This is a genomic window from Paenibacillus lentus (assembly GCF_042714055.1).
Lineage (GTDB): Bacteria > Bacillota > Bacilli > Paenibacillales > Paenibacillaceae > Fontibacillus > Fontibacillus lentus_A.
In genome coordinates, this window is record NZ_JBHGVC010000003.1 from 1 (window position 1) to 461,373 (window position 461,373).

Sequence of the window (461,373 nt, forward strand, 5' to 3'; positions counted from 1 at the left end):
TGTAACTCGCGTAACCCACTTATTCCATGTAACCCACATAGCCCATGCAACCCATGCAACCCATGCAACCCATGCAACCCATGTAACCCATGCAACCCACAAAATATAGCTAGATCCACTAAACCCACTAATTCAGCAAGTAGCGCGGAAAGCCTAGTTTTGTATGACGAACTAAGATTATTATATGAAAACATGACTAATCTTCCGTGTATGAAGTCTTTTTCCGGCAAGCTATGATGGCAGTATGGGGAGGCAGCACTAAATAACCTAGTGTTTAAAAGCGCTTTCAATTGCTGAATTCATACAGAAATGAGGTCATTCTACATGGGACAACAAGTTAAGTATCCTTTTCAGAATCCGGACTTGCCGCTAGAGGAGCGAGTAAATGATTTAGTGTCCAGATTTACATTAGAAGAGAAAGTTCAATTGATGTGTCAATATCAGGCGGAAATTCCCCGGCTTGGCGTGAAAAAATACAAGCATGGCACCGAGGGCGCGCACGGCGTGGCCTGGCTTGGGGAAGCTACTGTATTTCCGCAGAATACGGGCCTGGCCTGTACATGGAATCCCGAGCTCATGCATGAAATTGGCGCGGTAATCGCGGATGAAGCAAGAGTGTACTACCAGCGTGATCCGGCTATCAACGGATTGACGATTTGGTCGCCGACGGTAGACATGGAACGCGACCCTAGATGGGGCAGAACGGAAGAGGCTTACGGCGAAGATCCGCATTTGACCGGACGATTGTCTACGGAACTGATTAAGGGTATGCAGGGAGATCATCCTTTCTATTATAAAACGGTAGCTACTTTGAAGCATTTCTACGGCAACAATAATGAGATTGACCGCGGCAGCGCTTCCGTCAGCATAGATCCCCGGAATAAGCGTGAATATTATTTGAAAGCGTTTGAAGCGCCGTTCCGCGAAGGGCGGGCAGGCTCTATGATGACCGCGTATAACGGCGTCAATGGCACGCCTTGCAATCTTAATCATGAGGTTAACGACATCGTGAAGGGTGAATGGGGCATGGACGGCTTCGTCGTCGGCGATGCCGGGGACGTGCTGGGAACCGTAATGGATCACGGCTATACGGAGTCTTATGCCGAGGCGGTTGCAGGCTCGGTGAAAGCGGGAATCGACAGCATTACCGATGATCAGGACATTTCGTTCCAAGCGCTTCGCGATGCGCTGGAACAGCGGCTTCTGTGCGAAGCTGACCTGGATCATGCGCTGCGCAATACCTTCCGGGTACGATTCCGGTTAGGAGAGTTCGATCCGGATGATCGCAATCCTTACAGCCATATTCCGGAGTCGAAGCTTTGCGCGCCTGAGCATTCCGCGCTGTCGTTAAAGGTGGCGCGTGAGTCCATCGTGCTGCTTAAGAACGAGGGCCTGCTGCCTCTTGCGAAGGAGAAGGGTTCTGTAGCGGTTATTGGGCCGCTTGCCAATGAGGCTTATACGGATTGGTACAGCGGGACGCCGGCATACAAAATTACGCCGCTGCAAGGAGTTGCCGAGCAGGTCGGAACCAATAACGTTCATTTCTCCACGGGGAATAACCGGGTTCGTCTTCGTTCTGCGGAGACTGGGAACTATGTATCCATTTCTCCCGACGGCGGGGAATTGAGCGCAGACGTTAAGGATGCTGACGGGGCAGAAATATTCGTATGCACGGACTGGGGCTGGGATAATCTTACGCTGAGATCGTTTGGCAGTGGGAAGTTCGTCACCGAGCGCGATCATGAGCAGGGCGGAGGCCTTGCGGCAGCCGAAGACGAGGCTCGGGGCTGGTTCGTCAAAGAGGCATTCAGCTTTGCTAAAGGCGAGAAGGGCGCGCTTGTGATGAAATCCTGGGAAGGCAAGCCGATTATCGAGGACGAGAACAAACGCTTGGTTGTCGCTGGAGAAAATCAGGCCGTTAGCGCTGGATTTTATGTCGAGGTGGTGCAAGACGGGATTGAGGAGGCCGTGAATACGGCAAAATCTGCGGATACCGCAATCGTATTCGTGGGCAATAGTCCCTTTATCAACGGTAAAGAAACGATTGACCGCCCCGACATTACACTCCCTCCTGCCCAGCAGGCTTTAATTAAGGCTGTTTATGCGGCGAATCCGAACACGGTCGTGGTGATTGTAGGCAGCTATCCGTTCGCCGTCAATTGGGAAAAGGAGCATATTCCTTCCCTAGTGTTTACATCGCATGCGGGCCAGGAGCTCGGACGTGCCGTAGGTGATGTACTGTTCGGAAATTACAATCCGGCAGGACGGCTTAATATGACGTGGTATAAATCGGTCTCCGATCTGCCGGACATCATGGACTACGACATTATTAAGGGAAAAAGAACCTATCAATATTTCGACGGTGAAGTGCTGTTTCCATTCGGTCATGGATTAAGCTATAGCGAGTTTGCATACAGCAATTTGCGGTTAAGCGCCTCTGCTGTATCAGCGGAGGATGCCGTAACGGTGTCTGTCGATGTGCATAACGCTGGGCGAATGGATGGCGATGAAGTTGTCCAGTTATATGTCCGGGCCAATCAGTCCCGAGTAGTCCGTCCGCTAAAGACTTTAAGCGGATTCCGTCGCATTCATTTAGCGGCTGGGGAGACAAGTACGGTAACCTTCGAGCTTCGCGGCGCTGAACTGGCGATTTGGGATGTCACACGGGATCGCTACTGCGTTGAGAGCGGGACGTATACACTATTGATCGGGCGTTCGGCTGGCGATATGGTGCTGGATACCTCGCTGGAGGTTGCCGGGGAACGGATCCCGCCGCGCACGGTCGCTGCCCCCGTTCGGGCTGTGAATTACGATAATTACGAGGGCGTCTTCATCGATGAATGCCGGGAAGGCGGAGAGAGTATCGCCTGCTCGCAAGGCGATGGCTGGATTGCGTTCCATGATGTCGAATTCGGAAGCAAAGCCGAGGTCTTTGAAGCAAGAGTATCCGGTTCAATCAAAGGCGGAGATATCGAGATCGTGCTGGATCAAGCCGACGGATCTGCCGCTGCCGTATGCCGGGTGCTGCCGACAGGCGGATCGCAGGCATGGACGACAGTATCCGTCCCGATTGAAGCGGCAGCTGGACGGCGGAATCTGTATTTGAAGCTGAAGGGCGAGGTACGGCTTAGCTGGTTCCGCATCGTTTGATTAAGCGTCGATCGACTCGAACCATTTTTTACGGAATTCCGAAGGCGAGCAATTCATCGCCTTCCGGAATACCCGGATGAAGTAGCTGATATTATCATAGCCGACCTCCAGGGCGATGTCGGATATTTTGCGGTCAGGCTCCCTGAGCAATTCGACGGCTTGACGAATTCGATAGGAGTTAATGTAATCCATCGGAGTCTGCCGGGTCATCGACTTGAAGAAACGGCAAAGCTGTCCTTCGCTCATAGGAATAAGAGCGGCTAATTCCGATAGACGAATCTGCTGGTCGTAGTTTTGCTGGATGTATAGGATGACCTTTTTCAGCCGCTCGATTTTGAATGATTCATTGCTGTTGCTTGCCGTACGATTACAAAGCTGGCCACGGCTCGCCATATCCGAGAGCATGAGATAAAGATGCCCTTTGACAGAACCCTCATATCCGGGAGTTCTCGCCTCACAGCTGTTCATCATAGCCGTCAGGTGCTGTAATAAGGACTTTCCGTAATCATGCTTCCCGGAAATATGACGGGGGAACGTCGCCTTTCTTTCTTGCAGCGGGAGAATTAAATTCTCCTGTACAGCGTCATAATAAGCACTGGAGAGCATATTCGTTCCAAATACGAGGGAGAAGAAGGAGCAGCCCTGATCCCCATGGGCATGCGCGGCATGAATATCGCCTCCATCGATAAAAACGGCCTCGCCGGCCCGCACGACGAAATAATCCGTATCCACCTGGAATAGCGTCTCTCCTTCCAGGCAGTAGAAAAACTCGGCTTCTTCGTGCCAATGGCAGTCCACAACGTGCTCGTCCGATCCAAATTGGTACCAATAGGTGCCAAATGGCAATCTTTCATCGCCATGAATTTTGCTCTCCTTCAGAGAGCGGCGCATTGCTTGATCCACTTTTCTCACCTCGTCAATTTTGTGTTATAAACTCATTAAATTATGTTAGAATGGGTTATTTTTTATCAGTATAATGCAAGTATAGAATGTTTCTTGCAAGATTACAACGAAATCAGAAAGGCGGTTCTTTAACGATGAAATTTACAGACGGCAACTGGTTGATTCGTGAAGGATTTACACTGTCTACAGCAGTGCAGGCCCACGATTTTACGATTGCGGATAATAAGCTGACAGCCTATGCTTCAACAAGGCCGATTCAAGGGCGTGCCAATACGATTAACGGTCAACTGCTGACCATTCAGTTCCACTCCCCGCTTCCAGGCGTAATTGGCGTGAAGCTAGTACACTTTGCTGGCACGGTCGATCACGGCCCTCATTTTGAGCTTGCTGGCGGCAATGGCGATCATGTTCGAATTAGTGAAAATGATGAATATGCCGAGCTGAAGAGCGGTAATTTGAGTGTTAGAGTGAACAAGGGGCCGCAATGGTCTGTTGACTTCTATCGGGGCTCCGAGCGCATTACGGGCAGTGCGTTCAAATCGATGGCTCATGTCGAGGAGAACGGTGGCGCGGTGTATATGCGTGAAGAACTGGATCTTACGGTTGGCGAATATGTATATGGTCTTGGAGAGCGTTTCACTTCGTTCTTGAAGAACGGCCAAGTGGTAGATATTTGGAACAAGGACGGCGGCACAAGCTCTGAGCAAGCCTACAAGAATATTCCTTTTTATATTACGAACAAAGGGTATGGGGTATTTGTCAATGATCCGGGAGCTGTTTCCTTTGAAGTAGCTTCGGAGAAGGTAAAGAAGGTACAATTCAGCGTTCCTGGCGAATCGCTCGAATATTTCGTAATCGATGGGCCTGAGCCGAAAGAGGTTCTGAACAAATATACGGCGTTGACAGGCAAGCCGTCTCTGCCGCCTGCATGGACATTTGGTCTGTGGCTGACTACGTCGTTTACGACGAATTATGATGAAGCGACGGTTAACTCTTTTGTAGACGGTATGGCGGAGAGAGATTTGCCGCTGCACGTCTTCCACTTCGACTGCTTCTGGATGCGCGAATTCCACTGGACGGATTTCAAATGGGACGAGCGTACCTTCCCGGATCCAGGAGGAATGCTGAAGCGTCTTAAAGAGAAAGGGCTAAAAATTTGCGTATGGATTAACCCGTATATTGCGCAGCGCTCCGCCTTGTTTGAAGAGGGCAAGAAGCATGGCTATCTAGTGAAGAAGCCTAACGGCGATGTATGGCAGTGGAACCTATGGCAGCCGGGAATGGCGCTCGTTGACTTCACGAATCCTGATGCATGCAAATGGTTCGCTGGCTATCTGCGCGATCTCGTAGATATGGGCGTAGACAGCTTCAAGACCGACTTCGGTGAGCGAATTCCAACGGATGTCGTCTACCATGACGGATCTGATCCGGTGAAAATGCACAACTATTACACTCAACTGTACAATAAGGTTGTATTTGAAGTGCTGGAAGAGAAGCTTGGCAAAAATGAAGCAGCCTTGTTTGCCCGTTCGGCTACAGCGGGCGGACAGAAGTTCCCGGTTCACTGGGGCGGGGATTGCTACGCGGATTATGAGTCGATGGCAGAGAGCTTGAGAGGCGGATTGTCGCTTGGGGTATCGGGCTTTGGGTTCTGGAGTCACGATATCGGCGGATTCGAAAATACGGCGCCTGTCGATGTATTCAAGCGCTGGCTCGCATTCGGACTTCTGTCCAGCCACAGCCGTCTCCATGGAAGCAGCTCGTACCGGGTTCCTTGGGCTTACGACGATGAGGCCGTGGACGTAACACGCTTCTTTACGAAGCTGAAATGCCGCCTGATGCCGTACTTGTTCGACACGGCGGTCGAAGCTACGGAGCTTGGCGTACCGACTATGCGGGCGATGTTCTTGGAGTTCCCAGAAGATCCAGCAAGCGAAACGCTTGATCGTCAGTACATGCTTGGTGATTCCGTACTAGTAGCGCCGGTATTCAGCAAAGCAGGGGATGTAACCTACTACCTGCCAGAAGGAAAGTGGACGCATCTCTTGACAGGTGAAACGATCGAAGGTGGAAAATGGCGCAAAGACAACTACGACTTCTTCAGTCTGCCGCTCTTTGTACGTCCGAACTCCATCCTGGTTCTGGGCGCCAACGATACTAAACCGGATTACGACTTCGCACAGGATGCAGACGTCAGATTGTATCAAATCGAAGATGGAGCTCAAGTCTCCCGTACAGTTCGCAACGTTAAGGGCGAAACTGAGCTGGAAATCACAGTATCGCGTGAAGGCTCCGCACTCCGCATTACTGCGGAAGGCGCAGGCAAGCCTTTCAGCATCAGCTTGCATGGCTTCGGCGAAGCCGCATCCGTTCAAGGCGGTCAGCTAAACGCTGATGGCAGCATCGCAGTAAGTGCATTCAGCGGCAAAACCGAAATTCAAGTTACACTTAAATAAGTTGAATTGGATAACGAGCTGGACTGTCAGTTAGAGTGATAACCAGTTGGATTAGCCTGTTAGATAAATGAGATAGACTGCTTGTTAGAATGATGGTAAATAGACTTAACGAGTTAGATCATAATGTGTTAGATCATAGCTTGCCATAGACATCTGGAAATATCCCCTATCGAATGTAGGGGATATTTTTCCGCTTTTTTCGCCTTATGGCATCGATTTCGTTTAGTTTTTCGGCTGGTGGTAGAGCGTGTGTTAGTCTGAGTGTATCTGGGTTGCAGTAACCTTATTCTCCTATCCGTCTTATGGCCATTGCCATCGTCCTCCACGCTATTCGACGGATGGTTATATAGGGATTATCCGGAGGTGAATACAAGTGGAGGATTCCGACCTTGTCGGCTGCAGCAGCAATTTTGAATGAAAAATCGTCCAAAGGCGCTCCTGCATACGTCCATCGTAAGAACTTTGTACGAAAAATCGTCCAAAGGTGCTGCCGAAACGTCCGTCGCACAGAACTTTGAGCGAAAAGTCGTCCAAAGGCGCTCCTGCATACGTCCATCGCAAGAATTTTGTACGAAGAATCGTCCAAATGCGTGCGCAAGGCGGTCTGGAACTATAGTTTTGTACGAAGAATCGTACAATTTCGCAAGAACATTTCATACGGCTGCTTTACCGAAAAAGCTAGAAGAGTAAGCTATAGCATGGCATAGTAGGCGATAGCTGTGTGTTTTGTAAATAGATACGTACAAATATCGGAAGGGGCTAGTCAAACGATGGATGCTAGAGAAAGAGAAGTAAAGTGAACATTTAGACTTCAGGGGGAGGTGAGTCTTTTTGCGGACAAAAGCTATACGATTATTGAATGATCTTAAATTGAAGCATAAGCTGCTGATTACTTATATTGTGGTCGTTATGCTTCCTGTTCTGCTAGTAGGGGGAGCGGTAACGGGCTATTTTCGAGAGCAAGCGATGGAACGGGCGATTGAGCAAACTACGAATGATGTGCAGAAAATTAAGAGTCAATTGGCAACGATGCTTCGTGTTCCGACAGACATATCTAACACATTCATGTTCGATAAGACGCTAGAGAGAATGGCAACCACGCAATATCCTAGCGTATTTGAACTAACCAAAGCCTATTTGGCTTATAACGAATTCAAGGATTATGTCCGGCTTTACCGTGAAATTTCTGCCATTCGTTTTTATTACGACAATCCGACGCTTATTAACGATATGGAGCTCATTCCGCTGGAGGAAGCTACTCGGTCTACGGAATGGTATCAGAGGGCGATGGAGACGAAGAGTATAGGCTGGTTCTATATTCATGATGAAGAGGATGTCCCTGTTCGCAAATTAAGCTTGGTTCGCCAAATTTCTTTTCCCGAGCATCGCTCAAGCGGAGTGCTTATGGTCGTGCTGGATCAGGAGGAATTGAACCGGATTTTGCGGCAGGAGCAGTTTGAGACACTGATCTTCGATGAGCAAGGGTATATTATCGCCGGCAAGAATCCGAAATTAGTGGGACAAAAAATAGATAAGCTCGATTTTGGAATCGATTTGCATCAGCAGGCGAACGGAGCGCACAAGATGGAGGTACAAGGCGAGCCGTCTTATTTGGTCATCGAGGATTTACTTCCCGAATCCAGCGTAAATGGTTTGAAAATCGTGTCTGTCTTCACGACGGATGCGATTGTAAAGGATGCAAATAAAGTAAGCCTATTTGGCCTTGTTTTTATATTGCTTGTACTGTTGATCGCTCTGCTTTTTGTTTATATCGTGTCGTTCCTGATGACAAACCGGCTTCTGCGTCTTAGCCGTCATTTCAATCGGCTGGCGCTTGGCGATCTCGCCGTCGTATCCTCCGTCGACGGGAATGATGAGATCGGACAGCTGTCAAGGCAGTTCAATTACATGGTAGAGAGTATTAACCTGCTGATGAATCAGGTCGTTGAGAAGACGGAGCAGAACAATTCCCTGGAAATCGCCCAAAGGGAAATCAAGCTGAAGATGCTGGCCAGCCAAATTAACCCGCATTTTCTGTTTAACGCGCTTGAGTCGATTCGGATGAACGCCCATATGAAGGGCGAGAAGGAAATCGCTAAAGTCGTTCGGCTTCTGGGAAAATTGATGCGTAAAAATCTGGAGGTTGGACGAGATCAAATTACGTTGAAGGAAGAGCTGGAAATGGTTCGCTCTTATTTGGAAATCCAAAAATTCCGCTATGAGGATCGACTTGATTACGAGTTAATAATCGATCGTCAATTGGAGGGGATTTTGATGCCGCCCCTGATTATTCAGCCGCTTGTGGAGAATGCCGTCGTGCATGGAGTAGAGAATAAGGAAGGCGGAGTCCATGTCAAACTGCTGATTCAAGCCGTTGGTGATTATGCGGAAATTTCGATTCAGGACGATGGAATGGGAATGACGCCAGAACGGCTGCAAGAGGTGAGGCAGTCTATAACCGGAACGGAAGAAGCTGTCGATAATCGCATTGGATTAAGCAATGTACAGCAAAGGCTTGCAATGACCTTTGGCGAGAAGCACGGCTTGAAAATTTCCAGCAAATATGGCGTCGGCACAGAATTTTCCTTTTCTATCCCTCTAAACCGAGAGCAGGTCTAATTATTGCCGGTGAATGTCTAATTTCTATATGGTTTTCTCTGAAATCTGTCGGGTATTACCTAACCTTCTTCTAGTTTATCTTAGATATATAGTCAGAAGGGGGGATTGGACAGACAAATGAAGACGCTCTCAGCGCAAGCCGATACTAGAAATGTAAGCGCAACCCCTGAACCGCAGAAGAAGCGGAAGAAAGGATTTTGGCGAACAGTAGTACGGCAAAGATACCTTTATATGATGTCCGTGCCATTCGTAATTTGGTTATTCGTATTTAATTATTTACCGATCTGGGGCTGGACGATGGCCTTCCAGAACTATAAACCATCCAAGTCATTTTTTGACCAGAAATGGGTCGGACTGCAGAACTTTGTAGATCTTTTTCAGGACGAAAGATTCTACCTCGTATTAAGAAATACGCTGGCGATGAGCGCCATGGGATTGGTTGCAGGCTTTATTATCCCGATCGCTTTTGCGATATTTCTCAATGAACTGAGAGGAAAATACTTCAAAAGAACGGTTCAAACGGTTTCTTACCTGCCTCACTTCGTCTCTTGGGTCGTCGTGGCGGGGATCATTACCAAAATGCTCTCCAGAGACGGAGGCATCGTGAACGAGATTTTGCTTGCACTTCATATCATAGATGAACCCATTCAGTTTATGGCCCAGGGAAAATGGTTTTGGGGAATTGTAACCGTTTCCGATGTGTGGAAGGAGACCGGCTGGAACGCCATTATTTATTTGGCGGCTATCGCGGGAATAGACGGGGAACAGTATGAGGCCGCCAGGGTAGATGGGGCGGGCCGCTTCCGGCAAATGTGGAATATAACTCTGCCGGGAATTCGAACGACGATTTCCGTATTGCTGATTATGTCCATCGGTCATCTGATCGGAATTGGCTTCGAGAAGCAGTTCCAGCTCAGCAACTCGCTCGTAACGGACTATTCGGAAGTTCTTGACCTGTATGCGCTGAAGTACGGTATTAACATTGGCCGCTTCTCTTACGGTACTGCTATTAGTATGTTCACCTCCGTCGTAAGTATCATTCTGCTGCTCGCGGCGAACGGCATTATGAAGAAAACAACGAAAGAAAGCATCATGTAAAGGGAGGGAACAAAATGGCGACATCAAAAGCATTTAACGCTACGAAAGCGGATAAGATTTTTGATATTTTCAACTTTATTATCATGACCATGATTCTGATCGTCACCCTGTATCCTTTCCTGAACGTGCTTGCGATTTCGCTTAACGATTCGACGGATACGGTTCGCGGTGGCATCTATCTCTGGCCTCGTGAATTTACTTGGGAAAACTATAAGACGATTTTTAGTTACACCGGCTTGATTCAAGGCTTCAAGAATACGATTCTTCGCACCGTTATCGGTACGATCTTTGGACTGATCAGTTCATCCATGCTGGCCTTCACATTAAGCCGTCAAGATTTCGCTTCACGGAAATTCGTATCGACCTTTTTGGCTCTGACGATGTATTTCTCCGGCGGTCTTGTCCCGACGTACATGCTGATGCGTCATCTCGATTTGATTGGTACGTTCTGGATTTATATTCTGCCTGGTGTTGTCAGTGCATTTAACGTATTCGTCATTCGTTCCTTTATTGACGGATTGCCATACGCTCTTCAGGAATCAGCAACCCTCGATGGGGCAAATGATTTCAAGATTTACTACAAAATTATTTTGCCGCTATGTAAACCGGTTTTGGCGACCATCGCATTGTTTTTAGCGGTGGGACAGTGGAACTCCTGGTTTGATACTTATCTATACAACGGGAATAAACCACATCTGACTACGCTGCAATATGAGTTGATGAAAGTGCTGGCAAGCACGAATCAGGGTGCGGCCATGACCAATGCAAATGATATGGCCAATCAGATGGCCCAGGTATCGCCGGAATCGATCAAGATGGCGATCACGATTGTCGTAACTCTGCCTATCCTGTTCGTATATCCGTTCCTGCAGCGTTATTTCGTTACAGGGATGACGCTCGGGGCCGTCAAGGCGTAATGGTTACAAGGGTTTATCCATTTTGAAGTTCAGTTCCGTCATAAGTTAAGCAGTGGCGGAACTGAACTATAAAGTATAAGCCAATAACGTTTCTAAAATTTAGAATTGTAAGCACTTACCTTGATTCATCATCCACATTTATAAGTTGGATTGTCTATCATCCGGCTTGCTGATAGTCAAGCCATAGCCTTGGTATACGCAGGGATAGCCTGTTATACGAATATAGTTGTAATTATGATATGAGGGGGAAAGAAAAAATGAAGTGGAAAGCTCCTAAGACAATTGCCGCTCTTCTACTGGCAAGCACGATGCTGCTGAGCGCCTGCGGAGGCTCCGGCGGCGATAACAAAAATGCAGGGAACGCAAACACGGGCAATTCGAACCAAAGCAGTGAAGCGGGAACAGATCCAATCACCTTTACGTTCTTCGGTGCGGACGCCAGCCCGAACTGGAACAACATGCAGGATGAAGTGGGTAAAGCCATTACCGAGAAAACCGGGGTTACCTTGGATGCGGAATTTGATGTAGGCGCTGGCGGCGGCGAGAGCAAGATTGCCCTGATGGCTGCGAGCGGCGATGTTCCGGATTTGATTTTTGCCAAAGGCGAGCTGTCCAAGCTGGTCGATGCAGAACTCATTATTGATTTGGCTCCGCTGATTGAAGAGCATGCTCCGAATATCAAAAAGATTTTCGGCGACAATATGAACCGTTTAAAATACAGCAATGAAGACCCTTCCATCTATTCCATCGTTACGAATATGGGGGTCGATAACCAATACTTCGATGCAACCGGCGGTTTTGAGATCCAGCACCGCGTGTTGAAGGAACTTGGTTATCCAAAGGTTCGCACCCTGCAAGATTATGAAAACGTATTAAAAGAATATTATGCGAAGCATCCGACCACTGACGGGCAGCCAACAATTCCGCTAACCTTGAGTGCAGATGACTGGAGAATCATGATTACGGTCACTAATCCAGCTTTCCAAGCCACGGGCGCTCCAGATGACGGTGAATACTATGTCGATCCAGAAACCTATGAAGCCAAGCTTCATTACAAACGTCCTGAAGAGAAAGAATATTTCCGTTGGCTGAACCATATGTACAATGAAGGCCTGCTAGATAAGGATACTTTTGTTCAGAAGGAAGACCAATACAAGGCAAAAATTGCCAGCGGCCGCGTGCTTGGCTTGATTGACCAGGAGTGGGGCTATATGGATGCGGAAAATGCCTTGAAAACTTCCGGCAAAAATGAATATTCTTACGCTCACTTCCCTGTTACACTGAGTGAAGAATATGTTGACCATACGTTCCAACCTTCCGGGGTAGACGGTTATGGTATCGCGATTACAACGGCATGTAAGGATCCGGTTCGGGCGATCAAATTCCTCGACTGGCTCGCTTCCGATGAAGGCCAAATCCTCAGAAACTGGGGGATCGAAGGGAAGCATTACACGGTGGACGAAAGTGGGAAACGTATCATTCCAGCCGAGATTACGGAAAGAAGAATGAATGATACAGCCAACTTCACCAAGGAAACAGGTCTTGGCAATCCAGGCGGATTATATATCGTAATGAGTGCGCGTTATGGTGATGGAGTTAAAGATTCTACAGGAAATTATTATACGATTAACTTCCCAGAACAAATTGTAGAACTGTATTCTGATGCTGAAAAAGAATCGTTAGCTGCTTACGGTGCTACCACTTGGAAAGACTTGTTCCCGCAAGAAAGCGATTTTGAAGCGAAAGAGTGGGGCGCGCTGTACAACATGCCTGTTCCTACAGATGGTGATTATCAAATCATCTTCAAGAAAACACAAGATATCATTCGTAAGCGGATTCCAGAAGCCGTTCTGGCAAAACGCGAAAACTTCGACAAAATCTATGATGATTTCCTTGCTGAGCTTGATAAAGCCGGTGCGGAAAAAATGGAAGCCGAGTACACCGAGCTCGTTAAAGCAAGAGTGGCTCTGTTCACAGGCAAGGATATTAAATAGTTTAGCTTAGGTTTAGCTGATTAAATTAAAGAAAATTGTATAGCTTGAAATGAAAAGGCCCGTAAATGCTCGGGCCTTTTCTACTAAGTTATTGCAAACGGAGGGGAGAAAATGAGCAGAGAGCACCGTACTGACCGCGAGGGAACAAAGCTATGGTACAATCAGCCGGCCTCCTGCTGGGAAGAAGCTCTGCCCGTGGGGAATGGAAGGCTCGGCGGCATGGTATTCGGAGGAAATCGCAGTGAATGGATTGCGCTCAATGAAGATACGCTATGGTCGGGATTTCCGCGTGATCAGCACAACTATGATGCGCTTCGTCATTTGAAGCGGGCGCGTGAGCTGATATTTGCAGAAGAATATAAGGAAGCGGAAAGGCTGATCGAGGCCAAAATGCTGGGCAAGCGTACGGAATCGTACCAGCCGCTCGGCAATTTGAAATTAGAGCATCTAGGCGTTAGTCAAGTCACGGAACACTATAGAGAGCTGGACTTGGACACGGGTATGGCGATGGCGACGTATCGTGCCGACGATGTCAGGTTTACGAGAAAGGTATTTGTCAGCGCAATCGATCAGGTACTGGTCGTTCATTTGGAGGCAGAGGAGCAGAAGGCGATCCGGCTTGGCATCGCTCTAGATTCTCCGCTGCGCCACAGCGTTAACGGGGGCGACGAAGGAGACGGGCTTATTATGTGCGGCCAGGCCCCGAGTCATATTGCCGACAATTACATGGGTGACCACCCTCAGTCTGTGCTTTATGAAGAAGGGCTGGGTTTGTCTTATGAAGTGCATTTGCGCGTGCTGCATGACGGGGGAACTGTGATATTGCGAGATAGCCAGCAGTTGGAGGTAACCGGGGCTAGCTCAGTAACGCTGCTGCTCACGGCGGCTACCGACTTTGCCGGTTATCGTGTTATGCCGGGAACGGACGCAGGGATAAGCATTGCCGAGAAATGCAGGCAGTCATTGGAAGCTTCTCTTAAGCAAGGATATGGGGAACTGCTTAGCCGTCATGTTGAGGATCATCGCAGATTGTTCCGCCGAGTAGAGCTCGAATTGGACTCGGGACAATTCACAGATAACAGCACACTGCCGACAGACGAACGGCTGAAGGCTTATCAGACCGGCACCCCCGATCCGATGCTGGAGGCGCTCTATTTTCAATATGGACGCTATTTGTTAATGGCCAGCTCCAGGCCCGGCACGCAGCCAGCTCACTTGCAAGGAATATGGAATCCGCATATGCAGCCGCCTTGGAATAGCGACTATACGACGAACATAAATACCGAAATGAATTATTGGCCGGCGGAAATCTGTAATTTAAGCGAGCTGCATGAGCCATTGTTCGACCTGATCCAGGACTTGAGCGAGACGGGAGCGCGGACAGCGTGGATTCATTACGGCTGCCGGGGCTGGGCTGCGCATCATAACGTGGATCTATGGAGAGCGGCCACGCCGTCTGACGGAGAGCCGAGCTGGGCGTTCTGGCCGCTGGGTGGGGTATGGCTATGCCGTCATTTGTGGGAGCATTATGCCTTTAACCTGGATCAGCGTTTTTTAGCAGAGACCGCATACCCGTTAATGAAAGGGGCGGCGGAATTTTGTCTCGATTGGCTCGTACCGGGGCCTGATGGCAAGCTTGTCACCGCGCCGTCCACTTCGCCGGAGAATAAATTTCTGACTAAAGATGGGGAGCCCTGCAGCATATCCGCCGCTTCCACGATGGATCTCTATCTCATCCGGGAGTTGTTTGATCATTGTATGCAGGCGGCAGAGCTTCTTGGAATCGATGGAGAATTTGCCAGCAGGCTTGTGGAGGCTTCAGAGCGTATGGCCAAGCCGGAGATCGGGCCGGACGGACGATTGCGGGAATGGAGCAAGGATTACCCGGAAGCCGAGCCGGGGCATCGTCATGTATCGCATTTGTACGGCCTCTATCCTGGAAATGCCATTACGCCAGCCCGTACGCCTGAATTCGCCGAAGCGGCCAGAAAATCGCTGGAGAGCCGAATTGCGCAAGGCGGCGGACATACCGGCTGGAGCTGCGCCTGGCTGATCAACCTGTATGCGCGGCTGAAAGACGGTAGTATGGCGCATCGTTTTGTAAATACCTTATTATCCCGCTCGACGTATCCGAATTTATTCGACGATCATCCGCCGTTTCAAATTGACGGCAATTTTGGGGGGACAGCCGGAATCGCCGAAATGCTGCTCCAGAGCCACGAGGGGACGATTGAGCTGCTGCCCGCACTGCCGGAAGCCTGGCCGAGCGGCCGCTTCAGCGGCCTGAAAGCAAGGGGCGGCTTCACGGCTAGCGCAGCTTGGGAGAACGGCCGTCTGAAATCAGCTGCCCTGACCTCCAGCTTGACAGGGTGGTGCTCAGTTCAATATGCGGAGCCGTTAAGCATTCAAGCTCTTGATGGAACCATCGTCAGTACAGGGGAACGCTTCTGGGCCGAGTCGGGCGAGACGTACTTTATTCAACTACGGAACTAAGACTATACAACCGTTCCGGCCTTCCTAACCTATAAGGATAAACCTGTTGACAACGGTTACAAAAGGTATTACTATGGAATCATACAAGTAATAAGGAGTGTCACTGATTCGATCAGGCACCACCAAGATCCTTAAATGTAAGAGGAGTGTATTCTCTGTGCATTTACTGATATTGGTGGTTTTTTTGTTTCTTAGGACAGAATAAGAAGAAGGGGGGGTTGGCATGAAATTTATGAAGTCCCTGAATAATAACATCGCCATGGCTGTGGATGACAATGGAAATGAAGTTATTGTTGTAGGAACTGGAATTGGATTTAAAAAGGTAAAGGGTCAGAATATAGATGAGAGAGGCATCCAGAAAATTTTCAAATTCGGAAAAAATGATAAATACAGCCGACTTGATCAATTTTTCAATGAAATACCTCTAAAGATTGTGGATGTAACCGATCAAATTATTAAGCAAGGAAAGTCCTTGCTAGGAAAAACGCTAAATGATTCCATTCTTCTGACGCTGTCCGACCATTTGAACTTTGCGGTAGAAAGGACGCGAAGCGGTATTGAAATCAACAACCCTTTGCAATGGGAGATCAGGCATCTGTATCCGAAAGAATATCAAATCGGTCAACATGCTCTTTCGATTATAAAGGACGAGCTTGGTATCCAGCTGCCCGGCTCGGAAGCATCATTTATCGCTTTGCATTTTGTGAATGCGCAGTTTGATAATGGGGAAATGAATGAGACACTGCAAATTACGAAAATGATCAGCACGATTCTTGAGATCGTAAAATCCCACTTCCATTTGGAGTTGGATGACGAATCGTTGAATTATTCCAGATTTATCACGCATCTTCGCTATTTTATCGTAAGGCAAATTAATAAGGAAAGCATTGTGATCAAAGAAGAAAATTTTCTGTATGACATTCTATCGCAAAGATATCCAAGAAGCTTTGAATGTGTTCAAAAGATTAATCAATTTTTAGGCGATAACTATGGCTGGAACGTCACAAACGATGAAATGGTTTACCTGATGCTTCACATTGAGCGGGTAACTGCCCGCGCTGATGAAAATTGAATATTCTTTTACGAGGAGTGTTACTGATTCGATCAGGCACCACCCAAAAGTTCGCTGATTGTACATTTGCCGTTCAATCAGGGGTTCTTTTGGGTTTTTTTATGGACATTTTTAATGAGAACTAACAAATCCAAATGCATAGTAAGGAGCAAAAATGATGAACAATCATGAGCTGGCCAAAGAGATCATCAGACTATCCGGCGGTGAAGCAAATATCGTACAAGCCTGGCACTGCGTAACCCGGCTGCGTTTCAATTTGAAGGCCGAGGACAAAGCAAATTCCAAAGAAATCGCGAAGTTAAAGGGAGTGCTGGGAGTCCAGTTTCAGAATGGTCAATTCCAGGTCGTCATTGGGAACAATGTTGCCGCCGTGTTTGCTGAAGTAGATTCGTTGTTGGGAAACCGATCCAGTCTCCCAGAGCAACAACAGTCGAAAAGGCAAGAACGCCAAAATGTGATTAACGTTATTTTAGATACAATTTCCGGCATATTTACCCCTGTACTGCCCGCCATTATCGGGGCAGGGATGCTTAAAGGCTTTCTAGCCCTGTTCGTCACTCTGGGATGGCTATCGGCGGAAAGCGGCGAGTATAGCATTCTTAATATCGTCGGTAACGCGGCCTTCTATTTTCTGCCCTTCCTGCTCGCGGTTTCGTCTGCTAGGAAGTTCAAGGTAAATGAATTTTTAGCGATGTCCCTGGCGGGAGCAATGCTGTATCCAACCATTTTGGACGCATACCATGCAGGTCAATTAGATCCGATTCATTTCTTGTCATTGCCAGTCTCCATCGTGGCCTATAGCGAGTCAGTGATTCCTATTATTCTTGGCGTCTGGTTGATGAGCTTTATTTATCGCTGGGTAGACCGTTTCATTCCGAATGTTCTTAAAATCATTTTTACGCCGATGCTTGTCCTAATGATAACAGTTCCGTTAGTACTCATATTTATCGGGCCGCTAGGCAATTATGCCGGAGTTTATTTGGAGCAAGGGATTTCCTGGCTGTTTGCACACTCGGGTCCGCTCGCCGGTATTGTTCTCGGGGCGCTCATGCCGCTCATTGTCATGACGGGCATGCACTACGCCTTCTTCCCGGGTACTCTGCAAAGCTTGGGGAAATTAGGGTATGATGTTCTGCTTTTGCCAATCAGTCTGGTGACGAATGTTGGGCAAGCCGGTGCAGTCTTCGCTGTCTTTTTCCGGACAAAAAATAAGGAACTTAAATCAATCGCTCTTTCCAGCGGAATTTCCGCCTTATTAGGCATCACAGAGCCTGCTTTATACGGCGTAAGCTTGAAATTGAAGAAGCCTTTTTATGCCTCGTTGATCGGTGGTGCGGTTGGAGGAGGCTTTATTACCGCGGTTGGCCTGAAGTGCTTCGGTTTTGCAGTTCCGGGACTGATCTCATTGCCGCTTTATATTGATCCTGCTGGAGGTACGACGAATCTCGTTTATGCGCTGATTGGGATCGCTTTGAGCTTCGTAATTTCCTTTGTGGTGTCCCTTTTCCTTGGATTCGATGATTTGGAGAGTACTCAGGGAACGGAAATGATTCCAAAAACAGTGGCGGAAACAGTGAAAGAAGAACAAGCGAAAACACCCATGAAGGAAATATCAGCAGACCAGCAGGCCAGAGGAATTCAGTATGAGGTTTATAGTCCGTTAACTGGCGAGATTATTCCGCTTTCAGCTTTGCCGGACAAGACCTTCTCGGAAGAGCTGGCGGGCAAGGGAATTGCTATCAGACCGACCGAGGGCAAGGTGGCAGCTCCCTTCGACGGCATCGTCGCTATGGTAGGGAAGACCAAGCATGCCATGATGATCAGGTCGCATGAAGGTGTAGAAATGCTTATTCACCTGGGGCTGGAAACCGTGTCGTTAAAGGGCCGACATTTCGATGTGAAGGTAGCTGAAAATCAAGTCGTAAAGCAAGGCGATATATTAATTGAATTTGATCAAGCGGCTATTGAAGGAGAAGGGATTAATCTGGCTTCGCCTTTGATCGTAACAAATACCCCTGATTTCCTGGACGTTGTTCCCGTGAATGTTAAGGGGGTGGTTAAAATGAATGATTTATTGCTGATCGCTGTTAAATAATCATACGACTGAGATGAATAGAACTTATAATTTGGAAGGAGACAGAGTAATTATGTTGAACAAAGCTAAAGGTTTCCCGGAGAATTTCATGTGGGGCGGCGCAACAGCCGCGAATCAGCTTGAAGGAGCTTATAACTTAGATGGTAAAGGATTATCCACCTCGGATATGGCCCCCTTTGTTCCTAAGGAGGAGCGAGACGGTGCCGACTTTACGTTCGATGTGGATTCCAAGCAATTAGAAGAGTATTTGGGCGAGGACTGCCAGGTTTATTTTCCAAAAAGACAAGGCATCGATTTCTATCATCGCTATAAAGAGGATATCGCCTTATTCGCAGAAATGGGTTTTAATGTATTCAGATTATCGATTGCATGGCCGAGAATTTTCCCGACGGGCGAAGAGAGCGAGCCGAACGAAGCAGGTTTGGCCTTTTACGATAAAGTGTTTGACGAGCTGCGCAAGTACAATATTGAACCGTTAGTTACGATTTCGCATTATGAAATGCCGCTGGCTTTGACGGAGAAATATAACGGCTGGGAAAGCCGGGAACTGATTGATTTGTATTTGAAATTTGCCAACACCTTGTTTGACAGATACAAGGACAAGGTGAAATACTGGATTACCTTTAATGAGATGAATATGATGCTGACCAGCCTGTATACAGGTGGCGGGATATTAGAAGATAAAATAAAAAGCAGCAAGGAGCAGGCTGCCTACCAGGCTACACACCATCAGTTTGTCGCCAGCGCGTTAGCCGTGAAGAGTGGTCGCGAAAAAATGCCGAATGCCAAAATCGGCTGTATGATCTGCCGCTTGGAGACATACGCCGCGACTTGCAAGCCGGAAGACGTGTTGCAGACACTAAGGGAGGATCAAATGAACTTGTTCTATCCTGAGGTTCAGGTTCGGGGAGAATATCCATTCTATATGGAAAGATATTTTGCCGAGAATGATATCGTTATTCACAAAGAGCCTGGGGATGACGCTATTCTGAAAAACAACACGGTTGATTTCATTGCTTTCAGCTATTACATGACTTATCTCGGCAAATATGATCCAACGAATAAAGACAACTCGGGTTGTCTCGTCAGCCAGTTGAAAAATCCTCATCTGGAATTAAGCGAATGGGGTTGGCCAATCGATCCGACGGGCCTTCGCATTGCCTTAAATCGTCTGTATGACCGTTACCACGTGCCTCTCTTTATCGTTGAGAACGGTCTTGGGGCGATTGATGTATTAGAAGAAGACGGTCGTGTGCACGATGATTACCGGATTGACTATTTGCAAAAGCATATCGCACAAATGAAGGAAGCGATTCAGGACGGAGTGGATCTTATCGGCTATACGACGTGGGGGCCCATCGATATTATAAGCTGCTCGACCTCAGAGATGAGCAAACGTTACGGCTTTATTTACGTGGATCAGGACGATGAAGGCAAGGGCAGCTTGACGCGGTATCGGAAAGATTCATTCTACTGGTATAAAAAAGTGATTGAGAGCAATGGTGAAATTCTAGAATAGTTTAGTTAGTCTATGTGAGATTTGATATACGGGAGGGACGGTATCCTTATCATGAAAAGGTTCATGATGGAAGGGATGCCGTCCCTTCTTTTTTAGATTGTGTCTTTCATGTCTTGTTATGAATGCATTTTACGGAATTGCTGCGGCGTCATGCCGGTATTTTTGCAGAACGTAGCCATGAAATGGCGCTGTATAAGCTGCTGCCTTTTTTTGTGCTGTAAAAAGTTTTAATTGCACAAGGATAGAACCTTGTTCTTGCCAAGCAACTTAAATAACCTGCATAAAAGTCTTTAAAAACTTCATTCATCATCAGATAAGGCGATGTTAATCTTAGAACGAGTAAAAACAAATGATTGACGCTGAGAGCTTGAACGGAGAATTGGAAGCTATGCTGAAAATATTTAGGGAGGAGGCCAATTCAAGGTTAGCATGCAACGAAAAGCTCGAAGGAAATGAAGAGAGAAGGTCTGGATTTTTGAGAGATTTATTGTGGAGGAATATTTATAGTTTTATGGAGGTGCAGCATGAAAAGAACGATTAATTTTAACATGATTTGGAAGCGCTTTCTATCGGTTTCTCTTGCCTCACTAATGCTTGCTTCTTGCATTACAATACAGCCGGTATCTGTTTCGGCTTCGCCTGGTAGTGATTATCAGGTTGAAATTTTTGAAAGTGAGAGCAATGGCTTTATTCATCCTGGCATTGGTGCAACTAAATCTATACTTGAGAACATGAGAACGCAGGTATTAGCGAAGAAGGAGCCGTGGTACTCTTATTATCAAGCTATGACGGTATCTTCCGCGGCTTCGAAGACGGTGACTTCAAGCAATGCCAGCTCTAGCGACCCTACGAAGCCGGCATCATACGCCTTTAATAGCCAAGGCTTCAATTCAAGGTTTATTCAGGATGGATTAAAGGCGTATACGCAAACGTTAATGTATGTTGTTACCGGTGAAGAAGTTTACCGTAAAAATGCAATGGACATTATTCGTATTTGGTCTCAGATGGATCCTGACCAATATGAGTATTTTAATGATGCTCATATCCATACCGGTATTCCGCTGAATCGGATGGTTACCGCAGCGGAAATTTTAAGATATACCAGCTTCCAGGATAAGTCACTGGCATGGACAGAGGAGGATACCGCCAATTTTACCAATAATCTAATTAACCCGGTGATAGAAACCTTTCAGCACGATAACAACCATTTTATGAATCAGCATCTTTATCCGCTTCTTGGTGCAATGGCAGGCTATATCTTTACAGACAATAGAGAAAGATACGATGAAGCTGTTGAATGGGCGACTGTTAATAAAACGGCGCTTAACCAAGGCTTCAACGGCTCGATTAAGCGTTTATTCCGCTTGGTTGAAACGAATGAGGCAACTGGAGAAGCATTGGATCCTCCAAGAGTTCAACATGTGGAGATGGGACGAGATCAGGCTCATGGTGCAGGTGATTTAACCAACGCAGCGATTTTGGCACGAATGTTTTATGCTCAGGGAACTAAAGTAGATCCGATAGAAGGTACAGTATCCGGAGAAGATCATGCCGTAGGTTACTATGAATTTTTGGATGATCGCGTGCTGAAGGCTGCCAATTATTTTTGGCAGTTTATGCTAGGGTATGATACGCCGTGGACACCTGTGGCACATTCGATTTTTCCCGATGTAGAAGTTAAAGGCATCTATTATAAAATTTCCGACTTATATAAGGGCAGAACAAATACGGCTCTGTTTTGGGATATGTATTACTACTACAAATATGTCAGGAATATGGATGTGGCGGAAGAGGCGCCGTATTTTTATGAAGCATTTGTGAAGCGGAATCCATCCAATTATTACTATCAAGGCAACTTTACACAGGCTTGGGAAAGCGTGGATGGCGGCGGGGATTTTTGGCTTTATATTCCGCAGGAAGCCGAGGTGGAAGGAACACAATATCTTCCTAAAGAGCAAAATGCAGCATTTGTAGAGCTTGAAGAACGGTATACCGCTTTTGATCAGAACACCTTGGTTGCGCAGGATGAAGGAGTTTCGTATGTGGAGTTCAATCCCACATCTGAGGGAAGCAAAATTGCGGTTCATAATCTTGCTTTTGGAAATCGCAGCACTTCAAGCCTTGTCGGGGTGAAGTTCCGAAGCAATGGTCCGGCTGTATTGGAGCTGAGCACTGGCTTCAATGCTGAGCCGTATCATACGTTAACCTTGCCAGATACACAAAATGAGTGGAGATATATGACCTTTGATATGGGAATCAGCCATGTTTCATACGGTCAACTGCATGGAGATTTCAGCTTGGTTTACATGAATGTAAAAGGCGAAGGCACGACAGTGGGAATTGATCACTTCAATGTCAAGGCAGGGGAACAGCTGACTCCGCCCATTTTTAATACTGGAAAGTCGGATTTAGAAGTCAATGTATTTGTTGGTGCACCATTGCAGCTGGACTTCTCAGCGACCGATTCCGGTTCATCGGATGTTTTGACGTATAACATGGCTGATCTTCCGAACGGAGCTTCATTAAATGCGAATACTGGAGAATTTTTGTGGCAGCCACTGCAATCAGGGAACTATTCTTTTGTAGTAGAAGCATTTGATGGCACTACCATAGAGACCAAGAATGTAACGATAACGGTAGCTGTTGATCGAGCCGCAGCAGTCGAAGCGATCCGTTCTCTGTATGATCCGAATATGCTTTATGAGACAGCATCACTCAACTATTTTAATGAGGTATTATCTGAGACGGAAAATCTGCTGGAGACTGCTAATGATGAACAATTTGTAGAGCAGTTGAAGTCCTTGAAGGCAGCGGCCGAAAATCTTCAATGGCTTACTCCGCTGTTGAAGGATGGCAGCATGGATTATAGCAATATTGTCACCTCTACCTTTGGAGACTCCATCTCTCTTCTTGTGGATGACAATGATAATTCGTTTCCTGTCTACTCGTTGGCGCCGGATCTTTATCATATTGTAGACTTTGGCCCCGATTATAAGGTTACAGCAGAGGCTTTCGGTTTTGAAGGCAGAATGAATTTTGATGATCGAATGGCTGGTACAACGGTTTATGCCTCCAATGACGGAGTTAACTGGACAAGAATTACACCAGGACAAACGGCATTTACTAGTGAAATGTCGATGATCGAGGTGGCAGAGGAATATCAAAATTCTCAATTTCGTATGTTCAAAATCCAGATGATTGATCCGCAGCCAGATGTTTTGCACGGCAAGGTTTCCAATATGCTGGAATTAAGCGAGTTTAGAATTTTCGGGCTGCGTCATGAGACGAATAATCAATTAGCATCTGTAGCAATTAGCTCTGAGCAGGGTGTTAAAGGAAGAATTGTAAAAGGCGATAACGTCAAGCTAACGTTTGAAGCGAAAGAAGAAATCAGTGATGTTCGAGTCATGATCCAGGGGCAGGAAGTAGATACTCAGACTGAGGATAATATCAACTTTACCGCCGTTGCAACAATGGGAGATGAGGCGACAACTGGGACGATTACATTCTCGATCGATTACTTGACCCATGATGGAGCAGCCGGAGATACGGCATATTTTACTACCGATGGCTCCAAGCTGTTTCTTGCTGACGAGTCGGATCTGATCGGTGATGTACTGGAAATTGCTAGTCTTATCGACTCTACCACGGGCAGATCCGCAGCGGACACTTTGAAGCAGACAGGCTACTTATTTGACAACGACATTACCACCTTCTCTGATTATCGCTTTAATGGCGGTGGAGCGGGAGGTTATATTACTTTCGATTTTAAAGAAGGGAATGTGGTTGAGCTTAGCAGCATAGATCTGCTTGCCAGACAGGATCAGTACTATACGAGAATACGTGGTACGGTAGTGCAAGGCTCTAACGATAACGCGACATGGACGACAATTAGCAGCCCAGCATCCTCCATGGAGGAGTGGCAGCAATTGAAGATTACGGATCCAGGCTCCTACAGATATATTCGTTTATACAATTCCAGCGCTTGGTTCGGTAATATGGCTGAAGTTAAGCTTTATGGTTCTGTTACATCTGTGAGCAAGCTTGAAACGGTATCGATTAGCTCGGAGCAAGGCATACGAAACAGAATTGTTTCGGGGGATACCGTTAAATTGTCGATTAAAGCGAAAGAAGCAATCAGCGATGTTCAAGCTATGATTCAAGGGCAGGAAGCTGTAGTCAGTACGGAGGATGGTGTGAACTATACAGCAACTGCTGTTATGGAGCAAGGAGTGTCAGCAGGGCTGGTGAATTTCACCATCAACTATAAGCAGCAGGATGGAAGCGACGGCTTTCCGATTACTTCTACATCGGATTTCTCTTCGTTGATCCTTGTAGACGAGGCGAATGTCATTGAGAATGTGACAAGCATTAGTGACTTAATCGATTCTACTACAGGCAGAACAGCAGCGGACACACTGAAGCAAGTAAACAATTTGTTTGATAGTAATGCAAGCACGAATTCGGATTTCCGTGCAGGCAGCAGTTCAGGGAGTGGCAGCTATATCATTTTTGACTTCAAAGAAGGCAATGCTGTTCAACTATCCAATGTTGAATTGCTTGCCAGACAGGATCAGTATTATACGAGAATAAAAGGAACGGTAGTCCAAGGTTCCAACGATAATACGACGTGGACCAATTTAACGGCTCCAGCAGCATCTACAATGGAATGGCAAACACTTTCTATCAGCGAGAGTGCACCGTATCGTTACATTCGGATATATAACTCCGGTGCATGGTATGGCAATATGGCGGAGCTGCGTTTGCACAAGTCAGAGCCGGTAGCATTGGAGAATTTGACGATCGCGCCAGAGACCGTTTCGTTAAAGGTGGGCGATACGCAAGCGCTGAGCGTTACAGCGAACTACTCTGATGAAACGCAAACAGATGTCACTGCAATCGCAAGCTACAGCACGAGCAATGAGGCAGTAGCGACGGTAAGTGAAGCTGGCGTAGTCACAGCGGTAGCAACAGGTACGGCGGTGATTACTGTAACGTATGAAGGCGAGAGTGAAACGGTAGATGTAACAGTAACGTCAGTACTGGAGCCAGAACCAGAACCGGTAACATTGGAAGGTTTGACGATCGCGCCTGATTCCGTTTCGTTAGGGGTTGGAAGTACGCAAGCGTTGAGCGTAACAGCTAACTATTCGGACGAAACGCAAGCAGATGTAACGCCAACTGCAAGTTATAGTACGAGCAACGAGGCCGTTGCGGCGGTCAATGAAGCTGGCGTAGTAACAGCCTTATCAGCAGGCATATCGGTGATTACGGCGACGTATGAGGGAGAGAGCGCAACGGTAGGAGTGACGGTAACGTCAATACTGGAGCCAGAACCAGGATCGGTAGCATTGGAAAATTTGACGATCACACCAGAGTCAGTTTCGTTAGAGGTTGGCGAGACGCAAGCGTTGAACGTCACAGCGAACTACTCAGATGAAACACAAGCAGATGTAACGCCAACAGCAAGCTACAGCACGAGCAATGAGGCCGTGGCGACGGTCAATGAAGCTGGCGTAGTGACAGCCTTATCAACAGGCATATCGGTGATTACGGCAACGTATGAGGGCGAGAGTGCGAAGGTAGGAGTGACGGTAGCGTTAGTACTGGAGCCAGAACCCGAGCCAGAGCCGATAACATTGGAAGGTTTAACTGTAACTCCAGAGTCAGTATTGTTAAAGGCTGGAAAGACACAAACACTGACAGTCACAGCAAACTATTCAGATGATACGCAAGCAGATGTCACTGCAACCGCAAGCTACACCACAAGCAACGAGGAAGTGGCAACGGTAAGCGAGGCTGGCGTAGTGACAGCAGTGTCAGCAGGCAGAGTAACGATTACAGTAACATTTGAGGGCAGGATCGAAACGGCAGAGGTAGCGGTCATAGCTAACACAAGTGGCGGCAATACAGACAGCTCGGGAAGTGGCAACACGTCACAGCCAACAGAACCTGTTGCTCCAACGGAACCAACAGAACCAACCCAGCCAGAAACAACAAAGCCAGAAGCAACAAAGCCAGAACCATCGAAACCAGAAGCAGCAGCGCCAGCTGAACCAACGCCAGCACGCCCTGTGTTCAATGATAAAGTTGATCAGGCTTTTGTTCGAGCAATGGTTGAACGTGGGCAAAATGCTCCTGCCGTAAGCTTCAATGACGTGTCTCGATCATCTTGGAGCGCTACAGTAATTGAGCGGGCAGCTCGTATGGGCTTCGTGCTAGGCTTTACGGATGGTACATTTAGACCAGATGCCAGTGTTACTAGAGCAGAGTTTGCAACAATGGTAGCTAAAGCTTTTGGACTGACACCCACAAGCAATGCGGTATTCTTAGATACACAAGAGCATTGGGCAGCGAAAGAGATTGCAGCATTGAAGGAGCAGGGCATCCTTGCGGGATATAGTGATGGCACATTCCGTCCTAATCAGCAAATTACTCGTGCGGAAATGGTAGCAATTCTTGCTCGTTTAACGAATTATGTGCCGGCAGAGTCATCCCCGTTCTCTGATATTGAATCTAGCTGGGCAGCAGATGCGATTGATGCGTTTGCTGTGGCTGGAATCGTGTCAGGCAAGGAAGACGGTAAATTCGCTCCTGCAGATGCAGCTTCGCGCGCGGAGGCTGTTGCGATTATCGTGCGTTTGCTGGATAAGTTGAGTTAACCTTATTCACATATCCGCCTTACGGCCATGGCCATCGTCCTCCACGCTATTCAACGGATGGTTGTATAGGGTTATACGGAGGCGAAAACAAGCGGAATCCGACCTTGTCGACTGCAGCAACAGTTTTGAACGAAAAATCATACAAAGGCGTGCGCAAGGCGGTCGGCAGTATAGTTTTGTACGAAAAATCATACAATTTCGAAAGAACATTTCACACGGCTGCTTTTACCGTAAAATCTATAGTTTAACTTATCATAGATAAGATATTGGCTTAAAAATTAAAATAAATCTGCTTAAAGTAAGTCAGATTATAAAAACATTTGCAAGATGGCCCAGAAGATGGAGTACTCCGTATTCTGGGCCTTTTTGTATAAGCCCCCCTAGTCTGACTGGGGTTCAGGAAAGCTTATAGCTACGAGTAGCCATTCCCATCCTTTGAACTCGGATATGATTTAAGTTCATGATGGAAGGGATGCCGTCCCTTCTTTTTTAGATTGTGACTTTCATGTCTTGTTATGAATGCATTTTACGGAATTGCTGCGGCGTCATACCGGTATTCTTGCGGAACGTAGCCACGAAATGGCTTGGATCTCGGAATCCGGTATGCTCCGCGATCGCGGCCACCGTTAATTCGGAACGGCTGGCCAGCAGCTCCTTCGCTTTGTGAATGCGCATCTGCACGAAGTAGGCGTACGGGGACAGGCCAAAAGCCCGCTGAAATAGCTTGCTTAACTGGCGGCCTGACATTTGCGCGATTTCGGCGAGATCATCCAGCCCGACATCGCTGTCCCGGAAGCTTTTCTCCATCCATTTCAACACGGGGATTAGTCTTTCGATGTTGCGTGATGCTGACGTCTGGCTAATTTGGCCGTATTTGCTTAGCAGGCCAAGGAAACGATAGGCATCCGTGGACGTGTCGAGCCCGAACATATCGGTGTCCGTATCTAGTCTGGCGAGCATATGGCTCAGCAGGGGAACGAAGGGCGAATCGGAATCCAGGCGATATGGCGTTGAAGTCTGCACGCCAAAGGAAGATATAATATGCGCAGCGGCCTCGCCGCCAAACGTTAAATAATAAGTACGCCATATCCCCGCAGGGGAAGCCTCATAGCTATGTGGCAGACCTGGAGGCAGCAGTATCCCCATTCCTTCTGTCAGCTTGACCATTTCGTTGGCATAATTCAGAATTCCCTCGCCTTCCTCGGTCTGAATCCAATGATAGCGGGGATACCCGTCTGGCCGGGTGATTTGCTCCTGTACCGGATTATAGCCAAGGCTTTCTACACTGATCGGAAGACCCGCACTGCCGGAGGGGGAAAATACAAACCGGCGCATCGCTTTTGCACTCATTAGGATCACCTGCTTGTTAAAGTTCCATATTATTATATCCTTAATCAATAATATTATATATATAGCAGAAAACGAAGATATTACAATGATAATATAATTATATTTCATTAAAGGATGTGTATTGCATTGATTAATGATAAGCTGCCAAAGATTTGGTACGGCGGGGACTATAATCCGGAGCAATGGGGGCCGGAGGTGTGGAGCGAGGATGACCGCATGTTCAAGCTGGCGGGCATTGATGTAGCGACAATTAACGTTTTTGCCTGGGCTCTCCTTCAGCCCGATGAAGAAACCTACGATTTCACGGCCTTGGATGCCACGATAGATCGGTTGTATAACAATGGGGTATACGTCTGCTTGGGTACAAGCACGGCAGCTCATCCAGCTTGGATGGCGAAAAAATACCCCGATGTGACGCGTGTGGACGTACAGGGCAGAAAGCGCAAGTTCGGCGGCAGACATAATTCCTGCCCGAACAGCCCGACCTATCGCAAATACTCCACTCGCATTGCCGGAAAGCTGGCAGAGCGTTATAAGGATCATCCTGCCGTTTTAGTTTGGCATGTGTCCAATGAGTACGGCGGCTATTGCTATTGCGACAACTGCGCCAAGGCCTTCCGCGTATGGCTTAAGAAACGCTACAGTACGATTGAGAATTTGAACAAGGCTTGGAATACGCGCTTCTGGGGACATACTTTTTATGAGTGGGATGAAGTGGTTCAGCCGAGTGAGCTGAGTGAAGAATGGAGCGGCAACCGCACGAACTTCCAAGGCATCTCTCTTGACTACCGCAGATTTATGAACGACAGCTTGCTGGAGTGCTATAAACTGGAGCATGATGAGATTAAGAAGCATACTCCTCATATTCCAATAACGACGAATCTGATGGGAACCTACCCGGAGCTGGATTACTTCAAGTGGGGCAAGGCGATGGACGTTGTCTCCTGGGACAACTATCCATCCCTTGATACACCAATCAGCTTCACGGCGATGAGCCATGATTTGATGCGCGGACTTAAAAGCGGCCAGCCGTTCATGCTCATGGAGCAAACGCCGAGCCAGCAAAACTGGCAAGCTTATAACTCGTTGAAGCGGCCGGGCGTGATGCGCTTGTGGAGCTATCAGGCCGTTGCCAGAGGAGCGGATACGGTGATGTTTTTCCAATTGCGCCGTTCCATCGGGGCCTGCGAGAAGTACCATGGTGCGGTTATTGAGCACGTTGGACACGAGCATACGCGGGTATTCCGGGAATGTGCGGAGCTAGGGCGCGAATTGCAGCAGTTGTCCGACAAGCTGATCGACGCGAGAACGGAAGCCAAGGTGGCGATCGTGTACGACTGGGAAAACCGTTGGGCAACGGAATTGTCGAGCGGTCCGACCGTCGCTTTGAATTATGTGAATGAAGTGCATAAGTATTACGATGCGCTCTTTAAATTGAATATTGAGGCAGACATGGTAAGTGTAGAGGAAGATTTCAGCAAATACGATCTGGTGATTGCTCCCGTGATGTATATGGTGAAGCAAGGCTTTGCCAAAAAAACGGAGGAGTTCGTAGCGAATGGCGGGACGTTCGTAACGACCTTCTTCAGCGGTATCGTCAATGAGAACGACATCGTTACGTTAGGAGGATATCCTGGAGAGCTGCGCTCCCTGCTGGGGATTTGGGCGGAAGAGATTGATGCGCTGTTCCCGGATCAGAAGAACCGAGTCGTGATGAAGCAGCCATGGGGAGAACTCCAGGGCGAATATGAATGCGGTCTGCTTTGCGATCTGATTCACTCCGAAGGAGCAGAGGTTCTGGCCGAGTATGGCGATGATTTCTATCAGGGCATGCCTGTTCTAACAAAAAATCAATTTGGCTCCGGCCAAGCCTACTATGTAGCCAGCAGCCCGGAAGAATCTTTCCTGCAGGGCTTCCTCTCCAACTTATGTGCGGAGAAAGGGATTAAGCCTCTGGCTGCGGCGCCGGCCGGCGTAGAAGTCGCACGGCGGGTGAAGAATGGCATGGAATACTTGTTCCTGCTTAACCACAACGCCGAAGCTGCCAGCGTCGATATCGGCTCTACGGATAAGAAAGATCTGCTGGCGAATGAGCTCGTCTCCGGTTCCGTTACCGTTCCTGGACGCGGAGTCGTTATTTTGGAAGGCGCGCAGCAATAATTGGCTGACGGCTGAATTAGCATTATAAGTTTGACATGATGATGAACCGCAGATCCTTAGGGAATTTGCGGTTCATTTATTTAACAGCAAAAATTATTTCATGTAGGAGAATAATCGTATGCATAACCCGATGAAACGGAAGCTGTGCCGAGAAGAGTTGAACTCCTTGATTCATCGCGCCTTTCAAGGCCGAAGGTCGATCGTTTCCGTTCATGAGCTCAACGATCGCTGGTTTAATTCCGCCTATGCCTTGACTTTGGATGACGGGATGAGGACGGTCTTAAAGGTCGCGCCTGAGCCGGCAGCAGGGATGATGCGTTATCAACGAAGTGTCATGAAGGCCGAAGTGGAGGTACTTCGTCTATTGAAGGAAACAGGGGCCGTACCGGTACCGAGGGTATATTATTATGAGGCCGAGACCGAGAACGGCCACGAATGCTTTTTGATGGAATTCCTCCCGGGACAGCCTTATAACAAGGTAAAGGAACTTTTAGCAGCGGAAGAACGGCGGCAGATTGAAGAGGAGCTCGGCCAGTTGAACCGTCGCATTAACACCATTCGGAGCAATCGGTTCGCTTACTATGCTCAGGAAACAGAGCAAGGCAACGACTGGCCGACAGTATTCGCCGCCATGGTAAGCGGACTCCTTTCGATGCGCAGGACAAAAATATAAAGCTGCCTGCGGATGAGGAGGAAGTTGCTGTCGTTCTCCGGCAGCGGGAAGCTTTTTTGAAGGAAGTGGCGACGCCAAGCCTCGTACACTGGGATCTGTGGGATGGCAATGTATTCGTAGAGAATGGGCGGATTACCGGGTTGATCGACTGTGAAAGAGCGCTATGGGGCGACCCGCTTATGGAGTATTACTTCCGGTCGATGGCCGGTGATAACTTTCCATTCTGCAGAGGGTACGGAAAAGAGGCATTCACGAACGCCGAGCGTGAAAGAATGGAGCTATACGATTGGTATCTGGCGTTGATACTGCGCATCGAATGCATTTATCGGCAATACAGCGACGAGAACCATATAAAGTGGGCGGCCGAAAATTTGCAGCAATGCTGGAATAAGCTGTCCGGCAGGCTCCCTGCGTAGACGGCAGAGATCTGTGCGAATAAAGATTTAAAAGGGATGTACTGACGAGGCATGACGCTCCGCAGGTACATCCCTTGGTTTTTAATCAGGCATTTTCCAGAATCGTATTCAAAGTGGTTCGATCCAGACCTTTGACCAGCTTGATCAACAGCTCCTTGGCAGCCTCGTAATCATCCGTGTGAATGATCGAGGAGGAGGTATGGATGTAGCGGGAGCAAATGCCGACAACGGCAGAAGGAACGCCGATGCCGCTTAAATGTACCTGTCCTGCATCCGTTCCGCCGGGGGATACGAAATATTGGTATTTGATCCTGTTGGTATCGGCCGTATCTTGGATATATTCCACTATTCCCCGGTGCGTCAACATGGTCGGGTCATAAATACGGAGCAGAGCGCCCTGTCCTAGTTGGCCGAAGGCTTTTTTGTCACCGGTCATATCGTTTGCCGCACTGGCATCAAGGCCAAAGAAAATATCCGGCTGAATCAGGTTCGCGGATGTCCGAGCACCGCGAAGGCCCAGCTCTTCCTGTACTGTAGCGCCGCAGTATAGCGTATTCGGCAGCTTCTCGCCATGGAGCGCCTCCATCAGCTCGATGGCCAGGCCTACGCCATAGCGGTTGTCCCAAGCTTTGGCCATAATCTTCTTCGGGTTGACCATCGGCGTGAATTCGCAGATCGGGACGATTTGTTGTCCCGGAGCGATGCCGGCTGCTTCGGCCTCTGAGCGGCTGTCCGCACCGATATCAAGATACATCGTCTTGATATCTACCGGTTTGCTGCGTTGAGCCTCATCCAGCAGGTGGGTCGGGATCGAGCCTACGACGCCGGTAACCCGGCCCTTGGGGGTAATGATCTGCAGGCGTTGGGCCAGGACAGCCTGGCTCCACCAGCCGCCGAGCGGTTGGAAGTGCACCATGCCGTTCTCGGTAATGCCGGTCGTCATGAAGCCTACCTCGTCAAAGTGGCCGGCAACCATAACGCGCGGGCCCTGTTCATCCCCTTGCAGAACACCGAATAAGCTTCCCAATCGATCCTGCACAAATTTATCCGTATAAGCGGACAACCGCTCCTTGAACCAAGCCCGCAGCTCGCGTTCGAATCCGGGAGCAGCGGGGAACTCGGTGAGATTTTTAAATAATTCCAATGTTTTATCATTCATATGTTGTTCTCTCCTTCCGTCTTTATTCAGTATGAACCAGCATAGGTGGATTGTCCATAATCCAAATGGCTAACGTTGTATCCCTGGTTCTTTCACATAGAATCGGCACCGGATCAGGGAAAGAATCATATACTGCAGCAAGTTCTTGTGGAGAGTCGAGGGAGGCATAGCAATGGAGCGATACTCTAGAGACTGGTTGGTGATTTGTTTATTGTTCGTTTTGCTTGTTATCATTCTTCAATATTTGTAACTGTATGAATAAGTTAAGACAGCGTCATCTCCTAGCATGAAGCACAGGAGTGCGCTGTTTTTTTATGTTAAAGCGGCGACTTCCTGACATGGATGATTTACCAAACATAACAAGCGCAGATACAGCAAATAATATGTGGCAAAGAATGAATCTATATGAAGCATAGCTGTTATTCATATGAGGCATCAATGAGGAAGGAGGAGTAGCGATTGCCAGCCAAGAGCAAATCAGGATCTAGAGTAAAGCTTAATTCGTTGTCCATGAATGAAGAGGAGTATAAAGACCTTGCCAAGCAGCATAGACCCAAGACCAATATCGTTGGAAACTGCCTTAAAGCTTTTCTCGTTGGGGGTACGATCTGCCTGATTGGTCAGTGCATTCAGCAGCTATTCATGACATTTGCCAATATGACCTCTCAGGAGGCAAGCAGTCCTACCGTTGCCGTACTGATCATTATTTCCGTCGTTCTGACCTCGCTTGGGGTATACGATAAAATCGGGCAGTGGGCAGGAGCCGGTTCGGCCGTGCCGGTTACGGGCTTTGCGAACTCGATGTGCTCGTCGGCCATAGAATCGAAGGCGGAAGGAATTGTGCTTGGCGTCGGAGCCAATATGTTCAAGCTGGCAGGCTCTGTAATTGTGTTTGGTGTGGTGGCTGCATTTATTGTAGGCATGGTCCATGTTATTTTTGGTTTGGGAGGAGTGCATTAACGATGTTAATCGGCTCGCAAACCTGGAGGTTCGACTCTAAACCTGTCATCCTCGGTGCATCAGCGGTCGTTGGCCCCGAAGAAGCAGATGGCCCGCTGTCCGCTGATTTCGATTTCAGCTATGACAATCTTGAAATTGACGAGAAAACGTGGGAGAAGGCCGAGCGCAAGCTGCTGGAGCACGCCTCTGCGCTTGCGCTTGTTCATGCCGGGATTTCTCGGGACGAGCTGCAATTTTTCATCGGCGGGGACTTAATGAATCAAATCATTAGCACCACATTTGCAGCGCGAAAGATCGCCGCCCCCTATCTTGGCGTATTCGGAGCCTGCTCCACCTCCATGGAGAGCCTTGCCCTGGCTGCGCTCATTGTTGATTCAGGGGGAGCTGAATACGCGATGGCTGGAACCGCCAGCCATAACTGCACGGTGGAGAAGCAGTTTCGTTATCCGACCGAATATGGCTCGCAGAAGCCGCCGACTGCGCAATATACAATCACAGGGTCGGGCTGCGCTGTCGTTTCATCGCAAGGCTCTGGGCCGAGGATCACCCATGCCACAATCGGAAAAATTCAGGATCTTGGCGTGAAAGATCCCTTCAATATGGGGGAAGCGATGGCCCCTGCGGCGGCGGATACGATCGTAGCTCATTTTCGCGATACCGGACGTACTCCGGATGACTATGATTTGATCGTAACAGGAGATCTGGCTTCCGTAGGACATGCCATTGTTAAGGATATGCTGACAAAAGATGGACTATCCATGGCCGGAACGGAATTCAACGATTGCGGCCTTATGATTTATGACCGGGAAAAGCAGCCATATGTCTTGGCGGGAGGCAGCGGGTGCGGATGCTCTGCGGTCGTCACTTATGGACATATTCTAAAAAAATTAAAACGACGTGAGCTAGGCCGAGTGCTCGTTATTGCGACAGGGGCCTTATTGTCACCTCTGTCATATCAGCAGGGTGAGAGCATACCCTGCATTGCTCATGCGGTAGCTCTGGAAATGGAGGATGGTGAATCATGATTTTTCTGTGGGCGTTTATCGTCGGAGGTTTGTTCTGCGTCGTTGGACAATTAATGTTCGACGTCCTTAAACTGACTCCGGCCCATACGATGAGTACATTGGTTGTGGCGGGCGCTGTAATGGATGCGTTCGGCTGGTATGATCCGCTCGTTAAATTTGCTGGGGCCGGCGCTTCTGTTCCGATTACAAGCTTCGGGAATTCGCTGGTTCATGGCGCTTTGACCGAACTGCAGAAGGATGGCTGGATCGGAGTCATCACCGGGATTTTTGAAGTCACTAGCGCAGGTATATCGGCAGCGATTATTTTCTCTTTTCTGGCAGCGCTTGTCGTCCGTCCAAGAGGATAACAAGAGGATAATAAACAATTAGACTCCCCCATAAAGCGTTCCTGCTTTAGGGGGTTTTTGTTGATATTGCAAAAAATACCGCATTGTATTTGATCGCATAATTGTATATGAACGCATAATTTAATAACTGGATTTGTTGTATTTAAATGATGTAATATATCGCCGAACAAACAATTAACTGGATTTTCTGTACTTAAAACAGGGTAATAGGGCGAGTACGGTAAAAAGTATTGCATTAGATGCACGAAATCCATCTATTTCGCAAAAACTCTACCCAGGAATTAAAATAGACGCATGAAATCCATCTATATTTTAAGGCCGCACCTATGTTCCCGGAAAAAATGCGTGCCAACAGTGCATGTATGCTTACGGTCGCGTGGGCTCACAATCGCGTGTATGCTTGTAGTCTCATGGATGCTTGCAGCCCAAAAATATGCTCACAGTCTACGGATGCTCGCAGTTCCCCCCATGCATTGAGCGCTCTATGCTCACAGTGCATGTATGCTTAGCCAGCAAATGTGCTCACAGTCACCTGCATACAAGGTCACCTATATGCTCAGAATCTATGCTCAGAATCGCATCTTTGCTCATGGCCGCATCTGTCCAAAATTTGCCTCTAGCTCGCAGCAACATGTGTTCCACCGAGCATCATCATGCAGCGCGGCATCACGCGCTTGGAACGGCAAGCTGCTCATTCGCTGGCCTAAAAAGTCAAAGCTTCATAAGGACGCTCTGAGGCGTTTTCTTATGTGGGTGGAGTATACTTCCCCTCCCTGCTTCATGTACAATAAGTATATGTGTGACGAATTATGTCTGAGGAGGGAATTATTGATGCCCGTAAGAGAGCAATCGATACAAACGATGTCTGCTGTCCGAACGAACCTGGAATCTTGCATATTAGGGAAAGAATTTGAAATAACCCTTCTTCTCACTGCTCTCCTTGCTGGAGGTCACGTATTAATAGAGGATGTGCCCGGAACGGGGAAAACCCAGCTGATTAAAGCAATGGCTAGATCCATGAGAGGGGAATACCGACGCATCCAGTGTAATCCTGACATTTTGCCAAGCGATATTACAGGCGTGTCCGTATTCCATCCCCATGAAGAGCGTTTTGTATTTCGGCCCGGCCCGGTCATGACGAATATTTTGCTTGCTGACGAAATCAATCGGGCAACAACAAAGACGCAATCCGCCTTGCTTGAAGTTATGGAGGAACGCAGCGTAACCGCGGACGGACATACATATGATCTCCCGCATCCCTTTATGCTTTGCGCAACGCAAAATCCCATCGATTTCGAAGGTACCTATATGCTGCCAGAAGCCCAGTTGGATCGTTTTATGATGAAAATAGCGATGGGCTATCCGGATGCAGCGACAGAGAAGGCCATGCTGCAATTTCATACCAAAGGTCAGCCGGTAGATCAGCTTCAAGCGGTAACCACCATGGATGAAATCGCTGCTATTCAAGAGGAGATTCGCGACGTTTATCTGAGCGATGCCTTAAGCGATTATTTGCTTAACATCGTTCGTCGCACCCGGGAGCATGATGCTGTTATCCTCGGCGCAAGCCCGCGGGCGTCGCTTGCTTTTGTGATGGCCGTCAAAGCCTATGCCTTCCTTCAAGAGCGGGATTACGTCATTCCCGACGATATCAAAACGTTGGCGACTTATGTATTAGGGCACCGGATTCTGCTCCGTCCCGAAGCCCGGCTTGGCAGCGTGAACACCCATCAGGTTCTTCAGCAAATTATAAATCAGGCGCATGTGCCCGTGTCGTCGGTAGGTTGACAAGATGCGTGCCTTGCTTAGTACATGGAAAACAGGCGTACGTTCGTTGAAATTTTGGAGGGTGGCCTCCTTATGGGTTATTTGTCTTTTCTATCTTTTATTTCAAGGCGGCAAAACTTCGCTCATGCTGTTCACAATGGTTTCCCTGCTCGTTTGTTACTGGCTTCTGAGCAGTCTTGGCGGAATTCGCCATATCAAAGGCAGCAGAACGATGCTTTCGCTGGAGGGAGAGCAATTTATGCTACGGGCGGGTGATCAGGCACAGATTAAGCTTCAGTTGCAGCTCCCTCGCCTGCTGCCGCTGCCTTATATTATTGTTCGAGAAGTTATGAAGCGGCATAATGGCGATTCTTGGGCCTTCGAGGACAGTGTCGTTCCCCAAGTGCGAGGAGAGGCAAAGCTCGTGTACAATACGCCTCCGTTGGAACGGGGGCAATACGAATTTGAAAGCACGGAATGTACGTCTGAGGATATTTTTGGATTAATGGAGCATAAAGGGAATTTTCAGGCCAGCGGACAATTTCGCGTGCTCCCGAGAACGATATTTATCCCGCATTGGCAGCTCTACAGCCGTAATTCGAGACTGCCTGGGCCTGAAACGGCCATCTCCAATTCCCGCAGAGAAACAACGCAAATCAACGGGGTGCGGGACTATGTATACGGCGACCGGATCTCGAGAATACACTGGAATGCCACGGCGAAGACAGGAACCTGGAAGTCGAAGGAATTTGAGCATGAGTCACTGCCAAAGACCGTACTCGTCCTGGATGCGCACAAGATCAGCTACGCTGCTCCGCAGCAGTTTGAATTAGCGGTATCTATATGTGCTTCATTATTGGAGTATGGCTCACGGGAAAGAATCAGCATGGGTCTGTGCACGCTCGGGAAGGATCTTCGTAGGTTTGCGCCAGCCGAAGGATACATTGAGCGTCAGCACATGATTCACCATTTGGTGGATATCGATGCTGACGGCTACGGAAGCCATAGAGATAGGCTGGAGGAAATGCACGACTTTTACCCGGCAGGCTCTTTCTTCATATTCATCAGTCCGCTGGCGGATGAGTCAGCGATGCGCGTGCTGCGATGGGCAAAGACCAAGCAGATGACACCTTATCAAATTCAGGTAGGAGCTGCTGCTCAAAGGGAAGGATCACGGTCATCTTGGCAATCGGCCTTGCAAAATCAGGGGATTAGGGGAGTTTACGTATCCTCTTTGCAGGGTCTTCCCGCTTCGATGGGGGGAGGGCTGGCATGAACAGATCGGTCAAGCCGATTGAACCTACATGGTACAGGCTCTTCGTCATTCTCTGGATGATGATCATCGCCCTGCAGTGGGTTGATTATACGGAGCCGATATGGTTTCAGGAGACGACAGCTCTTGTTACGGCTACACTAATCGCCGTCGCCTTATGTGAAGCCTTGCTTCACTCCCGGCCACGGCTTAACTGGACGATCAAGGGGCTGGCCGTCGTGGTCATTCTCCGAGTCATTCTAGGCACTTATATATATTATCCTAACGGTCCGATCATTCCGGATCAAATAGTTCAGCTCGTAGTACATGCCTCGCCTTATATTTGGTTTTCTTTGGCCGCTTGGGGATTGTTCGATTTGCTGATCCGCCTGCTGACGGACAGAGCCAGAGTCGTGATGTTCCTGAGCTGCAACTTGCTTGCATTCACGATACTCGATTCTTTTACCTCCTATTATTTATGGGGAAACGTAGCTTGGCTCGTATTTGCCGGACTGGGCTGGCTCGTATGCTTGCATTTTCGCAAATTCCAGCTCAAATACCCCCAAGGGTGGGTAAAGCTGCGCAAAGAACCGCTTAAAATTACATTGAATATCGTCATTATTTTCGCTTCGGTACTGTTGATTGGCATCAGCATGCCTTCGGTCTCGCCGACTTTAACCGACCCGTATTCTGCTTGGAAAAAAAGAGGCGGCGCCGAGCAGGCACCCATACCGGGAGCCGTTCCGTCAAGTGAAACAAGCGTCATAACGACGCCGGCCTCTCCAGAGGAAGTACTGTCCGGCTACAGCCGGGATGATACCCGTTTAGGAGACGGGTTTGATTTTAGCTACAGCCCAGTCATGAGCATTGCTTCAGATGTGCGCTCTTACTGGCGGGGGGAGACGCGCCGGATCTATACCGGAACAGGCTGGGCAGACTTAAGCAAGGAAGGGCGGGATACGCATTTCTATGCAGGAGGCTCCGACAGCGAGCCTCTGGTCAATCGTGAAGCAGGCAAGGTGAAGACCCGCAAGGTAGAGCAGATCGTGACAATGCAGACCGAGCGTACCTACCCTGTCCTGTTCGGGGGCTATTCCATCAGCCGTGTTGAAGTTCTGGATGTAGAAGAAGAAGTACGGCCGCGAATGAACTGGGCCAGCAAGGAAGCGGAGCTGCATTGGAACGGCTTTCGCGGGGCCGAGCTGGGTTATAATTATCCGAAGCGGTACAAGGTTGTTGCCGAGATCCCGATCATTCCGGTGGACGAATTAAGGCAAGCTAGCTATGACACGCTTTATTCTTCTCAAAGCTTGGACAGCAAGTACCTGCAAATCCCGTCGGATTTTCCGCAAAGGGTACGTGATCTGGCGCAGGAGGTTACGGCGGAGGGAAGCACTCCGTATGAGAAAATGGAGCTTCTGCAGGCCTATCTTAGACAAAACTTCGAGTATACGAATAAGCCGGATCTATCCCGGAAGCAAAGCGATGATTTCGTTGAAAGCTTCTTGTTCGAGATTCAACAGGGGTATTGCGATTATTACTCAACCTCCATGGTGATGATGGCCCGTTCCATGCAAATTCCGGCCAGATGGGTAAAAGGCTATGCGCCGGGCAGCATGCCCAGCGCCGAAACGCTGCAGCGTTTTCCAGAAATGGACAGCGGCTACAGAGTGAGCAATTCGGATGCGCATTCCTGGGCCGAGCTGTATTTTGGAGAGGAATACGGCTGGATTCCGTTTGAAGCGACCCCGGGCTTCGATCCGACGCTGTTGACACCAGAAGAGGAGAGCATGGAGACATGGGCGGAGGATCCGGTAGAGGAGAGCGAGAGCAGCGAGGAGTCGTCCAGCATACTGAATGAGGTTGATCCTGGGACGCTACGCTGGGTTTTCGGTCTATCGGTTGCAGCTCTCGTCTTGTCCGTTATTTATCTTTTCCGTACGGAGCTATCTTTAGCGTTATTAAGAATCCGTCTTGGGCGGAGTTTAACCTGGGGAGAGAAAGTTTCCTTTGAAGTGCTTGGCACGGTTCGGCGATTGCGGCGGCATGGACTCTATAGAGAAGAGCATGAAACCATGAGGGAATCCTTCGATCGTTGGGGATTGAAGCAGCCTGAGTGGGCGCACCTGCTCCAGCCTTTGCTGCTTAGCTTCGAAAAAGCCAATTATAGTCCGAAGGCCGTTTCGCCGGAAGACTGGAAGGAAGTGAAGGAGCTTTCGCGCGAGCTTTGCAAAGCGGTGCGAGCCAAAAGGAAACAACGATGAAGCACTAGCGCGTTCTAAGTTATCGTTTAGTAGAATGACGAACTTTTGTTCAAAATAAGAAGGAATTGCACGTTCTTCTGAAATGTCCCCGAGTGCGCTTGCAACGGGGGCGTTTTCTTTTTTAAAATATAAGGAAGTCGGGGGAAGATTGTGGTATAGTTTGTCGTATGAAACCGAGGTGAACGTATTTGTTTGAGAGATTTTTGCCGAAGCTAAGAGTAAACAGTGTATTTGATATTGACTTGGAAAGTCTTTACGCGCAAGGGTACCGTGGAATTATTACGGATTTGGACAATACCCTTGTTGGAGCAAAGGCTCCATTAGCGACGCCCGAACTCGTCGAATGGTTTGAAAAAGTGAAGAAATTCGGGTTTAAACTCGTCATTGTGTCAAACAATAATCTGGACAGGGTGTCGAAGTTCGCTACCCCTTTAAATATCGAATTTGTACATGCGGCGAGAAAGCCGTTAGGCTCTCCCTTCCGCAGAGCGCTCAGCATGATGGGACTAGCCCCTAAGGAGGCCATCGTTGTCGGCGACCAGCTGATGACCGACGTATTCGGGGGCAACCGATTAGGGCTGTTCACGGTACTGGTGCTTCCAATCGCTGTTACCGAGGAAGGCTTCGGGACAAGGTTTAACCGCCGGCTGGAACGAATCGTCAAGCGCCGGCTTCATAAGAGCGGATTATGGCTGGAGGAGGAGAACAAGTGAGAGAGGAACAGGGCGTGCTAAACGCCGAACGCTGCAGCGGCTGTGGCATTAAGCTGCAGAGCGAGCATAAGGATCAGCCGGGATACATTCCGGCGCAGGCGATTCAGAAGGAGATCGTGATTTGCCAGCGCTGCTTCCGGATTAAAAATTATAACGAATCCTCTTCCATTACGGTGGAGCAGGATGAGTTCTTGAGATTGCTCAGCCAAATCGGCGGCAAAGAGGCGCTGGTTATTCATATTGTGGATATTTTTGATTTCCAGGGCAGTATCATATCCGGCCTGCAGCGGTTTATCGGCAACAATCCCGTACTGCTGGCGGTAAATAAAATCGATCTATTGCCCAAGGTGACCAACTGGAATAAAGTCCGCAACTGGGTACAGAAGGAAGCAAAGGAAGCCGGTCTTAAGGTGGAGGACATCGTTCTCTGCAGCGCGAAGCAGAGCAGCGGCTTTGATCGCCTGCTGGATGCTGTGGCCGAATACCGCGGCAACCGCGATGTATATGTGGTCGGCGCGACGAATGTGGGGAAATCGACGTTAATCAACCGTTTAATTCGCGATTACAGCGATCTGGATCAGGAGCTTACCGTTTCTCGATACCCGGGAACGACGTTGGATATGGTACATATTCCATTGGATGATGGTCACTCTATCATAGATACACCGGGAATTATGTACCCGTCCCGTTACAGCGAGCTCGTGAGTCCGGAGGATTTAGGCGCGATACTGCCGGATAAGCCGCTTAAACCTGCCGTATATCAATTGAACGAAGGACAGAGCTTGTTTTTTGGCGGCTTTGGGCGCTTTGATTTCATTCAAGGCGAGCGCCAATCGTTTACTTGCTTCGTTAGCGGAAGGGCTCCGATTCACCGGACGAAGCTGGAGAAAGCGGATGAGCTGTTCGAGACACATGGCGGCGAGCTGCTTTCTCCGCCCACTCGCGAGAATCTGGCCAAGCTTCCGGCATGGACGCGGCATGAATTTCGAATTCCAAAGGGCAGCCGCTCGGATGTGTTCATTTCGGGACTAGGCTGGATCAAGATCAATGGTGAGACGGGTTCGGTGGTTGCTGTCCATGTTCCAAAAGGGATCAAAGTCATGGTTCGTCCTTCATTGATTTAACGAAGGTTGGATAGAGGAGGTTGGACGAAAATGGGTAATGAGAGGAAGGGGCCTGGCGAGCTGCCGATGCTGCTTGGCGTCATGGGAGATCCGATATCTCAAACGAAGTCTCCGGCGATGCATAACGCAGCGCTTCAGGCGGTAGGGATGGCAGGCACATACGTGCCCCTGCACGTTAGGAAGGAGCGACTCGAGGATGCCATCAGGGGGATTGTCGCTCTGGGCTACCGCGGCGTTAATGTTACCGTGCCTCATAAAGTGGATGTCATGAGCTATGTGGACGTAATCGATGAAGCGGCCAAGGAAATCGGCGCGGTCAATACGATTGTAAACGATGGCGGAATTCTTACTGGCTACAATACGGATGGCATAGGGTATATTCGGTCTCTTAAGGAAGAGGCCGTTCCTGATTTGTCGGGGAAGCATGTGCTTGTTGTCGGCTGCGGCGGGGCAGCGAGAGGCATTGTCTATGCGCTGCTGCAGGAGAAGCCGGCGAGTGTGATCATCGTTAACCGAACGGTGCAGAAGGCTCAGGAGCTTGCGGACGAGTGGGCTCATTTAGGGACAATCCGCTGCTGCGGCATGGAGGAGCTGGCTCAGGTATTCCAAAACCAGCATATCGATATTGTCATTAATACGACGTCTGTCGGCATGTATCCCAAAATGGACGAGCTGCCGATTTCAGCAGAGCTTCTATTGCCCCACATGGTCGTGAGCGATTTGATTTACAATCCGCTAAAGACCGAGCTGCTAAGCAGGGCGGAGTCGATCGGCTGCCGCATTCATAATGGGCTCGGCATGTTCGTTTATCAGGGTGCATATGCTTTCGAGTATTGGACAGGCCGTCCTGCGCCGATTGAAGCGATGCGCACCGTTGTCTTGAACAGTTTGCAGGTATAATGATTGTTTATATATCTCAACTTTAAATAAGCAGTACATTTGAATGGTAAGGGGTTTTGTATTTAGATGCTTACGGGAAAACAAAAACGTTATTTGCGCAGCTTGGCGCACCATCTTCAACCGATTTTTCAAGTGGGGAAAGGCGGAACGAATGATCAGGTTATTCGCCACATTTCAGAAGCGCTGGAACGTCGCGAATTAATCAAGGTTTCGATTCTCAACAATAACCTGGACGATCCGCAGGAAATCGCTGCTGAGCTGGCTGAGGGAGCAAAGGCCGAACTCGTACAGCTCATCGGCAGAACGATCGTGCTGTACAAGGAATCGCGGGATTATAAACAAATCGAGCTGCCTTAGGCTGAGCCGGGAGGGATAGGAATGAAGAAAGTCGGCATTATGGGAGGCGCATTTGATCCGATCCATCTCGGCCATCTGTTGGCCGCAGAAAGAGCCCGTGAGCAGTTTGAGCTGGAGGAAATATGGTTCATGCCTTCACATACACCTCCTCATAAGCATCAATCCGGTGTCAGCGGGGAGCAGCGCCTTGCAATGGTAACGGAAGCGATTTGCAGCAATCCGGCGTTTAAGCCGCTTGATATCGAATTGCGCCGGGGTGGTGTTTCTTACACGGTCGAAACGATCAAAGAGCTGCGAAAGCAATATCCCGATATGGAGTTTTACTTCATTATTGGCGCCGATATGGTCAACTATCTTCCCAAGTGGGAAGGCATAGACGAGCTGACGGAAATGCTGAAGTTCATCGGACTACAGCGACCGGGGAGCTTTTTGGAGCTTGACACTTTACCGCCGTTCATACAAGATGCCGTCTACCTCGCGGAGATGCCTCTGGTCGATATTTCGTCAAGTATGATCCGGAGCCGATTAACCGCAGGTCACTCCATAAGGTACATGGTTCCGGATACAGTGTATGATTATATGACAAGGAGCGGTTTGTATGGACTACACTCGTGAAGAATTAATGGCCGTAGTATCCGGTCAAATGCCTGAGCGACGCTGGGGACATACGTTAGGTGTCATGGAATCCGCAGTAGCGCTAGCCCAACGCTACGGGGAAGATCCGCAGCGAGCCGATTTAGCCGCTTTGCTGCATGACGTGGCTAAATATTGGCCGATCGATCAGCAGGAGGCCGTGATCCGTGATCATCAGCTTAATATGGAGCTGCTTGATTACGATAAACAGCTTCTTCATGCTGAGGTTGGAGCCTTTGTAGCGCAGCAGGAGTATGGGGTAGTGGATTCCGGGGTGCTCGATGCGATTCGATACCACACGTCGGGGCGTATTGGAATGACCAGGCTGGACAAAATCATTTGTCTTGCCGATTACATTGAGCCGGGACGGGATTTTCCGGGCGTGGATCGCATTCGTGAGCTGGCCGAGCATAGCTTGGAGGAAGCGCTCGTAGCAGGGCTGGATTCGACGATATCTTTTCTAATCGAGAAGCGAAAGCGAATTTTCCCGATGACCGTATTGGCACGCAACGATTTAATTGGACAAATAGGTCGTAAATAAACTTTAAAATGGATTCAGGAGGTTCATATGAATGCCGATTTCACCTAAACAATTGTTAGATTTGGCCGTGCAAGCGGCGGATGAGAAAAAAGCCATGGACATAGTGGCGCTGGATTTGCAGGGCATATCGCTCATTGCGGATTATTTTGTCATTTGTCATGGTAATTCAGATATTCAGGTTCAATCGATAGCGACAGAAGTTCGCAAATGCGCTCAGGAAGCAGGCGTAGATATTCGGGGAATCGAAGGAATGGATACCGCCCGCTGGGTTCTGATGGATCTTGGAGACGTCATCGTGCATATCTTCCATCGGGATGAACGGGAATACTACAATATCGAGCGGCTTTGGTCGGACGCTAAAGTCGTGGAGACCGTATGAGTCTGATCGCTGGTACCATTGTATCTCTTCCCATTGATCGCGAGGTCTCGCCTTATGGCTACTTTCTGACTAACGGTATGCAGGATGTCTTGCTGCACTATTCCGAGCTGACCCGTGAAGTGAAGCCGGGAGAAACGGTAGAGGTATTTCTGTTCTATGATACGGAAGACCGCCTCGCGGCAACGATGAAGAAGCCTCATTTAACGTTAGGCGAGATGGCATTGCTGGAGGTGGCGGACGTACATCCCCGTCTTGGCTGCTTCCTCGAAATGGGACTCGGTCGTCAATTGCTTTTGCCGATTCGGGAGCTGCCTGAATTGCGGGAGCTGCATCCACAGGTCGGCGATACCGTATTTGTCATCATGGAGCATGATAAGCAGGGCCGATTGAAGGCCAAGCTTGCGGGTGAGCAGGAGCTGGCTCCTAAGACGTTTCACGCCCCGACGACATGGAAGAATGAGTGGGCGGAAGCTATCGTGTACAAGCCATTGCAAATGGGCACCTTCGTCATTGTCGAAGGCGGCGTGCTTGGCTTTGGAGTGATTGGCATGATTCACTCCTCTGAACGGAGCCGATTGCTCCGGCTTGGGGAGCGGGTCAGGGTACGCATCGCCCATATCCGTGAAGACGGGCGAGTCAACTTGTCCATGGCTCCGCGCAAGGAGATTGGGCGGAACGAAGATTCCGAGCGGATTTTGGCGTATTTGCAGGATCGTCCTGGCGGAGGAATGCCTTATTCCGATACGACGCCGCCGGATTTGATCAAGCAGCGGTTCGGCATCAGCAAATCCGCGTTCAAGCGTGCGCTCGGCAAGCTGATGAAGGAAGGCAAGGTTACCCAGAAGGAGAACTGGACCTATTTGGCGAAAGCGGATGAAGCGAATGCGAATGAGCGGGATGCCAAAGATGCCGGGAATGATCAGGCGTAGAATGGATTGAGCGGTAAGAGGAAGAAACATAGCAGCATTTGAGTGGGTTGCAGAAAGTCAGGTGACAGCGTGGCATCTTATCGTAAATTTGCCTATGTGTATGACGAATTGATGGAAGACATGCCTTACCCGGATTGGCTTCGTTTTGCGCGAACCGCTTGGGAACGGTTAGGCATGCCGCGAACGGTTGTAGAGCTGGGCTGCGGTACAGGGAGCATTACGATTCCCTTGGTAAATTCGGGCTTTGAAGTAACAGGCATAGACCTTTCCGCGGACATGCTCGCTGTAGCGCGCCGTAAAATGGAAGGAACTTCCCAGGGAGTACGGCTGTTCCGCGAGGGGAGCGTCCGCTGGGTACAGCAGGATATGAGAGATTGGGAAGTGCCGGAGCCGGTCGACTCCGTCATTTCCTTTTGCGATTGTCTTAACTACTTGTTGGAGAAAGAGGATATCGTTCGTACGTTCCAAAGAACGTATGATGGGCTTAAACCCGGAGGAACCTTCCTATTTGATGTTCATCATCCCAACACGCTGAAGCGTTATGATGAGGAACAGCCATTCATTTGCGATGAGCGCTCGGTATCCTATATTTGGACCTGCGAGCGCGATGCGGCAAGAGATGAAATCCAGCATTATTTGTCCATCTTTGCTCGGGAAGAGAGCAGTGGGGCCGATATGTACCGCCGGTTTGAAGAAACGCATATTCAGCGGGCCTATGATCCGGCATGGATGAAGAGCGAGCTGCTTCGCTGCGGTTTTAGGGAAGTGTCCATCTTCGCCGATTTCGAATGGGTTGAGGCCGTGGAAGACGCCGCCCGTTTGTTCTATGTCGCTGTGAAATAATCGTATGTTTGTAATAGAGAGGAAAGCGGTCACCATTTGGTGGCCGTTTTGATTTTGTACGATTTATCGTACAAAATTCCAGCAGGGGCTGCTTTCGGCCGCGTCATTGTACGATTTAACGTACAAATTCGTTGCAGCGGTTGCTTTTGGAGCACCTTTGTACGAATTATCGTACAAATTCGTTGCGACAGCCGCTTTCGGAGCACCTTTGTACGATTTTTCGCTCAAAACCCCTGCGACCGATCACCTCGTGAGCGCTGCTGTACAATTTTTCGTTCAAGTTTGTTGCAGCAGCCGACAAGGTTGAATTTCGTTTGTTTTTGCCTCCGTATAACTATAGTTGAATAGCGTTGGTGGTCACCGACTACCTGTGCATCAACGTCACTTTCCGTACGAGTACCCTACCTGTGAATTTGCGTCACTATTCGTACCGAGTACCCTCCTGTGCATCAGCGTCATTTTCCCGTACCGAGTAACTGCTGCTACTTGCCGAGTGCAATCTTGCACAAAGCAACAACTCTCTACTATTACTACTACTGACTTCATCACACATGTGCACTCAAAGTAACGTCAAATGTATGAACCTTGCTGATGCGGCGAGGTTTTTGGCATTCCCAAAAAATTGACCCTACCACCTAAAGATATGACATGTTTTTGGATTTCGATCCCCGATAAGATGAAACCAAGCAAGTGATTAAACATTTCGCACCAACAGCACAACAGCACCAACAGCACCAACAACACAACAGCACCAAGAGGACAACAACACAACAGCACCAAGAGCACAACAGCACAAGAGCACCATCAGCATCAAGCAACAAGCATCGCAAGAAACAGGCAACTAAGACATTTAGGGGGTTAACAAGATGGGGAAAAAGTTAAGAAAACCGGCTGCGCTGCTTCTATCGCTATTTTTAGTCATTGGGCTGGCAGCTTGCGGCGGCAAGGACTCCAATGGCGGGGGTAACTCTGCCGCAGGGAATGGCGGAGAGTCTTCCGGCGGCAAGAGCAAGGAAACGACGAGCATTTTGTTCTGGAGTCCATTCTCTGGAGCGGATGGCCCGTTCATGAAGAAGATCGTAGATAAATATAATTCTTCTCAGGATCAATACAAGGTCAATTTCGTCATTCAGCCGAACGGAGAGTACTACAAGCAGCTTGACGTGGCACTCAGTACAGCGAAAGAACGTCCAGATCTCATGATCATGCACGTGGATAATGTACCGACTTATGTGGATAAAGATCAGTTATTGCCGCTGGATGATATTGCCTCTGCATCCGGAATCAGCAAAGAGGATTACGCCGAAGCTCCGGTCGAATATTCGACGATCGATGGCAAATGGTATACCATTCCTCTCGATATTCACCCAGTCATCATGTATTACAACAAAGATTTGTTTGAAAAAGCAGGCATTAATGCACCTCCAACCAATCGTGCCGAGTTTGAGGATGCCGTTGCTAAATTGACCGATAAAGACAAGGGTGTATATGGCTATGTGCTTCCTACGCTGTGGCCGCAGCAGTTCATTTTCCCATCCTTGGTATGGCAAAATGGCGGCGAGCTCTGGGATGGCAGCGATGTAGCTTACAATTCTCCTGAAGCGGTAGAGATGGTGTCCTGGATGCGCAGCCTCGTTGACCAAGGTTATTCCCCGGGCAATGTTCAGCAGGATGGAGAAAATACCTTGTTCCTGCAAGGCAAAAACGCGATTCAATTCAACGGTCCATGGATGAAGTCACAGTTTGATGAAGCTGGCTTGAATTATGGCGTAGCACCTATTCCGCAAATCGGTAACGTCAAAGCAGCAGCATATGCCGGTTCTCATGGCTTCGTAATTCCTAAGGCAGTAACCGACGAGGCCAAGCTGGCAGGCATCGGCGACTTCCTGAAATATGTAACAGATAATTCGATTGAATGGGCTGAATCCGGTCAGGCGCTAGCTTCCAAGAAAATGGTAGAGAGTGAAGAGTTCCAGAAGCTTGAAGTTCAGAGCAACATTGCCAAAGGCTTTGCGGATGTTCAATTTGCACCGAATGTACTTAATTGGGGCACGATTTCCGAGCCGATCTGGGGTGAACTGAACAACGCCCTGTTAGGCAAGAAGGATCCTCAGAAAGCGATGGACGATGCCGTAGCTAAATCACGGCAGGCCATGAAAAATTAACGACCCGAAATGAATTCAGAAGGAGACGGGAAATTGGCGGCAGCTGCTCTCTCGTCTCCTTCGATTTTCTAGGCAATTGATGCAATGCCCCAGGGCGGGAGGGATAATCTATGGTAAAAAGCTGGCACTCAAAATTAACATCATCCTTGTTTGTACTGCCTTATTTCATTTGTTTCGCTGCTTTCTTGTTGTTTCCGATACTATATGGCGTTTATATTAGCCTGCACAATTTCGAGCTGTTGTCTCCGGAACATGATTTTGTAGGCTTTAAGCATTATGTAACGATTTTTACACCGGGCACTTATTTGAACAGTTTGTTCTTCAACGGGCTTTGGAATACGATTCAATTCGTCATTTATTCCGTACCGCTGCTCATCGTTGTCGGGCTTGGGCTCGCGATGCTGATACAGCATCTTCCGGGAAAAATCCGCGGCTTGTTCCGCACGTTCTATTTCTTGCCGTATGCGTTATCGGCATCGGTCATGTCCGTGATTTGGCTGATGATTTTCGATACGAATTCGGGATTTCTGAACAGCCTGCTGATGAAGCTGAACATTCCTGCTATTCCGTGGCTGACCGATCAGCCGTGGGCCTGGGTATCGCTTATTACGACCACGTTGTGGTGGACGATCGGCTTCAATATGATTATTTTTATTAATGCCTTGAATCAAGTGCCCGAGGATTTCTATGAAGCAGCCTCTCTGGACGGGGCCAATGCTTGGGACAAATTTATACACATTACGCTGCCTTCTATTAAACCAGTCATGCTGTTCGTAATGATCACGTCCACAATCGCTTCGTTTAACGTCTTCGCCCAGCCGTTTTTGCTTACCCGCGGCGGCCCGGGGGACAGCACGAAGGTGCTGCTGATCAATGTGCTGGATCAGGCGTTTATCCGTAAGGAAATCGGCTCCGCTTCGGCCATGGCGATATTGATGGCGCTGCTCATTATGATCATATCGATTGTGCAATTCAGACTGACATACGGAAATAAGGGGGAAGAGTCATGAGCATGAGACGGATCAAGACGCTGCTGCTTGTTCTTCTCGCTTCGGTGATTGCCGTTGTGTTCCTGCTGCCGCTGGTATGGATGATATCGACGTCATTTAAGAACGACTTTGAAGCATTGTCCGGAAAAATGAACTTTATTCCGCTGAAGCCGACCTTCGACAACTATATCAAAGGCTTTAGCGGAGAATTGATGAACGTTCCGATCCTGCAATGGATCACGAACTCGCTGATGGTCGGAATCGCCGGGACGGCGATCGTGCTGCTGATCGCTTCCATGGCGGCATTTGCGCTGGCCCGGCTGAAGGATCTTCCGTTGCGCAAAACGCTGTTATCGATGTTTATTGCTTCACTCATGATTCCCGGCGTCCTGACCTTTTTGCCGATGTATATGGAGTTTAACGCACTCGGTTTGATCAATACGTACGCAGCACTCATATTGCCTTATACGGCGGGAGCTTTCGGTGTGTTCTTGCTGTATCAGTTCTTTATTTCCTTTCCGAAAGACATCGAGGAAGCCGCGCGGATCGACGGGGCGAACAAATGGAAGCTGTACACCCGTATTATGCTTCCGTCCTCAGTATCGATTATGGTCACCTTGCTCATTTTTACATTTATGGGGATTTATAATGATTTCGTTTGGCCGCTGTATGCCACAACCTCACCGGAAATGCGCACCATTACAGCAGGGATTGCCATGATGGCTCAGGGAAGCTATACCCAATCGTACGGCAAGCTGATGGCGATGACGGCGGCAGCCGCTATTCCGGTTGTTATCATTTTCATTCTTGGGCAGCGATCCTTCGTTAAGGCGATCACGCAGTCCGCGATCAAGTAATCCAGAGCATAACAAAACAAATCAATAGCAGGTTCATGGCTAGTTATGAGGTGAAGTCCATGAGAGACAGCCGATTATTACGTAAACGCAGGATGATTTATATGACGGCCTTGCTCTTAGGCATCGCCAGCATCGTCATAGTAGGAGTGATTACGATGAGAGACACAGGCAGCCGCGGCGGTTCCGCTAACGGGAAGTATAACGGCCATGGAGGCACGTTCAAAAACCCGCTGATCGACATGGATACACCCGATCCAAGTGTTGTATACAAGGATGGATATTACTACATGACGTTCACTCATAACGGAACGGACGTCATGGTCATGAAATCGCGAACGCTGGATTTCAAGCAGGCTCAGAAGAAGGTCGTTTGGTATCCGCCGATCGATACGATGTATTCAGCTAACCTTTGGGCTCCGGAAATCCAGTATATCCGCGGGAAATGGTATATCTATTTTGCGGCGGACGACGGGCAGAACGAGAACCACCGGATGTACGCGCTGGAAGCGGTCGGAGACGACCCTTTTGGTGAATACGAGTTTAAAGGACAAATCACGGATGAGACGAATAAATGGGCCATCGACGGCCTGGTGATGGAGCATGAGGAGCAGCTCTATTTCGTCTGGTCCGGCTGGGAAGGAAACGAAAATATTCGGCAGAACACGTATATCGCACCGATGAGCGATCCGCTGACAATCAGCGGGCCAAGGGTGTTACTGTCAACGCCCGACCTGGATTGGGAAATGGCTGGCGGCCCGCCCTATATCCAGGAAGGGCAAGCCATACTTTACCGGGAGGGCCGCGTATTTATCGTATATTCCGGTGCAGGAAGCTGGACGCCATTCTATAGCCTTGGTCTCCTGACGCTGAAAGAGGGTGGAAATCCGCTGCAGCCGGAGGACTGGCAAAGATCGGCTGAGCCGCTCCTAACCATGGATGAGGAGGCGGGCGTATACGGTCCGGGGCATAACTCCTTCGTGAAGTCACCGGATGGAACCGAGGATTGGATTGTTTATCACGGGACGACCAGTGCCACTGACGGCTGGAACAACCGCAAGGCACGTGCCCAGCGTATCAGCTGGAACGAGCAGGGGCTGCCGGAGTTTGGCAAACCGCTCTCTTTGGAGACGGCAATTCCTCTGCCAGCAGGATCAGGGGTGTACCAGGCCAAATATGCCCAGCGGGATGAAGAACGTATCAGGTTTGGGTCAATTTCGGCTTCTGGGCAGACAGAAGTGCCGCTGCTGGTCCATTACCGTAACGAAACGGAGCATTCCCGCTCGCTTGAGGCATGGGTGAACGAAACTCTAGCGAGCACGCTGGAGCTGCCGGTGACTGAACCGGGTGAAATAGGCTATGCTTACGGGCGTGTCCGACTTGAAGCCGGAGTTAATGAGCTTGTACTTCGCAGTAATGATGAGGAAGAACAAAGCAAGATCATCGAAGCGATTCAGGCGATTGAGATAACGAGGTACGAAGCCGAGACAGCGTCCTCGGGCCTGAGAGATGCCGTTGGTGCTGATCCTTCCGCCTCCGGCGAAGGAGTTATGAAGCTAAAGAACGAACAAGGCTCGTCGGCGTCATTCCGTTCGATTATCGTACCGCATTCGGGAGAATACCGTCTGATTCTCGGTATTTCCAATCCCGGGGACGGCGAGCAAACCGTCCAATTAAAGGTCAATGGAAGCAAGGAGACGAGGCTAACGATTCCATCCACCGGGAGAAATGTTTTTACAGAAGTTGTGTTTGAAGGAAAGCTGCATAGAGGTGATAATGAAATTACGATCACAGAGGCCTCGGGAGATTTGAGCCTCGATTATATGGATATTATCGCTAACTAGATTGTAACTTTCTGTGTCGTTAGGAGACGTGAATATGAAGAGACATCGCCGGAATAATTACCGCAGTAGAATAACGGTCAGCTTAATGACAATGGCATTACTCTTGCTTCTGCTGCCTGGATGCGCGGAACAGAACCCGGGAGCCGAGTCTATACCCAAGTCACCTCATGTGATTCGATTGGAATATTGGACGCCTTTTAGCGGCGGGGACAATCAATTCATGACTGAGATGGTGGAACGGTTTAACGAGGAGCATCCGGAGATTCAGGTTGTCCAGAAAAATTCGCGTCTTGACGATTATTATTCTCGTTTGAAAACGGCCGTGCTCTCAGGCAATGCGCCGGACGTGGCCATCGTGCATTCCACGATCATGCCGCAGTTTGTCCAGAACGGATATGTAGAGGAACTGACGACGGAGGCAAAAGATATCGGTATCGATTGGAAACGCTTCAATCCGAATATTTTACGTTCGGTGTTATATGAGGATGAGTATTACGGGGTACCGCTCGATACGCATGCTCTAGTGATGTACTACAACAAAGACTGGTTATCCAAGGCCGGAGTGCTGGATGAGGCAGGAAGACCCGTCATCCAGAAAGGGCCGGACGGGTTTAAGGCTTTCCTGGAGCAAATTCGGCGAACGGTTCCCCCGGATATTGCTCCCCTTGCCCAGCCGAGCACGCGAATTGATTCCGTCTGGTTATGGTGGAGCCTGTACAACCAGATGATGGACGGCGGGCAGTTCTATAGCGAAGACGGTACGCAAGCCGTATTCAACAACTCTGCTGCTTTAACGGCACTTACGTTTGTGAATGACTTATATAAAGATAAGCTGATACCTTCTAACATCAACGATGCTTTTCAGTTGTTTTACGACGGAAAAGCGGCGGTGCTGATTACAGGAATGTGGGGAACAGGTGCCTTTGAGAAAGCAACGGGACTTCATTTCGGGGTCGTTCCCATGCCGACTCTGTATGATCGCCCAGCTGTTTGGGGAGATTCCCACAACCTTTCCATTCCCAAAAAACGGGGGATGACGGAAGAGAAGAGAGAAGCGATACTGACCTTTGCCGATTGGATCGTAGGGCACGGGGATATGTGGGCGGAGGCAGGGCATGTTCCCAGCATGACTGAACTCACTGGTTCCGAAGTATTCAATCGACTGGAATACCGGAGCGATTATGCTGCTACAGCCAACTACGTAGCTTACTGGCCAAGAAATGCCAAGCAGTGGAGCATTAACGAGCGGATCATCAATGAATTCGAAAGAATGATCTACGGATACCAGACGCCAGAGGAAGCGCTGGGTGCCGCCGTGCATAAAATCAATGCGGATTTGCGCAAGTGAGGGACAGCTAATGACGAGACTGCGAAGAGGAATACAATGGCTCAGAAATCTAAAGCTGGCGCAAAAATTAATCCTCATTAATTCCGTGCTGATCGTTATTCCGCTTGGAGCGCTTGGCATATATGCGTTTTCCAGCTTTCGGGGGACGTTGGAAGCCAACGTCGGGGAGTCCCAGCTGCAGACGATGAAGCAGATTACGTTAAATATCGACACCTATATGGAGGAACTGAATCGGTTATCCCTTATGCCTTACCAATACCAGGACATTCTCGATTATTTAGCATCCGAAAGAAGACCCGGTGCCTCCTTAAGCCTGGAAGAGATCAGTTTGCTTAACAATTTCGTTTCTAAGGTATTCCTGAATGGACGAATCGATATTATGGGCGTTTCACTATACGGTTCCAAAGGCGCTTCCTATGTCGTCATGCCGGAAAGCCAGTATGTGACGACTTATAAGCTGGATGAGGATGCGAAATGGATAAAGGAGACACAAGGACAGTTCGGGGAGCCGATCTTTCTGACGACCTATGAGCTTAAGTCGACAAGCGGCTCGGTTTATGAAGTGTTCTCCATTGTGAGAGAGCTGCGCAGCTTCGACAGCGGGAAGACGCTTGGCTATATCGTACTGGACGTAGATCCGGCAGTGGTGGGGAAAATTTTGGCGCAGGTTCAGCTTGGACGAAGGGAATCTCTCTATATTACAAATGCCAAAGGGGATTTGGTCATCCGCAAAGGCTCAACGGCCGCGGGGGCAGATGGCATCGATACTCGTTTCCAGGGGGAAGGCGTCACCCACTTGGAGTTGGACGGTGAGCGAATGCTTGTCTCTTATGTTACATCTGAACTTACGCAATGGACTACCGTCGGGGCTGTGCCCGTCTCCGAATTAATGCAGGACAGCCTGCAGGTTCGCAACTCCATAACGATTATGGGAATCATTTGTGTCGGGCTGGCGATGCTGTTCTCGGTATTTACGGCATATCGGATTACGCTGCCGATCCGCAAGCTAAGCCGGCTGATGAAGAAGGTGGAGAAGGGGCAGCTTGAGGTTACTTTTCCCGTGAACCAATGGGATGAGGTCGGTCAGCTAGGCAGCGCTTTTAATAAAATGGTATCCCGGTTAAGCGAGCTGGGCTATTTGCTTTATGAAACTGAGATTCGGGAGAAGGACGCGCAGATCGCTGCGCTGCAAAGCAAAATTAACCCTCATTTTCTCTATAACACGCTTGGATCGATCAGTATGTATGCGGAGCTAGAGGGCAGCCGGGAAATAACAACAATGACGAACAATTTAAGCCGGATCCTGAGGTATTCATTGAACGCTCACCAGTCCGGAGTGGTGCTCAAGGACGAGATCGAGCATATACGCAGCTATATGGCGATTCAGAAGATGCGCTACGATGAGCGGCTGCATTTCACGCTGGACATCGAGGAGGAAGCCATGAACTGCGCCGTCATTCCGCTTATGATTCAGCCGATTGTGGAAAATTCCTTTAAGCATGGACTGGATAAAGGGGTAGGCGAGGGACGGATCTCCCTGACCGGGGAAATTCAAGACGGGCTTCTGCGGCTGACTGTGGAGGATGACGGGATTGGTTTGACCACCGCACAGCTGGAGCATATTCGGCGCCAGCTTGCTTACTCTCGCGATCTAGGCGGCGAGTCAGGCAATGGACTCTTAAATGTGCACCGTCGTCTCGTGCTTTGTTACGGCGAGAGATATGGTTTAACCATCGATAGTATGCCTTATCGAGGAGTTCGCGTCACCTTGACGGTTCCGGCAAAGCATAGTCATTCAAGTGATGAGGGCAGAACTTCGGCCGTCTTCCATTCCACATCATGAGATAGCCAAGGGGGGAGGATCTTATGCCAAAAATTCTGATCGTTGATGATGAGAAGATATTCCGCAAGGGGCTCCGGGCCATGATTGCATCCTTGGATCCGGAATGGGAGGTCGTCGGCGATGCTTCTGACGGCTACGAGGCATTGGATCGGGCGGAGGTGCTGCATCCCGATGTCATATTAACCGACATCCGCATGCCGCGGATGGACGGCATCGCTTTGCAGCGGGTAGTGAAGGAGCGGTTTCCGCAGATGCTGTGCGTCGTCATTAGCGGATATGAAGATTTTACTTACGCCCTCCAATCGATGAGATACGGGGCTAGGGATTATTTGATGAAGCCGGTGGAGCGCAGCGAACTCCAGCGGATTCTGGAGAAGCTGAAGGAGGAAACGGCGGAACGAGGCAATCCTTCTATCGTCAAATTTGATCAAGAAGAGAATGAGCTCATTCGCCGCCATGTCAGCGAGTCCGTTATCGCCGGATTAATGCGGGGAATGGTGCAGCAGCATCACGTGGAGCTGCTGCGCAAAATCGGCGTCGATTTCGACCAGCCTTATTACTGCTGTTTTTTAATTAAGCTCGATAAAGGCTCTATAGGCTCAGACCGCTATTTAAAAGCCGATCCGTCGCTATTTCAGCTGTATATCCGGCAATTCGTGCAGGAAATGGTCAATAAGCGAATGAAGGGCTATAGTCTTGTCCTTTCCGATTCCGAGGTTGCTGCCATCGTTAATTTGAGCAGTGATGACAGTGATGGCCTAATTGAGTTGGCCGAGTCGATCCGCAGACAAATCACCTCCTTATCGAATCTTACCGTAACCATCGGTGTCGGCCGGGTAGCCGAAGGCGTCGACTCGATCTCGGATTCTTACCGGGATGCCGAGATAAGTCTGCTCTACCGGCTTATCGTCGGCGGGGACAAAGTGCTTCATTATGATACGATCCGGCGGGATCATGATTTATATCTTGAGGTCGATACCGAGTCATGGGGAGCGATGGAGCGAGCTGTCTTGGAAGGCCGGGCGGACGAAGCCGCCAGCCGCGTCGAGACAGAGGTCGGCAGATTATGCCGCCAAGCGACGAGTCCGGAGCTGATTTACCAGAAGATATGCAAGCTGCTCATTCATTTCTACGAGTCGGCTGAGAAGCTGAATTTAACGAAGGAATGGCTGGGTGAGCGGGATATCCGCAGCCTGATATTCGATGTCTGTTCGATTACTTCAAGTGAAGAGCTGATGATCGAGTGCCGTACGCTGCTGACGAATCTTGCTCATTGCATCGCGAACTCCAGGCTGGAACTCGAGCATGACCCGGTGGAGCAAGCCTTGCATTATCTCGATTCCAATTATCATAAGCCGCTTACCTTGAACGAGGTTGCGGGTCAAGTGCATTTAAATCCGGCTTATTTCAGCTCACTGTTCAAGCAGCGAACAGGCAGCACCTTTGTGGAACGGCTGACGGCGATTCGCGTTGAAGAGGCGAAGAAACGGCTCATGGACAGCGACGATAAAATCGCGTCGATTGCCGATGAAACGGGGTTTCCGAATTTACGCCATTTTTATCGGGTATTCAAACGTGAGGTCAAGCTCTCACCCAAAGATTACCGCCGTCGGTTCCGCAAGGAGCTGGCGGAGCATAGCTGCAGTGATCAAGCATAACGCGATTGAAGTAACTTTACACAAACAGGAGGTATGTTCAGTGACTAGCATCCAAAACAATCAATCTATTCCGCGTGAGGAATATCCACGGCCGCAGTTTGTTCGTACAGATTGGCTCAATTTAAACGGGGAGTGGGAATTCTCCTTCGATGATGATCGAATCGGGGAGCAGGAGAAGTGGTATGGAGCTGACTTCCAAACCCCTTATCCGCAAGCGATTAATGTTCCCTTCGTATTTCAAAGCAAGCTGAGCGGTATCGGGGATCCGGATTTCCATGATGTGGTATGGTACCGTAGAAGCTTTGATCTGCCGGAAGCATGGAGCGGAAAACGGATTGTGCTGCATTTCGGTGCGGTCGATTACTTGACGAAGGTGTGGGTTAATGGTCAGCTGGCTGTAGTTCACGAAGGAGGGCACACGCCGTTTCAGGCCGACATCACGGATTTGCTTGTTTCGGGAAGCCAGACGGTAACGGTGCGAGTGGAGGATTTCAGCCGGGATATTACGCTGCCGCGAGGCAAGCAATATTGGCTGGAGAATTCGGCGAGCATTTTCTATACGCGGACAACTGGCATATGGCAGACGGTTTGGCTTGAGCCGGTGGATAAAGTGCATCTGAAGCGAGTTGCGCTAACACCGGATATTGATCGGAATGAAATTCAGGTGCATACATTTATGGAAGGCTTGCAGGGCGAGACTGAGCTGGAACTTGAGGTGACGGTCTCTTTTCAAGGGGAACGGATCGCTGCCGATCGGTATAAAGTGCTTTGTGCTGAAGAGCATCGCAGCATCCATCTCCATGATTTTGCGGAGCATGGACTTGGGCGTCTGTGGTCGCCGGAGCATCCGAATTTATACGACATTTACTTTAGACTGGTCGATGGTGATCGCGTTCTCGATGAGGCGACAAGCTACTTCGGCATGCGCAAAGTTTCCATTGAAAATGGACGACTGTGCCTGAACAACCGTCCCTATTATCAGCGGCTTGTGCTTGACCAGGGCTATTTTGAAGAAGGCATACTTACGGCTCCTAGTGATGAAGACCTGAAGCGGGATGTTGAGCTCGCCAAGGAAATGGGCTTCAACGGGGTACGCAAGCATCAGAAGATGGAGGATCCGAGGTTCCTGTATTGGTGCGATCAAATCGGCATGCTCGTATGGGGCGAGGCTGCAAATGCTTATGCTTACTCCGAGAACTATGTACGGCAGTTTACGAGTGAATGGCAGGAAATCATTAAGCGAGACTACAATCATCCTTGTATCGTGACGTGGGTACCGTTGAACGAGAGCTGGGGAATCCCGAACGTGCAAATCGACGCCAAGCAGCAGCAGCATGGACTTGCTATGTATCATTTAACGAAATCGCTGGATCAGACGCGGCCTGTTGTTTATAATGACGGCTGGGAACACATGACGACGGATTTGGTGACGATTCATGATTACGAGAGCCGCCGCGAAGTGCTGGAAGCGAGGTACGAAAGCGTGGAATCTACGGTGAACGCTATGCCGGCGAACCGCAACATCTTCGTTGGCGGTGCTGGTTACGCGGGCCAGCCTATTCTGGTGACAGAGTTCGGCGGAATTGCCTTTAAGGCCAGTGAATGGGAAGGCTGGGGCTACTCGGGTGCGGACAGTGAGGAAGACTATTTGAAGCGGCTTAAGGACGTCGTTGAGCCAATGTACTCATCTCCGGTCGTGCAAGGCTTTTGCTATACGCAGCTTACGGATGTGGAGCAGGAAATCAACGGGCTTCTGACGTATAATAGACAACCTAAAGCTCCATTAGAGCAAATTCGGCAAATTATTATGGGGAGCGGACGGAACTGATTCCTTGTGCAAATCAATTAAATAATAAGGTTTGAAAACAAAACTGGCGCAGGATTGAACTGCGTCAGCTTTGTTGTTGTTTGTCCAGCATGGGCGTCACCTTTAGGGTGGAAGTCTTGAACGGGGGCAGTCGAGCGTCTACCGTTAGCCAAAGGCAAGGGTGTCGGTCGCGAGGCCGAATCTGAAGGAAGCCGGAGACGAATGCACGGGCCAAGGAAGCATATCGGAATCGGAATTTCAGACGTACTGCTGTCTTGTTGGCATTTTTTCGAGGATTTATTCTGAAATTAACGATATGTTTTGTTCAGTAAGTGGGGCAGCGATTCAATCAGGAGCTCTTGTGTAATGGCATCCCCACAATTCCATTTGGCCGCTTCCAGCAGGTGTACACGCCCGTTCCGTACAGCAGGAAGACTATGCCAGAGACGGCTGCCCATCAATTCTTCCATGGCTATTCTCGATTCCTCACGTTCAGGCTGCATCATAAATATGCGATCCCCGGCGTACGCAGGCAGGTCAGCTTCTTTAATTTCAACATGTCCTTGTCCTTCATGCAGAAGCTTCTGTACTTCCGCAACCGGCAGAAAGCCGTTCGGGTGGTACAGTCCTGGAGACAGTCCAGCTGATCCCATTACGAACAGTCGGCGGCCATGTTCATATACTAGAACCGAAGCGGTTTCCTCCGAGCAGATGGAGGAACGAACTTTATTCCATGTTCTCATGGATTTGGAATTGTATTCTTTCAACCATCTTTCTGCCTCAACTTTGCGATCCAGCATGTCACCGAGTGTTTGAAGCCTTTGTTCAAGCGGTGCAAATGAATTGAATGTAACGGTAGGTGCAATCTTAGAGATCTGATTGTATTGCCGCTCGTCGGAACTGGCTAAAATGATCAAATCTGGCCGGAGTTCTGCGAGTATTTCAGCATTGACAGGATGCCCAATGTCTTCGACACGCTGCAGCTGTTCCTGGAATGCGCCAAAATAGGAAGGAAGCGTTCCTCCTACAGGAGCAATTCCGAGAACAAGCAAATCTCCAAGCGTCTCCCCATAATAAACAATGCGTTCTGGCCTGGGGGGAATATCCACGTAATGACCTGTCCAATCTTTTACCCTCTTGTTTTTTCGCATATAACGGGCAAACTGTTTCGGTGCGATGCCTGTCGTTTGACGAAATCGGCGATTAAAGTAGTACTCATCGATAAATCCGACCTGACGGGCGATCTCACGAAGAGGTTCATCGGTATGAATCAGCAAATGTTTGGAGCGGTTGATGCGCAATTCGGTCAAATATTCGAGCGGACGCTTGCCGGTCAATTCCTTGAATATCGGAGTGTACTGCCAATATGGTACGCAAGCCGATTCTGCCAGTTGCTTCACCGTGATGTGATCCATGTAATGATTTTCCATGTATTGAATCGTTCGTTCAACCGCCTGGGTGGAATGGGAAGGAAGTTCTGAATGATAATTATGCTCGATAAGCAAATTCACAAACTCATGGAAACGCAGTTGTTGCTTGCATGTCTCCAGTTCGCCTGGATCATGGCTTCCCGCAAACAGTTCCTCTGCCATGCGGATTAGACGGGCGCTCGGGTAGATCGTCAACTCGATTCGATTGGGTATAAAATTCCTGGTGTAGGTCTCATGCAGATGATTCCCAACCCGAATAACAGAGAAGCCGATCCGGTAGAAACAAATCCCGCTGTCATATCCGTTCGCGATTTGATAATGTTGGCCTGGTGACAGCAAGTAACATTTCGCTGCTGCAAAAAAGAGTTCGTTATCTTTCACATGCATGCGGCCGGAACCATTCAGGATGACGAGCAGGGTATGCCCGTTTGATGCATGTGTATCGGATTTCCAACCAACAGGCTGGGTAATACGTTCTATATTTGACATATAAAAGAGCAGAGAGTGAAGTGGGGGAGCCAGCTTTGATTGATCATTCATATGTAATAAACTCCAAATTCCAAATAAATAATGATAATGATTATCATTGATAATTGTATAAAAAACAAAGAAGCTTTTCAATAACAGATGAAAAGCTTCCTCGTCACATTCAGTAGAAAAGAAGTGGTCACTATTTCGTGAGTAAATTCGGTATTTGTTCCGCCAGCCATTCTCTCGTAAGCGCGTCGCTGCCGGATTTCAATATATCGATGGTGTACACATGCCCTTTCTGTACTGCAGGTAAATTACTCCATAACTTATTCTTCATCAAATCGTCTGTGGATCTTCTGGCTTCCTCATCGACAGGGGTTAGAATGAAGATTCGCTCTCCGGCATACTCCGGAAGAAGCTCCGTCGATATTTCTTTGAAACCGGAGTTTTCATCAAGCAGTTCTTGAATCTTGCCTGTAGGTGCAAATCCGCCTTGTTGATAGAGCACTTGTGATAGTCCGGTGCGCGCCATGACGAATAAACGGTCTCCCGGGTAGAAGGTGAGCACAGTCGCTGTTTCTCCAGGTTGGACGCCTGCCTTTTTCAGCTTCTCCCACATTTCGTCCGTCTTCTCTTGATACTGTGCCAGCCACTGCTCGGCCTCTTTTTTCTTCCCGACAATGTCACCGATGATCAGCATTCGCTTATCCAGCTGTTCGAACGTATCGAACATGAGGGTAGGGGCGATTTTGGATAACTGTTCATACTCCTTTTCGTCTGTGCTTCCTGTTATGATGATATCCGGGTTAAGTTCAAGCACCTTCTCTAGGTTGATAGGAAGGCCAAGATCCTCTACATTTTTGACTTTATCTTCAAATATAAAGCCCTTAATCCAGCTAAATCCAGCCCCAACAACATTTACATCAATTGCTAGCAGATCGCTGTATGTTTCACCCCAAAAAATAATGCGCTTCGGAGATACCGGAATGTTCACCTCATGACCCTTGTAGTCCGTAAATGGACGTGTAGAGCTGACATCTTCTGTTTTTTGATTGCTGCAGGCAAACAGCAGGATACTCATCAATGCGGTTGAAAATAGAATAAGGAACATTTTTCTCACCATTTTATGGAATCCTCCTGAAAGATTTAGTATCATAGATAATGATTATCATTATCATAAATGTATAGTCTCTCCTGCTTTCATACAATAGACAAATAAAAACCGTTCATTTGATTTTGCACAAAGGACTCATCATCATGACGATCATTTCGATGCAGCTTACAGCGGAATTCTACTTTCAGGACAGGCTCGCCATGCTGGGAACCCCAATAGGTTCAAAATATTATTTTGACAAAGTACTTGCATGTTTTCATAGGTGAGAGGACGGGGGTTAGCCGCCCTGCTCCAACTCGATTGGAAAAATAATTAGTTATTATGAGTGTAATTGAGTATAATTGAATACAAACCAATGTTCTATAGAGGAGATTATTCCTATGGATTCGGAAATCGAGATCATGACGATAGCCCAGGTTGCGAATTATTTGCAGCTTAGTGAGGTAACAACCTATAAAATGGTGAACGAGGGAGTCATTCCGGCTTTTAAAATCGGCAGGCATTGGAGGGTCAAGAGGAGCGATCTGTTTGATCTGATTGAACGGTTGAAGCATGGTGAAAAACTATAGAGAGCAACGAAATTATAGAGAGCCATACAATACTATCATAAAGCCCGGCCCCGCGAGGTGACCGGTATTTTGCAAGAGAGGAATTAAGCACATAATGAATGAAGAAGCTAGTAAAACTGCGAAGACGCAGCGACGTCCTAAATCGTCTCCCCCGCCGGTTCGAATTTTTGCGCTTGGCGGTCTTGGAGAGATCGGTAAAAATATGTACGCCGTAGAGTACAAAAATGAAATTATAGTCATTGATGCGGGCTTGAAATTCCCGGACTCGCGCCTATCTGGAATCGATTATATCATTCCCGATATGAGTTACCTGATTACCAATAAGCATAAAATCAAAGGTCTGTTTATTACTCATGGTCATGAAGATCATATTGGGGCAATCCCGTTTCTGCTGCGCCAGCTGCAAATACCGATTTACGGCGGCCCGCTGACGATTGGGCTGGTTCGGGCCAAGCTGGAGGAATACCGTTTGCTCGGACAAGCCGAGCTACATGTGTTCCATGAAAATGATCGGTATGCATTTCAGCATCTTGCCGTCCATTTCTTCAGAACGACGCACAGTATTCCCGACGCTTTTGGGGTTGTCGTAGATACGCCATACGGCCCGGTTGTGCATACCGGAGACTTCAAATTTGATTTTACGCCGGAAGATAAGCCGGCCGATTTGTCCAAAATGGCCAGCGTCGGGGGCGAAGGAGTCCTAGCGTTATTGGCTGACAGCACGAACAGCGAACGGGAAGGCTTTACCCCTTCGGAGCGTAAGGTGGGGAACGCGATTCTTGAATCGTTCCAGCAATGCGAGGGACGGATATTGTTCGCGACCTTTGCTTCCAACGTGCACCGCTTGCAGCAGGTAGTGGAAGCCGCAATGCAGTGTGATCGCAAAATCGCCGTTATCGGCCGGAGCATGGAAAAAGTATTCACGATCGGTCAGGAGCTCGGTTATATCCGCGTACCCGATGGCATGCTCATCGATGTGAAGCATATTGACCGTTATGAGGATAACCGTGTTCTGATCGTCTGTACGGGCAGTCAAGGTGAGCCTAACGCGGCGTTAAGCCGGATCGCTTCCGGGGCGCATCGTTCTGTGCAAATTTACCCGGGGGATTCGGTCATATTCTCCTCTTCCCCGATTCCGGGCAACGAGCAGAACATTAATCGGAGCATCGATATGCTGATGCGGGCAGGCGCTAATGTCATCTATGGCTCCATCATTGATATCCATACCTCAGGTCACGGCAACCGGGAGGACTTGAAGCTCATGCTCAGCATAATCCGACCGAAGTATTTCATTCCGATCCATGGAGAGTATCGTATGCTGCTCGCCCACCGTAAATTGGCTCTGCAGACGGGGCTGCCGGAAGAGCGCATTTTTGTGATGAACGTTGGAGAGACGCTTTCCGTATACCGCAATCGTGCGAAGAAGGGCCGAACCGTTCCATCAGGGGATGTGTTCATTAGTAATGGCGAAATGAGAACCTTTGAGGATGAGCTTGTAGAAGAGCGGGGAGAATTGGCCAGAGAGGGAATCGTTATCGTCGTCATGACGATTGACGCCGACACAGGGCAAATCCTCGCAGGACCTGATATTGTAACCCGAGGCTTCGTCTACATGCAAGATGCCCGCCCGCTGCTGCGGAGAGCAGAAATGACACTGAAGCGCAATCTCTCCAAGCAAGGAGAGCGCCAGGAATACAGCCGTTCGGACTGGGTTCGGTCAACGCACCGAATCATGCGCAGATTTTTCATGAAAGAAGTAGGCCGAGCACCGCATATTATGCCTTCTATTCTGGAGGTTTAACGAATAATAAGAGTCTTTCCTTGGGGAAGGCTCTTTTTGTTGCCAGGAACAAGACATATGGAGGGAAAAGTGTATTATTGCTTCAATTCCGACAATAAGCAGCAGGGAGAGAAGTATTTTAGGAAGAAACTTGAAGAAATAGATGCAGAGAATTTCAAATAAATATGAAACAATAGAAAAAATTAATTGACCACCAGTTCATATTTTCGTATAATGTGTAAAAATATAGGAGATTGAATCACATATCTTTGCAATATGTAATTTTATGTTGCTGAATAGGAAGGAGGAGCCTGAATGACGAATGAACCCACGATTCGTTCTATAATAGAACAAGAACTTGAGCGTAGAGGCTACTCTTTGAACAGTTTTTCCAGTCGCTCGGGGATTAATCGCGGGACACTCAGCGCCATTCTAAACGGGAACCCTCCTAAACCCATCGCCATTCGGCAGTTGGATTTAATAACGGAAGCATTAGAGCAGCCAGAGGGGCATTATTATCCGTTATACGTCGATGAATGTGTGGATTCGGATCAACCAAACCGAAGAAGAGTCAAGGCATTCTTACTGCGTTGCGCCGAAGTCGGACAGATCGAATGCATTAAAAAGGTATTGGATCGTATCGTAGATAATTTGAACTACATTCCGATGATTTTTGGTATTGGCGAAGAGCTTTACGAGAAAGGACTGCGCGAGGAATCCCGGCTATTCTACAATGTAGTGATCGAGAGCGAGAAGTACCAGCATTCCGAGCGGCTGGCTATCAGTCATTATCGGCTATTTCGCTTATCATTGGGAGATGATACAGAGGCAAATTTAATGGCGGCATCACGCTTTGATCTTTACCGTGATCGTTTACCTGAGGATTATCAGTTAGACGGTTTATTATATCTAGCGAATGTATATTTAACTTTGCAGAAAAATGAACAAGCTGAAATATATGCGGATGAATTAATAAAGAGCTCTGAAGCGGTTTATAAAAATTATGAAAAAGCGTTTAATAAGTCCCTTGAATTCCAATTTAGAGCAGAGAGGCCGTTTGTAGTATATTACGGGCAAGGATATCTGCTGAAGGGTATTGCATTAAAGAGACAAGGTAGATACGAGGAGACGGAGAAGTGTATCTCAGTTTACGCTGATCTTAGTTGGTTTGTAGGGCTGAATGAGTTAGGGAAACAGGAGATCGAGAAGTTTAGTCTATTTGCAAAAATGAACGAGTTTAATTTGAAGATTTCAAGAGGGGATCAATCAGTTATTTTTGAATATATAGAATTAGTAAAGAAATATCCATTTGAAGTACTGCCAAGTTTGCTAGGCTTAGTTGAAGCTTCGAATAAGTATGGCTTTTTTGTAGACGAGGTGCTTGAGAACTTTTATATAGGTACAGAACTATATGACCAGGAAGGAAACTATTATTATCCGATAGTTAGTCGAGATAGATTCTTAGGTTTATGTTACCAATTATCAGTATATTACTTTAGAAAAAAGGATTTCAGGAAAGGTTTAGAGAAAATAATATATTCACTCAAATATGCTATCTCACTTAATAATCAGGTTTTTTTTATGAAGATAGTACCATTATTTGAGCACCATAGAACTTATGCTACCGTAGAGCAGTTAAATGAATATCAAATTATAATGGAAGGGATGTTGAAGAATGAGAAAATGGATGATGGCGTTTATTCTCGTAATTAGCCTGGGCTCCAGCATATTTGTAGGGGCTATCGGCAATACCTCATCGATCACTACTTATGAACATGGACGAGGCGGTTAATTCAACGATAGAGTTTTACATAAAAGCCGGTCAGCAGGGACTCTGCTGGCCGGCTTGCTTTTCTTAACCTCACTCATAAAACAACAGCCGATTCGCATAAGCGTTACGGTACTCGGTCGGGGTGAGGCCGGTCATTTGCTTGAATGATTTCATGAAGTGATGGCTGTCATGGTAACTAAGCTGCATTGCAATTTCGTTGATCGTTTGGTTCGTATCGGTGAGCAGAAAGGACGCTGCTTCAATTTTTTGCTGTAAAATATATTGCTTCAACGATACTCCGGCTATGCTGGAGAACAGGTGAGACAAGTATTTCACGTTGTAGCCGAAATGGTCGGCGATGTGGGACACCTTAAGCGGCTCGTATCGATGCCACTGGATATAATCGACGATATCGTTATAGAGCTGAAGCTGCTTCCGCTTGCGATTCGGGCTGATTTCCTTGCGAAAAAGCTGGTTGTACAGCTCGCAGAGAATCGTCGTCGTCATGTAATTGCTGAGCGTCTGCTCGCGGTAATTGCGAACGGCATCCTGCAGCTGCTTCATCAGGACGAGGATTTTGTCCGCGCTTCGCAGCGTTCCTTTACGGGGAAGGATGATGCTTCCCGCACGATGTTCATGTTCAGACGAAAGGCAAGTCTGCACGTCGGCTTCGCCTTCGGCCGGGGTAAAATGCAGCCAATAGAAGCTGCAGTCCGAAGTCTGATATCCATACTGCTTTGTGCGGGGAGGCATCAGCAGGAAGTCGCCTTCCTCCAGCACATATCGCTCCTCTTCATCCGCAATGTATAAAGCCCCCTTTGTTTGCACGAACAGTTCATAATCCATCAGTACTCTGCTCATATGCATCCAATCTAGTGACGGAGAAGCGAACTTCCCGGTCATGGTCATATTTAGCGGTTTTTCTACGTTAAACAGATAGCTGATCAAACGAAATAGCCCCCCTCTATATCTGACCTTTTAACACTTGATACGAAGCCCTTTTTGACAGTTTAGAATCTTAATATGATGATAATTGTCCACTTTAACAATATCATTAACGATATCACTTCTAAAAGATTATTCCTACAGCAAAGATGATGACCTGACCTTTTTACACTGATTCGAACGTTTCGCTATTTACCCTGCTAATCCCTAAACGCTAATCTAAAGTTAGTCATTAAACCGAGGAAAAAGAGGGATGAAGGTGGAGACGATAGTGAGACGTAACGTACTAAAGGATTTTCAATTGCAACAGGTTGTATTGACGGGGGATTATCATGTCAACGCTTTTGCCAAAGAGCTGCAATATTTGAACAGCTATGATGTAGACCGGCTGCTTGCTGGTTTCCGTGAGAACCGGGGCTTAGAGCCGAGGGCGCAGAAATATCCTGGTTGGGAGGATACAGAGATCCGCGGGCATACGCTGGGCCATTTTCTGACGGCTTGCTCGCAAGCCTACGAGAACACGCAAGACTCAGCCCTGCTGAAAAAGCTGGAATACATAATGACCGAGCTGGCGGAATGTCAATTCGAGAGCGGGTATTTGTCGGCTTTTCCCGAGCAGCTGATCGACAACATTGAAATGAGGCAGCCGGCCTGGGTGCCTTGGTATACGATGCATAAAATTATCGCCGGATTAATTTCCGTATACCATGCGACAGGCTCTCAAACGGCTTACGATACAGTGGTGAAGCTTGGGGATTGGGTCGCCTCGCGGACAGCCCGCTGGAGCGATGAGCTTCAGGCTACCGTGCTGGCCGTGGAATACGGGGGAATGAATGACTGTCTCTACGATCTATACAAAATTTCCGGGGATGCGAAGCACCTGGAAGCGGCTCATAAATTTGATGAGCTTCGATTATTCGAAGCGATCCAGCAGGGCCGGGACATTCTGAGAGGCAAGCATGCCAACACGACGATCCCTAAGTTCCTGGGGGCGTTAAATCGCTATTTGGTGCTGGGAGAGAGCGAACGCCTCTATCTCGAAGCGGCGCAGAGCTTCTGGGACATGGTTGTGTACCATCACAGCTACATGACTGGAGGGAACAGCGAGTCCGAGCATTTCGGCGAGCCGGATATTCTAAACAGCAAGCGTTCCGACATTACTTGCGAGACCTGCAACAGCTACAACATGCTGAAGCTGACGCGCGAGCTGTTCAAGCTTACCGGCGACGTGAAATATAGTGATTTCTATGAGCGAAATTACGTCAACGCCATTTTATCCTCGCAAAATCCGGAAACGGGGATGACAATGTATTTTCAACCGATGGCGACCGGATATTTTAAAATATACAGCTCACCCTTTGAGCATTTCTGGTGCTGCACAGGTACGGGCATGGAGAGCTTTACAAAGCTCAATGACAGCATTTATTTTCACGCGGGGAGCACGCTTTACATCAATCAATACATTAGCTCTAAATTGAATTGGTCGGAGCAGGGAGTAAAGCTTACGCAGCGTTCAGAAATTCCCGAATCGGAAGGGGTTGCGTTGACACTGGAAATTGAGGATGGCCGCAAGAAACAGCTGGATCTGCATTTACGCATTCCTTATTGGGTGTCAGGCCAGATTGAAGTACAGGTGAACGGTGAAGCAGTTCAGTGGAACGCTGAGCAGCGACATATCGTGATCGATCGAGAATGGAGCCATGGTGACGTAATAACGCTGACGCTGCCAATGAAAATCATCATTTCCCGGCTGCCGGACAACGACAATGTCGTGGGCTTCCAATACGGGCCTGTCGTGCTTAGCGCTGGGCTCGGTACCGAGGATATGACGCAGGCGGCAACCGGAATTATGGTGAGCGTGCCGACGCGGAAGATGCTGGTTAAGGACTTCATTATTCCCAAGAAAATGACGCCGGAGGAATGGTTAAGCAACATTCAGAACCATCTAGTAAAACGGGGCGATGAGCTCGTATTCGAGCTGCGGCACACGGATGAAGACGAGCGGCTGGTGTTTACGCCGCATTACAGACAGCATCGCGAGCGGTATGGCATCTACTGGAACATCGTGGCTGCGGATTCCGATGAACTGAAGCAGCACTTGGAGCGGGGGCGGCAGGAGCAGCTTATTAAAGAGGCGACCACCGATAGCGTGCAGGTCGGAAATGACCAGTATGAGCTGGAGCACGGGATTAAGGGAGAAGAGACCTTTGGCGGTGCCTGGGATGGCCTGAATGGCCGGGTGGCTCATGTCGGAGGCTGGTTCAGCTATAAGCTGGCCGTGAATCCGGAAGCAGACAATCTGCTTCAGGTAACGTACTTTTCAATTAATCATGACCGGGTAATGAATATTTACGCCAACGGCGAGCTCCTGGCCAGCGAGAGAACGCCGCTTGAGCGGAAACGCGAATTTTTCACGAAGCAGTATCCTATTCCAGCTGAGCTTCTTCAAGGAAAGCGGGAGATGGAGTTCAAGTTCGTCCCGGAAGGCGACCTGAACGGAATTTACGGCGTGCTTCGGACAATGAAACCGATCGAGGAATAATAGCTTTAATAAAAAGGCGATTTTAGAGAGCTGGGGGCAGCTCGTTCTAAAGTCGCCTTTTTATATGATGAGAATGACATTAAGTCGGTGAGATGGGGGGGAATTACTAGAAAGGCTATATAGTATAAGCGTTTAGCGCTTTGCTGCCTAAACCAACTGTATTTGCTGTATTTAATTCAGGGAGTCTGGTGCAGGATGTACAATTAACTGGATTTCTGGAGGTTATCACCAAAATATTTGGCTAGGAAGGCGATAAGGCGAGGTTTAAATGCATGAAATCCAGGTATTTCTCAAATCGGTCACATTGACCAATAAATAGTTGTATGAAATCCAGCTAGGTATAGGTCGATACAGCGCAGCGAGTGGGCACCTAACAGTAATCCGCTCAACTCAGTTATCATATGTCTCTACAGTAAAGAAGGGGCAGCGCATTAGCTGCACATTTATTTGAAAGTAACGACGGGTATCTTGTAATCGTTAAATTTATCGCGTAAATGATGTGCTTGAGGCCTGCGGCAGATGGCGGATGAATTACCTTGGATCATTAGATGATTATAGCAAGAGGGAGCAACTTACCCACCGATTTTAGCATTTTACGACCGGTTGACGAACGATCGGGAATATGGCTATAATGTTTATGTAAGTATTAATTAATTAACATAAATATTAATGGTTAGAAAGGCGGCTGTTCCCATGGCAAACCGTGCAGTACTTAACACTGATTTACGCAGAGGCACCATTAACCGCAATATTTACGGTCATTTCTCCGAACATTTGGGACGATGCATTTATGAAGGGATTTGGGTTGGCGAGGATTCCCCGATTCCGAATACGAACGGAATTAGAAACGATGTCGTGCAAGCGCTTAAGCAAATTAAAATTCCAGTGCTTCGCTGGCCTGGCGGTTGTTTCGCCGATGAATATCACTGGAAAGATGGCATCGGGCCTAAAGAAAACCGCAAAAGAATGGTTAATACACATTGGGGCGGCGTAGTAGAGAACAATCATTTCGGGACTCATGAATTTATGATGCTGTGCGATCTGCTCGAATGCGAACCGTATATTAACGGAAACGTAGGGAGTGGTACCGTCCAAGAAATGTCGGAATGGGTAGAATACCTGACCTTTGGCGGCGTATCGCCAATGTCTGAGCTGCGTCAGGCTAACGGACGCAAGGAACCGTGGAAGGTGACTTACTTCGGAGTCGGCAATGAGAACTGGGGCTGCGGCGGAAATATGCGCCCGGAATATTACGCGGATTTATATCGCCGCTATCAGACGTACGTCCGTAACTATGACGACAACAAAATTCACCGGATTGCCTGCGGGCCAAACGTAGACGATTATAACTGGATGGAAGTTCTGATGCGGGAAGCATCCCGGTTCATGGACTCTATTACATTGCACTACTATACGGTTCCAGGCGCTACCTGGGAGGATAAAGGGCCTGCTACAGGCTTTGAGACGAGCGAATGGTTCACGACGCTGGAGAAGGCGCTGCGTATGGATGAGCTTATTACGAAGCATTGCGTAATTATGGATAAATACGATCCGGAGAAGCGCGTTGGCCTCATTGTCGACGAATGGGGAACGTGGTACAACGTTGAACCGGGCACTAATCCAGGCTTCTTGTATCAGCAAAACACGATTCGCGATGCACTGGTAGCCGGTCTAACCTTCAACATCTTCCATAAACATAACGAGCGCGTACAGATGGCGAATATTGCCCAGACGGTGAACGTGCTGCAGTCGGTCATTTTGACCGAAGGAGAGAAGATGGTGCTTACGCCTACATATCATGTGTTTGATATGTTCAAGGTACACCAGGATGCAGAGCGGATTGATCTGGAACTGGACGGCGGTAGCTATTGTTTTGATGGTCGGGAGATTCCAGCGGTTACCGCATCGGCGTCGATAAATGCCGACGGAGTAATTCATATCAGCCTGTGCAATACAAATCATGCCGAGAAGTCGATTGTTTCGGTCGATATTCGCGGCTCCAAAGGCCAGTCCTTCGAGATTGCAGGAACCGTGCTTAGCGGGGAAAGAATAGATGCGCACAACACGTTCGATGCCCCGGATACTGTAGCCCCTCAACCGTTCCGTGGCTTTACATTGGAGGGTGATCAGCTGACGGCCGAATTGCCGCCGATGTCTGTTACTGTCCTAGCGCTAACTCCAAAGGCATAGGCGGATATGGCATCGTCATCCTGCAAAGGCTGCCGGGAAGAATATAAAGTCACAGAGGAGCAGATCAAGCGTATCCTAGCCTCTTCGGCATTTGCTCCGGAGAAATGCGTGCCGGATGAAGTTTATGCACAGCGCTTAGAACTTTGCAGCACCTGTCCCAAGCTTCAAGACGGAGTAACTTGCCTCGTCTGTGGCTGCATCATTCCAGTAGTGGCCAAGCTGAAAGAGAGAGAGTGCGCCTTGCCGGGTCAAAGACGGTGGGGAGCTTACCGCGAAGGAGCGGCGTTAAGCTAATATACCAACTGAGTCATTTGCCTGCAAAATCATGCAAAATCCCCGATCTTTATGATCGGGGATTTTTTCTATGAAAGCTGACTACTGAAACGCAACGTTATCTACGATGCTGCCACCGTCACAAGATTCGCACCGTCTCCATTCTGCATATCTGGCACTGGCATGAGCGGTATACCGAATTTTGAGCGATGATCATAAACTTGTCTTTAACGATAGTAGAGCTCAAAGATCAGATGCTCATTGTAATTGCCGAAGCCTTTGCCGAAGAGGGTCAAACCGCCAACATGTTCGGCGTCAGCCTCGACGGACAGTTTGAACGTCCATTGCTTATGAAGGATGTGGACATCTTTCAATGTAACGTCGGATAATTTCAATCCATCCATATATGTTCCTTCATGCGTAATGCGCAGCTTCTTGAGCAGTCCGTATTGATTGGTCTGATGATGCCACCAGCCAGGTGTATACTTGCCTCTCCTATCCCCGTAATCGCCAGGACTCGTCCAATAGCCTAGATGGACTCCGTTCAGACTGAACGTAATATCCGAGGGCCAATTATTATTCGTGCTTGGCGCTTCAGAAGCAATTTCCATCGTAATGACAAGCTCTTCGGGCTGCTGGCTCGATAATAAGAAATTAGGGATCTTATATTCGATAAACCCTTTGCCGAACCACAGAATACCGGCATTAGTCCGTTCCTGATCCCAGAAATGTCTAGGATCGTCAAAGCTGCCGATGATATGATCGACCGTAGCAAGACCGCATGTCGGTTCAATCACAAAGTCGGAGTAATGACCCACCGGAATTTCGGTGCGATGGTATTTATACTCATTTTCCTCCTTGCGGGGAATGACAATTTCGATGCTTTCGACGGCAAGGGAGCATATTTTTTGCAATCCATTTCGACCAGGAGCCATTTCACTGGAAATGAGGCCCGCGGCCTCTAGTTTGCGAACATGCATCGTCATAATGGCGCTGCTGAGCTGCAGCGCTTCAGCTAGTTCTTTAATATTCATAGGCTGCTCAGTGAGCAGGGTCAATATTTTTAGTCGTACAGCGCTGGATAACGCTTCATATACGGGAAGTGATTGTTCTGTAAGATTTAACTTCATTAGAGTTATGCCTCCATCATTTACTTTATTTATATTTATGTTATATGATTAATGGTTCTGTTATTTAAACCTCTATTTCTATTGTAGTTGATACCGCTTGAATAAGAAAGTCTGTATTTGACCAGAACACCAGCGAAGGGCTTTAGTGAGGTTGCGGGCTGTTTTTTGAATCGTTAGAAATCCCTATGTCCCGAACAGATTGTAAGCGCTATAATAGTATCTATCTGACCATACAGCAGGTGAAATGATCAATATATGGACTTAAGGAGTGGAGCAATGAGAAGGAGTAAGACTTTTTACAACGTTTTCATTCCTATTCTCGTCTTGAGTATCGGATTGGTTATCGGCTTTGGAAGCTATATTTATTCGTCTACGATTCGTTCGGTAGCCGATCGCGTGGGGGAGAGTCATCAAAGCTTAATTACGCAAATCAGGAACACATTGGAGCAGAAAATTCAAACGATTGAATATGCTTTCAATACATACAGCACGACCAAATCCTTTCACGAAGTCATTAACAATCCGTTGACGGAGCGGGACTTTGAAACATATCGGGAATTGAATACCCAGCTGAATTATATTGCTACGATGGGATTGGATGGTGTTCAGTATTCTTTGATCAGCCTGAATCAGAACTGGAGGATTTCAAACGGCTCGCTGTCCCTGTTATCGGAAGAGGAACGAGATGAGCTGTACGAACAATATATCGATAAAGCCAGCAAAGGACTGTATTGGGTGAAAACGGATGACGGCATCCGCTTCGTTCATACGCTGCCGGTGTCTTCCCAAGATAAACAAGCGATCGCTCTTTCGGATATTTCCCTGCAAACGCTAAATCACACGCTGCAGACGAAGCCGGAAACGTCCGTCTATATCCTGAATAAAGAGGGCGAACTGCTCTATTCTGCCCAAACGAAGACAGATATGCTGTCCGAACAGGATCTCCGTCTGATTAGCGAGCAAGTCGCAAACGAGCCGCTGACGGGTAAAATGACCGTCGAAATAGCGACAGGGGATTCCGTTATTGCTCTATATGCCAAGTCCGATTACAACAATTGGACTTATGTGACGCTTCTTGATCAGAAGGAAGTGAGCGAAGCCTTAGCGACCACGCGGTTCGGTCTGATCATTATGGCCATTGTGATTATGCTTCTGATGGTCATCCTGGCCTACCTGCTGTCTGTTTATTTGACCCGTCCGTATCGGAAAATTCAGAGCAGTCTCGCCGCAAGTCCCGAGCCGATGCTGAGGGATGAGGTGGACTGGATCATCAGATCGATCGATTCCATCGTATCGGAGAAGGAAAGCCTGGAGCATCTGATCGAGCTGGAGAAGCCTAAGCTGGAGACGCAATTCGTGCTTAATCTGCTTCAAAACCGGGTCACCCGGGAGGAAACGGAGAAGAGTCTGGAACGATTCGGTTATCCAATAACGGTCAACACTCTCTTCGTTACGATGCTAATCCAGTTGGATAGTTATGGCGATGGACAGCTCTCAGACAAGGATGTGCTTCTGCTTGCCGTTAATAAAATGGTACAGGAAATCGTCCCGGAGCCTGGGAGAATGCTGCCTGTTGTGCTTAATGAACGAACGCAGGCAACGGTGCTTCTCTTTGAGAAAGGGGACGCCACAGACATGCGAAAGCAGATTCTACAGTATGCCAAGCTGCTTATTAAGTCGGCCAGAGAGTATCTAAAGTCCTCGATAAGCATAGGCGTCAGCCTCCCTTATGATGATGCGCTGAATAGCAGAGAGGCCTGCGAGATGAGTTTGGAAGCCCTTTATCAGCGGCTGAACCTGGGCAAGGAATCGATCATATTTTACGAGGACGTTTCAACAGGCATATCGGGGCCGATCCGCTTGCATTATCCCACAGAACTGGAGGCGCAACTGTTTGACGCCATTCGTCTGGGTGATGAGCAGGAGGTCTCGCGCTCCTTGTATCCCCTGCTCGCAGATATGATGAAGCATAGCTTGAACCCGATGAATCTTGAAGTGACACTGATTCGCTTCGTAAACAATCTGATTCAGCTTGAGCAGCTGATCGGCGTTGAAATCCTGCTTACGCCAAGCAATGCCAATCTGTATCATCGGTTGCTGGATACCCGGAATCCTGAAGAGATAGAACGAATCCTGGTGCATGAAGTCATCTATCCGATGGTTAAAAGCATGAAAGAAAAGACAAATCAGCAATTTCGTTCGATCGCAGATAAAATCGCTGCCATTATTCGTACGGAATATGATCAGGATTTGTCCCTGGAGTCGATCAGCGAGCGCCTTCATTATAGTCCCAATTATTTGAGCAGCATTTTTCGGAAAGAGTACGGCACCACATTCAGCGAATATCTGATGAATTACCGGCTGGAAATCGCCAAGAAGTGGCTGGTGGATACCGATATGACCATCAAGGACATCGCGGAACGCCTTCGTTATCAAAATTCTCAAAACTTCATCCGCTCTTTCCGAAAGAAAGAGCATGTTACGCCTGGTGCGTATCGCAAGATGAAGTTGGAGCGCTAAAAAAAAGTTCTGGCTTCGCATACCGATGCGTTGAGCCAGAACTTTTTTTGCAGATGATAGAACTAACAAGTTTTAAGCGGAGCTGAAGGATTCTGTAAACTTTCTTACTAGGATTAGCCTTTAACCGCTCCGAGCAAAGCTCCTTTCGTAAAATGCTTCTGCACAAACGGATAAGCGATCAGCATTGGAACGGTAGCGACGACAATGACTGCCATTTTGATCGTCTGGGCCGGAGGCACGATGTCTACAGCCGAATTATCGCCTTCCATGCCGCTGGATACGATGACGATTTGGCGAAGAAGCACCTGCAGCGGCCATTTCTCAGAGTCGTTAAGATAAAGGATCGCATTCATGTACGTGTTCCAATAATTCACGCCGTAGAATAAGGAGAGCGTGGCGATCGAGGGAAGGGCAAGCGGCAGCATGATTTTCCACAGGATGCGGAAGTCATTGGCACCGTCAATCTTTGCCGATTCCTCAAGGCTCTCCGGAAGAGCCTGAAAGAAATTCCTCATTATGATGAGGTTGAAGGCATTAATCGCCGTCGGGATAATCAGCGACCAGTATGAATCGATCAACCCCACCGATTTCACGACAAGGAAGGTTGGAATCATTCCGCCGCTAAACAGCATCGAGAACACGATGATAAAGTTAATGATATTTCTTCCGGTCAAATATTTGCGGGACAAGCCGTACGCCATCAACGCTGTAAGCACCATGCTGACGGCGGTGCCCATAAGCGTCGTGCCAATGGATACGCCCAGTCCTTTGAAAATAGTCGGCGTTGAGAAGATAAAGCGGTAAGCATCAAGCGAAAAGGTCGTCGGAAACAGGACGAACTTCTTCGAAACAATTTCCTGTGTTGAAGCAAAGGAACTGGCGACGACGTTCACGAAGGGCAGGAGGCACGCAAGCGCGAACAGGAGTAGAAGCGTATAGTTTACAAAGTTGAATATTCGGTTTCCTAGCGATTGTTTCTTGAGTGCAGATTTTGACATGGCAGGTATGATCCTCCTCGAATAATTAGTCTCATATCCACCTTATCAAGCGGTAAATATTCCGTATATAATCATGTTCTATGGCTTTAATGGGGAGGAAATAATATGAAATTTGGGATGCGCAGAAGGAAATAATCTCAATCTCAAATCGTAATCATTAGCTACAATCGGTGTTGTATCTCTATCTTGAATAGTAATCATCAGCTACATTTTCTCCTGTGTTTATGGGGGGTTACGGGGTCGATGATTGCTAATGATTATATACGGAATATCGATAAGCGGATATGCTTGGCTTCGAACACACGTTAACTGATCAAGGAGGTCGACAGCCAGTGAAGGAAGCAGATTCCTCAGCTATTCCGCTACAAGGCAAACCGCAAAGGAGAATGGGGCAAAAGAAAGTTGACATGCTTCATCATTTAAAAAGTTTAAGCAAAAATAAACTGTTATATTTAATGATTTTCCCGGGATTTGTTTACTTTGTTATTTTTAAATATTTTCCGATGGGTGGCCTGATTATTTCTTTTCAGGATTATCAGCCGTATCAGGGCATCCAGGGCAGTCCGTGGGTCGGATTCAAGCATTTTATCCGTTTGTTTACTGAACCCACCTTTGGGATGCTGCTGAGCAACACATTGATCCTGTTTGCGCTGGAAGTGATCATTTTCTTTCCGCTGCCTATCATTCTGGCCCTTATGCTGAATGAAGTCAGGCATAAAATGTTCAAAAATTCGATCCAGACGATGGTTTACATTCCGCACTTCATGTCTTGGGTCATTATTGTTTCGATCACGTACGTTTTCCTCAATGTGGATGGAGGCGTTATTAATGAAATCATAGCCGCCTTCGGAGGAAAAAAAATCAGCTTCCTGACATCCACGGAATGGCTTCGCCCCATGTACATTCTGCAAATTATATGGAAAGAGGCGGGCTGGTCCACGATCATCTATCTGGCAGCGATTACCGTTGTCGATACGCAGCTATACGAAGCAGCCGAAATGGACGGTGCCAGCCGATTGCGAAAAACCTGGCATGTCACGCTGCCTGCGATTCGCCCGGTGATCATTACGCTGCTGATCCTTAAAATCGGCAATACGCTTGAGCTAGGGTTCGAGCATATGTACTTGCTCCTGAATTCGCTGAACCGGGAGGTTGGAGAGATCTTTGATACTTATATTTTTACAGCCGGTTTGAAAAACGGACAGCTCAGCTTTAGCACTACCGTTGGCCTCTTTAAAGGCTTAGTCGGATTAATATTGGTCATTATAGCGAACAGGCTGGCCAAGAAATTCGGCGAAGACGGCGTCTATTAAAGGAGTAACGAATAACTGCTGCTTTGCTCGCTTATGAATTCTTGCTTCCGTTTATAGCGGAAGAGGAAGATAAATATCCATCCAAATACATGAAAAAGGGGAAGAGCACATGAAACGAAATTTAGCAAAATTGGCAGCGCTTACGCTTTGTGGCAGCCTGCTGCTCAGTGCATGCGGGGGAACGAAATCAGGCTCACATCAAACCGGCAGTTCCGGCGCTGACGACGGCAGAGCATCGATCAGTTGGTTGAACATTTTGCAGACCGCTTCGCCGCCTACAGATACCGTGCTGAATAAAATCGAGGAGGCGACGAATGCCGATATCAAGTTCTCCTGGATTCCGGATGCGTCGAAGGAAGAACGCTTGAATACTTCTCTGGCTTCAGGCTCCTTGGCCGATATCGTAACCCTTACCATGCTGGACAACTCTTCGGTTCGCAACGCTTTGAAAGCCGGCGTATTCTGGGATGTCGGATCTTATTTGGACGAATTTCCGAATCTGGCTGCCATCTCACAGGATATGCGAAACTCCGCTTCGATCGAAGGCAAGCTGTATGGTGTACCGCTTCAGAAGCAGATAGCGAGGAATGGGGTCGTCATCCGGAAGGATTGGCTGGACAAACTGGGGCTGCCGGTACCGAAAACAACGGATGAGTTAATGGAGGTTGCCAAGGCGTTTACGGAGCAGGATCCGGACGGAAACGGCGTAAAGGACACGACAGGCTTTATGGATCGCAGCGATCTCGTCTTTGGCGCATTCAAGACACTTAGCTCCTACTTCGGCACGCCAAGCGTCTGGAGCGTCAGTGAGGACGGGAAAGTCACGCCGGAATTCGAGTCGGAAGGTTATATCAAGACGATGGATTACATGAAGGAGCTTTATGACAACGGATACATCAATCAGGATTTTGCCGTGACGGCCAAGACCGACCAGCAGCAAAATTTCGCCCAAGGTAAAGCTGGGATTTACGTAGGCGCCCTTTTCGATAGTAAAAATCTTTTGAATTTGGCCGCTGGAATTCAGGATGATATGGAACTCATTATGGTTAACGGCATTACGTCTACTGGCAAAGAAAGCGATAGAGCCATTTGGTCGACGTCCAATGGCGTCGGAGGCCTGCTGGCTTTCCCGAAATCCGAAGTGAAGGATGAAGAAGAGCTAAAAAGAGTGCTGAAATTCGTTAACGACTTGATGTCGGAGGAAGTATACGCATTGATGACGTACGGCATTGAAGATGTCCATTATACGGTCGATGAGAATAAAGCCGTCACCATAAAGGATACAAGCCTTTGGCAGCAGGAAGTACAGCCGTTTGCGGGATCCCGTCCGAAGGAGAGTGGGTTTGAAATTCATGACTCGGATCCATTAAGAACAGAAGCCAATCGATTGATCGAGGAGAACGAGACCTTTGCGGTGCTTAATCCGATGTATTCTTTGGAATCGCCAATGAATTCAAGTCAAGGCTCCGAGCTGCAAAAGACGATTACCGATGCGACCTACAAATATATTCTCGGCAAAACCGATTTGGATGGATTTAAGAAAGCTGTTGAGAGCTGGAGAAAAGCGGGAGGCGATACGATCATCGCCGAATATGAAGCCGCATATGACGCAGTTTACGGCAAGTAAGCAGGGTATCACAGCGAATGAGGTCATGAACCGGGCTGTTCCGTCCGCAGAACTGCCTGCTGGCGGAACAGTCCATTTTACAACAAGGAGGATGATCGGCATGAAACGGCCGCAATGGGCGGAACGAACCGCAGAGTCCATCATGGAACGCACGCCGAAGCTGTACCAGAAGGGCTATAACGGCAAATGGTCTTACGATTACGGGGTTATTTTGAAAGGCTTTGAACGGCTTTGGAGGGTAACAGGGGAAGAGCGGTACTTCAAATATATACGGGACAATCTGGATTACTTCATTCAGGATGACGGTTCTGTGCTCGGTTACCGTCAGGACGAGCATAATATCGACCATTTGAACAACGGCAAACTGCTGTTTATTCTGTACAAGGAAACCGGCGAGGAGAAATACAAGCGTGCGGCGGCTTTGCTCAGGGAGCAGTTGAAGACGCACCCGCGCACATCGGAAGGGGCCTTTTGGCATAAGCAGATTTATCCTTATCAGATCTGGCTGGACGGATTGTACATGGGGGCTCCTTTTTATTTAGAGTTCTTGCTTACCTTCGAGCAGGGAGAGGATCTGAATGACGTTACAAAACAGTTCATTCTCTGTGAACGGCATACGAGGGACGAGAAGACAGGACTTCTCTATCATGCTTGGGATGAACAGCGAGTGCAGCCGTGGTGCAACCCGCAGACAGGGCAGTCGCCGAATTTCTGGGGAAGGTCGCTCGGCTGGTTCGTCATGGCGCTGGTTGACGTCCTGGAAATGCTGCCGGCGGATCATGGGGATTATCCGGAGCTGACGCGCATTCTAAACGATACGTTAAAAGCGTTAAGGAGCTATCAGGATGCTGATTCGGGCGTATGGCACCAAGTTGTAGATGCGGGGAAGCGCAAAGGCAATTACTTGGAAGCCTCTGCTTCCAGCATGATCGTGTACGCGATGGCTAAAGGCGTCCGTCTCGGCCTGCTCGGATCGGATTGGCATAAGACGCTGAATCGCGCCTATGCGGGCTTGATCTCGGAATTTGTGCTGGAGACGAAGGAGGGCTGGGTCAATCTGAACAAAAATTGCCAAGTGGCGGGCTTAGGCGGTGAGGATCGGCGCGATGGAACCTATGCGTACTACATCAGTGAACCGATCATAACGAATGATCAGAAGGGACTTGGCGCCTTCCTGCAGGCTTGTACGGAATATGAGTTTTTGGAGCGATAGGCGCATGGCGCAGCATTTATCTGATGGAGGAGACAAGAGCATGCTGTTTTTTAATATCGATGATTACGGTGCCAGCAAAAATAGCCCCGAGCTTTCGACGGAAGCGATTGCGTCTGCCATTGCTGCTGCGGCCGAGGCGGGGGGAGGTACGGTTTACGTGCCGCCGGGGCAATATCGTACAGGCGCTATTATGATGAGGAGCAACATTGAGCTTCATATAAGCCCGGGAGCTACGCTCTCCTTTAGTGATCATCCGGAGGATTATCCGACGGTAGATTCCTGCTGGGAAGGCGTGAAGCAGAAGGTGTATGCCTCGTGCATCTTCGGCAAGGATTTGGAGAATGTGTCCGTAACCGGCATGGGGAGGATTGAAGGGAACGGGCAGGCTTGGTGGGACAAGCACAGAAACCGCCGGGAGGAGCTTGCTTATCCTCGCCCTAAGCTGATCAGCTTTGACAGCTGCCGCCGGGTAACGCTGCGGGATGTTTCTTTGGCGAATTCGCCGAGCTGGACGGTTCATCCAGTTCGCTGTCAGGATGTGACGATCGATAATCTGTCGATCTTCAATCCTGCAGACTCGCCGAACACGGACGGCATCGACCCGGAGTCCTGTACGAACGTTCGCATCAGCAACTGCCAAATTGACGTAGGGGATGATTGCATCGCCATTAAAGCGGGGACGGAGGATACGAAGGGGCGCGTTCCCTGCGAGAACATCACAATTACCAATTGTACGATGATTCATGGACATGGAGGCGTCGTGATCGGCAGCGAGATGAGCGGCGACGTCCGTAACGTGGTCATTTCCAATTGCGTGTTCAAGCAAACCGACCGCGGTATCCGCCTGAAATCCAGGCGCGGACGAGGAGGAATCGTCGAGGATATCCGTGTAAGCAATATCGTCATGGAGGACGTGCTTTGCCCGTTTATCTTGAACTTGTACTATTTCTGCGGGCCGCGTGGCAAAGACAAATACGTATGGGACAAGCATCCGCATCCGGTTACGGAGGAGACGCCATGCTTTCGCCGGATCCATTTCGAAAACATTACCGCCCGAAGGGTGCATGCCGCCGCCGGGTTCCTGTATGGCCTCGCTGAGCAATATGTTACGGAGGTGACCTTCGATCAGATCGATATATCGATGGCTGAGAATGCTACGCCCGGACAGCCGGCGATGATGGCGGGCATCAAGGATATGAGCAACCGGGGCTTCTTCCTTGGTAACGTACGAGATATTCGCTTCCGGAACGTAACCGTGGAGAACCATGAAGGGCCGGCCTTTTATGTTGAGAACGGCGAACGGGTTACGGTGGAGAGTTGCGAATCCCGGAATACGAAGCAAGCGGAGCAGCTGCTGGAGCAGGTCAACGTGCCTCCCGAGGAGAGCCTGGGGGGAACTGGAAAGTGACCTGAAATAAGGCTTTGGCGAGATGTTGGGGAGAAGCTCATGAATATAAAATAAAAAGGTTTATGGAGGGGAGCCATCTTGATTTCGGATAACAGAATTACAGGAGTGATCCGCAACCCGGTATTGCCGGGCTTTAACCCGGATCCCTGCATTGTACGGGCCGGAGACACTTATTATATTGCCGTTTCCTCGTTCGAATGGCTGCCGGGCGTTAGAGTGTACGAATCGACCAACCTGGCGGAGTGGGAGCATTGCACGGATATTTTGACGAATCAGGTTCAACTGCAGGGAAATCCAAGGAATTGCAGCATCTGGGCGCCGCAGCTCAGCTATCATGACGGATTGTTCTATCTCATGTATACGGATGTCAAGAGTACCAAGCGGCCTTTTAAGGATTGCCATAACTATTTAATTACCGCTCCATCCATCCACGGGCCTTGGTCGGAGCCGATTTATCTGAACAGCAGCGGCTTCGATCCGTCCCTGTTCCATGACGATGACGGCCGCAAGTGGCTGTTGAATGCACTGTGGGATTACCGCATTACAGAAGGCAATAAATCGAGCGGCATCGTCATTCAAGAGTACGATCCGAAGCAGCGGAAGCTAATTGGAGAGCCGCAGAAGCTGTTTGACTGCACCCCGCTGAAAAAAACGGAAGCCCCGCATATATATAAGCGGAACGGCTACTACTACCTTATTACTGCGGAAGGAGGCACAGGCAGTGGCCATGCGGTGACCGTAGCGCGATCCAAGGAACTGCTCGGGCCGTACGAGGTCGATCCGCTAAATCCGATGCTGACCTCTAGCGGGAAGCCTGAAGCAGAGCTGCAATGCGCCGGCCACGGCAGCCTGGTGGAGACGCCTGGAGGCGAGTGGTACATGGCTCACCTGTGCACCCGTCCGCTGGAAGGCCGGTATGCCATCCTTGGCAGGGAAACGGCGCTTCAACAGGTGCATTGGGATGAGGAAGGGTGGCTTCGGTTAACCTCTGGCGGCAATACGCCGCAAATGGAAGCGCCGCTGCCTAAAGGGGCGAGCATCAAGGGCGGGATTCGAGCAGAATTTGCGGATGATTTTAACGGCACAAAGCTGCATCCACGCTGGAACACGCTACGCATGATGGCTGATGAAAGCTGGTGCTCGCTTTCCGAGCGCCTGGGCCACTTGCGAATTCATGCAGGCGAATCCGCTCAGAGCTTGTTCAGCCACCATATCGTGGCCATCCGGCAAACGGATAAGTCCTTTCGGGCGGAGACAGCATTGGATCATGAGCCGACTCTGTATCTGCAAATGGCGGGATTGATGCTGTATCTGAATGAGGACAATTATTGGTACGCCTACGTCACCCATGGGGAGGGACGAGGCAGGGTTCTGCGGCTGCTGCGCTGCGAGCGGGATGAATTTACCCTTGAGCCCGTCATGATCGATTTAAAGGAAGGGCCGATTCACTTGGCCGTAGATGTTTCTGGAGTCAACGGTCAGTTTTATTATCGATCGGGCGCAGAGGAAGAGTGGCAGCCTGTCGGCGCATCGCAAAATATTAGCTTTCTGTCCGGCGGATTTACCGGTAATTTCATCGGCATCGCCGCCCACGATATGAATCAGTTTAAAGGTAGTTACGCCGATTTTCATTATTTTCGGTATATGGGCCGGGACGAATAGACCGCCGGATGCTACGGCAGTCTGTGCGGAGACGTGCTTGATCGCATGGATGAATAGCGCCGAAAAGGCTCTGAAATGCAGCAAAGCTGTCAGAGGACATGTCCTCTGACAGCTTTTTTAATCAAACTTGGATGGGGGAACGTTATAGTATTTTTTAAAAGCCTTTGAAAATGTAAACGGATCGGGGTAGCCGAGAAGGCTGGCGATTTCCTGGATCGTATATTTCTTTAAGTTCAGGTAATCCCTCGCCCGGTTCATCTTAATTTGGTAAATATATTGTCCCGGAGTAATGCCCAATGTCTTTTTGAAATAAGTGATGAAATATTTCTCGGATATGCCGACAAGCTGGGCGAGCTCACTCATTTTAATCGATTTGTGCAGATGATTGTTAATATAACCGAATACCGGCTGCAGCACGTCCAGATTCCGCTCGGCTGTTTTTGGCATTCTCCCGCTCAGAAATGTGCCGGTATACCGGTCTTGTCCATAGAGTTCAATGATTTTGGCGATGACAGCAATCAGGCAAGCTTTTAAGTATAGACGGTTCCCTGGCAAGCTGCTTAACTGATTCGATTGCGTAAAGGCTTTGCCGAACAGGACGGTTTCTTCCCGAATCAGCTCTTCCGGTATAATTCCCGAGAGTGGAAAATCGCTCAGAATTCGCTGCTGCTTGCCGATTTCGAAGTCGAAATGCACGTAAATAAACTGACAGCCCTGATCGGTAGTAGAAGCCATATAAGGAATTCCTGGATAAAAAAAGACCACATCTCCCGGCCTGGCCTGATGTTCGATTCCATCGATACGAATCGTAACGATTCCGGATTGTATGAACCAAAGATCGTAGTCGATGTGCGCCTTATGCTCGACCCACTTCCCGTCATGGGCAAGCTCAAAAACAGACTTCATTCGCAGCGAGATCAAATCCGACAATTCATTGAGAATTCCCATGTCCTTCATTTTCGTATTCATTGTCATCCCTCTACCGTAAGACATATTTCAAATAATTATAGTATATCATTGAAGTTTCCACTCATAAATAATCAAACTATTTGACATGAACGTAAAACTATCTCATATTCTACTCTCGAAATCATTCCCCTATAATGGGGTCATCACCCATTAGGAGGGCTTGATCATGACAGATTCGAAAATGCCGCAACCGAAGATCGTCGTTATCGGGGCGGGAAGTCTATTTTTTGGGCGCCAATCGATTTGGCAAATGGTTGATTCTAAATATTTGAATCAAGGAACACTTGCTTTGGTAGATACGGACGAAGAAAAGCTGTCCAAGATGGTCAGGCTTGCTGAAATGGTTGCCAAGGAGAACAATGTGCCCCTTAAAGTAGAGGGCTCGACGAATCGGAGAGAGGTACTGAAGGGTGCTGATTTCGTCGTCCTCAGCTTTGCTGAAGATACTGTAAAATATCGCGGCATCGATTGCCAGGTAGCTTTAAAATACGGAATTCGCATGTGCTCCGGGGATACGATCGGCCCAGGCGGGATCTTCAGGGCCATGAGAGAGCTGCCGGTCATTATGGAATGCGCTAAAGACATCGAGGAGCTTTGCCCCGATGCGTGGGTCATCAATTACATCAATCCATCTGCCGTCCATGGCATCGCTTTAAGCCGATATGCGCCGCAGCTGAAAACCTTCGCCCTCTGCGATAGCCACCATATGCCGCATAAGAAAGCTTATTATGCCATTCGGGCAGGCATCATTGAGGATATTAGTGAGTTCAATGAGGAAATCGATCGGAAATTTGATTTCCGCATAGCTGGCGTCAATCATTTCACCTGGCTGCTTAAGGCCGAGTATGATGGGAAGGATGTCATGCCCCAGGTAGCTGAGTCGATGAGAATATCGGCGGGAACGGAAAACGATGGCGGGGATACAGGCGCAAAGGCGCTTTATAACGATGCCATCACGTATGAGCTCTATAACATTTTCGGATATATTCCGACATGTACGGCCCACACGAAAGAATACGTTCGCTATTGGCAGGGACTCGGCAAGTCAAAGGACGTCATTCCTCCTTTATCGATTTGGGAAACGGAAGATCGGTATCAACGGCATGAGGAGATGTGGGAGCAAGTGGATGACTTCCTTTCCGGCAAACGTCCTACTGCGGACTACATGAAATCATTCGGGCCCGACCACGCCACGGATATTATCGAAAATATGGTGGGCAACTTGGGCAAGCGATTCTTTATTAATACGCTCAATAACGGGGCGGTGACGAACATGAATGACGACGCTTTCCTAGAATTGCTATGCGAAGTGAATATGGACGGGATCACCCCCCTTCACGTGGGTGAGATGCCGCGGGGAATTCGGGGCATGCAGGAGGTCGTGCTGGATACGCACGAACTAACTGCGGAGGCTGTTGTGGAACGAAGCTTCACGAAATTGAGAAGAGCGATGCTGACCGATCCGCTGGCAAATTCCATACATGATGCAGATATGATGATTAAAGAGCTGCTGGAGTTGGAGAGAGATATCATCCCGGAATATTGGTACGAGTAATTGGAGTAACGTGGGAGTAGCCGGAGGAGCCAAGGTTGATGGACGATACAGCGGCAGCTATTGCGGCATGCGGACTCATCGAAATCTCCAAGATAAAAATGCCGAAGCTATGTCCGAGATACTTTCTGTCTGCGTTAGTGTTTGAACGGATAACTGGATTGTTAAGTCTAAAAGGACGGCCAATGGCCGTCCTTTCGTTCGTTGTTAGTCACCTCGAGTTTTATGTGGAAATCCAGAGGCTGCCGTTGCGGGACACCCTGCTATTCGATGCGGCTGGATGAACCGCGTGCAATAAATTGGGTATCCACCTTGATCTTCGTCTTCGCCGGCTGGGGGGATTCGATCGATTGAATCATCAGGTCGACGGCGAGGTGAGCCATCCGTTCCTTCTCTACATGGACGGTTGACAGTTCGGGCGAGACGATGCGAGCTTCTGAAATATTATCGAAGCCAACGACCGACACATCCTCCGGAATCCGGTAGTTGAGCTCACCCAATGTCTTGATGGCGCTGATGGCAATATAGTCGCATTCGCAGAAAAAGGCGGTCGGCATTGGCTTGCCGGAGGCCAGGTAGGCAGACAGCTGACTTTTTAATTCATCCTGGGAGGATAAGATCGTAGGGGCTACGGCAAAGAAGCCGTCCTCGGCCACCTCTAACTGGTGATCATGCAGCGCGGCTAGAAAGCCTCGTTTGCGGTCTTCGAAATTATGGATTCTCACGTTGGAGGCAATGTAGCCGATATTGCGATGTCCTAAATCCGCCAGATGAGACCCGGCCTGATAGGCACCCATTACATTGTTGATCTCAATAAAATGAACCGGAAGGGTCTCGTAACAGGTGTCGAGCACGACAAGCGGTGTGGTCAGTTCATCCGCTATGGCTGCTATTTGGCCTTGATTCAGGTTCGTTCCAAGCAGAATAACCCCGTCGCTTCGTTTTTCCTCCACGATCGACTTAATGTCCTCGATGTAATGCTCCGGTTCAACCGAAGAGAACATGAGCGAATAACCGTAGCTCCGGCATCTTTCCTCGATGTATTGAATCAGCTCGCGAAAAAAAGGCTGCTGGTAATATTCCTCAAGCACGATGCCGGAATTGGCGAAGGCCAAAAAAATTAACGTTTTGAGCGTCTGCTCAGGCAAGGCTGACTTAGATTTAGGGGAATACCCGTGTTCCTTGGCGATTTGCAATATCCGCTCGCGCGTTTCCGCGCTGATGCCCTGCTTCCCACTAAGCGCAAATGATACGGCCGCTTTGGAAACCCCGGCGATTTTTGCGATGTCCTCCATTCTCACAGTTCAGAATCTCTCCATTTCCATTCATTTGTTTAGTAGGTTTAGTGTACACATCTCTAAAAAATTAATCAAGGATAAGTCGAGATCGAACTAAACAATTTAGTTTAAATAACTTAAAAAAGACTTAAATTCAGTAAACATCATTGACCTATCGTTCGTATAGTGGTAATTTTAACTCATATCCATAAAATGAACTAAACTTATTTTCGAATTTGTTTAGTTCTCATTTTAACATTAGTTTAGTTTGTTAAGTACACAATCCTTGAGGAGTGAGCCGCATGAAGAAATTGAAACTGGGGTATGCCCCGACACGCCGCTTTGTGTTCAGCGCGGAGGATGCTTTTAAGTACAAGGTGATGATCAAAGAGAAAATCCAGAGCTTCGGAATGGACTTCGAGCTCGTAGATCTTGAAGGAATCAATGAGGAAGGGCTGCTGTACGACGACCACATCTCTGCAGACAAAATTGTGGAGCGGTTCAAACGCGAAAATGTCGATGCCGTCTTTTTTCCGCATTGTAATTTCGGGACGGAGGATACGATAGCGAGGGTAGGCAAAGCGTTGGGCAAGCCGGTGCTGCTGTGGGGGCCGCGCGACGAAGCGCCGCTGGAGGACGGCATGCGCCTGCGCGATACGCAGTGCGGGCTGTTTGCGACCGGAAAGGTTCTTCGCCGTTTTAATGTGCCGTTTACGTATGTGACGAACAGCCGGGTCGATTCTCCGGTATTCGAGCGGGGATTTACGAATTTCGTAGCCGCGGCGAATGTGGTGAAGCAGTTCCGCAGTCTGCGGATTTTGCAGATTGGCCCCAGACCAACATCGTTCTGGACGATGATGTGCAATGAAGGCGAATTGCTGGAACGTTTCGGCATCGAGCTTCATCCGATCACTTTGATCGACATTCAAAGAGCTTCGAAGCAGATCGAGAAAGGCAGCAGCTCGGAGCTGGCGGAAGCGATCGACTATATTAAAGCGAAGCTGGATTGGTCGGAGGTCACCGAGGAAGACGTTCGGCGCATTGCCGCTTTGAAGGTAGCGATGAAGCAGTACGCGGTGCAGAACGGGTGCTCGGCCATTGCCATCCAATGCTGGTCGGCCCTTCAGGAGGCGATGGGAATCATGCCTTGCCTTGCCAATGCCATTCTGACCGACGAGCAAATTCCGGTGACGTGCGAGACCGATATCCACGGGGCGATCACCTCGGTGATGGTGCAGGCTGCAACGATGAACCAACTGCCGACCTTTTTTGCCGACCTGACGGTTCGGCATCCAGAGAATGAAAACGGGGAGCTATTGTTCCATTGCGGGAATTTTCCGGTATCGCTGTCTGTGGAGGAGCGGCCGAAGCTATCCCGGCATTTCCTGTTTGACGATCATTCCCCGGGGACGCATGAAGGCGAAATCAAAGGCGGCGGCATGACGCTGGCCAGATTCGATGGGGATCACGGGGAATATCAGCTGTTCCTCGGCAAGGCTCGCGGCATTCAAGGGCCATATACGCGCGGTTCTTACGTTTGGGTGGAAGTGAACGATTGGCCGTTATGGGAAGAAAAGCTGGTCAAAGGCCCTTATGTGCATCATTCCGTAGGCATACATGCCAACGTCATCCCGGCTTTGTATGAGGCCTGCAACTATATTCCCGGCTTGACGGCGGATCCCGTCGATCCGACAGAACAGCAAATCCAAGCCTGGCTGCGCGGTTCGAATTTATAAAACATCATGAAACAAGGAGGCGGCGGTGAAGATGGAAATTATTGAATTGAAGGCGAAGGCGGCGCAAATACGCATGGATCTGCTCCGGATGATTCATGGAGCCAAAGCGGGACATACCGGCGGATCGCTCAGCAATACCGATATTTTGACGGCACTTTATTATCGAGTTATGAACCTTGATCCGGCTCATCCGAAATGGGAGGATCGTGATCGTTTTATCGCCAGTAAAGGTCATGCGGTGGAATCCTTGTGGTGTATTTTGGCGGATAGAGGATTTTTCCCAAAAGATGAATTAGAGACATTCTCACAGTTTGGTACGCGGCTCATCGGTCATCCGAATAATAAAGTGCCCGGGATTGAAATGAATACGGGAGCCCTGGGGCATGGCCTCGCGATCTCGGTGGGCATGGCGCTGGCCTCCAAGCGGGACGGACGCGGCTACCGGGTATTCTGCCTGATGGGCGACGGAGAGCAGGCCGAAGGCTCCGTATGGGAAGCGGCAATGGCGGGAGCGCATTACAAGCTCGACAATTTGGTCGGCATCATTGACCGGAATGGGCTGCAAATCAGCGGCTCAACGGAAGAGGTTATGGGCCTTGATCCGCTGGACGAGAAATGGGCGGCATTTGGCTGGAACGTGATTTCGATCGACGGCAATGATATGGAGCAGCTGGTGGGTACATTGGAGGCTGCCTCGACCGTTCCAGGAAAGCCGACGCTCATTATTGCCAATACCGTGAAGGCGAAAGGCATTTCCTTTGCCGAAAATGTGCCGCATTGGCATCACCACGTACCAAGCGACGAGGAGCTTGCGAAGGCGTTGGCCGAGTTGTCCGCGGTTTTAGCCGGCTATCAACAGGAAGGGCAGGTTCGATAACAATGGGGAACAAAATTGCTAATCGTCAAGTCATTTGCGATACGCTGCTGGAGCTGGCACAGACGGATCGCGATATTATGGTGCTGGCCAGCGATTCCAGGGGCTCGGCGGCAATGGGGCCGTTCGCGCAGGCCTATCCAGAGCAATTCGTGGAGGTCGGCATTGCAGAGCAGAACATCGTCGGCATATCGGCGGGGCTGGCTCACAGCGGGAAAAAGCCGTTTGTTACTTCGCCGGCGTGTTTCTTGTCCATGCGAAGCATCGAGCAGATTAAAGTAGATGTGGCCTATTCGGCAACGAATGTGAAGCTGATCGGAATTAGCGGCGGGATTAGCTACGGGGCGCTCGGGATGTCCCACCATTCCGTGCAGGATTTGGCGGTAACGCGGGCGATACCTGGCCTTGCAGTCATTCTTCCAGCGGATCGTCATGAGACGAAGCGGATGACCGAGGCGCTCGTGAATTATGAGGGCGGCGTCTACGTTCGCATTGGGCGAAATCCGGTAGAGGATGTTTACGAATCCGCAGATTATGATTTCGTCATCGGCAAAGCCATTACGATGCGCGGCGGCTCGGATATTACGCTGATCGCGGCGGGAGAGACGGTACGGGTTGCGCTGGATGCCGAAGCGAAGCTGAAGGAAGCCGGAGTTTCCTGCCGGGTGATCAATATGCATACGATCAAGCCGCTGGATGAAGAGGCGATCATTAAGGCAGCGAGGGAGACGGGCCGTATTATTACGGTGGAAGAGCATAGCGTACACGGCGGCCTTGGAGCTGCGGTAGCGGAGGTCGTCGTACAGCATTATCCGGTGCCGCTTCGCCTGCTGGGCATTCCGGATGAACCGGCGATTGCCGGGAAAACGAAGGAAGTATTCGAACATTACGGGATCAGTGCAGAGAACATCAAGAACTTGGCGCTGGATATGCTGGGAAAATAGGAGCCAGGGGCGATGACGAACAAACAAGGATATTTGCTTACTATAGATCAGAGTACATCGGGAACGAAGGCGCTCATCATTGACTCGGCGGGGGCAATCATTGCCAAAAGCTCGGTGGAGCATAAGCAGTATTACCCCTCCCCGGGGTGGGTGGAGCATGATCCTATGGAAATTTACGAAAATGTGCTGCGCGCTTCCGAGGCCGTGCTTCAGCAAGCTGGCATCGAACCGAGCCGGCTTGCAGCCCTCACCCTGACGAATCAACGCGAAACGGCGGTGATGTGGGATCGGGCTACGGGGCTTCCGGTATGCAATGCCATTGTCTGGCAATGCCAGCGCACGGCAGAACGCTGCGAGGCGTTAAAAGCGGCGGGTTATGAAGAGATCGTAAGAGCGAAGACAGGGCTGATGCTTGATCCTTATTTCTCGGCGGCAAAATGGCGCTGGATGCTGGAGCAGGTGCCTTATATCGACCGCCTGCTGGAAGAGGGACGTTTGCTGGCAGGCACGATGGACAGCTGGCTGCTCTGGAAGCTGAGCGGTGGAGCGGTTCATGCCACGGATTACACGAATGCGAGCCGAACGTCGCTGTTCAACATCCACGAGCTGCGTTGGGACACCGAGCTGTGCGAGCTGTTCGGAGTGCCGATCGGGCTTCTGCCTGAAGTGAAGTCATCCAATGAGGTATTCGGGGTAACGAATGCGAAGGATTCAGAGCTGTTTTTCCACCCGGTGCCGATTGCCGGGATTATCGGCGATTCGCAGGCCGCATTGTTCGGACAGCACTGCTTCGAGACTGGCATGGCCAAAGCGACCTATGGCACGGGAACGTCCGTGCTGATGAATATCGGCGAGAAGCCGGTCGCCGCAGAGAATGGCCTGGTGCTCGCGATCGGCTGGAGCATCGGCGGGAAAGTAACCTACGCCTTGGAAGCCGTTATTCGTACATCGGGGGATACGATCAAGTGGGTTCGTGATAACTTGGGCTTGTTCCATACTTTTGCCGAGCTGGAGGAGTTGCTGCTTCAGTCGCATCATAATGAAGGCGTTTACCTTGTTCCGGCCTTTGTCGGGCTGGGTGCGCCATACTGGGAGCCGCAGGCCAGGGCGATGATATCCGGGATGAGCCGGGGAACGGGAAGACCCCATATTATTCGCGCCGCGCTGGAGAGCATTGCTTACCAGGTTCGGGACGCCATTGAGCTTATCGAAGAGGGGGCGGGAATCCCTCTTAAGGTGCTCCGTGCCGATGGGGGAGCTTCCGATAACGCCATACTTATGCAATTTCAGGCGGATATGCTCGGCTGCGGGGTATCCAAGTCGGACGTGGCCGAATTGTCGGCTCTGGGCTCGGCATATATGGGGGGGCTTGGCATTGGAATCTGGGATTCGCACAGTGAAATTGTAAAGCAAACGCGAAAATACGAGTTATACATGCCTTTAATGAATCAGAAGCAGCGGGCGCAAAATTACGAGGGCTGGAAGAGGGCGGTCGGAGCCGTGCTGCAAGACAGTGCCGCAGCTGGCCATTCGCCTATTACCGCAGCTCCTGAAGCCGATTCTAAAAAAAGCATACAATGCTCTTAAAAAGCAGCATACCTCCGCCCAATGCTCCATGATACAGTGAAACCAAGTGACATGAAGAGTGACTTCATGTTTCAATGCGGTTTCACTGAAAGGAGCAAGCAAATGACAAGCATTATCAATCCTGTGATCAGGGGATTTAATCCAGACGCATCGATGATTCGCGTAGGGGACGATTACTATATTGCCACCTCCACCTTCGAATGGTTTCCGGGCGTGCAAATTCACCACTCCAAAGATCTGGTACATTGGCGGCCTTTGACGCGTCCGCTAAGCCGCGTGTCTCAGCTGGATCTGCTTGGAGCACCAAGCTCTGGAGGGATATGGGCGCCGGCGCTCACTTATGATCAGGGAACGTATTATTTGATGATTACGGACGTAAAAAGCCGTAAGGGCGTATTTAAGGATCTTCATAATTATTTGTTGACGGCAACAGACATTATGGGCCCCTGGTCCGAACCGATTTACTTGAATAGCAGCGGATTCGACCCGTATTTATTCCACGATGATGACGGGCGAAAATGGCTGCTCAATATGAAATGGGATTTTCGCAAAGGAAAGGAACGGTTTGCCGGCGTAGTCATGCAGGAGTATTCGCCTGAAGAAGAGCGCCTTGTCGGCCCGGTTCACACCATAGCGACAGGTACGGATATCGGCGTCAGCGAGGGGCCGAATATGTTCAAACGGGACGGCTGGTATTATCTTCTGCTTGCCGAAGGAGGGACAGGCTGGAACCATGCAGCGACCCTGGGTCGTTCCCGCCGTATCGAAGGGCCTTACGAGTATGACCCGGAATACCCGCTCATCACAACGGTGAACGATCCGGATTATCCGCTGCAAAAGGCCGGGCACGCCGCGATTGTCGAGACGCAAAACGGAGAATGGTATATGTCCTTCATTTGCGCACGCACCCTGCCGGGACGCAGGCTGTGCCCGCTTGGCCGGGAGACGGGCATGCAGAAGCTGGAATGGACGGAGGACGGCTGGCTGCGGATCGCCGGAGGCAGACGTTTGCCGCAGCTTGAGGTAGAGCTCCCCGATCTTCCGCTTCATCCCTTCCCTCCGCTTCCCGAGACGGATCATTTCGAGGAAGCAGAGCTCGGCATCCAGTATCATACGCTCAGAGTTCCAGCGGACGAAGAATGGCTTAGTCTCACAGAGCGTCCGGGGTATTTGCGGATGCGCGGCCGCGAATCGCTGTATTCCTGGTTCAGGCAGAGTATGGTGGCAAGAAGGCTGGAGCATTTCGTATGCGAGGTGGAGACCTGCGTCGAGTTCGAGCCGGAGCATTTCAATCAGATGGCTGGATTAACCTTATACTACGATGACCGCGACCATTTTTATTTGCGGGTCAGTCATGATGAGGTGATTGGCAAGCATGTGGCGCTGACCTTGTCGGATCAAGGCAATTATGATGAGCCGGAAGGAGCTGTCGTATCGGCGGAGGGCTGGAATCGGGTATATTTGAGAGCGAACATCGAATATGATGCGATTCAGTTCAGCTGTTCCCCGGACGGCATAAATTGGTTCCATGTCGGCAGCCCGCAGGATTTGGGGCAATTGGCCGATGAATATGAGGGCAAGCTTGGGTTCACGGGCACCTTTATCGGATTGTGCGCCCAGGATTTGTCAGGAACGAAGCGGCATGCGGACTTCGATTACTTGCGCTATACGGGCAAGGAGTAGTCCGCTGAAGGCAAGAGATTGTCACGAACAAGGCTAGCATGAAATCAAAATCCAGGTTAGGGAGATGAGATATACATGAGTATGCCTTATGATGTGCCGGAACAGAAAAAGATTAGACTTATTATAAATACTGATGCCAAATGTGAAGCTGATGACCAGTATGCCATCGTGCATGCGGTGCTGACACCGAGGTTTAAAATCAAAGGAATCATTGGCGCCCACTTCGGAACCCGCAGAAAGACGGCGATGGAGGAATCTTATGCGGAAATTCATCATGTACTGAGTCTCATGGGATTGCAAGACCAGTTCGAGGTATATAAAGGAGCCCCGGTAAAAATTCCAGACATAAGTACGCCTGTACCTTCCGAGGGGGCGGAGATCATTATTCGCGAGGCGATGAAAGAGGATGAGCCGCCGTTATATGTCATTTTCCTCGGCCCTTTGACGGATTTGGCTTCGGCATATTTAATGGAGCCTGCTATCGCTGGCCGTCTTACCGCGATTTGGATTGGAGGCGGCGCCTATCCCGAAGGAAGCGGGGAGTTCAACCTTAGCAACGATATCGATGCCGCTAACGTTGTGTTCCAATCCCCCATTCCGCTCTGGCAGGTGCCCAAAAACGTATACGACATGGTGCGTGTCGGCCTGGCCGAGCTTGCAGTAAGAGTGAGGCCGCAGGGGGAGATCGGAAAATATTTGTACGAGCAGTTAATTCAGCACAACATGAATCACGGGCATCAGCCGCATTGGCCAAAAGGCGAAATGTGGGTGCTGGGCGATTCTCCCGCGGTTGCGCTTCTGCTGGATGAGCATATGTTCGAGTACGATAACGTTGCTGCACCCAGGATCGATTCACAGATGAGATATGTCCCCGGTCAAGAGGGGCGAATGATCCGTGTATATCGCAGCATCGATGCCCGATTTACATTAGAGGATTTCTACGCCAAGCTGGCTTTGTTTGCATTATCAGATGACCCACAAAAAATAGGATGCTAAATTAAAAGCTGCCCTGAGTCTATATCATCTCTATAGACGAGGAGAGCTTTTCTAGGTTAAAACAGCTCTACTGTTTGCTTGCAACGACTCCTTGAAGAAGCATAAATCGCATCAAGCAAGCCCATGGAATAGGCGGTTTCCTGCAGCGGGACGTAGCTGCCATCACCGTAGGCAAGCTTCCGATAGAATTGGTCGATCAGCCTGGCATGGCCTTGCCCCCAATAGGATTTGCCGACGGCTGGCTGTTGATCCGCACTGAATACATCGCTTTCGAGCAATTGAACATCCCCGCCGCTGACCAGCATAAGCTGATTATCCATGTAGCGCAGCAAGCCTTTCTCCATATGCATTTCAATAAAAAAGGGACTGTTCTCGGAATGCCCGTTCGTAGCGTAGAACATTCCGGCCTTGCCGTCCTTGTAAAATAAAGTAGCCTCGGCGGTATCCTCGACCTCAATGATGTCCCGCAGTACCCGCGTGTCGATAGTTCCTTGAACCGCCTCAATCTCGCCTCCGAGATAGTACAGTAAATCCAGCATATGCACGGCTTGATTGATCAAGAGGCCGCCGCCTTCGGTTGCCCATTTGCCGCGCCAGGAGTCGGATCGGTAATAGTCCGCCGTTCTCCTCCAGGTCAGGAACCCTTTAATGCCGAGCATTCGTCCAAGCGTTCCCTCCGCAATCAGCTCCTTCGCTTTCTCGATGGACGGGTTCAATCGATTTTGTAAAATCGCGCAGCAGGCCACGCCGGAAGCCTTCACTGCATCCGCTACCTTGCGTGCTTCAGCCACGTTCATGGCCACGGGCTTTTCCAGTACGATATGCTTTCCGGCCTCGGCGGCCTGAATGGCCATTTCTGCATGCAAATGATGCGGGGTGCAGATATGCAGGCTGTGAACCGCCGGATCGGACAAGACCTGCTTAAAATCGGTGTATACCCGGCAATCCTCCTTGCCAGCAAGCGTCTCGGCGCGCTCCTTCACAATATCGCATGCGCCAAACAGCTCGGAGGCCTCCGATTGCCTGATGGCTGCGGCATGAATCGGGCCGATCGCTCCGCAGCCGACAATAACGGCATTCACCCGGTTCATCTTAGGAGAACCCGAACTTTTGCAAATTGTTATAGCTGATTTTCAAGCTATCGAACGCGTCTGTCGGCCCGTCATCCCGTTCGATTAAATACCATTTGACTCCTGCCTCCTCGCAAGCTTGCAGAATTTCCGGCCAATGGAGATTGCCCTCCATAATTTCGGTCATGATCTGCTGCGAATCGATGATCGTCAAATCCTTCAGGTGGATGGCCTCGACTCTGTTCTCCAGCCTGCGAATCCAGGCGCTGGGGTCGCCGCCGCCTACCTGTACCCAGTAGGTGTCCAGTGTAAATAGGAAGTTCTCCGGACTTGTCTGTTCAATGAGCACATCCATGCCGAGCTTTCCGTTGTAGCTTTGAAATTCCCAATGATGGTTATGATAGCTGAACTTTAGTCCGTTTTGCGCCAATTCATCGGCGATCGCCGAGAATTTCTTGGCGAAGGCGATGTAGCCCTCGGCGCTATGATACTCGGCAGGCAATCCGCCCAGCCCCGCCAGCCCGCAGCCCAGCGTATGATGATCGCGAATGACGCCGTCCAGATCGTTGATAAATCGGTCATAAGGGATATGGGTGACCACAACTTTCAAACCATGGCCGCGGGCGATCGCCGCCAACTCATCGACAGGGATATGCCAAATCGCAGATAACTGAATCGTCGTATATCCCATTTCTTTAATTTTTCGCAGTGTCTCATCAAGCTCATTTGGCGTTCCGGCAAAATTCCGAACTGTATATAATTGCGCGCCTAGAATTTTCGTCATTTACAAATCCTCCCTTTATGCACTGGCGTCAAGACTAGTGTGTTCCCGACACGTCGACGACCTTTTGGACGACGTTCTTCTTCACCGTGGAGCTTTTAATTTTCTCCTGCAGCAGCTCATAGAAATGCTCGTGATCAAAGCGGTCAAGCTCTGCCCAGTCACCCGTCCAGGTTGAATAATGGATCGCATTTGAAATGAGCAGACCGTGAATGCCATCCTCCCCCGGTGCGAGCAGCTTTTCGCCCTGCAAAATCGCCTTTGCGAAGTTTTTAAAAATGCCGATGTGCTGTTCACCACCGTCCCCCGAGACGGGAATTTCGCAGCGCCAGCATTCCGGCTTTCGGAACGGGTCTACGTTCATCCGATTGTGCTCCCGTTCCGAAATGCGGTTCCGGTCAAACGTGATGCGATTGTTCTCGACGACGATTTTGCCCATATCCCCGGAAATCTCCAGTCGATTCGTGCCTGGCGCCTCGCCCGTTGACGTAATATAGACGCCCGTTGCTCCGTTTGGATATTCCAAATAAGCGGTCACGTCATCCTCCACCTCGATATCGTAATATTTGCCAAAGCTGCAGAAGGAGCGGATTCTCCGGGGCATGCCGAGCATCCATTGGAGCAAATCCAGGTTATGCGGGTTTTGGTTGATCAGCGTGCCGCCGCCCTCGCCTTCCCAAGTGGAGCGCCAGGAGCCGGAATCATGATAAGCCTGCGGACGGTACCAGTCCGTAATGATCCAAACGACTCGCTTAAGCTCGCCCAATTCGCCGCTATTCACGAGTTCTCTCACTTTCTGGTACACAGGATTCGTCCGCTGATTGTACATGATGCCAAAAACCTTGTCGGACTGTTTCGCGGCCGCGTTCATCTCCAGCACCTGCTTTGTGTATACGCCGGCTGGCTTCTCGATGAGCACATGCAGCCCGCAGGTGAAGGCCTCAATCGCAAGGGAAGGATGATCATAATGGGGAACGGCGATTAAGACGGCATCGATCAGACCGATTTCGTACATTTCTATCGCATGCTCGAATATGGCCACTCCCGGTAGATTATCCTGTGCCCATGCCCTGCGCTCTGGGCTAATGTCGCATACTGCGCCAAGCGTCATGCCCGGTACCTTGTGCTCCTTATGAATCTGCAAACTGTGGGACATGCCCATATTGCCGATGCCGATGATGCCGAGGCGTACATTTTCCATGGAATATCCTCCTCTAAATGTGGTTTAGAATCGCCAGCAACGATGAATGAGCTATTTTGAAGGTGTGTAACCCGCTTACGCCAAGCGTATCGGTCGTCGGAGCTTGCTCAAGCCCAGCCAAGCCTTGAAAGCTGCCCAAATGCGGCTCCAGCGACAGGAAGCCTTCATACCCGCGAGCCTTTAGGCTTCTCAGCACATCCTTGATCCGTCCGTCGCCCATTCCTGCCGGAACATTGCTTCCGTCCCCCCGAGCATCCTTAATGTGTACATACCGGATATAAGGCTCCAGCAGTTCGAAGGCTGCCGGGTATACCTCACAGCCGCATTGCACAAAGTTGGCTGGATCGAAGGCGCTGGCGAAATGCGGCGACCGGCAGGCCTCCATCAGATCAAGGCAGCGCTCGGGACTGTCACCGAAGATGTCCTTTTCATTCTCATGGAGGATCGTTAATCCGCTGCCCTCTGCGGCCTCCAGAATAGCGCCGACCCGCTCGATGACTTCGTTCCGGTATAGGGCAGGATCGCTGCCCTCCGGCATATAGAAGCTGAAAATACGCACAAATGGACTATTCAAAATATGGGCGGTTTCAAAAATCCTTTTGGCCATATCCAGATGAGGCCCAAAGTCATCCAAAATATTTATTTTGCCGATGGGAGAGCCGATGGAGGATGCTTTAACGCCGTAATGATGGAGCGTGTTTTTCACCTCTACAACTTCCTCTGCCGACAGAATGGAAATGTTCTTTCCGTTCACTCCCCTGATTTCGATAAACTCGATACCGAGCGAATTTAATCCTCGTAATTGTGTCTGAAAATCGGCATCGATTTCATCGGCAAAGCCTGAAATATAAAACTTGGCCATCCGTGGATCACCTCTTCTATGGATATTTCCTCTTGAATTTACCATTAATATTTTCAAAGTTCTTCCCGGAAATTGTTTGAAACTATGCTAATCTTGCTATATGTTTAGGGTGAGGTGATTTCGATGGCAGCAGGTCAGCAACAAAAATTTCATTATGCGGCTGCGGACAGCTCATTTTTTTATCACCATGCCAGAGATGAGCAGCCCAATCCGCTGGACTATAAGCTCCATTATGAGAAGGGCTACGAAATTTTTATGTTTATCAACGGTGCGGGCAGCTTTACGATTGAGGGCAGCAAATACGACTTGGAGCCATACTCGATCCTGATGATGAATTCAAATGAGCTTCATGTCGTTAATATCGCTGAAAATCTGCCGTATGAGCGGATCGTTTTAAGCATGGATGCCAATTTTCTGCCCCCCTTTATGGCTGGCGGCATCGATTTCTTCCGTACGATTAAATTCCGCAAGCTCGGAGAAGACAATCAGTTAAGCGCAGAGATCGTTAGAGCAAGCGGACTGCTTGAATTGTTCGGTAAACTGCGGCAGGCATTGGAGCAGAGGAGCACCGAGCATGAGATGGTTGCGAAATGCATCATTGTGCAGATTTTATCGGCAATCAATGATTTGGCTAAAGCGGATTTGCCCAGCAGCAGCAAGCTGGGGGATGACAAGGTCAGGGCTGTGCTGGAATATATTAATGCGAATTTGGAGGAGCAGCTTACGCTGGATGTGCTGTCGGAGAGATTTTTCGTCACGAAATATCATTTATGCCGTATTTTCAAGGAAACGACCGGATTTACGATCAATCAATATATCACTTATAAAAGAATTCATTTGGCCGATCAACTGATGACGCAGGGCTTTACGCCCACCCAGGCTTGCTTCATGTCCGGATTCAACGGCTATTCGAGCTTCTTTAAGGCTTATCGCAAGCTGACCGGAGGGACGCCGAGAAGCGGAAAGCCGCAATGATATACAGGTCAAACTAAAGAAACTGCACATTGGTCTTAAAAAACTGCATTCCGGCTGTGAACCATCATGTTAAAGTTGATTTAACGAAGTTCAATTACATCAAACATCTTAAACTTGTTCGTCGAAAAAGTATGCGAAATCTTCTTTGTCAGGGCGCGTCGGAATTACTCGTTGTTGTATAATTAAAGTGTGTGTTAGCAACCTCTTAGCCCGTGCAGAAGGAGGAAAATGGCAATGATGATTAGGGTGTTGTTGGCCGATGATGAACCGGTTATTTTGCGGGGATTGAAGAAGCTGATTTCATGGGAAGAGCTTGGGCTGACGATTGTTGGGGAGGCTAATGACGGAAACGAGCTGAGGCAGCTCATTCAGACATGTGATCCAGATTTAATCATTAGCGATATTAGTATGCCCGGCTGCAGCGGGATCGATATTATTCGGGAAGTCCACGAAAAGAACCTGCAGGTCAAAGTCGTATTTATTAGCGCTTATCAGGAATTTGCATATGCAAAACAGGCGATTCAATACGGGGCGCTCGAATATTTGGTAAAGCCGGTGATTAAGGCTCATTTGGAAGAGGTCGTTGCTAAAGCGGCAGCATTAATCCGTGAGGAGACAGAGGGCGAGCGCGCGAAGGAAATGCTTGATCATTATGAACGGAAGAATCGTACGGTAACGATCGAAGAGCTGTTGGATGACCTGACAGACGGTAACCGGAAGGCGGCGGCCGAGTTAATTCACTTAGGGGCTATCGCCATAAGTCGGTATACGACGGTATGCCTGCTGGAGACGGATGCGGAAATGGGCGGGGCTTCGCATTGGGAGGAACGGGAGCGCAAGCTGGTTCATTTCGCACTGAACAATATTATTAAGGAAACGATAGAAGCTGCTGGAAATGCACTTATGTTTCACAAAGAAGGGCAATTTGGCATTTTGGTTCAGCACGAAACCTCGGGGGAGCCGGTTCAGCTTGCGGAGGATTTGCATGGGAAGATTAATAACTATTTGAAGCTTAAAGTATCTATCGGAGTCGGGAACGCGGTTTCCGGCGCCGAAGAAGCAGAGCATTCGTACCGCACTGCCTTGAAAGCGCTTAGAAGAAGGTATTTCGTCGGCTTAAACCGGGTTATTGCAAACGAAGGGGCGGATTTTGAGACAACTGAATCCCCCAGCCATACCCTAAACGAGCTGCAAGCGTCGTTGGTCAAGGCTTTGACCTCTCAGCAGAGAGAGCAGATTCCCGAGATGACGCAGCAATTGCTCAGCTTGATTAAGCAGCAGGCCGGCGGCAGCAAGAACGTGGCGGTTTCGAATGTTTATAACACGATTCTGGTGCTGGAACAGGAGATGTCCCTTATCGGGGTTTCGATAGATCGAATTCATCAGGAGCATTCCTCGCTGCTTGATCGGCTATCCGGCTATTGCACATACGAAGGCGTGGAAAGGGAAGTCGAAGCCATCGTGCAGCAGATTTATGAGCAAATCGCCCATAAACTGACGAATAAGGAAGCCGTACAGCTGGGCGAGATCAAAGCGTACATCGAGGAGCATTACGCGGAGAACATTACGCTGGACTCCATGGCCGCGTTGATCTATATGAACCCCTACTATTTCAGCAGCTTTTTTAAGAAGCATACGGGGCAGAATTTCAAACAGTATTTGACGGAGGTGCGCATGAAGCATGCTGTTCGCCTGCTGCTTGAGACTGATATGATGATTTACGAAATCTCCGATTGCGTAGGATATAACAATGCCAGACATTTCAGCGACATGTTCAAGAAGATGTATGGCAAGCTGCCGCAGGAGTACAAGCAATCTGCTAAAGTCGAATAGGAGAACTGCGTATGCGCTTATGGGGTCGCAAGTTTACTAGCATATTCGTTAAATTTTCAGCGTCCTTTATTTTAGTTGGGCTTATTCCGTTGTTTGCCCTCAGTTTGTTTTCGGTGAACACATTCACCGGATATGTAGAGCGATATACGACCGGCAATTTGCAGCAGATGGTACTGTATATGAGCTACAATCTGAATTCGGCATTTAACCAATACAACGAGGTGTCCAAACTGATGTACACCGGAAGGTATGAGGGATACGTCGAGAGCTCAAGTCAAAACCAAGCTTACAATGTCAATGAATTGGAGCAAATCAACAGCATCCCGGTCGATTCTTTTCTAAAAACGGTGCTGTATAGCGATTCTTATATTAGCAGTGTTTATTTTGTCCGCGAGAGCGACGGAAAGCTCTATTACCAAGAGAAGGAGAACAAGGGACTGGCTGCGGAGCTGCTTCCATATGAAGAATGGCGCCAGCAAATGAGCGGTAATCCTTCAAAATTAGCGATATTTCCTACGCATTCCGACGACTACTTTCCGACCTCTGACCGAAAGGTATTTACGATTGGCCGTAATTTAATCGATATTTCCGGCCGCGTTACGGCCGAACCTAAAGTCGTAGGCACTTTATTCCTCGATGTAGACACGGTTATTTTCGATCAGTTCCTGAAGGAGCTGAATTTAGGGGAGAATGATGAATTATATTTGTTAGATGGAGAAGGCAATGTATATTTCAGCAATAAAGAGCTTTCTTCTGCGGATGGAAAACGGCTAGCAGCCGGGTCGGATCAAGGAATGATGGTCATGTCGGAGCCGATCCCGTTTCTTGACGGCAGCTTGACGGCCCGCATTCATCGCGAATCGCTGTTTGAGCAGCTGTTTTCCGTGCGCATGACGATCTTTATCGCGATCGCTCTGTGCTCCATAGCGCTCATTATTATGGGAACCTGGTTCTCCAGGCGGCTGTCGGCTCCGATTCTTACTCTGATGAGGCAAATGAGCAAGGTCGAGTCCGGAAACCTGAATACCCAAGTCGAAATTCAGAGCAATGACGAGTTTGGCAGGCTCAGCTATAGCTTCAATCGAATGGTCGAGCGCCTGAAGGCGTATATCGATGAGGCTTACGTGGCCCAGATCAAGCAGAAGCAGACGGAACTGAATGCACTGAAGAGCCAGATCCGTCCGCATTACCTGTATAACACGCTTGAAGTCATCCGAATGAATGCGGTAGATAAGGATCAGGATGAGGTGGCGGATATGATCCTGTCCTTGTCCAATCAATTGAAATACGTCATCGATTACGGCGAAGAGAAGGTTAGCCTTCATAGCGAGTTGGAGCATTTGAAGGATTATTTTTACATTATTTCGGTTCGGTATGATCAGCGTTTCGAGCTTCATTGCAGCATAGCGCCCGAGGTCAATTTGAATTGGCAAATCTTGAAGCTGTCTCTGCAGCCTCTCGTGGAGAATGCCATTCAGCATGGGTTGAAGCAAAAAGGCAAAGGCACGGTAGGGCTGACGGTGGAGAAACGCGACGACACGCTGGTCGTCACCGTTTATGACGATGGGATCGGGATGGAGCAGGATAAGTTGGACAGCATTTATAGGGCGTTAAATGATCCCGAAGCACCGGGGAAAAACGTCGGTTTGAAAAATGTGCACGAACGGATCAAATCGGTATTCGGCGAGCAATACGGCTTGACGATTAACAGCAGGGAGCATGTCGGCACTTCTGTGCTCCTCACTTTTCCGATTACCGAGGAGACAGCCTAGTGTTCTGGCGAACGGGAGATTAAGCGTCCCGTTCGTTTTTGTTTTCTCATCTTAAAATTGCGCATATGGCGCTTAAAAAAGTTCATTCTAATCCGAAAATGGGGATGCTATGCTGTTATCAACTGAAACGCTTACAGATGATGCGCACATCGGTCACCCGTTTCCGTCTAGAGGCAAAAAGGGGAGGTTATCTCAACTATGTTTAGAAAAACATTACTAAAACTATCCGTACTATTATTGGTGGCAACAACGATGCTGACCGCTTGCGGCGGCGGCAACAATGCAGGCGGCAATACCGCCAACACACCGGGAAATGGCTCTGCTGAGGAAGCGAAGAAAGAGGTTGCATTTACGATTGGGTATGCTTCCGGCGACCCGGCGACGAAAAAAGCGATTGCCGATACCGTCAAGAAGTTTATGGAAGTTAATCCTCATATCAAAATAAAAGATTTGAGTGAAACAACGTCATCTGCCTACCTGGATTGGTTGAAGACCAAAGATGCCGTCGGCGAATTCCCGGATCTCGTAGAAATGCGGGACACGGAAGTGTTCGCGGATGCAGGTAAAATTGTAGAACTGCCGGCAGATTTGCTTGATCTGTTCGAGGCACCGCCTGAAGTGGATGGCAAGGTGTGGAATGCTCCGATGCAGGTCAACGCGCCTCAAGGAATTATCTACAGTAAGAAGGCTTATGCGGATGCAGGGATTACGGAACTGCCAAAAACCTATGACGAGTTTATCGAGATCCAGGAAAAGCTGAAAGCGACCGGAATTTCTCCGATCGTCGTAGGCGGCAAAGACATTTTCCATATGGGCTTCTGGGTTAATAAGTTCCTCATCGATGCTGTGTACGCTGAAGATCCGGATTGGAACTCCAAGCGTACGGCGCAGCAGGCTAGCTTCACCGAGGAAAAAGTGGTTCAAGCTATGACGGATTTTAAAGATCTGTTCCAAAAGTACGTCGACAAAGGCTGGTTGAGCACCGGAGATAATCAGACAGCTTCGATCCTCGTTAGCGGCAAAGCTGCTCAGCTGTACTCTGGAACCTGGATGTTCACACAAATTGCTGAGGCCGATCCTAATTTTGAATTCGGATTTTATGCTGTTCCTGACCGCGAAGGCAAAATCAATGTAATTGGGCTGCCATCTCCAGCAGGCTGGTCCATTTCGACGGAAGCGTCCAAGGATACGGATAAGGTCGAAGCGATCAAGGAATTCATCCGTTTCTTCTTTGAGCCGGAGAATTACTCGAACTATTTGGCAAGCATTAACGCTATTCCCTCAACTAAAGCAGAAGTGACTTATGAGACAAGCGAGCAAATGCAGGTTGCGCTCGATCTGATTGCTGATCCGACTGTAAATAAATCTTTGGCGATCAACAATTGGTGGGGCGACAATTTAATACCGCCGCAATTCCGCAACTGGTACTATAAGCTGCTGCAGGAGCTTGTTGTGAAGGACGGAGACGTTGCGGACTACATGAAGCAAGCAGATACGGAATATGACAATCAAGTGAAAGCGAACGCCATGTAAAAGCAAGCATGCTGAGGAGCGGAACCTCTTCGGGGGTTCCCTCTCTTTTCATACGAGCGATTGAGGGAGGGAGAGGAACTATGGCTACACCTACCATTAAAAAAAAGAAAACGTGGCAGCCTTACGCATTGTATTTCATCCTGCCATCATTTATATTGTACACCCTCTTCGTGATTGTTCCGACGCTAGGAAGTGTATATTACAGCTTCACCTCTTGGGATGGCATCAGTTCTGATGTTCGATTCATCGGATTAGCCAACTTCGTGGAAATTTGGAACAGTCCCAGGGTTCACAATGCATTAAAAAATACGATGGTATTAACGATCAGTCTCGTTATTCTTGAAAATATCGTCGCCATTCTCTTGGCGGTTCTCGTCGATAAAGTACGTTGGCTGAGCAAAATATTCAGAAGCATATTTTATTTTCCGACCTTGCTGAGCGGCATCGTCATGGGGTTCGTATGGGCAATGATGCTCAACTACAACTTCGGTGTCTTGAATCAATTGTTGGACAAACTCGGATTGGGCGCATTTGCCGTAGATTGGCTGGGCGATCCCAAATATGCCATGCTGGCCGTCATATTGTCTACCGTATGGAAGGGCGCAGGCTATTATATGATTATTTATCTCGCAGGTTTGCAGGGAATCCCGCAAGAACTCAATGAAGCGGCAAGCATCGATGGAGCCAATGGCTGGCAGCAATTCCGTCATATCACCTTCCCGCTCTTGGCCGGATCAGTTACGGTATGTATGGTTCTAGCTATGATTAGCGCCCTGAAAATATTCGACCAAATCGCAGTCATGACCGACGGCGGTCCTGGTTTTGAGACCGAAACATTGACGTATCTCATCTATAAAGTAGGCTTCGGTGAATTGCGGCAAGGGTTCGGCACCGCACTGGCGCTGGTACTGTTCTTCATCATTTTGATCATTACCGTGTTCCAGGTGAAAGTCCTCCAGAAGAGGGAGGTTGAGATGTAATATGACACTGAAAACACGAAAAACACTCATAAATCTTAGTATATTCCTGATCACGCTGGTGATCGCCGTCATTTTCTTCTTTCCGATCTTCTTTAATATTATGTCGGCCTTTAAGAGCAACGCTGAAATTATGCGCGACGCAATCTCCTTTCCAAAGTCGTTATACTTGGACAGCTTTAAGTATTTGCTGACGGAAACGAACTATCCTTTAGCCATCGTAAACAGCTTGATTCTGACCGTCGTTTCCATCCTGTTCCAGGTGATCATTATTCCTATGGCAGGCTATGCGATCCAGCGCAGAAATACGAGATGGACAAGATTTATGTTCGTCTACTTCCTGGCCGGGATGATGATTCCGTTCCAGGCTTATATGATCCCTTTGTTCAAGGAGTTAAAAATGCTCGGACTGTACGGCAGCCTGGCAGGTCCGATCATGATTTATATCGCCGGAGCGGTCGGCTTCGGCAGCCTGCTGTACTCCAGCTTCGTCAAAGGCATTCCGCTCGAAATCGAAGAAGCGGCTGAAATCGACGGCTGCTCTAAAGTAAGAACGTTCTGGATGATCGTCTTTCCGCTTCTGGGACCCGTCACGGCGAGTATGGTCGTGCTGAACGGACTCGGAATATGGAATGACTTCCTCATGCCGATGCTGGTGCTTCCGTCCGGCCAGCCGAAGACGATGGTTGTGGAAATCTACCGTTATATCGGTGAATTTTCCTCCCGCTGGGATATGATTTTTGCGGGGACGACGATGTCGGTTGTGCCGGTGCTTATTGCCTTTATTTTTCTGCAGAAGTATTTCGTTAAAGGCATCGCCGCAGGGGCAACGAAAGGGTAAAGATGACAAGCATAGGATCATCGCTTACACATACAGCCGGGGTTTTTCTACTCTGGCTGTATTTTCTTAAGTATGTAAATAACCATTGATTATGGATTGCTGGAGGATGCAGATGAACAAAACCGTCATATATTCAGCACCCGAAGGAGCTGTTGGTTCGAAGGATTATCGCGTTCGCGTGCGGGCCAAGGATGGAGACTGGCAGGAGCTGTTTCTTTACGAGGTAAAAGTGGACATGCATCACGTTCGCCTGGCATCGATGGCTTATTTTGACCGCGAAGGCATCGTCGAAGTCGAAATCGAATGCTTGTTTGCCAAAATCAATTCCGTGGTCATCCGTCCGCTCTCTGCGCAAATAAAGGCAGATCACGAGGGCGGAATTCTCCGTTTTGTGATCGATCGGCCCGTGAAATTATCGGTGGAAATCAATGGCGAGCGCTTCCGCAACCTGCATCTTTTTGCTGGAGAACCGGAACAGGATGCTCCCCAGCCGGACGATCCCGGTGTAGTCGTATTAGAGCGGCCAGGAAAAACGGCCATTCACCGTGCCGCAGATATTTTGAGATTGCTTAAGACGCCGCTAGACAGCTCGGGACAGGAGCCGGACACCCTATATTTTGCCCCGGGGCTCCATTATATCGAAGAGACGATACTGCGAATTCCGTCCGGGAAAACAGTGTATATTGCAGGCGGTGCCGTTGTGGTGGGCTCATTGGTTTGCGAACATGTACAGGATGTAACCATTAAAGGAAGAGGCGTGCTATATTTATCCGAGTTTCATAGATATTCTGCTTTCCGCGGCATCCGCATCGGGTTCTCGCGCAATATCGAGGTTGAGGGGTTAATTCTCATAGACCCTCCTCACTACAGTATTTATATCGGGAAGTCGAGCCATATCCGGATCCGAAATTTTAAATCATTCAGCACAAGAGGCTGGTCGGATGGCATCGACATGATGGCCAGTTCGGATATTGAGATTGATGATGTGTTCCTTCGTACCTCGGATGACTGTATTGCCATTTACGGAACCCGCTGGGACTATCGTGGAAGCACAAGCCGTGTAAAGATCCGCAATTCGGTATTATGGGCCGATGTCGCGCATCCGTTAATGATTGGCACGCATGGCGATTACGATAGGGATGGGGATACGATCGAAGATATCGTGTTCGAAAATTTGGATATCCTTGAACACCACGAGCCTCAAGAGAACTATTGGGGAGCGATGGCGATCAATGCGGGCGATAAGAATATTGTCCGCAACGTTCTATATGATGATATTCGCGTGGAGCCTTTTGAATTGGGACAATTGATCGATATTCGCGTGGTGCATAATCCCGATTATAACCCTGCGCCGGGCACAGGCATTGAGAATATTACATTTCGAAATGTCAGCTATACAGGGGATAACGCCAAGCCGAACCGGATTTACGGATTCGATCAAGACAGAGTTGTCGATGGAGTGACATTCATTCGGTTAAAAATAAAAGGGCAGACGATACTTCATGCGGAAGAGGGGCATTTTCATATTAATGAGCATGCTCGCAACATTAAGTTTTTAGACGAATAACGATCTATATAAAGAGAGACATAAAGACTTGGATAAACCGTCTTTATGTCTCTTTTTATATATATTCTGTTACAGCTCTCTCACCGCCAACAGCTCCCACGGTGCATTTGCAGCTGCAGACCGCAGCAAAACCAAATTCACATGGAGCAAGAACAATAAGAAAAAGAGCTTACCTTGCTACCGCCGCTAATTGGACGATAGAAAGGTTAAGCTCTTGAATTTATCCTGGATATAAGCAATAAAGGTTTGTAAATTTATTATCTTGCCATCCAGCCGCCGTCAACGCAAAGGACGTGGCCGTTCAAGTAATCCGATGCCGAGGAGGCCAGGAAGACGGCTGGGCCCTTCAGGTCTTCAGGAGTGCCCCAGCGACCGGCAGGAATTCGATCCGTGATTGAAGCGAAGCGATTCTCGTCTGCACGAATTTGCGCCGTGTTATCCGTCGCCATGTAGCCTGGAGCAATGCCGTTGATTTGCAGCCCGCTGTTTGCCCATTCATTGGCGAATGCTTTAGTTAGCCCGGCTACACCGTGTTTACTTGCTGTATAGCCTGGTACGTTGATTCCGCCTTGGTAGGAGAGCATCGAGCAAATATTAATGATTTTTCCGCTGCCTCTTTCCAGCATATGGCGACCCGTGATTTGGGATAGCAGGAATACGGTGTTCAGGTTCAGGTCAATCACATCGAACCAATCCTTCTCGCTGTGGTCTTTGGCTGGCGTCCGGCGAATAATGCCGGCATTGTTCACGAGAATGTCAATGTGGCCGGTAAGCTTAAGCGCTTCGTCGAAGGTGGCCTGCAATTTGCTGTGATCGCTCAAGTCGACTTCGATGGCCGAAGCTTTTCTGCCCAAGCTCTCGATTTGCTTTACGGTTTCATGGCTAGAGCTGACGGAGACGCAGACCACATCTGCGCCTGCCTCGGCAAAGCCGATGGCGATGCCTTGTCCCAATCCGCCGGTAGTTCCAGTTACTAGAGCCGTTTTACCTGTTAAATCGAACAATTTCATGGGTTGGACTCTCCTTTTATCATTTAGAAATTCTGATTTTTGCCGCACTCAATCGTTACTCCTGCGTTACTGTACTGTTGTGCAATCTCGGCTGGGAGTCCACTGTCGGTAATAATGCAGGTCAGCTCGCTTAGGGAAGCAAACGTTCGCAGTGCGGTTTGCCCGAATTTATGATGGTTAATGACGGCGATGACTTCACGGGCCGTCTCAATCAAGGCCCGTTTGAAGTCAATGAGATCCCCCGTATAAATCGATAAACCATGCTCGGGATGGATGCCTGTCGCCGAAATAAAAGCTTTCTGAATGTTAAGCTGCCGGATATATGAATTAGCTTCCGGCCCGGCCAGCATATTACGAACCCGATAGCCGCCGGGAACGACGAGACGTATGTTGTCCTTTACGGCCAGTTCGCTGATGATATACACATCATTAGTAATGACGGTCAAAGGTTCGTTGCTTAGGCGGCGTGCAATCTCCAGCGTTGTGCTCCCGCCGTCCAGTGCAATGATGTCGTTGGGCTCGATATGCAGCAGGGCTCGGCTTGCAATGTCGGCCTTCTCGTCCGCGTGCTTCGTTAAAGGCTCCTTGGACGGAAGGATTCCGAATTGATCGCTTTGCGCCAGTATGGCACCACCGTGAACGCGAACGATTAATCCCTGCTCCTCAAGCCGGGTCAAATCCTCGCGAATCGTTTTGCCGGTAACGCCCAGCTTGTCGCTTAGCTCCGCCACCGTAACCTCTTTGTTCGTCAGCAGAACCTCCATGATTCTTTCATGCCGTCTAATTGGACTCATACATCTCAACTCTTCCGTAAATATTTATCTCTCTATCTTAAATCCTTCATGTCTACGGCGTCCATATCACTATAAATTTTGTTATCGCCGGCCATGCCCCAGATGAATGTATAATTGCTTGTTCCAACGCCGCTATGAATCGACCAGCTTGGGGAGATAACGGCTTGTTCGTTTCTCATGACGATATGACGGGTTTCCGTCGGCTCGCCCATGAGATGGAAAACAACCGCATCTTCAGGAAGATCGAAGTACATATAAGCTTCCATCCGGCGTGGATGAACGTGCGCTGGCATGGTATTCCACATATTGCCTGTTTTAAGCTGTGTCATACCCATAACCAGTTGGGAGCTCTGAATGCCGTCCGCATGGATGAAACGATGGATCGTCCGGTCGTTGGAGTTTTGAATCGAGCCAAGTGCGCTGGAATCAGCCTCTCCGAGTGTCGTCTTCGCTGTTGGAAATTCTTTGTGAGCTGGCGCTGAATTCAGATAGAATTTAGCAGGCTTGGCAGCGTCCTTGCTGCGGAAAACAACCTCTTTCGAGCCCATGCCTACGTACAGGCAGTCTTTCGTGTTCAGGTCATACTCTGTGCCGTCGACGATGATCGCTCCTGGTCCGCCTACGTTGATCACGCCAAGCTCGCGGCGCTCCAGGAAGAAGGATACGCCAAGCTCCTTCAGATCGGTCTCCAGCTTGACATCTTGCTTCACGGGTGCAGCACCGCCGATAATCAGGCGATCCTCGTGAGTCAGAACAAGTTCTAATTTGTCGTGCGTAAATAATGTTGGAATATGAAATTCCTGACGAAGTCGATCCGTGTCGAACTGTTTTACTTCATTTGGGTGAGATGCATAACGTCTTTCCATTTTAAAAAAAGCCTCCTCTTTTCGTTCGTTTTGGTTTAAAATGTTCATATGAGTTCATATTAATCCGTTTGCGTTTATTTTGCAAGTGGTTTAATTTATTAGTCAGAGGAAAGGAAGAGAACACGCCAAGACCTTTAAAATCTGCTAGAAAGCCTTTAAAAAGCTGCTTTTAGCGTCCGGTCGGCATGTTATGATGAGAGGATTAAGACGAGCATACTAGATAAACTAGCGATCGGGAGGAAGTCACTTATGAATCCGTATCAGAGAAGAATGAACGAAATCGTACGAAGCATAGCGGAAAAAGCATGGAACGAGCCATTGCTTGACAGTGGTTTATGGTTTCATGGCGATATTCGAGATAACTACTATTACGCATCTTACTTGTTCGCGGCTGCCGTTAGTACTGTAGAGGCGCCATGGTTTGATCGCTTGGAGGCCAAGCAGCTGGCCGAAAAAGTGCTGTACCGGGTGCTCCAATTGCAGGAGACGAACCCGGATAGCCCGATGTACGGGCATTGGCCGCTCAATCTGCATCCGGTTCCCGAGCAAGCCACGCCCCATGAGCTGCCCGTAGAGCTAATGGGAAGCCTGATGGCTTATTTCTATCATAACTACGCACAGCATATGAGCAGCGAGTTAGCCGAGAGCTTTGAGACGGCATTAAGAAATGTATATAAGGGTAATTTCTACCGCAAGCCGCTTGAGCATTACGGCCACCACGAAGCGAAATTTACGGCGGCAAAGCTGATTTTCGGCCAAAGGTATGAAGATCAGGCCTTGATCGAAGACGGGAGAGATAGTCTGCGGCGTACGCTTGAGGTTCTCCGCAAGGAGGGGATGGCGGAGTACGGAACACTCCCGTGGTTCTGGCACTGGGTTCAGGCGTTCACCTGCGCCTTCGAGCTGGCGGAGGATGAAGGGCTTAAGGCCGAGCTGGCAGAAATGGTGGATCATTTATGGAGCTTGAGGGCGAGCCTTTATTTAAAAGGCGCCTGGGTTGGCGCCCATTCCCGCGGCTGGCCGCATGACGCGCCAAAGGATGCGAACGTTCTGCATGATTATGTGCAGTTCGGTGATTTTGAGCTGCCGGAAGAAATGCCGCGAACGGAATACGCTGGGCTTCTGTTCCGTGCAGCCCCAGAGAGCGCCCGGCGCATGGCATTAAATAGAAAGCTGCCGTCCGAGGTGTGCAGCTCTATCCTTAAAACGGTCGAGGGTGAGAGACGCGTGCTGCACTCCTATGCTTATATCACCGAGCAGTTCGCGGCAGGTGGATTATGGGAGAGAGTCAAGGAGTTTGATAACGAGCAGCTGCGCTGGCTGTTCAGTCTGCCGGTGCGCCTTGGCGGGTTAGGCAATCAGCTGTATTTTTTCCACCCGGGAGAAGGATATGCCGAAGCTGGCAACGACCCTCGCCATCAGAGCGAATGGACGGAGGTGCTTTATCATCAAAACGTAGTCATGGCACTATACCCGCTGCCTGATGCGGTTCGGGATGAGGTGATCGGCGTTATTCCCGAGGGGGAGTGGCTGCAGGAGGCGGAAGCATTGTACGGTAAAGTAGAAGAAGCTTATTTTGCGGTACACTTGTCCGGGCCTTATGAAATACGTCAGCAGGATGGTTATCGCCTTGTAGTGTGCCGCGGACGCCGGACCGGCGTTGTAGTTGAAGCGGTTGGGGCTGCAGCGGCAAACGAGCGCGGCATCTTTGACCTGGAGCAATTTGCCAAGGAAATGTCTGCTTTCAAGCCTCTTTTTCATAGAGAGGGGAAATTGGAGATCGATTATAAAGGATTTCTAAGTGGTAGTACATTAAGCTTGCGGGTAAATGAAGCTGGAGCACGAGGAACTTTATCACTGCTTAACGGGCATGACATCTCGTTTGACCGCTACACATTTTAATAAAATATAACGGTTCTATTACTAACTAATAATATCCCCTTTCGAGTAGAGCGTGTGCAAGAGCGTACAACGAAACTTGGAAGGGGATTTTTTATATTTTAACTTAGCTACCACAGCTTCAAATCGTCAAAGATAAACGATTGAGATATTAATAATAATTCTCAGTTAAGATATAATTAATTGATAACCATTCTCAATACGCTTCAAGAACAGGGAAGGAGCACTGACGGCGATGTTCAAGTTTTATACCGCTTGTGTATGGAAGTGGGGGCAGGATATAAAGCCCGTTACTGTTAAAGCGGAAAGTGCTTTACTACTGTACACGGAAGGCAGAGCGTTTGTAGATTTTCAGCGCAAGCGTAAAATATTGAAAAGCAAGCTGCTGTTGTATGTCCAGCCGGAGGCTACTGTAACCATCATGCCCGTTGATGATAAAGAGCTTGAGGTTACCGGTCTATTTTTTCATGCTTATGCTCTTGAGGAGGAAGATGCCGACAGACTGGTTTATCGGCTTGACTACAGCATGTTGCCTAATAATGGTTTTGTGCTTAAGCCAATTATGCAGCGCACTCCGGCGCTTGTCAGGGAATTAGTCCGGCAAAGCGGGGAAGCTGCTCCCGATAATTATATATGCGATCGTGCTCTTAATGAGATCGTTCACCAAATATCGCTGCATATGAGCAGGTCAAGTTTGGCCAGAACAACAGCAGAGCAGGCTGTGGCAGAAACGATTCGAAGTATGCTGGCTCATTGTGAACGGAATTGGACAAGAGAGGAGGCGGCCCGCAGCAAGCAATTCAATGTAAGCCATTTCTCGCGATTGTTTCAAACGGTGAGCAGCTACAACTTTTCCGAAATGTTAAGCAAGATTCGGCTGAATCGGGCGCGTATTTTACTACTGTCGACAAATATGACGTTGGATCATATCGCTCATCGTACAGGCTTTATGAATGGCCTTTATTTGAGTCGAAGGTTCAAGAAGGAATGCGGCATGTCGCCTACAGCTTATCGCGGCAGGATGCAAAACAAGACGTTGCGTATCGCCACGATGCAGCAAGCCGGAGATTTGCTTGCGCTGGGTATTGTGCCTGTGGCTGTTTCATTTGCGCCGTGGCATACTGCGCCTTTGCTGCAAAAGCAATTGCTGGAAGCCGGAGCTGCCAGCATATACGAACTGGAGGATACGGAGCTGCTGAGGGAGCTTGCCCCGGATCTGATTTTGCTTCCGGACTACGTGCTAACGCAAAATGCGAGCCGCTTGCGGCAGCTTGAGAAAATTGCTCCGGTGCTGTTCTTCCCCGTGTATGAAGACGATACGTTTATGCGGCTGGGGCTTCTGGCCGACATTTTTGGGAGGAGAGCCGAGGCAAAGCGTTGGCTTGAAACCTATCAAGCTAACGCTTTGCTATGGAAGGGGCGTCTGTCTGCGATTATCCCTCCAGATGAGACGGCTGCTGTTTATGAAATCAGAGGCGAGCGTCAGATTATTATTTTTTTGAAGGGCTGCCGGAGCAGCTACAATTTTTATCAAACGCTTCAGCTGCAGCCGCCTCCGTTGATTCGGCAGAAAATGAAAGGGCATGTTAGTCACTTTACGATATCAGTTGAAGAGCTGCCCCGTTTTGCGGCTGATCATATGTTTGTAATCAGCGACACTGGGCATAATCCGCAGCAGTTGTATCAGGTGCTGGCTGAGCATCGGATATGGTCTGCTCTTCCTGCACTGCAGGGAAATCGGGTATATTCGCTGTCCCTGCAGCATTTTTGGTCTGATGACGCCGCTGCATTGGAGGTTCAGCTGCCGATGATCGTGGAAGCCGCCGAGCAAGTCCAGAGATAGGAGAGCAAGCGCGCAAGCTACTCAGTAGCAGTTGGCGTGCTGTTCCCAATAGCATGCAACATTAGTGCATATAAAGATTACGAGATTATGAAATGGAGACTGCTTTAATTGCCAGTTATAATAGGTTGGGTCGTTAATAATGATAATCATTATCAATTAAAGGGAGTGGTTATACTGTGGTTCGATTTTTAAGCAGCCAACGATTGGTGCTGGTTTGTCTGGCAATGCTGTGGCTGTTGGGCGGGTGCGGCTCGGCATCCTCAGGATCTCCAGCGTCCGCTGCGAAGCAGGGAGAGCAGCCGCCGTCAGCTGAGAGCGTGCCGCAAAGCAATGAAGCTGGCGATTCTTCTGCAACCCGAATTTTCTCTACCGTCAAGGGAGATATCGAAATTCCCGCCAATCCGCAGAGAATTGTAACGCAGGGCTTCTTGCCTTATTTCCTTGTGTTTGATGTTAAACCTGTAGGCGCGCCAAGCTGGGAACTGAAATATCCGCACCTAGCAGGAAAAACCGATGGGATCGAAGATATTGGCGTAATTGAGGCTTCCTCGCTGGAAAAAATATTGGCGCTGCAACCGGATCTTATTGTGACGGTTGCTGAGGAAATGTACGATCAATTAAGCAAAATTGCGCCTACTGTTGTTATTCCTTACGATACAATTGGCGATGCGCATAAGGATCTGCGCCTATTCGGGGAACTGCTTGGCAAACAGGAGGAAGCGGAGCAATGGCTTGCGGATTTTGACAAAAAGGTGGCTGACAGCAAGGAAAAAATCAATAAAATTGTGGATCCTGACGACACCTTCACCATTGTTAGCGCATTTAACAAAACCTACTATATTTATGGCGACGGAATATATCGTGGCGGTCAGGCCATATACAAATATTTGGAGCTTAAGCCGCCAGCCATTGTGAAGGAGCAACTCCTGAATACGGGCAAAGACCTGCTGGAAATATCGTTTGAGGTGATCCCTGAATATGCGGGCAATCATATTTTCCTGGATATATCCAATGGAGCGGAGTTTGACGATTCAACGAGTGTGTGGCAATCGATTGATGCAGTTAAAAATAATCGGGTGTACAAGCTGAATGTCGATATATTTTGGCCGTATGATCCGCTTGCTATTTACATGCAGCTGGACGAACTGTTAATGATGCTGGGCGCAGAAGCTTAGAAGCCGTTGACTTTATTGGCTGAGGTTATATATAATTGACGGTAGTGTATTTAATGTTGAATATGTTAAGACAATGATAAGGAATTAGTATTTCCGAATAAGCCATTTAGAGAGCCGACGGTAGGTGCAAGTCGGTTGGATTTCGGATTGAACTCGCCTTGGAGTTATGATGCAATGGGACTTAGCTGCTGCTTTGTCTTGCGAACATCATCGTCTTGCCCGCGTTAAGGGTGTAAAGGGAGCGGAAGGCAAAGCATGCCGGCCGCTAACTAGGGTGGTACCACGGGAATACTCCTCTCGTCCCTAGCGATGATACGCTATGGATCGAGAGGTTTTTCTTTTTAATTGAAGGGAGTTTAGGATCATGAGTAATAACAACCAATCTCACGATGTATACCGCGCCCAGACGATCGAGCCGAAATGGCAGGCATACTGGGATGAGCATCAAACCTTTAAAACACAGGAGGAGCAGGGCAAACCGAAATTTTATGCACTGGATATGTTCCCGTATCCATCCGGTGCCGGCCTTCACGTTGGCCATCCGGAAGGCTATACAGCGACGGATATCGTCTCGCGGTATAAGCGGATGCGCGGATACAATGTGCTTCATCCGATGGGCTGGGATGCATTCGGCTTGCCGGCGGAGCAGCATGCGCTGGATACGGGCGAGCATCCTCGCGACATTACGGTCAAGAACATCAACAACTTCCGGCGTCAGATTAAGTCGCTTGGTTTCTCCTACGACTGGGATCGGGAAATCAGCACGACGGATCCGGAATATTATAAATGGACGCAGTGGATTTTCATCCAGCTCTATAAGAAGGGACTCGCCTATGTTGCCGAGGTGCCTGTTAACTGGTGTCCTGCTCTAGGGACTGTCCTTGCGAATGAAGAGGTTATCGATGGCAAGAGTGAACGCGGGGGACACCCTGTTATCCGCAAGCCGATGCGGCAGTGGGTGTTGAAGATTACCGAATATGCCGAGCGGCTGCTGGAAGACTTGGAGGATCTGGATTGGTCAGAGAGCATCAAGGATATGCAGCGCAATTGGATCGGCAAATCCGAGGGAGCGGAGGTCGTATTCCAGATCGAAGGAAGCGATGAAACGCTGACGGTGTTCACGACACGTCCAGACACGCTGTTTGGAGCCAGCTATGCCGTCCTCGCGCCAGAGCATGAATTGGTGAAGAAAATTACGACGGAAGGCCAGCGTGCAGCGATCGTTAACTATCAGGAGCAGGCTGCCCGCAAGAGCGACCTGGAGCGTACGGATTTAGCCAAAGAGAAAACCGGCGTCTTTACCGGAGCTTATGCGATCAATCCGGCCAATGGAGAGAAGCTGCCGATTTGGATTGCGGATTATGTGCTTGCAGGTTACGGAACAGGCGCGATTATGGCCGTTCCGGGCCACGACGAGCGGGATTATGAATTCGCGAAGCAGTTTGATCTGCCGATTATCGAGGTCGTAGAAGGTGGAAATATTGCAGAAGGAGCGTATTCAGGAGACGGCGCGCATGTCAATTCCGACTTCCTGAACGGCCTTCGCAACGAAGAAGCCATTAAGAAAATGATTGCCTGGCTGGAGGAGAACGGCAAGGGCCACGGGAAAGTAAGCTACCGCCTGCGCGATTGGCTGTTCAGTCGTCAGCGTTATTGGGGAGAGCCGATTCCGATTCTCCATCTGGAAGACGGCACGATGAAGCCGGTACCGGAGGATCAGCTGCCGGTGCTTTTGCCGGAGGTCGATCATATCGAGCCTTCCGGTACGGGAGAGTCGCCGCTGGCTAATGTAACGGAATGGGTAAATACGACGGATCCGGAGACGGGCCTTCCGGCTCGCCGCGAGACGAATACGATGCCGCAATGGGCGGGAAGCTGCTGGTACTATCTGCGGTTCATCGATCCTCACAATGATAAGGAGCTGTGCTCGAAAGAGAAGGAGCAGCAGTGGATGCCGGTGGATCTGTACATCGGCGGAGCCGAGCACGCGGTGCTTCATTTGCTGTATGCCCGCTTCTGGCATAAGGTTCTGTACGATCTGGGCGTTGTATCTACGAAAGAGCCTTTCCAGAAGCTTGTCAACCAGGGCATGATTCTGGGGACGAATAACGAGAAGATGAGTAAATCCCGCGGGAATGTCATTAACCCGGATGTTATCGTGAACGAGTATGGGGCGGATACGCTGCGCGTCTATGAGATGTTCATGGGGCCGCTGGAAGCGACCAAGCCGTGGAACGCGAACGGAGTTGAAGGCACGCATCGATTCTTGTCCCGCATCTGGCGCCTGTTCGTCGCTGAGGACGGAGGCTTGAACGCCAAAATCAACGATGGCGCCGGCTCGGACGATTTCAAACGGACCTGGCATAAGACGATCAAAAAAGTGACGGAAGACTTCGAGGCACTGCGCTTTAATACCGCGATCAGCCAGCTGATGATTTTCGTAAACGAAGCATATAAAACCGATGTTATCCCTAAAGCAGCAGCTGCGAATTTCGTGCAATTGCTGTCCCCGCTGGCGCCGCATTTAGCGGAAGAGCTGTGGGAGCGTCTCGGCCATAACGAAAGCATTACTTATGAGCCATGGCCGGTTTATGACGAAGCTTGGACCGTTGACTCCGAGGTGGAAATCGTCGTACAGGTGAACGGTAAAATTGTTGAGCGCACCAAGGTCGCCAAAGATCTTGATCAAGCGGCGATGCAGGAGCACAGCATGGCTCTGCCAAGCGTACAGCAGGCAATCCAGGGCAAGGCGGTTCGCAAAGTGATTGCCGTTCCAGGGAAGCTCGTGAATATAGTTGTAGGCTAAAGTATTTTCGTATCAAGACTCGGAGTCATGATTTGCAGCGCTGTTTGCCTCGGCGGCTGAATCGAACAGGGCCGCCAGCTTGGCTGAATCTGCTTCGTGCTTGCGCTGCGTCGCTTCGATCAGGCTTGGAAACACGCCCTGCAGCCGTTCCTCCAGGATAGCCAGTCCTTCGGCGGTCACTCCGCCGGGAACGGCTACGCGGCGCTGCAGCTGTTCCGGGGTCAGGCCGCCTTCCGTTAAGAGCCTGCCCGTACCAAGCAGCATTTCAGCGCTAAGCTTCAGAGCTTCCGGCATGCTGATCCCGGTCATCTGCGCAGCCGCTCTGGCCCATTGCTGGATGATGAAGGATACGAAGGCAGGTCCGCAGCTCGAAATGTCAGAGGCGATTCTTGTCTCTGACTCCTTCATGGGAATCGGTCTGCTGATCGAGGACATGAGCTGCTCCAGCAGTAGCCGATCTTCCGGCTGGACTCGCTCCCCGTAAATGCAGAGCGAGACGCCGCTATGTACGGAATGGGTAATGCTGGGGATGATTTTGGCGATCTTGGAAGGGATTTGTTCCTCCAGCATGGAGATAAGCACAGGGCTAGTAATGGATATGACGAGTTGCGACTCAAGGAGTACACTGCGAATTTCCGCGATAACCTCCGGGAAGTGATGTGGCTTTACGCAAATAAATACCATATTGCTCCCCTGGGCAGCATCGGCATTGCTGGCTGAGATGTGAATGCCGGGATGCCGCGCAGCCAGCAGCTCTGCTTTGTGCATAGTGCGGCTGCTAAGATGCAAGTTATGCGGGTACAGTGCACCGGAACGCAGGAAAGCTTCTATAAGCAGGCTTCCCATCGATCCCGTTCCGATGAAAGCGACTTTCATCCTGTTTCCCCCTTTCGTGCTTACGCACAAAAATATTCGTCGTTTAAATATGTATGCATCTTGATAGGATCTTCATGACTTTTTGGACAGATTCTTTTGAGATTGGAGCGATGAAATTGAAAAGGGAATACGTGATGACAGCGGTCGTGTCAGCTGTCATAGGGGCTGGATTGATGCTTCTGGCTGTCGGCGGAAGCCGTCCTGCGGGCATTGAGGGCTGGGCTCAGGTCAATCGCGAGGTCGCTGCTGCGATGGGCGGCAATGGAATGGCGGAAGCTGCTCCAGCCGCTGCATCTGCAGCAGGGCCGGGAACGGCAGCAACTCGGGATAACTCAGCTGTGGACAACGAGGCTGCTGCGACTGAGTCGGCGGCAAGCCAAAATGCCGCTGATGGAGAAGGCCGGAAAAACGGCCTGGCCGACCAAGCGGGCGCCGCCTCCGCTGCGACAGCGGGCGGAAATGAAGCCGCCATACCGTCTCGGCCAGCTTCCGAGCAATCGGAGCAGGATGGTTTGGTGAGCCTGAACACGGCAAACCGTACGCAGCTTCAAACCATTCCGGGCATCGGCGAGAAGAAGGCGCAGGCGATCATCGATTACCGGAATCAACACGGTTCTTTTAATTCCTTGAGCGACTTGAAGAAGGTGAAGGGTATCGGGGATAAAATGTTCCAGAAAATGAAGCCTTATATCAAACTGTAAGAGGAGAATTAAGGAATGAGTCCAGATACACGCAAAGATTGGGATACGTATTTCATGGATATCGCTTATATGGTATCCACGAGATCACGTTGTAACCGGCGGCATGTAGGGGCTGTCCTTGTCCAGGGGAAGAAGCTGCTCGGAACCGCATATAATGGCGCCCCGTCGGGAGTACCTGATTGTTCGGAGGCGGGCTGTATGATTGCTGAGGAATATGAGGTAGTGACGGTGGACGGACAGGAAAAGATGGTCAAGAAACAGCGTTGTGTCCGCACTATTCATGCGGAGCAGAACCTGCTGCTATTTACCGATCGGATCGACCGGGAGGGCTCCAGCGTTTATGTGACGGATGAGCCGTGCTGGACGTGCGCTAACATGCTCGCGAACAGCGGGATCACCGAAATTATTTTCCATCGTCCTTATCCGAAGGATACGGGCAAGGTTTCGGCGATGATGAGCCAGAAGGGGATCACCTTCCGGCGTTTGGAATCGTATCAGCCTCCGAAGGAAACGGATGGCCGGGTTGAAGATTAGAGCAAAGAAATGAAAGAGATGAAGGAAGAACCTCGTCTGCTGCGGCAGCCGGGGTTCTTTTTTTGTAGGCAAATGGATGAAGGTATTTGAGCAATGATGTTTCTGAGAGGAGTCGAGGTATGCGACGCAGGCCTTTAGTTACTGCAGTTTGCTGCTGGATCGCTGGCTGCAGTATGTCTCATTTGTACGACGGCTTTGCTTTCTGGCTGTTTTGGATAGGGATATCCTTGTTTCTTCCCTTGCTGGGGTGGATTTTTCGCTGTCCCTGGAGAAAGCTGCTCCTGTTTTGGCTGATGTTCTCTCTAGGAGCTGCATATTGGTCATATCATGATGGAAGAAATGAGAGCGCACTCTTGGATTTGATACCTGCAAGCAGCCTTGATTCGGCAGTGGCTGTCGGCTCCGGCACCGGCTCCGGGGAGTCGCTAGTTCACGTAAAGGGTACGATTACGTCCGCCGTGGAAGTGGATGGCGACCGTGCCGACTTTACGTTTCGATTGGATGAAGCATCATTTACAGGCCAGGAATCAGGTCATCTTACCGCGGATGTAAGCGGAGAGCTGTTAAGGGTGCAGGTACGGCTAGATTCTATCGAAGAAATTGAAGTGGCGAAGCAATGGCAGAGAGGCCAGCAGCTTGAGATGGGCGGCAGCTTGGAGAGGCCGAATGTCGCCCGTAATTTTGGCGGATTCGATTATCGCGATTATTTGCGAAATCAGCGTATCCATTGGATTTTGAAAGTGACAGGCGCGTCTTCGGTTGAGGTTGAAGCTAACAGCCAAATTAGCCCGGCTCTGCTGATCGGAAAGGTCGATACCGTTCGAAGGCTGCTCGGAGATCGCATCGAGCGGTTGTTCCCGGACTGGCAGGCAGGGTATATGAAAGGCTTGTTGATCGGTCTTGCCAGCGAGCTGGAGCCTGATAAATACGCGCAGTTCTCTCAGCTAGGATTGACGCATATTCTGGCCATTTCCGGCAGTCATGTTGCCATTAATGTAAGTTTAATTTTCGGCTTGCTGCGTCTATGCCGGGTAACTCGGGAAAGCTCATATCGCATCGTGTTCGGATTCATTCCCATCTATGTGCTGATTACCGGATTTTCGCCTTCTGTGATCCGCTCGGGATTAATGACGATGATCGGAATATATTTATTGCGGCGCGGTTTACTGAAGGACGGATTAAACGTCCTGTCTGCGGCTGCCCTATTAATGCTGCTGTGGGAGCCTTATTTTATGCTCAATGTCAGCTTCCAGCTCTCTTTTATCGTAACGGCGGGGTTGATTTTATTTGTCCCTTTACTGCTGCCGTATTTGCATTGGTTGCCTGCCAAAATGGCCGGTGCCGCGGCGATTACGATAGCAGCGCAAATCGTTTCTTTTCCACTGACGATCTATTATTTCAATCAATTCTCCCTGCTTTCCTTGGCTGCGAATATGCTGCTTATCCCGCTGATCGGAATGATTGCTCTGCCGGGCGGGACGGCAGCACTTCTTATCAGCGCCTTGTGGCTTCCCCTCGGCGAATGGCTTGCCTATCCCATACGGCTCTTGAATTCGGCTACATTCATCGTGACAGGATGGCTGAATGAACGGAGCGGATTTATGACTTACTGGAAGTCTCCCACGCTGTTATGGATCGCTGCATTCTATACTGCTCTTTATTTGCTATTATACTGGAGACACCGCAGCCGTATCGTGCGTGAAGCTGACCTGGCCGGAACCGACGACACGCAGCCGCTCAGCCCGCTGCCGAAGCAGCGAGAGTGGAATGCCAGTCACTATAAGGAATGGTTCAAATTCGCCAAGCTCAGGCGTGAGCAGCTTTTGCAAGCAGCGCTTGCCGGCCTGCTGGTCATCCAATTATATTTAGGATATCAACCTTTAAATATGAAGGGCAGGGGGCATGTGCAATTTATAGATGTTGGACAAGGAGATTGCGCTCTCATCACTACGCCGGAAGGAAGGAACCTGCTTGTGGACGGGGGAGGCACCGTGTCGTTTCGTAAACAGGAGGATGCCTGGCGGAATCGGCGAGAGCCTTTTGAAGTTGGAGCAAAGACAGTGGTTCCTCTATTGAAAAAACGCGGAATCAACCGCCTGGATGCGGTCATTCTTACGCACGGGGATCAGGATCATGGCGGGGGACTGCTGGCCGTGCTCGAACAGTTTCCAGTAGATGCGCTGCTTATAAATGGAACGCTAAGCGATTCGGGTACGATCGAAAGGCTGATGTCCACAGCGCTTCGCAAGAAAATACCGATTTATGCGGCCAAGCAAGGGATGAGATTAAAGATAGATGCATCGACGGAGCTGGAAGTACTTTCACCGGAGCGAAATGATGCCGAGCAAGCTGATATTCCCTATAGCAAAGAGCAGAATCATGAATCCGTCGTATTTGTATTGCAGATGGCAGGCGCGACATTTTTGTTTACGGGAGACATGGACGAGGCAGCCGAGCATCGCGTATTGGAAGAGCTTGACCACCAGATCCGACGTCATATCGATGTTATGAAAATTGCCCACCACGGCAGTAAAACCTCGACCTCTTCGGAATGGCTGGAATATTGGCAGCCCCCGGCAGCCGTTATTTCGGCAGGAGCCTCTAACAGCTATGGCCATCCTCATCCGACCGTAGTAGAACGGTTAAACGACTCAGGTAGTCATATCTATCGAACGGATCAACAGGGAGAGGTGCAAATGGAAGTGAACAACGGCCGACTTTGCGTTCGTTTCAAGTTGTCCTCCTCGTGATGACGGGTTCCGTTTTTTCTGGTATTCTTAGGTGAGATTTAGGCTTATGTATGATGATGTAAGACTTTACTACTAAAAATTATTAAAAATAATAGTAACAACATTGCAACATATCGCCAGTCGATATCGTCTGTAAGGTTGCAAGGAAGGGGGAGCCTTTGTGGTGGAGCAGGAACTCATCAGAGCCGCTCAAACGGGCGATCGCGACGCTCTAATCACCCTATTGCGAGAAATAGAAAATCAGGTGTACCGCACTGCCTATTATATTTTGAATAATGAACAGGATGCACATGATGCAGCCCAGGAAGCACTCATACGAATTTATACGAAGATTGATACTTATGAAGAGAAGGCACAATTTAAGACCTGGGTACAGCGGATTGTTACGAATATTTGCATCGACAAGTTTCGTAGAAAAAAACCGACGGTCTCGATCGAGGAGCATGAGATCGTGTTCGAAGGCAAGGATAACGTCGAGCGCGAAGTCATGTCCGGATATATTGCAGAGGATATCCGTGAAGCCATTGATCAGCTGCCGGAGCATCATCGCTCCGTCGTTGTTTTGAGATATTTGCAGGAATTTTCCTATAACGAAATAGCTGAGAGCTTGAATTTGCCGCTCAATACGGTGAAGTCGTATTTATTCAGGGCCAGGCAGCAGCTCCAGCACTTACTCCAAGATTATCAGAAAGGTGGTGTGTCAGGATGAAATGCGCGGAGGCGGTGGAATGGATGCATCGATATGTAGACCATGATTTGAATGAGGAAGAGACTTCTCTTCTGTTTGAGCATATTCGCGACTGCAGCGATTGCGCTTATGAATTTGAACTACTGAATGAGCTTTCTGCCAAGCTTAGCAAGCTCCCGGATGTCACACCGCGCTTTAGTCTAGTTGATCAAATCATGCCACAGTTAGATGAAATTGATCGGGCTCGCCGGGAAGAGGGGAGCACGATTGAGCATGATAGCATTATCGGAGCGGTAGCCGCATCTGCGGGAACCGATCCCCGAAGCGTGGGGAGCAGACGCGATAAGAAGACCGCACAGCGCAGCCGTACCCGCAGCTTTCGAACGGGGATTTTAGGAACGGTAGCCGCGGCAGTCATTTTGGGGATTTTTATCACACAATATGAACCTCGAACGATTCCTAATGCGGAATTGTCAACGGCTGACCAAAGTGCAGATTCGAGCAATAATCAACCCGCAGCTAACGAATTCTTGGCGCGAAGCATGGATGAGGCAGAGAGCAATGCTTCCCAGATGGCGGATGGAGCAGCCAAGAATTCAGGCGAGGATCGAGGAAATGAAGGCGACATGAACGGTTTCACCAAGAGCGGGGAGCCATCTTCGGCGGGAAATGCTAGTCATGGGGAGAAGTTATCCCCGGATCATAGCGGAGCGAAGGGGGATGAATCGTCCCCAGCACCCGCGAATACGCCAACGGAATCGAACGGGGATGCAGGAGGACGCCCAGCGTCAGATGCTTCGCGCAGCACGGAGAATCATTTGGCACCGAATGACGGTACGCTAGAGGGAAATTCCGCCCCAGGAGAGCCGTCCCAAGGTAATCCGGCGGATGAAGGGGAGTTAGGAGATCATAAAATGGAAATGGCTCCTCTTGCTCCGGATGAGCCTATATCTTCGCAAGACCCGGCTCAGAAATACGGAATTTCGAAGATGCCGGAAGAATGGGGCTCTCCCGATGGAACGCACCGCGCTGTCCTGCTGGGAAATCATCTGTACATCTATGAGGATGACAACGAAAGCTCCTTGCTTGTTGCAGATGAGCAGGTAACTGGTACATGGATTAAGGGGGAATGGTCCAGCGACGGGACTAAATTTACCTATGAGGCAGATGTGGACGGCAGCGTTACTAAACATAGCGTAGAGATTAAACCCTCAGCGGATGCGGAAAATTCTTCACAAAATCAATAAGAGAAGCACGATTTCAAGAGATATGGAATAGGTTATATATATAAGAGAGACATAAAGAGAATTGAAAGACCCTGATCGTCGTATGACCGCCGGCGGAAAAGTTTCTAGAGCTTTTCAGCCCGCGTTTATATAGATGCTCCGGGACAAAGGGACCTGCTGGCCACGCGGCTAAAGGTCCCTTTGTTTGTATGCGGCAGTATGTCAAGCGAAGATGGCGACGGTTCAATTGCGTTTGGACTAAACCTGCAATTCACAGTATCATAGTAATACGGATTGTTAAATGGCGGACAAAAGAGCGACACCGCCAAGTAATATGGGTGAGATGAGAGGGGAAGCCGAGTGGATACCAAGACGGCGATGAAGGAAATAAGACAGGGGCGCATATCCCCTTTATATTTATGTTACGGGACAGAAAAATACCAAATCAACGAATTTATCGCTTTGCTGGAGAAGCAAGTCGTAGACAAGGAGCAGCGTGATTTTGCCATGGCCGCCTTTGATTTGGCTGAAACGCCGATCGAGGTGGTTATCGAGGAGGCTGAGACCTTGCCGTTTCTCGTACCGCGTAAGCTGATCGTGGTAAGGGATGCTTCATTGTTTACAGCGGGAAAAGATGGCGGAAAAATCGAACATAAGCTGGAGTCATTGACAGCTTATATGACGAATCCGGCGGAGCACAGCGTCATTGTCTTTGTCGTTCATGGGGAGAAGCTAGATGAACGCAAGAAGATCGTGAAGGCCATCAAGGCCGCTGGTACCGTGCTTTCATTTATGCCGCTTGGCGGCGGAGAGCTTGTGCAGTGGGCCGTCAAGCAGGCGGAGAAACGGGGCTGCAGCATGAGCCGTGAAGTGGCGGAGGCTTTAATTGCTGCCAGCGGCGTTCAAATGGCCGCGCTTGCTGTTGAAGTGGATAAGCTATGTCTTTATGCCGGAGCAGGCGGCGTGATCGACGAGGGGGCCATCGAGCAGCTGGTAGCGCGCAGTACAGAGCAAAATGTCTTTGCCATGGTGGAAAGTATTGCGAATCTGAAGCTGGAGCAAGCGCTGGATATTTTTTACGAGCTGCTGAAGCAGCGTGAGGAGCCGATCAAAATTGCGGCATTGATTGCGCGTCAATTTCGGATCATGCTGCAGGTAAAGGAGCTGGGGCGGCAAAGCTACTCGCAGCAGCAAATGGCCTCCCAGCTCGGACTGCATCCTTATGCGGTAAAGATCGCCGGCGAGCAGGCGCGGAGGTTTGAAACGGCCAGGCTGCGCCAGGTGCTGTCCGAGCTTGCGCAGCTGGACTATAGAATGAAGAGCGGCGGAATTGATAAGGTGCTTGGGCTCGAACTGTTCCTTTTGAAGCTGGGGGCCTAGCGCCTTCAGGGAATTTCTATGGCTGCACCAAAAAGACCTGAACAGAAATGTTCAGGTCTCTTTGAGCTTAAGTTTATAAATAACGGCACTTACGCTTGGGACGTAAGGGCGTTCAATTTTTTAGCCAAGCGGGATTTCTTACGGGCAGCAGCGTTTTTGTGGATCAAACCTTTAGTAACGGCTTTGTCCAATTTCTTAGCAGCTGCAGCATAAGCTGTTTTAGCTGTTTCTACTTCATTGTTACTCAGAGCAGTGTCGGCAGCTTTAACAACAGTACGCAAAGCGGACTTTTGCGAAGCGTTCAGAGCACGGCGTTTGTCGTTAGTTTTTACACGTTTGATAGCAGATTTAATGTTTGGCATTGCATTCACCTCCTGTAAAGCAAATATCATCCCAGATGATTCACAACTTAAAATATTTTATCACGCAGTAAGGTAAAATGCAATAAATTCATAGCAAAGAAAAGACGCCTGCATAATGTCTATCATCCTCTCGCACAATATAAGATGACAACGGAAAGGGAGGTCTTCCTCATATGAATCTGGATTTACGGCAGTATTCGGTACGTACGGATTTGGCAGTGGAGTCTAAAGAGCTTGCGGAGACGGTTCATGGCGGACCGGTATCCGGGATTCAGGAAGAAGTTGAAGAGCTGGACGGAATCAAAATTACCCGGCTGGATGTCGAGAATGAGCAGGCTTCACGTCAGATAGGCCGCCTGATCGGACATTATGTCACCCTGGAGGTGCCTGGTCTGCGCAGCCATGACAGCGATCTTCAGGAAAGGGTGTCAGCCGCTTTTTCCAAAGAGTTCATCGCCTTCCTGGATAAAATCGGCATCGGGTCCGGCGCTACTATATTGATCGTCGGCCTAGGCAATTGGAATGTTACACCGGATGCCTTAGGGCCGCTTGTCGTCGAGAATGTCATAGTAACACGGCATTACTTTGAACTCGCTCCGGATCAGGTCGCCCCAGGCTACCGCAAGGTCAGCGCGATTGCGCCGGGGGTTCTGGGCATCACGGGGATTGAATCCAGCGAAATTGTGCAGGGTATTGTCGACCGCACGAAGCCGGACGTAATTATTGCGATCGATGCTTTGGCTTCGCGCTCCTTAGAACGCGTCAATACGACGATTCAAATCGCGGATATCGGCATTCATCCGGGATCGGGCATCGGCAATAAACGCAAAGGATTGACGAAGGAGATTCTAGGCATTCCTTGCATCGCGATCGGTGTTCCGACCGTATGCTATGCATCCACCATCGTCAATAACGTATTTGACTTGATGAAGTCGCATTTTAACGGGGAAAATGGAAATGCGCCAAGCACTACGAAGCAAATTATGGGTCTGCTCACTGAGCTGAGCGAAGGCGAAAGATTAGGGTTAGTTAAGGAAGTTCTTGAACCGTTAGGTCACGATCTTATTGTGACGCCGAAGGAAATTGACGAGTTCATTGAGGATATTGCCAATGTCATCGCTAGTGGATTGAATATTTCCCTGCATCAAGCGGTTGATAAGGATAACGTCGGAGCACATACTCATTAGCTGGCATTTCTCATCAAAATAGAGAGCTGCTCGGCTGCTTAATCAAAGGAGTTGCGCTAGCCGCCCTGTATATGGACAAATATTGAGCAGAGTGAACGAGCCCAGGAACGCCACTCCTTTTCCCCAATTGGCTGCCTGGGCCGCTCCATTTCGATCCTATGAAGTTCGCAATCTAGCGGACTTTATTTTTTTGTGAGAGTAGGTGTTCTACTTTTCGGGATAGGTTCATAGATTTCAGATATAGAAAGTGGTTCAGCGGCTAAAGGAGATTTCAACGAAAGACCTGGCCGGATCAGAATGAAATCTTGAGACGAAGGGAACTTATTTCCGGCTAAAGGAGGGCTTCACAAAAAATGAGATGGTTTAGAACTTGGAATGTCGGCCGAATGAGACATAACCTGATGCGCGTGCTAGCTATGGGACAGACGTTTCTGCTCTTGTCGGTTTTATCAGGAGTATTCTTTGTGCTGCTTGGCGTAGGGGGGATTGCCGAAAAGCAGCTGAACACCTCTCCGGTATCCTCTATGAAAGGACTGGCCTCATCATTATCAAGCCGATTCTTTATTAGTATGGTGGGTATGGAATTGCCCCATATGGTGCCCGACAAGGAGATGACCTCATTTTCAGGAAAGCAAATGACGAATTTCGTTTTTCAGCTGCTTACAGACGTTAATCCATCCGATCCTAAAAGCCTGGTGGCCAGGGAAGTACCCGGCCTGGGCGCGGACAGCCCGATTTTATTGCGTACGGGATCAGGAAATAAGACGGTGCAAGCTCCGGAGGATTATCATCCGGGGGCTGGTGCGGACGGAAGCAGTCCAGATCACCCGGAACCGGATGATCATCCAGAGCCTGATGCCGAGCCCGTTCAACCTGCAGCTCCCGAACCGGGCGATGCGAAGGACGAGCCTATTCCGCCAGGCCATAAAAATATTGTCATGGTGTATCATTCGCACCCACAGGAGTCTTTTAATCCTGTATTAGGCATAGATTCTACCAATCCGAGTTCTTCCAAAGATATGATGAATGTAGGCTTGGTCGGTGACGCTCTGGCCAGGGAGCTTGAACGCAAAGGCGTCGCAACGCTGCATGCTTATGAAAATTATGCGGCCACTGTACAAAATTACAGCTACAACTACTCCTACAAATATTCCAGGCAGACCGTGAAAGAAGCGATGGCTCAAAACGGACAGCTGCAATATTTCATCGATATCCACCGGGATTCCCAGCGGCATGAGAAAACTACGACGAACATCAACGGATTGTCCTACGCCCAGGTATACTTCATTATCGGACACGGGAATGAGAATTGGCGGGAAAATGAAGCCTTTGCCAGCTCGATCCATGATCGATTGGAGAAATCTTACCCCGGCATATCCAGAGGCATATGGGGCAAGACTTCATCCCAAGGGAATGGGGAATACAACCAGTCTCTTTCGCCGCAAAGCATTCTTATAGAAATTGGCGGGATCGACAATAGCAAAGAAGAGTTGGAGCGCACTGCTGGCGTGTTAGCTGAAATTATTGCGGATATTTATTGGGAAGGCCAGCAGGCAGAGAAGGCGGGTTCTTTAACGAAGGAGCAGCCGAAAAAAAAGGAAGAGCCCAAGCAGGTCGCAGCTGGATGATTGTATTTTCGTAAGGGGGAGTCGCATTGTCCAGAACGATGAGAAAGTCATTGTTGTACTCACTGTTGCTTGTAGCCGGGATTACGTTTGGAATGCAGCTGGCAGAGTCGGGAACAAACCGGATCTACGATTCCGCCTCCGCTGGCGCTGGCCGGCAATTCGACCCAGCCTCATCAGGAACCGCCGGGTTCCAACAGAGCCAGGAGACATTCGGGGGGAGTCCACAGATTCCACAGAATTCACAGAAGGAATTCACAGATTGGACGACGACGGCAGCGGCGAACCAGCAGACAATCACAGAGCGCTTGCAGACACCGGATAGTTTGCTGCTGCCCCCGCCGGAGCAAGCGCCCGTAGATCGATTTGCCGATAAAGCGGCTAACCTGCTGCAGCAGGTATCACAGCACAGCATATATTGGGTCGCCTCGCTATTTAAATCGGGAGAATAACAGCGGAAAAAATGATGGACAGACTCCGGACAATCCTTGATTTATGGATAGGAATAATTTTGTTATAATAAAGTTATATTTGTTATTGGGCTCTTAAAACAAATTAACTATGCGGTAGTCCGGAGGTAATAATCATTGAAGAAGGTAACGATGCAGCAAATCGCCGATCATCTCGGTGTCTCTAAGTTTGTCGTCTCCAAAGCTTTGTCCGGCAAGGGAGGCGTGAATGAAATGACGAAGGAGCGGGTGATCCAGGCGGCATCCCAACTCGGTTATTTCAATCAGAAGAACGGTTATGTGAAAAACGTAAGACCACCCATGGGAGCGGCGGCTATCCCTCCGGGAAAGCAATCGGTGCTTGTTCTAATGCCCAATATTCGCTCGCAGAACAAAGAATCTCTTTACTGGGGAAAAGTATTGGAAGGGATATCGGACGAGCTGGAGGCGCAAAATCTCGGCATGATCATCGTCTCGGAGCCACGGAACGATGTTATGATGAATATCATTAACCCTGAGGGTATCCTCGGCATGATCGGGGTTGGCCAAATCGCCACTAATCTGCTGCTGGAGGTGCATCGCATTGGCTTGCCGATGGTGCTGGTTGACCATGAGGATAACCTGATTCCCGCTGATTCGATATTTGCCAATAATGTTGATGGAACTTATCGGATGGTCAATCATTTGATCGGGCTTGGGCACCGAGAGCTGCACTTTTTAGGCAATCTGAATTTTTCCAGAAGCTTCCGGGATAGATGGGTCGGCTTCCGCAGCGCCTTAGAGGAGAATGGTCTTCAGGTGCAAAGCCATGACGATCCTATGCTGATGCTGGAAAGTGTAGAGACTGGAGGATTCCATCAAGGCTTGAAGGACTGGCTGCTAGCCAGGAAGCAATCCAAGTCACTGATCCTGCCAACGGCATTAGTCTGCGCCAATGACTCGATCGCGCTTCACACGGCCAACATTCTAAAGGAGCTGGAGCTTCGCATACCTGATGATATTACGGTTACCGGATTTGACAATATTGATGATGCTGCCCGTTTTGAGCCTGCGATTACGACTGTGAATGTTCCGAAGGAGCAGCTGGGCAGACGAGCAGTCACGAAGCTGCTGGATCGATTGACCGATACGAATAGACCTGTGGAGAAATTGCTCATTTCAGTAGAACTGTTGTATCGGAATTCGGCCTCCAAGCCGAGAGAATCGGCTCATGCCTTATCCTAGGTTCGACAATTGGATTTACAGGGGCTTATATGATGAAAGAAACCTCGCCTGGCTGGCGAGGTTTCTTTGTTTTTATTTTTGGCCATTTGCCGCTTCAAAGCGCTTGTTCTGATTAATTAGCTCGATTCTTTGCTCTACGCATGCATAGGAGCGAAGCGGATCCTCCGGCGTGTGGAGAGCATAATCGACCAGTTGCCCGACGGTGGTCGTGGCCACATGGATTCGCGTATCAGACGAGGCATAATAGATATAGACCTCCCCGTTGTCCCGGGCAATGACTCCATTGCAGAATACAACGTTAGAGACGTCCCCGACCCGTTCCTCGCCGTCTGGCGCGATCAAGTGGCCGCCTGGACTATAAGTAATGCGGTGCGGCTCGTTTAAATCGGTAACAAACACGTACAGTACATATCTTAAGCCAGCCGCCGTGTTCCGAACGCCATGAGCGATGTGGAGCCAGCCGGCATCTGTGCGAATCGGAGCCGGGCCTTGGCCATTTTTAACTTCCTTGATCGTATGGTATTGGCGCTCATCCACGATGATTTCCTCGTCAATGATCACCTGCTCGATCGATTCGGACAGTCCCCAGCCGATGCCGCCGCCGGAACCTGCATCAATGAAGCCATCCTGTGGACGGGTATAGAAGGCATACTTGCCGTCGATGAATTCTGGATGCAGGACTACGTTGCGCTGCTGTGGCGATTTCGTCTTCAGATCGGCCAGCCGCTCCCAGGTTACGAGATCTTTCGTACGGGCAATTCCGCATTGGGCGATCGCGCTGGACAAATCGCCTTTAGGCGCGTCCGGATCCTTGCGCTCCGTACAGAACAGGCCGTAAATCCAGCCGTCCTCATGCTTCACGAGTCGCATATCATAGACGTTTACATCAGGAACCTCCGTTTCCGGCAAGACAACCGGATGATCCCAAAAGCGGAAGCCGTCCACGCCGCTCTCGCTCTCGGCTACAGCAAAGAAGGATTTACGGTCAACTCCTTCTACGCGGGCGACGAGATAGAATTTGCCGTTAAGCTCAATGGCGCCTGGATTAAAAACGCCGTTAACGCCGATTCTTTCGGCGAAGAAAGGATTCGTGTCCGGGTTAAAGTCATATTTCCAAATTAATGGGGTATGCTCGGCGGTAAGTACAGGATAGCGGTACCGATCATAGATGCCGTTTCCGAACGGAACCTTCTCGTTGGGACGGGCGATCAAGGCCTCATACTTTTTCGTTAATACGGATTTTCTTTCTGCAAATCTAGCGTTCATATTACTGCCTCCATCTAATCATTATTTATTCAAACGGGCGATCATTTCCAGACAAGCTCTTCCGTTATGATAAGGACACTTCCAGGCGCTGACCTTAGGTTCATGGGTAAGGGGGCTTCCGTCTTGACGCACTGCCAAGTGCCACTCCCCATGTACAGGATCGGAGATGAAGCGGCGAATGAACTCCCAGGAGCTGCGAGACGCCTCCACGAACTTCAAATCTCCGGTCAATTGGTACGCATTGTAGAATCCGACCATCGCTTCGGCCTGCGGCCACCAATCCTTATTCGTATCCGTTAGTCCGTGCTCATCCGCTTCGTTCCACAGCCCGCCATCCGTGTCTACCCCTTCAGCAAGGACGCCCTCCGCCATAGCGATCGCGACTTGTTTTACACGCTCCAGCAAAGCTGGGTTATCTTCCAGCATTTCTGCCGCCTCCATGAGAAGCCAGCTGCCTTCAATATCATGGCCGTAAGAAATATGAGTGCTCTTCACATGCCATTCCTCATCGAAAAATAGATGGAAATGAGCGTTCTCTGCATTGATGATATGCTCCAGCGTAACCTCGATCAGCTCAGTCAGCTTTTGCTTCAAAGCCTCCGATTTCCATACCCGGTACAGATTGGTGTAGGCTTCGAGAACGTGCAGATGGGTATTCATCGATTTCTTCTCGTTCAAGTCTTTATCGCTTAAGGTTAAATCATCGGTAACCTGCCAGTCGCGGGCGAGGGCCTCGATATAACCTTGATGGACGGTATCATAGCTATGCTTCTCCAGCAGCTCAAACAATTGAGCGGCCTGCTTCACGGGCTCGGGGCGTCCAGACGCCAAATGGTACTCAGACAGGGCGTAAATCACGAAGGCTTGGCCGTATACCTGCTTTTTGTCTTGAATCGGTTGCCCTGTATAATCTACCATCCAGTATAAGCCTCCGAATTCGCTGTCCATGAATACCTTTTGAAGATAGGCATAAGCTCTATCGGCCATTCGTAAATATCCGGCATTCGGATAAACACGGTGGGCAGCGGAGAAGGTCCATAGTATTCGGGCGTTCAGTACGAGGCTTTTGGCCGCTTTATTATTGATTTTTCCGAGATGATCCATTTCGCCGATAAATCCGCCGAAGGTTTCATCCAGAGTTCGCTCCCCCCAGAAGCGCATAATATTATCGTTTAGCTCGTCTTCGATTTGCTCCAGCCAGGCCGTTTTATTCACTTGCTCACTCAACATGCTATCCCTCACTTCTTTTTTTGGACATGTAATAATCGAAAATCACCGATTCGGCTTTTTTGCCATAGACGCAATAACCGTCATCAGCTGCCGCTTCCTGACGCGCATAGAGCCTCGCCGGCCAATCCCACAGCATAAAGCCCTGAACCCATTCCCGTTGATCGCAAGCCGTGAACATCGCCTCGTAAAATTTGACCTGTTCATCCTGATCGGCAGCACCGGCAAGAGTCCAGTCATTAGGAATGGCAGCCGAACCGCTGCGGCTGGGACAGCCGGCTTCCATGAAGAAGAACGGCTTGCCGTACGTTTTCACGACCTTCTCGATGCGATCCAGCTGTGCTTCCCAATCATCTGCTGGATAGTAGCCGCTGGAGGAAATGATGTCCAGGGCATCCCACCAGCCAACGTTATCCTCTTGATATTTATCGCAGTTATACGTAATAAGACCGTTATATATTTTGCGTACTTCGGCAATCAGCCGACGCCATTCGCCTTCCCGGCGATCCGTTTGAACCATTTCGCAGCCGATGCAAAGCATCTCGCATCCCGTCTCCTCGGCGATCTCGGCAAAATGAAGGATGTAGGCGCTATAAGAGCGGAACCAATCCGACCATTTGGGCTCACATGGAACATCTTTATCGAAAAAATTAATGTGCGCCCGCCAAGTGCCGTCCGCACAGTTCACGATCGGTTTTAGACAAACCTTCAATCCTAAGTTTCTTGCTTCCTGAATGGCCCATTTTACTTCGTCATCGGTCACGGTAGGCTCTTTCCAGTAAGGGATCTCGGTTGAATGAGCAGTAGCCTGGAGTGCCGAGAAGGCGATGGCCGTCCAGTTAATTCCGGTCTTTTCGGCCATTTGCACCATAGCATGCTTGGCGTCATCATTGGCCCATGTTCCGCGATTGCCCATAAATCCCCACGTCATTCCGGCGATGTATTCCGGCATCTTCATCGTATCAGCCTCTCTTTGTTAGTAAGTGGTGGAGCATGCTTATTCATTGAAATAAACAGGTGCCAAAAGATATTTTGTTAGGTTTGTTATCATAATAGTTATTTTATTATATAACTAATATATAGATGTTTTCTTTGAAGAAATCAACTGTTAATTGTGGCAAAATAAAAAATCCGCCCCTAAAGGCGGATTGCGCAGTTACATTTTAGATTATTGAATTTACAAGTTTTCAGCGGAGTGAAGGATTCTATAATCGCAAGAAAAACTACCACTAAAAACGGTCTGTCTACATAGAAATTACATCGATAAAGGTTTTTCTTGTGTTATTTTCGTAGGTTCAGTATTTGCTTCCCGAACTGATTCCCGGTAGATAATGTTGCCTTGCACCATAACCCGGCCAAACCGGCGGTGCGGGTTTTCGATTTTATCCATCATGAATTTTACGGCCGACTTTGCCATTTGCTCGATATCTACCTCCACCGTTGTAAGCTGCGGCGTAGTCAGCGTTGCATAAATATCGTTGTCGAAGCCGACGACGGAGCAGTCCTCGGGAACGCTGTAGCCGAGCAGCTTCAGCTTATCTACAAGCAGATAGGCGATTTGGTCGCAGTTGCACACAAATGCGGTAGGCAGGGGAGTCGGAAGCGAAATATCGATGAATTTTCCCTTCTCGTCCCGATCATTCAAGATTAATGCCTGATCTAGATGCATCCCGTGTTCCAGCAAGGATTTATAGTATCCGAGGAAGCGATCCTGGATGCTGCTGGTCGAGTAGATGTTTCCGACATAGGCAATTCTGCGATGACCGTTGCGAATCAAATAATTCGTCATCTCGTAAGCCCCGTAGAAGTTGTCGGTAACAATCGAATCGATATCTGCGTGCTCATCATAGAAATCGAGGAATATTTTCGGAAGCTCCATGTTCTGGACAGTCTCGATATACTTTTTGCTGATTTGGCCGAGCACGATGATGCCGTCTACCTTTTTCTCACTGTAGACTCTCGGGAAATTGAGACTTTCCTCATCCTCATTGCTTAGGATGTTTAAAATTCCGAAATAGCCGTATTGATCCAGGAGCAGCGAGATTTGCTGATATACGCGCAAATAGAACGAATGGGACATCCCGGTGAACCGCTCGGGAATAAGCACACCAATATTTTTCGACAAACCATCCTTAATGGACTTGGCCGCAGAATTATAGCGGTAACCCATCTCTCCAGCCAAGGCTTTAATCTTCTGTTTAAGCTCCTCGCTTACGCCTTCCTTATCGTTAAGTGCTTTGGATACCGTCACGCTGCTGACACCAAGCTTGTTAGCGATATCCCGCATCGTAATGTTGCTTTTCATGAATTCACCTGCTTTCACTTCATACAAAGTCATTACTTTATTTCAAGTACCTAAAGATAGTATACATTTATATTTTTTAAAGATAAAGAAAAGTTTGAATAAAGTCATTTGTTAAGTAATCGTTAACTTAATAATTGGGTTAATTTTAACGTAAAAATGTGAAAGCAGTGAAAGTTTCATTGTTTTTCGTAAAGAAATTTCTTGAAATATGCTGAAAGTCGAAGAAACCCCTGCATATATAGCTGGAGTGGAATGAAAACGTATTGAAAATAAAAAATACGAAATTAAAACGATTGACGGGTAAGCGCATTCAGTATAATATTTTGATTGTAAGTTACCGATAACTTAATTATTTCGAGAGGGGTTGCAAGAGTGAAAAAACGTAAAGTGGTATTGGGGTTAATGGCTTTAACGCTCGTGCTTGGGCTGCTGGCAGGCTGCGGAAGCAAAGGCAATAATGGAGCAGCGAACGGCGGGACAAGCAGTGACGGATCGACAAAGGATGGAGAAGGAAGCGGGGTTAAAGGCGAAATCACTGTAATCACACAAAGAACAGATATTGTGGATACGGTGTTCAAAGAGTATGCTGCGGAGTTCAATAAAGAATATCCCGACGTTAAGGTAAACTTCCAGGCTCTGTCGGACTACGAAGGACAAATCACGGTGCGAATGAGCTCCGATGATTACGGGGATGTCCTTCTGCTGCCGACGAGCATTCCTCTTGAGGATACGCCGCAGTTTTTTGAACCGCTTGGCGATCTGGAGGAAATGAGTAAGCAATATATCGGCCTGGAAGAAAGAGCCGTTGATGGCAAGGCTTACGGGGTTCCGATTGCCGTTAACTTTTCTGGCGTGCTGTATAACAAGAAAGTGTTTGCAGACGCGGGCGTGACGACGGCGCCTCGAACTCCGGATGAGTTCCTGGCCGCGCTGACGGCGATCAAGGAGAGAGGCGACGCTATTCCGCTTTACACGAACTATGCTGACGGCTGGCCGCTGACACAATGGGAAGCGGTGCTTACAACAGTGGCGGGCGATGTGGATTATGTCAATGTAACACAGCCGAGCTCCGACGATAACTTCGTACCTGGACAACCGCATTACGAGCTGTACAAAGTGATGTACGATGCCGTTGCACAAGGCTTGATCGAGAAAGACCCAACGACGACGAACTGGGAGGCGTCCAAGTCTGATCTTGCTAACGGTAAAATCGGTGCTATGGTGCTGGGTTCTTGGGCGATCGGGCAAGTGAAGGAGCAGGCCGCTAATCCGGACGACATCGCTTACATGCCGTTCCCGACGAATGCCGCAGAAGTCATTATGCCGCTCGCGGATGACTATACGCTGGGGATCAGCAAGCATAGCAAAAACAAGGAAGCTGCTAGAGCGTGGGTAGACTGGTTCATTAACAAATCAGGTTATCCAACTACGGAGGGCGGCGGTATGAGCCCGGTAGTCGGAGCTGATCTTCCGGATACGCTTAAGCAATTTGAAGGCACGGATATTAAGTTTGAATTGCAAACTCCAGCACAGCCAGGTCAAGAGGGCTGGGTAGACAAGATCGATAAGGATGCGGAAATCGGTCTATGGCAGCCTGACTTCAAGAAGCGAATCGTGGAGGCTGCCATCGGCAATCGTAAAGAATCTTATGATGACATTATGAAAGAACTGAACGATGCATGGGTGAAATCCCGGGCGAAAGTAACGCAGCAATAAGCGATCCGGATATCTTGCGGGTTGAAACCATAGGGAGGAAAGCGCACTAAACTGCGTTTTCCTTCTATGTACCATAACAAGACAGAAGCAAGACCTGGAGGTGTGAGTGGTGTTTGCAAACCTAAGCTACAAGACGCAAAGACGAATCATAATTATCGCTTTCTCGCTGATTCCGGTCGTCTTATTATTCACGTTTGCTTATCTCCCTGTATTCAACATGTTCAAATACAGCTTTACGAACTGGAATGGTTATAGTAAGAGCTTCGACTATGTCGGATTTGAAAACTATAAAACGATTTTTACGAATCCAAAATATTTCTCCGTATTCAAGGTCAGTCTCTACTATTTTGGAGCGACCTTCGTACAGATGGGATTAGCCCTTTACTTTGCCACCATACTTAGCTTTAATGTACGCTTTAAAAATTTCTTTAAAGGCGTTTTATTTTTCCCATATCTGCTCAATGGGGTAGCCATCGGCTTTATCTTCCTGGTTTTCTTTCGGCCGGACGGTACGCTGGACACACTCCTTCAGGTTCTGGGGCTTGGGCATTTAACGCAGGGATGGCTATTGAATCCCAACATTATTAACATTTCGCTCGCAGGCGCGTCTTTGTGGAGATATATGGGCTTCAACTTCATTATTTTCCTGGGAGCCATATCTTCTATCGGCAAAGACATTTACGAGGCGGCTGACATTGACGGCGCCAACCGCTGGCATCAATTCAAACATATTATTCTGCCCAGCATCAAGCGAATTTTGCAGCTTAACTTAATTTTGGCTATTAGCGGCGCAATCAGCGCATTTGATATTCCATATATCATGACCGGAGGCTCTAACGGAAGTAATACCTTCGTTATTCAAACGGTCGACGTCGCATTTAAATACAGTAAGCTGGGTCTAGCTTCGGCCATGGCTGTCGTGCTGCTTATTATCGTCATTCTCGTGACACTGCTCCAGCGGGTTCTGATTAAGGGGGATGATTGATCATGTATAGGCTGAAATATGCAGTAGGCAGCACGTTTAAATATATTACTTTAGCTCTGGGCGCCTTTGCCGCGCTGCTGCCGATTATCGTTGTATTCTTCTCATCCTTAAAAACAAATGCAGAATACGGTTCGACCAGTCCGCTGGATCCGCCCCAAAATTGGACGAATTTCGCCAATTACACCAAGGCCTTCGTCGATGGGAAAATGATGCTCGGCTTTGGTAACACGATCTTTATTCTCGTTATTTCTATTCTTGGTGCAACGCTGATCGGCTCGATGATCGCTTATGTTCTTAGCAGGTTCAAATTCCGGGGCAGCAAGCTGTTAATGGGAGCATTTCTGCTCGCTACGCTGATCCCGAGCGTGACGACGCAAGTGGCAACGTTTCGCATTATTGATGCGCTGGATTTGGTGAATACCCGATTTGCGCCAATTGTCCTCTATTTAGGAACGGATATTATTGCCGTGTACATTTTCCTGCAATTTTTAGATACGATTTCGGAATCCTTGGATGAATCCGCGATGCTGGACGGCGCATCTTACATCACGATCTTCTTCAAAATCGTACTGCCGCTGCTTGCTCCAGCTATAGTAACGGTCATTATCGTGAAGGGCGTTAACATTTACAACGACTTCTATACGCCGTTCCTCTATATGCCAGGCGAGAATCTGCAGGTGATATCGACCGCCTTGTTTAAATTCAAAGGTCCCTACGGTTCGCAATGGGAGGTCATATGCGCCGCCATTATGATTACGATCATTCCTATTCTGGTCGCCTTTATTGCCCTGCAGAAATATATATACAACGGTTTTGCACAAGGTTCTGTGAAATAAATAAAACGATTATTGTATTGGAAGGAGTATTACCTCATGACAGAAGTACGTATTATTGGAGAAAAACTAACAAATATGCCTTGGCAGGATAAGCCGGAAGGCAGCGCTGGCCCGGTATGGAGGCATAGTGCCAACCCCGTTATTCAGAGGAATCCGGCAAAAGGCATCGCCCGTATTTTTAACAGCGCTGTAGTTCCATTTGAGGGGCGGTTCGTCGGGGTGTTCCGTGCGGAGACGATTAATGGCCGGCCTCATCTTCATCTCGGTTGGAGCGACAATGCGTTAGACTGGTCGATCGAAGAACAGTGCATTAGCTTCGTGGATCAGAACGGCAAGCCGTTTCAACCGAATTATGCTTACGATCCGCGTCTCGTTCAAGTAGAAGGGACTTACTACATGATTTGGTGTACGGATTTCTACGGTGCCGCGATTGGCGTAGCAAAAACGGAGGACTTCAAAACGTTTGTACGTTTGGAAAATCCTTTTCTGCCGTTCAACCGCAACGGCGTGCTCTTCCCGCGTAAAATCAACGGCAACTTTGTGATGCTCTCCCGTCCGAGCGATAGCGGGCATACGCCGTTCGGTGACGTATTCCTCAGCGAAAGCCCTGACTTTGTCTATTGGGGCAAGCATCGCCACGTCATGACCAAGGGCGGGCAAGGATGGTGGCAATCGGTTAAAATCGGCGGCGGGCCGGCTCCGATTGAGACCACGGAAGGCTGGCTCATGTTCTATCACGGCGTAACGGGTACTTGCAACGGGCTGGTCTACAGCATGGGAGCAGTCATCCTTGACCGGGATGAGCCCTCCAAAGTCAAATATCGTTCGGCCAATTACGTGCTGACACCGGAAGAATGGTATGAGGAACGGGGCTTTGTCAGCAATGTCGTATTCCCTTGTGCCACGCTGCATGATGCGGAAACGGGGCGGATCGCCATCTACTATGGTGCGGCAGATACTTATGTGGGTGTAGCGTACACAACCGTGCAGGAAATTGTAGATTATGTGATCGCAACGAGCGAAGAAGTCGCCGATGATGCTGAAATCGGCATCATGTAGCCTAAAATATGAATTAGAAACGATCAGGTTCTCAAGCATTTTAAGAGCATTCACAACGAATGAATGAGCAGAGGGCGGATTCCTTCTAGGATATAAGGAAAGTAGACACATCGGTGACTTAAACATCTTTATATCGCAAGAAAATCTACCGCAAATGCGGTCTGTCTATTTAAAAATACCTCGACAGACGTTTTTCTTAAGAGGTGCGGATCCGTCTTCTCATTTTAGGGAGGCAGTACGTGTGGGAAATGACATGAATTTAGCGGAATTAAAGCAATATGAGGGCGGAAGCCCCAAGCCGGCTGATTTTGATTCGTACTGGGCGAGAGCGCTTCAGGAGCTTGACGCTCAGTCGCTTGATTATGAACTGGTTCCCGCTGATTTTTCCAGTCCATTGGCTGACTGCTACCATTTATATTTTGTCGGGGTAGGCGGGGCAAGAGTTCACGCTAAATATGTTAAGCCGAAGACAACTAACGGCAGAGGGCCTGGAATGGCGATGTTTCATGGTTATTCTTGCGATAGCGGGGATTGGGCGGATAAGGTGAATTATGCGGCTCACGGCATTACAGTGCTGGCCATGGACTGCCGCGGCCAAGGCGGCTTGTCTGAGGATAACCTGACGGTACAGGGGACGACGATCCGCGGGCATATTATCCGGGGGATCGATGATCCAAATCCCGATAAGCTGTATTTCCGCAATGTCTTTCTGGATACGGTGCAGACGGTCAGAATACTCATGAATATGGAGCATATTGATCCTGAGCGGATCGGTGTGCATGGCCTCTCGCAAGGCGGTGCGCTCGCAGCGGCATGTGCCGCGCTTGAACCTAGGGTTAAGCTCGCTGTGCCTATATATCCTTTTTTGGCTGATTACCGCAGAGCTTGGGAGCTGGATATTACCACTTCGGCTTATGAAGAGATTCATTATTATTTTCGTTTCTTTGACCCGCATCATTTGCGTGAGGACGAGATTTTTTCAAAGCTCGGTTATATCGATATTCAGAATCTGGCCAGCCGAATTGAGGCCAAGGTGCTGTTTGTGACTGGGCTTGCCGACACAATCTGTCCGCCGTCTACACAATTTGCCGTCTACAACAAGATTCGTTCGGAGAAAGAACTGCTGGTTTATTATGAATACGGGCATGAGTACTTGCCGTATTTGGGAGATCGTACATTGCAAGCATTCTTGCAGCTGTAGCCGTTAAGGTTAAATAACTGCCTATATTATAGTAGAAGTTGTTCCGGAACACGCTAAAGAGCACCTGTTATCGGGGCGTTTTTTTGTTGCCTAAGGCGCATTCAAGCCAACATTGCTGATGACTCCTATACCTGATATAATAAATTGATTATACTTCTAAAGGATTTGTGGTGGGGGTAACAATGACAGATATTAGAGCAAGGCAGCAAAAAATTCGGAATTTCTGTATTATTGCACATATCGACCATGGCAAATCAACGTTGGCTGACCGGATTTTGGAATATACCGGGGCATTGACTTCACGGGAAATGCAGCAGCAGGTGCTTGATACGATGGATTTGGAGAGAGAACGCGGAATCACGATTAAGCTTCAGGCCGTACGTCTCTCTTACCGTGCAGACGACGGTGAAGAATATGTGCTTAATTTGATCGATACGCCAGGACACGTCGACTTCACGTATGAGGTATCCAGAAGTCTGGCAGCTTGTGAAGGGGCGCTTCTGGTCGTCGATGCCGCTCAAGGAATCGAAGCCCAAACGCTGGCTAACGTATACTTGGCCCTGGATAACAACCTTGAGATTTTGCCGGTCATTAACAAGATTGACCTGCCGAGTGCTGATCCGGATCGCGTGAAGCAAGAGATCGAAGATGTGATCGGACTGGATGCAAGCGAGGCAGTTCATGCTTCAGCGAAAGCCGGCATCGGCATACGCGAGATTATTGAACAGGTTGTGCAGAAGGTGCCTGCGCCGACAGGAGACCCTGATGAGCCGCTGAAGGCGCTGATCTTTGACTCGCACTACGATCCTTATAAAGGCGTTATTGTATATGTCCGCGTAATTAATGGACAAATCAAAGCAGGATCCAAGATCAAGATGATGGCTACCGGCAAGACGTTTGAGGTTATTGAGGTCGGCGCGTTCATGCCGCGGATGACGATGGTAGACGAACTGAACGTCGGAGATGTTGGATTTATCGTTGCCGGCATCAAGACGGTAGGCGATACGCAGGTCGGTGATACGATTACGGATGCAAAGAAGCCAACGGAAGAGCCGCTGCCGGGCTATCGCAAAATCAATCCAATGGTCTTCTGCGGCTTGTACCCGATCGACACTTCGGATTACAACGATTTGCGCGAAGCGCTCGAGAAGCTGCAGCTGAATGATGCTTCGCTGAGCTTTGAGCCGGAGACGTCCAGTGCGCTCGGCTTTGGATTCCGCTGCGGATTCCTCGGCTTGCTTCATATGGACGTGATTCAGGAGAGAATCGAACGGGAGTTCAATATTCCGCTGATCACGACGGCACCGAGCGTTATTTACAAAGTGTCGCTAACGAACGGAGAAGTGATCTCGATCGATAATCCGTCCAACTACCCGGAGGTCGGCAAGATCGATCACGTGGAGGAGCCGTACGTCAAAGCGTCCATCATCGTGCCGAACGATTTCGTGGGAACGGTCATGGAGCTTTGCCAAGGCAAACGCGGGGAATTTATCAATATGGAATACTTGGATACGACTCGGGTCACGATAACGTATCAAATTCCATTGTCCGAAATCGTTTACGATTTCTTCGACCAGCTTAAATCCAGCACGAAGGGCTATGCTTCCTTTGATTATGAGCTCTCGGGATACCGCCAGTCGAACCTGGTCAAAATGGACATTCTCCTCAACGGGGAGCAGGTCGATGCGCTGTCCTTCATCGTTCACAGGGAACGGGCCTATCATCGTGGCAGGGCTATCTGCGAGAAGCTGCGCGAGCTGATTCCGCGGCAGATGTTCGAGGTGCCGATCCAAGCTTCTGTAGGCACTAAGATTGTAGCGAGAGAGACGGTTAAAGCGATGCGTAAAAACGTGCTTGCAAAGTGCTACGGCGGCGACATCTCCCGGAAACGCAAATTGCTGGAGAAGCAAAAAGAAGGTAAGAAGCGCATGAAGCAGGTCGGTAACGTAGAGGTGCCGCAGGAAGCGTTTATGGCGGTGCTGAAAATCGACGACAATTAATCGTTCTGCTTGACGCATATGGATAAACGAGGAAAGCCGGATGGCTTTCCTTTTTCCGTAGTATCATCCCAAGAATCTTTCGATGTAACTTCGACGTAATGTGTTAATTTGTTACCCATAATAATTCCATTAACGATTAAGAAGGGGGCACCGCCGTGAGCCAACAACTGAAATTGGACGGACAGGAACTGCCTGGCTCCGCTCTACGGTCTAAGACGGCTCCCGAAGCCGTGTATATTCACATCCCGTTTTGCACGAATAAATGCTTTTATTGCGATTTCAACTCCTACGTTCTTAAGGATCAGCCGGTGATGGACTATTTGCGGGCGCTTGATCAAGAGATGGAGCTGACGGTTCGCGAGACGCCTCCTGGTGAAATCAAGACCATATTCGTTGGGGGCGGAACTCCTACGGTTCTCAAGCCGGATGAGATGGAGTTCTTCTTGGCCTCGGTTCGCCGCCATTTTCCAAAGTGGGCGCCCGAAATCGAATTCTCTATGGAGGCTAACCCTGGGACAACGGATCGGGATAAGCTGGCTGTCATGAAGGCAGGAGGCGTGAATCGAGTCAGCTTCGGGGTGCAGGCGTTTCAGAACGAGCTGCTGAGCGGGATTGGACGCATCCATAACACCGACGACGTGTACCGCAGTTTAGAAAATGCGAGAGCGGTAGGGCTGGATAATCTGTCCATAGACCTGATGTTCGGCCTGCCGAACCAGACGGTTGAAATGTTGGATTACAGCATATCCAAAGCGCAGGAGCTTGAGCTGCCGCATTATTCTATTTATAGTCTCAAAGTGGAAGAGAATACGTTATTCCATACGCTTTATCATAAGAATCAGCTCCCTCTTCCCGAGGAAGAGGATGAATTGAAAATGTACCTGCTGTTAATGGAGCGGATGGAAAAGGCCGGGTATGCGCAATACGAGATCAGCAATTTTGCAAAACCGGGCTTTGAGAGCCGGCATAATATCACTTACTGGCGGAACGAGGATTATTACGGCTTGGGCGCCGGTGCCCACGGATATGTGAATCGATATCGCCATGTCAACATTAAAGGCGTTACCCCATATAATGAAGCGACTAAGCAGGGGCGGCCGATTTTGAATCGGTTCGAGATATCCCGCGAGGAAGCGATGGAGGACTTCGTCATGGTGGGTTTGCGCGTATTGGAGGGTATTTCGGATGATCGATTCCGGAGCCAATTCGGTGTCGGGCTGGATGAAGTGTTCGGGGATCAGTTCAATAAAATGCTGAATGCCGGATTGCTGGAGAAGACAGCTGCGAGAGCAGGCTATCGACTGAGCCAAAAGGGGATATTGTTTGGCAATGAGGTGTTTGCCGAATTTATAGGTGCCTTGGCCGGAAAATAATATATTGAACTTATATACGCTTTGTTGTATATTTATTCATATTATTATGCCGGATCGAGGAGGGATCAGCATGCCTGCTGTAGCTGTATGCAGAAGAGCCAAACTGGAGGACGTAGAGCCTCTATTTCAAATGATTGATGGGTATGCCCAGCGAGGCATTATGCTGCCGCGCTCGAGAGAGGTGCTGAGCCGGCAGATTAACGACTTCGTCGTCACGGAAGTAGATGGCTTGGTCGTTGGTTGCGGATCCCTGTGCCGATTAGGCGAAGAGCTCGTAGAAATCCGGTCGCTCGGTATTTCGGAAGGCTACAAAGGACGCGGGCTTGGATCGCTGCTCGTAGCCCAATTGGTTGAGGAAGCGAGAAGCCTCGGCATTCCGAAAGTTATGGCGCTTACTTATGAAGTTTCTTTTTTTCTGAAAAACGGGTTTGAGGTTGTGGAGAAGGACATATTTCCGGAGAAAGTCTGGACAGACTGCATCCATTGTCCGAAGCAGAATGCTTGTGATGAAATAGCAGTACTTAAGATACTGAACTGACTTGACAATCGTCTTGTCGGTTTGGTATTTTTGTATTAGCGATTAGCACTCGGTATGAGTGAGTGCTAACGATACGGTCAATAATCTATAGGAGGGATTTTCATGTTAACGGAACGCCAGAGAATGATTTTAACAGCCATTGTAGATGATTATATTCGTTCGGCGGAGCCGGTGGGATCCCGAAGCATTTCCAAACGTGGGGATGTCGGCTACAGTCCGGCAACGATTCGTAACGAAATGGCAGATTTGGAGGAGCTCGGGTTTCTCGAGCAGCCTCATACATCAGCAGGCCGTATACCATCTCACAAAGGATACCGATATTACGTTGATCATATGACGCCACTGAACCTGTTAACCTCGGAAGAGCTGGGTACGATGAAATCATTTTTTGCCGAGAAGCTAAATGCGACTGAACAGGTCATTCAGCATGCGGGCACGATTTTATCGCATATGACGAACTACACCTCTATTCTGTTAGGACCCGAAGTATTCCATACTTCTCTTCGTCATTTTCAATTGCTGTCTCTTAACGAGACAACGGCAGTTGCTATTATCGTGACGAATACAGGCCAGGTAGAGAACAAGACCGTCTCTATTCCGCCCGGCGTATCGATCTCCGAAATGGAGAAGGTCGTCAACCTGCTTAATCATAGACTGGCTGGAGTGCCGATCTATAAATTGAAATCCGCTCTTTACAACGAAATCGGTCAAGAAATGCAGCGGCATGTCAACCATTTCGAGGATTTGATGAAGGTGCTGGATGAAGCGCTGGATAGCGGCGGAACCGAAGGGCAGCGTCTGTTCCTTAGCGGGACTACGAATATGCTGACTCAGCCGGAATTCCGGGATGTTGACAAGGTGAAGAGCATTCTTGATCTGTTGGAGGAGACGCCGACATTAATGAAGATGATGTCCTCGACTCAGGCGGGATCGGGTATTCAGGTACGTATCGGTACAGAGAACAAACATGAAGCTTTTGCAAATTGCAGTTTGATTACAGCTACCTATGCCATTGAAGGCGGTGCGGTAGGAACGATCGGTATTTTGGGACCGACAAGAATGGAGTATGCCCGGGTCATGCGGATTTTGGATATGCTATCGAAAGATTTAACAGAATTCCTGTCCCGCTTACGTTAATAATGAGCATGATATTTATGTTTTACCGCATGTTAAGGAGGTGAACATCTTGAAGGAACAAGAACCGATTCAAGACAACATCAATACGAATGTAGAGGAAGAATTAGATATGAGCGATAACGTGAATCAAGAACATACAGCAGATGAGAGCAATCTAGAGGAGAACTCTGCGAGCGAGCAGCAGGCTCCCGATACAGCCTCAGCTGATGAGGGCCATGCAGAGCTTGTAGCGCTTCGCGCTGAGTTGGAAGAGCAGCAGCAAAGGCTGCTGAGAGCGCAGGCGGATTTCGATAACTTCCGCAGACGTACACAGAAGGAGAAAGAAGAGCTTGGGAAGTACGCTTCCGCTAAACTGATTACTGAGCTGCTGCCAGTCATTGATAATTTCGAACGGGCTTTAGCCAGCGGTGAGCAGGGGACGGATGTCGCTTCCTATGCCAAAGGTGTAGAAATGATTTTCCGGCAGCTTGAAGGCGTGCTGGGAGCCGAGGGCTTAAAGGCCATGGATACCGTTGGAGAGCACTTTAATCCGGAATTCCATCAAGCGATTATGCAGGTGGAGTCGGATGAGCATGAAGAAGGCGTCGTTGTCGAAGAGGTACAGAAAGGGTATATGTTGAAGGACAAGGTACTTCGTCCAGCGATGGTCAAAGTCAGCGGTTAATTGAATAAGCTCTGCCCGAATCTAACAAGTACACTTATGCAACAATCTATTAAGGAGGACATAACTTATATGAGCAAAGTAATTGGTATTGACTTAGGAACAACAAACTCTTGCGTAGCCGTTATGGAAGGCGGCGAGGCTGTCGTTATCCCTAACCCGGAAGGCGCACGCACAACGCCGTCCGTTGTAGGCTTCAAGAAAGACGGCGAGCGTGTAGTCGGCGAGACAGCAAAACGCCAGGCAATTACGAATCCAGATCGTACGATTATTTCTATTAAAAGACATATGGGTACGAACCATAAAGAAAGCATCGATGGCAAGGAAATGACGCCGCAGGAAATTTCGGCGATCATCCTGCAGAAGCTGAAATCCGATGCGGAGGCTTATTTGGGCCAAACCGTAACCCAAGCCGTTATTACCGTTCCGGCTTACTTCAATGACAGTCAGCGCCAAGCAACGAAGGATGCCGGCAAAATTGCAGGTCTTGAAGTATTGCGGATCGTGAACGAGCCTACGGCGGCGGCTCTTGCTTATGGCATGGAAAAAGCGGAAGACCAAACGATTCTTGTATATGACCTCGGCGGCGGTACGTTTGACGTATCCATTCTTGAGCTTGGGGACGGCTTCTTTGAAGTTAAGGCAACCAGCGGGGACAACAACCTGGGCGGAGACGACTTTGACCAAGTCATCATCGATTATTTGGTGGCTGAGTTCAAGAAGGATCAAGGTATTGATCTCAGCAAAGATAAAGCGGCAGTACAGCGTTTGAAGGATGCAGCCGAGAAAGCGAAAAAGGAATTGTCCGGCGTTCTGACGACGACGATTTCCCTTCCGTTTATTACGGTAGCCGACGGCGTGCCGCAGCACTTGGAAATGAATTTGACCCGTGCTAAATTCGAAGAGCTGTCCGCAGATCTCGTAGAACGGACGCTTGGGCCAACTCGCCGCGCATTGAGCGATTCCGGCTTGACTCCAGCGGAGATCGACAAGATCGTATTGGTCGGCGGCTCCACGCGGATTCCTGCCGTTCAAGAAGCGATCAAGAAATTGACGGGCAAAGAGCCGCATAAAGGCGTTAACCCGGATGAGGTTGTTGCTCTTGGTGCAGCCGTGCAAGCGGGCGTACTTACAGGCGACGTGAAAGACGTTGTACTGCTTGACGTAACGCCACTTTCCCTCGGTATCGAAACCGCAGGCGGCGTATTTACAAAAATGATCGAGCGCAACACAACGATCCCGACAAGCAAATCTCAAGTGTTCTCCACTTATGCGGATAATCAGCCAAGCGTTGAGATTCACGTACTGCAAGGGGAGCGCGAGATGGCAGCGGGCAACAAAACGCTGGGACGCTTTATGCTCGGCGATATTCCACTCGCACCGCGCGGCGTACCGCAAATCGAAGTTACCTTTGATATCGATGCCAACGGGATCGTAAACGTATCCGCAACCGACAAAGGAACCGGCAAGAGCCAGAAAATCACGATCACTTCTTCCAGCGGTCTAAGCGAAGCAGAAGTAGAGAAGATGATGAAGGACGCCGAGCTTCATGCCGAAGAAGATAAGAAACGCAAAGAGCTTGTTGAAGCGAAAAATAACGGCGATCAGCTTATCTACAGCGTAGATAAGACGATCAAAGAGCTTGGCGACAAAGTGGACGCTGCCGAGACGGACAAAGCGAATGCAGCTAAGGATGAGCTCAAGAAGGCGCTCGAAGGCGACAACCTTGACGAAATCAAAGCGGCTTCCGAGAAGCTGACGGAGATTGTGCAGCAATTGTCCGTGAAGCTGTATGAGCAGGCTCAGGCACAAGCAGGTCAGGCCGAAGGCGCTGACGGTGCTGCTGCAGGCGGCTCAGGCAAAGACAACGTCGTGGATGCAGAATACGAAGTTGTGGACGAAGAAAAGAAGCAAGACTAATCGCTGCAGGTTAGGCGTGCGGTTAAACAGTACACTTTGGTGAACCGGGAAGGTCAAAGCGCGGGGCATTCCGTGCTTTGACTTTCCTTTTGCCGGATAGAGGACTATCCGGGGTTAACCATAGCTACAGCAATAGTGGGGGTGGAAGGATGGCTGAAAAGCGCGATTATTATGAGGTGCTGGGCGTCGGCAAGAGCGCCTCGGACGATGATATTAAGAAAGCCTATCGCAAGCTGGCGCGTCAATATCACCCTGACGTGAACAAGGCGCCGGATGCGGAGGATAAGTTTAAAGAGGTTAAAGAAGCTTACGATGTCCTTAGCGATTCGGGGAAACGAGCTCGCTACGACCAATATGGTCATGTCGATCCGAACCAAGGGATGGGCGGCGGATTTTCCGGCGCGGACTTCGGCGGCTTCGGCGATATTTTCGATATGTTCTTTGGGGGTGGCGGTGGACGCCGCGATCCGAACGCGCCGCAGCGCGGAAATGATCTCCAGTATACGATGACGATTGAGTTCAAGGAAGCGATCTTTGGAAAAGAGAGCGACATCACAATTCCGCGTACAGAGAATTGCGATACGTGCTTCGGCTCCGGCGCAAAGCCGGGTACGAAGCCGGAGACTTGTTCCGTCTGTCATGGTACAGGACAGCAGGAAGTGGTTCAGAATACGCCGTTCGGCCGTATGGTGAACCGTCGCGCTTGCAGCAACTGTGCGGGTAAAGGACAAATCATTAAAGATAAATGCTCGACCTGCCAAGGCAGCGGCAAAGTGAAGAAGCAGCGTAAAATCCATGTTCGCATTCCGGCCGGGGTAGATGACGGCGCTCAATTGCGGATGACCGGCGAAGGGGAAGGCGGCCTGCGTGGCGGCCCGGCCGGGGATTTGTACATCGTCATTCGCGTGAAGCCGCATGATTTCTTTGAGCGTGAGGGCGATGATATTTACTGTGAAATTCCATTAACCTTTGCGCAAGCCGCGCTGGGAGATGAAATTGAAATCCCGACGCTAACGGAGAAGGTGAAGCTGAAAGTACCGGCAGGTACTCAAACGGGCACCTATTTCCGCCTGAAAGGCAAAGGAGTTCCGCGGCTTCGCGGCATCGGTCAAGGCGACCAGCATATCAAGGTTGTCGTCGTGACGCCGAGCAAGCTGAGCGATGAGCAGAAGGACTTGCTGCGGCAATTTGCCGCTATGAACGGAGAGCATACGCATGAGAACGAGCAATCGTTCTTTGATCGGATGAAGCGGGCATTCCGCGGAGATTGATTGAGAGCGAAGCCAGCCATGCTATAAATAGCAAAAGTGAATAGCGGAATAGTTATATAATGAGCTAGGCCGATGTCTTTATGACGTCGGTCTTTTTCAGTTTGCCACGCTTGTAAGGTACGGGATGAGCTTACTGAAATTTGATGAAGTTACGAAGGAAGCGCCGAAAGGGGAATAAGTGAATGACGATCCCGGAAATTATTAAGGAACAATGTACGGAGGACATCGACATGATATCGGGCACCTCCAAATCGAGTGAGGCTGATATTCAAGCGGTGGAAAGCGCACTAAGCAACGAAAAAAAGCATCAATAACAAGGAAGGACACCCTTTATCGTTTCAAACGATAGGGTGCCCTTCCTTATACGTGCCAGAGGCGCATTCATTATTGTCTGATGGTAGCGGTAATCTCTTCATCCAGTTCCAAGGTGATGTCATCCTTGAATGCCCGGATGCCGTATTCCTTGTATACATACTGCATGATAGCTTCAATAATGTTCAGCTCGATCAAGTAGCGGCTTCGTCCGTTAGCCCATACCTCGCCGGTGTACCCGGTATCTTCATCCCAGCTTAGCTCAACCTGGATATCGGTAGGACGCAAGCCGGTACGATCTGCGGTATGGAGACAAATCGCGTTGATGATTTCATCCATGCTAAGAATCATAGATTAGTATCTTCCTCCGCGATTGTGGTAGTCATCGTTTCGCGGCCCTTGATGGGTCTGCGGCTTCTTGAATCTGCGGAATAGGGCAACAGCTACCATAACGATCAAGTAAATGGCGAACAGGTTAACGGCCAGACCCAGCAATTCACCGAAGAAGCCCATGCCGCCGAACATACCGCCGAACAAAAGTCCAGCCAAACCGCCGACCATCATGCCCTTCATAAAGCTGCCACCACCAAAAAATCCGGTTCTATTTTGATTCATTCCGTTTGTGGTTGAGGTTGACTTGTTGGTCGTGTTTGATTCCGATTTGTTCACATTGCTTGATTTCTTCGGCGTATTCGTGTAGCTCCGCGGCCCGGATTTAAAGCCCCCGCCTCGTCTGGCGTCAGCGAAATCTGTAGCCGTGAAAGCAAAGAAAAGCATGAACACCATCACGAGCGCTGTCATTTTCTTGAGCATACTTAAAGTAAACCCTCCTACTGTAAAAGTGTGTTTATATAAGAGTATATACGAGTTGCCCGAATAATAGTTTCAATTTTTAAAAGAAAGAATCATTTGTATAAAGTACCGCCCAATATTGCATCCTACAGATGAAGAGGCTGCACCAAAAAGCAGGTTCAATACATGCCGAAGGAAAGCAGGTGCTCAGATGGGTGAAAAAAATATTCTCGCTTATTTCAAAAGTCCGGAAGAGGCGGAAGGTGCTGCTCGGAAGCTGCAGGCCCTTCGAGTTGTGGATTTATCCATCGATCGCTTTAGCAGATATCCCGGGGAAGGCTATGATCCCTTAAATCCGATCGCCGGTAAAATATCCAGCCTTACGGCAATTACGCAGGACGGGGAAATAACCAACCAATCCGCAGGCATTCTGTCGGCAGCCGATCCGGCCGCAAGCGGGATGAGCCATGGTGGGCAAGGCGGGCCGACAGGCCATGATATCCTGCTTACAGTCGTTGTGGACGAGTCGAGCCATCATCAGGCTCTGCGCATCATAGAAGAAGTAGGCGGCATGGTGTAATTGCAAATATCCAAAGGAGGGAAAGGGAAATATGAGCGAGCATAAGCAAGGCGCAAAGCACTCCTACTCGGCCAAAAGATCAAAATCTTCTCTTGGGCATAAGGAGGATGTGGAGTTTTCCGAGGAGCTGGCTGACCAGGAGGACTGGGAGGCGCTGGAACGCAGCGAGCGGGCAGACCGCCGCCAGCAGCAGCGCCGCTAAACTCAGCCGTCCTCAACCAGCGCCACAGCATAGACGGCGGTTTTGCACTAGCGCTTAAGCATTCGGAAGGTGCATAGGGTTGGCAGCATGCGGGCATAAGAGCAGAAGACTTGATTTGCGGTCTTTTGCTCTTTCTTTTTTATGGACTATATAACCAGCTTCATATCCAATATACTTGACCGCTGCAAAATGGATTGACAGCTTGTTGTCTGGCCTTTTAACTTCAAAGCATACAGATAGGAGGATGGGCTATGGATACGATCAAAATAGGAATCGTCGGCGCGGGTCAAATTGGAAAAGCGCATGTAGAGGAGTATATGGATATTCCCGGCGCCGAGCTCGTTGCTATATGTGATATTAATCTGGAGGAGGCTCGTCGGGTTGCGGTTAAGTACGGCATTCCAAGTGTTTATGCTGACTACCGGGAAATGCTGCGCCAGGAGGAACTGGCCGCCGTCGATGTATGCCTTCATAATAATTATCATATGCCGGTTACTACCGCAGTCCTTGAAGCTGGCAAGCATGTGTATTGCGAGAAGCCGATTGCCGGCTCCTACAAGGATGGACTACAGATGGTAGAGGCAGCTAAGCGCTGCGGCAAGCTGCTGCACATTCAACTGGCACACCTCTATGATAAGGAAACGAGGGCCGCCAAGCAATTAATTGACGCCGGCAAGCTCGGCAAACTGTATCATGCTAGATCCACAGGCTTTCGGCGCCGAAACAGGCCTTATGTCGACGGTTACGGAACCGCCGCATTTACGAGAAAAGAAACTGCAGGCGGCGGCGCTTTATATGACATGGGCGTATATCATATTGCGCGTATGCTGTATTTGATGGGCAACCCTAAGGTGGAGCGCATCACAGGCCGTACCTATCAGGAGATGCCGATGGATGAGGAGCGCAGAGTTCGCTCTGGTTTTGATGTCGAGGAACTGGCGGCCGGATTAGTTTTTCTGGAGGGCGGAATTACGCTGGATATCATCGAGTCCTGGTCGCTGCAGCTTGGAGGCTTGGAGGGAAGCTCGATCGTCGGATCGGATGGAGGAATCCGCCTGTCGGGAGCAGTGTCGGACAGGGAAACGAACAGCTTTAGCTACCACACGACGATCGCGGATTTGGATATGGATTGCACGGTGAATCTGGAGCGAGCCGATTGGCGGCAGCGGATGCTGAGTCCTTTTCCGGATGCGTATGCGTCTTCCCAGCATCACTGGATTTCGGCCTTGCAGGGGCAGGTACCGCTGCTGCCTACCGCAGATATCGCGCTCAACACGATGTTGATCAGCGAGGGACTATATTTGTCGCATCAGTTGGGGCGTGAAGTAAGCGCGGATGAGGTGGCGCAAGGCTCCAAATCTACCTCGATCGTCCTCTAGCCGCTTGGATAAGCGGCTTTTTGTTTCCCTTGATATTATATAGTACAATAAAGGGTATGCGTATGAACCAAGGAGGATAAAGCAACATGATTTGGAAGGAAATAACTATACATACAACAGAAGAAGCGGTAGAGATGATTACCAACTTTTTGCATGAAGAAGGGGCTGGCGGCGTAACCATTGAAGAATACGTGGATAACAATAAGCCTAGAGATACTTCCTTGGGACAATGGTTTGAAATACCGCCCAATGATATCCCTGAGGGGGAAGCAAGAATTAGCGGATACTTTCCAGAAGGGACAGACGTAGAGTCGGTAATAGCTTCCGTGAAGGAACGAATCGCGGAGCTGGCCGAATTTGATATTGATGCGGGCCGATCGGATATAACCGTAAAGGATATTAGCGAGGACGATTGGGCGAACAATTGGAAGCAGTATTTTAAGCCGATCCGCGTGTCCGAGCGATTAACGATCAAGCCGACCTGGGAGCAGTACTTGCCGCAATCGGAGCAAGAGATGATTATCGAGCTGGATCCGGGCATGGCATTCGGAACCGGGACTCATCCGACGACATCGCTTTGCCTTCTTACGTTGGAAGGCGTCATTCAGCAAGGGGATGAGGTCATCGATGTCGGGACAGGCTCGGGCATACTCGCTATTGGTGCAAGTAAGCTGGGTGCTTCCCGCGTGCTTGCGTTAGATCTGGATCCAGTTGCCGTCTCCAGTGCTCTAGAGAACACGAGACTGAACGGCCTCGAGGATCGTATTACTGTCGTAGAAAGCGACTTGCTCTCCGTTTTGAAGCAGGAAGCGGGAGAAGAGCTTAGAGTTACGCTGCCCGTTCGCGTTGTCGTAGCCAACATCCTGGCGGAAATTATTCTATTGTTTATCGATGATGTCTACCAGGCGCTGCAGCCGGGCGGCTATTATATAGCTTCGGGAATTTATAAGAATAAAGAACAAGCCGTGGAGGAAGCGCTGCTTGCCGCGGGATTTGAGATCACGGAGACCGCCCGGGAAGAAGATTGGGTTGCTTTCGTGGCTAGAAAGAGGTAGCCATTCATGGATTTTTTAAATCAAATATTGCGGATTCCTTTAGATCAGCTGCCCTATTTTTTGATTACGCTGATCATTGCTTTTACCGTGCATGAATTTTCCCATGCCTACTTCGCCAACAAGTTTGGTGATCCGACAGCGAGGCTTCAAGGACGGGTAACACTGAACCCGGCTGTCCACTTCGATCTGTTCGGAGTTATATTGCTTCTGATTGCAGGGTTCGGCTGGGCAAGGCCGGTTCCCGTCAACCGGGACAATTTTGAAAAGCCGCGCCAAATGGGCATTATTGTCACCGCAGCAGGCCCGCTTAGCAACTTGCTGCTTGGTTTTCTCGGAACGATGATTTATGTCGCACTTTCCCAATTCGGCATTTTAAGCATGATCACGAACGAAATTTTGTTTAATGCCGTACATAATTTTTTCATCATTTTTAATATTATGAACTTCTTTCTTTTCCTATTCAATTTAGTGCCGCTGCCTCCGCTCGACGGTTACCGCCTGTTGGAGGATATTGTGCCTGACCACGTCAGAATTAAATTGAAGCAGGTTGAACAATGGTCTATTTTAATTTTTTTAATCATTCTGATTATCCCACCGCTTCGCAATGTTACCATTGAACCTCTTTACACGGGAGCCAGAACGATTTTTTCCCAGTTTACCAGTTTCTTCATTATGCTGTTTGGCGGTTAAAATCCCCCTTTGTTTCGGGCAATAAGTACTGGAATCCATAATTCAAAAGTTGTATGATGTTCTTTGGTGATTAAGGTGAGGTTGATGATAAATGCAGCGCTATTTTATTGACCCCGAGCAATTCGGGGACAGAACGGTAAGCATAACCGGCGAGGACGCTCGTCATATTGGCAAAGTGATGCGTTCCAAGCCTGAAGATAAGCTAATTGTCAGTGACGGGATTGCCAGGGAGGCGCTTGTTGAGATTACAGAGATCGAAACGCAGCAGGTGACTGCCCGCATTATTGAAATGCTTGAGGCTGCCGGAGAACCCCGGGTTCAGGTTGCAGTAGCCCAAAGCTTGCCGAAAGGCGATAAAATGGAGATTGTAATCCAGAAATGCACGGAAATCGGCGCTTCCTCCTTTCTGCCTTTTATGTCGGAACGAACCGTAGTTCAATACGATCCAAAGAAAGAGGAGAAGCGAACGGCCCGCTGGCGCAAGATTGCTAAAGAAGCGGCTGAACAGGCTCATCGCAGCAAAATTCCGGTGATTAATCCGCCGGCGACATGGAAGGAACTGCTGGCGAGTCTGCCTGAATACGACCTCGCTTGCGTATGCTATGAGAAGGAGCACGGCCAGCAGCTGCGGGACGTGCTGAAGCCTTTTGCGCAGAGCTTGGTGAACGGAACGACTTCACGAGTACTGATCGCTGTAGGGCCTGAGGGCGGATTTACCGAGCAAGAGATTGAGCAATTAGAGGCGGCAGGTGCCGTTTCCATAGGGTTAGGTCGAAGAATATTGAGAACGGAGACGGCCGGAATGGCCGCCCTGACCTGCATCATGTACGAAACCGGAGAAATGGGGGAGATTTAAACGATGCCATCCGTTGCTTTTTACACATTGGGCTGCAAGGTTAACTTCTATGATACAGAAGCCATATGGCAGCTCTTTAAAAACGAAGGCTACGAGCAGGTCGATTTTGAACAGACCGCTGATGTTTATTTGATAAATACTTGTACAGTCACCAACACAGGCGATAAAAAATCGCGGCAAATTATTCGCCGGGCGATTCGCCGTAATCCCGATGCCATCATTGCGGTTACCGGCTGCTACGCTCAGACATCGCCGGCCGAAATATTGGATATTCCAGGGGTAGATCTTGTTATCGGCACCCAGGATCGCGAGAAAATTATGCCCCTGATCGGGCAGCTTCAGGAGCAGCGTCAACCGATAAATGCCGTTCGCAACATTATGAAGACCCGGGACTTCGAAGAACTCGATGTGCCGGATTTCGCAGATCGTACGCGCGCATTTCTCAAAATCCAGGAAGGCTGCAATAACTTCTGCACCTTCTGCATCATTCCTTGGTCGCGCGGCTTGTCCCGCAGCCGTGATCCGCAAAGCGTCGTGAATCAGGCGAAGCAGCTAGTTGCCGCAGGCTATAAGGAGATCGTGCTGACAGGCATTCATACCGGAGGGTATGGAGATGATCTTGAAAATTATCGACTGTCCGATCTGCTCTGGGAGCTGGATAAGGTGGAAGGCTTGGAGCGTGTGCGGATCAGCTCGATTGAGGCAAGCCAAATCGATGAGAAGATGCTTGAAGTGTTGAAGGGCTCCAGTAAAATGTGCCGCCACTTCCATATTCCGCTGCAAGCGGGCAGCAACGAAGTGCTTAAACGGATGAGACGCAAATATACGATTGAAGAATTTGAGTATAAGATTAAAATGATTCGCGAATTTATGCCGGATGTTGCCATTACGACAGATATTATCGTCGGCTTCCCGGGCGAGACCGATGAGCTGTTCCGAGAGGGCTTCGAGGCCATTAAGCGCATCGGCTTCTCTGAAATGCACGTGTTCCCTTATTCCAAACGGACGGGCACCCCAGCGGCGCGGATGGAAGACCAGGTCGACGAAGAAGTGAAGCACGCACGCGTGCACCAACTGATCGATCTTTCCGAAACGATGCAGCTGGCGTATGCGCAGAAATTCGTCGGTCAGGTGCTTGATATCATCCCGGAGAAGGATGAGAAGGGACTGTCGGGCGAAGGCTATGCCTCCGGCTTTAGCGATAACTATTTGCAGGTTCGCTTCGAGGCTGCAGGGGATTTGACGGGTAAAGTATGCCGGGTCAAGCTGACGGAAGCCGGCGTCAACACTTGCGAAGGCCAGCTTGTGCGCATTTTGGAGGATACGTCCAAAGCACTGGCTTAACAAAGGCTGGCAAAGAGCGCTGTTAATATCATATTTACCTTCAAGGATTTCACCCCGGGGGGTGGAGTCCTTGTTGTCAATTTGGGTGTCGTCCCCGGAATGGGGGCAAGCTGAGAACCCGTATTAAAGAGAAGGCGCGATGAATAAGGAGGGATCATGTCATGCCGTCCAAGCAAATATCCGCAGGAGGCATTGTCTACCGCAAAGAAGCGGGACAACTGCAAATTCAGCTCATTACAGATCGATACGGCAAAATATCGTTTGCTAAAGGAAAAAGGGAAGACGGAGAGTCGATTGAACAAACCGCGCTCCGAGAAATATGGGAGGAAACCGGGATTGTTGGCCGAATCGTCGAGCCCGTCGATATTATAGCTTATACTTATCGTCATCCACAGCAAGGAGACATTCAAAAGGAAGTGCATTATTATCTTGTCGAAAGCGAAGGCGGCAGCCTGAAGCCGCAAACGGAGGAGATACGCAGCGTAGCCTGGTATAAGCCGGAAGTCGCTTGGGAAAGACAGTGTAACGCCGGGTACGATAATAATGATTTTATATTGGAAAAAGCGCTTAAATTGCTGGGAGTTCGCATTTAATCACGCATTTCAGTGGAGGAAATCGCAGCCGTCGTCGTGGAATACCGCGGCGGGTGCTGATTCGGCCCATCCCATCTTGACCATACTGGCAAATAGCAAAAGGGGAGCGCCAGCAAGGAACAAACGACATTAAAAATCGTTTGAGTATGCGCGATTTGAGCCGCAGGATCGCTGCTTAGCCAGACTGCGGCTGTTTCCAGCCATGGAATCAAGGGCATGAACAATAGTGCGCCCAAAACATTTAGGATTACATGCGACCAGGCGACAAACCGTCCTGATGGCGTGCTGCCGATCGAGGCGATCAGCGGAGTGATGCATGTACCCACATTGGAGCCGATGACCATGGCAATGCCAAATTCGATGGGCAGGGTGCCTGTAGCAACAAGTCCCATCGTCATTGCAATAACGGCTGCACTGCTATGGATAAGCGCGGTGAGAAGCCCTCCGGCAACAGCTCCCCATAGGAGGCTGTCGTCCGCGTGCTCCAGCAGCCATGCGATTACGCCGCGCTGCTCTAGAGCGGGGCCGATCGATTGCATCCAGGTGATGGCGATCATGATCAGACTGAAGCCGAATACAGCCAGCGAGCCGAATTGCAGCGGTCTTAACATGTGGGCCCATGAAGCATGAGCACGGTGGCGGGGGAGGGCTTCTTCGCCTATAACGGCAGCGGCCCAAATAAGGAGAGAGCCGATCAGCAGCGGGATGCCTAAACGGGAAATATTCAGGGCGATCAATTCGGTGGTGAGGCAGGTACCGATGTTGCCGCCGAGGATAATGCCGAGTGTACGGCCATAAGACAGCAGACCCGCATTGACGAGGCCGATCGTCATGACCGTGATCGCCGTACTGCTCTGCAGCACGCCGGTCACGAGCGTGCTGGACGATAAGCCCGTCAACGGCGTACGCGTGGAGGCCTGGAGCAGCTTGATCAATCTGGGGCCAGCCCAAGTCTGAAGCGCAGCCTCCATAATTTTCATGCCGAGCAGAAACATTGCAAAGCCGAACGTCGCCGGGAACACAATTTCGTGAAACATGAGCTCCCTCCTCTGATATAAAGCTGTACAAGTTACATATATGCCAGGCTTGCAGCTCTCATGCCCTAAGGCGGTCTATTCCCGTTTCGTGTGGGAGTGCTGAGGCAGACAAAAGTCGAGGAGATGCTATTTAACTTTAAGAGGAGTGGGTCAGCATGCCATCAGTCATTTTGCAACGCGGTCGTAAAAAACGGCTGGAACAGGGGCATCCATGGATTTACAATAATGAAATTGAGAAAGTAGAGGGGGAGCCGGAGCCGGGCAGCCTGGTGGCTGTGCTGGATTGGAGAGGTAAATTTCTGGCAACCGGCTATTATAACCCGGCTTCGCAAATCACGGTTCGGGTTGTATCTTATCAACCGCTTGAAGCGATGGACGTCTCCTTCTTTATTCAGCGTTTTGAACAATGCTTAGCGCACCGCCACAGATTTGTACGGGAGGAGGCTTACCGGCTAGTCTATGGAGAGGCCGATTTCTTGCCGGGACTCATTGTCGATCGGTTCGGCGACACACTCGTCGTTCAACTGCTCACATTGGGAATGGATCGCTGCCGTGATAGTATTGTAGAAGCTTTGGTGTCCGTGCTCCAGCCGACAGGCATATATGAGCGCAGCGACGTATCCGTCCGTGCCATGGAGGGCCTGGAGGAGGTAAAAGGGCAGCTTTATGGCAACCCTCCGCAGCATGTGACCGTAACGGAGAACGGACTTTCGATCAAAGTGGATATATGGCAGGGACAGAAGACGGGATATTTCTTTGATCAGCGTGAGAATCGCGCCTCGATCGAGCCGTTGATGACGGGCTGGGGAGAGCGGAGCGGCGTTATGCTGCAGCAGCTGCCGGTAGAGGGGGGAGGCTTCCGGACGGCTCCGGTGAACCGGAAGGGCAAAGAGGTCACATTCCCGTATTGGGACGGGGCGACCGTACTGGAATGCTTCTCCCATACCGGAAGCTTTACGCTGCATGCTTGCAAGTATGGGGCGAAAAAGGTCACCTGCCTCGATATTTCCGAACACGCGATCCAAAGCGCCCAGGAAAATGTCAGGCTGAACGGCTTTGAAGATCGGGTAGAGTTCGTCGTAGCCGATGCTTTCGAATATTTGCGCAGCCAAGTCAAGGGACTGGACGAGCGGCGTCAGCGTGCTTCCGATGACGGCAAAGTAGACACATCGCTTCCGATGACGGCCGGCGGCGGACGCACCTGGGATGTCGTGATTCTCGATCCGCCAGCCTTCGCCAAGACGAAGGGAGCGGTCAAAGGGGCATGCAGAGGATATAAGGATATTAATTTGCATGGCCTGAAGCTGGTTAACGAAGGCGGTTATCTAGTTACGGCGAGCTGTTCTTACCATATGAAGCCAGAGCTTTTCTTGCAAACGATTCAGGAGGCCGCCATGGATGCAGGCAAGCTGCTGAGGTTGATCGAATGGCGGGCCGCCGGGAAAGACCATCCGCAAATATTGGGCGTCAATGAAGGACATTATTTGAAATTTGCAATTTTCGAGGTCCGGACGAAGACGTTTTGAGCGGCATTGCGCCAGAAAACAGAAAAATCCTAGTCAACAAGACTTCTGATCCGTTCAGAAGTCTTGTTGTCTTATACGCATTTCTTATTTAAAATGAACAGAACGTACATTCTTGTTTTCGCTAAAATTTATCATCATTATGCTATAATGTGAATTATCAAATTGATCTTGGGAGAGGCGGTAGACTTTTGCGCTTCTCGATATCGCACCATTTTAAGCTTACGGCAATTATGCTGTTAGGGGGAGCTTCATGTCACTTCAATTTATCATCGGCCGTTCGGGAAGCGGCAAGAGCAGCTTGATTCTGGAGCGGATCACCTCTATGCTGAGAGCCGATCCGAACGGGCCGCCGATTATTTTAATCGCTCCAGAGCAGGGAACTTTTCAGATTGAACGCGCGATTGTGCAGTCAGAGCAGTTGTATGGCACGGTCAGAGTCCAGGTGCTTGGCTTTCACCGGTTAGCTCTGCGGGTCATGCAGGAAACCGGCGGTTCGGCGCTTATACCGATCAGTGAAGAGGGCAAGAAGATGCTCCTCTACAAAATCATGCGCAGACACCGGAAAGAGCTGAAGCTGTACAAGCAGTCCGGGGATCAGCTTGGCTTAATCGATCGGATCAATTCTTTATATAGCGAGCTTAAGAAGTATGATGCCGACTTCTCGGAGCTGGATAAATATGGGGAACTATTGGAAAAAGCGGACGGCGAATCGCCGCTTCTGCGTGATAAGCTTCATGATTTAAGCATTATTTACCGCGAGTTTGACCAGGAATTATCCAAGCTTTACATAGATGCGGAGGATCATGTCGTTAAGCTGGCAGAGGGTGCCTCGAAATCAGCCTACCTTCGCGGAGCTGACATATGGATCGATGGATTTCAATCCTTTACCCCCCAGGAATACAAAGCCATCGGCGCACTGATGGCGATGGCCTCCTCTATGACGGTATCTCTTACCTTGGATCGTCCTTACGATGATGGGGTCGCGCCGCATGAGCTCAATCTGTTCCATTCCACGGCAATCACGTACATGAAGCTTCGTACGCTCGCTGAGGAATACGGAATTGAGGCGAAGGCGGCGGAGGTGCTTGGCACTCGTCCTTTTCCACGTTTCAGGGACAATGAGACATTGTCTCATCTGGAACTCGCATATGAGCGTCGGATTCCGTGGAAGGGAGCAGGGGCACCGGCGGATTTATCCTCCTCCTTGTCTTTACACTCGGCGGGCAGTCGGCGCACGGAGACGGAAGGAGCCGTACGGGCTATGGTTGCTTTGGCCAGAGAGCAGGGAGCGAGATGGCGGGATATGGCTTTATTCGTCAGAAATTTAGAGGACTATGATCATCTTATCGGCCCGATATTCGAGGAGTATGGCATTCCCTACTTCTTAGACCAGAAGCGAAGTGTGCTGTACCACCCTATGGTGGAGCTGATTCGGGGAGCCATGGACGTTGTATTGAAGTTTTGGAAGTATGAGGATGTCTTTCGCTGCGTCAAAAGCGAATTTCTGCTGCCGCTGGATGGCAGCTTGACGCGAAGCCATATGGATCAGCTTGAAAATTATGTATTAGCCAGCGGAATTCATGGTTATCGCTGGACCGATGGCCGCCCATGGAAGGGAGCGCCCAGTCTTTCGCTAGAGGTACCCGATAATTCGGCTGAGCTGGCGGAGATGGAGGCTATGCACCTGCTGGAACGCTGCCGGGAGGCAGTCGTAACGCCGCTTTCGGCTTTTGAGACGAGATTGAAGCGGAGCCGGAATGCTCGCGAAATGTGTACCGCTGTCTACAGACTGCTTGAGGATGTCGAAGCGGCTCACCGCCTGGACAAGCTGGCTCACGAAGCCCAGCGCAAAGGACAGCCGCAGGAAGCGATGGAGCATCGCCAGCTGTGGAGCTCCGTCCTTGATCTTCTCGATCAGATCGTAGAAATGATGGGGGAAGAGGAGCTTAGCTTGGATATTTTTATCGGAATCATGGAGACGGGCTTGCAGGATCTTAAGCTGTCGCTGGTTCCCCCGTCTCTGGATCAGGTGTTGATCGGAAGTACGGATCGGACGCGCTCCAGTCATGTCAAGCACCTGTTCCTGCTCGGTATTAACGAAGGCATCATGCCCGCTAATTTACAGGAAGAAGGCGTGCTCAGCGATCAGGAGAGGTTACGGCTCTCCGAAATCGGCATCGAGCTTGCTCCTGGGTTGACGCGGAGGCTGCTTGACGAGCGCTTTCTCATTTATGAAGCTTTATCGGCTGCGAGCCACTCGTTATGGCTGAGCTATCCGCTGGCAGATGAAGAGGGGAAGGCGCTGTTGCCCTCCGAAGTTATTCGGCATGTGAGAAACATTTTCCCAAGCCTGTCCGAGCAATTTTTAGCCGAAGCACCGGCAGCGACGGATAGCGAGGAGGAGCAGCTTAAGTATGTCAGTCGGCCAGAGCCGACATTATCCCTTCTCATTGACCAATTGCGGTTATGGAGAAGCGGTGAGCCTATTTCACCTGTATGGTGGAGTGTTCTGGGCTGGTATAAGGCCCGTCAAGATTGGGACGGGAAGGTTACCCATCTGCTCGGCTCGCTTGACTATCGCAACCGGGTCCGGGGGCTTACTCCTGCCACGAGCCGCAGATTGTACGGTAAACGCCTTCGAACCAGCGTATCGAGAATGGAGAAATTCTCGGCTTGTCCGTTTTCGCATTTCGCATCACATGGCTTGAGGCTAAAGGAACGGCAAATTTACCGGTTGAAGGCGCCTGACATCGGACAGCTGTTCCATGCGGCGCTAAGCTCGATGGCGATGACATTCAAAGAGCAGAACCGAAGCTGGGGGAGCTTGACCCCAGAGCAGTGCTTGGAAGAGGCGGAAATCGCCGTCGATCGGATTGCGCCGAAGCTGCAGGGCGAAATATTGCTGAGCTCGAAGCGTTACGGCTATATTTCACGCAAACTGAAAAATATCGTCGGCCGTGCCTCCGTTATTCTCGGCGAACAATCCAGAAGAGGCAGCTTTGAGCCGATCGGCTTGGAGCTGGATTTTGGGCCGGGACAAGCTTTGCCTCCGCTCACGTTCGAGCTTCCGAACGGATGCGTGATGGAGATTGTCGGGCGGATTGACCGTGTTGACGTGGCTGAGGGAGAGCAAGGGATACTGCTGCGGGTCATTGATTATAAATCAAGTCAGACGGATTTAAAGCTGCACGAGGTGTATTACGGCTTGTCGCTGCAAATGCTCACTTATCTCGACGTACTGCTTACGTCGGCCGAGGCATGGCTCGGAGAACGGGCCTTGCCTGCAGGCACCCTATATTTCCATGTCCATAATCCGCTGCTGCAAAGCAGCAATAGCCTGAGTCCGGAGCAAGCTGAGCTGGAGATGCTGAAGCGATTCAAAATGAAAGGGCTGCTGCTTGCGGATCGCGATGTGATCTCCAAGATGGATAGCGTGCTTGATAAAGGATATTCCGATATTCTGCCAGTTGCCGTTAAGGCTGACGGAGGCTTCTACAGCAGCGCTTCCGTCGCCACCGAAGAGCAGTGGTACAAGCTGCTGCGTTCAGTTCGGCAGGCGATAACGGAAATCGGAACGAGAATTACGGACGGGGATGTGCGCATTACGCCCTATCGGTTAGGTCATGAGACAGCTTGTACCCATTGCGCCTTTAAGCCGGTTTGCCGCTTCGATGAATCGGTGGAGGGGGCCGCTTACCATGTGCTGAGCAAGCCAGGTAAAGATAAGCTCTGGGAGCTGTTCGAACAAAACGGCGGAGAGGAGGGGCTGAGATGAGCATACCGAAGCCTCCAGGCAGCTACTGGAGCGATGATCAGTGGAGAGCGATCTCGCTGTCCGGCAGCAATATGCTGATCGCGGCAGCGGCTGGCTCCGGCAAAACGGCGGTGCTTGTGGAACGCATTATACAAAAGCTGTGCAATACAGAACATCCGCTTAGCGTGGATCGTCTGCTTGTCGCCACCTTTACCAAGGCGGCAGCTTCGGAAATGCGGCAGCGCATCCGCGAAGCGCTGGAGAAAGAGCTGGCCCGGAATCCTGACAATGAGCATCTGGGACGGCAGCTCGCGATGCTGGGCCGAGCTTCGATTACGACCCTTCACTCTTTCTGTATGGAAGTGATCCAGCGGTACTATACGCTGATTCCGCTGGATCCCGGATTTCGCATCGCCTCCGAAAGCGAGACAGCCTTGCTCCGTCAGGAAGTGCTGGAGGAGCTTTTTGAGGAGAAATATGCGACCCTGCAGGAAGGGAGTCCTTTTTTGCGGTTAGTCGATTGGTTTGGCGGGGAACGCAGCGATGATGCTGTATTTTCGCTGGTTCAGAAATTGTACGATTTTTCCCGGAGCCATCCATGGCCGGACTTTTGGCTCCAGCAGGCCGCAGGAGTATTTGCTGCCCCGAGCCTAGAAGCCCTGGAGAAGAGCACTTGGGTCAGCAGCATTTTAAGCGACACGAAGCTGACGCTGGAGGGTGCTGCGCAGCTATTGCGCCAGGCGCAGACGCTTGCCTTGTCCCCTGGCGGCCCGCAGCCTTATGCGAGCACGCTGGAAGAGGACATCACCATGGTTGAGCTCATGCTGGCTCCCGTAAATAAGGGGCTTTGGTCTCAGCTGCATGGACAATTTAATAGTGTCGCATTCGGCAAACTGAAGCCCTGCAAGAAGGATCAGACTGATCCCGTGCTGCAGGAGCGGGTTAAGGCGCTGCGCGAGGAAGCGAAGAAGACGCTCACCGAACTGCGTACGCAGCTATTTGGCCGTTCTCCGGAGGACTTCCTGGATGAGATGAATCAAATGGCTCCGCTCATGGCCGAGCTGTCTTCTTTTGTCATTGAATTTGCCGAGCGGTACAGGAAGGACAAAACGGCTAAAGGCTGGCTTGATTTCTCCGACCTGGAGCACTATTGCTTGCAAATATTGCGCCATCCAGACTCGGCTCCGGGCAGGAATCTTCCTTCGGATGCTGCGCTTGAATATCAACAGCAATTCGAAGAGGTGCTCCTGGACGAATATCAGGATACGAACACGGTTCAGGAAGATATCGTCCGGCTTATTTCGCGAAGAGAGCCGGGGAACCGTTTTATGGTAGGGGATGTTAAACAGAGCATCTATAGATTCAGGTTGGCCGAGCCTGGGCTATTCCTGCAAAAATATCGGAGCTATGGCGAGGATGCCGGGGCGGAAGGGCTTAAAATTGACCTTGCCCGCAACTTCCGCAGCCGGCGGGAAGTGATCGATGCCGTCAATTATCTGTTCCGCCAAGTCATGAATGAGCGTGTTGCGGAAATATCGTACGACTCACGTTCAGAGCTCGTTTACGGGGAAGGCTATCCCGAGAATACGGGAGAAGATTATCGTCCCGAGCTGCTGTTGATTGATCGTAGCGGCGATACAGCTCAGGAGGGCGAGACGCCAGGAGCGGAAGGCGACGGGGCTGGGTCGATGATCGAGGAGGAGCTTGCTGATTTGGAGGCAGTACGCCTGGAAGCCCGGGCTATTGCGGCCAAGATCCGGGAAATGCGCCAGAAGCCATTACGCATATATGATAAGCACTTGAAGGAATTGCGCCCCGTGGAATACCGGGATATGGTCATTTTGCTGCGCTCAACCTTAAGCTGGGCGCCTGCGATGATGGAGGAGCTGAGAATGGAGGGGATTCCGGCTTACGGTGAGCTGAGCCAGGGCTATTTTGAAGCCTCGGAGGTGGAGACGATGCTCTCCCTGCTTCAAGTGATCGATAATCCGATGCAGGATATTCCTCTAGCGGCCGTGCTTCGCTCTCCTCTCTATAATCTGTCCGAGGAGGAACTGGCCGAAATTCGCTTGGCTGCACCAAGGAGTAATTTTTACGGAGCTTTGCAAGCCTTTATTGCCCAGGAGGACAGCGCGTTGGAACCGATGAACGCCTCAGCGATCGATGCTTCGGAAGAGGGGCTGGATCAGGCAGCCTTAACGGCAGATGCAGAAGCAAATGAATTCGATGCGATTTTCCCGGTTGTTGCCGAGAAAGATCTTGGGATACATTTAGAGGCTGCAGGAGGATCAAAATCCAGTGGACTCAAAGCCAGGCTGATCGCTTGTACGGAGCAGCTGGAGGCTTGGCGAAATAAAGCCAGGGAGGGTGAACTGGGCGACCTGATTTGGGACATTTACCGGCAAACCGGATTTTTGGATTGGGCTGGAGGCTTGCCGGGAGGGGCGCAGCGGCAGAGCAATTTGCGGGCCCTTCTTGACCGTGCCAGGCAATTCGAGAAATCCTCGGCCTCGCGAGGTTTGTTTCGCTTCTTAAGATATATTACAAGGCTGCGGGAAAGCGGCGGCGATCTTGGAGCAGCGGCTTCCGCCGGTGAGCAGGAAGATGCGGTTCGGATCATGACCATCCATAAAAGCAAGGGGCTGGAGTTTCCCGTTGTATTTGTAGCCGGCTTGTCAAAAATGTTCAATCGGCAGGATTTGAATACGCCGTTTTTAATGCATAAGGAAATGGGGTACGGGCCGAAATTTGTAGATGAGACTACGAGGGTAAGCTATCCTACGCTACCGAACCTGGCGATTCGCCGCCGGGCGCAACTGGAGCTGCTGGCAGAGGAGATCAGGGTGCTGTATGTGGCGCTGACAAGGCCTAAAGACAAGCTCATACTTATATCGACTGTAAAGGATTTAGGAAAATCGGCAGAGTCATGGGGAGGCATTCTGGAGAACGAGACCGAGCGGCTTCCGGACTATTTAATCGCGCGAGGGCGCAGTTATTTGGATTGGATCGGCCCTTCGCTGATCCGTCACCCCGCTGCCGGGCAATTGCGGGAATATGCCGGATTGCCGAGCCCTGCCCCGGGTTATGATGTCACAAGCGCACCAGATTGGGTGATCGGCTTCATAGCGGCCGAACAATTCGCCATCGGCGGCGCGCAAGCTGCGGCGACGAAGGAATGGTCGCCGGAGGAGAAGGCAGCGCTGCAGGCGCTAGTGTCGGGCGGGCCTGTTGCCGTCCGGTCAGCAGAGGCGACGGAGTATAATGCCGCCGTTCAAGCCCGGCTGGATTGGCGATATCCTTACGAGATGGCCGGACGCATCTCGGCCAAAACCTCGGTCACTGAAATGAAGGCGCTGCTGGCGATGCAGGAAGAGCCGCCGATGGATTGGTTCGCTGCGGAGGAAGCGCGTCTTGAACGGCGAAACATACTCGATGAGAAGGCGGAGGACAAGCTGTACTTACGCCGTCCGAAATTCATGGAGGAGAAGCGAATGACGCCGACCGAACGGGGTACGGCTTATCATATGCTTATGCAGCATCTTCCTTTTGCCGGGCAGGCGAATGAGGAGATCGTGCACCAAACACTGCAGCAGCTTGTCGAGCGGCAGATCATGTCGCAGGAGCAGAGCAGGGAAATGGATGTTTCCCGGGTTGCCGACTTTTTGCGGAGTCCGCTGGGTGCTTTGCTTCGTCAGGCTGACTGGATCAGGCGTGAAATGCCGTTTAGCTACGGCTTGCCTGTGGAAGAGGCTTATCCGCGATTCGCTCCGCCTGCCAATGGCTTTGGTTACGGCCCGGATACGGCGATAGAAGGGGAGTCGCCAGAGCCGGCGGGGATCTCGGAAATGGGAGAATTCACTCTCCAACAGCTTGAAGGGGAGACCGTGCTCATTCAAGGGATCATCGACTGTCTTTTCGCCATCGGCGATAAGCTGTATTTGCTGGATTACAAGAGTGACCGTGTTCTGGAGCATCTTGGAGGCGTGTCCGGTTTGGCAGAAACCTATCGCTTTCAACTCGAGCTTTATGCTAAAGCCATCAAGCAAATCATGGGCCGTGCAGTCGATGAAAAATGGCTGTACTTTTTCGATAACGGAGAAACGGTCAAGTTGTAGGATTAGAAAAGAGTTTCAATAAAGAGGGGGAACAGGCAATGCGTATTTTGCATACGGGGGACTGGCATCTAGGACGCACGCTGGAAGGACGCAGCCGCTTTAAGGAGCAGGAGCTGTTCATGGACGAGCTCGTACGTCTGACACGCGACCAGCAGGTCGATATGATTTTGATGGCCGGTGATGTGTACGACAGCGTAAACCCGCCGGCTGCTGCCGAGGGATTGTTCTATGATACTGTGGCCCGTCTGAATGACAATGGCTGCCAGCTTGTCGTCATTGCCGGAAATCATGACCAGCCGGAGCGTATTTCCGCCGTCTCTCCGCTTGTTTCGCAGCGAGGGATTACGCTAGTCGGCCTTCCCACTTCCCGAAGCGTAACCGTAGATGTTCCGCGAAGCGGGGAACAGGCGATCATCGCCGCCCTGCCCTATCCATCGGAGGCAAGATTAGCCGAGCTGTTGGCTGAAGACGGGGATGAGCGGGAGCTTCGCTTGGCATACAGCGCCAAGGTCGGAAAGCTCATGCGTCAATTGGCCGGCGAATTTCGGGCGGATACCGTAAACCTTGCGATGAGCCATATTTATGTGCTCGGCGGGGTAGAATCGGACTCCGAGCGTCCGATTCAGGTCGGCGGCGCATATACCGTAGACCCTTCGGCCCTTGATGTTGGAGCGCAGTATACGGCACTGGGGCATTTGCATCGTCCGCAGCTGGTTAAGGGCAAGGGGTTGATCCGTTATAGCGGCTCGCCGCTTGCCTACAGCTTCTCGGAGGCTGGGCAGGCGAAGTCCGTCATGCTGCTTGATATAGCGCCCGGCGCTGTGCCGGCGGCAGAGGAGCTACATCTAAGCAGCGGCCGTCCACTGGTGCGGTGGACATGCCGCGGGGGCTTGGAGGAAGCCCATCGCTGGCTTGAAGAGGGACGAGACAGAACTGCCTTTATCGATCTTGAAATCAGCCTGACCGAAGCGATGTCGATGAGCGATATCCAGGCACTTCGCAAAGCTCATGAAGGAATCGTACATATCCGCCCGATTTATCCGGGACGGAATGAGGAGCTTGCGGTTGCCTCGCGCGCCCAAATGCCGGTGCACGAGCTGTTTCGTAAATTTTATCAGCGGCAGAGCGGCGGAGCGGAGCCGGAGGAAGAGCTTGTGGAGCTGTTTATGTCGCTTGTAGCGGATGAAGGAGCGGTTGGTCACGAAGAGGAGGAGGAAGTATGAAGCCGATATCTCTTAAGTTATCCGGTCTTCAGAGCTACCGGAGCATGCAGGAAATCGATTTTACGGCTCTGTGCGACACGGGGCTGTTCGGCATATTCGGCCCCACTGGGAGCGGGAAGTCAACGATTCTCGATGCGATTACTTTAGCGATGTATGGCAAAGTAGGCCGTGCCTCGGGAGGAACGCAGGGAATTATGAATCATTCAGAGGATTCGCTGTTCGTGGCTTTCACCTTTGAATTGATTTCGGCGCAGGGCGAGGAGCGCTATCGGGTAGAGCGCCGCTTCAAGCGTCAAAGCGATATCTCGGTCAGCAACACGATTAGCCGCTTCATTGAAATAACGCCTGAGGGCGAGAAGGTTGTGGCCGATAAGCTTGCTGATGTCACACGCTGCGTCGAGGAGAAAATCGGGCTTAAAATGGATGATTTTACTCGGGCTGTCGTCCTGCCGCAGGGAAAATTTTCCGAATTTCTCTCCTTGAAGGGAGCGGAGCGCAGAGCTATGCTGCAGCGCCTGTTCCACCTGGAAAAATACGGCGATTTGCTCGCTCAGAAATTGAGCCGCAAAGTGAAGGAGAACGATAATGCGCTCAAGGAGCTCGCTGCGGAGCAGCAGGGGCTCGGCGACGCATCGGAGACTGCGCTGCGCGAAGCCGAGGCAGCGCTGAAGGCGGCTGCGGCGCTGGCCGAGACGCGCCGGCGCGAGCTGGGCTTGGCGCAGCAGCGCAGCGACCAGCTCGCGAAGGTACGCGAGCTGAGCCTGGAGCACAGCGCTCGCACCGCGCAGCTGGCGGCTCTGCGCGAGCGTGGCGGCGCCGTGGCCGAGCAGGAGGCGCGGCTTGCGGCGGCGGCGGCTGCGGAGCGGATCAGGCCGACATTGACGGCCTGGAAGGAGGCGCAGCAGCTAGCGGCCTCGCGAGCAGCCGCAGCGGGCCAAGCCCGCGAGGCCGCAGAGGCCGCGGCGAGCAGCGCTCGCGCCGCGATAGAGGCCGCGGAGACGGCTGCGGCCGAGCTTGGTCGCGAGGAGCCGGTGCTGCTGCTGCGGCTGGATCAGCTCGAGCAGGCGAAGGTGCTGCAGGCGGAGTGCGATCAGCTGCAGGCGGAGGCGAAGCACCTCCAGACGAAGCGTGAGCAGGGAAGCGCGCAGCACCGGCAGCTCGGCGAAGAGCTGCACAAGCAGGAGCAGCTGCTGGCCAAGGCGCAGCAGCGCAAGCAGGAGCTGGAAGAGCAGCTGAAGCAGAATGAGGTGAAGGCCTCCGATCGCCGGCGCATGCAAGACGCGATTTCCCGCCAGCAGATCATGAACACTGCCCGCGAAGCGTTGAACAAGGCGGAGGCGGATGAGAGCAAGCACTTGCAGCAGTCTAGAGATGCGAGCTGCCGTCTGGAGGCGTTGACTAAAGAGGAAGCGGGTTACAATGAGGAACGGCTCGCTCTGATCGAGAGAGCCTGGCAAGCCCGAGAGAAGCTGGCAGGGCTTCAAGCCGCGACGGAGCAGCTTGAAGAGCGCATAGAGCGTCATGAGGCGGTTTTGAAGCGTTCCGCCAAAGAGCGGGATGAGCATCATTGGTCATTGCGCTTGGCCGAGGCGCTCCGCAGCGGCCAGCCTTGTCCGGTGTGCGGCTCGACAGAGCATCCATTGCCCGCTGCTTCGAATTTCGATGCTAGCGGCCTGATTTCGGGCGATGCAGAGCTGGAGAAGCTTGGGGGCTTGCTGGCACAGGCACGCGACCTTCGTTATGCGGTATCCAGAGATGCGGACGCTTTTAGCAGTTTGTTAGGCGTTCTAGAGGCTCAGGTTCAAGGGCAGGACAAGGACAATGAAGATTCACCGGTTTTTGCAGGGTACCGGGAAGCTGCTGCAGCGAATGCCGCTCTACCGCAAACTACTGCAGCAAATCTACTTGAACTAGAGCCGGATGGTGACTCACCGCAGACGATAACTGTGCTAGTACAGCAACACGAGGATCTGATGAGTGGGCGAACCAACTGGCACAAGGAGTTCGAGGATTTTGAACGGCACGCCAAATCACTAAACCATAAACTAACCGAGATACAGACCAAGCAGGCTTCTGTAAAAGCTGAGGCAGGCTCTCTGGCCGCATTAGCCGAGCAGTCCTCCCAGAACAGCCGCATATGTCGGGACGAGCTGGCTAAGCTTGAAAAGGAATGGTTTCAAGAGCATCCGGATCTTTCTCCGGAGGATGCTCCAGCCCGTATGGAGCAAATTCACGAGCGGGATCATAGAACAGAGGATATTAAGCAGCGTTTAGCTCTCAGCATCCCCTTTATCGAGGAGAAAACTGCAAGCATCGCCCAGCTGCAGCGCGACATTGCCGAGCTTGATAAATCGCTGTTCCAATGGGACATTCAAGAACAGGGGAAACTGGATTTACTCCGTGATAAAAAGGCGCGCTTAACGACTTGGATCGGCGATGAATCCGTTGATGCTTTACTTCAAAATACCCGTCAGCGCATGGAGCTGCTGCGGACACAGGCTGAAGCGGGCAAACGCCGTCAAGCGGAGGCGGAAGCGGAACGCCAGCGGTGCAGCCAGGCAGACGTATTGGCGCAGCAAGCAGCCTTGGCGGCTCAGGAGCAGGAGGCGAAGCTGCGGGGGCAGTGGCAGGCCGAGCTTGCAGCCTCGCCGTTTGATAACGAGCAGCAAGCCTCTGAGGCTGTCATGGACGAGGAACGGATGAGATCTTTAGAGCAACAAATCCAATCTCACCGGGATGCCGAGCGTGAGCTGATGATTAATCTCAAAGAGCTTGAGGTTAAGCTGGAAGGCCGAAATGTGACGGAAGAGGAATGGCAGGAGTGCTCCGAAACTCTCCGACAGGCTAAGGAGCAGGACGAGGCGGCATTGCAGTTGAAGGCTAGGTCTCAGCGTGATTTGGAGGATTTGGAAAAAAGACATGTCCGCTGGCAGGAGCTCGAGAAAAACCGCTTGAAGCGAGAGCACGAAGCAGGGCTCCTCTCCAAGCTCCAATCCTCTCTCCGCGGGAATGCATTCGTAGAATACGTAGCAGAGGAGCAGTTGATGTACGTCAGCCAGGCTGCGTCACAGCGTCTGAGATTCCTCACGAACCAGAGATACGCGCTCGAATGCGACTCCGGCGGCGGGTTTGTTATTTGCGATGATGCAAACGGCGGAGTGAAGCGGCCGGTAGCTACTCTCTCGGGCGGCGAGACCTTCCTTACCTCCCTGGCGTTGGCTTTGGCTCTATCCGCGCAGATCCAGCTTCGCGGTCAGTATCCGCTGCAGTTTTTCTTCCTGGATGAAGGGTTTGGAACCTTGGATCCAGAGCTGCTGGATACGGTGATTACTTCTTTGGAGCATCTTCACCATGACCATCTGTCGGTTGGTATTATAAGCCATGTGGCCGAGCTTCGTGCTAGATTAGCCCGCAAGCTGATCGTCATACCCGCGGAAAGCGGTGGAGAAGGCTCGCAGGTTATGCTGGAAAGTTTGTAGCGTTTGCAATGTGCAGCAGGTTTTCAGCAGGTAAAAAAACATTTTTGGAAGCGTGATGTACATCACAGATACAGCTTCACCCGGCTGTTATACTACAGTTAGCCGACATCATTTTGCAAGCACCCCGTCGGACGTATTGGTGACAGAGATATTTTTTGGGCCAATACGTCCGTGCGACCAGCGAACTCGACTTCGAGGGAGCAGGGTGCTTCTTTTTTTTGCTAATTTTAGGTATGATGGTACATATATATTTGTAGGAGGCAGTGGAAAATGGAAAATTGTTTGTTTTGCAAAATCGCAAATGGATCAATTCCTTCAAACAAAGTCTACGAAGATGATACTTTTCTCGTATTCCATGATATTCAGCCTGCGGCGCCCACGCATGTACTGATTATTCCCAAGAAACATATTGCGACGATGAACGATGTGGGGCCTGAGGATTACGCCATGATGGGAGAGCTGCACCGTATTGCTCAGGAAACCGCCAAAAAGCTGGGAGTTGCCGAGACTGGCTATCGCCTGATCAACAACTGCGGCCCCGACAGTGGACAAGCCGTTTACCACATCCACTATCATTTGATCGGCGGCGCGAAACTAGGGGCGCTTGTTCAAAGTTCTGATTCACACGCTATCTAAAAATTTAATGGTGAAAATGAAAGATAAAAACTAGGTGTTTGGTTGACACCCTATTTATTTTTCCCCTATAATGAAGAGTGATGAACCGTGTTATGCTCTTGGACGGTCTGGTCGGAGGGAGGGAAAACTGGTGTCTGAAACTAAAGTTCGCAAAAACGAGACAATTGATGCTGCACTTCGTCGCTTTAAGCGTTCCATCGCAAAGGATGGCGTATTGGCTGAGGTGAAGAAACGCAAGCATTATGAAAAGCCAAGCGTAAAGCGCAAGAAAAAGTCCGAGGCTGCTCGTAAGAGAAAGTTTTAGGAGGAATTAGCTACCATGAATCTTAGCGAGCGATTGAACGAAGATATGAAGCAAGCGATGAAGAGTCAAGACAAGTTCAAACTCTCCACCATTCGAATGGTTCGTGCTACGATCAAGAATCTTGAAATAGATCTGAAAAGACCTTTGAACGATAATGAAGTGCTTGATATCCTAAGTCGTGAAATCAAACAGCGCAAAGATGCCCTCCAAGAATTTGAAAAAGCAGGTCGCGATGATCTTGCTGCAAATGTCAAAGCTGAAGCTGAGATTATTGCCGTATACCTTCCTGAACAGCTTACAGAAGAAGAAATTAAAGTCATTGTACAGCAGACCATCCAGGAAACCGGTGCTTCTTCGAAGGCAGATATCGGGAAAGTCATGAGCGCGCTAATGCCCAAGGTCAAAGGCCGGGCTGACGGCAAGCTCGTGAATCAGGCAGTTCAGCAGCTTTTGCAATAGCATACGCAAACGAACACCTTCTACGATTGTAGAGGGTGTTTTTTGTTTTGTGCATTTATGCTTCAGTCCAGCATGCTTCTCTACCTCGTGAGGGATCAGGAAGGGAACACTTTGTTTACGATTTCAGTAGGGGGCTTGGAGCATGGGCCCCTTCTAATAAGCAAGAACAATTTGAAATTTCGTAATATTATCGCAACTGCCGCTAAAGGGGCAAGAGCGTTAGCCCGATTCCTTATATTTAAATTTGATGGATAAATTCAGATGGATAATAGAGAACTCCAAACTGAACTTGATGAAGAGGAGTACTCGTTAAATAGTTCAGCCTGCTCCGCCCTTTTTGCTCCGGTTCTCATAAATTCATCTTTGAGCGCATATTTTGTAGGGTAGGGGAAGGAGGGTTGCCTGAAATGAGCCAGCTATCACGGAAAATTCGCAAATGGGCGGTCGAAGCGCTCGACTTGCCGGGAGATCTCGTATTCGATTTACCGAGGCTCACTCTGATCGGCAACAAGCAGCTGCTAATCGAGAATCATCAAGGGGTGGTTCACTTCTCTCCGGATGAGCTGCATCTTGAGCTAAAGCAGGGGATGCTGACGGTGGAGGGGGCAGAGCTTGTGATCAAGGCAATCATGCCCGAGGAAGTCATTATTGAAGGCCGGATTTCCGGCATTAAATATTTGGGAGTGGAGGAGTGAATCGCGTGAAACCATCTGTCTTGTCCCGTCTGCGCGGCAGTGTGACTATTGTTGTCCGCGGCGAGCATCTCGAAAGGCTGATCAATGAGCTGGCCAAGGAGGGCATAGAGATATGGAATGTCCGTGCCCTGCCGGAGCGGAAGATGGAGATGAACGTCCAACTGAACGACTATTTCTCCCTCCGCCCGTTGTTAAAGCGGACAGGCTGCAGAATGTCCGTAAAGCGTCGTGCCGGAATGCCTTTCATCATGCTCAGGCTGTGGCGGCGTAAAATTTTTATCGTCGGCTTTGCCTTATTTATAGCTATTATATTTGCTCTGTCTTCTCTTGTATGGGATATTGAAGTACAAGGAAATGAAAAAATACCGACCGAAGATGTGCTGATGGCTGCCCGCGAAGAAGGAATCTATCCTTTTCAATGGATATTCCGCATGCAAAAGCAGGACAAGTTATCGGCTGAATTAACGCGCAAGCTGCCGGGAACATCCTGGGTTGGCGTCTCCCGCAGCGGTACGCGCATTACGATCCAAGTCGTTGAAGCAACCCGTCCGAAGGAACAATCCTTGCATAGCCCCAGCCATCTCATCAGCAGCTCTGATGCTATTATTACGAACATTTATGCCGAGAGAGGGCAGCCCGAGGTAAAAAAGCATGAGCGAGTCAGAAAGGGGCAGGTGCTCATTGCCGGTATTCAAGGGAACAGCTATGTTGTCGCTAAGGGAGAGATCAAAGGAATCGTCTGGCATGAATACAATATCGAGGTGCCTCTTGTGCGGAAGCAAAATGTGTATACCGGTGAAAAAAAGGTAAGGGGTTATTTGTACTTTGGCAAGACCGCCGTCCAAATTACCGGATACGGCAGCGTCCAGTTTGCCCAATTCCAAACCTTGAGCGAGCTTGACCCGCTGACCTGGAGAAGCTGGAAGCTGCCGATCGGCTGGATGAGCGAGAAGCTGCTGGAAACGACGGAAATTCAATTGAAGCTCTCGGCAAAACAAGCAAAAGAAGACGGGATTGAAAGGGCTTTAAGGGACATTTATGCGAAACATGGTGTCGAATCCAAGATTGTGAGTCAAAAAATTTTGCATGAGAAGTCAGACAATGGTAAAGTTTATATGAAAGTGCTTTTTGAAGTAGAGCAGGATATAGCGGAAGAACTTCCGATAGTACATGAGCAAGGAGAATGAGTCTATTTGTCAGAACAAATTTCGCATACAAAAATTACATTACAAAATGCATCGGAAGGGTTATCGCTATTCGGCCCGCAGGATACGTTCCTGAAGCTGGTCGAGAGCAGCTTGAATGCTGGAATCGTTTTACGGGAGTCGGAGATATCGATTCGCGGCGAAGCCCGTCAGGTGGAAATCGCTCAGCAGCTGTTTGAAGTTCTGCTGGAGCTGGTTCGTAACGGTTATATTTTGACGGAAAGGGACGTGCTCTACGCCATCGATCTGGCAAAGGAGCTTCGTGCCGATCAATTGCTTGATTTATACAAGGGTGAAATTGCTGTAACCTATCGGGGAAAGCCGATTCGGGTCAAAACGATTGGACAGAAGCATTATGTGACGACGATTAAGAAGCGTGACATCGTATTTGGGGTCGGCCCTGCAGGTACGGGTAAAACCTATTTAGCGGTCGTCCTAGCGATTGCAGCGCTTAAGGAAGGCACGGTCAAACGGATTATTCTTACCCGGCCTGCGGTAGAAGCGGGAGAGAACCTTGGATTTTTGCCAGGTGATTTGCAGGAAAAGGTAGATCCTTATTTACGTCCTTTGTACGATGCGTTATATGATGTGATGGGGCCTGAGCAAACGGCCAAAGCTTTGGAGCGCGGCCTGATTGAGATTGCGCCGCTGGCTTACATGCGCGGTCGAACACTCGACGATTCTTTTATTATTTTGGACGAGGCTCAAAATACGACGCCAGAGCAAATGAAGATGTTCCTGACCCGTCTTGGCTTCGGCTCTAAAATGGTGATCACCGGTGACGTAACGCAAATCGATTTGCCGAAAGGGAAAAAGTCCGGGCTGATTGAAGCGAGGAATATTTTGCAAGAGATCGAAGAAATCGGGTTCGTCTATTTTACGGAATCGGACGTTGTGCGTCATTCGCTAGTACAGAAAATTATTGTTGCTTATGACCGTGCTGCTGAAAATCAGGGTTAATCCGACCGGCTTGGAACCTGCTGTTAAACCGATCATAATCTCGTATCTACTCTAAATGTTTAAATATAAGGTTGCCGGGCTTTAAATTTTTCAGGAGGGCTGTCACTATGACCTCAAACGAAATGCAAAAAGGTAAAATGCTGCAATCCCGAACAGCCGGATGGAAACATAGCGTATCTGTACGCTATGTTCTGTTTGCGCTGCTTATTATTATGTTCTATGCTAGTTTGGCGCCTAAGCTGCTGCCAGAAACCTATGATATCGCCGTCGGGCTGCCGAGCGACAAAGAAATCTTGGCACCGATGGAAATTCCGGATACGAAAGCAACGCTGAAGGCGCAGGAGGAAGCGGCCGAAAAAGTAGGACAGGTCTACACGATTCTGCCGCTGCGTAATGAGGCTCTCGTAGGGCAAATGCTTGACCGGATTTTCCGCCTTAATCAGGATGACCAGGTGTCGACCGAGGACAAAATTAAAATTTACCACGAGGAGCTGCCTCAGCGGGTCGAGGATCATATCCAGAATTTTATTCGGAACAACCGAAATTCGCCAAGTTATTCCGAGAAGCTGTTCGAAGAAGTGAACGAGCGGATCAGCGAGCAGGCTTATCAGATATCTGAAGAGACGTTTATTAAGATACCCAGGCTAACGCCAGAAGATATTAATGAAATGAAGCCTGTGGCTGCCGATATTGTAGCTCGGCTGACCACGGATCAGATCGTGGATGCCCAGACGGCGCGTGCCAAGGTTGCGGAGCTGGTGAGCACCAGTTCGCTGAGCAAGCGTGTTTCTCGCGAGGTCGTCCAGGAGCTGGCCCGGCTTGTGATTACGGCGAACAAGTTCTATGACGAGGAAGCGACCAAAGCCGCCAAGGTCGAGGCGCGAGAGAATACGCCGACCGTATTTATCAAGCAGGGGGATGTACTGGTGCAAAAAGGGGAGAAAATTACCCCGGAAATGTACTCCTTACTGGAAAAGAACGGACTGCTAAAGGATGAAGTGAACTACTGGCCGCAATTCGGCCTGGTTATTCTGTCTTCGCTGCTGGCGGTCGGCCTGATCATGTATATCCGCCAGTCGGAAGGGGTTAGCCGTTTCAAATACAATAATGCGCAGTTCGTCATGCTGCTGCTTATTATTTTGATTACGATTCTATCGATGCACGTAGTCAACATCGTACAAAATGAACAGCGGCCCTATATTGGCTATATTGCGCCTGTCGCGGTAGGAGCGATGCTGATTACGCTGCTGCTCGACATGTCTTTGGCTTATATTTGTTCTATATTGTTCAGTATACTGGCCAGTATTATTCTTAATGTGCATAAAGGGCAAATTTTCGATTTTCAATTCGGATTTTTCGCTGTTGTTATTTCTTTTGCGGCTATTTTCGCAATCCATCGAGCCAGCCAGCGGTCGACGCTGCTCAAGGCAGGGATCATGATTACGCTGTTTGGTGCGCTTGCGGTATTTACGCTGATTCTGGTCGATAATAACGGCTGGACGGAATCCAGTACGCTTTATGCCATTGGATTTGCCGTGGCGGGCGGACTGCTGACGACGATTCTCGTGATCGGCCTCATGCCGTTCTTCGAGGTCACCTTCGGCATTCTTTCTGCCTTAAAGCTGGTCGAGCTGTCCAATCCGAACCATCCTTTGCTGCGCAAGCTGCTTACGGAGACTCCGGGAACGTATCACCATAGCGTCATGGTCGGCAATTTGTCGGAGGCGGCGGCGGAAGCCATCGGAGCAAACGGGCTGCTGTGCCGGGTGGGCTCGTATTATCATGATATCGGTAAAACCAAACGTCCAAGCTATTTCATTGAAAATCAGAACAATATGGAAAATCCGCATGATTTTATCGATCCTAAGCTTAGTAAATCGATTATTATCGCGCATGCCCGTGACGGGGTGGAGATGCAGAAGGATTACAAGCTGCCGAAGCCGATCCGTGACATTGCGGAGCAGCATCATGGAACGACCTTCTTGCATTATTTTTATCATAAGGCGTTGAGGTTGGCGGAAGAGCAGGGCATTGAACCGGACTTCACGGAGGAGGACTTCCGTTATCCGGGGCCGAAAGCCCAGTCGAAGGAAGCGGCCGTGGTCGGCATTGCCGATAGCGTAGAGGCCGCGGTTCGATCTTTGCGGAAGCCTACCGTGGAACAGGTTGAGACGATGATTGAGAAAATCATCAAGAGCCGTCTCGACGACCATCAATTTAACGAATGCGATCTGACGATGAGAGAGCTGGATATCATTGCTCAGACCTTGAAAGAGACCGTAATGGGAATATTCCATTCGCGGATCGAGTATCCGGAAGAAATTAAAAAAGTAAGCAACGGAGAGAAAGACGGGGGGCAAGAAAGCGATGGCGCTACAGCTCGAATGCAATAATGAGCAAGAAATCCTCGAAATCGGGAATGATTTAATAGAGCTGCTGAATACGCTGCTGCAAAAAGCGGGAGAGGCCGAAGGAGTCACTGAAGGCGAAGTCGCTCTGACTTTTGTAACTGATGAAGAGATTCATGCGCTCAATCGGGAATACCGGGGGATTGACCGGCCAACGGACGTGCTCTCTTTTGCCATGAATGAATCGGTGGAAGAAGAGCAGGAGATTGTCTACGAGCTGGAAGAAGGCGAAGAACTGGACGGCTTTGGCGACATGCTCGGAGATATCATTATTTCGGTGGAAACGGCACAAGCCCAAAGTGAAGAGTACGGCCATTCCCTATACCGGGAAATCGGATTTTTATTCGTCCATGGCTTCCTGCATCTGCTTGGCTACGATCACCAGGATGAAGCGAGCGAAGCGGAGATGATGAGCAAGCAGGAAGCGGTTCTCGCCCAGGCAGGGCTAACCCGCTAATGAAGCCCGCACCGAAAAGGAGCGACACTTTCCGGTATGCAGCGGAAGGAATCGTGTCGGCGATCAAGTCGGAGCGGAATATGAGGGTACATTTGCTGGCCGCCACCGTTGTAATGCTGGCCGCTATGTATTTTCGGCTTCCAGGGCGTGATATTGCCGTTCTGCTTATCGTTATTGGCCTCGTCATCGCGGCGGAGCTGGTGAACACGGCACTGGAAGCCGTAGTGGATCTCGTCTCGCCGGAGTGGCATCCCCTTGCAAAGACGGCAAAGGATACGGCGGCCGGTGCCGTGCTTGTCATGGCGATTGTTGCAGTGTGCGTTGGCTGCTTGTTATTTTATGAGCCCGTGATGGCTTATTTTCAGTAATTTCCATAGCGTAGATGCAATGACCAAGGCTTGTTATTTTAATGCCTGAGGAGATGACGACAATGGATAGCACGAATTTGCTCTTAGAAGCGATTAAAGCACGGGCTGCAGCGTATACGCCCTATTCGGGCTTTGCGGTCGGTGCCGCGCTGCTTGATGGAGATGGTCATGTTCATCATGGTTGCAATATTGAGAACGCGGCTTACGGGCCGACAAATTGTGCGGAGCGTACAGCGTTATTCCGTGCCGTGGCGGATGGCCTGGCTCCGGGAAGCTTCCGTGCGCTCGCTGTCATTGGCGAGACGGATGAGCCCATTGCGCCATGCGGGGTATGTCGTCAGGTTATGCTGGAGCTGTGCAGTCCGGACATGTCCGTGATCCTTGGCAATATGCAGGGCGATGTTAGGGAAACCACGGTTGCGGAGCTGCTGCCTCATGCTTTCGGCCCCGCAGACTTACAGAAGTCGTAGTATCGCACGAATAGAAAGGACTAGACGAAATGGCGAAAACAAAATTTAAATCCGGGTTTGTGGCAATTGTCGGCAGGCCGAATGTGGGCAAATCAACCTTGATGAATCACATTATCGGCCAGAAAATTGCAATTATGTCCGACAAGCCGCAGACGACACGGAACAAAATACATGGCGTATACACGACAGAAGACATGCAGATCGTATTTCTGGATACTCCGGGCATTCATAAGCGCCAATCGAAGCTTGGGGACTATATGAACACGACTGCTCTGAATACGTTAGGCGAAGTGGAAGCTGTATTGTTCCTCGTCGATGCATCCGAGGGACTGGGCGGAGGAGACCGCTATATTATTGAGCGTTTAAAGGACGTAAACACTCCGGTCATCCTTGTCATGAACAAGATCGACCGGATCGAGCCCGAACAGCTGCTGCCGATGATCGAACAGTATCGCGATCTGTACGACTTTGCAGAAATCGTGCCGATTTCCGCAATGCTTGGAAATAACGTCACTACGCTGCTTGAACAAATCGGCAAATATTTGCCGGAGGGGCCGCAATATTATCCGGAGGATCAAATTACGGATCATCCAGAGCAATTTGTCTGCGCGGAATTGATTCGCGAGAAAATCCTGCATTTAACGCGCGAGGAAGTGCCGCATTCCATTGCGGTAACGATCGAAGACATGAGGGTCGAAGATAACGGCGTCGTTTACATTTCGGCAGTTATTTTCGTAGAGCGGGACTCCCAGAAGGGGATCATTATCGGCAAGCAAGGCGCGCTGCTAAAGGAAGTCGGCAAGCAAGCCAGACAGGATATTCAAAATTTGCTGGGCTCAAAAATCTTTCTTGAGCTTTGGGTCAAAGTGAAAAAGGACTGGCGAAATCAGGAACGGATTTTGAAGGATCTCGGATTTCATCGAGATGCCTAGCCCGCTGTTTTATTCCTGACAGTTATGGTAGTTATTACATCACATAGTTCAGGCTCGCTGAGCCATCCTATTCTTCATAAACGCAGCTTCATTTCCGAAGAAAGGATGAATACGATTGCGAGATTTTTCGTGGAAGTATTTTGCGATGACTGGAGATGTCGATGCTTACATGCTCTACAAGGAAGCTGGCAGCGATTCAGCAGAAGAAGCGGCGGCAGCCGCAGAGCTGGACGCTGCGGAACAGGATATAGACGCGGCTCCGCTGTAACATAAAAGCAGGCTTGGGGGAGAAACATGCTATACAGGGTGGAAGGAATCGTCATCCGCAGCATGGATTATGGTGAGGGAAATAAGATCATTACGCTGTGCACAGCAACGCATGGCAAGATCGGAGTTCTCGCCCGCGGGGCTAAGAAGGTCAAGAGTCGTCATGCTGCTCTGACTCAGCCATTTACTTATGGTGAATATACGTTCTATAGGCAGAAAGAAGGTCTTGGAACGCTTAATCAAGGTGAGATTATAGAATCTCACTTTTCTTTACGTGAAGATTTATACCTAGCGGCCTATGCTTCTTATGCTTGCGAGCTTCTGGATCGAACACTGCAGGATGAAGAGGTCGGGAGCTTCTGGTTCAATCAGCTCAAGGCTTGCCTGGATGGACTTTCCGCCGGCAAAGATCCGGAGATCGTCATTCATTTATTCGAGATGAAAATATTGCAGGCAGCCGGATACGGCCCTGTCATTGAGGAGTGTCTGTCGTGCGGGCGGCAGGACGATACGCATTATATCAGCCCGCGACTTGGAGGAAGACTGTGCCGAAGCTGCAGGCATCATGATCCCGCGGCAATGACGGTTGCGCCGGGCACATTCAAGCTGCTATCGCTGTTTGAGCGCATGGATCTTCGCCGCCTCGGCAACGTCGAGGTGAGGGAAGTGACCAAGGCAGAGTTAAAAAAGGTCATGCGCGCCTTCATCGATATGCAGCTTGGCTTGCAGTTGAAATCCAGGAATTTCCTTGATCAATTAGACAAATATGAAATTTGACTTTATATTCGTTATTCATGTATTATAGAAAAGATTTCTCTTATTAGAGACTCGTGCGTTGAATGGGAAAAGTAATGCGATCTTAAACCGGATTAGCGAGTCGGGGATGGTGGAAGCCCGAGCCGGAGAGACTCATGAAAGGGCGGCCCAGGAGTACGGAAACGATCGTGAAAAAGCGGATTTTGCACAAGCGGCAGCTGGTTTAGCAGCCTGCTGTAATGCAAATCAAGTAGGGTGGAACCGCGGGAATTAACAGCTCTCGTCCCTACGTCTGAACAGCAGGCGTAGGTGACGGGAGCTTTTTGCACGTCATTTTACTGCGGGCTGAACACGAACAAGTGTGAAGGAGTTGTGGTTCATGAATTTTCAGCAAATGATACTAACGCTGCAGCAGTTCTGGGCGGAGCAGAATTGCATCGTCGTGCAGCCGTACGATGTGGAGAAGGGTGCCGGTACGCTCAACCCGATGACATTTTTGCGTTCGATCGGGCCGGAGCCTTGGAACGTCGCTTATGTAGAGCCTTCCCGCAGACCGGCGGACGGCCGTTACGGGGAGAATCCGAATCGACTGTACCAGCATCACCAGTTCCAGGTTATTTTGAAGCCGTCGCCTGACAATATTCAGGAAATTTATTTGGAGAGCTTGAAGCGGCTTGGCATTAACCCGCTTGAACATGATATCCGCTTCGTTGAGGATAACTGGGAGCATCCAGGTCTTGGCGCTTGGGGATTGGGCTGGGAAGTCTGGCTTGACGGGATGGAAATTACGCAGTTCACGTATTTCCAGCAGGTCGGCGGGATCGAAACGAACCCGGTGGCCGTAGAAATTACGTACGGCATGGAACGGCTCGCTTCTTATATTCAGGAGAAGGAGAACGTATTCGACCTCGAGTGGGTTAACGAAACAACGTATGGCGATGTATTCCATCAGCCGGAGTACGAGCACTCCAAGTACACGTTCGAGACCTCGGATGTAAAAATGCTGTTTACTTTATTTAATATGTATGAACAGGAAGCGTCCAAGGCAATGGAGCAGCATCTCGTATTTCCGGCCTATGATTACGTCCTGAAATGCTCGCATACGTTCAATCTGCTTGATGCGCGCGGCGCGATCAGCGTGACGGAGCGGACAGGATATATTACGCGCGTGCGTAATTTGGCCCGTCAGGTGGCAGCGACGTATTTAGAGGAGCGAGAGAAGCTTGGATTCCCAATGCTGAAGAAAGGGGGCGAAATCCATGGCTAAAGATTTGTTGTTTGAAATCGGGCTTGAGGAAATGCCGGCCCGCTTCATTCGCGGTGCTATGGAGCAGCTGAGAGACCGGACGGCAAAATGGCTTGACGAACATCTGATCCAGCATGGGGATGTTGTCGTTTATGCGACGCCTCGCCGCCTGGCCGTACTCGTTAATGAGGTGGCAGAGAAACAGGAGGATGTTCATGAGGAGGTCAAAGGGCCTTCCCGTAAAATCGCCCTGGACGAAAATGGACAGTGGAGCAAGGCCGCGCTTGGTTTTGCTCGCAGCCAAGGAGCAAGCCCGGAGCAATTCACCTTTAAAGAGCTCGGGGGGACGGAGTACGTCTATGTAAGCAAAAGCCAAACGGGAGTTGAGACTTCCTCCATCATAGCGGGGGGATTATCGGACATTCTTCATGCGATGAATTTCCCGAAAAATATGCGCTGGGGCAGCTATGATTTTAAATTCGTACGGCCGATCCGTTGGATGGTAGCGCTGCTAGGCAGCGAGATTATCGATATTGAAATTGCGGGCGTAAAGTCTGGCAATGTTACGCGCGGACACCGTTTTCTCGCTGGAGAGATCACAATCGGGCAGCCGGCGGATTATGTGGAGGCGCTGCGCAAAGGCCATGTTATTGCTGATGTGAACGAGCGGCAGGCCATGATTCAGCAGCAAATTGATGGCTTGGCTAAAGAGCAGGGCTGGAATATTTCAGTGAAGGAAGACCTGCTGGAAGAAGTGCTGTTCCTTGTAGAGACGCCGACGGTGCTCTACGGAACGTTCGAGGAATCCTTCCTGCATATTCCGCAGGACGTGCTGATCACTTCGATGCGTGAGCATCAGCGTTATTTCCCGGTTTTAAATGATCAAGGGGAGCTTCTGCCTTATTTCGTTACGGTACGCAACGGCAATGCCGATCATCTTGATGTCATCGCCAAAGGAAATGAGAAGGTGCTTCGGGCCCGGCTGTCTGATGCTAAATTCTTCTATGAAGAGGATCAGAAGCTGGCTATTAAAGACGCTTTATCGAAGCTGGAGAGCATTGTTTTCCATGAAGAGCTTGGCACGGTCGGCGATAAAGTTCGCCGGATTCGGCGCAATGCGGAAAAGCTGGCTGCAGTACTTGAAACCGATACAGGAACGGCCGAAGCGGTGAACCGTACTGCGGAAATTTGTAAATTTGATCTCGTTACCCAAATGGTATACGAGTTCCCTGAACTCCAGGGCGTGATGGGTGAAGATTACGCGCGCAAAGCCGGAGAGTCGGATGCTGTGGCAAAAGCTGTTTTTGAGCATTATCAGCCTAGATTTGCCGGCGATGGGGTTCCAGGCTCCGAAGTCGGCTCAATCGTCAGCATCGCCGACAAAATCGATACAATCGCAGGCTGCTTCTCTATTGGCATCGTTCCGACGGGATCGCAGGATCCGTATGGGCTTCGCCGTCAGGCTGCAGGAATCGTACAGATCATTCTGGAGCATAAGCTCTCGCTTGCGCTTCCCGTGCTGTTCGATATCGCCTTGGAAACGCATCAGCATTTCCATGATTTAAAGCGCACAAAGGATGAGATTTTGAAAGACCTGACGGATTTCTTCGGTCTGCGCATTAAGAAGACGCTGTCCGATCATGTCCGTTACGATGTCGTTGATGCGGTCATTTCTGCGGGTTACGATGATGTAGTATCCGTTGTGGCCAGAGGGGAAACGCTGATGGCTGCAGTGAACCGTCAAGATGATTTCAAAACGACGGTCGAATCGTTTGGAAGAGTCAGCAATTTGGCGGCCAAGGCATCTTCTGGGAAAGTGCGCTCGGATTTATTGAATGAGCAAGCGGAATCACAACTTTACGAAGCATGGAAATCTGTGACGGCAGAATACCGGGAGGCATTGGAGCAGCGGGACGCGGTCAAGGCTTTGCAATTGATTTCCGGGTTAAAAAGCGATATTACCTTGTTCTTCGATAAAGTCATGGTCATGGCTGAAGATGAAACGGTTCGCGCCAATCGTCTAGCTCTGCTTAAAGCGATTGATGAAGACCTAAGAATATTTGCCGATTTCAGCAAGCTGGTTTGGGCATAATACCAAATTAAAGGATCGGAGTCTGATGAATACACGAATTGTCGTTGACGGGGACTCCTGTCCCGTTAAGGCTGAAATTGTTGATATAGCTGTAAAGTTCGGAGTTGGTGTACTGATGGTATCCTCCTACGACCATGTGATCAAGCAGGTCGAGGGGGTTACCGTTGTTCAGGTTGACCGAAGCCAGCAAAGCGCGGATTTGTACATTGCCAACCATATCGCGAGAAACGATGTCGTAGTCACTCAGGATTATGGACTGGCAGCTTTGGCTATTGCCAAATCCTGCCGGATCTTGTCGCCTAGGGGTGAAGAGTATCATTCCGGCAACATTGATTATTTGCTGGAGCGTCGTCATCATCATGCAAAAGCTAGGCGCGGCGGGCGTTATTTCAAAGGGCCGAAGCCCTTTACGGACGATGATCGTCAAAAGTTTATCGATGTGTTGTCAAAAGTTTTGCGAGATATGCAGGAGAATGTACAATTTTAGCGAATTACTATTTACGTGTTATTTAGAGATGAAGGTGGTTTGGATGAGTACCGGACGAAGCATTCCGGAGGAGATCATCGAGGCGGTCTTGCAGCAGCATGATATCGTCGATACGGTAGGCAAGCACGTTCATCTTACTAAACAGGGCAAATATATGAAAGGCCTTTGCCCTTTTCATTCGGAGAAGACGCCGTCTTTTACGGTGACGCCCGAACGGCAAATGTTCCATTGCTATGGCTGTGGCAAAGGCGGAAATGCCATCAGATTCAGGATGGAAATCGAAGGACTATCCTTCCCCGAAGCTGTCAGAGCCATGGCGGAAGAGGCCCATATCCCTTTTGAGGATACAGCCTTTCGGCCAGGGGGTGCCCCTGTTAGCCGCGAGATGGAACAATTACTGCAGGCCCACGAATGGTCTTCCAAGCTGTATCATTTTCTACTGAAAAATACAGAGCATGGCAAACCAGCCATGGACTATTTGAAGTCAAGGGGGTTTAGCGATAAGGCTATCGACACATTCCAAATCGGTTACGCCCCGGCACGCTGGGATACGCTTGTTCAGTTTTTGGACAAACGGTCATTTGATCTCAGCGCGATGGAAAAAGGCGGTTTACTATCGTCCAAGCAAGACGGATCAGGATTTGTTGACCGCTTTCGCGACCGGATCATTTTTCCGCTGCACAATCGAAGCGGTAAAGTGATTGCTTTTGCAGGCCGAATTCTCGGGGAAGGCCAACCGAAGTATTTAAACTCCCCGGAGAGCAGGTTATTCACCAAGAGCCGAACGCTCTATAATCTTCACCAGGCCAAGACGGAAATCCGCAAGTCGCGCCAAATCGTATTATTCGAAGGTTATGGCGATGTCATCAGCGCATGGGAGGCGGGTGTCCATAACGGGGTTGCCACGATGGGAACCGCGCTGACCGAAAGCCATGCCAGCATGATGAGGACTCTCGCAGACGAAATCATCGTGTGTTATGACGGCGACAATGCCGGTCAGGCCGCAGCCTTGAAGAGTATTCCTATATTGGAGGCCGCAGGCTTCCAGATCAAAATTTCACTGCTTAGTGAAGGACTTGACCCTGATGAATTCATTCAAAAATACGGGGCTGAGAGGTTCAGAATACAAGTCTTGGATGGCGCTGTTTCAGCGGTTAAATTTAAGCTTATATATCTGAGAAAAAACCATATACTGCTAGAAGAAGATGGAAAGGTCGCTTACATCAAAGATGCATTGGAAGTTATCGCGCCTCTGCCGTCGCCGACAGAACGGGAGATTTATTTGAAGGAATTGTCTGCCGAGCTGCAGGTTTCATTCGATAGCTTGAAACAGGAATGCAACCAATTCCGCCAAGACATGCAAAAAAGGTCATCCCATGGGGATAATAACGCCAAAAGGTGGAATAATGTTAGGCATAAAAAAGGCAAGGCATCGATGCCCACTTTGCTGCCTGCTTATCATGTCGCGGAACGGAGATTGTTATCCTTTATGCTTCAGGATGAAGAAGTTGCCCGCTATGTGGGGGATCGTCTTGGAGATAGTTTTAACATCAATGATCATGCGGCGATTGCTGCTTATCTATACGCCTATTACGCAGGGGGAAAGGAACCGGATGTCAGCCGTTTTATATCATCCTTGCAGGATGACCGGCTGGAGCAAGCCGTTACGTCCATCGCGATGATGGATACTCCGGAGGAATGGACGACTCAGGAGCTGGACGATTGCATCCGGGAAATTCAGCGGGTTCCACTGCAGGCCCAAATCCAGCGTAAGAAGGAAGAAATGGTTTCGGCAGAGCGTGCCGGGGATTTTCTGCGAGCGGCACAAATTGCAAGTGAGATTATAGCCCTAGAGAGACAATAGCTGGATGAATTTTCGCGGATGTTTCTAGGGAGGAGGGAGTCAAGTATGGCGAATGATCAGCATACGGAATCTGAAACGGAACTGACTTTGGATCAGGTTAAAGACCAGCTGATTGAACTAGGCAAGAAAAGATCTTCATTGACGTATAAAGAGATTATGGAGAAGCTTTCGCCTTTTGATCAGGATCCTGAGCAAATGGACGAGTTTTTCGAGCATTTGGGGGATTTGGGAATAGATGTAGCAAATGACAGCGATGAAGAGCTTACCCATCGCAGCAGTGATGACGAGGGTCGCGGAGACGGCGATGAATTTAGCTTTGACGACGATTTGGCATTACCTCCCGGAATCAAAATCAACGATCCGGTGCGTATGTATTTGAAGGAAATCGGCAGAGTGCCTCTGCTGTCTGCTGACGATGAAATTGAATTGGCTAAACGCATTGAGAACGGTGATGAGGAAGCGAAACGACGTCTGGCAGAAGCTAACCTCAGACTCGTGGTTAGTATCGCAAAGCGTTATGTAGGCCGCGGAATGCTCTTCCTGGATTTGATTCAAGAAGGAAATATGGGTCTGATTAAAGCGGTGGAGAAATTCGACTTTAAGAAGGGCTTTAAGTTCAGTACCTATGCTACATGGTGGATTCGTCAGGCCATTACGCGGGCGATTGCCGACCAGGCTAGAACGATTCGCATACCGGTTCACATGGTAGAGACGATCAATAAGCTGATCCGAGTATCCCGGCAATTGCTGCAGGAGCTCGGGCGTGAACCGACGCCGGAAGAGATTGCTGCCGAAATGGAACTCAGCGTGGAGAAGGTTCGTGAGATTATGAAAATTGCCCAAGAGCCTGTTTCGTTAGAAACGCCAATCGGTGAGGAAGATGACTCTCATTTGGGTGATTTTATTGAGGATCAGGAGGCTTTGGCTCCAGCCGATGCCGCGGCATATGAGCTGCTGAAGGAACAGTTGGAGGACGTGCTGGATACGCTGACCGAGCGTGAAGAGAACGTTCTTCGGCTGCGCTTCGGACTTGATGACGGCCGGACGAGAACGCTGGAGGAAGTCGGCAAAGTATTTGGTGTGACGCGGGAAAGAATCCGTCAAATCGAAGCAAAGGCACTGCGCAAGCTTCGCCATCCGAGCCGCAGTAAACGGTTGAAGGATTTCCTGGAATAGTCGTGTACCCTTGACCCTTCTGCAGCAGCAGAAAGGTCTTTTTTTTCAGAAAAGCTGCGAAAATTTCCATTACTTTTACTTTTTTCCTAGTTTTTCTTGCTGTTTTTATTTTAGCTTTTTTCCTGGCCCATTGCAAATGAAATGGTGTGGATATTTGTTGGATGGAGGGAGTAGTTGCTCGGATGAAATTGTCATCAAGATTACAGCTTATCGCGGACAGATTGCCGACGGGCTGTCGTTTTGCGGATATCGGCTCGGATCATGCGCTTCTGCCGGTATGGGCGGTAAAGCATGAAGCAGCGGTATCTGCTATCGCTGGAGAGGTCAATGAGGGTCCGCTCGAAGCCGCGAGGAGACAAGTGGCTGAAGCCGGCTTAAGCCAGAGGGTATCTGTACGAAAGGGAGATGGGCTTCAAGTGATTGCTCCTGGCGAAGTGGATACGATTACGATAGCCGGTATGGGCGGTGCATTAATAAGCTCGATTTTGGAGGCTGGCAAAGATAAGCTTGCTGGAGTGAGGCGGCTTATTCTGCAGCCTAATGTGGGGGAGGAGTTCGTCAGACGCTGGCTGCTGAATCATGATTGGCATATTACGGATGAGGCGATCCTAGCTGAAGACGGAAAAATATACGAAATCATTACGGCAGATGCGGTATCTGATGCCGGCCAGCTGAATGAAGAGCTGTATAGGGACAGACTGCTTCAGGGCCAAGACGCCCATGCGGGCAGCGCAGCTCTAACGAAGGAATTGCTATTGCTGATGGGGCCTCGGCTAACTGCACAAGTTGGCGATGTATTTCTAAGTAAATGGAATTCCGAATTGTCCAAGCTGGAGAAAATCCATCGTTCCGTTACGGCCTCTCAGCTTCCGGCCTCCCGGAATAAAGAGCAGGAGTTAAGCTTATTAATCAAGCAACTGAAGGAGGTGCTGGCATGTTTGCCAAAGGTCAAACCGTAATCCAATATATGGAGCAGCTAGCTCCGAAGCATGTGGCCATGGAAGGCGACAAAATCGGCCTGCAGCTTGGAACGCTGCAGAAGGAAATTCGCAGTGTGCTTATTGCCTTGGATGTAAATGAAGAGGTTGTGGAAGAGGCAATATCGCTGGACGTTGATCTCATTATCGCACACCATGCGATTATTTTCAGGCCGCTCACCGGACTGCAAACTGACACGCCGATGGGGAAGGTGTACGAGAAGCTAATCAAGAATGATATAGCCGTCTATATCAGCCATACGAATCTGGATGTCACCGAAGGCGGGATGAATGACTGGATGGCTGAGGCGCTCGGTATCGGGGATACGGCTCCGCTTGAGGATATTCATACGGATAAGCTATACAAGCTGGTCGTCTTCGTGCCAAAGGATCATCATCAGGCCGTGCTGGATGCAATTCTTCATGCAGGGGCAGGCTGGATCGGCAATTATAGTCATTGCAGCTTCAATGTTGAGGGCTATGGCACGTTTCTGCCCCGTGAAGGAACTGATCCATACCTGGGTCAGCAGGGGAAGCTTGAGCGGGCCGAAGAGATCCGCATCGAGACGATCATCACGGATAGTGTCCGCAGCAAGGTAATTCAGGCCATGCTCAAAAAACATCCTTATGAGGAAGTAGCCTACGATCTTTATCCTATGGATCTTAAAGGACGGACACTGGGACTCGGAAGAGTCGGACGCATAGCGGAGCCTGTTACGCTGGAAGCGTTTGTTGAGCGGGTAAAAGAGAAGCTGGATGTTCCGGCCGTAAGGGTAATCGGGGATCTGAATCGGCAGATAAAAAAGGCCGCTGTCGTGGGCGGTTCGGGGGGACGCTATTGGAAGCACGCTCAGTTCCGCGGAGCGGATGTGCTCGTTACTGGAGACATTGATTATCATACCGCCCAAGACGCCCTGATGGCGGGCATTACTCTGATTGACCCAGGGCATAATGCCGAGAAGATCATGAAGCCGAAGGTGGCGGACTGGCTGGCGGATAAGCTTGCTGAGCATAAGTACGAGACGAAGGTTCATGTGTCGGCGGTGGATACAGAGCCATTTAGGTTCCGTTGATTCAAAAACGTTGAAAACTTGGGATAAAACGGTGAGATTGGTGGCGATTCATACTTGTGATTATGGGGCAATCCCTGTATACTAACAAGTGTTGCCTTCGAAAGTTTGACAGACAATCGCCGGCGGCTTAATGGCCGCGGGAGGAAAGTCCGGGCTCCATAGGGCAGGGTGCTGGATAATGTCCAGTCGGCGCGAGCCGAAGGATAGTGCCACAGAAACGGACCGCCGATGGCCGCCGCAAGGCGTGCACAGGCAAGGATGGAACCGAGGTGTAAGAGACCCCGAGGAACGCTGGTGACTTCGTTCCTGGTAAACCCCACTTGGAGCAAGACCTAATGAGACGCAGCTTGCGCCTGTACAGGTTCAAGCAGCTTTTGCCCGAAGCGCGTCTAGGTTGGTCGCTGGAGCCGTGCAGTAATGTACGGCCTAGATAGATGATTGTCGCTTATTAGCGGGAGGGTAGTTCCCGATCACCGCGAACAGTACAGAACCCGGCTTATGGCAAACTTTCAGCACTGCAACAAGCTTTATTTGTGAACAGTCATTGCGCTGTTCTTACTCAACCAATCAAAGAAGATCGCTAGCATTTGCCGCATGGCAGCCAAGCGATCTTCTTTTTAATTATGTGATTTAACGTCACCGTGTCCGTGTATCCTCTAACAATCGCTGCAGCTTCTGGTCAATATGCTGCGGCCATAGCTGAAGCGGGGCAGGGCTGCCTCCAGCGGCTTCCAGCGCCGCATAGACATCGATCTGCCCATGGCCATACAGATTATCGTGTCCGGGGTCGCCAAGATCAATGACATTATTGCGGATAATATCCATCACTTCCGTATTCTTTAAATCCGGATTCACGGAGCGAATCAAAGCGGCTAGCGCCGCGACATGGGGGCTTGCCATGGACGTACCGGATAGCGCAGCATACTGATTGTCCGGGTACGTGCTTGCAATGCTCTCCCCAGGTGCAACGACATCGACATAATCGCCGTAATTGGAGAACGACGCTTTTTGCAAATTGTAATCGGTAGCCGATACGGACAATACTTCGGGATAAGCTGCCGGGTATCCCGGCCGCTCCGTATTATCGTTGCCAGTCGCAGCGACCAGAACAACATCCTTGTCATAAGCATATTTGATCGCTTCATGTAAAAACTGGGCGTCAGCGTAATTGCCAAGGCTCAAGTTGATGACCTTGGCTCCGTTATCCGCGGCCCAAATTATGCCTTGAGCTACGGAATAGGTCGTGCCGGAGCCGGACTTATCCAGCGCTTTAACCGGCAGAATTTTGCCTCCCCACATCATTCCCGCAATACCTTCTCCATTGTTGACATTCGCTGAAATAATGCCGGCGACATGCGTGCCGTGACCCACATCGTCAACGGGCTCCTCGTCAGGGGCAACTACGTTATATCCCTTTAGAAGCCGTCCCTGCAAATCCGGATGATATAAATCTACTCCTGTATCTACTACGGCGACGATGACATCGTTGCTGCCCTTGGATAATTTCCAGCCCCGATTCGTTTCGATAATGGGCAAATTCCACTGATATTCCGAGAAGAGCATATCGTTGGGAATTTCCGGCGTATCAGCAGCTGGAGTAGGAAATATTTCATTCGTTAAATACAAGTAATGCGGCTCGATAAAGGCGGGACGCCATTTTTCGGTGAAATATGTTTTCAATTCGTTCATGCTCATGGTCTCAGATTGAAAAATATAGGTATTACGGATGGATTTCGGTTTATTGGCTTTTTTGGCTTTAATGTCTGATTGGATTTGGGCGAGCTGCCGTTCTGACGGGGTATCAGCGAAAGTCACCACGATTTCGTGCTCATAGTAATGGCTTGCTTTCTCGTTGTCATGGCCCGTCTTGACGGTTAGATCTTTTAGGGTATCGCTATGCACCGATTCGATTTTGTATTTCCCCTCTTTAGGGTAGGGGATAAGGCGCAGATTTTTGTCTTGGTGTTCCTTGACGCGCTTTAAAATGTGAGTATCCATGACGGCAATAATTCCATCTTTATTATGCTTGGAAGGCTCAGCAACAACGAAAAAATGAGGATCCTTCTCGGGAAAAGACGGCGATTCGTAGGATTCCGATTTACGGAGCGCTTTACGCGCCAAACCGACATAGTAATTAACCTGCTCCTGGATTTCCGGGGATGTCCGTTCATTAGAACTGCGGAACTGCTTATCCTTCTTGACTGAAGGGCTGTACAGCATGATTGAACGGAATTGCTTATGCCCCTTCTGCAGCTCCCGTATATCGGCGGTAAGGTGGGAGGGCGAAGAATTCTTTAGTCCTGCGGCCAGCGTCTTTAAATGCTGTTTGGCATCAAGCCTGGCCAGTCTCTCCGTGGCCGTCACGTCTCGGCGCAGCATATGCTGCTTCAACTGCTTCTCCTCAGCGGGCCTTGGAACGATTATTTGCTGCTTCGTTTGCTGCTTGATCTGCTGCTTCGGGCTTGGATTACTGGACGGGAACAACGATAAGACCGCTATCGCTGCAGCTCCCGACAATCCGATGGCGGCCCATCTACCCCATTTCATGGCTCATCCCTCCTGCTGTAAATTGCATGTAACTGTAGGTTGAGAAATTCCCCTTCATTTTATTCCTGGACTCCTGTATCGATTTGACATTAATTCGGCCGCATAGCCGTCCATTCGTCGGGGGAAAATGAATGCGAGGTGATCATAATGCCAAATGGCAATAAACCGATTGTTAAATGCAGCGTCTCCAATTGCGTCTATTGGGGAGAACAAAATTATTGTAATGCGGATCTGATTATGATCGATATCGATAAGCATGCGGACCGTAAATACGATGCGGAATTCGCAGGCGAGGAATTCGATAGCGAGCATAAGGATACTGCGAGCTCATCTGCTGCTACTTGCTGTCATACGTTTAAGCCAAAATCATCGTAAGCAGGAAAAGCTATAATACTCGGAGGTGTTGAAGATGACGGAGGACAACAAGGATAAAGTGGAATTGCTTGACGACGAGCATACGGGCGATTCGGAGCGAGTGGATTATCCCCGCCGTACCCATCAGGAGGAATATTCCGCTGAAGTAGCTCCGACAGGAACGTTCGAAAGCTCCCGTGGAGATCGTGAGGCCGAGCGGGATGGTGCTGCCGATGATACCGGCACTGCCAGCCGTACTGTCGGCTATGTAGGCGTAGGACTGGGGATCGCTTCCTTGTTTGTATGGTCGATTATTTTAGGCCCCCTTGCCGCGGTGATGGGATTTTACGCCTATAGTCAGGGCAGCAGAACTTCCGGAGCTTGGGCGATCGGTTTAGGGGCAATCGCAGCCTTAAGTTATTTCTTTCTTATTCCGTTTACTCGATAATTCGTTTGCTCCAAAAGTGTTGTTTTGCAGACTTTCGTCTTAACAGACGAAGGTCTTTTTGCCGGTAGAAATTATTTTCGAAAAAAGGTGGTTATTGTCGCATTTCAAGTGTAAAATATAGGATATATAATCCATGGGAAAAAGAGGAGTCAATTAAGATGGAAATCGATACTCGCACAATGGGACAGCTCATCCAGCTCCAAATGATGAATGATATCGACCTTCAAGGTACTTCTGTTCAAAGAACCTCTTCCGATAGCGGAGATTCTTTATTCGATATATTGCTGCAGGAATTAATGACGGCGGAAGGGCAAGAGAAGGCGATGACGCAGGGCAGCATGGCTGATGCCGGCCGAATGCTGTCTGGCTCAATGGAAGATGCCCTTTGGTACATTATTGGGCAGCAGATGTACAGTGAAACGGAAGCCACCCCTGTTAACGGTTCTTTCCAAACCGCGGGAATATCCGCAGCGGCAGGTGCTGGAGGAAATATTGACGAATTGATTACTCGTGCAAGCCGGGCTTACGGCGTTGCAGAGAGTCTGATCAAGGCCATCATTGAGACCGAGTCCTCCTTTAACGCAGAGGCTGTCTCGTCTGCCGGGGCCAAAGGGTTAATGCAGCTAATGGATGGAACGGCAAGAGGCTTGGGCGTAAGCAATCCGTTTGACCCTGCTCAGAATATCGATGGGGGCACCCGCTACTTATCGTATCAGCTGCAGCGCTTCGGCGGTGAGGAGAAGACGGCATTGGCAGCCTATAATGCGGGGCCGGGGCGAATCCAGCGTTTGGGAATTAGCAATGACCAGGAATTGATGGAGAAGCTGCACTTGCTCCCGAAAGAAACGCAGAACTATATTATGAAGATCGAAAATGCTCGTTCAAGATATGAAATATAACGATTGAACGAGGGCTGGCCTTATATAATGATATATAATTAGTCAGAGATCAATTGGGAGAACGCTGATGCGCTGCGAATTCCCATTTGGTCTTTTTTTTGACAATGACGGCATGACCATTATTCCGTTACAATAAATAAGGATTACACTGATTAAGGGGGATGAAATGAAGTATTTTGATCATGCTGCGACAACCCCGCCCCATGAAGATGTCATTCGTACGGTTGCGGAAGTGATGGCCCAGCATTTCGGGAATCCATCCTCCTTGCATCGTTCGGGAGAAGACAGCGGCAAGCTGCTGTCCAAAGCTAGAGAGGTATGCGCGAATGCTCTGCAGGTGAGCCCGGAAGAAATTATATTTACGTCCGGAGCAACCGAGAGCAACAATATGGCGATCAGGGGCGTATTGGCCGGGTATCGTCATCGCGGCAACCACATCGTTACTACATCTATCGAGCATCCTTCCGTATATGAAACATGCCGGCACCTGGAGAAGCAGGGCTGTAAGGTTGCTTATGTTCCGGCGCAGGCCGATGGGACTGTGCGTACAGAGGATGTCTTATCGGCCATAAAAGAGGATACCGTGCTTGTATCCGTCATGCATGTAAATAATGAGACAGGGGCGGTTCAGCCGATTGCGGAAATTGGCCAAGCATTAAAGAAGCTTTATCCACGGGTTATGTTTCACGTCGATGGTGTCCAAGGATTCGGCAAACTGCCGCTGTCCATTCGAGACAGCCGGATTGATCTGTATAGCCTATCCGCCCATAAATTCCGCGGGCCTAAGGGAATCGGCTTGCTGTATGTCCGGGAAGGAGTAAGCCTTGAACCGCTGCTGACCGGTGGCGGTCAGGAAGGAGGGCTGCGCTCGGGCACGGAGAATATCCCTTATATTGTCGGTATGGCCAAAGCCGTCAGATTGGCGGCAGAACGGCAGCCTTTTCTTGCTGAACATTTAGCCAGGCTAAACGAGGAATTGAGCGAGGGCTTGCAGCGGTTGACCGGGCTGGAGATGAATTCCTCCAGGCATGGAGCGCCGCATATCGTTCATTTCTCCTGCCCGGGGCTGAAGGCGGAAACGATGCTTCATATGCTGGAGGAGGAGGGATTCCTCGTCTCTACGCAATCCGCCTGCTCTTCGAAGCGAAGCGAACCGAGCCGCGTGCTTTTGGCCATGGAGCGACAAATGGACTGTGCTTTATCAGGGATACGCATCAGTCTGGGGGAAGAGCATACGGAAGAGGATGTCAGACAACTGCTGAGCGCTATTGAGCATACGATGGGGCGCCTGCAAAGATTGAAAGGTGGAAACTGTTAATATGCTGCACTATGATATGCTTTTGCTGCGTTTCGGAGAAATCACTGTTAAGGGAAGAAATCGTTCCCGCTTTGAAAAGGCAGCCTTAGCCCATGTACAGGACTTGCTTCGTGCCTTTCCTGCAACTGAGATAAAAAAAGAATACGGGCGGATCTATGTCGTGCTGAACGGGGAGTCCGCCACAAAAATAACCGATGTCCTTAAGAATGTTTTCGGGGTAACGTCCATTAGTCCGGTAAAAGTAGCTAGCTCGGACATTGAGGAAATTACCGCTCAGGCGATCGATTTTATCGAAAGCATGAACATCACCAAGGAAACGACCTTTAAAGTAAACGCAAGACGGGTGTGGAAGAAGTTTCCTGTGTCTTCTCAGGAAATGAACCAAATCATAAGCTCGCCGATTCTGAAGGCATGTCCTCATTTGAAAGTCGATGTTCATCATCCGGAAATTGAGCTGCGGATAGAGGTTCGGGAGCAGGGAACGTATCTGTTCTCCGACGTCGTTCCGGCTGCGGGCGGATTCCCGAGAGGAACGAATGGGAAAGCGATGCTGCTGCTGTCCGGAGGAATCGATAGCCCTGTTGCCGGCTGGTCAGCGATGCGCCGCGGGCTGGAAATCGAATGCGTGCATTTTCACAGCTATCCCTTTACGAGTAAGAAAGCGGAGGAGAAGGTCATTGACCTTGCTCAGGTGCTGTCCGGATACTATGGACAAATTAAGCTCCATCTCGTTCCTTTTACAGAGATACAGACCACCCTGGCGCAGGGCAGTCACGAGAATGTGATGATTACGTTAATGCGCAGAGCCATGCTGCGGATCGCTTCCTCGCTAGCGGATCGAAACGGAGCGTTGGCCCTGGTAACCGGGGATAGTCTAGGGCAGGTCGCCAGCCAGACACTAGCCAGCATGAACGTCATCGGCCGGGCTACCACACTGCCGATCCTGCGACCGTTAGTGACGACCGATAAAGAGGATATTATCGGTCTTGCTCAGCGAATTGGCACATACCAATTATCTATCCTGCCTTATGAAGACTGCTGTACTTTGTTTGTGCCAAAATCTCCGTCTACGAATCCCAATTTGAATGTGATCGAGCGGATTGAGGCATCCCTGCCTCAGTTGGAAGAGCAAATCAAAGAAGCGGTACTTGGAACTGAGACGATTATGATCAAGCCGGGAGAGACTGTAGTTAGAAGATCAGCAGTAGAGCCGGTCGTTCAGGATAAGTGGTTTTAAAATTGCCGGATCCTTAAGCTATAGGGAAAATAAACAAGGTTGCCTCAGGTAGAAAGAGGCAACCTTGTTCGTTGTAGGAGTCTAGCGGGTCGCTGGCCGGGAGGGACGCTTATCGTTTTGCTCCCGTTGACGTTGGCGCTGTCTTGACGTGTAGCCGGCCCACAGCACGCCGAGGATAATCATAGCGATAAACAGATAGCGAAGCACGGGCTTGTCCGTAAAGAAAGGCAGCAAATGCGGTTCTTCCGTGATCATATGGGAAGCGGTATAAGCCAGCACGGCTGCCCCTACATAGGCTATCCACGGAAATCGCCCAAGCAGCTTGATGAAGATTGTGCTTCCCCAAATGACGATCGGGACGCTGATCAATAGACCAAGGACGACGAGAATCATATGCTGCTTGGAAGCTCCAGCAACAGCGATGACATTATCCAGTCCCATGGCTGCATCGGCAATGACGATCGTTCTGACTGCAGGCCACAGCGAATCCTTCGCATCTATCGTCTCATGGCCGCCATCGTCGGCAAGTACTTTATAGGCGATGTAGACGAGCATAACGCCGCCTATGGCCAACAGCCAAGGAATTTTGAGCAGCCATACGACGATAAGCGTGGCAACGATGCGGAGCAGAACCGCTCCGGCTGTACCTAACATAATTGCTTTCTTCTGTATATGGACGGGCAGCCTTCTGGCTGCCATGCCGATTACGATTGCATTATCTCCGGCCAGGATTAAATCGATAAAGATGATGTTAAGCAAGGCGATAAAAAAAGCCGCGCTGAATAGTTCCACTGGTGTCACTTCTTCCTTATTTTTTTAACAGGTATTGATATTATTAATTCACTAAAAATGGTTTTTGTCCAGTGTCGATTTTACAAAGAAAAGGTATAGCTTGGCACATCCTCTCATACATCTGTAAGGGAGGGATAAGCTAATGGAGCATTTGTTGTTGTTAACCGAAATCCTCATTATCAATTTAGTGCTTAGTGGCGACAATGCAGTTGTTATTGCTATGGCCAGTAAAAATCTTCCCCCTCAGCAGCGTAAACAAGCCGTGTGGTGGGGAGCGTTTGGTGCGGTGCTGATGCGAGGCATCCTAACCTGGCTTGCGGCGATTTTGTTAAAAATCCCCTTTATTCAAGCAGTCGGAGGATTACTGCTGGCTATGATTGCTTTTAACCTTCTCCGTCGCCGCGAGCATAACTCTGATAAAAAATACGCTGACACGATCTGGAAGGCGATTCAAACGATACTCGTGGCCGACTTCATCATGAGCCTGGACAATGTGCTGGCAATAGCGGCTTTGGCAGACGGTGATCTTGCGATACTGCTTATAGGCATTGCTATCAGTATACCCATTGTCATTTGGGGGAGTAATATCATTACGGACTGGCTGCAGCGATTTCCGATACTACTCTTTGCCGGAGCGGGCATATTAGGTTATACAGCAGGAGACATGATGTTGAAGGATGCGAAATTAGGCTTCTTTTTGACAGAAATGCTTCCCGGTATGCACGGCTGGATCCCGTTAATCATTGCTGCGGTTGTTATTATGTTCGGTTGGCTTAACAATTATAAGGCAGCATGAGGGAGTGGCATTTTCGCCCATCTTCATATAAACTGGAATTAGGTGGGATGTCACAAAATCAATGGACATGTCCCTAATTGTCAATCGGAAGGTGAGTGACGGAATGTCCGACAACAACAAGCTTATGACTGGAATACTGATCTTGGCTGCCGGGGTTATCATCTTGCTTGGAAAGTGGGGAGTATTCAGCTTTCTTGGAAAAGCGCTTTGGCCGTTAATTTTATTAATTCCGGGCATTCTGCTGCATCTATGGGTATTTTCCAGAAGAGGTTCCTCAGAGCTGCTTCTGCCCGCAGGTATTCTCGTCGTATACTCTGTCCTGTTTTTTATTGGCATCATCTGGGGCTGGGCGTTTCTGTTTCACAAAATGTGGCCGGCGTTCATACTCGGCATCGCCGTGGGGTTGTTTGAATACTATGCCTACGCAGCGCAGCGTCAAAGCGGAATGCTATTGACGGCTGTAGTCCTGGGAGCTTTGTCTATTATTTTGCTGGGCTGGAGCATGTTCTCCTTTTCCTTTGTTTATTTGTTGGCGATCGTGTTAATCGTCGCAGGAATCTGGCTCATTGTGGCCCGCGGGAATAGCCGCCGCCTCTGGTAGATCTCTGGAAAGTTCTTGAATTATTTCTGGTTTTGCGTATAATATTAAGGATACGATTAGCGTCGGAATTTTTCATCCGACGCTTCTTTGGGTGGTAATAGGGCAACCTGCAGTAAAGACACAGACATGAAAGGATTTGGAGAAACGATATGCATGAAAGAAACAATATTCGCAATATAGCCATTATCGCTCACGTAGATCATGGCAAAACAACATTAGTTGACAAGCTGCTCCAGCAGTCCGGAATTTATCGAGATAATGAGGCCGTGCAGGAGCGCGTGATGGACTCCAATGATTTGGAGCGCGAACGGGGTATTACGATTTTGGCCAAGAACACGGCAATTACGTACAAAGATTACTTGATTAACATTGTCGATACACCAGGGCACGCCGACTTTGGTGGAGAAGTGGAACGGATCATGAAAATGGTTGACGGTGTTCTGCTCGTCGTCGACGCCTACGAAGGCTGCATGCCGCAGACGAAATTCGTGCTTAGCAAAGCCCTGGAGTACCAGCTGACTCCAATCGTCGTGGTCAATAAGATCGATCGTCCGGCCGCCCGGCCGTCGGAAGTGATCGATGAAGTGCTTGATTTGTTCATCGAGCTAGAGGCTAATGATGAGCAATTAGAATTCCCTGTTGTGTATGCTTCCGCTTTGAACGGTACTTCCAGCCTGGATCCAGAGCAGCAGGACAGCAATATGCAGGCTCTCTACGATACGATTGTCCAGCATATTCCAGCTCCGACCGAGAAAGTGGAAGAGCCGCTGCAATTCCTTGTAACCCTGATGGATTATAACGAATATTTGGGTCGCATCGCGATCGGTCGAGTGAATCGGGGTGTCATTCGTCAAGGACAGCCTGTTACTGTCATGACACGCGAGGGCGGTAAGAAATCCGCTCGGATTGAGAAGCTGTTCGGCTTCAATGGCCTGAATCGGGTTGAAATAGCCGAGGCCGGTGCTGGCGATATTGTCGCCATCGCAGGAATTAAAGATATTAACATCGGTGAGACGATTGCCGATCCGAACCATCCGGAAGCTTTGCCGGTGCTTAAAATCGACGAGCCGACGCTGCAAATGACGTTCCTTGTAAACAACAGTCCGTTCGCGGGACGCGAAGGCAAATGGGTCACTTCCCGGAAGCTTCGCGAGCGTCTGATGAAGGAGCTGGAGACCGATGTGTCCCTGCGCGTGGATGAGACGGATAGTCCTGACGCCTTCATCGTATCGGGACGCGGGGAGCTTCATCTGGGGATTTTGATCGAGAATATGCGCAGAGAAGGATACGAGCTTCAGGTTTCCAAGCCGGAGGTTATTGTGAAAGAAATCGATGGTGTCAAAATGGAGCCGATCGAACGTTTGCTCATTGATGTGCCGGAGGAGCACATGGGAACGGTTATGGAGAGTCTTGGCTCACGCAAAGCCGAAATGGTCAACATGATCAATAACGGCACGGGCCAGGTTCGTCTGGAGTTCCTTATTCCAGCCCGGGGGTTGATCGGATATGGAACGCACTTCTTAACGCTGACTCGCGGTTATGGGGTCATGAACCACGCATTTGACAGCTATGGGCCGTTCGTTGGCGGACAAGTCGGCGGACGTCATCAGGGTGTGCTTGTATCGAGTGAGAACGGCGTGTCGACCATGTATGGCATTTTGTCCATTGAAGATCGCGGTATTTTGTTCCTGGAGCCGGGCAGCGAGATTTACGAAGGCATGATCGTTGGCGAGCATAACCGCGATAATGATATCGTGGTGAACATTTGCAAAGAGAAGCAGCTTACCAACGTTCGTTCGGCAACGAAGGAAGAAACAGTCAAAATGAAAACGCCGCGGCTTTTCTCTTTGGAGCAGGCGCTGGAATACCTCAATGACGATGAATACTGCGAGGTTACGCCGAAAAATATTCGCTTGCGGAAGAAAATTTTGAACAAGAGCGAGCGTGAGCGTGCCGAAAAACATCGCAAAATGTCTGAAGCCAACTTATAATGGTAGAGTAGGGGCTGTAAGCCAACAATAATTACGTTACTGCCTCGAAGGAGGGAACTGCGTTGCAACAATGGTTTTCCGATCACCCCGTGATCGCGTATATTCTCATTTTTGTATTGGTTACTTTCGTGTACAATAAGGTATTTCGTGCCCAGCAGAAGCTTCCCTTATGGAAAGAAGTTATCCTGTACGTGTTGATGGCGATCGGCTCTTTCATGCTGCTCATCTTTCAAATTGACAAGCTGCCGATTATCCAATGTCTTCTGGTCGCAGTTGTTCTTATGCTTATGGTGCGCATCCGCTATTTTGTGGAAGGGCGCCGTAACAAGAAGAACGGCTCGTCCGTCGTTGAAGGAGACGGAGGAACTAATCCGTAAAGGCCGGATGAAAGAACAAGCTGTAACCTTTTGAAGCGCCGATCCGTTTATTGGCTATAGGTTAATTTGCTAATTCACATGAAAAAGGTGTTTTTATCCATGAGTTCTACACGTAGTGGCCTGCCTCCTCGGGAGCGAAGCCATAAAAAATCAACGAAAAAAAACTCTCGCAAAAAGAAAAAAAAAGCTAGCGGTTTTAAAATATTTTTACGAATACTACTGACGCTGATGATCGTATCGGCACTCGGTGTAGGTATGTACGTTGGATATTTGTCCGTAACGCTGGATCAGGTCATTGAAGAAACAGGAACTGACGAGAAGGTTGCGCCGGAGCAGTCTGCCAAGGTTAAGCCGCTGACGATGCTGCTTTTGGGTACGGACTATCGACCTGAGACGAAGACGCATCTGACCGACGTAATGATGGTCATCGCCATGAATCCCGAGACGAAATCGGCTACCGTCGTCTCGCTTCCGCGGGATACGCTGCTGGAGCTGAAGGGCTATAAGGCAAATAAGCTGAACCATTTCTACCCGAACTTCCTCGTCCAGGAGAAGAAAACCGGAATAACGGCCAAATATGAAATGAAAACGATGATGAGCAAATATTTCGATCTCAATATCGATTACGTCACCGTATTGAATTTCCAAGGATTCCGCGATATTGTTGATTCGCTTGGCGGCGTCGATATTAACGTCGACGCGGATATGTGCTACCGCGACCGGGCGGATAATACGAACATTAATTTGAAGAAGGGTCAGCAGCATCTATCGGGAGAAGAAGCGCTGGGCTACGTTCGCTACCGCAAATCCAATTGCAGTCCGCGGACAAAGGCTTCCGATGATTTCGACCGCAACCGACGCCAGAATGAAGTGCTGCATGCACTCATTGACCAGGCTAAATCTTTAGACGGCGTTCTCGGTGCAGGGAAAGTAATTCAGTCGGTCGGCAAAAATATGGAGACGGATTTGGAGTCGAAGCAAATGAAGAACATTATTTCGGCTTATTGGAATATTTCCAAGGAAAATGTAGCATTTGTGCCGGTGACGGGGCAATGGAAAAATCCATACGTCTATATAAACGCTACTGAGTTCGAAAATGCCAAGCAAGCGCTTAAGGATGAGCTTGCCGGCATAAGGCCGAATGCCGATGATGCCGAGGAAACCGAGCCGGCAAAAGCAGGCAACTGATGATTGAAGGCAAGTTTTGCAGCATGCTATAATACAATCATATAGAAGGATTGTATAGGAGGGCTGGTTCATGTCCGAGATCGTCACGCAGTTATCCGAACCGTTATACACTGCTTTCCAGTCCGAGATGTTTGTACTGCTGAACACAGTAGATGCCGAGTCCGGCGGGCCGACTTCAAGCGCTATTTCCTGGATCTATGCGCTTGATCATTCCACGCTGCGCCTCGCGCTTGACCATCGTTCACGGCTGGTCGGAAATATTAAGTCCAATCCCAAAGTTACGATTACGGTCTTTGGCGAAGGGACAATCTATGCCATCAATGGCAGAGCGTCCGTTGCCCAAGATCCGCTTGGAGGAGTTCCTTTCAAAATGTGCTGCTTCGATGTGCATATCGAGGCGGTTCGCAACGCTCTGTTCTATGGAGCGCAGCTTGTTTCTGCTCCTGTGTACAATAAAGTTTATGATCGCCGTGCAGCGGACATGCTGGACGCTCAAGTGTTTGAAGCCATGAAAAAAGCCTAGCGAATTTTTTTCGCCGGGCTTTTTTTTAATTAGTCCTATCTTTGTCCCTTAGGGGCCATATGCATGTTTCGCTTTTGCTGCGTATTCTTTTTTGATTTGGACTTATAGGTGTGACTTTCAGTGGAAGGATGGCTCCCCGAGCTCGGCTTGCGTCCCTGGATATCGTTTTCGGTTCTCGGAACTGTATCTCTCGGCATTTGCGGCATAATCCGTCCGATAATATCGGCTAGCTCCGTCGCAAATCCAGATACGGGATGTCCTGCCCGTATTTTGTTGCCGATCTCCGCGATCCGGTTGTTCAGGTCGATGTCCGCGGTAACAATAGCACCGGCACCCTGCGGATCTTTCCGCAATGCTTCGGCTACCGTATACTTGATATTTCCTACGCGGGCTCTTTCCAGCTTGCCGTCCACATCAATGCCGACAACGGCCGTATTGCCCATAATAACGCAGTGAGCGCCTTTGACGCCCGGAACCCGCATAACGAGCTCTTCCAGATGGGCTTGCTTATCGAGCTGACCTTTGGTACCCGCGTTGTTCGCAACAGGCCTTCCGCCGTTTACAGTGCTTTGAGCCCGCGGCTTATTGCCTTGTTGACCTTGAGGAGAGGGTGATGCCTTTTGTGAAGCTGTTCCACAGCCTGTAAAAAGAATAACCGTCAATAATAAACACAGCCACATTCGCATGTTGGATCGTCCTTTCGGAAATAATGTCTGTCTTTAAGTTTCCCGTGAGCGGAAAGAAATATGTATGTGAATACAGATAGCTGCAAAGACAAGCGGTGGAGGGGATATCTATGAGAAAAATATTTGTATTGGATACGAATGTACTGCTGCATGATCCCAATGCGATTTTTGCCTTTGAAGAAAATGAGGTTGTCATTCCGGCCATTGTCTTGGAGGAAATTGATTCTAAGAAGAGGAATGCTGACGAGCTTGGCCGAAATGCACGAGGAGTCTCCAGACTGCTTGACGGACTTCGCGAGACAGGCCATCTTCATGATGGAGTGAAGCTGAACAACGGCGGAACCGTGAAGGTGGAGCTGAATCACCGCAGCTTTGCCAAAGTTCAAGAGATGTTCGGGGATATATCCAACGATAATCGCATTTTGGCGGTAGCCCTTAACTACCATCTTGAGGAAATCGAGCTTGGATCGTCCAGAACGGTCGTACTTGTAAGCAAAGATGTCCTAGTTCGCATCAAGGCGGACGTGCTTGGTCTTACGGCTCAGGATTACCTATCCGGCCGTACGGCTGACCCTAGTGAGTTTTATGCAGGACATTCGACCGTTAAAGTACATCCCGCCGTCATTGACGAATTTTATTCCTATCGCTCCCTGCCCGTCAAACCGCTGGGGCTGACGTATTCCCTTTATCCTCACGAATTCGTTATTTTAAAGGATGAAATGGGCAGCGGGAAGTCGGCTCTGCTCAAAGTTAGCGAGGATCGCTTGAAGCTTGCGCCGCTCTTTCTCAGCAATGAGCCCATATGGGGAATCAGCGCACGCAATGCCCAGCAGCGGATGGCGCTTGAGCTGCTGTTAAACGACGAAATCCCGCTTGTAACTATTACAGGTAAAGCCGGAACCGGCAAAACCTTGCTCGCTTTGGCGGCCGGCTTGCTGAAGGTAGAGGATGAGCATAAATATAAAAAGTTGCTGATTGCTAGGCCCGTCGTACCAATGGGAAAGGATATCGGGTATTTGCCTGGCGAAAAAGAAGAAAAGCTCCGGCCGTGGATGCAGCCTATTTATGATAATCTGGAATACTTGTTCGATACCAAGAAATCCGGAGATATCGATAAAATTTTAATGGGACTCGGCAGTATTCAAGTTGAAGCACTGACCTATATACGGGGGCGTTCCATCCCTGGACAGTTCATTATTATCGATGAAGCCCAAAACCTGACGCGCCATGAGGTAAAGACGATTGTCTCACGTGTCGGAGAGGGTAGTAAAATCGTCCTGCTTGGAGATCCGGAGCAAATCGATCATCCATATTTGGATTCTGCGAGCAATGGATTGACATATCTCGTTGAACGCTTCAAAGAACAAGGCTTAAGCGGCCATATTACATTAGAGAAGGGCGAGCGTTCCAAGTTGGCTCAGGCTGCCGCTGATTTACTGTAATTGTGCACTTTCCATATGCCTAACCATCAAAATGAGCCGCCGGACTTAGCTTCGGCGGTTTTTGCCATGTTTTGTAGGGGACAAAGTATGAGGTAATTTGTTACAATAAGGGTTGATTGGTTGTCGGCTGAAGATCGGAACGTGGAGAGGAAGAACAGGTGTGAAGCGTAGAAATCATTGGGTACTTTTTGCTATCCTTTTACTTGCTTTGATTAACTTGTCTCCAAGTAAGCAATCGACTCTTATTCGCAATGAGGAAGGTACTATTCCAGAGCCCGTATCCCTTCCGAGCCCCCAAGAGGTTCAGGAGCCCGGTCATTTCCGGGTCGCTGTTCAGGTGAATGAAGGGGAATTTTTGCGTTTGCAGCAAATGAACTATGAATATATGAAGCAACATGCAGATCAGGTGGAATTAGTGAATTTACCCCCTGACGCATCGCACTTGACTTTGCTGCAGCAGTTTGAACTGGGCGAATCACCGGACGTCCTGCTATTGGATAATGACTGGATTCGCAAGTTTGCTTCCAGCGGCTATCTGATGCCTGCTGAGCGCTATTATTCGAGTCCCTTATCAGGAGAGGTATTGAGCGCTTCGTTGTCTCAGAATGAATGGAACGGCTACATATGGGGAGTTCCCTTTGATACCGATCCTTATGTATTCGCATACAATCCAGATTTGATCAAGGAGCTGGGGTTTGACCATCCTCCGAAGTCGGCCGATGATTGGGAGAAGCTCCTATCCGCATTCAAGAAGCAAGGCCGGATACCGAGTCTTCTTGCCGTGGATCTAACAGAGCCTTATGCTGCTTTATCGTTACTATGGCAGTTTGGGGGGAATATGGCGACAGGCAGTCCATCCATTTTTGAAATCACGGAAGGAATGCAGCGCGGAATTCGATTTATGGAGGAAATTCGGCCTTACTTGTTGCGTTATAATGCGCAGGCACAGCCTTTGCCTAACGTTTGGAAGCGAATGTACGACGGTGAAGTGGTGATCTGCCTTGCCCGCGCCTCCGAAATCAGCAACGGACGGCATCCGAGAATGGAGGCGTTCATACCGGAACCAGGAACTACGGGGAAATCGATGTGGAACTACGGGCGCAGCTTCGTCGTCTCCTCCAAAAGCGGAAGTGCGGATTCGGCGGGTGCTTGGATCGCGGAAATAACTGCAGCCGGCCGGCAGCGGGAGTGGCATGAAATTACAGGACATTTGCCTGTATTAAAGTCGCTTTATTTTGATTTTGAGAGAAACAAAATCCCTGCATGGGTTCCTGCATCGTTGGTGGGCAGCAAGTCGGATACTCTGCCTGTTAGCAGCATGCTTCCCGAGCAGATGGAGCATTTTTCCCGACTGTCCATGGATTTTGTGAATGGCGAATTTGAGCTGGAGCAGTATATGAAGGAAATATCGCAAATCAGCATGAAAAATAAATAATTAGCAAAGCAAAGAAGCCCTCTACAAAGAGAGCTTCAGCTTGACGGTCAAGGTTCCCTTTTGAATGACGGCTTCCTCAGCTTTCACGAAGGGAACTATTTTTTGTGGATAGAAGCCGAGATCGAAATCATTTTGCAGCTCCAGGCGAGTTGTGTCGGGCAGCTCCAAGCCGTTAAAGACGAGTCGATCCACATGGAAAACAATGGCGTTCTGCGGTTCATTCTCTACAGAATAATGACCTTCTACCCGAAGATCCAGGCCTTCCCGGCTTCCCGTGGCAATGATCTTCTCCTCCTCGAAAATGAAGGCCATGTTGCTGAGCAGCGCATTTTTGCCGTGCAGAAATGCATTCAAATCTTCCTCGCGAATAACGAGCACATATCCCCCGTTTTCCGACACTAGGCTGTCTTGATGATCCTTAAGAAAATCTTGAAAATCCATCATTGCGGAAGCGAGGGCGCGGAAGTAGCGGCGCACTTCGTGTAAACCGACATTCTCCCAATAGGTCGTAAGTTCTTCAATCATTGCCCTTAGATGCTCGGGATCGGTGCTGGCTCCAAGCTTCCCGTCTACGCTGCGCTGCAGCTCTACTACCCGCTCGCGCTGTTTCAATAAATTGTTCTTCATTTCTTCAAGCTCGCCTGCCAGCGCAGACAACTGCTTGTTTGACTTGTTCAGCTTCGCGAGCTCCTTCTTGTATGCTGCCAAAACGTCGCGATCCCTTTCCATGATCAACTGATAATAATCCAGTACGGTAAAGAAATCCTTCCAGCTGTTCGCCGATAACAGGGCCGCAAGCAAGTCCTCGCGTTCTCCCATGTAGTAAGCTCTAAGCCGGGCGCCCGCTCGTTCCTGACTGACAAGCATCTGACCCTCTGTCTTGGCAAGCTCCCGAGATAGCTTAAGCATTGAGCGTTCGGTATCCTGCTGTTTGATCTCGATTCGGGTAATTTCTCTGTCGATTTCGACGATGGACAAGCTCTTCTCCAAAACTTCCTGCTCCTCTTCCGATAACGGCAATGCATAGGCCGGAGGAATAGGAAAGACCAATGTCATGAATAATGACGCAATCAAAGCGCAAGAGGAGCAGAAGGATATGATACGTCTGTTCAAGAGCGTTCCTCTCCTTGGGTTGATCTAAGTATATATATGATAACAGGACAAGAAATAGCAGGGGTAGTTCAAAATGTCATATAGCCGCTTTTTTATCATGAAGCAGCTCAACGAAAAAGGGCGCTCCGGCACCGGCCGAATCGCCCTTGATTGAAAGAGTGAGTTGATCATACTCGTCCACCACACTATAGGTTAGAGAGGCAATCCCATCTGGAAGATCGTCCAGTAACTGAAGCCCGTAAAGGCGACAATCATGTATCCCCAGAAAAGCAGGATATACGTTCTCTCCGTAAAATTCAAGTAACCGAAAATGACGAAAAAAGCCGTTTGCAGGAAAAATAGCAGGGCCATTTCAATATGGTTACCAGCGAAAGCCATAAGTCCAATCGTCAATGTGAAAAAGCCAAGGACGCGGTACATGCGTGCCACAAATAAGTCCCCCTTTCGTATGTATCGGCGACATCCAATTTTCTATACCTCATTATACCCATAACCCTAACAACTGTAAACGAAAAGTCATGAAAGTTTAACGATTGAATCGCAATAAGTGATTAATGTTATTGAGCCGTAAATTACGGAATTAAAGAAATCTCCACTTTTTATCGAATGAGGTATGACAGCCCTTTATTTTGGATATACAAAATAGTATCAAATAGATTCTATGAACTCTATGAGAGGCATAGGATGGAGTAAGAAGCTTTTTTACCAATACACCGGCCCGGAAATGTGCCCGGAAGACGGTTATATTAGGATGTCGTTAGGAGGTTTTTATAGCATGACAGCTGTGAGACAAGATGCATGGAGCGCGGAGGATGATTTGATTCTGGCCGAGGTAACCTTGCGCCATATCCGCGAAGGCAGTACCCAACTAACTGCGTTTGAAGAGGTGGGAGAACGAATCGGGAGAACCGCAGCAGCTTGCGGTTTCCGCTGGAACAGCTGTGTTCGCAAAAAGTACGAAGCGGCTATTGGCATTGCCAAGGCTCAGCGGCAGAAACGGAACTATATGAAAAAGCAAGGGTCAATCACGAATCATTCTTCGATCGCTTCATTGGCTTCTGTAGATCTGGAAGAAGGACTCTATAAAAGTGAAGGCGTTACAGAAGAAACGATTTCTATCGATGCGGTCATCCGTTTTTTGCGGGGGTGGAAGAACACAGTTCAGGAAACGAGCAGATATGTAAAGCAGTTAGAGAAAGAGCTTCGCGAAAAAGACGAAGAACTGGCTATGCTGCGTGAGGAGAAGAATCGCTTATCTAATCAGGTCAATGAAGTGCAGACCGATTACCGCGTCGTGAATGACGACTATAAAGCGTTGATTCAAATTATGGACCGGGCTCGTCGGCTTGCATTCCTGAACGAAGAGGATGAAGAGCTCAAGACAAGATTCAAAATGGATGCCAACGGCAATCTAGAGCGAATCGAATAAAATATGTGGCAAATTGAAATTCCGGCACAATATTGCCGGAATTTCTTTGTGTTGCGAGGATAAGGTCTGGTATAAAGGAAATAACAGAAACGCGAAAAAGGGTGGACGAGATGAAATTCGAAATGATTGGGGCTGGGGCGCTCGGTCTGCTGTTCGGCGGCAAATTGGCGGCTTTCGGGCAGGAGGTGCGGTTTTGGACGAGAATGGCTGAACAGGCCGAACTGCTGGCTGCGCAGGGCATCATGCTGCAGGAAGGAGAAGAACAATCCCCGATAGGAATTACAGGCCTGACAGCCTATGCGCTTCAAGAGGCCTCTTCCCGAATAGCAGCACATCCGTTTTCGGACTGGGTGCTGCTGTTGACGAAACAGCGGCATATCAATCAGGAATTAGTTCAGGCGCTAGAGCCATTAATAGGAGAAAATACGCAAATTCTTTGCTTCCAAAATGGAATCGGACATTTGGAGCTGCTGGGCAGGGCTTTTCCAGCGACACCAATCTATGCGGCCATTACAACCGAAGGAGCTAAGCGGATCGATTCGTATCACGTTATCCGTTCAGGGAAGGGGTTAACTTCTATCGGCATGGCTGAAAATGGTGGGGAATGGACGGATCTGTCTTTAAAAAATGCAGCGGAAAAATTAATTGATACGTTGGGCACGGCAGGATTTTGCACTCTTCTGTCGAAAGACATCGATAGGGAAATTTACAGGAAACTACTGATTAATTCGGTCATTAATCCGCTTACCGCCATGTGGCGCATTCCAAATGGGGAGCTTCTGGCAACGGAAGAACGGAGAGCGATGGTGAAGCAGCTTTGCGAAGAGGCCATGGCGATTTATGCTGCAAAAAGCATCTATTTCGTGGGAGATGCTTATGACGTTGTAGCGGAAGTATGCCGCTCGACGGCGAGCAATATGTCTTCGATGCTGAAGGACGTTATACAAGGTATGCCGACGGAGATTGATTATATCAACGGTCGACTCGTTGAGATGGCCAAGCTGACCGGAGTTCCGGCTCCTGGTCACGAAATGATATGGCGGCTTGTCCGCGGATTACAGTAGAAATATTACAATTTATGGAATTGGAAAGCAAAAATTATTTCATTGAATTTTTGCAGGAGGTGGAACTATGAGTCTGTTAAGTAACACTTTAGCCGTTCTCGGTATTGTACCAATCATTCCTTTTTTGCTCGTCTATTTTATCCATTATTATGTGAAAAAAGATAAAAAAGCGGCTCTGCTTCTTGCGATGGACGTAACGACGCTATTTCTAATATTAGCGGCTGCAGCCTTGTTTAATATCGTGTTCAAATCCGGCTTTGGTCTATATCTGATCGTTCTCGTGCTGCTTATTGCCGGCGGACTGATCGGCGGCGCCCAGAATCGCCTGAAAGGAAAGGTCGACGTCAGGCGATTGCTTCGTGCGGTATGGCGATTAGCATTTGCCGGGACAGGCGTTGCATACATTCTTTTATTCCTGATTACTTTCATTACATATATTTCGGCGGCGTGACTCAACATAAAACGAGTGTGCAAATATTTTCACAGTTTGCACACTTTTACCGGTCAAAACTCGGACATATGATGAAGCCAATATTGTTGAAAGGACTATTTTGTTAAGAAAAAGCAAAGGATTTTATTAACAATAGTTCAATTTCTGAAATTTTGTATTGGATTTTTTGACCGCTGGTTGTATAATCTAAAAACATATACCACAAATTTTTAAGGGGGATATTGCTAGATGAAGAAGAATAAGAGTCTCTTGCTTCTTTTGACATTGGTATTGGCGCTAAGCACGTTGCTTGCTGCTTGCGGATCCAATGACAAAGGTGCCTCAAACGGCGGCAAGAACAACGCACCTGCCGAAAATGGAAACAGTGGTGAGGTGAAGCTGGCTGCGGATCAAACGCTTAGAGTTAATATGAGCGCTGAGCCTCCAACATTCGACCCTGCCCAGGCACAAGATAGCCAAGCTAACACTGTCCTCAAAACCATGTACGAGGGTCTTGCTCGCATGGACGATCATGGACAACCGATTCCTGCTGCAGCGGAAAAATGGGATGTGGACGGCACGAAATATACGTTCACTCTTCGTAAAGACGCTAAATGGAGCAACGGCGACCCTGTAACAGCACACGACTTCGTGTTTGCTTGGGAGCGCGTTCTGAGCCCGAATACACAACCAGCAGCACCTTATGCATATCAACTGTACTACTTGAAAAACGCTCAAGAATATAATGAAGGCAAAATTACCGATTTCAGCCAAGTTGGCGTAAAAGCAACTGATGACTACACATTGGAAGTTGAACTCGTTGCACCAACACCTTATTTCCTTGGTCTGACATCCTTCTACACGTTCTACCCTGTTCACCAATCTGTTAAAGATGATGCGAAATGGGCAGTAGATGCAAGCAAAATGATCGTTAACGGTCCGTTTACATTGACAACTTGGATCAAGGGCCAAACGATCGAAGTAACTAAGAACGAAAATTATTGGGACAAAGACAGCATTAAGCTGAGCAAAATTACGATGTCTCTTGTAAATAGTGGAGCAACCGAGCTCACCAGCTATAGAAACAATGAATTGGATCGTGCAGGGCACCCGAACGGTGAAATTCCTACCGACCAAATTCCAAATGTTCAAACAGAATTAAAAGACGAGTATAAAGTTAGTAACATTGCAAGTACTTACTACTATCAATTTAACCTGACAGCAAAACCGTTTGATAACGCTAAAATTCGTAAAGCATTCGCCATGTCCATCGATCGTCAAATCATCGTCGACAAGTTAACGCTTGGTGGACAATCTCCAGCATTCGGGTTCATACCTCCACGTATTAACGGGGTAAATGATGAATACCGTACGGAGAACAAAGATGACTTTTTTACGGAAAACCTGGAGGAAGCCAAAAAGCTTCTTGAAGAAGGCATGAAAGAAGAAGGATATACGAAACTTCCTGACATTACATTGATTTACAATTCCAGCGAAAGCCATAAAAAAATCGCTCTTGCTGTAGCTGATATGTGGAAGAAAAACCTTGGTGTTGACGTGAAAACGGAAAACCAAGAGTGGGGCGTCTTTATCGAGAACCGCAAAAACCTGAACTACCAAGTTGCACGTGCTGGTTGGAGCGCGGACTATAACGATCCGATGACATTTATCGATTTGTGGACTTCCAACAGCGGCAACAACGACATCGGCTTCAAGAACGAGGAATACGACAAGCTAGTCGCTGAAACAAAAGTATTGGAAGATAACGTAAAACGTAACGAGAATATGAAAAAAGCCGAAGAAATCTTCATTAAAGACAACATGGCTATTTTGCCGATTTACTACTACACCAACGTAGCGGTAGAAAAACCATGGCTCAAAGACGTATCGCTTGATTTCAGCGGTGCGATCGACTATACTCGCGCGTACATTACGGATCAACGCAAGTAATTTGAATAGCTACTCCGGGATATATATGTGGGTATTCCATATATATCCCGTTTTTTTGTATGTGGTCAGGAAACTTCCAAGCTTTGCGTACTTATGGCAATTATATTGAATAGACATTGTGAAAGAATTATCCTAAAATCGATTTATGTCGAAATTTATCATAAGGAGGTGCTAACGGGCATGGTTCGTTATATTGCCAATAAGTTTTTTTATATGTTGGTTTCGTTGTTCATTCTGATCTCGGCCACCTTCTTTCTGATGCAAGCAATTCCAGGGGATCCATTAACCTCAGAGAAACAGGTGCCGCCTGCGATCCAGGAGCGCCTGCGTGAACAATTAGGTTTGGATAAGCCCGTTTATCAACAGTATTTGAAATATCTAGGGAATATCGCTCAAGGGGATCTCGGGATTTCGATGAAGAAGATCAATCAGGACGTCTCTGACATCATCGGACAAACGTTTTCTACTTCATTGAAGCTTGGGCTGGTTGCTATTATTGTAGCGGTTATCGTCGGTGTACTGCTCGGAATGCTGGCAGCGCTGTATCATCGCAAGCTGATCGATAATATAGCGATGGTGCTAGCGGTGCTTGGCATTGCTGTCCCCAGCTTCGTTGTCGCAACCTTGCTTCAATATGTCTTTTCTTCAAAGCTTCAATTGCTGCCGACGATGGGCTTTAACGGGCCGATGTATTATATTCTGCCGGTGGCAGCTTTGACGGCGCAGCCGATCGCTTTTATTGCCCGCTTGACCCGTTCGAGCATGCTGGAAGTGCTGCACGCTGATTATATCAAGACAGCTAAAGCGAAAGGCTTAGGCTGGATGGCTATATTGTTCCGTCACGTCATTCGTAATGGAATTATGCCGGTTGTCACTTATTTAGGCCCGATGACGGCCAATATCGTTACCGGTTCCGTTGTTATCGAGCAAATTTTCGGGATCGGCGGAATTGGAAAGCAATTCGTTGAGGCCATTGGCGTCCGCGATTACCCGGTCATTATGGGGATTACGATATTCTATGGAATCCTGCTGATGCTGGCTCGCTTTATCACCGATATCGCGTATGTATTCGTAGATCCCCGCATTAAACTTAACAAAGGAAAGGAGGGGTAACGGATGGATTTAAAACCGATGAAAGTAATGCCGGCCCCTGCTGACCTGAAGCCGGAGGATTTCCGCAAAATCGGCACGGACGAGAAGGAAGCTGAAGTCATTCAGCGTGAAAGTATTTCCGCTTGGAAAGATGCCTGGTATCGCTTGCGCAGCAACAAGCTGGCGATGGGCGCCCTTGGCATGCTGGCGTTAATCGTTATTGCAGCCATTGTTGGCCCGATGATTTCAGAATACAACTATTATTCTAACGATTATCTGAATACGAATGCGAAGCCGTCTGCGGAGCATTGGTTCGGAACCGATGATCTCGGACGCGACGTGTTCGTCCGTACCTGGATGGGGGCAAGAATCTCCCTGATCGTAGGCTTGGCCGCTGCTTGTATCGACTTGTTGATCGGCGTCATTTATGGCGGCATTATGGGTTATTTTGGCGGTCGTGTAGATGAAATTATGAATAAGTTTTCAGAGATTCTGTATTCGATCCCTTACCTTCTGGTAACAATTCTGCTGCTTGTCGTTATGGAGCCGAGTCTGGGCACGATTATCTTGGCATTAACGATTACCGGGTGGATTAACATGTCATGGATTGTTCGCGGTGAGATCATGCAGCTGAAAAACCGTGAATTCGTACTTGCTTCCCGCTCCATGGGTGCAGGCTCGGGGCGTCTTTTGTTCCGCCACCTGCTTCCGAATGCCGTAGGGCCGATTATTGTTACCGTGACGTTGTCCGTTCCAAACGCGATTTTTGCCGAAGCGTTCCTTAGCTTCCTCGGACTGGGCGTACAAGCGCCAATCGCTTCCCTTGGTTCGATGATCAACGATGCTCTTACCGGCTGGTTGTACTATCCTTGGCGCATGCTGTTCCCAGCTATTCTCATTAGCTTAACCATGCTGTCATTTAACATATTCGGCGATGGTCTTCGTGACGCGCTGGATCCAAAACTGAAGAAGTAGGAGGTGGAATGATGGAACCGATTTTACAAGTTAAGGATCTGCATGTATCCTTTCAGGTTAAAGGCGGAGAAGTAAAGGCCGTTCGAGGCATGAACTTTGAAATAGGTAAAGGGGAAACGGTTGCTATCGTCGGTGAGTCGGGCAGTGGTAAAAGCGTCACCGCCCAAACAATCATGCGCCTGATCCCGTCCCCTCCATCAATGATCAAGCAAGGTGAAGTCCTGTTCCAAGGACAGGACTTGCTGAAGAAAAGCATGAAACAAATGGAAGCTATTCGCGGTAAAGATATCGGCATGATATTCCAGGACCCGATGACCTCCTTGAACCCAACTATAAAGGTCGGTAAGCAAATTACCGAAGTGTTAATTAAACATCAGAATATGTCAGCGGCTGAAGCTAAATCCCAAGCTATTGAGATGCTGAAACTTGTAGGCATTAAAAATGCGGAAGCTCGCTTTAACCAATATCCCCATGAATTCTCCGGAGGGATGCGTCAACGCGTGATGATCGCGATCGCGCTGGCTTGCCGGCCTGCTCTCTTGATTGCCGATGAGCCGACGACCGCCCTTGACGTAACGATACAGGCTCAAATTATGGATGTGATGAAGGAGATGCAGCAGCGTCTCGGAACATCTATTATACTGATTACGCACGATCTTGGTGTCGTAGCCGGCATGTGCGATCGCGTTATCGTCATGTATGCCGGGGAAGTGGTAGAAACCGGAACGAAATGGGAGATTTTCAAAAATCCACAGCATCCTTATACCAAGGGATTGCTGCGTTCCATGCCGCGACTGGATCAGAAGAAGGGCGAGCCGCTAATTCCGATTATCGGGACTCCCCCAGACTTGATTAAACCGCCGATAGGCTGCCCGTTTGCAGCCCGCTGTGATCAGGCGATGAAGATCTGTGAACGGATCGACCCGGAAGCTACCGTGTTTAGCGATACGCATACAGCACGGTGCTGGGACTTGCATCCGATGGCGAAGGAGGAGTAGTCGTCTTGAAGAATAATTTGATCGAAGTCGAAGGCTTAAAGAAATACTTCAATGTCGGTGGCGGAAACGTGCTTAAAGCCGTGAATGATATCAGCTTCTCTATCGCGGAAGGCGAGACGCTGGGACTCGTTGGCGAATCCGGCTGCGGCAAATCGACGGCAGGACGTACAATTCTTCGGTTGTACGAGCCTACGGCAGGAAGCGTCAAGTTTAACGGCACGGATATCAGCAAGCTGCCTCCAAAGAAAATGAAGGCGATGCGCCGCGATATGCAGATGATTTTCCAAGATCCGTATGCCTCGCTAAATCCTAGATTCACCGTAACTGATATTATCGGCGAGGCGCTGGATATCCACAATATGGCCGGCAGCCGTGCAGAACGGAAAAAACGGGTAGAAGAGCTGCTCGATATGGTTGGCCTTAACCCGGATCACGCGACGCGTTACCCGCATGAATTTTCGGGCGGACAGCGTCAGCGGATCGGAATTGCCCGCGCACTTGCGGTCAATCCAAAGTTCATCATCTGTGACGAGCCGATTTCGGCGCTGGACGTGTCGATTCAGGCTCAGGTCGTTAACCTGCTTAAGGATTTGCAGGATCGTCTAGGGCTGACTTATTTGTTCATCGCCCATGACTTGTCTATGGTTAAGCATATTAGTGACAGAGTAGCGGTGATGTATTTGGGCCGCATTGTAGAGCTTGCGGAAAGTGAAGAACTCTATGCTAATCCTATGCATCCCTACACGAAAACGCTTCTGTCCGCCATCCCGATTCCGGATCCGGAGGTAGAGGCGAACAAGAAACGCATTCTGCTGGAAGATGACGCCAATGGTCCGATCCAATCGGCCAACGGCGGTGCCTCGAGCGGAGGTGCCTTTGACTTGGAGAACTCCGAGTTGGTTGAGATATCCAAGGGACATTGGGTATCGATGCCGAAGAAATAACAAGAAATTAAGCTCTCTCAACGTCGCTTTGCGTCGATGGGAGAGCTTTTTGCTGAAATTAAGAGATTCACTTTGACGGGAAAGGAGGACATTCGGTACAATCGAATGGAGGTTTCCGATAAGAACAGGAGGATATGAACCTGATGAACGTTGTTCAAGAGCCTTTACAATCTGGTCAACCGCTGGCGGAGTCCTACATTTCGGACTTTGATGCAGTGGAGCATTTATATGGTGACAATCCCGTTGATGAAGGCAGCTGGACGGCTAGACTGCAATGGCTGGATCGGACGGAGCACCTTCGAGCCGAGCGGGGGAAACTCGTTGAGCGGCTGCGTCAATATAATGCAAGATTCAATCCGGATGCCGCCGTGACGAAATCGTTGAACAAGCTGGAACAGCCGGGAACCGTCGTTATCGCAGGGGGACAGCAAAGCGGCCTGTTCACGGGGCCATTGCTTGTCATATATAAAGCCGTAACCATAATCAAGGCGGCGGAGCGAGCCTCTGCGCTGCTAGGCCGCGATGTCGTTCCGGTATTCTGGATCGCCGGGGAGGATCATGACTGGGATGAGGTGAATCATACATACGTACTCTCACCCGAGCTTGAGGTATGCCGCATCCGCGTTCCACGCGAGGAAGGACGGCGAGGGCCGGTTAGTTATACCCCGGTCAGCGCATTGGAATGGGAAAATGCGACGAGAGAGCTGGAGCAATTGCTGCCGGACAGCGAGTTTAAGGCTGAGCTGCTGCAGCACCTGAGAGAGACATTGTCTGTGTCCGCTTCATTGACGGATGCCTTTGCAAGATTGCTTGGCTCCTGGTTTGGAAAGCATGGACTTGTGCTGCTTGATTCCGCGGATCCGGAATTGCGCAAGCTGGAAACGCCAATGTTTGAAGCGATGATCAGAAGCAACGATGAGCTGGAATCCGCTTATCATGCCGCTTCCGCGGAGATAGCCGCTTCGGGCTATCAGCCGCAAGCAGAAGTGGCTGAGGGCGGGGCGAATCTGTTTTACATTGCAGAAGGAGAACGCATGCTGCTGTTTAAGCGGGATGGCAAATTTGTTGATCGCAAAGGTTTGGTTGCCTTTACCCCCGATGAACTAATTGCCGGGCTGCGCGAGCATCCTGAGCGCTTTAGCAACAATGTGCTGACCCGCCCCGTGATGCAGGATTATTTGCTGCCTGTACTGGGTTCCGTCCTTGGCCAAGGAGAGATTGCTTATTGGGGACTCACGCGGAATGCTTTCGAGCTGCTGAAGCTGCGGATGCCGATTCTGCTGCCCCGGATGTCGTTCACGATCGTGGACGCTGCACTGCAAAAGCATATGGACAAATATGGTCTGACATGGGAAGATGTAATGGATCATAATGTATTTGAAAGGATCAAGGCCGACTGGCTGGCCAAGCAGGATAAGCTGCAGCTGGATACGCAGTTTGAAGAAATGAAAACGGCATTCGCCGGCTTATACGATCCATTGATTGAGCAGCTAGGCCATGTAGAGAAGGGTCTGCTCAGGCTTGGCGGTACAAATAAAGCTAAGATTATCGAGCAAATGGATTTCTTGCAATCTCGCGTCAAGGATGCGCTTGAGAGAAGCAATGAAGCTGGCCTGCGGCATTTTGACCGTATTGAATTGTCGCTATTTCCGCAGCATAAGCCACAGGAGCGAGTATTCAATATTTATGCCTATTTAAATCGCTACGGCTTCGATTGGATTGACCGTCTGATGGAGGTTCCGTATGAGATGATGGGGCAGCACAGAATCATCTACGTTTAGAGGCAGCTCAAAAACAGATTTATTACGTTTTTTAATTAGGAGGTTACTGCATTGACGACAAAATCGATTCAGAACAGTGTTATTGCGGACTTGAAGCTGGCCCCGGAGGGACATTTGAAAATCGACTGGGTTGAAGCCCATATGCCGGTGCTTAACCGCATTCGCAAGCAATTCGAGCAGGAGCAGCCCTTCAAAGGCTTGAAGGTAGCGATTTCCTTGCACTTGGAAGCAAAAACCGCCTATTTGGCTAAAGTGGTTCAAGCTGGCGGGGCCGAGGTTACCATTACCGGAAGCAATCCGCTCTCTACTCAGGATGATGTGTGTGCGGCGCTTGTCGAAGATGGCGTAACGGTGTTTGCGAAATACAATCCTGATCCGAAGGAATATAAAGAGCTGATGATTCGCGCCCTGGAGAACAAGCCGGATCTCATCATTGATGACGGGGGGGATCTGGTCAGCATTCTGCATTCCGAGCGTCCGGACTTGCTTGAGAACGTTCGCGGCGGTGCTGAGGAAACCACGACCGGCATCCTGCGCCTCAAAGCGATGGAGAAGGAAGGCCAGCTGAAATTCCCTATGGTAGCGGTCAATGACGCTTACTGCAAATACTTGTTTGACAACCGTTATGGAACGGGTCAATCGGTATGGGATGGCATTAACCGCACGACAAACCTGGTCGTTGCTGGCAAAACAGTTGTCGTTGTAGGCTATGGCTGGTGCGGTAAAGGAGTTGCTATGCGTGCCAAGGGCCTTGGAGCCAACGTCATTGTTACGGAAATTGACGCAATTAAAGCGGTCGAAGCTTATATGGATGGATTCCATGTCATGCCGATGATCGAAGCGGCTAAACTTGGCGACTTCTTCGTTACCGTTACAGGCAATCGCGACGTCATTCGCGGAGAGCACTATGATGTGATGAAGGATGGAGCGATTCTGTCCAACGCGGGCCACTTCGACGTTGAGGTGAACAAACCTGAGCTGCAGGAGCGTTCTGCTTCGGTGCGCACCGTGCGGCGCAATATCGAGGAGTATCAATTAAAGGATGGACGCAAAATGTACATTCTGGCTGAAGGTCGCCTAGTGAACCTGGCAGCCGGAGACGGACATCCTGCCGAAATTATGGATATGACCTTTGCTCTGCAAGCCATGTCCTTGAAGTACGTAAATGAGCATTATAAAGAGATTGGTGCATCTGTCGTTAACGTCCCGTATGAGTTGGATGAGCAGGTCGCGCGCTACAAGCTGGAAAGCCTCGGATTTGGCATCGATCAGCTTACTGAAGAACAGCGCGCTTATTTGGACAGCTGGCAGGAACACTAAGAAGAGCTGTAGAGTGTGATTCATTATAGCAATATCGATCCATTAAGGCGGTCAGGAATATTATTTCCTGGCTGCCTTTTTGCGTGATTATAACCAAGGGGGCTCTGTTTCATGCTGTGACCAGCAGCTTTCAAAGGGCACTGCGCTTATTTCTTTTTCGGGACTTTAGACCCTTTGTCAATGTTCTTTATACCTAACTATTTTATGTAAAACTTGGAATTATGCAAGGGTTGGCAAAAATATGCGTTTTCACTAAAAAATAATTTGCTTTATAGGAGGATTTTACGCTAGAATGCAGAATAACTAGTCATGAGTGGTGGAAAGTGGTGCAAAGTGGGGGAAAGAGGTAAGGGGTGACGGTTCAATGTTTATGGGGGAATTCCAACATAGCATTGATGACAAAGGCCGGATTATTATACCGGCTAAATTTCGTGATCTTCTTGGAGCCTCTTTTGTCGTTACCCGCGGCTTGGACCAATGCCTCTTTGTGTATCCGATGGAGGAATGGGCCGTGCTGGAGCAGAAGCTCAAAGCCCTCCCTTTGATGAAGTCTGATGCTCGTGCCTTCACCCGCTTTTTTTTCTCGGGTGCGACGGAATGCGAGTGGGACAAACAGGGAAGGGTAAATTTACCGGGCAATCTGCGGCAGTACGCTAAGCTGGAGAAGGATTGCGTCGTTCTTGGCGTGTCGAATCGCGTTGAAATTTGGAGCCGCGACACCTGGGAGCAGTATTTCCAGCAATCGGAGGATACCTTTAATGACATTGCAGAGAAATTGGTTGATTTTAATTTTGATTTGTAGACGGTCTGGAGGGCTGCAGCTTGTTTCATCACATCACAGTGCTTAAAGAAGAAGCGACAGAAAGGCTGCGCATCAAGCCGAATGGTATTTATGTAGATTGTACCTTGGGGGGCGGAGGGCATAGCTCGGTTATTCTGTCTAAGCTTGGAGCTGACGGCAGGCTGATCGCCTTTGATCAGGACGATTGGGCGCATAGTCATGCCAAAGCCAATTTGTCTTCCTACGGGGAGCAATTAACCTTGGTGCGAAGCAATTTTCGATATTTACAGGAAAAGTTGTCCGAGCTGGAATGGGTCCCTCAAAAACAGGGTGTGCCTCAGGTCGATGGGATCCTGTTTGATTTAGGCGTATCATCGCCCCAATTTGATGAGGGTGAGCGAGGCTTCAGCTATAACGCGGATGCAGCGCTGGACATGAGAATGGATCAGACGGCCGGCCTCACTGCCAGAGAAATTGTGAATGAATGGCCTGAACGTGAGATTGCCCGTATTTTGTTCCAGTACGGCGAAGAAAAATTTTCAAGGCGTATCGCTAAAGTAATCGTGGAGAAGCGTTCCGAGCATCCGATTGAAACGACGGGCCAGCTTGTTGAACTCATTAAAGAGGGAATACCGGCAGCCGCGCGCCGGACTGGCGGACACCCGGCCAAGCGAAGCTTTCAGGGGTTGCGAATCGCGGTCAATGACGAGTTGGGCGCGTTTGAGGATGGTTTGCATGCTGCAATTCGTTGTCTGGCACCAGGTGGAAGAGTTTCAGTAATTACCTTTCATTCGCTAGAAGACCGGATTTGCAAGCAAATTTTTGCAAAATTTGTCGAGAGATGTACGTGCCCTCCTGATTTTCCGATGTGTGTTTGCGGGGGAAAGGGAGAGCTGAAGCTGATCAACCGGAAGCCGGTGGTTCCTTCAGAACAGGAACTGGTTGATAATCCCCGGGCGCGTTCAGCAAAATTACGCGTAGCGGAGAAATTGTAATCTGTAGCGGAGGAAAATTGATATGGCCTATACACGGGGTAACTTGGCGGTAAAAGAAAAAACTCAAGAACGCGGCTACCAGTCAGAGCGCTATCGCGAAACGACGAAGGTCGTTACTCGCAAGTCTTCGCTTCCTGTCCGGGAGAAGCTGCTGTACATGTTTACAATCATGTTCTGTGTAGCCGTGATGGGCGGTTTGCTGTGGCAAAATGGTAATCTGTATAGCATCAAACGGGATATGTATAATCTGAATTCCGAAATGCAGAAGCTGAATGCCGAGATGAATGAGCTGACAATTCAGAAAGAGAAGCTGGAGGAGCGAATTCCTGAGGAGGCCGCTAAGCTCGGTTACACAGCATCGGATGAAGAAGGTTTTCACGTGCAAATTTCAGCGGAGAATGGAAGCAAGGCTGCTAACTCGGGAGACGCAGCAAAGATCGCCCGGAAATAAAGATTTAAAGAGGTTCTAGCCATGATCAAAAGAATCAGATTGCGAACGCTGCTCATAGGGGGAATTATTACCCTCTTTTTTGCTGTATTGATGGGGAAAGTGTTTTGGGTTCAGGTCGTACAGGCGGATTTCTGGCAAGCCCATGCGGAAAAAGTGTGGTCGAAGAAAAAAACGATTCCAGCCAGTCGCGGTAAAATAACGGATCGAAACGGCGATATACTTGCGGTGGATGCACCTGCCTATACCGTTGCCATCAATCCTAAGCTTATTCATGAGCTTGGGATCCAGGAGGACATCGTGAAGGGGCTTCATGATATTCTCGGGAAGAAAGAAGACGAGCTGCGCGAACTGGTGAATGCCAAAAATGAAGATGGCGAGTACTATAGGCAGCGCGAAGTGCGCAGAGAGGGCTGGAAGATCGATCAGGATGTGAAGGATCAGGTTGAGCAGCTTAAAAACGACCTGATGAAAGAGCATGACCTTGAGGATGTAGGTATTATTCTCATCAAGGATAAGAAGCGTTACTACCCGAAGCAAAGTCTTGCAGCGCATATTCTCGGATATGTCAATCGTGAAGGTGAAGCTGTGCAAGGAACGGGAATTGAAGCTTTTTACGATGAGGAGCTCAAGGGCCAGGATGGCTCGCTTGAATATAAGAGCGATGGCCGCGGAATTGAAATTCCGAAAGCTAGCGAAATTTATACGCCAGTAACAAATGGAAAAGAATTACAGCTGACGATTGACTACACAATCCAGTATTATATCGAAGAGGCGATGAAGGAAGCTTACGCCGAATTGAAACCGATCAGCATGACGGTGATTGCCGCTGACCCGAAAACCATGGAGATTCTGGGCATGGCGAATATGCCGACCTACAATCCGAATGAATACTGGAAAGACGTCGATCCGAAGAATTTCTATAATCATGCAATTAAATCCGTATATGAGCCAGGATCCACGTTTAAGATCGTTACTTTGGCAGGAGCGGTTCAGGAGGGAATGTTCAATCCAAACGATAGCTTCATGTCCGGCAGTATCCGCGTACCCGGTCAAACGATTCACGACATGAGACGGTCTGGGTGGGGGGCCATTTCCTATCTGGAGGGCGTCAAGCGCTCTAGTAACGTTGCATTTGTCAAGCTCGGCTACGAGAAGCTGGGGCCCGAGCTGCTCAAGCAGTACGTCGATAATTTCGGTTTCGGCCAAAAGACCGGCATTGAGCTTCCCGGCGAGGCCAAGGGAAAGGTAAGTCCCGTATACCAAGCTGACTATGCTGCCATGTCCTACGGGCACGGGCAGCTGCTTGTTACCCCGATGCAGCAGGTAGCCGCGGTAGCGGCTGTGGCGAACGGCGGTAAATTGATGGAGCCGCATATTGTCAAATCCGTCACCGACCCACATACCGGCGAGACGGTGACTACGCAGCCGAAGGTCATTCGTGAGGTGATGTCGCCGGAGAAAGCGAAGGAAGTAGGCGGCTATTTGGAGCAGGTCGTCTCGGATAGAAAGATCGGAACCGGGCGCCATGCTTATATTGACGGATATCGCATAGCCGGTAAGACGGGCACTGCGGTTAAACCCGCCAAGGGCGGTGGATATGACTATTCCAAACAGGTTGTTTCCTACCTTGGATATGCGCCAGTGGACGATCCTAAAATCGTTATTCTCGTACTTATTGACGAACCGAGAAATTCCGAGCTTGGCGGAGGTACGGCGGCAGGTCCGATCGTGAAGAAAATTCTAAATCAGGTACTGCAATATATGGGCGTACCGAAGCAGCTTGATAAAGAGGGCACGAATTCGGCAGTCTCATCCGGCAGCGGCACGAAGGCGCCGGAACTCAGCGGGCTGCTAGTCCAAGAAGCAAAGGATTTGCTTGCAGGCAAGGGTGTTTCCTACGCCACCTTGGGGAACGGAAGCAAGGTCGTGTCCCAATTCCCGAAGGCTGGAACACATCTGAAGTCAGGCCAGCATATGTACATTCTGACGGAAGAGGGCCAGCACCTGAATATACCTAACGTGAAGGGACAATCCTTGCGCGATGCGATGGAGCTGTTGTCGGTGCTGCAGGTATCTGTAAAAACAGCAGGCGAGGGCTATGTTGTTGATCAGAAGGTAGCGGAGGTTCAAGGTCAAAGACAGGTGACGCTTGTACTGGAGCCTCTTGGCAAGGATCAGGTAGAAGAAGAGACAGACCAGAATGCACTGGATGAGGCGGAGGAGAAGGATACGGAGGAATCGCAGGATTTGGACGAATCCGCCAGCTCATCCCGATAGCTTGTTCTAACCCCTGTTTGTCCTGAATAGTCATGATAGCAGTATGATCATGTCTTTAGGAACAAACAGGGAGGGCAATCGATGAAAGTATCCAAGGTTACCGTCAGGCGAAGACTGCTGTTACTGCTGATGCTGCTTGTTCTGCTATTTGCGGCCCTGGTCATAAGGCTGGCTTATGTTCAGTTAGGGCAAGGAGCAGAGCTGTCGGCCAGAGCGGAGGATTCATGGCGCCGTAACATCCCTTTCTCGGCCAAGCGCGGGGAAATCAGCGATCGCAGCGGGGTTACGCTCGCCTATAATATAACGACGCCGACGGTCATGGCGATTCCGGTACAGATTAAAGCCCCGGAGGCTACAGCACGCAGCTTGGCACCTTTACTAGGGATGAACGAAGAAGAGATTCTGAAGACAATCACGAAGCGACAATCGATAGTCAGGCTGCAACCCGGCGGACGCAAAATTACGATGGAAAAAGGACAGCAAATTCGTGATTTGGCTCTCCCGGGTATTGTTGTTGCTGAGGATAACAAAAGGTATTATCCTTATGGAGGGCTGGCCGCCCATATCCTAGGCTTTACCGGAAGCTACAATCAGGGACTTACCGGGATCGAGAAAAAATATGACAGCCAGCTGAACGGAATGAATGGAAGCATCTCGTATTTATCCGATGCTGGGGGCAGGCTGATGCCGGGCTCCTCGGAGAAATACGTCCAGCCGAAGGATGGGCTTAATTTGCAGCTTACGATCGACAAGACGATCCAGAGCATTATGGAGAGAGAGCTTGATCAGGCGATGGCCAGACTGCAGGCGGATTCAGCGATCTCTATCGCTATGAATCCCAAAAACGGAGAAATACTAGCGATGGCAGCACGTCCCGGATATGAGCCGGCGGATTATCAGGAGTATCCCGCAGAGGTGTACAATCGCAATCTGCCCATCTGGATGACGTACGAGCCGGGGTCAACGTTTAAGATCATTACCCTTGCAGCGGCTTTGGAGGAGAAAAAAGTAAATCTTAACGAAGGTTTTTTTGATCCAGGCTATATTAAGGTAGCCGGCGCATCGCTTCGCTGCTGGAAAAGGGGCGGTCATGGCAGCCAGACCTTCCTCCAGGTCGTGGAGAACTCCTGCAACCCTGGTTTTGTTACGCTTGGACAACGGCTCGGCAAAGAGACCCTGTTCAAGTATATTAAGGATTTTGGCTTCGGCAGTAAAACGGGAATTGATTTAAGCGGGGAAGAGAACGGCATTTTGTTTAAGCTTACGCAGGTGGGCCCGGTTGAGCTGGCAACGACCTCTTTCGGCCAGGGGGTGTCGGTAACCCCGATTCAGCAAATCACTGCCGTTTCGGCGGCGATTAATGGCGGGAAGCTGTATAAGCCGCATGTAACGAAATCTTGGACCAACCCCGAAACCGGCCAGGTTGTCGACGAAGTAGAGCCGACCGTTGTTCGCCAGGTGATTTCCGAGGAGAGCTCCAAGCAAGTAAGAAATGCTCTGGAGAGCGTCGTAGCGAATGGGACGGGGGGCAATGCCTTTATCGACGGCTATCGAGTCGGCGGCAAGACGGGGACGGCCCAAAAGGTTGTGAATGGAAGGTATTCGACAAGCGAGCATATCGTATCCTTTATCGGCTTCGCGCCTGCAGACGATCCGCAAATTATCGTTTACACCGCCGTAGACAATCCGCAGGGCATCCAATTCGGGGGCGTTGTGGCTGCGCCAATCGTTCGTAATATTTTAACCGATGCCTTGGAATATATGAAAGTTCCTCCCCGCAAAGATCAACTCTCAAAGAAATATAAATACGGGGAAACGAAAATCGTAACCGTTCCGGATTTGATCGGCCACAGCGTGCAGGAACTTTATGAGGATCTGAATATGAACTTTTCCTTGGCTAAATCGGGTGTGGGGAATATTGTCATCAATCAGGCGCCGAAGCCGGGTGCAAGGGTTGAGAGCGGTTCGACGATTCGAATTTATATGGGCAAGGAATCCGAAGCTGAAATAGAACATGACCACCCGTGAATAATATTCCTGAAAAGCCATACTCTTGGTGATAATATAAATGAGTGCTCATTTGGTGATCAGATCATCGGTGACAAGATAATCAACGTAAGAATTCGACGGAGGGGTTTTATATGCTGCTGACAGAACTGGCTACATATTTAATAGCATCTAGAATATATGGTGACGGAGAGACGCTGTGCCAGGGCGTCGCCATTGATTCAAGGCAGGTGAAGGCCGGCGATTTATTCATTTGCCTGCCAGGGCACACGGTGGATGGGCATGACTTCGCACCGCAGGCTGCTGAGCAGGGAGCTGTAGCGCTTGTTGTAGAACGGCATCTAGAGCATATTGATTTGCCGCAGCTCCAGGTTAAGGATAGCAGGCTTGCAATGGCGATTTTAAGTAACGTGTTCTATAATACGCCGAGCTCGCGGATGAAAGTAATCGGAGTAACAGGAACGAACGGCAAGACGACAACGACTTATCTCATTGAACGCATTCTTGCGGATCAGGGTAAAAATACGGGTTTGATCGGTACCATTGAACGAAAATACGGCGGGCAGGCCTTCCCGATGCCGAGAACGACTCCAGAATCGCTCGATTTGCAGCATTACTTGGATGATATGGTTCAAAGCGGTGTGGATTATTGCGTGATGGAGGTATCCTCGCATGCGCTCGAGCAGGGGCGGGTAAAAGGAACGCAGTTTCGTACCGCAGTGTTTACGAACTTGACGCAGGATCATTTGGATTACCATCATACGATGGAAGAATACCGCGCCGCCAAAGGACTGTTTTTCTCCCGGCTTGGGAATGTATATGAGAGAGATCCGAAGCTCCGCAGCTATGCGGTTCTCAATGCAGACGACCCGGCATCCGACTATTTCTCAAAGCAAACGGCAGCCGAGATCGTGACCTATGGCGTAGAGAATAGGGCGGATATTCAGGCTTCGAGCATCGCCGTCACGGCGAAAGGAACCTCCTTCCATGTTGATACGTTTCAGGGCAGCACCGACATTACGCTTCGCATGGTCGGCAAATTCAATGTTTACAACGCTTTGGCCGCGATTGCCGCAGCATTGCTAGAGGGTGTTCCGCTGAATCGGATCAAAGCGAGCTTGGAGGCTCTCAAGGGAGTTGACGGACGGGTCGAGGCTGTCGATGAAGGCCAATCGTTTGCGGTCATTGTCGATTATGCCCATACGCCGGACGGCTTGGAGAATGTGCTTCGCACGGTTGCCGAGTTTGCAGAAGGGCGGGTAATTTGCGTATTCGGCTGCGGCGGAGACCGAGACCGGACCAAACGGCCGATTATGGGCAAAATAGCTGCCAGTTATGCACAGCATGTCATCATCACATCCGATAATCCACGCACAGAGGATCCGAAGGCGATTCTGATTGACATTGCAGCCGGACTGAAAGAGGACAACGTGCCGGAAGAGCGCTACGAGCTGGTTGTCGATCGGCGGGAAGCGATCCAAAAGGCTATTGAAATGGCAAGCAGTGAAGATGTAGTATTGATTGCGGGGAAAGGTCATGAGACCTATCAATTGATCGGTACAGCGGTGCACGATTTTGACGATCGGATCGTCGCTAAAGAAGCGATAAGGGGCTTGAGCAAGTGATAAAAAGAAATTTGAGAGAATTAGCGGCAATGTGCGGCGGAGAAATCCGCAAGCCGGATGATGCCGACCTGATCATAGAAGGTGTTACGACGGACTCACGTCGTATTTCGAAGGGCTGTCTGTTCATTCCGCTTGCAGGAGAGCGGTTTGACGGCCATGATTTTGCGGCCGATTGTCTTGCGGCGGGAGCTAGTGCGGTATTGTGGGACAAAGCCAAGGGTACGCCGCCAGGCCCGGCTATTACCGTAGACAATACACTTGAGGCCCTGCAGCGGCTTGCGCAGAGCTATCTTAGAGAAAGCAAGGCAAGGGTCGTAGGAATTACCGGAAGCAATGGAAAGACGACGACCAAGGATATCGTTTTCTCCTTGCTCTCTACCACGTTCAACGTGCATAAAACACAGGGGAATTTCAATAATCATATCGGGCTGCCGCTTACGATTCTCGCGATGCCGGAGAATGCCGATATCGCCGTGCTGGAGATGGGGATGAGCGGACGGCATGAAATCGAACTGCTGTCCAAGCTGGCTGAGCCGGAAGTGGCGGTCATCACGAATATCGGGGAAGCCCATTTAATGCAGCTGGGTTCCAGGCTGGAAATCGCCCGGGCCAAGCTGGAAATATTGGCAGGCCTGAAATCCGGCGGAACGCTCGTTTATGACGGCGATGAACCGTTGATACCGAAAGTGCTTGGGGAGGCGGATATGCCCAAACCGGAACGCTTTAATACGGTGACCTTCGGTCTGCAGCCTCATAATGACGATTACCCGATCGGTTTAATGTTTCTGGATGACAGCACGGTATTTGCCTCCAGCGCCGGAAGCGAAGAGCCGCTTCATCTGCCGCTGCTGGGCCAGCATAACGTCATCAACTGCCTTGCGGCTATCGCCGTGGCCCGCTATTTCGGTGTGACGGAGCAAGCGATCAAGGAAGGGCTGACCCGGGTGAAGCTAACCGGCATGCGGATTGAGGTCGTTAAAGGCGTCAGTGGAATTACGATTTTGAATGACGCATATAACGCCAGTCCTACAGCCATGAAGGCAGCTATCGGAGTGCTGGAGAATATGAGGGGCTACCGCCATAAAATCGCCGTATTGGGCGATATGCTGGAGCTCGGGGAGACCGAGAATGAACTGCATCGGGAGGTCGGTGCTTTCATAACGGCCGGCAAGCTGGATCAACTGTTCACCTACGGTGCACTAGGGGCGAAGATTGCGGAAGGTGCCGCAGAGCATTTGGACCAAGAGAGTATCCATGCATATACTGATAAAACTGAGCTTATTTCGGGACTGATGAACGTTTTGCATCCTAAAGATGTGGTGCTCGTTAAAGGCTCTCGCGGGATGAGACTGGAGGAAGTCGTGGAAGCCGTTCAAAACAGTGATCTACATCAATAATACCGGCAAAAGGGGGTGATCCCATGGATTTTGGACTTATACTGCTAACGATCGGAGTGTCCTTTATACTGGCCGTTATTTCGGCACCACTGCTCATTCCGCTTCTAAGACGGATGAAATTCGGACAACAGATTCGCGGTGAAGGACCGCAAAGCCATCAGAAGAAAGCGGGAACGCCCACGATGGGCGGTATTGTCATCATATTGGCATTTACACTGGCTTTCCTGAAATTTTCCGTCATTAATACGGATTTCTATGTGCTGCTCGTAGCTACGCTTGGATTCGGCCTGGTTGGTTTTATGGATGATTACATCAAAATTGTATTCAAGCGTTCCTTGGGACTAACGCCCAAGCAGAAATTGTTCGGACAGCTGCTATTCGCCGGTATCGTCTGCGCCCTGTTGATTTCCGAGGGGCATAGCACTGCACTGGGCATACCGGGCACGCAAATCTCGTTTGATTGGGGAGGCTGGTTCTACTATCCCTTTATTATCCTTATGATGCTTGCGATCAGTAATGCGGTGAATTTTACCGACGGACTAGATGGATTGCTGTCGGGAGTAAGTGCTATCGCCTTCGGAGCCTATGCCGTGATCGCGATGCAGGCTACATCGATACCGGCAGCGGTATGCGCTGCCGCGATGATCGGCGCGGTGCTGGGCTTTCTTGTATTCAATGCACATCCGGCAAAAGTATTTATGGGGGACACCGGCTCGCTTGGCATCGGTGGCGCCATCGCTGCCATTGCGATTATAACCAAAAGCGAATTATTGTTTCTTGTGATTGGCGGGGTTTTTGTCATCGAGATGCTATCCGTCGTGCTGCAAGTGATTTCTTTCAAAACACGCGGCAAACGAATATTCAAAATGAGTCCGATTCATCATCATTTCGAACTGTCGGGCTGGTCGGAGTGGCGGGTGGTCGTTACCTTCTGGGCCGTTGGCTTATTGCTTGCAGGCGTTGGACTTTATTTAAACAAGGGGTTGTAAAATCATGAAACATCCAGAACAATACCGGGGTCGGCAGGTTGTCGTCCTGGGCCTTGCGAGAAGCGGAGTTCAAGTTGCCAAAACCCTGCATCGCCATGGCGCGATCGTCACAGTCAATGATAAAAAGGACAGAGATCAATGTCCCGAAGCTTCTGAATTAGAGGCTTTGGGAATTTCTGTTCTATGCGGGGGACATCCGGATGAGCTGATTCATCAAGGAATAGAGCTGGTTGTAAAAAATCCGGGCATTCCCTATAACGCTCCGCCCGTTGTCAAAGCGCTGGAGCTGGGCATCGGCGTTGTCACCGAGGTGGAGGTCGCCTATCACTTATGCGCAGCGCCTATGATCGGCATTACGGGCTCTAATGGAAAAACGACGACAACGACATGGATCGGGAGCATGCTGCAAACGGCCGGCCTTCATCCGATTGTCGCCGGCAATATCGGAACGCCGCTCTGCGAAGCTGCTGAAGAAGCCCGCGGAGACAACTGGATGGTCGCGGAACTTAGCAGCTTCCAGCTGAAGGGGACTCAGCAGTTTCGTCCAGCCATCGGCGTGCTTCTTAATGTAGCTGAGACGCATTTGGATTATCACGGCTCGATGGAAGACTATATTTCCTCCAAAGCGAAGCTGTTCGAGAACCAGACAGAGGAGGACACCGCAGTTATTAACTGGGATGATCCCGCGTGCCGGGAGCTTGTCCCTTATATTAAGGCCAGGCTTTTCCCGTTTTCAATGACAGAGCGGCTGGCGACGGAAGGGGTCTATATCGATCCTCCGTATTTGCCGCACGAGACGGGATCGCAACTAAGAACCATCGTTTACAAGAGCTCTGAGGGAACTGTCATCGACATCATTCGAGTGGATGAAATCGGCTTGCCGGGACGCTTTAACGCGGAGAACGCCCTGGCGGCTATTGCCGCATGCCTGGCAGCGGGGGCGAGTCCGGAGCAGCTTAATGAGCCGCTGCGCGCCTTCCGGGGCGTAGAGCATCGTCTGGAATACGTAGCTACCAAAGAGGGTGTAACCTACTATAACAACTCGAAAGCAACGAATTCCAAGGCGACAACGATGGCGATTGAAGCATTGACCGAGCAGATCGTGCTCATTGCGGGCGGCCTGGATCGCGGTTCCGACTATTTGGAGCTGGTACCTGCATTTAGGGACAAGGTTAAAGCCGTCGTAGCCCTGGGTGAAACGAAGGAGAAAATGGCCCGTATTGCCAAGCTTGCCGGATTACCGGACGCCTTCCTTGTCGATACTGGAGAAAGTGCTGCCGAGATGCTGCGTACCGCTACCCGTAAGGCTGCCAGCCTGGCGGAGCCGGGGGATATCGTCCTGCTATCGCCTGCCTGCGCCAGTTGGGACATGTTTGCTTCTTACGAGGAACGGGGACGCATTTTTAAAGAGGCGGTGCATACCCTTTAAGTAGGGGGGTGGAAAAGCCCCTACTTTCATTTAAGAGGTGGCTTCCACGATGAGCAAGAATCGCATGGCACCGGATTTTTGGTTAATGTCCAGCGTATTGGGACTGCTAGCTATAGGAATTGTAATGGTATACAGCGCGGGCTCTGTACTCGCTTTTCATGATTACGGCGATTCCTTCTATTTCGTTAAACGGCAGCTGTTATTTGCCGTACTTGGCCTTGCGGCGATGTTCTTTATGATGAACCTGGATTATCGCCATTTACGGAAATATGCAAAATTAGGGCTGTTAGGCTGCTTTGCCCTGCTTATCATCGTACTTATTCCCGGGATAGGGGTCGTACGCGGCGGTGCGCGAAGCTGGCTTGGCATTAGCTCCTTCGGCATACAGCCCTCCGAGTTTATGAAGCTCGGAATGATTCTGTTTCTTTCCTATTGGCTCAGCAAGGAAGATTACAAGATTGCGATGTTTACGAAAGGGCTGCTGCCTCCGCTAGGCATTATGGGGCTGGCGTTTGGCCTTATCATGCTGCAGCCGGATTTAGGAACCGGAACGGTCATGATGGGAGCTTCTCTGCTCATTGTATTTACCGCGGGAGCCAGAATTAAGCATTTGGCTGGGTTGGCTGCAGTCGGCGTTCTGGGCTTCGTTGGCCTTATATTGGCTGCACCTTATCGTTTGCAGCGAATTACCGCCTTTCTTGATCCATGGTCAGACCCGCTCGGCGCCGGATATCAAATTATTCAATCGCTTTACGCGATCGGTCCAGGCGGACTAGCTGGTCTTGGGCTTGGGATGAGCCGTCAGAAGTACAGCTATGTTCCAGAGCCGCAGACGGATTTTATTTTTTCTATTTTGTCGGAGGAGCTGGGCTTTATCGGTGGATTGCTAGTTCTTCTTCTGTTTCTTATATTAGTATGGAGGGGCATGAGAGTGGCGATGACAGTGGAAGACAGCTTTGGCAGCTTGCTTGCCGTCGGCATTGTCGGTATGGTAGCTGTACAGGTTGTCATTAATATCGGCGTCGTCATCGGTCTCATGCCTGTCACTGGCATTACTCTGCCGCTGATCAGCTACGGGGGCTCATCGCTTACACTAATGCTGACAGCGCTTGGTATTTTATTGAATTTATCCCGTTATGCGAGGTGAGAAATATGCGCGTCGTGCTAAGCGGCGGCGGAACGGGGGGACATATTTATCCCGCTCTGGCGATCGCGAATCAATGCGGTGCGGAATACCCTGATTCCGAGTTTTTATATATAGGCGGTGAACGAGGGCTGGAGAGCTCTTTAGTTCCCAAAGAGAATATTCCTTTTGAAGCTATTAATATTACCGGTTTCCGCCGGAAGTTATCATTCGACAACGTCAAGACGATCGTACGTTTCCTAAAAGGAGTGCGCACTTCCAAGCGCCTATTGCGCGAATTCAGGCCGGATGTGGTGATCGGCACAGGAGGATACGTTTGCGGCCCTGTCGTATATGCAGCAGCCAAGCTTGGCATTCCTAGCATCATTCATGAGCAGAATGCCGTACCGGGATTAACCAATCGCTTTTTGAGCAAATATGTTTCTACGGTAGCGGTTAGTTTCGAAGGATCAGGTGCTGCCTTTCCGACGGCGAAGAAAATTCTTTATACCGGAAATCCGCGGGCCACGACCGTTTTTGAAGCGGATAAAAATAAAGGATATGCCTCTCTTGGCCTGCCGCCCAACAGCCTGGTCGTCCTCGTTGTTGGGGGAAGCCGAGGGGCGCGGGCTATTAACGAAGCGATGATTGATATGTCGCCTTCCGTAGGGAAGCTGGGGCATATTTCGTTTATTTATGTTACCGGGGAAGGCTACTATGAAAATACGAAAACAGCAATCGCTGATAGGCTAGGCAAGATGCCCGACAATTTACGGGTGCTGCCTTATGTGCACAATATGCCGGAGGTGCTGGCATGCACCTCATTGATTGTGAACCGGGCGGGGGCGTCCTTTCTAGCGGAGATTACCGCTTTGGGAATCCCATCAATTTTGATTCCGTCCCCAAATGTCACGAATAATCATCAGGAGAAAAATGCGAGATCGCTAGAGAACTCAAGAGCCGCTGAGGTCATCGTCGAGCCCGATTTAACCGGCAGTTCCTTATATACGGCAATAGAACGCATTATGACCGACTCGTCCCTTCACCGATCGATGTCGGCGGCTGCGAGGCAGCTCGGAAAGCCGGAATCGGCTCACCTGATCGTGGAAGAAATGCGGCGGCTCGTTCGAAATCAAGGAAAACGCTAGAAGATTGCCGGAGCTGGGCCTTTGTCACACTCTTACTTAAGAGGGCATAAGATACCATATACATCGTGACAATCCATGCGGGGACCAAAAGGAAAGACGTTATCCTGCGTCGTCTCCGCGAACCCATGCAGCCGGTTAGGGTATACGGAAGAACCGATCATCGGACGGCCAGCTACCGGACGGGATTCGGCATGTTAGTCAAGGAGGGGGTTTCAGATGCAGCAGTGGATATCGAAATTGTCAGAACAGGAAGTGGGCACGGTCTTACCCAACGAGCCGATGTCGAAGTATACGACATGGAAAATAGGTGGGCCGGCCGATGCTCTGATCGTCCCAGAGAACACGCGACAGCTGGCAAGTTTGATTCGCCGGCTTTATGAAGAACAAATTCCTTGGTTAATGGTGGGTAAGGGCTCCAACATGCTCGTATCCGATAAGGGCATTCGCGGTGCGGTGATCAAGCTGGGCAAAGAAATGGAGCAGATCCGGTTTCGGGAAACCGAGGTCGAAGCGGGGGGAGGCGCCTCGTTCGTAAGATTGAGCATTATGGCTGGAAAAGAAGGCATGACCGGTCTGGAATTTGCTGGGGGGATTCCGGGAACCGTCGGTGGAGCCGTATATATGAACGCCGGCGCTCACGGGTCTGATGTGTCACGCATATTTAAATCCGCTGAAATTGTTCTGGAGACGGGTGAGTTGGTAACTTTCAATGCACAGGATATGGATTTTTCATACCGCCATTCCATCTTGCATGGGAGCCGAGGAGTGGTGGCGAATGCCATCTTCACCCTGGAGGAGGGGGATCGCCTGGAAATTGCGGCTGCCATGGCTTCCTACAAGGATCGCCGCCGTAAAACGCAACCGCTGCAGCAGCCCTGTGCGGGCAGCGTGTTCCGCAATCCGCCAGGAGATCATGCAGCCCGGTTGATTGAAGCGGCAGGACTTAAGGGGCGGAGTATAGGCGGAGCGCAAATATCCGAGCTGCATGCCAATTTCATTGTCAATACGGGGCAAGCGACAGCAGAGGACGTTCTTGCGCTCATGGAGCTAATCAAGGACACCATTGCAACAAAATATGAACTCGCTCTGGTGCCGGAGGTTTACTTCGTGGGTGAACGGTAAACTCGGAGGTGATACATTGGACAAATTGGTGATTGAAGGCGGGAGACCCCTATCAGGAACCATTCATATCCATGGAGCGAAAAATGCCGCACTGCCTATTTTGGCTGCCAGCTTACTGTCTGAAGGGGCGGTGCAACTTCGAAATGTTCCTCGTTTGCTCGATATTGATGTTATGCTTGGCATTTTAAGCCGATTAGGCTGTAAAACGGTTCATAAGGGCGACACCGTAATGATCGATGCCGGCAGCGCTGATTCCAGCCATGTGCCGGAGGATTTGATGAAGCAGATGCGCTCTTCTATTTTTCTGATGGGCCCGCTGCTAGCAAGATTCAAAGAGGTATGCATATATCAGCCTGGCGGCTGCGCGATCGGCGAACGGAAGATCGATTTGCATTTGCGGGGATTGCAGGCTCTTGGAGCTGCGATCGAGGAGCAGGATCAACAAATATGGTGCAGGGCCAGCAAGCTCGTAGGCAATGACATTCACCTTGATTTCCCGAGCGTGGGCGCTACGGAAAATATTATGATGGCCGCAGCGCTGGCTGAAGGTACAACTGTAATTACGAATGCGGCACGGGAGCCCGAAATTCAGGATCTGCAAAATTTCCTAAATAGCATGGGCGCAAGTATTATGGGAGCCGGCACCGATACGATTACGATACAGGGGGTGACTCGTCTTTATCCGTGCGATTATGAGATTATTCCTGACCGGATCGTGGCGGGTACAGCGCTCATTGCTGCTGCGGCGACTAGAGGAACGGTTACCCTGACGCACTGTAATCCTTCCCACCTGGTCTCACTGCTTCATGTGCTGCGCCGGGCTGGTGTTCAAATCAGTACCTGCAATGATATAATAACCGTAAGCAGCGTAGGCCGTCTTAAAGCGGTGGAACGAATCGTAACTTCACCTTATCCTTCCTTTCCGACGGATCTGCAGTCCCAGATCATGGTCTTATTATCTTTGGCTGATGGTGTAAGTTTAATGAAAGAGACGGTGTTTGAAGGCCGTTTCAAGCATGTTGATGAACTGGTGCGAATGGGTGCAGATATTTCCGTGGATATGAACGCTGCGATTATTCGCGGGGTGCCGAGATTGTACGGCGCTACCGTGGAAGCGACGGATTTGAGAGCCGGTGCCGCACTCGTGATTGCTGGATTAGCCGCGCAAGGCAAAACGATCGTTGAACAGGTGTACCACATTGACCGTGGGTATGATCGAATTGAAATCATGTTTCAGCGTTTAGGAGGCGTTGTAAGTCGCGATGCCCCGGTGTTGAAGCAGTTGGATCTAGCTTGATGATGCCTTGAATCATCCCCTCCAGCGGAGGGGATAAAGGCTTTGTACATTACAATATATCGGATATCGGAGAAATGTTATGTCTAAAGCCAATATGCCCGTGTTGAAGCAACCCAAACCGAAGAGGAAAAACAGCAAAAAAATAGCCGGGATTTTAATTTTATTGTTTCTATCTTTGCTAGCCGTGCTTTTTTTTCGTTCGTCTTTAAGTAAAATTTCCAGCATCACGTTTGAAGGCAGCTCGTATACCTCGGACGAGGAGCTGCTGGAAATTAGCGGCCTAAAGCTCGGCGCTCCGTTCTTCGGAACGAGCTCGGAGACGATTGAGAAGCGTATGACGAAAGTGCCGTCTATTGAGGAGGCCAAGGTGGACAAGTCTTTCCCTGGAGGGATAACGATCCGCATCAAGGAGTATCCGTTGGCAGCTTACGAGCTGACTGTGGACGACGGCTTGAAGGGCCTTCTTGCAAACGGGACAAGAATCCATTTAGGGATCGGCTCGATGCCTATGGAAAGGCCTATTTTGACGGGGTGGAGAGCCGATGACCCCAATTTGGCCAACCTTTGCAAAGTGCTGGCGCAAATTCCGGAAGATCAGGTCTCTGACATTTCGGAAATCGTCCCTTCCCCGACCTTGTCTTATCCCGACCGGGTCAAACTGTACACGGGCTCAAAATTTGAAGTGGTGACGGCCATTTCTTTGCTTCCGGCAAAGCTGGAATACATGAACTCCATTTTAGAGTCTCAGGATCCCGGCATGCTTACCATGCTGGAGGCCGACACGTATGTACCTTACGAGCCGCAGGACGCACAAAATGATACTACTCATGAGTAAAAAAAAATGGTAAAATACATTTTATGGGCTAGTTTTTCCAGCGGCCTTTTTTCTAAGTTCATAGAATAGACAAAAAGGACTGCAAGCCTATTCTAACGTTACCTTTATCCTACTTTTATGCAAAAGATGGAATTCAAAAAAATTGTAGAAAAAAGAGGGAAAGATCAAACGGCGTTGAATATGTAGATAGTGCATTTAATATGGTTATAACAATTTTGAATGGGAAATAGGAGGTGCCAGAGCTTGAGCAACAATGACATCATTGTTAGTTTGGACATCGGTACATCCAAAGTTCGTGCTATTATTGGGGAAATTAGTAATGGAACCTTTAATATTATTGGAGTTGGATCTGCCGACTCGGAAGGAATTCGCAAAGGTGCGATTGTAGATATTGACCAAACCGTGCAATCGATCCGCAGTGCTGTTGATCATGCGGAACGGATGGTTGGCATTCAAATATCGGAAGTATATGTCGGCATTTCAGGAAATCATATTGGACTCCAGACGAGCCACGGGGTAGTAGCCGTACAGAATGAAGACCGCGAAATTGGAGAAGAGGATATCGACCGCGTCCTGAAAGCTGCGGAAGTCATCGCGCTGCCTCCGGAGCGGGAAATTATCGATGTGGTCGCCAAGCAATATGTCGTGGACGGGCTTGAAGGCATTCAAGATCCCCGCGGGATGATCGGAGTTCGCCTGGAGGTCGAAGCAACGATTATTACAGGTGCAAAGACGGCAATACATAATTTGCTTCGATGCGTGGAGAAATCCGGGCTGAAGGTAAGCGATCTTGTATTGCTGTCCCTCGGATCAGGTCAGCTTGCGTTGTCCAAGGATGAGAAGACGATGGGTTCTGTGCTGGTAGATATCGGTGCCGGATCAACGACAATCGCAGTGTTCGAAAGCGGCACAATTATTGCGACATCTACGCTTCCGATAGGGGGAGAGTTTATAACGAATGACATTGCTTACGGCCTTCGCACATTAACCGATCAGGCGGAGAAGGTGAAGCTTAAGTACGGCTGTGCCTCCATCGAGGACTCGGCGGGAGATGTGACGTTTAAGGTTACGAGAATCGGAAGCAATGTAGACAAGGAATTTACCCAAGAGGATCTCGCAGCCATCGCCGAGCCTCGCGTTCAGGAAATATTCCAAATGATTCAGCAGGAAGTCAAACGACTCGGTTACACTGAGCAGCCCGGAGGTTATATACTTACGGGAGGAACCGTATCGATGCCGGGGCTTCTCAAAGTTGCACAGGAGGAACTGGCCGCTTCCGTGCGGATCGCCGTACCAGATTATATCGGTGTCCGTGATCCCGGTTATACGGGAGGCGTTGGCATATTGTACAAGGTTATCAAAAATATCCGCGTCCGGAATACCGGTAATGGTGCAAAGAAGACAACCAATCGGAATAAACCGGTAAATACCCAGGAGAGCGCAGGCAAACCGGGTATTATGGAACGTCTAAAGAGTTTATTCAGTGAATTCATATAACTTGAAGATGGACGGGCCATCCATGCACAATGAGGGGGAGATGGAAGAGTATGTTGGAATTTGATTTCGAAATGGAGAGTTTGGCTCAAATAAAAGTCATTGGTGTTGGCGGTGGCGGTAGCAACGCTGTGAACAGAATGATCGAGAACGGGGTGCAGGGCGTAGAATTCATTACGGTGAATACGGATGCCCAGGCCTTGCATTTAGCCAAGTCAGAGCATAAGCTGCAAATCGGGGATAAGCTGACCCGTGGACTCGGAGCAGGCGCTAACCCTGATGTGGGCAAGAAAGCGGCTGAAGAATCACGCGAGTTGATTGCCAATACGCTGAAAGGCGCAGATATGGTGTTTGTAACTGCCGGTATGGGCGGCGGCACGGGTACAGGAGCTGCTCCGGTTATTGCGGAGATTGCCAAGGAGTGCGGAGCGCTGACGGTAGGCGTAGTGACTCGTCCGTTTACCTTCGAAGGACGCAAGCGTTCTTCCCATGCTGAGCTTGGGATCGAAGCTTTGAAAGAAAAGGTAGATACGCTTATCGTTATTCCTAACGACCGTCTCCTTGAAATCGTCGACAAGAAGACGCCGATGCTGGAGGCTTTCCGTGAAGCGGATAATGTGCTGCGCCAAGCGGTTCAAGGCATTTCCGACCTGATTGCCGTACCGGGTCTGATCAACCTAGACTTTGCCGACGTGAAGACGATTATGACGGAACGCGGTTCCGCCCTGATGGGAATCGGTGAAGCTACGGGGGAGAACCGTGCAGCAGAAGCAGCTCGCAAAGCTATCATGAGTCCGCTGCTTGAGACTTCGATCGAGGGAGCTCGCGGCGTAATTATGAACATTACAGGTGGATCGAACCTGTCTCTATATGAAGTTAACGAGGCGGCCGAGATCGTCATCTCGGCATCCGATCCAGAAGTAAATATGATTTTCGGTGCTATTATCGATGAGAATTTGAAGGAAGAGATCAAGGTAACGGTCATCGCGACCGGATTCGAGCATAAGTCTCAGGCAGCGCCGATCCGTAAACCGGCTGCAGGCGTAGCCGAAACGCAAGAAAGCCGTACGGCTTCTTCCTTAAGACCCTTTGGGAATCAGCCGAGCGGTGATCAACTGGATATCCCAACCTTCCTCCGTAACCGTTCCCGTAACAATAACGAATAATTTTGACCAAATCTCCCCAAAATCTAAACCTCTGTTCCACGGCAATGTGGAATGGAGGTTTTTTGCATTGCTCGACAAAAATAGTACTAATCTTCACTCAATTTTAGACAGACTTTACAATTGCTTCTCTTTATACTGATAGCAACTCCATTGGTTACAAGAAGTACTTCTAGCATAGCGGAAGAAGATTAGGGAGTGCCTAGGCAGGTGATTCGAAGTGGTCGTCTATATCGATCTCATATTTCTTATGAACCTGCTGATCGATGCGAGCTTGCTGCTGGTGACAGCCTGGATCAGGAAGCAGCGGGTAAGGGCATGGCGAATCTTGGTCTCAGCAGCCGTAGGGGCTGCTTATGTCGTCATGATGTTTCTCCCTGAGCTCTCCTTCCTATTTACGTTTCTCGTAAAATTTTTATTCTCAGTCGTCATGCTTTGGATCGCATTCGGTTATGCTAGTCTGCAAAACTATTTGCGGAATATGGGAGCTTTCTACATGGTGAATTTTGCAGCCGCTGGCGGTATATTAGGCATTCATTATTTGCTGCAAAATTCCGGGGAAGTATGGAATGGAATATGGTATTCAGCTTCCGGGGGTCTTGGCTTCTCGCTTGAGGTAGGTTCAATTTTTACGGTGGTCGTTTTCTTTATAGTCATTGTTTGGTTCAAAATGGTTGTTGCCTCACGGCGTGCTACAGAGCGTGTAGAAAGCTGTCTAGCCGAGGTAAGAGTTCGGATTGATGAAACAACGGTACAATGTACAGGACTAGTCGATACTGGCAATCAGCTTAAGGATCCTCTTACTAGATGGCCCGTTATGGTGATGGAAGCCTCTTTGTGGGATCATGTGCTGCCAGACTCCTTTCTCGGCAGATTAGCTGCGGAGCAAGCGGACAACCTTATTATGGAATGGAGCGATGAGGAATTGTTTCCATGGAGGGATCGCTTGCGGCTTGTGCCCTACCGGGGGATTAATAAAGGCTCGCAATTTATGATTGCCCTAAAGCCGGACGAAGTATCGATTGTTCAAGAGGGGCGGATAATGACGACGAACCGAGTGCTTATCGGATTGGATGGCGGGCGGTTGTCTGCAGAGGCGGCTTATCGTGCCATTATTCATCCGGTATTGATCGAAGGAATTGCAGAGGCGGAGGAAGATTATCTATTAAGTACATCAGGATCGTGATATAGGAGGAAAAGAAATGCGTGTTAGATGGAAGTTGATGTTGCAATTGCAGTATTATCGGCTTTTGTTCCTGTTCGGGCTCAAGAGTGAAGAAATCTACTATATCGGTGGCAGCGAGGCGCTGCCTCCTCCTTTGACGAGAGAAGAAGAGGAGTATTTGCTTCAGCGCCTGTCCACAGGAGATTCCGCGATCCGGGCTATGCTCATTGAGCGAAATTTGCGTCTTGTCGTTTATATCGCCCGCAAATTTGAGAATACGGGAATTAACATTGAGGATCTCGTGTCGATTGGCGCAATAGGACTAATCAAAGCCGTCAATACGTTCGATCCCGAGAAGAAGATTAAGCTCGCAACGTATGCTTCCCGCTGTATCGAGAATGAAATACTGATGTATTTGCGGCGTAACAGCAAAATACGTACGGAAGTATCTTTCGATGAACCGCTAAACATTGATTGGGATGGCAATGAATTGCTTCTCTCCGATGTGCTTGGAACCGAGAATGATACGATTTATCGCAATATTGAGGAGCAGGTTGATCGAAAGCTGCTGCACAAAGCGCTCGATAAGCTGAGCGAGCGGGAGAGGATGATTATGGAACTGCGCTTCGGTCTTGTGGATGGCGACGAGAAGACGCAGAAGGATGTCGCCGATCTGCTGGGAATATCGCAATCTTACATTTCCCGGCTAGAGAAAAGAATCATTAAGCGACTCCGCAAGGAATTCAACAAGATGGTTTAGGCATTCGAAATAAAGGAATAAAAATGCAGCCCCGGGAGATAATGATCATTAAGTTTCTCCTTGGGAGGTAAAGACACGATGACCCGAAACAAAGTCGAGATTTGCGGTGTAGATACTGCAAAATTGCCCGTTCTAACCAATGTGGAAATGCGCGAATTGTTCCGCTCCCTGCAGCAGGACAATGTAAGATCAGCCAGAGAAAAGTTAGTGAATGGCAACCTTAGGCTAGTGCTGAGCGTCATCCAGCGATTCAACAATCGGGGGGAGTTTGTAGACGATTTATTTCAGGTCGGCTGCATTGGACTCATGAAAGCCATCGATAATTTCGATTTATCGCAAAACGTAAAATTCTCGACCTATGCCGTACCGATGATTATCGGTGAAATTAGGCGGTATTTAAGGGATAACAACCCGATCCGGGTATCCCGCAGTCTGCGAGACATTGCCTATAAAGCGCTGCAAATGCGCGATAGCTTAACCAATCAAAATTCTCGGGAGCCGACGATATTCGAAATTTCCGAAGCGTTAGGCTTGCCGAAGGAGGACGTGGTTTTTGCCCTGGACGCGATCCAGGATCCGGTGTCATTGTTCGAACCGATTTACCATGATGGGGGAGATCCGATTTACGTCATGGATCAAATTAGCGATGACAAGAACAAGGATGTGTCCTGGATTGAGGAGATCGCCTTGCGTGAAGCAATGCAGCGCTTAAACCGCCGCGAGAAGATGATTTTATCGATGCGATTCTTCGAAGGGAAGACGCAAATGGAGGTCGCTGATGAAATCGGCATATCCCAGGCGCAGGTATCAAGGCTTGAGAAATCCGCTATTTTACAAATGCAAAAACACGTTAAGTCTTAAGCATGGAGGTTCCTTCGGGAACCTCTTTTTGATTATAGAATTTATATGTTGCCAGAATTATTTTACGATCTTTAAATGTTTTGCGGGCGATAATCATATACATAATACACGATCCTATATCCGAGGCAGGGAGTTGTAAATCCGAAACGATAGGGTGGGAGGCTGGTATGAAAATATCTGATTTTCAAGCGAAGGATGTCATTAATGTCGTTGACGGCAAACGGCTTGGACATATTAGCGATTTGGAACTCGATTTACGGCAGGGTACCATAGAAGCCATCGTCGTTCCGGTCAACAGCAAGTTCATGGGATTGTTTGGTGGAGGCAGCGATTTGATCATTCCATGGAAAAACATCGTGAAAATCGGCTCGGACGTCGTGCTGGTCAAGATGGACGGTTTAGCTCAGAACGGGGTTCAGCAATATGAAACGACGGTGTATATCGATCGGGATGGAAGAGCCGAGCGCCGAGGCTAGTTTAATTATACTAGCTTTGCGTCTTGTCCCTTCGAAAAGCTGGTCGCCTTATGGTAAACTGAACTTTACAGTCTATTTCAGGATTTGAAATAATAAAGAGGTGGATGATGGAGCCGTTTAAATGGAAAGCTATTGAAATGACCGGGCACCCCGAAAAGTTTATTCTGGAGAGCTGGAGTGAAGCGCTGCCCGGACTTAGCGCAGGTTTTAGCGGACGAAACGGCGGGGTGGGCAATTCCCCATATGATGAATTGAACCTAGCCTATCATGTTGGCGACGAACCGATGGACGTTCTGGAGAACCGCCGTATTTTGGCAAAATCGCTGGACTTTGAACCAACCGCTTGGACTTGCGGAGAGCAGGTTCATGGAACGCATGTAGCCGTCGTGGAGAAGGCGGATAAGGGCAAGGGCTACCTTGATCGTGAGGGAGCGTTTCAGAATACGGATGGCCTAGTTACGAATGTTCCGGGAATACTCCTTACCTCATTTTATGCGGATTGTGTTCCGCTCTATTTCCTTGACCCCGTACGCAAGGCCGTAGGCTTGGCTCACGCAGGCTGGAAGGGGACGGTAGGACTTATAGCCTCGGCAGTGATCAAGACGCTGGAGCAGGAGTTTGGAAGCCGCAGCGAGGATATTCTGGCTGCTATAGGGCCGTCGATTGGGGATTGCTGCTATGAGGTGGATGAAGCAGTAATGTCGCAGGTCAGGGAAGGGCTGGCAGAAGGCGAGGACATCGCTGCATTCGCGTCTCCATCCGTCAATCCGGGCAGATGCATGCTGAACTTGAAAGAATTGAATCGAATCATTATGATAAAAGCAGGAATATTGCCGACTCATATCGAATGTACAACATGGTGTACAAGCTGTCATCCCGATAAGTTCTTTTCTTATCGCAAGCAAAACGGGACAACCGGAAGGATGGCGAGCTGGATCGGCATGAAAGAGAGGTGATCCTTTCTTTGTCACTTAAAGAACGGATACAACAAGTAGAACGTCGTGTTCAAGCGGCTTGTGAACGAAGCGGTCGCCGACGGGATGACGTCAAGGTCGTCGCGGTGACAAAGTATGTGAGCCTGGAGACGACAGGCTTATTGCTGGATGAAGGCATCGCTCATATTGGCGAGAATCGTCCGCAGAACGCGGTACCGAAATGGGAGGCGCTTGGAGGACGGGGGATTTGGCATTTCATCGGGCATTTGCAGAGCAATAAAGTCAAGGACATCATTGGCAAATTTCAATATATTCATTCCTTGGATCGTCTGTCCCTGGCCAAGGAGCTGGAGAAGCGGGCAGCGGCGCAAGGGATTACGGTATCTGCTTTCCTGCAGGTTAACATATCTGGAGAATCGTCTAAGCAGGGAGTTCGTCCGGAAGAAGCAGCTCAATTGTTACGGGAAATCGAGACGTATTCTCACGTGAGGATCATTGGACTCATGACCATGGCGCCAATCGAGGACGATCCGGAGCTGACGCGCCCGGTATTTCGGGGGCTCCGAGAGCTAATGGATCGGCTGAATGCGCAGAATATTACGAAGGAACCGCTAACCGAGCTGTCGATGGGCATGTCGGGGGATTTTGAAGTAGCTATTGAGGAAGGGGCGACTTGGGTGCGCTTGGGTACTCTTTTAGTAGGGAAAGGGGAGGAGACGTAATGGGAGTAATGAATCGGTTTATGAATTTTCTGGGCCTTCAAGAAGAAGAAGAAATCGTGGAGCGGGAGAAGCTGCAGGGGCAAGAGGAAGTCGAATTTGAAGCGCCTAGCTTTGAAGCTCGCAGAAATCAAAAAATTAACAATGTAGTCAGTATCCACTCCCAGAAGAACGTGAAGGTCATCCTGTATGAGCCTCGTTCTTACGACGAGGCGCAGGAAATCGCGGATCATCTGCGTTCGCATCGATCGGTCGTCGTCAATTTGCAAAGAGTTCGGAACGATCAGGCTATGCGCATTATCGATTTTCTTAGCGGTACGATCTATGCGCTTAGCGGCAGTATTTCCAAGATCGGGGGCAACATCTTTCTCTGTACGCCGGATACGGTAGAAATACAGGGTTCGATCACTGAAATACTGACGGAAGATCAGGAATACAACAACAGAATGAGGTGAAGGCAGCTTGGGAATTGATATTTTTAGAATAATATGGATGCTTCATGATATATATTTTTACATGATTTTGATTTATATCTTGATGTCATGGGTGCCTAACGCTCGGGAGAGCTTTATCGGAGAGCTGCTGGGCAAGGTGGTAGAGCCCTTTTTGTCCCCGTTTAGACGATTTATTCCGCCGATTATGGGCATGATCGACATATCGCCGATCGTCGCTATTTTCGCATTGCGGATGGCTGTTTTCGGCTTGATCGCCGTGCTGAGCTACGTGTTGGGGTAATTTGAACTTATGCGGGCAAATATATATGAACACTTTCTTCCGGAAGAGCGCCCGTTCGTGGATCGGGCCTGGGAATGGGTTGTGAATGCAGGGAATTATCATGAAGCTAAGTTGAGCGACTTTCTGGATCCGCGGCAATGCCACATTGTGGAGAGTCTGGCGAATCGCCATGCCGATGTTCACATCCGTTTGGATGGCGGGTTCCCGGAAGCGGAGCGGCGGCGGGCCCTGATTGCACCGGATTATCGGGATATTGAAGCAGAGCCGATGGGGATGAAGGTGCTCAGTATTTCTTCGGAGGATCTGAAATTGGCCTCGCTTCAGCATGGCGACTACTTGGGAGCCATCCTTGGACTCGGTCTTAAACGGGACAAGGTTGGTGATATCCATGTCCGCGAGGACGGATGCCATGTCATTATTGCTGAGGAAATAGCCGCTTTCCTGGACATGAATCTTCGCCAGGTACATCGAGTCAGCGTTATGACTGAGGTACTTGGGCTTGAAGCGCTAAGAACGGCAGACGCTACGCTTGAGCCGCTGGATATCACGGTGGCTTCTTTACGTTTGGACGGGATTGCGAGCGATGTATTCCGCCTGAGCCGGAGTAAAGTTGTAGTGCCGATCAGGGCGGGACGCTGCCGGGTAAATTGGAAGACGGAAGAGGATCCATCCAAGCCGTTAAAATCCGGCGACATTGTAGCGCTCCAAGGATTCGGCAGATTCAAGGTGTTGGAGACGGACGGCATGACGAAAAAGGGCAGACACCGTGTCCGAATCGGTAAATTTGTGTGAAGGCTTTGCAGGAGTTTAGAAATTCCTGTCGAATTTAACAACAACACTTGTACTGTACATGCTCCTCTTTTAGTGTGTGTTCAAAAAGTCAAACTTTCAGCACCGAAGCTTATGCTTCCGATGTGCGTTTTTTCAAAACGCTAAGGTTGGATGAAGCTAGGGACTGATGAGCGAGCGTACGTTTTGGATAGTGATACTTCGTCATCAAAGGGGACTTTTTGAACAACATTACAGGAGGTTTCGAATTTACTAGGAGGTGCGCAACATGCCATTAACGCCGCTGGATATACATAATAAAGAATTCTCCAGACGTATTCGCGGTTACGATGAAGACGAAGTCAATGAATTCCTCGATCAGGTAATTAAAGATTACGAGATCGTGATCCGGGAGAACAAGGAGCTCCAAAGCCAGCTGTTGGCCGTGCAAGAAAGACTGGATCATTTTGCAAATATCGAAGAAACGCTCAGCAAGACGATCATCGTAGCGCAGGAAGCGGCGGATGAAGTGAAGAACAATGCGAAGAAAGAAGCGCAGCTCATCGTGAAGGAAGCCGAGAAGAACGCGGATCGCATCGTTAATGAATCGCTGGCGAAATCACGTAAAATAGCGATGGAAGTCGAGGAACTGAAGAAGCAGGCTTCGATTTATCGTGCCCGGTTCCGGACGCTTGTGGAGGCTCAGCTTGATCTGCTCAGCCATGACGGATGGGAATCGCTTGAGGATCGTGAGCGGCATGAGAACCGCGAACGCGAACGTGAACGCGAACGTGAGATCAAAGAAATTTACTAAGCGCCTGCCTTGTTGACAGAGCGGGTAATAATAAGTTATAACTATAGACATATTAAACGAGCATATGAATTTGATGATGGGAACCAGTACGCTGTGATTTTGTCCTCAGAGAGTTGGCGATTTGCTGCGAGTCAACGTTCAAGACACAGACGGAATATCGTCCCGGAGAAGATAGGCTGAAATTTAAAGCGTAAGCTTATCCGGCTGCCGGCCGTTACCCCGGCCCCATATGAAGCGTATGGGATCAAGGTGTCATGTCGGTTGAGATTCGTTCCGGGTTCGGACGGCATGGAACAAGGGTGGTAACGCGAGCTAGAGTCTCGTCCCTTTTGGGGCGGGGCTTTTTTTGTTCCCCAAAAGATTGTTTAAGCTTTACTGTTAATATTATGGAGTGAAAGGAAGTCGCCTTAAAATGAAAAAAGTAGATGTCAAAGAACAAGCGCGGGCCCGTGATCAGCGCATCCTCAATAAATGGAAGCAGGAGAACACATTTCGGCGCAGTATGGAAAATCGGGAGGGACGGCCGAATTATGTGTTCTATGAAGGCCCTCCTACCGCGAACGGTGCTCCGCATATCGGCCACGTTCTGGGCCGGGTAATCAAGGACTTTATCGGTCGCTACCAGACGATGAACGGCTATCGGGTCATCCGTAAAGCAGGTTGGGATACGCATGGACTGCCTGTCGAGCTAGGTGTCGAGAAGCAGCTTGGCATTTCCGGCAAGCAGGAGATCGAGAAGTATGGCGTGGAGAAGTTCGTGAAGAAATGTAAGGACAGCGTCTTTGAATACGAGAAGCAATGGCGTGAATTGACCGAAGGGATCGCATACTGGACCGATCTGGATAATCCGTACATCACATTGCAGAACCCGTATATCGAAAGCGTGTGGAATATTTTATCGACGATTCACAAAAAAGGGCTGCTGTATCGCGGTCACCGCGTCAGCCCGTATTGCCCTTGCTGCCAAACGACGCTTAGCTCCCATGAGGTTGCTCAAGGCTATGAAGACGTGAAGGATCTGAGCGCGACCGCGAAGTTCAAGCTGAAGGACAGCGGAGAATATGTGCTCGCCTGGACGACGACCCCATGGACTCTGCCTTCCCACGTGGCTCTTGCTGTAAATCCGGAATTGGAATATGTTCGTGCCAAGCAGGAGGACGGTGTATATATCGTTGCTAAAAATTTGGCCGATGATGTCCTGAAAGGCGAGTTTGAGGTACTGTCCACCCTGAAGGGTGCCGAGCTTGTAGGCAAATCCTATGCTCCGCCGTTCAGCTACGTTTCACCGGAGAACGGACTCGTTATTCTAGGGGCAGACTTTGTTACAGATGCCAGCGGTACAGGGATTGTTCATATGGCTCCGGCTCATGGTGAAGACGACTATAGAGTATGCCGTGAGAATGGGGTTCAATTCGTCAGCGTCGTCAACACGCAAGGTAACTATACGGATGAAGTGACGGATTTTGCCGGCCGCTTCGTTAAAGATTGCGATCTGGATATCGTAAAATGGCTGTCGGAGCATGGTCTGCTGTATTCCAAAGAAAAATACGAGCACAGCTATCCGTTCTGCTGGCGCTGTAAATCACCGCTGCTCTATTATGCGATGGAGAGCTGGTTTATTCAGACAACCGCGGTGAAGGATCAATTGATTGCCAACAATAACGGCGTACAGTGGTATCCAGGGCATATCCGCGAAGGCCGCTTCGGTAAATTTCTTGAGGATCTGGTGGATTGGAATATTAGCCGTAATCGTTATTGGGGAACCCCGCTTAACGTTTGGGTATGTAACTCCTGCAAAGGTGAATATGCACCTTCCAGCCATAAGGATTTGCGAGAGCATGCCGTAGGCCATGTATCCGAGGAGCTTGAACTGCATAAGCCGTATGTGGATGAGGTAAAGCTGCATTGCCCGCACTGTGAAGGCGGAATTATGGAGCGTACGTCCGAAGTGATCGACGTCTGGTTCGACAGCGGCTCGATGCCATTTGCACAATATCACTACCCGTTCGGCGATACAAAAGTATTTGAGGAGCAGTACCCTGCCGATATGATTTGCGAAGGAATTGACCAAACGCGCGGCTGGTTTTACAGCTTGCTTGCGGTATCTACGCTATTTAATGGCAAGGCTCCTTATAAGGCCGTAATTTCAACAGGCCATATTCTCGATGAAAATGGACAGAAGATGTCTAAGTCCAAGGGGAACGTCATTGACCCGTGGGATATTATTAATGAATTCGGAGCGGATGCTTTCCGCTGGGCCTTGCTGTCCGACAGCGCGCCATGGAACAGCAAGCGGTTCTCCAAGGGTATCGTTGCTGAAGCGAAATCCAAAGTAGTGGATACGCTGGTGAACACGCACTCCTTCCTTACGTTGTATGCGGGAATTGACGGATTCAATCCGGAGGAGCATGAGTTCCGTCCATCGAAGAGCAAGCTGGATCGCTGGATTCTGTCCCGCCTGAACAGCCTGATCCAGGTTGTTAATAAAGGGCTGGCTGTAAACGACTTCCTCAATCCGGCCAAAGCGATCGAAGGCTTTATCGATGAGCTGAGCAACTGGTACATCCGCCGTTCGCGCGATCGTTTCTGGGGCAGCGGCCTTGGTGAGGATAAGGTATCGGCTTATCAAACTCTGATTCATGTGCTGCTGACGCTCTCCAAGCTGATGGCTCCGTATACACCGCTATTGTCGGAGGATATTTATACGAACCTCGGCGGCGGAGAGAGCGTACATCTGGCGGATTATCCGAAGCCGGATGAAGCATTGATCGACCAAACGCTGGAAAACGATATGGAGAGCGCCCGTCAAATCGTGGAGCTGGCTCGTAATGTGCGGAACGAGACCGGAATCAAGACGCGTCAGCCGCTGACGAGCTTGATTGTTTCCATGGATCGTGAGTTTGCGGTAGCCGAGTACGAAGGGATCATCAAGGATGAGATCAACGTCAAGAGAATTGAGCTGGAGACGAGCGACAGCGGATTCGTCGATTTCACGCTGAAGCTGAATTTGAAAGTGGCCGGCAAAAAGTACGGCAAGAATGTAGGCTTCCTGCAAGGCCTTCTGAAGGGACTAGCGCCAGAGGAAACTCGCCGTGCGGTAGAGAGCGGCTCGATTCATGTTACATCTCCGGAAGGGGAGGAGCTGCAAATTACAGCGGAAGAGCTGCTGATCGATAAGCAGGCCAAGCCAGGTTTTGCTTCGGCATCCGGCTATGGAATCACGGTAGCGCTGAATACCGATATAACACCGGAGCTGGAGCAGGAGGGCTGGGTGCGAGAAGTCGTTCGCGCGGTTCAGGATACCCGCAAAAAGCTGGATTTGCCGATCGAGAAAAGAGTGCATTTGACTCTCGATGTAGACGATGAGCTGAAAGCGGCGATCAAGGCGTTCGAGCAGGTGCTGCGCGATAATGTGCTGATCACGGATGTGACGTTCGGCAAGCCGGAGAGCGATATTGAGACCGCAGATCTCGGTACGAAGAAGATCGGAATTCAAATCAAGGCCTAAAAGCTGTATGGCAGTCCCGGCTGACGGTCATAATATTTAGAACTCAAGCACAAACGAGCTCTGGCTATCCTTCATGATCTAAGGGAGCCTGGCTCGTTTGTGTTAGTTAATAACTTCTAAGTGCTGCCTTCAGTAAAGGACGGGATGGCCGGATGATTCAGCGTAGACGGAAAGCAGGCCCTATAGAAAGAACGGAACCAAATACAGGAAATATAGGGAGCAAGCTGCAAAAGAATGAGCATGATCCTGCATCCACGGAAGAGAAAATGGACGTGATGTACAATTTGACCCTAAAGTGGGCGCAGCAGCTCGAGCAATCGCGGATCATAGAATATACCGAGCTGCTCCGGCACCCATGGAGCCTGATCTGGCGCAATGTGCTCGCCGGAACGGCCCGAGGCATCGGGATCGCGATCGGCTTCACTTTTTTTGCGGCCACGATTATTTATATACTGCAAATTCTGGGAGCATTAAATTTGCCGATTATTGGGGATTACATTGCGGATATCGTCCGCATTGTTCAGCGTCAATTAGAGCTGAATACTTATTAGCCTTAGCCGATTACTGGAATAGTTGGAGCGGCTACTGCTGTATGCATAAATAAACATGAACCGTATGCATATCGTATGCTTCGAAGATGAGCTTCTGTTATGTTACCGCTAATCATGGAATCAGTGCGTATTAGTACGTATTCGGACCGTCCCCAAGCGATTCCTCGCTGTCTAAATATTCCGTAGCACTCATGTGCTTGCGGTACAGCCCGTTTCGGTAAAAGAATACTTCCTGACCGTAAATGTCTGTGGCAACGAAGCTCTCGTAGGGCTCAACAAAACCGTCCAGCTCACGACTGGCTTCGATTTCCATATCATTGTAATCATCGATTTCGTCCTCCTCAGCCATGGCGGGCGAATTCGAGGTACCGTAGCTTTCTACGATTTGCCAAGCGTCTTCTCCGTCAAATTCGGTCTCGTCGTCACGCTCATCCAGGCTTGTTCGCCCAAATGGCGGATATAGAAATTGCTCTTCGACAGGCCGATGCGTAGATACCGTAGACTGAGGACTATGTTCTTTGCAGTAAGCCGTCTCGGGGATCGCCTTAAGCCGCTCGATGTCTATCGGCTTATCGCAGGTGAGGCAGTAGCCGTATGTCCCTTCGGCCATGCGATCCAGCGCATCTTCCACGCGGGTCAAACGCAGCTCATCATGGTCGGTCAGGGCCAGATCCTTGCCGCGTTCGAATAATTCAGTGCCAATATCGGCGGGATGATTGTCTACAGCGCTAAGCTCGCTTGTATTGTCCCGTATACTGCCGTTTAGACCGTAATGGTCGTTGGCAGACAGCTTGTTTTTGATGGATTGCTGTTCAGAGCGCAGCTCGGCTTCGAGCTCCGCGAGGTGCTGCTTTGTAAGATGTGGCATGTCAGATCTCCTTTCAGCCCAAAGTAGTCGCATGGGCATTGGTCATAGATCTATTTTGCGTCAAAGTACGACGATTTACCTACGGAAAATACTATCTTGCATGGACGACTTAATTCCTGCTGTGCTACAATATACAGGGCTTACATGTGGTTAATCCTACCGCTGGGTAAAGCGGGGGAAATGAAAAACGAGGTGACTTGCCGCATGATTTATTTTTTGGTTGCGTTAATTATTTTCCTTATTGATCAAGGAACAAAGTATTTAATAGCCACACGTATGGCAATAGGGGAGCAGATTCCCATTATCGGAGACTTCTTCCTGATTACTTCGCATCGTAATCGTGGCGCGGCTTTTGGAATTTTGGAGAATCAACGTTGGTTTTTTATCATATTCACGATTATTGTTGTTATAGGCGTCATTTGGTATTTGCAAAAAGTGAAAAGTTCGTCCAACAAAATACTTCCAGTCGCGCTTTCCCTCGTGTTAGGCGGAACGCTCGGAAACTTCCTGGATCGATTATTAACAGGTGAAGTTGTTGATTTTCTGCAATTTAACTTTGGCAGCTACACGTTTCCTATTTTCAATGTGGCCGATTCGTCGATCGTCATCGGTTTCGGGTTGATTGTTCTGGATTCGTTTCTAGAAATGAAACGGGAGAAAAAGGCGTCAATGGCTGTCGCGGGAGAACAAGAGGATAAGGCATGAATGAACTGACATCTTATGATCATGCAGAGGATAGCCAGATGGAATGGCAAGTGGATGAATCAGCGGTTAAGACACGGATTGATAAATTTGTGAAGCAGCAGCTTGGCGATGACACATCGCGTACCCAGATCCAAATCTGGATTGAAAATGGAGCCGTGCTCGTCAATGGTTCGGCGGTTAAGACGAATTACAAGCTCACTGATGGAGATCACATTACGCTTACGATCCCTGAAGCGGAGTCCGTAGAAATTGTACCGGAGGATATCCCGCTGGATATTTATTATGAGGACAGCGACGTTATCGTCGTAAACAAACCGCGAGGGATGGTCGTCCATCCTGCACCAGGTCATTCTTCAGGTACGCTTGTTAATGCTCTGATGGCGCATTGCAAGGATTTATCGGGCATTAACGGCGAACTCCGTCCTGGTATTGTTCATCGGATCGATAAGGATACATCGGGACTGATTATGGCGGCCAAGAATGATAAGTCCCATACCTCGCTAGCGGCCCAACTGAAGGAGCACTCCGTGACACGGAAATATTTGGCACTTGTTCACGGCAATCTGAGTCATGATCAAGGAACAGTAGACGCCCCGATTGGGCGTGATCCGCATGATCGTAAAATGTACACCGTTATCGATCGCAACAGCAAGCATGCGGTAACCCATTTTCACGTAGTAGAGCGGTTCGGGGATTATACGCTGCTTGAGCTGAAGCTGGAGACCGGAAGGACGCATCAAATACGCGTACATATGAAGTTTATCGGTCATCCGCTGGTTGGGGATCCGATGTATGGACGCAGTAAAGGCTTGAAAATCGATGGACAAGCGCTGCATGCTGCAGTACTTGGGTTTGTTCATCCATCAACTGCCGAGTATAAGGAATTTACGGCCCCGATCCCGGACGATATGGAGAGCCTTCTTCATTCGCTGCGAAGCCGTTAAGGTATATGAAAATAACAACAAGCACCTTCTGACTGGATGGGTAAGCTGCACATGTCCAGTATGCAGAAGGTGTTTTTTTGCGTAATTGTGTATCCGGCGAAAAGTACAAACGATAACCGGATTAATCCATTCCTCGGATTTCGCGTTTAGATCATCATATAACGATAGACTTCTTACAAGGAGATGGGTAAGCAATGAAAGCAAAGACAATCAATATCGACTCTGTTAAAGAATCCTATATTCAACAGCAGCTTGCTGAGCGAATCGGCGGGGCTGATTACGGCAAGGACGCCTCGATCTACAAGTTTGAGAAAATCAAGCGCGCCAAAGCTGCGGCAAGAGCGGAATTCCCGGACGTTGAGCTGATCGATATGGGAGTAGGCGAGCCGGATGAAATGGCCGATAAAGCCATTGTAGCCAAGCTGGCAGAGGAAGCGGCGAAGCCGGAGAACAGAGGTTATGCCGACAATGGCATAGCTGAGTTCAAGGAGGCCGCCGCGATATATTTGCAGAGGGTATTTGGTGTCGAGGGCATTGATTCTGCGACGGAAATCGTCCATTCCATCGGTTCTAAGCCGGCCCTTGCCATGCTTCCATACTGCTTCATCAACCCCGGGGATGTGGCGATCATGACGGTTCCGGGCTATCCGGTGCTGGGAACTCATACGAAATATTTGGGCGGGGAAGTATATAACGTAGCTCTGACGGAAGAGAATGGTTTTCTGCCTGACCTGAACGCGATCCCGGAAGATGTGGCGCGGAAAGCCAAGCTGCTTTATTTGAATTACCCGAATAACCCGACCGGAGCCAGCGCGACCTATGAATTTTTTGTAGAAGTCGTTGAATGGGCCAAAAAAAATAATGTCATCGTCGTTCATGATGCTCCTTATGCGGCCTTGACGTACGACGGCCTTAAGCCGCTAAGTTTCCTGTCCGTACCGGGGGCAAAGAATGTCGGGGTTGAACTGCACTCTCTATCCAAGTCCTTTAACATGACAGGCTGGCGCATCGGTTTTGTCGCCGGGAATCCGCTGATTGTAAAGGCGTTTAGCGATGTGAAGGATAACTGCGATTCCGGCCAGTTTATTGCGATTCAGAAGGCTGCCGCCCACGCGCTCGCACATCCAGAAATTACGGAAGCCATAGCGGCTAAATATTCCAGGCGGCACGAGATGCTCGTTAGTGCGCTGAATGACCTGGGGTTTAAGGCTCAGAAGCCTCAGGGGTCTTTCTTTCTATATGTTGAGTCTCCTAAAGGAATAAAGGGCGGTCAGACGTTTAAGACGGCAGAGGATTTCTCCCAGTATTTAATCCGGAACAAGTCAATCTCGACAGTGCCCTGGGATGAGGCTGGATCATTTGTGCGATTCTCCGTTACGTTTATCGCTGAGGGAATAGAGGAGGAGGAAAGAGTCATTGAAGAGATCAAGCGCCGTCTCAGGAACGTCCTCTTTGAGTTCTAAATGGCATGCGTATAAAGTGTTGTATAATTATTAGTTCAAATGTATAATTATAAATGACATTCTTTGATGATGAGCTTTGTCAGGGGAATTCGATCCTCCCAATCCAAAATTTAGACCCTATTTTTTTCTAGGTTGCCTTCTTGACAAGTTAAGGTGCTTTCTGTCATAATTCTCTTAAATCAATAGCACCTTTAAATCAGTCCCGTGAGGCTGGCAAGGTAACGTGAATGGGTTGTTTGGGGAGACCTGCGCTTTCTGTGCGCTTGTATCTCCCGGAACGTTGAACCCGCATGACAGTCATGGTCATTTGCTGTGGCTAACAACTCCTTGTCTGAATCAGGCAAGGAGTTTTTTGTGCGCTATCACGGAACCAGGTGAATAATCGTCCTTAGGAGGCAAAAATGATGAGCATCGAGACACGTGTCATTATGGATGAGACTGCGATTCGGCGGGCACTTACAAGAATTGCGCACGAAATTTTGGAGCGAAACAAAGGGATTGAAGGATGTGTACTGGCAGGGATCAAAACTCGGGGTGTTTTTCTGGCCAAGCGGCTGGCCGAGCGGCTGGAAGAGATCGAGGGAGCGAGCATCCCTTGGGGCGAGCTGGACGTAACTTTCTACCGCGATGATCGGAACAAGACGGCAGAAGGGACGAACGAAAATTCCTTCCAGCTGCCCGTTCATGGCAAGAAAGTCATTTTGTTCGATGACGTTCTTTACACGGGACGCACGATCCGTGCAGCAATGGACGCGATCATGGATTGCGGGCGCCCGGAGAGCATTCAGCTTGCGGTGCTAGCGGACAGAGGGCATCGGGAGCTTCCGATCCGCCCAGATTATATTGGCAAGAATGTTCCAACCTCCAAGTCCGAAGAGATCGAGGTGCTTCTGCAGGAAATCGACGGCAGCGACGTAGTTCGGATTATGCACCACCGGGGGGAGAACTGATATGGCGATGGCAGCTTCCGCATTGAAAGAACGCAGCTTGCTGGGATTGAAACATTTGAGCAGTTCGGAAATTAACTGGATTCTCGATCGTGCCGCCTACTGGGAAAATCAAAAGGAGAAAGTAACTCCGATTTTGAAAAACCGCTTTATTTCCAACATGTTTTTTGAAAATAGCACACGCACGCGATTTTCCTTCGAAATGGCGGAGAAGCGGTTAGGCGCAGAAGTGCTTAACTTCACCGCTGCCTCGTCAAGCGTAGAGAAAGGCGAATCCATCTATGACACGGTTCGCACGCTGGAATCAATGGGCATTGATGCCGGAGTCATTCGCCTTAAGCCGATTGGCGTCCTAGAAGAGCTTGCCGAGAAAGTATCGATCCCGCTAGTCAATGCCGGCGACGGCAATAACGAGCACCCGACACAAGCGCTGCTTGATCTATACACGATGAAGAAGCACTTCGGGGAGCTGAAGGGATTAAAGGTGTCGATTATCGGCGATATCAAGCACAGCCGGGTAGCCCGCTCGAACTTGTGGGCTCTGCATAAATTAGGGGCGCAAGTGAAGTTCTGCGCACCGGTGAGCATGAGAGCGCCTGAGCTGGAGGGCCATGCTCCTTATGTGTCCATCGACGAGGCGATGTGCAGCGATGTAGTCATGATGCTTCGCGTGCAGCTGGAGCGCCATGCGGGGGAAGGAATCATGAGCTCGGCCGAGGAGTACAGGCTGAACTACGGTATGACGGAAGAGCGGGTACGCAAGCTATCTCCGCACGTTATTATCATGCACCCTGCACCGGTGAACCGGAACGTAGAGATCGACGACAGCGTCGTGGAGCATCACCAATCCCGCATTTTCAAGCAAATGGAGAACGGGGTTCCGATTCGCATGGCGGTCATGGAACGGGCGATGAAGCAGTAGTAAGAGGAAGCATCCAGCCTGGATGCGGCATTTCTGAACATGCCAGTTATTTTGAACGGATGGCCGAATACAGCAATTCAATGAGCGGAGGTAAGTTATGCTACTTAAAATTACAAATGCCAATATATTGGACGGAAACGGCAAGCTGCAACTGAAGGATGTCTATATCCGTGAGGGAGTTATCGATCAGGTAACCGAAGCGGGCAGCGAAGGACAACCGAACGCTGATCAAATCATCGATGCCGAAGGCAAGCTGGTAACACCGGGTTTTATCGATATGCATGTCCACTTGCGCGAGCCGGGATATGAGCATAAAGAGACGATCGAGACGGGGTCGAGATCAGCGGCCAAGGGCGGCTTTACGACGATCGCCTGCATGCCAAATACGCGGCCGGTCATCGATACGCCGGAAACGATCGAGCTGGTAAAGAGCAAAGCCGAGACAGCGGGACTCGTTAACGTTCTGCCTTACGCGGCGATTACGAAGAGCGAGCTTGGACGTGAGCTGACGGACTTCGCGGCGCTGAAGGAGGCGGGCGCCATTGGCTTTACGGACGACGGCGTCGGTGTGCAAAGCGCGCAAATGATGAAGGATGCCATGGCGCTTGCCCAGTCGCTCGATATGCCGATTATCGCTCACTGCGAGGACAACTCGCTCGTCGAGGGAGCTCCGGTCAATGAAGGGGAATTCGCCAAGCGTCACGGCTTGAAAGGCATCCCCAACGAATCCGAGGCGATTCACGTCGGCCGGGACATTCTTTTGGCCGAAGCAACAGGAGTGCACTACCATGTGTGTCACGTGAGCACGGAGCAATCCATTCGCTTGATCCGACAAGCAAAGGAAATCGGCATTCGCGTCACGGCAGAGGTATGCCCGCATCACCTGCTGCTTGCCGAGACGGACATACCTGGAATGGATGCCAATTGGAAAATGAATCCGCCGCTTCGTTCCCAGCGGGATGTAGAGGCCTGCATTAAAGCTCTGGAGGACGGCACGATCGATATGATCGTGACTGACCATGCGCCGCATAGCGAAGAAGAGAAAGCCAAAGGGATGCAGCTTGCGCCGTTCGGTATCGTCGGCTTTGAAACGGCCTTTCCACTGCTCTATACCAAGTTCGTATTGACTGGACGCTGGGATTTGTCCCTGCTCGTTCAGCGTATGACGGCTGATCCAGCCCGGGTATTCGGACTATCCGCCGGCAAACTAGAGCCGGGAACTCCAGCGGATTTGACCATCGTGGATCTCGATAAAGAGCAGGAGGTCAATCCGGACACTTTCGCTTCGAAGGGACGCAACACTCCTTTTGGCGGATGGAAGCTTAAAGGCTGGCCCGTTATGACGATCGTGAACGGTAAAGTCGTTTGGCAGGAGCAGTAATCTAACGAACAGCAAAGATATAAATTGAACTTATCTCATAGATTCAAAAGTCGAGCATAAAGGAGTGCGGGGAAATGCAGGCAAGATTGTTATTGGAGGACGGCACGCTATTTACCGGGAAGTCATTCGGGGCAGAGGGCGAATTGACGGGTGAGGTCGTTTTTAATACAGGAGTTACAGGTTATCAGGAAGTCGTATCCGATCCTTCCTACTACGGACAAATCGTGACGATGACTTATCCGCTCATCGGCAACTACGGCATTTCCAGAGACGATTTCGAATCTCTCGTACCATCTATTCACGGTCTCGTTGTACGCCGCTACGAGCCGATCCCGAGTAACTGGCGCGCTCAATACAGTCTGGGAGACTTGCTTAAAGAGCACGGCATTCCTGGAATTACAGATATCGATACGAGAATGCTGACAAGAAAAATCCGTCAGCACGGCACGATGAAGGGAATTATTACGACTTCTGCAAAGTCGGTAGAAGAGCTGAAAGCATTGATGTCCTCGGTCAGTGTTGCGGAATTGCACAACCAGGTGGCGAGCACTTCTACAACGCATTTATACCATAATCCGGGAACGAAGGAGCGGATCGTGCTCGTTGATTTCGGTGCAAAGAACGGAATCCTGCGCCAGTTGAATGAGCGCGGCTGCGATGTGGTCATCGTACCGCACGACACGACAGCAGAGGAAATTCGCCAGCTTAACCCGGACGGCATTCAGCTGTCAAACGGCCCTGGCGATCCGAAGGACGTCCCGCATGCCGTGAAAATGATCACAGAGCTGCTCGGAGAATATCCGATCTTCGGCATTTGCCTTGGACATCAGCTATTATCCCTGGCCTGCGGGGCAGATACAGAGAAGCTGAAGTTCGGTCATCGCGGAGGCAACCACCCGGTCAAGGAGCTGGCAACGGGAAGATGCTACATTACATCCCAGAACCATGGCTACACGGTTACGGAATCCTCGATTGCCGGGACGGAGCTGGAAATCACGCATATCAATAATAACGATAAGACGATTGAAGGCGTCAGACATAAGAAGCACCCGGCCTTCTCGGTGCAATACCACCCTGAAGCGTCGCCAGGCCCCCAAGACAACAATTATTTGTTCGACCGGTTCCTGGAAATGATTAGAGAACATAAGCAGCAGAATCCGAAAAGATCACGTCAGGCTGAAATGATGGCCGCTGCGAAGGGAGAGCTTTAATATGCCGATCAATAAAGACCTCAAAAAGATTCTCGTTATTGGCTCCGGTCCTATCGTGATCGGTCAAGCGGCTGAATTTGACTATGCCGGAACCCAGGCATGCCAAGCCTTGAAGGAAGAAGGCGTGGAAGTCGTCCTGATCAACAGCAACCCGGCTACAATTATGACGGATACAAACATGGCGGACAAGGTATATATTGAGCCGATTACGCTTGAATTCGTCACCCAAATCATTCGGCAGGAGCGTCCGGACGGACTGCTTCCGACCCTCGGAGGACAGACCGGCCTGAATATGGCTGTTGAACTGGCACGCGCCGGTGTGCTGGAGCGCGAGAACGTGAAGCTGCTCGGAACCCAGTTGACATCGATCGAGAAGGCGGAGGATCGGGATTTGTTCCGCGAGTTGATGCGTGAGCTGGAGCAGCCGGTTCCGGAAAGCACCATCATCACGTCTGTGGAGGAAGCGCTGCGGTTCGCGGAAGAGATCGGCTATCCGGTTATCGTTCGACCCGCATATACGCTGGGCGGTACGGGCGGGGGGATCTGCGCGACGGAGGAAGAGCTTAAGGAAACCGTGGCGTCAGGCATCCGGTACAGCCCGATTGGGCAATGCTTGATCGAGAAATCTATCGCCGGCATGAAGGAAATTGAATACGAGGTTATGCGTGACGCGAACGATAACTGCATCGTCGTATGCAATATGGAGAACTTTGATCCTGTCGGCGTTCATACCGGCGACAGCATTGTCGTAGCTCCGAGCCAAACCCTGTCGGATCGCGAGTATCAAATGCTCCGCTCCGCATCGCTCAAAATCATTCGCGCTTTGAACATCGAGGGCGGGTGTAACGTACAATTCGCCCTTGATCCGCAAAGCTTCCAATATTACGTAATCGAAGTGAATCCGCGGGTCAGCCGTTCCTCGGCGCTGGCCTCCAAAGCGACAGGCTATCCGATTGCAAAAATGGCAGCGAAAATTGCGATGGGCTACACCTTGGATGAAATCGTCAACCCGGTTACGGGGCAAACTTACGCCTGCTTTGAACCGACGCTGGACTATATCGTCAGCAAAATTCCGCGCTGGCCGTTCGATAAATTCATTCATGCGAACCGTAAACTAGGGACGCAAATGAAAGCGACGGGTGAAGTCATGGCGATCGGACGGACGTTCGAGGAATCGATTCACAAAGCCGTTCGCTCGTTGGAAATCGGCACCCATCGTCTATACTTGAAAGGCGCGGATCAGTTAAGCCAAGAGGTGCTGGATCAACGGCTCACTCAGGCGGACGATGAAAGACTGTTCCTCATCGCCGAAGCTTTTCGCCGCGGTTACAAGCTGCAGCACATTCAGGATTTAACGCAAATCGACTGGTGGTTCCTGGATAAAATCGAGCGGCTCGTACAATTCGAGAAGCAGATTGCCTCCGAATCAACCTTGACCTACGAAACGCTTTACGAAGCAAAGCGCCTCGGCTTTACAGACCGGGCCATCGCCGAGCTGCGGACTGCAGGACAGCCGTCGGGATCACATCTTACGGAAGAGAGCGTGACGGGGTTCCGCAAGGAGCATAACTTGCGTCCGGTATACAAAATGGTAGATACCTGCGCAGCAGAGTTCGAAGCAACGACTCCTTACTATTACTCTACTTACGAGATCGAGAATGAGGTTGTGCAGACAAAGAAGGATAAAATCGTCGTTCTGGGCTCCGGCCCGATTCGGATCGGCCAAGGCATTGAGTTCGACTATTCCACAGTGCATGCCGTCTGGGCAATTCAAAAGGCAGGCTATGAAGCAGTCATCATTAATAACAATCCGGAGACGGTATCGACGGACTTCAACACGTCCGATCGACTCTACTTCGAGCCGCTCTTCTTCGAGGATGTCATGAACGTCATTGAAGAGGAAAAGCCGGTGGGCGTCATCGTTCAGTTCGGAGGACAAACGGCGATTAACCTTGCCGCTCCGCTTCAAGCCGCAGGCGTACGCATCATCGGAACATCCTTGGAGAGCATCGATGAGGCCGAGGATCGGAAGAAGTTCGAGGCATTGCTGTCCCGATTGCATATTGCCCAGCCGAAGGGCAGTACAGTAACCTCTGTGGATGAAGCCGTCGGCACGGCTCAATCGCTGGGTTACCCGGTTCTTGTCCGCCCATCCTATGTGCTAGGCGGTCGCGCGATGGAAATTGTCTACTCTGATCAAGAGCTGCTGAAATACATGGAGGAAGCTGTCAACATCAATCCGCAGCATCCGGTGCTCATTGACCGTTATATGCTCGGCAAAGAGGTTGAAGTCGATGCGATCTGCGATGGCGAAACCGTGCTTATTCCAGGAATTATGGAGCATGTGGAAAGAGCAGGGGTTCACTCTGGCGACTCCATCGCGGTATATCCGCCGCAGCACGTATCTCCAGAGTTGAAAAGCAAAATCGCGGACATTACGATCAAAATTGCAAAAGAATTGAAGACGGTTGGACTCGTTAATATCCAGTTCGTCATTTATAATAATGAAGTATATGTTATCGAGGTAAATCCACGATCTTCACGGACAGTTCCGTTCTTGAGCAAGGTGACGAACATTCCGATGGCGAACGTAGCTACACAGTGTATTCTCGGCACGAAGCTGAAGGATCTGGGTTATACGGAAGGCCTGTGGCCTGAGACGGAATATGTGTCCGTTAAAGTTCCAGTCTTCTCCTTCGCGAAATTGCGCCGCGTGGAGCCGACTCTGGGCCCAGAGATGAAATCAACAGGCGAGGTTATGGGGCGTGATCCGCAGTACGCTAAGGCACTATATAAAGGTTTAGTCGGCGCGGGCATGAAAATTCCGACCACAGGAGCGATTATCGCCACTGTAGCAGACAAAGATAAGGAAGAGGCTGTGGAAATCCTCCGCGGATTCTCCAACCTGGGCTACAAGATTTTAGCGACGGGCGGTACGGCAGCTGCGCTTCAAGCAGCGAATATCCATGTTACTACGATCAATAAATTAAGCGAAGGATCCCCGAACATTCTGGATCTGATCCGCAATGGGGAAGCTCACTTCGTCATTAATACACTTACCAAAGGCAAGGAGCCAGAACGTGACGGATTCCGTATTCGCCGGGAAGCGGTCGAAAATGGCGTCGTATGCATGACTTCACTTGATACGGTACGGGCTCTGCTTAACATGCTCGAGACGATCAACTTCTCGTCTCAAGCTATGCCTTCTCTATAAAAGGATAACATCAGCAATGCGGGAATTAACGCGGCTCCGGAAGCTTCAGGCTTCGGAGCCGTAAGTATGACGGGAGGACATATTAAAAATATGAGTACATTTGAACAAGCCGCCGGGCGCCTGATGGTCGCGCTCGATTACCCGACTGCGGAAGAAGCGCGGAAGCTCATCACTGATTTGGAAGGCATTCCTTGCTATGTGAAGCTTGGGATGCAGTTGTATTATGCAGTAGGCCCTGATTTTGTAAGGGAGCTGAAAAAGCGCGGATATCGAGTGTTCATGGATTTGAAAATGCATGATATTCCGAATACCGTGAAGGGTGGAGCTGACAGCGTGACCCGGCTTGGTGTAGACATGTTCAATGTACATGCTGCTGGGGGGCTGAAAATGATGGCTGCCGCGCTGGAAGGAGCCAAGGCCGCCCTGGAAAGCGACCCGTCACTTTTGATGCCGACTATTATTGCCGTAACCCAGCTTACGAGCACCAGCCAGGAAACCTTGAATCGGGAAATTGGCATTCCGGGAACGATGGAGGATGCGGTCGTAGCCTATGCTGCACTGACCAAGGAGGCAGGATTGCACGGTGTTGTCGCCTCCCCGCTGGAGGCTCAGGCGATCAAGAAGCATTGCGGCGATAGCTTTAAAACGGTAACGCCCGGCATTCGCCCGGCAGGAAGCGCTGCGGGAGACCAGTTCCGGACGCTTACTCCGGGGGACGCGATGCGCCAAGGCACGGATTTTATCGTCGTTGGACGACCGATTACCGAGGCGAAACAACCACGACAAGCGGCTGAGCTTATTATTGAGGAGATGATGCAAGCATGGTAAATACAAATCAAATCGCTTTAGAGGTGGCAGGAAAATTGTTGGATATTGAGGCGGTCGCTCTGCGTCCTCATCAGCCGTTTACCTGGACCTCGGGAATCAAATCGCCGATCTATTGCGACAATCGTCTGACGATGTCCTATCCGGAAATTCGCGACCTGATCGCAGAGTCCTTTGCTGCAATCATCCGCAGCTCTTATCCGCAGGCCGAGGTTATTGCAGGAACGGCCACAGCGGGTATTCCTCATGCGGCCTTCGTCTCGCAGAAGCTCGGATTGCCGATGATCTATGTTCGTGATAAGGCGAAGGGGCATGGCAAGGAGAATCTTATCGAAGGCTTAATCAAGCCTGGACAGAAAGTGATCGTTATTGAGGATTTGATCTCGACGGGCGGCAGCTCGATTAAAGCGGCACAGGCCGTCCAGGAAGCCGGGGCTGAGCCGCTGGCCGTGCTCGCCATATTCAATTACGAGCTGGACAAGGGAACGCAAGCATTTCAGGGGGCTGGACTTCCGCTGCAGACGCTGTCCAACTATGCTTCTTTAATCGAGGTTGCAATAGAGAAGGGCATCGTGAAGCCGAATGATTTAGCTTTGCTTAAATCCTGGCGTGAAGATCCGGCATCCTTTGGAGTTTAATCAAGATCAAGCACAAGAGCCATTCCAACGAAATCCTAGGGAGTGGCTCTTTTTAATATTTATTTAATGAAATGAGTACGAGGAGTAACGCTCGGCATTGCTAAGGCTCGTCCAAATATCTGGCGTCTCCCCTCCAATATGCCAATAGGCAAAGCCAGCGATATTGCGGGCCAGGGCCATTTGATATTTAAGGGATAGGGAGCGGGATTCCTCCAGCCATATCCGATGGATTGCTCCGTCAGCATAGGAGGCACTGTATTGAGCCAGTGTGTCATTCCATGCTGGACGAAATTTGTAACGCTGCATCAGCTCGGCTTGCTCCTGCAAGGTTATATCGGCAGAGGTAAGGGCTGCTGTCGATTGGCTTGTCCCGCGCAATGTCCAGTTGCGGTTATAGAAGGGCAGGGCTAGAATAATTTTGCGATCCGGTACATCCTGCCGCAAAGTATCGAGACCGCTGCGCACCCAAGGCAAGGAGGCGACAGAGCCGGCAGATGGACTGCCTGACCAATGTTCATCATATCCCATCAGCACGACATAATCCGCATTAGCTCCAATGGCCCCGTAATCGAAAGCCGCCGTCCAGTCGGTTCCAAGCTCAGGCGACACGTTAACCGCCAGAACTGCTCCAGCCTCGCGCATCTGTTTGCCAAGCAGCTTGATGAAACGGGTAAAATATGGACGATCCTCGGGTTGCACATTCTCAAAATCAACGTTGATCCCCTGCAGGCCGTACTTCTGTACAACAGCAATGAGACTATGGATAAAGCTGTCCGTTTCGGTTGGCGAGGAGAGAAGCTCATGCGTCGTTTCCATGTCAAAACGGTTGCCCAGCATAGCCCATATTGCCTTGTTATGCTGCTTTGCCCAAGTAAGGAGTGAAGTGTCTGTATAGTCCTTTAGCTGCCTGTTTTTTTCAAGAAAAAACCAACGCGGAGACAAAACACTTACATTAGAATTCAGAACGCTTTGCTCATATTGCCGTGCAGTCTGTCCATATTGCCAGCCGAGCTGGATTTTGGGGCTGGGATCCCTATCGATTGCACTCATCCACGGTTTATGGCCTAGGATGCGATACAAGAGAGAAGCTGCCTCCTGGCGGGACAACGGTTGATTGGGTTGAAATAGACCTTCATATCCAACCATGAATTGCAGCTTGGTTACTGCTTTTACATAAGGAAGCGCCCATGAGGCAATTTCGGATTGATCCTGGTACACGGGGAGCTCCGACACAGAATCGGGCTGCTGCTTGAATGCACGGATGATCCAGGTCGCTGCTTCCTGACGGGTTATTGGCCGGCTCGGGCTAAACGTTTCAGAGCCTGTTCCCGAGGCAAGGCCAATTTCCGTAGCCGCTTGTATGTACCCATAGTACCATGAGGATGAAGGAACATCGGTATAAGACGGTATGTTGGCTTGTACGGGAGTGAGGCGGAGCAGGCGAACGAGCGTCGTTAAGAATTCCGCCCGGGTGATCGGCTGCTTCGGGGCAAATACACGGGGCTGGGTTCCCGTCATGATATGATCGTTATACAGTGCCAGTATTTCTTCTTTGGCATAGCTGCTGTCAATGTCCTGAAAAGGGGCATTCTGCTTGATGGCTAATATGGGCGGTTGAAGGTTGCAACTTATATAAATAAAAAGCGTTATAGTAATTAGAAGTAATATTTTCCTGAGCATGCGGCGTTTCATGACATCCTTCCCTTTTTTTTGATATAGTTCGAGCCCACGTCATCTTAACAAACTTACGTCTACAGTTCAGTGAGTAAATAATGGAAATAAAATATCAATATCGTAAAAAATGTTGTAACTTTTTGCCATGAGATTTCGTTTATAATGCTAGACGTGATGGAATTCATAGAGACGTAAAAATAGGAAGCATAGGAGACCGATACACAATGATGCGATGGCTTCGCAAAACTGTAAAATCAGAACAATCCGATGATCAAGATGTGAGCGTTATCTCAAATGAACCTCCGCAAGAGATACAGAATGAACTACTTGACGAGGCGGATCAAGGTCATGAAGAAGTTGCCGCTACAAATGTGTCGACAACAGAGGCGAGGGGCTTTGTGAAATCCGTTGATTCTTCGGAGACCATTTTGTCTGTAAAAGAGGTTCACCGGATGTTTCCGGTAGGCGGGACTGAACTTCATGTGCTTAAAGGCATTAACATGGAGGTACGGGCCGGCCAGCTTGTGATGCTCAAGGGCCGTTCAGGCTCCGGGAAAACGACGCTGCTCAATATGCTGGGAGGACTCGATCAGCCCACGAAGGGAGAAATCATGTTTCGCGGGCAACCTTTGCATCAGCTTAGCGATGACAAACGTACGATTCTCCGCCGTGACCAGATCGGGTTCATCTTCCAGGCCTATGCCCTGCTTCCGCTCCTGTCCGCTTGGGAGAACGTAGAGCTGTCCTTGCGGATGGCCGGCGTGCCTTCCCATGAATGGAAGCCGCGGGTGACCCAGTGCTTGGAACTGGTTGGACTCGGCAAAAGAATGTTTCACCGCCCGTTCGAAATGTCCGGGGGAGAGCAGCAGCGTGTAGCGATCGCGAAAGCGATTGCCCACCGGCCTAAGCTGCTGCTTGCCGATGAGCCCACTGCGAATCTGGATTCCCAGATGGGCGCTCAGGTTATGGCCGTATTCAAAAATATCATACATACGGAACAAGTGACGATTTGTATGACTACTCACGATCCTACAATCTTGGAGGTAGCAGACCATGTTTATGAAATGGTGGATGGAAAATTTATCAAATAAAAAAGCGTGGATTCGGACGTTAAGTCTGGTGTCCTTATGTATTGTTCTTATCGGCGCATCCGGCTGCGGATTGCTGCCAAATGAAGAGGAAGAAGAAGATCTGCCGATCATTACTCCCCCAACGATTTCGAAGAAGCCGGAACACGAGGTGCGGAAGGAAGCGGTTGAGCTGGATGTGAAGGCTACGGGTAAAATACTTAGCCAGCGGGAGGAGCCGCTGTATTTTTCCAATGATAAGGGTGCTACCCATATTAAGAACGTCCGGGTAAAGGCAGGAGACAAAGTTGCTGCCGGAGATATCCTGATCGAGCTTGACGTTGAAGATTTGCAAAAGCAGCTTCGCAAGAAGCGCCTTGATTTCCGCAAGCAGGAAATAGCGATGAAAGAGACGCTGCGCACCAAGGATGAGAAAGAGGAATTTGAATTCGAGGAAGCCTCTATTGTTTTTGAGGAAGCACGTCAGGAGCTGGTGGATCTCGAGCAGCAAATTGCGGACGGGGCTTTGAAGGCGCCGTTTGCGGGCACCATCGTGTCTTTAAAGGCGGAGAAGGGCGGTACAATCAAGGCGTATGAGTCTTTAGGCGTGATTTCCGATACTTCGGCGCTTGTGGTGGGCGCAACCTTCAGCAAGGAAGATTTGGAGAAGCTCGCTGTAGGGATGAAAGCTGAAGTAGACATCAATACGGTTGGCAAGTTTAACGGCAAGGTGAAAGTGATGCCTTCCGCTACCGACAGCAGCAGTGGAGGTAATAACGGCAACAATGGCGGCGGCTCAAACGGAAATCCGCCAGAGAAGGATTCCATTGATAAATACCTTATCGTTGATTTAGAGAAATGGCCCGAGGAGCTGGAACGAGGAACGATGCTGACCGTGAGGATCGTTACTCAGCGTATTGAGGATGCGGTGTTGATTCCGAGGTCGGCTCTGCGTGAAGTCGGATCGCGTACCTATGTACAGGTTATCGAACCGGATGGATCGAAGCGTGAAGCCGATGTGGAAGTGGGGATTCAGACCTCTACCGATGTGCAGATTATTAAAGGACTAGAGCCGGGGCAGAAAGTAGTGGGTAAATAATGGGTGTTCCTTTAATACGCTTGCTGTTCCGCAAAATGTGGAACACGAAATGGCTGACGCTCAGTACATTATTAGGACTTGTCGTCGCTGTCTCATTCACGGTGAGTATTCCGATGTATTCGGACGGCGCGTTAAAACGGGTTGTCTCGAACTCATTGAAGGAAGAAAGTAAAGGCTTGCCCGCAGGTTCGTTATTGATGAGCTATCAGGCGGCGGGCGGTGCGAAGACGGATTTTGCCGGACTGGAAAGCGTCCACTCGTATATTGTGGATGAAGTGCCCAAAGAAATCGGCTTTCCGCATCAGGCCTTCGTCAATACGCGCTCAATCCGTGCCTCTGAGGTATATCCGCAGGATCCGACCAAGGTGGACGCCAGTCGTAAGAGAGCGATGTCAATCGTCTCGATGAGCGGCTTGACGGATCATATTTCCATGACGAATGGAACCAAATTCTCGGACAACGTCGAGGATGGACACATTGAGGCGATCATGCTGGAGGAAGCGATGTTCCGTCAAGATTTGCATGTAGGCGCGGTGATGGAATATCCCGTTATCGGCAAATCCGACCTGACTCTAAAAGTGAAGATCGTAGGTACTTTCCAAGCTCAGCAAGAGAGTGATCCTTATTGGTATCAGGGCTTTGAAGGCATGATGAATCAATTTTATGTCAGTGAGAAGGCTTTTAATGAAGGATTGATGCAAAAATTATCCGTACCGCTGCACAATTCAGGGTGGTATTATGCATTCGATCTTCGCGAGATAAAGACGGGGCAGCTGTCGCCGCTTCAGAGTACGCTGGATCGCTTGAATGTGGAGCTATATCAGAAGCTAAAGGATACGAAGGTGGATATCTCCTTCGGAAGCCTGCTTAATGATTTCCGTAAACAAAGCTTGCAGATGCAGACGCTGCTTTTCACTTTAGCCGCGCCGATGATTGCTATGGTGTTCTATTATATTGTAATGAATGCGCGCCAATCGCTGGACAAACAGCAAAGTGATATTGCGGTGCTGCGAAGCCGCGGGGCTTCTACCAAGCAAATTGTATTCATATATCTGCTTGAGGGGCTGCTGCTCGGGGCGGCGGCGATGATTATCGGGCCGCTGCTTGGATGGTTCATGTCCAAGAGCATTGGGGCTGCAGATGGTTTCCTTGCCTTCGTAAACCGGAAGTCGATCCCCGTGGGATTCAATATGGATGCGATTGCTCTAGGCGGGGCAGCCGTCGTGATTGCGATATTGGCAACGCTGATCCCGGCCATCGCGTACGCGAGGTCTTCGATTGTCAATGCCAAGCAAAAGCAGGCTCGTTCTGACCGGAAGCCGGGCTGGCAGCGGTATTTTCTGGATATCGCCCTGCTGGGTATTGCAGGTTATGGCTATTACTTGTTCCTGGATCGACAAATGATCACGTTCCAGACAGGGATGACCACGGATGAGCTGCAGGTTCAGCCATTTCTGTTCTTTGTGCCAGCCATCGCTATTTTCTCGATGGGACTATTTTTCTTGCGTGTGTTCCCTTGGATACTCAAGCTGATCGGCTGGATTGGGAAGAAGTGGCTGCCTGTTCCCTATTATTTGAGTTTGACTCAGCTTTCCCGTTCTTCAACATCCTATTATCCGCTGATGATTCTGCTTGTTCTGACGCTGGGGCTCGGAGTTTACAACGCCTCGGCCGCCCGAACGATTGATGTGAATTCGACGGAGCGGACGCTTTATAAATATGGGGCGGACGTGATTATGCAGGCCGTGTGGACGGGAACTCCCGAGAAAACGACAAAGCCCCCGACGCAAGGACAGGGCGGCGGCCAAGGCGGCGGACAGCAGGGAGGGAATCCCGGTGCCGGCGGGCCTGGCGGCGGAGGTGGCGGTCAAGGCGGCAATACGCCTCCAGCAAAGATCATATACAATGAAGAGCCGCCATTTCAAGCCTTTCGAGAGCTTGATGGAGTAAAGCATGCGGCTCGAGTGCTGCAAACGAAAGGGAATATTATTGTATCGGGTCGTTCTGCAGGCCAGGGCACCTTGATGGGAATCGACAATATCGATTTTGCAAAGGTAGCTTGGTTCCGCAATGATCTGTTTCCGGCGCATCCCAATCAGTATTTAAATTTGTTGGGGATGAACGAAGGCGCTGCAATCATTCCGTCTAATTTTGCGGAGAAGCATAAATTGAAGCAGGGAGATATTTTCTCTGTATCTCTAACGGATGGATCCATTGATTTGGCTGTATATGGGATTGTTCCCTATTGGCCGAGCCAGTATCCCGATGAGAAGCCTTTTATTATAGCGAATTTGGACTACATCAACGATCAGCTTCCGCTCATTCCTTATCAGGTATGGCTGAAGATGGAGGATGGAGCTAAGGTAGCTCCTTTGATCGAGAAATTGAAGGAGAAGGAAATCGATCTTTATTCCGTAGAGGATGTGCGCAGCGTCTTAACTGTTCAGAGCAAGCATCCTACCCGCGGCGGAGTGTTCGGTATTCTTAGTCTTGGCTTCCTGGTCTCCGTCATCGTCTCTTTGATTGGCTATGTGCTGTATTGGTTCTTTAATCTGTCAGGCCGGGTTGTGCAGTTCGGTATACTGCGGGCTATGGGGTTGTCGCGTAAACAACTGACATTCATGCTGTTGGCCGAGCAAATACTGACTGCCGGTTTGTCTATCGTTCTTGGTATTGCTATTGGAAAAGTAGTCGGCAAGCTGTACTTGCCGTTCCTGCAAACTGCTGATAATGTAACGACTCAGGTGCCTCCGTTCCGGATTATATTCGACTCCAAGGATACGTTCCAGCTCTACATCGTTGTGTTTGTAATGCTAGCCTTGGGTGCTGGTCTGCTATTCTGGCAAATTCGAAGACTGCGCGTGCATCAAGCGGTCAAGATGGGGGAGGAGCGGTAAGATGACGATGATACATTGCGAAGGACTCGTTAAAATTTTTAAAACCGAGGATATCGAGGTCGTTGCTCTTCAAGGGTTGAACTTGACCGTTGAGGAAGGGGAAATGATGGCGATTATCGGGAACAGCGGCAGCGGAAAATCTACCCTGCTGAACATTCTGGGCGGTCTTGATCGGCCTTCGGCCGGTCAAGTGTCCGTCGGAGGCTGGGATTTGCTAAAGATCCAGGATGATCAATTGGTGGAGTACAAGCGCAATACGGTCGGGTTCGTATGGCAAAATAATGCCCGCAACCTGCTCCCGTATTTGACGGCGCTGGAAAACGTAGAAATGCCGATGCTTCTATCGGGCAAGCTGGATCGTGACTATGCGAAGCAGCTGCTGGAATGGGTCGGCCTGAAAGACCGGATGCACAACAAGCTGCATCAGCTGTCTGGAGGTGAGCAGCAGCGGGTGGCCATCGCTATCTCGCTATCGAATCGCCCGAAGATGCTGCTGGCAGATGAACCGACGGGCTCGGTCGATACGGCGACATCGGATCAGATTATGCGGATTTTCCGGGAAGTGAACAGGGAGCTTGGCATTACAATCGTCATCGTTACTCATGATCTGGAATTGGCCGGAAAGGTAGACCGAGTCGTCGCTATTCGGGATGGCTTGACGAGTACGGAGTTTCTGAAGCGGAATCCGAATTTGGATCAGGCTGATGGCGAGTCCGGATTTGGCGAGCAAGGCGGCGGTCTTCAGGAGGTTCATGAAGCATTCGTCGTAGTTGACCGTGTAGGTCGCCTGCAGGTTCCTAAAGAGTATTTAGAGGCTGTTGGAATCGGGGGCCGAGCAAGCATGGAGTTTGATGGGGATAAAATTGTGATTACAGCACCAAAACCATTAGAGGGGGATAAAAAATGAGCAGCAGGTATGGTGGGAAAATCCGAAAAATATTAACCTTTACTTTGGCTGCAAGCTTGACCGTGGGCTTGCTCGCTGGCTGTAATAGCGCCGATAAGGGGAAGGACAGCAAGGAAGAAAAGGTGCTGCGGATTGGGATGCTGCACGGATCGAATGATGATTCCTGGTTCCGGCAGCAATATACCGATATTTATGAGTTTAATAACAACGTCCGTATAGAAATCGTGCCAGCGGTTGATTCATCCGAATATCGCTACAGAGACTACAGCCAAGAACAATATGTCCAGCCGGATTATTTCGAAGGCATGAAGAAATTGATGACCAGCAATAATCCGGTAGATATTGTCATTGCGGATACTGGCACTCTGAAAAGGTTAGCTGATGAGAACCTGCTAAAGCCGCTTGATCCGATGATTCAAGAGGATAAATTCGATACCTCTGATTTTGTACCAGCGGTTATTGATACGCTCAAGGATATTAGCGGTGACAATAAGCTGTATGGCTTGTCTCCGACATTTAGTTCCTCTGCGCTGTATTTTAATAAGAAGATATTCTTGGATGCCGGAATTGAGCCGCCGACGGATGGCATGACTTGGGATGAAGTGTTCGATAAAGCTCGTCAGGTGACCAAAGGGGAAGGCAAGGATCGCGTATATGGCTTTTCCTTCAACCGATATTTAGGCAGTGAGCCTTATTGGGATATGCAAAACCACTATATATCAACGCTTCAGCTGAGAATGTTCGACGAGAAAGCAGAAGTGATGACGGTTAACACGCCACAATGGCAAAGAATATGGGAGACGATCAGCAAACTGGCCAAAGATAAAATAATTCCAAGTTCGTCGAATATGAATATGGATGAATATTATTCGGAAGAGAACTACAGCCCCATCAGTGGCGATATGTTCTTATCGGGCAAACTTGCTATGATGATCAGTGAGAGCTACTACATCAATGAAATTGTCGAGGCAAATAATAATGCGGATAAGATCAAAAATTTCAGCCCGGTAGATTGGGATGTCGTTACAATGCCTGTCCATCCTGAGAAACCAGGCATCGGGGGCAATATCTGGATCGGGAATACGTTCTCGATCAACAGCACGGCACCGAATGCCGAGACTGCTTGGGATTTTATTAAGTTTGTGAACGGTGAAGATTTCGCCAAGCTGAGATCACGCAGCAACTCATACGAAATGGTGTCCCGTAAATCTTTTATCACGCCTAAGGCTGGTGAAACCTACAATGTTGAAGCTTTTTATCAGTTGAAGCCTACTCCACCGTTAAGCATTACTGAAGAGAAAATGATGGTGGAAATGCCTGGCCTGTACGGTATAACAAACTCTGGGGGACCGCACTTCCGGGAAGTTCTTGAGAACAAGAAGACACCGGAGGAAGCACTCAAGGAATGGGAAGAGAAGGGCAATAAAATGCTGCTGGAACTAAAGAAAAACCCGAAGACACAGTTTAATGATGATGGCACGCCATACGAAATGCACTAAAATGAAAAATCTTGCCGGATTTTAGCCGGCGGGATTTTTTTTTGGGCGAAGTTGGGCATTCTATAGTTGTAATGGTTCATCCACAAAATGATTGAAGGGCAGGAAAGTAAGATGAGATGGGTATATTTCAATAAATTGTACAGAACAAAATTTCAAGCAGGCTGCCTGGCGAAGAGGCTTGTTCAGGATGGCTGGATTTACGGTTTCGATGAAATGAGGGAGGTGGAAATATTTCGTTCGCGCAAGGGAAAATATGGCGTTCGTTTTATTCCGTAAATTTTAAGCAAACACTTGACGTACTATGTGGTTATCGTGTATATTATTAGTTGTCGCTATTTACTGACGCGGGGTGGAGCAGCCCGGTAGCTCGTCGGGCTCATAACCCGAAGGCCGCAGGTTCAAATCCTGCCCCCGCAATTTATTGTCACCCCGTTCCCGGGCCCTTAGCTCAGTTGGTTAGAGCGGTCGGCTCATAACCGACTGGTCGGGGGTTCAAGTCCCTCAGGGCCCATAGTCTAGTAGAAACCCTTGCCGTGCAAGGGTTTTTTGCTGTTTATAGGGTTGGTTAGAATGGTAGATTTGCTCCCGTAATCATGACCGTGAACATCGGTTTGCTAACGCATTTGTTAACGGCAGCGATTTGGTTATAGCTTCTAGAGCCATTTCTGAAGACTTATTTAGTTCTGTTTTAATATGATAAAACTTTAAGCGCGCGTTCTTAACGATAAAGTCAATTCTTCTAGCTGGTTTGTTTAGATCTAATTTTAGAACTGTTGTAAAAAGAAATTGAGTTGGCGAACATACTGGATTAATGAAGGCCGACCGTTCAAAGTGTTGTGTACTCTATTGACACGAAGTTTAACATGGATTAATATGGTTATTATATAAAATATTTGAAAAGGATGGACTATTATGAAAAAAATTCTTCTATTAACCTTTATAGCAGCATCTTTATTAAGTGGTCTCGTTGTAAATAATACCCAGGCTCAGGAAGTAACGAGTGTAAACGTCATTGGCGCTCAAGAAGTTAAACGTCAAACGCTCTATGTTAAAGAAAATAGTACCACAAGTATAGGGGGGGATTTTTATACTTATGATCTGTACGATACTACTGGGGGGCCATGGAGTATAACCTCTGATGGGAAACTTACCAATCAAGGTGCAGGTTCCGCATACCTCGACTTATATCATGACGGTGAGATTGCTTTAAGATATTGGGTTAGAACCTATAAATAACTAGATGATACTGTTATATCTACCCACTGAGATTTCAGTGAGTCTTTTTCTTCTAAAAATAACATTTTTATATCAACTCACTAACAAACTTCCGTTCTTCCGCATAATCCAATTAAAAGGGCTAAAGAGGGTTGATTAAAGCGCACCCCAATGTGTGTCAGGATGGAACAAGCATGAAGATGACATCCTAGCTAAACGGAGTTAGCATAAATTTCAGTTTGACTGGCTCTTAAAAATTGTTAAAAATCCTATCATCCACGTCTTTTCTATTCCATTGAAGGAATTATGGGGCGTCTGAGGCGTGGGTTGTCACAAACAGCGATTACACCGCTGCAGCTGATGAATTGGCCAAATCCAATAAGGTTCGCCTAATCAATAGGGAAGCACTAATTGAAATGATTCTTGCTGTTAACCCGGGAACCGCGCCAGAACCCAAAGCGGTTATCGCTGCAATACCAGTTAATGATATGACTTGCCTTAGATGTGGCAATAAAATGGTACCCCGGACAAGTGCTAAGGGTAACTTTTACGGATGCAGCAGCTTTCCTAAATGTCGATACATAAAGAAAAATCAGATAGGATAATGAAATAGTGAGGAATTTAGAGATTTCAACAGGTATGAAATTTATCTTTCATAGATGTTATTATGGTCAAAACTTTAATGTAGGATCACATAACTCCAAAGGCCTGGGACGCCTTCAAAGCAAATTAAGGATGCCGCCAATCAATAAGAGTGAGCCAAGCATGATGGCAACTATTCCGCCAAGCTTTGCGAAGTCGATGTAGATGTCGCTTGGTTCAGACTCGCCTTTAACTTTCCAGCCCTCGTTCATGCGCCATCCAAAGGTTGGTTTAAGAAAAGAGAATATACCCAGTGTAATTATACCAAGCCCCATAATAATGAGTGAAATGGCAAAGGACATCGAAATCCTCCTCCTTTATTTTATAGTCACGATTGTTCAGTAATTAAGAATAGAACCGCCTGTAAGGAGAACTAATAGGCCGATAAAAACAGCAATCCCGCCGCCTATTCTCGACATTGCAATAAAAGCTTCGCTTGGTTCGGAATCCAAAAATTATCATCGAGATCAACTCCTAACTATAAAATACGTTAAGCGATCTGAATTGTTTCAATCACATATGTAAAGAACCGCTGCCTGAGATGACAGCGGAGCAGAGGGGGATGTTGTACAATAGATATTAAGATTGTTATATCCGCAGAATTTCAAGGCATCACGTATCCATTTATCAGATGAAGAAGGGGAGCAGAAACAAACTTCTAATGCCGAAGAAAGGAAAACGGCGATGGAAGAAACGGCGTCTAGGGAAAAAACCGGGGTGGAATCCGAATTGTCGATAGGTTGCTTCCTCGGCAGGTAGTCCATTTAAACGATCTACCATTTCATTTGTAGGAACAGCTAGGGTAACGTAGTTCTGGTCAACGTGAGCAATAAAACCGTCATATGCATGACCGTCAGCTGTTACGATCCCCACATATTTATTCATGCAATTCCAGCAGATTTGTTGATAATCATTTGCATTCATCGGCGTACCTCCTAAGTAAAAATGTATCTTGACATTAGTCTATGGACTACAACCTATAATGCTCACGGCGTTAGCCCATATGCCATTAATTATTTGTAGACCAAGCTTGGCTCAAAAAAGGAGTCCATTGTTGATACATTTTAGGAAGGCTAGCGGTTGTGGAGATTTGAATTCAAAGAATCCCAATAAGAGAATTCAGCTGAACCTTAGTCAGAAGAAGCTCGACCATAAATAGAACACGACAATTAATGCGATAATACTGGTGATTCTAGTCATTAGCAGATATGCATTGCTCGGTTCGACATTATTACCCTTAACCATCCAGCCGTACTGCATATACCAGCCGAACCGCGGAAATATGATGTTGAGAATCGCGAGCAGCACAAATATCAATAAAAAGAACCCCATCATACATCATCTCCTTATAACTATTTATACGTAGTATGGAGTTCCTCGTTCCAGGTGTTATAACCGGACATATAGGATAAACCTGTTACATAGGACGATTAGGAGGAGGCATATACAAGGAGAGGACAGAAATGAAAGCCATAACCATTATTCAGCCTTGGGCGACACTCATTGCTCTTGGTGAGAAGAGATTTGAAACACGCAGCTGGGCGACTAGACATCGTGGAGAAATCGCGATCCATGCAGGGAAGAAGCTCGATAAAAGGATTTGTCAGCAGGAACCTTTTCGCAGTGTGCTAGCTAAACACGGCTATACAGAGAATAATTTGCCGACAGGAGCTATTATTGCCATCGGGAATTTGCAAAGCTGCTATGTTATTTCCAGGCCCTACGGAGATGAGGAATCCGTATGGCTGGAAGGGGACGGTAAGCTGGTGGAGTGGGATAGGGTCAACCGAACGGCGCAAGAGAGGCTGGAATATATCTTCGGAGATTACCGCGATGGCCGTTATGCTTGGGAAATGACGGATGTTCAGAGATTGGAGGAGCCAGTTCCGGTAAAAGGAATGCAGGGTCTGTGGAACTGGAAAGACGTGAAGTGAAAAGGTTATTTTAAGCGAGATCTAATAAAAGCGGAGGCACCCATGAACAATGCCGAGTAAGCCATATGAATATTTAACTCGGCAAGCTTTAGGGTATCTTTAGGCTGATTAAAAAAGATTTTGTAACCGTAGTACAGAAAAATTAATACGCTTATTCCTAGGACATAATTCATGATTTTCTTAAACACGCAACAATCATTCCTTCTTGGACGCCAATATCTGATCGACTAAATCACTCATCCCTTTCCAGGAGTCCTTCAGTTGATATTGATGCTGTATATGCGCATTCCACGGGCGGGGGATCAGGATTGTTTCTTTTCCAGCTTTACTAGCGGCGATAATATTATGGGGGCCGTCATCAATCAACAGATCAAAGCCGACCAAATATTTGCGTTTCGCGACGAAAAAGTTCTCATAAGGTATAAAGGGAAGGTGCTTTTGCATCCAGTTCCATTTCTCTGGAACCGAAGCAGGGCGGGCTGCAGTAATGACAATCACATCGTATTTGGTGGTCATTTTGCGAATTTCTTCAATTGTATATTCATCAAAGATGTCCAGCTCCTCGTAAAGGCCGGGTCTGCCGAAGAAGGCCTCCTCTGTACATTCTGGATGCCAAATGCTGCTCAGGTCAAAGCTGGTGACCTGCTCCATCATCAGTTGAAGGCTTGGATATTGCGTATTATGATAATATAGTGCCTTAGGTATTAAATGACATATAGTATCGTCCATATCGATGGCCACAATTTTTTTCCTCATTATAATATGTTCTCCTAAGCTGTAAATGTAATTGATTTAATAATGATTGTAACGAACATCATGTCAGTTGGCAATCAAAGGGATAGGTTCATGAATGATGAAAACAAACGAGAAGGGGGAAAGGCGTTGAAGAATGAATTTTATGTTGGATGGGGAACGCTGGCTTTGATTAACGCGGGTTTGGCACAGGGAAAGAACAGAAGCGGACTGAATTGGTTCCTTCTTTCTTTATTGCTCGGGCCAATTGCGACCTTTATTCTTGTCATTTCTGAAAAAAGATAAGTGAGGAGGGGATTCCGGCAAAGGGAGGTCACTTTTTCTTTTTCTTCCGCATTAAATCATAAGAGATGCCTAGTGAAATCCCAATGGCGATTCCGATCGCGATGTTATCCATGGCTAGACCAATGCTAACACCAATAGCGACTCCTATAGCTAATCCGGTGCCAAGGTTTTGTTCCTTGTTCTCTTTGTTCATATGTTAGCCTCCTTAAGAGTCACCAATAGGGGGAGAAGGATGAGATAAGTGGCTTGCTTACTTCGTAAACCACCTGACGATATAGCCAATCAATGACAGCACGACGCTGATCAAAATGCAGGTCACGATAGGAAAATAAAATTTGACGTTGCCTTTATCAATTACAATATCGCCTGGCAAGCGGCCGAGATGGATGAATCTGCCGAGCACCGACCAGAGCAGGCCCACTATAATGAGGACGGCCCCGGCTACTATTAATATTTTCGGCATATTGTTCATAGGAGTTCTCCCTCCCTTATAACAAGTAAGAAAATTTGCTATTCGCAAGGAGGGGCGGTATGCCCCAACCCATCCTTTAAATCATCAATTTTCCACTGATTTTTCATAAGCGATTAAGGTAACTTCATTTCCGGTCGCTTCAACAATGGCAGCCTCGGCTTCTTTTATAATAGCGATGGCTTGCTCCTGATGATTGAGCGGCGCGATTTTGTAACGATCTGTTGAAATATCCATAACGCAGCCTCCTGTCAAAATATGATGCATCATATGTATTGTGTCCAGACATTTTCGGTTGATGTAAAATATTGAACCAGAAGGATGAGGATAATCCTACCACTAACCTACCAAAAAATACTGTAGTTGACTATATGCAGCGCTGCTTTCTTTTTGAATAAAATGATGCCGCACATAGTTGATGTACCGGATTGAATGCAAAGTTTATCAAAAGGACTTGAAACCCAATTGAATATCGTGTTATAATCAATAACGCAGGAATTTTTCTGGAATTGATTATGGCAGGCACATTTTTATGTGCCGGGGTGGCGGAATTGGCAGACGCACAGGACTTAAAATCCTGCGGTAGGTGACTACCGTACCGGTTCGATCCCGGTCCTCGGCATACATATTTACGAAAAACGCACGGCTCTCGCATAAGCGGGGCTGTGCGTTTTTTTTAGTAAAATTTCGTGCTCCGTAGGGTGCGAGCTAATATTTGCGTTACTAATCAATATGTTGAGTACTATTATAATCATTTATTTTAAAGTACACTCTACTAACCGTTGAACAACGTTTATAATATAGTAGAAGCTGGAAGGGGAGACACGACATGAAGATGGAGATATTCGGTAACGATTGGGATCAGGTGCTTGAGGCGGAGATGGACAAGCCGTATTTCCATGAGCTGATGAATTGGCTGGACGAGGAGTATAGAGAGCATGCGATTTTTCCGCCGCGTCCGGATTTGTTCCAGGCCTTGAAGCTGACGAGTTACAGCCAGACCAGGGCCGTAATTTTAGGGCAGGATCCTTATCATGGAGCAGGGCAGGCGCATGGGTTAAGCTTCTCTGTGCTGCCTGGCGTAAAGATTCCTCCATCGTTGCGCAATATTTATAAGGAGCTATCTAGCGATTTAGGGATTTCCATTCCCGCAGAGGGGACTTTGACATCCTGGGCCCAAGCAGGCGTACTGCTGCTGAATACAGTGTTGACCGTACGCGAGGGGCTTCCTGGCTCGCATCAGGGAAAAGGATGGGAGAAGTTTACCGACGCGGTTGTTGAGGCGCTGAACGAAAGAGAAGAGCCGGTTGTGTTCATCCTTTGGGGCAGCCATGCCCAGAAAAAAGGAGCCCGAATTAATACAGGGCGCCATCTTATCATAGAATCGGCCCATCCGAGTCCCTTGGCGGCGCGGCGAGGCTTTTTCGGAAGTCGCCCCTTCTCTAGGACGAATGCTTTTCTTGAGGCTCAAGGCGAGAGGCCGATCCATTGGGAGGCAATAAATGACCGACAATGATAGAGAAGTAGGACAAACGAATTATTTTTATGGAAAAAGGTTACGAAATTAATCCTAGATGACGATATAATTTCAATAGAGCTGGATTTGAATTCCGGCAAAAAGTGACAACAAAGGAGAGAAATGGATGATTCCAAATAGGAAAATGACGAAGTGGCTCCTCGCTATGGTGCTGCTCATTGCCGCTGTATTTCCAACTAGCGTCTTTGCCGCCTCCGGCGATGTCTTATCGATTGATATTGAAGGCTCCGGTGCAACGCTAGAAATGACGGTAGGCAAGGGAACAAAGCAATTAAAGGTATGGGCCACGGTCGAGGGCTCCTCAGTCAAGAAGGACATGACCCGGGCTGTTAGCTGGTCATCGGATCAGCCTGAAATCATTAAAGTAGATAACGGTCTTCTAACTCCGTTAAAAAGCGGAACCGCTACAATCACGGCTGTATATAACGATTCCGCGGTAGCTACGATTACGGTCAAAGCGGTGGATACGTACAAGGATTTAACTTTGCAGTACTCGCTAAAGGGTAAATATAAGCTGGGAACGAATGACAAGCATCTGAATGTCACAGCTCAGGCCGTCATCGCGAATACGGATGGTTCGCTGGCTGACGTGACTCAGGATGCCGATTGGTCTACTTCCAATACGTCAGTTCTAACGGTCAACAAAGGAAAAATTACGCTTGTCGGAGAAGGTAAAGCGACGATTACGGCCAAATACTCCGGCTTGACCGCCTCCTTTGAAGCAACTGTAACTTCTCCATACTCGGAATTGAATCTCGTGTATGCGAGCAACGAGGAGCAGGCTGAGGATATCGAGCTTGTTGTCGGCGATGATGAGCTGGCCATCAAGGCGAACTCCATCCTGGCGAGCGATCAGTCGACGCTGGACGTATCAGATAAGGCCGAATGGTCCACCTCGGATAAAGGCGTTGCTACAGTAGAAGGCGGTAAAATTAAAGCCGTCTCCGTAGGTAAAGCAACGATTACGGCCGAATATCTTGGAGCGAAAGGGCAAGTGGACGTTTATGTGCGTACACCGCATGAAGTCATTTTGCTTAACCCTTCATCCGATCAGGCCCTGTTCATCGGTGAGCGGCTGGAAGCCAAGGCTGAAGTCAGAAGCCGTGCAAATTCCACGGATGACGTAACTGCAGCAGCCGAATGGACGTCCTCTAACCCTCTGGCGGTTACGGTAGATCAAGGAGTGATTTCTCCTAAAGCGGTAGGTACATCTACAATTAAAGTTAGCTATTTGGGTATTAGCAAAAGCATAAAGGTAACGGTTCAACCGACAATTACGAAGCTCGAAGCATCAGACAAGACGGAGCTGGAATTGTTCAAGAATGAAACGCTTAGCGTTCCTAAGATAAAAGCCTCGAAGCTGGACGAGGAAGAAGTTGATTTCAGCAAGGAAGTCGTTTGGACTTCAAGCAATGAAGAAGTAGCTAAAATCGAGGATGGTAAAATTGTAGCGAAGGAAGCCGGAACGGTTACGATTACCGCGAAGCTGCCTGAATCCAAAGTAGCTGCCGATTCTGCTCTTGCGATTCGCAGCAGCTCCGTAGAAGTACAGGTAACTGTAAAAGAAAAGGTGCTCGCTCTTATTAGCCAAGAGGAAAAACTGAATCTTGTAGTCGGCGAGGAGAGTCCGTTCCCTAAAGTGGCAGTCGTATGGGAGAACGGGAATGAAGAGGAAGATATCGCAAGTGAGATTACATGGACAGTGTCCAACAGCAATGCGGTTATTAAAGATTCAGCTAGCGGCAAGACCATTAAAGGCCTGATCAAAGGCTCGGCGACTCTAAAAGGAACATACTCGAACAAGACGATCAGCATCCCGATTACGGTCGAGCAAAAAATTACGAAGGTAGTCGTAGAGCCGCTAAATATCGAGCTCAATTTAAAGAGAACCAAGGCTATTAAAGTGACCGGGTACTATTCGAACGGACAGAAAGTAACCTTGTCATCCAAAATGAATTGGCAGTCCTCCAATACGGCTGTAGCCACGATTAGCTCTACATCTGTTAAAGCGGTTGGGGAAGGCTCGGCAACATTGACCGGATCTTATCAAGGTCATAACGTTAGCGTCAATGTCAAGGTTGTACCTAAGCTGACCAAGCTGACTGTCGACGAGAAGAGATTTACGCTAGCTCCAGGAGCAAGCAAATCGGTCGTAGTGAAAGCCGAATATGATACAGGCAAGATAGACGTCGTAACCGGAAGCGCGGTATGGACTAGCTCCAAGCCATCTGTAGCGAAGGTAACCGCTGGAAAAATTGAAGCGGTGGGAAAAGGCACGACGTCGATCAAAGGAAAATTCGGCGGCAAGACTGTAACCGTATCTGTAACGGTAAAATAAAAGCAATCCTCATTCATCCCAATGATGCGTCCAAGCGTAGAGGCACTTCAGCGATTAACTGCTGAAGTGCTTTTGCATGAAATTAAAGTTATAGGTAACAAGCTGATGGTTGATTCCGACTAGATCATCTAATATAATAGGAGGAACAAATGTTCTAATTTATTCGTTGTCATGGCGCAAGGTTAGAGCAACAAGAAAAGGACAATGATATTTCAATGAAGAAACGTTATTCAAAATTTAGGTTTAGTGCAACAACCATTGTTATGAGTTTTTTGGCTCTGATGCTGATGCTGTCTGGCTGTACCCTGGAATGGGAGCTCGATAATCCGGCAGACTCAGGCAACAGCTCCATGATGAATTCGGATCGCCTGCGCGTCATTTTTCTCGATGTGGGCCAGGGGGCATCTCAATTGCTCATCAGTCCTTCCGGAAAGACGATGCTCATTGATGGGGGGAATAATGATCGGGAGCAGGCCATGCTCGATTATTTGAAGCAATACGGCGTTACCCATTTGGATATCGTGATAGGCACGCATCCGGATGCGGATCACATTGGCGGATTGGATCGGGTAATCGACCACATCGATGTCGGGGAAATTTATATGCCCAAGATTCAGGCGAATACGAAAACCTTTGAATCTTTGTTGCTGTCGATCAAGAATAAGGGACTGAAGGTCAAGACCGCAAAGGCGGGGCTTGTGCTCGACTGGGACGAGGACATCGAGGTGACGATGGTCGGCCCCCTCAAAGCCTCGGACAGCAAGAACAATATGAGTGCTGTAGTAAAAGTGGTCTATGGCAATACATCCTATCTGCTGACTGGCGATGCCGAGCGCGAGAGCGAGAGGGATATGGTCGAATCGGGCGCGGATTTGCGGGCAGATGTGCTGCTGATCGGACATCATGGTTCCAAGTCATCCTCCACGTTAAGCTTTCTGAAGGAGGTTGCCCCGCAATACGGGGTAATTCAGGTCGGGGACAATAGTTATGGACATCCTACTTCGACCGTATTGGATCGACTTCGCAAGCAGGGGATTGAGGTATATCGCAATGACCTGCATGGCACCGTGGAAATTGCTTCGGATGGATATACATACCAAATCACGACCGAAAGGTGAGTGGCATAGTGGTAGGGATCATTGAAGGCTTTGAGGGCGAATATTGTATTATTGAGGTAGACGGCAAGACGAGGGACGTGCCTCGCAGGCTGGTGAACCCCGGAGCCAAGAGGGGGGACGTCGTAGAATGGGACGGAAGCCAGTGGAATACGAACATTCGGCAGACGAAGGAACGAAGCGAGTATATGAAGTCTTTGATGGATGACGTATGGGACGATTAAAAGATGTATGTTTGGGGGATAAGTTATGACGTTGTCGAAACCACAGCCAGGAGAATATCCAGCATACTTCGGGGAGTATATTCGTGAAGTGCCAGAGGGTCAGTTGTTATCCTTGCTCGAGCTTCAGCCTGAAGAGGCTATGCTTAAGCTGGGGACTCTTTCGGAGGAAGCTGGTAATTACCGATATGCGGATGGCAAATGGAGCCTGAAGGAAGTACTGGGACATGTAACGGATACGGAGCGCGTGATGAGTTATCGGCTGCTGCGGATCGCCAGAGGGGATCAAACACCGCTTCCAGGCTTCGAGGAGGAGCTGTTCGTTAGCCATGCGAATTTTGATCGGCTGTCGATATTGCAGCTGCTGAAGGACTTCTCGACGGTTAGGAAATCCACCTTATCGCTTATTCAGCAATTGGATGATGAAGCCTGGCTGAGAACGGGTACCGCTAGCGGCGAATCTATTTCTAGTAGGGCCTTGGCTTATCTTATAGCTGGTCATGCGATTCACCATTTGCGAATCATTCGTGAACGCTATTTGCACAATTAAGGCGAGTGTTTAAATTGGACGAATGAATGATGACTATTGGAGTTTTTTTGCGAAAAACGGGCTGTCTCCCAATCAGATGCTTCTGAGCGGGGACAGCCCGTATTTTTATTTCCGCTTTATGTTATTCCGAGGCAACGATTAATTTCATTGATCCGCTAAGTGCGTAAGGGCCAAAGGAGACAGGAAGAATGAAATGATCTCCTTTGTTCAACGGGTGCTTATGGCCGCCGATGGTTAATTGGCCTTGGCCTTCGATAACGCTGCATATCGTGTACTTGCTGCTGGCTTCAAGGTTGGCAGTGCCATCGACATCCCATTTTTGCACGGTGAAAAAGTCATTGGATACAAAGGAGGTTACAGTTATTCCTTCTCTTGTATGGGTATCAAACGTCTCCTTCTTGTACGACTGCGGAATTGTGGTGACGTCAATCGCTTTTTCCAAATGAAGCTCACGGGTATGGCCGTCCTTGTCTTTTCGCTCATAATCGTAGACGCGATAGGTTGTGTCGGAGCTTTGCTGCGTCTCAAGTACGACAATTCCTTTCCCCAGCGCATGAATCGTACCGCTAGGCACGTAGAAGAAATCGCCTGGCTGAACGGGAACCTTGGTCAGCAGGCCATCCCAATTTCCTGCCTCAATCCACTGTATGAGCTGCTCTTTGGATTTGGCTTCATGACCGTAAATGATTTCTGCACCCGGCTCCGCATCAACGATATACCAGCATTCGGTCTTGCCTAGTTCGCCGTTCTCATGCTCTCCTGCATACCTGTCATCCGGGTGAACCTGTACGGATAAATCGTCAGAAGCATCTAGAATTTTAGTGAGCAGCGGGAAAACCGGAGAATCGGATTGGAACAACTCCTGGTGGGAGGTCCATAGCTCTCCCAGAGTCAGACCTTGATAAGATCCGTTCTTAACAACGCTTTGTCCGTTCGGATGCGCAGAGACCGCCCAGCATTCTCCGGTCTTCGCATTAGGGATATCATAGCCGAACAGCTCGGCCAGCTTGCTTCCCCCCCAAATACGCTCTTGAAATACAGGCGTTAAAAAAATTGGCTGTTGGTTCATATAGGTAACTTCCTTTCTATCTTCGATTGGGATTAATATTTCATATGGATCAGGGCAGCAGCACCGATCAGGCCCGCATCCTGATTCAATGCAGCGGGAACGATCGGGGTGCTTTGCCCGGACGGATTCAAGGCGCAATTCCGCACATAGTCCTGTACGGCGCTAAACAAGGGGGCGCCTACCTGCGATACACCGCCGCCAATGACCACTTTCTCCGGATCGAAGGTGTTGATCAGCGTGACGCAGCCAATGCCGATGTAACGGAATACTTGTTCGACGAGCTTCTTCATGTCCGCATGTCCTTTCTGGGCCAGCTCGAACACCTCCTTGGAGCTGACATCTCTGCCGAGAAGTCTGGAAGCTTGTCTAGCGATAGCCGTACCGGAAGCGATAAATTCCCAGCAGCCTTGTTGGCCGCATACACAGTCTCCGGCGGAAGGGTCGATAACCAGGTGTCCAACATCTCCGGCATTCCCCGTCGAGCCCGTAATCAGCTTCCCATGAGAGAATATTCCTGCTCCAATGCCCGTGCTGATTGTAATAAAGATGAAATGCTCAGCGTCCTGGGCGGCTCCTTGCCATTTCTCCGCAAGGGCAGCGGCCGTCGCATCGTTCTCGAACGTAATCGGCTGCTCGAAGTGTCTTCTTAAAGAAGCGATCAAGGGAAAATTGTGCCAGGCCGTCATATTTGGAGGCTTGACGATATGGCCTGTTTTCGTATTCAAAGGACCGGGTGCTCCGACCCCGATACCGGCAATTTGAGCTTCAGTCAGGCTTTGTTCCGCAAGCAATTGCTTGGCTGCAGCGGCGATGCGGCTTACCATCTCATTCGGGTCAATCGATAGGTCTGTAGGCAGCGACGTCTTGGTACGTACTATCCCATGCGAGTCTACTATCCCGATGGCTGTTTTAGTACCGCCGATATCGATGCCTATCGCGTATTTCACTTCCAAGTCGAATACCTCCTGTATTCCAGCAATGATAACTTTACAAACTTGACAATTTTATAATTTGTAAAGTATATTTAGGCTAAGTTTATCATGTTTTGAGAGGATTGAAAAGAATGGCTCGGAGAAAGAAAATATCCATGCAGGATATTGCCGATCAGCTGGAAATTTCTAAAAATGCTGTATCGCTTGCTCTCACCAACAAGAAGGGAGTCAGCGACGAACTGCGCAGCCGCATTATCCATACGGCCAAGGAAATGGGGTATGGGCCTTATGCGATTAGCGAGAACGGCAATTCTAACATTCTCGTGCTCGTCCCGGAACGAATTATGAGTTATCAGGACAATGATCATTTTCAATTTTATCATGACATGATTTGGGGACTGGAGAAAAGCATTCGAAGCAAAGGTTTCAATGCCGTCATTGCTCCGGTTGACCGTGAATCTGAGCAGCGGCTTCAGCTGCCTCGCCTGTTCATGGATATTTCTTATCGAGGTGTTATATTGTTTGGAATTACGCGTCCTGAATATGCACGTCTTGTCTGGGAGCAGGATGTTCGGCTTGTCATGATGGATTCATATTATCGGGATCTGCCCTGCCCGGTCGTAACCTCGGCTAATATGGAGGGAGCATATGAGGCGGTGTCTTATCTTATTAAATGCGGGCACGAGGAAATCGGATTTATCGGCCCTGTCAATTTGACGACAAGCCACGAGGAGCGCTGGTTAGGATACTGGAAGGCGATGCAAAGCGGCAGGCTGAAAATAAGAGCGGAGCATTGTTTGACGTCATCAGAAGGCTATGATGATACTGCTGAGGAGATATCGTCCTTTTTGTCCGGCTTATCCGAGCTTCCCAGTGCTTTTTTCTGCGGCAATGACCGTATTGCCTATATTCTAACGGAACTGCTGCATGAGCGGAATATCGCTGTACCTGAGGATGTATCGATTGCCGGATATGATGATCTCCATTATGACAGCAGCTCGGGTGTGCATATGACGACGATGCGTGTTGAGAAGGAGAGGATGTGTGATGCTGCAGCTACCTTGCTTCTATCCCTGGATGAGCCATCCCGGGAAGCGATTCGTTGGAGTGTGGCTCCATCGCTGATCGTCCGCCAATCGGTACAGAGTAGTACAGATAAGGGGGCGGAAGCTGGGAAACGGGCAAAGCAGGTAGAACGCCAATAAACCTCGGCAGCACATCGCGTAATGAATAGCAAAATGGCCGTCTCTATTCAGAGACGGCCGTTCTTTGTTATTTCAATAACGAAATTATTATTTGCTTAGAGCTGCTTCATAACGTTTCTCAACTTCAGACCAGTTGATCACGTTGAAGAATGCTGCGATGTAGTCTGGGCGTTTGTTTTGATATTTCAGGTAGTAAGCATGCTCCCATACATCCAGACCCAAAATTGGGGTTTTACCTTCCATAATTGGGGAATCCTGATTAGGTAAGCTGTAAACGGACAATTTGCCGTCTTTGTCTACCGCCAAGAATGCCCAGCCGCTGCCGAAACGAGTCGTTGCTGCTTTTGCAAAGTCTTCTTTGAACTTGTCAAAGCCGCCAAGCTCGTTGTTAATGGCGTCAGCAAGTTTGCCGGACGGTTGTCCGCCGCCGTTTGGTCCGATCGTTTCCCAGAAGAGGGAGTGGTTAGCGTGTCCGCCACCGTTGTTGCGAACCGCTGTGCGAATGCTTTCAGGAACGCTGTCCAGGTCAGCGATCAGGTCTTCCAGGGACTTGGACTGAAGCTCTGGAGCGGATTCCAGTGCAGCGTTCAGGTTCGTCACGTAAGTATTGTGATGGCGATCATGGTGAATCATCATCGTTTGCTCGTCGATATGTGGTTCCAGTGCGTTATTCGGGTAAGGTAGAGCAGGTAATTGATGTGCCATAATTTAAATCATCCTCTCTAATGTATATGTAATGCCTAATTCATTTCCCACAATGATTATTATAAGTATTTACGAACACTTAGTCAACTTATATGTATGTTAAGTATATTAAATGGGTAGTTAGTATTGACAAATGATAGGACGTTCATCATAATAATTGAACTGTAATGGTAACGTACAACTGGGGGGAATACCGTGGGCTTGGGAATCGTAGTAGTGGAAGTATGCGATAGCAATTTGCTCAGCTCCCTGGAGCTGGAGCAGCTTGAAGAGGAGTATCCCGAAATAGCGGTTCTCCGATTGGATTGTCTTAATTTGTGCGGTCTCTGCAAGCTCAGGCCCTATGCGATGGTTAATGGCAAGCGAGTATTTGCCAAATCAGTCGAGGAATGCGTGCAGCTGATTAAGCAGAGGATCGAGGAGGAGCTTAAAGCTTTTGACGATATAGAATAAATGACGATATATACTGCAAGCTATAGCAGGCCAAAAAACCTTCGGCATTGTGCCGAAGGTTTTTTGGCTCTTTGATATCGCGAGGAAACCTTCCCGCTAAACGCGGTCTGGCTCCTTTAAAAGTACGACGATGGACTTATTTCTTATTTAGGGTTGGAAATAATATAAATGCATCTTTTCCCATCTTGGGCGAGGCATTCTGTACGCTCTACCTCTGTATTTAATAAAGACTTAAACAGGCTTAATTCGCAATCACAGGCATGATTGTAGCGGTTAGCGATTTGAGAAATGGGGCAGTTATGCTCCTTCAAAACAAAATCGCCGTTGTCATTCTGCTCACATTCAGTCATATAGCCGTTATCGTTTTGAATTTGAGCCAGCTTCTTTACTTTGTCGGCAAAGGGAATTCCCTCCATGCTGCTCTCATATTGCTGCTTTAGCTTATCCCGTCGTTTTTCGAAGAGCAGCTTGATCGTATCCTCGCCGCTCTCTTGTTCCAGTTCTCCAAGCAAATCGAGGGTTAGCGTGTGGTAGTTTTTTGGGAACAGGCCTTCAGCCAGCTCCGTAAGCCCAAATACCGAGGTAGGTCTCCCCATCGTCTGGCGGATCATTTTGGACTCAATCAACCCGTCACGCTCCATTGTGCCGAGATGACGCCTAACCGCCATTTCCGTAATTTGCAATTCGGACGTAATTTCTTTGGCACTGAGAGGGCCGGATGTCTTCATCATGTGCAGAATCCGTTCCCTCGTCGGCAGCTCTTTAATTTGGTTCATAATGACACTCCTTGCTAGAATGACATTAGCCGTTCTCTACAGCTAGTACCGCTTCCTGACATTCGCTGCTGCAGAATCCATGATGCTCTTCCTCGCAGGCCTCGCAGCAGACGTGCTGGAGATTACATACGGGACAGTTGATATAGCGGTCATTCGTTTCACCGCAATGGTAGCAGCTGGCGATGACGACATCCTCTTCGGTTCGGTTGATCGGTACGGAAATCCGTTCGTCAAATACGTAGCATTTGCCATCGAACAGATGTCCCTTTACCTCGGGATCCTGGCCATAAGTGACGATTCCGCCTTCCAATTGGGCGACGTCTTGAAAACCCTCCTTCAGCAGGAAGCCGGTTAATTTCTCGCAGCGAATTCCTCCTGTACAATAAGTCAGAATTTTCTTATCCTTGTATTGACTCAAGTTTTCACGGATCCACTTCGGAAACTCGCGGAAGGATTCTACTTCAGGACGAATGGCGCCTCGAAAATGGCCAATATCGTACTCATAGTCATTTCGTCCGTCGATCACGAGAACATCCTCCTGCTGCAGTTGTTCGTGAAAATCAACCGGAGACAGACGTTTGCCGCTAATTATGTTCGGGTCAAGCTCATGCTCATAGCGGAAGGTGACCAGTTCTTTCTTGTGGCGGACGAACATTTTCTTAAAGGCATGTCCCTCTACTTCATCGATTTTAAAAACGATATCGCTAAACAGCGGATTGGCACGCAGGTCATTCATATATTGTTCCGTTTGCTCTACCGTGCCGGACACCGTTCCATTGATTCCTTCGGAAGCAATGAGGATACGCCCTTTGAGTCCGAGCTCCTTGCAGTACTGCAAATGCTCGGCGGTAAACGTTTCTGGAGATTCAATGTGTGTGAACTTATAATATAGTAAAATGCGGTAAGCGGGTTTGCTCATGGTTATCACCTATCTATATTGGATTCTTCTGCATTGTAGTGAATTTTAACTACTTAGTCAATATTAAAGTATAGTAAGTATGGTAACGAAAATCCACAGGATAATTTAAGGAGACTTGCTTATGCATAGAACAGTTGGATTTATTTATGCACATCCAGACGATGAAACGTTCGGCTGCGCTTATCTGATCAGGCAAATTGCCGACGAGGGAGCAGCGGCCGTACTGCTGACCGCAACGCAGGGAGAGGCGGGAAAGAGCGGCAGGCTCGGAGCCATGATTCCGGAGGAGCTGGCGGCGATCCGGGAACAAGAGCTGCAGCGGGCCGGGGATATTTTGGGCATTACGGAAATTGAGCATTTGAGAATGGGAGACGGCAAGCTGCGAGAGGTGGAGCAGGAAGTGCTTGTCGAAAAAATTATCGCCTTTCTCAATAAGCATCAAGCCGAAGTGGTTGTTACTTTTCCGGCGGATGGCATTTCCGGTCATCCTGATCATATTGTCATGCACCATGCGGTAAATAAAGCGGTTTTCAGCGGGGCGTGCAGCTCTGTTCAGAAGCTGTATTATAACGTCATGGGGATTCCTGAAGCCACAGCTGCGGAAGCCGCAATATTGGAGCTAAAGGGCGAAGGATTGCAGGAGGCTAAGGCGAGGGCCTTGGCGGCTCATGAGTCGCAGATTTTATCGATCGAGCGGGTATTCGGCAAATTGGACGAAGGGCCGCCCTGGCAATTCGCCTCGGAATTGTTTCAGCTGGTGTGGGAGCGGGGGAGCTTCCATCCGAGGAAGCAAGAGCGCTCGATCTTCGATGATCTGATCTAGTCACTCCATAGTTAGAGGATAATTAATTAAAAGGCTGCTCCTCTTAAAAGGAACAGCCTTCCTATTTCAGTGCAATTTAATTTAATTAATTTATATTATGCGCCGTGGTTTACTTTCAATTGCGGCTTTCCGGCAGGCGCTTCCGCTTTGATTACTGCTTTTCTTTTGTTAAACAACCCGCGAAGGTAAGGAAGAACGTAGTAGTCGAGTCCGATTTTACCTGCGTTAGCGGCTGCTGCGATAACCAGTACTTCAAGCAGGAGCATTTGCGCATTCGTGCTTACGGTTCCCGAGAAGAGGAACGAGGCATTCATAACGAGTCCCATCAGAGCTGCGAAAGTAGTGAAGGTACCCAGGATCAAGCCGATGCCGACCAGGAATTCACCGTAAGGAACGAGAATGTTAAAGAGGTCTACGCCGGGCAGTGCAACATTTTCTAAGAATACGGCCCACCAGCCTTGTACTGCCGGATTTTCCCCCGTGCTCTTGGCGATGGCTCCAGCCAGGTAGCCTCCGGCATCGAATCCGCCTGTAATCTTGCCCCAGCCTGCTTTCATCCATGCTACACCGAGATAAATCCGAATGATGGTCAGGAACCACATTGCAAATTTATTAGTTCTGAGGAAATTGTTAAACATAATTACCACTCCTTAATTTGATGTCTATTTTTATGTTGTTGTTGCTTTAAGGATGATCATCTTTTATGATTTTATTATAAGTGATATTTTTCACAATATATGTGATTTAAATCACAATTATTAAATTTTTAATAAATAAATTTTTAGATAATGGCGGAGAAGAACCCGTGCTTCTCCGCCTTGGCTTAGGATCTTGGTGAGACATCTGTCCTCACGACACCGACATCTGAGGCATTGATGGCAAATGAATTGCCGCCTTGCCCCGTGCTGGAGCGGGCTTTCTGGGAAACATGGACGGCGTTTCTTCCATTTTTCCAGTGGCGGCGCTTGCTTGCTTTCTTCGAACGCATTCACTTCACCCCCTTCATTCGAAGCAAGGCTATCGAACAGGGGAAAATCAACGCAGATGCTTTTTGATAATTTTCACGTTAATTGCATTGCTCGCAAGAGCATTTCCCAAGTTAGCTTTTGCGTTTGCAGATTGAATGATCTTTATGATCAGAAATCGGTTTTTGCCGACCTTGTGCCTGTAAGTCTTCACGTTAGTTCGGATCAATTCTTAAGCCTCCTTTCCGGAAGCAGAACTGATCTATAACTATGCAAGAAAGTAAGAGCAGGGTAGCGGCGAATGACCTGTGGGAATCGAAAAGAAGATACGTATTTATTGGATTACTTTTCTCAGCTTATGATAGGGTTCGACCTTATGGGCGAGCAAATCGGATACAGTTATGAAGGAGTAGCCCTGTTTCTTGAGCTCGGGCAGTATCCGTTTAAGAGCTTCAACCGTCTGTGTGCTGTTAGCCACATAATCATGCATAAGTATGATATTGCCGTTGCGTGCGTTTTTGATCACGTTACTGACGATTTTGTCCACCCCTGGGGAAGTCCAGTCCTTCGTATCCAGATGCCACGACCAGAGAATTAGTTTCAAATCGTTCTGTTTAGAGACATTAATGATTGTTTCATTATAAAATCCGCCAGGCGGGCGGAATATGGAGGCCTTGTAGCCTGTGGCCTGGAGAATCGCCTGTTGGGTTTTGCTAAGCTCATCATGCATTTTGCTTTTAGCCAAGCCTCGGAAGGAAGGATGACGGTAGGAGTGATTGCCGATTTCATGGCCCCGGGCCAGCTCCATTTGTATAATTTCCGGGTATTTCTCTACCCGTTCGCCTACGACGAAGAAGGTAGCCTTGGCGTTATATTGATCCAGCACCTCCAAGATCTGCATCGTTTGGCGATGATCCGGGCCGTCATCAAACGTAAGGGCAATGTATTTCTCCTCGGTCGGCACCTCCCAAACGATATCCCCGCGCTCTTCATAGTAAGCTCTATCCTTGAACCTGACTGCCGGGTGGGCGGATGATGAATAGGGGGTTAAGGAAAAGACGAGGGTGAAGGTGAATATCAGAATCAGCAATTGTTTGTATTTTGACATCGTAAAGCGATCCTCCATTATGTATCGTTAACAATCGTCCAATTATTTTGCTACAATATTAAGTTTTTATCCCTATTGATCCTTTTTCTTAAGCGAGAAAGCGTAGTAGTGAGCAAATTAGCATAACTCAATATGCAAGCAGGCTTGTTGGAATCTGATGTCGAATAAAATGATGGTGGGGAGGTGATGAGAATGAAGAGGAACAGCGTAAAAACATTCTTCAACACAAACATTGGTGATCTTGAAAAGGAGATCAATGACTGGCTGTACGAGAACAGAAGATTTACTGTTCAGTCTATACAGTATTCGGCAGAAGGAAACAGCTTCAGCGCTCTCGTGTGGTATTTGGCGTAATCATTCTTCCTTCGTATAAAAAAACCAAAAAAACCTTTGGAGCCTATGGCTTCAAGGGTTTATGGTGCTGATTAAATATGAAGCGGACAGGGAGGCAAGCAGCGCTCCGCAATCCACCAAAGCATTTTTCGGCGCAAGGGGCAAGGAAGGTACGTTGCAAAAATGCAGATGCTCATATCCCGGAAATTCCTTGACCAATTTCCCCAGCCTACAGACGATATACCGGCATATTCGCCTAACATCGATTGCCGGGCGCCCTCGAAAAAACGGAACAGAACATGCCCGTAGGAATACAGCCTGTGACCCCTCCCGAACACCCCCGGCTCCTGAAAATCACCTTTCGACACAGGAAAACTAAATCCTGCATGACACTTTAGGGCTTAACCGTAAAGATCGGCTACAAAGAATAATTTTTAAGCTTGTTCCTTGCCTCAACCTGCTTAAATAAACAATATTTGATGATGTCGGAGCGGATCGATTCCTTCATATGAACAAATTCAAGGGATATTTTATAGTTGTTCTCCGGCAGCCTTGTACAGTTTACGATTTTTCCATGGAACTCAATTGTATTTTGATAATTGTTGGTCTCCAAGTACATGATGCCAGCAATGAGTTTCTCTGTCTCTAATGCAAAATCGCAGAGGAAAGATAGTCCTCCTCCACTAATATCCTTTGTCGTCATCTTTACAAATTCATCTTCATCCGCGTGCTCTATCGATTTAAGGTTCAAATTCAACTCCACCTCGACGGGAACACGAAAGAAACGCCTTCTTTGTGCTTTTTTTATACGATCAACCGAAGGGGCATGGAACGATAGCTGATTATGCCGCAAGTATATTTGGGTATCAAAAGAATACAACACTCGTTCGTCATTATGAAAGTACACAGTCACCGACATATTGTTCGTGACCGACATATATCGATTCATTCGATTGATTGGCTTTTTTATGTAAAAGCGGTTGTTATCCTGACGGATGATTTGCGTTTTATACATGACACCTTCAATGGTTTGAAGCTCGAGCATCTGGCCTTTCCAAAACTCGACTTTAGCCGATCCTTCCATGATTAATCTCCTTTCGCCAGTACTGCCTTATTCGATTACAACAAAATCAACTCTACAATACCTCTACACCAAAGCGTTTTCCGGGAGGGCTGTCAAGTTTTTGTAGAGCCTGAACTAGTAAAATATCAGGTAAGGGGGGGAATCAATGAACATCGAAGGCAGTTATAATTACTATATTGTGGCACTCTCTGTAATAATTGCGGTATTAGCATCGTACTCCGCTTTAAGTATAGCGGCAAAGATCTCTCTCGCAAACGGCAAAACCAGATTCTTCTGGTTGCTGGCAGGTTCCTTGGTGATGGGCAACGGGATTTGGTCGATGCATTTCGTTGGAATGCTTGCTTTTCATATACATATGACTGTCAGCTATGATTTCTGGCTTACATTCGGATCGCTACTGGTTAGTGTTATATCATCATTTATTGCTTTTTTTATTACAATGCCTCGGAACATTAATTGGTATAAAATCGCCGGCGGCGGTTTCATCATGGGCACAGGAATCGTAACGATGCATTATATGGGGATGGAAGCCATGATCATGCCCGTCGACGTTTACTATGATAAAGGCCTATGGGTATTATCCGCAATCATAGCGTTTATTGCTTCCTACACTGCATTACTGCTATTCTTGCGATTTCGCAGCGAGGCATCGATGAGCTGGGCCAAATGGATGTCTGCAGGCATTATGGGTATGGCCATTTGTGGAATGCATTATACTGGCATGGAGGCCTTCAAGCTCCATAATCCTGCAGCCGCCGACATGATGGTGCAAACGAATACGGGTTTAGATCTATTCTTGCTGCTTGGCGTCACAATTGTCATTTTCATTATTCTGCTCGTATCCTGGGGAGCGATGTTCTTTGATCGGCATGTGCTAGAGAGGTTAGCCTATCTGGACACGATTACCGGACTGCCAAATCGCAATGAAATGAACCGTTTTTTCGACTCGCATGTCGGCACCGAAAAAATCGGTGTTTTATTTCTGGATTTGGATCAATTCAAAGCAATCAATGATACGCTGGGCCATAACATCGGGGATTTACTCATTCAAGAAGTTGGTATCCGCCTTCGCCAATTCATTCATGAGGATCAACAGGCATTCCGCATCGGTGGCGATGAGTTCTTATTTATTATCAAGCATTGCAATGCATCCCGCGCGGAACAACTGGCCCATAAAATTCTGCAAAGCATCAAGCAGGTATACTATGTCGAAGGCAATGAATTATACGTCACCGGCAGCATTGGCATCAGTATTGGCTCCATCCAGGATTCCAACCGCTCCGTACTGCTAAAGACAGCGGATACGGCGATGTACAGGGCAAAAGGATTAGGGAAGAACCAGTTCTGCTTCTATAATGAAGAAATGGGCCAACAATTGGTTCGTAAAATGGAGCTTGAGAAAGATCTGCAGCTAGCCTTGGAAAATAACCAGTTCTTTATCGTGTATCAGCCCAAATGGAATGTAAAAACCAACAGCTTGGTCGGATTCGAGGCGCTGATCCGCTGGGAACATCCGCGGCTAGGCCTGGTTACACCCGGAGAATTCATCCAAATCGCCGAAGGGACAGGGGTCATCGTGCCCATGACCCGATGGGCCTTAGAGGAGGCCTGCAGCCAATGCAAGCTATGGCAGTCCCAAGGATTGCACCAGCCGGTTTCCGTTAATTTATCGGTTCGGCTGTTCCAAACCGACAGCTTACAAGAATTAGTGCAAAGCGTGCTGGAGAAGGTAGAATTGGCTCCTCATCTGCTCGAATTGGAAATTACCGAATCAATGGTTCTTTACGATATCAACGACATTATCCGTCAGCTCCAAAGCATTCGCAAGCTTGGCGTGCGGGTATCCATGGATGATTTCGGAACGGGATATTCCTCGATTGGGCTGCTTGACCGGATTCCGATCGATGCATTGAAGCTGGATCGATTATTTACGAATGATTTGGAGAGTCCAAGTAAACGGGCGATTATTAACGCCATCATTATGATGGCCGACCACCTTCAACTCGACGTCATAGCCGAAGGCGTCGAAAACCAGGAGCATATTGAATTTTTAACCGAGCTTGGCTGCCATGTAATGCAAGGGTACTATTATGGCAAACCCATGAGAGATACGGATATCGACGAATGGGTCAAAAAGCAGAAGCACGACTGAGCGTAGTCGGAATGCCGGGAAATTGAAAATGCTGCTGTTTATCATGCGAAAGTCATGATTGATCATATTTCAGTTTCCATGCGTCGTACCAATCCGTTATATATGTACTTGGCTGTTCATTGAATTCTTCGAGCAAGACAGCAACAAGCAAGCGATACTGTCGGTGGACAGCCAAAGAATTTTTATTCGAAGCAAATATTTTCATTAGTGCAAAATGCGCTTCCTCCGCTATAGGATGCTGATGGCAAATTTCCAGATATTTTTCCACGGCCTTCGATTGTTGGTGGTTCGACATATACCATTCAGCCATCCGAAAAGAGGTGCGGAGCCATAACATTTTTAACCGCTGGCGTTCGCTCTCCGCCCACCAATAATCATACTCCTTCAGATAATCGTCTTTAAATAATTTCATCATCTCGACATAATCGTTGATCGTCCTGCTCGTCAAGGGCAGACTGGACAGGATGAAATTCTCCCATTCCTCTACATCCAGCAAAACATTATTCAAATTTAGAATATATCCATCCACGGAGTTTGTGAGGGAGAAATAATCCTCGTACTGCTCCAATGTTTTTCGAACGTGATAAATGACCGTATACAATAAAGAAAAAGCCCGGTTTGGCTCATATTCCGGCCATAGCAATTCGATTAAAGTCGACTTGCGAACGAATTGTTCACGACATTGCAGCAAATACAGGAACAATTCCTGAGCTCTGGTCGTTCGCCAACGCAGGGGTGCAAGAGGCTTCTCTTCAAGAATCATTTGAAAATTCCCCAGCATTTTTATTTGCAGCGATTGATTCTGCAGTGCGAGCTGGTCAAAATCAAACATCATCTTTGACCGGTCAATACGCTGGAGCGTATTTTTCAATCTTTCCATTTTTACTGGCTTTAAAAGATAATCTAACGCGTTCAGCTCAAAGGCTTTTACCGCATATGCTTCGTAACCTGTGACAAACACGATTTTTAAATGAGGCTTTATTTTTAAAATTTCTTCCGCCATTTGAATTCCATCCTCGTCAGGAAGCTGGATATCCAAAAAGACCAGATCGACCGATTGACTAAGTATCTCTTGTTTTCCTAATACCGGATCAGAAAACTTTCCCACAATTTCAATTTCCGGAATCTGCAGTAGCTGATGTTCCAGATAGTCCAGTGCAATAATTTCATCATCCAGAAGAATAACTTTCATCGCGCTCTCCCTACATATGTGATAACATCTGTAACAAACTAACAATTCCATTAAAATACTATAGTCTATCAATCTATACAATCTCTGAACAAAATGTATCTAACGAGGAAAAATAACAGGTGGGATTTGGAATTTTCCCCGGCCTAGCAGGATGAGAAATTGCAGGGTTAAACAATTCGGATCTATAATTCGATGATTTGCGATTATAGAATCCGGAAAATGCAAAAGAACCCCTAAAGCCAATGGCCTCAAGGGTTCTTTCTCTATGATCTGTAGTGGGCTCGAACCACTGACCCCCACCCTGTCAAGATGGTGCTCTCCCAGCTGAGCTAACAGATCAGACTCAAATAGTGAAGACAAAAAATATCATACCAGGATTAATTGATTCTGTCAAACCCTTTTTTCACGTATAAAGGCTGCAATGCGGGACGACAATATTTTACAGACGACAAGCCTAAGTACATAAATAAACAGAAAGGGTGAAAGGCGTGCTGGACAAGATACAAGCGAAGAAGCCTGGCTTATCAGCCATCCATAAGATTCTAGCCATCGGCGGAGTTAGCCTGCTGCTGCTAGGCAGCGGTTGCGGATTACAGCCCAATCAAGAAACGATGCAGAGGCAGGAGATTCCTTCATGGTTCGGTCAATCCGTTCGCGATAAGGTATACGGAAAATCGGTGCAGGAGCATGTATACTCGAAGGAAGCAATCACGCCACCGTGAGCAGGCTTAGTCATCTTCCCAATTGCGGGAATAGCCTTTCTTGGTCGTATAAAACATGGCAATGATGAGTACGACGGTTATAAGCACGGCTCCGGCAATCGTTAATTCAGTCATGTCGAAATAACTCCTTCCGAGTGAAATGTTCAGTACTACAACTATACACGAAAAGCTTTTTTTTGTATAATAATGCAGTTTACAGAGTAAAGAGAAATCATAGTAACATGGGAGGCGTAGAAATGGCTGCTGCTGTAATTATTGCCGTGAAATCGGAACAGCAATTAGAAAGATGTTTGGATATCCGGAAGGAAGTCTTTGTAGAGGAGCAAAGGGTTCCGATGGATTTGGAAATCGACGAATACGATATCATCAGCCCTGACGTAAATCATGTGTTGATTGAGCTGGAGGGTACGGCTGCGGCGACAGGGAGAATTACGTACTATAAAGATAACAGTGCAAAAATGCAGCGAATCGCGGTTCGCAAGCCATTTCGTTCTCAGGGTCTTGGCAGAGTATTGCTGCTTGCTCTAGAAGAACGAGCCAGAGAGCTGGGGCTGACAAAATCCGTGCTGGATGCACAATGTCAGGCAGAGCCATTTTACGCCAAGCTTGGATATGAGACGATATCCACAGAGCCGTTTTATGACGCGGGCATACTTCATGTTCGCATGGAAAAGACACTATAGCGATAAGCCGTAATATATATGGGCTGCCGAGGCCAAACTAAAGACATCCCTAGTGGGAATCTCACCACGATGAAGGAGATGTGATGCAGGATGGAATTTAGCGGCAGAGAAACTTTTATCGCGGTTCAAAGGAACGGGGACGGCAATTTAACCCGCTTCAAAACCTCAAGCGGGCGTATATTGAACTACGAGGATGCATTGCGCGAAGTAAATGCGGGGGCCATTGCAGGTGTGAACATCTTTAAAGGAAAAGATGGCGAAATGTACATTCGCGGCGATGCGGACGGAGATCCTTCCAACAATTTGGACGCGCTGCCTACATTCGAATAAGATAAGTCAAACAAGCAGCCTGGGGGAACAATTCCCTCGGGCTGCTTTGTTCTGATGTTATTCATAACTCATACATTTCATGCTGGCGAAGAAAATCCATTTCCTTCGTTTGGCCGATATAGGACTCCATCTCGTCGCCGTAGTGCATAAGCGATATTTTCTCTCGAATATCAGCAGGCAGGGACAGGAGCTCTTCCAGCGTGGTATGAACCTGGCCGGGCCCCGTCAGCTGCACCTCATGCAAAATTTTGCGGCAGCCGCGACGATAGACGAGTTCTTCCAGCAGTTCAGGCTGAAAGATCATATCTGCGCTATAAAAAATTTCATCGTTCAAGTATAAAGAGTAGCTGTTCTTCCCAGGAATATGAGGTGTGCGGATAATTTCCAGGGAGAGTCCGGGCGCCAGCTCTACAGCCTGTCCTTCACGAAGGGGACGAACGTCAAAAGCATCCTCCAGCGATTCTATGCCGTCTTGGCCTAGTCCGCCCTTCAAGGTATGCTCCCATAGAGGCTCCGCCAGCAGCTCGGGAACATAGAGCACGGGTTTGCGTCCATGGCCGTATTTCATGCGGAAGGCATACTCCTCCAGTCCGCCGACGTGATCCCCGTGAATATGGGTGATGAGAACAGCATCGATGTCTTTCATAGGCTTGCCTATTTGATGGAGCGCCAGCGGAGCTGTAATTCCACAGTCGATCAACAACGTGAAGCGGTCTGCAAATAGCAGTCCGTTATTATTGAAATATTGCTTGGCGAAAGCGCCGCCTGTTCCAAGCATTTGAAGGTACAGCGACAATAGAATCCCTCCTTTTCGTTGTTCTATAGGATTTACCCCTTAATGTACACGATTTCCTTTATGAGTGAAAGCGCGTCTTGCATTCTCGTAAAAAAATAAGAGCGTTTTGCATAAAATACCGCAACTTGAGCAACTAGCAGGAGTATACATTTACATCAACATGAATCAATTGGAGGGCTATTGATGAACTTGAAATGGAGAAGAGTAATGATACTAGTATTGGCATTCTCCCTCACGGGCGGATCCATGCTGTTTGCAGATTCGACAACACAGAAAGTAAAGCTGTTTATGGACGGCAGCGAAGTGGAAGACGGCGGTTATGTTATTGACGGCAAAACTTATGTCCCGGTCAGAGAGCTGGAGGGATTGGTTGAATATGATGAAGCGACTAAGAAGGTAAATTACTATAAACCCAATGTGCATATTTTTCTATTCAAAGGCAAGGGGGAGGTTTTCTCGGATATCGAGAAAGCCGGCAAGCTTAAATTTAGCGTCTTCTCGCAAATCGACAATCTAAAAACGGAAATTTCTGCTGTAAGGGTTGCGATTACGGCACCGGATGGCACCTCCAGAACGATTCAAACGAAGGATGTTAAGGATACGGGAAGCAACTTTTATTTCGTCACGGACGACTATACGTATGATTTCAAAACCGCAGGCAAATATACACTAGGCTTCTATATGAAGCCTGCAGCCGGCAATTCCGATTTCGTCCTGGTCTCTGAGAAAAGCATCAACGTGCTTAAATAATAAATATCTTCGCTTGAATGTATTCCCGCGAATTGACCTGCCCCGTAAAAAAATGATACGATACGAGAGGAAACTGACAGGTTCATCCAATAACCAACAACAAAACATTTTAAAGCGAGGTATTTCAATGAGCGATCACAAGCATGAACACGGCGAAGCGTGCGGCTGCGGACACGATCATGACCATGAGCACGAGGAGTTTGTGCTCACGCTGACAGACGAAGAAGGCAAAGACGTGGAAATGGTTCTTGTCGAAACGTTTGACGTGGCGGAGAAAGTATATGCGCTGTTGCTTGAGCGGAACAATCCGGAAGCAGACGGCATCATCCTTCGTCTGGAAGAAGAGAATGAGGAAATGGTTCTCTACAACATTGAGGATGAAGACGAATGGCGTCAAGTGGAGGCAGCATACAATGAGCTGGTCTCCGGTCAAGATGAAGTGTAGAATGCTTGTCTATAGATCCATGACCTGAATTGAAGAGAAGCTCCCCGAGTTCGGGGAGCTTCTTTGGATATAAGCGTTTTATTTTCTTAGAAGATCGGATCAGCCTCAACAATAACCTTGACGTGATTAATGTATCGATCCTCCGGTCCCTTCACAGGAAGTCCTACTTCCACATGATCGACGATATAATCGATATTATCCTGCGAAATGACTTCCCCAGGCAGCAGAATCGGAATACCTGGCGGGTATACGTAAATAAATTCTGCAATAATACGGCCTGCGGATTCCTTAAAAGGCACGACCTCGGTATCGGCATAGAAGGCGTCACGCGGAATGAGGGAAAGCTGAGGAATTTCCGGAATTTTTACGATTAGCTCATTCGCATTATTCTCTTTATAATACAATTTGGACAATTCACGCAGCGCGGTCAGCAGAATATTTACCGTTTCTTCCGTGTCTCCCGGGGTAATGAAGCAGAGAATATTGTACATGTCGCTGAGCTCTACCTCGATATTATAGTGCTCTCTGAGCCAGTTCTCTACTTCATAGCCGGTAATCCCGAGATGGCGAACGTGAATCGTAATTTTGGTCGGATCATGATCATAGGTGGCTTCACTGCCAAGGATTTCACGGCCGAAGCAGTACAAGCCTTCAATTTCATTGATTTCGCGGCGTACATCATGCGCAAGCCCCAGCGCTCGTTCAAACATTTCACGACCATGGAGCGCAAGGCTTCTACGAGCTGTATCCAGTGAAGCGAGCAGCAGGTACGAGGTGGACGTCGTCGTCAGCATGCTGATGATCGTTTGAACCCGCTGCGGATTCACGAATCCGTTCTTCACGTTCAGATTGAGCACGGAGCTTTGCGTCATAGAGCCGCCAAGCTTATGGACGCTTGTCGCGGCCATATCTGCACCGGCTTCCATGGCCGACATCGGAAGCTCCTCGTGGAAATGAATATGCACGCCGTGAGCTTCATCCACGAGCACAGGGACATGGAAGCTATGCGCCAAGTCTACGATTTCCTTCAAATTGGCACAGACGCCGAAATAAGTAGGGTTGATAACCAGCACGGCCTTAGCATCCGGATGGCGCTGCAAAGCCCTCCTTACAGATGAAGTCGTAATGCCATGATCGATCCCCAGGTTCTCATCCTGAGCAGGGGAGACGAAAACCGGCTTTGCTCCTGCGAAAATAACCGCCGACATGACAGATTTGTGGACATTTCTCGGTACGATGACTTTATCGCCGGGAGAACAAATAGACAGGATCATCGTCATAATGGCGCCGCTTGTTCCCTGAACAGAGAAATAAGTATAATCGGCGCCGAACGCGTCCGCTGCTAGCTTCTGGGCTTCTTCGATGACGCCGGTTGGCTGATGCAAATCATCGAGCGGAGCAATGTTGATCAAATCGATCGACAGGGCATGATCACCTATAAATTCTCGAAATTCTTTATCGGTTCCAAGCCCTTTTTTATGCCCGGGAATATGAAATTGAACGGGATTGCCGGCCGCGTGCTTTTTTAGCGCGGTGAACAGCGGTGTGACTTGATGATCCATGAAGGCCATCCCTGCCTTTCCAAGCTAAATTTTTAAACAAAATTGAGTATAGCAAAATCAGACTGGAATGCAAGTAAAGAATGGACTTAAGCAAGATAAATCAAATTAGAGGGTGTAAGTTATCGCTTCAAGAGGATAAACTAGAAACAACCTTACGATTTTATAGAGAAGAAAAGGGAGAACGACTGTGGAAATAACGACCAAACTCGTAAACAAAAAACTGTTAACTCCGACCTTCATTTGCCTGTGGATCATCATGTTTCTGGTGGAGTTCGTAAAGGGAGCTTTAATCGTATCGATCTTGCCTGTATACATGGGCGATGTATTGAAATTGAGCGCGTTCGCGATCGGCTTGTCCTTCTCGCTGCAATATATCGGCGATAACGTCTTTCGCAGCCCTGCCGGTTGGTTTATTGAACGCGTCGGCTTTCGGTTGACGATGATGATGGGGCTTCTGCTCACCTTCTTTGCCGTTTTGATCATAGCCATGGCGGATAAAATGGGGCTTATCGTGCTAGGCTGTGCGCTGATCGGCGTCGGCACCGCACCGTTATGGCCATGCGTTCTTATGGGAATATCCGCCGTGACGCGCGAGAATAACAATTTCGGAACGGCGATGGGCGTCATTCAAATCTCCAGCTTGGGTGGAACCGGATCCGGCCCCGTTATCATCAACTTTTTTGTCGATGGCTCCTATCAACCCGTCTTTTGGTTTCTGCTCGCCCTGATGGGCGTCGTGGTCATCGTCTCCATATTTCTGCCAGGCAAAGCGAAGCAAAAGATTGGCTCTTCGGAGCTGACTCCGGAAGAGCCCTCCTTATGGGAAGGCGGAGCTCGCGGAATACTTAGGAATGTGCGTCAATCAATCCGGCATATCAAGGAAAATCTGCACGTCAGCCGGTTGCTGTTTCCGGCACTCTTTCTGCAAACCTTTGCGATTGGACTGCTTACTCCCGTCATTACATTGTTTGTCCGAACGGAGCTCGATTTATCCCCCGAGGCCTTTAGCGCCCTGCTGGTTACCGGAGGGGGCATTACCGTCATCGGGTTAATCCCGATCGGTCGGCTGGTGGATCGCTACGGAACGAAGTGGTTCCTGCACATCGGGTTCTCGCTGGCCGCCGTGGCTATTGGGATGTTCGCGGTGTCGCGGTCGATTCCGCTTGTATGGTTTCTCGTCATTTTAATCGGAATCAGCTACGCTTGCATTTTGCCTACGTGGGATACGATGATTTCCCACATGCTGCCCGAGGGGGAGAAGGGAACCGTTTGGGGCTTGTTCTTGACGATCCAGGGCTCGGGCATGGTCGTTGGACCTATTGTCTCAGGCAAAATGTGGGATATGCTCGGCCCTTCCGCACCATTTATGGCCAGCGCCATCGTGATGGCGGCTCTATTCTTAGTTCATCTCATCATGTCACGTCAAAAAAGCAGCCTCCCTCGGGTTTAATCGCCGGGAAGGCTGCTTTTGCTTAGAAGGAGCCCTTGTATAGCGGCAGCAGCGTCTCAAAGGTCTGCTCGATCGTACGGATCAGACCCGCACCGTCTTGAAGCAGGGGCTGATCCCGATCTAGGCGCAATCCGCAGAGCAGCTCGGATTTTTTTACGGTTTTGAGCTTGCCGGCCATTTGCAGCAAGCTCTCTTTATCCATATCCCGGTTTAGCGTGCCTTCGGGCTTCATATGATCGGTCGACCAGTAAAAGTCCGCTGGTACGAGCTTGCGCACTTTGGCCGCATGCTTCTCTAGGTAGTTAGCGATGCTCTCTTTATTCGGGCTTTCGTAAATCACCGCAAAAATGATAAACAGATGGGTCGAAAACATCCCTACCTGAAAATGGGGCAGCGCTTTATAGCCGCGTTTGCTGCTGCTCCACGCAATCCAAGTATCCTCGGGCGGATTGATCGTCCTTCTGGCATGCTTGGCTACATGCGGGAACATTTCCTCGCCGCATAAGGCGGACAAATAAGGAGCGATTGCTCCGCCAAGCTCTTCGAGCTTAGGCCGAATATTTGTGATGATCGCCTCCATTCGGGGTTCTAGCCCGGGGACGGTCAAACTATCGAAATCTTGGCCTTTAAAGCCGGCAAATGTCATGATGGTAACCTCCAGCACAATTCATATCGATCTTTCGGCTCGCATTCAGCCGTTCCTCGCCAGTATATCACTTTTTAAACCTTGCTTGCCAAGCTGTCCAGCAGCGAAACTCTTCCGAAATATGCCTATTTATCGTTTCCTTGCGTCAGAATGGGCCTGAAACGGGTAAAAATAATCAATAATCCAAGTTACCTCTACATAAGATGAAGTATAAGATAAGGTAAGGAGGGAGTGCCGTGAATAAAAGTTATGAAGTAGAGTATTGCAATCTGGAACTCCGTTTCGACCGCCGGCACATTCAGCAATTAATACGCGATCTGATTCAAGACGGGTATTCGCTTTATTGGAGCGAGAACGAATCTGTTTTCATTATTTCCGTTCGCACAGGACGTAAATTGACCAAGCTTCGTTTTCAGCGTCTAGCTAAAGGATACAAGCTGGCAGGCGATTATGTGATTAAGGATGCCAAGCTGGCGGAATGGCTTGAGAAGCTGATCGGGGATTTACGCGGTCATGCGGTTGTTAAGCGTTTTAAGGATCGGCAAATTTTAATCGAAAGCATTTTATTCGGTGAAGTTATCCGCTTGGTGGAGATTACGGGAGTGGAGCATCGGGTGATTTTTCAAAAGGGGCCGATGCTGGACATGGAGCGGATCCTTGAGCTGATGGCATCCCAGTCGGCAGAGCATCAAATGGAAAGCCTGCAGAAAGAGCTGGACGAGGAGCTTGGTCATTTGTATGAGGCCATGCAGTCCGGAGACGAAGAGATTATCGAGGACTGCAAAGAGAAGCTGCGCAAGCTTCGTATTCAATTAATTCAACTGGAGTGGTAAGAGGAACAATGCAAACAACAAACAAGGATTGAAGCGGCTCTTCGGATTTGCGGGGGGCCGTTTTTAATCATGAGAGTTAGATGAAGGGGTTCACTTCTGTACTCCAAAGAGTTAAAATGATATTATTGAAAAAAATATAGATTGCAAAGGATGGAGACCATGTCGAAACAACAAATTGGCGTTATCGGCCTTGCCGTTATGGGTAAGAACCTTGCCCTGAATATTGAAAGCAGAGGGTTCACCGTTTCGGTGTTTAACCGCTCCCCGGAGAAGACTCACGATATGCTCGCAAACGAAGCGAAGGGCAAAAATGTGGTCGGTACATTCTCAGTCGAAGAATTCGTCAATTCCTTGGAAGTACCTCGCAAAATTCTGATCATGGTACAAGCAGGGCCTGCTACCGACGCAACAATTGAACAGCTCCTTCCTTATTTGGATCAAGGCGATATCATCATCGATGGAGGTAATGCTTACTTCCCGGACACGCAGCGACGCAGCAAGGAGCTTGAAGCCAAGGGCTTCCGTTTTATCGGCACAGGTGTATCAGGCGGAGAGGAAGGCGCACTGAACGGCCCTTCGATTATGCCTGGAGGCCAGGAAAGTGCTTATCAATTGGTTGAACCGATTCTGACGGCAATTTCTGCTAAAGTGAACGGCGATCCATGCTGTACATATATCGGTCCAGACGGCGCAGGACACTATGTCAAGATGGTGCATAACGGTATCGAATACGGCGATATGCAGCTCATTGGCGAAGCTTACCACCTGCTTAAGGATGTACTTGGTCTGGACGCTAAAGAATTGCATGAAATTTTCACCGAGTGGAACAAAGGCGAACTGGACAGCTATTTGATAGAAATTACGGCAGACATCTTCTCGCAATATGACGAAGAGACCGGCAAACCGATGGTTGACGTCATTCTAGATGCCGCTGGACAGAAGGGTACGGGTAAATGGACAAGCCAAAGCGCGCTCGACCTTGGCGTGCCATTGTCCATGATTACGGAATCCGTATTCTCCCGCTTCTTGTCCGCCATGAAGGATGAGCGCATCGCGGCAAGCAAAATTTTGAGCGGTCCGGCCGTTTCCTCATTTGATGGCGACAAACAGGAGTTCATTGAAAATGTTCGCAAAGCTCTTTTTGCAAGTAAGATCGTATCTTACGCTCAAGGCTTTGCTCAAATGAGAGCTGCTTCTGATGAATATGGCTGGGATTTGAAATACGGCAACATTGCGATGATTTTCCGCGGCGGTTGCATTATTCGTTCGCAATTCCTGCATAACATCAAAGAAGCTTATGACCGTGAGCCTGCGCTCAAGAACCTGTTGCTTGATCCTTACTTCAAGAACATCGTCGAGACGTATCAGGATGCATGGCGCCAAGTGATCTCGGCCGCAGTATCCCGCGGTATTCCGGTTCCGGGCTTCTCCAGCGCACTGTCTTACTATGACAGCTACCGCACGGAGCGCTTGCCGGCCAACCTGCTTCAAGCCCAACGCGACTACTTTGGAGCGCACACGTTCAAACGCGTTGACAAAGAGGGCGTATTCCATCATCAATGGTTCTAATCGACTGACCATAAGGCGTCAAAGAGCGGTTTTGCTCTTTGGCGCCTTTTTATGTGCCGAAATGCCGGCGCCTGTGGTATGATATGAAAAAAGTTTGCGCCAGCACAGGAATAAAGTAGGTGAAATATTGAGTGAACAAAGAAACAATATTATACTGGTAGGAATGATGGGCACCGGCAAGTCAACAGTAGGAGCTGTGTTAGCCCGAATGGCGGGTTACCGCCTGATTGATCTCGACGAGCGGATCGAGGAGGAAACGAAGTGCACGATCCCCGAGCTGTTTGCTCATCAAGGAGAGCAATTCTTCCGGGATACCGAGTCGGCTTTGCTTCGCAGCGTCCTGCAGGGAGGCGAGGTGGTGCTGGCTACCGGCGGGGGGGCTGTCCTGCGTGAGGAGAACCGCTCCGTTATGCTGGAGCACGGCTGGGTTGTTGCCCTGACCGCCGACCTTGAGAGTATTCTGGAGCGCGTTGGCGACGATCCAAACAGGCCATTGCTGGCCGGAGGAGCAAGAGACAGAGTAACCGTACTCTTGGAGGAGCGCAAGCATGCCTATGATTTCGCACATGTTAAAATCGATACTGCGGGTAAAAGCCCGGACACTTTAGCGTCCGAGATTTTAATGCATTACCGCGGTCAATCAAAATAATATTTGAAAAAAGAGGAGAATATAAATGGACGTTATCGTTAGACCTACTCCCGAGCTTAACGGTGAAATCGGGGCGCTATCATCTAAAAATTATACAACTCGTTATTTGCTTGTTGCCGCTTTAGCGGAAGGGACGAGTACGATATACTATCCTGCGCACAGTGAGGATAGCGATGCTATGCGCCGCTGTATCGCCGAGTTAGGCGCGGTGCTGGAAGAGGATGATGAGAAAATCGTCATCACAGGCTTTGGAAGGAATCCGAAGGACGTCAAGGAATTGAATGTGGGCAATGCCGGTGCCGTTCTCCGCTTTCTCATGGGGATCGCTGCGCTGTGCCCCGAGGTAACCTTCGTTAATACGTATCCAGATTCGCTGGGCAAGCGTCCGCATGACGACTTGATCGTATCTCTGCAGCAGCTTGGCGTTGAAGTCGACCATCAGGAGGGTCGGCTTCCGATTACAATCCGCGGCGGAAATCCAAAGGGCGGCAAAATTACCGTGTCCGGCGCGGTTAGCTCGCAATACTTGAGCGCCCTATTGTTCCTGACTCCGCTGCTGGAAGAGGACAGTGAGATTGAAGTGCTGGATGATTTGAAATCCAAAGTCGTCATCGGCCAAACGCTGGAGGTGCTTGAACAGGCTGGGATTATTATTCATGCCAGCGAGGACTACATGAGCTTCAAGGTTCCTGGACGTCAGTCCTATCAAGCCAAAACTTATACGGTTCAAGGTGACTATCCGGGCTCCGCAGCCATTCTGGCTGCCGCGGCGGTAACCAAATCCAATGTTAAAGTGCATCGTTTGGCCGAGCGCAGCAAGCAAGGCGAGCGCGCGATCGTGGATGTGCTGCAAATGATGGACGTGCCGCTCACTCATGCGAATGACACTGTGCATGTGCAGGGCAACGGCAGCCTGCGTCCGGTGGAGTTCGATGGCGATGCCGCGACGGATGCTGTACTGGCGATGGTAGCAGCCGCTGTGTTTGCCGAGGGGACGTCCCGCTTTTTTAACGTTGAAAACTTAAGATACAAGGAATGCGACCGAATCACGGATTATTTGAACGAGCTTAGAAAGGCTGGTGCCAATGTAGAGGAGCGCCAAGCCGAAATCATCGTTCATGGCCGTCCTAACGGCCTTGAAGGGGGCGTGGAGATCAACGCTCATTACGACCATCGCGTGATCATGGCTCTGACCGTGGTCGGCCTGCGCTGCCGGGAGCCGCTGGTTATCAAGGACGCCCATCACGTCGCCAAATCCTACCCGCAATTCTTTGATCATATTACCGCGCTTGGCGCTTCGGTAGAATGGGTATAACCATTTAAAACGGAGCATACTAGAATAATTCGAGAGGAGGAGTTCAACTATGGCCTTTGAAAATCCCAGTCGCGAAGAAATTAAAGAAATATTGGAGCATGCCGGCAATATCGCTGTTGTCGGCCTGTCCGACAAAACCGATCGCACGTCCTACATGGTGGCTCAGGCGATGCAGAGCAACGGTTATCGGATCATCCCGGTGAACCCGGCGGTGAATGGGCAAATTCTGGGTGAGCAGGTGTATGCCACCTTAGCGGATGTCCCGGAGCCGATCGATATCGTCAACGTCTTTCGGCGCAGCGAATATACGCCGGAGGTCGCACGTGAGGCGGTTGCAGCCAGTGCTAAGGTGCTGTGGCTGCAGCAGGGCATCATTAGCGAGGAAGCGGCGCAAATCGCTGAGGAGGGTGGCCTGAAGGTTATTATGGATCGGTGCATCAAGGTAGAGGATAGTATTTTACTCGGCAAAAGCCGTCAATAATTTAGAAGTATGGACCCGCCAATTTGACGGGTCCTCTTTGGGTTCAGCGTACGAAAATGGTGATATGTCTGGTAGGAAATACGCTTTAGCGAACCCGCTTCATCATGGACAGGCTTAATTTCCTTTGACAAATTTGCAAGCATGGGATTACCATAATAGTGCGTGTTGCATTGCTTCGTAAGGCAAAAATTAAAAATATAGAGAGATGATATCCTATAACAGTGCAGGACATAGGGGGTCTAAACATGATACAGGGCATCGGTGCAGCAGCAGGCGTAGCCATCGGCAAGGCTTTTGTGCTGCCTGCCTGGGAATGGGATGTGCCGGATCGCCAATTGGATAAGATTGATTTGGCCGCAGAATTCGAGAGATTGTACGAGGGCATAAGAACATCCAAGACAGAAATCGAAGTGATGAAGAACGAAGTCAAGGAAGCAGTAGGCGTGGAGGAGTCGAGTATCTTTGACGCTCACCTCGCCATATTGGAGGATCCCGTGTTCATGAGTGAAATTCGCGGGATTATTGAACGGCAATACAAGGCCGCCGAAGTTGCCGTAAAAGAAGCGATCGATCATTTTGTCACCATGTTTGATCTGCTGGATGATGAGTACATGAAAGAGCGGGCACTCGATATTAAGGATGTGGGCAATCGATTGCTGAAGCATTTGCTCGGCACGCCGGATATTACGCTTCCTGCCGATACCCAGCCTTATATTTTGGTGGCCAAGGAATTGTCGCCTTCCCAGCTTGTACATATCAATCCCGACAACGTACTGGGCATGGTCACGATGGCCGGTGGCAAAACTTCGCATTCAGCCATTATGGCCCGGGCTCTCGGCATACCTCTCGTATCCGGACTTGAACAGAAGCTTGGGGAGCCGCTGAAGACGGGCGATTTGCTTGTCGTTGACGGCGATGAAGGACTTATCTATATTGAACCTAATCAGAAAATTGTAGACCGGTATACAGAAGTAGCCGAGAGGCTGCGGAAACAGAAGGAGCAGCTGCAGCAGCTTGCAACGGTCGATGCGGTCACGCAGGACGGCGTCCGCTTCCGGCTGGCGGGTAACATCAGCTCCGTCAAAGACTTGGAGCAGGTGCTCAAATACGGCGCCGAAGGCGCGGGATTGTTCCGTACAGAGTTTTTATATATGGATCGCTCGGCCTTCCCTTCGGAAGAGGAACAGTTTGACATCTATCGGCAGGTTGCCGAGAAGGCCGGAGAGCATTCCGTCGTCATTCGAACCCTCGATATCGGCGGAGACAAGCAGCTTGAATATTTTGAACTTCCCGAAGAAGATAACCCGTTTCTCGGTTACCGGGCGATTCGGATCAGCCTGGACAGCAAAGAGATGTTCAAGACTCAATTGACCGCTATACTACGGGCAAGCGCCTACGGGAGCTTAAAAATCATGCTGCCGATGATTTCTTCGCTGGAGGAGGTGCGCCAGGCCAAACAAATACTGGCCGAGGCGAAGTCTGATCTTGACCAGCGCGGTATCGCGTATGACGCTGATATACCGGTCGGCGTCATGGTCGAAGTGCCGGCTGCTGCTGCTATAGCTGATTTGCTGGCGAAGGAAGCCGATTTCTTCAGCATCGGCACGAATGATCTCGTCCAATACGTTCTTGCTGTTGACCGGATGAACGAAACGATCGCCCATTTATACCAGCCATTTCACCCAGCGGTTCTTCGCCTCCTGCGCCAGGCGATTACGGGAGCGCAGGAAGCAGGCATTCCAGTTAGCGTCTGCGGAGAGCTGGCGGGGGACGAGAAGGCACTTCCGATCTGGCTGCACTTAGGGGTACGCGACCTGAGCATGTCTCCCCAATCGTTGTTAAGGGTGAAGCATCGGATTTTAAATGCTGTAGCTTCCGCAGGAGAAGAGGCCGGATCCAATTGCTATCGGCTTGCGACCGGGGCTGACGTGGAGGCCGAGCTGGCGCGTTTTGCCGAGAGCTGCATCTGGCAGAACAATTAAGTCATGAAGAAGAACCGCTAGGAGGAGCAGCAGCTCCTTCTGCGGTTCTTTTTTTGCTCATAAAAAGCGATAAATTAAGCCTTGGCCAAGGCGTCGACGAATGCTTTGCCGTATGGCGGCAAGTCGGGCGGACGTCGTGCCGAAATAATGTGGCCGTCCACGACGACAGGCTCGTCCTTCCATGTCGCGCCAGCATTTTCCATATCGTCGCGGATTCCCGGCGTGGAGGTTACCGTTACCCCTTGGAGAATTCCGGCAGAGATCAGAACCCATCCTGCATGGCAGATTTGCCCAATCGGTTTCTTTGCAGCGTGAAGTTCTTTAATCATTTCAAGCACCTTGCCATAGCGGCGCAGCTTATCCGGAGCCCACCCTCCTGGAACGAGAATGCCGTCATAGTCTTTGGCATTGATTTCCTCGTAGCTGTATTCAGCTTCGGCAGGCACTCCATACTTGCCGATGTATTTTTTGCCTTTCTCCAGTCCGACGAGATGAACCTCGGCCCCCTCTTCACGAACCCGGTAAATCGGGTACCAGAGCTCCAAATCCTCAAATTCCTCATCTACTAAAGCGATAACTTTTTTACCAGTTAGTCTCAATATCGACGCCTCCTGTTTTCAATCGGTCTTGACGAAAATCGTTTTCGATATTTTAATTGTATCAAAAATAAAGTTGTTTTTCATATTGCCGTGCTCTGAAGCCAACGAAATACTCCTTGCCAATCAAGGAAAGAACAAGCATTTGCATCCTCGAAAAAGGAGATTATCCCCCAAGGGTCGAATACATCATTCATCATCCAATTTTACATTTTTTCATCGCAACATAACGAGTCGACGGGCAGCCAAAATGAAAAATGATTTGTAAGAAGAGGTGGTACTGTGCGCAAGCTGTGTCATTGCGGGCAAGGAATGAGCCTCGATTTTAGAGTGCTTATTTTTGAAGGTGTTATCGAAATTGACAGGGTACCGATATTTGAATGCGAGAAATGCAGCCATTATGAGGTGCTTCCGGCCGTGAAGCCGGATCTGCTTGCTCTGCTGGGGGAGCTGAAGGCCAGCGGGGAGCAGGGGCTCGTGCTTTTTAATGAAGTCAACGAATTGGCCGACGTGATGTTCAGCATTTTCCGATCCTGGAACCAGACGGAATCCCCGTCCTTCGAAGTGCTTCTCGAGCAGAAGTGCAAGGAGCGTATTAATCTTCTGCTGGATGTGTTTGGTTGCGCCAAGGAGATGAATGACGGCGAATGGATGGATGATATTTCCAAGAGACTGTCCCAGATGTCTGATTTTGTAAATAATAGTCAGTTTTTAAGGGCAAATTAAGCACGGATTTAGGTAAAAGTACGGAGATGAGTTGTGTTTATTGTCTTTTTTTTGTTAAGATATCTATTGAGTATGTTTACTATGTCTTGTCGGAAAAAGGGGATGGATATATTATGGCTACTTTGAAAAGAATAACTTCTATAGAGGAGCTTTCCCAGGCTATGGAAGAATCAGTGCATGGGCCGGTTTTGTTATTCAAACATAGTACCCGTTGTCCCATCAGTTCGGGAGCGCACCGGGAAGTGGAAGCATACTTAAGTCATAGTCCCAACGAAGCTGTTACCTATGGTGTTATATACGTTGTTGAAGACAGGGCCGTCTCTAATGCGGCGGCAGAGCGTCTTGGAGTGAAGCATGAATCCCCTCAAGCCATTCTAGTCAAAAACGAGCAAGCCGTTTGGCATACTTCCCACTCCGACATTACTTCAGAAGCCCTAGAGGGAATTCTAGCTGTTTGAAGCTGGAACATTGCACAAAGTAAAATTTTGTCGTATCATAAACCTAATTGGAGCTTGAAAAATTACGGGATGAATGAGTGAAAATCTATTGGCAATGGAGAGAAGAATGTGACGGTTACCATTTATGATGTGGCACGTGAAGCAGGCGTCTCAATGGCCACGGTTTCGCGGGTTGTCAACAACAACCCCAATGTGAAGCCGCAAACCCGGAAGAAAGTATATGAAGCAATTGAACGTTTAGGATATCGTCCGAATGCGGTCGCGAGAGGTCTTGCGAGCAAGAAGACGACTACGGTTGGCGTAGTCATTCCGGACATCTCAAACTCAATTTTCGCAGAAATCGCCCGGGGTATTGAAGACATCGCTAACATGTATCACTATAACATTATTTTATGTAATGCAGACAAGAAGAAAGAGAAGGAAATCCGCGTCATCAACACGCTGCTCGAGAAGCAGGTGGACGGGCTTCTCTTCATGGGCGGAGCAGTGACGGAAGAGCATATGCAGGCTTTCCAAACCTCCTCTGTTCCGGTTGTTTTGTGTGCGACGAGCGACGAGAACGGCACGATTCCGTCCGTCGATATCGATCATGAGGCCGCTGCCTTTGATGCCGTCAGCACGCTGATTCGCCATGGACATCGTGAGATCGCTATGATCAGCGGAACCCTGCAGGATCCAGCGAACGGCTATGCACGATTCCAGGGCTACAAACGGGCATTGGAGACAGCGGGCATCCAATACCAGGAGGATCTGGTTCGAATCGGCAACTATCGTTACGAATCCGGTGTCGAGGCGATGAAATATTTCCTGGGTCTTAAGAAGCGCCCGACGGCCATTTTTGCCGCCACAGACGAGATGGCGATTGGAGCGATTCACAGCATTCAGGATGAAGGCCTGAAAGTGCCGGAGGATTTCTCTATCATCAGCGTAGACAATATTCGCATGGCGTCGATGGTTCGTCCGCAGTTGACTACGGTAGCCCAGCCGATGTATGACCTCGGTGCGGTGGCTATGCGTCTGTTGACGAAATTGATGAAGAAAGAGACCGTTGAGAGCTCTAAGGTGATTTTGCCGCATGAGACGATCCTTCGTTTGTCAGTCAGCCACGTATAATCGGCTGAACTGAATCATTGATTATAGATAGAGAATAAAATTAAAGACAAATATATGAAAAAGGTTATACGGAAAAAGCTCCTGCATAGGAGCTTTTTTTAGGGGAAAAAAGGAGGAGGAGATCTTATTATGGCTGCAACGATCGGGCTTATGGGTGCCATGAATGAAGAAATAGCTCTACTGCTGGAGCAGGTGGAGCGGCAGAATACGGTTGTATTCGCAGGAATCAACTTCGTGACCGGGTTGTTCCATGGCAAAGAGGTTGTCGTCTGCAAATCGGGCGTCGGCAAAGTCAATGCCGCTGCAACAACGCAGGTGCTGGTCGATCGATTTGAAGTCGACACGATTCTGTTTACAGGAGTAGCTGGCGCGGTTCATCCTGAGCTCAATATCGGGGATATCGTGATTTCCTCTTCGTGCCAGCAGCATGATATGGACGTAACTCCGCTGGGCTTTGCCCGTGGAATAATTCCTTATCAGGACGTTTCCAATTTTCCGGCAGATCGGAGGCTGATCCGCCTCGCGGAAGAAGCTTGCTCCAAGCTGTGTTCGGACAACAACTTTATCGTCGGTAAAGTGCTGTCCGGAGATCAATTCATCTCAAACCATGATTATGTGCGCGAGCTCCACGAGACGATGGAGGGGGCTTGCGTAGAGATGGAAGGGGCCGCAGTGGCCCAAGTATGTCATATGAATCAAATTCCTTATGTCATTCTCCGGTCGATGTCTGATAAGGCAGACGGGACGGCTGATGTGAATTTTGCCGAATTTACAGTGCTGGCAGCCCGTCATTCGTTCGAAATAATAAACGAGATGGTGGCTCGCCTGAGCCGTTAATAAGGTTTTATGGGGAAATCCTGCAGCGCAACCGCGAGACTTTCGCGGTTTTTTGCCGTGATCTCGGCTCTGCGGGGTATCCCCTCCCAGTGTGTTAAGTCATCAAGCCATTCGTTGGGCAGGCACACGGAGCTTTGACCCTGCCATCGGTCTCTCCAGGCTTTGGGCAGCTTCGTGCGGGGCTGCTGCTTTAGAGAGAGCTTTAAAGGATGATCCGTCATTTCCAGCCAAAGCAAGCTCCATGCACGGGGGACGACGCGCCATATGTCATATCCGCCGCCGCCTACGGCAACCCAGCGACCGTTGCAATACGTATGGGCCAGGTTATGAATAATCGCCGGCATCTCGCTGTAGATGGCCATGCTGCACTGCATATGAGAAAGAGGGTCAAGCGCGTGGGCGTCACAGCCATGCTGGCTGATGATCAGATCAGGCTTGAAATAATCCGTCAGGCGCCGGATCGATTGCTCGAAGCATTCCATCCATGATTCATCCTCGGTATAAGGCTGCAAAGGAATGTTGACGCTGGTCCCATAGCCCTGATGCTCGCCTCTTTCCTGCACGAACCCTGTTCCCGGGAATAAATATTTGCCGGTTTCATGAATGGAATATGTACATACTTCCGGATCGGAATAGAAGCTCCACTGCACTCCGTCTCCGTGATGCACATCCGTGTCGATATAGAGTACCCGCGCCTTATAATGCTGCCGAGCAAAGGCGATAGCTACCGAAACGTCATTATAGACGCAGAAGCCCGCTGCTTTGGCGGAGAGAGCGTGATGCAGGCCTCCGCCCAAATGCAAGGCATGTTCGCACCGGCCCGACATGACCGCCTCGACAGCCGTAATAGAACCACCGGCGACGTAGGCAGCAGCCTCATGCATGCCGGGAAAGTAAGGCGTATCGTCATCCTTCAATCCATATTGCTCTGCCCGGCCCAGCCAAGTCGGCTCAGGCGTGCTTGCGCTCAACGCTTTGACGGCCTCGATATAAGCTGGCTGGTGAATGTGCAGCAGCTCTGCTTCTGTTGCCGGGCGCGAAAGGAGCATCGAAGAAGGCTCTAAAGCTCCCGCTTCGGTTAGCAGATCGAGCGTTAATTTAAGCCGGATCGGGTGAAAAGGATGGCTGTCGTGAAAATGATAATTCATGGCTTTATCGTGATGAATCAATAAAGCGCTTCCAGTCATGGGCGCCACTCTCCTTGCTCTTGTGTCATCATCCGCATGAGCAAATTCAATACATAAACCGCTGCTGAAAACGAATGCGGTCGAACTGCTCTTCAGATTCCAGCGGAACATTCTTCCCGATTCGAACCATCAGGCAATTTGCCGGATGAGAGCAAATTTCCGGGTCGTCGGTTGCATACCAGACCATGTCGACCGTTTTCATAAGTCGTTCCATCATTTTCCGGTAATCCCATACGCTGAGTCCGCTGCTTTTTAAATCCCAATGCCAGTAATATTCCGTCGTAAACACAATGTAACGTTCCATCTGCTCTTGCTCGAAGGCAGTCCTGATCATTTTGGAGCCGAGTCCGAGCGAGCGATAGTCATTCGCTACTTCGATGGCTCCCAGCTCGATGAGATCGGGCATGTTCCCTTGTGACCAGCGTTCCATTTCATCCGGATAATGAAACGTGACATAGCCGACAATAGTGTCCTGCTCCCTTGCGATGATGATTCGGCCTTCCGGGAGAGCTGCGATTTCGATCAATGCTTCATGCTGATCCTTCGGTCTGCGGAAAGCGTCCAGCTCCGAATGCATCTGGAAGCTCCGCAGAGGCTCTGGAGCGACCGGGCCTTCGATAATGATCTCGCGATCACCTTTAGACAGGGTATGGCGGATATGCGTTTTAAGATGTTCCATTTTCGCCGCCTCCTTTGCTCATTCACCTCACTTATAACAGAAAAATGAAAATTTGAAAAGTATAGCCCCCCACAAAAGCGTGTGATATAATGTATTCCGACATAAAACATTCATAAATAACACTTGACATCCTGCTTACGATTGCTTGACTAAATTACACACGGGCTCTTACGAAAAAGTGGATACGCTTCAAACTACGTCAATAGATTGCTAGCCATGATCCGCAATGCAAAATTCGCCGATGTGTATCCGTTTTCATGTTTGAATTTGCTTTTAAAAGATGATTTTGAACAGATTCAAGGGAGGATGAAACAATGAGTCAACTGCAAGGTGAGATTATTTCGGAGGTAGCCCCCTCGTCCAATTTAGGGGATTACGAAGAAGCGTGTGCTAAATTTGACTGGGCCGAGGTGGAGAAGCAGTTTTCCTGGTATGAGACGGGGCGCGTCAACATGGCTTATGAAGCGATCGACCGTCATGTGGATGCGGGAAAAGGCAGCCGCACTGCTCTGTTATTCAATGATTCCACAAGGAAAGAATCCTACACGTATCAAGAGCTGAGCACGCTGTCGAACCAATTCGCGAATGTACTCCGCAGTTACGGGATAGGCAAGGGCGACCGTGTCTTCGTATTTATGCCGAGAAGCCCGGAGCTCTACATCAGCGTGCTTGGCACGCTTAAGGTAGGCGCTGTCGTCGGACCGCTCTTTGAAGCGTTTATGGAGACTGCGGTAAAAGACAGGCTGGAGGACAGCGGTGCGGTGGCTATCGTAACAACAGCTGCCTTGCTGCCCCGAGTTAAGCGGGAAGAGCTTCCTGCCCTCAAGCAAGTCTTCATCGTTGGCGAAGTTCCGCAGGAACCAGGGCTGATTGATTTTATGGCCGAGCTGAGACAGGCTTCTCCAGATACTGAAATCGAATGGGTCGATCGCGAAGACGGGATGATCCTTCACTATACTTCCGGATCCACCGGGAAGCCCAAAGGCGTTTACCACGTCCATAACGCGATGATCCAGCATTACCATACCGGCAGAGTGGTGCTGGATTTGAAGGAAGGCGATAAGTACTGGTGTACGGCCGATCCCGGCTGGGTGACAGGAACCTCGTACGGCATATTCGCGCCCTGGCTGCTTGGAGTGACGAATGTAGTTCGCGGGGGGCGTTTCAGTCCGGGGGACTGGTATGACACGATTCAACAAAATAAAGTAACTGTCTGGTACAGCGCGCCAACTGCATTCCGGATGCTGATGGGAGCCGGAGAGGACATTATTGGACAGTATGATCTGTCGACACTAAGACATGTTCTTTCTGTGGGCGAGCCGTTGAATCCCGAGGTCGTGCGTTGGGGCAAAAAAGTATACGGGCTGCGAATTCATGATACATGGTGGATGACGGAAACGGGCGGACAATTGATTTGTAATTATCCGTCGATGCCGCTGAAGCCAGGCTCCATGGGTAAGCCGGTTCCCGGTATCGAAGCTGCGATTATCGACGATAACGGCAGGGTTCTGCCGCCTAACCGTATGGGAAATCTGGCGATCCGCACGCCTTGGCCAGCCATGATGCGGCTCATCTGGAACAACGCTCCGAAATATGAGGAGTATTTCCGTATTCCGGGTTGGTACATTTCCGGTGATACGGCCTATATGGACGAAGACGGCTACTTCTGGTTCCAAGGACGCATTGATGACGTCATTAACTCCTCCGGAGAGCGGATTGGCCCGTTCGAAGTAGAGAGCAAGCTGCTGGAGCACCCAGCGGTGGCAGAAGCCGGTGTGATCGGCAAACCTGACCCGACGAGGGGCGAAATCATTAAGGCGTTCATCTCGCTGCTAGACGGATACGAGCCTTCGGAGGAGCTGAAGGCGGATATTGCCCGATTCGTGAAGGAAGGGCTGTCTGCCCATGCCGCGCCGCGGGAAATCGAATTCAAGGATAAGCTGCCGAAGACACGCTCAGGCAAAATCATGCGCCGCGTTCTGAAGGCCTGGGAGCTGAATCTTCCGACAGGAGATTTGTCGACAATAGAGGATTAAACAAGCATCATTTAGGTATAATCCATTTTTTCTAATCAAGAAGACGCCGGAATGTGCAGCTCCGGCGTCTTCTTCGCTATATTACCCTTCAACCCATTGTCCTTTGATCGGATCCAGACCATTTTTGAATTTTATGCGGAGAGCTTTGCCGTGTTCAAGGCTCGGTTGATCGGACACCTGGAAATGAATATGGGCTTCGCTGGAATTTCCGGAATTGCCAGTCATTCCAAGCGGTTCGCCTCGCTTCACCTCTTGTCCCTCCTGTACGCTAATCGATCCTTTCTTAAAATGAGCGAGAATACTATATTCTCCCTGATGATCGATAATGACATAGTTGCCGGCAGCCTCCTTCTCGTTCATAGTGCCAACGGGAATATTATCCTCTACATCGTTCATGACCTCCAAGACAATGCCGTCCGCAGGGGCGAGCACATCCTGGCTAAAAGCATAAAAGCTCTCATTCCTCGTCGGATCTCCCGTATAGCTGGCACCATTTTCTAAAACCAGGAAATCGTAAGCGTATCGCTGAGTTTCATAATCGTAGTGATAATTAAGCAGCGTATTGTTTCCGCCCCAGAAGGTAAACCAATTCCCCTTAAAAGGCAGGCTGTATTCCTGCTTCGTATAAGCACTGTCCGTCTCGGGAAAAGCGGATAGATTTACAATCTGCAGACCCCATATGACATCGTCCTGATCAGCCATGGCGGAGATTCCTTTGCTGCCGGACGGATTAACCCATACATAGTCCACCATGTCGTTGATTGCATACTTGGACTGAATATTGAATACATCGCCAGTCTCGAAAAAAGATTGCGACAGCTCCTTGATTTGCTCCTTTGTTACTTGGCTTCGGAAGCTCGTGCTAAGGCTTTTATAAACTTGATCGTAACGTTCGTTCAGAAGGGCTTCAGGCAGGAGGCTGATGTCGCCTAGTGTATCTGCGGTTGAATTGATTTCTTCGGGACTGGAATTTTGTAAGCCTAAGGTTCCCGTTGACCCCGGTGAATTGTGCGGACCTGGCAAGCCGCATCCTGAAAAAATCAAAAATGCCGCCGTGCAGGTCATTAGTCTTTTTTTCATACGATCTCTCCCTTTTCATGTCTTGGCTCTCTCTTTAACCCTTTGTTTATGATCATACCCGCCGGACTTAAACGAAGAAAAAACAGAGCATGAACAGCAGCTTAAATTTATTATGCCTAGTTAAGGTCCTGTTAAGATTCCAGACGCTCCAAGGTAAGTTTGATATGCTACAATGAGCACAATAATATTCAAGCACAAGGAGGGCTGAGGATGAGCCAACCTCAAATCCTGCTGGTCGATGACGAGAAGGCGATTCTCAAACTGCTGCAGACGGTTCTGGCCAAGGAAGGCTTTACCGAAGTAAATTCGGTCGGAAGTGCGGAGGAGGCCATCGAAGCTTGCCGCTCCAAGCCTTACGATCTCATTATATTGGACGTGATGCTGCCCGGAAAAAGCGGCTTCGAGGCCGCCCCTTTTATTCGTGAATTGACGAATGCGCCGATTTTATTTTTAACGGCTCGATCCACGGATCTAGATAAGCTGACCGGCTTTGCGATAGGCGGGGACGATTATATTGTCAAGCCCTTTAATCCTCTCGAGGTCATCGCCCGGCTGAAGGTTCATCTTAGAAGAAGCGCTGGATTGTCGGCCCCTCTCTCCTCGAAGAGGCTGGGGGCTCAAGAAATATACGACTTCGGTTACTTTATTGTGGATGGAACCGCCAAAGAGTTAACTGTAAACGGAAATGCCGTCGACTGCCCGGCTCAAGTTTTTCAGCTGCTGCTATTTTTATGTCGTCATCCTAATCGCGTATTTCCCAAGGACGAGCTTTATGAGCGGGTTTGGGGCGAATCTGCAATAAACGATGATAGCACGGTAATGGTGCATATTCACCGCATACGGGAACGAATTGAACGGAACCCGGCCAAGCCTGAGTTTTTGCTTACTGTTCGAGGATTGGGATATAAGCTTGTTCGAAGAGGAATAGAGCAGTGACGATGCGCCGGCGCTTTGTCCTGATGTTCATCAGGCAGTGGTTGACCGTTGGAGCAATTACGGCAGTTTGTATTGTAATGATGCTTCTTTGGATCGCAGAAAAAATGTCCGAGCTGGATTTAAAGCGGAACTTCTCGCGCGTAGCGCTGGAATCGATCATGGACAATTATTCGATACGGGAGGACGGATCTCCGAATATTTCCCCGAGGCTGCTGAAGCAAGTAAAGGATAATGGCGGTTGGCTTCAAGTATTAAATGAGGAAGGAAAGGCGATTTACGCGTTTTTAACGCCTTCGGATGTTCCCGTGAAATATGAGCCTGGCCAGCTGGTCAATTATTTTAATCGCCAGGAGCCGTTTCCTTATCGCCTATACATTCTGATACGCCCGATTGAAGGAGAGACGGTAACGCTGCTTTATGGTGTCAAGGAACCGCTGGATACAGCGGCGGCCATATTGGCCTTGGGCGGCTCACATTCTGAGCGCTTGATCAAGGAGGCCGAGCAGGCCTCTGGAGCTGCCGCATGGCCAAAGGAAGTCAGCTATGCCCTGGAAGAATACGGAGCCGGCATTCAGCTTCTTACTTCGCAGGGGACAGAGCTTGCATCTTATCGCCTTCCCCCTGGCGTACCTCGTCAATATTCGCCGCAGGAGCTTGTTCTAAGGTTACAGTACCCCGAACGTTACGGCGTTCGCCTGGAGATGAGAACCGAGGAGGAAAGCGGGAGGATTTGGCTGATCCATGCCCCGTATCATGCTGCTCCAGGTATCCGATTGACCCCTGCCGGGCCTATTGTGAACAGCGAGAGTCAGCTGATGGTGTACGGTTTTGGCAGTCTTGTGGTCATTTTATTGCTCGCTTGCGGCGGATTGGCATTGTGGCAGGGGAATAAAATCGGTTTGCCGATGCTTCATGTGATGCGCTGGCTGCAGCATCTGGCGCAGAGGCATTACAAGGAGCCAACGGATCGCCGCGGAAGGCCCCGAAGCAAGAAACGGTCAGGCCGCCTCAAGAGCAGGTATAAAGCGTATACTGAAGTCCTCTATTCCGTTCAGGAATTGTCTCAGCAGCTTGAACGGCATGAGCTTGAACGAGAGCAGAGCGATCGAATGCGCGAGGAGTGGATTGCCGGCCTGTCCCATGATTTAAAGACGCCGCTCGCATCCATATACGGTTATGCTCAGTTGCTGCATTCGAGACAATATGATTGGGAATCAGAGGAGATCGCAGAATTTGCTGCAATCATGGTTGAAAAAGCAGAATATATGGACGGTCTTGTCCAGGATTTAAACTTGCTTTATCGCCTTAAACATGCCGCTGAGGCATTGAACCTGGAATGCCGGAGCATGAACGAGGTCGTAGGGGATGCGGTGACACGCATTTCGGAGGATCCAACCTGGTCGCGATATGAATGCCAGTGGATTCCCTCTCCCGAGGAAGTTTATTATTCCGTCGACACGACAGCTTTTCGCCGGATGATGGACAATATTATTATTAATGCCCTGCTGCATAATCCAGAAGGAACTCGATTAAGGATTCAGGTGAAGCTGGAGCCAGAGTCGGGCTTCAGCATCTGTTTTGAAGATAACGGGACAGGAATGAATGAGGCTACGCGGAACAATCTTTTCCAAAGGTATTATCGTGGGACGGACACCGATCGTTCATCGTCAGGCAGCGGACTTGGCATGGCGATTGCCAAAGAAATCGCCGAGGCGCACGGGGGCACGGTTGAGGTGCGAAGTGCGGTTGGCCTTGGAACGGCCATTGCGATAAGCTTCGGAGAAACCAAGGGGAGGACGTCCGGCTGATCGAAGTCAGACAGCCGGACGTCCCGTATCGCTGGGGAGGAGATTAAATGGATCTAAAACCGTTAGGTAGATTGCCTGTTCTGCGAATGGTTCGGATTTGCTCCAGACTCAGGCGAGAATTGGAACTGATAAGTGATTCAGGATCATTGTCAAAAATAATGTCATCCAGATCGGCAATATTAGTCACGCCCCGAAAAACTCTGAATCTTCCTTGGAAATTTCGGCGAGAGAACAAAACTAAGGTAGCGCCCGAGTTAGGAGAAAAGAAGCGTAAGCTCTCGATATCTCCAAAGGTTCGATCCAGATTACGTATTCCTACGTTGCCGCGGACTACAAATCTACGTCCTCTGAAATTTTCATCCCTAAACAAGCGGAGTCTAGGGAAAGTAGCTTGAGAGATAAAAGCTTTTGCCATGCTGTCACCTCCTTCTCGAACAGTATATGATTCTTTCATTCGGGTGATTGGACACTTTACCAAGCCAGAATAACTAAAATTATTTTCATAGAAAAAGCTTCCACGGAACCGATGCGTTCCATGGAAGCTTTTTTGTGGCGGCTACTTATTAAACTGTACAGAGGTGGAAGGGGAGGATTCGCCAAGCGCATTTATCGCCGTTACTCTAACCCATCCGCTTGCCGCATCCGTTTTAAATGAGAATTGTGTGGATGGAGTAGAACCCAATTTGGAATACGTTCCATCCGCAGTTTCGGACAAATAGATTTGATAGTTAGTAATATGCTCCTCGGAAGCGTTGGCTCCCCAGGTTACCGTAATTTCCTGATCATTGCTCAGCACTCCGATTTGAGCGGGCGTGCTAGGCGGTGCTAAATTTTCCACGTCGGGCTCCGGCAATGTTTCCTGGTTCGGATCATCCGGATTACGAATCCCTTCCCAACTGTCGAAGCTTACGACCGCGCTAGGAGCGGATTCGCGCCCGGCAACGTCTACAGCCGTGATATAGTAGGCGTAATTGCCGTCGGAACCGGAGTCCGTAAACGAGGTTTCCTGACCCGTCAGCACTACCTTTCCGGTAGACTGGAAAGGCGCCCCGCCTATCGATCGATAGAGGCGGTAGCCGACAATGTCCTTCTCAGGATTCCTGTCAAAAGTGATTTTTGCCGAGCCGCCTGCCGAAGTCATGTGGACATTGCCAGGGGCCGAAGGATCCGCTCCATCGTCCTCACGCGGATCGAGCTTGGTTGGCGCATCCTCGCCTGCGTCCTTAGGCAGGTAGAAGCTCAGCGATTTATGGCTGCCCTTCATGCCTGAGAAGGCCTTCTGAAGATCGTCCACCAGCTCCTTGATCGGCTTCTCGCGCTTCATAACGACTTTCTCGAGCACCATATCCGAAGGTGTCGTGTCATGCGGAATATAATTCACGCCTTCATACGTCACATATTTCGCCCGAACCAGTACGTCATCGGATTCGGTAGGCACATATTTCGCATTAAAGATGTCCGTTACCATTTTCCCAGCCTGTTGCGTAAGCGCCGTAGGCAGCTTGCCGCTATAGCCTGAGACGGTTTTAGTTACGATGCCCTCAGGCTTATCAAATGCTTTCTGCTCAAATAGCTCGGGCTTGCTCTCAGTAACCTCGTTCATGACTTTGGCCCAAATGGAGCGGGCTCTCGATTTACCAGCGGTAGAGAGCGTATTAACCGGTTCCTTGTAGCCAATCCAGACACCGAGCGAAACGTCGGGGGTATAGCCCATGAACCACACATCCGCATAGTTTTGCGTGGAGCCGGTCTTGCCGACGATCGGTATTTTTCCATAGCTTTTAAACTCATTTTTCAGAGATTTTGCTGTTCCGTCGGTAATGACCGTACGGAGCATATCAGTCATCAAATATGCCGTCTGCTTGGAGAAGACTCTTTCGGGTTCGACCTGATGCTTATAGACGACATTGCCTTTGAAGTCGGTAATTTTCTCGATCATGTACGCATCGGTGAATTCCCCGCCATTGGCGATCGTACTGTAGGCATTCGTGAGTTCCTCGACGGTAACTCCATATTTAAGGCCGCCGAGCACACCGGTTTGCGCTCCGTAGTCCTCTTCCTCCAAGGTCGTGATGCCGAGCTTCTTGGTGAACTCCCAGGCTTGCTCGATGCCTACAGTTTGGTTGAATACTTTTACCGCAGGCACGTTCCGCGATTCATTAAGAGCCGTTCTGGCTGTAACCAAACCTTTGTAACCGCCGCTGGCGTTCACCGGAATGTGATAGCCCTTCGAGTAATCCCGAAGAATAATCGGGGAATCGTCGATAATGCTGGCCGGTTGAATGAGTCCAAGCTCCATGGCCGGCAGGTAAGCGGCGATAGGTTTCATTGTCGAGCCGGGCTGTCTTTTCATCTGCGTAGCATAGTTCATTTGCTCGGTATAGAAGTCCCTGCCCTCAATCATGCCGAGAATGGCACCGGTCCGATTATCAAGCATAATCGCAGCAACCTGCTCGAGTCCCTTCTTTTCGCTGAACGGACTGAAGTTGTCGGCATTATCGGATACTTTATGCATGGAGTTATATACTTGCTTGTCGATCGTCGTATATACGCGGTAGCCTCCAGTTAGAAGCTGCTGACGCGCCTCCTCGAGCAGCTGCGGGCTGCTCAGCAGCTCCTCCTTGCTCATTTCCGGGTTATTCATCATGGCGATGACGAGAGCGCCCTGCCGCTCTGTTTCCAGCATAAGGTAAGGATAAGTCTCGTATGCCTTCTTCGTCTGCTGTGCCAAAGAGCCCTTAATGTCGAAGGCTAGTGCTTCGTTATATTGCTCTCTTGTAATTTTGCCTTCTTCCAGCATACGATACAGCACGAGCTGCTGCCGTTTAATCGCACGCGCGAATGCCTCTTCATTAAACTCCCCTTTGCCGTTAAAAGCAGAATAGGCGGAAGGGAGCTGAGGCAGGCCCGCCAAATAAGCGGTTTGGGCAATATTAAGCTCATTTAGGTTGGTGATATTAAAAATGCCTTTGGCGGCAGCCTTAATCCCATATACCTGGTATCCATTCGAGCCGTTGCCAAAAGGAACTTTATTCAAATAAGCGGTAATGATTTCTGGTTTGGATAAAAAGCGCTCCAGACGTACGGCAAGCAAAATTTCCTTAACCTTTCGGTTGTCGGTTTTGTCCAGATTGAGGAATACGCGTCTGGCCAGCTGCTGAGTCAGCGTGCTGCCGCCGGTTTGAATATCTTCCTTTAGAAGTCTTTGTTTAACCGCGCGCATCGTTCCTTTGAAATCGACGCCGATATGATGATCGAAGTTGTTGTCCTCAATGGCAATAACCGCGTCCATGACGGAAGCAGGAATCTCATTATAGCTGATCGGCCGCCTGTCTTCTTCGGAACGCAGCTGCCCGATCCCTGAACCGTCGCGGAAATAGGCGAACCCGGTCATTTCATTATGATTTATCTTCGCCTCTATATCAGCGCGGGATCGCACAGGGTCATCCTTAACGATCGAGGAGACGTATCCGAATACGGCGCCTCCGGCAAAGAGAACGGCAGCGAATCCGAGCAAGGTCAGCCAGCCTAACGTTGTCCAGACCCAGCGCCATTTCGAGCGCTTCGGAGCTTTTGCTTTGTTCTTCTGTTGCTTTTTGTTGGAGCTTGTATCGTTATCGCGAGCCATGAAATATCCTCCTTTTTAACAGCAACATTATAGCACAAATTAGGGAATTTGAATGCTCTTTCAAAGAATGGACATACAGAAAAATAACAATGAATGCTCAGAAGCAAGGGCTTGTCTTTTTAAAAGTATGTATGTTGCACACGGCCGTCATACAGAAGCTGTGCCAATTTCAGGAGCTTGGGGCATCTGGTTCAGCTGATCATCTAAAGAGCATACTGAGGTCGGCGGAACGGATCAGAAGTTCAACCTGCTTATCGGCCGTACCCTGCGGAAGGAAATAAAAAACCGACTCGCGTCCGAAAGGACTGAGTCGGTTTTTGTTCTTATTAACGGTTGTAGAACTCGACGATTTGTTTCTCATCGATGTCTTGGGACAACTCGGAACGCTCTGGCAAACGAATGAATTTGCCTTCCAGTGCCGTGTCGTTGAACTCAAGGTAAGCAGGAACGTGCGAACGGTTCTCAAGAGCTTCCTTGATTGCGGAAAGACCGCGGCTTCTTTCACGAAGACCGATTACATCGCCAGGGCTTACGGAGTAAGAAGCGATGTCGACTTTCTTGCCGTTAACAGTAACGTGACCGTGGGATACCAATTGGCGTGCGCCGGCACGGGAGTTGGAGAAGCCCAGACGGTATACAAGATTGTCCAAACGAGTTTCGAGGAGGAACATGAAGTTCTCACCCGCGATACCGCTCATTTTTTGCGCTTTGTTAAACAAAGTGCGGAATTGTTTCTCGCCGAGGCCGTACATGTGGCGAAGCTTTTGTTTCTCTTGAAGCTGCATGCCGTAGTTGCTAATCTTTCTCCGTTGGGTTGGACCATGCTGACCCGGAGGGAAAGGACGCTTCAATTCTTTTCCAGTTCCGCTCAAAGAAATGCCAAGACGGCGGCTAAGTTTAAATTTAGGACCAGTGTAACGTGACATTGTATAGGTAGACTCCTTTAATTTGAAATTTTCGTTATAGGGTTCTACTTGCGCGGACTTTGTTTATGTGAGCGAAGGATAGAGTATAATTACGCTCATCTGCCAGGAAAGTTCAGCCGCTGTCCCGACAGCAACAAAATCCAGAGGGTGCCGCATGCGTTACGCCCCAATCAAAGACCTATCCAGTCTTTATCAACAATATATATTATATGAAATCATTGAATAAAGTCAAGATGTGGTTTTTGTATGAAAAGCGGACTTTATGTCGATAGGGCTTTCGGCCTAAAAAAGTGTGGTAGAATGAAGTAATTTTAATGCAAAAAGGCAAGGAAGATAGTAAAATAAACATATAGTCACAGAAATCGGAATGACAGAGTGGAATCACAGCATAAAAGAGACTACATTATCAGTTATCATAAATGGACAGAGTTGAATAGCTTAGGTTACCAATAAATCGCCGTATTCCAAGTGCGACGAAAAGGAGTTTTCCTATGGCCAAACAATCAAGAGATGACCCGAAGATAGATACAATTCCGAATTCTTCCCTGTCTATGCTCTTTGAGGAAGCAAGCGAGCATATGAGTTGGCTGGAACAACTCGATATCACTGAGCATGATTACTCGTATATTGAATCGTTCATTCAAAAAGGCTACGTCGATTGGAAGCAGGAAGTCTCCGTTTTACCCGAACTTGGAGGGGCGCAGTGGTTTGTGGCCAATCATGCTGGAACGATCCTTGAGGCGGACATGCCGATTCCTCCGCTCGCTGCTGAGACGATTGCCGCCAGCATAGAAAGTCTCGACTGTGTCATGAGGTCAATCGAGCGCAGCAGCTGCATTGCAGTTCCGGTCTTCACGCGGACGAAAGGACAGTTATTTTCCGTATTTGGCTGTATGCTGGACGATGGGCTGGATGCCGCAGCGTCGATCATTCTAATAAAAACGAACGCGCATTATTTCCGGGCATGCTTTTACAAGAGATTCGAGAACTGGTTCGTACTGGATTTGTTGAATATTCAAAAGCAGGCCAAACGCGAGGAGCATCGCCGCTCGATCTTGTTTCAGGTTGTTCAGAAGCTTCATGGCAAAATTGATGTGGATTCCATTTTGTCCGAAGTGTTTGAGAGAATTGCCGGAATGTATCCGGATGCCAAGGTTGAGCTCCTGATGTCACAGGATCATCTTAGCCGTGATCCGAGGGTAAAGTCGCTGCTGCTGCATGGTGAGCAGGAGCATGTCTGCGTCAGGGCATTTATGGAGGGCAGGATGCTGCGCAGAGAGCTGGAGGGCGCCGAAGGCGAGCCTTACTTAGAAATCGCGGTACCGCTTATCGGCAAACAGGGAGTTTATGGCGTGTTTCATTTGCTTCTGCCGCGGGATCAGGTGGAGGAAGTCGATTTGCAGCTGATCGGCATGCTGGCTGACACGGCAGGCACGGCCTTTGAGAACGCAAAATTGTACGAGCAGTCCAATTTGTTAATCAGCGAACTGCGACTCATCAATGAATTGACCAAACGGCTGAATCAAAGCCTGCGTCCCAAAGAAGTCTTTAAATTCGCTACCGAAGAGCTGATGTCGATCTTTAAAGCGGAATACTGCTGCATATCACAAATCGCGAAAGAAAACGAGTATTTCGAGATTATGTCCAGCAATGTGCCCTCCTTGTCCCAAAAAGAGTTTTTTCCGAAGGATTACGGCTTTAGCGGGCTGGTTTACTCGACGCAAGAGCCGATTATATTGTCGGATTACAAGGCCTTTGGTAAATTTTCATCCAAATTAATGGAGGATACGGGCTCGAGATCCCTTATCGCGGCACCTTTGGTCGTTAGGGGAGAATTGAATGGCGTTATCATGCTGTCTCATCGGGAAGAGCGATTTTTCTCTTATGAGAATTACAAATTGCTGCAGGTGCTGGCTTCTCATATCGGCTTAGCAATCGCAAATGCCTCCTTGCATGCGGAAGTAAGAAGGATGGCGAACCGGGATATGCTGACCGGTCTGTATGCCCGCCATTATTTAGATGATACGATTCAGGAGTTTCAGAAAAAGGATACCAACGGATCATTGATCGTCGTGGATATCGACCAGTTCAAGGGGATCAATGATACGTACGGGCATCAAACCGGGGATCAAATTTTGAAGCAGGTGTGTTCGATCATCAAAAGCACGATTCGCAAGACCGATGTCGCCGCCCGGTGGGGGGGAGAGGAACTCGCCTTGTATTTGCCTGGGGCGAGCATCGAGCATGGTCATCAAATCGCGGAGATGATACGCCTGCGCGTAGAGCAGGAGACCGAGCCAAGGGTAACCGTTTCGTGCGGGATTGCGGAATGGAATCGCGATGATGAAAAGATTAGCGTTGAATCGTTGTTTTACCAGGCCGACATGGCACTGTACAAAGCGAAAAATAATGGCAGAAACCAGACGCAAATGGGTTGACTATAAATAATGTGATTCAAAGTCAGGAGCTGTCCCACGCTGTGGGGCAGTTTTTGCGTTGGCCAGCGAATAGATTCCCTGGGCAGGGACAGCCTACAGCTAACAGCCAATAGTGCCAAGGGAGGAAACCGCATTATGAGTCTATTTTACAAGATCATCTTCACGAGCTTTTGCCTGCTAGCCGTAACCACAATGTCAGCCTGTCGTTTACAAGAGGCCAAGACGGGGGAAGAATGGTTTAATCAAACGTGGTCTGGTCTGGCTGGCATCGATACTCTGACCTTTCAAGGAAAGGCCGCATTATGGCGAGGCGAGCCAAGAGTGCTGGAGCAAAATTTAAACTATAACGGAAAGCTGGATGATCATCATCGTCTGACCATACAGATGGTGATAGCGCAAGGCGATCCGAGCAAGCGAAGCTTACTAGCATCCGGTACACGTCCAGGGAAAGTCTATGAAACAAAGCTTCAGGCGCTTGGCCGGCGTTGGCATATTGTGTCTGACGAAGAGGATCTCGGCAAAGGATTGGCACGGCTAAATCCGCTGGATCAGCTGGAGCATATCCGCAAGGCTGGCAAGTCGATCAAGCTGGAGAGCGGAGCAGCGAGAGGAACGAAGGTGCTGCGGATTGAACTTGATCCCAAGGATGCCTTAGCTTTGATTGGCGGGGAGCTGGAAGAAGAGATGAACCAGGTCAAGCAGAAGTGGGAGGGCAAGCTTGCCAAGCTGCCGGGAACCCAGCGGACGAAGCTGGCTAGCCAGGCGGAGCAGTTATGGAGTGCGGGAAACGAACAGCTTGGACAAATGCTGGATCAAGCGGAGGCGGAAGTTGTATACCACCTTACGATTAATCCTAAGACAGGTCTTCCTATTCGTCTGACCTCTGAATCGAGGCTGGCGTATTTGAGTCCGCAGGGAGCATTCCAGCAGGAGATGCTGCGGACGGATAACCGATTTGCCGACTATAAATAACCGCTGAGAATACCAGATCATCCCTGCATCTCTTGGAAGAGCACAGCCTGCCGTGCTACAATAGGGAATGAATTTACCACTGTTCAACTAAGGTAAGCAGATTCTTGTCCTTTATGGGATGCTGCTTATGTAAAATTAGAGGAGGCGTAAGTCTGTATGCGAGATCCAAGAATACAGAAGCTGGCAGAGAATCTGGTTGGATATTCCGTTAATGTACAACCGGGAGAAAATGTGCTTGTTGAAATGATTGGAAATGAACGGGATTTGCTCATCGCGATCGTAGAGGAGGTCGGCCGGAAGGGCGGTAATGCATTCGTTGAATTGACGGATCGGACGGTTCAACGATCACTTTTTAAATATGCGAATGAGGAACAAATGAGAACTTGGGCAGAAATTGATCTGAACCGGATGAAGCAAATGGATTGCTATATCGGCATTCGTGCGGGTACGAACGTAAATGAGCTGTCCGATGTCCCGGAAGATAAGATGAAGCTGTATAATTCGCTTTATTCACATTCAGTACATAGTGAACAGCGGGTGAAGCATACGAAGTGGGTCGTGCTTCGTTATCCGAATGCGAGCATGGCACAACTGGCCAATACAAGCACCGAAGCATTCGAAAACTTCTATTTTGATGTGTGCAATCTCGATTATGCCAAGATGGATCGAGCGCAGGACGCACTGGCCGATTTGATGAAGCGGACCGACAAAGTCCGGATTGCCGGCCCTGGCACCGACCTATCGTTCTCCATTAAAGGAATCGGAGCCATCAAGTGCTCGGGAGAGCGCAATATTCCGGATGGCGAGGTTTACACCGCGCCGGTTAGAGATTCCGTCAATGGAACAATCAGCTACAATACACCTACCTTATATAACGGGATTACGTTCGAGAACATAAAGTTCCGTTTTGAGAATGGGAAAATCGTCGAGGCGACAAGCAACGACACAGAAAATCTGAACAAAATCCTGGATACGGACGACGGCTCCAGATATATTGGAGAGTTTGCAATCGGCTTTAATCCTTATATTTTGCATCCGATGAAGGATATTCTGTTTGATGAGAAAATTGCGGGAAGCCTTCATTTCACCCCAGGCCAAGCTTATGAGGAGGCGTTTAACGGAAACAAGTCGTCGATCCATTGGGATTTGGTGCTGATTCAACGTCCGGAATACGGCGGCGGAGAGATTTATTTCGATGATGTATTAATCCGTAAAGATGGCATTTTTGTACTGCCGGAGCTGAACGGGCTAAATCCGGAGAACTTGAAATAAATGATATTGCACCTTGCTAGGGAAGCGGATTCAATGTATCATGGTAATATATTTATTCCAAAGTTAGACGCGGAGGGATTAGAGTGGCGAACAACAATCAAGCGGTAGTTGAAATTGCTCAAACAGCGGGCAAATTTTCATCATCCATCGTTCTTCAAGCAGATAATAAGTACATTGATGTAAAAAGCATTCTGGGTCTCTTCACAACTCTGGTGAACACGCAAAGCTACGAGCTGCACGTTCACGGGCCTGATGCGGATGAAGCGAAAGCTGCCGTATCCGAAGTATTTGCGAAGCATGGTTTGAATGTGAAGGTAGTAGCCGAATAATGTTCGTTCGAGAAAGCACTCTTGCCATTGCAGGCAGGAGTGCTTTTTTGAGGAATAGTGTTCTTGGGAATGTCAGTATTAAATATATCTATTTGGAGAGACTTGGGAAGCGGATTATTTAGAGAGGTTCTTGTATTGGCTTCCGATTTCGTCTAATATTAAGAATAGAGTAGATGTGATCGACTTTATGGACATAGGGGGGAAGAAACATGACTTCATCTGATTTGCAGGAGCAACTGAATCTGAAAGCATTAAATCTTCTGCAGGAAGATGCAGATAAAATACAGAAGCTGATCGAAGTACAGATGGAGAACCTGGCTACGCGTTACTGCCCTCTCTATGAGGAAGTATTGGATACCCAGATGTACGGTTTCTCCAGACAGGTTGACTATGCGGTTCGTGTCGGGCTCATTCAAGAGTTAACAGGCAAACAACTTGTGAACAAGCTGGAACGAAATTTAGCTCTGTTATACGAAGCGATGAACAATAAAGAGTAGCCTGTTTAATAGAAACAGGCTTACATACGACAGAAAGCGTACAAGCTGCGGCATTGGCCCGGCCAGTACGCTTTTTTAAATTATAATTTTTCTGCGGAGCTGAAAAATCTATAATCGGCTCACTCAGCTCAACACTAGACGAGGTAGAATGACACGCGGGTAATCGATTTGGCGATGAAGACCGAAACGCCGATGGCAGCAAGCTCAATGATGGTGAATTGCAAAGTGGCTGACCAATGTGCGTAATGTCCTATGGCACTTAGTACAAAAAAACGATTAACAGGCTGGACGATATATATTTTCGCATGATGGCACCTCGGCTTAGACATAATATATAATAAGAATATATGTATCATTAACATACTTGAGTTCAAGTTCAACATAACCATTCTGGTGAAATTAAAAACGATACACAAAAAAGAATATTCCCTATTTGCTTTAAAGGAGCGTAGGAATTACAATAAATAATAATGAGGTTGAAGGAGGAAATTGACCATGACCGAACAATTACAGTTAGATAATGGGCTTATTCGAATTTCAGATGACGTCGTGTCTAAAATAGCCGGGATGGCAGCGCTGGAGACGCCAGGAATTGCGGCAATGTCCGGTGGGTTGTCAGAGGGCTGGGCCAAGCGGCTAAGCGGCAAGAACGTGCAAAAAGGCGTCACCGTAGAAGTCGGTCAGTTGGAAGCAGCAATCGATCTCCGTATTATTGTGCTGTATGAGACTCCGATCCATGAAGTGTGTCGCATGCTGCAGCAAAATGTTCGTGAAGCGGTCGAAAGCATGACAGGACTTAAAACCGTGGAAGTCAATGTGAAGGTTGAGGGCGTTGCATTTAAGGATGATGAAGTCTAAAAATGCAGCGGTTTCGGTACATAGATGGTTTGAGGCAATATGACCGAACCTGGAAGAAAGAAGAAGACTACGGGACTCCCGTAGTCTTCTTACGTTTTTATGCTATAAATGACGGCGTCTTGGACTGCCCAATTCGCGGGAAGCTTCCTTCACAACGACCGATTTTGTTCGTTCCTGCTTTGCAGGCATGGAGGAGTCGCGCGAAATGCTGAGGACGATTCCCATTGCTGCCATCATTACCAGCAAGGAGGAACCGCCGTAGCTTATGAATGGCAAGGTTACGCCTGTGATAGGAATCGTGCGCGTTACGCCCCCGATATTAACGAAGGCTTGAATAGCGATAAGCCCCATAATCCCTACACCTGTCAGTGTGCCGAACGTACTGGAGCAGCGAAGGGAAACAAGCAGTCCCCTCCATATAAAGTAGATGTAGAACAATAAGAAAATAATACTGCCGATAAACCCGAATTCTTCGCCGATGACGGAAAAAATAAAATCATTATAGGAGTTCGGCAAATAATGCAGCTTTTGAATGCCTTGACCAAATCCGGCTCCCGTCAAGCCGCCATGTCCAAGCGCTGTTAAGGAGTGGATGATGTTATAGCCTGTGTGCTGCGGATCCTCCCAGGGGTCAATAAACGATGTAATCCGTCCCACTTTATAGTTGCTGCCTGCTGGTTTCTCGCTTGGACTGATTTTCTCCCAAAGGGCGCCGGCGCCCAGAACGATGCTGGCTCCAAGGATAAGCAGAGCGATCGACCCTAAAATATGCTTTAAATTTGCTCCGCCGGCAAATATAATGAGACCTGCGGTAGCGACCAGAATCATGCATGAGCCAAAATCTGGCTGTAGCATAATGAGACCGGCTACAAAGCCGACGATGACCATCACGGGAACATAGCCTGTTCTTAAATCCCGAAAACGATCCCCTTTCTTGGAAATGAGCGCAGCCAGATAAAGGATTGTGGCTATCTTCGCCAGCTCGGTAGGTTGAACGCCGAGGCCGAAGATCATGAACCAGCTTTTTGCCCCGAAGATATCGTCAGCTAAAACTGGAACAAGCATCAGCATAATTATAGTAACAATAAAAATGGGAACAAAAAGCTTTTTGAACTTACCATAAGGAATGTTCATCGTAATGAACATGAGGAAAAGTCCAACTCCTCCGAAAGCCACTTGACGTTTCGTAAAGTACATCAAATCATAACCAAATTTCTCACTTACCAAAGTAATGCTAGAGCTGGAGCTGAATACCATGACAATCCCGAAGCCAACCAATAACAAGGTGAGAATAAGCAGTTGAAAATCGGGAGCTCCGCGTTTGGGCTCTGATTTGCTGTCTCTCATGCCAAGTTCCTTATGCCTCTAGGAGCTGCTTCAGTTCAGATAGCTTAAGGTTGGCCGTCTTCTGCACAAATGCTGGAATTTCAGACTCGTATTCCAGCCCGTGCGGGAAAGTAGCCCGTCCGATATAGACGGCTTCAATTTCCAGAACCGTGTCAGGACGCTCCAATTTGCCCTCAACGGCACGTGTGTTGATACGAAGGAAGTATTCGTTATCGTTTGCTTCTATTTTGCAATCATATGTAGCCCGGTAATATTCCCATTGCCAGCGAATAAACCCGACTTTCTCTGCTGATTCGTCCAAGTAGGACAAGTCGCTCTTTAATCCGTTCAAACCGGTATCTTCGAGAATCATCGTGTAAAATGCCTCCTTAAAAGTTCTCCTCCCATGATATTATGTTTCAACCACTTGTGCAAGCATAGGAAACGCTTCAAAATAGTGAGGGGACGCTGTTTGTTGTGAATTGGGCCATATTGAGGGCGGCGATTTTTCTGTTACAATAAACATAATGTTTGGCGGCAGGCTTGCTGCCGTTACTTGAGGCGTTATTGACAGAGAGGGAAGTGGAAGTCAATGAGACAGGAAGCGCTAAAATCGTTGTTTCCGATCATGGTTGAACGGAGACGCTATTTGCATCGTCACCCGGAATTATCATTTAAGGAGCAGAAAACATCGGCCTATGTTGCTGATGTATTGACGAAGCTAGGTATTGATATAATTGTTGGCGTAGGCGGGAATGGAATCATTGGTACGATTCGCGGCCAGTTGCCTGGAAAAACAGTCGCCCTGCGTGCAGATATGGATGCGCTGCCGATCCAGGACGAGAAGACATGCGATTATGCTTCACAGGTTCCCGGGGTCATGCATGCCTGCGGACATGACGGGCATACCGCCGTTTTACTCGCCGTCGCCGAGTATTTCAGCGCGCGGAAAGAGGCGCTTCATGGCGAAATTCGCCTTCTATTCCAGCCGGCAGAGGAGGTATGTCCCGGAGGGGCGCTTTCCATGATTGAAGCCGGTGCACTGGACGGAGTCGACGTTATTTATGGCGTACATTTATGGACGCCAATTCCAGTCGGCACGGCTGCTAGCAGACCTGGGCCGCTTATGGCCTCGACGGATGAATTTTTTATTGAGCTTTCGGGACGCGGTGGGCACGGCGGGATGCCGCATGCCGCAATAGACAGCGTTGTTGCAGGGGCTGCGCTGGTAATGCAGCTGCAAAGCATCGTTAGCCGTTCGGTCAATCCGCTTGATCCTGCCGTCGTTACGATCGGCTCGATTCATGGCGGAACGGCTCAGAACGTGATTGCCGATACCTGTCGGCTGGCAGGTACGGTTCGCTGCTTCCATGAGGAGACACGGCAGAGAATTCGTGAGCGGATTGAGCAATTGGCCCAGGGAACGGCACAGGCTTATGGGGCAGGGGTGTCCATCGAATATATGACAGGTTATCCGAGTCTTGTGAATCATCAGCCGGAATTTGAGAGATTTGAGCAAATTGCCGCGAAGGAGGCCGGGCTTGCCGTAGAGCTCTCGGCGCAAATTATGCCTGCGGAGGATTTCGCCTATTATTTACAGCGAGTCCCAGGCTGCTTCATGCTCGTAGGAGCCGGTAACCCCGAGAAAAACGCCACTTATCCGCACCACCATCCGAAATTTGATATCGATGAAGATGCGATGCTTCATGCGGCGGGCCTCTTGATAGCGATGGCACAAGCCTTTCAATCGGATCGGCAGTAAACCCGAATGCTGCCCTCCGCGCGATGTATCGAGCATGCATAAAATTGCTCCCTCCTAGGAAATCTAGATTTATGGAGGGATAGCATAATGAGAAAAGTAAAGGATATCATGACAGACGAAGTGGTTACTGTATCGCCGCAAGACAACATCTATGAGGTCGCGGTTAAAATGAAGGATCATGACACAGGCTTTATCCCTGTAGTTGAGGATGGAAGCCGGCTAATTGGCGTAATTACCGACCGGGATCTTGTCATTCGCGGAATTGCCGAGAAGAATCCTGGCTCAACCGCCGTAGAGACCGTGATGACGCGAGGCATTCGTGCAGCTTCCCCGGACACTCCGGTCGATGATGCTGCGGAGCTGATGGCCGAGCAGCAAATTCGCCGTCTGCCGGTAACCGAGGGAGAACGCCTGATTGGTGTTGTATCAATTGGCGATTTGGCTGTGCGCAACAATTTTGCCGATGAAGCCGGCGATGCGCTTAGCGAGATTTCTCATCAAGTTCACTAATTTCATTTCCCAGCCCAGGCAGTGTTCAATCGATTTTTGAACATTTCGCATAGGGGCATTTCAAGAGAAGAAGTTCGCATAATGCTTGCGGGCTTCTTCTTTTCCATACCGCAGATTCTCGAGGCGCACTTGCTTTAAGCAAGTAAGGATAGCCTGATGAAGGAGGCTCATAGGATGAATGGAACGGGAGCATGCATCGTGCAGCGTGATTTTACGGTACTGCTGGAGAAGGAGCATCCGGGGTTTGAACAAGCCAAATTGCAGCTGGCTCTGTTCGCGGAACTGGTTAAGAGTCCGGCCGGGTTTCATACATATCGAATTACGCCGCTTTCTTTGTGGAATGCTGCTGCTAGCGGCTGCACGGCGGATGACATTGTGAGCATGCTGCGAAACCTGGCGAGGTGGGAGGTTCCCGGCAAAGTGGTTTCGGATATCCGAACATGGGTATCGCGATACGGTTCACTAGCTCTGGTGAGGGTGGATGATCAGCCGGATATGCTCTGTCTTGAGCTGCGAGGCTCGAATCCTTCGCTGCTTGAACAGTTGGAGAAAGAAGCCTCTCTTCAACCTTTCAGACTGGAGCGGGACGGCAGCTCTCGTCTTCGCTTTCCGGCTGTATTCCGCGGCTTGCTCAAGCAAGAAACGGCACGTCTCGGCTATCCCCTCATCGACGAAGCGGGTTATCATAGCGGGCATACTTTACCGCTGGCTCTGAGGACGGTGCTTTCGGACGGTCGATCTTTTGCGTTACGGGATTATCAAACTGAAGGAGTTCAGGCCTTTGCTGGTTCGATGAATTCAATCGGACAGCAAGGACGCGGGGGGAGCGGCGTTATTGTACTGCCTTGCGGCGCCGGAAAGACGATAATTGGTATCGCCGCGCTTGAACGCTTGCAGTGCGAGACGCTGATCCTGACCTCGAACGTAACTTCAGTACGACAGTGGATTGCGGAAATATGCCAGAAGACGACGCTAACGTGCGAGGAGGTCGGAGAATACTCCGGTGACAGGAAGCAGGTGCGGCCGGTCACTGTATCGACCTATCAAATTCTAACCCACCGCAATAGAAAAGAGGAAGGCTTCAAGCATATGAGCTTGTTCAACGAGAGGGATTGGGGGCTGATTATTTACGACGAGGTGCACCTTCTTCCGGCCCCTGTATTTCGTGCTACGGCGGACATTCAGGCCACAAGGCGCCTTGGATTGACGGCGACGCTCGTTCGGGAGGACGGCTGCGAGCGCGATGTCTTCTCGCTGATCGGGCCGAAGTTGTATGAGCTGCCTTGGCGCGAGCTGGAGAAGAGCGGACATATTGCCCAGGTCGAATGCCAGGAAATCCAGGTAACAATGTCTCCTTCGCTGAGAGAAAAATATGAAGCTGCCCAAGGGCGAGGCAAGTTTCGGCTGGCCGCTGAAAATCCCCGGAAAATCACCTGGATTCAAAAATTGGTTCGCCTGCACGAAGACCGGCAAATTTTAATTATCGGTCAATATTTGCAGCAGCTGACCCAGGTGGCCAGCGTTCTGCAGGCCCCGCTCATTACAGGGAGCACGACTCAAGAGGAGCGAGGCCGATTGTTTCAAGCATTTCGGGATCGGCAGATTAACGTGCTCGTCGTATCTAAAGTGGCTAACTTTGCGGTGGATCTCCCGGATGCTTCGGTAGCCGTACAAATATCGGGGAGCTTCGGCTCAAGGCAGGAGGAAGCGCAGCGGCTTGGCCGAATATTGCGTCCAAAAATGGCGGGAGAAATCGCGTATTTTTATAGTTTAGTCTCAGCGGATAGCAGGGAGCAGCATTTTGCTTTGCGTCGTCAGCTTTTTCTCGTGGAGCAGGGATATGAATATTCGATCCGCCGCGGTGATCCATCCTGTATGGAACCAGCTTCTCAGAGGGAGGTTCTTTGAGTTTGAGCGACTATAACAGCTGTGATCGGCTATTGTTGAATAAGGCAAAAGCGGAGCATGCCATAAACGTCCGGCATTGCGATCTGGAGGGGCTGGCGCCATCGGTTCGCTGCGCTCTGGAATTGATCTTCCGCCAGTTCGCCGGACTTCCCTTCAAGCTGGAGCATTTGTCGAGGGCCGCAGCCGGACGGATAACGCCTGCTGATTTACGTGCAGCTGTTCCGGGTCTGCTGCGTCGTCAATTTGTTGCTTCGGCGTGCAACACATGGGGCGAGCGCTTGTACTTCATTCCGCAAGAGCTGCTCAGCGTTCTTCATCAGCAATGGATCAGGCCGCGGCTTGAGCCAAAAAGCGGCAGCGACGTGAAGCTTATAAAAGAGGCTAAGCGGGGACTCGCTTTAGATGTTTTTCGAAGCCTGGTCTGGATTGCGAGCCACGGTATACCGATTACGGCTAAAGGATTCATTCACCAGAGAGTGTTATCGAAATTAAGTCAACAAACAGCCTTGCAGCAGGAGGATGTAAGCGGATTGTCGCTTAAATATTCTCATCAGGATATCTACCCGGCTCATACGGTCATCATATTGGATCTGCTGCTTGAGCTTAACATACTCACAGAAAGCCCAAAAGCATGGCAGTTGAATGTTGAAGGTCTATCCTTATGGCTGAGGAACAACCTGGCGGGGATGAATTCAGTGCTTTTTCAACGGATGTTGTTAAAATATGTTCCTGCGGAGAAAGAACCGCAGCATTTCGTTTATTCTCTGTCATCAGCGGATTGGTTAGTGGGCGAATGGTATTCGTATGAGAGATTCATTGGATGGCTTCAGGAAGAGGGGCTGTTATGCCCAGAGCTGCCTGAAGAACGACAGAACTGGCTGTGGAGCTGGCTGGAGGCGATGTGCGGCTTCGGCTGGCTGGAGCTAGGCTGCGATGACGCCGGCGAGCACGCATTTCGCTGGATCGACTTGCCATTAGAGTGGGAAGTATCGCAGCCCCGTTCCGAGCCGGATCATCATGGGCAGGCAGGCAGCTGTTTTTACATTCAGCCGGACTTCGAGATTATGGTACCGCCGGATGTCCCCTTCGACGTCCGCTGGGAGCTGGAAGCCTTCTCCGAAAGCATCGTGACAGATCGTCTGTCGATTTACCGGATTACAAGGGAAAGTGTCGCCAAGGGGCTTCGGCTCGGCCGCTCCTGGCAGGATATGCGGCTCCATTTGCAGCGATATTCCCCAGGTATTCCAACCAATGTGATCATCGCATTGGAGGAATGGGGGAGGCAGCGGAGCGAATCGCAAGGGGGTTCGACTTTTCCAAGGCTGGCTGACCCCTCGTCTTTGAGTGGCGGACAAAGAGAAGTTCCGTTGGATGAGGGAATTTACCGAGGGATGATACTAGGCGGGGAGAATATGGCTGCCTACCGCTGGAATGACGCCATTCCTGAAAGGAAGGAGCTATTCCCGGGACTGGAGCAGGTTCCCGGAATGTGGCTAAAGACGGCTAGAAGCTACCACTCCTCCACGGCACGGCAAATGGTAAGCCAAGCGATACAGTGGCAAACGCTGCTTGCCTTACAGATCGGCGGACAATGGGTCGAGTATTTGCCAGCCAGTCTGGAAGATGGGGAGGATTGGCAGGTTGCCGGAAAATTGTTCGCGTCCGGCGACGCCGAAGGGTATGAGGCTATATTGGCTCCCGAGGACTGGGAGGCTATGCGTCTGCTCCTTCCGGTAATAGACGTTGCGCATCAGATATGAGGGAATCATGATGAAACCCTTCTGCTGAGAAACTGAATATGTTATTATAATGGAGTCTACTGATAACCTGTTTTTTTGAACAAATGTTTACGGTAGACCATTCTATGTAGAATCGAGTTGAGATTCATGAGCGTAACCGAGCTGAAGACGGTCGACATGGCCGAGCTTTTGACATACGCCTATGAATTAGGCGATATGATAAACAACTCCCTCGCGGTCTCCGATTATCTGTACTGGAAGAGACGGGTGGAGGAGGATGCGGAGATTCAAGTTTTCGTTAGAAAGCTTGCCGCGCAGAAAGAACTCTTTGAGGAGACGGAGCGATTCGGACACTTTCATCCCAATTACCATGAGGCGAAGGACAAAGTAGCCGAGGTCGAGAAGGAGCTGGAGCGGTTCGAAGCCGTACGAAACTTCAAAGCGGCAGAGAAAGAGCTGGACGAAATGCTGCATCAAATGTCGGAGACGATTGCCTTTGCCGTATCCGAAACGATCAAGGTACCAAGCAACGATCCGAATCCGACAGGCGGCGGGTGTGGAAGCGGCGGCAAGTGCAGCTGCGGATAGCCGTAGGAACGATGCAATCGAACTGACGCAACATCATTAACAGGCGACGAAATTGGGGGGATTACATGTTTCCGGAACGTACAGGCTATATTATATGGGTAAGCGATTTAAAGGCAGCAAGAAACTTGGAGAAATACGGGAGCGTGCACTATTTATCCCGACGGATGCATTACGTCGTCATGTATGTAAATTCCGAGCGTGCGGAAGACATTATGAGAAATATTCGCAAGCTGTCTTATGTTCGCAAGATCGAACGATCTTACCGCAATGAAATTAAGACGGAATATACGAAGGAAGTTCCCGACAAGACGCAGTATTATGGACTGTAGGTATTTGGATACGAATATTTATAGCCCGCTTGGCGTAAGCCTTACAATAATGTAGGCGGATATAATGAAGAGCGACCCTTATAAGGGCGCTCTTTATTTGTCCCTATAGGATGAACAAAATATACAGGAGGCGGGACAGGTGGAGTATGAATTATTGCTGCGCGTTCTGATCGCAGGTATTTGTGGTTCGATTATCGGCTTTGAGCGGAAGAGCCGTGCAAAGGAGGCCGGGGTCCGAACCCATTTTGTCGTGGCTGTCGGTTCTGCACTCATGATTATTATTTCAAAGTATGGCTTTCAGGATCAAATAGGCTGGAGCAATTTATCGCTAGATCCATCTAGAGTCGCGGCTGGTGTCGTAAGTGGAGTGGGCTTTTTAGGAGCAGGCATGATTTTTATGCAGAAGCATACGGTAAAAGGCCTGACAACAGCTGCTGGAATATGGGCGACGGCTGGAATAGGCATGGCGGTGGGAGCGGGCATGTATTTCATTGGAATTGGAGTGATGCTCATTATTTTTGTGGGTCAAATCATGCTGCATGGCCGCCTCAGCTGGCTGACCTCGCCTAAAATCGAAAAGCTCGCCCTCGTCATCGAAAATGAAGAGGAGGCATTGGAGCGAATTTTGAAGCGGCTGGGAGACCTTCATGTTTCCGTGCTGGCCTTTGAAATGGATCGTCAGGATGAAGAAGTGCTCATCGTTTTGACTCTGCAGATGAAAGGCGGGTATGACCTGGAGACTTTGCTGCTGATAGTAGGAAGCGACAAATTAGTGAAAAAAATAAAAATGGAGTAATCTCTCGGTAGATTTTAGTTCTAAGATGAAGCCCTCCCTTGTAGAATAATGGAAAGTGATGTATGATTATAGGTAAATATACTTAGTTATAAAGACCTATTAACTACAAGACATGAGGTGTGCGTCATGAGAGATAAGGTTACGGAGCGGTGGGGAACTTATGAGGCTTTTCACGTAACTTTAGGCGATAAAAGAGTCTCCGATATCGTGATCACTAACCATGCCATGATGCGATATCGCGACAGAATAGACCGGACGAATAAAGGCTTTGAGAAAATTGCCGCCTGGGCTTGGGAATGTCTCAAGCAGGGCCGTATCAAGCATTATTACCGCAATGAAGAGGATGTTTATTTGGTGGACGATGATTTGGTCATGGTCGCCGAATTTGCTGAAATTCCCGGTGAATATGACCTGGTCGGAAGACCCATGCACCGGATGATCATCGTCACTTTCCTTGGGCGCATGTCTGAAACGATCGAGCTGCGTGACCTGCGATCCTATTATTCCTGGCTGAGGCATTCCAGGCGCATGACGCTGATGAAGAACAGCCGCAAGCGGAAATAACGAAATATTGGAGCAAGCATAACAGACAGAATAATCAAGCAGACACTATAAGGGTGTTTGCTTTTTTTGTTGACCTGGACATGCTATTGTATTGAAGAAGAGGGGGTGAAGCAAGAATGGCTTTGAATTATCATCAATTACATATTTTTTATACTGTCGCCCAACGAGGCAGCTTCTCTGCAGCCGCTCAGGCGCTACATATGACTCAGCCCGCGGTAACAATGCAAATTCAATCGCTTGAGGATTATTTCGGCACGAAGCTGCTGGTCAGATCTACGAAGCGAATTGATTTGACCGAAGCGGGAAAGGCTTTATATCCATACGCGCGAAAAAGTATTGAACTCATGCGCGATACCGAGAAGGCGATGTCGCAGTTCACCTCCATGCTGGAAGGACGCCTGCTGCTCGGCTCCAGCCTGACAATCGGCGAATATGTGCTGCCGCGGCTGCTTGGGCCGTTCGGTCGCCAATACCCGCACATTTCTATTGTACTGAAAGTAATGAACACGACGCAAATTATCGATGAAATCGTCAGCCATCAGCTTAACTTTGGATTGGTCGAAGCGCCGGTGCATCATCCGGATATGATATCCGAGCCAGTTATGGAGGATGAATTGAAATTGATCGTGCCTGCCGGACATCCTTTGTCGAAGAAGGGCAAGCTAAAGCTGAAGGAAGTGCTGTCCTATCCGTTCGTTCTCAGGGAGAAGGGTTCAGGAACCCGTCAGGTCATGGAGGAGCAATTGGAACGCAGCGGAATAGACCTCGGGGAGCTGGACATCGTCATGGAGCTCGGAAGCACCGGCGCGGTGAAATCAGCGGTCGAGGCAGGCTTCGGGCTCACGTTTCTTTCGCCTTCGTCCGTGAAGCATGAGCTAGCACTTGGATTGCTGGAGATACTGGAAATCGAAAATGTGACGTTTAAGCGCCAATTTTATTCGATTCACTTGAAATCTACGCTGCTTCCGGTATCGGCAGTTACGTTTCTTACCTTTTTACGCGAACAAAAGCTTCCTTTGTAATCTGTTTAAGGAGATGATTAGGGCATGAAGGACACGGCGTTCCGAGAATTATGCGATCTGCATACCCACACCAGGGCTTCCGACGGCATGAACGCTCCAGCTGAAAATGTCCGCTTGGCCAAAGAAAAAGGCTTGGCAGGCATAGCGATCACGGATCATGATACGGTAGCAGGGATTGAAGAAGCGATTGCGGCCGGGCAGCAATACGGCATCACGGTTGTGCCTGGTGTTGAAATAAGTACAGTGGCAGCCGGACGGGATATTCACGTGCTGGGCTATTATATTGACGCCGAGGAGCCAGAGCTGTTGGGCAGGCTTCAGACACTAAGAGCGACGCGAGAAGCCCGGAATGCTCTAATTCTGGAGAAGCTTCACGGTTTAGGGATGCCGCTGACGCTTCAGGAAATCAAGGACGGGCTTGGCCGCCCGCTTCGTCCCGATGAGAGCATCGGCCGGCCGCATATTGCCGATGCGCTGGTTCGCAAGGGATATGCCGACGATATGCGGGATGCCTTCGACCGTTATCTCGGCGAAGGGAAGCCGGCATATGCAAGTGTTCCGAGAATAACGCCGGAAGAAGCAATGCAATGGATTCGTGAGGCTGGCGGAGCTCCCGTGCTGGCGCACCCCGGTTTATATGGGGATGACGAGCTGGTCAAGCGCATTATCGCCAGCGGGCAGCCCGTGGGAATTGAGGTATACCACTCCGACCATGGTATCGAGGAGGAGGAGCGTTATCTGGAAATCGCCAATCAGTTCGGCTTAATTCCGACCGCGGGCTCCGATTACCACGGCGAGCGGCAAGGCGTTATATTTCACGGGGATATCGGCTCGCGTTCCGTGCCGCTCCGAACCTTGGAACAACTGCGCATTCGTTCGGGCCTGAACGAAAAGTAACCTAAAAAAATCCTTCGACCCTGCTCATGAGCCATGAGCATCGGTTCGAAGGATTTGTTGTATGTCCGGATTTTTATTTAATCGCATTCGGCAGGCTTTTAATCAGCGCTTCGTCCGGCGTGACGAACAGGGTGCGCTGCTGCTCGTAGATGACGAAGCCGGGCTTAGCGCCGTTCGGTTTGCGAACATGCTTGATCAGCGTGTAATCTACGGGAACGCTGCTGGATTCTTTCGCTTGGCTGAAGTAAGCCGCTAACTGGGCCGCTTCATTCAATGTGGCCTCTCCGTAAGAAGCGCTCCGAATGACGACATGGGAGCCGGGAATATCTTTCGTATGCAGCCAGGTGTCATTATGGCTGGCCAGCCGGTTCGTAACGTACTCGTTTTGCAAATTATTCTTGCCGACATAAATTTCGATGCCTTCGGATGAGGTATAGACATGAAGCGTCGGCCGATCATTTTTCTTCTTTTTCTTGTTCTTGGTATGGCGTTCTCTCAAATATCCCTGCTGGATCAATTCCTCTCGTATTTCATCGATGTCGCTTAATGTAGCGTAAGCTAATTGCTGAAGCAGGCCCTCTAAATAAGTAATTTCCTTGCGCGCGATATCCATTTGCTCGTCAATGATCGCCAGGCTGTTTTTGAATTTATTGTATTTCTTAAAATAGCGCTGCGCGTTCTCGGAGGGGGTCAGGAGCGGATCGAGCGAGACGGCTACTGCCTTCTGCTCCTCATCATAGTAATTGATGAGCTCCACCTGGGTATCGCCTTTCTCTATCTGATGGAGAGAGGCGAGGAGCAGCTCCCCATAAATCCGGTAACGCTCGGCGTCCTCAGCTTCGACCAGATCTTCCTGCAGCTTGGTCAGCTTTTTCATGTTCTTGCTGCGCTCGTTTTGCAAAAAGCGCAGCAGATCGCTCGTTCTTTGCTTCACCGTATCGCGCAGCGCTTTTTCCCCGTAATAATCCTCCATGCAGGCGCTGATGGATGGATATGTGTGGACATCATCACGGATCATGCTTAAGGATACGGCTGAAAATACATGTTTTCCTTTGCTGTTGCTGCCGGACATCGGGTGATATTGATGACGGGCAATATCCAGCATCATTGCAGAGAAAGCCGACCATACCTCCTCATGCCCCGGTGCCTCCTGCATAGAATACGCCGTAGAAGCTGCGGCAGCTTCGTTGTCGCGGACACGGTAATAGATTTCCTCCGCTATAAGCGGACTGAGCCCGCTGTAGGCTTGAACCAGCCAATAGCTTGATTTGGTTTCCTCCCCGGCCTCGCGCCAGGCTGACAGGAAATCGTCCTTGCCGGCTTCGATGGGATTCAGCTTGTGTTGCTCCGGCGGTTCCGTATAAGCAAAGCCCGGCATAACAACGCGGTAGCTGCTGATGGAAGGGGTCACATGGTGGATGCCGTCCAACTGGGTTCCCGTGCTTGGATCAACGAGAATGATGTTGCTGTGACGCCCCATTAATTCGACGATGATCCGTTTAGCTGAAATATCTCCAAGCTCGTCGCGCTGCCTGATATCAAATACGATGATCCGTTCCATCCCGTATTGGGTGATGGCCTCGATAACGCCCCCCTCGCAGTGCTTGCGCAGCAGCATACAAAACATGGGAGCTTCCTGCGGGTTAGGAAAGGATTGCTCGGTCAGATGTACCCGCGGATAGGTCGGGTTGGCCGACAAAATAAGCCTTCGGTTGCCGCCCTGGGAACGTAAATTGATGATGATATCGCTGGTGGATGGCTGATGTATTTTATTGATGCGTCCGCCCACGCAAATCTGCAGCTCGTGAACAATAGAACGCGTTACGATTCCGTCAAGTGCCATAATGTGTAATCTCCCTCTATAAGTGCCTTGGGCGCTTATTGCGCTCTCTCTATGATGCCATACTTTATGTAAAAACTTAAGTCCTCCCCTGTGATAATTTAGGACTGGCCTGAATACATTTACCCTAGGTGGAAAAGCCTTCACTCTGTAAAACTGCATAAATTACGGGAGGGGAATAGGGAGCATGGAACAAAAAAACTGGCACCAGTGGAGTGGAGAGGAGCTTCTCGAACGGTTCGGCGTCTCGCATGAGCGGGGTCTGACCGAGGAAGAGGCTCGGCGCAGACAAGAGCAAAGCGGATGGAATGAGCTGATGGAAATGCAGCGCGTATCGCCACTGCTGCTTTTCTTGAACCAATTCAAGGATTTCATGATGCTCGTACTGATGGCAGCTACATTGATCTCGGGCCTTCTCGGCGAATATTTGGACGCCGTTACTATTATAGCCATCATCATTTTGAATGGGGTTCTGGGCTTTATTCAGGAATTTCGTGCCGAGCGGTCGCTCAGGGCGCTCAAACAGCTATCCGCTCCCCATGCCAATGTGCTGAGGGAAGGGCGCCTTCGCGATATAACGGCAAGAGAGCTTGTCCCCGGCGATATTGTTATGGTGGAGAGCGGGGATCGCATTCCGGCTGATATCCGCTGGCTTGTGACGAATAGCTTGGATGCGGAGGAATCCGCATTAACCGGCGAATCCCATCCCGTGAACAAGCATGCCGCAGCGATCCGGGAGGAAGAGGTTCCACTTGGCGATCAGAAGAATATCGGCTTCATGGGAACGATGGTCACCCGTGGGAGCGGGAAAGGCATCGTCATTCGTACGGGCATGGAGACGGAGATGGGGAAAATCGCCGATCTGATTCAGAACACGGAGGTGCAGGAAACACCGCTGCAGCGCCGGCTCGAACAGCTCGGGAAAATCCTGATTTATTTGGCTCTCGGCTTAACGATTCTCGTCGTTGTAGTCGGTATCATTCATGGACAGCCTGCCGGAAGCATGTTCTTTGCTGGCGTAAGCCTTGCCGTTGCAGCTATTCCCGAAGGCCTGCCGGCGATCGTGACGATTGCGCTTGCCCTTGGAGTACAGCGGATGATCAAACGCAAAGCGATCGTGCGCAAGCTCCCTTCCGTCGAAACGCTTGGCTGCGCCTCCGTCATCTGCTCCGACAAGACGGGCACTCTGACGCAAAACAAAATGACGGTGACCCACATTTGGCTGGAAGGGCGCCCGCTCGAAGTGACCGGGGATGGCTATGAGCCGGTCGGGCATATTTTGGAACAGGGACAGCCGCTGGATGTAAACAAAGACCAGAGTCTGCGCCGCCTGCTGCAAATCAGTGCTCTGTGCAGTAATGCCGTTATTTATGAGGAGGAGGCGGAGGAGAGCGCCCGCAATCGCCGCAAAGGCAAGGAAGAGCCCTCCGGCTCGCGCTGGAAGCTGAAGGGCGATCCTACGGAAGGAGCTCTTGTCACATTAGCGACTAAAATGGGGCTGACTGCCAGCTCGTTAAGCGGCATTTACAAACGCGAAAAGGAGCATCCATTTGATTCCAAACGCAAAAGGATGTCTGTCGTCGTGTCGCATCAAGGTGGGACTCTCGCCTTCGCCAAGGGCGCGCCTGATATGCTGCTGGAGCGCTGCTCTTATGTATTATGGGAGGGGAAGATCGTTCCTTTTACGGGCACCTTGCGTCAAAAGGTACAGGCAGCGAATGAAGAAATGGCTCGCAGGGCACTGCGCGTCCTTGGCCTGGCATACCGCGAGCTTCGCCCTCAGGAGGATGCGAACAGTGAAGAAACGGTGGAATCGCAGCTTGTATTCGTCGGCTTGACCGGAATGATCGATCCTCCGCGGAGGGAAGTACGGGAAGCGATAGCAACCTGCCGTAAAGCGGGAATTAAAACGGTGATGATAACTGGGGATCATGGTCTCACCGCCGAAGCGATTGCCCATGATTTAGGGATTTTACAGCGGGGCGGGGAATCGATCACGGGTTCACAATTGACGCTGCTTAGCGATGAGGAGCTCGATCAAAAGGTGGACAGCACCTTTGTCTACTCCCGCGTATCGCCGGAGCATAAGCTGCGCATCGTGAAGGCCCTGCAGCGCAATGGCCATGTCGTGGCCATGACGGGGGATGGCGTGAATGATGCGCCTGCCATCAAAGCAGCCGATATCGGGATCGCTATGGGGATTACGGGAACGGACGTATCCAAGGAAGCTTCCTCGTTGATTTTGAGCGATGATAATTTCTCGTCCATCGTCGCCGCTATAGAGGAAGGACGGAACATTTATGAGAATATCCGCAAATTTATCCGGTACCTGCTCGCCTCCAACGTGGGTGAGATCCTGACGATGCTGTTTGCCATGCTGGCCGGTCTGCCGCTGCCGCTTATGCCGATCCAGATTTTATGGGTCAATTTAGTGACGGATGGACTTCCGGCCATGGCCCTTGGCGTGGATCAGCCGGAGAAGGATTTGATGGAGCACAAGCCGAGGGGAGCGAAGGAGAACATTTTTGCCCGGCGTTTGGGCTGGAAAATATTAAGCCGCGGGCTGCTGATCGGTCTGTGTACACTCGGTGCTTTCTGGATTACGCTGCAAAGCAATCCGGGCGCAGAAAACCAGCTGATCAAGGCCCAATCCGTGGCGTTCGCCACGCTGGTTATGGCCCAACTGATCCATGTGTTCGATTGCCGCAGCTCCCGTTCTATTTTTCACCGGAATATCCTGCAGAATCGTCTGCTTGTCATCGCGGTTCTATCTTCCGTAGTACTGTTGCTGGGAGTCATTTACATCGAGCCGCTCCAGCCGATCTTCAAAACTATGCCGCTCTCGCTGAGAGACTGGTCCATTACACTCGTGGCCGCGGGAATCCCGACGTTCCTGCTCGGAGCGGGCAGCGTTTGGTCGGGCCGGAGGCATCGCCGCAAGTACAACAATTCGGGTCCGTTCGTGACAGTGAAGAGTACAAATTTTCGTCCATAAAATCAATACCCTTCCGAGCCCTCAAAATATAGACTAACCCCATAGCTTAGCTTTGCAAGGCGAAGCGCGGAGGGGTGGTTCAGATGAAATTCACGAAAATGCACGGGCTCGGAAATGATTTTCTTGTTTTTTACGGTGAAAAGTCATTGCCGGAGCATGCTTCTTATCTCGCTCAAAAATGGTGTAATCGTTACTTTGGCGTCGGAGCCGATGGACTGGTGTTTATTTTGCCTTCAGAACAGGCGGATTTCAAAATGCGAATCATCAATTCGGATGGAACGGAAGCGGAGCAATGCGGAAATGCCATTCGCTGCGTCTGCAAGTACGTGTATGAAAAAGGCTATGTCAGCCGTGAGCGGGTGACCATCGAAACGTTGGGTGCCGGCGTGCAGCAGGCCGTGCTTCAGACAAAATCGGGTGCTGTTTCGTCCGTGCGCATTGATATGGGGGAGCCGATACTTAACGGGCTTGCTATTCCAACGATCCTCGATGCGAGCCCGGTATTGGATTGGCCTATAGAAGCTGCTGGGCGCAGGTTTAGCTTTACGGCGGTATCGATGGGCAATCCTCACTGCATTATTTATGTCGATGATGCAGCAGCGTTCGATCTGAACACCTGGGGGCCGAAGCTGGAGGTGCATCCCTATTTTCCGCAAAAAACAAACGTGGAGTTCGCTAGCATTACTTCCCGGAACCGCGTGGAAATGCGGGTGTGGGAGCGGGGAGCGGGGCCAACGCTCGCTTGCGGAACCGGCGCCTGCGCTACACTGGTGTCCTCCGTGCTTCATGGGTATACGAACCGGACAGCATGGATCGGCCTGCCAGGCGGGGATTTGTACGTCGAATGGAACGAGGCGGATAACCATGTGTATATGAGCGGCCCGGCGGAGATCGTGTACGAGGGAAGCATGGGTACCGCAATTGTGGAAGAGGCCTGACCAGCCTCTTCTTTTTTTGAGTATATAAGATAGGAGAGTTTACGGCGGAGCCGCTATTAACTCGTGAAATGATAGCGGGACGATATAAGTTTAGCGGGCGCTTTTTCTAACCATTCAGCCTGATTTTATGGTACATTAGAATGAAAATAAGTTTACTAGAGTTCACTATAGTTCGTTCAAGTACGCAGGATTATGCCGAAAGATAGGGCATGAAATAGAATGAGGCTGTGGAGGTAACCATTATGAGGCCGGATTTACGCGAGAAAATGCAACACGAGGTTTTGATTGGAGATGGGGCGCTGGGAACCTATTTGTACCAGTTGGGTTTCCCTGTCGGTATTTCTTATGAAGAGTTCAATTTATTAAGGCCAGAAGTTATCGGCGATGTGCATCGCCGTTATATAGAAGCGGGAGCGCAGCTTCTGGAGACGAATACTTTCTCAGCGAATTATTATAAGCTCGCTAAGTTCGGATTGGAATCCAAAGTAGAAGAGATCAATAGAGCCGCTGTGCGGATCGCTAGAAGCGCGGCGGGGACAGATGCTTATGTTGCCGGGGCGGTAGGATCGATTCGCGGCGGTAAAAGGGTAAATGTCTCCGTTCAGGAGCTGAATCAGTATTATGAGCAGCAGATTTCCGCCTTGTTGACAGAGGACGTCGATGCGCTGCTATTTGAGACCTTCTACGATCTGGAGGAGATGCGAATCGCGCTCGGCAAGGCGCGCAAGTTCACCCCGATTCCGGTCATTTGCCAGTTTGCCGTCGATCAGTTGGGCCGTACGCTGGACGGCTACAGTATAAGGGATGCCTTCGGCATTTTGCGACAGGAAGGGGCTGACGTTCTCGGCTTCAACTGTCATTCTGGCCCCAAAGGAATTATGAGCGTAATGGAAGGCTTGAACGGACCGCTTGACATTCCGCTTTCCGTATTCCCTAATGCGGGTTTAGCCGACTATATAGATGGAGAGTATGTATATGGAGCAACTCCAGAGTATTTCGGGGAGTGCGCGGTTTCTTTCGCCGACCTTGGAGCTCGGCTGATCGGCGGCTGCTGCGGTACGACGCCAGAGCATATTTCGGCGATTGCGGAGGCGCTTTCCAATTATGCGCCGAAGCCGCTTCCAGAAGGAGCGGTGCTGCCTGCTACACGGCCTTCTATTATCGTTGAAGAGCGGAAGGAGCAGATTAGGGAGATTTCCGGCGGGCAAGACTCGGAGCCAAGCATCGTGGAATTGGTTAAAGAGCGCCATACCGTTATCGTAGAACTCGATCCTCCGCGCGATTTGGATATCCGCAAGTTTATGAACGGCGCTGCGGCTTTGAAGGAAGCAGGGGTCGATGCCTTGACCCTGGCCGACAATTCGCTGGCGGTTACGCGAATGAGCAATATGGCGCTTGGCCATCTCGTCCAAGCCGAGGTGGGACTTCGTCCGCTCATTCATATCGCCTGCCGCGACCGCAACCTGATCGGGACTCAATCGCATATGATGGGCTTCGATGCCCTTGGCATCGACCATGTTCTGGCAGTGACCGGCGATCCGGCCCGCTTCGGCGATTTGCCCGGCTCGAGCTCGGTCTATGATTTAACTTCATTTGAAATCATTCGCATGATCAAACAATTGAATGAAGGCATCGCATTTTCAGGGAAGCCGCTGAAGCAGAAAGCGAAGTTCGTTGTCGGTGCGGCCTTTAACCCGAATGTGAAGCATTTGAATAAAGCCGTCGAGCGCTTGGAGAAAAAAATAGCCTCCGGTGCCGATTATATTATGACGCAGCCGGTATATGATCCAGAGCTGATCGTTGCGGTCAAGGAGGCGACGGCTCACCTGGATATTCCGATCTTCATCGGTATTATGCCGCTGGCTAGCGGCAAGAATGCCGAATACCTGCACAACGAGGTTCCCGGCATACAGCTTTCCGACAGTGTCAGAAAACGGATGGACGGGCTGCAGGGTGAAGAGGGCCGCAAGGTAGGAGTAGAAATCGCCAAGGAATTGCTGGACACGGCTTTGGAGCATTTTAACGGTATTTATTTGATTACTCCGTTTATGTTTTATGAAATGAGTGTCATTTTGAGTAATTATGTCTGGGAGAAATCCGCACATCGATCACGCTACTTGTCTCGTTCATAATTATCAATTACAATAGGGTAACGGATGTGATACCTTTGTCTCACAGTATGACAGGATACGGACAGTCCGCTAGACAATACGGCGGTTATGTTATTCAATTTGAAATTAAATCCGTCAATCACCGGTATGCCGAAATCGTTCTTCGCATGCCACGGGAGTGGACATGCTATGAAGACGGACTGCGGCGCCTCGTACAGCGCCATATCAAGCGTGGCCGGATTGATGTATACATTAGCAAAGAGCGTGAAGATAACAGCTCTTTGCCATTTGTATTGAACTCTTCCATCGTGCGGTCTTATATGCAGGCCGCTGAGGAGCTCAGCCGGGATTATGGCGTGAGCGCCAATTTCACGGCAAGGGACATTCTGACCCTGCCTGATGTGCTCACGGCTCCAGAGCTGACCAAGGATGCTCAGGCTTCCCGGGACGATGAATGGGAGAGCGTGCTGCAGGATGGTCTGGAAGAAGCGGTATCTGGACTTATGCGGATGCGGGAGATGGAGGGACTTCATCTCGTTCGCGATTTGGAGAGCCGGCTGCTGAAGCTGGATAATCTGCATTCAGAATTAACCCTGCTCGCTCCGGAGGTGGTGAGCGATTACCGGGCCCGGCTGCAGGGACGCCTTAGTGAGTTGTTTGAGGGCGCGCTGGATGAACAGAGATTCGCGATGGAGATTGCGCTGTTTGCGGATCGATCTAACATCGATGAAGAATTGATCCGACTGAAGAGCCACTTCGAGCAATGCCGCGGATTGCTGAATTCCCGCGAGCCGATCGGACGTAGGCTGGATTTTTTAATACAGGAAATGAATCGCGAAACCAATACGATCGGATCAAAGGCCAACCACTTGGCCTTAGTCAACCGTGTGTTGGAAATGAAGGCGGAATTGGAGAAGATTCGTGAACAGGCAGCGAATATGGAGTAACATTATACTCTACTTGCAAGCGAATCGAGAAAATTAGGGGGAACTACCTAACCATGGCAATTAAACTTATTAACATCGGTTTTGGAAATATCGTATCTGCGAATCGCATCATTTCCATTGTCAGCCCTGAATCTGCGCCTATCAAGCGGATTATTCAAGAGGCGAGAGACCGTCATATGCTGATTGACGCCACCTATGGGCGTCGTACCCGAGCGGTCATCATAACGGATAGCGACCATGTCATTTTATCGGCCGTACAGCCGGAGACGGTCGCGCATCGTCTATCCATCAAAGACGACGACAACGACGAATAATGGAGAGAACAATGGCAAAAGGGCTACTAATTGTATTATCTGGGCCGTCCGGAGTGGGGAAAGGGACGGTCTGCAATGAATTGAGACATCGTTTGCCTCAGCTTGTATATTCCGTGTCTGCGACGACAAGGCAGCCGCGGCTAGGCGAGGAGAACGGTGTGAATTATTTTTTCAAAACCCGTGAACAGTTTATGGACATGATTGAGAAAGACCAGCTGCTGGAGTATGCCGAATACGTCGGCAACTATTATGGCACTCCGCGAGATTTCGTGGAGCAGACGATTGAGAGCGGCAAGGATATCATCCTGGAAATTGAAGTGCAGGGCGCACTTAAAGTGAAAGAGAAGTTTCCAGAGGGAATTTTCGTGTTTCTTCTGCCACCTTCTTTGGATGAGCTAAAAGGGCGCATTCAAGGGCGGGGCACGGAGAATCAAGCGACGATCGATCATCGGATGTCGGTAGCTGCGGATGAAATTGCACTGCTCAAAAACTATGATTATGCCGTCGTAAATGACGAAATTGAACTTGCTTGCAAAAGAATAGAATCCATCATTACAGCCGAGCATTGTAAAATCAGGAAATAGCTGGAAACGACTTTGCTGTGATTCGATGAATAATTGAAGAGGTGTTGTTGAACATGTTGTATCCATCTATTGATAGAATGCTGGACAAAGTCGACAGTAAGTATTCGCTGGTTGTTGCTGCATCCCGCAGAGCAAGACAGCTTCGAGAAGGGGAGAAGAGCGAGCTGCAGCAGCCTAAATCCCACAAGCAGGTCGGCGTGGCGCTTGAGGAGATTTATGGTGACTACGTACGGATCAAGCGGGACGTTAACGGAGATTTCGTTACGGCCGACGAATAATTGGCATGGCCTCCGGGCTGCTTTAGAACACTTTTATAGTGTTATTTACGACAACCGCGAGGTTGTTGTTTTTTTCTGTAATGAATAGGAGCGGAAAGAGAGGGGATCATCTGATGTTAACTGGCAAAAAAATACTGCTCGGGATTACCGGGGGCATCGCTGCATTCAAGGCAGCGTCGCTCTGCAGCAAGCTCGTTCAGCAAGGTGCCGAAGTTCGCGTCATTATGACGGAGTCAGCGACCCAGTTCATTACGGAGCTGACGCTGCAGGCGCTTTCCAAGCATCCTGTCTACACGGATACGTTTGATGAGAAAAATCCGCAGGTCATCGCACATATCGATCTGGCGGATTGGGCTGATCTGGTGCTGATCGCTCCGGCGACTGCCAATATCATCGCTAAAATGGCCGTAGGGCTGGCGGATGATATGCTATCCACTACACTGCTTGCGACCGAGGCTCCCATCATGCTGGCTCCGGCGATGAATGTTCATATGTACACCCATCCGACAGTTACCCGTAATTTAGCGGAGCTTGTCGCTCGGGGAGTGCTGATGATTGAGCCGGGGAGCGGCCAGCTTGCCTGCGGTTACACGGGAAAAGGGCGGATGGAAGAGCCCGAGAATATCATCTCTGCGGTTGAAGCGTTTTTTGCCCGGGAGGAACGTGCAGCCAAGCGGCCGCTTGCCGGAAGGAAAGTAGTCGTTACGGCAGGGGGAACCGTAGAGCGGTTAGATCCGGTACGTTATATCACGAATGATTCGTCTGGCAAAATGGGATTTGCCATCGCTAATGCTGCCCTGGATTTGGGTGCAGAGGTGACGCTGATCACGGGGAGGACGGAGGTCTCTCCTCCGCTTGACCGGGCGGGGCTGACTCTTACTCGCGTGGAGTCTGCCCAGGATATGTATGAAGCGGTAAATGCGATTTGGGATGCTACGGACATCCTCGTTAAAGCGGCAGCCGTGGCGGATTATCGTCCAAAACAAGCAGCTGAACATAAGATCAAGAAGTCGGGGGACTCCATGACATTGGAGCTGGTCAAGAACATCGATATTTTGGAGACGCTGGGTCAAAAGAAAAAGGCTCAGTTCATGATCGGTTTTGCCGCCGAGACGGATCATCTTGAACAGCATGCCATGGATAAGCTGCTTCGTAAAAACTGTGATCTTATTATAGCTAACGATGTTACTGCAGAGGGCGCCGGATTTGGTTCCGATACGAATATTGTGCATATTTATGATGCAAATGGACTGGTAGAGTCCCTTCCGCGTTCGTCCAAGGAAGAGATCGGGCTGCAAATTATGGAGCTTGCCGCGGACCGTTTGACGGGAGAGTCGAAGTAATGTACAGAATGGCAAAAGTGATTGTCGATGTGCCGAGTCGGGAAACCGACCGGCCTTTTGACTATTTGATTCCTGAGTCGATGAGCGGCTGGATTGAAGTGGGGAGCAGGGTAGGAGTGCCGTTTGGCCGCCGAACCGTGCAGGGCTTCGTCGTTTCCCTTCATGAAGAGCTTGAAATGGAGTCGTCGAGGATGAAGCCGATCGATGAATTGCTTGACCTGCTTCCTCCGCTGCCTCCGGATTTGGTGAAATTGGCTGCATGGATGAGCCACAAATACGCCTGCAGCATGATCTCGGCGTTGCAGGCTATGATTCCTTCTGCCTTGAAAGGTAAAGCTGAAAGATATATTCACGTTGCTGATGAGCACCAGGAGGAAGAAGGGGAAACGACCGAGGCGGGCGTGCTGTTCGATTCGGGGGCGCTTCTCGGACAAGCCGAACGGGAAATTATCGCTTACGTCAATCAATCGGGTTCGGTGACGATGGCTCACTTGAGCGCTCGCTACCCTGGGCGGATTGAAGTGATTAAGGGCTTGCTAGGGCAAGGGGTTTTATTTGAGAGCCAGGCGATTAAGGACAGAGTCAGAAAGAAAACGATAAAAACCGTTGCTGCGGCTGTAAGCGGGGAAGCTGCGAAGCAAGCGCTGGCCTCGTTTGGGGGAAAGGCGCGCCGTCAACAAGAGGTGCTGCAATTTCTACTGGAAGTGGGCGTTCCTTTATCCATGCAGGAGGTGCTGTCCACGCTTCGGGTTACGGCGGGAACGGTCAAGAGCCTCGCGGATAAAGGATACGCGAAGATTGAGGATGTGGAAGTGTTCCGCGATCCTTATCAAGACCGCCGTTTCAAGCCTACCAAACCGCTGGAACGTACCCCGGAACAGGAAAACGTATATCGCCATCTGGCAGGAGCTTTGGATGCTCATCGGCATGGCGTATATCTCCTGCATGGCGTGACGGGCAGCGGGAAGACGGAGGTATATTTGCAGACGATTGAACGCTGCATTTCGCATGGCCGCCAAGCGATTGTCCTCGTCCCGGAAATATCATTGACCCCGCAGATGGTCGAACGTTTTAAGGGGCGGTTCGGCAGTAAAGTCGCAGTTATGCACAGTCGTTTATCTACGGGCGAACGCTACGATGAATGGCGCAAAATCCGCGAAGGCCGGGTACAGGTCGCGATCGGAGCACGTTCTGCGGTGTTCGCTCCATTTGCCGACTTAGGTCTTATCGTCATGGATGAAGAGCACGAAACCTCTTATAAGCAAGAGGAGACGCCGAAGTATCATGCCCGTGACGTGGCGGTGGAACGCGCTCGCCAGCATGGGGCGGCGGTCATATTAGGCTCGGCGACGCCCTCGCTGGAAAGCTACCACGCCGCCCGCTCGCAAAGCAATGATGAGTTTGCTCCGATCATTCTAGAGATGAACCAACGGCCTTCCGGCAGCCGCCTGCCTGGGGTTCAAATTATTGATATGCGCGAGGAACTGAGGGAAGGGAATCGCTCCATGTTCAGCCGGGCACTGCATCAGGGGATTGCCCGAAGGATCGAACGTGGAGAACAGACCGTGTTGTTCCTTAATCGGCGCGGGTACTCGACGTTTGTCATGTGTCGAACCTGCGGTTATGTGGCCGGGTGTCCAGAGTGCGACATCTCGCTCACCTATCATCAAAAGTCGAACAACTTACGCTGTCATTATTGCGGTTATGCTACCCCCGCCCCATCTGTGTGTCCCGAGTGTCAAAGTGAGCACATCCGTTATTTCGGAACGGGAACGCAAAGGGTGGAGGGAGAGCTGTCTAAGCTGTTCCCCGGGATTCGGGTCATCCGCATGGACGTGGACACGACCAGCGAGAAAGGATCCCATGAGCGATTGTTACAGGCCTTCCGGGAGAAAAAAGGCGATGTGCTGCTCGGCACGCAAATGGTTGCCAAAGGACTCGATTTTCCGGATGTAACGCTCGTTGGAGTTATTGCTGCGGATACGGCGCTGAATTTTCCTGATTTCCGTTCCGCCGAAAAAACGTTCCAACTGCTTACACAGGTGGCGGGCCGAGCCGGACGCCATCAACTGCCTGGCGAAGTTTATATTCAGACGTACATGCCTGAGCATTATTCGATCATCCATTCCAGCAGGCATGATTATCATTCCTTCGTGAGGGAAGAGCTTCAGCACCGAAGAACATTGCATTACCCACCTTATAGCCGTCTTATCCTAGTGACCCTTTCGCATGAACAGCTTCCTGTTCTGCTTCGGATGGCGGAGAACTTTGCCAGCGAGCTGAGAGGGAAGGCGCAGCGTCTAGGATGGTATGGCGATTTGGACAGAAGGACGCCGGAGGCGCTGGATATCCTCGGGCCTGTAGCTTCGCCGCTCCCGCGCATTAAGAACCGCTACCGATTTCAATGTATGGTAAAATATCGGGGAGGTCTCGATGCAGTAACTCTTGTCCGCGAGACGTCAGCGGCTACGATGGATCAATTGCGCGATGCATCGCTGCAAATTAGTATTGATGTCGATCCGCAGATGCTGATGTAAAATGAACTTATCCATGATAGAAAGTACGATCATGCCGGAGCATTGGTGTGGACAGTTGCATATATATTTTGTAAAGAACAGGTTAATCTAAGAAGAGGCAAGAGGAGGATGTTTCCAGTATGGCGATTCGGATTATTGTCCACGAACCGGATGAAGTGCTGCATCAGGTAGCCAAAGAAGTAAAGAAAATTACCCCTAACGTCCAGAAGCTTCTTACGGATATGGCGGATACGATGTACGATGCAGAAGGGGTGGGGCTGGCGGCTCCGCAAATAGGAATATTGAAACGGATGATCGTAATTGATGTCGGAGATGATCATGGACTGATAGAGCTTATCAACCCGGAAATTGTATCTTCGGATGGGGAGCAGTTTGGGCCGGAAGGCTGCTTAAGCATCCCCGGGTACCGCGGCGACGTGCGGCGGGCCATGGAGGTTACGGTCAAAGGCCTGGATCGTAACGGCAAGGAAGTTACCTATACCGGGACGGAGCTGTTGGCAAGGGCATTCCAGCATGAAATCGATCACTTGAACGGTGTGTTATATACGGATATCGCCGAAAGAGTGTATGAAATTACGCCTGAGGGCGAAGAGAAGGAGTGACTCGCTGTTGAATATCGTTTTTATGGGTACTCCCCAGTTTGCTGTACCGTCTCTCGAAGCGTTGCTCCGTGAGGGATATAACGTGGTTGGCGTAGTTACGCAGCCGGATCGGCCGCAGGGACGAAAAAGAATATTGACTCCTACGCCGGTGAAGGAGGCCGCACTAAAGCATGGGCTTCCCGTGCTGCAGCCACAGCGCATGAGAGCGCCCGAAGCGGTTGAGGAGTTGGCGGCATTGAATCCCGATCTTATCGTTACCGCGGCATACGGTCAAATTCTGCCGAAAGCCGTGCTTGACTTGCCGAAGCACGGCTGCCTGAATGTTCATGGCTCGCTGCTCCCGAAATATCGGGGCGGCGCGCCGATTCAACGCTCGATTATTAACGGAGAAAAAGAGACGGGAATAACGCTGATGTATATGGCTGAAGGATTGGATACCGGAGATATGATTGCGAAATCAGTCGTCCCGATTGAGGATGAGGATACCTCCGGCACGATGTTCGAGAAGCTGAGTCTGGCTGGAGCCGAGCTGCTGCTGGAGCAGCTTCCGCTTATTCTTGAAGGCCGGGCCGAGCGGATACCTCAAAATGATGCGGAGTCTACATATGCTCCTAATTTGTCGCGGGAGGATGAGCGGATCGACTGGACTTCATCTTCTCGGGCGATCTATGACCGGGTCAGAGGATTAGTGCCTTATTCCGGCGGCTACACGCTGTGGAATGACGAGGTCTTTAAAGTATGGGCTGTCGCTAAGCCTGCTGCAGCGGACAAGCAAGCTGGTGGGCAAGCTCCGGGTACAGTACTCCATTTATCGGAGCAGGGAATCGAAGTGAAGACAGGAGACGGTTCCGTGCTGTTAACGAAAGTTCAGCCAGCCGGCAAAAAGGCGATGGATGCCTCTGAGTTTATCCGCGGCGGGGTTATGCAGACCGGGACGGTTCTGACATGAGCAGGAATAAGGGAGGCCGTTCTCGGAACGGGACGCGAGGGCAGCATGGCAGCGAACGAGGCGCAGGATCTCAAGCAGGGCAGCAAAGCCCTAAGGGAGGCCGTCGCCAGCAGCATCAAGCTTCTGCCCGCGATACGGCGCTGCATGTGCTTACTGAGGTGGAGCAGGAGGGTGCATACAGCAATTTGCTGCTGAATTCTGCGCTGCAGAAGTCCGGTCTGACAGGCTCAGAAGCCGGGCTTGCGACCGAGCTTGTGTACGGCACGATTTCCCGCAGGAATACGATTGATTACTACCTTGAGCAGTTTGTGGCCAAGGGAATGGTAAAGCTCCAGCCTTGGGTGCGGAATTTGCTGCGGCTGAGCTTTTACCAAATTTTTTATTTGGATCGCATTCCTCCGCATGCCGCTGTCAATGAGGCGGTCAATATTGCCAAAAGAAAAGGACATCAAGGGATTTCCGGGATGGTTAACGGCGTGCTTCGGAATGTGCTGCGACGCAAAGAGGAGCTGAAGCTGCCGGAGGATTTGCCGCCAGTGCGCCGGATTGCGCTGGAGCATTCGCATCCCGAATGGCTGGTATCCAGATGGATTGAGCAGTATGGAGAGGACACAGCAGCGGCGATTTGCAAAGCCAACAATGAATCTCCTCCGGTTAGCGTAAGGGTCAATAGAGCACGGATCAGCCGGGATGAGCTCATGCATAAGATGGAAGAGCAGGGGCTGAAAGTGGCAGCCTCCGGGGTCTCGCCTGACGGAATTATCGTGAAGAGCGGGGGGAATATGGCTCTGACCGACTGGTACCGCGAAGGTTTATTGTCGATTCAGGACGAGAGCTCTATGCTAGTTGCTGAGGCCGTTGACCCCGAAACGGGAATGAGGGTACTGGATTGCTGCGCAGCCCCCGGCGGCAAGACCTGCCACATGGCCGAGCGCATGGAGGGCGGCGGTGAAGTCATCGCGAATGACATTCATCCGCATAAAGTAAAGCTGATCGAGGATCAGGCTGCCCGTCTGCAGCTTGGCAATGTACAGGCTCTATCGGGAGATGCTTTAGAGCTTGACACACGCTTTGCTCCCGAGTCCTTTGACCGTATTTTGCTGGATGCTCCATGTTCCGGCCTTGGCGTCATCCGGCGCAAACCTGATTTGAAATGGACCAAAACAGCGGAGGATATTAAGGAAATCACTAAAATACAGCGTGATTTACTTGATAGGGCAAGCGTACTTCTCAAGCCGGGCGGAGTGCTCGTTTATAGCACTTGCACGATTGAACCCAGCGAGAACGTAGAGATGGTAAAGCAATTTCTTGCTCGACATCCTGAGTTCGAACCAGCTCCGGAGCTGCCTGAATGGCAACGATTTAGCCGGGAGGCGGGCAGGGAAGATGGAGAAACCGGGAAAACCGGTGGAACTATCGGCTTACAAATCCTGCCGCAGCATTATCATTCAGACGGTTTTTATATCGTTCGTTTAACGAAACGCGTAAATGCCTAATTAACTCCTGGTGGAAAATGGGATTTACGTACCAGAAAATATCTTATATAATAAGGTGCAGATGAAGCACATCTCTTGAATCGCACGGAGCGATTAGAAGAGGTGTGCTTATTTTTTATAGACTAAATTCCTTAATTTATCAATTTATCCATTTGAAAGGAGGTCTTTAGTCCTGTGAGGTCGAAGTAAGAGGAGGGATACTATGGGAAAAGAACCTAATATTTCATGAAAATTAATAAGGAAGTGGGTAAAGGATGAGAAAGCAGATCGTGGTATTGGTGGCAGGCCTTATTTTTTCTATTCATGCTAGTTTTGTTGCGGAGACTCAAGCTGCCGGCACTGATTTTAAGGATGTCCAATCCAATCATTGGGCCAAGAAAGCAATTGAGACGGCGGTAGATAAAGGTTACTTTAAGGGTTACGCAGACGGGACGTTTAAGCCTAACGCTACCGTTACTCGTGCAGAGTTTGCGGCATTGCTGGCGCGTGTGTCGAAGGGGGAGGTGAGCGTAAATTCAACGGCGAGCTTTACTGATCTAGCTGGCCACTGGAGTGAAGCAGAGGTTAAACGCGCGATATCGTTTGGCTTCATCCAGCCAAGTGATTATCCTAATGGATTCAAACCGAATACCCCCATTACACGCTTTGAAATCGCGAAATGGATGGCCTCGGGTTTGGCTGTGGCAGATTCGGGTTATAAGCAGGCTTTGGAGGACACAAAGACAACAGTTATTCCGGTAAAGGAATATTTTAATCCGGGAATACCGGAGTCTAAATCGTCTTATATTGCTGTAGCTATGGGAACCAAGCTTTTAAGCGGTTACCCGGACGGTTCTTTTGGCATGGATAACAATGCAACACGTGCTGAGACGGCTACCATCTTGCTTAGTTTTAAAAGTGTTCGCGCTCAGCAGGCAGATCATTTCTTAGGGCTTCAGGAGCTGAGACAGGTAGGTACGGAACGAACCAACCTCGAAACCATTAGCCCTTTTACGACGGGAAATACGTCCTTTAATGATGTGGTGGATAAGACTTATACGTTTAAGAATAATGCCGGCACCTTGAAGCTTCACAATTATATTGTCGTAGATACGGAGGATTTCAAGGATATAAACAGTATTTATGCGCCGTTGTTTGTAGACGAGACGGATTATATTGAGCGGATTGATAAGCCTGGAAATTATCGTGTATTTATGCAAATGACTATTTATCCAAAGGCAAGTGAGTTTGATTTGGGAGATTATATGAATGGTGCTATGTCGCCTCTTTTAGGGAGTGGTAGGGTAGGAAATGAGAACCCCAAAAAATATGGTTATTTAACACTTCCTAATTTTGAGGCAAAAAAGTTTTTTGAAACTCATAACACTGTCGATGGAATAACACTATGGGTTAAAAGTAATATTACTCCTAATCTAAAATGGGACGAATTTAAAACGGATGACAAATCATATGTAATTACCAAAAAAAAATAAAATGAGGATGAAAACATGAAAAAATGGACGGCCGTTTTTTTAATAGTAGGCCTTATCCAAATGTCATTTTCTATTCTGTCACTTGCTGACGGATTTGAAAATGGTCATCCAACGGTAGGAATAGAGGTAACACCAGACGGACCTGTTTATATGCAAACAGTTAAGGTAGAAGTTAAGGGGAAGGCACTGGCTAGACCTAAAGTTGTATGGGTACAGTCAGATACAGATATTTGGAGAGCTACATTTGGAAATACAATGATAGAAACTGGTACTTACAGTAGTGGAGATAATGCCTTACCCCTTAAAAAACAAACTGAAGAAATACTAGATATGAGTCAATATGCTCCAGAGTCGCTGAGGGACTCGTCGGATAATACTTTTCTGAATACTTTTGTAAGAGCATTATCTATTGAGGATATGGAATGGAGATTAGAGGATAGCTCCTATGAACCAATCGGAAATAAACCAAGCTTTAACAGAGGAGAGATTTTAGCTAATGTCAAAGTATATACTGGCTATCCTTTAAACGAAACCCTTAAATACCAATATTCTGTTCGAGCTGATGGAGCACCCAAGTTCATGGCCGAATATTACATACCCATGGACGTTTTCTACACCGGATACGTGGTTGAAAAAAAACAAATTCGCGTATTGGAAAATGCCGCCTTACAAATAAACGAAACGAAAGATATGAAAGCCGAGGTTAGAACGTTAGAGTATACCATGTCGGACTGGAATGACAAATGGTTTAATGTCTCTACCGCAGCAGAAACAACTTGGGCATCCAGTAACGAATCAGTAGCTGCTGTAGATAACGATGGCAAAGTTACTGCGATTTCTAAGGGAACGACTACGATCTCAGCTACATGGAAAAAAGGGCCGTATTGGCTGAGAGGGACAGCCACGATTACTGTGGGCAATACACCAGCACCAGATCCTGACCCAGATCTTGATCCGGCAGAGCCTGGGGTGGTCTGTACGTCACCTTCACCAGGAAGATCCATAACGGGGGAAGATTTCAGCCCGAATGTCAGTGCGGTCATAAAGGCAGATTCCCGGGGAAGCGAGCGGTTTAATGTGCTCGACGGAATACCGACGACAGAAAGCCTATACGGAAATGTGTGGACAAAAAACTATTTGCATAAGTTCGGTTATCAGCAAATGACAGGGCAATGTACGTTTACCGTTGATGTGACCGTCCTGCCGCCCCCGCCGCCTCCGGATGAGGAGCCTGGCGAGCCCTCAACCGTGCAAGTCCAGGTAGATAAGGAATATTCCTATTGGATCATCTCATATGTTGAGGTCTATGGCATTAAAGAAGCCGCCTTGCAAAATTATGCTTTCGAGTCTAACGGCATCCGGATACCTCCTAGCGGGTACACTGCCCCTTATTACGCCACAGCACAGACCCATCACTATGAGCCTTCTTCCGTTCCGAGTGTCAGTGTCAGCCACAACGGGGATCCCGAAGCAGCCGCCCGATCAGCGGTAAGCGTCCAGGTATGGAACGATACGTTTACGTTCAATAACCAGACCCTCATGAGCGGGACGGTGACAACAGGAAGCGGGCCAGCTCCATCGCCGATCCCAACGGCTCCCGTAACGGGCGACAATATACTGTACAGTCCCGGACATGTCATTCCTATGACTAAGACGAATAGAGCCCAGCAGCCCAGCACCGGAACGGTGTATTATGTCCAAATCAGCGGCGCCGGAGAAAAGAACTATCCCATTTATGGCATCAACCCAATTACCGTACATACACCTGTAGTCATTTATCCCGACGTGTCGGATGATCGGGCACATAACCAGAAAACGAAGCCTGCTGCAGGGCGCTCTGCCGTGATCCTGGATCGGCCGTTTACGATTGAAATGCCGAACTCGGGGCAGCATACGAGTTATTTTGGCTACGGGAACCGCAATTACTTGAAATACATCGGCAGCAAGCAGGTCAGGTTTCCGTTTGATGTCTATAACGGCTCCAAAAATCAATTTTATCCGAAAAATACCTGGATCGAGGTTGAGAAATCCCAGGAAACATACCCTTTCTTCCTGCCGGTGTGGGTGGACGAAGGATTTTACGATGTCGAGTTCCGAACCATTGCGCATAATGCTCCTTCCGGGGCAAGTCACCAAATGAATGCCAACCTGGATTTGACCCGTCATATTGCCTTTGACACCGTGGCTGTAGATGTCATCGGACGAATCTATGATTTTCGAGTTACGGATATTGCCGATTACAACTGGGAAACGGTATTTCGAACGGCGAAGGGGAGCAGCCAGCCGACAGGAACCGCCTATTGGGTGGGGCTCAGCGGCATTGATGGGGCACCCCGAGGAATAACGCCCAAATTCACCCTGCCGATTCGCCCGGGAAGCCATCCTTTATATAAGAACGCCTCGATTAAGACAGGGTATCATTTCAAGTTCGATCTAAAGACAAAAGGAAATATGTTTGGGCGGGAGGATGGAATCAAAATTACGCCCAGCTTTTATTTCATCAGCGCGGAGGATGGATCTCGAACGCCCGTTGACCTGTATTACCATATGAGCGGTAAAAGCTATGTTAAAGTAGGTTCCCCCAGTGACCAAGTGGCCCGGTACGTCATCCTGAATGAGCGCCTGCGCAATGTCCCTGTAGAGGAGCTGACAGATACGGCCCTCTATAAATACGACCATGAATACACATTTGACCAAATCGCCAGCATCGGGCGCCCGCAATTTGTGAACCATTATATCAACATAGCTGCGAAGCGCAAGACAATGGTCGGCAGCTTAAGCTTGCTTCGTCTTCCGGAAGGCGTCCGAACCCTGATCGGGCCGAAAGGGAACAATCCGGCAGGGGTCGACCCGAGCCGAGTCAATGCTGCCGTCCAGAAATGGTATGGCGAGTACAGCCTGCCTGCCGATCTGTACGCGGTAAAAACCGGGACGAATGTCGCGGATTATGGACGAACTCACCGGGGGCTCACGGACAAGTCGCCGATCTTTTTGAAGAACGGTTATATTGTAGTCAATTTTAACCTGGAAACGGTACAGGAAGGCAAAGCCGATGAGCCGCATTTGCAGTATATCCATGGGCCGCTGATAAATCAGTGGCACCAGATGGAGGGCTTTGCCCGCAGCGTGACGGATCCCTTCGGGGTGACCTACCGGCTGCAGGACGGGGACGTCGTATTGTATCATGCCAACCTCTCTAGCCGCGATGATTTTAGCCCGATGGTCACGCATTAATTTTATAGTTAAATAGTCTTAGCCGATCTTCGAGCCGGTTCACCGGAGAATGCTCGGCTTTCTTTTTTCGTCCATATGGAAGCTGGCAGGAAGGCTTGAAACTTGTCGCACTTTAGTGTAAAAATGATTTGTGCTAAAATAGGAAGAATGAGTGGGCAGCTGCATACGATATACTATAGGACAGGTGTGTGAAGATGAAACCTTTTATATACGATTATACTTTTGAACAACTGCGAGAATGGGCCGTTGAGCAAGGAGAGCCTGCGTTTCGCGGAGGGCAAATCTTTGATTGGCTCTATGTAAAGCGTGTAAACTCTTTTGAGGAAATGACTAACCTGTCAAAATCGCTCCGCCAGAAGCTGGATGATCAGTTCGCTTTTGTCACGTTGAATGAGATCACTAAATTCGAATCGAAGGACGGAACGGTCAAGTTCTTGTTTGGACTTCATGACGATCACGCCATTGAGACGGTTATCATGAAGCATAACTACGGCAACAGCATATGCGTAACGACGCAGGTCGGCTGTAAGGTCGGCTGTACGTTCTGTGCTTCTACGCTCGGTGGATTAAAGCGGAATCTCACCGCAGGAGAGATCGTCGCTCAAGTCGTGCAGGCCCAGAAGATTCTCGACGCTCGCGGCGAGCGGGTGAGCAGCATCGTTATTATGGGAACCGGGGAACCGTTCGAAAATTATGATGCCACGATGAACTTTTTGAGAACCATGATTCATGACAAGGGCTTGAATATCGGACAAAGGCATATTACAGTATCGACGAGCGGAATCGTTCCGAACATTTACAAGTTCGCGGATGAAGAAACGCAAATTAATTTGGCGATTTCCATTCACGCGCCTAACGATGCACTGCGTTCTAAATTGATGCCGGTAAATCGCCGTTTTCCTTTTGACGATGTAATAGAGGCGCTGCGTTATTACTTGGCCAAGACCGGGCGTAGAATTACGTTTGAGTATGCATTGATTGGCGGTGTCAACGATCAGCCGGAGCATGCGGAAGAGCTAGCCGGAGTACTCAAGGACATGCTCTGCCATGTGAATTTGATTCCTGTCAACCACGTGCCGGAGCGAAAATATGTCAGAACCTCAAGAAATGATATTTTTCAGTTTCAGCGTATTTTGGCGGATAAGGGCATTAACGTTACGATCCGCCGTGAGCAAGGACATGATATTGCAGCGGCCTGCGGCCAACTGCGAGCGAAGCATATGGAGTCTGGTGCGAGGTGATCTGGTTCGATGAAAATGGTGTATGTAAGTGATGTTGGGCGCGTTCGCCCTGTGAATGAGGATAGCGCCTGGGTTTCCTGCCTTGAACAGGGATATACGTTAGGCATTGTCGCCGATGGCATGGGCGGTCACCAGGCAGGGGATACGGCCAGCCAGTTGGCGATAGAGACGATAACTCAGGATATCGTTTCCTTGGCCCCGGGCCTATCTGTACAGGCATGCGCCGAAGCGCTGAAAAAAGCGATTTTACATGCAAATGAAGTTGTTTTCCGCAAAGCCTCAGAACATGATGAATACCACAACATGGGTACGACCGTTGTTGCCGTGCTTCTCAGCGGCCAGGAAGGGGTCGTCGGCCATATTGGCGACAGCCGGGCATACCAGTACCGGCAGGACGATCTTATTTTGCTGACGGAGGATCATTCGCTGGTGAATGAGCTTGTCAAGAACAAACAGATCAGCGAAGAGGAAGCCAGTGTGCATCCGCGGCGTAATGTGCTGACGAGAGCGCTGGGTACGGATGCCAAGGTAGAGGTCGATTTAGACCATATTATTTTAGAAGCCGGGGATATTCTGCTGCTCTGCAGCGATGGACTCAGTAACTATGTAACAACGGAACAAATGACCCTTACGCTGGGATTGAACGATCTCTCCTTAGAGGATCGGGCTAATCGCCTGCTTCAGCTTGCCTTGAATGCGGGTGGCGACGATAACATTACCGTTGCCCTGCTTGAACAACAAGAACTATCCGGGTCAAGCATAAAGGAGTGGAATTCATGATCGGACACGAATTGGGCGGCCGTTATCAAATTATCGAACGAATTGGCGGCGGAGGAATGGCGCTGGTTTATAAAGCGCATGACATTCTACTCAATCGCAATATAGCGATTAAGGTGCTGCGTCAACAATTTGTGAACGACGAGGAATTTATACGCCGATTTCGGCGGGAAGCGCAGTCCGCTGCGTCTTTGTCGCACCCGAACGTAGTGAGCGTCTATGATGTAGGACAGGAAGATGATATTCATTATATTGTCATGGAATATGTAGAAGGCCAGAATCTGAATGAAATTATTAAGGAGCGTGCACCGCTGCAGGTGGACGAGGCCGTTCGCATTGCATCGCAAATCGCTGATGCGCTGGATCATGCCCATCATAACCAAATCATTCATCGCGATATTAAGCCTCATAACATATTAATCGGCCGGAATGGCCGGGTCAAAGTAACCGATTTTGGTATTGCCCGTGCAGTTACGTCAACGACGATTACACAGACGGGCTCCGTCGTAGGCTCGGTGCATTATTTTTCCCCGGAGCATGCGAAAGGAGTAGCCACGGGGGAGAAATCGGATCTGTACTCGCTGGGTATCGTGCTGTATCAAATGCTGACGGGGCGTCTTCCCTTCCTCGGAGAAAGTCCGATCAGTGTTGCTTTAAAGCACTTGCAGGAGCATTTTGAGGAGCCGCGTTCCGTGAATCCGATGATTCCGCAAAGCGTCGAGAATATTATTTTGAAATCAATGCGCAAAAATCCGGGTGAACGCTATCAGTCCGCCAAAGAAATGCTGCTTGATTTAGAGACGTGCCTGCTGCCTGAACGACGTACAGAATCCAAGCTACTATTTATGGATGATGATGACGAGGACAGCACCCGGATCGTTCCGGCGATTAAACCTCAAATGACATCGAACGCTAGAAGCGGTTCCAAGCTGTCCAGGGATTCGCAGGCGGATGAAGATAAGCAGGAGCCGAAAAAAAGTACGAGCTTCTGGTCTAAACCCGTTTTGTGGGTAAGTCTGACTGTATTGCTGCTTGTGGCGATGGCAGGAGTCGTGTGGTATGTGAACAAGACCTTCACTGTGCCTGATGTAAAGGTTCCGAATGTCATTAATTTGAACGAAGATGAGGCAACACGAACTTTGCAGGATAACGGGTTGGCTGTCGGTGTTGTAAAACCGGAATACAAGGAAGGCTTTGATGAAGGAATCGTTTATGATCAGAGCAGGCCGGAAGGCGCAGTGGTTAAGGAAGGCGCAATTATAGATTTAAAAGTAAGCACAGCCAAGCCGCTGGAGAAAATGCCGCCCCTTACTGGAAAGACTTATCAGGAAGCCGTGGCCGAGCTCGTTCAGGCCGGGGTCGATAAGGATCGGATCAGCCAGACTGAGGAGTTCAGCGAAGAAGAGGTAGGCAAAGTCATCGGCCAAAGCCCGGATGCAGAGTCCGAATATGATCCCGCAACGGAAAGCATTACGCTTAAAGTGAGCAAGGGCGTTAAGGAATTTAACATGCGCAACCTGATAGGTATGAAACAGGAAGAAGCGGAGGCCGTAATCAAGGAGCTAGGCCTGAAGCTAGCCAAGGACGGCATCAAGACGGAGCCGAGCTTTGAAAGAGAAGCAGGCGAAGTCATCGGGCAATGGCCGTTCGCGCCGAACAGCTTGGCTACGCCGGGAACCGAAATGGTGCTGACGGTAAGCTCGGGTTATCCGCCGGAAGCCATTACCTACACATTTGAAGTTCCAGCTGCGCCAGTAGAGGAAGGCAAGAACAGCAAAATTCGCATCGTTTACGGAGACGCACGGGGTGATAACAGAGAATGGGGCACGAAAACGATCAATACGACCCAAACCTTCTCTGTAGACCTGGTATTGGCACCAAACAAAAACGGCGCGGTCTCTGTCATCCGGGACGGCGAATTGTTTGATACCTATCTTGTTTCCTATATTGATGCCAAGCAGGGAACGGTTCCTGTACCACAGCTTCCGGGAAATCAATACGAGGAGAACTCTTACAATGACTGGGAAGAGGACGGGATTGAAAACCCGGACACCGGGTGGATTGATCATGGAGCTGTAGCGCAGGCGGCAAAAGACAATAAGAACAAGAACAACGGCAAGGGGAATGGAAAAGGGAATAAAAGTCGAAACGGCAGTTACTAAACAATAGACAGACAGAGACGAAAGTGAGGCCGGCAGCATGCCTGAAGGTTTAATTGTTAAGGCATTAAGCGGATATTATTATGTAAAGCCCCTAGCCTCGGCAGAGGAGAATACTCTCCAATGCCGGGGCCGCGGCATTTTCAAGAAAAAAGGGATTACTCCGCTTGTAGGCGATAGGGTTCTATATACGCCAACCGAGAACGGGGAAGGCACGGTGGATGAAATATTGCCTCGGGAAACGGAATTGATCCGTCCGCCCATTGCTAATGCCAGGCATGCGGTTCTGCTATTCTCGGTGAAGGAACCGAACCTCAACCTGCAGCTGCTGGATAAATTCCTCGTACATATCGAGCATGCGGGACTTCGTCCGCTCATTTGTCTGACGAAGGAAGATTTGCTGGATGAGGATGCAAATGAAGAGGATCGCGATTTAACGAGGCAAGTGAGAGAGATCTACCGGAAGGTTGGTTATGAGGTCGTCGTAACGAGCTCCTTGACCGGAGCCGGAACAAATGAGGTCAAGGAGCGGCTGGCTGGCGAAATCAGCGTGTTTGCCGGGCAATCCGGCGTGGGCAAATCATCCTTGCTGAATGCGATGCTGCCGGGATTGTCCCTGGAAACGAGCGAAATAAGCTTAAAGCTCGGCCGCGGCCGCCATACGACGCGCCATGTGGAACTGATCGAGCTGGATAATGGGGGGTACGTCGCAGATACTCCCGGGTTCAGCCAGCTGGATTTCCTGGAGCTGGGCATCGAGGAGCTCTCATCCTGTTTTATCGAATTCGGCGACTATGCGGAGCAATGCAAATTCCGAGGGTGCAGCCATTTGCATGAACCGGGATGCCAGGTTAGAGTCGCGGTGGAGGCAGGCGATATTATGGCCTGCCGCTACAAGAATTACGTGCAATTCTATGAAGAAATGAAAGATAAAAAACGGAGGTACTAACTTCATGAAGAAAATCAACATAGCACCGTCTATTTTGTCTGCAGACTTTGGTAAGTTGGCTCAAGAAGTAGCTGAGGTGGAGAGAAGCGGAGCCGACTGGCTTCATGTCGATGTCATGGACGGCCATTTTGTACCTAACATCACGTTCGGGCCGCTGGTGCTGGGAGCTGTTGCCCCCCATACGAAGCTGCTGCTGGACGTGCATTTAATGATTGAGCACCCGGAGCGATATATCGATGCATTCGCGAAGGCTGGAGCGAACCTGATTACGGTTCATGCCGAGGCCTGCGTTCATTTGCACAGCGTCATCCAGCAAATAAAAAGCTTGGGCATTAAAGCAGGGGTAGCGATTAATCCGGCAACACCAGCAATGGCTGTTCGCGAGATCATCGAGGATATCGATCTTGTTCTTGTCATGACCGTGAACCCGGGGTTCGGTGGACAAGCCTTCATCCCAGGGACACTACGCAAAATATCACAAATCGCCGAGTGGAGAGAGCAGTTGGGATTAACGGGGCTGCATATTGAAGTAGACGGAGGAATTACTGCCGCTACGGCTCCGCTCGTCGTTGAGGCAGGAGCAGATGTGCTTGTTGCCGGGAGCGCCGTATTCGGCCATAAGGATCGCGCCGCTGCGATATCCGAGATCCGTGACAGCGTGAAGCGTTTCTAGTGAATCATCTTATCAGGTTGGTATAGGGATGGGCTGTTTCGCATACAATGGGTTACATGAGCAGGGTTCTCATGTAACCTTTTTTTTGTGTCCTCAATACACGGGAAGCAGACTTGGAACATAGACTATAGGTGAAGGCATGAGAATGATGGGGAGGGTGAAGGATGAAATTTTATACATTCAAGCTGCCTAAATTTTTGGGTGGATTCGTCAAAGCGGTATTGAACACGTTTCAGAAAAATTAGGGGAAGGGCATGCGCCAAGTCAAAGCGGGAAGGACGCGGCCCAATTCCCGCCTGTCACGAGGCGTCCCTCACCGGGCGGAGCAGGTAGCGGGGCACAAAAAAAGCACCTCTATTTAGAAAAGGTGCTTTTTGTCTATATACTTATTACAACCCTTATGCGCGAGTTACTTTACCGGATTTCAAAGCCCGGGTGCTAACGTATACGCGTTTCGGTTTACCGTCTACAAGAATACGGACTTTTTGTACGTTCACGCCCCAAGAACGCTTATTGTGATTGTTTGCGTGGGATACATGGTTACCTGTGCTTGGGCGCTTGCCTGTCACATAACATTTGCGAGACATTGATTACACCTCCTAATTACAACCTCTTAAAACAACACTTATCTATAATATCACAGTAAAAAAAGCGGCGTCAACCAGTGACTTAACTTTATTTCTAGCTTCATTCCTCTTCTTTTATTTATTTCTCTTTCTTCTTATAGTACAATGTTGATTAGTCCATAATAATTTTGGGGGAGGAGTGGATGCGGACGTGGCTATCGAATTAAATACGGAGTATGGGGCAATCCATATTTCCGAAGAAGCAATAGCGATAATCGCCGGATCGGCCGCCATGGAATGTTATGGATTGGTAGGAATGGCAAGTCGCAAACAGTTCAAGGACGGTTTCGCCGAATTGATTGGGCGAGAGAATCTGGCCCGTGGTGTGGAAGTGAACCTGGAGAATAATCAATTGTCGATTCATCTTTTTATTATAGTTAGTTATGGCACGAAAATTTCCGAGGTCGCACACAACATACAACAAAAAGTGAAATATGTACTAACCGAAGTCGTTGGACTTGAAGTGGCGTATGTCAACATCTCGGTTCAAGGCGTACGTGTATCAAGCTAGGAAGGGGAATTTTCATTGAGTAAGCGTTCTCTGAATGGAACAGATTTTACCGCCATGGTACTGGCCGGGGCGGAGAGGCTTCACCAGCATGCCGAGCATGTCAACTCCCTAAACGTGTTCCCGGTTCCCGATGGAGACACCGGAACGAACATGAATTTGACGATGACTGCAGGCGTGACTGAGTTGAAAAACAATGGTACTGGAGGCATAGGCACCCGGGCGGGCGTGTTGTCGAAAGGTCTGCTGATGGGCGCACGCGGCAACTCGGGCGTTATATTATCCCAGTTATTCCGCGGGTTTGCCCGCTACGCAGCTTCTTACGAGGAATTGAATACGATTCAATTTGCCGCTGCATTGCAGAGCGGAGTGGATACCGCTTATAAAGCCGTTGTTAAGCCCGTAGAAGGGACGATCCTTACCGTTGCCAAGGAAGCGGCCAAGCATGCCGTGTTTTATGCCAGACGGACGACGGATATAACGGAGCTGATGACGGAGGTGCTGGCCAAGGCCAAGGAAGCGTTGGCTCATACGCCTGAACTGCTGCCTGTTCTGAAGCAGGTCGGTGTCGTGGATTCCGGTGGACAAGGACTAGTATATATTTATGAAGGATTTTTACAAGTATTGACAAACGGAACCGGAACCGTGCCGACGGCAGCGCCTGTACAGGGACAAGCTGTTACCGCCAATGAATCGGCTTCTGCGGCGCCTCGAGTTGCGCCGGATGCTCCGATTTCCGCTCAGGCTAGACTGGAGACGGAGGATATCGAGTTTTTGTACGACATGGAATTTTTCATCAATCGTACGCTGGGTGAGGCCAAAGATACGCCATTTAACGAAGATCAGTTCCGGGAAGCGCTGTCAAAAAATGGGGATTCCATTATCGTTATCGCTGATGATGAAGTCATCAAGGTACATGTGCATTCCAAAGCGCCGGGCGAGGTGTTGAATTTAGCTCTGCGTCATGGAGAAATTACGCAGATTCACATTTTGAATATGCGAGAGCAGCATCGCGATTTGTTGTCTGCTGGGATGGATGCGGCTCCGATGCCGGAATTGTTTGCCGATATTCCGGCGGAGAGCCTGCGTCAAGCTGAACGTGCAGAGATGCCGGCGGATGAACTGGCGCCTTATGGTTTTATCGCCGTAGCTTCGGGGCAAGGCATATCCGATATTTTTACCAGTCTAGGCGTTGATGTTGTTTTATCTGGAGGCCAAACGATGAATCCGAGCACAGAGGATTTCGTGAAGGCCATTCATTCGATTTCGGCTCAGCATATATTTGTTCTGCCGAACAATTCGAATATCGTGCTTGCCGCTCAGCAAGCGCGTGATCTTCTGGAGGGCGAGCGCGAGGTTACGGTCATTCCAAGCAAGAGCATCCCGCAGGGAATCGCCGCTGCATTCGCATTTCAGGAGGAAGAGAGCGTCGAGTCGAACAGTGATAGCATGATGAACGCCGTTCAGCATGTGAGGACGGGGCAGGTCACTTATGCTGTCCGCGATACGGTGTTTGATGATCTGGAGATTACGGCCGGACACTATATCGGTATCGCCGACTCCAAAATTGTAGCAACGGAAGCAGGGCTGCTGGAGACGAGTCAGGTTCTGCTCTCCAGAATGCTGGAGGGCGGCGATGAGATCGTAACGATTCTTGTCGGCGAGGAATCTACGCCTGAGATGACGAATACACTAGTAGCCTGGATCCATGAGAATTATCCCGACGTCGAGGTGGAAACCCACAGCGGCGGTCAGCCGATATATTATTATTTATTTTCTGTAGAATCTTAGGCTATGCCTAGGAACGACAGGGAGAGTTGAAAGGATGGAGATCTCATGACCCAGGTTGTCATCGTTGCAGATAGTACGGCCGATGTGCCGAAATCCACGGTAGAGGAATACGGCATCCGGATTATACCGATGCGTCTTTCATTTGGCGAGGAATCCTTTCTGGAAGGTATCGACATCACTGCGGAGGAATTTTACGATAAACTGACGAAGTCACGTGAACTGCCTAAGAGCTCCCAGACCTCTCCGTCTCAATATGCTGAAGTGTATCGTAATTTGTTGGAGGCCAACCCGGGCTCGCCGATCGTTTCGATTCATATTTCTTCCGGCATGAGCGGAACGTACCAGTCGGCTATGCTTGCGAAGACGATGCTGGAGGAGGAGGCGGGAAAAGAGCTCGACATTACGGTCATTGACTCTCTGTGTGCCTCCTACGGCTTTGGTCTTCAGGTGGTCGAAGCGGCAAGACTGGCCCGGAAGGGAGCTTCCGTAGAAGAGATCAAGTCGGAAGTAGAACGTCTTGGCCGCAGCCGCAGGCTGTATTTCCTGGTCGATACGCTGGAATACCTGCAAAAGGGCGGACGGATCGGCAAAGCGGCGGCTATTCTTGGCACGCTGTTGAACATCAAGCCGATTCTTTCGGTAGATCAGGAAGGCATCATCTACGCGGTAGATAAGGCGAGAGGCCGCAAGAAGGCGGTATCGCGGGTCATTGAGCTGTTCGTAAACGATTTCGGCAATCATAAGGATTTGAATGTCGCGGTTTGCGACGGTGTGAATCCGGAGCTTGCGCAGGAGTTCGTGGATTTACTGTCCCGGCATTTTACGCTGCATGAGGTGGTTCGTACGGACATCGGCGCAGTCGTAGGTTCACATACCGGCCCGGGAGTGGTAGCTATTTTCGTGTGGCCGGCTTGAAGCGAGGGATTGGAATGAATTTGGATTTGAATGAAATTCCGGTAAAGCAGGTTAACGGCGTGAGTGCTCTCAAAGAAGGAGAGCTTCACGCCTTTGGCATCTTTACGGTAAATGATTTAATGGAATATTATCCGTTTCGGTACGAGGATTATCGGCTGCGCTCGTTAGCGGAGGTGAAGGACGGTGATCGGATTACCGTCCAGGCCAAGATCATGGGGTTGCCCGTATTGCAGCGCTATGGCCGGAAGTCGAGGCTGACGTGCAAAATGGTTGCCGAGGATTGGATGTTCACGGCCACTTGGTTTAACCGCCACTTTCTAAAGGATCAGCTGACGGCCGGGCGGGAAATCGTGCTGACGGGCAAATGGGATCAGCGGCGCAGCCAGTTGACGGTGTCGGAGTCGGAATTTCCCGACCGCGGTACGCTGCGCAGCGGAAGCCTGCAGCCGGTATATTCGGTAGGCGGGAAAATTACGCAGACCTGGCTGCGCAAGACGATCGGGCAGGCTCTACAGCAATACGGGGAGATGATTCCGGAAATATTGCCGCCGGAGCTGCTGCGCGAGTATGATCTGATGCCGAGGCGCCAAGCGATTTGGCGCATTCATCAGCCGCAGGACAGCGAGGAAGGACAGCAGGCGCGGCGGAGAATGGTGTATGAGGAGCTGTTCCTGTTCCAGCTAAAGCTGCAGGCCTATCGGGCGATGAATCACGAACGGATGGACGGGGTAAAGCATGAAGTCGATAATGCGACGATCCGTGAGTTCGTGCGAAGTCTCCCCTTCGAGCTGACGGATGCGCAGAAGAAGGTCGAGCTTGAGATTCTGCAGGACATGCGCTCGCCATTCTGCATGAATCGTCTGCTGCAAGGGGATGTAGGCTCGGGGAAAACAGTCGTCGCGGCGATCGCGCTGTACGCGGCTGTCAAGTCGGGACATCAGGGCGCGTTCATGGTGCCGACGGAAATATTGGCGGAGCAGCATATGCGCTCATTGTCCCGGTTGTTTGAGCCGTTCGGCATTACCGTGGGTCTGCTAACGGGAAGCGTGACCGGGCGCAAGCGCAAGGACTTGACCGCTTCGCTGCAGATGGGGCTGACGGACATCGTCGTGGGTACCCATGCGCTCATACAGGAGGATGTGTTCTTCCGTTCGCTCAGTCTGGTCGTGACCGATGAGCAGCATCGGTTCGGCGTCAACCAGCGCAGCATCTTGCGGCGCAAAGGCTTTAACCCGGATGTGCTGACGATGACAGCAACGCCGATTCCCCGTACACTGGCGATTACGGCCTTTGGAGATATGGACGTATCCACGCTGTCGGAGCGGCCGAAGGGCCGGAAGCCGATTTCGACCTATTGGGTGAAGCATCATATGATGGATCGGGTGCTTGGGTTCATCCAGCGCGAGGTGTCCGCGGGAAGGCAGGCTTATCTGATCTGCCCGCTGATTGAGGAATCCGAAAAGCTGGATGTGCAAAATGCGATCGATTTGTATGTATCGATGCAGCAGGCGTTCCCGCACTTCAAGGTCGGATTGCTTCACGGACGGATGACCGCGGCCGAGAAGGACGAGGTGATGCGTTCGTTCTACGACAATGAAGTGCAGTTGCTCGTTTCGACGACCGTGGTAGAGGTTGGCGTGGATGTGCCGAACGCGACGCTGATGATCGTGATGGATGCGGATCGCTTCGGCCTGTCGCAGCTTCATCAGCTGCGCGGCCGGGTAGGCCGGGGGGAGCACGCTTCGTACTGCGTGCTCATCGCCGAGCCGAAGTCGGAGGTCGGTCAGGAACGCATGAAGGTCATGACCGAGACGGACGACGGCTTCGAAGTGGCTCGCCGGGACCTGGAGCTGCGCGGTCCCGGGGATTTTTTCGGCACCAAGCAGAGCGGGGTGCCGGAATTCCGAATCGCGGACATGGTCAGCGATTTCGCGGTGCTGGAGGCGGCTCGGGACGATGCCGCCCGCTTGGTCGGCGACGAGTCCTTCTGGACGTCGCCGCAGTATGAGCCGCTGCGTGGGTACTTGCAGCGGGAGCAGGTTTTTCAAGGCGAATTGATCGATTGAATCAAAAGTTAATAGGAAATGCAAGAAATGCCCTACGTAAGCTTATCCTAGTTTACGAAGGGCATTTTTTAGTGTTGCAAAAAAGAAAACGGGTCAAGCTTTAAAATAATATTTTAAGTAATAAAATTTATATTGAAATTTAGTATCACTCACGATATAATGACATTGAAGAAAGCGATTTCAAGTATAACAAGGAGGTGGGCACCATGTTAGATAAATTAACCACGGAGACCCGAAATGAACGAACCATGCATTTAGATCGCATGAATATAGATGAGCTGTTGACGGTCATGAATGAGGAGGACGCCAAAGTGACCGGGGCAGTCAAGCAGCAAATTCCCCAGATCACTGAAGCGGTTCGGGCGATTACGAAAGCCCTGCGCAGCGGAGGGCGGCTCATTTATATGGGGGCAGGCACGAGCGGGAGAATTGGACTATTGGATGCGGTAGAATGCCCGCCGACCTTCGGGACTTCTCCGGAGCAAGTCGTAGGTCTGATTGCCGGAGGAAGCAGCGCCTTTATTAAGGCGGTAGAGGGAGCGGAGGATCGGAAGGAGCTAGGCGCCGCCGATTTGCGGGAGCTTGGGCTTAAAGGCAATGATGCCGTAGTTGGTTTGGCCGCCAGCGGCCGTACGCCTTATGTGATTGGCGGTCTGGAATACGCGCGAGAGGTTGGCGCCGTGACGATCAGCGTAAGCTGCAATAAAGGCGCGGAGATTAGCACGAAGGCGGACATCGCGATTGAGGTGGAGAACGGCCCGGAAGTGCTTACCGGTTCTACCCGCCTTAAGGCGGGTACGTCTCAGAAGCTCATTTGCAATATGCTGTCCACTGCCTCCATGATCGGACTGGGTAAAGTATACGGCAACTTGATGGTAGATGTTCAGCCTACGAATGAGAAGCTGGTGGAACGGACCAAACGCATCGTGATGGAGGCGACGTCATGCGATTTAGCGACAGCGGAGAAGACGTTGAGCATGGCCGAGCACAAGTCGAAGCCCGCGATTCTTATGATTTTGACGGGCTGCTCCTACACTGAGGCACTGGTGAAGCTGGAGCGGACACAAGGCTTTATTGGGCCGGCGGTAGACGGACAGTAAATATAGAGCCAAGGGGTAGGCAGGCATTCAAGCTTCATCATTAAAAAGGGAGGTTAAGCAGATGACTCAGGTGAAGAAGTATGCAGTAATGGCGCAAGAAATTATAGATCGGATCGGCGGGGCCGGCAATGTGCAGCAATTTACGAATTGTATGACTAGGCTCCGTATCAGTGTGAAGGATCATAGTCTAATTGATGAAGAAGCTCTGAAACAGGTGGACGGCGTACTGGGAGTAGTCGACGATGAGACCTATCAAATCATTCTCGGACCAGGTGTCGTCAATAAAGTGGCCGAGCAGTTCGGCGAACTTCTTCAGCAAACGGCAGAGTTCAGCGCAGACAAAGGAGAAGCGCCTGCTACCGGGAATTCTGGTGCCGGCAATTCTTCTGTGGGCAAAAATGATGATATTAAAGCTGCGCTGAAGAAGAAAAACAATACGCCCTTCAAAAATTTTCTGCGCAAAATCGGCAGTATCTTTATTCCGCTCATTCCCGCCCTGGTCGGGGCAGGTATTATTAACGGCATTGCCGGCTTGATGAACAATTTGATCACATCAGGGAACGAGGCGGCCTGGCTCTTGACGCTGCAGCCGATTCTCGGAGTCATCGGCTCGGCATTCTTTGGGTATTTGACGATTTTCGCCGGTATCAATGCCGCCAAGGAATTTGGCGGGACGCCGTCGCTGGGCGGGGCGGTTGCCGCTATTATCGTGGCTCCGGCCGTCGCGAAGATTACGTATACGTATCCGTTCTTTGGCGAGATCAGCTTAAACGCCGGACAGGGCGGGATCATCGGAGCCATTCTGGCTGCGGGTCTGGTCACTGTCGTGGAAAGATTTATTCGGAAGCGCGTTCCCGCTTCGATCGATATTATCGTTACGCCGACGCTGTCCCTGCTCCTTGTCGGACTGCTGACCGTCTTCTTCCTTATGCCGGTTACGGGAATCATATCGCAGGGCATCGGCACGGTCACGACATGGCTGTTGGCTCACGGCGGACCGCTATCGGGGTTTGTATTGGCTTCGTTATTTTTGCCGCTGGTCATGTTCGGACTGCATCAGGCGCTTATTCCGATTCATGCCGAATTAATTAACCAGGTTGGCTACACAGCATTGCTTCCTATATTGGCAATGGCCGGGGCAGGCCAGGTTGGTTCAGCCATTGCGATTTATATTAAGCTGAAGCATAACGCCAAGCTGCGGAATTTGATCAAGGGGGCACTTCCCGTCGGGTTCCTTGGAATTGGAGAGCCATTGATTTATGGTGTCAGTCTCCCGCTTGGCCGTCCTTTCATTACCGCCTGTCTTGGCGGAGGTTTTGGCGGAGCGCTGCTTGGGCTGTTCGCCATGTCGGAACGGTTCATCGGTTCTGTAGCCATCGGCCCTTCCGGTCTGGTTCTGATTCCACTGATGAAAGGGCCGATGGATTTTGGAATGACGGTGCTGGTTTATTTGGCCGGGCTGCTCATATCCTATACTGCGGGATTCCTGCTTACTTATTTCTTCGGTTTTACAAAGCAGATGCTTGTAGAGCATAATAAGTAAGAGAATCAAGGACAGGGGAGATGACGAGTGACGGGAAGTATCGTAGTGCAAATCGAGGCTGTGCTGCCGCAGTTGCCGGAATCGGAACGGAAGGCGGCCCAATACATTTTAGATGCGCCTGAGCAGGTTTCCAAGCTGAGCATCCATGCGATGGCGGAAAAAGCAGGGACGAGCGCGGCAGCGATTACCCGTCTATGCCGCTCCCTCGGTTTAACCGGTTTTCCGGATTTGAAGGTACGGCTCTCCGTAGACAATGCTAAGCCGCAGAAGCCGGGCTATTACGACATTGAGCATGGCGAAACGGTACAAAATGTCATCCAGAAAACCGTGGCCAACAGCCTGCAGGCCATTCAGGACACAGTGCTGCATTTGCAGCCGGAGCTGATTGAGGAAGTCGTCGGGCTTTTCCGCAAAGCCCCCGTTATTTATATGTACGGGGTGGGGGCTTCTGGAATCGTTGCGGCGGATGCCGCCCAGAAATGGCTTCGTCTAGGCAAACAGGCATCTGCGCTGCAGGACGGGCATTTACTTGCTGCGGCATTGGCAAGCGCCCCAGCGGATGCGTTATTTATGGGCGTATCCTACAGCGGCAATACGAAGGAAGTCGTTCAGCTGTTCCGCGTGGCGAAGCAGTATGGTGTGCACAGCATCGGCATATCCCGGTTCGGAAACCATAAAGTGTCCGAATTGGCGGATACGGTGCTGTATACGCCGCTTGCGCCGGAAGCTACGCTGCGCAGTGGAGCTACCGGTTCTCGTCTCGCGCAGCTCGTCGTCATCGATATTTTGTTTTTCGCCTATGCTTCTACGCAGTACGAGCAGACGATAGCTAGACTAGGACAAACGCACGAAGCGATTTCGTTCCTTAAATAGATCCGGGTTAACCGCGGATATTCGAACCTTGCAGGTTTGTGGCAACATGTACATCCTATCCGTCATATATTAATGGGGATTAGCGTTTGACGGGAGGTGTGGCATAGCTTTGAGTTATCAGCAGTATGGCATTAGTCCGCAGCTGGTGGAGCGCATTAAACTGAAAATGAAAAACCCGGCTGTAAAGGAGCGCATCAAAGGCCTTGTTGACGGCCTCACAAAATCAGATTTACAGGATCGGGGCAAGGTGAGACGGCTGGTTAAATCGGCGGCTTCGATCCTGAATGAACGACTGTCTAGCGTGCAGGAGGAGCAAATCGTCCAGTTTGTCATCGCCCAAAAGATTGATCCGCGCAATACGTTCCATCTGATTAAATTATGGGGTATGTTTAGATAGGCTAGAAGGCCACAGGCCTGTAAATCATAAAAACCGTTCGTCCATTTTCGGGCGAACGGTTTTTATGTGATTGTCTTATACGCAGAGCGCTAGCCCTTCGTTAGTCCGGCTTCGCTTAGAAAGCGGCGCACGATGTCGATTTGATATTGTACTCGGGTTGAAAAAGGAAGGCTCCAGCCCGTTTCCACGGTTACCGCCCTGGCTCCCAAAATGCGAGCAGCGGCAGTGCGGGAAGAGCCGGGGAGTTCATGCCGCCGCAGGTTGAAGTAATGGGAGCTGGCGCCGATGGTTCGGTTGATTTCCTTGATGATTTTACGGGCGACAGGCACGGCGCGGCTGCCCGGATTAGTGATCAGCGTTTGGCCCAGCACATTGGCATTGCGCTGCGATAAGCCGTTCGCTTCATGAAGATCCAGGTACCAGGAGGGATGATAGCGTTTTGCTACATCAAACAGCGCTGCGGACAACGCATGCTTCGCCGCCTGGCCCGCACTCCGGGGAAAGGTGCGATTCAAGTCCGGCACACCGCGAATACGTTGGCGGTATGCCTTCTTATTGACCGTGGGAACGATGATCAAGCTCCCTTTGTGAATCCGCAGCTGATCCTTGCGGATCATGCCGACGAGCTTGCGGGCCGCTTGAATGCTGCCGGTTTCTTTGCCGTGTATGCCTGCAACGATCATAACGGTTGGGCCTGGGCGGACGCTTTTTGCGATGTAATAAGGAGTAGAGTAGGAAGTGCCCGGCGACAGTGTATATTTCTGTACAAGCATAATCCTCACCTCCACTTCTACTTACATTTATGGCGAATATATCATTATAAATATGCGCAAGAAGGGAGGAACAACTGGACAGGTACCCTTGCATCAGCCCGTAAAAATGCCCGGATTACCGGCTTCCCGTTCCGCGTAAAATCGCGATCAAATTGTTCGTATACTGCCCAATCGCTAAGCTGACCTGGGATTTCAGGAAATCCTTGGTCATGGTAAACTCATCTTCAATTCCGCGGCATACGAACCGATAATGAATGTCCAGGCCGTCCGTCGATGGCTCGAAGATGCGGATCTGCTGCTTTATCAGGGATTTGCGGCATCGCTGCATATCTTCTCTCATATGCTGGGCCAGCACTTTGGTCGCTACAGCGTATAGGGACTTTAGGGTCTGGGAGGATCTTTCGACCTCTCTATTCTTCTTTTCAACGATTTGAAGGGCGACCGGCAGAATGATGTATTGTCTGATGACCTCGATATCCTTGGCCGTTGGGGGGGAAGGGGCTCGGATCCCCGCTGCTCCATTCGCCGCCGCTGTTGCTTGCTCCCTAGTCGATAAGGATTGCTCCTTGTGCTGGGGAAGCATCATCCGGCTTGATTCCCAGAGGCCGTTGCCCGCGAGCTTTTTACTCATTTATAATGCCCTCCAATCTTACGTGCCCGTTCTCTTGCTTGCCCCGATGTCGTCAATGAGGAAGCTCTGACAATAGCCGCGCTGCCGTAACGGTCTTTAATTTGATCGGTTACCTTATCCAAGGCGCGAAGCTTCACCTGATCCTCGAAAAGAGTCAGCTGATAGCCGCGATCTGTCGCAAGACCGCTAAGCCCAATGCCTAACCGGCGTACCGGCAGGCTGTTCCAGTAACGGTAAAACAGCTTTTTGGCGGCTTCATACACGGTGTTTGTATGATGGGTCGGATCCGGCATTTTCATTTGCCGGGAGAAGCCGATGCGTGCATCATAGGGACTGCATAGGCAGTTGACGGTGATCACCTGTCCCATATAACCCTTGCGCCGGCAATCCCGGCATACTTCCTCCACAAGCTCTAGCAAAACCGTGTCGATCTCGTCAGGCTCGGCATAGTCTCTCGGCAGCGTCATCATATGGCTGACCGATTTCGGTGCGGCATCAAAGGTGCGCGGCGTTACCGGGGAATCATCCAGTCCGTTCGCCGTTCTCCACATCACTTCCGCCTGAATATCGCTTTGCTTGCCGAAGCGGGCGCGGAATTTATCCTTCAGCACGGGCAGCGGCGTTCTGGCGATGTCGCCGATCTGATGCATTCCGAGCCGCGCGAAATGAGCGGCCATCCGGGAGCCGACTCCGAACATTTTGGGAATCGGCTGCGGCCAGAGTGCCGACGGCACGTCAATGCTGGGCAGGATGTACAGCCCGCTTTCGTTCTTCTTTGCCCAAATGTCTGTGGCCAGCTTGGCAAGCATTTTGTTGGAGCTGATGCCGACTCGAATCCATACCCCGGTCTGCTTCAGCACTTTCTGCTGAATCGATCTGGCCATGGCGAGGGGGTCGCCGTGGAATAGATGCAGGCTTCCCGATACGTCGAGGAACTGCTCGTCAATCGAGAAAATTTCGACCAGATCGGTATATTCTCGATAAATGTCCGTAATCATCAGGGATACATCAATGTAATGCTGCATCCGCGGGCGCATGACGACGAGCTCGGGGCATTTTCGGATCGCTTCGCCTAACCGTTCCGCTGTAGTGACCCCAAAGCTTTTGGCGATCGGGCAGGCGGCGAGAATAATTCCCGAACGGCGAGCGGGGTCTCCGGCTACGGCCACCGGCTTATCCTTGCATCCCGGATGATCCGCTTTCTCGATGCTGGCATAGAAGCTCTGGCAATCCGCCAAGAAAATAGTCCTTTCGCGCACGCTCTTCATCTGGATGCCTCCCATAGCTTCATCAGAAGAATCATAAGCTCCGCTTTCACTAGGCTTCTCAGCATTTTAAAATGATGGATATAGCCCCGAACCTTGTACTCTACCTCAACCCCCAGCGCATTCATCGTAGTGCTAAGTACTTGAATTTGCTGCTGCCGCATTTTACTTCTAAGGCCTTTCAGCTCAAGATGAATATGAACCTCAATCCGCTTAAGATAAAAAATCACGAGATTATAAATTAATTTATTCTGATGCAGGCTGAGCTCCTCAATATCCCTTGCCAGCATATCCAGCAAAATAGGCAGTAAGGTGTAGTCTTTGATGATTTGAATATCTTCTTCTGTCTCGATTGTTGAGTTAGTCATGATATTACACCACCATAATGCGAACATGTATTCGTTTTATATATTATACACCGAACATTAGTTCGTTATGCAAATGAATTTTATGGAAAACAAATGCGCTGACATAGTTCCTTAATATGATAATAATTGTAATTTAATGGTGCTATTTGAGGAGCAGGATTGTGGGCAAGAAGTCATTTACGGGACCTGGCCGTCCTATGGAAAAAAACGGAATGAAGTCGGCGGGCAACCAATGAGCCTGGCATAGGACCAGCGTACGTTTTTTAATGGAATGACATAAATTAACAAAATGCCTAAAAACCGCGTGGTTAAGCGATTCTTTAGCGAGACTTTGGTATCAATTTTGTAACCTTTATGGAAGCGGGTGTAAAAATAGAACGAAACTTCGAAAAAAGTTGTGCGTCTAACTATGAGCGAACAGCAGGAGCACTGCGTTCCATGAAAACGGCGACTTGGAAATGTAGCAATGTATTGCTTCGTTTTTCAAGTTGTTTTCATAAGGACGAGAGGTGCAGTAATTTAAAGGCGATAATGGAATTAACCGGGAAATAGGTGCTAGAAGCCTTCGATTAAGCAGGAAAGGGCCCAGATGCAAAACGCTTCTATTAGCCTAGTTACTTTATTAGAGTACTTGGTTAATGATAGAGGTAATACAAAAGGAGTGGAGGTGCGAGGGGACCGTACTGGTAAAATCGCCTGCATACAAAAAAATAGCGAGGTGACAAGAGCAGAACCGATGACAACGTTAGCGCGAAAACGGTTAGTTATTTTACTCGTACTTGGCGGTATTCTCATTGCCGGGGGGATTTACCTTTTCATTTCAAACCTGCCTCCGTCTCATACCACATTCGAGGCTTCAGACGGTGCAAAGATCAAGTTCCAGACTTCGGGAGATCGTTTCATGGAGTATAAGGGAGAGGGAAAATGGCAGGAGCTTTTCGTAAAGGGCATCAACTTGGGAGCTACGGTTCCTGGTTATTTTCCAGGTGAATTTCCGATTACTGAAGAGGATTATATGCGCTGGTTCAAGCAAATCGATGATATGGGCGCTAACGTGATCCGTATTTATACCGTGCATAATCCAGTGTTCTATAAGTCCTTAGTAAAATATAACAGAGATAAGGGAGACGATCCGTTGTACTTTATCCAAGGCATTTGGTCGCCTGAGGAGCAATTGATCGAGCTTAAGGATGCATACAACCCTGGAATTAAGGATACGTTTCACAAGGAAATCGAGAAAGCAGTAAAAGCGGTATACGGGGATTTGAAAATACCGGTGCAGCCGGGAGTTTCGGGAGGAAAGTACAGAGCGAATGCAGGGCCTTATTTGATGGCCTGGCATATCGGCACGGAGTGGGATCCCGAAATGGTGGACAATACGAATAAGCAATATGCCTCTATCGAGCCTTACAAAGGCAAGCATTTCTCGGCGCTGGAGGAGGCGAGTCCGTTTGAGAGCTGGCTCGCCGAACTGATCGATCAGACGGCCGAGCTGGAAGCCTCCTATGGGTGGCAGCACCCGATGACCTTTACGAACTGGGTCACGACGGATGTGCTTGAGCATCCCGGCGAGCCTTTGTTCGAGGAGGATCTGGTCAGCGTGGATGCTACGCATGTCGAGCCGGTGGACTGGGAGGCGGGCTATTTCGCAGCCTATCACGTCTATCCGTATTACCCGGACTTTTTCCATCTCGATAAGACGCTTGAGACGATCCCCGATGGAAATGGCGGGTTCAATACGTATAAGGCTTATTTGAAAAAGCTAAAGGAACATTACAAGGATATTCCGGTTATGGTGACGGAGTACGGCGTGCCTGCGTCTGTGGGCGTATCGCATATCGGCCCCGGTGGACGGAATCAAGGCGGGCACAGCGATGCCGAAAAGGCGGAAATCGACGTATCCTTGACGAAGGACATTTATGACGAAGGTTATGCCGGTGCCATATTGTTCATGTGGCAGGATGAGTGGTTCAAGAAGACGTGGAATACGATGCGCTTCGAAATTCCCGAGCATCGGCGTTCTTATTGGCTGAACGTCCTGACGAACGAGAAGCTGTTCGGCATCGTCGCCATGGGACCGGGCAAGGAGGACGATCTTATCATCGATGGCAAGCTGAGCGATTGGGATGCTCTGCCGGAAGGTGAGGTCAAATCGTGGGATAAGCCGGCTCCTGGCATTGAACGCTTCCGCGTGACGCATGATGAGGCTTACGTATACGTAGGACTTACATTAAGCGAGGATTTTGATCCGGAAGCCCGACAAATTTATCTGGGGACGCATACGCAGCCCGGAGGAAATGAGCCGGTCGCGGAGCTGCCCGGGATCAAGCTGAGCGAAGGGCTGGAAAATTTGGTCGTCATCGGACGGGATGACGAGACGGAGGTAAGAACGGCTCCGAGCTATGATTTTCATCGTCGTCTCTATGGACGAGACGGTTACCAGATGCTGGATGAGCTGACCGAGGAGCAGAAGGTTCAGTTCCAGCCATGGAAGCTGGCGGTCAGTTTGCTGATGTCGCCGCCGGATACCCGGCTGAGCCAGCCGTTTAAGGATATGACGGTCGGCGGCCTGGTACGAGGGACTTCGGATCGAAACGATGAGAGCTTTAACTCCCTGACTTCATGGGAATACAACGGCAGCGAAGTAGAGCTGCGCATTCCATGGATGCTGCTTGGCTTTGCGGATCCCAGCTCCCTTCAGGTCATTGATTACGGCCCGCTGAAGAAAGGTCGCACGTTTACAACAGCGCAAAGTGATGGAATTACTTTCGTGCCTTGGATTAAGGATCGCCATAGTCAAGTAGTTTCTGGGCCGGGAAGCAACGGGCCCGTCAATCTTGCGGAGCAGCCGAAATATACTTGGTCGCCTTGGGAAACCGTGAAATACACCGAAAATTTAAAATCCGGCTATTATGCGCTGAAAGAGTATTACGAAAGCTTGCCGGAACATAAACCTGAATAGTCCGGTGTTCGGTATATAGAAGGAGGAATGTTCTTTATGTATGCGCATCTTACCATGGCTATCTATTTTATTTACGCATGCCTGGGACTGATCGGGATTGGAGTTGTTCTCTTATTCGCCTTGAAGTTCAATCATTTGCACAAAGTAAAAAAGAGCCAGCAATATCTGCAAAAGCATCAGGATTATTTTAAATTTATTCAATCTCATATAAGCGGAACCTCGGAGCTGCCCCTGCCGCCAGGCAAGCTTAAGGGATTAGAGGCCCGGGTCATCCAGCAGAAATTCATCGAGTGGATCGAGCAATTCAAGGGCGAGTATCGGGAAAAGCTGGTTGAGCTCTGCCATGAAGCCGGCTTTGTCCGCGAGGATATCAAGCTGCTGGACAGCTTGTTCTACGGGCGGCGGATTGCGGCGGCTTTTCGGCTCGGCGGTATGCGTGCTGCCGAAGCCGTTCCCCGGCTGCTGACGATGCTGAAGAGCGAGCGTTACACTCCGCTTACGATCGTCGTAGCCCGTGCAGTGGCCAAAAGCGCGGAGCATGAGGAGCAGCTGAAGGAAATGCTGCAGTACCTGCTTTCTCACGGCAAGCCGATTCACAATATGGCAGCGGACATCTTGATGGAGAGCCGGCTTGATGCCAGCCGTCTCTTGCTGAAGCTGCTGGATGACCAAAACCCGGATCTTGTGAAGGTAGCTCTTGTAGCGATGTGGGGACAGGCGATTCCGGAGGTAGTGCCTTCCTTGGATCGTTTGGTTGGCGCCGAGCAAACGGATGTCCGGGCTGAGGCCGTCAAGCTTTACTTAAGCTCCAATCCGGTGCTAAAGGATGATACCATCAAAAATCTGATGGCCGACAAGGACTGGGAGGTACGCGCCGCTGTGGCGAAATCCCTCGGCTCCATGCATGCTGCCGGCAGCATTCCGCTCTTGCGCAATGCGTTGAAGGATGCGAACTGGTGGGTGAGAAACAACAGTGCCGAAAGCTTGGCCAAGCTGGGCGAGACGGGCTTTGAGGTTCTCTGCCAAATTGCGATGAATGGATCGGGCGTAGAGCGGGAGACCGCGATGTATCATATCGAAAGAACCATGCTGCAGGATAATGAGCATCAAAAACTCGACCAAATGGTCGCCTATAACAAAAAAAAGCTGCTGTACGAACGGTATTTCGGCGTAGCCGAGCAGAGACCGGTTCGTCAGGTTGCGGCGGTCGGAGGCGATTACACTGCTTAGAGACATATTGCTTATTTACGGATTGTTTGCCATCTACTACGTAATGACGGTAAATACGATTTATTTTACGATATTGGCTTTTTCGTTCCGCAACATTATGACGATTTTTCGCAGAGCGGCCTATTCAAAATACAACACGCTTTCCGGCTCGGAGCTGGTGCCTTCAGTATCCTTGCTCGTGCCTGCCTTCAATGAGGAGCTTACGGTCATAGAGAACGTAAAGTGCTTGATGACGTTGAATTACCCGACCTATGAAGTGATCGTCATCAATGACGGCTCCAGCGATAATACGCTGGGAGTACTACGGGAGGAATTCGGTCTGGAGCCGCTGCCGAATCCCGAAATGCGGAACTCGATTGACTGTCAGCCGATTAATGCTGTATATTACAATCCTCAGTATCCGCATCTGTATGTTATAGATAAGCCGAATGGCGGGAAGGCGGATTCTTTGAATGCAGGCATCAACCTGTCCCATTATCCGCTCATCTCATCCATTGACGCTGACTCCTTGCTGGAGAAGGATGCTTTGATCCGCATGGCTCGGATGTATATGGAGAATCCAGAAGAGACGGTAGCCATCGGCGGAGACGTACGGATCGCCAACGGCTGCCTGATCGAGAACGGTGCGGTCAAGGAAGTATCGCTGCCGCGTAAAATGTGGCCGATGTTCCAAGCGGTTGAATACCTGAAGGCATTCCTGGGCGGCCGCATCGGCTGGAGCTCCATCAATGGACTAATTATCGTTTCCGGGGCGTTTGGAATGTTCCGCAAGGATTATGTTATCGCCGTAGGGGGATACCGCGGAGGCTATCCCGGCGAGGACATGAACATCATCATCAAGCTCCATCGCTACATGCTGGAGAACAAGCTGAAATACCGGGTCGCCTTTTGCCCGGAAGCGGTGTGCTGGACGCAAGCACCGGATACCTACCGTATTTTGTCCAACCAGCGGAAGCGCTGGGGGCGCGGTAATCTGAAAAATATGATCGAGAACTACGATATGGCCTTTAACCCGAAATACAAGGTGATGGGGCTGCTGACGATGCCATATAACATTATTTTCGAGGCGCTCAATCCCTATTTCAAAATTACGGGGCTGCTCGCGCTGGTCGGGTATACGCTGATGGATATGACGCACTGGAGAATACTCGTCGTGTTCGGATTGATCAACATTTTGAGCGGTTATTTGCTCAGCATCGGCGCCTTGTTCCTGGAGGAGCTCGCGTTCAAGAGATTCACCAAGGTATCCGACTTGATTCGTCTGTTGTTCTTCTCCGCCTTTAAGTTTTTAGGGTACGCACAGCTTGGCGGACTATGGCGGATTCAAGGCCATATACAATATTTGCGCAATAACAACTCCTGGGGAACGATGACCCGAACAAGCTGGAAAGAAGAAAGTAAAGCAGCGAAGACAGCTTAAGACTTCAAGGTTCGGGAGTTCGGGAAGGGAGTTGATAGCAGCCTGTACAGCTCTGCATAAAGGTTAAATTATCCAAATCAAAAGAAAGGCGGGAATCAGATGCCGAATACGGCAGCATTGCAAACCAAGATCGAGCAATCCAATTTATATGTATCCATAGAGGAGTATGTGAAGGGGGCTGACCTAGAGGCGAATGGAGTTCTATTCCTATATTCCGCAAATGCTCCGTCCTATTTGGAATCGCAAATCCGAGGAGTTCTGGAATCTCAGCCGGGCGTATCCTTCGAGCTCTGGAATGGAAACGAGCCTGGAAGCTATGCCGTTCTGCTCCCAGGGCAGCAGCTCGACGCCGTACATTTTCAAGGCTTGCTGCTGAAGCAGCGGCTTCAAGAAACTAACGGAGAGCTGGATCTTCGCATGACATTATCGAGCTTTCCCGAGCAAGGAGAGCTTAACGGGCAGGTGTTAAAGCAAATGGAGGAGTCCGCCAAGCTGAGTGCTTTAGGGGATATTCACATTTTTACCCGACAGGAATTCCGTTCATCGCAAAGCCGCATTCTGATCGTTGAAGGCGATCCTACCGTCCGCGAGTTTCTGCAGATCCGGTTGCAGATGCAGGGGTATGATACGGCCGTAACGGATAACGGGATCTCTGCGCTGGAGCTCATCGAAAGCTGGAATCCCGATCTGGTGCTGACCGAATTGAATCTGTACGGGATTGACGGCCTGCCCTATATTCACCATATCCAGCAGGTCAACGTTAAGAATACACCCAAAATCGTGGTCTTAACCGAGCAGCGTGTGGAGCAAACCATCAGCCTATGCTTCCAAAACGGCGTAGACGATTACATTACTAAACCCTTCTCGCCGGTTGAACTGGATGCACGGATTCGACGTTGCATTCACTGAAAAGAAATACACTCATACTAGATAAATAAATGGAGGTTGAAACCTGTGAATAAACAATACCGTGATTTATTGGAAGCTATTGAGTCAAAAGAAGCCGTGCTGTGTGTCGTCGGCCTTGGATATGTCGGACTTCCGCTGGCCGTTGAAATGGTTAAGCAAGGATTCAAGGTCGTAGGTATTGATCTGGATTCCAACAAGATCGACAAGATTTACCGCGGGGAATCTTATATTCACGATATCTCCTCCAATACGCTCAACGAAGTCGTGCAATCAGGACGGTTCATTCCGACTTCCGATTATGCGGCTTTGCGGGACGTAGATGCGATCAGCATCTGTGTGCCGACTCCGCTTAGCGAGAACCAAGATCCAGACACGTCTTACATCGTAACCGTGGTAGAAAATATTAAACGCTATATGAGAAAAGGCATTCTGATTACGCTGGAAAGCACAACCTATCCAGGTACGACAGAAGAGCTGATCCAGCGAGAATTAGAGGGCCTGGGACATGTAGTCGGAGAGGATTTCTTCCTCTGCTTCTCGCCGGAGCGTGTAGATCCTTCGAATACGAAATTCAATACATTTAATACGCCGAAAGTCATCGGCGGAACGACAGAGGCTTGCCTCGCGCTTGGCTTAGCTGTCTATAGCAGATATGTCGAGACGGTCGTTCCCGTATCTTCGCCAAAGGTAGCTGAAATGTCTAAGCTTCTCGAAAATACATTTCGCAGTGTAAACATTGCCTTTATTAATGAAATGGCAATGATGTGTGATCGGATGGGCATCGATGTATGGGAAGTCATCGATGCTGCGAAGACGAAGCCATTCGGCTTCATGCCGTTCTACCCGGGGCCGGGAATCGGCGGACATTGCATCCCGCTGGATCCGATGTACCTGTCATGGAAGGCAAAAGGGTTCCGCTTCTACAGTCAGTTTATTGAGCTGGCTCAATCGACGAATGATAATATGCCTTATTATGTAGTGAACAAAACCTCTAAAATTTTGAATGAGTATGCGAAATCCATTAAAAAATCGAACATTCTTATTCTCGGTATGGCTTATAAACCGGATATCAGCGATCTCCGGGAGTCGCCGGGTCTTGAAGTATATGAGTTGTATAAAGACAGCGGTGCGGCTGTGGAATATTACGATCCGTTCGCCACAAGCTTCAAGGACAAAGCTGGAGTCACCGTTCATAGCGTGGAGTATGACCTGGAGAAGTTCAAATCCTATGATTGCATGGTTCTGGTGACGAATCACTCGGATCTTGATTACAGCGCCATTGCATCGCTTGGCGTTCCGATTTTGGATACACGCAATGCGTTCAAGGAATTCAAATTGCCTCACGTGTACAAGATCGGCCATTCCGTGCAGCATGTGGACGAACAAGAAGAAGTGCTTATTGTAGGATAGGCAGGATAGGACAAATAAAAGAACAAAGGACGGGTTTAGCCCGAAAAGATTAGGAGTGGAGGCGGAGATGAATATCGGATCATTGTATAAACGGTATAAAGGGCTTGCGATCATCGTAATATCAGGATCAGCTGTCCTGCTTGCTGCCTTGTTTGTTGTTCTGCTCCGTCCTTCCGTCCCGGAAGCGAAGGCGACTTGGCTTTGGGACACTAAGCTTGTGGAGAACCATACAGAAGATATTATTGAATTCGCCAAGGAGCAAGGAGTAACGACTATTTTTCTACAAATCGGAAACGAGGTGACCGATGCCTCGTACCAAAGGTTTGTTGCGGCTGCAAGCCAAGCCAAGATGGAGGTTCATGCCTTGAACGGACATCCGGAATGGGCTCTGCGCGGGCAGCGCAAGGAAGCGACCCGCTTTTTAAATTGGGTTAAGCAGTACAATAAAGCGTCCAATCCTGAAGAGCGGTTTGCAGGCGTTCAATTCGACGTAGAGCCTTATTTATTAAAGGGTTGGAGCACCGAGCAGGAGGCGACGATCGAGCAGTGGATGGAGAGTGCCCGCGTGTGGGTCGAAATCGCCAAGCGCGATCAGCTCAAGATCGGGGCTGCGCTTCCGTTCTGGCTGGATGGCATCGAGCATGAGGAGCTCGGAGAAGGCCGCGATTTACGGCAGTGGATGGTTGATAAGTTCGATTATGTAGCAATCATGGCCTACCGGGATGCGGCCGAAGCGATTTATGAGGTGTCACGCGCTACATTGGAGGAAGCGGACGAGCGGAACAAGCAGGTGTGGGTAGGCGTTGAGCTGACTAAGAGCCTAGAAGGCCCGGGAGTTTCCTTCTATGAGCAGCCCCTATCGTCTGTAACGCAGGAATTGAACAGACTGGTATCGCTGGTCGACAAGCATTCCTCGTTTGAAGGCGTCGCTGTGCATAGCTATGAATCATGGCGGGATAAGCAGGGAATGAAAATCGCGCAAAAAACAGATGATACGCCTGCGGAGGATGTATCTCCATAAAAGCAGCTGTACAAATTGCCCAGCGCCTATAAAGGCGCTGGGCTTGATGCGTAGACGGAATAATACGTTCGGGATCGTTTTTTTGCTATAATAATTGCTACGAGAGTTTATACAAACGAATGGAGCGATTTCGATGATTCTGCATAAAGGAGAGATTTTATTTCGCCAAGGAGATGACGGAAAGTTTCTCTACCATATCAAGAGCGGCCTGTTCAAAGTTACGCGGCTGCATGAGAACGGCAATATCGTTTTGTTTAATATTTTGTATCCCGGCGAGACAGTGCCGCACCATTCCTTGATTTCCCCTAAGGAAATTCACGGCACCGCAGTTGCTCTCATTCGCAGCGAAGTGGAGATCATTTCTGCCCAGGACTGGTATCGCGAGCTGGAGGAGAACCCGCAGAAGCCGCTTGAGGTAGCCCGTCTCCTTCAGGAAAAGGTTCGTTTCATGCAAGAGCGGCTTGACCACCTTACGGTGGGTACTCCCGGCGAACGATTGGAGCTGCTGCAGAAATGGCTTAGCCATCATGCGAATGGTGCTCCCCTAACCGACTACTTGACTCAGGAGGAGATCGGGCAGCTGATCGGGATCAGGCGCGAAACAGTCAATCGGCTGCTGCGCGGACAGCAAGTATAGGCTTTATCGTACGTTAGCCGGATACTACTGGGTTGGAGCTTAAGCCGGAGCGGAGCTGCTCAGGCTGCCGGCAGGCCCGAAAAATTCGTAATGAATATTCTCTTCAGGCACGTTCATTTCGTGTAAGGCCTGATAGATCGCTTTCATAAACGGCACGGGCCCGCAAAAGTAGAAGTCAGAATGCAAAGGCGCTATTGTCGATAGCCATGATGCATCGATATAACCGCTCTTGTCGCATTTATCGTCAGCGGCAGACGTTTCATAAACCGTATAGCATTTCAGATGCGGGGAATTAGCAGCAAGCTTATCGATGTGTTCCTTCATTATATGGTGTTCCCTGCTCCGGGCGGCGTGGATATATACAATCTCGCGTTCGGAATGCTGCAGCAGCGTCTCCAGCATGCTGAGCATTGGCGTCAGACCTACGCCTCCGCTAATTAGCGTAACAGGCGCTTGCAGGTTTTGATCCAGGGTGAAGTCGCCGGCAGGCGCGCTAAGCTCGAGAACGCCGCCTTCCTGCATGTGCTGATGCAGATAGGTGGAGACAATGCCTTCCGGGCGGTTAGCATCCGCATCCTCGCGTTTTACGGTAATCCGGTAATACGCAGCTCCTGGAGCCATGGACAGGCTGTAGTGGCGGAGATGGGTGAACTCCTGGCCTTCTGGCTTCACCCTGACTGTAATATATTGACCAGGCTCATAGGAGGCAATGGCTTTGCCGTCCTCAGGCACCAGGTAAAAGGACGTGACTTCCGCAGTTTCCTGAACCTTGCGATCGATGATAAAACGACGGAAGCCGCGCCATCCCCCGGGCTGCTGCTCGGAATGCTCGTACATTTCGGCCTCAACGCTGATAAATACATCCGCAATGACTCCGTAGGCTTGAGCCCACGCTTCAATAATCTCCTCAGTTGCAGCTTCGCCTAATACAGTCTTGATTGCGCCAAGCAGGTTTTCGCCTACAATGGGATAATGCTCCGGGAGGATGCCCAGCGCACGGTGTTTTTGAGCGATGCCGCGAACGACAGGCAGGATCCGTTCCAGAGCATCAATGTTCGCGGCAGCGGCATACACCGCATTGGCAAGGGCTGTCGGCTGCTTACCCTGGCGCTGATTAGCATGATTGAATATATTCAGGAGCTCTGGGTGGTTTCTGAACATTGTTTGGTAAAATGTGCGTGTTATCGTTTCGCCATGAACCTCTAACACAGGGACAGTAGATTTAATGATTTCGATCGTACGGGAGTCAAGCATAACAGTACCCTCTTTCCAAATTGAATTATGGTTCAAACTTCCCCATCAGTATAGAGCGGCAACAGCGCTTAAAAGGTGATTATCGTCACACGAAAAATTCCTAAAATGTGAACGAATTGACATTTGCAATGATATTCGTCACAAATTATGGAGAAAAAATAAATAACCTCGGGCAAGCTGTTTAGTCATCATTGCTGCTGTGTTATAATAAAGATAGATACAAAACCAAAAAGAAAGGATCAGGATACCATGTGTTCCCGAAGGACGAAATCCCTAAGGACGATTTGGAAACGTTGTGATCTCTCTTACACTTAGCTTCTTTTCGTAGTGATGCCGGTTATTTAAGCCAACCACCCTACGAAGGAAGCGTGGAATGATGCGAAGGATAAGCTCCTCAACAACCTTCTTCGTAGGGTGCTGCCGTAAGGTTAACCAAACTACGATAAGAGGGATTGGAAATGGGGAAACGAGTAAACTGGCAAGCCTTCGGCTTGCAGGTAACGATGCTGCTGCTGGGTACGTTTTTATTAGCTTTTACGTACTATCATATTAATTTTCAGAATGGTTTATCCGAGGGCGGATTTGTGGGCCTGGCGCTGCTGGGCAAATATTTATTTGATTTGCCGCCAGCTCTGAGCATGATTATGCTGGACATTCCGGTATTGATCGCCGCCGTGTTCTTGAAAGGACGCAAGTTTATTGCCAATACGTTATTTGCATCACTGGCCTTCTCGGCATTTTATGAACTGTGCGAGCAGTTCTCGCCGCTTACCTTGAATTTGCAGGGCAATTTGCCGATAGCTGCATTGTTGTCGGGCGTATTCACGGGAATCGGCGCGGGCGTTGTACTGCGGGTAGGCGGGGCAACGGGAGGAGACGATATTCTGTCTCTCATGATCAGTGAACGATCTGGCCTGAAGATCGGTACAGTCTTCATTCTGATGGATGCCCTCGTTTTGGGCATGTCTTTAATATATTTACCATTCACGGAAACGGTATTCACGATTATGGCCGTACTGATTGCCGGCAAGACGATCACTTGGACCGTGAATTGCGGCAAACAGGATACCGCAATTCTCCGTGCGCCATATGCAATCAAAGAGAAAACAGCTCGGGCCTGAGGCTTGGGCTGTTTTTGCTGTTAGGGAACAAACAATAAACAGCCCCGGAAGCTATTCATCGCTTTCCGGGGCTGCATCATAAGCATTACTTTTCGTTTTCATCTTTTGGGTGGTTTTCATCCCACTCATGGGCTTTGGCCGTGCCGATCGCGATGGCCTTGCCTTCCTCATAGCCCTCCTCAAGCAGGGCATTGGCGATCTCAATCGCTTTGTGGCGGACGCGGGCGTCCAGGTTTTTCATGGAAACCGGATAGTCATGTTTGTTCCAAGGCATGGATCGATCTCCTCCTTGTCAGGGTGCTGTATTCATTTCATTTATAACCATTACCCTAATCAAGGTGCTCGTTAACGCGGTTGCTTATTCGTCTGCAGCCTGCTTAGGCTCTTCGAATAAGTAGCGGTACTCTCCGTAGCCTTCCTTCTCGAGATCCTCCCTGGCGATAAACCGCAAAGCCGCCGAATTGATACAATAGCGCAATCCGGTCGGCTGCGGCCCGTCATCGAACACATGGCCGAGATGAGAATCGCCTTCGCGGCTGCGAACTTCGGTACGAACCATGAAATGGCTTGTATCCACTTTTTCTTTAATGCTGTATGACCTGAGTGGCCGCGTGAAGCTTGGCCAGCCGCATCCGGCATCATACTTATCCTGGGAGCTGAACAGCGGCTCGCCGGATACGATGTCGACGTAGATGCCCTCGCCTTCATGATCCCAGTATTCACCCGTAAACGGTCTTTCCGTGCCGTTGTTCTGCGTTACTTCAAATTGGATTTCGGTAAGCCGCTGTTTCAGCTCCTCCGCGTTGGCAGGGCCTGACCAATGGCGTTCAATAAAGTCTTCTCGTCCAGAGCCCTTGCGGTATCTTTTATAGTGAGCAGGATTCTTTCGGTGATATTGCTGATGATAGTCCTCTGCGGCATAGAACGGAGCTGCCGGAAGAATGGCGGTTACGATCGGGCTGGTAAAGCGCCCGCTTTGCTCCAACTCCAATTTGGACGCTTCGGCTTCCTTGCGCTGCTCCTCCGTATGGTAAAATATCGCGGTGCGGTATGAATCTCCCCGATCATGGAATTGACCACCCTCATCAGTCGGGTCGATTTGCTGCCAGAATAGCTCAAGCAGCTTCCTATAAGGAAACACAGAGGGGTCAAAGGTAATTTGCACCGCTTCATAATGCCCGGTACGATTGGAGCAGACCTCTTCGTAGGTTGGATTTACCGTATGGCCGCCTGTATAGCCGGAGACGATTCCGTAAATGCCGGGAAGCTCCTCGAAGGGGGAAACCATGCACCAGAAACAGCCGCCAGCAAAAGTAGCCAGTTCCTGATTTGACGTTGGCGTTGTACTCATCATTAACTCCTCCGTTTCATTTTAAATTTTATTATATCTTTTTTTGCCGGAATCCCCAAACCCATAACAGCAAGATGAGGAGGACGAAATAAGCCACGGCGATGATTGTTGCGGTTAGAGGCTGCTCTTCCAGCGTTGAACCCACATAAGCATAAACATAGACGGCTGGCAGCTTGCCGACAAGGGAACCAAGAATGAAGTGCACGAAGGACATTCCTGTTGCACCGGCATAAATATTGACTGCTGTCTGGGGGATGATCGGGATCAAGCGGCATATGGCAATCGTCCGGAAGGGCCTGCTGGCGGAAAATGTCGTCAGCTGCTCCAGTTTATTAAATCGGGCCAGCCAGTTTGTCGCTGACTCTCGAAATATAGCAGCTCCACCATAAACGATCGCTCCTGCCAGCGTAGAGCCAAATAAGATAATCGTACCCCCGCCCAGGGTACCCATAACATAACCGGCCGCGGCCACCACGATTTTATAAGGCATAACGGGAAAAAGAGCGAGCAGCGTTGAGAGCGTGAACAGCAGCCAGACTGGCGGAGTTCCCTGACTCCATGCCGTTAGCTCATGACGATATATATAAGTCAGTAAAAATAGGGCGGCATACAGTATTACGACAGACCATTTTTTCATAGGCAGGCCCTCTCTTTCTTTCTGTATCATACCAAAGAAGCGATTCACTAGGAACATTCGCAATGGTTCATATTTTTTCATATGGTATAGCGCTAGCTATAAGACCATGCTATAATGTTCACATTAAAGATGTATGGTTCCCAAAGGGGAGTAGCTGTAACAGTAAAGTCGTCATTACGGGATCATTTCCCCGGCTTTATTGACAACATTTTTTGTTGTTGGCGAGACCTTTGCCCACACGTGTATTGGGTAAAGGTCTTTTTGATGCGTAAGCGTCGTGCCCGATACCGGCACGGCGTTTTTTGTTGGGACAAGTTCATCCGCTAGAAAGAGAAGGGGGAGAAAAATGGACTTAACTTCGTTGGATTTTTGGGCCGCACTCATGTCGATCGTGCTGATTGACCTTGTGCTTGCCGGCGATAATGCTATCGTGATCGGGCTTGCGGCACGCAACGTAAAAAAGGCGGATCAGAAGAAAGTAATCCTCTGGGGAACGGTCGGCGCGATCATCGTTCGCGTCATTATGACCTTGCTTGTCTTGAAATTGCTCACGATTTCGGGACTTCGCCTTGCTGGAGGACTGGTGCTGCTGTACATTGCATACAAATTGCTAGTGGATGAGAAGGATCATGAAATCGATGCGGGCAGCCAGATGTGGGCGGCGATCCGTACGATCATTATCGCCGATACGATGATGGGGCTGGACAACGTGCTTGCCGTTGCTGGCGCAGCGCATGGTGATTTCGTGCTGGTTGTGATCGGGCTTGCGATTTCCATACCGATCATGGTATGGGGAAGCACGATGATTCTGAAGCTTACGGATCGATTCCCGTTCGTAATTACGATCGGGGCTGCCGTGCTGGCATGGACAGCAGCCAAAATGCTTGTTCAGGAGCCGCTGATTCAAGAGTGGTTTGCAAGCGGCTGGGTTAAATACGGCTTCGAAATCATTTGCATCATTATAATTGTAGCGCTTGGAACCTATATGAAGAAGAATCAGGCCAGGAAGCGTCAAGTCGAACAAGCATTGAAGTAGGAGAATTCTCCGATATAACAGGCGAAACGCCGCTTTGTCTAATGACAAGGCGGCGTTTTTTTGCACTATCCATTGCTGCGGGCGCTCTGGCGAAACTCCTTGGGCGACATGCCGTAGCGTTTGCGAAAGACGCGGTGAAAATAGTTATAATTCGGAAAGCCCGAGCTTTCCGCGACATGCTCCAGGGATAAATGACTGAAGATGATTCGTTCGCGGGCCATATTGATGCGAATTTCCAGCGTATACTGAATGATGCTCGTGCCGAATGCCTGCTTAAACAGGAATACCGCCCGGGATACGCTAATGCCGACATGGGAAGCAACGTCCTCCAGCTTGAAAGGGGACGAGGCGTTCTCTTCAATATAATTTTTGATGCGGTGGGCAAGATAGGTTTGGTGTGACGGAGCCTGATGCTCCTGAAGATTGCGATCGATATCCAGGCACAAAATTTTGAGATAATATGCGGCGATTTCCGGAGAAAGATTGGAAATTCTGCGCTGCTCCAGCATGATCTGCCGAAAGGCGCCGACCAGACCCTCGGACAGCGTGACTTTGAACTTTTGCGGCCGCGCTGTCTGCTCCCACCATCGCTCCACCCAACAGCCGGACAGAAAGATATGATAATCCGCGCTGTCCACCGTATATTCGCCGGATTGATTTTGTTCCGCTTCAATTTTTAGCTCATAAGGCTCTTCGGGAGCGAAGAGCAGCAGATCGCCCGGCTCAAGCAGCTCTAACCGGCCGTTAATGCGCCCCCGGCACCGCCCTGCCGTCTGGAGGCGGATTAAATAATGGCCTAACCCGTCATCATTGGACATATGGAACGGCTTGCGGTGAAGCGAGTAGCCTGCTGTCAGTATTTGCAAGTCATTATGAAGTGTCATACGTTGTCCTCCATTGCTTTGTTAAAAATAATAAGCAGATTGTTCATGTCTCAATCATATTATTCATTTTAAAATGAAGCTGAATTAATTACTATGTTAATAGACTGATCGCAAAACAACAATAAACGCTTCTGGGGGTACCTCGATAATGACAGGCATGAGAATTGGAATCATCGGATGTGGTAATATCAGCCCAGCCTATTTGAATTATTTGCAGGACAGCACCATCGTTAAAGTGACAGCGCTTGCCGATATGCTGCCGGAGAAGGCGGAGGAACGGGCCAAGGAGCATCGGATTGAACGGGTGTATACCGTGGAAGAGATGCTGCAGTCCCCAGACATTGATATCATCCTTAACTTGACGATCCCTGCTTCCCATGCGGCGATTAATATCGCTGCTTTAGAGCATGGCAAGCATGTTTACGCGGAAAAGCCATTGTCGATTTCACTCGAAGATGCCAAGCGTACGCTTGAATTGGCGGAAGCCAAGCAGTTGCGAGTAGGCTGTGCGCCTGACACGTTCCTCGGAGCAGGAATGGAGACCAGCCGGAAGGCGATTGAGGAAGGATGGATCGGCCGGCCAGTGGCGGCAACGGCGTTCCTGATGGGCGCAGGGCCGGAGGGGTGGCATCCGAACCCGGAATTCTTCTATGCGGAAGGCGGCGGGCCGATGTTCGACATGGGGCCTTACTACTTGACGGCTCTGGTCAATTTGCTCGGGCCGATCGTTCGCATCAGCAGTTCTGCGGCAAGCTTGGTTCCAGAGCGTATTGTGAAGTCCGGCCCGCGAGCAGGCACGCGCATTCCCGTGCATACGCCGACGCACTATAGCGGCACGCTGGATTTCGCGGGTGGAGCGATTGGCACCTTGGTAACGAGCTTCGATATTCCTGGGGGCAGCACGCTGCCTCGCATCGAAATTTACGGGACGGAAGGTTCCTTGCTCGTTCCTGATCCGAACTGCTTTGACGGCGATGTGAAGCTTCGCAGGTACGACTCTGAAGACTGGGGCATTGTTCCGCCTGCATTCGCCGGAGCTGCCAATGAAAGAGGCAAAGGAATCGAGGACATGGCCAAGGCCATTCTGGAGAAGCGGGAGCATCGGGCCAGCGGCAAACTGGCTTATCATGTGCTCGAAGCGATGCATGCTTTTCTCACGTCTTCTAATGAAGGAAAGCATATTCATCTGGAAAGCTCCTCGGCGCTCCATTTGGAATCGGCTTACAGTTCGTTAGGCAAGGCTGTACTTGTATAGGTCAATGAGGCTGCTGTAGTTAACGGTTATTTGCGGTTATCCAATCCAATAATCATATGAGGTGATAATGTGACACAGTTAGGACTGCAGTTGTATACGGTTAGGGATCATTTGGAAAAGGACTTTGAAGGCACATTGCGCAAGGTGGCGGAGCTTGGCTACAAGGGCGTTGAATTTGCCGGCTATTATGGGCGTACGCCTGGGCAAGTAGCCGAAATTTTGAAGGAAACGGGGCTGTCTGTTATAGGGGCTCATACGCCGTATGACCGTCTTCGTAACGCTTTGGAAGAAGAGATTGCCTTTAACAAGGCGATCGGCAGCCGCTATCTTGTTTTTCCGTATCTGGCGGAGGATGAGCGTGACCGCTGGCCTGAGGTGATTGAGGATTTGAAAGCGATCGGCCAGCGCTGCGCTGCGGCGGGACTCGTTCTTTGCTATCACAATCATGAATTTGAACTGACGGAGACGCTGGACGGGAAGCCGGTTCTTGATGCGATTTACGAGCGCGTCGCTCCAGAGCTGATTCAGGTTGAACTTGATTCATGCTGGGTATCCTATGCAGGCTTTGATCCGCTAGAGTACATATCTAAATACAGCGGAAGAATTCCATTGCTGCATTTGAAGGATATGATCAAGAAAGCGGACGGGTCGGCGGAAACGGTCGAGCTGGGCCGCGGGATCATTGATCTCAAGGCTATCGCAGACGCGGCGGTGCAGGATAAAGCCGAATGGATTATCGTGGAGCAGGATTATTGCGCCGGGGATTCGCTGGATAGCATTGCGGCAAGTATGGAATGGATCAACGGCTATATCCGAGAAGGAGGAAAATTAAATGTCTAAAACGTTAAAAGTAGCTATTGTCGGTTGCGGGGGAATTGCTAGTGGCAAGCATTTGCCAAGCCTGGCTAAGCAGCCAGAGGTTCAAATGGTCGCTTTTTGCGATATTATAGAAGAGCGTGCTCAAAAAGCCGCTGCTGAATACGGCGTGGAAGGCGCTAAAGTATTCACCGATTTCCGCGAGCTGCTGAAAGAAGAAGTGGACGTCGTTCATGTATGTACGCCGAATGATTCTCATGCCGAGATTACGATCGCTTCGCTGGAATCAGGCAAGCACGTCATGTGTGAAAAGCCGATGGCCAAAACGGCGGAACAGGCGCGCCAAATGCTGGATGCAGCAAAACGTACAGGGAAGAAGCTGAGCATCGCTTACCAGAACCGATTCCGCAGCGACAGTTTATATTTGAAGCAGCTATGCGAGAACGGTGAGCTTGGCGATATTTATCTGGGGAAGGCACTGGCGATCCGCCGTCGTGCCGTCCCAACCTGGGGTGTGTTCCTCGATGAGGAGAAGCAAGGCGGGGGCCCGTTGATTGACATCGGTACGCACGCGCTCGATTTGACGCTGTGGCTGATGGACAACTATGAGCCAAAAAGCGTGACGGGATCGGTATTTCACAAGCTAGGCAGCCGCGAAAATGCAGCGAACGCGTTTGGGCCATGGAATCCGGAAGAATTTAAGGTAGAAGACTCGGCATTTGGCTTCATTACGATGAAGAACGGTGCCACGATCATGCTGGAATCCAGCTGGGCGCTGAATGTCGTCGAGACCGGTGAAGCAAAAACGCTGCTGTGCGGTACGGAGGGCGGAGCGGACATGAAGGACGGTCTGCGCCTCAACGGCGAGAAGCTGAGCAGGCTTTATGAGACGAAGGTCGACTTCGGCTCGGGCGGCGTCGCTTTCTTTGACGGTGAGGAAGAGTCCGACGCGATTCGCGAGGCGAGAGCTTGGGTAGAGGCGATCCTCGAGGATAAGGAGCCTTTGGTTAAACCTGAGCAAGCGCTTGTGGTCACTGAGATTCTGGAGGCGATCTACACCTCGGCAAGAACCGGAAAAACCGTATATTTTGACTAATTTTAAGAAGAATTAAGGAGGATCATCCATGAAACTAGGTGTATTTCTCGTTTTGTTTGGCGGACGTCCATTAGAAGAGGCATTAGACATGGCGGCGGCGCAGGGACTAAAGGCCGTGGAAATTGGTACGGGCGGGAATCCAGGCAATTCCCACTGCAACCCCGATGAACTGCTTGAAGACAAGGCAGCCTTGGAGCGCTTCAAGAAAGCGGTGGAATCGCGAGGATTGATGATCAGCGCCTTGAGCTGCCATGGGAATCCGCTGCATCCGCAAAAAGCGGTAGCCAAGGAATTTCATGACGCATTCGTCAAGTCGGTGCAGCTGGCGGAGCGGCTGGAGGTTCCGGTCGTAAACACGTTCTCCGGCTGCCCGGGCGACCACGAGGACGCGAAGTATCCGAACTGGCCGGTAGCTCCTTGGCCGAACGACTACCAGGAAATCCTGACCTGGCAGTGGGACAATAAAGTGATACCCTACTGGACGGAGTGGGGAAAATATGCCGCTGACCGCAATGTAAAAATTGGCTTGGAGCTGCATGGCGGATTCTCCGTTCATACGCCAGCCACTTTGCTTCGCCTGCGTGAAGCAGCGGGCGAAGTGATTGGAGCCAACCTGGATCCGAGCCATATGTGGTGGCAGGGCATCGATCCGGTTCAGGCCATTTCCATCCTTGGCCGGGCGGGAGCTATTCACCATTTCCATGCAAAGGATACATCCGTGGATCCGGTGAACGTCCATATGCACGGGATAACGGACATGCAGCCATACACGGCGATGATGGATCGGGCGTGGCAGTTCAGGACGGTTGGATACGGGCATGACCTCAAGACGTGGAGCGACATTGTCAGCGCTCTTCGCCTCGTTGGCTACGATTACGTCGTCAGCATTGAGCACGAGGATGGATTGATGTCCGTAGAGGAAGGATTCACAAAGGCGGTGCGCAATCTGCAGGGCATCATTATCGAGGATTCGGCCGCTGACATGTGGTGGGTATAATTGGTTAAGGAAACAGTATAATAGAAATAGCGGCTACCGCATCGGTAGCCGCTTTTTTTAAAGGGCTTGCATAAAATAGCAAAGATCGAGTAGAATTGGAACTTAAAGCGGATTCATTCCGAGCTCTTTTTGCAGTAGAATCGAATATTATCCCAGTGTTCACGGTCAAAAAAATATGTTAAGGTTGATATATACTAACTAAACGTAAGTTTTGGGCTTTTCAAGTCCACTCGGGTAGAGAGGTGAAGAGCAATGGAAGATGCGCATCATACGTTGTGTCCCCGGTTCGAGTCGGCTTTCTCGATTTTGGGCAAACGCTGGAACGGACTGATCATCCATTCGTTGATGAACGGACCGAAACGGTTCAAGGACATTTCTAATTTAATTCCTTCGATGAGCGATAAAATGCTGTCCGAACGCATGAAGGATTTGGAGAACGAAGGCATACTGGTACGGCATGTATATCCGGAGACTCCCGTGCGGATTGAGTACGAGCTGACGGAAAAAGGACTTGCGTTGGGACCGGTCATGGGCGAGGTTCAATGCTGGGCCGAGAAGTGGATCGATTAGGCTTCGTGCCGTTACCTGTGACGGATCGGCACGAATAATAATGAAAGTGGGTGTACTTGTGGCTGAGGTCATTGTGATCGGAGCAGGGCCAGCGGGAGCCAGCGCAGCTTTGTTCCTGGCAAAGGCAGGGAAGGAGACCCTTGTTCTTGACAGCAATACGAGCATGACGAAACGGGCCTGGATTGAGAATCATTATGGAGCTAAAGGAATATCCGGTCCGGATTTACTTCAAATTGGACGTGAACAGGCAGAGAAGTTCGGGGCCAAATTCATCGAAGAGAAAGTATTGGCCATTGATACCAATGGCGGTTCGAAAGTGACCGTAAAGACGGAATCAGGCCGCAGCTTTGAAGCATCCCATATTATTCTGGCAACAGGCGTTCTGACGGAACTGGCAAGCTCGATCGGGCTAGAGCTGAAGGACGGCACGGAGCCTCGGATCAAAACCGTGATCCAGACGGACGGTGCCGGCAGAACGAGCAAGCCGCGGATTTGGGCAGCGGGCACAGCTGCCGGGGTTAGCGTCCATACGATCATTACGGCTGGCGATGGTGCTAAAGTAGCTATAGAATTAATCAGCGAGCTGAACGGTGAACGTTATGTTGACCACGATGTGCTGAAGTAGTGACAAACGAAGTTATAACTTATTGTTCATGATGAGGGCTGCCCTGGATAGGGAGCCTTTTTTTCGTTTACACACCGATTGAGTAATTCACAAAAATTAGATATTCCATGTGACTGGAATCACAAAGTAGGGGAGGTCCGCTCTATTACGATGATTGTATCCTGGAATGAAGGAGAACAAATCATGATATGGAGGGTGGATATATGCGCGAGAAGCTTTCCGAACTTCTGAAAAATGCGAGCAAAGCAGCCATAGTTCAGGGCGGCACAGCACCTCGTTAGCTCGAAATAACATCGAGGATCGTTTTTTATTCCAGTATATGTATTACGGTATGATTTGCTCCTATTTTAAGTTTGAGAACTGCCATCGAGTCCGTTATGCTAGAGAGGGAAAACTTCATTCGGCATATTCGGAAAGCAGGTGCAGTCATGAACTTCAAACCCGGTTTAATTCTTATAATGATCGCAATTACCGCTCTGCTTGGCACAGCCTGTGCAGCTCAGCCTCAGCCTATGGAAGAGCCGCCGATTCAGGTGGATGAGCAGGACGAGAAAGATGATCTTACTTTAAAAATCGACGGAAGCACATTGATCCCGGACGTAACCAACAGCCTTCGTTTCGACTATATGGAGGGACTAACCGTACGGCAGGCGCTGGAGAGCAGCCAGTCGATCCAGCTCACGAATGAAGGCAAAGGGATATTATCCGTTGGAGACGTATCGCTGGACTCCACTTTGGAATGGGGCGTGAAATTGAACAAGCAGGACTTGAAGCCCCAGGAGTGGAGTAAGAAGCTGAGGAAAGGCGATGTAATCCTTGTCTATGTCAAGACGGTGAACAGCGAAGCGGATTTGACGGAACAAGGAGCGCTGATTTTAACGGTGAACAACGGCTGGGCGAACGGCGGGGAACGCCTTTATTACGTGAAACGTTTTGAAGATAACATCACGGTAAGGGATTTGCTGAGAATGAGCGGAATCGTCAAATTTAATTTGAACAATAAGCAGATTATTACCGTAAACGGTCATCAACCGGGTCTGCATGAGAAATGGATTTTAAAGGTGAACAATAAAGAGCTTATGGAGAACGGTTTGGAAATGCGTTTAAATCCGCATGATAATGTGCAGCTGGAGCTAGTTAGAATGTAATAATTCAACGTCGGAGTCCTCATTTCGCGAAGACACTGCTAAAGCGGCTTGTGTCGGTGATCTTCGCGAAATGTATTTTGCAAGCATGAAATGAAAGAAAAGTGTGTCAAGTGTTGTGATTTTATTCACAATTAATGTGAATCAAATCACAATGTAATTAAAATTTTAATTATATAATTACAGCATAACTTGGAAAAACGAAAGCTCTAGTTAAGAAGGAGGCATTCCTTAACATGAATAATAATAAACCTAAACTGGTTGTCATCGGAAACGGAATGGCGGGAATCAGTACAGTTGAACAAATTTTGAAGCTGACGACACAATACGAAATTACGGTATTCGGCAGCGAGCCGCATCCAAACTACAATCGAATCATGCTTTCCTATGTACTGGAAGGAAGCAAGACGATCGATGATATTGTGCTTAATGATTGGCAGTGGTATGCCGATCACGGCATTACGCTGCATACAGAAACTAAAGTAGCCAAAATCGACGAATTGAGCAAAGAAGTAGTAACCGAACAGGGAATGCGGGTACCTTACGACAAGGTCATTATCGCTACAGGATCCAACTCGTTCATCCTCCCGATCCCCGGCAGCGATAAACAAGGAGTTATCGGCTTCCGCGATATCGCCGACTGCAACCAGATGCTTGAGGCTGCGAAAACCTATAAAAAGGCTGCAGTCATCGGCGGCGGGCTGCTCGGATTAGAAGCAGCTAAAGGGCTGGTTCAGCTCGGCATGGACGTTACGGTTGTTCACTTGATGGAGGATTTGATGGAACGGCAGCTGGATCACCAGGCTGCGCTCATGCTGCGCGCTGAGCTGGAGCGCCAAGGCATTAAGTTCAAAATGCAAGCACAGACGGTCGAACTGCTTGGGGATGACAGAGTGAGCGGTCTTCGCTTTGCCGATGATACCGTGCTGGAAGCGCAGTTTGTCGTTATGGCCGTAGGCATCAAGCCGAACGTTGAGGTAGCGAAGAACAGCGGTATTGCAGTGAATCGCGGCATCGTTGTCAACGACTACATGCAAACCTCGATGGAGAATGTCTATTCGGTGGGCGAGTGCAATGAGCATCGCGGCATATGCTATGGGCTCGTGGCTCCGCTCTTTGAACAGGGCATGGTGCTTGCCAAACATATCTGCGGCGTAGAAACGGCTCCTTATGAGGGCTCCGTCGTATCCACAAAATTGAAAATTTCGGGCGTGGATGTATTCTCCACCGGGGAATTCATCGATGGGCCTGAGCATACAGTCATTGCGAACAAAGACGATTGGAAGCGCACGTATAAGAAAATATTGCTTAAAGACAACGTAATGGTCGGAGCCGTGCTGTATGGGGATATTTCCGATTCTGCCGAATTGCAAAAATATATCAAGCAAAAAACAGTCATGACCGACGAGCTCTACAATGCGTTGATGGGCTCGGGCTGCTGCGGCGGTGGGGCGAAGAAAACAACCTCGATCGAAACGATGTCCGATGAGGAGATTGTGTGCGGCTGTAATGGGGTAACGAAAGGGAATATCGTTGATGCGGTAACAAATCAGGGATTGACGACCGTGGACGAGATCAAAGCCTGTACCGGCGCCACCCGTTCGTGCGGAGGCTGCAAGCCGGTAGTGGAACAAATTCTGCAGTATGTGCTGGGAGACGGGTTTAAGACTGCGGCCAAACAAGGCATCTGCGGCTGTACGACGTTGGATCGCGATGAAATCGTAGCCGAAATCAAAGCCAAAGGGCTGCAGACGACCAAAGAGGTCATGCATGTTCTCGGCTGGAGCCATCCCGAAGGCTGCTCGAAGTGCCGACCTGCGCTCAATTATTACCTTGGCATGATCTATCCGGATACCCATGAGGATGAGAAGGAATCGCGCTTTGTCAATGAGCGGATGAATGCCAACATTCAGAAGGATGGAACGTATACAGTCGTGCCGCGGATGTACGGGGGCGTAACGACGCCGGAGGATTTGAAGAAAATCGCCGATGTTTCCTTGAAATATGACGTAAAAGTAGTTAAAGTGACCGGAGGCCAGCGCCTGGATTTGATCGGCGTGAAGAAGGAGGATCTGCCGAAGGTGTGGGAAGAGCTGGATATGCCGTCCGGCTATGCGTACGCCAAGTCGCTGCGTACTGTCAAGACATGCGTAGGCTCGCAATTCTGCCGCTTTGGCACCCAGGATTCGATGAGCATGGGAGCCTTGCTGGAACGCAAGTTCGAGCGGATCGATTACCCGGCGAAATTTAAAATGGCTGTCAACGGATGTCCGCGGAACTGCGCGGAGGCCTGCACAAAGGATATCGGGATCGTGGGCAACGACGGAGGCTGGGAAATCTTCATCGGCGGCAACGGCGGTATCAAAGCCCGTCTGGCGGATTCGCTGTGCAAGGTGAAAACCGATGAAGAATTAATCGAGGTGTGCGGCGCGGTCATTCAGTATTACCGGGAAACCGGAAATTATTTGGAAAGAACCTCGGAGTGGGTCGAGCGGATCGGTTTAGAGCAAATCAAGGCCGTGATCGTCGACGATCTGGAAAACCGCCGGGCACTGATGGAACGCGTTGAATTTGCTCTGCAGCAGGCAGAGGAGCCATGGAGCAAAATGCTGAACGACGACAGCAGCCGGAATAAAATGTTCCACAGCGTGGAAATGAAGGGCTAACAGCCGGAAGGGAGAATGGATATGGGTGCGGAGCAGAAAACATTATTACATGTAGGTACACTGGATTTATTCATGAAACAAATCGGAAGGGTCGTGGAATGGAACGGCGAGCAAATCGCCGTCTTCCGCGATTCCGAAGACAGGTTATATGCCCTGGAAAACCGGAGTCCACATCCGAAGGGCGGGCCGCTTGCCGAGGGAATCGTATCGGGACATTATTTATACGATCCGCTGTACGACTGGAAGATCGATCTTACTACGGGGCAGGTTCAAGCTCCGGATACCGGGCAAGTGAAAACCTATTCGGTCAAAATAGAAGACGGCAACGTATGGCTCGGCACATAGAGTCTATTTGATTCAGAAGCAAGACGGGAGCAGAGGGGAGAGGGCTGTTATGTATACACAAAATTTAGAGGCCATTATTGAAGCGGCAGTAAAAAAAAGAGATGCGATGCGGGAGAGTCTGCCCCGATACATCGTATCTGCCCTATTGGCTGGTGCCTACGTAGGATTGGGCATCATACTGATATTTAGTCTTGGAGCTCCGCTGGCCAAGGCGGAATCCCCTATCCAATCACTGGTGATGGGCGCATCCTTTGGGATTGCGCTCACCCTCGTCGTATTTGCAGGCTCGGAATTATTCACGGGCAACAATATGTTCTTTACGATCAGTACGCTGGCCAAACGGACGACACCGGGCGAGACGCTGAAGAATTGGGTGATCGTATTCCTGGGCAATTTAGCGGGCGCCGTAGCATTAAGCCTGCTCATCGTCGGCTCCGGCTTGTTCAAGGCAGCCGGGCCGGAGCATTTAATCTTCGCTGCTTCCGCGAAGAAGATGGCGGCCCCGATGTCAGAGCTGTTTTTTCGCGGCATATTGTGCAATTGGCTGGTCTGCCTGGCGCTTTGGATGGCGAACCGGGCCAAGGATGATATTTCCAAGCTGGTGCTGATCTGGTGGTGTCTCTTTGCCTTTATTGCCAGCGGTTACGAGCATAGCGTCGCCAATATGACACTGCTGAGTCTGTCTGTCCTGCTGCCGAACCATCCGGAAACCATTTCGATCGCTGGGTGGCTGCATAATATGATTCCTGTAACGTTGGGAAATATGGTGGGCGGCATAGTATTTGTAGGTATGGCCTACTGGTTCATCTCCCCTGTGCGAAAGAACAACGGTATTTCAAAATCGAAATAATGGTGTTGTATTGTATTAAAATCTGAGCGTCCTATCGGCCAAATTCGGCTGTAGGGCGCTTTTTGCTTGGCTTGATCTGCCCTAAACTGCGATCACGACGAAGTCCATAGAAATATCTCCTCTAATAGTGGATTTGTCATCCTTACAGCTTGGAAGCCTTATTTTATAATGAAGGTGCAAAGCAATACTACTTATTTTTCTAGGGAGGTCAAACAGTGAGAAAAAGTCTGATCATGATGGTAAGTCTTATTTTCGTAGCGAGTGCTTTATTGGCGGGCTGCGGAAAAAGCGACAACGGAGGCGGAGCGAGCAACACAGGTGCAAATGGCGGAAATAAGCCGGAGGGCGCTAAAGTGGAGTCCTTCGAACTGAAAATGCGCCATATTGAAATTGGCGAACCGAACAAAAATCGCCTAGCTCGCTTGGAAGCCGTAAAGAAAAAGACTGAGGAGCAGGTTCCTGGATTAACAATGAAGCTGGACGGTGTAGACAGTGAGGTTAACCGGAAAGACAAGCTGAGAAGTGAAATGGCCGCAGGTAATCCTCCGGATATTTTCGATGCCTTCGGCAGCCCGGATATCGGCGTTTACGCTAAAGAAGGATTAGTGCTCGACATCGGCCCTATTCTGGATGAATTGAATTTGAAAGAGCGATTCATCAACCTTGACCCTTGGACATACGATGGGAAAATTTATGGCCTGCCGAAGGGCGGATCGATCGAAGGATACTTCTACAACAAAGAATACTTTGCGGCTAAAGGGCTGGAAGTTCCAAAAACTCTAGCTGAGCTGGAAGCGCTTGCTGAAACGGTGAAGGCAGACGGCAAGGTTCCATTTGCCCAAGGCTCCAAAGATGCATGGGTGCCTCTTATGACCACGAATAACCTCTGGTCGTACTATGCGGGAGCAGATTTCACGGCCGGATTCAAGACCGGGGAATCGAAATGGAATGATCCGAAAATGGTCGAAGCCGTGAGCAAGCACCAAGAGTGGGTGCAAAAGGGATATTTCAAAAAAGGTGAGCTGGGTATCGACTACAACAGCCAGCGCAACCAGCTGTTAACAGATGAGGCTGTCATGATGTACGACGGTTCATGGGCATCCTCGGTGTTCAACGATGCTCTAGATGCTGATGGCAAGAGCAAATTCGGATTCTTCGTGATGCCTCCACTGAATGAAGGAGATGGCTTCAGCTCGATGGTCGACTCGAACAATGGTTATGCGTTCTCCGCGAAGGCGGCGGAAGATCCGCAGAAATTGGAAGCGATCAAAGCCTTTATCTCAACCTTCTTCAGCGATGAAATTCAATTGCAAAGCTTGAAAGAAGACGGTTTGCTTCCTTCCATGATTTTGAGCGAGGAAGATTTGCAAGCCAACGCAGCTAATGATCTGATCAAGGAAATCATTCTGCGCATGAATGAATTAGAGTACAAATGGCCAGCATTCGATGCGTTGGTTCAGGCTGAAGTCAATACCGAGCTTAGCGGCGGAATCCACCGTGTAATTGAAGGCGTACAAAGTCCTAAAGACATGCTGGATGCTCTGCAAAAAGTGCAAGATGAAGCAAATGCAGCCGGTGAATAATCACTTGAATTGACATGTGGAGCACCCCGGGCTAATCAGGTGGTGCTCTTTTTCACAACATAGCCGAATGCAACTAAGTCAGAACCTGGAGGGTATATATGAACAAGGCGATGAGAAACCCGCTGATGTATACGTTATTTTTAATACCGACTTTTATCGGTATCGGTTTATTTTTCATTTATCCTGTCATCAATGCAGCATTTTACAGCTTTACGGATTGGAATGGAATCGCCAAATCTTACAATTTTACCGGACTCGCGAATTACACGAAGGCGATGAGCCAAAGCGCGTTCTGGGTGTCGGTCAGAAATAATGGATTCTTTATTCTATTTTCTGTTTTTATTCAAGTACCTCTAATCATTTTGTTTTCTCTCTTAATCGCTAACGTTAAGAAGCTGAAGGGATTGTACAAAACTGCCGTATTTATGCCTTCCGTCATGTCGACGGCGGTCATCGGTATTTTGTGGGGCTTTATCTACGAGCCGGATATCGGTCTGTTCAACAATGTGCTTGGACTGTTTGGCATCGATAAGATTTATTGGCTTTCGGATCGCAACTGGGCCATGATCTCCATCTTGATCACGAATGCCTGGCAGTGGACGGGATTCTATATCGTCATGGTATTGGCCGCGATCATTTCGATTCCGAAGGAGCTGGACGAGGCGGCGATGATCGACGGAGCTACCGGCTTCCAGCGAGCCATGCGCATTACGATGCCGCTAATTATGCCAATTGTGTCGGTCGTCATCATGCTATCGATCGCCGGAGCTATGAAGGCGGCGGACATTATCATCGTCATGACCAAAGGCGGGCCGGCAGGCTCAACCGAGGTAATGGCTACTTATATGCTGAAGCACTCTATCACCAGCTTTAAATATGGATATGGGAACAGCATCGCGGTGCTGATATTTATTTTCACGCTTATCATTACTGCACTTTATCAAGTCCTTGTAGCGAGAAGAACGGAAAGGATCGAATACTGATGACAAAAAAACTCAAGGGCAGCTTGGCTCATATCCTGTTAATGATCTATTTGCTAGTCATTTTGTATCCTTTTTTATTCGTGCTGTTCTCGTCGGTGAAGACCGACAACCTGGCGATTGCGAAAAATCCGTTCGGATTTCCAAGTGAGTTCCAATGGTCTAACTACGTAGAAGCCTGGGTAAATGCAAAAATCAGCACTTATTTCCTGAACAGCTTGTATATCGCGGTTATCGCAGCGGTAGCCACCATCATTATGGCATCCATGGCGTCCTTTGCCATTACGCGGATGCGGTTCACGAAGGTTAGCCCGTTTCTGTATCAAATTATTATTCTTGGCATACTCATCCCGGGTAACGCGCTGCTGCTGCCCGTGTACAATCTGATGCGCACAACCAATTTGCTGGATACGCACTGGGCATTGTTAATTCCGTATGCGGCCAACTCTATTCCATTCTCGGTCGTGATTTTGACCGCCTTCATGAAATCGTTGCCTAGCGAAATCGAGGAGGCAGCCGTTGTGGACGGGTTAAGATCACCTGGCATTTTTGCCAGAATCGTTATGCCGCTTACCGTACCGGCTCTCGTTACCGTTTTTATCGTTAATTTCCTGGGCAACTGGAATGAGTTCTTGCTCGCCAATTACTTCTTGTCCGAGGATTCGCTTAAAACGCTGCCGGTAGGGATGGTCGGCTTCCGGGATGCCTTTAGTATCAACTATGCGCAAATGTCCGCAGGGATCGTCTACAGCGTCGTTCCGGTTATGGTCATCTACGCGATTCTACAGGAAAAAATCATTGAAGGTTTGACGGCCGGAGGCGTAAAAGGGTAGATTAACAGGTATAACGGTGACAACGAAATGGGGTAATGCTCTGTGGATATCAAAGCGCTGCTCATTGATGACGAGCCCCTTATACTCAATCATTTGAAAAATGCAATTCCTTGGAACGAGCTTCAGATCGAGCTCGTCGGAACGGCTCGAAACGGTGTGAAGGGGCTTGAGCTGGTGGTGGAATTCGAGCCGGATATCATTTTGTGCGATATTCGGATGCCGTTGATGGATGGACTGGAATTTCTGCAGGAAATTCGAAGGCTGGGCTATGGTACGGAGGTTATCATGCTAACCGGGTACCAGGAGTTCGAATATGCCCGGCTTGCCTTGCAGCATGGCGTCAAGGATTATATTCTGAAGCCGATTAATTATGCGGAGCTGGAAGCTGCGATTAGCAAGCTCGCAGATGAGGTTCGATCTCGCCGGTCGGAGAAGCGTTTCGCGGAGCGGCAGATGAAAAGGATGGTCGGGCTCGCACACGAGAAAATGATGTTCGACGTGCTGATGGGCTTTACGGCAGATGTGCCGCGGTATTTGGCCGCCGAAGATGAGCGGGGGGATGAGCTTCGCTACGCGCTGATTCTTGTGGATTTAGATGGTTACGCACAGCGTACCGTGTCCTGGACGGAGCAGGAGCGCAAGCTGTGGAATTTCGCGGTGCGAAATGTGCTGCAGGAAGCGATTCCGGGTCAAGAGCTTCAATATGTCGTCGTTCAAATGCGGCAAGGGGAATGGTGTGTACTGCTTCAGTTTGAGCGTGCACGCTATGCCGTTACTTCGGAACAGATGCATGAATGGGCTCGGCAAATTCAGCATGCGGTCAGGGAGCACATCAAGCTAACGGTCAGCTTGTCCTGGGATCAGGGGCCGATTGAGATTCGGGCTTTATCCCAGACCTATATGAAGCTGCAGCGCGGTTTGATGCTGTATGCGGGTCATGAGCAGTTGCTTCCTTTTACCGAGGAGGATCTAGCCCGCGATGCCGCATCGGTATCGGAATGGCAGCTGGTAGAGGAAATTACCTCCGGTCTTAAAATGTACGACAAATCAAAGGTCGAGCAGGGTCTGGAAAGACTGAAGGCCAATTTGCCTCACATATCGGAACACTCGGCACTTGGTATCGAGAAATTTCTGCAATATGGCATTATCCATCTGCTGCGCGAAATGCGTGAGCTTGATTTCATGAATTCCCGCGAAGAGGGGATGATGTGGCAGCATCTGCAGCACAGTCATAACGTGAAGGATCTGCTCAACGTGATCACAAAGCTGGAAAGCCATATTAAGGAACTCGAAATCAATAAGAAGTCTAGCGAGCTGCTGATGATTTCGGCAGGGGAATATATTCAGCGCAATTTGAGTACGGATATTGGGGTCGACGATATTGCGAATCATTTGAATATAAGCTCAAGCTACTTCAGCCATTTGTTTAAGAATCATTACGGGGAGACATTTGTTGAGTATTTGCGGAAGCAGCGCATGGAGCTTGCCAAAACGATGCTGCGCCTGACTTCCCGCAGCGTTACCGAAGTGGGAACCTTAGTCGGATATAGTGATCGGCGATATTTTTCTAAGGTGTTCCAGCGCTATACCGGGGTAACGCCTACGGAATATCGGGAGCAGGAAGATCCGCCGGGGAGCAATGATGAAGGAAATTTATACGATGCTGATAAAAATAAGCAGCAGATATGAGACGGTGCAGACCTTTAGGAATGCAAATGTTCCACCGTCTCCCTGCGATTCAAACGATTCAAAGCTTGTTTGGTACAATCGAAAATTAAAAAATATCTTCAAAATAAAAAGCAACCTCCTCCCGGAATGAGATGAGGTTGCTTTTTTGCGTCCGCCTGCAATCAAATGCGGCATATTTCGTTTGGGCACAGTTCACAGTGACAAATGTCCTGCAGCATGACAAGATCTTTAATGAGAATCATGCCGTTCACATATTCCAGCGCGTCTTTCTTGCGCAAATCACTAAGCATCCGGTTGACGCTTTCGCGGGTAGCGCCGATCATATTGGAGAGATCCGTGTGCGTAATCTTTTTGTTAATAAGAATATTGTCGCCGTGCTTCTCGCCATAAGTATTGCTTAGGCGAATCAGGGTCGAGCAAAGCGCCCCCGGCTTGCCGTACATCATCAAGTCGCGGAATTTAGTCTGCGTCAGGCGGTGGTGGATGCCCATCCATTTCATGAAGTCAATGGCAAAATCACAATGCTGGCAGATCATGATTTCGAGATCCTTTTGTTCAATAATGCCGATTTCACTGTCTTCAATGACCTCGGCGGTAAAGCTGTGCTTCGAGCTGAAGAAGGGATCAGCTTGGCCGACCATATCTCCGCGTCCATACATGTATAGAATAAGTTCTTTACCTTCGTCCGTGGATTTAGTTAATTTAATACGCCCTCGCTTGACGAAGAACAGTTTATCGGAGAAGTCCCCTTCCCAGAACAAATGCGTTCCTTCAGGATACGTCTTGTCTTTCATAGTTACGAGAAGTCGATTGAAGTTTTGTTCCGTAAAACAGCTCGTATTCCCACGAGGCGGGGCTGCAGTTGCGAATTCAGTCATTTTAAAATCCCCCTCATACTCCAAATTTTTCTGAAAATTTTAAGTTAAATTAATTATATAATGAACTTGCGGCTTTGGGGCGGCTTCCAAAGGCCGAAAAGTGTCTAAATTCTAACATTGTGACTATTTTCACTATCCAAACGCCAAAAAACTCATTGCAGAACAGGTCAACCTATGAAAGATATCTCGTACCAGTTCAGGGCTAGAGCAATAGAAGCCGATAAACAAAAAATGATTCCGGTTGAACGAAAATGCAGTTATTGTTGAAAACATAGATGAAACACATCAATTAACATGAAAGTTTTCATTTCTTTAAAGTATGTGAAAAAATTCACTATACAAATCAAAAATGATATGCTATGATCGAGGTAACAAAAGAGAAGCAAAAGCTTCCAATGGATGAACCAGAAAGTGAAAATATTCACAACACTACCTTAGAGAGACTAGAATGGTTGATCCACATGAACTTAGGAGGATGAGAGAAATGGCCGTAAAGAACAATGTGACCCCGAAACAGCAGCCTACTGCAGAGGATTACATCCAATCCCTGATCGACAAAGCGAAGAAGGCGACAGAAGCTTTCATGGGAATGGATCAAGAGCAAATCGATAAGGTCGTACAAGCGATGGCTCTTGCAGGTCTGGACAAACACATGTACTTGGCGAAGATGGCTGTGGAGGAAACTGGACGCGGAGTATATGAAGACAAAATTATTAAAAACATGTTCGCGACCGAGTACATCCACAACAGCATCAAGTACGACAAGACGGTTGGCGTCATTGAGGATAATCCTTATGACAGCTTCCAGAAAATCGCTGAACCGGTCGGAATTATTATGGGGATTACACCGGTAACAAACCCGACATCCACAACGATCTTTAAAGCAATGATCGCCATCAAGACTCGCAACCCGATCATCTTCGGCTTCCATCCTTCCGCACAGCGTTGTAGTACAGAAGCAGCGAAGATTCTGCTGGAGGCAGCGATCAAGCACGGGGCACCGGCGGATTGCATTCAATGGATCGAAGACCCATCCATGGATCGGACGAACGCATTGATGAATCACCCTGACGTGGCTTGTATTCTGGCTACAGGCGGCTCTGCAATGGTTAAAGCGGCATATAGCTGCGGTAAACCGGCACTTGGCGTTGGCCCTGGTAACGTACCTTGCTTCATTGAGAAAAGTGCCGACCTGGATCAAGCCGTCAACGACCTTATTTTATCCAAGACATTTGACAACGGCATGATCTGTGCTTCCGAGCAAGCGGTCATCATCGAAGAACCGATCTTCGATCAAGTGAAGAAGAAAATGATTGCGAACGGCTGCTACTTCGTCAATAAAGAGGAAGCTGCTAAATTGACAGCTGGCGCGATCATCGCTGATAAATGCGCGGTGAACCCTACGATCGTAGGTCAGCCTGCAACAAAGATTGCTGAGCTGTGCGGGATCGACGTACCTGCCGGAACGAAAATTCTGGTGGCCGAAATCGAAGGCGTAGGCCCGAAATTCCCGTTATCCGCTGAAAAATTGAGTCCTGTTCTGGCCTGCTACAAAGTGAAAACCGCAGAACAAGGCATCGACCGTGCACTGGAAATCGTACAATTTGGAGGCATGGGGCACTCGTCGGTCATCCATTCCAATAATGAAGAAATTATTCAAAAATTCTCGGATCGCCTGCCAACCTGCCGGATCCTGGTGAATCAGCCATCTTCGCAGGGCGGTATCGGTGACATCTATAATACGAACCTGCCATCGCTTACACTGGGCTGCGGATCTTACGGACGCAACTCGACTTCGTCGAACGTAACGGCTGTCAATTTGATCAACGTGAAAAGGGTGAATCGTCGTACCGTGAATATGCAGTGGTTCAAAGTACCAAGCAAAATCTACTTCGAGAAAAATTCGACGCAATATCTTGCTAAAATGCAGGACATTAGCCGCGTATTGATTGTAACCGACCCAATGATGGTTAAACTCGGATATGTGGAAAGAGTAGAGCACTATTTGCGTCAGCGCCAAACTCCGGTTGCGATCGAAGTGTTCTCGGATGTTGAGCCGGATCCATCGACAACGACGGTGGAACGCGGAACTGAATTGATGGCTAAATTCCAGCCAGACTGTATTATCGCACTTGGCGGCGGTTCGCCAATGGACGCTGCGAAAGGAATGTGGCTGTTCTACGAATATCCGGATACCGAGTTCCACAACTTGAAACAAAAATTCATGGATATCCGCAAACGGACTTACAAATATCCGCGTCTCGGCCAAAAGGCGAAATTCGTGGCGATCCCTACCACTTCGGGTACAGGTTCGGAAGTTACTCCGTTCACAGTTATTACAGATAAAATCAACGGCAACACGAAATATCCTTTGGCGGATTACGAGCTGACTCCAGATGTAGCGATCATCGACCCTGAGTTTGTATACAGCTTGCCTAAAGTGGCTGTCGCAGATACAGGCATGGACGTTCTGACGCATGCGATCGAGGCATACGTATCGGTTTTGGCTAACGACTATACGGATGGACTTGCGATCAAAGCGATTCAACTCGTATTCCAGTACCTTGAGCAATCGGCGTTAACTGGCGACAAACTGGCTCGTGAAAAAATGCATAACGCTTCGACGCTGGCAGGTATGGCCTTCGCGAATGCATTCCTGGGCATTAACCACAGCTTGGCGCATAAATGGGGCGGTCAATACCATACCGCGCATGGTCGCACTAACGCGATTCTAATGCCGCACGTTATTCGCTACAATGCGAAGAAGCCTACGAAATTCGCAGCATGGCCTAAATATACGAACTTCGTAGCAGACGAGCGCTATGCGGAAATCGCCCGCATCCTGGGACTGCCTGCGCGTACGACAGAAGAAGGCGTGAAGAGCTTGATCAAAGCGATCCGCGAGCTGAACAAGAAGCTTGGCATCCCTGAAAGCTTCCAAGAACTCGGCTTCGATGCGAAGGATTTCGAATCGCGCGTGGATTACTTGGCTGACCGTGCATTCGAAGACCAATGTACGACGGCGAATCCGAAGCTGCCGCTGGTTACGGAGCTTGCAGAAGTGTACCGTGACGCGTTCTACGGCCGCTTTGAGGAGTAGATTCGAGACCAGAATTCAGACTCTTTGAATTTTAGAAATAAAAAAATAATGTGTTCAATAAATAGTGACAAATATCACTCGAAATGTGATATTTGTCACAATCCTTTTGTCCAATCTGTTATATCATAACAGTATAAAGATCCCTCATAACGTTGATGAGTTTAGTGGATTCGGCTAAATATACAGTTGACTTATCAGTGTCAGAGTTGTGAAAATTATCACAAATTTTAGGGATCCGAGGTGCGGGATGTAAACCTTCAACCCCGCATACACTATATAAATGGAGGGAATAAAGATGTCGGTGATTGAAAGAGAAGTAAAAGAAGTACAGTCCGCTTGGAGAGGCTTTAAAAAAGGTAAATGGATGAAGGAAGTCAATGTACGCGATTTTATCGACAACAACATTGCACCTTATCTCGGTAACGAATCTTTCCTGGCAGGCCCTACGGATAACACGGTTGCCCTGTGGGACATCGTGTCCGACCTGACCAAGAAAGAGCGGGAAGCCGGTGGAGTACTCGATGTTGACGTAAACACGCCATCCTCGATCGTATCTCATGCTCCGGGCTACTTGGATAAGGACAAAGAACAAATCGTCGGTGTGCAAGGCAGCGCGCCTTTCCAACGTACGATCCATCCATTCGGCGGTATTAACATGGTGTTCAATTCCTGTAAAGCTTATGGATTTGATTTGCCAGAGAGCATTATTGACATGTTTACAACGATTCGCAAGACGCACAACCAAGGCGTTTTCGATGCATATACTTCAGAGATGAGAGCGGCTCGTAAAGCCGGGATCATTACAGGTCTTCCCGATGCTTACGGACGGGGCCGGATCATTGGCGACTATCGCCGCGTAGCCCTTTATGGGGTAGACTACCTGATTAAGCAAAAACAAAATGAACTGAAAAGTCTTGAAGTCGATGTGATCGACGAAGACGTTATCCGTCTGCGCGAAGAACTGTCTGAGCAAATCCGCGCACTCGGAGAATTGAAGCAATTAGGCGAGATGCATGGCTTCGATATTTCCAGACCTGCTACGACAGCGAAGGAAGCATTCCAATGGCTCTATTTTGCATACCTCGCTGCGGTTAAGGAGCAGGACGGCGCGGCAATGTCTCTTGGACGCGTATCTTCCTTCCTCGACGCCTACATCGAGCGTGATCTTGCTGAAGGAACGATTACAGAAGTAGAAGCTCAAGAGCTTGTCGACCATTTTGTCATGAAGCTGCGCATTGTAAAATTCCTTCGTACGCCGGAATACAATGATCTGTTCAGTGGAGACCCTACTTGGGTAACCGAATCGATCGGCGGGATGTCTGTACAAGGCACTACTCGCGTAACGAAGAACAGCTTCCGCTTCCTGCATACCCTTTATAACCTGGGGCCTGCGCCTGAGCCTAACCTGACGGTGCTCTGGTCTGAGCAATTGCCAGAGGACTTCAAGAAATATTGTGCGAAAGTATCCATCGAGACAAGCTCGATCCAATATGAGAATGATGATCTGATGCGTCCGATCTACGGGGATGACTACGGAATCGCCTGCTGCGTATCCGCGATGGAAATCGGGAAGCAAATGCAATTCTTCGGTGCCCGTGCGAACTTGGCCAAAGCGCTCCTGTACGCGATCAACGGCGGCAAGGACGAGAAATCCGGTGCTCAGGTTGCTCCTGAATATCCGGTCATCGCTTCCGAATATCTCGATTACGATGAAGTGATGAAACGCTTCAAACCGATGATGGAGTGGCTTGCCAAGCTGTATGTAAATACATTGAACGTTATTCACTACATGCACGATAAATATTGCTACGAGCGGATTGAAATGGCCTTGCATGACCGGGACATTCTCCGTACGATGGCTTGCGGCATCGCCGGTCTATCCGTAGCGGCAGACTCTCTCAGTGCCATCAAATATGCCAAAGTTAAACCGATCCGCGACGAGAATGGCATTGCGGTAGATTTTGAAATCGAAGGCGACTTCCCATGCTACGGCAACAACGACGATCGGGTTGACCAAATTGCTGTTGAACTCGTAGAAAGCTTTATGGGTATGATTCGCAAGCATAAGACATATCGTAATGCGCTGCCGACACAATCTGTTTTGACGATTACCTCTAACGTAGTGTATGGTAAGAAGACAGGTACAACGCCAGACGGACGTAAAGCGGGCGAGCCATTCGCACCAGGGGCTAACCCTATGCACGGCCGCGACAAGAAGGGTGCTCTTGCATCCCTGAGCTCTGTTGCCAAATTGCCTTACGAGCACAGTCTGGACGGTATTTCGAATACATTCTCCATCGTGCCGAAAGCACTGGGTAAGGAAGAAGAAATCCGCAAGAACAATCTGGTCGCCATGATGGACGGATATTTCGGCAGCGACGCGCATCACTTGAACGTTAACGTATTTGATCGCGAGCAATTGATGGATGCGATGGAGCATCCTGAGAATTACCCGCAGCTGACGATTCGCGTATCCGGTTATGCCGTTAACTTCATCAAGCTGACTCGTGAGCAGCAGCTGGATGTTATTAACCGGACATTCCATGGTTCGATGTAATAAAAGCAGGGTATGAAATTTAATAAATGCAGCCAACACAGAAAGGGTGACGAACATGCTTAAAGGTCGCATACACTCATTGGAAACATTCGGAACGGTCGATGGCCCGGGCATTCGCTTCGTCCTTTTCATGCAGGGCTGCTTGCTGAAATGTCAATACTGCCATAATCCGGATACCTGGAGCCTGACGGACGGGAAAGAAATGACCCTGGAAGAGGTACTTGCTGAAATTGAGCCATACCTGAACTACTATCGTTCGTCAGGCGGCGGGCTGACGGTTTCCGGCGGGGAAGCAACGCTCCAGGCGCCGTTCGTAACGGAATTGTTCCGTGAGGTGAAGAAGCGCTGGAACCTGCATACGACCCTCGATACGAACGGTTATAATGAAGGCCCGAAAATCATCGAGCTTTTGAATGTCACCGATCTGGTTATGCTCGATTTGAAGCATATCGACAACGAGAAGCATATCAAGCTGACCGGAAAGCCTAATGAGCGTATGCTGAACATGGCTAAATGGCTATCTGATGAAAGACGCAGCATGTGGATCAGGTACGTGCTTGTTCCCGGGCTAACTGATGATGAACAGGATTTGCTGAATCTTGGACGATTCATCGGGGAGCTGCACGCTGTAGAGAAGTTTGAAATACTTCCTTATCATCAGATGGGCATATACAAGTGGCAGGAGCTAGGCTGGAATTATCCATTGGAAGGCGTGCCTTCGCCGACGGAGGCAGAGGTTCAGCGGGCATACGATCTGATTGAAGAAGGCAGGAAGCAGACAGTATCCGCAATTTCTTAACAATATAAATATTCACCGAAGAAGCCCCAATTAGTTGCTGACTAGTTGGGGCAATTTTTTTATCACTTCCGTATCGTCTAATCCTCCCCCTGTTCTAGAGATTTGTTACCTTACTAAATGGGAGGGCTCAGTTTATAATATAGATAGCTTCATATAAAATGGGGGGCTTAACAACCATATGAGAAATCGTTCCACGTTATGGCTGCTCCTGTTCTTCATGGCTGTGGTGTTTCTTGCAGCAGGCTGCGAGAAGAGAGCTGACGACATCAACAGCACAGCGGGGGACAACGGCGCATCCAACCATGGACAGACACAGCTCAACGATGAGCCTTTTGAAGTTACGATCAGGCACACGCAGATCGGGGAGTCCAAGAAATTTCGGCTGGCCATTCTGAAGGATGTTGTCCAGCAGACCGAAGCGGATATTCCTGGCTTAAAAATACGGCTGGACGCCGTGGATTCCGAGGTGAACCGGAAGGAGAAGCTGCGCGGCGAGATGGCTGCCGGCAAGCCGCCGGATATATTTGACGTGTTTGGCAGCCCGGATTCCGGCATATATGCGCGCGAAGGGCTAATGCTCGACTTGACCCCGATTTTGGAGGAGCTTGGGCTTAAGGATAAAATCAGAGGGCTTGAGCCCTACACACATGACGGCAAAATCTACGGCTTGCCATCGGGGGCGTCAATTGAGGGCTTTTTTTATAATAAAGCTTATTTTGAGGAAAAGGGGCTGCACGTTCCAAAAACGTTAGCAGAGCTGGAGCAGCTGGCGGAAGCCATTCAAGCGGATGGCAAAATTCCCTTTGCCCAATCCTCCAAGGAAGCCTGGGTTCCATTAATGACGACGAATAATTTGTGGTCTTATTTTGCTGGCTCCGAGATCACCTTTGGTTTTAGGTCGGGCCGTGCGAAGTGGACAGACCCAGATGTTGTAAGAGCCTTTGAGAAGCATCAAGAATGGGTGGAAAAAGGGTACTACAAGCCAGGAGAGCTGGCTGTGGAATATACCGAAATGAGAAATCAAATCATTAGCGGCGAAGCGATCATGATGATGGATGGTTCCTGGGCGAATTCCGTATTTAGAGATCCGGTTCAAGCAGGTGATTTAATAGGGAAAATCGGTTATTTCAATATGCCGCCGGAGACAGAGGACAGTCCTTATATCGTCATGAATGATTTTAATAACGGGTACGGGTTTTCGAGCTTCATGGCTGATGATCCGCGAAAATTGCAGGCAGTCAAGCAGTTCATCCAAAACTTTTGGACGGAAGAGATGCAGCTTCGAGGATTAAAGGAGGACGGCGTGCTGCCGGCTTTAATCATTGATAATGAGCAATTGTTGGATACCGTGGACGATCCCTTGCTCCAGGATATTTTTAACGGCGTGGAGCAGATCGATATATCTTATCCTGCGTATGACGCGCTCGTTCAGACGCCTGTGAATGAGGCTTTGAGTCTTGGCATTCAGCAAATGATCAGCGGAGCGGTGGAGCCGAAGGCGATGCTCGAAGCTCTGCAGCGATCGCAGGATGCAGCTAATACAGAGCTTCCATAGGCATTAAATTCAGCTAGGAGACGACTTATGAATCTGAGGATCAAAATGTTGACAGCTTTTCTCGGACTTGTCATCGTGCCGCTGTTCATCCTTGGCATCGTCACCTTCTTAGTGACCTTTCAATCGATCGAGAAGAAGCACAGCCAGCAAGCCGAGTATTCGCTCAAGGCCATTAGTTACAGCATCAAAAAAGTGTTTCAAGAGATGGACAATGTGACGGATAACGGGATTTCCAACGAAATTTTTAAAATGGCGCTTATGGCCGAGGATCCCGAGTCGCAAAACCTGGTCAGCCAAATTCAATTGAACGAAAATCAGAAGAACTTCCGCTCATTGCTCTATAACCACCCTGCTATCGACTACGCCTTTTTGTACAGCGCGCAGAGAAACGGCGAGGTCTCCAACGTGGTGACCTTGTTTAACAAGGAAAGCTTTCAAACCCTGCCGTACGAGAAGTTCAGGCTGCATCCCTTATATGAGGAAGTGAAAGCGCTCAAGGGTCAATCCAAGTGGATTGCGCCTTATGAATATCCCGAGCTGACGGGTTCCGAAAACGTATTCACGCAAATCCGGCTGATCAAGGATAAGCATACAATGAAGCCGCTGGGCATTTTAGCGGTGCAAATCAAAAACTGGGAATTTGAGCGCATTTTCCAAAATTTAAAGCTGGGCAGCGAGATGAACGACACCCGCTTCATGCTGGTCAATGACGATGGGTTAGTCTTATACGATCATCAGTCCGAGTTTGACGGCGAGCATATTCAGTATCACATCAACAAAGCATTTCGTCCGAATGATAACTACCAGAGCTTCAAAGGGAAATTCAATGGGCAGGAGAGCATCATATCTATTTATAATTTACAGGGATATCCATGGAGCTTGGTGTCCGTAACCTCCTGGAGCTACTTGTCGCAGGAAATAACGACCTTCGCCAAATGGTTTATTGCCATCCTTTTCATTTGCTTGATTACGGCGATGCTGTTCAACGTGCTGTTCATGAACCGAATTACCGGGAATATCGGCAAGATCGTCCGCTTCATGCGTAAGGTAGAGGCGGGAGATTTACATGCACGTGTGGAAGAGAAGGGCGATGACGAGTTATTTTTGCTGCAAAAAGGGTTTAACAATCAAATGAACAAAATCAATGAGCTGTTCGAGCAAGTGAAGATGGAGCAGGAGCAGAAGGCCAATGCGGAGCTGCGGGTTTTGCAGGCGCAAATCAAACCGCATTTTCTCTTTAATACGCTGGAATCGATAAACGTTCTCGCCATTCAGAATGAAGGCCGGAAGGTTAGCGAAATGGTGCTGCGCCTCGCCAGCATTTTGCGCATTAGCATTCAGGAGAAGGAGGAAATCAAGCTCAGTCGTGAAATCGAGCATTTGTACAGTTACCTGGAGATTCAAAAGATCAGATTCGACGATCTGTTCGATTATACCATCGATATCCCGGCAGAAATGATGCATTATCAGCTGCTTAAATTAACGCTTCAGCCCTTGGTGGAGAACAGCATCCAGCATGGTTTTGAAGGGATTGAGTATCCGGGACATGTCGCGATTACCGGCTTCCTGGAGGAGGACAGGATGGTGCTGCGCATTGAGGATAATGGGATTGGCATGACCAGCGAGCAGTTGTCTTGCTTACATTATGCGGAGTTGGATCATGGGAAATACGATGCGCTGAACTCTTATCCTAGTCCAGAGAGACAGGGGCTGGGCTTGCGAAGCGTTCACGACCGGCTGCGATTGAAGTATGGGCGTAAATACGGCCTGTTCATCTGTTCAGCCCCTGGGCAGGGGACGATCATTCAATGCACTATTCCGAAGCAAAGCTTTACTTAATCTTTTAAATATATGAAAGCAGGTGTTGAGGGTTGGTTATGTCAAAATTAACACTAGAACAAAAAATTGGACAAATGTTTATTTGCGGTTTTCCTAGCCTCGTTCCAAGTGAAGGAATCAAGGCATTGATCGCTGAGCATCATTTGGGCGGCGTCATTTATTTTCGCCGGAACATCGACAGCGTCGGACAGCTGGCCAAGCTATCCGCCGATTTGCAGAAGCTGCCCCGCAGCACGCCGGAAATTCCTCTCTTTATTTCCATGGATCAGGAGGGAGGCATGGTAGCCAGGCTGGATCATGACGGCGTGAGCCGGATTCAGGGCAATATGGCGCTGGGAGCCGCGAATGATTTGTCGCTGACCGAAGAAGCGGCCGTTCTGGCCGCCAAGGAGCTAACCGCTCTCGGCATTAACCTGAATTTTGCCCCATGCGTCGATGTGAACAACAATCCGGCCAATCCGGTGATCGGCGTTCGTTCCTTCGGCGAAGATCCGCTAAGGGTGGCAGAGCACGGGGTATCCGCGATTCGCGGATACCAGAGCCAGGGAGTGAGCGCCACAGCCAAGCATTTTCCAGGGCATGGCGATACGACCGTCGACTCGCATCATGGCCTGGCAAGTGTGCCGCACAGCCGAGAACGGTTATACAGCGTAGAGCTCCCGCCATTTCGTAAAGCGATCGAAGCCGGAGTCGATATGATCATGACAGCGCATGTCATATTTCCGGCATTCGAGCCGGATGCAATACCGGCGACATTGTCACGGCGCGTCCTCACCGATCTATTGCGTAACGAGTTGGGCTTCGAAGGCGTAATCATCACGGATTGTTTGGAGATGCATGCGATTTCCAAAAGCTGCGGAATCGCCGAAGGGGCTGTTCGTGCCATCGAGGCGGGCGCAGATATCGTCCTGGTCAGCCATACTCTGGAGGAGCAGGTACGGGCTATTCAAGCGGTATGTGCTGCCGTCCGCAGCGGCCGGCTGACAGAGGAACAAATCGATGAATCCGTTGCGCGCATTCTGGCCTTAAAACAAAAACGCCTCGGTCAAGCGCAGGCTGATTTGCCTGTACAACCCGTCGCAATCCCGCTGACTCCTGCGGAAGTGAGTGAGCCGCTGCTGCGCCGCATAGCGGAGAGCAGTGTTACGCTTGTGAACGATAGGAGCGGCAACTTGCCTTTAGCTCCTGAGGAGCCCGTGCTCGTGGTCTGGCCGGAGCTTCGCCACCGAACCGAGGTGGATGAGCCGGCAGTGCATCGGTATACGCTGGCCGACGCGCTCTGTCCTTATACGGAGCAAGCGACGCTGGCTGTGGTCGGAACATCTCCCGAACAATCGGAAATTCAGGACGTCATTGAGCAGAGCAGAAAATTTAAGCAAATTATCGTGATTACTTACACCGCAGAAGGAGAAATTTCCGAAGGTCAAATTTCCTTGATTAAGGGATTGAATGAAATTCATGGTTCTAGTATTATAGTTGTATCCACACGGAATCCATATGATATTAATTCTTTTCCTGAGATCGGAACGTATTTGTGCCTGTACGAGAATCGACAGTACTCGCTTGATGCGCTTGCGAAAGTGCTATTTGGACAGCTTCGCCCGCAGGGCAAGCTTCCGGTAGGCCTCAATCCAGAATTTCCGATGGGACACGGCCTGTAGCCTTGGAGTGCTGCTGATTCTAATATGGTACTAATTACCTATCAAGCCGGTAAAAGTCCGTATTATTGACGGATTTTTGCCGGTTTTTGCGTATCTGTAGTAAAAGTAGCAACTTTTTACCTGATTCGGCGTTAAATAATAAGTGTACAAGTGACAGTATTAAACAATGGGAGCAGAAGGAGTTTAGCAATGAATTTGAAAAAAATGGTCCTCACCACCGTATCGATTGCTTCACTAGTGACCATGGTTCTACCTGTTAGTGCGGCAGAGACCGTACCCGGAAGTATCCTAAGCACTGAAGACAATGCAGCAGCTCACAGGAACGCAGATGCCGGCTTAACAGATGCTCAAGCGGGCATAACCGATAAAGAAACCAGGGAGACAGAGCAAACTGGGCCAACTGATCAGCTCGACAAAAGCGGGCAAGCCGAACAGAGCCTCTCAAGCGATGCCCCGTTGTTAAATGATACTCAGCAGTCCAAGGAGACGAATCCATCGGCAAATGTTCAAGAACCGGGACTTATAGCAACGGGGACGACGAGTGCGGCCGAAAATTCGGATGTAAGCCAATTGGTTCTTATGATGAACAGCAATAAAATGTATCAGAACGGCAAGCTATATCTAGCCTCGCATCCGATGACTGTCAAGGATGGAGTATCCTACATTTCCATCCGGGCGATCGTAGAGCGCACGGGATTGAAATTATCTTATGATAATCATACGAAAGAGACGGTTATTCGGCGAGGCGGCGATGAGCTGCGCTTCAAGCTGAACAGCAGGAACTATAAAGTAAATGGAACCGTCAAGCCAATGAAAGGCTCCTCGTATTCCTCCAATGGTGTGTTTATGGTTCCCCTTACCTCCATTACGCAAGCTCTTGGCATACCCTATACGGTAAACCAGCAGGAGAAGAAGGTTGTTCTCAACCTGTCAACGAAGCCAGTTGCTTCTTTCAGCATTGGAAACCCAGAGATTTTTGCAGGCGAAACATTGGTTCAATATATGCCTAACGCGTATTCACCAAAAGGACTGCCTATCGTGGAAGAGCAATGGGAAGGACGGGAAGACATATTCGCGTCGCCAGGCAGATTCGTGGTCAGCTACCGCGTCAAGGATTCCAGCGGGCAGTGGAGCGACACGTTTTGGTTGACGGTTACCGTCAACAAGCCGCATACGCCTCCGATTGCCGACTTTACGACGAATAAGGACACCTACAAAATGGGTGAGCTCATTACATACACGGACTATAGTACGGACGAGGACAACGCGATTGTGTCGCGGGAATGGTTGAACAATGAGCTGGCCTTTTTCCTGCCAGGGCCGAAGACGATCCGCTTGACGGTGAAGAACAAATACGGACTTTCCTCGACAGCGGAAAAGACGATTATGATTACGGACGAGACGCTCTATTCACGGGATGATTTCTACAAGCTGTATACGCCAGTCGGCAGCAAATACTCGTTTGACGGCACGAAGATTCCAACCTGGAGTAAAGTTCCATATCAATATGAGTCAGAGCCGGTAACGTTAATTCGCAGCAACAGTCCAGAGACGGTTTATTCCGAAGGAATTGTTTACCGGGAAGCGGCGATTGGAAATACGAGATTCATGCTTCATCATGTGAATTCAACCAGAAAGAGCGTGAAAATGTACGTTATTGCGACGAACCATAATTCGGAAACCGCCCGGCTGACCCAGACGAGTCTAGGGATGGGGGGACCAACCCGATACGCAACGGCTTCTGGGAAAATGTCTGTCCAGCGTTATTTCGAATCCATGCAGTACGGCAATAAATACAAGGATGTATGGCTTGCCCCAGGTCAGAGTAAAATCATTTTCAATGAGCTAAGCTCGAATGTAATGAGGCAGGGAGATGTCATTTCCCTATTTGCGGACTTATACAGCGATAGTACGATTCAATATCATGTTGTAATGGTTCAAAGCACGAGGGATCCAATTAAAGCCTTGCAGAATCTGTCGGTTCTCCCGCAGGACAATCATAATCGGGGAACTTATTACGAAGCGACGAGAAATATTCAGTACGGGGATCTGCTCGGTCTCACGCCTTCCCGATTAATGATCGGCGACAATTCTCAGGATCCTTATCTGATCGGTAAAGACGGCCCGACGGGAACGTACCAAATGAATGCGGGTAACTTCGGCGTGCTGTACCGGATCAAGCTCCATCGGGTCGCTCCGCAGACATTGATTACGTTTAACCCGCGAGGGGGGCAATACGACGGAGTAATCATGGTGAACGGCCGAATCGTTCAGCTTCCCGAGACGAGCGGCTTGAAGGCTCCTCACGAAGCGGGTGTACTGCACCGGACAGGCGACAGCGAGGAGACGGTTGAAATGCTGTTTACGGCTGCGCCGGGCAGCAGCTTGGCCGTTAATCTATTATTCCAGCCATTACCAGAAATCAAACATTAATATTGTAAAAATGTATACTTCCGAGGCAGGCCAAAACAAAATTCATTGGTCTGCCTTTTTTTGATGCTGCTTGGTGCGGAGAGGGCTTAGCTTCATTGACGATGCTGTTTTTTTCGGGCATTATTAGTAGAGACGCATGCATAAAGCATAACGAAAGTTCAGACGGGAGGTATGCACATGCTGTCGAAAGAACAAATTATCGGGATCATGTCCGCCCGAGGCCTGCGGATTACAGATCAGCGGAGAACGCTGGCCAAGCTTTTCGCAGAGCGAGATGGATATTTAACGCCTAAGGACGTTTATGAATATATGGAAAAAATATACAGTGGACTCAGCTTCGATACGGTATATCGCAACTTGCGAGTGATGGAAGAACTGGGGGTGCTGGAGCAGGTCATGTTCGAGGATGGCCTGAAATTCCGGGCCAGCTGCAGTGAAGGGCATCACCATCACCATATGATCTGCCTACAGTGCGAGCGGACGTATCCGATTCACTTTTGCCCCATGCCTTTGACGGACGCGCCTGAACAGTTCCAGGTCGTCAAGCATAAGTTTGAAGTGTTCGGCTATTGTAAAGACTGCCGGCCAGAGCTGGGCGGCGAGCGATTGCCGCAGCACAGCGGGACATCATAAGATGGGGATTGTACGCAAAGCGGTCAAAGGCCCGATTATCTTCTATCGTAAATTTATTTCGCCGCTTAAGCCGCCGACTTGCAGATTCTATCCTACTTGCTCGGCATACGCCCTGGAAGCGATCGAGGTGCATGGCGCGGTAAAGGGCTCCTGGCTGGCGGCCAAACGGATTTCCCGCTGCCATCCATTTCATCCTGGCGGATTGGATCCCGTACCGCCGAAGAAAACGACAGGGTCGAAAGGCGACGGCCAGCTGGGAGACCGAAGTTCGATCTGACGTACCCTTAAGCTCGGATCTGGCTGTCTTCGGCTCAGCCAAATCGCTTGACAGCTTTCACGTCTTTTTTTAAGATAGAAGGTAAACGTATCAGCGATTAGAATTTTTAATATCTTTCCGACGAACGGATAAGTACGAAGAAGGATTCAGTGACAGAGAGCCGGGGGAGCTGCAAACCGGTCTGAATCGGCTTTGGAAAATGGTCCGGGAGGAACTGCTTTCGAGCCAGCGGCAGCCTTTAGGCTATCAGCGGTAAGGGAGCGGCGCGCAATCCGGCGTTAATGGAGGGTCGTTAAGACCGACTGAGCCTGTCGTCTGCGAAGACGGAGGGAATTTGGGTGGTAACGCGTGAGTCATCTCTCGCCCCATAGGGGGTGGGAGTTTTTTGTTTTTTTGTGGTTGAAAATGAAGGAGGATTATGGAATATGGTTGAGAAAAAAACATTCTATATTACGACACCGATTTATTATCCAAGCGACAAGCTGCATATCGGTCACGCTTACACGACGGTGGCCGGGGACGCCATCGCTCGTTACAAACGACTGCGCGGCTATGATGTTCGTTACCTGACCGGTACGGACGAGCACGGTCAAAAAATCGAGCGCAAAGCCCTGGAAAGCGGCAAGACCCCGCAGCAATTCGTCGACGACATCGTGGTCGGGATTAAGGACTTGTGGCGGAAGCTGGACATTTCCAACGATGACTTTATTCGGACGACAGAACCGCGCCACAAAATCGTCGTTGAGGAAATCTTCGACCGTTTGCTGAGGAAAGGCGATATTTATAAGGGAGAATACGAGGGCTGGTACTGTACGCCGTGTGAATCGTTCTTTACGGAGCGTCAGCTCGTGGAAGGCAACTGCCCGGACTGCGGACGTCCGGTAGAGCTGGTCAAGGAGGAGAGCTACTTTTTCCGGATGAGCCATTATGCGGATCGGCTTCTGCAGTTCTATGAGGAGAACCCGGGTTTCATTCAGCCGGAGTCGCGCAAGAACGAGATGATCAACAATTTCATCAAGCCGGGACTGGAGGATTTGGCGGTATCTCGTACGACATTCGATTGGGGCGTCAGAGTCAAGGGAGATCCAAAGCATGTCATTTACGTCTGGATCGATGCTCTGTCCAACTATATTACGGCGCTTGGCTACGGCACGGATCATCCGGAGCTGTATGAACGCTACTGGCCTGCGGATGTTCATCTCGTCGGCAAGGAAATCGTCAGATTCCATACGATTTACTGGCCCATCATGTTAATGGCGCTCGATCTTCCGCTGCCTAAAAAAGTATTCGGACATGGCTGGCTCCTTACCAAGGGCGGAAAAATGTCCAAATCCAAAGGAAATGTCGTAGATCCGAACATGCTGATTGACCGTTATGGTCTGGATGCAACGCGGTATTACTTGCTTCGCGAGGTTCCGTTCGGCTCTGACGGCTCCTTTACGCCGGAGAGCTTCGTGCAGCGCGTCAACTCCGATCTGGCTAATGATCTGGGTAATCTGCTGAACCGGACGGTCGCGATGATCGGCAAATATTTTGACGGTGAGCTGCCTGCATACCGTCCAAACGTTACGCCGTACGATGCCGAGCTGTCTGAAATGGCTTTGCAGACGATTCAGAAGGTAGAGGAGGTCATGGAGAATTTGGAATTCTCCGTAGCTTTAACAGCCATTAGCTCCTTCATCGGACGGACGAATAAATATATTGATGAGACACAGCCTTGGGTGCTTGCCAAAGACGAAGCGAAGCGGGAAGAGCTGGCTTCGGTGATGGTGCATTTGGCGGAATCCCTGCGGATTGCTTCCATACTGCTGCAGCCATTCCTGACGCAAGCTCCAGCAAAAATATGGGCGCAGCTCGGCATCGAAAAAGGAGAGCTAACCTCCTGGGAGAGCGCGAAATCGTTCGGCTTGCTTCCCGCAGGAACGAAGCTGGGCAAGGGCGAGCCGATCTTCCCTAGACTCGATGCAGAGCAGGAAATCCAGTATATCGTCGACTCGATGTCAGTAGGGGCAGAGCCTGCTGCGGAGGAGCCTGTGAAAGCGAAGGAGACAGCAGCCGATAAGCAGGAGCAGGAGACAAAGCCGGAAATCGGCATCGACGATTTTGCCAAGGTGGAGCTGCGCGTTGCTGAGGTCATCGCCTGCGAGCCGGTGCCTAAAGCGGATAAGCTGCTTAAGCTGCAGCTTGATCTCGGGTATGAGCAGCGTCAGGTCGTCTCCGGCATTGCGAAGTTCTATAAGCCGGAGGAGTTGGTGGGCCGCAAAGTGATCTGCGTTACCAACCTGAAGCCTGTCAAGCTGCGCGGCGAGCTGTCGCAGGGCATGATTTTGGCTGCCTCGCAGGGCGATAAGCTTACCCTTGCCACGGTTCCAGAAATGATGCCGAACGGGGCTGTGGTCAAATAAGTAAATAGCAGGCTGCGTGAAGTAAACAAGCAGCCGGATATAGCAATGAACCGCCAAAGGAGTGAACTGCACCCCAATTGTTAGACACGGTCTAATATTGGAGGTGCGGCTCAGAGCTTTTTGGCGGTTTATTTTGTCGTTAGCCCGACAACACTAAATTGTGACAAGACAGCAAAAGACAGATTTAGGCGGTTGACAATCGTTTTGTGTTGACCCTATAATCCTACTAGTAATAATTACGATTAAGCATGGACTAGGAAGGAAGATCATCATGGTGTCATACATGAAAATAAAAACGGGCTGGAAAGGCATAGTCTTGCTGTTGGCAGTACTGCTCTTGCTGGCTGGATGCGGAAACAGTACCAATGAAAGCAAGGTCGTCGAGGGGAAGGTCAACGTGGTGACCAGCTTCTATCCACTCTATGAATTTGCGAAGGAAATAGGCGGGGAGGATGCGCATGTCATTAATCTGCTGCCTGCAGGCGTAGAGCCGCATGATTGGACGCCCCGCAGCCAGGAAATTCTTAATACATCCAAAGCCCAGCTGTTTTTATATAACGGTGCTGGACTCGAGGGATGGATGGATAGCTTCCTCAATGGACTCGGAAGCGATTCCCAGGTGAAGACGGTGGAAGTAAGCCAGGGAATTTCTCTGATTACTAGCGAGGAAGAGGAGGAACATCAACATCAACATGGAGCGGAAAACGAAGGGCATCACGATGAGGATGGACATGAGCATGGGGAAACAGATCATGACCACGGTCACATTGACCCGCACACGTGGGTAAGCCCGAAATCGGCGATGATCATGGCTGAAAATATTAAAAATAGCTATGTCGAGGTCGACCCAGCCCATCGGGAGCAGTATGAAGCCCGCTACGAGCAGCTTCATGCTCGTTTGCAGGAGCTCGATAGCAAGTTCACGAATGAGCTGTCAAAGACGAGCCGAAAAGAGATCGTCGTATCCCACCAATCGTTCGGCTATTTATGCCGGGATTATGGGCTTACCCAGCATTCGATTATGGGCTTGACCCCGGAAGCGGAGCCAAAAGCCCAGGATTTGATTAATTTATCGAAGCTGGTCAAAGAACAAGGAATCCAATATATCTTTTTCGAGGAGCTTGTATCAGATAAGCTTGTCAATACACTAGCCTCTGAGGCAGGCGTGAAAACGCTGGTGCTTAACCCGGTCGAAGGGCTGACGAAGCAGCAGGAGCAGGCGGGGGACAATTATTTTACATTGATGGAGAAAAATTTGCAAAATCTCGTTCTCGCTTTACAATAAAGAGAGATATTTTAGCGGAAGGACGGTCAAGATGAAACCGGACAACTTAGCAACATCGGCATTAGCCTGCCATGATAACATCATCGAGCTTGTCGATGTCTCCTTCGCTTATAAAGACAAGAAGGTGATCTCGAATTTTAGCTTTACGGTAAAAGAGCGTGACTTTGTCGGGGTCATTGGCTCCAATGGAGCAGGCAAGACAACCCTGCTGCGGATGATGGTCGGGCTTCTATCTCCCTCCGAGGGGGAAATTCGGCTGTTTGGTCAGCCGATCCGGCGCTTTCGCGACTGGGATCGGATCGGATACGTGCCCCAGAAAAACTCGTTTAATCCGTTATTTCCGGCAACCGTAAGAGAGGTCGTCATGTCCGGGCTGTACAACAATAAGAAGCTGTTTCGCCGCATCGGGAAGGCCGAGCAGGTGAAATGCAATGATGCGCTTGAAGTGATGCGCATTCGGGATATCGCGGATAAGCGGATCGGGGAGCTGTCAGGCGGACAGCAGCAGCGGGTCTTTTTGGCAAGAGCGCTGATCAATAAGCCGGATTTGCTTATTTTAGACGAGCCTACGGTTGGGATCGATGCACAAACGCAGGAGGATTTCTTTGAAATGATCTTTCATATGCATGCGCATCATCATATGACATTTTTGATGGTATCTCACGATGTGGAGATGATCGAGGAGAATTTGGGCAATGAGCCGCTGGATCGCTGCGGAGCGATTAAATTTTTCGTGAAGCATTCGCATGATCAGGACTGTTCGATCTCCGATCTTCAACATTCGATTAATTAGCTTCCGAAGTTAGTTTTGCTCTGCAAAACTTAAGCCTATGCTTACGATGTTAGTTTTTGCTCTGCAAAACTTTTAGCTTATGCTTCCGAAGTTAGTTTTGCTTCGCAAAACTTTTAGGAGATGTGAAACTTGGAAATATTAACGGCAGAATTCTTTCAAAGAGCGCTGATAGGAGGGCTGCTCATCGGCATCACAGCCCCCCTGATCGGTATTTTTTTAGTGCTTCGCCGCTTGTCGATGATCGGGGATACATTGGCTCATGTGACCATTGCGGGGGTTGCCCTTGGTTTTCTAATCCATGCCAACCCGATATGGATGGGGCTGGTCTTTGCGGTTCTCGCCTCCTTTGCGATCGAGAAGCTGCGTAAAGCCTATAAAGCTTATGCCGAGCTCTCCATCGCGATTATTATGTCGGGAGGCGTAGCGCTGGCCTCGCTGTTCTTTACGCTCGGGATAGGGTACAATACGGATGTATTGTTTGGCAGTATTTACACCTTGAGCAGGGAGGATTTGTATCTGGTCGGCGCCGTAACGCTTGTCGTTATCGTCATTGTTGCCCTGCTCTTCAAGGAGTTCTTCCTTCTTACGTTCGAGGAGGATGCCGCTGCGGTCAGCGGATTGCCCGTTAAGCTGTTAAACCTGCTGATTACCGTTCTCACGGCCTTGGTCATCAGTACCGCGATTAAAATCGTAGGCGCCTTGCTCGTATCTGCGTTAATTACGATTCCTGCCGCTTGCAGCCTGCTTATTGCCCGCAGCTTTAAAACTTCGGTAATTTACTCCGTTATTATTGCGGAAATTGCAGTTGTTATCGGGCTGATTATGGCTGGCGTATGGAACCTGGCGCCGGGAGCAACGATCGTTCTGCTGCTGATCGCCATGCTGATCGTTACTCTCGTAGGTAAAAAAGGATTGGCAGCGTAAACCAGGAACAATACATTCAATCTATCACGAAGATAGGAGGCTGCAATGGCTGATATTAATGTACTGGTAGCATTCGGGGCAGGCGTTGCTTCCTTCATCTCGCCTTGCTGCTTGCCGCTGTACCCGTCTTATCTGTCTTACATTACGGGCATGTCGGTGCAAACGCTAAAGACAGAGCAAAAAAAGCGGGAAGTCCGGATGAAGACGATGACGCATACGCTTGCGTTCATTTTGGGATTCTCTGTCGTGTTCTATACGCTTGGCTTCGGTGCGGGACTCTTTGGCGAATTTTTCGTCAGCAATCGGGATTTGATCCGTCAGATTTCTGCCATATTAATTATACTTATGGGCTTGTTTTTGCTTGGAATTTTTCAACCGCAATTCCTGCTTAAGGAGCGGAAAATGGATATCAAAATGAAGAAGACCGGATATGTGGCTTCCTTTATTTTTGGCATCGGTTTTTCCGCCGGCTGGTCTCCCTGCGTAGGTCCGATTCTAGCTGCGATTATTTCACTGGCGGTGAGTGAACCGGGAACCTGGTTAAGCCTTATTACGGCATATACGCTTGGCTTTGCTCTTCCATTTTTCATTCTAGCCTTTTTTATCGGCAGCACGAAATGGATTACCCGATATTCAGGAGCGATTATGAAAGTCGGCGGGGCGCTGATGCTGCTCATGGGGGTATTGCTTTTTACGAACCAAATGGCCAAAATTACGATTTGGCTGCAGCAAATTACGCCGGAATGGCTTAAATTCTAACTTCAGGCACACTTGCCAACGGACAAGCACAACATGTATCATTAAAGACAGTAGCGATGTTGCGTGGATATGAAGGGTCTACGTTAACTGAGGAAAAGAGGTTCGTAAGATGCCAACACCTAGTATGGAGGATTATTTGGAGCGCATTTATAAGCTGATAGACGAGAAGGGATATGCGCGCGTTTCCGATATTGCCGAAGGATTGGAAGTTCATCCCTCTTCCGTCACCAAGATGATCCAGAAGCTGGATAAGGACGAATACGTCATTTATGAGAAATACCGGGGCCTGGTGCTTACGAGCAAAGGCAAGAAGATCGGCAAACGTCTCGTAGACCGTCATCATCTGCTGGAGGAGTTTCTGGAAATGATCGGCGTCGATGAGGAGAATATTTATAAAGATGTGGAAGGAATCGAGCATCATTTAAGCTGGGACTCGATTACCCGGATCGCCGCGCTGGTGGATTACTTTAAGCGCGATGAATCCAGAATCCAAGATTTGCGCGATGTAGAGAAGGAGCTCTTGAACGAATCCTAGTTAAAGCATCTGTCTTATGCGGGCAGATGCTTTTTCTTTTTTTGGTTATGCAAGTGAAAATCCATTTTCTGCCCGGAAAACGCAACTCTTGGGGGCCGGTTGACGTTAGAGATATGGAGAAGTTAATTTGGACACTCGCAACATTTACTAACTATTGGAGGTTACTAATGAAATTTCGTGCATGGTTTTTTTCTTTCTTAATGATACTGCTGATCTGGCCTTTCTCCGGCCATACGAATGCCGCTGCGGCCCGGCCTATCGAAATCATTCTGGATGGCAAGGTTTTACTGAGCGATGCGCCGCCGTACATTAAGCCGAAAAACAATGTTACCATGGTACCGCTCCGCGTCATCAGCGAAGGCTTGGGAGCTCAGGTAGACTGGCTGGGAAGCACTAAAACCGTAACGATCTCGAAGGACGGAAATACTATTGTATTACGCAACGGGACTACAACGGCCCAAGTTAATAACACGGCAGTAAAGCTTGACGTGTCGGTCGAAATCAACACGGGACGAACTATGGTTCCGCTTCGCTTCGTGGGGGAGCAGCTTGGCTTGCAGGTGGATTGGAATTCTGCCGCCCGGACGATTACATTGACCTCCCCAGAGACAAGCCTTCCACCGGTAGATAAACCAACGCCTGTCATTCCTCCGGTTGAGCAGCCGTCGCCGCAGCCGCCAAGCGGCGGAAACACGACTGAGCTGCGGGGAGTATGGATTTCTACGGTCATCAATCTGGATTGGCCGACCAAGGGATCCTATGGAAAGGTGGAGCAGCAGAAGGAGGAGTACATCAAACTGCTGGACGAGATGCAGGACATGGGCTTAAACGCTGTATTTGTTCAAGTCAGACCTACTGCGGATGCTTTTTACCCGTCAACGCTTGTACCGTGGTCGACATATTTGACCGGGACAGCAGGCAAAGACCCGGGCTATGATCCTTTAGCTTTTTTGATTGAGGAAACGCATCGCCGGGGCATTCAATTCCATGCCTGGTTCAATCCGTTCCGGGCAAGCATGAATGCCGATACGAGCAAGCTGCCAAGCAATCATGTCGTCCATCAGCATCCGGACTGGATCGTGAAGTTTGCCGACAAGCTCTATATTAATCCCGGCATCCCGGAAGCGCGTCAGCATATTATCGATGCGATTATGGAAGTCGTCAACGGTTATGATATTGATGGTGTGCATCTGGATGATTATTTCTACCCATCGGGGGAAACGGCAGCAAGCAAGTTCAATGACGATGGCACGATGAAGAATTATAACCCGAGGCAGCTTAGCAAAGGGGACTGGCGCAGAGATAACATCAATCAATTCGTCCGCGATCTTGGACAAAGCATTCATGCGGCGAAGCCGGAAGTATCTTACGGGATCAGCCCGTTTGGCGTGTGGCGCAATAAGGCCTCCGATATTACCGGATCGGATACGAAGGCGGGGATGACGGCGTATGACAGTACCTATGCCGACGTCAGAACCTGGATTCGCAATGAATGGATCGATTATGTAACTCCGCAATTGTACTGGAGCTTGACGCGTCAAGAGGTACGATACGATATCCTCGTAGATTGGTGGGCCCAGGAGGTTCGGGGGACAAATGTGAAGCTGTATGTAGGGCATTCCCCTTACAAGATCGGGACGCCGGAAATCGGCTGGCAATCCGCGGACGAAATAATCCGCCAGCTGGAGTACAATGAGCGAATCCCTGAAGTGAAGGGCAGTATCTTTTTTAGCGCCAAAGACTTAAAGAAGAACCCGCTTGGACTTATACCATTATTGAAATCATATTTCAAATCTTAGAATGACATAGGAATAGCCCCCGTGACATACATAAGCAGTAGACTTGTGTATGGAATGGGGGTTATTATTTTATGCTGATAAACGGCGTGTTCGAGGGCGGGGGCGTCAAAGGGATATCCTTGGCAGGGGCTGTCAGAGCGTCGGAGCGGCATGGGGCGAAATTCCACCGGGTGGCAGGCACATCGTCTGGCTCCATCGTCGCTGCAATGATCGCAGCAGGCTACTCTGCAGAGGAAATGAAGGACATTATCATGGGCACTTCATTTGTTGAGTTTTTGAAAAGATCGCCGATCTTTAACGTGCGGATCGTCGGGCCTGCGCTTAGGGTACTGCTTAAAAAGGGGTTATATTCGGGAGAAGCCCTTGAGGATTGGATACGGCAGCTTTTGAGAGATAAAGGGATCAGAACCTTTGGCGACTTACCAAAAGGCAAACTGACCATTATCGCCTCCGACATTACGAGCGGCAGAATATTGATCCTGCCCGATGACCTGCAAAAGCTTGGTATATCGCCGCATAAGTTTGATGTTGCCCGGGCGGTGCGGATGAGCTGCAGCATCCCTTATTTCTTCGACCCGGTTTTATTGCGGCTTCCGCCGCAGTTGTCTATGGGGAAACCATTCTCAGATCAATTTTTGTACATTGTCGATGGCGGACTCTTGAGCAATTTTCCGTTATGGCTGTTCGATGAGGATAGCTGCAAGCCTCGAGGGGAAATGATCCCAACGGTCGGCTTCCAAATGGTTGGAAAGAACTCCAACCAGCCTCATCTGATCTCAGGGCCGTTTACGATGCTGCAGGCACTGGTCGAGACGATGCTTTCGGCCCATGATGAACGCTATATCGAGCAATCCAACCGGTATCGTACAATAAAGATACCGACCCTCGGCATCGGTACGACCCAGTTCGACATCAGCAAAGAAGAAAGCCTGCTGCTTTATGAATCCGGACTCCAATCCGGCAACCATTTCTTCGATGAGTGGAATACTCAGTACTACGAAGAACAGTTCATAAAGTATCAGCAGGCTAATAAATAAATATTCGATTCCATATTGCGAATTTACTTAGTGGTACTTCGGAATATCCTCGTCATTCTTCCCTTTGTTCCCTTCGATTACATGGAACGGATAATGCTTGCGCTTCTGTCCGGCGGACTGGCGCTGCTCGGCAGCCAGTTTGGCCATCGTGCGGGCAGAAGGCTTGACCTTGGGATGCCGTGCCCTGTATTTCCGGGGCGGGAATTTGTAGAGCCAGATTACGACTCCCACAAGGATGGCAGGAATCAGCAAGCTGCTCCAATTCATTTGTCCTTTTCCGAAAAGTGCATTAACCACACCAAACGCAGCAAGTCCTATAACAATCCAAAATAGGATGGCCTGCTTCTTCATCGCTTATCATCCTTTCACGGGATCAAAGGCCGTATTAGGGGCAGGCTGTTCCAGGACACCCTCCCGCTCATATTGTGCATCAAGTTCTCTCATTCGATTAAAAGAAGCGATCGATACCTCCACTTGGTCGTCCTTCGGCTCCTTCGTGGTCAACAGCTGAAGCCACAATCCCGGATACCCCAAGAAACGAAGCACAGGAATGTCGCGAACGGCATTGGTCAGACGCAGCAGTTCAAAGGAGACGCCGATCACTAGCGGCAGAAGCAGCAGACGGATATACATGCGCTCCCAGACGTTATCCCAGTGGAAGAAGGAATAGATTATGACGCCGACAATGACAGTTAGAATAATAAAGCTGCTGCCGCAGCGGTAGTGCAGTCGGCTGTATTTTTGAACGTTCTGCACCGTCAGTTCTTCTCCATTTTCATAAGCTGTGATTACTTTATGTTCAGCCCCGTGGTATTGGAACAATCTTTTGATTACCGGAGTTTGCGAGATCGCCCATAAATAAAGCAGCAGGAGAACGATTTTTATAACACCTTCCACTAGCGTATGCATCGCCCGGTTGTCAAAGGCGTACTGGAACAAATATTCCTCCAGGACGGCCGGAACCAGCGTGAAGACGACTTTGCCGAAGAGGAAGGATAGTACGCCAGCGATGGCCACGCCTACGATCATCGTCAGGGAGAAGCCCGATTCTTCCTTCTCCTTTTGCTTGGCGCGCTCTTCCGGCTCAATCTCGTCGTCGGCCATCGCTTCGGCGGAATAATTCAAATGCTTTGAGCCTTTGGCGCTGGAATCAATGATGCTGACAATACCGCGAATAAACGGGATTTTGCGAAGCCGCTTCACCCATGACTTGTCCTGTTTAGGTACTTCCAAAAACGTAATTTCACCATTTTTGCGGCGGACGGCAGTTACGTTGACATGCTTGCCGCCAAACATGACGCCCTCTATGACAGCTTGCCCGCCATAAATATTCGGTGTAGATTGCCTCGGCAAATATTTCACCTTCCCTAATTAATGTCGTTGTCACTAGAATAATTCCATTGTATCGAATCTGGGAAGCAAATTCTAGTTTGTTTAGTCTTTTTCGAAATGTGCATACTAAAACGACAATTGGAAGTCATGGAGGAAGCAGGAAAGGAGCGGAAGTGCATGCCGCAGCAGCAGGGTGAGAACAGGGGGAAAGGAACGAATGTGTGGAGCTTTGGTTTGCAGCTTGGTTTTTTTGCGGGGCTAATCTGGGGCGGCATAAAGGGGCTGATGTATTTCTTCAGGCTCACGGTCGTTGTGCCGGGATATTTGGCGGAGCCCTTTTTTAAGAACCAGTTTTTAAAGACGCAGGGCGGATATTATGTGGGGTGGCTGTTCTTTATTCTTTTCTCGATCCTCGCCGCATTGCTTTATACCTTGCTTTTTCGCCGCTTGAAGGGCCCCTATCCGGGGATTCTTTACGGCATCGTCTGGTGGATTGTCATATTTATCGTTTTGGGGCCGATGCTTCGTTTGACGCAGCCGATCTCCGAGCTTCCGAAGGGAACGCTGATCAGCGAGCTTTGCCTTTATTTACTGTGGGGTTTGTTCATCGGTTACACCGCAGCGATGGAATATACGGACGAACGTCACAGAGAACCGCAAAAAGCGCAGTAATAAGTACAAAAGGCTTCTCATTTGCCTCACACCTATGTTAAAATTACTTTTGGTTATTTTACAGGAAGGGTGTGGAATGATGTACCGTATCCTGGTATTGAACGGACCGAATTTAAACATGCTGGGGATTCGCGAGCCTGGTGTATATGGGTCTGAAGGGCTTCGTGAGATTAAGGACAGGCTTATGAAGCAGGGCGAGCAGCAGGGGCTGGCTCTAGAGTTCTATCAATCTAATCATGAGGGATATTTGATCGATAGAATTCATGAAGCGCTGGGCAGCATCGATGGAATCATGATTAATCCGGGTGCATTGACTCATTACAGCTACGCGCTGCGCGATGCCTTTGCTGCCGTGAATATCCCTTTTGTTGAAGTGCATATGTCGAATATCCATGCCCGCGAACCATTCCGCCATACATCAGTCACAGCAGCTTTGGCGGTCGGGCAAATTGCTGGCTTTGGATCATACAGCTATGAACTGGGCCTGATGGCGCTCGCGCGGCATCTGGAAAGTAGGAAATAAGGAGAGCATATGATGGCGAATTCAAGAGTAAGCCGCCTTCGGGATGCCATGAAGCAGAAGCAACTGCAGGCGATATGGATTACCGGAGACATTAATCGGCAGTACTTAACGGGATTTACCGGTTCATCCGGCTACGTCCTCATTACGTTGGACAAGTCCTACATGTTAACCGATTTTCGTTATATGACGCAGGCCGCGAATCAAGCGGCAGGCTTTGAGATCGTGGAGCATGGCCCCTCTGTGGCCGAAACGCTCAAGGAACTTCTTTCGGATCAAAAGATAAGCGAGTTGGGGTTTGAGGAGGAGAAAGTCGTTTTCTCCACCTATCGAGCTTATGAACAGGATCTGCATCCCGTCAAGCTGATCCCGGTGGCTGGCCTTGTAGAAGGTCTCCGTGTGTACAAGGATGATCAGGAGCTGGCATTAATGAAACAGGCTGCGGAGTTGGCTGACCAGACCTTCATGCACATGCTGAATGTGCTTCGGCCGGGTGTAACGGAACGGGATATGGCCCTGGAAATAGAAATCTTTATGCGCAAGCAGGGCGCTACTTCAAGCAGCTTTGATACGATTGTGGCCTCGGGTGAGCGTTCGGCTCTGCCGCATGGAGTTGCGAGTGATCGCGTGCTGCAAAGCGATGAGTTCGTAAAAATGGACTTTGGCGCGCTGCTGAACGGCTATTGCTCGGACATTACGCGCACCGTGATGATCGGTCAGCCTACGCCCAAGCATCGAGAAATTTATGATATTGTGCTTGAGGCGCAGCTGCATACCCTGCAGCATCTTCGTCCAGGAATGACGGGACGCGAAGCAGATGCTTTAGCCCGCGATATCATTACGCGATACGGATATGGCGAGCAGTTCGGCCACAGCACAGGCCATGGGCTTGGCATGGAGGTGCATGAAGCTCCGCGCCTATCCAAGCTAAGCGACGATATTCTAAGGCCGGGAATGGTCGTTACAGTCGAACCGGGAATTTACATTCCGGGCTTCGGCGGCGTTCGGATTGAAGACGATGTCGTAATCACGGACAGCGGCTGCCGTAGGCTGACGGAATCCAACAAAGATTTTACCGTCATTGATTCATAATGTACGGCTTTGAATTTTGGGTAATTTTAGATTATAGAATTTTTCAGCTGGGCTGAATCATTCTATAAAAACTACCGCAAAACGCGGTCTGGCTACATTGAAAGTACGTCGATAGACGTTTTTCTTATATTTTCTATACGAAGTTGTGCAACTCATTTGATCCTATAGGAGGTTCTATTCGTGATTTCAGTTAACGATTTTAAAACAGGCCTAACAGTAGAATTTGATGGTGATATTTATACGGTACTGGAGTTTCAGCACGTAAAGCCGGGAAAAGGAGCTGCATTTGTTCGCTCTAAGCTAAAAAATTTGCGCAACGGCAACACCGTTGAAAAAACGTTCCGTGCTGGTGAAACAGTCAGCAGAGCTATGATCGAAAACCGCGACGTTCAATATTTGTACGCCAGCGGCCAAGACCATACGTTCATGGATAACGAAACTTATGACCAATTCACATTGTCCTCGGATCAATTGGAATGGGAGCTGAATTTCCTGAAGGAAAATATGAACGTAAAAATTGTCAGCTATCAAGGCGAAATCCTTGGAATCAACCTGCCTAACAGTGTTGAGCTGCGCGTAGTGGAATCCGAGCCGGGCATTAAAGGGAACACGGCGACTGGTGCTACCAAGAATGCCAAGCTGGAGACAGGACTCAACGTTCAGGTTCCTTTGTTCATTAACCAGGATGATGTCCTTCTGATTGACACTCGTGAAGGCAAGTATATTTCCCGCGCTTAAATTTCACGTAACTTTCTTGCCTTATTAAAGGCAGTGTCGTCCTCCACTCCCGTCGAGTGGAGGAATTTTTTTGTATTGTGAAATATGGCGAAAACTTCGAATATTGTAATGAAAAGCGATGGATTAATACCGCTCTTTCGTATTATACTGGTTTAAAGCGTTACTGCTTGAATTTAAAGCGATTCTATCTCGCACTGATCGTGTGTTTATAGCCGTACTGTACTTAGATAGGATAGTCTATTTTTGGGAGGGTCTGATTTGGCTTTATTTGTCATGAAGTTTGGTGGAAGTTCTGTCGGCAATACAGAACGAATGCAGCGCGTTGCCCGGCGCGTAGTGGAGAAGCAGGATGAGGGGCATCAGGTCGTTGTCGTTGTATCTGCCATGGGGGATACGACGGACGATCTTATCGACCAGGCGAAGCTGCTTAGCAAGGAGCCGCCTTTACGCGAAATGGATATGCTGATGACAACCGGGGAGCAAATTTCGATTTCGTTGCTATCGATTGCGATTCATGCGGAGGGCCGCAAGGCCGTTTCCTTTACAGGCTGGCAGGCCGGTTTCCGTACGGATAAAGAACATTCCAGAGCGCGCATTACCGACATTCAGCCGCAGCGAGTACAAGCGGCGCTGGATGAAGGTAATATCGTTGTCGTTGCAGGATTCCAGGGAATGAGTGAGGACGGAGAAATAACGACGTTCGGACGCGGCGGCTCGGATACGACGGCGGTGGCTCTGGCAGCGGCAATATCTGCCGATTACTGTGAAATTTATACGGATGTGGACGGAATCTATTCGACGGATCCGCGGATTGTGAAGAATGCCCGCAAGCTGCAGGAGATATCTTATGATGAAATGCTGGAGCTGGCCAATCTGGGAGCGGCCGTGCTTCACCCTCGTGCAGTAGAATACGCGAAGCATAATCAAGTTCGTCTCGTCGTTCGTTCAAGCTTTAATCATAATGAAGGTACGGTTGTTAAGGAGGAAGTGAAAATGGAGCAAGGTGTAGTAGTCAGCGGAATTGCTTACGATAAAAATGTAGCCCGAATCAGCATTTTAGGGGTCTCTCATATTCCGGGGGTATTGGCCCAGGTGTTCGGTTCCCTGGCTGAAGCCAAAATTGACGTAGATATTATCGTCCAAAGCGGCGTTCAGGACGGTAAGGCGGATTTCTCCTTCACCGTAGCCCTTACTGATCGTGAGAAAGCACTTCAGGTCATTAACGGCATTCGCAGCAGCCTGCCATTCCAGGAAGTCACCTCGGAAGACGGTCTGGTCAAAGTATCGATCGTCGGCGCAGGCATGGTCAGCCATCCGGGCGTAGCCGCAAAAATGTTCGACGTCATTTCCAAGCAGGACGTAAACATCAAGATGGTCAGCACCTCGGAAATCAAAGTTTCCTGCGTCATCGAAGGAACGAAGCTGAACGAAGTGGTTAAAGCCCTTCATACCGCTTATGGTCTTGATACCGAGAGTCAAGTGTTTGTCGGCGGGCCGCAGGATCGCCGTTAATTTAATCGGTTGATTATAACCAAGAATAAAGTCGTCTTAGCTTGCAGAAATACTCTGCATGCGAGGCGGCTTTTTTGATGATGGATTATAAAATGAAGTGCGACACCTAGAAATAAAAGGCCCATCTAAAATACTCTTTCGAAATTGTGTGATTTTTCGATTAAAATAGCCGCGAACGATCGCCTCACGTGCGCCTTTGTACGAATTTTCATACACAGCTTTTGCTTCGGCCGCTTTCGAGAGCCCCATTGTATGATTTTTCATACAAAACAGCCATGGACGCCCGCTTAGCAATCGCGTATGTACGATTTATCGTATACAGTTCTTGCTCTTCACCGCATGGACCATTTTCCACGTAAATGTCTTTGATTAGAAGTCCGCCACGAATCCTTTATGGAAAAGTTGTCGCATTTAGCTTAACAATCAATCCGTCAGATTTAGAATGAATGGAATCCGGAACCTTCGCCTTTTATATCGCAAGAAAAAACTACTGCTAAACGCGGTCTGTCATTTTTAAATGCCCGTCGATAGACGTTTTTCTTATATTAATTATTTATTTTTGTTATTTTATCACTCCCTCGAGTTTAAACATAAGGTATAGGTTTGGATGCCTATACGAGAGGAACTGCGGCACAGGGAGGACTATAAACGTGTTCGATAACAAAGAATGCTTTAAGGAAATGTTCAAGAAAGAGCTGGTCAGCCAATTGGGGAAGCCTGTATCTCAGGCTACGGACGCAGATGTTTACAGCATACTCGGCATTTTAATTCGGGAAAGAGTAGGCGAAGATTGGGCGAATACGAACCAGAAGCTGAAAGCAGACAAAGCCCGGCAAGTGTATTATTTCTCCATGGAATTTCTTATTGGGCGGCAGCTCGGAAACAATTTGCTGAATTTGGGTGTGCTTGAGCTCGTTCGTGACGGACTAAGGGAATTGGGCTTCGATCTGGAGGCTGCGGAGGAGGAAGAGAGTGACCCGGGGCTAGGCAATGGCGGATTGGGTCGCCTTGCTGCCTGCTTCCTCGACTCCTTGGCAGCGCAGCAGCTGCCTGGTCACGGCTGCGGCATTCGGTACCGCTACGGACTATTCGAACAGAAAATTGTCGACGGGCACCAGGTAGAGCTGCCTGATTACTGGCTGCAGCGAGGCAATGTATGGGAGGTCTGCCGGGAGGATAAGAAGGTAGAGGTTCGCTTCGGCGGCGAGGTGCATATGTCAGAGCGCGACGGGCAGCTTCACTTTGAGCTCGCGGGCTTTGAGAGCATTTGGGCGATACCTTACGATATTCCGGTGATCGGCAGCGGCTCAAGCCAAGTCAATACGCTTCGGCTCTGGAGCGCCCGGCCGGGAAAAGGACCTATCAAGCCGAGTACAGGCAATGACGGCAGTTATTATAATTATTTGAATTATTACCGTTCGGTTGAATCCGTATCCGAATTCCTGTATCCCGATGATTCAGAATTCGAAGGCAAGCTGCTTCGTTTAAAACAGCAGTATTTCTTATGCTCTGCCGGCTTGCAAAGTATATTGAGAACCTTCGATAAGCTGGAGCTGCCCATAACGCTCCTGCCCGACAAAGCAGCGATACATATCAATGATACGCATCCTACGCTCGTGATCCCTGAGCTCATGCGGATATTGATGGACGAGAAGCGCTGCTCCTGGGAAGAAGCCTGGCATATCACGAACCGGACGGTATCGTATACGAATCATACTACCCTTAGTGAGGCGCTGGAGAAGTGGCCCGTTGCTATGGTAAAGCAGCTGCTGCCCCGCATTTATATGATTATCGAGGAATTAAATAAACGCTTTTGTGCGGAGCTCCTGGAGCGCTATTCAGGAGATCAAAACCGAATCTCCCAACTGGCCATTATTTATGGCGATCAAATTCGGATGGCCAATTTAGCGATCGTCGGCAGCTACAGCATCAATGGTGTGGCCGCGCTCCATACGGAAATATTGAAGAAGCGTGAAATGAAAGCCTTCTATGAGCTGTATCCGGAGAGGTTCAACAATAAAACGAACGGGATCTCTCACAGGCGCTGGCTTATGCATGCCAATCCCGATTTATCGAGGCTGATTACCGAGGTAATCGGTTCTCGCTGGATTACCCAACCCCAGGAAATGATCGGTTTAATCAAATACGCCGAGGATCGCAGCTTCGTGGAACGAGTGCGCGAGGTTAAGCGGGAAAACAAACTGCGGCTCGCTAAATACGTGCGGGATAAACTGCATATCAGCATTGACCCGGATTCCATTTTTGACGTTCAGGCCAAGCGGCTCCACGCCTATAAACGGCAGCTGCTAAATGTGCTGCATATGATGCATTTATACAACCAGCTGAAGGATAATCCTTCAGCCGATATCGCACCGCGGACATTCCTGTTCAGCGCCAAAGCGGCACCGGGCTATTATTTGGCGAAAAATATTATTAAATTGATCAATACAGTCGCCGATACGGTCAACCGGGATCAGATGGTTCGGGACAAAATGAAGGTCGTATTCCTCGAGAATTACTCCGTATCCTTGGCCGAAAAGCTGATCCCCGCCGCTGATGTCAGCGAGCAAATCTCTACGGCAGGCAAAGAGGCTTCGGGAACCGGAAACATGAAATTCATGATGAACGGCGCGCTGACAATCGGTACCTTGGACGGAGCCAATGTGGAAATGTACGACATGCTAGGCGATGACAATATGTTCCTGTTCGGTTTGCGAGCGGAACAAGTCATGGAATACAATCAAAACGGCGAATACTCCCCCTGGCATATTTATCATGTGGATTCGCGGGTGAAGGAAGTGATGGATCAGTTGATCCATCCAGGCCGCTTTTGTTCGGAAGGCCAGGACTTCGAGTCGATTTACCAATCGGTGCTTCATCATCAGGACGAATTTTTTGTACTGAAGGATTTCGCCAGCTATGTGGAGGCGCATTTAAGGATTGACCTGGCTTACCGAAATCCTAACGATTGGCTGAAGAAATCCATTTTGAATATCGCGCATTCAGGCAAGTTTTCCAGCGATCATACCATTAAACAATATGCGTCGGGCATATGGAATATCGAGCCTTTGATTATGCAGGAGAAGAAATAGCTTCGCCTAGTAGAAGGTCACCGAATACCGGTGGCCTTCTTTCTATTTTTTGCAAATAAAATAAGATGATGGGGCATAAGGTAAGAGAGACTGGACAAGAAGGGGGTTGTTATCCGGCTATGCTCGATAAATTCGTGACCAGCATGGCAGCCATTCGAATGATTTCCGGCTCGATCGAAATCGTAGCCGCCTTGTTGATGCTTAAGCTGGGGCGTGTAGATAAGGCTCTAGCGGTGAACTCTATGCTTGCATTTGTGGGGCCGACAGTCCTTCTGGTAACTACGGCGATCGGGTTGGCCGGAATGGCGGATAAGCTGTCGTGGAGCAAATTGGTTTGGATCGGCTGCGGCATTTCGTGTCTCTTAATCGGCATTTTGAAGAAATGATAGATTTCCCGTCATAAAGACAAAGTACAGGCATAAACATGAGATATAACACAAGCAAAGCAATAGAGTAGTTCATTTTTTAGGAAAGAAGTCTTTGGGGGGTACACCGATGAACAACCCTAGCTGGTTAACTGTATTTCCCGATAACATCCGTTCCTTGCTTCTTAAACTGCCTCCTGCTTTGTTCTCAAGGCTGGAAGAGATCCGCATTCGAGAGGGACGGCCCTTGGAAGTGAACGCCGCTGGTCGGCATTATTACTTGACCCCGAATGGCGAGGTGACCAGTGATCCTGGCTTCGCCTATAAGCCAGGGAAGCAGGAAGGCAATCGGCTCCTTGATTTGATAACGAATCATTCGCTGTACACGATGGAGGAGGAGCTGCGCAAGGGCTTCATAACGATTGCCGGGGGCCACAGAATCGGACTTGCCGGCAGAACCGTGCTGAGCGGAGGAAAAGTAGAGCATCTTAGGGACATTAGCGGCTTTAATGTTCGGATTGCTAGAGAGGTGCTTGGCATCAGTGATCGTATTTTGCCTAACTTGATTGATTTCAGGCATAGAACCGTACTTCATACCCTAATTTTGTCTCCGCCTCAGCAGGGGAAAACGACATTGATTCGCGATCTAGCCAGGGGGATCAGCAGCGGTGCATGGGGGCATCCGGATGCAAAATGGCCAGGCCTTAAAGTCGGGATTATTGATGAGCGTTCAGAGATCGCCGGAAGCAAGCGGGGGGTTCCGAGCTTTGACGTGGGCCCCAGAACCGATGTGATGGACGGCTGTCCCAAGGCGGAAGGAATAATGATGATGCTTCGTTCCATGTCTCCCGATGTGATCATCGTAGATGAGATCGGCCGTCCGGAAGACGCGGATGCTCTCGCTGAAGCCTTGCATGCGGGTGTGAAAGTGATTGCTACCGCCCACGGCTCTGACGTGAACGAGCTGTCCCTCAGGCCTGCGCTCTCCAAGCTGGCCGATCCGCCGTTTTTTGAAATGTATGCCGTACTTAACCGCAGTGACAATGGGCTTGCCTTTCGACTCTGGGACGGCAAGCGGAGGGGATTAGACAATTCGGGACTGAGCATGAAGGGCAGGGAACGATATGGTTAAGCTTCTGGGCGCGGCAATGATCCTCCTTGCAGCGACGATGGCCGGATTAGCGAAAGCGAGGCAATTTGCCAGCCGTCCGAACCAGATACGGCGGCTCATATTGGCGCTTAAGCGGCTGGAAACGGAAATTATGTACGGCTTTACGCCGCTCCCTGATGCCCTGCAGCGCATCGCGGAGCAGAGCGGCGAGCCGATAAAGAATCTGTTTGAAGGAGCGGCAAATCAGATGAATCCGCCGTTAAATTGGACAGCCCAGCAAAGCCTGCATCATGCGGTTGAGGCAGGGTGGAAGTATACCGCGATGAAAGCGGCGGAGAAGGAAGTCATGCTCCAGCTCGGCTTCACATTAGGGACAAGCGACCGGGCGAATCAGTTGGGGCATATCGCAACGGCCGTTCGCCAATTGGAAAGCGAGGAGCATGCCGCGCGAGAAGAACAAGCGCGTTATGAAAAAATGTCCAGAAGCTTGGGATTGCTGGGCGGTGCATTTATCGTTATTTTGCTTTATTGACTGCGACTACCCTCTCATCACCGATGACCGTTACTGCAAAAATGATCGTGAGGTGCCAAATCAATGAACTTAGAAGTAAACGCCATATTTCAAATTGCAGGCATTGGCATCATTATCGCCATGATACACACCGTGCTGAAACAAATGGGCAAAGAGGACATGGCGCATTGGGTGACCGTGATCGGGTTCGTCGTCGTACTGTTTATGGTTATCCGATTACTGGACAGTCTATTTCAGGAAATTAAATCGATCTTTTTATTCCAGTAGGTGATTCGGCAGTGGAAATGATTCAGATCGTTGGATTGGGACTGATCGCCACCATACTTATCCTCACCATCAAGGAACAGAAGCCGATGTTTGCGTTTTTAATCGCGATTGCCACGGGCATCATGATTTTTATGTATTTGGTAGGTAAAATCGGCGGAATCATCGAGGTGCTGGAGCAACTAGCCGAATCCTCCGGGGTGCAGATGATCTACCTCAAGACGATCTTGAAAATTATCGGAATCGCCTACATAGCCGAATTCGGAGCCCAAATCGTCAGAGATGCCGGTCAAGAGAGCATTGCTTCCAAAATTGAGCTCGCGGGAAAAATACTGATCATGGTTTTGGCCATTCCCATCATCAGCATCATCATTGAAACCGTGATGAGGATTCTGCCTGCTTAACGAAATGGGGACAAATGATGAAAAAGTCGAAATTAATTTGGCGTTATGGGTCGATCCTTATTGTTGTCCTCAGCGTTGTCGTATTGTGGCCATTCCCGCTTTTTGCAGCAGAACCCGATAACGGATGGATAGAGAAGCAGGCAGAGGAGCTTCCTACCGATCAGGTCGAAGCTTATTGGCAGGAGCTGATGAAGGAATACGGCGGATATTTTCCGGATCAGGCCATTCCTTCATTTATGGATATGCTGCTGCAGGACGGAAACGGAGACTCATTCAGCGTCAAAGCAGGCATGGCGGGTCTGTTGAAATATATGTGGCACGAGGTGCTGTACAACGGACATATCCTGGCAACCATCGTTCTCTTGTCGGTGTTCAGCTCAATTCTGGAAACATTTCAATCTGCTTTTGAGCGCAAGCAGGTCAGTAAAGTTGCTTACGCCATCTGTTACATGGTCATTCTCATTTTAGCCATCAACAGCTTTCATGTGGCGATTAAATACGCTACAGATGCGATTCGGGGCATGATCGATTTTATGATGGCGATGGTTCCGCTGCTGTTTACGCTGCTCGCTTCGATGGGAAACATGGTTACCGTATCGGTCACGCATCCGCTCGTGGTGTTTATGGTACATACCGTCGGAACGGTCGTCTATACGATTGTTTTTCCCTTGTTGTTCTTCTCTGCTGTCCTGCATATCGTCAGCTCATTGTCCGAGAAGTACAAGCTGACCCAGCTCGCCAATTTATTGCGCACGATCAGCATGGCGCTGCTCGGAGTTATGCTGACCATCTTCCTGGGCGTCATTTCGGTAAGGGGGATCACCGGCTCGGTGGCGGACGGCGTGACGCTTCGAACGGCCAAATATTTGACAGGGAACTTTGTTCCCGTCGTCGGCAAAGTATTTGCGGATGCCACGGATACCGTCATTTCGGCTTCACTGCTTGTCAAAAATTCCATCGGACTCGTCGGAGTGATCATACTATTATTTTTATGCGCTTTTCCCGCTATTAAAATTTTGACTTTAGCCTTGATCTATAACTTGTCGGCAGCGGTTATGCAGCCGCTTGGAGAGACGCCGATCGTAACCTGTCTGGAAACAATCGGGAAAAGCATGATTTATGTGTTTGCTGCCCTCGCCGCAGTAGGACTGATGTTCTTTCTGGCCATCACGATTACATTAACCGCAGGCAACGTCACGGTGATGATGAGATAGAAGGAAATGTGGTGGTGAAATTTTGATGACGTGGCTGGCAGAATGGTTGAAGGAAATTATTTTTGTCGTGCTTCTGGCGACATTCATCGATCTGCTGCTTCCTAATCGCTCGATGGAGAGATATGTAAAGCTCGTGGTCAGTCTGCTCATTCTGCTTACGCTGATTTCACCGGTTATGCGTCTATTCGCTCCGGATGCACAGCAGAAGCTGGAGAAGGCCTTTATGGAAAGCACCGACGACGGTGCTATGAAGACAGCAGGCACCGATGAAATATTGCGTCAAGGGGAGCAAATGAGAATGAAAAGGGAACGTGAGGCGCTCCAATGGGCTAGTGAGGAAGCGGCGAAGCGGATGAAGGAGCAAATCGAACGGGAAACCGGTCAGCTTGTTGAGCGAGTAGTTGTTGCACTGGATGCCCCGGAGAACGGTGCAGATCCTGCGATTTCAGCCATAGAGGTCTATATCGATCAGGAGCAGGAGCCTTCAAATGCGAAGGATTCGCCGCTCAGCGGCCGGAACGAGGGGCACGAGCAAATCCCGATTGCGGCCGTCGAGCCTGTCCACATTCAAGTAAAGCTTATGGAAGATGAGCCAAATGTAGAAGAAAGTATTCCTGCTGGGAGCAGCAGTTTGCATGGTGAATGGATTTCGGAGGAGATAGAGCCTGCCTCCGAAGGAGAGTCCGTTTTCGCTGATGCAGGAGCATATGAACGAACGCAGCAAATTATCGATATCCTGTCGCGCAACTGGGGAATTCCAAGAGAGCTCGTTCATGTCGTCATACAGGAAGATAAGTAGCAAAGGGGGGATGATGATGCTGAATTGGTGGAAGAAGCTGGAGTCGCTCATTGGGCGAGGTTTGGAAGGCAAGAAAAAGCTGAACACATATCGGCTGCTTATTATACTGGGGCTAATCGGCGTGGCGATCATGCTGTTTAATTCTTTCGTCAACGTGAAGCAAATCGACTCTGGCGGAGCGGGAAGAGAACCTCCGGCAGGACAGGAGGTACTGACGTCGGTACTGCCGGATCAGGGAGCGGCTGCCGGCACTTTTGACGCCATCGAGATGTCGCTGGAGAACAAGACGAAAGAGATTCTGGAGAAAATAGTTGGAGTCGGAGCCGTAGACGTTCTCGTAACGATTGATTCGACAGAGGAGCTCATCATCGGCCGCAATACGAAGGATACACAGCAGCTTACGGAAGAGAATGACAGGGATGGGGGAAAGCGGCATATTACGCAGTATACCCGGGACGGCCAAATCGTAACGAATGAAGAGAGCGGCAGTGAAAAGCCGATCGTAACGAAAAAAATAAAACCGAAGGTTCGCGGCGTGCTAATTGTGGCAAGAGGGGCAGAAAACAAGACGGTAAAAAATTTGATCGTCGACGCCGTGGAGAAGGGACTTAATGTCCCGGCGTACCGGATCTCCGTCGTTCCAAGAAAGCAATCGCAATAAACCAGAGATTCAATTTATTAAAAATAATCAAAAAT

At 49.5% G+C, this 461,373-nt stretch carries 400 protein-coding genes, 4 tRNA genes, 1 other RNA gene and 2 other annotated features; of the genes, 329 read left to right on the top strand and 76 right to left on the bottom strand.

The genetic code is table 11. The features are described from left to right. The first annotated feature begins 324 nt into the window (after nucleotides 1–324). Nucleotides 325–3,150: a glycoside hydrolase family 3 protein gene (locus tag ACE3MQ_RS06855; protein WP_379391877.1), complete on the top strand. Its 2,826-nt coding sequence runs from the start codon at nucleotides 325–327 to the stop codon at nucleotides 3,148–3,150. On the opposite strand, the gene ACE3MQ_RS06860 is transcribed toward ACE3MQ_RS06855, so the two are convergent. Continuing rightward, nucleotides 3,151–4,053, bottom strand: coding sequence for an AraC family transcriptional regulator (locus ACE3MQ_RS06860; protein WP_379391878.1), 903 nt, complete (start codon nucleotides 4,051–4,053; stop codon nucleotides 3,151–3,153). 134 nt (nucleotides 4,054–4,187) lie between these two features. Here ACE3MQ_RS06860 and yicI point away from each other — a divergent pair, with 134 nt between their 5' ends. The 11 genes from yicI (at nucleotide 4,188) to ACE3MQ_RS06915 (ending at nucleotide 26,978) form a co-directional block, all read left to right on the top strand. After that, a complete protein-coding gene (gene yicI, locus ACE3MQ_RS06865) occupies nucleotides 4,188–6,509 on the top strand; it encodes an alpha-xylosidase (protein WP_379391879.1) in 2,322 nt (773 codons plus the stop codon). Nucleotides 6,510–7,340: 831 nt separating this feature from the next. Then, nucleotides 7,341–9,128 carry a cache domain-containing sensor histidine kinase gene (locus ACE3MQ_RS06870; RefSeq protein ID WP_379391880.1) on the top strand — a complete coding sequence of 596 codons (1,788 nt, stop codon included), beginning with the start codon at nucleotides 7,341–7,343 and terminating at the stop codon, nucleotides 9,126–9,128. A gap of 117 nt (nucleotides 9,129–9,245) precedes the next feature. After that, nucleotides 9,246–10,226, top strand: coding sequence for an ABC transporter permease (locus ACE3MQ_RS06875; RefSeq protein ID WP_379392453.1), 981 nt, complete (start codon nucleotides 9,246–9,248; stop codon nucleotides 10,224–10,226). A gap of 14 nt (nucleotides 10,227–10,240) precedes the next feature. After that, nucleotides 10,241–11,143, top strand: a complete 903-nt coding sequence (locus tag ACE3MQ_RS06880; protein WP_379391881.1) for a carbohydrate ABC transporter permease — start codon at nucleotides 10,241–10,243, stop codon at nucleotides 11,141–11,143. Nucleotides 11,144–11,400: 257 nt separating this feature from the next. Further along, nucleotides 11,401–13,137: an ABC transporter substrate-binding protein gene (locus ACE3MQ_RS06885; protein ID WP_379391882.1), complete on the top strand. Its 1,737-nt coding sequence runs from the start codon at nucleotides 11,401–11,403 to the stop codon at nucleotides 13,135–13,137. Nucleotides 13,138–13,248: 111 nt separating this feature from the next. Next, on the top strand, nucleotides 13,249–15,630 hold the full coding sequence (locus ACE3MQ_RS06890; RefSeq protein WP_379391883.1) for a glycoside hydrolase family 95 protein: 2,382 nt from the start codon (nucleotides 13,249–13,251) through the stop codon (nucleotides 15,628–15,630). A 223-nt stretch (nucleotides 15,631–15,853) separates the two neighbouring features. Beyond that, the gene (gene licT / locus ACE3MQ_RS06895; protein ID WP_379391884.1) at nucleotides 15,854–16,702 is read left to right on the top strand and encodes a BglG family transcription antiterminator LicT; all 849 of its coding nucleotides are present in this window, start codon (nucleotides 15,854–15,856) and stop codon (nucleotides 16,700–16,702) included. A gap of 157 nt (nucleotides 16,703–16,859) precedes the next feature. Then, complete coding sequence (locus tag ACE3MQ_RS06900; protein WP_379391885.1) at nucleotides 16,860–18,797, top strand: beta-glucoside-specific PTS transporter subunit IIABC; 1,938 nt, start codon at nucleotides 16,860–16,862, stop codon at nucleotides 18,795–18,797. Nucleotides 18,798–18,849: 52 nt separating this feature from the next. Further along, complete coding sequence (locus ACE3MQ_RS06905) at nucleotides 18,850–20,316, top strand: glycoside hydrolase family 1 protein (protein ID WP_379391886.1); 1,467 nt, start codon at nucleotides 18,850–18,852, stop codon at nucleotides 20,314–20,316. 349 nt (nucleotides 20,317–20,665) lie between these two features. After that, a complete protein-coding gene (locus tag ACE3MQ_RS06910) occupies nucleotides 20,666–20,857 on the top strand; it encodes a hypothetical protein (RefSeq protein ID WP_379391887.1) in 192 nt (63 codons plus the stop codon). Beyond that, nucleotides 20,841–26,978 (top strand): S-layer homology domain-containing protein, encoded by a 6,138-nt coding sequence (locus tag ACE3MQ_RS06915; protein ID WP_379391888.1) that lies wholly within the window; start codon nucleotides 20,841–20,843, stop codon nucleotides 26,976–26,978. The genes ACE3MQ_RS06910 and ACE3MQ_RS06915 overlap by 17 nt, the downstream gene beginning before the upstream one ends. Nucleotides 26,979–27,491: 513 nt before the next feature. Here the strand turns inward: ACE3MQ_RS06915 and ACE3MQ_RS06920 are convergent. Further along, nucleotides 27,492–28,328 carry an AraC family transcriptional regulator gene (locus tag ACE3MQ_RS06920; RefSeq protein WP_379391889.1) on the bottom strand — a complete coding sequence of 279 codons (837 nt, stop codon included), beginning with the start codon at nucleotides 28,326–28,328 and terminating at the stop codon, nucleotides 27,492–27,494. 126 nt (nucleotides 28,329–28,454) lie between these two features. Here ACE3MQ_RS06920 and ACE3MQ_RS06925 point away from each other — a divergent pair, with 126 nt between their 5' ends. From ACE3MQ_RS06925 to ACE3MQ_RS06935, 3 genes are all read left to right on the top strand, one after another. After that, nucleotides 28,455–30,488 (top strand): beta-galactosidase, encoded by a 2,034-nt coding sequence (locus ACE3MQ_RS06925; RefSeq protein WP_379391890.1) that lies wholly within the window; start codon nucleotides 28,455–28,457, stop codon nucleotides 30,486–30,488. A 118-nt stretch (nucleotides 30,489–30,606) separates the two neighbouring features. Further along, nucleotides 30,607–31,161 carry a phosphotransferase family protein gene (locus ACE3MQ_RS06930; RefSeq protein ID WP_379391891.1) on the top strand — a complete coding sequence of 185 codons (555 nt, stop codon included), beginning with the start codon at nucleotides 30,607–30,609 and terminating at the stop codon, nucleotides 31,159–31,161. Then, complete coding sequence (locus ACE3MQ_RS06935; protein ID WP_379392454.1) at nucleotides 31,110–31,577, top strand: phosphotransferase family protein; 468 nt, start codon at nucleotides 31,110–31,112, stop codon at nucleotides 31,575–31,577. The genes ACE3MQ_RS06930 and ACE3MQ_RS06935 overlap by 52 nt, the downstream gene beginning before the upstream one ends. Nucleotides 31,578–31,662: 85 nt before the next feature. Here ACE3MQ_RS06935 and ACE3MQ_RS06940 read toward each other — a convergent pair whose 3' ends face one another. Then, nucleotides 31,663–32,736, bottom strand: coding sequence for a M42 family metallopeptidase (locus ACE3MQ_RS06940; protein WP_379391892.1), 1,074 nt, complete (start codon nucleotides 32,734–32,736; stop codon nucleotides 31,663–31,665). Between the two features lie 459 nt (nucleotides 32,737–33,195). Here ACE3MQ_RS06940 and spoVAC point away from each other — a divergent pair, with 459 nt between their 5' ends. The 23 genes from spoVAC to ACE3MQ_RS07055 all read left to right on the top strand — a co-directional run bounded on the left by spoVAC (nucleotide 33,196) and on the right by ACE3MQ_RS07055 (nucleotide 59,299). Next, the gene (gene spoVAC, locus ACE3MQ_RS06945; RefSeq protein ID WP_379391893.1) at nucleotides 33,196–33,696 is read left to right on the top strand and encodes a stage V sporulation protein AC; all 501 of its coding nucleotides are present in this window, start codon (nucleotides 33,196–33,198) and stop codon (nucleotides 33,694–33,696) included. Between the two features lie 2 nt (nucleotides 33,697–33,698). Then, complete coding sequence (spoVAD, locus tag ACE3MQ_RS06950; protein WP_379391894.1) at nucleotides 33,699–34,721, top strand: stage V sporulation protein AD; 1,023 nt, start codon at nucleotides 33,699–33,701, stop codon at nucleotides 34,719–34,721. Continuing rightward, nucleotides 34,718–35,068 carry a stage V sporulation protein AE gene (spoVAE, locus tag ACE3MQ_RS06955; RefSeq protein WP_379391895.1) on the top strand — a complete coding sequence of 117 codons (351 nt, stop codon included), beginning with the start codon at nucleotides 34,718–34,720 and terminating at the stop codon, nucleotides 35,066–35,068. Before spoVAD ends, spoVAE begins: the two co-directional genes overlap by 4 nt. A gap of 831 nt (nucleotides 35,069–35,899) precedes the next feature. Further along, nucleotides 35,900–36,856: an AAA family ATPase gene (locus tag ACE3MQ_RS06960; protein WP_379391896.1), complete on the top strand. Its 957-nt coding sequence runs from the start codon at nucleotides 35,900–35,902 to the stop codon at nucleotides 36,854–36,856. A gap of 4 nt (nucleotides 36,857–36,860) precedes the next feature. Next, nucleotides 36,861–38,111 carry a DUF58 domain-containing protein gene (locus tag ACE3MQ_RS06965; protein WP_379391897.1) on the top strand — a complete coding sequence of 417 codons (1,251 nt, stop codon included), beginning with the start codon at nucleotides 36,861–36,863 and terminating at the stop codon, nucleotides 38,109–38,111. After that, nucleotides 38,108–40,351 (top strand): DUF4129 domain-containing transglutaminase family protein, encoded by a 2,244-nt coding sequence (locus ACE3MQ_RS06970; protein WP_379391898.1) that lies wholly within the window; start codon nucleotides 38,108–38,110, stop codon nucleotides 40,349–40,351. Before ACE3MQ_RS06965 ends, ACE3MQ_RS06970 begins: the two co-directional genes overlap by 4 nt. Nucleotides 40,352–40,539: 188 nt before the next feature. Continuing rightward, entirely contained in the window at nucleotides 40,540–41,064 is a 525-nt protein-coding gene (locus tag ACE3MQ_RS06975; RefSeq protein WP_379391899.1) for a YqeG family HAD IIIA-type phosphatase, read from the top strand. Next, nucleotides 41,040–42,188 (top strand): ribosome biogenesis GTPase YqeH, encoded by a 1,149-nt coding sequence (gene yqeH, locus ACE3MQ_RS06980; RefSeq protein ID WP_379391900.1) that lies wholly within the window; start codon nucleotides 41,040–41,042, stop codon nucleotides 42,186–42,188. Before ACE3MQ_RS06975 ends, yqeH begins: the two co-directional genes overlap by 25 nt. 30 nt (nucleotides 42,189–42,218) lie before the next feature. After that, nucleotides 42,219–43,088 carry a shikimate dehydrogenase gene (gene aroE / locus ACE3MQ_RS06985; RefSeq protein ID WP_379391901.1) on the top strand — a complete coding sequence of 290 codons (870 nt, stop codon included), beginning with the start codon at nucleotides 42,219–42,221 and terminating at the stop codon, nucleotides 43,086–43,088. A gap of 66 nt (nucleotides 43,089–43,154) precedes the next feature. After that, nucleotides 43,155–43,445, top strand: coding sequence for a ribosome assembly RNA-binding protein YhbY (gene yhbY / locus ACE3MQ_RS06990; RefSeq protein ID WP_379391902.1), 291 nt, complete (start codon nucleotides 43,155–43,157; stop codon nucleotides 43,443–43,445). Nucleotides 43,446–43,466: 21 nt separating this feature from the next. After that, a complete protein-coding gene (locus ACE3MQ_RS06995) occupies nucleotides 43,467–44,060 on the top strand; it encodes a nicotinate-nucleotide adenylyltransferase (protein ID WP_379391903.1) in 594 nt (197 codons plus the stop codon). After that, nucleotides 44,044–44,619: a bis(5'-nucleosyl)-tetraphosphatase (symmetrical) YqeK gene (gene yqeK, locus ACE3MQ_RS07000; protein ID WP_379391904.1), complete on the top strand. Its 576-nt coding sequence runs from the start codon at nucleotides 44,044–44,046 to the stop codon at nucleotides 44,617–44,619. Before ACE3MQ_RS06995 ends, yqeK begins: the two co-directional genes overlap by 17 nt. A 31-nt stretch (nucleotides 44,620–44,650) precedes the next feature. Continuing rightward, nucleotides 44,651–44,998 carry a ribosome silencing factor gene (rsfS, locus tag ACE3MQ_RS07005; RefSeq protein ID WP_379391905.1) on the top strand — a complete coding sequence of 116 codons (348 nt, stop codon included), beginning with the start codon at nucleotides 44,651–44,653 and terminating at the stop codon, nucleotides 44,996–44,998. Further along, nucleotides 44,995–45,927 carry a CvfB family protein gene (locus ACE3MQ_RS07010; RefSeq protein ID WP_379391906.1) on the top strand — a complete coding sequence of 311 codons (933 nt, stop codon included), beginning with the start codon at nucleotides 44,995–44,997 and terminating at the stop codon, nucleotides 45,925–45,927. The genes rsfS and ACE3MQ_RS07010 overlap by 4 nt, the downstream gene beginning before the upstream one ends. 69 nt (nucleotides 45,928–45,996) lie before the next feature. Next, nucleotides 45,997–46,770 carry a class I SAM-dependent DNA methyltransferase gene (locus ACE3MQ_RS07015; RefSeq protein WP_379391907.1) on the top strand — a complete coding sequence of 258 codons (774 nt, stop codon included), beginning with the start codon at nucleotides 45,997–45,999 and terminating at the stop codon, nucleotides 46,768–46,770. A gap of 866 nt (nucleotides 46,771–47,636) precedes the next feature. Beyond that, nucleotides 47,637–48,935, top strand: a complete 1,299-nt coding sequence (locus ACE3MQ_RS07020; RefSeq protein ID WP_379391908.1) for an ABC transporter substrate-binding protein — start codon at nucleotides 47,637–47,639, stop codon at nucleotides 48,933–48,935. Nucleotides 48,936–49,045: 110 nt separating this feature from the next. Continuing rightward, nucleotides 49,046–49,945 (top strand): carbohydrate ABC transporter permease, encoded by a 900-nt coding sequence (locus tag ACE3MQ_RS07025; protein WP_379391909.1) that lies wholly within the window; start codon nucleotides 49,046–49,048, stop codon nucleotides 49,943–49,945. Then, the gene (locus tag ACE3MQ_RS07030; RefSeq protein ID WP_379391910.1) at nucleotides 49,942–50,781 is read left to right on the top strand and encodes a carbohydrate ABC transporter permease; all 840 of its coding nucleotides are present in this window, start codon (nucleotides 49,942–49,944) and stop codon (nucleotides 50,779–50,781) included. The genes ACE3MQ_RS07025 and ACE3MQ_RS07030 overlap by 4 nt, the downstream gene beginning before the upstream one ends. Before the next feature lie 59 nt (nucleotides 50,782–50,840). Next, on the top strand, nucleotides 50,841–52,622 hold the full coding sequence (locus ACE3MQ_RS07035; protein ID WP_379391911.1) for a family 43 glycosylhydrolase: 1,782 nt from the start codon (nucleotides 50,841–50,843) through the stop codon (nucleotides 52,620–52,622). A gap of 34 nt (nucleotides 52,623–52,656) precedes the next feature. Beyond that, a complete protein-coding gene (locus tag ACE3MQ_RS07040) occupies nucleotides 52,657–53,970 on the top strand; it encodes an ABC transporter substrate-binding protein (RefSeq protein WP_379391912.1) in 1,314 nt (437 codons plus the stop codon). A 10-nt stretch (nucleotides 53,971–53,980) separates the two neighbouring features. Beyond that, complete coding sequence (locus ACE3MQ_RS07045) at nucleotides 53,981–55,813, top strand: cache domain-containing sensor histidine kinase (protein WP_379391913.1); 1,833 nt, start codon at nucleotides 53,981–53,983, stop codon at nucleotides 55,811–55,813. A 23-nt stretch (nucleotides 55,814–55,836) separates the two neighbouring features. Further along, the gene (locus ACE3MQ_RS07050) at nucleotides 55,837–57,471 is read left to right on the top strand and encodes a response regulator (protein ID WP_379391914.1); all 1,635 of its coding nucleotides are present in this window, start codon (nucleotides 55,837–55,839) and stop codon (nucleotides 57,469–57,471) included. Nucleotides 57,472–57,511: 40 nt separating this feature from the next. Continuing rightward, the gene (locus ACE3MQ_RS07055) at nucleotides 57,512–59,299 is read left to right on the top strand and encodes a glycoside hydrolase family 2 protein (protein ID WP_379391915.1); all 1,788 of its coding nucleotides are present in this window, start codon (nucleotides 57,512–57,514) and stop codon (nucleotides 59,297–59,299) included. 287 nt (nucleotides 59,300–59,586) lie between these two features. Here the strand turns inward: ACE3MQ_RS07055 and ACE3MQ_RS07060 are convergent, their stop codons facing one another. Both ACE3MQ_RS07060 and ACE3MQ_RS07065 read right to left on the bottom strand, forming a co-directional pair. Then, nucleotides 59,587–61,248, bottom strand: coding sequence for an ABC transporter substrate-binding protein (locus ACE3MQ_RS07060; RefSeq protein ID WP_379391916.1), 1,662 nt, complete (start codon nucleotides 61,246–61,248; stop codon nucleotides 59,587–59,589). A gap of 130 nt (nucleotides 61,249–61,378) precedes the next feature. Next, on the bottom strand, nucleotides 61,379–62,302 hold the full coding sequence (locus tag ACE3MQ_RS07065) for an ABC transporter substrate-binding protein (RefSeq protein ID WP_379391917.1): 924 nt from the start codon (nucleotides 62,300–62,302) through the stop codon (nucleotides 61,379–61,381). A gap of 371 nt (nucleotides 62,303–62,673) precedes the next feature. On the opposite strand from ACE3MQ_RS07065, the gene ACE3MQ_RS07070 reads away from it, so the two are divergent. The 3 genes from ACE3MQ_RS07070 to ACE3MQ_RS07080 all read left to right on the top strand — a co-directional run bounded on the left by ACE3MQ_RS07070 (nucleotide 62,674) and on the right by ACE3MQ_RS07080 (nucleotide 66,355). After that, nucleotides 62,674–62,862, top strand: a complete 189-nt coding sequence (locus ACE3MQ_RS07070) for a helix-turn-helix domain-containing protein (protein WP_110932038.1) — start codon at nucleotides 62,674–62,676, stop codon at nucleotides 62,860–62,862. Nucleotides 62,863–62,956: 94 nt separating this feature from the next. Further along, a complete protein-coding gene (rnjA, locus tag ACE3MQ_RS07075) occupies nucleotides 62,957–64,663 on the top strand; it encodes a ribonuclease J1 (RefSeq protein ID WP_379391918.1) in 1,707 nt (568 codons plus the stop codon). Between the two features lie 294 nt (nucleotides 64,664–64,957). Next, entirely contained in the window at nucleotides 64,958–66,355 is a 1,398-nt protein-coding gene (locus ACE3MQ_RS07080; RefSeq protein WP_379391919.1) for a helix-turn-helix domain-containing protein, read from the top strand. Between the two features lie 148 nt (nucleotides 66,356–66,503). Here ACE3MQ_RS07080 and ACE3MQ_RS07085 read toward each other — a convergent pair whose 3' ends face one another. Continuing rightward, nucleotides 66,504–67,361, bottom strand: a complete 858-nt coding sequence (locus tag ACE3MQ_RS07085; RefSeq protein ID WP_379391920.1) for an AraC family transcriptional regulator — start codon at nucleotides 67,359–67,361, stop codon at nucleotides 66,504–66,506. 268 nt (nucleotides 67,362–67,629) lie between these two features. Here ACE3MQ_RS07085 and ACE3MQ_RS07090 point away from each other — a divergent pair, with 268 nt between their 5' ends. From ACE3MQ_RS07090 to ACE3MQ_RS07100, 3 genes are all read left to right on the top strand, one after another. Continuing rightward, nucleotides 67,630–69,900, top strand: a complete 2,271-nt coding sequence (locus ACE3MQ_RS07090) for a glycoside hydrolase family 127 protein (protein ID WP_379391921.1) — start codon at nucleotides 67,630–67,632, stop codon at nucleotides 69,898–69,900. Between the two features lie 693 nt (nucleotides 69,901–70,593). Next, the gene (locus ACE3MQ_RS07095) at nucleotides 70,594–72,090 is read left to right on the top strand and encodes an alpha-N-arabinofuranosidase (RefSeq protein WP_379391922.1); all 1,497 of its coding nucleotides are present in this window, start codon (nucleotides 70,594–70,596) and stop codon (nucleotides 72,088–72,090) included. Between the two features lie 6 nt (nucleotides 72,091–72,096). Further along, nucleotides 72,097–72,384 carry a hypothetical protein gene (locus tag ACE3MQ_RS07100; protein WP_110932051.1) on the top strand — a complete coding sequence of 96 codons (288 nt, stop codon included), beginning with the start codon at nucleotides 72,097–72,099 and terminating at the stop codon, nucleotides 72,382–72,384. 206 nt (nucleotides 72,385–72,590) lie between these two features. On the opposite strand, the gene ACE3MQ_RS07105 is transcribed toward ACE3MQ_RS07100, so the two are convergent. Continuing rightward, complete coding sequence (locus ACE3MQ_RS07105; RefSeq protein ID WP_379391923.1) at nucleotides 72,591–73,493, bottom strand: ArsR/SmtB family transcription factor; 903 nt, start codon at nucleotides 73,491–73,493, stop codon at nucleotides 72,591–72,593. A gap of 276 nt (nucleotides 73,494–73,769) precedes the next feature. On the opposite strand from ACE3MQ_RS07105, the gene ACE3MQ_RS07110 reads away from it, so the two are divergent. After that, complete coding sequence (locus tag ACE3MQ_RS07110; RefSeq protein ID WP_379391924.1) at nucleotides 73,770–76,013, top strand: AraC family transcriptional regulator; 2,244 nt, start codon at nucleotides 73,770–73,772, stop codon at nucleotides 76,011–76,013. Between the two features lie 113 nt (nucleotides 76,014–76,126). Here ACE3MQ_RS07110 and ACE3MQ_RS07115 read toward each other — a convergent pair whose 3' ends face one another. After that, on the bottom strand, nucleotides 76,127–77,011 hold the full coding sequence (locus tag ACE3MQ_RS07115) for a carbohydrate ABC transporter permease (RefSeq protein WP_379391925.1): 885 nt from the start codon (nucleotides 77,009–77,011) through the stop codon (nucleotides 76,127–76,129). Nucleotides 77,012–77,397: 386 nt separating this feature from the next. On the opposite strand from ACE3MQ_RS07115, the gene ACE3MQ_RS07120 reads away from it, so the two are divergent. The 5 genes from ACE3MQ_RS07120 to ACE3MQ_RS07140 all read left to right on the top strand — a co-directional run bounded on the left by ACE3MQ_RS07120 (nucleotide 77,398) and on the right by ACE3MQ_RS07140 (nucleotide 84,234). Beyond that, nucleotides 77,398–78,324 carry an ABC transporter permease gene (locus ACE3MQ_RS07120; protein ID WP_379392455.1) on the top strand — a complete coding sequence of 309 codons (927 nt, stop codon included), beginning with the start codon at nucleotides 77,398–77,400 and terminating at the stop codon, nucleotides 78,322–78,324. A 109-nt stretch (nucleotides 78,325–78,433) separates the two neighbouring features. Then, nucleotides 78,434–79,951 carry an extracellular solute-binding protein gene (locus tag ACE3MQ_RS07125; RefSeq protein WP_379391926.1) on the top strand — a complete coding sequence of 506 codons (1,518 nt, stop codon included), beginning with the start codon at nucleotides 78,434–78,436 and terminating at the stop codon, nucleotides 79,949–79,951. 100 nt (nucleotides 79,952–80,051) lie between these two features. Next, the gene (locus ACE3MQ_RS07130; RefSeq protein WP_379392456.1) at nucleotides 80,052–81,164 is read left to right on the top strand and encodes a glycoside hydrolase family 88/105 protein; all 1,113 of its coding nucleotides are present in this window, start codon (nucleotides 80,052–80,054) and stop codon (nucleotides 81,162–81,164) included. A gap of 40 nt (nucleotides 81,165–81,204) precedes the next feature. Then, the gene (locus ACE3MQ_RS07135; protein ID WP_379392457.1) at nucleotides 81,205–82,572 is read left to right on the top strand and encodes a glycoside hydrolase family 28 protein; all 1,368 of its coding nucleotides are present in this window, start codon (nucleotides 81,205–81,207) and stop codon (nucleotides 82,570–82,572) included. 78 nt (nucleotides 82,573–82,650) lie between these two features. Further along, the gene (locus ACE3MQ_RS07140) at nucleotides 82,651–84,234 is read left to right on the top strand and encodes a glycoside hydrolase family 43 protein (RefSeq protein ID WP_379391927.1); all 1,584 of its coding nucleotides are present in this window, start codon (nucleotides 82,651–82,653) and stop codon (nucleotides 84,232–84,234) included. Between the two features lie 117 nt (nucleotides 84,235–84,351). Here the strand turns inward: ACE3MQ_RS07140 and ACE3MQ_RS07145 are convergent, their stop codons facing one another. Then, the gene (locus ACE3MQ_RS07145) at nucleotides 84,352–85,203 is read right to left on the bottom strand and encodes a helix-turn-helix transcriptional regulator (protein WP_379391928.1); all 852 of its coding nucleotides are present in this window, start codon (nucleotides 85,201–85,203) and stop codon (nucleotides 84,352–84,354) included. 166 nt (nucleotides 85,204–85,369) lie between these two features. Between ACE3MQ_RS07145 and ACE3MQ_RS07150 the strand changes: the two genes are divergently transcribed. Continuing rightward, nucleotides 85,370–86,758: a family 4 glycosyl hydrolase gene (locus ACE3MQ_RS07150; RefSeq protein WP_379391929.1), complete on the top strand. Its 1,389-nt coding sequence runs from the start codon at nucleotides 85,370–85,372 to the stop codon at nucleotides 86,756–86,758. Nucleotides 86,759–86,796: 38 nt separating this feature from the next. Next, nucleotides 86,797–87,039, top strand: coding sequence for a hypothetical protein (locus tag ACE3MQ_RS07155; protein WP_379391930.1), 243 nt, complete (start codon nucleotides 86,797–86,799; stop codon nucleotides 87,037–87,039). Here the strand turns inward: ACE3MQ_RS07155 and ACE3MQ_RS07160 are convergent. Further along, complete coding sequence (locus tag ACE3MQ_RS07160) at nucleotides 87,019–88,056, bottom strand: LacI family DNA-binding transcriptional regulator (protein ID WP_379391931.1); 1,038 nt, start codon at nucleotides 88,054–88,056, stop codon at nucleotides 87,019–87,021. The genes ACE3MQ_RS07155 and ACE3MQ_RS07160 overlap by 21 nt on opposite strands. Before the next feature lie 278 nt (nucleotides 88,057–88,334). On the opposite strand from ACE3MQ_RS07160, the gene ACE3MQ_RS07165 reads away from it, so the two are divergent. The 6 genes from ACE3MQ_RS07165 to ACE3MQ_RS07190 all read left to right on the top strand — a co-directional run bounded on the left by ACE3MQ_RS07165 (nucleotide 88,335) and on the right by ACE3MQ_RS07190 (nucleotide 95,852). Continuing rightward, complete coding sequence (locus ACE3MQ_RS07165) at nucleotides 88,335–89,768, top strand: L-fucose/L-arabinose isomerase family protein (RefSeq protein ID WP_379391932.1); 1,434 nt, start codon at nucleotides 88,335–88,337, stop codon at nucleotides 89,766–89,768. Between the two features lie 31 nt (nucleotides 89,769–89,799). Beyond that, nucleotides 89,800–90,645 carry a transketolase gene (locus tag ACE3MQ_RS07170; protein WP_379392458.1) on the top strand — a complete coding sequence of 282 codons (846 nt, stop codon included), beginning with the start codon at nucleotides 89,800–89,802 and terminating at the stop codon, nucleotides 90,643–90,645. A 2-nt stretch (nucleotides 90,646–90,647) separates the two neighbouring features. Further along, nucleotides 90,648–91,586, top strand: a complete 939-nt coding sequence (locus ACE3MQ_RS07175) for a transketolase family protein (RefSeq protein ID WP_379391933.1) — start codon at nucleotides 90,648–90,650, stop codon at nucleotides 91,584–91,586. A gap of 12 nt (nucleotides 91,587–91,598) precedes the next feature. Next, the gene (gene glpK / locus ACE3MQ_RS07180; protein ID WP_379391934.1) at nucleotides 91,599–93,173 is read left to right on the top strand and encodes a glycerol kinase GlpK; all 1,575 of its coding nucleotides are present in this window, start codon (nucleotides 91,599–91,601) and stop codon (nucleotides 93,171–93,173) included. A gap of 102 nt (nucleotides 93,174–93,275) precedes the next feature. Continuing rightward, nucleotides 93,276–94,856, top strand: a complete 1,581-nt coding sequence (locus ACE3MQ_RS07185) for a glycoside hydrolase family 43 protein (protein WP_379391935.1) — start codon at nucleotides 93,276–93,278, stop codon at nucleotides 94,854–94,856. 75 nt (nucleotides 94,857–94,931) lie between these two features. Next, a complete protein-coding gene (locus ACE3MQ_RS07190; protein ID WP_379391936.1) occupies nucleotides 94,932–95,852 on the top strand; it encodes a nucleoside hydrolase in 921 nt (306 codons plus the stop codon). Between the two features lie 56 nt (nucleotides 95,853–95,908). Here the strand turns inward: ACE3MQ_RS07190 and ACE3MQ_RS07195 are convergent, their stop codons facing one another. Genes ACE3MQ_RS07195 through ACE3MQ_RS07210 form a run of 4 tightly spaced genes read right to left on the bottom strand, consistent with a single transcriptional unit; the run spans nucleotide 95,909 to nucleotide 99,766 of the window. Then, entirely contained in the window at nucleotides 95,909–96,934 is a 1,026-nt protein-coding gene (locus ACE3MQ_RS07195; RefSeq protein WP_379391937.1) for a Gfo/Idh/MocA family protein, read from the bottom strand. Nucleotides 96,935–96,944: 10 nt separating this feature from the next. After that, nucleotides 96,945–97,706, bottom strand: coding sequence for a sugar phosphate isomerase/epimerase family protein (locus ACE3MQ_RS07200; protein ID WP_379391938.1), 762 nt, complete (start codon nucleotides 97,704–97,706; stop codon nucleotides 96,945–96,947). A 34-nt stretch (nucleotides 97,707–97,740) separates the two neighbouring features. Continuing rightward, a complete protein-coding gene (locus tag ACE3MQ_RS07205; RefSeq protein ID WP_379391939.1) occupies nucleotides 97,741–98,904 on the bottom strand; it encodes a Gfo/Idh/MocA family protein in 1,164 nt (387 codons plus the stop codon). Between the two features lie 13 nt (nucleotides 98,905–98,917). Continuing rightward, nucleotides 98,918–99,766: a sugar phosphate isomerase/epimerase family protein gene (locus ACE3MQ_RS07210; RefSeq protein WP_379391940.1), complete on the bottom strand. Its 849-nt coding sequence runs from the start codon at nucleotides 99,764–99,766 to the stop codon at nucleotides 98,918–98,920. 123 nt (nucleotides 99,767–99,889) lie between these two features. Between ACE3MQ_RS07210 and ACE3MQ_RS07215 the strand changes: the two genes are divergently transcribed. The 7 genes from ACE3MQ_RS07215 to ACE3MQ_RS07245 all read left to right on the top strand — a co-directional run bounded on the left by ACE3MQ_RS07215 (nucleotide 99,890) and on the right by ACE3MQ_RS07245 (nucleotide 109,264). Then, nucleotides 99,890–100,741: a helix-turn-helix domain-containing protein gene (locus tag ACE3MQ_RS07215; RefSeq protein ID WP_379391941.1), complete on the top strand. Its 852-nt coding sequence runs from the start codon at nucleotides 99,890–99,892 to the stop codon at nucleotides 100,739–100,741. 234 nt (nucleotides 100,742–100,975) lie between these two features. Next, a complete protein-coding gene (locus tag ACE3MQ_RS07220; protein WP_379391942.1) occupies nucleotides 100,976–102,574 on the top strand; it encodes a response regulator in 1,599 nt (532 codons plus the stop codon). A gap of 11 nt (nucleotides 102,575–102,585) precedes the next feature. Continuing rightward, the gene (locus ACE3MQ_RS07225; RefSeq protein ID WP_379391943.1) at nucleotides 102,586–104,346 is read left to right on the top strand and encodes a cache domain-containing sensor histidine kinase; all 1,761 of its coding nucleotides are present in this window, start codon (nucleotides 102,586–102,588) and stop codon (nucleotides 104,344–104,346) included. Nucleotides 104,347–104,544: 198 nt separating this feature from the next. Next, complete coding sequence (locus ACE3MQ_RS07230) at nucleotides 104,545–105,879, top strand: ABC transporter substrate-binding protein (RefSeq protein ID WP_379391944.1); 1,335 nt, start codon at nucleotides 104,545–104,547, stop codon at nucleotides 105,877–105,879. Nucleotides 105,880–105,959: 80 nt separating this feature from the next. Further along, nucleotides 105,960–106,859: a carbohydrate ABC transporter permease gene (locus ACE3MQ_RS07235; protein ID WP_379391945.1), complete on the top strand. Its 900-nt coding sequence runs from the start codon at nucleotides 105,960–105,962 to the stop codon at nucleotides 106,857–106,859. 1 nt (nucleotide 106,860) lies between these two features. Then, nucleotides 106,861–107,697 (top strand): carbohydrate ABC transporter permease, encoded by an 837-nt coding sequence (locus tag ACE3MQ_RS07240; protein WP_379391946.1) that lies wholly within the window; start codon nucleotides 106,861–106,863, stop codon nucleotides 107,695–107,697. A gap of 112 nt (nucleotides 107,698–107,809) precedes the next feature. Next, the gene (locus ACE3MQ_RS07245) at nucleotides 107,810–109,264 is read left to right on the top strand and encodes a glycosyl hydrolase family 28 protein (protein WP_379391947.1); all 1,455 of its coding nucleotides are present in this window, start codon (nucleotides 107,810–107,812) and stop codon (nucleotides 109,262–109,264) included. A gap of 257 nt (nucleotides 109,265–109,521) precedes the next feature. Here the strand turns inward: ACE3MQ_RS07245 and kduD are convergent, their stop codons facing one another. Genes kduD through kduI form a run of 3 tightly spaced genes read right to left on the bottom strand, consistent with a single transcriptional unit; the run spans nucleotide 109,522 to nucleotide 111,934 of the window. After that, nucleotides 109,522–110,274, bottom strand: a complete 753-nt coding sequence (gene kduD / locus ACE3MQ_RS07250; protein WP_379391948.1) for a 2-dehydro-3-deoxy-D-gluconate 5-dehydrogenase KduD — start codon at nucleotides 110,272–110,274, stop codon at nucleotides 109,522–109,524. A gap of 23 nt (nucleotides 110,275–110,297) precedes the next feature. Next, nucleotides 110,298–111,068 (bottom strand): DeoR/GlpR family DNA-binding transcription regulator, encoded by a 771-nt coding sequence (locus ACE3MQ_RS07255; RefSeq protein WP_379391949.1) that lies wholly within the window; start codon nucleotides 111,066–111,068, stop codon nucleotides 110,298–110,300. Nucleotides 111,069–111,100: 32 nt separating this feature from the next. After that, complete coding sequence (gene kduI, locus ACE3MQ_RS07260; protein ID WP_379391950.1) at nucleotides 111,101–111,934, bottom strand: 5-dehydro-4-deoxy-D-glucuronate isomerase; 834 nt, start codon at nucleotides 111,932–111,934, stop codon at nucleotides 111,101–111,103. A gap of 249 nt (nucleotides 111,935–112,183) precedes the next feature. Between kduI and ACE3MQ_RS07265 the strand changes: the two genes are divergently transcribed. From ACE3MQ_RS07265 to leuS, 4 genes are all read left to right on the top strand, one after another. Next, a complete protein-coding gene (locus ACE3MQ_RS07265) occupies nucleotides 112,184–113,836 on the top strand; it encodes a hypothetical protein (protein WP_379391951.1) in 1,653 nt (550 codons plus the stop codon). A 232-nt stretch (nucleotides 113,837–114,068) separates the two neighbouring features. Next, a complete protein-coding gene (locus tag ACE3MQ_RS07270; protein WP_379391952.1) occupies nucleotides 114,069–115,676 on the top strand; it encodes a helix-turn-helix domain-containing protein in 1,608 nt (535 codons plus the stop codon). Nucleotides 115,677–115,852: 176 nt separating this feature from the next. Next, nucleotides 115,853–116,851 (top strand): iron-hydroxamate ABC transporter substrate-binding protein, encoded by a 999-nt coding sequence (locus tag ACE3MQ_RS07275; RefSeq protein ID WP_379391953.1) that lies wholly within the window; start codon nucleotides 115,853–115,855, stop codon nucleotides 116,849–116,851. A 64-nt stretch (nucleotides 116,852–116,915) separates the two neighbouring features. Then, nucleotides 116,916–117,159: a binding site (T-box leader), on the top strand. A gap of 56 nt (nucleotides 117,160–117,215) precedes the next feature. After that, a complete protein-coding gene (leuS, locus tag ACE3MQ_RS07280; protein WP_379391954.1) occupies nucleotides 117,216–119,657 on the top strand; it encodes a leucine--tRNA ligase in 2,442 nt (813 codons plus the stop codon). A 12-nt stretch (nucleotides 119,658–119,669) separates the two neighbouring features. Here leuS and comER read toward each other — a convergent pair whose 3' ends face one another. Continuing rightward, nucleotides 119,670–120,533 (bottom strand): late competence protein ComER, encoded by an 864-nt coding sequence (gene comER / locus ACE3MQ_RS07285; protein ID WP_379391955.1) that lies wholly within the window; start codon nucleotides 120,531–120,533, stop codon nucleotides 119,670–119,672. 110 nt (nucleotides 120,534–120,643) lie between these two features. Between comER and ACE3MQ_RS07290 the strand changes: the two genes are divergently transcribed. From ACE3MQ_RS07290 to holA, 6 genes are all read left to right on the top strand, one after another. Further along, on the top strand, nucleotides 120,644–121,234 hold the full coding sequence (locus ACE3MQ_RS07290; protein ID WP_379391956.1) for a ComEA family DNA-binding protein: 591 nt from the start codon (nucleotides 120,644–120,646) through the stop codon (nucleotides 121,232–121,234). Between the two features lie 15 nt (nucleotides 121,235–121,249). Next, complete coding sequence (locus ACE3MQ_RS07295) at nucleotides 121,250–121,768, top strand: deoxycytidylate deaminase (RefSeq protein WP_379391957.1); 519 nt, start codon at nucleotides 121,250–121,252, stop codon at nucleotides 121,766–121,768. A 119-nt stretch (nucleotides 121,769–121,887) separates the two neighbouring features. Beyond that, nucleotides 121,888–124,518: a ComEC/Rec2 family competence protein gene (locus tag ACE3MQ_RS07300; RefSeq protein WP_379391958.1), complete on the top strand. Its 2,631-nt coding sequence runs from the start codon at nucleotides 121,888–121,890 to the stop codon at nucleotides 124,516–124,518. A gap of 160 nt (nucleotides 124,519–124,678) precedes the next feature. Then, nucleotides 124,679–125,227 (top strand): RNA polymerase sigma factor, encoded by a 549-nt coding sequence (locus ACE3MQ_RS07305; RefSeq protein WP_379391959.1) that lies wholly within the window; start codon nucleotides 124,679–124,681, stop codon nucleotides 125,225–125,227. Continuing rightward, nucleotides 125,224–126,453: a zf-HC2 domain-containing protein gene (locus ACE3MQ_RS07310; protein WP_379391960.1), complete on the top strand. Its 1,230-nt coding sequence runs from the start codon at nucleotides 125,224–125,226 to the stop codon at nucleotides 126,451–126,453. The genes ACE3MQ_RS07305 and ACE3MQ_RS07310 overlap by 4 nt, the downstream gene beginning before the upstream one ends. A 339-nt stretch (nucleotides 126,454–126,792) precedes the next feature. Next, nucleotides 126,793–127,812 carry a DNA polymerase III subunit delta gene (gene holA, locus ACE3MQ_RS07315; RefSeq protein WP_379391961.1) on the top strand — a complete coding sequence of 340 codons (1,020 nt, stop codon included), beginning with the start codon at nucleotides 126,793–126,795 and terminating at the stop codon, nucleotides 127,810–127,812. Between the two features lie 89 nt (nucleotides 127,813–127,901). Here holA and rpsT read toward each other — a convergent pair whose 3' ends face one another. Continuing rightward, a complete protein-coding gene (gene rpsT, locus ACE3MQ_RS07320) occupies nucleotides 127,902–128,174 on the bottom strand; it encodes a 30S ribosomal protein S20 (RefSeq protein ID WP_379391962.1) in 273 nt (90 codons plus the stop codon). Nucleotides 128,175–128,347: 173 nt separating this feature from the next. Here rpsT and gpr point away from each other — a divergent pair, with 173 nt between their 5' ends. The 4 genes from gpr to ACE3MQ_RS07340 all read left to right on the top strand — a co-directional run bounded on the left by gpr (nucleotide 128,348) and on the right by ACE3MQ_RS07340 (nucleotide 132,659). Beyond that, nucleotides 128,348–129,361, top strand: a complete 1,014-nt coding sequence (gene gpr / locus ACE3MQ_RS07325) for a GPR endopeptidase (protein ID WP_379391963.1) — start codon at nucleotides 128,348–128,350, stop codon at nucleotides 129,359–129,361. Between the two features lie 353 nt (nucleotides 129,362–129,714). After that, on the top strand, nucleotides 129,715–130,989 hold the full coding sequence (locus ACE3MQ_RS07330; protein ID WP_379391964.1) for a stage II sporulation protein P: 1,275 nt from the start codon (nucleotides 129,715–129,717) through the stop codon (nucleotides 130,987–130,989). A 26-nt stretch (nucleotides 130,990–131,015) separates the two neighbouring features. Further along, nucleotides 131,016–131,438: a hypothetical protein gene (locus ACE3MQ_RS07335; RefSeq protein WP_379391965.1), complete on the top strand. Its 423-nt coding sequence runs from the start codon at nucleotides 131,016–131,018 to the stop codon at nucleotides 131,436–131,438. A gap of 135 nt (nucleotides 131,439–131,573) precedes the next feature. Then, nucleotides 131,574–132,659: a LacI family DNA-binding transcriptional regulator gene (locus tag ACE3MQ_RS07340; protein ID WP_379391966.1), complete on the top strand. Its 1,086-nt coding sequence runs from the start codon at nucleotides 131,574–131,576 to the stop codon at nucleotides 132,657–132,659. Between the two features lie 72 nt (nucleotides 132,660–132,731). On the opposite strand, the gene ACE3MQ_RS07345 is transcribed toward ACE3MQ_RS07340, so the two are convergent. From ACE3MQ_RS07345 to ACE3MQ_RS07360, 4 genes are all read right to left on the bottom strand, one after another. Next, a complete protein-coding gene (locus tag ACE3MQ_RS07345) occupies nucleotides 132,732–133,925 on the bottom strand; it encodes a glycoside hydrolase family 130 protein (protein WP_379391967.1) in 1,194 nt (397 codons plus the stop codon). 21 nt (nucleotides 133,926–133,946) lie between these two features. Further along, complete coding sequence (locus ACE3MQ_RS07350) at nucleotides 133,947–135,155, bottom strand: AGE family epimerase/isomerase (RefSeq protein ID WP_379391968.1); 1,209 nt, start codon at nucleotides 135,153–135,155, stop codon at nucleotides 133,947–133,949. 1 nt (nucleotide 135,156) lies between these two features. After that, nucleotides 135,157–136,110 carry a glycoside hydrolase family 113 gene (locus ACE3MQ_RS07355; protein WP_379391969.1) on the bottom strand — a complete coding sequence of 318 codons (954 nt, stop codon included), beginning with the start codon at nucleotides 136,108–136,110 and terminating at the stop codon, nucleotides 135,157–135,159. Between the two features lie 297 nt (nucleotides 136,111–136,407). Continuing rightward, on the bottom strand, nucleotides 136,408–137,457 hold the full coding sequence (locus ACE3MQ_RS07360) for a substrate-binding domain-containing protein (RefSeq protein ID WP_379391970.1): 1,050 nt from the start codon (nucleotides 137,455–137,457) through the stop codon (nucleotides 136,408–136,410). Nucleotides 137,458–137,829: 372 nt separating this feature from the next. On the opposite strand from ACE3MQ_RS07360, the gene ACE3MQ_RS07365 reads away from it, so the two are divergent. The 13 genes from ACE3MQ_RS07365 to ACE3MQ_RS07425 all read left to right on the top strand — a co-directional run bounded on the left by ACE3MQ_RS07365 (nucleotide 137,830) and on the right by ACE3MQ_RS07425 (nucleotide 152,468). Next, nucleotides 137,830–139,173 carry an ABC transporter substrate-binding protein gene (locus ACE3MQ_RS07365; RefSeq protein ID WP_379391971.1) on the top strand — a complete coding sequence of 448 codons (1,344 nt, stop codon included), beginning with the start codon at nucleotides 137,830–137,832 and terminating at the stop codon, nucleotides 139,171–139,173. Between the two features lie 109 nt (nucleotides 139,174–139,282). Next, nucleotides 139,283–140,158 (top strand): carbohydrate ABC transporter permease, encoded by an 876-nt coding sequence (locus ACE3MQ_RS07370; RefSeq protein WP_379391972.1) that lies wholly within the window; start codon nucleotides 139,283–139,285, stop codon nucleotides 140,156–140,158. A 2-nt stretch (nucleotides 140,159–140,160) separates the two neighbouring features. After that, nucleotides 140,161–140,994 carry a carbohydrate ABC transporter permease gene (locus ACE3MQ_RS07375; RefSeq protein ID WP_379391973.1) on the top strand — a complete coding sequence of 278 codons (834 nt, stop codon included), beginning with the start codon at nucleotides 140,161–140,163 and terminating at the stop codon, nucleotides 140,992–140,994. A gap of 36 nt (nucleotides 140,995–141,030) precedes the next feature. Continuing rightward, on the top strand, nucleotides 141,031–142,053 hold the full coding sequence (locus ACE3MQ_RS07380) for a glycoside hydrolase family 130 protein (protein WP_379391974.1): 1,023 nt from the start codon (nucleotides 141,031–141,033) through the stop codon (nucleotides 142,051–142,053). A 241-nt stretch (nucleotides 142,054–142,294) separates the two neighbouring features. Further along, nucleotides 142,295–143,254, top strand: a complete 960-nt coding sequence (locus ACE3MQ_RS07385; protein WP_379391975.1) for an acetylxylan esterase — start codon at nucleotides 142,295–142,297, stop codon at nucleotides 143,252–143,254. A gap of 182 nt (nucleotides 143,255–143,436) precedes the next feature. After that, the gene (lepA, locus tag ACE3MQ_RS07390; protein ID WP_379391976.1) at nucleotides 143,437–145,254 is read left to right on the top strand and encodes a translation elongation factor 4; all 1,818 of its coding nucleotides are present in this window, start codon (nucleotides 143,437–143,439) and stop codon (nucleotides 145,252–145,254) included. A 188-nt stretch (nucleotides 145,255–145,442) separates the two neighbouring features. Next, entirely contained in the window at nucleotides 145,443–146,627 is a 1,185-nt protein-coding gene (gene hemW / locus ACE3MQ_RS07395) for a radical SAM family heme chaperone HemW (RefSeq protein WP_379392459.1), read from the top strand. Nucleotides 146,628–146,697: 70 nt separating this feature from the next. Then, on the top strand, nucleotides 146,698–147,165 hold the full coding sequence (locus ACE3MQ_RS07400) for an N-acetyltransferase (RefSeq protein ID WP_379391977.1): 468 nt from the start codon (nucleotides 146,698–146,700) through the stop codon (nucleotides 147,163–147,165). 102 nt (nucleotides 147,166–147,267) lie between these two features. Beyond that, complete coding sequence (gene hrcA / locus ACE3MQ_RS07405; protein WP_379391978.1) at nucleotides 147,268–148,302, top strand: heat-inducible transcriptional repressor HrcA; 1,035 nt, start codon at nucleotides 147,268–147,270, stop codon at nucleotides 148,300–148,302. A 49-nt stretch (nucleotides 148,303–148,351) separates the two neighbouring features. Next, on the top strand, nucleotides 148,352–148,966 hold the full coding sequence (gene grpE / locus ACE3MQ_RS07410) for a nucleotide exchange factor GrpE (RefSeq protein WP_379391979.1): 615 nt from the start codon (nucleotides 148,352–148,354) through the stop codon (nucleotides 148,964–148,966). Between the two features lie 69 nt (nucleotides 148,967–149,035). Next, a complete protein-coding gene (gene dnaK, locus ACE3MQ_RS07415; protein ID WP_379391980.1) occupies nucleotides 149,036–150,883 on the top strand; it encodes a molecular chaperone DnaK in 1,848 nt (615 codons plus the stop codon). 149 nt (nucleotides 150,884–151,032) lie between these two features. Continuing rightward, entirely contained in the window at nucleotides 151,033–152,154 is a 1,122-nt protein-coding gene (dnaJ, locus tag ACE3MQ_RS07420) for a molecular chaperone DnaJ (protein ID WP_379391981.1), read from the top strand. Between the two features lie 182 nt (nucleotides 152,155–152,336). Beyond that, nucleotides 152,337–152,468: a hypothetical protein gene (locus ACE3MQ_RS07425; protein WP_379391982.1), complete on the top strand. Its 132-nt coding sequence runs from the start codon at nucleotides 152,337–152,339 to the stop codon at nucleotides 152,466–152,468. A 70-nt stretch (nucleotides 152,469–152,538) separates the two neighbouring features. Here the strand turns inward: ACE3MQ_RS07425 and ACE3MQ_RS07430 are convergent, their stop codons facing one another. Then, nucleotides 152,539–152,817 (bottom strand): YxcD family protein, encoded by a 279-nt coding sequence (locus ACE3MQ_RS07430; protein ID WP_379391983.1) that lies wholly within the window; start codon nucleotides 152,815–152,817, stop codon nucleotides 152,539–152,541. A gap of 3 nt (nucleotides 152,818–152,820) precedes the next feature. Further along, the gene (locus tag ACE3MQ_RS07435) at nucleotides 152,821–153,279 is read right to left on the bottom strand and encodes a hypothetical protein (RefSeq protein ID WP_379391984.1); all 459 of its coding nucleotides are present in this window, start codon (nucleotides 153,277–153,279) and stop codon (nucleotides 152,821–152,823) included. Between the two features lie 190 nt (nucleotides 153,280–153,469). On the opposite strand from ACE3MQ_RS07435, the gene ACE3MQ_RS07440 reads away from it, so the two are divergent. From ACE3MQ_RS07440 to ACE3MQ_RS07475, 8 genes are all read left to right on the top strand, one after another. Then, nucleotides 153,470–153,838: a hypothetical protein gene (locus ACE3MQ_RS07440; RefSeq protein ID WP_379391985.1), complete on the top strand. Its 369-nt coding sequence runs from the start codon at nucleotides 153,470–153,472 to the stop codon at nucleotides 153,836–153,838. A 31-nt stretch (nucleotides 153,839–153,869) separates the two neighbouring features. Continuing rightward, on the top strand, nucleotides 153,870–154,040 hold the full coding sequence (locus ACE3MQ_RS07445) for a YfhD family protein (RefSeq protein ID WP_379391986.1): 171 nt from the start codon (nucleotides 153,870–153,872) through the stop codon (nucleotides 154,038–154,040). Between the two features lie 251 nt (nucleotides 154,041–154,291). Further along, nucleotides 154,292–155,419: a Gfo/Idh/MocA family protein gene (locus tag ACE3MQ_RS07450; RefSeq protein WP_379391987.1), complete on the top strand. Its 1,128-nt coding sequence runs from the start codon at nucleotides 154,292–154,294 to the stop codon at nucleotides 155,417–155,419. An 86-nt stretch (nucleotides 155,420–155,505) separates the two neighbouring features. Next, nucleotides 155,506–156,474: a 50S ribosomal protein L11 methyltransferase gene (prmA, locus tag ACE3MQ_RS07455; protein WP_379391988.1), complete on the top strand. Its 969-nt coding sequence runs from the start codon at nucleotides 155,506–155,508 to the stop codon at nucleotides 156,472–156,474. Between the two features lie 6 nt (nucleotides 156,475–156,480). Further along, nucleotides 156,481–157,164, top strand: coding sequence for a site-2 protease family protein (locus ACE3MQ_RS07460; RefSeq protein ID WP_379391989.1), 684 nt, complete (start codon nucleotides 156,481–156,483; stop codon nucleotides 157,162–157,164). Nucleotides 157,165–157,255: 91 nt separating this feature from the next. Continuing rightward, nucleotides 157,256–158,020 (top strand): 16S rRNA (uracil(1498)-N(3))-methyltransferase, encoded by a 765-nt coding sequence (locus ACE3MQ_RS07465; RefSeq protein WP_379391990.1) that lies wholly within the window; start codon nucleotides 157,256–157,258, stop codon nucleotides 158,018–158,020. Between the two features lie 3 nt (nucleotides 158,021–158,023). Next, the gene (mtaB, locus tag ACE3MQ_RS07470) at nucleotides 158,024–159,364 is read left to right on the top strand and encodes a tRNA (N(6)-L-threonylcarbamoyladenosine(37)-C(2))-methylthiotransferase MtaB (protein ID WP_379391991.1); all 1,341 of its coding nucleotides are present in this window, start codon (nucleotides 158,024–158,026) and stop codon (nucleotides 159,362–159,364) included. A 161-nt stretch (nucleotides 159,365–159,525) separates the two neighbouring features. Continuing rightward, nucleotides 159,526–159,957 carry an NUDIX hydrolase gene (locus tag ACE3MQ_RS07475; RefSeq protein ID WP_379391992.1) on the top strand — a complete coding sequence of 144 codons (432 nt, stop codon included), beginning with the start codon at nucleotides 159,526–159,528 and terminating at the stop codon, nucleotides 159,955–159,957. On the opposite strand, the gene ACE3MQ_RS07480 is transcribed toward ACE3MQ_RS07475, so the two are convergent. Continuing rightward, nucleotides 159,954–160,994: a Na/Pi cotransporter family protein gene (locus ACE3MQ_RS07480; RefSeq protein ID WP_379391993.1), complete on the bottom strand. Its 1,041-nt coding sequence runs from the start codon at nucleotides 160,992–160,994 to the stop codon at nucleotides 159,954–159,956. The genes ACE3MQ_RS07475 and ACE3MQ_RS07480 overlap by 4 nt on opposite strands. Nucleotides 160,995–161,149: 155 nt before the next feature. Between ACE3MQ_RS07480 and ACE3MQ_RS07485 the strand changes: the two genes are divergently transcribed. The 27 genes from ACE3MQ_RS07485 (at nucleotide 161,150) to rnpB (ending at nucleotide 194,437) form a co-directional block, all read left to right on the top strand. After that, nucleotides 161,150–162,520: a class I SAM-dependent rRNA methyltransferase gene (locus ACE3MQ_RS07485; RefSeq protein WP_379391994.1), complete on the top strand. Its 1,371-nt coding sequence runs from the start codon at nucleotides 161,150–161,152 to the stop codon at nucleotides 162,518–162,520. A gap of 250 nt (nucleotides 162,521–162,770) precedes the next feature. Then, entirely contained in the window at nucleotides 162,771–166,295 is a 3,525-nt protein-coding gene (addB, locus tag ACE3MQ_RS07490; protein ID WP_379391995.1) for a helicase-exonuclease AddAB subunit AddB, read from the top strand. Beyond that, nucleotides 166,292–170,389 carry a helicase-exonuclease AddAB subunit AddA gene (addA, locus tag ACE3MQ_RS07495; RefSeq protein WP_379391996.1) on the top strand — a complete coding sequence of 1,366 codons (4,098 nt, stop codon included), beginning with the start codon at nucleotides 166,292–166,294 and terminating at the stop codon, nucleotides 170,387–170,389. Before addB ends, addA begins: the two co-directional genes overlap by 4 nt. 38 nt (nucleotides 170,390–170,427) lie before the next feature. Next, nucleotides 170,428–171,612: an exonuclease SbcCD subunit D gene (locus ACE3MQ_RS07500; protein WP_379391997.1), complete on the top strand. Its 1,185-nt coding sequence runs from the start codon at nucleotides 170,428–170,430 to the stop codon at nucleotides 171,610–171,612. Then, nucleotides 171,609–175,091, top strand: coding sequence for an AAA family ATPase (locus ACE3MQ_RS07505; protein ID WP_379391998.1), 3,483 nt, complete (start codon nucleotides 171,609–171,611; stop codon nucleotides 175,089–175,091). The genes ACE3MQ_RS07500 and ACE3MQ_RS07505 overlap by 4 nt, the downstream gene beginning before the upstream one ends. Nucleotides 175,092–175,361: 270 nt before the next feature. After that, the gene (locus ACE3MQ_RS07510; RefSeq protein WP_379391999.1) at nucleotides 175,362–175,727 is read left to right on the top strand and encodes a histidine triad nucleotide-binding protein; all 366 of its coding nucleotides are present in this window, start codon (nucleotides 175,362–175,364) and stop codon (nucleotides 175,725–175,727) included. A 130-nt stretch (nucleotides 175,728–175,857) separates the two neighbouring features. Next, nucleotides 175,858–176,031, top strand: coding sequence for a 30S ribosomal protein S21 (gene rpsU, locus ACE3MQ_RS07515; protein WP_005547957.1), 174 nt, complete (start codon nucleotides 175,858–175,860; stop codon nucleotides 176,029–176,031). A 15-nt stretch (nucleotides 176,032–176,046) separates the two neighbouring features. Then, the gene (locus tag ACE3MQ_RS07520) at nucleotides 176,047–176,490 is read left to right on the top strand and encodes a GatB/YqeY domain-containing protein (RefSeq protein ID WP_055107420.1); all 444 of its coding nucleotides are present in this window, start codon (nucleotides 176,047–176,049) and stop codon (nucleotides 176,488–176,490) included. Between the two features lie 407 nt (nucleotides 176,491–176,897). Continuing rightward, on the top strand, nucleotides 176,898–177,185 hold the full coding sequence (gene yqfC / locus ACE3MQ_RS07525; RefSeq protein ID WP_379392000.1) for a sporulation protein YqfC: 288 nt from the start codon (nucleotides 176,898–176,900) through the stop codon (nucleotides 177,183–177,185). Between the two features lie 5 nt (nucleotides 177,186–177,190). Further along, entirely contained in the window at nucleotides 177,191–178,372 is a 1,182-nt protein-coding gene (gene yqfD / locus ACE3MQ_RS07530; protein ID WP_379392001.1) for a sporulation protein YqfD, read from the top strand. Nucleotides 178,373–178,378: 6 nt separating this feature from the next. Beyond that, the gene (locus tag ACE3MQ_RS07535; protein WP_379392002.1) at nucleotides 178,379–179,350 is read left to right on the top strand and encodes a PhoH family protein; all 972 of its coding nucleotides are present in this window, start codon (nucleotides 178,379–178,381) and stop codon (nucleotides 179,348–179,350) included. Nucleotides 179,351–179,457: 107 nt separating this feature from the next. Further along, complete coding sequence (locus ACE3MQ_RS07540) at nucleotides 179,458–181,743, top strand: HD family phosphohydrolase (RefSeq protein ID WP_379392003.1); 2,286 nt, start codon at nucleotides 179,458–179,460, stop codon at nucleotides 181,741–181,743. Next, complete coding sequence (ybeY, locus tag ACE3MQ_RS07545) at nucleotides 181,718–182,215, top strand: rRNA maturation RNase YbeY (RefSeq protein WP_379392004.1); 498 nt, start codon at nucleotides 181,718–181,720, stop codon at nucleotides 182,213–182,215. The genes ACE3MQ_RS07540 and ybeY overlap by 26 nt, the downstream gene beginning before the upstream one ends. Next, a complete protein-coding gene (locus ACE3MQ_RS07550) occupies nucleotides 182,215–182,583 on the top strand; it encodes a diacylglycerol kinase family protein (protein WP_379392005.1) in 369 nt (122 codons plus the stop codon). Before ybeY ends, ACE3MQ_RS07550 begins: the two co-directional genes overlap by 1 nt. A gap of 62 nt (nucleotides 182,584–182,645) precedes the next feature. Beyond that, entirely contained in the window at nucleotides 182,646–183,053 is a 408-nt protein-coding gene (locus ACE3MQ_RS07555) for a cytidine deaminase (RefSeq protein WP_379392006.1), read from the top strand. A 29-nt stretch (nucleotides 183,054–183,082) separates the two neighbouring features. Beyond that, nucleotides 183,083–183,985, top strand: coding sequence for a GTPase Era (gene era, locus ACE3MQ_RS07560; RefSeq protein WP_379392007.1), 903 nt, complete (start codon nucleotides 183,083–183,085; stop codon nucleotides 183,983–183,985). Nucleotides 183,986–184,100: 115 nt separating this feature from the next. Further along, the gene (locus ACE3MQ_RS07565) at nucleotides 184,101–184,253 is read left to right on the top strand and encodes a YqzL family protein (protein WP_379392008.1); all 153 of its coding nucleotides are present in this window, start codon (nucleotides 184,101–184,103) and stop codon (nucleotides 184,251–184,253) included. A gap of 26 nt (nucleotides 184,254–184,279) precedes the next feature. Beyond that, a complete protein-coding gene (gene recO / locus ACE3MQ_RS07570) occupies nucleotides 184,280–185,029 on the top strand; it encodes a DNA repair protein RecO (RefSeq protein ID WP_379392009.1) in 750 nt (249 codons plus the stop codon). 58 nt (nucleotides 185,030–185,087) lie between these two features. Beyond that, nucleotides 185,088–185,282, top strand: coding sequence for a hypothetical protein (locus tag ACE3MQ_RS07575; RefSeq protein WP_379392010.1), 195 nt, complete (start codon nucleotides 185,088–185,090; stop codon nucleotides 185,280–185,282). A gap of 105 nt (nucleotides 185,283–185,387) precedes the next feature. Next, nucleotides 185,388–186,275: a glycine--tRNA ligase subunit alpha gene (glyQ, locus tag ACE3MQ_RS07580; protein ID WP_379392011.1), complete on the top strand. Its 888-nt coding sequence runs from the start codon at nucleotides 185,388–185,390 to the stop codon at nucleotides 186,273–186,275. Further along, complete coding sequence (glyS, locus tag ACE3MQ_RS07585; RefSeq protein WP_379392012.1) at nucleotides 186,268–188,346, top strand: glycine--tRNA ligase subunit beta; 2,079 nt, start codon at nucleotides 186,268–186,270, stop codon at nucleotides 188,344–188,346. Before glyQ ends, glyS begins: the two co-directional genes overlap by 8 nt. Before the next feature lie 25 nt (nucleotides 188,347–188,371). Then, complete coding sequence (locus ACE3MQ_RS07590; protein ID WP_379392013.1) at nucleotides 188,372–188,833, top strand: YaiI/YqxD family protein; 462 nt, start codon at nucleotides 188,372–188,374, stop codon at nucleotides 188,831–188,833. A 43-nt stretch (nucleotides 188,834–188,876) separates the two neighbouring features. Further along, entirely contained in the window at nucleotides 188,877–190,697 is a 1,821-nt protein-coding gene (gene dnaG, locus ACE3MQ_RS07595; protein WP_379392014.1) for a DNA primase, read from the top strand. A gap of 45 nt (nucleotides 190,698–190,742) precedes the next feature. Beyond that, nucleotides 190,743–191,873 carry an RNA polymerase sigma factor RpoD gene (gene rpoD / locus ACE3MQ_RS07600; protein ID WP_379392015.1) on the top strand — a complete coding sequence of 377 codons (1,131 nt, stop codon included), beginning with the start codon at nucleotides 190,743–190,745 and terminating at the stop codon, nucleotides 191,871–191,873. Nucleotides 191,874–192,055: 182 nt separating this feature from the next. Next, the gene (locus ACE3MQ_RS07605; protein ID WP_379392016.1) at nucleotides 192,056–192,832 is read left to right on the top strand and encodes a tRNA (adenine(22)-N(1))-methyltransferase; all 777 of its coding nucleotides are present in this window, start codon (nucleotides 192,056–192,058) and stop codon (nucleotides 192,830–192,832) included. Next, nucleotides 192,808–193,923 (top strand): Nif3-like dinuclear metal center hexameric protein, encoded by a 1,116-nt coding sequence (locus tag ACE3MQ_RS07610; protein WP_379392017.1) that lies wholly within the window; start codon nucleotides 192,808–192,810, stop codon nucleotides 193,921–193,923. The genes ACE3MQ_RS07605 and ACE3MQ_RS07610 overlap by 25 nt, the downstream gene beginning before the upstream one ends. Nucleotides 193,924–194,023: 100 nt before the next feature. Beyond that, nucleotides 194,024–194,437: RNase P RNA component class A (gene rnpB, locus ACE3MQ_RS07615), an RNA gene on the top strand. 122 nt (nucleotides 194,438–194,559) lie between these two features. Here the strand turns inward: rnpB and ACE3MQ_RS07620 are convergent. Beyond that, the gene (locus ACE3MQ_RS07620; RefSeq protein ID WP_379392018.1) at nucleotides 194,560–196,470 is read right to left on the bottom strand and encodes a S8 family peptidase; all 1,911 of its coding nucleotides are present in this window, start codon (nucleotides 196,468–196,470) and stop codon (nucleotides 194,560–194,562) included. Nucleotides 196,471–196,617: 147 nt separating this feature from the next. Between ACE3MQ_RS07620 and ACE3MQ_RS07625 the strand changes: the two genes are divergently transcribed. The 5 genes from ACE3MQ_RS07625 (at nucleotide 196,618) to thiI (ending at nucleotide 200,726) form a co-directional block, all read left to right on the top strand. Then, on the top strand, nucleotides 196,618–196,845 hold the full coding sequence (locus tag ACE3MQ_RS07625; RefSeq protein ID WP_379392019.1) for a DUF1540 domain-containing protein: 228 nt from the start codon (nucleotides 196,618–196,620) through the stop codon (nucleotides 196,843–196,845). Between the two features lie 34 nt (nucleotides 196,846–196,879). After that, nucleotides 196,880–197,272 (top strand): hypothetical protein, encoded by a 393-nt coding sequence (locus ACE3MQ_RS07630; protein WP_379392020.1) that lies wholly within the window; start codon nucleotides 196,880–196,882, stop codon nucleotides 197,270–197,272. Nucleotides 197,273–197,430: 158 nt separating this feature from the next. Beyond that, nucleotides 197,431–198,171: a lytic transglycosylase domain-containing protein gene (locus ACE3MQ_RS07635; RefSeq protein WP_379392021.1), complete on the top strand. Its 741-nt coding sequence runs from the start codon at nucleotides 197,431–197,433 to the stop codon at nucleotides 198,169–198,171. A 166-nt stretch (nucleotides 198,172–198,337) separates the two neighbouring features. Further along, complete coding sequence (locus ACE3MQ_RS07640) at nucleotides 198,338–199,489, top strand: cysteine desulfurase family protein (protein WP_379392022.1); 1,152 nt, start codon at nucleotides 198,338–198,340, stop codon at nucleotides 199,487–199,489. 4 nt (nucleotides 199,490–199,493) lie between these two features. Then, nucleotides 199,494–200,726 carry a tRNA uracil 4-sulfurtransferase ThiI gene (gene thiI / locus ACE3MQ_RS07645; protein WP_379392460.1) on the top strand — a complete coding sequence of 411 codons (1,233 nt, stop codon included), beginning with the start codon at nucleotides 199,494–199,496 and terminating at the stop codon, nucleotides 200,724–200,726. Nucleotides 200,727–200,807: 81 nt separating this feature from the next. On the opposite strand, the gene ACE3MQ_RS07650 is transcribed toward thiI, so the two are convergent. Beyond that, nucleotides 200,808–201,518: a TerC family protein gene (locus ACE3MQ_RS07650; RefSeq protein WP_379392023.1), complete on the bottom strand. Its 711-nt coding sequence runs from the start codon at nucleotides 201,516–201,518 to the stop codon at nucleotides 200,808–200,810. Nucleotides 201,519–201,660: 142 nt separating this feature from the next. Here ACE3MQ_RS07650 and ACE3MQ_RS07655 point away from each other — a divergent pair, with 142 nt between their 5' ends. The 6 genes from ACE3MQ_RS07655 to ACE3MQ_RS07680 all read left to right on the top strand — a co-directional run bounded on the left by ACE3MQ_RS07655 (nucleotide 201,661) and on the right by ACE3MQ_RS07680 (nucleotide 206,994). After that, nucleotides 201,661–202,314, top strand: a complete 654-nt coding sequence (locus tag ACE3MQ_RS07655) for a TerC family protein (protein WP_379392024.1) — start codon at nucleotides 201,661–201,663, stop codon at nucleotides 202,312–202,314. Between the two features lie 61 nt (nucleotides 202,315–202,375). Next, entirely contained in the window at nucleotides 202,376–202,915 is a 540-nt protein-coding gene (locus ACE3MQ_RS07660) for a hypothetical protein (RefSeq protein ID WP_379392025.1), read from the top strand. Nucleotides 202,916–203,064: 149 nt separating this feature from the next. Continuing rightward, nucleotides 203,065–204,906 carry a translational GTPase TypA gene (gene typA / locus ACE3MQ_RS07665; RefSeq protein ID WP_379392026.1) on the top strand — a complete coding sequence of 614 codons (1,842 nt, stop codon included), beginning with the start codon at nucleotides 203,065–203,067 and terminating at the stop codon, nucleotides 204,904–204,906. Nucleotides 204,907–204,968: 62 nt separating this feature from the next. Further along, the gene (locus ACE3MQ_RS07670) at nucleotides 204,969–205,283 is read left to right on the top strand and encodes a YlaH-like family protein (protein WP_379392027.1); all 315 of its coding nucleotides are present in this window, start codon (nucleotides 204,969–204,971) and stop codon (nucleotides 205,281–205,283) included. 99 nt (nucleotides 205,284–205,382) lie between these two features. Then, a complete protein-coding gene (locus tag ACE3MQ_RS07675) occupies nucleotides 205,383–206,471 on the top strand; it encodes an LCP family protein (protein ID WP_379392028.1) in 1,089 nt (362 codons plus the stop codon). A gap of 70 nt (nucleotides 206,472–206,541) precedes the next feature. After that, nucleotides 206,542–206,994, top strand: a complete 453-nt coding sequence (locus tag ACE3MQ_RS07680; protein ID WP_379392029.1) for a pyridoxamine 5'-phosphate oxidase family protein — start codon at nucleotides 206,542–206,544, stop codon at nucleotides 206,992–206,994. 35 nt (nucleotides 206,995–207,029) lie between these two features. On the opposite strand, the gene ACE3MQ_RS07685 is transcribed toward ACE3MQ_RS07680, so the two are convergent. After that, nucleotides 207,030–207,680, bottom strand: coding sequence for a YhcN/YlaJ family sporulation lipoprotein (locus ACE3MQ_RS07685; protein WP_379392030.1), 651 nt, complete (start codon nucleotides 207,678–207,680; stop codon nucleotides 207,030–207,032). Between the two features lie 110 nt (nucleotides 207,681–207,790). On the opposite strand from ACE3MQ_RS07685, the gene ACE3MQ_RS07690 reads away from it, so the two are divergent. Beyond that, nucleotides 207,791–209,122 (top strand): PhoH family protein, encoded by a 1,332-nt coding sequence (locus ACE3MQ_RS07690; protein ID WP_379392031.1) that lies wholly within the window; start codon nucleotides 207,791–207,793, stop codon nucleotides 209,120–209,122. 160 nt (nucleotides 209,123–209,282) lie between these two features. Next, nucleotides 209,283–210,557, top strand: coding sequence for an ABC transporter substrate-binding protein (locus tag ACE3MQ_RS07695; protein ID WP_379392032.1), 1,275 nt, complete (start codon nucleotides 209,283–209,285; stop codon nucleotides 210,555–210,557). Between the two features lie 21 nt (nucleotides 210,558–210,578). On the opposite strand, the gene ACE3MQ_RS07700 is transcribed toward ACE3MQ_RS07695, so the two are convergent. Together ACE3MQ_RS07700 and ACE3MQ_RS07705 are read right to left on the bottom strand one after the other, a co-directional pair. Then, on the bottom strand, nucleotides 210,579–211,670 hold the full coding sequence (locus ACE3MQ_RS07700) for a coiled-coil domain-containing protein (protein ID WP_379392033.1): 1,092 nt from the start codon (nucleotides 211,668–211,670) through the stop codon (nucleotides 210,579–210,581). Nucleotides 211,671–211,862: 192 nt separating this feature from the next. Further along, nucleotides 211,863–212,099, bottom strand: a complete 237-nt coding sequence (locus ACE3MQ_RS07705; RefSeq protein ID WP_379392034.1) for a DUF2626 family protein — start codon at nucleotides 212,097–212,099, stop codon at nucleotides 211,863–211,865. 346 nt (nucleotides 212,100–212,445) lie between these two features. Between ACE3MQ_RS07705 and ACE3MQ_RS07710 the strand changes: the two genes are divergently transcribed. The 38 genes from ACE3MQ_RS07710 (at nucleotide 212,446) to ACE3MQ_RS07895 (ending at nucleotide 255,078) form a co-directional block, all read left to right on the top strand. Further along, nucleotides 212,446–213,099, top strand: a complete 654-nt coding sequence (locus ACE3MQ_RS07710; RefSeq protein ID WP_379392035.1) for an RsfA family transcriptional regulator — start codon at nucleotides 212,446–212,448, stop codon at nucleotides 213,097–213,099. A 110-nt stretch (nucleotides 213,100–213,209) separates the two neighbouring features. After that, a complete protein-coding gene (locus ACE3MQ_RS07715) occupies nucleotides 213,210–214,163 on the top strand; it encodes a ketopantoate reductase family protein (protein WP_379392036.1) in 954 nt (317 codons plus the stop codon). 67 nt (nucleotides 214,164–214,230) lie between these two features. Then, nucleotides 214,231–214,614 (top strand): DUF3397 domain-containing protein, encoded by a 384-nt coding sequence (locus tag ACE3MQ_RS07720; RefSeq protein WP_379392037.1) that lies wholly within the window; start codon nucleotides 214,231–214,233, stop codon nucleotides 214,612–214,614. Between the two features lie 228 nt (nucleotides 214,615–214,842). Beyond that, nucleotides 214,843–216,543: a peptide ABC transporter substrate-binding protein gene (locus ACE3MQ_RS07725; RefSeq protein ID WP_379392038.1), complete on the top strand. Its 1,701-nt coding sequence runs from the start codon at nucleotides 214,843–214,845 to the stop codon at nucleotides 216,541–216,543. Nucleotides 216,544–216,723: 180 nt separating this feature from the next. Further along, on the top strand, nucleotides 216,724–217,656 hold the full coding sequence (locus tag ACE3MQ_RS07730) for an ABC transporter permease (RefSeq protein ID WP_379392039.1): 933 nt from the start codon (nucleotides 216,724–216,726) through the stop codon (nucleotides 217,654–217,656). 3 nt (nucleotides 217,657–217,659) lie between these two features. Further along, nucleotides 217,660–218,610, top strand: a complete 951-nt coding sequence (locus tag ACE3MQ_RS07735) for an ABC transporter permease (RefSeq protein WP_379392040.1) — start codon at nucleotides 217,660–217,662, stop codon at nucleotides 218,608–218,610. 11 nt (nucleotides 218,611–218,621) lie between these two features. Continuing rightward, nucleotides 218,622–219,608, top strand: a complete 987-nt coding sequence (locus ACE3MQ_RS07740; protein WP_379392041.1) for an ABC transporter ATP-binding protein — start codon at nucleotides 218,622–218,624, stop codon at nucleotides 219,606–219,608. 5 nt (nucleotides 219,609–219,613) lie between these two features. Next, nucleotides 219,614–220,552: an ABC transporter ATP-binding protein gene (locus tag ACE3MQ_RS07745; RefSeq protein ID WP_379392042.1), complete on the top strand. Its 939-nt coding sequence runs from the start codon at nucleotides 219,614–219,616 to the stop codon at nucleotides 220,550–220,552. A gap of 143 nt (nucleotides 220,553–220,695) precedes the next feature. Next, a complete protein-coding gene (gene bshC, locus ACE3MQ_RS07750; RefSeq protein WP_379392043.1) occupies nucleotides 220,696–222,333 on the top strand; it encodes a bacillithiol biosynthesis cysteine-adding enzyme BshC in 1,638 nt (545 codons plus the stop codon). A 51-nt stretch (nucleotides 222,334–222,384) separates the two neighbouring features. Beyond that, nucleotides 222,385–223,653: an adenosylhomocysteinase gene (locus ACE3MQ_RS07755; RefSeq protein WP_379392044.1), complete on the top strand. Its 1,269-nt coding sequence runs from the start codon at nucleotides 222,385–222,387 to the stop codon at nucleotides 223,651–223,653. A 364-nt stretch (nucleotides 223,654–224,017) separates the two neighbouring features. Next, nucleotides 224,018–224,455, top strand: coding sequence for a division/cell wall cluster transcriptional repressor MraZ (gene mraZ / locus ACE3MQ_RS07760; RefSeq protein ID WP_379392045.1), 438 nt, complete (start codon nucleotides 224,018–224,020; stop codon nucleotides 224,453–224,455). A 20-nt stretch (nucleotides 224,456–224,475) separates the two neighbouring features. Further along, nucleotides 224,476–225,429 carry a 16S rRNA (cytosine(1402)-N(4))-methyltransferase RsmH gene (gene rsmH, locus ACE3MQ_RS07765; protein ID WP_379392046.1) on the top strand — a complete coding sequence of 318 codons (954 nt, stop codon included), beginning with the start codon at nucleotides 224,476–224,478 and terminating at the stop codon, nucleotides 225,427–225,429. Between the two features lie 22 nt (nucleotides 225,430–225,451). Further along, nucleotides 225,452–225,880, top strand: a complete 429-nt coding sequence (locus ACE3MQ_RS07770) for a hypothetical protein (RefSeq protein ID WP_379392047.1) — start codon at nucleotides 225,452–225,454, stop codon at nucleotides 225,878–225,880. Nucleotides 225,881–225,901: 21 nt separating this feature from the next. Beyond that, nucleotides 225,902–228,157, top strand: coding sequence for a penicillin-binding transpeptidase domain-containing protein (locus tag ACE3MQ_RS07775; protein ID WP_379392048.1), 2,256 nt, complete (start codon nucleotides 225,902–225,904; stop codon nucleotides 228,155–228,157). Nucleotides 228,158–228,238: 81 nt separating this feature from the next. Next, complete coding sequence (locus tag ACE3MQ_RS07780) at nucleotides 228,239–230,185, top strand: stage V sporulation protein D (protein ID WP_379392049.1); 1,947 nt, start codon at nucleotides 228,239–228,241, stop codon at nucleotides 230,183–230,185. A 113-nt stretch (nucleotides 230,186–230,298) separates the two neighbouring features. Next, on the top strand, nucleotides 230,299–231,789 hold the full coding sequence (locus tag ACE3MQ_RS07785; RefSeq protein ID WP_379392050.1) for a UDP-N-acetylmuramoyl-L-alanyl-D-glutamate--2,6-diaminopimelate ligase: 1,491 nt from the start codon (nucleotides 230,299–230,301) through the stop codon (nucleotides 231,787–231,789). Next, the gene (locus ACE3MQ_RS07790) at nucleotides 231,789–233,186 is read left to right on the top strand and encodes a UDP-N-acetylmuramoyl-tripeptide--D-alanyl-D-alanine ligase (protein WP_379392461.1); all 1,398 of its coding nucleotides are present in this window, start codon (nucleotides 231,789–231,791) and stop codon (nucleotides 233,184–233,186) included. The genes ACE3MQ_RS07785 and ACE3MQ_RS07790 overlap by 1 nt, the downstream gene beginning before the upstream one ends. Before the next feature lie 23 nt (nucleotides 233,187–233,209). After that, complete coding sequence (mraY, locus tag ACE3MQ_RS07795; RefSeq protein ID WP_379392051.1) at nucleotides 233,210–234,175, top strand: phospho-N-acetylmuramoyl-pentapeptide-transferase; 966 nt, start codon at nucleotides 233,210–233,212, stop codon at nucleotides 234,173–234,175. Between the two features lie 4 nt (nucleotides 234,176–234,179). Next, the gene (gene murD, locus ACE3MQ_RS07800; protein WP_379392052.1) at nucleotides 234,180–235,604 is read left to right on the top strand and encodes a UDP-N-acetylmuramoyl-L-alanine--D-glutamate ligase; all 1,425 of its coding nucleotides are present in this window, start codon (nucleotides 234,180–234,182) and stop codon (nucleotides 235,602–235,604) included. A gap of 49 nt (nucleotides 235,605–235,653) precedes the next feature. Then, a complete protein-coding gene (spoVE, locus tag ACE3MQ_RS07805; RefSeq protein WP_379392053.1) occupies nucleotides 235,654–236,751 on the top strand; it encodes a stage V sporulation protein E in 1,098 nt (365 codons plus the stop codon). 5 nt (nucleotides 236,752–236,756) lie between these two features. Further along, complete coding sequence (murG, locus tag ACE3MQ_RS07810; protein ID WP_379392054.1) at nucleotides 236,757–237,875, top strand: undecaprenyldiphospho-muramoylpentapeptide beta-N-acetylglucosaminyltransferase; 1,119 nt, start codon at nucleotides 236,757–236,759, stop codon at nucleotides 237,873–237,875. A 216-nt stretch (nucleotides 237,876–238,091) separates the two neighbouring features. Next, nucleotides 238,092–238,997, top strand: a complete 906-nt coding sequence (murB, locus tag ACE3MQ_RS07815; RefSeq protein ID WP_379392055.1) for a UDP-N-acetylmuramate dehydrogenase — start codon at nucleotides 238,092–238,094, stop codon at nucleotides 238,995–238,997. A gap of 16 nt (nucleotides 238,998–239,013) precedes the next feature. Continuing rightward, nucleotides 239,014–240,294, top strand: a complete 1,281-nt coding sequence (gene murA / locus ACE3MQ_RS07820; protein ID WP_379392056.1) for a UDP-N-acetylglucosamine 1-carboxyvinyltransferase — start codon at nucleotides 239,014–239,016, stop codon at nucleotides 240,292–240,294. Nucleotides 240,295–240,373: 79 nt separating this feature from the next. After that, nucleotides 240,374–241,129: a cell division protein FtsQ/DivIB gene (locus ACE3MQ_RS07825; RefSeq protein ID WP_379392057.1), complete on the top strand. Its 756-nt coding sequence runs from the start codon at nucleotides 240,374–240,376 to the stop codon at nucleotides 241,127–241,129. Nucleotides 241,130–241,372: 243 nt separating this feature from the next. After that, nucleotides 241,373–242,626, top strand: coding sequence for a cell division protein FtsA (ftsA, locus tag ACE3MQ_RS07830; RefSeq protein WP_379392058.1), 1,254 nt, complete (start codon nucleotides 241,373–241,375; stop codon nucleotides 242,624–242,626). Between the two features lie 50 nt (nucleotides 242,627–242,676). Beyond that, nucleotides 242,677–243,789: a cell division protein FtsZ gene (ftsZ, locus tag ACE3MQ_RS07835; protein WP_379392059.1), complete on the top strand. Its 1,113-nt coding sequence runs from the start codon at nucleotides 242,677–242,679 to the stop codon at nucleotides 243,787–243,789. 217 nt (nucleotides 243,790–244,006) lie between these two features. Continuing rightward, nucleotides 244,007–244,972 carry a sigma-E processing peptidase SpoIIGA gene (gene spoIIGA / locus ACE3MQ_RS07840; RefSeq protein ID WP_379392060.1) on the top strand — a complete coding sequence of 322 codons (966 nt, stop codon included), beginning with the start codon at nucleotides 244,007–244,009 and terminating at the stop codon, nucleotides 244,970–244,972. 16 nt (nucleotides 244,973–244,988) lie between these two features. Beyond that, nucleotides 244,989–245,711 carry an RNA polymerase sporulation sigma factor SigE gene (sigE, locus tag ACE3MQ_RS07845; protein WP_110932180.1) on the top strand — a complete coding sequence of 241 codons (723 nt, stop codon included), beginning with the start codon at nucleotides 244,989–244,991 and terminating at the stop codon, nucleotides 245,709–245,711. A gap of 78 nt (nucleotides 245,712–245,789) precedes the next feature. Further along, nucleotides 245,790–246,572, top strand: coding sequence for an RNA polymerase sporulation sigma factor SigG (sigG, locus tag ACE3MQ_RS07850; protein WP_055107480.1), 783 nt, complete (start codon nucleotides 245,790–245,792; stop codon nucleotides 246,570–246,572). Between the two features lie 167 nt (nucleotides 246,573–246,739). After that, on the top strand, nucleotides 246,740–247,048 hold the full coding sequence (locus tag ACE3MQ_RS07855) for a YlmC/YmxH family sporulation protein (RefSeq protein ID WP_379392061.1): 309 nt from the start codon (nucleotides 246,740–246,742) through the stop codon (nucleotides 247,046–247,048). A 107-nt stretch (nucleotides 247,049–247,155) separates the two neighbouring features. Further along, nucleotides 247,156–248,004, top strand: coding sequence for a peptidoglycan editing factor PgeF (gene pgeF / locus ACE3MQ_RS07860; RefSeq protein WP_379392062.1), 849 nt, complete (start codon nucleotides 247,156–247,158; stop codon nucleotides 248,002–248,004). An 8-nt stretch (nucleotides 248,005–248,012) separates the two neighbouring features. Then, the gene (locus tag ACE3MQ_RS07865) at nucleotides 248,013–248,705 is read left to right on the top strand and encodes a YggS family pyridoxal phosphate-dependent enzyme (RefSeq protein ID WP_379392063.1); all 693 of its coding nucleotides are present in this window, start codon (nucleotides 248,013–248,015) and stop codon (nucleotides 248,703–248,705) included. Then, nucleotides 248,705–249,157, top strand: a complete 453-nt coding sequence (locus ACE3MQ_RS07870) for a cell division protein SepF (protein WP_379392064.1) — start codon at nucleotides 248,705–248,707, stop codon at nucleotides 249,155–249,157. The genes ACE3MQ_RS07865 and ACE3MQ_RS07870 overlap by 1 nt, the downstream gene beginning before the upstream one ends. Before the next feature lie 37 nt (nucleotides 249,158–249,194). Further along, nucleotides 249,195–249,437 carry a YggT family protein gene (locus ACE3MQ_RS07875; protein WP_379392462.1) on the top strand — a complete coding sequence of 81 codons (243 nt, stop codon included), beginning with the start codon at nucleotides 249,195–249,197 and terminating at the stop codon, nucleotides 249,435–249,437. A gap of 9 nt (nucleotides 249,438–249,446) precedes the next feature. Further along, a complete protein-coding gene (locus tag ACE3MQ_RS07880; RefSeq protein ID WP_379392065.1) occupies nucleotides 249,447–250,229 on the top strand; it encodes a YlmH family RNA-binding protein in 783 nt (260 codons plus the stop codon). Nucleotides 250,230–250,494: 265 nt separating this feature from the next. Then, a complete protein-coding gene (locus ACE3MQ_RS07885; RefSeq protein WP_379392066.1) occupies nucleotides 250,495–251,019 on the top strand; it encodes a DivIVA domain-containing protein in 525 nt (174 codons plus the stop codon). A 64-nt stretch (nucleotides 251,020–251,083) separates the two neighbouring features. After that, nucleotides 251,084–251,350, top strand: a binding site (T-box leader). Nucleotides 251,351–251,431: 81 nt separating this feature from the next. After that, a complete protein-coding gene (gene ileS / locus ACE3MQ_RS07890) occupies nucleotides 251,432–254,527 on the top strand; it encodes an isoleucine--tRNA ligase (RefSeq protein WP_379392067.1) in 3,096 nt (1,031 codons plus the stop codon). 266 nt (nucleotides 254,528–254,793) lie between these two features. Further along, nucleotides 254,794–255,078 (top strand): DUF5665 domain-containing protein, encoded by a 285-nt coding sequence (locus ACE3MQ_RS07895; protein WP_379392463.1) that lies wholly within the window; start codon nucleotides 254,794–254,796, stop codon nucleotides 255,076–255,078. 130 nt (nucleotides 255,079–255,208) lie between these two features. Here ACE3MQ_RS07895 and ACE3MQ_RS07900 read toward each other — a convergent pair whose 3' ends face one another. After that, nucleotides 255,209–255,946 (bottom strand): TraR/DksA C4-type zinc finger protein, encoded by a 738-nt coding sequence (locus ACE3MQ_RS07900; RefSeq protein WP_379392068.1) that lies wholly within the window; start codon nucleotides 255,944–255,946, stop codon nucleotides 255,209–255,211. Nucleotides 255,947–256,150: 204 nt separating this feature from the next. On the opposite strand from ACE3MQ_RS07900, the gene lspA reads away from it, so the two are divergent. From lspA to pyrE, 10 genes are all read left to right on the top strand, one after another. Then, the gene (lspA, locus tag ACE3MQ_RS07905; protein ID WP_379392069.1) at nucleotides 256,151–256,651 is read left to right on the top strand and encodes a signal peptidase II; all 501 of its coding nucleotides are present in this window, start codon (nucleotides 256,151–256,153) and stop codon (nucleotides 256,649–256,651) included. Beyond that, nucleotides 256,648–257,595 (top strand): RluA family pseudouridine synthase, encoded by a 948-nt coding sequence (locus ACE3MQ_RS07910; RefSeq protein WP_379392070.1) that lies wholly within the window; start codon nucleotides 256,648–256,650, stop codon nucleotides 257,593–257,595. Before lspA ends, ACE3MQ_RS07910 begins: the two co-directional genes overlap by 4 nt. Before the next feature lie 194 nt (nucleotides 257,596–257,789). After that, nucleotides 257,790–259,058 carry an LL-diaminopimelate aminotransferase gene (locus ACE3MQ_RS07915; RefSeq protein WP_379392071.1) on the top strand — a complete coding sequence of 423 codons (1,269 nt, stop codon included), beginning with the start codon at nucleotides 257,790–257,792 and terminating at the stop codon, nucleotides 259,056–259,058. 404 nt (nucleotides 259,059–259,462) lie between these two features. Further along, entirely contained in the window at nucleotides 259,463–260,008 is a 546-nt protein-coding gene (gene pyrR / locus ACE3MQ_RS07920; RefSeq protein WP_379392072.1) for a bifunctional pyr operon transcriptional regulator/uracil phosphoribosyltransferase PyrR, read from the top strand. A 1-nt stretch (nucleotide 260,009) separates the two neighbouring features. Further along, nucleotides 260,010–260,927, top strand: a complete 918-nt coding sequence (locus ACE3MQ_RS07925; protein ID WP_379392073.1) for an aspartate carbamoyltransferase catalytic subunit — start codon at nucleotides 260,010–260,012, stop codon at nucleotides 260,925–260,927. 97 nt (nucleotides 260,928–261,024) lie between these two features. Continuing rightward, nucleotides 261,025–262,308, top strand: coding sequence for a dihydroorotase (locus ACE3MQ_RS07930; protein ID WP_379392074.1), 1,284 nt, complete (start codon nucleotides 261,025–261,027; stop codon nucleotides 262,306–262,308). Between the two features lie 74 nt (nucleotides 262,309–262,382). Then, complete coding sequence (carA, locus tag ACE3MQ_RS07935) at nucleotides 262,383–263,519, top strand: glutamine-hydrolyzing carbamoyl-phosphate synthase small subunit (protein ID WP_379392075.1); 1,137 nt, start codon at nucleotides 262,383–262,385, stop codon at nucleotides 263,517–263,519. A 1-nt stretch (nucleotide 263,520) separates the two neighbouring features. Next, entirely contained in the window at nucleotides 263,521–266,733 is a 3,213-nt protein-coding gene (carB, locus tag ACE3MQ_RS07940; RefSeq protein ID WP_379392076.1) for a carbamoyl-phosphate synthase large subunit, read from the top strand. 90 nt (nucleotides 266,734–266,823) lie between these two features. Next, nucleotides 266,824–267,561, top strand: coding sequence for an orotidine-5'-phosphate decarboxylase (gene pyrF / locus ACE3MQ_RS07945; protein ID WP_379392077.1), 738 nt, complete (start codon nucleotides 266,824–266,826; stop codon nucleotides 267,559–267,561). Continuing rightward, nucleotides 267,555–268,196 carry an orotate phosphoribosyltransferase gene (pyrE, locus tag ACE3MQ_RS07950; RefSeq protein ID WP_379392078.1) on the top strand — a complete coding sequence of 214 codons (642 nt, stop codon included), beginning with the start codon at nucleotides 267,555–267,557 and terminating at the stop codon, nucleotides 268,194–268,196. The genes pyrF and pyrE overlap by 7 nt, the downstream gene beginning before the upstream one ends. Nucleotides 268,197–268,259: 63 nt before the next feature. Here pyrE and ACE3MQ_RS07955 read toward each other — a convergent pair whose 3' ends face one another. Then, on the bottom strand, nucleotides 268,260–269,888 hold the full coding sequence (locus ACE3MQ_RS07955; protein ID WP_379392079.1) for an S-layer homology domain-containing protein: 1,629 nt from the start codon (nucleotides 269,886–269,888) through the stop codon (nucleotides 268,260–268,262). Nucleotides 269,889–270,094: 206 nt separating this feature from the next. Between ACE3MQ_RS07955 and ACE3MQ_RS07960 the strand changes: the two genes are divergently transcribed. The 10 genes from ACE3MQ_RS07960 to ACE3MQ_RS08005 all read left to right on the top strand — a co-directional run bounded on the left by ACE3MQ_RS07960 (nucleotide 270,095) and on the right by ACE3MQ_RS08005 (nucleotide 279,159). Then, nucleotides 270,095–270,961 (top strand): ABC transporter ATP-binding protein, encoded by an 867-nt coding sequence (locus ACE3MQ_RS07960; RefSeq protein ID WP_379392080.1) that lies wholly within the window; start codon nucleotides 270,095–270,097, stop codon nucleotides 270,959–270,961. Continuing rightward, nucleotides 270,924–272,036: an efflux RND transporter periplasmic adaptor subunit gene (locus tag ACE3MQ_RS07965; protein ID WP_379392081.1), complete on the top strand. Its 1,113-nt coding sequence runs from the start codon at nucleotides 270,924–270,926 to the stop codon at nucleotides 272,034–272,036. Before ACE3MQ_RS07960 ends, ACE3MQ_RS07965 begins: the two co-directional genes overlap by 38 nt. Further along, nucleotides 272,036–274,933: an ABC transporter permease gene (locus ACE3MQ_RS07970; RefSeq protein WP_379392082.1), complete on the top strand. Its 2,898-nt coding sequence runs from the start codon at nucleotides 272,036–272,038 to the stop codon at nucleotides 274,931–274,933. Before ACE3MQ_RS07965 ends, ACE3MQ_RS07970 begins: the two co-directional genes overlap by 1 nt. A gap of 7 nt (nucleotides 274,934–274,940) precedes the next feature. Next, nucleotides 274,941–275,840, top strand: a complete 900-nt coding sequence (locus tag ACE3MQ_RS07975) for an ABC transporter ATP-binding protein (RefSeq protein ID WP_379392464.1) — start codon at nucleotides 274,941–274,943, stop codon at nucleotides 275,838–275,840. Continuing rightward, nucleotides 275,837–277,339, top strand: coding sequence for an ABC transporter substrate-binding protein (locus ACE3MQ_RS07980; RefSeq protein ID WP_379392083.1), 1,503 nt, complete (start codon nucleotides 275,837–275,839; stop codon nucleotides 277,337–277,339). Before ACE3MQ_RS07975 ends, ACE3MQ_RS07980 begins: the two co-directional genes overlap by 4 nt. A gap of 111 nt (nucleotides 277,340–277,450) precedes the next feature. Beyond that, on the top strand, nucleotides 277,451–277,615 hold the full coding sequence (locus tag ACE3MQ_RS07985) for a hypothetical protein (protein ID WP_019636196.1): 165 nt from the start codon (nucleotides 277,451–277,453) through the stop codon (nucleotides 277,613–277,615). Between the two features lie 67 nt (nucleotides 277,616–277,682). Continuing rightward, a tRNA-Met gene (locus tag ACE3MQ_RS07990) sits at nucleotides 277,683–277,756 on the top strand. A 20-nt stretch (nucleotides 277,757–277,776) separates the two neighbouring features. Next, a tRNA-Ile gene (locus ACE3MQ_RS07995) sits at nucleotides 277,777–277,850 on the top strand. A gap of 401 nt (nucleotides 277,851–278,251) precedes the next feature. Further along, nucleotides 278,252–278,575: a hypothetical protein gene (locus ACE3MQ_RS08000; protein WP_379392084.1), complete on the top strand. Its 324-nt coding sequence runs from the start codon at nucleotides 278,252–278,254 to the stop codon at nucleotides 278,573–278,575. A gap of 395 nt (nucleotides 278,576–278,970) precedes the next feature. Next, nucleotides 278,971–279,159, top strand: a complete 189-nt coding sequence (locus ACE3MQ_RS08005; protein ID WP_379392085.1) for a topoisomerase DNA-binding C4 zinc finger domain-containing protein — start codon at nucleotides 278,971–278,973, stop codon at nucleotides 279,157–279,159. Nucleotides 279,160–279,273: 114 nt separating this feature from the next. On the opposite strand, the gene ACE3MQ_RS08010 is transcribed toward ACE3MQ_RS08005, so the two are convergent. From ACE3MQ_RS08010 to ACE3MQ_RS08020, 3 genes are all read right to left on the bottom strand, one after another. After that, the gene (locus tag ACE3MQ_RS08010) at nucleotides 279,274–279,498 is read right to left on the bottom strand and encodes a DUF6199 family natural product biosynthesis protein (protein WP_379392086.1); all 225 of its coding nucleotides are present in this window, start codon (nucleotides 279,496–279,498) and stop codon (nucleotides 279,274–279,276) included. Nucleotides 279,499–279,823: 325 nt separating this feature from the next. Beyond that, nucleotides 279,824–280,120: a phosphatidylinositol kinase gene (locus ACE3MQ_RS08015; RefSeq protein ID WP_379392087.1), complete on the bottom strand. Its 297-nt coding sequence runs from the start codon at nucleotides 280,118–280,120 to the stop codon at nucleotides 279,824–279,826. A 210-nt stretch (nucleotides 280,121–280,330) separates the two neighbouring features. After that, nucleotides 280,331–280,531 (bottom strand): DUF6199 family natural product biosynthesis protein, encoded by a 201-nt coding sequence (locus tag ACE3MQ_RS08020; protein WP_379392088.1) that lies wholly within the window; start codon nucleotides 280,529–280,531, stop codon nucleotides 280,331–280,333. Between the two features lie 128 nt (nucleotides 280,532–280,659). On the opposite strand from ACE3MQ_RS08020, the gene ACE3MQ_RS08025 reads away from it, so the two are divergent. Further along, nucleotides 280,660–281,130 (top strand): ASCH domain-containing protein, encoded by a 471-nt coding sequence (locus tag ACE3MQ_RS08025; RefSeq protein ID WP_379392089.1) that lies wholly within the window; start codon nucleotides 280,660–280,662, stop codon nucleotides 281,128–281,130. A 195-nt stretch (nucleotides 281,131–281,325) separates the two neighbouring features. Here the strand turns inward: ACE3MQ_RS08025 and ACE3MQ_RS08030 are convergent, their stop codons facing one another. Beyond that, nucleotides 281,326–281,886, bottom strand: a complete 561-nt coding sequence (locus tag ACE3MQ_RS08030) for a 5' nucleotidase, NT5C type (RefSeq protein ID WP_379392090.1) — start codon at nucleotides 281,884–281,886, stop codon at nucleotides 281,326–281,328. 90 nt (nucleotides 281,887–281,976) lie between these two features. On the opposite strand from ACE3MQ_RS08030, the gene ACE3MQ_RS08035 reads away from it, so the two are divergent. Then, the gene (locus ACE3MQ_RS08035; protein ID WP_379392091.1) at nucleotides 281,977–282,168 is read left to right on the top strand and encodes a hypothetical protein; all 192 of its coding nucleotides are present in this window, start codon (nucleotides 281,977–281,979) and stop codon (nucleotides 282,166–282,168) included. Nucleotides 282,169–282,196: 28 nt separating this feature from the next. Here ACE3MQ_RS08035 and ACE3MQ_RS08040 read toward each other — a convergent pair whose 3' ends face one another. The 3 genes from ACE3MQ_RS08040 to ACE3MQ_RS08050 all read right to left on the bottom strand — a co-directional run bounded on the left by ACE3MQ_RS08040 (nucleotide 282,197) and on the right by ACE3MQ_RS08050 (nucleotide 282,874). Continuing rightward, nucleotides 282,197–282,361, bottom strand: coding sequence for a hypothetical protein (locus tag ACE3MQ_RS08040; RefSeq protein ID WP_379392092.1), 165 nt, complete (start codon nucleotides 282,359–282,361; stop codon nucleotides 282,197–282,199). A 57-nt stretch (nucleotides 282,362–282,418) separates the two neighbouring features. Beyond that, nucleotides 282,419–282,640, bottom strand: a complete 222-nt coding sequence (locus tag ACE3MQ_RS08045; RefSeq protein WP_379392093.1) for a DUF2905 domain-containing protein — start codon at nucleotides 282,638–282,640, stop codon at nucleotides 282,419–282,421. Between the two features lie 84 nt (nucleotides 282,641–282,724). Continuing rightward, nucleotides 282,725–282,874, bottom strand: a complete 150-nt coding sequence (locus ACE3MQ_RS08050) for a hypothetical protein (RefSeq protein WP_379392094.1) — start codon at nucleotides 282,872–282,874, stop codon at nucleotides 282,725–282,727. Between the two features lie 299 nt (nucleotides 282,875–283,173). Between ACE3MQ_RS08050 and ACE3MQ_RS08055 the strand changes: the two genes are divergently transcribed. The 6 genes from ACE3MQ_RS08055 (at nucleotide 283,174) to ACE3MQ_RS08080 (ending at nucleotide 288,398) form a co-directional block, all read left to right on the top strand. Further along, nucleotides 283,174–283,259: transfer RNA gene (locus ACE3MQ_RS08055), tRNA-Leu, on the top strand. A 219-nt stretch (nucleotides 283,260–283,478) separates the two neighbouring features. Then, nucleotides 283,479–284,153, top strand: coding sequence for a uracil-DNA glycosylase (locus tag ACE3MQ_RS08060; protein ID WP_379392465.1), 675 nt, complete (start codon nucleotides 283,479–283,481; stop codon nucleotides 284,151–284,153). A gap of 127 nt (nucleotides 284,154–284,280) precedes the next feature. After that, nucleotides 284,281–286,512 carry a hypothetical protein gene (locus ACE3MQ_RS08065; RefSeq protein ID WP_379392095.1) on the top strand — a complete coding sequence of 744 codons (2,232 nt, stop codon included), beginning with the start codon at nucleotides 284,281–284,283 and terminating at the stop codon, nucleotides 286,510–286,512. Between the two features lie 215 nt (nucleotides 286,513–286,727). Beyond that, on the top strand, nucleotides 286,728–287,630 hold the full coding sequence (locus tag ACE3MQ_RS08070) for a ComEC/Rec2 family competence protein (RefSeq protein WP_379392096.1): 903 nt from the start codon (nucleotides 286,728–286,730) through the stop codon (nucleotides 287,628–287,630). An 8-nt stretch (nucleotides 287,631–287,638) separates the two neighbouring features. After that, nucleotides 287,639–287,851, top strand: coding sequence for a DUF3006 domain-containing protein (locus ACE3MQ_RS08075; protein ID WP_379392097.1), 213 nt, complete (start codon nucleotides 287,639–287,641; stop codon nucleotides 287,849–287,851). A gap of 25 nt (nucleotides 287,852–287,876) precedes the next feature. Continuing rightward, the gene (locus tag ACE3MQ_RS08080) at nucleotides 287,877–288,398 is read left to right on the top strand and encodes a DinB family protein (RefSeq protein ID WP_379392098.1); all 522 of its coding nucleotides are present in this window, start codon (nucleotides 287,877–287,879) and stop codon (nucleotides 288,396–288,398) included. 121 nt (nucleotides 288,399–288,519) lie between these two features. Here ACE3MQ_RS08080 and manA read toward each other — a convergent pair whose 3' ends face one another. Both manA and ACE3MQ_RS08090 read right to left on the bottom strand, forming a co-directional pair. Beyond that, complete coding sequence (manA, locus tag ACE3MQ_RS08085; protein WP_379392099.1) at nucleotides 288,520–289,467, bottom strand: mannose-6-phosphate isomerase, class I; 948 nt, start codon at nucleotides 289,465–289,467, stop codon at nucleotides 288,520–288,522. A 32-nt stretch (nucleotides 289,468–289,499) separates the two neighbouring features. Then, complete coding sequence (locus tag ACE3MQ_RS08090) at nucleotides 289,500–290,414, bottom strand: ROK family protein (protein ID WP_379392466.1); 915 nt, start codon at nucleotides 290,412–290,414, stop codon at nucleotides 289,500–289,502. Nucleotides 290,415–290,530: 116 nt separating this feature from the next. Here ACE3MQ_RS08090 and ACE3MQ_RS08095 point away from each other — a divergent pair, with 116 nt between their 5' ends. Beyond that, nucleotides 290,531–291,604 carry a LacI family DNA-binding transcriptional regulator gene (locus ACE3MQ_RS08095; protein WP_379392100.1) on the top strand — a complete coding sequence of 358 codons (1,074 nt, stop codon included), beginning with the start codon at nucleotides 290,531–290,533 and terminating at the stop codon, nucleotides 291,602–291,604. 87 nt (nucleotides 291,605–291,691) lie between these two features. Here the strand turns inward: ACE3MQ_RS08095 and ACE3MQ_RS08100 are convergent, their stop codons facing one another. Next, nucleotides 291,692–292,309, bottom strand: coding sequence for a superoxide dismutase (locus ACE3MQ_RS08100; protein WP_379392101.1), 618 nt, complete (start codon nucleotides 292,307–292,309; stop codon nucleotides 291,692–291,694). Between the two features lie 195 nt (nucleotides 292,310–292,504). Between ACE3MQ_RS08100 and ACE3MQ_RS08105 the strand changes: the two genes are divergently transcribed. Further along, nucleotides 292,505–292,762 carry a YuzB family protein gene (locus ACE3MQ_RS08105; protein ID WP_379392102.1) on the top strand — a complete coding sequence of 86 codons (258 nt, stop codon included), beginning with the start codon at nucleotides 292,505–292,507 and terminating at the stop codon, nucleotides 292,760–292,762. A 143-nt stretch (nucleotides 292,763–292,905) separates the two neighbouring features. Here the strand turns inward: ACE3MQ_RS08105 and ACE3MQ_RS08110 are convergent, their stop codons facing one another. Next, nucleotides 292,906–293,538 carry a helix-turn-helix transcriptional regulator gene (locus ACE3MQ_RS08110; RefSeq protein WP_379392103.1) on the bottom strand — a complete coding sequence of 211 codons (633 nt, stop codon included), beginning with the start codon at nucleotides 293,536–293,538 and terminating at the stop codon, nucleotides 292,906–292,908. 25 nt (nucleotides 293,539–293,563) lie between these two features. Continuing rightward, nucleotides 293,564–294,457: an oxygen-dependent tRNA uridine(34) hydroxylase TrhO gene (trhO, locus tag ACE3MQ_RS08115; RefSeq protein ID WP_379392104.1), complete on the bottom strand. Its 894-nt coding sequence runs from the start codon at nucleotides 294,455–294,457 to the stop codon at nucleotides 293,564–293,566. Nucleotides 294,458–294,578: 121 nt separating this feature from the next. Between trhO and ACE3MQ_RS08120 the strand changes: the two genes are divergently transcribed. Further along, entirely contained in the window at nucleotides 294,579–295,280 is a 702-nt protein-coding gene (locus ACE3MQ_RS08120) for a PIG-L deacetylase family protein (RefSeq protein WP_379392105.1), read from the top strand. A 95-nt stretch (nucleotides 295,281–295,375) separates the two neighbouring features. Here the strand turns inward: ACE3MQ_RS08120 and ACE3MQ_RS08125 are convergent, their stop codons facing one another. Then, on the bottom strand, nucleotides 295,376–295,918 hold the full coding sequence (locus tag ACE3MQ_RS08125; RefSeq protein ID WP_379392106.1) for a DoxX family protein: 543 nt from the start codon (nucleotides 295,916–295,918) through the stop codon (nucleotides 295,376–295,378). Nucleotides 295,919–296,155: 237 nt separating this feature from the next. On the opposite strand from ACE3MQ_RS08125, the gene ACE3MQ_RS08130 reads away from it, so the two are divergent. After that, nucleotides 296,156–296,335 (top strand): hypothetical protein, encoded by a 180-nt coding sequence (locus ACE3MQ_RS08130; RefSeq protein WP_379392107.1) that lies wholly within the window; start codon nucleotides 296,156–296,158, stop codon nucleotides 296,333–296,335. A 244-nt stretch (nucleotides 296,336–296,579) separates the two neighbouring features. Here ACE3MQ_RS08130 and ACE3MQ_RS08135 read toward each other — a convergent pair whose 3' ends face one another. Beyond that, complete coding sequence (locus ACE3MQ_RS08135; protein WP_379392108.1) at nucleotides 296,580–297,353, bottom strand: polysaccharide deacetylase family protein; 774 nt, start codon at nucleotides 297,351–297,353, stop codon at nucleotides 296,580–296,582. Between the two features lie 192 nt (nucleotides 297,354–297,545). Here ACE3MQ_RS08135 and ACE3MQ_RS08140 point away from each other — a divergent pair, with 192 nt between their 5' ends. Next, complete coding sequence (locus tag ACE3MQ_RS08140) at nucleotides 297,546–297,707, top strand: hypothetical protein (protein ID WP_379392109.1); 162 nt, start codon at nucleotides 297,546–297,548, stop codon at nucleotides 297,705–297,707. Nucleotides 297,708–298,104: 397 nt separating this feature from the next. Here ACE3MQ_RS08140 and ACE3MQ_RS08145 read toward each other — a convergent pair whose 3' ends face one another. After that, a complete protein-coding gene (locus ACE3MQ_RS08145) occupies nucleotides 298,105–298,770 on the bottom strand; it encodes a flagellar brake protein (RefSeq protein WP_379392110.1) in 666 nt (221 codons plus the stop codon). Nucleotides 298,771–298,915: 145 nt separating this feature from the next. On the opposite strand from ACE3MQ_RS08145, the gene ACE3MQ_RS08150 reads away from it, so the two are divergent. Further along, nucleotides 298,916–300,922 carry a bifunctional diguanylate cyclase/phosphodiesterase gene (locus ACE3MQ_RS08150; RefSeq protein WP_379392111.1) on the top strand — a complete coding sequence of 669 codons (2,007 nt, stop codon included), beginning with the start codon at nucleotides 298,916–298,918 and terminating at the stop codon, nucleotides 300,920–300,922. A 52-nt stretch (nucleotides 300,923–300,974) separates the two neighbouring features. On the opposite strand, the gene ACE3MQ_RS08155 is transcribed toward ACE3MQ_RS08150, so the two are convergent. Further along, nucleotides 300,975–302,114, bottom strand: a complete 1,140-nt coding sequence (locus tag ACE3MQ_RS08155; protein ID WP_379392112.1) for a response regulator — start codon at nucleotides 302,112–302,114, stop codon at nucleotides 300,975–300,977. Nucleotides 302,115–302,380: 266 nt separating this feature from the next. Further along, a tRNA-Val gene (locus tag ACE3MQ_RS08160) sits at nucleotides 302,381–302,453 on the bottom strand. 149 nt (nucleotides 302,454–302,602) lie between these two features. On the opposite strand from ACE3MQ_RS08160, the gene ACE3MQ_RS08165 reads away from it, so the two are divergent. The 3 genes from ACE3MQ_RS08165 to ACE3MQ_RS08175 all read left to right on the top strand — a co-directional run bounded on the left by ACE3MQ_RS08165 (nucleotide 302,603) and on the right by ACE3MQ_RS08175 (nucleotide 303,849). Then, nucleotides 302,603–302,836 carry a hypothetical protein gene (locus tag ACE3MQ_RS08165; RefSeq protein ID WP_379392113.1) on the top strand — a complete coding sequence of 78 codons (234 nt, stop codon included), beginning with the start codon at nucleotides 302,603–302,605 and terminating at the stop codon, nucleotides 302,834–302,836. Nucleotides 302,837–303,072: 236 nt separating this feature from the next. Then, entirely contained in the window at nucleotides 303,073–303,519 is a 447-nt protein-coding gene (locus ACE3MQ_RS08170) for a GNAT family N-acetyltransferase (protein ID WP_379392114.1), read from the top strand. Between the two features lie 90 nt (nucleotides 303,520–303,609). Beyond that, complete coding sequence (locus ACE3MQ_RS08175) at nucleotides 303,610–303,849, top strand: DUF3892 domain-containing protein (protein WP_379392115.1); 240 nt, start codon at nucleotides 303,610–303,612, stop codon at nucleotides 303,847–303,849. A 61-nt stretch (nucleotides 303,850–303,910) separates the two neighbouring features. Here the strand turns inward: ACE3MQ_RS08175 and ACE3MQ_RS08180 are convergent, their stop codons facing one another. Next, nucleotides 303,911–304,645 carry an MBL fold metallo-hydrolase gene (locus ACE3MQ_RS08180; protein ID WP_379392116.1) on the bottom strand — a complete coding sequence of 245 codons (735 nt, stop codon included), beginning with the start codon at nucleotides 304,643–304,645 and terminating at the stop codon, nucleotides 303,911–303,913. Between the two features lie 189 nt (nucleotides 304,646–304,834). Here ACE3MQ_RS08180 and ACE3MQ_RS08185 point away from each other — a divergent pair, with 189 nt between their 5' ends. After that, nucleotides 304,835–305,395: a copper amine oxidase gene (locus ACE3MQ_RS08185; protein ID WP_379392467.1), complete on the top strand. Its 561-nt coding sequence runs from the start codon at nucleotides 304,835–304,837 to the stop codon at nucleotides 305,393–305,395. 127 nt (nucleotides 305,396–305,522) lie between these two features. Next, nucleotides 305,523–305,840 carry a DUF1292 domain-containing protein gene (locus ACE3MQ_RS08190; RefSeq protein WP_379392117.1) on the top strand — a complete coding sequence of 106 codons (318 nt, stop codon included), beginning with the start codon at nucleotides 305,523–305,525 and terminating at the stop codon, nucleotides 305,838–305,840. An 86-nt stretch (nucleotides 305,841–305,926) separates the two neighbouring features. Here ACE3MQ_RS08190 and ACE3MQ_RS08195 read toward each other — a convergent pair whose 3' ends face one another. Then, the gene (locus ACE3MQ_RS08195; protein ID WP_379392118.1) at nucleotides 305,927–307,402 is read right to left on the bottom strand and encodes an aminotransferase class I/II-fold pyridoxal phosphate-dependent enzyme; all 1,476 of its coding nucleotides are present in this window, start codon (nucleotides 307,400–307,402) and stop codon (nucleotides 305,927–305,929) included. A 187-nt stretch (nucleotides 307,403–307,589) separates the two neighbouring features. Between ACE3MQ_RS08195 and ACE3MQ_RS08200 the strand changes: the two genes are divergently transcribed. After that, nucleotides 307,590–308,852, top strand: a complete 1,263-nt coding sequence (locus tag ACE3MQ_RS08200) for an MFS transporter (protein WP_379392119.1) — start codon at nucleotides 307,590–307,592, stop codon at nucleotides 308,850–308,852. A gap of 22 nt (nucleotides 308,853–308,874) precedes the next feature. Here ACE3MQ_RS08200 and ACE3MQ_RS08205 read toward each other — a convergent pair whose 3' ends face one another. Beyond that, nucleotides 308,875–309,498, bottom strand: coding sequence for a DUF1054 domain-containing protein (locus ACE3MQ_RS08205; protein WP_379392120.1), 624 nt, complete (start codon nucleotides 309,496–309,498; stop codon nucleotides 308,875–308,877). Between the two features lie 236 nt (nucleotides 309,499–309,734). Here ACE3MQ_RS08205 and ACE3MQ_RS08210 point away from each other — a divergent pair, with 236 nt between their 5' ends. The 6 genes from ACE3MQ_RS08210 (at nucleotide 309,735) to ptsP (ending at nucleotide 316,327) form a co-directional block, all read left to right on the top strand. Next, nucleotides 309,735–310,331, top strand: coding sequence for a hypothetical protein (locus ACE3MQ_RS08210; RefSeq protein WP_379392121.1), 597 nt, complete (start codon nucleotides 309,735–309,737; stop codon nucleotides 310,329–310,331). Between the two features lie 159 nt (nucleotides 310,332–310,490). After that, nucleotides 310,491–311,900: an NADP-dependent phosphogluconate dehydrogenase gene (gene gndA / locus ACE3MQ_RS08215; protein WP_379392122.1), complete on the top strand. Its 1,410-nt coding sequence runs from the start codon at nucleotides 310,491–310,493 to the stop codon at nucleotides 311,898–311,900. Nucleotides 311,901–312,027: 127 nt separating this feature from the next. Beyond that, nucleotides 312,028–312,549, top strand: coding sequence for a shikimate kinase (locus tag ACE3MQ_RS08220; protein WP_379392123.1), 522 nt, complete (start codon nucleotides 312,028–312,030; stop codon nucleotides 312,547–312,549). 25 nt (nucleotides 312,550–312,574) lie between these two features. Continuing rightward, nucleotides 312,575–313,864: a 3-phosphoshikimate 1-carboxyvinyltransferase gene (aroA, locus tag ACE3MQ_RS08225; protein ID WP_379392124.1), complete on the top strand. Its 1,290-nt coding sequence runs from the start codon at nucleotides 312,575–312,577 to the stop codon at nucleotides 313,862–313,864. 49 nt (nucleotides 313,865–313,913) lie between these two features. Further along, nucleotides 313,914–314,345 carry a CoA-binding protein gene (locus tag ACE3MQ_RS08230; protein ID WP_379392125.1) on the top strand — a complete coding sequence of 144 codons (432 nt, stop codon included), beginning with the start codon at nucleotides 313,914–313,916 and terminating at the stop codon, nucleotides 314,343–314,345. A 245-nt stretch (nucleotides 314,346–314,590) separates the two neighbouring features. Continuing rightward, a complete protein-coding gene (gene ptsP / locus ACE3MQ_RS08235; protein ID WP_379392126.1) occupies nucleotides 314,591–316,327 on the top strand; it encodes a phosphoenolpyruvate--protein phosphotransferase in 1,737 nt (578 codons plus the stop codon). A gap of 74 nt (nucleotides 316,328–316,401) precedes the next feature. On the opposite strand, the gene ACE3MQ_RS08240 is transcribed toward ptsP, so the two are convergent. After that, nucleotides 316,402–316,929, bottom strand: coding sequence for a type 1 glutamine amidotransferase domain-containing protein (locus ACE3MQ_RS08240; RefSeq protein WP_379392468.1), 528 nt, complete (start codon nucleotides 316,927–316,929; stop codon nucleotides 316,402–316,404). Between the two features lie 276 nt (nucleotides 316,930–317,205). On the opposite strand from ACE3MQ_RS08240, the gene ACE3MQ_RS08245 reads away from it, so the two are divergent. The 4 genes from ACE3MQ_RS08245 to ACE3MQ_RS08260 all read left to right on the top strand — a co-directional run bounded on the left by ACE3MQ_RS08245 (nucleotide 317,206) and on the right by ACE3MQ_RS08260 (nucleotide 320,057). Then, complete coding sequence (locus ACE3MQ_RS08245; protein WP_379392127.1) at nucleotides 317,206–317,649, top strand: hypothetical protein; 444 nt, start codon at nucleotides 317,206–317,208, stop codon at nucleotides 317,647–317,649. Nucleotides 317,650–317,762: 113 nt separating this feature from the next. After that, nucleotides 317,763–318,107, top strand: a complete 345-nt coding sequence (gene ytxJ, locus ACE3MQ_RS08250) for a bacillithiol system redox-active protein YtxJ (protein ID WP_379392128.1) — start codon at nucleotides 317,763–317,765, stop codon at nucleotides 318,105–318,107. A 108-nt stretch (nucleotides 318,108–318,215) separates the two neighbouring features. Continuing rightward, on the top strand, nucleotides 318,216–319,220 hold the full coding sequence (ccpA, locus tag ACE3MQ_RS08255; RefSeq protein ID WP_055107543.1) for a catabolite control protein A: 1,005 nt from the start codon (nucleotides 318,216–318,218) through the stop codon (nucleotides 319,218–319,220). A gap of 129 nt (nucleotides 319,221–319,349) precedes the next feature. After that, entirely contained in the window at nucleotides 319,350–320,057 is a 708-nt protein-coding gene (locus tag ACE3MQ_RS08260) for a 5'-methylthioadenosine/adenosylhomocysteine nucleosidase (protein WP_379392129.1), read from the top strand. Here ACE3MQ_RS08260 and ACE3MQ_RS08265 read toward each other — a convergent pair. Continuing rightward, the gene (locus ACE3MQ_RS08265) at nucleotides 320,054–321,244 is read right to left on the bottom strand and encodes an acetoin utilization protein AcuC (protein WP_379392130.1); all 1,191 of its coding nucleotides are present in this window, start codon (nucleotides 321,242–321,244) and stop codon (nucleotides 320,054–320,056) included. The two genes, ACE3MQ_RS08260 and ACE3MQ_RS08265, sit on opposite strands and share 4 nt — an antisense overlap. A gap of 46 nt (nucleotides 321,245–321,290) precedes the next feature. Next, entirely contained in the window at nucleotides 321,291–321,923 is a 633-nt protein-coding gene (locus ACE3MQ_RS08270; protein ID WP_379392131.1) for a GNAT family N-acetyltransferase, read from the bottom strand. Between the two features lie 314 nt (nucleotides 321,924–322,237). On the opposite strand from ACE3MQ_RS08270, the gene acsA reads away from it, so the two are divergent. Beyond that, the gene (gene acsA / locus ACE3MQ_RS08275; RefSeq protein ID WP_379392132.1) at nucleotides 322,238–323,959 is read left to right on the top strand and encodes an acetate--CoA ligase; all 1,722 of its coding nucleotides are present in this window, start codon (nucleotides 322,238–322,240) and stop codon (nucleotides 323,957–323,959) included. A gap of 81 nt (nucleotides 323,960–324,040) precedes the next feature. Here the strand turns inward: acsA and ACE3MQ_RS08280 are convergent, their stop codons facing one another. Beyond that, on the bottom strand, nucleotides 324,041–325,039 hold the full coding sequence (locus tag ACE3MQ_RS08280) for a M23 family metallopeptidase (protein ID WP_379392133.1): 999 nt from the start codon (nucleotides 325,037–325,039) through the stop codon (nucleotides 324,041–324,043). A gap of 210 nt (nucleotides 325,040–325,249) precedes the next feature. Between ACE3MQ_RS08280 and ACE3MQ_RS08285 the strand changes: the two genes are divergently transcribed. Together ACE3MQ_RS08285 and ACE3MQ_RS08290 are read left to right on the top strand one after the other, a co-directional pair. Next, nucleotides 325,250–325,975, top strand: a complete 726-nt coding sequence (locus ACE3MQ_RS08285; protein WP_379392134.1) for a response regulator transcription factor — start codon at nucleotides 325,250–325,252, stop codon at nucleotides 325,973–325,975. Between the two features lie 2 nt (nucleotides 325,976–325,977). After that, nucleotides 325,978–327,783 (top strand): sensor histidine kinase, encoded by a 1,806-nt coding sequence (locus ACE3MQ_RS08290; protein ID WP_379392469.1) that lies wholly within the window; start codon nucleotides 325,978–325,980, stop codon nucleotides 327,781–327,783. Nucleotides 327,784–327,826: 43 nt separating this feature from the next. Here ACE3MQ_RS08290 and ACE3MQ_RS08295 read toward each other — a convergent pair whose 3' ends face one another. The 3 genes from ACE3MQ_RS08295 to rpsD form a co-directional block, all read right to left on the bottom strand. Next, nucleotides 327,827–328,198 (bottom strand): hypothetical protein, encoded by a 372-nt coding sequence (locus ACE3MQ_RS08295; protein ID WP_379392135.1) that lies wholly within the window; start codon nucleotides 328,196–328,198, stop codon nucleotides 327,827–327,829. Nucleotides 328,199–328,339: 141 nt separating this feature from the next. Beyond that, the gene (locus ACE3MQ_RS08300; RefSeq protein WP_379392136.1) at nucleotides 328,340–331,411 is read right to left on the bottom strand and encodes a transglycosylase domain-containing protein; all 3,072 of its coding nucleotides are present in this window, start codon (nucleotides 331,409–331,411) and stop codon (nucleotides 328,340–328,342) included. Nucleotides 331,412–331,737: 326 nt separating this feature from the next. Then, on the bottom strand, nucleotides 331,738–332,337 hold the full coding sequence (gene rpsD, locus ACE3MQ_RS08305; protein WP_379392137.1) for a 30S ribosomal protein S4: 600 nt from the start codon (nucleotides 332,335–332,337) through the stop codon (nucleotides 331,738–331,740). 491 nt (nucleotides 332,338–332,828) lie between these two features. Here rpsD and ACE3MQ_RS08310 point away from each other — a divergent pair, with 491 nt between their 5' ends. The 6 genes from ACE3MQ_RS08310 to ACE3MQ_RS08335 all read left to right on the top strand — a co-directional run bounded on the left by ACE3MQ_RS08310 (nucleotide 332,829) and on the right by ACE3MQ_RS08335 (nucleotide 338,703). Further along, complete coding sequence (locus ACE3MQ_RS08310) at nucleotides 332,829–334,775, top strand: sensor domain-containing diguanylate cyclase (RefSeq protein WP_379392138.1); 1,947 nt, start codon at nucleotides 332,829–332,831, stop codon at nucleotides 334,773–334,775. 135 nt (nucleotides 334,776–334,910) lie between these two features. Beyond that, the gene (locus ACE3MQ_RS08315; protein ID WP_379392139.1) at nucleotides 334,911–335,747 is read left to right on the top strand and encodes a hypothetical protein; all 837 of its coding nucleotides are present in this window, start codon (nucleotides 334,911–334,913) and stop codon (nucleotides 335,745–335,747) included. A gap of 156 nt (nucleotides 335,748–335,903) precedes the next feature. Beyond that, nucleotides 335,904–337,019 (top strand): aminopeptidase, encoded by a 1,116-nt coding sequence (locus ACE3MQ_RS08320; RefSeq protein ID WP_379392140.1) that lies wholly within the window; start codon nucleotides 335,904–335,906, stop codon nucleotides 337,017–337,019. Nucleotides 337,020–337,102: 83 nt separating this feature from the next. Further along, nucleotides 337,103–337,348, top strand: a complete 246-nt coding sequence (locus tag ACE3MQ_RS08325; RefSeq protein ID WP_379392141.1) for an HPr family phosphocarrier protein — start codon at nucleotides 337,103–337,105, stop codon at nucleotides 337,346–337,348. A gap of 209 nt (nucleotides 337,349–337,557) precedes the next feature. Beyond that, nucleotides 337,558–337,845 (top strand): Fpa/YlaN family protein, encoded by a 288-nt coding sequence (locus ACE3MQ_RS08330; protein ID WP_379392142.1) that lies wholly within the window; start codon nucleotides 337,558–337,560, stop codon nucleotides 337,843–337,845. Nucleotides 337,846–338,340: 495 nt separating this feature from the next. Then, entirely contained in the window at nucleotides 338,341–338,703 is a 363-nt protein-coding gene (locus ACE3MQ_RS08335; protein WP_379392143.1) for an Asp23/Gls24 family envelope stress response protein, read from the top strand. Nucleotides 338,704–338,805: 102 nt separating this feature from the next. On the opposite strand, the gene ftsW is transcribed toward ACE3MQ_RS08335, so the two are convergent. After that, the gene (gene ftsW / locus ACE3MQ_RS08340; protein ID WP_379392144.1) at nucleotides 338,806–340,050 is read right to left on the bottom strand and encodes a putative lipid II flippase FtsW; all 1,245 of its coding nucleotides are present in this window, start codon (nucleotides 340,048–340,050) and stop codon (nucleotides 338,806–338,808) included. 10 nt (nucleotides 340,051–340,060) lie between these two features. Then, nucleotides 340,061–340,402, bottom strand: coding sequence for a YugN family protein (locus ACE3MQ_RS08345; RefSeq protein ID WP_379392145.1), 342 nt, complete (start codon nucleotides 340,400–340,402; stop codon nucleotides 340,061–340,063). A 219-nt stretch (nucleotides 340,403–340,621) separates the two neighbouring features. Between ACE3MQ_RS08345 and ACE3MQ_RS08350 the strand changes: the two genes are divergently transcribed. The 10 genes from ACE3MQ_RS08350 (at nucleotide 340,622) to ACE3MQ_RS08395 (ending at nucleotide 350,144) form a co-directional block, all read left to right on the top strand. Further along, on the top strand, nucleotides 340,622–341,791 hold the full coding sequence (locus ACE3MQ_RS08350) for an amidohydrolase (protein WP_379392146.1): 1,170 nt from the start codon (nucleotides 340,622–340,624) through the stop codon (nucleotides 341,789–341,791). A gap of 87 nt (nucleotides 341,792–341,878) precedes the next feature. Continuing rightward, on the top strand, nucleotides 341,879–342,301 hold the full coding sequence (locus ACE3MQ_RS08355; protein ID WP_379392147.1) for a CBS domain-containing protein: 423 nt from the start codon (nucleotides 341,879–341,881) through the stop codon (nucleotides 342,299–342,301). Nucleotides 342,302–342,475: 174 nt separating this feature from the next. Next, nucleotides 342,476–344,209: a DNA repair helicase XPB gene (locus ACE3MQ_RS08360; RefSeq protein WP_379392148.1), complete on the top strand. Its 1,734-nt coding sequence runs from the start codon at nucleotides 342,476–342,478 to the stop codon at nucleotides 344,207–344,209. A 2-nt stretch (nucleotides 344,210–344,211) separates the two neighbouring features. After that, nucleotides 344,212–345,969: a helicase-associated domain-containing protein gene (locus tag ACE3MQ_RS08365; protein WP_379392149.1), complete on the top strand. Its 1,758-nt coding sequence runs from the start codon at nucleotides 344,212–344,214 to the stop codon at nucleotides 345,967–345,969. A 126-nt stretch (nucleotides 345,970–346,095) separates the two neighbouring features. Then, nucleotides 346,096–346,536, top strand: coding sequence for a YlbF/YmcA family competence regulator (locus ACE3MQ_RS08370; RefSeq protein ID WP_379392150.1), 441 nt, complete (start codon nucleotides 346,096–346,098; stop codon nucleotides 346,534–346,536). 65 nt (nucleotides 346,537–346,601) lie between these two features. After that, nucleotides 346,602–346,865 (top strand): YlbG family protein, encoded by a 264-nt coding sequence (locus tag ACE3MQ_RS08375; RefSeq protein ID WP_379392151.1) that lies wholly within the window; start codon nucleotides 346,602–346,604, stop codon nucleotides 346,863–346,865. A gap of 139 nt (nucleotides 346,866–347,004) precedes the next feature. Then, on the top strand, nucleotides 347,005–347,661 hold the full coding sequence (locus ACE3MQ_RS08380) for an MgtC/SapB family protein (RefSeq protein ID WP_379392152.1): 657 nt from the start codon (nucleotides 347,005–347,007) through the stop codon (nucleotides 347,659–347,661). 126 nt (nucleotides 347,662–347,787) lie between these two features. Further along, the gene (locus ACE3MQ_RS08385) at nucleotides 347,788–348,225 is read left to right on the top strand and encodes a hypothetical protein (RefSeq protein WP_379392153.1); all 438 of its coding nucleotides are present in this window, start codon (nucleotides 347,788–347,790) and stop codon (nucleotides 348,223–348,225) included. A gap of 116 nt (nucleotides 348,226–348,341) precedes the next feature. Next, complete coding sequence (locus tag ACE3MQ_RS08390; RefSeq protein ID WP_379392154.1) at nucleotides 348,342–349,247, top strand: selenium metabolism-associated LysR family transcriptional regulator; 906 nt, start codon at nucleotides 348,342–348,344, stop codon at nucleotides 349,245–349,247. A 24-nt stretch (nucleotides 349,248–349,271) separates the two neighbouring features. After that, nucleotides 349,272–350,144 carry a PHP domain-containing protein gene (locus tag ACE3MQ_RS08395; RefSeq protein WP_379392155.1) on the top strand — a complete coding sequence of 291 codons (873 nt, stop codon included), beginning with the start codon at nucleotides 349,272–349,274 and terminating at the stop codon, nucleotides 350,142–350,144. Between the two features lie 73 nt (nucleotides 350,145–350,217). Here the strand turns inward: ACE3MQ_RS08395 and ACE3MQ_RS08400 are convergent, their stop codons facing one another. Further along, complete coding sequence (locus ACE3MQ_RS08400) at nucleotides 350,218–351,987, bottom strand: Rqc2 family fibronectin-binding protein (RefSeq protein ID WP_379392156.1); 1,770 nt, start codon at nucleotides 351,985–351,987, stop codon at nucleotides 350,218–350,220. 184 nt (nucleotides 351,988–352,171) lie between these two features. On the opposite strand from ACE3MQ_RS08400, the gene ACE3MQ_RS08405 reads away from it, so the two are divergent. The 20 genes from ACE3MQ_RS08405 (at nucleotide 352,172) to spoVM (ending at nucleotide 377,828) form a co-directional block, all read left to right on the top strand. Then, on the top strand, nucleotides 352,172–354,979 hold the full coding sequence (locus tag ACE3MQ_RS08405; protein ID WP_379392157.1) for a calcium-translocating P-type ATPase, SERCA-type: 2,808 nt from the start codon (nucleotides 352,172–352,174) through the stop codon (nucleotides 354,977–354,979). Nucleotides 354,980–355,062: 83 nt separating this feature from the next. Then, nucleotides 355,063–355,917 carry a diaminopimelate epimerase gene (dapF, locus tag ACE3MQ_RS08410; RefSeq protein WP_379392158.1) on the top strand — a complete coding sequence of 285 codons (855 nt, stop codon included), beginning with the start codon at nucleotides 355,063–355,065 and terminating at the stop codon, nucleotides 355,915–355,917. Between the two features lie 242 nt (nucleotides 355,918–356,159). Then, complete coding sequence (locus ACE3MQ_RS08415) at nucleotides 356,160–358,049, top strand: bifunctional homocysteine S-methyltransferase/methylenetetrahydrofolate reductase (RefSeq protein WP_379392159.1); 1,890 nt, start codon at nucleotides 356,160–356,162, stop codon at nucleotides 358,047–358,049. A gap of 35 nt (nucleotides 358,050–358,084) precedes the next feature. Continuing rightward, on the top strand, nucleotides 358,085–358,975 hold the full coding sequence (locus ACE3MQ_RS08420; RefSeq protein WP_379392160.1) for a YicC/YloC family endoribonuclease: 891 nt from the start codon (nucleotides 358,085–358,087) through the stop codon (nucleotides 358,973–358,975). A gap of 53 nt (nucleotides 358,976–359,028) precedes the next feature. Then, nucleotides 359,029–359,289, top strand: coding sequence for an extracellular matrix/biofilm regulator RemA (gene remA / locus ACE3MQ_RS08425; protein WP_019639066.1), 261 nt, complete (start codon nucleotides 359,029–359,031; stop codon nucleotides 359,287–359,289). Nucleotides 359,290–359,300: 11 nt separating this feature from the next. After that, nucleotides 359,301–359,873 carry a guanylate kinase gene (gene gmk / locus ACE3MQ_RS08430; RefSeq protein WP_379392161.1) on the top strand — a complete coding sequence of 191 codons (573 nt, stop codon included), beginning with the start codon at nucleotides 359,301–359,303 and terminating at the stop codon, nucleotides 359,871–359,873. A gap of 53 nt (nucleotides 359,874–359,926) precedes the next feature. Beyond that, nucleotides 359,927–360,151, top strand: coding sequence for a DNA-directed RNA polymerase subunit omega (rpoZ, locus tag ACE3MQ_RS08435; protein ID WP_379392162.1), 225 nt, complete (start codon nucleotides 359,927–359,929; stop codon nucleotides 360,149–360,151). A gap of 113 nt (nucleotides 360,152–360,264) precedes the next feature. After that, on the top strand, nucleotides 360,265–361,494 hold the full coding sequence (gene coaBC / locus ACE3MQ_RS08440) for a bifunctional phosphopantothenoylcysteine decarboxylase/phosphopantothenate--cysteine ligase CoaBC (RefSeq protein WP_379392163.1): 1,230 nt from the start codon (nucleotides 360,265–360,267) through the stop codon (nucleotides 361,492–361,494). Beyond that, nucleotides 361,494–364,031 carry a primosomal protein N' gene (gene priA, locus ACE3MQ_RS08445; RefSeq protein WP_379392164.1) on the top strand — a complete coding sequence of 846 codons (2,538 nt, stop codon included), beginning with the start codon at nucleotides 361,494–361,496 and terminating at the stop codon, nucleotides 364,029–364,031. The genes coaBC and priA overlap by 1 nt, the downstream gene beginning before the upstream one ends. 119 nt (nucleotides 364,032–364,150) lie before the next feature. Next, the gene (gene def, locus ACE3MQ_RS08450; RefSeq protein WP_379392165.1) at nucleotides 364,151–364,633 is read left to right on the top strand and encodes a peptide deformylase; all 483 of its coding nucleotides are present in this window, start codon (nucleotides 364,151–364,153) and stop codon (nucleotides 364,631–364,633) included. Nucleotides 364,634–364,640: 7 nt separating this feature from the next. Continuing rightward, on the top strand, nucleotides 364,641–365,582 hold the full coding sequence (fmt, locus tag ACE3MQ_RS08455; protein ID WP_379392166.1) for a methionyl-tRNA formyltransferase: 942 nt from the start codon (nucleotides 364,641–364,643) through the stop codon (nucleotides 365,580–365,582). After that, nucleotides 365,579–367,078 (top strand): 16S rRNA (cytosine(967)-C(5))-methyltransferase RsmB, encoded by a 1,500-nt coding sequence (gene rsmB, locus ACE3MQ_RS08460; protein WP_379392167.1) that lies wholly within the window; start codon nucleotides 365,579–365,581, stop codon nucleotides 367,076–367,078. The genes fmt and rsmB overlap by 4 nt, the downstream gene beginning before the upstream one ends. 254 nt (nucleotides 367,079–367,332) lie before the next feature. After that, on the top strand, nucleotides 367,333–368,550 hold the full coding sequence (locus ACE3MQ_RS08465) for an S-layer homology domain-containing protein (protein WP_379392168.1): 1,218 nt from the start codon (nucleotides 367,333–367,335) through the stop codon (nucleotides 368,548–368,550). 579 nt (nucleotides 368,551–369,129) lie between these two features. Then, nucleotides 369,130–371,784, top strand: coding sequence for a DUF5704 domain-containing protein (locus ACE3MQ_RS08470; RefSeq protein WP_379392169.1), 2,655 nt, complete (start codon nucleotides 369,130–369,132; stop codon nucleotides 371,782–371,784). Between the two features lie 194 nt (nucleotides 371,785–371,978). Then, nucleotides 371,979–373,025 carry a dual-specificity RNA methyltransferase RlmN gene (rlmN, locus tag ACE3MQ_RS08475; protein ID WP_379392170.1) on the top strand — a complete coding sequence of 349 codons (1,047 nt, stop codon included), beginning with the start codon at nucleotides 371,979–371,981 and terminating at the stop codon, nucleotides 373,023–373,025. A 9-nt stretch (nucleotides 373,026–373,034) separates the two neighbouring features. Continuing rightward, nucleotides 373,035–373,805, top strand: a complete 771-nt coding sequence (locus ACE3MQ_RS08480; RefSeq protein ID WP_379392171.1) for a Stp1/IreP family PP2C-type Ser/Thr phosphatase — start codon at nucleotides 373,035–373,037, stop codon at nucleotides 373,803–373,805. Continuing rightward, nucleotides 373,802–375,964, top strand: a complete 2,163-nt coding sequence (gene pknB, locus ACE3MQ_RS08485) for a Stk1 family PASTA domain-containing Ser/Thr kinase (RefSeq protein ID WP_379392172.1) — start codon at nucleotides 373,802–373,804, stop codon at nucleotides 375,962–375,964. Before ACE3MQ_RS08480 ends, pknB begins: the two co-directional genes overlap by 4 nt. Nucleotides 375,965–376,001: 37 nt before the next feature. Beyond that, nucleotides 376,002–376,910 (top strand): ribosome small subunit-dependent GTPase A, encoded by a 909-nt coding sequence (rsgA, locus tag ACE3MQ_RS08490; RefSeq protein ID WP_379392173.1) that lies wholly within the window; start codon nucleotides 376,002–376,004, stop codon nucleotides 376,908–376,910. A 4-nt stretch (nucleotides 376,911–376,914) separates the two neighbouring features. Further along, nucleotides 376,915–377,583, top strand: coding sequence for a ribulose-phosphate 3-epimerase (gene rpe, locus ACE3MQ_RS08495; protein WP_379392174.1), 669 nt, complete (start codon nucleotides 376,915–376,917; stop codon nucleotides 377,581–377,583). Nucleotides 377,584–377,747: 164 nt separating this feature from the next. Further along, nucleotides 377,748–377,828 (top strand): stage V sporulation protein SpoVM, encoded by an 81-nt coding sequence (gene spoVM / locus ACE3MQ_RS08500; RefSeq protein WP_055107596.1) that lies wholly within the window; start codon nucleotides 377,748–377,750, stop codon nucleotides 377,826–377,828. Nucleotides 377,829–377,981: 153 nt separating this feature from the next. Here spoVM and rpmB read toward each other — a convergent pair whose 3' ends face one another. Then, nucleotides 377,982–378,170, bottom strand: coding sequence for a 50S ribosomal protein L28 (gene rpmB, locus ACE3MQ_RS08505; protein WP_379392175.1), 189 nt, complete (start codon nucleotides 378,168–378,170; stop codon nucleotides 377,982–377,984). Nucleotides 378,171–378,360: 190 nt separating this feature from the next. Here rpmB and ACE3MQ_RS08510 point away from each other — a divergent pair, with 190 nt between their 5' ends. The 8 genes from ACE3MQ_RS08510 (at nucleotide 378,361) to ACE3MQ_RS08545 (ending at nucleotide 387,402) form a co-directional block, all read left to right on the top strand. Beyond that, nucleotides 378,361–378,720: an Asp23/Gls24 family envelope stress response protein gene (locus tag ACE3MQ_RS08510; RefSeq protein WP_379392176.1), complete on the top strand. Its 360-nt coding sequence runs from the start codon at nucleotides 378,361–378,363 to the stop codon at nucleotides 378,718–378,720. Between the two features lie 15 nt (nucleotides 378,721–378,735). Continuing rightward, nucleotides 378,736–380,508 carry a DAK2 domain-containing protein gene (locus ACE3MQ_RS08515; RefSeq protein WP_379392177.1) on the top strand — a complete coding sequence of 591 codons (1,773 nt, stop codon included), beginning with the start codon at nucleotides 378,736–378,738 and terminating at the stop codon, nucleotides 380,506–380,508. A 45-nt stretch (nucleotides 380,509–380,553) separates the two neighbouring features. Then, nucleotides 380,554–381,423: a DegV family protein gene (locus ACE3MQ_RS08520; protein ID WP_379392178.1), complete on the top strand. Its 870-nt coding sequence runs from the start codon at nucleotides 380,554–380,556 to the stop codon at nucleotides 381,421–381,423. Between the two features lie 14 nt (nucleotides 381,424–381,437). Further along, nucleotides 381,438–383,489: an ATP-dependent DNA helicase RecG gene (recG, locus tag ACE3MQ_RS08525; RefSeq protein WP_379392179.1), complete on the top strand. Its 2,052-nt coding sequence runs from the start codon at nucleotides 381,438–381,440 to the stop codon at nucleotides 383,487–383,489. Nucleotides 383,490–383,686: 197 nt separating this feature from the next. After that, nucleotides 383,687–384,589 (top strand): N-acetylmuramic acid 6-phosphate etherase, encoded by a 903-nt coding sequence (murQ, locus tag ACE3MQ_RS08530; protein WP_379392180.1) that lies wholly within the window; start codon nucleotides 383,687–383,689, stop codon nucleotides 384,587–384,589. Between the two features lie 70 nt (nucleotides 384,590–384,659). Beyond that, entirely contained in the window at nucleotides 384,660–386,132 is a 1,473-nt protein-coding gene (locus ACE3MQ_RS08535) for a PTS transporter subunit EIIC (protein ID WP_379392470.1), read from the top strand. Between the two features lie 27 nt (nucleotides 386,133–386,159). Then, a complete protein-coding gene (locus ACE3MQ_RS08540) occupies nucleotides 386,160–387,005 on the top strand; it encodes a MurR/RpiR family transcriptional regulator (protein WP_379392181.1) in 846 nt (281 codons plus the stop codon). A gap of 109 nt (nucleotides 387,006–387,114) precedes the next feature. Beyond that, on the top strand, nucleotides 387,115–387,402 hold the full coding sequence (locus tag ACE3MQ_RS08545) for a stage VI sporulation protein F (protein WP_379392182.1): 288 nt from the start codon (nucleotides 387,115–387,117) through the stop codon (nucleotides 387,400–387,402). 89 nt (nucleotides 387,403–387,491) lie between these two features. On the opposite strand, the gene ACE3MQ_RS08550 is transcribed toward ACE3MQ_RS08545, so the two are convergent. From ACE3MQ_RS08550 to ACE3MQ_RS08565, 4 genes are all read right to left on the bottom strand, one after another. Beyond that, nucleotides 387,492–388,175: a succinylglutamate desuccinylase/aspartoacylase family protein gene (locus ACE3MQ_RS08550; RefSeq protein ID WP_379392183.1), complete on the bottom strand. Its 684-nt coding sequence runs from the start codon at nucleotides 388,173–388,175 to the stop codon at nucleotides 387,492–387,494. A gap of 115 nt (nucleotides 388,176–388,290) precedes the next feature. Continuing rightward, nucleotides 388,291–388,806: a hypothetical protein gene (locus ACE3MQ_RS08555; protein WP_379392184.1), complete on the bottom strand. Its 516-nt coding sequence runs from the start codon at nucleotides 388,804–388,806 to the stop codon at nucleotides 388,291–388,293. After that, nucleotides 388,803–390,074 (bottom strand): DNA polymerase IV, encoded by a 1,272-nt coding sequence (locus ACE3MQ_RS08560; protein ID WP_379392185.1) that lies wholly within the window; start codon nucleotides 390,072–390,074, stop codon nucleotides 388,803–388,805. The genes ACE3MQ_RS08555 and ACE3MQ_RS08560 overlap by 4 nt, the downstream gene beginning before the upstream one ends. Then, nucleotides 390,071–390,439, bottom strand: coding sequence for a hypothetical protein (locus ACE3MQ_RS08565; RefSeq protein ID WP_379392186.1), 369 nt, complete (start codon nucleotides 390,437–390,439; stop codon nucleotides 390,071–390,073). Before ACE3MQ_RS08565 ends, ACE3MQ_RS08560 begins: the two co-directional genes overlap by 4 nt. 736 nt (nucleotides 390,440–391,175) lie before the next feature. Here ACE3MQ_RS08565 and ACE3MQ_RS08570 point away from each other — a divergent pair. The 7 genes from ACE3MQ_RS08570 to ACE3MQ_RS08600 all read left to right on the top strand — a co-directional run bounded on the left by ACE3MQ_RS08570 (nucleotide 391,176) and on the right by ACE3MQ_RS08600 (nucleotide 400,028). Beyond that, nucleotides 391,176–393,401 (top strand): glycoside hydrolase family 5 protein, encoded by a 2,226-nt coding sequence (locus ACE3MQ_RS08570; RefSeq protein ID WP_379392187.1) that lies wholly within the window; start codon nucleotides 391,176–391,178, stop codon nucleotides 393,399–393,401. Nucleotides 393,402–393,437: 36 nt separating this feature from the next. Beyond that, nucleotides 393,438–394,631 (top strand): HEAT repeat domain-containing protein, encoded by a 1,194-nt coding sequence (locus tag ACE3MQ_RS08575; protein WP_379392188.1) that lies wholly within the window; start codon nucleotides 393,438–393,440, stop codon nucleotides 394,629–394,631. 43 nt (nucleotides 394,632–394,674) lie between these two features. Continuing rightward, nucleotides 394,675–396,051: a glycosyltransferase family 2 protein gene (locus ACE3MQ_RS08580; protein ID WP_379392471.1), complete on the top strand. Its 1,377-nt coding sequence runs from the start codon at nucleotides 394,675–394,677 to the stop codon at nucleotides 396,049–396,051. 99 nt (nucleotides 396,052–396,150) lie between these two features. Beyond that, nucleotides 396,151–396,960 (top strand): response regulator transcription factor, encoded by an 810-nt coding sequence (locus tag ACE3MQ_RS08585; protein ID WP_379392189.1) that lies wholly within the window; start codon nucleotides 396,151–396,153, stop codon nucleotides 396,958–396,960. A 45-nt stretch (nucleotides 396,961–397,005) separates the two neighbouring features. Beyond that, the gene (locus tag ACE3MQ_RS08590; RefSeq protein ID WP_379392190.1) at nucleotides 397,006–398,370 is read left to right on the top strand and encodes a nucleotide sugar dehydrogenase; all 1,365 of its coding nucleotides are present in this window, start codon (nucleotides 397,006–397,008) and stop codon (nucleotides 398,368–398,370) included. 67 nt (nucleotides 398,371–398,437) lie between these two features. Continuing rightward, nucleotides 398,438–399,391, top strand: coding sequence for a glycoside hydrolase family protein (locus ACE3MQ_RS08595; protein ID WP_379392191.1), 954 nt, complete (start codon nucleotides 398,438–398,440; stop codon nucleotides 399,389–399,391). Nucleotides 399,392–399,524: 133 nt separating this feature from the next. Further along, nucleotides 399,525–400,028: a Crp/Fnr family transcriptional regulator gene (locus ACE3MQ_RS08600; protein ID WP_379392192.1), complete on the top strand. Its 504-nt coding sequence runs from the start codon at nucleotides 399,525–399,527 to the stop codon at nucleotides 400,026–400,028. Between the two features lie 39 nt (nucleotides 400,029–400,067). Here the strand turns inward: ACE3MQ_RS08600 and hmpA are convergent, their stop codons facing one another. Next, on the bottom strand, nucleotides 400,068–401,282 hold the full coding sequence (gene hmpA, locus ACE3MQ_RS08605) for an NO-inducible flavohemoprotein (protein ID WP_379392193.1): 1,215 nt from the start codon (nucleotides 401,280–401,282) through the stop codon (nucleotides 400,068–400,070). Between the two features lie 458 nt (nucleotides 401,283–401,740). Between hmpA and ACE3MQ_RS08610 the strand changes: the two genes are divergently transcribed. Next, nucleotides 401,741–402,403 carry a YitT family protein gene (locus ACE3MQ_RS08610; protein WP_379392194.1) on the top strand — a complete coding sequence of 221 codons (663 nt, stop codon included), beginning with the start codon at nucleotides 401,741–401,743 and terminating at the stop codon, nucleotides 402,401–402,403. Nucleotides 402,404–402,488: 85 nt separating this feature from the next. Here the strand turns inward: ACE3MQ_RS08610 and ACE3MQ_RS08615 are convergent, their stop codons facing one another. From ACE3MQ_RS08615 to ACE3MQ_RS08625, 3 genes are all read right to left on the bottom strand, one after another. Further along, nucleotides 402,489–402,677: a DUF2188 domain-containing protein gene (locus ACE3MQ_RS08615; protein WP_379392195.1), complete on the bottom strand. Its 189-nt coding sequence runs from the start codon at nucleotides 402,675–402,677 to the stop codon at nucleotides 402,489–402,491. An 84-nt stretch (nucleotides 402,678–402,761) separates the two neighbouring features. Then, on the bottom strand, nucleotides 402,762–403,754 hold the full coding sequence (gene msrB, locus ACE3MQ_RS08620; RefSeq protein ID WP_379392196.1) for a peptide-methionine (R)-S-oxide reductase MsrB: 993 nt from the start codon (nucleotides 403,752–403,754) through the stop codon (nucleotides 402,762–402,764). Nucleotides 403,755–403,785: 31 nt separating this feature from the next. Further along, complete coding sequence (locus ACE3MQ_RS08625; RefSeq protein ID WP_379392197.1) at nucleotides 403,786–404,391, bottom strand: TVP38/TMEM64 family protein; 606 nt, start codon at nucleotides 404,389–404,391, stop codon at nucleotides 403,786–403,788. Between the two features lie 346 nt (nucleotides 404,392–404,737). On the opposite strand from ACE3MQ_RS08625, the gene ACE3MQ_RS08630 reads away from it, so the two are divergent. Continuing rightward, a complete protein-coding gene (locus ACE3MQ_RS08630) occupies nucleotides 404,738–405,427 on the top strand; it encodes a TerC family protein (RefSeq protein WP_379392198.1) in 690 nt (229 codons plus the stop codon). Nucleotides 405,428–405,492: 65 nt separating this feature from the next. On the opposite strand, the gene ACE3MQ_RS08635 is transcribed toward ACE3MQ_RS08630, so the two are convergent. Then, entirely contained in the window at nucleotides 405,493–406,311 is an 819-nt protein-coding gene (locus tag ACE3MQ_RS08635) for an AraC family transcriptional regulator (protein WP_379392199.1), read from the bottom strand. A gap of 148 nt (nucleotides 406,312–406,459) precedes the next feature. Here ACE3MQ_RS08635 and ACE3MQ_RS08640 point away from each other — a divergent pair, with 148 nt between their 5' ends. The 14 genes from ACE3MQ_RS08640 (at nucleotide 406,460) to ACE3MQ_RS08705 (ending at nucleotide 421,761) form a co-directional block, all read left to right on the top strand. Beyond that, nucleotides 406,460–407,566, top strand: a complete 1,107-nt coding sequence (locus tag ACE3MQ_RS08640; protein ID WP_379392200.1) for a Gfo/Idh/MocA family protein — start codon at nucleotides 406,460–406,462, stop codon at nucleotides 407,564–407,566. Nucleotides 407,567–407,635: 69 nt separating this feature from the next. Beyond that, nucleotides 407,636–408,406, top strand: coding sequence for a sugar phosphate isomerase/epimerase family protein (locus ACE3MQ_RS08645; RefSeq protein WP_379392201.1), 771 nt, complete (start codon nucleotides 407,636–407,638; stop codon nucleotides 408,404–408,406). Then, nucleotides 408,399–409,478 (top strand): Gfo/Idh/MocA family protein, encoded by a 1,080-nt coding sequence (locus ACE3MQ_RS08650; protein ID WP_379392202.1) that lies wholly within the window; start codon nucleotides 408,399–408,401, stop codon nucleotides 409,476–409,478. The genes ACE3MQ_RS08645 and ACE3MQ_RS08650 overlap by 8 nt, the downstream gene beginning before the upstream one ends. Before the next feature lie 28 nt (nucleotides 409,479–409,506). Further along, complete coding sequence (locus ACE3MQ_RS08655) at nucleotides 409,507–410,475, top strand: sugar phosphate isomerase/epimerase family protein (protein ID WP_379392203.1); 969 nt, start codon at nucleotides 409,507–409,509, stop codon at nucleotides 410,473–410,475. A 252-nt stretch (nucleotides 410,476–410,727) separates the two neighbouring features. Then, nucleotides 410,728–411,045 carry a winged helix-turn-helix transcriptional regulator gene (locus ACE3MQ_RS08660; RefSeq protein ID WP_379392204.1) on the top strand — a complete coding sequence of 106 codons (318 nt, stop codon included), beginning with the start codon at nucleotides 410,728–410,730 and terminating at the stop codon, nucleotides 411,043–411,045. Between the two features lie 58 nt (nucleotides 411,046–411,103). After that, complete coding sequence (locus ACE3MQ_RS08665) at nucleotides 411,104–411,670, top strand: FAD-dependent oxidoreductase (protein WP_379392205.1); 567 nt, start codon at nucleotides 411,104–411,106, stop codon at nucleotides 411,668–411,670. Nucleotides 411,671–412,098: 428 nt separating this feature from the next. Next, entirely contained in the window at nucleotides 412,099–412,818 is a 720-nt protein-coding gene (locus tag ACE3MQ_RS08670; RefSeq protein ID WP_379392206.1) for a hypothetical protein, read from the top strand. A gap of 233 nt (nucleotides 412,819–413,051) precedes the next feature. Further along, the gene (gene nirB, locus ACE3MQ_RS08675; protein WP_379392207.1) at nucleotides 413,052–415,481 is read left to right on the top strand and encodes a nitrite reductase large subunit NirB; all 2,430 of its coding nucleotides are present in this window, start codon (nucleotides 413,052–413,054) and stop codon (nucleotides 415,479–415,481) included. Between the two features lie 21 nt (nucleotides 415,482–415,502). Continuing rightward, nucleotides 415,503–415,826, top strand: coding sequence for a nitrite reductase small subunit NirD (nirD, locus tag ACE3MQ_RS08680; protein WP_379392208.1), 324 nt, complete (start codon nucleotides 415,503–415,505; stop codon nucleotides 415,824–415,826). A 49-nt stretch (nucleotides 415,827–415,875) separates the two neighbouring features. After that, on the top strand, nucleotides 415,876–416,676 hold the full coding sequence (locus ACE3MQ_RS08685; protein WP_379392209.1) for a formate/nitrite transporter family protein: 801 nt from the start codon (nucleotides 415,876–415,878) through the stop codon (nucleotides 416,674–416,676). A gap of 215 nt (nucleotides 416,677–416,891) precedes the next feature. After that, nucleotides 416,892–418,259 carry an ABC transporter substrate-binding protein gene (locus ACE3MQ_RS08690; RefSeq protein WP_379392210.1) on the top strand — a complete coding sequence of 456 codons (1,368 nt, stop codon included), beginning with the start codon at nucleotides 416,892–416,894 and terminating at the stop codon, nucleotides 418,257–418,259. Between the two features lie 98 nt (nucleotides 418,260–418,357). Beyond that, nucleotides 418,358–419,242, top strand: coding sequence for a carbohydrate ABC transporter permease (locus tag ACE3MQ_RS08695; protein ID WP_379392211.1), 885 nt, complete (start codon nucleotides 418,358–418,360; stop codon nucleotides 419,240–419,242). Next, entirely contained in the window at nucleotides 419,242–420,072 is an 831-nt protein-coding gene (locus tag ACE3MQ_RS08700; protein WP_379392212.1) for a carbohydrate ABC transporter permease, read from the top strand. Before ACE3MQ_RS08695 ends, ACE3MQ_RS08700 begins: the two co-directional genes overlap by 1 nt. 42 nt (nucleotides 420,073–420,114) lie before the next feature. Beyond that, on the top strand, nucleotides 420,115–421,761 hold the full coding sequence (locus ACE3MQ_RS08705; protein WP_379392213.1) for a response regulator: 1,647 nt from the start codon (nucleotides 420,115–420,117) through the stop codon (nucleotides 421,759–421,761). Between the two features lie 161 nt (nucleotides 421,762–421,922). Here the strand turns inward: ACE3MQ_RS08705 and ACE3MQ_RS08710 are convergent, their stop codons facing one another. Then, complete coding sequence (locus ACE3MQ_RS08710) at nucleotides 421,923–422,639, bottom strand: Crp/Fnr family transcriptional regulator (protein ID WP_379392214.1); 717 nt, start codon at nucleotides 422,637–422,639, stop codon at nucleotides 421,923–421,925. Nucleotides 422,640–423,123: 484 nt separating this feature from the next. Between ACE3MQ_RS08710 and adhE the strand changes: the two genes are divergently transcribed. From adhE to ACE3MQ_RS08795, 17 genes are all read left to right on the top strand, one after another. Next, a complete protein-coding gene (adhE, locus tag ACE3MQ_RS08715; RefSeq protein ID WP_379392215.1) occupies nucleotides 423,124–425,739 on the top strand; it encodes a bifunctional acetaldehyde-CoA/alcohol dehydrogenase in 2,616 nt (871 codons plus the stop codon). Between the two features lie 295 nt (nucleotides 425,740–426,034). After that, entirely contained in the window at nucleotides 426,035–428,296 is a 2,262-nt protein-coding gene (gene pflB, locus ACE3MQ_RS08720; protein ID WP_379392216.1) for a formate C-acetyltransferase, read from the top strand. A 55-nt stretch (nucleotides 428,297–428,351) separates the two neighbouring features. After that, nucleotides 428,352–429,095, top strand: coding sequence for a pyruvate formate-lyase-activating protein (gene pflA / locus ACE3MQ_RS08725; RefSeq protein ID WP_379392217.1), 744 nt, complete (start codon nucleotides 428,352–428,354; stop codon nucleotides 429,093–429,095). 178 nt (nucleotides 429,096–429,273) lie between these two features. Next, a complete protein-coding gene (locus ACE3MQ_RS08730) occupies nucleotides 429,274–430,650 on the top strand; it encodes an extracellular solute-binding protein (RefSeq protein WP_379392218.1) in 1,377 nt (458 codons plus the stop codon). A 27-nt stretch (nucleotides 430,651–430,677) separates the two neighbouring features. After that, nucleotides 430,678–432,489, top strand: a complete 1,812-nt coding sequence (locus ACE3MQ_RS08735; RefSeq protein WP_379392219.1) for a cache domain-containing sensor histidine kinase — start codon at nucleotides 430,678–430,680, stop codon at nucleotides 432,487–432,489. A 38-nt stretch (nucleotides 432,490–432,527) separates the two neighbouring features. Next, the gene (gene nagZ / locus ACE3MQ_RS08740; protein WP_379392220.1) at nucleotides 432,528–434,150 is read left to right on the top strand and encodes a beta-N-acetylhexosaminidase; all 1,623 of its coding nucleotides are present in this window, start codon (nucleotides 432,528–432,530) and stop codon (nucleotides 434,148–434,150) included. A 189-nt stretch (nucleotides 434,151–434,339) separates the two neighbouring features. Then, on the top strand, nucleotides 434,340–436,583 hold the full coding sequence (locus tag ACE3MQ_RS08745; RefSeq protein WP_379392221.1) for a copper amine oxidase N-terminal domain-containing protein: 2,244 nt from the start codon (nucleotides 434,340–434,342) through the stop codon (nucleotides 436,581–436,583). 177 nt (nucleotides 436,584–436,760) lie between these two features. After that, nucleotides 436,761–437,216, top strand: a complete 456-nt coding sequence (locus tag ACE3MQ_RS08750; RefSeq protein ID WP_379392222.1) for a Fur family transcriptional regulator — start codon at nucleotides 436,761–436,763, stop codon at nucleotides 437,214–437,216. A gap of 1 nt (nucleotide 437,217) precedes the next feature. Continuing rightward, complete coding sequence (yidD, locus tag ACE3MQ_RS08755; RefSeq protein WP_379392223.1) at nucleotides 437,218–437,493, top strand: membrane protein insertion efficiency factor YidD; 276 nt, start codon at nucleotides 437,218–437,220, stop codon at nucleotides 437,491–437,493. A 425-nt stretch (nucleotides 437,494–437,918) separates the two neighbouring features. After that, on the top strand, nucleotides 437,919–439,898 hold the full coding sequence (metG, locus tag ACE3MQ_RS08760) for a methionine--tRNA ligase (protein WP_379392224.1): 1,980 nt from the start codon (nucleotides 437,919–437,921) through the stop codon (nucleotides 439,896–439,898). 271 nt (nucleotides 439,899–440,169) lie between these two features. Then, nucleotides 440,170–441,183, top strand: a complete 1,014-nt coding sequence (locus tag ACE3MQ_RS08765) for a metal ABC transporter solute-binding protein, Zn/Mn family (RefSeq protein WP_379392225.1) — start codon at nucleotides 440,170–440,172, stop codon at nucleotides 441,181–441,183. 31 nt (nucleotides 441,184–441,214) lie between these two features. After that, nucleotides 441,215–441,976 (top strand): metal ABC transporter ATP-binding protein, encoded by a 762-nt coding sequence (locus ACE3MQ_RS08770; protein ID WP_379392226.1) that lies wholly within the window; start codon nucleotides 441,215–441,217, stop codon nucleotides 441,974–441,976. 129 nt (nucleotides 441,977–442,105) lie between these two features. Continuing rightward, a complete protein-coding gene (locus tag ACE3MQ_RS08775) occupies nucleotides 442,106–442,900 on the top strand; it encodes a metal ABC transporter permease (protein ID WP_379392227.1) in 795 nt (264 codons plus the stop codon). A 45-nt stretch (nucleotides 442,901–442,945) separates the two neighbouring features. After that, nucleotides 442,946–443,659, top strand: coding sequence for a cytochrome c biogenesis CcdA family protein (locus ACE3MQ_RS08780; protein ID WP_379392228.1), 714 nt, complete (start codon nucleotides 442,946–442,948; stop codon nucleotides 443,657–443,659). Nucleotides 443,660–443,768: 109 nt separating this feature from the next. Beyond that, nucleotides 443,769–444,194, top strand: a complete 426-nt coding sequence (mntR, locus tag ACE3MQ_RS08785; RefSeq protein WP_379392229.1) for a transcriptional regulator MntR — start codon at nucleotides 443,769–443,771, stop codon at nucleotides 444,192–444,194. Nucleotides 444,195–444,361: 167 nt separating this feature from the next. Further along, nucleotides 444,362–445,993, top strand: a complete 1,632-nt coding sequence (locus ACE3MQ_RS08790; protein ID WP_379392230.1) for a family 10 glycosylhydrolase — start codon at nucleotides 444,362–444,364, stop codon at nucleotides 445,991–445,993. Nucleotides 445,994–446,064: 71 nt separating this feature from the next. After that, nucleotides 446,065–447,030 carry a patatin-like phospholipase family protein gene (locus ACE3MQ_RS08795; RefSeq protein ID WP_379392231.1) on the top strand — a complete coding sequence of 322 codons (966 nt, stop codon included), beginning with the start codon at nucleotides 446,065–446,067 and terminating at the stop codon, nucleotides 447,028–447,030. A 27-nt stretch (nucleotides 447,031–447,057) separates the two neighbouring features. Here ACE3MQ_RS08795 and ACE3MQ_RS08800 read toward each other — a convergent pair whose 3' ends face one another. After that, nucleotides 447,058–447,381, bottom strand: coding sequence for an SA1362 family protein (locus tag ACE3MQ_RS08800; RefSeq protein ID WP_379392232.1), 324 nt, complete (start codon nucleotides 447,379–447,381; stop codon nucleotides 447,058–447,060). 6 nt (nucleotides 447,382–447,387) lie between these two features. Beyond that, entirely contained in the window at nucleotides 447,388–448,383 is a 996-nt protein-coding gene (locus ACE3MQ_RS08805) for a DUF1385 domain-containing protein (RefSeq protein ID WP_379392233.1), read from the bottom strand. 156 nt (nucleotides 448,384–448,539) lie between these two features. Between ACE3MQ_RS08805 and ACE3MQ_RS08810 the strand changes: the two genes are divergently transcribed. The 14 genes from ACE3MQ_RS08810 to spoIIIAG all read left to right on the top strand — a co-directional run bounded on the left by ACE3MQ_RS08810 (nucleotide 448,540) and on the right by spoIIIAG (nucleotide 461,338). Further along, the gene (locus tag ACE3MQ_RS08810) at nucleotides 448,540–449,034 is read left to right on the top strand and encodes a YqhR family membrane protein (RefSeq protein ID WP_379392234.1); all 495 of its coding nucleotides are present in this window, start codon (nucleotides 448,540–448,542) and stop codon (nucleotides 449,032–449,034) included. Nucleotides 449,035–449,113: 79 nt separating this feature from the next. Continuing rightward, nucleotides 449,114–449,557 (top strand): type II 3-dehydroquinate dehydratase, encoded by a 444-nt coding sequence (aroQ, locus tag ACE3MQ_RS08815; RefSeq protein ID WP_379392472.1) that lies wholly within the window; start codon nucleotides 449,114–449,116, stop codon nucleotides 449,555–449,557. A gap of 12 nt (nucleotides 449,558–449,569) precedes the next feature. Then, on the top strand, nucleotides 449,570–450,646 hold the full coding sequence (locus tag ACE3MQ_RS08820; protein ID WP_379392235.1) for a M24 family metallopeptidase: 1,077 nt from the start codon (nucleotides 449,570–449,572) through the stop codon (nucleotides 450,644–450,646). Between the two features lie 180 nt (nucleotides 450,647–450,826). Beyond that, entirely contained in the window at nucleotides 450,827–451,384 is a 558-nt protein-coding gene (gene efp, locus ACE3MQ_RS08825; RefSeq protein ID WP_379392236.1) for an elongation factor P, read from the top strand. A 258-nt stretch (nucleotides 451,385–451,642) separates the two neighbouring features. Continuing rightward, on the top strand, nucleotides 451,643–452,896 hold the full coding sequence (locus tag ACE3MQ_RS08830) for an aspartate kinase (protein WP_379392237.1): 1,254 nt from the start codon (nucleotides 451,643–451,645) through the stop codon (nucleotides 452,894–452,896). A 650-nt stretch (nucleotides 452,897–453,546) separates the two neighbouring features. Continuing rightward, on the top strand, nucleotides 453,547–455,988 hold the full coding sequence (locus ACE3MQ_RS08835; protein ID WP_379392238.1) for a glycogen/starch/alpha-glucan phosphorylase: 2,442 nt from the start codon (nucleotides 453,547–453,549) through the stop codon (nucleotides 455,986–455,988). Between the two features lie 119 nt (nucleotides 455,989–456,107). Then, nucleotides 456,108–456,374 carry a YqhV family protein gene (locus ACE3MQ_RS08840; RefSeq protein ID WP_379392239.1) on the top strand — a complete coding sequence of 89 codons (267 nt, stop codon included), beginning with the start codon at nucleotides 456,108–456,110 and terminating at the stop codon, nucleotides 456,372–456,374. Between the two features lie 109 nt (nucleotides 456,375–456,483). After that, on the top strand, nucleotides 456,484–457,485 hold the full coding sequence (spoIIIAA, locus tag ACE3MQ_RS08845) for a stage III sporulation protein AA (RefSeq protein WP_379392240.1): 1,002 nt from the start codon (nucleotides 456,484–456,486) through the stop codon (nucleotides 457,483–457,485). Continuing rightward, nucleotides 457,478–457,996: a stage III sporulation protein SpoIIIAB gene (gene spoIIIAB, locus ACE3MQ_RS08850; RefSeq protein ID WP_379392241.1), complete on the top strand. Its 519-nt coding sequence runs from the start codon at nucleotides 457,478–457,480 to the stop codon at nucleotides 457,994–457,996. Before spoIIIAA ends, spoIIIAB begins: the two co-directional genes overlap by 8 nt. Nucleotides 457,997–458,059: 63 nt before the next feature. After that, nucleotides 458,060–458,263 (top strand): stage III sporulation protein AC, encoded by a 204-nt coding sequence (gene spoIIIAC / locus ACE3MQ_RS08855; RefSeq protein WP_110932348.1) that lies wholly within the window; start codon nucleotides 458,060–458,062, stop codon nucleotides 458,261–458,263. An 11-nt stretch (nucleotides 458,264–458,274) separates the two neighbouring features. After that, a complete protein-coding gene (gene spoIIIAD, locus ACE3MQ_RS08860; RefSeq protein WP_379392242.1) occupies nucleotides 458,275–458,664 on the top strand; it encodes a stage III sporulation protein AD in 390 nt (129 codons plus the stop codon). A 14-nt stretch (nucleotides 458,665–458,678) separates the two neighbouring features. Then, nucleotides 458,679–459,878, top strand: coding sequence for a stage III sporulation protein AE (gene spoIIIAE, locus ACE3MQ_RS08865; protein ID WP_463140066.1), 1,200 nt, complete (start codon nucleotides 458,679–458,681; stop codon nucleotides 459,876–459,878). Between the two features lie 25 nt (nucleotides 459,879–459,903). Next, nucleotides 459,904–460,677: a stage III sporulation protein AF gene (gene spoIIIAF / locus ACE3MQ_RS08870; protein ID WP_379392244.1), complete on the top strand. Its 774-nt coding sequence runs from the start codon at nucleotides 459,904–459,906 to the stop codon at nucleotides 460,675–460,677. 16 nt (nucleotides 460,678–460,693) lie between these two features. Further along, on the top strand, nucleotides 460,694–461,338 hold the full coding sequence (spoIIIAG, locus tag ACE3MQ_RS08875) for a stage III sporulation protein AG (protein ID WP_379392245.1): 645 nt from the start codon (nucleotides 460,694–460,696) through the stop codon (nucleotides 461,336–461,338). The last annotated feature ends 35 nt before the right edge of the window (nucleotides 461,339–461,373 follow it).

Bases quoted from the DNA above. Each gene is read 5' to 3' on its own strand.
- ACE3MQ_RS06855 (WP_379391877.1), top strand. From the start codon at position 325: ATGGGACAACAAGTTAAGTATCCTTTTCAGAATCCGGACTTGCCGCTA.
- yicI (WP_379391879.1), top strand. From the start codon at position 4,188: ATGAAATTTACAGACGGCAACTGGTTGATTCGTGAAGGATTTACACTG.
- ACE3MQ_RS06875 (WP_379392453.1), top strand. From the start codon at position 9,246: ATGAAGACGCTCTCAGCGCAAGCCGATACTAGAAATGTAAGCGCAACC.
- ACE3MQ_RS06880 (WP_379391881.1), top strand. From the start codon at position 10,241: ATGGCGACATCAAAAGCATTTAACGCTACGAAAGCGGATAAGATTTTT.
- ACE3MQ_RS06885 (WP_379391882.1), top strand. From the start codon at position 11,401: ATGAAGTGGAAAGCTCCTAAGACAATTGCCGCTCTTCTACTGGCAAGC.
- ACE3MQ_RS06890 (WP_379391883.1), top strand. From the start codon at position 13,249: ATGAGCAGAGAGCACCGTACTGACCGCGAGGGAACAAAGCTATGGTAC.
- licT (WP_379391884.1), top strand. From the start codon at position 15,854: ATGAAATTTATGAAGTCCCTGAATAATAACATCGCCATGGCTGTGGAT.
- ACE3MQ_RS06900 (WP_379391885.1), top strand. From the start codon at position 16,860: ATGAACAATCATGAGCTGGCCAAAGAGATCATCAGACTATCCGGCGGT.
- ACE3MQ_RS06905 (WP_379391886.1), top strand. From the start codon at position 18,850: ATGTTGAACAAAGCTAAAGGTTTCCCGGAGAATTTCATGTGGGGCGGC.
- ACE3MQ_RS06910 (WP_379391887.1), top strand. From the start codon at position 20,666: ATGATTGACGCTGAGAGCTTGAACGGAGAATTGGAAGCTATGCTGAAA.
- ACE3MQ_RS06915 (WP_379391888.1), top strand. From the start codon at position 20,841: ATGAAAAGAACGATTAATTTTAACATGATTTGGAAGCGCTTTCTATCG.
- ACE3MQ_RS06920 (WP_379391889.1), bottom strand. From the start codon at position 28,328: ATGAGTGCAAAAGCGATGCGCCGGTTTGTATTTTCCCCCTCCGGCAGT.
- ACE3MQ_RS06930 (WP_379391891.1), top strand. From the start codon at position 30,607: ATGCATAACCCGATGAAACGGAAGCTGTGCCGAGAAGAGTTGAACTCC.
- ACE3MQ_RS06940 (WP_379391892.1), bottom strand. From the start codon at position 32,736: ATGAATGATAAAACATTGGAATTATTTAAAAATCTCACCGAGTTCCCC.
- spoVAD (WP_379391894.1), top strand. From the start codon at position 33,699: ATGTTAATCGGCTCGCAAACCTGGAGGTTCGACTCTAAACCTGTCATC.
- spoVAE (WP_379391895.1), top strand. From the start codon at position 34,718: ATGATTTTTCTGTGGGCGTTTATCGTCGGAGGTTTGTTCTGCGTCGTT.
- ACE3MQ_RS06960 (WP_379391896.1), top strand. From the start codon at position 35,900: ATGCCCGTAAGAGAGCAATCGATACAAACGATGTCTGCTGTCCGAACG.
- ACE3MQ_RS06965 (WP_379391897.1), top strand. From the start codon at position 36,861: ATGCGTGCCTTGCTTAGTACATGGAAAACAGGCGTACGTTCGTTGAAA.
- ACE3MQ_RS06970 (WP_379391898.1), top strand. From the start codon at position 38,108: ATGAACAGATCGGTCAAGCCGATTGAACCTACATGGTACAGGCTCTTC.
- yqeH (WP_379391900.1), top strand. From the start codon at position 41,040: ATGGCTGGAGGAGGAGAACAAGTGAGAGAGGAACAGGGCGTGCTAAAC.
- aroE (WP_379391901.1), top strand. From the start codon at position 42,219: ATGGGTAATGAGAGGAAGGGGCCTGGCGAGCTGCCGATGCTGCTTGGC.
- yhbY (WP_379391902.1), top strand. From the start codon at position 43,155: ATGCTTACGGGAAAACAAAAACGTTATTTGCGCAGCTTGGCGCACCAT.
- ACE3MQ_RS06995 (WP_379391903.1), top strand. From the start codon at position 43,467: ATGAAGAAAGTCGGCATTATGGGAGGCGCATTTGATCCGATCCATCTC.
- yqeK (WP_379391904.1), top strand. From the start codon at position 44,044: ATGGACTACACTCGTGAAGAATTAATGGCCGTAGTATCCGGTCAAATG.
- rsfS (WP_379391905.1), top strand. From the start codon at position 44,651: ATGCCGATTTCACCTAAACAATTGTTAGATTTGGCCGTGCAAGCGGCG.
- ACE3MQ_RS07010 (WP_379391906.1), top strand. From the start codon at position 44,995: ATGAGTCTGATCGCTGGTACCATTGTATCTCTTCCCATTGATCGCGAG.
- ACE3MQ_RS07020 (WP_379391908.1), top strand. From the start codon at position 47,637: ATGGGGAAAAAGTTAAGAAAACCGGCTGCGCTGCTTCTATCGCTATTT.
- ACE3MQ_RS07025 (WP_379391909.1), top strand. From the start codon at position 49,046: ATGGTAAAAAGCTGGCACTCAAAATTAACATCATCCTTGTTTGTACTG.
- ACE3MQ_RS07030 (WP_379391910.1), top strand. From the start codon at position 49,942: ATGAGCATGAGACGGATCAAGACGCTGCTGCTTGTTCTTCTCGCTTCG.
- ACE3MQ_RS07035 (WP_379391911.1), top strand. From the start codon at position 50,841: ATGAGAGACAGCCGATTATTACGTAAACGCAGGATGATTTATATGACG.
- ACE3MQ_RS07040 (WP_379391912.1), top strand. From the start codon at position 52,657: ATGAAGAGACATCGCCGGAATAATTACCGCAGTAGAATAACGGTCAGC.
- ACE3MQ_RS07045 (WP_379391913.1), top strand. From the start codon at position 53,981: ATGACGAGACTGCGAAGAGGAATACAATGGCTCAGAAATCTAAAGCTG.
- ACE3MQ_RS07050 (WP_379391914.1), top strand. From the start codon at position 55,837: ATGCCAAAAATTCTGATCGTTGATGATGAGAAGATATTCCGCAAGGGG.
- ACE3MQ_RS07060 (WP_379391916.1), bottom strand. From the start codon at position 61,248: ATGAATGATCAATCAAAGCTGGCTCCCCCACTTCACTCTCTGCTCTTT.
- ACE3MQ_RS07065 (WP_379391917.1), bottom strand. From the start codon at position 62,302: ATGGTGAGAAAAATGTTCCTTATTCTATTTTCAACCGCATTGATGAGT.
- ACE3MQ_RS07070 (WP_110932038.1), top strand. From the start codon at position 62,674: ATGGATTCGGAAATCGAGATCATGACGATAGCCCAGGTTGCGAATTAT.
- rnjA (WP_379391918.1), top strand. From the start codon at position 62,957: ATGAATGAAGAAGCTAGTAAAACTGCGAAGACGCAGCGACGTCCTAAA.
- ACE3MQ_RS07080 (WP_379391919.1), top strand. From the start codon at position 64,958: ATGACGAATGAACCCACGATTCGTTCTATAATAGAACAAGAACTTGAG.
- ACE3MQ_RS07095 (WP_379391922.1), top strand. From the start codon at position 70,594: ATGGCAAACCGTGCAGTACTTAACACTGATTTACGCAGAGGCACCATT.
- ACE3MQ_RS07100 (WP_110932051.1), top strand. From the start codon at position 72,097: ATGGCATCGTCATCCTGCAAAGGCTGCCGGGAAGAATATAAAGTCACA.
- ACE3MQ_RS07105 (WP_379391923.1), bottom strand. From the start codon at position 73,493: ATGAAGTTAAATCTTACAGAACAATCACTTCCCGTATATGAAGCGTTA.
- ACE3MQ_RS07110 (WP_379391924.1), top strand. From the start codon at position 73,770: ATGAGAAGGAGTAAGACTTTTTACAACGTTTTCATTCCTATTCTCGTC.
- ACE3MQ_RS07115 (WP_379391925.1), bottom strand. From the start codon at position 77,011: ATGTCAAAATCTGCACTCAAGAAACAATCGCTAGGAAACCGAATATTC.
- ACE3MQ_RS07120 (WP_379392455.1), top strand. From the start codon at position 77,398: ATGGGGCAAAAGAAAGTTGACATGCTTCATCATTTAAAAAGTTTAAGC.
- ACE3MQ_RS07125 (WP_379391926.1), top strand. From the start codon at position 78,434: ATGAAACGAAATTTAGCAAAATTGGCAGCGCTTACGCTTTGTGGCAGC.
- ACE3MQ_RS07130 (WP_379392456.1), top strand. From the start codon at position 80,052: ATGAAACGGCCGCAATGGGCGGAACGAACCGCAGAGTCCATCATGGAA.
- ACE3MQ_RS07135 (WP_379392457.1), top strand. From the start codon at position 81,205: ATGCTGTTTTTTAATATCGATGATTACGGTGCCAGCAAAAATAGCCCC.
- ACE3MQ_RS07145 (WP_379391928.1), bottom strand. From the start codon at position 85,203: ATGAATACGAAAATGAAGGACATGGGAATTCTCAATGAATTGTCGGAT.
- ACE3MQ_RS07150 (WP_379391929.1), top strand. From the start codon at position 85,370: ATGACAGATTCGAAAATGCCGCAACCGAAGATCGTCGTTATCGGGGCG.
- ACE3MQ_RS07155 (WP_379391930.1), top strand. From the start codon at position 86,797: ATGGACGATACAGCGGCAGCTATTGCGGCATGCGGACTCATCGAAATC.
- ACE3MQ_RS07165 (WP_379391932.1), top strand. From the start codon at position 88,335: ATGAAGAAATTGAAACTGGGGTATGCCCCGACACGCCGCTTTGTGTTC.
- ACE3MQ_RS07170 (WP_379392458.1), top strand. From the start codon at position 89,800: ATGGAAATTATTGAATTGAAGGCGAAGGCGGCGCAAATACGCATGGAT.
- ACE3MQ_RS07175 (WP_379391933.1), top strand. From the start codon at position 90,648: ATGGGGAACAAAATTGCTAATCGTCAAGTCATTTGCGATACGCTGCTG.
- glpK (WP_379391934.1), top strand. From the start codon at position 91,599: ATGACGAACAAACAAGGATATTTGCTTACTATAGATCAGAGTACATCG.
- ACE3MQ_RS07185 (WP_379391935.1), top strand. From the start codon at position 93,276: ATGACAAGCATTATCAATCCTGTGATCAGGGGATTTAATCCAGACGCA.
- ACE3MQ_RS07190 (WP_379391936.1), top strand. From the start codon at position 94,932: ATGAGTATGCCTTATGATGTGCCGGAACAGAAAAAGATTAGACTTATT.
- ACE3MQ_RS07200 (WP_379391938.1), bottom strand. From the start codon at position 97,706: ATGACGAAAATTCTAGGCGCGCAATTATATACAGTTCGGAATTTTGCC.
- ACE3MQ_RS07205 (WP_379391939.1), bottom strand. From the start codon at position 98,904: ATGGAAAATGTACGCCTCGGCATCATCGGCATCGGCAATATGGGCATG.
- ACE3MQ_RS07210 (WP_379391940.1), bottom strand. From the start codon at position 99,766: ATGGCCAAGTTTTATATTTCAGGCTTTGCCGATGAAATCGATGCCGAT.
- ACE3MQ_RS07215 (WP_379391941.1), top strand. From the start codon at position 99,890: ATGGCAGCAGGTCAGCAACAAAAATTTCATTATGCGGCTGCGGACAGC.
- ACE3MQ_RS07220 (WP_379391942.1), top strand. From the start codon at position 100,976: ATGATGATTAGGGTGTTGTTGGCCGATGATGAACCGGTTATTTTGCGG.
- ACE3MQ_RS07225 (WP_379391943.1), top strand. From the start codon at position 102,586: ATGCGCTTATGGGGTCGCAAGTTTACTAGCATATTCGTTAAATTTTCA.
- ACE3MQ_RS07230 (WP_379391944.1), top strand. From the start codon at position 104,545: ATGTTTAGAAAAACATTACTAAAACTATCCGTACTATTATTGGTGGCA.
- ACE3MQ_RS07235 (WP_379391945.1), top strand. From the start codon at position 105,960: ATGGCTACACCTACCATTAAAAAAAAGAAAACGTGGCAGCCTTACGCA.
- ACE3MQ_RS07240 (WP_379391946.1), top strand. From the start codon at position 106,861: ATGACACTGAAAACACGAAAAACACTCATAAATCTTAGTATATTCCTG.
- ACE3MQ_RS07245 (WP_379391947.1), top strand. From the start codon at position 107,810: ATGAACAAAACCGTCATATATTCAGCACCCGAAGGAGCTGTTGGTTCG.
- kduD (WP_379391948.1), bottom strand. From the start codon at position 110,274: ATGAAATTGTTCGATTTAACAGGTAAAACGGCTCTAGTAACTGGAACT.
- ACE3MQ_RS07255 (WP_379391949.1), bottom strand. From the start codon at position 111,068: ATGAGTCCAATTAGACGGCATGAAAGAATCATGGAGGTTCTGCTGACG.
- kduI (WP_379391950.1), bottom strand. From the start codon at position 111,934: ATGGAAAGACGTTATGCATCTCACCCAAATGAAGTAAAACAGTTCGAC.
- ACE3MQ_RS07265 (WP_379391951.1), top strand. From the start codon at position 112,184: ATGAATCCGTATCAGAGAAGAATGAACGAAATCGTACGAAGCATAGCG.
- ACE3MQ_RS07270 (WP_379391952.1), top strand. From the start codon at position 114,069: ATGTTCAAGTTTTATACCGCTTGTGTATGGAAGTGGGGGCAGGATATA.
- leuS (WP_379391954.1), top strand. From the start codon at position 117,216: ATGAGTAATAACAACCAATCTCACGATGTATACCGCGCCCAGACGATC.
- comER (WP_379391955.1), bottom strand. From the start codon at position 120,533: ATGAAAGTCGCTTTCATCGGAACGGGATCGATGGGAAGCCTGCTTATA.
- ACE3MQ_RS07290 (WP_379391956.1), top strand. From the start codon at position 120,644: ATGAAATTGAAAAGGGAATACGTGATGACAGCGGTCGTGTCAGCTGTC.
- ACE3MQ_RS07295 (WP_379391957.1), top strand. From the start codon at position 121,250: ATGAGTCCAGATACACGCAAAGATTGGGATACGTATTTCATGGATATC.
- ACE3MQ_RS07300 (WP_379391958.1), top strand. From the start codon at position 121,888: ATGCGACGCAGGCCTTTAGTTACTGCAGTTTGCTGCTGGATCGCTGGC.
- ACE3MQ_RS07310 (WP_379391960.1), top strand. From the start codon at position 125,224: ATGAAATGCGCGGAGGCGGTGGAATGGATGCATCGATATGTAGACCAT.
- rpsT (WP_379391962.1), bottom strand. From the start codon at position 128,174: ATGCCAAACATTAAATCTGCTATCAAACGTGTAAAAACTAACGACAAA.
- gpr (WP_379391963.1), top strand. From the start codon at position 128,348: ATGAATCTGGATTTACGGCAGTATTCGGTACGTACGGATTTGGCAGTG.
- ACE3MQ_RS07330 (WP_379391964.1), top strand. From the start codon at position 129,715: ATGAGATGGTTTAGAACTTGGAATGTCGGCCGAATGAGACATAACCTG.
- ACE3MQ_RS07345 (WP_379391967.1), bottom strand. From the start codon at position 133,925: ATGAACGCTAGATTTGCAGAAAGAAAATCCGTATTAACGAAAAAGTAT.
- ACE3MQ_RS07350 (WP_379391968.1), bottom strand. From the start codon at position 135,155: ATGTTGAGTGAGCAAGTGAATAAAACGGCCTGGCTGGAGCAAATCGAA.
- ACE3MQ_RS07355 (WP_379391969.1), bottom strand. From the start codon at position 136,110: ATGAAGATGCCGGAATACATCGCCGGAATGACGTGGGGATTTATGGGC.
- ACE3MQ_RS07360 (WP_379391970.1), bottom strand. From the start codon at position 137,457: ATGAAAAGCAACATTACGATGCGGGATATCGCTAACAAGCTTGGTGTC.
- ACE3MQ_RS07375 (WP_379391973.1), top strand. From the start codon at position 140,161: ATGTATAGGCTGAAATATGCAGTAGGCAGCACGTTTAAATATATTACT.
- ACE3MQ_RS07380 (WP_379391974.1), top strand. From the start codon at position 141,031: ATGACAGAAGTACGTATTATTGGAGAAAAACTAACAAATATGCCTTGG.
- lepA (WP_379391976.1), top strand. From the start codon at position 143,437: ATGACAGATATTAGAGCAAGGCAGCAAAAAATTCGGAATTTCTGTATT.
- ACE3MQ_RS07400 (WP_379391977.1), top strand. From the start codon at position 146,698: ATGCCTGCTGTAGCTGTATGCAGAAGAGCCAAACTGGAGGACGTAGAG.
- hrcA (WP_379391978.1), top strand. From the start codon at position 147,268: ATGTTAACGGAACGCCAGAGAATGATTTTAACAGCCATTGTAGATGAT.
- dnaK (WP_379391980.1), top strand. From the start codon at position 149,036: ATGAGCAAAGTAATTGGTATTGACTTAGGAACAACAAACTCTTGCGTA.
- dnaJ (WP_379391981.1), top strand. From the start codon at position 151,033: ATGGCTGAAAAGCGCGATTATTATGAGGTGCTGGGCGTCGGCAAGAGC.
- ACE3MQ_RS07425 (WP_379391982.1), top strand. From the start codon at position 152,337: ATGACGATCCCGGAAATTATTAAGGAACAATGTACGGAGGACATCGAC.
- ACE3MQ_RS07430 (WP_379391983.1), bottom strand. From the start codon at position 152,817: ATGATTCTTAGCATGGATGAAATCATCAACGCGATTTGTCTCCATACC.
- ACE3MQ_RS07435 (WP_379391984.1), bottom strand. From the start codon at position 153,279: ATGCTCAAGAAAATGACAGCGCTCGTGATGGTGTTCATGCTTTTCTTT.
- ACE3MQ_RS07440 (WP_379391985.1), top strand. From the start codon at position 153,470: ATGGGTGAAAAAAATATTCTCGCTTATTTCAAAAGTCCGGAAGAGGCG.
- ACE3MQ_RS07445 (WP_379391986.1), top strand. From the start codon at position 153,870: ATGAGCGAGCATAAGCAAGGCGCAAAGCACTCCTACTCGGCCAAAAGA.
- ACE3MQ_RS07450 (WP_379391987.1), top strand. From the start codon at position 154,292: ATGGATACGATCAAAATAGGAATCGTCGGCGCGGGTCAAATTGGAAAA.
- prmA (WP_379391988.1), top strand. From the start codon at position 155,506: ATGATTTGGAAGGAAATAACTATACATACAACAGAAGAAGCGGTAGAG.
- ACE3MQ_RS07460 (WP_379391989.1), top strand. From the start codon at position 156,481: ATGGATTTTTTAAATCAAATATTGCGGATTCCTTTAGATCAGCTGCCC.
- ACE3MQ_RS07465 (WP_379391990.1), top strand. From the start codon at position 157,256: ATGCAGCGCTATTTTATTGACCCCGAGCAATTCGGGGACAGAACGGTA.
- mtaB (WP_379391991.1), top strand. From the start codon at position 158,024: ATGCCATCCGTTGCTTTTTACACATTGGGCTGCAAGGTTAACTTCTAT.
- ACE3MQ_RS07475 (WP_379391992.1), top strand. From the start codon at position 159,526: ATGCCGTCCAAGCAAATATCCGCAGGAGGCATTGTCTACCGCAAAGAA.
- ACE3MQ_RS07480 (WP_379391993.1), bottom strand. From the start codon at position 160,994: ATGTTTCACGAAATTGTGTTCCCGGCGACGTTCGGCTTTGCAATGTTT.
- ACE3MQ_RS07485 (WP_379391994.1), top strand. From the start codon at position 161,150: ATGCCATCAGTCATTTTGCAACGCGGTCGTAAAAAACGGCTGGAACAG.
- addB (WP_379391995.1), top strand. From the start codon at position 162,771: ATGTCACTTCAATTTATCATCGGCCGTTCGGGAAGCGGCAAGAGCAGC.
- addA (WP_379391996.1), top strand. From the start codon at position 166,292: ATGAGCATACCGAAGCCTCCAGGCAGCTACTGGAGCGATGATCAGTGG.
- ACE3MQ_RS07500 (WP_379391997.1), top strand. From the start codon at position 170,428: ATGCGTATTTTGCATACGGGGGACTGGCATCTAGGACGCACGCTGGAA.
- ACE3MQ_RS07505 (WP_379391998.1), top strand. From the start codon at position 171,609: ATGAAGCCGATATCTCTTAAGTTATCCGGTCTTCAGAGCTACCGGAGC.
- ACE3MQ_RS07510 (WP_379391999.1), top strand. From the start codon at position 175,362: ATGGAAAATTGTTTGTTTTGCAAAATCGCAAATGGATCAATTCCTTCA.
- ACE3MQ_RS07520 (WP_055107420.1), top strand. From the start codon at position 176,047: ATGAATCTTAGCGAGCGATTGAACGAAGATATGAAGCAAGCGATGAAG.
- yqfC (WP_379392000.1), top strand. From the start codon at position 176,898: ATGAGCCAGCTATCACGGAAAATTCGCAAATGGGCGGTCGAAGCGCTC.
- ACE3MQ_RS07540 (WP_379392003.1), top strand. From the start codon at position 179,458: ATGACCTCAAACGAAATGCAAAAAGGTAAAATGCTGCAATCCCGAACA.
- ybeY (WP_379392004.1), top strand. From the start codon at position 181,718: ATGGCGCTACAGCTCGAATGCAATAATGAGCAAGAAATCCTCGAAATC.
- ACE3MQ_RS07550 (WP_379392005.1), top strand. From the start codon at position 182,215: ATGAAGCCCGCACCGAAAAGGAGCGACACTTTCCGGTATGCAGCGGAA.
- ACE3MQ_RS07555 (WP_379392006.1), top strand. From the start codon at position 182,646: ATGGATAGCACGAATTTGCTCTTAGAAGCGATTAAAGCACGGGCTGCA.
- era (WP_379392007.1), top strand. From the start codon at position 183,083: ATGGCGAAAACAAAATTTAAATCCGGGTTTGTGGCAATTGTCGGCAGG.
- recO (WP_379392009.1), top strand. From the start codon at position 184,280: ATGCTATACAGGGTGGAAGGAATCGTCATCCGCAGCATGGATTATGGT.
- glyQ (WP_379392011.1), top strand. From the start codon at position 185,388: ATGAATTTTCAGCAAATGATACTAACGCTGCAGCAGTTCTGGGCGGAG.
- glyS (WP_379392012.1), top strand. From the start codon at position 186,268: ATGGCTAAAGATTTGTTGTTTGAAATCGGGCTTGAGGAAATGCCGGCC.
- ACE3MQ_RS07590 (WP_379392013.1), top strand. From the start codon at position 188,372: ATGAATACACGAATTGTCGTTGACGGGGACTCCTGTCCCGTTAAGGCT.
- dnaG (WP_379392014.1), top strand. From the start codon at position 188,877: ATGAGTACCGGACGAAGCATTCCGGAGGAGATCATCGAGGCGGTCTTG.
- rpoD (WP_379392015.1), top strand. From the start codon at position 190,743: ATGGCGAATGATCAGCATACGGAATCTGAAACGGAACTGACTTTGGAT.
- ACE3MQ_RS07605 (WP_379392016.1), top strand. From the start codon at position 192,056: ATGAAATTGTCATCAAGATTACAGCTTATCGCGGACAGATTGCCGACG.
- ACE3MQ_RS07610 (WP_379392017.1), top strand. From the start codon at position 192,808: ATGTTTGCCAAAGGTCAAACCGTAATCCAATATATGGAGCAGCTAGCT.
- ACE3MQ_RS07620 (WP_379392018.1), bottom strand. From the start codon at position 196,470: ATGAAATGGGGTAGATGGGCCGCCATCGGATTGTCGGGAGCTGCAGCG.
- ACE3MQ_RS07625 (WP_379392019.1), top strand. From the start codon at position 196,618: ATGCCAAATGGCAATAAACCGATTGTTAAATGCAGCGTCTCCAATTGC.
- ACE3MQ_RS07630 (WP_379392020.1), top strand. From the start codon at position 196,880: ATGACGGAGGACAACAAGGATAAAGTGGAATTGCTTGACGACGAGCAT.
- ACE3MQ_RS07635 (WP_379392021.1), top strand. From the start codon at position 197,431: ATGGAAATCGATACTCGCACAATGGGACAGCTCATCCAGCTCCAAATG.
- ACE3MQ_RS07640 (WP_379392022.1), top strand. From the start codon at position 198,338: ATGAAGTATTTTGATCATGCTGCGACAACCCCGCCCCATGAAGATGTC.
- ACE3MQ_RS07655 (WP_379392024.1), top strand. From the start codon at position 201,661: ATGGAGCATTTGTTGTTGTTAACCGAAATCCTCATTATCAATTTAGTG.
- ACE3MQ_RS07660 (WP_379392025.1), top strand. From the start codon at position 202,376: ATGGACATGTCCCTAATTGTCAATCGGAAGGTGAGTGACGGAATGTCC.
- typA (WP_379392026.1), top strand. From the start codon at position 203,065: ATGCATGAAAGAAACAATATTCGCAATATAGCCATTATCGCTCACGTA.
- ACE3MQ_RS07675 (WP_379392028.1), top strand. From the start codon at position 205,383: ATGAGTTCTACACGTAGTGGCCTGCCTCCTCGGGAGCGAAGCCATAAA.
- ACE3MQ_RS07680 (WP_379392029.1), top strand. From the start codon at position 206,542: ATGTCCGAGATCGTCACGCAGTTATCCGAACCGTTATACACTGCTTTC.
- ACE3MQ_RS07685 (WP_379392030.1), bottom strand. From the start codon at position 207,680: ATGCGAATGTGGCTGTGTTTATTATTGACGGTTATTCTTTTTACAGGC.
- ACE3MQ_RS07690 (WP_379392031.1), top strand. From the start codon at position 207,791: ATGAGAAAAATATTTGTATTGGATACGAATGTACTGCTGCATGATCCC.
- ACE3MQ_RS07710 (WP_379392035.1), top strand. From the start codon at position 212,446: ATGACAGCTGTGAGACAAGATGCATGGAGCGCGGAGGATGATTTGATT.
- ACE3MQ_RS07715 (WP_379392036.1), top strand. From the start codon at position 213,210: ATGAAATTCGAAATGATTGGGGCTGGGGCGCTCGGTCTGCTGTTCGGC.
- ACE3MQ_RS07720 (WP_379392037.1), top strand. From the start codon at position 214,231: ATGAGTCTGTTAAGTAACACTTTAGCCGTTCTCGGTATTGTACCAATC.
- ACE3MQ_RS07725 (WP_379392038.1), top strand. From the start codon at position 214,843: ATGAAGAAGAATAAGAGTCTCTTGCTTCTTTTGACATTGGTATTGGCG.
- ACE3MQ_RS07730 (WP_379392039.1), top strand. From the start codon at position 216,724: ATGGTTCGTTATATTGCCAATAAGTTTTTTTATATGTTGGTTTCGTTG.
- ACE3MQ_RS07735 (WP_379392040.1), top strand. From the start codon at position 217,660: ATGGATTTAAAACCGATGAAAGTAATGCCGGCCCCTGCTGACCTGAAG.
- ACE3MQ_RS07740 (WP_379392041.1), top strand. From the start codon at position 218,622: ATGGAACCGATTTTACAAGTTAAGGATCTGCATGTATCCTTTCAGGTT.
- bshC (WP_379392043.1), top strand. From the start codon at position 220,696: ATGAACGTTGTTCAAGAGCCTTTACAATCTGGTCAACCGCTGGCGGAG.
- mraZ (WP_379392045.1), top strand. From the start codon at position 224,018: ATGTTTATGGGGGAATTCCAACATAGCATTGATGACAAAGGCCGGATT.
- ACE3MQ_RS07770 (WP_379392047.1), top strand. From the start codon at position 225,452: ATGGCCTATACACGGGGTAACTTGGCGGTAAAAGAAAAAACTCAAGAA.
- ACE3MQ_RS07775 (WP_379392048.1), top strand. From the start codon at position 225,902: ATGATCAAAAGAATCAGATTGCGAACGCTGCTCATAGGGGGAATTATT.
- ACE3MQ_RS07780 (WP_379392049.1), top strand. From the start codon at position 228,239: ATGAAAGTATCCAAGGTTACCGTCAGGCGAAGACTGCTGTTACTGCTG.
- ACE3MQ_RS07785 (WP_379392050.1), top strand. From the start codon at position 230,299: ATGCTGCTGACAGAACTGGCTACATATTTAATAGCATCTAGAATATAT.
- mraY (WP_379392051.1), top strand. From the start codon at position 233,210: ATGGATTTTGGACTTATACTGCTAACGATCGGAGTGTCCTTTATACTG.
- murD (WP_379392052.1), top strand. From the start codon at position 234,180: ATGAAACATCCAGAACAATACCGGGGTCGGCAGGTTGTCGTCCTGGGC.
- spoVE (WP_379392053.1), top strand. From the start codon at position 235,654: ATGAGCAAGAATCGCATGGCACCGGATTTTTGGTTAATGTCCAGCGTA.
- murG (WP_379392054.1), top strand. From the start codon at position 236,757: ATGCGCGTCGTGCTAAGCGGCGGCGGAACGGGGGGACATATTTATCCC.
- murB (WP_379392055.1), top strand. From the start codon at position 238,092: ATGCAGCAGTGGATATCGAAATTGTCAGAACAGGAAGTGGGCACGGTC.
- ACE3MQ_RS07825 (WP_379392057.1), top strand. From the start codon at position 240,374: ATGTCTAAAGCCAATATGCCCGTGTTGAAGCAACCCAAACCGAAGAGG.
- ftsZ (WP_379392059.1), top strand. From the start codon at position 242,677: ATGTTGGAATTTGATTTCGAAATGGAGAGTTTGGCTCAAATAAAAGTC.
- sigE (WP_110932180.1), top strand. From the start codon at position 244,989: ATGCGTGTTAGATGGAAGTTGATGTTGCAATTGCAGTATTATCGGCTT.
- sigG (WP_055107480.1), top strand. From the start codon at position 245,790: ATGACCCGAAACAAAGTCGAGATTTGCGGTGTAGATACTGCAAAATTG.
- ACE3MQ_RS07855 (WP_379392061.1), top strand. From the start codon at position 246,740: ATGAAAATATCTGATTTTCAAGCGAAGGATGTCATTAATGTCGTTGAC.
- pgeF (WP_379392062.1), top strand. From the start codon at position 247,156: ATGGAGCCGTTTAAATGGAAAGCTATTGAAATGACCGGGCACCCCGAA.
- ACE3MQ_RS07870 (WP_379392064.1), top strand. From the start codon at position 248,705: ATGGGAGTAATGAATCGGTTTATGAATTTTCTGGGCCTTCAAGAAGAA.
- ACE3MQ_RS07875 (WP_379392462.1), top strand. From the start codon at position 249,195: ATGCTTCATGATATATATTTTTACATGATTTTGATTTATATCTTGATG.
- ACE3MQ_RS07880 (WP_379392065.1), top strand. From the start codon at position 249,447: ATGCGGGCAAATATATATGAACACTTTCTTCCGGAAGAGCGCCCGTTC.
- ACE3MQ_RS07885 (WP_379392066.1), top strand. From the start codon at position 250,495: ATGCCATTAACGCCGCTGGATATACATAATAAAGAATTCTCCAGACGT.
- ileS (WP_379392067.1), top strand. From the start codon at position 251,432: ATGAAAAAAGTAGATGTCAAAGAACAAGCGCGGGCCCGTGATCAGCGC.
- ACE3MQ_RS07895 (WP_379392463.1), top strand. From the start codon at position 254,794: ATGGACGTGATGTACAATTTGACCCTAAAGTGGGCGCAGCAGCTCGAG.
- ACE3MQ_RS07900 (WP_379392068.1), bottom strand. From the start codon at position 255,946: ATGCCACATCTTACAAAGCAGCACCTCGCGGAGCTCGAAGCCGAGCTG.
- lspA (WP_379392069.1), top strand. From the start codon at position 256,151: ATGATTTATTTTTTGGTTGCGTTAATTATTTTCCTTATTGATCAAGGA.
- ACE3MQ_RS07910 (WP_379392070.1), top strand. From the start codon at position 256,648: ATGAATGAACTGACATCTTATGATCATGCAGAGGATAGCCAGATGGAA.
- ACE3MQ_RS07915 (WP_379392071.1), top strand. From the start codon at position 257,790: ATGAAAGCAAAGACAATCAATATCGACTCTGTTAAAGAATCCTATATT.
- pyrR (WP_379392072.1), top strand. From the start codon at position 259,463: ATGAGCATCGAGACACGTGTCATTATGGATGAGACTGCGATTCGGCGG.
- ACE3MQ_RS07925 (WP_379392073.1), top strand. From the start codon at position 260,010: ATGGCGATGGCAGCTTCCGCATTGAAAGAACGCAGCTTGCTGGGATTG.
- ACE3MQ_RS07930 (WP_379392074.1), top strand. From the start codon at position 261,025: ATGCTACTTAAAATTACAAATGCCAATATATTGGACGGAAACGGCAAG.
- carA (WP_379392075.1), top strand. From the start codon at position 262,383: ATGCAGGCAAGATTGTTATTGGAGGACGGCACGCTATTTACCGGGAAG.
- carB (WP_379392076.1), top strand. From the start codon at position 263,521: ATGCCGATCAATAAAGACCTCAAAAAGATTCTCGTTATTGGCTCCGGT.
- pyrF (WP_379392077.1), top strand. From the start codon at position 266,824: ATGAGTACATTTGAACAAGCCGCCGGGCGCCTGATGGTCGCGCTCGAT.
- pyrE (WP_379392078.1), top strand. From the start codon at position 267,555: ATGGTAAATACAAATCAAATCGCTTTAGAGGTGGCAGGAAAATTGTTG.
- ACE3MQ_RS07955 (WP_379392079.1), bottom strand. From the start codon at position 269,888: ATGAAACGCCGCATGCTCAGGAAAATATTACTTCTAATTACTATAACG.
- ACE3MQ_RS07960 (WP_379392080.1), top strand. From the start codon at position 270,095: ATGATGCGATGGCTTCGCAAAACTGTAAAATCAGAACAATCCGATGAT.
- ACE3MQ_RS07965 (WP_379392081.1), top strand. From the start codon at position 270,924: ATGTTTATGAAATGGTGGATGGAAAATTTATCAAATAAAAAAGCGTGG.
- ACE3MQ_RS07970 (WP_379392082.1), top strand. From the start codon at position 272,036: ATGGGTGTTCCTTTAATACGCTTGCTGTTCCGCAAAATGTGGAACACG.
- ACE3MQ_RS07975 (WP_379392464.1), top strand. From the start codon at position 274,941: ATGATACATTGCGAAGGACTCGTTAAAATTTTTAAAACCGAGGATATC.
- ACE3MQ_RS07980 (WP_379392083.1), top strand. From the start codon at position 275,837: ATGAGCAGCAGGTATGGTGGGAAAATCCGAAAAATATTAACCTTTACT.
- ACE3MQ_RS07985 (WP_019636196.1), top strand. From the start codon at position 277,451: ATGAGATGGGTATATTTCAATAAATTGTACAGAACAAAATTTCAAGCA.
- ACE3MQ_RS08000 (WP_379392084.1), top strand. From the start codon at position 278,252: ATGAAAAAAATTCTTCTATTAACCTTTATAGCAGCATCTTTATTAAGT.
- ACE3MQ_RS08005 (WP_379392085.1), top strand. From the start codon at position 278,971: ATGATTCTTGCTGTTAACCCGGGAACCGCGCCAGAACCCAAAGCGGTT.
- ACE3MQ_RS08010 (WP_379392086.1), bottom strand. From the start codon at position 279,498: ATGTCCTTTGCCATTTCACTCATTATTATGGGGCTTGGTATAATTACA.
- ACE3MQ_RS08015 (WP_379392087.1), bottom strand. From the start codon at position 280,120: ATGAATGCAAATGATTATCAACAAATCTGCTGGAATTGCATGAATAAA.
- ACE3MQ_RS08020 (WP_379392088.1), bottom strand. From the start codon at position 280,531: ATGATGGGGTTCTTTTTATTGATATTTGTGCTGCTCGCGATTCTCAAC.
- ACE3MQ_RS08025 (WP_379392089.1), top strand. From the start codon at position 280,660: ATGAAAGCCATAACCATTATTCAGCCTTGGGCGACACTCATTGCTCTT.
- ACE3MQ_RS08030 (WP_379392090.1), bottom strand. From the start codon at position 281,886: ATGAGGAAAAAAATTGTGGCCATCGATATGGACGATACTATATGTCAT.
- ACE3MQ_RS08035 (WP_379392091.1), top strand. From the start codon at position 281,977: ATGAATGATGAAAACAAACGAGAAGGGGGAAAGGCGTTGAAGAATGAA.
- ACE3MQ_RS08040 (WP_379392092.1), bottom strand. From the start codon at position 282,361: ATGAACAAAGAGAACAAGGAACAAAACCTTGGCACCGGATTAGCTATA.
- ACE3MQ_RS08045 (WP_379392093.1), bottom strand. From the start codon at position 282,640: ATGAACAATATGCCGAAAATATTAATAGTAGCCGGGGCCGTCCTCATT.
- ACE3MQ_RS08050 (WP_379392094.1), bottom strand. From the start codon at position 282,874: ATGGATATTTCAACAGATCGTTACAAAATCGCGCCGCTCAATCATCAG.
- ACE3MQ_RS08065 (WP_379392095.1), top strand. From the start codon at position 284,281: ATGATTCCAAATAGGAAAATGACGAAGTGGCTCCTCGCTATGGTGCTG.
- ACE3MQ_RS08070 (WP_379392096.1), top strand. From the start codon at position 286,728: ATGAAGAAACGTTATTCAAAATTTAGGTTTAGTGCAACAACCATTGTT.
- ACE3MQ_RS08080 (WP_379392098.1), top strand. From the start codon at position 287,877: ATGACGTTGTCGAAACCACAGCCAGGAGAATATCCAGCATACTTCGGG.
- manA (WP_379392099.1), bottom strand. From the start codon at position 289,467: ATGAACCAACAGCCAATTTTTTTAACGCCTGTATTTCAAGAGCGTATT.
- ACE3MQ_RS08095 (WP_379392100.1), top strand. From the start codon at position 290,531: ATGGCTCGGAGAAAGAAAATATCCATGCAGGATATTGCCGATCAGCTG.
- ACE3MQ_RS08100 (WP_379392101.1), bottom strand. From the start codon at position 292,309: ATGGCACATCAATTACCTGCTCTACCTTACCCGAATAACGCACTGGAA.
- ACE3MQ_RS08110 (WP_379392103.1), bottom strand. From the start codon at position 293,538: ATGAACCAAATTAAAGAGCTGCCGACGAGGGAACGGATTCTGCACATG.
- trhO (WP_379392104.1), bottom strand. From the start codon at position 294,457: ATGAGCAAACCCGCTTACCGCATTTTACTATATTATAAGTTCACACAC.
- ACE3MQ_RS08120 (WP_379392105.1), top strand. From the start codon at position 294,579: ATGCATAGAACAGTTGGATTTATTTATGCACATCCAGACGATGAAACG.
- ACE3MQ_RS08125 (WP_379392106.1), bottom strand. From the start codon at position 295,918: ATGTTTAACAATTTCCTCAGAACTAATAAATTTGCAATGTGGTTCCTG.
- ACE3MQ_RS08130 (WP_379392107.1), top strand. From the start codon at position 296,156: ATGGCAAATGAATTGCCGCCTTGCCCCGTGCTGGAGCGGGCTTTCTGG.
- ACE3MQ_RS08135 (WP_379392108.1), bottom strand. From the start codon at position 297,353: ATGTCAAAATACAAACAATTGCTGATTCTGATATTCACCTTCACCCTC.
- ACE3MQ_RS08140 (WP_379392109.1), top strand. From the start codon at position 297,546: ATGAAGAGGAACAGCGTAAAAACATTCTTCAACACAAACATTGGTGAT.
- ACE3MQ_RS08145 (WP_379392110.1), bottom strand. From the start codon at position 298,770: ATGGAAGGATCGGCTAAAGTCGAGTTTTGGAAAGGCCAGATGCTCGAG.
- ACE3MQ_RS08150 (WP_379392111.1), top strand. From the start codon at position 298,916: ATGAACATCGAAGGCAGTTATAATTACTATATTGTGGCACTCTCTGTA.
- ACE3MQ_RS08155 (WP_379392112.1), bottom strand. From the start codon at position 302,114: ATGAAAGTTATTCTTCTGGATGATGAAATTATTGCACTGGACTATCTG.
- ACE3MQ_RS08170 (WP_379392114.1), top strand. From the start codon at position 303,073: ATGGCTGCTGCTGTAATTATTGCCGTGAAATCGGAACAGCAATTAGAA.
- ACE3MQ_RS08175 (WP_379392115.1), top strand. From the start codon at position 303,610: ATGGAATTTAGCGGCAGAGAAACTTTTATCGCGGTTCAAAGGAACGGG.
- ACE3MQ_RS08190 (WP_379392117.1), top strand. From the start codon at position 305,523: ATGAGCGATCACAAGCATGAACACGGCGAAGCGTGCGGCTGCGGACAC.
- ACE3MQ_RS08195 (WP_379392118.1), bottom strand. From the start codon at position 307,402: ATGGATCATCAAGTCACACCGCTGTTCACCGCGCTAAAAAAGCACGCG.
- ACE3MQ_RS08205 (WP_379392120.1), bottom strand. From the start codon at position 309,498: ATGACATTTGCCGGCTTTAAAGGCCAAGATTTCGATAGTTTGACCGTC.
- gndA (WP_379392122.1), top strand. From the start codon at position 310,491: ATGTCGAAACAACAAATTGGCGTTATCGGCCTTGCCGTTATGGGTAAG.
- aroA (WP_379392124.1), top strand. From the start codon at position 312,575: ATGGACGTTATCGTTAGACCTACTCCCGAGCTTAACGGTGAAATCGGG.
- ACE3MQ_RS08230 (WP_379392125.1), top strand. From the start codon at position 313,914: ATGGCCTTTGAAAATCCCAGTCGCGAAGAAATTAAAGAAATATTGGAG.
- ptsP (WP_379392126.1), top strand. From the start codon at position 314,591: ATGATACAGGGCATCGGTGCAGCAGCAGGCGTAGCCATCGGCAAGGCT.
- ytxJ (WP_379392128.1), top strand. From the start codon at position 317,763: ATGGCTACTTTGAAAAGAATAACTTCTATAGAGGAGCTTTCCCAGGCT.
- ACE3MQ_RS08260 (WP_379392129.1), top strand. From the start codon at position 319,350: ATGGCTGCAACGATCGGGCTTATGGGTGCCATGAATGAAGAAATAGCT.
- ACE3MQ_RS08265 (WP_379392130.1), bottom strand. From the start codon at position 321,244: ATGACTGGAAGCGCTTTATTGATTCATCACGATAAAGCCATGAATTAT.
- ACE3MQ_RS08270 (WP_379392131.1), bottom strand. From the start codon at position 321,923: ATGGAACATCTTAAAACGCATATCCGCCATACCCTGTCTAAAGGTGAT.
- acsA (WP_379392132.1), top strand. From the start codon at position 322,238: ATGAGTCAACTGCAAGGTGAGATTATTTCGGAGGTAGCCCCCTCGTCC.
- ACE3MQ_RS08280 (WP_379392133.1), bottom strand. From the start codon at position 325,039: ATGAAAAAAAGACTAATGACCTGCACGGCGGCATTTTTGATTTTTTCA.
- ACE3MQ_RS08285 (WP_379392134.1), top strand. From the start codon at position 325,250: ATGAGCCAACCTCAAATCCTGCTGGTCGATGACGAGAAGGCGATTCTC.
- ACE3MQ_RS08290 (WP_379392469.1), top strand. From the start codon at position 325,978: ATGCGCCGGCGCTTTGTCCTGATGTTCATCAGGCAGTGGTTGACCGTT.
- ACE3MQ_RS08295 (WP_379392135.1), bottom strand. From the start codon at position 328,198: ATGGCAAAAGCTTTTATCTCTCAAGCTACTTTCCCTAGACTCCGCTTG.
- ACE3MQ_RS08300 (WP_379392136.1), bottom strand. From the start codon at position 331,411: ATGGCTCGCGATAACGATACAAGCTCCAACAAAAAGCAACAGAAGAAC.
- rpsD (WP_379392137.1), bottom strand. From the start codon at position 332,337: ATGTCACGTTACACTGGTCCTAAATTTAAACTTAGCCGCCGTCTTGGC.
- ACE3MQ_RS08310 (WP_379392138.1), top strand. From the start codon at position 332,829: ATGGCCAAACAATCAAGAGATGACCCGAAGATAGATACAATTCCGAAT.
- ACE3MQ_RS08315 (WP_379392139.1), top strand. From the start codon at position 334,911: ATGAGTCTATTTTACAAGATCATCTTCACGAGCTTTTGCCTGCTAGCC.
- ACE3MQ_RS08320 (WP_379392140.1), top strand. From the start codon at position 335,904: ATGCGAGATCCAAGAATACAGAAGCTGGCAGAGAATCTGGTTGGATAT.
- ACE3MQ_RS08330 (WP_379392142.1), top strand. From the start codon at position 337,558: ATGACTTCATCTGATTTGCAGGAGCAACTGAATCTGAAAGCATTAAAT.
- ACE3MQ_RS08335 (WP_379392143.1), top strand. From the start codon at position 338,341: ATGACCGAACAATTACAGTTAGATAATGGGCTTATTCGAATTTCAGAT.
- ftsW (WP_379392144.1), bottom strand. From the start codon at position 340,050: ATGAGAGACAGCAAATCAGAGCCCAAACGCGGAGCTCCCGATTTTCAA.
- ACE3MQ_RS08345 (WP_379392145.1), bottom strand. From the start codon at position 340,402: ATGATTCTCGAAGATACCGGTTTGAACGGATTAAAGAGCGACTTGTCC.
- ACE3MQ_RS08350 (WP_379392146.1), top strand. From the start codon at position 340,622: ATGAGACAGGAAGCGCTAAAATCGTTGTTTCCGATCATGGTTGAACGG.
- ACE3MQ_RS08355 (WP_379392147.1), top strand. From the start codon at position 341,879: ATGAGAAAAGTAAAGGATATCATGACAGACGAAGTGGTTACTGTATCG.
- ACE3MQ_RS08360 (WP_379392148.1), top strand. From the start codon at position 342,476: ATGAATGGAACGGGAGCATGCATCGTGCAGCGTGATTTTACGGTACTG.
- ACE3MQ_RS08370 (WP_379392150.1), top strand. From the start codon at position 346,096: ATGAGCGTAACCGAGCTGAAGACGGTCGACATGGCCGAGCTTTTGACA.
- ACE3MQ_RS08375 (WP_379392151.1), top strand. From the start codon at position 346,602: ATGTTTCCGGAACGTACAGGCTATATTATATGGGTAAGCGATTTAAAG.
- ACE3MQ_RS08385 (WP_379392153.1), top strand. From the start codon at position 347,788: ATGAGAGATAAGGTTACGGAGCGGTGGGGAACTTATGAGGCTTTTCAC.
- ACE3MQ_RS08390 (WP_379392154.1), top strand. From the start codon at position 348,342: ATGGCTTTGAATTATCATCAATTACATATTTTTTATACTGTCGCCCAA.
- ACE3MQ_RS08395 (WP_379392155.1), top strand. From the start codon at position 349,272: ATGAAGGACACGGCGTTCCGAGAATTATGCGATCTGCATACCCACACC.
- ACE3MQ_RS08400 (WP_379392156.1), bottom strand. From the start codon at position 351,987: ATGGCACTTGACGGAATCGTAACGCGTTCTATTGTTCACGAGCTGCAG.
- ACE3MQ_RS08405 (WP_379392157.1), top strand. From the start codon at position 352,172: ATGGAACAAAAAAACTGGCACCAGTGGAGTGGAGAGGAGCTTCTCGAA.
- dapF (WP_379392158.1), top strand. From the start codon at position 355,063: ATGAAATTCACGAAAATGCACGGGCTCGGAAATGATTTTCTTGTTTTT.
- ACE3MQ_RS08415 (WP_379392159.1), top strand. From the start codon at position 356,160: ATGAGGCCGGATTTACGCGAGAAAATGCAACACGAGGTTTTGATTGGA.
- remA (WP_019639066.1), top strand. From the start codon at position 359,029: ATGGCAATTAAACTTATTAACATCGGTTTTGGAAATATCGTATCTGCG.
- gmk (WP_379392161.1), top strand. From the start codon at position 359,301: ATGGCAAAAGGGCTACTAATTGTATTATCTGGGCCGTCCGGAGTGGGG.
- rpoZ (WP_379392162.1), top strand. From the start codon at position 359,927: ATGTTGTATCCATCTATTGATAGAATGCTGGACAAAGTCGACAGTAAG.
- coaBC (WP_379392163.1), top strand. From the start codon at position 360,265: ATGTTAACTGGCAAAAAAATACTGCTCGGGATTACCGGGGGCATCGCT.
- priA (WP_379392164.1), top strand. From the start codon at position 361,494: ATGTACAGAATGGCAAAAGTGATTGTCGATGTGCCGAGTCGGGAAACC.
- def (WP_379392165.1), top strand. From the start codon at position 364,151: ATGGCGATTCGGATTATTGTCCACGAACCGGATGAAGTGCTGCATCAG.
- rsmB (WP_379392167.1), top strand. From the start codon at position 365,579: ATGAGCAGGAATAAGGGAGGCCGTTCTCGGAACGGGACGCGAGGGCAG.
- ACE3MQ_RS08465 (WP_379392168.1), top strand. From the start codon at position 367,333: ATGAGAAAGCAGATCGTGGTATTGGTGGCAGGCCTTATTTTTTCTATT.
- ACE3MQ_RS08470 (WP_379392169.1), top strand. From the start codon at position 369,130: ATGGCCGAATATTACATACCCATGGACGTTTTCTACACCGGATACGTG.
- rlmN (WP_379392170.1), top strand. From the start codon at position 371,979: ATGAAACCTTTTATATACGATTATACTTTTGAACAACTGCGAGAATGG.
- ACE3MQ_RS08480 (WP_379392171.1), top strand. From the start codon at position 373,035: ATGAAAATGGTGTATGTAAGTGATGTTGGGCGCGTTCGCCCTGTGAAT.
- pknB (WP_379392172.1), top strand. From the start codon at position 373,802: ATGATCGGACACGAATTGGGCGGCCGTTATCAAATTATCGAACGAATT.
- rsgA (WP_379392173.1), top strand. From the start codon at position 376,002: ATGCCTGAAGGTTTAATTGTTAAGGCATTAAGCGGATATTATTATGTA.
- rpe (WP_379392174.1), top strand. From the start codon at position 376,915: ATGAAGAAAATCAACATAGCACCGTCTATTTTGTCTGCAGACTTTGGT.
- spoVM (WP_055107596.1), top strand. From the start codon at position 377,748: ATGAAATTTTATACATTCAAGCTGCCTAAATTTTTGGGTGGATTCGTC.
- rpmB (WP_379392175.1), bottom strand. From the start codon at position 378,170: ATGTCTCGCAAATGTTATGTGACAGGCAAGCGCCCAAGCACAGGTAAC.
- ACE3MQ_RS08520 (WP_379392178.1), top strand. From the start codon at position 380,554: ATGACCCAGGTTGTCATCGTTGCAGATAGTACGGCCGATGTGCCGAAA.
- recG (WP_379392179.1), top strand. From the start codon at position 381,438: ATGAATTTGGATTTGAATGAAATTCCGGTAAAGCAGGTTAACGGCGTG.
- ACE3MQ_RS08550 (WP_379392183.1), bottom strand. From the start codon at position 388,175: ATGCTTGTACAGAAATATACACTGTCGCCGGGCACTTCCTACTCTACT.
- ACE3MQ_RS08555 (WP_379392184.1), bottom strand. From the start codon at position 388,806: ATGAGTAAAAAGCTCGCGGGCAACGGCCTCTGGGAATCAAGCCGGATG.
- ACE3MQ_RS08560 (WP_379392185.1), bottom strand. From the start codon at position 390,074: ATGAAGAGCGTGCGCGAAAGGACTATTTTCTTGGCGGATTGCCAGAGC.
- ACE3MQ_RS08565 (WP_379392186.1), bottom strand. From the start codon at position 390,439: ATGACTAACTCAACAATCGAGACAGAAGAAGATATTCAAATCATCAAA.
- ACE3MQ_RS08570 (WP_379392187.1), top strand. From the start codon at position 391,176: ATGACAACGTTAGCGCGAAAACGGTTAGTTATTTTACTCGTACTTGGC.
- ACE3MQ_RS08575 (WP_379392188.1), top strand. From the start codon at position 393,438: ATGTATGCGCATCTTACCATGGCTATCTATTTTATTTACGCATGCCTG.
- ACE3MQ_RS08580 (WP_379392471.1), top strand. From the start codon at position 394,675: ATGACGGTAAATACGATTTATTTTACGATATTGGCTTTTTCGTTCCGC.
- ACE3MQ_RS08585 (WP_379392189.1), top strand. From the start codon at position 396,151: ATGCCGAATACGGCAGCATTGCAAACCAAGATCGAGCAATCCAATTTA.
- ACE3MQ_RS08595 (WP_379392191.1), top strand. From the start codon at position 398,438: ATGAATATCGGATCATTGTATAAACGGTATAAAGGGCTTGCGATCATC.
- ACE3MQ_RS08600 (WP_379392192.1), top strand. From the start codon at position 399,525: ATGATTCTGCATAAAGGAGAGATTTTATTTCGCCAAGGAGATGACGGA.
- hmpA (WP_379392193.1), bottom strand. From the start codon at position 401,282: ATGCTTGACTCCCGTACGATCGAAATCATTAAATCTACTGTCCCTGTG.
- ACE3MQ_RS08610 (WP_379392194.1), top strand. From the start codon at position 401,741: ATGGGGAAACGAGTAAACTGGCAAGCCTTCGGCTTGCAGGTAACGATG.
- ACE3MQ_RS08615 (WP_379392195.1), bottom strand. From the start codon at position 402,677: ATGCCTTGGAACAAACATGACTATCCGGTTTCCATGAAAAACCTGGAC.
- msrB (WP_379392196.1), bottom strand. From the start codon at position 403,754: ATGAGTACAACGCCAACGTCAAATCAGGAACTGGCTACTTTTGCTGGC.
- ACE3MQ_RS08625 (WP_379392197.1), bottom strand. From the start codon at position 404,391: ATGAAAAAATGGTCTGTCGTAATACTGTATGCCGCCCTATTTTTACTG.
- ACE3MQ_RS08630 (WP_379392198.1), top strand. From the start codon at position 404,738: ATGGACTTAACTTCGTTGGATTTTTGGGCCGCACTCATGTCGATCGTG.
- ACE3MQ_RS08635 (WP_379392199.1), bottom strand. From the start codon at position 406,311: ATGACACTTCATAATGACTTGCAAATACTGACAGCAGGCTACTCGCTT.
- ACE3MQ_RS08640 (WP_379392200.1), top strand. From the start codon at position 406,460: ATGACAGGCATGAGAATTGGAATCATCGGATGTGGTAATATCAGCCCA.
- ACE3MQ_RS08650 (WP_379392202.1), top strand. From the start codon at position 408,399: ATGTCTAAAACGTTAAAAGTAGCTATTGTCGGTTGCGGGGGAATTGCT.
- ACE3MQ_RS08655 (WP_379392203.1), top strand. From the start codon at position 409,507: ATGAAACTAGGTGTATTTCTCGTTTTGTTTGGCGGACGTCCATTAGAA.
- ACE3MQ_RS08660 (WP_379392204.1), top strand. From the start codon at position 410,728: ATGGAAGATGCGCATCATACGTTGTGTCCCCGGTTCGAGTCGGCTTTC.
- ACE3MQ_RS08670 (WP_379392206.1), top strand. From the start codon at position 412,099: ATGAACTTCAAACCCGGTTTAATTCTTATAATGATCGCAATTACCGCT.
- nirB (WP_379392207.1), top strand. From the start codon at position 413,052: ATGAATAATAATAAACCTAAACTGGTTGTCATCGGAAACGGAATGGCG.
- nirD (WP_379392208.1), top strand. From the start codon at position 415,503: ATGGGTGCGGAGCAGAAAACATTATTACATGTAGGTACACTGGATTTA.
- ACE3MQ_RS08685 (WP_379392209.1), top strand. From the start codon at position 415,876: ATGTATACACAAAATTTAGAGGCCATTATTGAAGCGGCAGTAAAAAAA.
- ACE3MQ_RS08695 (WP_379392211.1), top strand. From the start codon at position 418,358: ATGAACAAGGCGATGAGAAACCCGCTGATGTATACGTTATTTTTAATA.
- ACE3MQ_RS08700 (WP_379392212.1), top strand. From the start codon at position 419,242: ATGACAAAAAAACTCAAGGGCAGCTTGGCTCATATCCTGTTAATGATC.
- ACE3MQ_RS08710 (WP_379392214.1), bottom strand. From the start codon at position 422,639: ATGACTGAATTCGCAACTGCAGCCCCGCCTCGTGGGAATACGAGCTGT.
- adhE (WP_379392215.1), top strand. From the start codon at position 423,124: ATGGCCGTAAAGAACAATGTGACCCCGAAACAGCAGCCTACTGCAGAG.
- pflB (WP_379392216.1), top strand. From the start codon at position 426,035: ATGTCGGTGATTGAAAGAGAAGTAAAAGAAGTACAGTCCGCTTGGAGA.
- pflA (WP_379392217.1), top strand. From the start codon at position 428,352: ATGCTTAAAGGTCGCATACACTCATTGGAAACATTCGGAACGGTCGAT.
- ACE3MQ_RS08730 (WP_379392218.1), top strand. From the start codon at position 429,274: ATGAGAAATCGTTCCACGTTATGGCTGCTCCTGTTCTTCATGGCTGTG.
- ACE3MQ_RS08735 (WP_379392219.1), top strand. From the start codon at position 430,678: ATGAATCTGAGGATCAAAATGTTGACAGCTTTTCTCGGACTTGTCATC.
- nagZ (WP_379392220.1), top strand. From the start codon at position 432,528: ATGTCAAAATTAACACTAGAACAAAAAATTGGACAAATGTTTATTTGC.
- ACE3MQ_RS08745 (WP_379392221.1), top strand. From the start codon at position 434,340: ATGAATTTGAAAAAAATGGTCCTCACCACCGTATCGATTGCTTCACTA.
- ACE3MQ_RS08750 (WP_379392222.1), top strand. From the start codon at position 436,761: ATGCTGTCGAAAGAACAAATTATCGGGATCATGTCCGCCCGAGGCCTG.
- yidD (WP_379392223.1), top strand. From the start codon at position 437,218: ATGGGGATTGTACGCAAAGCGGTCAAAGGCCCGATTATCTTCTATCGT.
- metG (WP_379392224.1), top strand. From the start codon at position 437,919: ATGGTTGAGAAAAAAACATTCTATATTACGACACCGATTTATTATCCA.
- ACE3MQ_RS08765 (WP_379392225.1), top strand. From the start codon at position 440,170: ATGGTGTCATACATGAAAATAAAAACGGGCTGGAAAGGCATAGTCTTG.
- ACE3MQ_RS08770 (WP_379392226.1), top strand. From the start codon at position 441,215: ATGAAACCGGACAACTTAGCAACATCGGCATTAGCCTGCCATGATAAC.
- ACE3MQ_RS08780 (WP_379392228.1), top strand. From the start codon at position 442,946: ATGGCTGATATTAATGTACTGGTAGCATTCGGGGCAGGCGTTGCTTCC.
- mntR (WP_379392229.1), top strand. From the start codon at position 443,769: ATGCCAACACCTAGTATGGAGGATTATTTGGAGCGCATTTATAAGCTG.
- ACE3MQ_RS08790 (WP_379392230.1), top strand. From the start codon at position 444,362: ATGAAATTTCGTGCATGGTTTTTTTCTTTCTTAATGATACTGCTGATC.
- ACE3MQ_RS08795 (WP_379392231.1), top strand. From the start codon at position 446,065: ATGCTGATAAACGGCGTGTTCGAGGGCGGGGGCGTCAAAGGGATATCC.
- ACE3MQ_RS08800 (WP_379392232.1), bottom strand. From the start codon at position 447,381: ATGAAGAAGCAGGCCATCCTATTTTGGATTGTTATAGGACTTGCTGCG.
- ACE3MQ_RS08810 (WP_379392234.1), top strand. From the start codon at position 448,540: ATGCCGCAGCAGCAGGGTGAGAACAGGGGGAAAGGAACGAATGTGTGG.
- aroQ (WP_379392472.1), top strand. From the start codon at position 449,114: ATGTACCGTATCCTGGTATTGAACGGACCGAATTTAAACATGCTGGGG.
- ACE3MQ_RS08820 (WP_379392235.1), top strand. From the start codon at position 449,570: ATGGCGAATTCAAGAGTAAGCCGCCTTCGGGATGCCATGAAGCAGAAG.
- ACE3MQ_RS08840 (WP_379392239.1), top strand. From the start codon at position 456,108: ATGCTCGATAAATTCGTGACCAGCATGGCAGCCATTCGAATGATTTCC.
- spoIIIAA (WP_379392240.1), top strand. From the start codon at position 456,484: ATGAACAACCCTAGCTGGTTAACTGTATTTCCCGATAACATCCGTTCC.
- spoIIIAB (WP_379392241.1), top strand. From the start codon at position 457,478: ATGGTTAAGCTTCTGGGCGCGGCAATGATCCTCCTTGCAGCGACGATG.
- spoIIIAC (WP_110932348.1), top strand. From the start codon at position 458,060: ATGAACTTAGAAGTAAACGCCATATTTCAAATTGCAGGCATTGGCATC.
- spoIIIAE (WP_463140066.1), top strand. From the start codon at position 458,679: ATGATGAAAAAGTCGAAATTAATTTGGCGTTATGGGTCGATCCTTATT.
- spoIIIAF (WP_379392244.1), top strand. From the start codon at position 459,904: ATGACGTGGCTGGCAGAATGGTTGAAGGAAATTATTTTTGTCGTGCTT.
- spoIIIAG (WP_379392245.1), top strand. From the start codon at position 460,694: ATGCTGAATTGGTGGAAGAAGCTGGAGTCGCTCATTGGGCGAGGTTTG.